This window comes from Curtobacterium sp. JUb34, assembly GCF_003755065.1.
GTDB lineage: Bacteria > Actinomycetota > Actinomycetes > Actinomycetales > Microbacteriaceae > Curtobacterium.
The window spans coordinates 229,300-690,672 of sequence record NZ_RJVH01000002.1; the positions used below are offsets into that span (position 1 = coordinate 229,300).

Annotated in this window: 424 protein-coding genes, 7 tRNA genes, 1 other RNA gene and 1 pseudogene (2 of these 433 cut by a window edge); 236 read left to right on the forward strand and 197 right to left on the reverse strand. The window is 71.5% G+C overall.

Going from position 1 to position 461,373, the window contains the following annotated elements; all coding sequences use genetic code 11:
• From EDF63_RS07565 to EDF63_RS07580, 4 genes are all read left to right on the forward strand, one after another.
• Nucleotides 1-918, forward strand: partial view of a DUF58 domain-containing protein gene (locus tag EDF63_RS07565; RefSeq protein ID WP_123312405.1) — the 3' portion only. The gene continues 495 nt to the left of window position 1, outside the view; only the last 918 of its 1,413 coding nucleotides appear in the window; its start codon lies off the left edge, out of view; it ends in the stop codon at nt 916-918.
• 119 nt (nt 919-1,037) lie between these two features.
• The gene (locus EDF63_RS07570; RefSeq protein WP_123312406.1) at nt 1,038-3,371 is read left to right on the forward strand and encodes a DUF3488 domain-containing protein; all 2,334 of its coding nucleotides are present in this window, start codon (nt 1,038-1,040) and stop codon (nt 3,369-3,371) included.
• Complete coding sequence (locus EDF63_RS07575; RefSeq protein ID WP_123312407.1) at nt 3,368-5,236, forward strand: zinc-ribbon domain-containing protein; 1,869 nt, start codon at nt 3,368-3,370, stop codon at nt 5,234-5,236. Before EDF63_RS07570 ends, EDF63_RS07575 begins: the two co-directional genes overlap by 4 nt.
• Nucleotides 5,237-5,306: 70 nt before the next feature.
• Complete coding sequence (locus EDF63_RS07580) at nt 5,307-6,020, forward strand: hypothetical protein (RefSeq protein ID WP_123312408.1); 714 nt, start codon at nt 5,307-5,309, stop codon at nt 6,018-6,020.
• A 5-nt stretch (nt 6,021-6,025) separates the two neighbouring features.
• Here the strand turns inward: EDF63_RS07580 and EDF63_RS07585 are convergent, their stop codons facing one another.
• Nucleotides 6,026-7,018: an asparaginase gene (locus EDF63_RS07585; protein ID WP_123312409.1), complete on the reverse strand. Its 993-nt coding sequence runs from the start codon at nt 7,016-7,018 to the stop codon at nt 6,026-6,028.
• A gap of 57 nt (nt 7,019-7,075) precedes the next feature.
• Between EDF63_RS07585 and EDF63_RS07590 the strand changes: the two genes are divergently transcribed.
• The 12 genes from EDF63_RS07590 (at nt 7,076) to rbfA (ending at nt 21,590) form a co-directional block, all read left to right on the forward strand.
• Entirely contained in the window at nt 7,076-7,585 is a 510-nt protein-coding gene (locus EDF63_RS07590) for an OsmC family protein (RefSeq protein ID WP_260233016.1), read from the forward strand.
• 6 nt (nt 7,586-7,591) lie between these two features.
• Nucleotides 7,592-8,563, forward strand: a complete 972-nt coding sequence (locus EDF63_RS07595; protein ID WP_123312411.1) for an FKBP-type peptidyl-prolyl cis-trans isomerase — start codon at nt 7,592-7,594, stop codon at nt 8,561-8,563.
• A gap of 2 nt (nt 8,564-8,565) precedes the next feature.
• On the forward strand, nt 8,566-9,648 hold the full coding sequence (gene dxr / locus EDF63_RS07600) for a 1-deoxy-D-xylulose-5-phosphate reductoisomerase (RefSeq protein WP_123312412.1): 1,083 nt from the start codon (nt 8,566-8,568) through the stop codon (nt 9,646-9,648).
• Between the two features lie 128 nt (nt 9,649-9,776).
• Nucleotides 9,777-11,111, forward strand: a complete 1,335-nt coding sequence (locus EDF63_RS07605; protein WP_185021336.1) for an RIP metalloprotease — start codon at nt 9,777-9,779, stop codon at nt 11,109-11,111.
• 24 nt (nt 11,112-11,135) lie between these two features.
• Nucleotides 11,136-12,608 (forward strand): cytosine permease, encoded by a 1,473-nt coding sequence (locus tag EDF63_RS07610; protein ID WP_123312414.1) that lies wholly within the window; start codon nt 11,136-11,138, stop codon nt 12,606-12,608.
• Nucleotides 12,605-13,189 carry a cysteine hydrolase family protein gene (locus tag EDF63_RS07615; protein ID WP_123312415.1) on the forward strand — a complete coding sequence of 195 codons (585 nt, stop codon included), beginning with the start codon at nt 12,605-12,607 and terminating at the stop codon, nt 13,187-13,189. Before EDF63_RS07610 ends, EDF63_RS07615 begins: the two co-directional genes overlap by 4 nt.
• 74 nt (nt 13,190-13,263) lie before the next feature.
• Nucleotides 13,264-14,397, forward strand: a complete 1,134-nt coding sequence (gene ispG / locus EDF63_RS07620; protein ID WP_111083888.1) for a flavodoxin-dependent (E)-4-hydroxy-3-methylbut-2-enyl-diphosphate synthase — start codon at nt 13,264-13,266, stop codon at nt 14,395-14,397.
• A 351-nt stretch (nt 14,398-14,748) separates the two neighbouring features.
• Nucleotides 14,749-16,500 carry a proline--tRNA ligase gene (locus EDF63_RS07625; protein ID WP_123312416.1) on the forward strand — a complete coding sequence of 584 codons (1,752 nt, stop codon included), beginning with the start codon at nt 14,749-14,751 and terminating at the stop codon, nt 16,498-16,500.
• A gap of 174 nt (nt 16,501-16,674) precedes the next feature.
• The gene (gene nusA, locus EDF63_RS07630; protein WP_111083890.1) at nt 16,675-17,670 is read left to right on the forward strand and encodes a transcription termination factor NusA; all 996 of its coding nucleotides are present in this window, start codon (nt 16,675-16,677) and stop codon (nt 17,668-17,670) included.
• A complete protein-coding gene (locus EDF63_RS07635) occupies nt 17,594-18,049 on the forward strand; it encodes a YlxR family protein (protein WP_123312417.1) in 456 nt (151 codons plus the stop codon). Before nusA ends, EDF63_RS07635 begins: the two co-directional genes overlap by 77 nt.
• Before the next feature lie 73 nt (nt 18,050-18,122).
• Nucleotides 18,123-20,975, forward strand: coding sequence for a translation initiation factor IF-2 (infB, locus tag EDF63_RS07640; protein ID WP_123312418.1), 2,853 nt, complete (start codon nt 18,123-18,125; stop codon nt 20,973-20,975).
• Between the two features lie 150 nt (nt 20,976-21,125).
• A complete protein-coding gene (rbfA, locus tag EDF63_RS07645; RefSeq protein ID WP_123312419.1) occupies nt 21,126-21,590 on the forward strand; it encodes a 30S ribosome-binding factor RbfA in 465 nt (154 codons plus the stop codon).
• 83 nt (nt 21,591-21,673) lie between these two features.
• On the opposite strand, the gene EDF63_RS07650 is transcribed toward rbfA, so the two are convergent.
• A complete protein-coding gene (locus EDF63_RS07650) occupies nt 21,674-22,594 on the reverse strand; it encodes an A/G-specific adenine glycosylase (RefSeq protein ID WP_395871611.1) in 921 nt (306 codons plus the stop codon).
• 22 nt (nt 22,595-22,616) lie between these two features.
• On the opposite strand from EDF63_RS07650, the gene EDF63_RS07655 reads away from it, so the two are divergent.
• The 5 genes from EDF63_RS07655 to EDF63_RS07675 are packed head-to-tail and all read left to right on the forward strand — an operon-like array spanning nt 22,617 to nt 25,897.
• Nucleotides 22,617-23,063, forward strand: coding sequence for a hypothetical protein (locus EDF63_RS07655; protein ID WP_148061750.1), 447 nt, complete (start codon nt 22,617-22,619; stop codon nt 23,061-23,063).
• A 22-nt stretch (nt 23,064-23,085) separates the two neighbouring features.
• Nucleotides 23,086-24,072 (forward strand): tRNA pseudouridine(55) synthase TruB, encoded by a 987-nt coding sequence (truB, locus tag EDF63_RS07660; protein ID WP_123312422.1) that lies wholly within the window; start codon nt 23,086-23,088, stop codon nt 24,070-24,072.
• Complete coding sequence (locus tag EDF63_RS07665) at nt 24,069-24,434, forward strand: hypothetical protein (protein WP_123312424.1); 366 nt, start codon at nt 24,069-24,071, stop codon at nt 24,432-24,434. The genes truB and EDF63_RS07665 overlap by 4 nt, the downstream gene beginning before the upstream one ends.
• A 45-nt stretch (nt 24,435-24,479) precedes the next feature.
• The gene (locus EDF63_RS07670) at nt 24,480-24,926 is read left to right on the forward strand and encodes a hypothetical protein (protein ID WP_123312425.1); all 447 of its coding nucleotides are present in this window, start codon (nt 24,480-24,482) and stop codon (nt 24,924-24,926) included.
• An 8-nt stretch (nt 24,927-24,934) separates the two neighbouring features.
• Nucleotides 24,935-25,897 carry a bifunctional riboflavin kinase/FAD synthetase gene (locus EDF63_RS07675; RefSeq protein ID WP_123312426.1) on the forward strand — a complete coding sequence of 321 codons (963 nt, stop codon included), beginning with the start codon at nt 24,935-24,937 and terminating at the stop codon, nt 25,895-25,897.
• A 126-nt stretch (nt 25,898-26,023) separates the two neighbouring features.
• On the opposite strand, the gene EDF63_RS07685 is transcribed toward EDF63_RS07675, so the two are convergent.
• Entirely contained in the window at nt 26,024-27,256 is a 1,233-nt protein-coding gene (locus tag EDF63_RS07685) for a DUF349 domain-containing protein (protein ID WP_185021337.1), read from the reverse strand.
• 113 nt (nt 27,257-27,369) lie between these two features.
• A complete protein-coding gene (locus EDF63_RS07690) occupies nt 27,370-28,182 on the reverse strand; it encodes a peptidylprolyl isomerase (protein WP_185021338.1) in 813 nt (270 codons plus the stop codon).
• Nucleotides 28,183-28,290: 108 nt separating this feature from the next.
• On the opposite strand from EDF63_RS07690, the gene EDF63_RS07695 reads away from it, so the two are divergent.
• The 24 genes from EDF63_RS07695 (at nt 28,291) to EDF63_RS07810 (ending at nt 55,926) form a co-directional block, all read left to right on the forward strand.
• Entirely contained in the window at nt 28,291-29,664 is a 1,374-nt protein-coding gene (locus EDF63_RS07695; protein WP_395871616.1) for a replication-associated recombination protein A, read from the forward strand.
• 223 nt (nt 29,665-29,887) lie between these two features.
• Nucleotides 29,888-30,517, forward strand: a complete 630-nt coding sequence (rpsD, locus tag EDF63_RS07700) for a 30S ribosomal protein S4 (RefSeq protein ID WP_111083900.1) — start codon at nt 29,888-29,890, stop codon at nt 30,515-30,517.
• 132 nt (nt 30,518-30,649) lie between these two features.
• Entirely contained in the window at nt 30,650-30,832 is a 183-nt protein-coding gene (locus EDF63_RS07705; RefSeq protein WP_111083901.1) for a hypothetical protein, read from the forward strand.
• Nucleotides 30,833-30,912: 80 nt separating this feature from the next.
• Complete coding sequence (gene alaS / locus EDF63_RS07710; RefSeq protein WP_123312432.1) at nt 30,913-33,570, forward strand: alanine--tRNA ligase; 2,658 nt, start codon at nt 30,913-30,915, stop codon at nt 33,568-33,570.
• Nucleotides 33,571-33,578: 8 nt separating this feature from the next.
• Nucleotides 33,579-34,022, forward strand: coding sequence for a Holliday junction resolvase RuvX (gene ruvX / locus EDF63_RS07715; RefSeq protein ID WP_185021395.1), 444 nt, complete (start codon nt 33,579-33,581; stop codon nt 34,020-34,022).
• An 89-nt stretch (nt 34,023-34,111) separates the two neighbouring features.
• Entirely contained in the window at nt 34,112-35,698 is a 1,587-nt protein-coding gene (gene mltG, locus EDF63_RS07720) for an endolytic transglycosylase MltG (RefSeq protein WP_260233018.1), read from the forward strand.
• 43 nt (nt 35,699-35,741) lie between these two features.
• Nucleotides 35,742-36,962: a chorismate synthase gene (gene aroC / locus EDF63_RS07725; protein WP_123312434.1), complete on the forward strand. Its 1,221-nt coding sequence runs from the start codon at nt 35,742-35,744 to the stop codon at nt 36,960-36,962.
• On the forward strand, nt 36,959-37,651 hold the full coding sequence (locus tag EDF63_RS07730; protein ID WP_311316882.1) for a shikimate kinase: 693 nt from the start codon (nt 36,959-36,961) through the stop codon (nt 37,649-37,651). Before aroC ends, EDF63_RS07730 begins: the two co-directional genes overlap by 4 nt.
• Nucleotides 37,648-38,745: a 3-dehydroquinate synthase gene (aroB, locus tag EDF63_RS07735; protein WP_185021339.1), complete on the forward strand. Its 1,098-nt coding sequence runs from the start codon at nt 37,648-37,650 to the stop codon at nt 38,743-38,745. Before EDF63_RS07730 ends, aroB begins: the two co-directional genes overlap by 4 nt.
• A gap of 117 nt (nt 38,746-38,862) precedes the next feature.
• On the forward strand, nt 38,863-39,477 hold the full coding sequence (locus tag EDF63_RS07740; RefSeq protein ID WP_123312436.1) for a deaminase: 615 nt from the start codon (nt 38,863-38,865) through the stop codon (nt 39,475-39,477).
• A 297-nt stretch (nt 39,478-39,774) separates the two neighbouring features.
• The gene (locus EDF63_RS07745) at nt 39,775-41,466 is read left to right on the forward strand and encodes an AarF/ABC1/UbiB kinase family protein (protein WP_123312438.1); all 1,692 of its coding nucleotides are present in this window, start codon (nt 39,775-39,777) and stop codon (nt 41,464-41,466) included.
• 91 nt (nt 41,467-41,557) lie between these two features.
• Entirely contained in the window at nt 41,558-42,121 is a 564-nt protein-coding gene (gene efp / locus EDF63_RS07750) for an elongation factor P (protein ID WP_111083909.1), read from the forward strand.
• Between the two features lie 11 nt (nt 42,122-42,132).
• Nucleotides 42,133-42,585, forward strand: a complete 453-nt coding sequence (gene nusB / locus EDF63_RS07755) for a transcription antitermination factor NusB (protein WP_123312439.1) — start codon at nt 42,133-42,135, stop codon at nt 42,583-42,585.
• A 24-nt stretch (nt 42,586-42,609) separates the two neighbouring features.
• On the forward strand, nt 42,610-43,209 hold the full coding sequence (gene pyrR / locus EDF63_RS07760; protein WP_123312441.1) for a bifunctional pyr operon transcriptional regulator/uracil phosphoribosyltransferase PyrR: 600 nt from the start codon (nt 42,610-42,612) through the stop codon (nt 43,207-43,209).
• A complete protein-coding gene (locus EDF63_RS07765) occupies nt 43,209-44,183 on the forward strand; it encodes an aspartate carbamoyltransferase catalytic subunit (protein WP_123312443.1) in 975 nt (324 codons plus the stop codon). Before pyrR ends, EDF63_RS07765 begins: the two co-directional genes overlap by 1 nt.
• A complete protein-coding gene (locus tag EDF63_RS07770; RefSeq protein ID WP_123312445.1) occupies nt 44,180-45,538 on the forward strand; it encodes a dihydroorotase in 1,359 nt (452 codons plus the stop codon). Before EDF63_RS07765 ends, EDF63_RS07770 begins: the two co-directional genes overlap by 4 nt.
• A complete protein-coding gene (locus tag EDF63_RS07775) occupies nt 45,535-46,098 on the forward strand; it encodes a hypothetical protein (RefSeq protein WP_123312447.1) in 564 nt (187 codons plus the stop codon). The genes EDF63_RS07770 and EDF63_RS07775 overlap by 4 nt, the downstream gene beginning before the upstream one ends.
• The gene (carA, locus tag EDF63_RS07780; RefSeq protein ID WP_123312449.1) at nt 46,095-47,294 is read left to right on the forward strand and encodes a glutamine-hydrolyzing carbamoyl-phosphate synthase small subunit; all 1,200 of its coding nucleotides are present in this window, start codon (nt 46,095-46,097) and stop codon (nt 47,292-47,294) included. The genes EDF63_RS07775 and carA overlap by 4 nt, the downstream gene beginning before the upstream one ends.
• Nucleotides 47,294-50,587 (forward strand): carbamoyl-phosphate synthase large subunit, encoded by a 3,294-nt coding sequence (gene carB, locus EDF63_RS07785; protein ID WP_123312450.1) that lies wholly within the window; start codon nt 47,294-47,296, stop codon nt 50,585-50,587. The genes carA and carB overlap by 1 nt, the downstream gene beginning before the upstream one ends.
• Nucleotides 50,584-51,468 carry an orotidine-5'-phosphate decarboxylase gene (gene pyrF / locus EDF63_RS07790; RefSeq protein WP_260233019.1) on the forward strand — a complete coding sequence of 295 codons (885 nt, stop codon included), beginning with the start codon at nt 50,584-50,586 and terminating at the stop codon, nt 51,466-51,468. Before carB ends, pyrF begins: the two co-directional genes overlap by 4 nt.
• Nucleotides 51,465-52,397, forward strand: a complete 933-nt coding sequence (gene gmk / locus EDF63_RS07795; RefSeq protein ID WP_123312453.1) for a guanylate kinase — start codon at nt 51,465-51,467, stop codon at nt 52,395-52,397. Before pyrF ends, gmk begins: the two co-directional genes overlap by 4 nt.
• Before the next feature lie 27 nt (nt 52,398-52,424).
• The gene (rpoZ, locus tag EDF63_RS07800; RefSeq protein WP_114849971.1) at nt 52,425-52,688 is read left to right on the forward strand and encodes a DNA-directed RNA polymerase subunit omega; all 264 of its coding nucleotides are present in this window, start codon (nt 52,425-52,427) and stop codon (nt 52,686-52,688) included.
• Between the two features lie 5 nt (nt 52,689-52,693).
• A complete protein-coding gene (gene metK / locus EDF63_RS07805) occupies nt 52,694-53,905 on the forward strand; it encodes a methionine adenosyltransferase (RefSeq protein WP_123312455.1) in 1,212 nt (403 codons plus the stop codon).
• 8 nt (nt 53,906-53,913) lie between these two features.
• The gene (locus EDF63_RS07810; RefSeq protein WP_123312457.1) at nt 53,914-55,926 is read left to right on the forward strand and encodes a primosomal protein N'; all 2,013 of its coding nucleotides are present in this window, start codon (nt 53,914-53,916) and stop codon (nt 55,924-55,926) included.
• Between the two features lie 83 nt (nt 55,927-56,009).
• On the opposite strand, the gene EDF63_RS07815 is transcribed toward EDF63_RS07810, so the two are convergent.
• The gene (locus EDF63_RS07815; RefSeq protein ID WP_123312459.1) at nt 56,010-56,465 is read right to left on the reverse strand and encodes a DUF4383 domain-containing protein; all 456 of its coding nucleotides are present in this window, start codon (nt 56,463-56,465) and stop codon (nt 56,010-56,012) included.
• 96 nt (nt 56,466-56,561) lie between these two features.
• Here EDF63_RS07815 and EDF63_RS07820 point away from each other — a divergent pair, with 96 nt between their 5' ends.
• The 18 genes from EDF63_RS07820 to EDF63_RS07905 all read left to right on the forward strand — a co-directional run bounded on the left by EDF63_RS07820 (nt 56,562) and on the right by EDF63_RS07905 (nt 77,883).
• On the forward strand, nt 56,562-57,497 hold the full coding sequence (locus tag EDF63_RS07820) for a methionyl-tRNA formyltransferase (RefSeq protein ID WP_123312461.1): 936 nt from the start codon (nt 56,562-56,564) through the stop codon (nt 57,495-57,497).
• A complete protein-coding gene (locus EDF63_RS07825) occupies nt 57,494-59,059 on the forward strand; it encodes an RsmB/NOP family class I SAM-dependent RNA methyltransferase (protein WP_123312463.1) in 1,566 nt (521 codons plus the stop codon). Before EDF63_RS07820 ends, EDF63_RS07825 begins: the two co-directional genes overlap by 4 nt.
• 47 nt (nt 59,060-59,106) lie before the next feature.
• Nucleotides 59,107-59,766: a ribulose-phosphate 3-epimerase gene (gene rpe, locus EDF63_RS07830; RefSeq protein ID WP_123312466.1), complete on the forward strand. Its 660-nt coding sequence runs from the start codon at nt 59,107-59,109 to the stop codon at nt 59,764-59,766.
• 59 nt (nt 59,767-59,825) lie between these two features.
• Nucleotides 59,826-60,089, forward strand: a complete 264-nt coding sequence (locus EDF63_RS07835) for a phosphoribosyl-ATP diphosphatase (protein WP_123313091.1) — start codon at nt 59,826-59,828, stop codon at nt 60,087-60,089.
• 69 nt (nt 60,090-60,158) lie between these two features.
• Complete coding sequence (gene hisG, locus EDF63_RS07840; RefSeq protein ID WP_123312468.1) at nt 60,159-60,998, forward strand: ATP phosphoribosyltransferase; 840 nt, start codon at nt 60,159-60,161, stop codon at nt 60,996-60,998.
• On the forward strand, nt 60,995-61,780 hold the full coding sequence (gene hisF, locus EDF63_RS07845; RefSeq protein WP_260233020.1) for an imidazole glycerol phosphate synthase subunit HisF: 786 nt from the start codon (nt 60,995-60,997) through the stop codon (nt 61,778-61,780). The genes hisG and hisF overlap by 4 nt, the downstream gene beginning before the upstream one ends.
• A 51-nt stretch (nt 61,781-61,831) precedes the next feature.
• Nucleotides 61,832-62,254 (forward strand): phosphoribosyl-AMP cyclohydrolase, encoded by a 423-nt coding sequence (gene hisI, locus EDF63_RS07850; protein WP_123312469.1) that lies wholly within the window; start codon nt 61,832-61,834, stop codon nt 62,252-62,254.
• Nucleotides 62,251-63,795 (forward strand): anthranilate synthase component I, encoded by a 1,545-nt coding sequence (locus tag EDF63_RS07855; protein WP_123312471.1) that lies wholly within the window; start codon nt 62,251-62,253, stop codon nt 63,793-63,795. Before hisI ends, EDF63_RS07855 begins: the two co-directional genes overlap by 4 nt.
• A complete protein-coding gene (locus tag EDF63_RS07860) occupies nt 63,792-64,457 on the forward strand; it encodes a Trp biosynthesis-associated membrane protein (RefSeq protein ID WP_123312472.1) in 666 nt (221 codons plus the stop codon). Before EDF63_RS07855 ends, EDF63_RS07860 begins: the two co-directional genes overlap by 4 nt.
• Nucleotides 64,454-64,693 (forward strand): HGxxPAAW family protein, encoded by a 240-nt coding sequence (locus EDF63_RS18645; protein ID WP_185021341.1) that lies wholly within the window; start codon nt 64,454-64,456, stop codon nt 64,691-64,693. The genes EDF63_RS07860 and EDF63_RS18645 overlap by 4 nt, the downstream gene beginning before the upstream one ends.
• A 16-nt stretch (nt 64,694-64,709) precedes the next feature.
• Nucleotides 64,710-65,495, forward strand: a complete 786-nt coding sequence (gene trpC, locus EDF63_RS07870; RefSeq protein ID WP_123313093.1) for an indole-3-glycerol phosphate synthase TrpC — start codon at nt 64,710-64,712, stop codon at nt 65,493-65,495.
• Between the two features lie 64 nt (nt 65,496-65,559).
• Complete coding sequence (trpB, locus tag EDF63_RS07875; protein WP_123312475.1) at nt 65,560-66,774, forward strand: tryptophan synthase subunit beta; 1,215 nt, start codon at nt 65,560-65,562, stop codon at nt 66,772-66,774.
• Complete coding sequence (gene trpA, locus EDF63_RS07880; protein WP_123312477.1) at nt 66,771-67,565, forward strand: tryptophan synthase subunit alpha; 795 nt, start codon at nt 66,771-66,773, stop codon at nt 67,563-67,565. The genes trpB and trpA overlap by 4 nt, the downstream gene beginning before the upstream one ends.
• Before the next feature lie 98 nt (nt 67,566-67,663).
• Nucleotides 67,664-68,662 (forward strand): prolipoprotein diacylglyceryl transferase, encoded by a 999-nt coding sequence (gene lgt, locus EDF63_RS07885; RefSeq protein WP_260233021.1) that lies wholly within the window; start codon nt 67,664-67,666, stop codon nt 68,660-68,662.
• Between the two features lie 202 nt (nt 68,663-68,864).
• Nucleotides 68,865-73,382, forward strand: coding sequence for a glutamate synthase large subunit (gene gltB, locus EDF63_RS07890; protein WP_123313094.1), 4,518 nt, complete (start codon nt 68,865-68,867; stop codon nt 73,380-73,382).
• Nucleotides 73,383-73,496: 114 nt separating this feature from the next.
• Nucleotides 73,497-74,957, forward strand: a complete 1,461-nt coding sequence (locus tag EDF63_RS07895; RefSeq protein ID WP_123312479.1) for a glutamate synthase subunit beta — start codon at nt 73,497-73,499, stop codon at nt 74,955-74,957.
• Nucleotides 74,958-75,062: 105 nt separating this feature from the next.
• The gene (pyk, locus tag EDF63_RS07900; RefSeq protein WP_111083936.1) at nt 75,063-76,508 is read left to right on the forward strand and encodes a pyruvate kinase; all 1,446 of its coding nucleotides are present in this window, start codon (nt 75,063-75,065) and stop codon (nt 76,506-76,508) included.
• Nucleotides 76,509-76,776: 268 nt separating this feature from the next.
• Nucleotides 76,777-77,883 (forward strand): VIT1/CCC1 transporter family protein, encoded by a 1,107-nt coding sequence (locus tag EDF63_RS07905; RefSeq protein ID WP_123312481.1) that lies wholly within the window; start codon nt 76,777-76,779, stop codon nt 77,881-77,883.
• On the opposite strand, the gene EDF63_RS07910 is transcribed toward EDF63_RS07905, so the two are convergent.
• Complete coding sequence (locus EDF63_RS07910; RefSeq protein ID WP_185021342.1) at nt 77,880-78,419, reverse strand: HdeD family acid-resistance protein; 540 nt, start codon at nt 78,417-78,419, stop codon at nt 77,880-77,882. The two genes, EDF63_RS07905 and EDF63_RS07910, sit on opposite strands and share 4 nt — an antisense overlap.
• Before the next feature lie 150 nt (nt 78,420-78,569).
• Here EDF63_RS07910 and EDF63_RS07915 point away from each other — a divergent pair, with 150 nt between their 5' ends.
• Both EDF63_RS07915 and EDF63_RS07920 read left to right on the forward strand, forming a co-directional pair.
• Nucleotides 78,570-80,111, forward strand: coding sequence for an aldehyde dehydrogenase family protein (locus EDF63_RS07915; protein WP_123312483.1), 1,542 nt, complete (start codon nt 78,570-78,572; stop codon nt 80,109-80,111).
• Nucleotides 80,111-80,503 carry a DUF779 domain-containing protein gene (locus EDF63_RS07920; RefSeq protein WP_123312485.1) on the forward strand — a complete coding sequence of 131 codons (393 nt, stop codon included), beginning with the start codon at nt 80,111-80,113 and terminating at the stop codon, nt 80,501-80,503. Before EDF63_RS07915 ends, EDF63_RS07920 begins: the two co-directional genes overlap by 1 nt.
• Here EDF63_RS07920 and EDF63_RS19105 read toward each other — a convergent pair.
• Nucleotides 80,484-80,939, reverse strand: coding sequence for a tyrosine-type recombinase/integrase (locus tag EDF63_RS19105; protein WP_123312488.1), 456 nt, complete (start codon nt 80,937-80,939; stop codon nt 80,484-80,486). The two genes, EDF63_RS07920 and EDF63_RS19105, sit on opposite strands and share 20 nt — an antisense overlap.
• Here EDF63_RS19105 and EDF63_RS18960 point away from each other — a divergent pair.
• Together EDF63_RS18960 and EDF63_RS07930 are read left to right on the forward strand one after the other, a co-directional pair.
• The gene (locus EDF63_RS18960; protein ID WP_260233022.1) at nt 80,924-81,052 is read left to right on the forward strand and encodes a hypothetical protein; all 129 of its coding nucleotides are present in this window, start codon (nt 80,924-80,926) and stop codon (nt 81,050-81,052) included. The genes EDF63_RS19105 and EDF63_RS18960 overlap by 16 nt on opposite strands.
• Nucleotides 81,053-81,121: 69 nt before the next feature.
• Nucleotides 81,122-81,304 (forward strand): hypothetical protein, encoded by a 183-nt coding sequence (locus tag EDF63_RS07930; protein WP_123312491.1) that lies wholly within the window; start codon nt 81,122-81,124, stop codon nt 81,302-81,304.
• Nucleotides 81,305-81,507: 203 nt separating this feature from the next.
• On the opposite strand, the gene EDF63_RS07940 is transcribed toward EDF63_RS07930, so the two are convergent.
• On the reverse strand, nt 81,508-82,176 hold the full coding sequence (locus EDF63_RS07940; RefSeq protein WP_123312495.1) for a hypothetical protein: 669 nt from the start codon (nt 82,174-82,176) through the stop codon (nt 81,508-81,510).
• A 139-nt stretch (nt 82,177-82,315) separates the two neighbouring features.
• Here EDF63_RS07940 and EDF63_RS07945 point away from each other — a divergent pair, with 139 nt between their 5' ends.
• Nucleotides 82,316-82,573: a hypothetical protein gene (locus EDF63_RS07945; RefSeq protein WP_148061751.1), complete on the forward strand. Its 258-nt coding sequence runs from the start codon at nt 82,316-82,318 to the stop codon at nt 82,571-82,573.
• Between the two features lie 269 nt (nt 82,574-82,842).
• Here EDF63_RS07945 and EDF63_RS19110 read toward each other — a convergent pair whose 3' ends face one another.
• On the reverse strand, nt 82,843-83,010 hold the full coding sequence (locus tag EDF63_RS19110) for a helix-turn-helix domain-containing protein (RefSeq protein ID WP_123312501.1): 168 nt from the start codon (nt 83,008-83,010) through the stop codon (nt 82,843-82,845).
• Between the two features lie 191 nt (nt 83,011-83,201).
• Here EDF63_RS19110 and EDF63_RS07960 point away from each other — a divergent pair.
• A pseudogene (locus tag EDF63_RS07960) lies at nt 83,202-83,366 on the forward strand (DUF779 domain-containing protein); the annotation flags it as partial.
• Between the two features lie 52 nt (nt 83,367-83,418).
• Nucleotides 83,419-84,597: a GAF domain-containing protein gene (locus EDF63_RS07965; RefSeq protein WP_148061752.1), complete on the forward strand. Its 1,179-nt coding sequence runs from the start codon at nt 83,419-83,421 to the stop codon at nt 84,595-84,597.
• A gap of 79 nt (nt 84,598-84,676) precedes the next feature.
• On the opposite strand, the gene EDF63_RS07970 is transcribed toward EDF63_RS07965, so the two are convergent.
• Nucleotides 84,677-85,072, reverse strand: a complete 396-nt coding sequence (locus EDF63_RS07970) for a hypothetical protein (protein ID WP_123312504.1) — start codon at nt 85,070-85,072, stop codon at nt 84,677-84,679.
• A 147-nt stretch (nt 85,073-85,219) separates the two neighbouring features.
• Between EDF63_RS07970 and EDF63_RS07975 the strand changes: the two genes are divergently transcribed.
• The 5 genes from EDF63_RS07975 to EDF63_RS07995 all read left to right on the forward strand — a co-directional run bounded on the left by EDF63_RS07975 (nt 85,220) and on the right by EDF63_RS07995 (nt 88,808).
• Nucleotides 85,220-85,903 (forward strand): response regulator, encoded by a 684-nt coding sequence (locus tag EDF63_RS07975; protein WP_260233023.1) that lies wholly within the window; start codon nt 85,220-85,222, stop codon nt 85,901-85,903.
• The gene (locus tag EDF63_RS07980) at nt 85,900-87,405 is read left to right on the forward strand and encodes a HAMP domain-containing sensor histidine kinase (protein WP_123312508.1); all 1,506 of its coding nucleotides are present in this window, start codon (nt 85,900-85,902) and stop codon (nt 87,403-87,405) included. The genes EDF63_RS07975 and EDF63_RS07980 overlap by 4 nt, the downstream gene beginning before the upstream one ends.
• Before the next feature lie 12 nt (nt 87,406-87,417).
• Nucleotides 87,418-87,499, forward strand: a tRNA-Leu gene (locus EDF63_RS07985).
• A gap of 124 nt (nt 87,500-87,623) precedes the next feature.
• Nucleotides 87,624-88,229: an ANTAR domain-containing response regulator gene (locus tag EDF63_RS07990; protein WP_022905562.1), complete on the forward strand. Its 606-nt coding sequence runs from the start codon at nt 87,624-87,626 to the stop codon at nt 88,227-88,229.
• A 108-nt stretch (nt 88,230-88,337) separates the two neighbouring features.
• Nucleotides 88,338-88,808: a GNAT family N-acetyltransferase gene (locus EDF63_RS07995; RefSeq protein WP_123312510.1), complete on the forward strand. Its 471-nt coding sequence runs from the start codon at nt 88,338-88,340 to the stop codon at nt 88,806-88,808.
• A gap of 7 nt (nt 88,809-88,815) precedes the next feature.
• Here EDF63_RS07995 and EDF63_RS08000 read toward each other — a convergent pair whose 3' ends face one another.
• Nucleotides 88,816-89,184 carry a PaaI family thioesterase gene (locus tag EDF63_RS08000; protein WP_123313096.1) on the reverse strand — a complete coding sequence of 123 codons (369 nt, stop codon included), beginning with the start codon at nt 89,182-89,184 and terminating at the stop codon, nt 88,816-88,818.
• Between the two features lie 100 nt (nt 89,185-89,284).
• On the opposite strand from EDF63_RS08000, the gene polA reads away from it, so the two are divergent.
• The 7 genes from polA to EDF63_RS08035 all read left to right on the forward strand — a co-directional run bounded on the left by polA (nt 89,285) and on the right by EDF63_RS08035 (nt 99,840).
• Nucleotides 89,285-91,954 carry a DNA polymerase I gene (gene polA / locus EDF63_RS08005; RefSeq protein WP_123312512.1) on the forward strand — a complete coding sequence of 890 codons (2,670 nt, stop codon included), beginning with the start codon at nt 89,285-89,287 and terminating at the stop codon, nt 91,952-91,954.
• A gap of 37 nt (nt 91,955-91,991) precedes the next feature.
• Nucleotides 91,992-93,671, forward strand: a complete 1,680-nt coding sequence (locus EDF63_RS08010; RefSeq protein ID WP_123312514.1) for a DUF885 domain-containing protein — start codon at nt 91,992-91,994, stop codon at nt 93,669-93,671.
• A 160-nt stretch (nt 93,672-93,831) separates the two neighbouring features.
• Entirely contained in the window at nt 93,832-95,310 is a 1,479-nt protein-coding gene (gene rpsA / locus EDF63_RS08015) for a 30S ribosomal protein S1 (protein ID WP_123312516.1), read from the forward strand.
• A 91-nt stretch (nt 95,311-95,401) separates the two neighbouring features.
• Nucleotides 95,402-96,004, forward strand: coding sequence for a dephospho-CoA kinase (gene coaE / locus EDF63_RS08020; RefSeq protein WP_123312517.1), 603 nt, complete (start codon nt 95,402-95,404; stop codon nt 96,002-96,004).
• A complete protein-coding gene (locus tag EDF63_RS08025; RefSeq protein WP_148061753.1) occupies nt 96,001-97,068 on the forward strand; it encodes a BPSS1187 family protein in 1,068 nt (355 codons plus the stop codon). Before coaE ends, EDF63_RS08025 begins: the two co-directional genes overlap by 4 nt.
• A 22-nt stretch (nt 97,069-97,090) precedes the next feature.
• Nucleotides 97,091-98,590, forward strand: a complete 1,500-nt coding sequence (locus tag EDF63_RS08030) for a class I adenylate-forming enzyme family protein (protein WP_185021343.1) — start codon at nt 97,091-97,093, stop codon at nt 98,588-98,590.
• Complete coding sequence (locus EDF63_RS08035; protein ID WP_123312522.1) at nt 98,587-99,840, forward strand: acyltransferase; 1,254 nt, start codon at nt 98,587-98,589, stop codon at nt 99,838-99,840. The genes EDF63_RS08030 and EDF63_RS08035 overlap by 4 nt, the downstream gene beginning before the upstream one ends.
• Nucleotides 99,841-100,051: 211 nt before the next feature.
• Here EDF63_RS08035 and EDF63_RS08040 read toward each other — a convergent pair whose 3' ends face one another.
• A complete protein-coding gene (locus tag EDF63_RS08040) occupies nt 100,052-101,380 on the reverse strand; it encodes an MFS transporter (protein WP_185021344.1) in 1,329 nt (442 codons plus the stop codon).
• A 193-nt stretch (nt 101,381-101,573) separates the two neighbouring features.
• Here EDF63_RS08040 and uvrB point away from each other — a divergent pair, with 193 nt between their 5' ends.
• The 11 genes from uvrB (at nt 101,574) to EDF63_RS08095 (ending at nt 115,722) form a co-directional block, all read left to right on the forward strand.
• A complete protein-coding gene (gene uvrB / locus EDF63_RS08045) occupies nt 101,574-103,646 on the forward strand; it encodes an excinuclease ABC subunit UvrB (protein WP_123313097.1) in 2,073 nt (690 codons plus the stop codon).
• Nucleotides 103,636-104,553 (forward strand): SDR family NAD(P)-dependent oxidoreductase, encoded by a 918-nt coding sequence (locus EDF63_RS08050; protein WP_123312526.1) that lies wholly within the window; start codon nt 103,636-103,638, stop codon nt 104,551-104,553. Before uvrB ends, EDF63_RS08050 begins: the two co-directional genes overlap by 11 nt.
• Before the next feature lie 49 nt (nt 104,554-104,602).
• Nucleotides 104,603-107,629 carry an excinuclease ABC subunit UvrA gene (uvrA, locus tag EDF63_RS08055; RefSeq protein ID WP_260233024.1) on the forward strand — a complete coding sequence of 1,009 codons (3,027 nt, stop codon included), beginning with the start codon at nt 104,603-104,605 and terminating at the stop codon, nt 107,627-107,629.
• A complete protein-coding gene (gene uvrC, locus EDF63_RS08060) occupies nt 107,630-109,654 on the forward strand; it encodes an excinuclease ABC subunit UvrC (RefSeq protein ID WP_123312528.1) in 2,025 nt (674 codons plus the stop codon).
• A gap of 103 nt (nt 109,655-109,757) precedes the next feature.
• Nucleotides 109,758-110,657: an RNase adapter RapZ gene (gene rapZ / locus EDF63_RS08065; protein ID WP_123312530.1), complete on the forward strand. Its 900-nt coding sequence runs from the start codon at nt 109,758-109,760 to the stop codon at nt 110,655-110,657.
• Nucleotides 110,658-110,732: 75 nt separating this feature from the next.
• Complete coding sequence (whiA, locus tag EDF63_RS08070) at nt 110,733-111,713, forward strand: DNA-binding protein WhiA (protein ID WP_111083957.1); 981 nt, start codon at nt 110,733-110,735, stop codon at nt 111,711-111,713.
• A gap of 269 nt (nt 111,714-111,982) precedes the next feature.
• Complete coding sequence (gene gap / locus EDF63_RS08075) at nt 111,983-112,987, forward strand: type I glyceraldehyde-3-phosphate dehydrogenase (RefSeq protein WP_123312532.1); 1,005 nt, start codon at nt 111,983-111,985, stop codon at nt 112,985-112,987.
• 3 nt (nt 112,988-112,990) lie between these two features.
• Nucleotides 112,991-114,208: a phosphoglycerate kinase gene (locus EDF63_RS08080; RefSeq protein WP_123312534.1), complete on the forward strand. Its 1,218-nt coding sequence runs from the start codon at nt 112,991-112,993 to the stop codon at nt 114,206-114,208.
• Nucleotides 114,205-114,984 (forward strand): triose-phosphate isomerase, encoded by a 780-nt coding sequence (gene tpiA, locus EDF63_RS08085; RefSeq protein WP_123313099.1) that lies wholly within the window; start codon nt 114,205-114,207, stop codon nt 114,982-114,984. The genes EDF63_RS08080 and tpiA overlap by 4 nt, the downstream gene beginning before the upstream one ends.
• A 114-nt stretch (nt 114,985-115,098) precedes the next feature.
• Nucleotides 115,099-115,350: a preprotein translocase subunit SecG gene (gene secG, locus EDF63_RS08090; RefSeq protein ID WP_017887256.1), complete on the forward strand. Its 252-nt coding sequence runs from the start codon at nt 115,099-115,101 to the stop codon at nt 115,348-115,350.
• A 3-nt stretch (nt 115,351-115,353) separates the two neighbouring features.
• Complete coding sequence (locus tag EDF63_RS08095; protein WP_027465686.1) at nt 115,354-115,722, forward strand: RNA polymerase-binding protein RbpA; 369 nt, start codon at nt 115,354-115,356, stop codon at nt 115,720-115,722.
• 286 nt (nt 115,723-116,008) lie between these two features.
• Here EDF63_RS08095 and pgl read toward each other — a convergent pair whose 3' ends face one another.
• The 6 genes from pgl to tkt form a co-directional block, all read right to left on the reverse strand.
• On the reverse strand, nt 116,009-116,779 hold the full coding sequence (gene pgl, locus EDF63_RS08100; protein ID WP_123312536.1) for a 6-phosphogluconolactonase: 771 nt from the start codon (nt 116,777-116,779) through the stop codon (nt 116,009-116,011).
• Nucleotides 116,780-116,877: 98 nt separating this feature from the next.
• Entirely contained in the window at nt 116,878-117,822 is a 945-nt protein-coding gene (locus EDF63_RS08105; protein WP_123312539.1) for a glucose-6-phosphate dehydrogenase assembly protein OpcA, read from the reverse strand.
• Nucleotides 117,819-119,357 (reverse strand): glucose-6-phosphate dehydrogenase, encoded by a 1,539-nt coding sequence (gene zwf, locus EDF63_RS08110; protein ID WP_123312542.1) that lies wholly within the window; start codon nt 119,355-119,357, stop codon nt 117,819-117,821. The genes EDF63_RS08105 and zwf overlap by 4 nt, the downstream gene beginning before the upstream one ends.
• Before the next feature lie 22 nt (nt 119,358-119,379).
• Entirely contained in the window at nt 119,380-120,978 is a 1,599-nt protein-coding gene (locus EDF63_RS08115; protein WP_123312544.1) for a glucose-6-phosphate isomerase, read from the reverse strand.
• Entirely contained in the window at nt 120,978-122,090 is a 1,113-nt protein-coding gene (tal, locus tag EDF63_RS08120) for a transaldolase (protein ID WP_123312546.1), read from the reverse strand. Before tal ends, EDF63_RS08115 begins: the two co-directional genes overlap by 1 nt.
• A 127-nt stretch (nt 122,091-122,217) precedes the next feature.
• Nucleotides 122,218-124,311: a transketolase gene (tkt, locus tag EDF63_RS08125; RefSeq protein ID WP_123312548.1), complete on the reverse strand. Its 2,094-nt coding sequence runs from the start codon at nt 124,309-124,311 to the stop codon at nt 122,218-122,220.
• A gap of 432 nt (nt 124,312-124,743) precedes the next feature.
• Here tkt and EDF63_RS08130 point away from each other — a divergent pair, with 432 nt between their 5' ends.
• Nucleotides 124,744-125,670: a heme o synthase gene (locus EDF63_RS08130; RefSeq protein WP_123312549.1), complete on the forward strand. Its 927-nt coding sequence runs from the start codon at nt 124,744-124,746 to the stop codon at nt 125,668-125,670.
• Nucleotides 125,671-125,974: 304 nt separating this feature from the next.
• On the opposite strand, the gene EDF63_RS08135 is transcribed toward EDF63_RS08130, so the two are convergent.
• Nucleotides 125,975-126,949: a heme A synthase gene (locus EDF63_RS08135; RefSeq protein ID WP_123312550.1), complete on the reverse strand. Its 975-nt coding sequence runs from the start codon at nt 126,947-126,949 to the stop codon at nt 125,975-125,977.
• A gap of 252 nt (nt 126,950-127,201) precedes the next feature.
• Between EDF63_RS08135 and sufB the strand changes: the two genes are divergently transcribed.
• From sufB to EDF63_RS08160, 5 genes are all read left to right on the forward strand, one after another.
• Nucleotides 127,202-128,620 carry a Fe-S cluster assembly protein SufB gene (sufB, locus tag EDF63_RS08140; protein WP_111083968.1) on the forward strand — a complete coding sequence of 473 codons (1,419 nt, stop codon included), beginning with the start codon at nt 127,202-127,204 and terminating at the stop codon, nt 128,618-128,620.
• The gene (gene sufD / locus EDF63_RS08145) at nt 128,621-129,886 is read left to right on the forward strand and encodes a Fe-S cluster assembly protein SufD (protein ID WP_123312552.1); all 1,266 of its coding nucleotides are present in this window, start codon (nt 128,621-128,623) and stop codon (nt 129,884-129,886) included.
• The gene (locus EDF63_RS08150) at nt 129,886-130,212 is read left to right on the forward strand and encodes a non-heme iron oxygenase ferredoxin subunit (RefSeq protein WP_123312554.1); all 327 of its coding nucleotides are present in this window, start codon (nt 129,886-129,888) and stop codon (nt 130,210-130,212) included. Before sufD ends, EDF63_RS08150 begins: the two co-directional genes overlap by 1 nt.
• A gap of 72 nt (nt 130,213-130,284) precedes the next feature.
• Entirely contained in the window at nt 130,285-131,067 is a 783-nt protein-coding gene (gene sufC, locus EDF63_RS08155; protein WP_123312555.1) for a Fe-S cluster assembly ATPase SufC, read from the forward strand.
• Nucleotides 131,067-131,396, forward strand: coding sequence for a metal-sulfur cluster assembly factor (locus tag EDF63_RS08160; RefSeq protein ID WP_123312556.1), 330 nt, complete (start codon nt 131,067-131,069; stop codon nt 131,394-131,396). Before sufC ends, EDF63_RS08160 begins: the two co-directional genes overlap by 1 nt.
• 204 nt (nt 131,397-131,600) lie before the next feature.
• Here the strand turns inward: EDF63_RS08160 and EDF63_RS08165 are convergent, their stop codons facing one another.
• Nucleotides 131,601-132,200 carry a biotin transporter BioY gene (locus tag EDF63_RS08165; protein WP_123312557.1) on the reverse strand — a complete coding sequence of 200 codons (600 nt, stop codon included), beginning with the start codon at nt 132,198-132,200 and terminating at the stop codon, nt 131,601-131,603.
• A 115-nt stretch (nt 132,201-132,315) separates the two neighbouring features.
• Between EDF63_RS08165 and EDF63_RS08170 the strand changes: the two genes are divergently transcribed.
• A complete protein-coding gene (locus tag EDF63_RS08170; RefSeq protein ID WP_123312558.1) occupies nt 132,316-133,914 on the forward strand; it encodes an ABC-F family ATP-binding cassette domain-containing protein in 1,599 nt (532 codons plus the stop codon).
• 324 nt (nt 133,915-134,238) lie between these two features.
• Here the strand turns inward: EDF63_RS08170 and EDF63_RS08175 are convergent, their stop codons facing one another.
• The 3 genes from EDF63_RS08175 to EDF63_RS08185 are packed head-to-tail and all read right to left on the reverse strand — an operon-like array spanning nt 134,239 to nt 135,946.
• Nucleotides 134,239-135,219, reverse strand: a complete 981-nt coding sequence (locus tag EDF63_RS08175; protein ID WP_123312560.1) for an SURF1 family protein — start codon at nt 135,217-135,219, stop codon at nt 134,239-134,241.
• Nucleotides 135,216-135,524: a hypothetical protein gene (locus tag EDF63_RS08180; RefSeq protein ID WP_395871646.1), complete on the reverse strand. Its 309-nt coding sequence runs from the start codon at nt 135,522-135,524 to the stop codon at nt 135,216-135,218. The genes EDF63_RS08175 and EDF63_RS08180 overlap by 4 nt, the downstream gene beginning before the upstream one ends.
• Nucleotides 135,524-135,946, reverse strand: coding sequence for a DUF3099 domain-containing protein (locus tag EDF63_RS08185; RefSeq protein ID WP_123312561.1), 423 nt, complete (start codon nt 135,944-135,946; stop codon nt 135,524-135,526). Before EDF63_RS08185 ends, EDF63_RS08180 begins: the two co-directional genes overlap by 1 nt.
• A 165-nt stretch (nt 135,947-136,111) precedes the next feature.
• Here EDF63_RS08185 and fabG point away from each other — a divergent pair, with 165 nt between their 5' ends.
• Complete coding sequence (gene fabG, locus EDF63_RS08190; protein ID WP_027465673.1) at nt 136,112-136,825, forward strand: 3-oxoacyl-ACP reductase FabG; 714 nt, start codon at nt 136,112-136,114, stop codon at nt 136,823-136,825.
• Nucleotides 136,826-136,838: 13 nt separating this feature from the next.
• Here the strand turns inward: fabG and serB are convergent, their stop codons facing one another.
• Both serB and glgC read right to left on the reverse strand, forming a co-directional pair.
• Nucleotides 136,839-137,477 carry a phosphoserine phosphatase SerB gene (gene serB, locus EDF63_RS08195; protein WP_123312563.1) on the reverse strand — a complete coding sequence of 213 codons (639 nt, stop codon included), beginning with the start codon at nt 137,475-137,477 and terminating at the stop codon, nt 136,839-136,841.
• 99 nt (nt 137,478-137,576) lie between these two features.
• On the reverse strand, nt 137,577-138,818 hold the full coding sequence (gene glgC / locus EDF63_RS08200) for a glucose-1-phosphate adenylyltransferase (RefSeq protein ID WP_123313100.1): 1,242 nt from the start codon (nt 138,816-138,818) through the stop codon (nt 137,577-137,579).
• A gap of 47 nt (nt 138,819-138,865) precedes the next feature.
• On the opposite strand from glgC, the gene glgA reads away from it, so the two are divergent.
• The 3 genes from glgA (at nt 138,866) to EDF63_RS08215 (ending at nt 141,214) form a co-directional block, all read left to right on the forward strand.
• The gene (gene glgA, locus EDF63_RS08205) at nt 138,866-140,065 is read left to right on the forward strand and encodes a glycogen synthase (protein ID WP_123312565.1); all 1,200 of its coding nucleotides are present in this window, start codon (nt 138,866-138,868) and stop codon (nt 140,063-140,065) included.
• A gap of 9 nt (nt 140,066-140,074) precedes the next feature.
• A complete protein-coding gene (locus tag EDF63_RS08210; protein ID WP_123312566.1) occupies nt 140,075-140,857 on the forward strand; it encodes an ABC transporter ATP-binding protein in 783 nt (260 codons plus the stop codon).
• Nucleotides 140,858-140,965: 108 nt separating this feature from the next.
• Nucleotides 140,966-141,214, forward strand: coding sequence for a type B 50S ribosomal protein L31 (locus tag EDF63_RS08215; RefSeq protein WP_123312568.1), 249 nt, complete (start codon nt 140,966-140,968; stop codon nt 141,212-141,214).
• Nucleotides 141,215-141,278: 64 nt separating this feature from the next.
• Here EDF63_RS08215 and EDF63_RS08220 read toward each other — a convergent pair whose 3' ends face one another.
• Both EDF63_RS08220 and treS read right to left on the reverse strand, forming a co-directional pair.
• Nucleotides 141,279-142,022, reverse strand: coding sequence for a 3'-5' exonuclease (locus EDF63_RS08220; protein ID WP_123312570.1), 744 nt, complete (start codon nt 142,020-142,022; stop codon nt 141,279-141,281).
• 37 nt (nt 142,023-142,059) lie between these two features.
• The gene (gene treS, locus EDF63_RS08225) at nt 142,060-143,769 is read right to left on the reverse strand and encodes a maltose alpha-D-glucosyltransferase (protein ID WP_123312572.1); all 1,710 of its coding nucleotides are present in this window, start codon (nt 143,767-143,769) and stop codon (nt 142,060-142,062) included.
• Nucleotides 143,770-143,884: 115 nt separating this feature from the next.
• Between treS and EDF63_RS08230 the strand changes: the two genes are divergently transcribed.
• Both EDF63_RS08230 and EDF63_RS08235 read left to right on the forward strand, forming a co-directional pair.
• The gene (locus EDF63_RS08230) at nt 143,885-144,886 is read left to right on the forward strand and encodes an alpha/beta fold hydrolase (protein ID WP_123312574.1); all 1,002 of its coding nucleotides are present in this window, start codon (nt 143,885-143,887) and stop codon (nt 144,884-144,886) included.
• 5 nt (nt 144,887-144,891) lie between these two features.
• Complete coding sequence (locus tag EDF63_RS08235; protein WP_123313101.1) at nt 144,892-145,965, forward strand: glycosyltransferase family 1 protein; 1,074 nt, start codon at nt 144,892-144,894, stop codon at nt 145,963-145,965.
• Between the two features lie 98 nt (nt 145,966-146,063).
• Here the strand turns inward: EDF63_RS08235 and EDF63_RS08240 are convergent, their stop codons facing one another.
• The 3 genes from EDF63_RS08240 to EDF63_RS08250 are packed head-to-tail and all read right to left on the reverse strand — an operon-like array spanning nt 146,064 to nt 148,435.
• A complete protein-coding gene (locus EDF63_RS08240; protein ID WP_123312576.1) occupies nt 146,064-146,804 on the reverse strand; it encodes a hypothetical protein in 741 nt (246 codons plus the stop codon).
• 57 nt (nt 146,805-146,861) lie between these two features.
• Nucleotides 146,862-147,500: a histidine phosphatase family protein gene (locus tag EDF63_RS08245; protein ID WP_123312577.1), complete on the reverse strand. Its 639-nt coding sequence runs from the start codon at nt 147,498-147,500 to the stop codon at nt 146,862-146,864.
• Nucleotides 147,497-148,435: a Sir2 family NAD-dependent protein deacetylase gene (locus EDF63_RS08250; RefSeq protein ID WP_123312578.1), complete on the reverse strand. Its 939-nt coding sequence runs from the start codon at nt 148,433-148,435 to the stop codon at nt 147,497-147,499. Before EDF63_RS08250 ends, EDF63_RS08245 begins: the two co-directional genes overlap by 4 nt.
• Nucleotides 148,436-148,589: 154 nt before the next feature.
• Between EDF63_RS08250 and EDF63_RS08255 the strand changes: the two genes are divergently transcribed.
• Entirely contained in the window at nt 148,590-149,408 is an 819-nt protein-coding gene (locus EDF63_RS08255) for an RNA methyltransferase (protein WP_123312579.1), read from the forward strand.
• Between the two features lie 35 nt (nt 149,409-149,443).
• Here the strand turns inward: EDF63_RS08255 and EDF63_RS08260 are convergent, their stop codons facing one another.
• From EDF63_RS08260 to EDF63_RS08270, 3 genes are read right to left on the reverse strand one after another with little or no spacing between them, the layout of a single operon-like run.
• On the reverse strand, nt 149,444-151,033 hold the full coding sequence (locus EDF63_RS08260) for an AtzH-like domain-containing protein (protein WP_123312580.1): 1,590 nt from the start codon (nt 151,031-151,033) through the stop codon (nt 149,444-149,446).
• A complete protein-coding gene (locus EDF63_RS08265) occupies nt 151,030-152,133 on the reverse strand; it encodes an acetamidase/formamidase family protein (RefSeq protein ID WP_185021346.1) in 1,104 nt (367 codons plus the stop codon). Before EDF63_RS08265 ends, EDF63_RS08260 begins: the two co-directional genes overlap by 4 nt.
• Entirely contained in the window at nt 152,130-152,822 is a 693-nt protein-coding gene (locus tag EDF63_RS08270) for a FadR/GntR family transcriptional regulator (RefSeq protein ID WP_123313103.1), read from the reverse strand. The genes EDF63_RS08265 and EDF63_RS08270 overlap by 4 nt, the downstream gene beginning before the upstream one ends.
• Before the next feature lie 145 nt (nt 152,823-152,967).
• On the opposite strand from EDF63_RS08270, the gene EDF63_RS08275 reads away from it, so the two are divergent.
• From EDF63_RS08275 to EDF63_RS08290, 4 genes are read left to right on the forward strand one after another with little or no spacing between them, the layout of a single operon-like run.
• Nucleotides 152,968-154,257, forward strand: a complete 1,290-nt coding sequence (locus EDF63_RS08275; RefSeq protein WP_123312581.1) for an amidohydrolase family protein — start codon at nt 152,968-152,970, stop codon at nt 154,255-154,257.
• Nucleotides 154,250-154,816, forward strand: a complete 567-nt coding sequence (locus EDF63_RS08280) for a DUF1097 domain-containing protein (protein WP_123312582.1) — start codon at nt 154,250-154,252, stop codon at nt 154,814-154,816. Before EDF63_RS08275 ends, EDF63_RS08280 begins: the two co-directional genes overlap by 8 nt.
• A gap of 25 nt (nt 154,817-154,841) precedes the next feature.
• On the forward strand, nt 154,842-156,071 hold the full coding sequence (locus EDF63_RS08285) for a D-alanyl-D-alanine carboxypeptidase family protein (RefSeq protein ID WP_123312583.1): 1,230 nt from the start codon (nt 154,842-154,844) through the stop codon (nt 156,069-156,071).
• Nucleotides 156,072-156,121: 50 nt separating this feature from the next.
• Entirely contained in the window at nt 156,122-157,501 is a 1,380-nt protein-coding gene (locus tag EDF63_RS08290) for a serine hydrolase (RefSeq protein ID WP_123312584.1), read from the forward strand.
• A gap of 132 nt (nt 157,502-157,633) precedes the next feature.
• Here the strand turns inward: EDF63_RS08290 and EDF63_RS08295 are convergent, their stop codons facing one another.
• Nucleotides 157,634-158,428 (reverse strand): SGNH/GDSL hydrolase family protein, encoded by a 795-nt coding sequence (locus tag EDF63_RS08295; protein ID WP_123312585.1) that lies wholly within the window; start codon nt 158,426-158,428, stop codon nt 157,634-157,636.
• 23 nt (nt 158,429-158,451) lie between these two features.
• Between EDF63_RS08295 and EDF63_RS08300 the strand changes: the two genes are divergently transcribed.
• The 5 genes from EDF63_RS08300 (at nt 158,452) to EDF63_RS08320 (ending at nt 164,676) form a co-directional block, all read left to right on the forward strand.
• Nucleotides 158,452-159,639, forward strand: coding sequence for an acyl-CoA dehydrogenase family protein (locus EDF63_RS08300; RefSeq protein ID WP_123312586.1), 1,188 nt, complete (start codon nt 158,452-158,454; stop codon nt 159,637-159,639).
• Nucleotides 159,640-159,853: 214 nt separating this feature from the next.
• On the forward strand, nt 159,854-161,098 hold the full coding sequence (gene dinB, locus EDF63_RS08305; protein ID WP_123312587.1) for a DNA polymerase IV: 1,245 nt from the start codon (nt 159,854-159,856) through the stop codon (nt 161,096-161,098).
• A gap of 188 nt (nt 161,099-161,286) precedes the next feature.
• Nucleotides 161,287-163,080 carry a DEAD/DEAH box helicase gene (locus EDF63_RS08310; RefSeq protein ID WP_123313104.1) on the forward strand — a complete coding sequence of 598 codons (1,794 nt, stop codon included), beginning with the start codon at nt 161,287-161,289 and terminating at the stop codon, nt 163,078-163,080.
• Between the two features lie 25 nt (nt 163,081-163,105).
• Nucleotides 163,106-163,315, forward strand: coding sequence for a hypothetical protein (locus tag EDF63_RS08315; protein WP_123312588.1), 210 nt, complete (start codon nt 163,106-163,108; stop codon nt 163,313-163,315).
• 32 nt (nt 163,316-163,347) lie between these two features.
• Nucleotides 163,348-164,676, forward strand: coding sequence for an NAD(P)/FAD-dependent oxidoreductase (locus EDF63_RS08320; RefSeq protein WP_123312589.1), 1,329 nt, complete (start codon nt 163,348-163,350; stop codon nt 164,674-164,676).
• Nucleotides 164,677-164,940: 264 nt separating this feature from the next.
• On the opposite strand, the gene EDF63_RS08325 is transcribed toward EDF63_RS08320, so the two are convergent.
• Nucleotides 164,941-165,026, reverse strand: a tRNA-Leu gene (locus tag EDF63_RS08325).
• A 181-nt stretch (nt 165,027-165,207) separates the two neighbouring features.
• Between EDF63_RS08325 and EDF63_RS08330 the strand changes: the two genes are divergently transcribed.
• Genes EDF63_RS08330 through mshC form a run of 3 tightly spaced genes read left to right on the forward strand, consistent with a single transcriptional unit; the run spans nt 165,208 to nt 168,656 of the window.
• A complete protein-coding gene (locus tag EDF63_RS08330; protein WP_123312590.1) occupies nt 165,208-166,524 on the forward strand; it encodes a M20/M25/M40 family metallo-hydrolase in 1,317 nt (438 codons plus the stop codon).
• A gap of 60 nt (nt 166,525-166,584) precedes the next feature.
• Nucleotides 166,585-167,415, forward strand: coding sequence for an undecaprenyl-diphosphate phosphatase (locus EDF63_RS08335; RefSeq protein ID WP_123312591.1), 831 nt, complete (start codon nt 166,585-166,587; stop codon nt 167,413-167,415).
• On the forward strand, nt 167,412-168,656 hold the full coding sequence (gene mshC, locus EDF63_RS08340) for a cysteine--1-D-myo-inosityl 2-amino-2-deoxy-alpha-D-glucopyranoside ligase (RefSeq protein ID WP_123312592.1): 1,245 nt from the start codon (nt 167,412-167,414) through the stop codon (nt 168,654-168,656). Before EDF63_RS08335 ends, mshC begins: the two co-directional genes overlap by 4 nt.
• A gap of 417 nt (nt 168,657-169,073) precedes the next feature.
• On the opposite strand, the gene EDF63_RS08345 is transcribed toward mshC, so the two are convergent.
• Nucleotides 169,074-170,009 carry a proteasome assembly chaperone family protein gene (locus EDF63_RS08345; protein WP_123312593.1) on the reverse strand — a complete coding sequence of 312 codons (936 nt, stop codon included), beginning with the start codon at nt 170,007-170,009 and terminating at the stop codon, nt 169,074-169,076.
• Nucleotides 170,010-170,159: 150 nt separating this feature from the next.
• On the opposite strand from EDF63_RS08345, the gene EDF63_RS08350 reads away from it, so the two are divergent.
• The 9 genes from EDF63_RS08350 (at nt 170,160) to EDF63_RS08390 (ending at nt 180,497) form a co-directional block, all read left to right on the forward strand.
• On the forward strand, nt 170,160-170,918 hold the full coding sequence (locus tag EDF63_RS08350) for an HAD family phosphatase (protein ID WP_260233026.1): 759 nt from the start codon (nt 170,160-170,162) through the stop codon (nt 170,916-170,918).
• A complete protein-coding gene (locus EDF63_RS08355; RefSeq protein WP_260233027.1) occupies nt 170,915-172,033 on the forward strand; it encodes a tRNA (adenine-N1)-methyltransferase in 1,119 nt (372 codons plus the stop codon). The genes EDF63_RS08350 and EDF63_RS08355 overlap by 4 nt, the downstream gene beginning before the upstream one ends.
• 43 nt (nt 172,034-172,076) lie before the next feature.
• Entirely contained in the window at nt 172,077-173,003 is a 927-nt protein-coding gene (locus EDF63_RS08360; protein ID WP_123312594.1) for a hypothetical protein, read from the forward strand.
• 71 nt (nt 173,004-173,074) lie between these two features.
• Nucleotides 173,075-174,106, forward strand: a complete 1,032-nt coding sequence (locus tag EDF63_RS08365) for a YafY family protein (protein ID WP_123312595.1) — start codon at nt 173,075-173,077, stop codon at nt 174,104-174,106.
• Nucleotides 174,099-175,070, forward strand: coding sequence for a YafY family protein (locus EDF63_RS08370; RefSeq protein WP_123312596.1), 972 nt, complete (start codon nt 174,099-174,101; stop codon nt 175,068-175,070). The genes EDF63_RS08365 and EDF63_RS08370 overlap by 8 nt, the downstream gene beginning before the upstream one ends.
• Nucleotides 175,071-175,206: 136 nt before the next feature.
• A complete protein-coding gene (tatC, locus tag EDF63_RS08375) occupies nt 175,207-175,959 on the forward strand; it encodes a twin-arginine translocase subunit TatC (protein ID WP_123312597.1) in 753 nt (250 codons plus the stop codon).
• Complete coding sequence (locus EDF63_RS08380) at nt 175,956-178,397, forward strand: RNA helicase (protein ID WP_123312598.1); 2,442 nt, start codon at nt 175,956-175,958, stop codon at nt 178,395-178,397. Before tatC ends, EDF63_RS08380 begins: the two co-directional genes overlap by 4 nt.
• A 41-nt stretch (nt 178,398-178,438) precedes the next feature.
• Entirely contained in the window at nt 178,439-180,001 is a 1,563-nt protein-coding gene (gene lnt / locus EDF63_RS08385) for an apolipoprotein N-acyltransferase (RefSeq protein ID WP_260233028.1), read from the forward strand.
• Between the two features lie 145 nt (nt 180,002-180,146).
• Complete coding sequence (locus tag EDF63_RS08390; RefSeq protein WP_111084006.1) at nt 180,147-180,497, forward strand: RNA polymerase-binding protein RbpA; 351 nt, start codon at nt 180,147-180,149, stop codon at nt 180,495-180,497.
• 73 nt (nt 180,498-180,570) lie between these two features.
• On the opposite strand, the gene EDF63_RS08395 is transcribed toward EDF63_RS08390, so the two are convergent.
• Together EDF63_RS08395 and EDF63_RS08400 are read right to left on the reverse strand one after the other, a co-directional pair.
• On the reverse strand, nt 180,571-181,797 hold the full coding sequence (locus EDF63_RS08395; protein WP_123312600.1) for an SPFH domain-containing protein: 1,227 nt from the start codon (nt 181,795-181,797) through the stop codon (nt 180,571-180,573).
• Nucleotides 181,794-182,267, reverse strand: coding sequence for an NfeD family protein (locus EDF63_RS08400; protein ID WP_235035827.1), 474 nt, complete (start codon nt 182,265-182,267; stop codon nt 181,794-181,796). Before EDF63_RS08400 ends, EDF63_RS08395 begins: the two co-directional genes overlap by 4 nt.
• A 156-nt stretch (nt 182,268-182,423) precedes the next feature.
• Between EDF63_RS08400 and EDF63_RS08405 the strand changes: the two genes are divergently transcribed.
• From EDF63_RS08405 to EDF63_RS18650, 5 genes are all read left to right on the forward strand, one after another.
• On the forward strand, nt 182,424-183,185 hold the full coding sequence (locus EDF63_RS08405) for an SDR family oxidoreductase (protein WP_123312601.1): 762 nt from the start codon (nt 182,424-182,426) through the stop codon (nt 183,183-183,185).
• A gap of 10 nt (nt 183,186-183,195) precedes the next feature.
• On the forward strand, nt 183,196-183,651 hold the full coding sequence (locus EDF63_RS08410) for an NUDIX hydrolase (RefSeq protein WP_123312602.1): 456 nt from the start codon (nt 183,196-183,198) through the stop codon (nt 183,649-183,651).
• 400 nt (nt 183,652-184,051) lie between these two features.
• Nucleotides 184,052-186,445 (forward strand): excinuclease ABC subunit UvrA, encoded by a 2,394-nt coding sequence (locus tag EDF63_RS08415; RefSeq protein ID WP_123313107.1) that lies wholly within the window; start codon nt 184,052-184,054, stop codon nt 186,443-186,445.
• Nucleotides 186,446-186,567: 122 nt separating this feature from the next.
• Nucleotides 186,568-186,834, forward strand: coding sequence for a hypothetical protein (locus EDF63_RS08420; protein ID WP_123312603.1), 267 nt, complete (start codon nt 186,568-186,570; stop codon nt 186,832-186,834).
• A gap of 138 nt (nt 186,835-186,972) precedes the next feature.
• The gene (locus EDF63_RS18650) at nt 186,973-187,128 is read left to right on the forward strand and encodes a hypothetical protein (RefSeq protein WP_185021347.1); all 156 of its coding nucleotides are present in this window, start codon (nt 186,973-186,975) and stop codon (nt 187,126-187,128) included.
• 174 nt (nt 187,129-187,302) lie between these two features.
• Here the strand turns inward: EDF63_RS18650 and EDF63_RS08425 are convergent, their stop codons facing one another.
• Entirely contained in the window at nt 187,303-188,334 is a 1,032-nt protein-coding gene (locus EDF63_RS08425; RefSeq protein ID WP_123312604.1) for an alcohol dehydrogenase catalytic domain-containing protein, read from the reverse strand.
• Nucleotides 188,335-188,425: 91 nt separating this feature from the next.
• Between EDF63_RS08425 and EDF63_RS08430 the strand changes: the two genes are divergently transcribed.
• Nucleotides 188,426-188,875: a GNAT family N-acetyltransferase gene (locus tag EDF63_RS08430; RefSeq protein ID WP_123312605.1), complete on the forward strand. Its 450-nt coding sequence runs from the start codon at nt 188,426-188,428 to the stop codon at nt 188,873-188,875.
• Between the two features lie 34 nt (nt 188,876-188,909).
• On the opposite strand, the gene EDF63_RS08435 is transcribed toward EDF63_RS08430, so the two are convergent.
• Nucleotides 188,910-189,590 carry an SDR family NAD(P)-dependent oxidoreductase gene (locus EDF63_RS08435; RefSeq protein WP_123312606.1) on the reverse strand — a complete coding sequence of 227 codons (681 nt, stop codon included), beginning with the start codon at nt 189,588-189,590 and terminating at the stop codon, nt 188,910-188,912.
• Between the two features lie 102 nt (nt 189,591-189,692).
• Between EDF63_RS08435 and EDF63_RS08440 the strand changes: the two genes are divergently transcribed.
• From EDF63_RS08440 to EDF63_RS08450, 3 genes are all read left to right on the forward strand, one after another.
• Nucleotides 189,693-190,529 (forward strand): helix-turn-helix domain-containing protein, encoded by an 837-nt coding sequence (locus tag EDF63_RS08440; protein ID WP_123313108.1) that lies wholly within the window; start codon nt 189,693-189,695, stop codon nt 190,527-190,529.
• 58 nt (nt 190,530-190,587) lie between these two features.
• Nucleotides 190,588-191,166, forward strand: coding sequence for an NADPH-dependent FMN reductase (locus tag EDF63_RS08445; RefSeq protein WP_123312607.1), 579 nt, complete (start codon nt 190,588-190,590; stop codon nt 191,164-191,166).
• A gap of 62 nt (nt 191,167-191,228) precedes the next feature.
• Complete coding sequence (locus EDF63_RS08450) at nt 191,229-192,053, forward strand: ornithine carbamoyltransferase (RefSeq protein ID WP_123312608.1); 825 nt, start codon at nt 191,229-191,231, stop codon at nt 192,051-192,053.
• 72 nt (nt 192,054-192,125) lie between these two features.
• On the opposite strand, the gene EDF63_RS08455 is transcribed toward EDF63_RS08450, so the two are convergent.
• Both EDF63_RS08455 and EDF63_RS08460 read right to left on the reverse strand, forming a co-directional pair.
• A complete protein-coding gene (locus tag EDF63_RS08455) occupies nt 192,126-194,027 on the reverse strand; it encodes an ABC transporter ATP-binding protein (protein ID WP_123312609.1) in 1,902 nt (633 codons plus the stop codon).
• 31 nt (nt 194,028-194,058) lie between these two features.
• Nucleotides 194,059-195,279, reverse strand: a complete 1,221-nt coding sequence (locus EDF63_RS08460; RefSeq protein ID WP_123312610.1) for a beta-ketoacyl synthase — start codon at nt 195,277-195,279, stop codon at nt 194,059-194,061.
• A 55-nt stretch (nt 195,280-195,334) separates the two neighbouring features.
• On the opposite strand from EDF63_RS08460, the gene EDF63_RS08465 reads away from it, so the two are divergent.
• Nucleotides 195,335-195,943: a TetR/AcrR family transcriptional regulator C-terminal domain-containing protein gene (locus EDF63_RS08465; RefSeq protein WP_123312611.1), complete on the forward strand. Its 609-nt coding sequence runs from the start codon at nt 195,335-195,337 to the stop codon at nt 195,941-195,943.
• 24 nt (nt 195,944-195,967) lie between these two features.
• On the opposite strand, the gene dhaM is transcribed toward EDF63_RS08465, so the two are convergent.
• The 3 genes from dhaM to dhaK all read right to left on the reverse strand — a co-directional run bounded on the left by dhaM (nt 195,968) and on the right by dhaK (nt 198,404).
• Nucleotides 195,968-196,690 (reverse strand): dihydroxyacetone kinase phosphoryl donor subunit DhaM, encoded by a 723-nt coding sequence (gene dhaM, locus EDF63_RS08470; protein WP_123312612.1) that lies wholly within the window; start codon nt 196,688-196,690, stop codon nt 195,968-195,970.
• Complete coding sequence (gene dhaL / locus EDF63_RS08475; protein WP_123312613.1) at nt 196,687-197,328, reverse strand: dihydroxyacetone kinase subunit DhaL; 642 nt, start codon at nt 197,326-197,328, stop codon at nt 196,687-196,689. The genes dhaM and dhaL overlap by 4 nt, the downstream gene beginning before the upstream one ends.
• Nucleotides 197,329-197,402: 74 nt before the next feature.
• On the reverse strand, nt 197,403-198,404 hold the full coding sequence (dhaK, locus tag EDF63_RS08480) for a dihydroxyacetone kinase subunit DhaK (protein WP_123312614.1): 1,002 nt from the start codon (nt 198,402-198,404) through the stop codon (nt 197,403-197,405).
• A gap of 318 nt (nt 198,405-198,722) precedes the next feature.
• On the opposite strand from dhaK, the gene EDF63_RS08485 reads away from it, so the two are divergent.
• Complete coding sequence (locus tag EDF63_RS08485) at nt 198,723-199,448, forward strand: MIP/aquaporin family protein (RefSeq protein WP_123312615.1); 726 nt, start codon at nt 198,723-198,725, stop codon at nt 199,446-199,448.
• Between the two features lie 74 nt (nt 199,449-199,522).
• Nucleotides 199,523-201,034 (forward strand): glycerol kinase GlpK, encoded by a 1,512-nt coding sequence (gene glpK, locus EDF63_RS08490; protein ID WP_111084025.1) that lies wholly within the window; start codon nt 199,523-199,525, stop codon nt 201,032-201,034.
• A gap of 506 nt (nt 201,035-201,540) precedes the next feature.
• Here glpK and trpD read toward each other — a convergent pair.
• Nucleotides 201,541-202,596: an anthranilate phosphoribosyltransferase gene (gene trpD / locus EDF63_RS08495; protein ID WP_123312616.1), complete on the reverse strand. Its 1,056-nt coding sequence runs from the start codon at nt 202,594-202,596 to the stop codon at nt 201,541-201,543.
• A gap of 70 nt (nt 202,597-202,666) precedes the next feature.
• On the opposite strand from trpD, the gene EDF63_RS08500 reads away from it, so the two are divergent.
• From EDF63_RS08500 to EDF63_RS08520, 5 genes are all read left to right on the forward strand, one after another.
• Nucleotides 202,667-203,305: a heme-copper oxidase subunit III gene (locus tag EDF63_RS08500; RefSeq protein ID WP_123312617.1), complete on the forward strand. Its 639-nt coding sequence runs from the start codon at nt 202,667-202,669 to the stop codon at nt 203,303-203,305.
• Between the two features lie 21 nt (nt 203,306-203,326).
• Nucleotides 203,327-204,136, forward strand: coding sequence for a cytochrome c (locus EDF63_RS08505; protein ID WP_123312618.1), 810 nt, complete (start codon nt 203,327-203,329; stop codon nt 204,134-204,136).
• A gap of 33 nt (nt 204,137-204,169) precedes the next feature.
• Nucleotides 204,170-205,234, forward strand: a complete 1,065-nt coding sequence (locus EDF63_RS08510) for a ubiquinol-cytochrome c reductase iron-sulfur subunit (protein WP_123312619.1) — start codon at nt 204,170-204,172, stop codon at nt 205,232-205,234.
• Entirely contained in the window at nt 205,234-206,925 is a 1,692-nt protein-coding gene (locus tag EDF63_RS08515) for a ubiquinol-cytochrome c reductase cytochrome b subunit (protein ID WP_123312620.1), read from the forward strand. Before EDF63_RS08510 ends, EDF63_RS08515 begins: the two co-directional genes overlap by 1 nt.
• Before the next feature lie 167 nt (nt 206,926-207,092).
• Nucleotides 207,093-208,052, forward strand: coding sequence for a phosphodiesterase (locus tag EDF63_RS08520; RefSeq protein WP_123312621.1), 960 nt, complete (start codon nt 207,093-207,095; stop codon nt 208,050-208,052).
• Nucleotides 208,053-208,305: 253 nt separating this feature from the next.
• Here the strand turns inward: EDF63_RS08520 and EDF63_RS08525 are convergent, their stop codons facing one another.
• The 4 genes from EDF63_RS08525 to EDF63_RS08540 all read right to left on the reverse strand — a co-directional run bounded on the left by EDF63_RS08525 (nt 208,306) and on the right by EDF63_RS08540 (nt 212,504).
• Nucleotides 208,306-209,859, reverse strand: coding sequence for a stealth conserved region 3 domain-containing protein (locus EDF63_RS08525; protein WP_123312622.1), 1,554 nt, complete (start codon nt 209,857-209,859; stop codon nt 208,306-208,308).
• 97 nt (nt 209,860-209,956) lie between these two features.
• Complete coding sequence (locus tag EDF63_RS08530) at nt 209,957-210,391, reverse strand: DUF6804 family protein (protein ID WP_123312623.1); 435 nt, start codon at nt 210,389-210,391, stop codon at nt 209,957-209,959.
• Entirely contained in the window at nt 210,391-210,975 is a 585-nt protein-coding gene (locus EDF63_RS08535) for a GDSL-type esterase/lipase family protein (protein WP_123312624.1), read from the reverse strand. The genes EDF63_RS08530 and EDF63_RS08535 overlap by 1 nt, the downstream gene beginning before the upstream one ends.
• Nucleotides 210,972-212,504 (reverse strand): SDR family oxidoreductase, encoded by a 1,533-nt coding sequence (locus EDF63_RS08540; protein ID WP_123312625.1) that lies wholly within the window; start codon nt 212,502-212,504, stop codon nt 210,972-210,974. Before EDF63_RS08540 ends, EDF63_RS08535 begins: the two co-directional genes overlap by 4 nt.
• Nucleotides 212,505-212,547: 43 nt before the next feature.
• On the opposite strand from EDF63_RS08540, the gene deoC reads away from it, so the two are divergent.
• The 3 genes from deoC (at nt 212,548) to EDF63_RS08555 (ending at nt 215,072) form a co-directional block, all read left to right on the forward strand.
• Nucleotides 212,548-213,279 carry a deoxyribose-phosphate aldolase gene (gene deoC / locus EDF63_RS08545; protein WP_123312626.1) on the forward strand — a complete coding sequence of 244 codons (732 nt, stop codon included), beginning with the start codon at nt 212,548-212,550 and terminating at the stop codon, nt 213,277-213,279.
• Between the two features lie 137 nt (nt 213,280-213,416).
• On the forward strand, nt 213,417-214,370 hold the full coding sequence (locus EDF63_RS08550; RefSeq protein ID WP_123312627.1) for an ROK family protein: 954 nt from the start codon (nt 213,417-213,419) through the stop codon (nt 214,368-214,370).
• A gap of 150 nt (nt 214,371-214,520) precedes the next feature.
• On the forward strand, nt 214,521-215,072 hold the full coding sequence (locus EDF63_RS08555; protein ID WP_123312628.1) for a type IV toxin-antitoxin system AbiEi family antitoxin: 552 nt from the start codon (nt 214,521-214,523) through the stop codon (nt 215,070-215,072).
• 48 nt (nt 215,073-215,120) lie between these two features.
• Here EDF63_RS08555 and EDF63_RS08560 read toward each other — a convergent pair whose 3' ends face one another.
• From EDF63_RS08560 to ybaK, 17 genes are all read right to left on the reverse strand, one after another.
• Nucleotides 215,121-217,445 (reverse strand): bifunctional (p)ppGpp synthetase/guanosine-3',5'-bis(diphosphate) 3'-pyrophosphohydrolase, encoded by a 2,325-nt coding sequence (locus tag EDF63_RS08560; RefSeq protein ID WP_260233029.1) that lies wholly within the window; start codon nt 217,443-217,445, stop codon nt 215,121-215,123.
• Between the two features lie 69 nt (nt 217,446-217,514).
• On the reverse strand, nt 217,515-217,862 hold the full coding sequence (locus EDF63_RS08565) for a rhodanese-like domain-containing protein (protein ID WP_123312629.1): 348 nt from the start codon (nt 217,860-217,862) through the stop codon (nt 217,515-217,517).
• Nucleotides 217,862-218,869, reverse strand: a complete 1,008-nt coding sequence (secF, locus tag EDF63_RS08570; protein ID WP_123312630.1) for a protein translocase subunit SecF — start codon at nt 218,867-218,869, stop codon at nt 217,862-217,864. The genes EDF63_RS08565 and secF overlap by 1 nt, the downstream gene beginning before the upstream one ends.
• The gene (gene secD, locus EDF63_RS08575) at nt 218,869-220,620 is read right to left on the reverse strand and encodes a protein translocase subunit SecD (RefSeq protein WP_123312631.1); all 1,752 of its coding nucleotides are present in this window, start codon (nt 220,618-220,620) and stop codon (nt 218,869-218,871) included. Before secD ends, secF begins: the two co-directional genes overlap by 1 nt.
• A gap of 92 nt (nt 220,621-220,712) precedes the next feature.
• Nucleotides 220,713-221,114 (reverse strand): preprotein translocase subunit YajC, encoded by a 402-nt coding sequence (yajC, locus tag EDF63_RS08580; protein WP_123312632.1) that lies wholly within the window; start codon nt 221,112-221,114, stop codon nt 220,713-220,715.
• A gap of 91 nt (nt 221,115-221,205) precedes the next feature.
• The gene (gene ruvB, locus EDF63_RS08585) at nt 221,206-222,249 is read right to left on the reverse strand and encodes a Holliday junction branch migration DNA helicase RuvB (RefSeq protein WP_123312633.1); all 1,044 of its coding nucleotides are present in this window, start codon (nt 222,247-222,249) and stop codon (nt 221,206-221,208) included.
• Nucleotides 222,246-222,866 carry a Holliday junction branch migration protein RuvA gene (gene ruvA / locus EDF63_RS08590; protein ID WP_123312634.1) on the reverse strand — a complete coding sequence of 207 codons (621 nt, stop codon included), beginning with the start codon at nt 222,864-222,866 and terminating at the stop codon, nt 222,246-222,248. Before ruvA ends, ruvB begins: the two co-directional genes overlap by 4 nt.
• Nucleotides 222,863-223,507 carry a crossover junction endodeoxyribonuclease RuvC gene (gene ruvC / locus EDF63_RS08595; protein WP_123312635.1) on the reverse strand — a complete coding sequence of 215 codons (645 nt, stop codon included), beginning with the start codon at nt 223,505-223,507 and terminating at the stop codon, nt 222,863-222,865. The genes ruvA and ruvC overlap by 4 nt, the downstream gene beginning before the upstream one ends.
• A 2-nt stretch (nt 223,508-223,509) precedes the next feature.
• Nucleotides 223,510-224,277 carry a YebC/PmpR family DNA-binding transcriptional regulator gene (locus tag EDF63_RS08600; protein ID WP_123312636.1) on the reverse strand — a complete coding sequence of 256 codons (768 nt, stop codon included), beginning with the start codon at nt 224,275-224,277 and terminating at the stop codon, nt 223,510-223,512.
• 118 nt (nt 224,278-224,395) lie between these two features.
• A complete protein-coding gene (gene pdxT, locus EDF63_RS08605; protein WP_123312637.1) occupies nt 224,396-225,007 on the reverse strand; it encodes a pyridoxal 5'-phosphate synthase glutaminase subunit PdxT in 612 nt (203 codons plus the stop codon).
• On the reverse strand, nt 224,997-225,917 hold the full coding sequence (gene pdxS, locus EDF63_RS08610; protein WP_111084046.1) for a pyridoxal 5'-phosphate synthase lyase subunit PdxS: 921 nt from the start codon (nt 225,915-225,917) through the stop codon (nt 224,997-224,999). Before pdxS ends, pdxT begins: the two co-directional genes overlap by 11 nt.
• A 13-nt stretch (nt 225,918-225,930) precedes the next feature.
• On the reverse strand, nt 225,931-226,500 hold the full coding sequence (locus EDF63_RS08615) for an HIT domain-containing protein (protein ID WP_123312638.1): 570 nt from the start codon (nt 226,498-226,500) through the stop codon (nt 225,931-225,933).
• A complete protein-coding gene (thrS, locus tag EDF63_RS08620) occupies nt 226,500-228,521 on the reverse strand; it encodes a threonine--tRNA ligase (protein ID WP_123312639.1) in 2,022 nt (673 codons plus the stop codon). Before thrS ends, EDF63_RS08615 begins: the two co-directional genes overlap by 1 nt.
• A gap of 55 nt (nt 228,522-228,576) precedes the next feature.
• The gene (locus EDF63_RS08625; protein ID WP_123312640.1) at nt 228,577-229,119 is read right to left on the reverse strand and encodes an adenine phosphoribosyltransferase; all 543 of its coding nucleotides are present in this window, start codon (nt 229,117-229,119) and stop codon (nt 228,577-228,579) included.
• Between the two features lie 240 nt (nt 229,120-229,359).
• Nucleotides 229,360-229,593 carry a hypothetical protein gene (locus tag EDF63_RS08630; RefSeq protein ID WP_148061754.1) on the reverse strand — a complete coding sequence of 78 codons (234 nt, stop codon included), beginning with the start codon at nt 229,591-229,593 and terminating at the stop codon, nt 229,360-229,362.
• A gap of 823 nt (nt 229,594-230,416) precedes the next feature.
• A complete protein-coding gene (locus EDF63_RS08635) occupies nt 230,417-233,020 on the reverse strand; it encodes an ATP-dependent Clp protease ATP-binding subunit (RefSeq protein WP_123312642.1) in 2,604 nt (867 codons plus the stop codon).
• A 95-nt stretch (nt 233,021-233,115) separates the two neighbouring features.
• A complete protein-coding gene (gene ybaK / locus EDF63_RS08640; RefSeq protein WP_123312643.1) occupies nt 233,116-233,601 on the reverse strand; it encodes a Cys-tRNA(Pro) deacylase in 486 nt (161 codons plus the stop codon).
• A gap of 66 nt (nt 233,602-233,667) precedes the next feature.
• Between ybaK and EDF63_RS08645 the strand changes: the two genes are divergently transcribed.
• Nucleotides 233,668-233,973 carry a DUF6412 domain-containing protein gene (locus EDF63_RS08645; RefSeq protein WP_123312644.1) on the forward strand — a complete coding sequence of 102 codons (306 nt, stop codon included), beginning with the start codon at nt 233,668-233,670 and terminating at the stop codon, nt 233,971-233,973.
• 63 nt (nt 233,974-234,036) lie between these two features.
• Complete coding sequence (locus tag EDF63_RS08650) at nt 234,037-234,780, forward strand: membrane protein insertase YidC (RefSeq protein ID WP_123312645.1); 744 nt, start codon at nt 234,037-234,039, stop codon at nt 234,778-234,780.
• A 16-nt stretch (nt 234,781-234,796) separates the two neighbouring features.
• Here EDF63_RS08650 and EDF63_RS08655 read toward each other — a convergent pair whose 3' ends face one another.
• Nucleotides 234,797-235,012, reverse strand: coding sequence for a hypothetical protein (locus EDF63_RS08655; RefSeq protein ID WP_111084054.1), 216 nt, complete (start codon nt 235,010-235,012; stop codon nt 234,797-234,799).
• 95 nt (nt 235,013-235,107) lie between these two features.
• Between EDF63_RS08655 and EDF63_RS08660 the strand changes: the two genes are divergently transcribed.
• Complete coding sequence (locus tag EDF63_RS08660; RefSeq protein WP_148061755.1) at nt 235,108-236,052, forward strand: hypothetical protein; 945 nt, start codon at nt 235,108-235,110, stop codon at nt 236,050-236,052.
• 229 nt (nt 236,053-236,281) lie between these two features.
• Nucleotides 236,282-237,643: an MFS transporter gene (locus EDF63_RS08665; protein ID WP_123312647.1), complete on the forward strand. Its 1,362-nt coding sequence runs from the start codon at nt 236,282-236,284 to the stop codon at nt 237,641-237,643.
• 379 nt (nt 237,644-238,022) lie between these two features.
• Here EDF63_RS08665 and EDF63_RS08670 read toward each other — a convergent pair whose 3' ends face one another.
• From EDF63_RS08670 to EDF63_RS08680, 3 genes are all read right to left on the reverse strand, one after another.
• The gene (locus EDF63_RS08670) at nt 238,023-238,832 is read right to left on the reverse strand and encodes a carboxypeptidase regulatory-like domain-containing protein (RefSeq protein WP_123312648.1); all 810 of its coding nucleotides are present in this window, start codon (nt 238,830-238,832) and stop codon (nt 238,023-238,025) included.
• The gene (locus EDF63_RS08675; protein WP_123312649.1) at nt 238,829-240,100 is read right to left on the reverse strand and encodes a carboxypeptidase regulatory-like domain-containing protein; all 1,272 of its coding nucleotides are present in this window, start codon (nt 240,098-240,100) and stop codon (nt 238,829-238,831) included. The genes EDF63_RS08670 and EDF63_RS08675 overlap by 4 nt, the downstream gene beginning before the upstream one ends.
• Before the next feature lie 115 nt (nt 240,101-240,215).
• Nucleotides 240,216-240,698: an NUDIX domain-containing protein gene (locus EDF63_RS08680; protein ID WP_260233030.1), complete on the reverse strand. Its 483-nt coding sequence runs from the start codon at nt 240,696-240,698 to the stop codon at nt 240,216-240,218.
• Nucleotides 240,699-240,862: 164 nt separating this feature from the next.
• On the opposite strand from EDF63_RS08680, the gene EDF63_RS08685 reads away from it, so the two are divergent.
• Complete coding sequence (locus EDF63_RS08685) at nt 240,863-241,759, forward strand: universal stress protein (RefSeq protein WP_123312650.1); 897 nt, start codon at nt 240,863-240,865, stop codon at nt 241,757-241,759.
• Here the strand turns inward: EDF63_RS08685 and EDF63_RS08690 are convergent.
• The 3 genes from EDF63_RS08690 to EDF63_RS08700 all read right to left on the reverse strand — a co-directional run bounded on the left by EDF63_RS08690 (nt 241,707) and on the right by EDF63_RS08700 (nt 244,185).
• Nucleotides 241,707-242,714, reverse strand: a complete 1,008-nt coding sequence (locus tag EDF63_RS08690) for an SGNH/GDSL hydrolase family protein (RefSeq protein ID WP_148061756.1) — start codon at nt 242,712-242,714, stop codon at nt 241,707-241,709. The genes EDF63_RS08685 and EDF63_RS08690 overlap by 53 nt on opposite strands.
• A 71-nt stretch (nt 242,715-242,785) precedes the next feature.
• Nucleotides 242,786-243,142: a PRC-barrel domain-containing protein gene (locus tag EDF63_RS08695; protein ID WP_123312652.1), complete on the reverse strand. Its 357-nt coding sequence runs from the start codon at nt 243,140-243,142 to the stop codon at nt 242,786-242,788.
• Nucleotides 243,143-243,192: 50 nt separating this feature from the next.
• Nucleotides 243,193-244,185 carry a glycosyltransferase family 9 protein gene (locus EDF63_RS08700; protein WP_123312653.1) on the reverse strand — a complete coding sequence of 331 codons (993 nt, stop codon included), beginning with the start codon at nt 244,183-244,185 and terminating at the stop codon, nt 243,193-243,195.
• A 101-nt stretch (nt 244,186-244,286) separates the two neighbouring features.
• Between EDF63_RS08700 and EDF63_RS08705 the strand changes: the two genes are divergently transcribed.
• Genes EDF63_RS08705 through EDF63_RS08735 form a run of 7 tightly spaced genes read left to right on the forward strand, consistent with a single transcriptional unit; the run spans nt 244,287 to nt 251,089 of the window.
• Entirely contained in the window at nt 244,287-244,853 is a 567-nt protein-coding gene (locus tag EDF63_RS08705; RefSeq protein WP_123312654.1) for an HAD-IIIA family hydrolase, read from the forward strand.
• On the forward strand, nt 244,850-245,926 hold the full coding sequence (locus EDF63_RS08710; protein WP_260233031.1) for a glycosyltransferase family 9 protein: 1,077 nt from the start codon (nt 244,850-244,852) through the stop codon (nt 245,924-245,926). The genes EDF63_RS08705 and EDF63_RS08710 overlap by 4 nt, the downstream gene beginning before the upstream one ends.
• 54 nt (nt 245,927-245,980) lie before the next feature.
• Entirely contained in the window at nt 245,981-246,982 is a 1,002-nt protein-coding gene (locus EDF63_RS08715) for a glycosyltransferase (RefSeq protein WP_123312655.1), read from the forward strand.
• Entirely contained in the window at nt 246,979-248,310 is a 1,332-nt protein-coding gene (locus tag EDF63_RS08720; RefSeq protein WP_123312656.1) for a glycosyltransferase, read from the forward strand. The genes EDF63_RS08715 and EDF63_RS08720 overlap by 4 nt, the downstream gene beginning before the upstream one ends.
• Nucleotides 248,307-248,927, forward strand: a complete 621-nt coding sequence (locus tag EDF63_RS08725) for an SIS domain-containing protein (protein ID WP_123312657.1) — start codon at nt 248,307-248,309, stop codon at nt 248,925-248,927. The genes EDF63_RS08720 and EDF63_RS08725 overlap by 4 nt, the downstream gene beginning before the upstream one ends.
• A gap of 53 nt (nt 248,928-248,980) precedes the next feature.
• Complete coding sequence (locus EDF63_RS08730; protein ID WP_123313112.1) at nt 248,981-250,348, forward strand: PfkB family carbohydrate kinase; 1,368 nt, start codon at nt 248,981-248,983, stop codon at nt 250,346-250,348.
• Between the two features lie 36 nt (nt 250,349-250,384).
• Nucleotides 250,385-251,089, forward strand: a complete 705-nt coding sequence (locus EDF63_RS08735) for an SDR family oxidoreductase (protein ID WP_123312658.1) — start codon at nt 250,385-250,387, stop codon at nt 251,087-251,089.
• Between the two features lie 254 nt (nt 251,090-251,343).
• Here the strand turns inward: EDF63_RS08735 and EDF63_RS08740 are convergent, their stop codons facing one another.
• Nucleotides 251,344-252,441 carry a glycosyltransferase family 9 protein gene (locus EDF63_RS08740; protein WP_123312659.1) on the reverse strand — a complete coding sequence of 366 codons (1,098 nt, stop codon included), beginning with the start codon at nt 252,439-252,441 and terminating at the stop codon, nt 251,344-251,346.
• Nucleotides 252,442-252,585: 144 nt separating this feature from the next.
• Between EDF63_RS08740 and EDF63_RS08745 the strand changes: the two genes are divergently transcribed.
• The 5 genes from EDF63_RS08745 to EDF63_RS08765 all read left to right on the forward strand — a co-directional run bounded on the left by EDF63_RS08745 (nt 252,586) and on the right by EDF63_RS08765 (nt 258,288).
• Complete coding sequence (locus tag EDF63_RS08745; RefSeq protein ID WP_123312660.1) at nt 252,586-254,001, forward strand: aldehyde dehydrogenase; 1,416 nt, start codon at nt 252,586-252,588, stop codon at nt 253,999-254,001.
• Nucleotides 253,998-255,557 (forward strand): D-glycero-beta-D-manno-heptose 1-phosphate adenylyltransferase, encoded by a 1,560-nt coding sequence (gene rfaE2, locus EDF63_RS08750; RefSeq protein WP_123312661.1) that lies wholly within the window; start codon nt 253,998-254,000, stop codon nt 255,555-255,557. Before EDF63_RS08745 ends, rfaE2 begins: the two co-directional genes overlap by 4 nt.
• Nucleotides 255,558-255,650: 93 nt before the next feature.
• Nucleotides 255,651-256,409, forward strand: a complete 759-nt coding sequence (locus EDF63_RS08755) for a DedA family protein (RefSeq protein WP_123312662.1) — start codon at nt 255,651-255,653, stop codon at nt 256,407-256,409.
• A complete protein-coding gene (locus EDF63_RS08760; RefSeq protein ID WP_123312663.1) occupies nt 256,406-257,629 on the forward strand; it encodes a sensor histidine kinase in 1,224 nt (407 codons plus the stop codon). Before EDF63_RS08755 ends, EDF63_RS08760 begins: the two co-directional genes overlap by 4 nt.
• Entirely contained in the window at nt 257,626-258,288 is a 663-nt protein-coding gene (locus EDF63_RS08765) for a response regulator transcription factor (RefSeq protein WP_123312664.1), read from the forward strand. Before EDF63_RS08760 ends, EDF63_RS08765 begins: the two co-directional genes overlap by 4 nt.
• 400 nt (nt 258,289-258,688) lie before the next feature.
• Here the strand turns inward: EDF63_RS08765 and EDF63_RS08770 are convergent, their stop codons facing one another.
• The 8 genes from EDF63_RS08770 to EDF63_RS08805 all read right to left on the reverse strand — a co-directional run bounded on the left by EDF63_RS08770 (nt 258,689) and on the right by EDF63_RS08805 (nt 267,811).
• Nucleotides 258,689-259,189 carry a Dps family protein gene (locus EDF63_RS08770; RefSeq protein WP_111084072.1) on the reverse strand — a complete coding sequence of 167 codons (501 nt, stop codon included), beginning with the start codon at nt 259,187-259,189 and terminating at the stop codon, nt 258,689-258,691.
• Between the two features lie 135 nt (nt 259,190-259,324).
• Nucleotides 259,325-259,738 (reverse strand): SIP domain-containing protein, encoded by a 414-nt coding sequence (locus tag EDF63_RS08775; RefSeq protein ID WP_123312665.1) that lies wholly within the window; start codon nt 259,736-259,738, stop codon nt 259,325-259,327.
• Between the two features lie 29 nt (nt 259,739-259,767).
• Nucleotides 259,768-260,469 (reverse strand): TetR/AcrR family transcriptional regulator, encoded by a 702-nt coding sequence (locus EDF63_RS08780; protein ID WP_260233032.1) that lies wholly within the window; start codon nt 260,467-260,469, stop codon nt 259,768-259,770.
• Nucleotides 260,466-262,523: a CocE/NonD family hydrolase gene (locus EDF63_RS08785; protein WP_123312666.1), complete on the reverse strand. Its 2,058-nt coding sequence runs from the start codon at nt 262,521-262,523 to the stop codon at nt 260,466-260,468. The genes EDF63_RS08780 and EDF63_RS08785 overlap by 4 nt, the downstream gene beginning before the upstream one ends.
• The gene (locus EDF63_RS08790) at nt 262,520-264,307 is read right to left on the reverse strand and encodes an ABC transporter ATP-binding protein (protein ID WP_123312667.1); all 1,788 of its coding nucleotides are present in this window, start codon (nt 264,305-264,307) and stop codon (nt 262,520-262,522) included. Before EDF63_RS08790 ends, EDF63_RS08785 begins: the two co-directional genes overlap by 4 nt.
• On the reverse strand, nt 264,304-265,188 hold the full coding sequence (locus EDF63_RS08795) for an ABC transporter permease (protein WP_123312668.1): 885 nt from the start codon (nt 265,186-265,188) through the stop codon (nt 264,304-264,306). Before EDF63_RS08795 ends, EDF63_RS08790 begins: the two co-directional genes overlap by 4 nt.
• Entirely contained in the window at nt 265,185-266,213 is a 1,029-nt protein-coding gene (locus EDF63_RS08800; protein WP_123312669.1) for an ABC transporter permease, read from the reverse strand. The genes EDF63_RS08795 and EDF63_RS08800 overlap by 4 nt, the downstream gene beginning before the upstream one ends.
• Nucleotides 266,210-267,811, reverse strand: coding sequence for an ABC transporter substrate-binding protein (locus EDF63_RS08805; protein ID WP_123312670.1), 1,602 nt, complete (start codon nt 267,809-267,811; stop codon nt 266,210-266,212). Before EDF63_RS08805 ends, EDF63_RS08800 begins: the two co-directional genes overlap by 4 nt.
• Nucleotides 267,812-267,966: 155 nt before the next feature.
• On the opposite strand from EDF63_RS08805, the gene EDF63_RS08810 reads away from it, so the two are divergent.
• Genes EDF63_RS08810 through EDF63_RS08820 form a run of 3 tightly spaced genes read left to right on the forward strand, consistent with a single transcriptional unit; the run spans nt 267,967 to nt 269,617 of the window.
• Nucleotides 267,967-268,560: a molybdopterin-dependent oxidoreductase gene (locus EDF63_RS08810; RefSeq protein ID WP_123312671.1), complete on the forward strand. Its 594-nt coding sequence runs from the start codon at nt 267,967-267,969 to the stop codon at nt 268,558-268,560.
• A complete protein-coding gene (locus EDF63_RS08815) occupies nt 268,557-269,348 on the forward strand; it encodes a ferredoxin reductase (RefSeq protein WP_123312672.1) in 792 nt (263 codons plus the stop codon). Before EDF63_RS08810 ends, EDF63_RS08815 begins: the two co-directional genes overlap by 4 nt.
• Entirely contained in the window at nt 269,348-269,617 is a 270-nt protein-coding gene (locus tag EDF63_RS08820) for a DUF6510 family protein (RefSeq protein ID WP_123312673.1), read from the forward strand. Before EDF63_RS08815 ends, EDF63_RS08820 begins: the two co-directional genes overlap by 1 nt.
• 274 nt (nt 269,618-269,891) lie before the next feature.
• Here EDF63_RS08820 and EDF63_RS08825 read toward each other — a convergent pair.
• A tRNA-Gly gene (locus tag EDF63_RS08825) sits at nt 269,892-269,963 on the reverse strand.
• A gap of 153 nt (nt 269,964-270,116) precedes the next feature.
• Here EDF63_RS08825 and EDF63_RS08830 point away from each other — a divergent pair.
• Complete coding sequence (locus EDF63_RS08830) at nt 270,117-270,323, forward strand: hypothetical protein (RefSeq protein ID WP_123312674.1); 207 nt, start codon at nt 270,117-270,119, stop codon at nt 270,321-270,323.
• Here the strand turns inward: EDF63_RS08830 and EDF63_RS08835 are convergent.
• Complete coding sequence (locus EDF63_RS08835) at nt 270,308-272,065, reverse strand: 2-isopropylmalate synthase (protein ID WP_221180543.1); 1,758 nt, start codon at nt 272,063-272,065, stop codon at nt 270,308-270,310. The genes EDF63_RS08830 and EDF63_RS08835 overlap by 16 nt on opposite strands.
• Nucleotides 272,066-272,152: 87 nt before the next feature.
• Between EDF63_RS08835 and EDF63_RS08840 the strand changes: the two genes are divergently transcribed.
• Nucleotides 272,153-272,821 (forward strand): FadR/GntR family transcriptional regulator, encoded by a 669-nt coding sequence (locus EDF63_RS08840; protein WP_123313115.1) that lies wholly within the window; start codon nt 272,153-272,155, stop codon nt 272,819-272,821.
• A gap of 39 nt (nt 272,822-272,860) precedes the next feature.
• Here the strand turns inward: EDF63_RS08840 and EDF63_RS08845 are convergent, their stop codons facing one another.
• Together EDF63_RS08845 and EDF63_RS08850 are read right to left on the reverse strand one after the other, a co-directional pair.
• Entirely contained in the window at nt 272,861-274,240 is a 1,380-nt protein-coding gene (locus EDF63_RS08845) for a hypothetical protein (RefSeq protein ID WP_148061757.1), read from the reverse strand.
• A 36-nt stretch (nt 274,241-274,276) separates the two neighbouring features.
• Nucleotides 274,277-276,346: a GMC oxidoreductase gene (locus EDF63_RS08850; RefSeq protein WP_123313116.1), complete on the reverse strand. Its 2,070-nt coding sequence runs from the start codon at nt 276,344-276,346 to the stop codon at nt 274,277-274,279.
• Nucleotides 276,347-276,526: 180 nt separating this feature from the next.
• Here EDF63_RS08850 and EDF63_RS08855 point away from each other — a divergent pair, with 180 nt between their 5' ends.
• Nucleotides 276,527-277,978, forward strand: a complete 1,452-nt coding sequence (locus EDF63_RS08855) for an MFS transporter (RefSeq protein WP_260233034.1) — start codon at nt 276,527-276,529, stop codon at nt 277,976-277,978.
• Here EDF63_RS08855 and EDF63_RS08860 read toward each other — a convergent pair.
• The 5 genes from EDF63_RS08860 to EDF63_RS08880 all read right to left on the reverse strand — a co-directional run bounded on the left by EDF63_RS08860 (nt 277,963) and on the right by EDF63_RS08880 (nt 279,836).
• On the reverse strand, nt 277,963-278,724 hold the full coding sequence (locus tag EDF63_RS08860) for an SDR family NAD(P)-dependent oxidoreductase (RefSeq protein WP_123312676.1): 762 nt from the start codon (nt 278,722-278,724) through the stop codon (nt 277,963-277,965). The two genes, EDF63_RS08855 and EDF63_RS08860, sit on opposite strands and share 16 nt — an antisense overlap.
• 147 nt (nt 278,725-278,871) lie before the next feature.
• The gene (locus tag EDF63_RS08865; RefSeq protein ID WP_123312677.1) at nt 278,872-279,399 is read right to left on the reverse strand and encodes a hypothetical protein; all 528 of its coding nucleotides are present in this window, start codon (nt 279,397-279,399) and stop codon (nt 278,872-278,874) included.
• 86 nt (nt 279,400-279,485) lie between these two features.
• Nucleotides 279,486-279,560, reverse strand: a tRNA-Val gene (locus EDF63_RS08870).
• 48 nt (nt 279,561-279,608) lie between these two features.
• Nucleotides 279,609-279,682 (reverse strand) — tRNA-Cys (locus EDF63_RS08875).
• Nucleotides 279,683-279,764: 82 nt separating this feature from the next.
• Nucleotides 279,765-279,836: transfer RNA gene (locus EDF63_RS08880), tRNA-Gly, on the reverse strand.
• A 374-nt stretch (nt 279,837-280,210) separates the two neighbouring features.
• Between EDF63_RS08880 and EDF63_RS08885 the strand changes: the two genes are divergently transcribed.
• The 5 genes from EDF63_RS08885 to EDF63_RS08905 all read left to right on the forward strand — a co-directional run bounded on the left by EDF63_RS08885 (nt 280,211) and on the right by EDF63_RS08905 (nt 286,751).
• Nucleotides 280,211-280,283 (forward strand) — tRNA-Val (locus EDF63_RS08885).
• 100 nt (nt 280,284-280,383) lie between these two features.
• On the forward strand, nt 280,384-281,919 hold the full coding sequence (locus EDF63_RS08890) for a DUF3375 family protein (protein ID WP_123312678.1): 1,536 nt from the start codon (nt 280,384-280,386) through the stop codon (nt 281,917-281,919).
• Nucleotides 281,916-282,695 carry a DUF4194 domain-containing protein gene (locus EDF63_RS08895; protein ID WP_123312679.1) on the forward strand — a complete coding sequence of 260 codons (780 nt, stop codon included), beginning with the start codon at nt 281,916-281,918 and terminating at the stop codon, nt 282,693-282,695. Before EDF63_RS08890 ends, EDF63_RS08895 begins: the two co-directional genes overlap by 4 nt.
• Entirely contained in the window at nt 282,692-286,057 is a 3,366-nt protein-coding gene (locus EDF63_RS08900; protein ID WP_123312680.1) for an ATP-binding protein, read from the forward strand. Before EDF63_RS08895 ends, EDF63_RS08900 begins: the two co-directional genes overlap by 4 nt.
• A gap of 394 nt (nt 286,058-286,451) precedes the next feature.
• The gene (locus tag EDF63_RS08905) at nt 286,452-286,751 is read left to right on the forward strand and encodes a hypothetical protein (protein WP_123312681.1); all 300 of its coding nucleotides are present in this window, start codon (nt 286,452-286,454) and stop codon (nt 286,749-286,751) included.
• A 180-nt stretch (nt 286,752-286,931) separates the two neighbouring features.
• On the opposite strand, the gene EDF63_RS08910 is transcribed toward EDF63_RS08905, so the two are convergent.
• Complete coding sequence (locus EDF63_RS08910) at nt 286,932-288,395, reverse strand: peptide MFS transporter (protein ID WP_123312682.1); 1,464 nt, start codon at nt 288,393-288,395, stop codon at nt 286,932-286,934.
• Between the two features lie 215 nt (nt 288,396-288,610).
• Here EDF63_RS08910 and EDF63_RS08915 point away from each other — a divergent pair, with 215 nt between their 5' ends.
• Entirely contained in the window at nt 288,611-290,740 is a 2,130-nt protein-coding gene (locus EDF63_RS08915) for an acyl-CoA dehydrogenase (protein WP_123312683.1), read from the forward strand.
• Between the two features lie 170 nt (nt 290,741-290,910).
• On the opposite strand, the gene csrA is transcribed toward EDF63_RS08915, so the two are convergent.
• From csrA to EDF63_RS08980, 13 genes are all read right to left on the reverse strand, one after another.
• Nucleotides 290,911-291,180 carry a carbon storage regulator CsrA gene (csrA, locus tag EDF63_RS08920; RefSeq protein ID WP_123312684.1) on the reverse strand — a complete coding sequence of 90 codons (270 nt, stop codon included), beginning with the start codon at nt 291,178-291,180 and terminating at the stop codon, nt 290,911-290,913.
• Between the two features lie 4 nt (nt 291,181-291,184).
• Entirely contained in the window at nt 291,185-292,138 is a 954-nt protein-coding gene (locus tag EDF63_RS08925; protein WP_123312685.1) for a hypothetical protein, read from the reverse strand.
• Nucleotides 292,113-294,167 (reverse strand): flagellar biosynthesis protein FlhA, encoded by a 2,055-nt coding sequence (locus EDF63_RS08930; protein ID WP_123312686.1) that lies wholly within the window; start codon nt 294,165-294,167, stop codon nt 292,113-292,115. The genes EDF63_RS08925 and EDF63_RS08930 overlap by 26 nt, the downstream gene beginning before the upstream one ends.
• On the reverse strand, nt 294,164-295,357 hold the full coding sequence (locus EDF63_RS08935; protein ID WP_123312687.1) for a flagellar biosynthesis protein FlhB: 1,194 nt from the start codon (nt 295,355-295,357) through the stop codon (nt 294,164-294,166). The genes EDF63_RS08930 and EDF63_RS08935 overlap by 4 nt, the downstream gene beginning before the upstream one ends.
• 6 nt (nt 295,358-295,363) lie before the next feature.
• On the reverse strand, nt 295,364-296,122 hold the full coding sequence (locus tag EDF63_RS08940) for a flagellar biosynthetic protein FliR (protein WP_123312688.1): 759 nt from the start codon (nt 296,120-296,122) through the stop codon (nt 295,364-295,366).
• Entirely contained in the window at nt 296,122-296,397 is a 276-nt protein-coding gene (gene fliQ / locus EDF63_RS08945) for a flagellar biosynthesis protein FliQ (protein ID WP_123312689.1), read from the reverse strand. The genes EDF63_RS08940 and fliQ overlap by 1 nt, the downstream gene beginning before the upstream one ends.
• A 9-nt stretch (nt 296,398-296,406) precedes the next feature.
• Nucleotides 296,407-297,243, reverse strand: coding sequence for a flagellar type III secretion system pore protein FliP (fliP, locus tag EDF63_RS08950; protein WP_123313118.1), 837 nt, complete (start codon nt 297,241-297,243; stop codon nt 296,407-296,409).
• The gene (locus EDF63_RS08955) at nt 297,240-297,755 is read right to left on the reverse strand and encodes a flagellar biosynthetic protein FliO (protein WP_123312690.1); all 516 of its coding nucleotides are present in this window, start codon (nt 297,753-297,755) and stop codon (nt 297,240-297,242) included. The genes fliP and EDF63_RS08955 overlap by 4 nt, the downstream gene beginning before the upstream one ends.
• An 8-nt stretch (nt 297,756-297,763) precedes the next feature.
• Entirely contained in the window at nt 297,764-298,468 is a 705-nt protein-coding gene (fliN, locus tag EDF63_RS08960) for a flagellar motor switch protein FliN (protein WP_123312691.1), read from the reverse strand.
• Nucleotides 298,465-299,373 (reverse strand): flagellar motor switch protein FliM, encoded by a 909-nt coding sequence (locus EDF63_RS08965; protein WP_123312692.1) that lies wholly within the window; start codon nt 299,371-299,373, stop codon nt 298,465-298,467. The genes fliN and EDF63_RS08965 overlap by 4 nt, the downstream gene beginning before the upstream one ends.
• A gap of 89 nt (nt 299,374-299,462) precedes the next feature.
• Nucleotides 299,463-300,392, reverse strand: a complete 930-nt coding sequence (locus EDF63_RS08970) for a flagellar motor protein MotB (protein ID WP_123312693.1) — start codon at nt 300,390-300,392, stop codon at nt 299,463-299,465.
• A 2-nt stretch (nt 300,393-300,394) separates the two neighbouring features.
• Nucleotides 300,395-301,213 (reverse strand): motility protein A, encoded by an 819-nt coding sequence (locus EDF63_RS08975; RefSeq protein WP_123312694.1) that lies wholly within the window; start codon nt 301,211-301,213, stop codon nt 300,395-300,397.
• Nucleotide 301,214: 1 nt separating this feature from the next.
• Complete coding sequence (locus EDF63_RS08980; protein WP_123312695.1) at nt 301,215-301,493, reverse strand: flagellar FlbD family protein; 279 nt, start codon at nt 301,491-301,493, stop codon at nt 301,215-301,217.
• Between the two features lie 239 nt (nt 301,494-301,732).
• Here EDF63_RS08980 and EDF63_RS08985 point away from each other — a divergent pair, with 239 nt between their 5' ends.
• From EDF63_RS08985 to EDF63_RS09015, 7 genes are all read left to right on the forward strand, one after another.
• Nucleotides 301,733-302,572 carry a DUF4397 domain-containing protein gene (locus tag EDF63_RS08985; protein WP_123312696.1) on the forward strand — a complete coding sequence of 280 codons (840 nt, stop codon included), beginning with the start codon at nt 301,733-301,735 and terminating at the stop codon, nt 302,570-302,572.
• Nucleotides 302,573-302,601: 29 nt separating this feature from the next.
• Nucleotides 302,602-303,222, forward strand: a complete 621-nt coding sequence (locus tag EDF63_RS08990) for a class F sortase (RefSeq protein ID WP_185021348.1) — start codon at nt 302,602-302,604, stop codon at nt 303,220-303,222.
• A 68-nt stretch (nt 303,223-303,290) separates the two neighbouring features.
• A complete protein-coding gene (locus EDF63_RS08995) occupies nt 303,291-303,836 on the forward strand; it encodes an RNA polymerase sigma factor (RefSeq protein ID WP_123312698.1) in 546 nt (181 codons plus the stop codon).
• Entirely contained in the window at nt 303,833-304,582 is a 750-nt protein-coding gene (locus EDF63_RS09000; protein WP_123312699.1) for an anti-sigma factor domain-containing protein, read from the forward strand. Before EDF63_RS08995 ends, EDF63_RS09000 begins: the two co-directional genes overlap by 4 nt.
• A gap of 109 nt (nt 304,583-304,691) precedes the next feature.
• Nucleotides 304,692-306,260 (forward strand): UDP-N-acetylglucosamine 1-carboxyvinyltransferase, encoded by a 1,569-nt coding sequence (locus EDF63_RS09005; RefSeq protein ID WP_185021349.1) that lies wholly within the window; start codon nt 304,692-304,694, stop codon nt 306,258-306,260.
• 147 nt (nt 306,261-306,407) lie between these two features.
• Entirely contained in the window at nt 306,408-307,529 is a 1,122-nt protein-coding gene (locus EDF63_RS09010; RefSeq protein WP_123312700.1) for a DUF475 domain-containing protein, read from the forward strand.
• 68 nt (nt 307,530-307,597) lie between these two features.
• Nucleotides 307,598-309,178, forward strand: coding sequence for a Na+/H+ antiporter (locus EDF63_RS09015; protein WP_123313120.1), 1,581 nt, complete (start codon nt 307,598-307,600; stop codon nt 309,176-309,178).
• Here EDF63_RS09015 and EDF63_RS09020 read toward each other — a convergent pair.
• Nucleotides 309,165-309,728, reverse strand: a complete 564-nt coding sequence (locus tag EDF63_RS09020) for a DoxX family protein (protein WP_123312701.1) — start codon at nt 309,726-309,728, stop codon at nt 309,165-309,167. The genes EDF63_RS09015 and EDF63_RS09020 overlap by 14 nt on opposite strands.
• Nucleotides 309,729-309,880: 152 nt before the next feature.
• On the opposite strand from EDF63_RS09020, the gene EDF63_RS09025 reads away from it, so the two are divergent.
• A complete protein-coding gene (locus tag EDF63_RS09025; protein WP_123312702.1) occupies nt 309,881-310,234 on the forward strand; it encodes a cupin domain-containing protein in 354 nt (117 codons plus the stop codon).
• A 59-nt stretch (nt 310,235-310,293) separates the two neighbouring features.
• Here EDF63_RS09025 and EDF63_RS09030 read toward each other — a convergent pair whose 3' ends face one another.
• Complete coding sequence (locus EDF63_RS09030) at nt 310,294-311,142, reverse strand: universal stress protein (protein ID WP_123312703.1); 849 nt, start codon at nt 311,140-311,142, stop codon at nt 310,294-310,296.
• Between the two features lie 138 nt (nt 311,143-311,280).
• On the opposite strand from EDF63_RS09030, the gene EDF63_RS09035 reads away from it, so the two are divergent.
• A complete protein-coding gene (locus EDF63_RS09035) occupies nt 311,281-313,677 on the forward strand; it encodes a phosphoketolase (RefSeq protein WP_260233071.1) in 2,397 nt (798 codons plus the stop codon).
• A 15-nt stretch (nt 313,678-313,692) separates the two neighbouring features.
• Here the strand turns inward: EDF63_RS09035 and EDF63_RS09040 are convergent, their stop codons facing one another.
• A complete protein-coding gene (locus tag EDF63_RS09040) occupies nt 313,693-314,469 on the reverse strand; it encodes a universal stress protein (protein WP_123312705.1) in 777 nt (258 codons plus the stop codon).
• Nucleotides 314,470-314,698: 229 nt separating this feature from the next.
• Between EDF63_RS09040 and EDF63_RS09045 the strand changes: the two genes are divergently transcribed.
• From EDF63_RS09045 to EDF63_RS09085, 9 genes are all read left to right on the forward strand, one after another.
• Nucleotides 314,699-315,574 (forward strand): universal stress protein, encoded by an 876-nt coding sequence (locus tag EDF63_RS09045; protein WP_185021351.1) that lies wholly within the window; start codon nt 314,699-314,701, stop codon nt 315,572-315,574.
• Nucleotides 315,574-316,434 (forward strand): universal stress protein, encoded by an 861-nt coding sequence (locus EDF63_RS09050; protein ID WP_123312707.1) that lies wholly within the window; start codon nt 315,574-315,576, stop codon nt 316,432-316,434. Before EDF63_RS09045 ends, EDF63_RS09050 begins: the two co-directional genes overlap by 1 nt.
• Before the next feature lie 181 nt (nt 316,435-316,615).
• Complete coding sequence (locus EDF63_RS09055) at nt 316,616-318,325, forward strand: GAF domain-containing protein (RefSeq protein WP_123312708.1); 1,710 nt, start codon at nt 316,616-316,618, stop codon at nt 318,323-318,325.
• Nucleotides 318,322-318,966, forward strand: coding sequence for a response regulator transcription factor (locus EDF63_RS09060; protein WP_123312709.1), 645 nt, complete (start codon nt 318,322-318,324; stop codon nt 318,964-318,966). The genes EDF63_RS09055 and EDF63_RS09060 overlap by 4 nt, the downstream gene beginning before the upstream one ends.
• A 139-nt stretch (nt 318,967-319,105) precedes the next feature.
• Nucleotides 319,106-319,765 (forward strand): hypothetical protein, encoded by a 660-nt coding sequence (locus EDF63_RS09065; RefSeq protein ID WP_123312710.1) that lies wholly within the window; start codon nt 319,106-319,108, stop codon nt 319,763-319,765.
• Between the two features lie 65 nt (nt 319,766-319,830).
• Nucleotides 319,831-320,895 (forward strand): alcohol dehydrogenase AdhP, encoded by a 1,065-nt coding sequence (gene adhP / locus EDF63_RS09070; protein WP_123312711.1) that lies wholly within the window; start codon nt 319,831-319,833, stop codon nt 320,893-320,895.
• On the forward strand, nt 320,892-321,158 hold the full coding sequence (locus tag EDF63_RS09075) for a hypothetical protein (protein ID WP_123312712.1): 267 nt from the start codon (nt 320,892-320,894) through the stop codon (nt 321,156-321,158). Before adhP ends, EDF63_RS09075 begins: the two co-directional genes overlap by 4 nt.
• The gene (locus tag EDF63_RS09080) at nt 321,155-321,637 is read left to right on the forward strand and encodes a pyridoxamine 5'-phosphate oxidase family protein (protein ID WP_123312713.1); all 483 of its coding nucleotides are present in this window, start codon (nt 321,155-321,157) and stop codon (nt 321,635-321,637) included. The genes EDF63_RS09075 and EDF63_RS09080 overlap by 4 nt, the downstream gene beginning before the upstream one ends.
• A gap of 149 nt (nt 321,638-321,786) precedes the next feature.
• The gene (locus EDF63_RS09085; protein WP_123312714.1) at nt 321,787-322,242 is read left to right on the forward strand and encodes a BON domain-containing protein; all 456 of its coding nucleotides are present in this window, start codon (nt 321,787-321,789) and stop codon (nt 322,240-322,242) included.
• A gap of 23 nt (nt 322,243-322,265) precedes the next feature.
• Here the strand turns inward: EDF63_RS09085 and EDF63_RS09090 are convergent, their stop codons facing one another.
• On the reverse strand, nt 322,266-323,108 hold the full coding sequence (locus EDF63_RS09090) for a universal stress protein (RefSeq protein WP_123312715.1): 843 nt from the start codon (nt 323,106-323,108) through the stop codon (nt 322,266-322,268).
• A gap of 158 nt (nt 323,109-323,266) precedes the next feature.
• On the opposite strand from EDF63_RS09090, the gene EDF63_RS09095 reads away from it, so the two are divergent.
• Nucleotides 323,267-323,602 carry a BON domain-containing protein gene (locus EDF63_RS09095; protein ID WP_123312716.1) on the forward strand — a complete coding sequence of 112 codons (336 nt, stop codon included), beginning with the start codon at nt 323,267-323,269 and terminating at the stop codon, nt 323,600-323,602.
• A complete protein-coding gene (locus EDF63_RS09100; protein ID WP_123312717.1) occupies nt 323,568-323,939 on the forward strand; it encodes a BON domain-containing protein in 372 nt (123 codons plus the stop codon). The genes EDF63_RS09095 and EDF63_RS09100 overlap by 35 nt, the downstream gene beginning before the upstream one ends.
• A 19-nt stretch (nt 323,940-323,958) precedes the next feature.
• Here EDF63_RS09100 and EDF63_RS09105 read toward each other — a convergent pair whose 3' ends face one another.
• From EDF63_RS09105 to EDF63_RS09130, 6 genes are all read right to left on the reverse strand, one after another.
• Nucleotides 323,959-324,705 carry an FAD:protein FMN transferase gene (locus EDF63_RS09105; protein WP_260233035.1) on the reverse strand — a complete coding sequence of 249 codons (747 nt, stop codon included), beginning with the start codon at nt 324,703-324,705 and terminating at the stop codon, nt 323,959-323,961.
• Entirely contained in the window at nt 324,702-325,172 is a 471-nt protein-coding gene (locus tag EDF63_RS09110) for an FMN-binding protein (RefSeq protein ID WP_123312718.1), read from the reverse strand. Before EDF63_RS09110 ends, EDF63_RS09105 begins: the two co-directional genes overlap by 4 nt.
• Nucleotides 325,169-326,635, reverse strand: a complete 1,467-nt coding sequence (locus EDF63_RS09115; RefSeq protein WP_123312719.1) for a ferric reductase-like transmembrane domain-containing protein — start codon at nt 326,633-326,635, stop codon at nt 325,169-325,171. The genes EDF63_RS09110 and EDF63_RS09115 overlap by 4 nt, the downstream gene beginning before the upstream one ends.
• Before the next feature lie 127 nt (nt 326,636-326,762).
• Nucleotides 326,763-328,127 (reverse strand): ATP-binding protein, encoded by a 1,365-nt coding sequence (locus tag EDF63_RS09120; protein WP_123312720.1) that lies wholly within the window; start codon nt 328,125-328,127, stop codon nt 326,763-326,765.
• Nucleotides 328,124-328,807: a response regulator transcription factor gene (locus EDF63_RS09125; RefSeq protein ID WP_123312721.1), complete on the reverse strand. Its 684-nt coding sequence runs from the start codon at nt 328,805-328,807 to the stop codon at nt 328,124-328,126. Before EDF63_RS09125 ends, EDF63_RS09120 begins: the two co-directional genes overlap by 4 nt.
• A 1-nt stretch (nt 328,808) precedes the next feature.
• Nucleotides 328,809-329,528 (reverse strand): VIT family protein, encoded by a 720-nt coding sequence (locus EDF63_RS09130; RefSeq protein ID WP_123312722.1) that lies wholly within the window; start codon nt 329,526-329,528, stop codon nt 328,809-328,811.
• 124 nt (nt 329,529-329,652) lie between these two features.
• Between EDF63_RS09130 and EDF63_RS09135 the strand changes: the two genes are divergently transcribed.
• On the forward strand, nt 329,653-330,117 hold the full coding sequence (locus EDF63_RS09135; RefSeq protein WP_123312723.1) for a DUF2231 domain-containing protein: 465 nt from the start codon (nt 329,653-329,655) through the stop codon (nt 330,115-330,117).
• A 17-nt stretch (nt 330,118-330,134) separates the two neighbouring features.
• Here EDF63_RS09135 and EDF63_RS09140 read toward each other — a convergent pair whose 3' ends face one another.
• Entirely contained in the window at nt 330,135-330,917 is a 783-nt protein-coding gene (locus EDF63_RS09140) for an SDR family NAD(P)-dependent oxidoreductase (RefSeq protein WP_123312724.1), read from the reverse strand.
• Nucleotides 330,918-331,171: 254 nt separating this feature from the next.
• On the opposite strand from EDF63_RS09140, the gene EDF63_RS09145 reads away from it, so the two are divergent.
• Complete coding sequence (locus EDF63_RS09145; protein WP_123312725.1) at nt 331,172-332,002, forward strand: universal stress protein; 831 nt, start codon at nt 331,172-331,174, stop codon at nt 332,000-332,002.
• On the opposite strand, the gene EDF63_RS09150 is transcribed toward EDF63_RS09145, so the two are convergent.
• Nucleotides 331,977-333,854 carry a heavy metal translocating P-type ATPase gene (locus tag EDF63_RS09150; protein ID WP_148061758.1) on the reverse strand — a complete coding sequence of 626 codons (1,878 nt, stop codon included), beginning with the start codon at nt 333,852-333,854 and terminating at the stop codon, nt 331,977-331,979. The two genes, EDF63_RS09145 and EDF63_RS09150, sit on opposite strands and share 26 nt — an antisense overlap.
• A 573-nt stretch (nt 333,855-334,427) precedes the next feature.
• Here EDF63_RS09150 and EDF63_RS09155 point away from each other — a divergent pair.
• Together EDF63_RS09155 and EDF63_RS09160 are read left to right on the forward strand one after the other, a co-directional pair.
• Complete coding sequence (locus EDF63_RS09155) at nt 334,428-334,844, forward strand: PLDc N-terminal domain-containing protein (RefSeq protein WP_123313122.1); 417 nt, start codon at nt 334,428-334,430, stop codon at nt 334,842-334,844.
• A 99-nt stretch (nt 334,845-334,943) separates the two neighbouring features.
• Nucleotides 334,944-336,137, forward strand: a complete 1,194-nt coding sequence (locus EDF63_RS09160) for a polymer-forming cytoskeletal protein (RefSeq protein WP_123312727.1) — start codon at nt 334,944-334,946, stop codon at nt 336,135-336,137.
• Between the two features lie 172 nt (nt 336,138-336,309).
• On the opposite strand, the gene EDF63_RS09165 is transcribed toward EDF63_RS09160, so the two are convergent.
• The 20 genes from EDF63_RS09165 to EDF63_RS09265 form a co-directional block, all read right to left on the reverse strand.
• Nucleotides 336,310-337,164, reverse strand: a complete 855-nt coding sequence (locus tag EDF63_RS09165) for a universal stress protein (protein WP_185021352.1) — start codon at nt 337,162-337,164, stop codon at nt 336,310-336,312.
• Between the two features lie 468 nt (nt 337,165-337,632).
• Nucleotides 337,633-338,001, reverse strand: coding sequence for a BON domain-containing protein (locus EDF63_RS09170; protein WP_123312729.1), 369 nt, complete (start codon nt 337,999-338,001; stop codon nt 337,633-337,635).
• A complete protein-coding gene (locus EDF63_RS09175) occupies nt 337,998-338,474 on the reverse strand; it encodes a hypothetical protein (RefSeq protein WP_260233037.1) in 477 nt (158 codons plus the stop codon). The genes EDF63_RS09170 and EDF63_RS09175 overlap by 4 nt, the downstream gene beginning before the upstream one ends.
• Nucleotides 338,475-338,570: 96 nt before the next feature.
• Complete coding sequence (locus EDF63_RS09180; RefSeq protein ID WP_123312730.1) at nt 338,571-339,746, reverse strand: flagellar hook protein FlgE; 1,176 nt, start codon at nt 339,744-339,746, stop codon at nt 338,571-338,573.
• A 53-nt stretch (nt 339,747-339,799) separates the two neighbouring features.
• Nucleotides 339,800-340,243: a flagellar hook assembly protein FlgD gene (locus tag EDF63_RS09185; protein WP_123312731.1), complete on the reverse strand. Its 444-nt coding sequence runs from the start codon at nt 340,241-340,243 to the stop codon at nt 339,800-339,802.
• Nucleotides 340,244-340,268: 25 nt separating this feature from the next.
• Nucleotides 340,269-341,723 (reverse strand): flagellar hook-length control protein FliK, encoded by a 1,455-nt coding sequence (locus EDF63_RS09190; RefSeq protein ID WP_148061759.1) that lies wholly within the window; start codon nt 341,721-341,723, stop codon nt 340,269-340,271.
• Nucleotides 341,720-342,454 carry a C40 family peptidase gene (locus EDF63_RS09200; protein WP_123312734.1) on the reverse strand — a complete coding sequence of 245 codons (735 nt, stop codon included), beginning with the start codon at nt 342,452-342,454 and terminating at the stop codon, nt 341,720-341,722. Before EDF63_RS09200 ends, EDF63_RS09190 begins: the two co-directional genes overlap by 4 nt.
• Complete coding sequence (locus EDF63_RS09205) at nt 342,451-342,882, reverse strand: flagellar FliJ family protein (RefSeq protein WP_123312735.1); 432 nt, start codon at nt 342,880-342,882, stop codon at nt 342,451-342,453. The genes EDF63_RS09200 and EDF63_RS09205 overlap by 4 nt, the downstream gene beginning before the upstream one ends.
• A complete protein-coding gene (locus tag EDF63_RS09210) occupies nt 342,882-344,225 on the reverse strand; it encodes a FliI/YscN family ATPase (protein WP_123312736.1) in 1,344 nt (447 codons plus the stop codon). Before EDF63_RS09210 ends, EDF63_RS09205 begins: the two co-directional genes overlap by 1 nt.
• Entirely contained in the window at nt 344,222-344,884 is a 663-nt protein-coding gene (locus tag EDF63_RS09215; RefSeq protein WP_123312737.1) for a hypothetical protein, read from the reverse strand. Before EDF63_RS09215 ends, EDF63_RS09210 begins: the two co-directional genes overlap by 4 nt.
• Nucleotides 344,877-345,944, reverse strand: coding sequence for a flagellar motor switch protein FliG (fliG, locus tag EDF63_RS09220; protein WP_260233038.1), 1,068 nt, complete (start codon nt 345,942-345,944; stop codon nt 344,877-344,879). Before fliG ends, EDF63_RS09215 begins: the two co-directional genes overlap by 8 nt.
• Nucleotides 345,941-347,611, reverse strand: coding sequence for a flagellar basal-body MS-ring/collar protein FliF (gene fliF, locus EDF63_RS09225; RefSeq protein ID WP_123312738.1), 1,671 nt, complete (start codon nt 347,609-347,611; stop codon nt 345,941-345,943). Before fliF ends, fliG begins: the two co-directional genes overlap by 4 nt.
• Entirely contained in the window at nt 347,611-347,946 is a 336-nt protein-coding gene (fliE, locus tag EDF63_RS09230; protein ID WP_123312739.1) for a flagellar hook-basal body complex protein FliE, read from the reverse strand. The genes fliF and fliE overlap by 1 nt, the downstream gene beginning before the upstream one ends.
• Nucleotides 347,946-348,341: a flagellar basal body rod protein FlgC gene (locus tag EDF63_RS09235; RefSeq protein WP_235035933.1), complete on the reverse strand. Its 396-nt coding sequence runs from the start codon at nt 348,339-348,341 to the stop codon at nt 347,946-347,948. Before EDF63_RS09235 ends, fliE begins: the two co-directional genes overlap by 1 nt.
• Nucleotides 348,338-348,682 carry a flagellar basal body protein gene (locus tag EDF63_RS09240; protein WP_123312740.1) on the reverse strand — a complete coding sequence of 115 codons (345 nt, stop codon included), beginning with the start codon at nt 348,680-348,682 and terminating at the stop codon, nt 348,338-348,340. Before EDF63_RS09240 ends, EDF63_RS09235 begins: the two co-directional genes overlap by 4 nt.
• Before the next feature lie 540 nt (nt 348,683-349,222).
• Nucleotides 349,223-349,543, reverse strand: coding sequence for a hypothetical protein (locus tag EDF63_RS09245; protein WP_123312741.1), 321 nt, complete (start codon nt 349,541-349,543; stop codon nt 349,223-349,225).
• Nucleotides 349,533-350,006, reverse strand: coding sequence for a flagellar export chaperone FliS (gene fliS, locus EDF63_RS09250; protein ID WP_123312742.1), 474 nt, complete (start codon nt 350,004-350,006; stop codon nt 349,533-349,535). The genes EDF63_RS09245 and fliS overlap by 11 nt, the downstream gene beginning before the upstream one ends.
• Nucleotides 350,007-350,016: 10 nt before the next feature.
• The gene (fliD, locus tag EDF63_RS09255; RefSeq protein ID WP_260233039.1) at nt 350,017-351,405 is read right to left on the reverse strand and encodes a flagellar filament capping protein FliD; all 1,389 of its coding nucleotides are present in this window, start codon (nt 351,403-351,405) and stop codon (nt 350,017-350,019) included.
• Between the two features lie 104 nt (nt 351,406-351,509).
• Nucleotides 351,510-352,367 carry a flagellin gene (locus EDF63_RS09260; protein WP_027465508.1) on the reverse strand — a complete coding sequence of 286 codons (858 nt, stop codon included), beginning with the start codon at nt 352,365-352,367 and terminating at the stop codon, nt 351,510-351,512.
• A 117-nt stretch (nt 352,368-352,484) separates the two neighbouring features.
• The gene (locus tag EDF63_RS09265; protein WP_123312743.1) at nt 352,485-353,303 is read right to left on the reverse strand and encodes a sigma-70 family RNA polymerase sigma factor; all 819 of its coding nucleotides are present in this window, start codon (nt 353,301-353,303) and stop codon (nt 352,485-352,487) included.
• A 452-nt stretch (nt 353,304-353,755) separates the two neighbouring features.
• On the opposite strand from EDF63_RS09265, the gene EDF63_RS09270 reads away from it, so the two are divergent.
• The 5 genes from EDF63_RS09270 (at nt 353,756) to EDF63_RS09290 (ending at nt 358,141) form a co-directional block, all read left to right on the forward strand.
• The gene (locus EDF63_RS09270) at nt 353,756-354,241 is read left to right on the forward strand and encodes a flagellar protein FlgN (RefSeq protein ID WP_123312744.1); all 486 of its coding nucleotides are present in this window, start codon (nt 353,756-353,758) and stop codon (nt 354,239-354,241) included.
• Between the two features lie 4 nt (nt 354,242-354,245).
• Nucleotides 354,246-355,667, forward strand: coding sequence for a flagellar hook-associated protein FlgK (gene flgK, locus EDF63_RS09275; RefSeq protein ID WP_123312745.1), 1,422 nt, complete (start codon nt 354,246-354,248; stop codon nt 355,665-355,667).
• 2 nt (nt 355,668-355,669) lie between these two features.
• Nucleotides 355,670-356,551, forward strand: coding sequence for a flagellar hook-associated protein FlgL (flgL, locus tag EDF63_RS09280; protein WP_123312746.1), 882 nt, complete (start codon nt 355,670-355,672; stop codon nt 356,549-356,551).
• Nucleotides 356,548-356,916 carry a flagellar assembly protein FliW gene (gene fliW, locus EDF63_RS09285; RefSeq protein ID WP_123312747.1) on the forward strand — a complete coding sequence of 123 codons (369 nt, stop codon included), beginning with the start codon at nt 356,548-356,550 and terminating at the stop codon, nt 356,914-356,916. The genes flgL and fliW overlap by 4 nt, the downstream gene beginning before the upstream one ends.
• Nucleotides 356,917-357,181: 265 nt before the next feature.
• The gene (locus EDF63_RS09290) at nt 357,182-358,141 is read left to right on the forward strand and encodes a hypothetical protein (protein ID WP_123312748.1); all 960 of its coding nucleotides are present in this window, start codon (nt 357,182-357,184) and stop codon (nt 358,139-358,141) included.
• 35 nt (nt 358,142-358,176) lie between these two features.
• On the opposite strand, the gene EDF63_RS09295 is transcribed toward EDF63_RS09290, so the two are convergent.
• On the reverse strand, nt 358,177-358,806 hold the full coding sequence (locus EDF63_RS09295) for a hypothetical protein (RefSeq protein WP_123312749.1): 630 nt from the start codon (nt 358,804-358,806) through the stop codon (nt 358,177-358,179).
• A gap of 38 nt (nt 358,807-358,844) precedes the next feature.
• Here EDF63_RS09295 and EDF63_RS09300 point away from each other — a divergent pair, with 38 nt between their 5' ends.
• Nucleotides 358,845-359,792: a hypothetical protein gene (locus tag EDF63_RS09300; protein WP_185021354.1), complete on the forward strand. Its 948-nt coding sequence runs from the start codon at nt 358,845-358,847 to the stop codon at nt 359,790-359,792.
• A 31-nt stretch (nt 359,793-359,823) separates the two neighbouring features.
• Here the strand turns inward: EDF63_RS09300 and EDF63_RS09305 are convergent, their stop codons facing one another.
• Complete coding sequence (locus EDF63_RS09305) at nt 359,824-360,792, reverse strand: beta-ketoacyl-ACP synthase III (RefSeq protein ID WP_123313127.1); 969 nt, start codon at nt 360,790-360,792, stop codon at nt 359,824-359,826.
• Between the two features lie 146 nt (nt 360,793-360,938).
• Here EDF63_RS09305 and EDF63_RS09310 point away from each other — a divergent pair, with 146 nt between their 5' ends.
• Nucleotides 360,939-361,910, forward strand: a complete 972-nt coding sequence (locus EDF63_RS09310; RefSeq protein ID WP_123312750.1) for an aldo/keto reductase — start codon at nt 360,939-360,941, stop codon at nt 361,908-361,910.
• A gap of 139 nt (nt 361,911-362,049) precedes the next feature.
• Here the strand turns inward: EDF63_RS09310 and EDF63_RS09315 are convergent, their stop codons facing one another.
• The 3 genes from EDF63_RS09315 to zapE all read right to left on the reverse strand — a co-directional run bounded on the left by EDF63_RS09315 (nt 362,050) and on the right by zapE (nt 365,261).
• Complete coding sequence (locus EDF63_RS09315) at nt 362,050-362,700, reverse strand: tyrosine-protein phosphatase (RefSeq protein WP_123312751.1); 651 nt, start codon at nt 362,698-362,700, stop codon at nt 362,050-362,052.
• Between the two features lie 127 nt (nt 362,701-362,827).
• The gene (locus tag EDF63_RS09320; RefSeq protein ID WP_111086361.1) at nt 362,828-364,102 is read right to left on the reverse strand and encodes an ammonium transporter; all 1,275 of its coding nucleotides are present in this window, start codon (nt 364,100-364,102) and stop codon (nt 362,828-362,830) included.
• 202 nt (nt 364,103-364,304) lie between these two features.
• A complete protein-coding gene (gene zapE / locus EDF63_RS09325) occupies nt 364,305-365,261 on the reverse strand; it encodes a cell division protein ZapE (RefSeq protein WP_260233072.1) in 957 nt (318 codons plus the stop codon).
• A gap of 185 nt (nt 365,262-365,446) precedes the next feature.
• Here zapE and EDF63_RS09330 point away from each other — a divergent pair, with 185 nt between their 5' ends.
• The 4 genes from EDF63_RS09330 to EDF63_RS09345 all read left to right on the forward strand — a co-directional run bounded on the left by EDF63_RS09330 (nt 365,447) and on the right by EDF63_RS09345 (nt 368,610).
• Nucleotides 365,447-366,352 carry a sulfurtransferase gene (locus EDF63_RS09330; RefSeq protein WP_123312752.1) on the forward strand — a complete coding sequence of 302 codons (906 nt, stop codon included), beginning with the start codon at nt 365,447-365,449 and terminating at the stop codon, nt 366,350-366,352.
• Nucleotides 366,349-366,798, forward strand: a complete 450-nt coding sequence (locus EDF63_RS09335) for a SufE family protein (RefSeq protein ID WP_123312753.1) — start codon at nt 366,349-366,351, stop codon at nt 366,796-366,798. Before EDF63_RS09330 ends, EDF63_RS09335 begins: the two co-directional genes overlap by 4 nt.
• A gap of 268 nt (nt 366,799-367,066) precedes the next feature.
• Nucleotides 367,067-367,888 carry a DUF6188 family protein gene (locus EDF63_RS09340; protein ID WP_148061760.1) on the forward strand — a complete coding sequence of 274 codons (822 nt, stop codon included), beginning with the start codon at nt 367,067-367,069 and terminating at the stop codon, nt 367,886-367,888.
• Between the two features lie 59 nt (nt 367,889-367,947).
• Nucleotides 367,948-368,610, forward strand: coding sequence for a hypothetical protein (locus tag EDF63_RS09345; protein WP_123312755.1), 663 nt, complete (start codon nt 367,948-367,950; stop codon nt 368,608-368,610).
• 245 nt (nt 368,611-368,855) lie between these two features.
• Here the strand turns inward: EDF63_RS09345 and EDF63_RS09350 are convergent, their stop codons facing one another.
• Nucleotides 368,856-370,079 (reverse strand): alpha/beta fold hydrolase, encoded by a 1,224-nt coding sequence (locus tag EDF63_RS09350; RefSeq protein WP_185021356.1) that lies wholly within the window; start codon nt 370,077-370,079, stop codon nt 368,856-368,858.
• 23 nt (nt 370,080-370,102) lie between these two features.
• On the opposite strand from EDF63_RS09350, the gene EDF63_RS09355 reads away from it, so the two are divergent.
• The 4 genes from EDF63_RS09355 to EDF63_RS09370 all read left to right on the forward strand — a co-directional run bounded on the left by EDF63_RS09355 (nt 370,103) and on the right by EDF63_RS09370 (nt 375,426).
• The gene (locus EDF63_RS09355; RefSeq protein WP_123312757.1) at nt 370,103-370,684 is read left to right on the forward strand and encodes a DUF3000 domain-containing protein; all 582 of its coding nucleotides are present in this window, start codon (nt 370,103-370,105) and stop codon (nt 370,682-370,684) included.
• Nucleotides 370,681-371,937, forward strand: a complete 1,257-nt coding sequence (locus EDF63_RS09360; protein WP_395871728.1) for an HRDC domain-containing protein — start codon at nt 370,681-370,683, stop codon at nt 371,935-371,937. The genes EDF63_RS09355 and EDF63_RS09360 overlap by 4 nt, the downstream gene beginning before the upstream one ends.
• A gap of 127 nt (nt 371,938-372,064) precedes the next feature.
• A complete protein-coding gene (locus EDF63_RS09365; protein WP_123312758.1) occupies nt 372,065-373,285 on the forward strand; it encodes a thiolase family protein in 1,221 nt (406 codons plus the stop codon).
• Nucleotides 373,286-373,287: 2 nt separating this feature from the next.
• Nucleotides 373,288-375,426 (forward strand): 3-hydroxyacyl-CoA dehydrogenase NAD-binding domain-containing protein, encoded by a 2,139-nt coding sequence (locus EDF63_RS09370; protein WP_123312759.1) that lies wholly within the window; start codon nt 373,288-373,290, stop codon nt 375,424-375,426.
• Between the two features lie 114 nt (nt 375,427-375,540).
• Here the strand turns inward: EDF63_RS09370 and EDF63_RS09375 are convergent, their stop codons facing one another.
• The 6 genes from EDF63_RS09375 to dut form a co-directional block, all read right to left on the reverse strand.
• Nucleotides 375,541-376,275: a hypothetical protein gene (locus tag EDF63_RS09375; RefSeq protein WP_148061761.1), complete on the reverse strand. Its 735-nt coding sequence runs from the start codon at nt 376,273-376,275 to the stop codon at nt 375,541-375,543.
• A gap of 135 nt (nt 376,276-376,410) precedes the next feature.
• Nucleotides 376,411-378,342 (reverse strand): 1-deoxy-D-xylulose-5-phosphate synthase, encoded by a 1,932-nt coding sequence (gene dxs, locus EDF63_RS09380; protein ID WP_123312761.1) that lies wholly within the window; start codon nt 378,340-378,342, stop codon nt 376,411-376,413.
• A gap of 132 nt (nt 378,343-378,474) precedes the next feature.
• Nucleotides 378,475-381,291: an aconitate hydratase AcnA gene (acnA, locus tag EDF63_RS09385; RefSeq protein ID WP_123312762.1), complete on the reverse strand. Its 2,817-nt coding sequence runs from the start codon at nt 381,289-381,291 to the stop codon at nt 378,475-378,477.
• 128 nt (nt 381,292-381,419) lie between these two features.
• Nucleotides 381,420-382,175, reverse strand: a complete 756-nt coding sequence (locus EDF63_RS09390) for a DUF3159 domain-containing protein (RefSeq protein ID WP_123312763.1) — start codon at nt 382,173-382,175, stop codon at nt 381,420-381,422.
• A 47-nt stretch (nt 382,176-382,222) separates the two neighbouring features.
• On the reverse strand, nt 382,223-382,960 hold the full coding sequence (locus EDF63_RS09395; protein WP_260233040.1) for a DUF3710 domain-containing protein: 738 nt from the start codon (nt 382,958-382,960) through the stop codon (nt 382,223-382,225).
• A complete protein-coding gene (gene dut / locus EDF63_RS09400; RefSeq protein WP_123312764.1) occupies nt 382,957-383,448 on the reverse strand; it encodes a dUTP diphosphatase in 492 nt (163 codons plus the stop codon). Before dut ends, EDF63_RS09395 begins: the two co-directional genes overlap by 4 nt.
• A 66-nt stretch (nt 383,449-383,514) precedes the next feature.
• Between dut and EDF63_RS09405 the strand changes: the two genes are divergently transcribed.
• Nucleotides 383,515-383,946 carry a DUF3093 domain-containing protein gene (locus EDF63_RS09405; RefSeq protein WP_123312765.1) on the forward strand — a complete coding sequence of 144 codons (432 nt, stop codon included), beginning with the start codon at nt 383,515-383,517 and terminating at the stop codon, nt 383,944-383,946.
• Nucleotides 383,947-384,050: 104 nt separating this feature from the next.
• Here EDF63_RS09405 and EDF63_RS09410 read toward each other — a convergent pair whose 3' ends face one another.
• Complete coding sequence (locus tag EDF63_RS09410) at nt 384,051-384,350, reverse strand: DUF4193 domain-containing protein (protein ID WP_031263038.1); 300 nt, start codon at nt 384,348-384,350, stop codon at nt 384,051-384,053.
• Between the two features lie 266 nt (nt 384,351-384,616).
• On the opposite strand from EDF63_RS09410, the gene sepH reads away from it, so the two are divergent.
• The gene (sepH, locus tag EDF63_RS09415; RefSeq protein WP_123312766.1) at nt 384,617-385,651 is read left to right on the forward strand and encodes a septation protein SepH; all 1,035 of its coding nucleotides are present in this window, start codon (nt 384,617-384,619) and stop codon (nt 385,649-385,651) included.
• 35 nt (nt 385,652-385,686) lie between these two features.
• Here the strand turns inward: sepH and EDF63_RS09420 are convergent, their stop codons facing one another.
• Complete coding sequence (locus EDF63_RS09420; RefSeq protein ID WP_123312767.1) at nt 385,687-386,853, reverse strand: alkaline phosphatase family protein; 1,167 nt, start codon at nt 386,851-386,853, stop codon at nt 385,687-385,689.
• 62 nt (nt 386,854-386,915) lie between these two features.
• Between EDF63_RS09420 and EDF63_RS09425 the strand changes: the two genes are divergently transcribed.
• Complete coding sequence (locus EDF63_RS09425) at nt 386,916-389,402, forward strand: DNA topoisomerase (ATP-hydrolyzing) subunit A (RefSeq protein WP_123312768.1); 2,487 nt, start codon at nt 386,916-386,918, stop codon at nt 389,400-389,402.
• 506 nt (nt 389,403-389,908) lie between these two features.
• On the opposite strand, the gene EDF63_RS09430 is transcribed toward EDF63_RS09425, so the two are convergent.
• Nucleotides 389,909-392,035 (reverse strand): type IIA DNA topoisomerase subunit B, encoded by a 2,127-nt coding sequence (locus tag EDF63_RS09430; RefSeq protein ID WP_123312769.1) that lies wholly within the window; start codon nt 392,033-392,035, stop codon nt 389,909-389,911.
• Between the two features lie 168 nt (nt 392,036-392,203).
• Between EDF63_RS09430 and EDF63_RS09435 the strand changes: the two genes are divergently transcribed.
• Complete coding sequence (locus EDF63_RS09435) at nt 392,204-392,428, forward strand: hypothetical protein (RefSeq protein WP_071255055.1); 225 nt, start codon at nt 392,204-392,206, stop codon at nt 392,426-392,428.
• 79 nt (nt 392,429-392,507) lie between these two features.
• On the opposite strand, the gene EDF63_RS09440 is transcribed toward EDF63_RS09435, so the two are convergent.
• From EDF63_RS09440 to EDF63_RS09465, 6 genes are all read right to left on the reverse strand, one after another.
• Nucleotides 392,508-392,957: a hypothetical protein gene (locus EDF63_RS09440; protein ID WP_123312770.1), complete on the reverse strand. Its 450-nt coding sequence runs from the start codon at nt 392,955-392,957 to the stop codon at nt 392,508-392,510.
• 124 nt (nt 392,958-393,081) lie between these two features.
• Complete coding sequence (locus tag EDF63_RS09445; RefSeq protein WP_123312771.1) at nt 393,082-393,855, reverse strand: type 1 glutamine amidotransferase; 774 nt, start codon at nt 393,853-393,855, stop codon at nt 393,082-393,084.
• Nucleotides 393,852-395,111: a MurT ligase domain-containing protein gene (locus EDF63_RS09450; RefSeq protein WP_123312772.1), complete on the reverse strand. Its 1,260-nt coding sequence runs from the start codon at nt 395,109-395,111 to the stop codon at nt 393,852-393,854. Before EDF63_RS09450 ends, EDF63_RS09445 begins: the two co-directional genes overlap by 4 nt.
• A gap of 4 nt (nt 395,112-395,115) precedes the next feature.
• Nucleotides 395,116-396,366, reverse strand: a complete 1,251-nt coding sequence (locus EDF63_RS09455) for an RNA polymerase sigma factor (protein ID WP_123312773.1) — start codon at nt 396,364-396,366, stop codon at nt 395,116-395,118.
• A gap of 193 nt (nt 396,367-396,559) precedes the next feature.
• Nucleotides 396,560-397,879, reverse strand: a complete 1,320-nt coding sequence (locus EDF63_RS09460) for a nitrate/nitrite transporter (RefSeq protein ID WP_123312774.1) — start codon at nt 397,877-397,879, stop codon at nt 396,560-396,562.
• Between the two features lie 156 nt (nt 397,880-398,035).
• Nucleotides 398,036-398,965 carry a proteasome assembly chaperone family protein gene (locus tag EDF63_RS09465; protein WP_123312775.1) on the reverse strand — a complete coding sequence of 310 codons (930 nt, stop codon included), beginning with the start codon at nt 398,963-398,965 and terminating at the stop codon, nt 398,036-398,038.
• Nucleotides 398,966-399,040: 75 nt separating this feature from the next.
• On the opposite strand from EDF63_RS09465, the gene EDF63_RS09470 reads away from it, so the two are divergent.
• The 3 genes from EDF63_RS09470 (at nt 399,041) to sucB (ending at nt 403,647) form a co-directional block, all read left to right on the forward strand.
• A complete protein-coding gene (locus EDF63_RS09470) occupies nt 399,041-400,549 on the forward strand; it encodes a leucyl aminopeptidase (RefSeq protein WP_123312776.1) in 1,509 nt (502 codons plus the stop codon).
• Nucleotides 400,550-400,703: 154 nt separating this feature from the next.
• Nucleotides 400,704-402,077 (forward strand): dihydrolipoyl dehydrogenase, encoded by a 1,374-nt coding sequence (gene lpdA / locus EDF63_RS09475; protein WP_111086393.1) that lies wholly within the window; start codon nt 400,704-400,706, stop codon nt 402,075-402,077.
• Between the two features lie 73 nt (nt 402,078-402,150).
• A complete protein-coding gene (gene sucB, locus EDF63_RS09480) occupies nt 402,151-403,647 on the forward strand; it encodes a 2-oxoglutarate dehydrogenase, E2 component, dihydrolipoamide succinyltransferase (RefSeq protein WP_123312777.1) in 1,497 nt (498 codons plus the stop codon).
• A gap of 105 nt (nt 403,648-403,752) precedes the next feature.
• On the opposite strand, the gene EDF63_RS09485 is transcribed toward sucB, so the two are convergent.
• Nucleotides 403,753-404,568 (reverse strand): hypothetical protein, encoded by an 816-nt coding sequence (locus EDF63_RS09485; protein WP_123312778.1) that lies wholly within the window; start codon nt 404,566-404,568, stop codon nt 403,753-403,755.
• A gap of 128 nt (nt 404,569-404,696) precedes the next feature.
• Between EDF63_RS09485 and EDF63_RS09490 the strand changes: the two genes are divergently transcribed.
• Nucleotides 404,697-405,410: a DUF4191 domain-containing protein gene (locus tag EDF63_RS09490; RefSeq protein WP_123312779.1), complete on the forward strand. Its 714-nt coding sequence runs from the start codon at nt 404,697-404,699 to the stop codon at nt 405,408-405,410.
• A gap of 268 nt (nt 405,411-405,678) precedes the next feature.
• Here the strand turns inward: EDF63_RS09490 and EDF63_RS09495 are convergent, their stop codons facing one another.
• Nucleotides 405,679-406,134, reverse strand: a complete 456-nt coding sequence (locus tag EDF63_RS09495; RefSeq protein WP_123312780.1) for an RDD family protein — start codon at nt 406,132-406,134, stop codon at nt 405,679-405,681.
• Between the two features lie 140 nt (nt 406,135-406,274).
• Between EDF63_RS09495 and glnA (EDF63_RS09500) the strand changes: the two genes are divergently transcribed.
• Entirely contained in the window at nt 406,275-407,699 is a 1,425-nt protein-coding gene (glnA, locus tag EDF63_RS09500; RefSeq protein WP_123312781.1) for a type I glutamate--ammonia ligase, read from the forward strand.
• A gap of 206 nt (nt 407,700-407,905) precedes the next feature.
• Here glnA (EDF63_RS09500) and EDF63_RS09505 read toward each other — a convergent pair whose 3' ends face one another.
• The 6 genes from EDF63_RS09505 to EDF63_RS09530 all read right to left on the reverse strand — a co-directional run bounded on the left by EDF63_RS09505 (nt 407,906) and on the right by EDF63_RS09530 (nt 417,699).
• Nucleotides 407,906-409,333 carry a UDP-glucose/GDP-mannose dehydrogenase family protein gene (locus tag EDF63_RS09505; protein WP_123312782.1) on the reverse strand — a complete coding sequence of 476 codons (1,428 nt, stop codon included), beginning with the start codon at nt 409,331-409,333 and terminating at the stop codon, nt 407,906-407,908.
• The gene (locus tag EDF63_RS09510; RefSeq protein ID WP_123312783.1) at nt 409,330-410,955 is read right to left on the reverse strand and encodes a glycoside hydrolase family 26 protein; all 1,626 of its coding nucleotides are present in this window, start codon (nt 410,953-410,955) and stop codon (nt 409,330-409,332) included. Before EDF63_RS09510 ends, EDF63_RS09505 begins: the two co-directional genes overlap by 4 nt.
• On the reverse strand, nt 410,948-412,573 hold the full coding sequence (locus EDF63_RS09515; protein WP_123312784.1) for a glycosyltransferase family 2 protein: 1,626 nt from the start codon (nt 412,571-412,573) through the stop codon (nt 410,948-410,950). The genes EDF63_RS09510 and EDF63_RS09515 overlap by 8 nt, the downstream gene beginning before the upstream one ends.
• Before the next feature lie 535 nt (nt 412,574-413,108).
• A complete protein-coding gene (locus tag EDF63_RS09520) occupies nt 413,109-416,060 on the reverse strand; it encodes a bifunctional [glutamine synthetase] adenylyltransferase/[glutamine synthetase]-adenylyl-L-tyrosine phosphorylase (RefSeq protein WP_123312785.1) in 2,952 nt (983 codons plus the stop codon).
• Between the two features lie 13 nt (nt 416,061-416,073).
• Nucleotides 416,074-417,411, reverse strand: a complete 1,338-nt coding sequence (glnA, locus tag EDF63_RS09525) for a type I glutamate--ammonia ligase (protein ID WP_123312786.1) — start codon at nt 417,409-417,411, stop codon at nt 416,074-416,076.
• A gap of 108 nt (nt 417,412-417,519) precedes the next feature.
• Complete coding sequence (locus EDF63_RS09530) at nt 417,520-417,699, reverse strand: SPOR domain-containing protein (protein ID WP_123312787.1); 180 nt, start codon at nt 417,697-417,699, stop codon at nt 417,520-417,522.
• Nucleotides 417,700-417,880: 181 nt separating this feature from the next.
• On the opposite strand from EDF63_RS09530, the gene map reads away from it, so the two are divergent.
• From map to rnpB, 3 genes are all read left to right on the forward strand, one after another.
• Nucleotides 417,881-418,744 (forward strand): type I methionyl aminopeptidase, encoded by an 864-nt coding sequence (gene map, locus EDF63_RS09535; RefSeq protein WP_123313131.1) that lies wholly within the window; start codon nt 417,881-417,883, stop codon nt 418,742-418,744.
• A 75-nt stretch (nt 418,745-418,819) separates the two neighbouring features.
• Nucleotides 418,820-419,569, forward strand: coding sequence for a polyphosphate--glucose phosphotransferase (ppgK, locus tag EDF63_RS09540; protein ID WP_123312788.1), 750 nt, complete (start codon nt 418,820-418,822; stop codon nt 419,567-419,569).
• Between the two features lie 219 nt (nt 419,570-419,788).
• Nucleotides 419,789-420,149, forward strand: an RNA gene (gene rnpB / locus EDF63_RS09545) — RNase P RNA component class A.
• A gap of 193 nt (nt 420,150-420,342) precedes the next feature.
• Here rnpB and EDF63_RS09550 read toward each other — a convergent pair.
• The 11 genes from EDF63_RS09550 to EDF63_RS09600 form a co-directional block, all read right to left on the reverse strand.
• Nucleotides 420,343-421,077 carry a zinc ribbon domain-containing protein gene (locus EDF63_RS09550; RefSeq protein ID WP_123312789.1) on the reverse strand — a complete coding sequence of 245 codons (735 nt, stop codon included), beginning with the start codon at nt 421,075-421,077 and terminating at the stop codon, nt 420,343-420,345.
• A 2-nt stretch (nt 421,078-421,079) separates the two neighbouring features.
• Entirely contained in the window at nt 421,080-421,937 is an 858-nt protein-coding gene (locus tag EDF63_RS09555; protein ID WP_123312790.1) for a Nif3-like dinuclear metal center hexameric protein, read from the reverse strand.
• A gap of 71 nt (nt 421,938-422,008) precedes the next feature.
• Nucleotides 422,009-423,043, reverse strand: coding sequence for a hypothetical protein (locus EDF63_RS09560; protein ID WP_123312791.1), 1,035 nt, complete (start codon nt 423,041-423,043; stop codon nt 422,009-422,011).
• Nucleotides 423,044-423,161: 118 nt separating this feature from the next.
• Nucleotides 423,162-423,746, reverse strand: a complete 585-nt coding sequence (locus EDF63_RS09565; RefSeq protein WP_123312792.1) for an alpha/beta hydrolase — start codon at nt 423,744-423,746, stop codon at nt 423,162-423,164.
• 28 nt (nt 423,747-423,774) lie between these two features.
• The gene (locus EDF63_RS09570) at nt 423,775-424,734 is read right to left on the reverse strand and encodes an AraC family transcriptional regulator (protein ID WP_123312793.1); all 960 of its coding nucleotides are present in this window, start codon (nt 424,732-424,734) and stop codon (nt 423,775-423,777) included.
• A 107-nt stretch (nt 424,735-424,841) separates the two neighbouring features.
• Nucleotides 424,842-425,255: an ATP-binding protein gene (locus EDF63_RS09575; protein WP_123312794.1), complete on the reverse strand. Its 414-nt coding sequence runs from the start codon at nt 425,253-425,255 to the stop codon at nt 424,842-424,844.
• Entirely contained in the window at nt 425,255-425,590 is a 336-nt protein-coding gene (locus tag EDF63_RS09580; RefSeq protein WP_123312795.1) for an STAS domain-containing protein, read from the reverse strand. The genes EDF63_RS09575 and EDF63_RS09580 overlap by 1 nt, the downstream gene beginning before the upstream one ends.
• A gap of 60 nt (nt 425,591-425,650) precedes the next feature.
• Nucleotides 425,651-426,859 (reverse strand): multidrug effflux MFS transporter, encoded by a 1,209-nt coding sequence (locus EDF63_RS09585; RefSeq protein ID WP_260233041.1) that lies wholly within the window; start codon nt 426,857-426,859, stop codon nt 425,651-425,653.
• A 54-nt stretch (nt 426,860-426,913) separates the two neighbouring features.
• Nucleotides 426,914-429,571: a phosphoenolpyruvate carboxylase gene (locus EDF63_RS09590; RefSeq protein WP_123312797.1), complete on the reverse strand. Its 2,658-nt coding sequence runs from the start codon at nt 429,569-429,571 to the stop codon at nt 426,914-426,916.
• A 230-nt stretch (nt 429,572-429,801) separates the two neighbouring features.
• Nucleotides 429,802-430,095: a DUF2470 domain-containing protein gene (locus tag EDF63_RS09595; RefSeq protein WP_221180544.1), complete on the reverse strand. Its 294-nt coding sequence runs from the start codon at nt 430,093-430,095 to the stop codon at nt 429,802-429,804.
• Nucleotides 430,092-430,775: a heme oxygenase (biliverdin-producing) gene (locus EDF63_RS09600; RefSeq protein ID WP_123312798.1), complete on the reverse strand. Its 684-nt coding sequence runs from the start codon at nt 430,773-430,775 to the stop codon at nt 430,092-430,094. The genes EDF63_RS09595 and EDF63_RS09600 overlap by 4 nt, the downstream gene beginning before the upstream one ends.
• Before the next feature lie 58 nt (nt 430,776-430,833).
• Between EDF63_RS09600 and EDF63_RS09605 the strand changes: the two genes are divergently transcribed.
• Nucleotides 430,834-431,679 carry a siderophore-interacting protein gene (locus EDF63_RS09605; protein ID WP_123312799.1) on the forward strand — a complete coding sequence of 282 codons (846 nt, stop codon included), beginning with the start codon at nt 430,834-430,836 and terminating at the stop codon, nt 431,677-431,679.
• Nucleotides 431,680-431,973: 294 nt separating this feature from the next.
• Nucleotides 431,974-432,540 (forward strand): GIY-YIG nuclease family protein, encoded by a 567-nt coding sequence (locus EDF63_RS09610; RefSeq protein ID WP_123312800.1) that lies wholly within the window; start codon nt 431,974-431,976, stop codon nt 432,538-432,540.
• Between the two features lie 69 nt (nt 432,541-432,609).
• Here the strand turns inward: EDF63_RS09610 and EDF63_RS09615 are convergent, their stop codons facing one another.
• The 4 genes from EDF63_RS09615 to EDF63_RS09630 all read right to left on the reverse strand — a co-directional run bounded on the left by EDF63_RS09615 (nt 432,610) and on the right by EDF63_RS09630 (nt 436,897).
• Entirely contained in the window at nt 432,610-434,160 is a 1,551-nt protein-coding gene (locus EDF63_RS09615; RefSeq protein WP_123312801.1) for a GMC family oxidoreductase, read from the reverse strand.
• Nucleotides 434,157-435,539, reverse strand: a complete 1,383-nt coding sequence (locus EDF63_RS09620; protein ID WP_123312802.1) for an alpha/beta fold hydrolase — start codon at nt 435,537-435,539, stop codon at nt 434,157-434,159. The genes EDF63_RS09615 and EDF63_RS09620 overlap by 4 nt, the downstream gene beginning before the upstream one ends.
• A gap of 76 nt (nt 435,540-435,615) precedes the next feature.
• On the reverse strand, nt 435,616-436,584 hold the full coding sequence (locus tag EDF63_RS09625; protein WP_123313133.1) for a hypothetical protein: 969 nt from the start codon (nt 436,582-436,584) through the stop codon (nt 435,616-435,618).
• Between the two features lie 61 nt (nt 436,585-436,645).
• Nucleotides 436,646-436,897 (reverse strand): DUF4287 domain-containing protein, encoded by a 252-nt coding sequence (locus tag EDF63_RS09630; RefSeq protein ID WP_123312803.1) that lies wholly within the window; start codon nt 436,895-436,897, stop codon nt 436,646-436,648.
• Between the two features lie 131 nt (nt 436,898-437,028).
• Here EDF63_RS09630 and EDF63_RS09635 point away from each other — a divergent pair, with 131 nt between their 5' ends.
• The 3 genes from EDF63_RS09635 to EDF63_RS09645 are packed head-to-tail and all read left to right on the forward strand — an operon-like array spanning nt 437,029 to nt 440,034.
• Nucleotides 437,029-438,177 carry an amino acid ABC transporter permease gene (locus EDF63_RS09635; protein ID WP_260233042.1) on the forward strand — a complete coding sequence of 383 codons (1,149 nt, stop codon included), beginning with the start codon at nt 437,029-437,031 and terminating at the stop codon, nt 438,175-438,177.
• Nucleotides 438,177-438,950, forward strand: coding sequence for an amino acid ABC transporter ATP-binding protein (locus EDF63_RS09640; protein WP_123312804.1), 774 nt, complete (start codon nt 438,177-438,179; stop codon nt 438,948-438,950). Before EDF63_RS09635 ends, EDF63_RS09640 begins: the two co-directional genes overlap by 1 nt.
• Nucleotides 438,951-439,002: 52 nt before the next feature.
• On the forward strand, nt 439,003-440,034 hold the full coding sequence (locus EDF63_RS09645; protein ID WP_123312805.1) for an ABC transporter substrate-binding protein: 1,032 nt from the start codon (nt 439,003-439,005) through the stop codon (nt 440,032-440,034).
• 399 nt (nt 440,035-440,433) lie between these two features.
• On the opposite strand, the gene EDF63_RS09650 is transcribed toward EDF63_RS09645, so the two are convergent.
• From EDF63_RS09650 to EDF63_RS09710, 13 genes are all read right to left on the reverse strand, one after another.
• Nucleotides 440,434-441,630 carry an LLM class flavin-dependent oxidoreductase gene (locus EDF63_RS09650; RefSeq protein WP_123312806.1) on the reverse strand — a complete coding sequence of 399 codons (1,197 nt, stop codon included), beginning with the start codon at nt 441,628-441,630 and terminating at the stop codon, nt 440,434-440,436.
• Nucleotides 441,627-443,291 (reverse strand): ABC transporter substrate-binding protein, encoded by a 1,665-nt coding sequence (locus EDF63_RS09655; protein WP_123312807.1) that lies wholly within the window; start codon nt 443,289-443,291, stop codon nt 441,627-441,629. The genes EDF63_RS09650 and EDF63_RS09655 overlap by 4 nt, the downstream gene beginning before the upstream one ends.
• A complete protein-coding gene (locus tag EDF63_RS09660; RefSeq protein ID WP_123312808.1) occupies nt 443,288-444,994 on the reverse strand; it encodes an ABC transporter ATP-binding protein in 1,707 nt (568 codons plus the stop codon). The genes EDF63_RS09655 and EDF63_RS09660 overlap by 4 nt, the downstream gene beginning before the upstream one ends.
• Entirely contained in the window at nt 444,991-445,884 is an 894-nt protein-coding gene (locus EDF63_RS09665) for an ABC transporter permease (protein ID WP_123312809.1), read from the reverse strand. The genes EDF63_RS09660 and EDF63_RS09665 overlap by 4 nt, the downstream gene beginning before the upstream one ends.
• Nucleotides 445,881-446,909, reverse strand: a complete 1,029-nt coding sequence (locus EDF63_RS09670) for an ABC transporter permease (RefSeq protein WP_123313134.1) — start codon at nt 446,907-446,909, stop codon at nt 445,881-445,883. Before EDF63_RS09670 ends, EDF63_RS09665 begins: the two co-directional genes overlap by 4 nt.
• Nucleotides 446,906-447,946 (reverse strand): LLM class flavin-dependent oxidoreductase, encoded by a 1,041-nt coding sequence (locus EDF63_RS09675; RefSeq protein ID WP_123312810.1) that lies wholly within the window; start codon nt 447,944-447,946, stop codon nt 446,906-446,908. The genes EDF63_RS09670 and EDF63_RS09675 overlap by 4 nt, the downstream gene beginning before the upstream one ends.
• Entirely contained in the window at nt 447,943-449,379 is a 1,437-nt protein-coding gene (locus tag EDF63_RS09680) for an NtaA/DmoA family FMN-dependent monooxygenase (RefSeq protein ID WP_123312811.1), read from the reverse strand. Before EDF63_RS09680 ends, EDF63_RS09675 begins: the two co-directional genes overlap by 4 nt.
• Nucleotides 449,376-450,590, reverse strand: coding sequence for an LLM class flavin-dependent oxidoreductase (locus EDF63_RS09685; RefSeq protein ID WP_123312812.1), 1,215 nt, complete (start codon nt 450,588-450,590; stop codon nt 449,376-449,378). Before EDF63_RS09685 ends, EDF63_RS09680 begins: the two co-directional genes overlap by 4 nt.
• A gap of 10 nt (nt 450,591-450,600) precedes the next feature.
• Nucleotides 450,601-451,077 carry a carboxymuconolactone decarboxylase family protein gene (locus tag EDF63_RS09690; RefSeq protein WP_123312813.1) on the reverse strand — a complete coding sequence of 159 codons (477 nt, stop codon included), beginning with the start codon at nt 451,075-451,077 and terminating at the stop codon, nt 450,601-450,603.
• A 303-nt stretch (nt 451,078-451,380) separates the two neighbouring features.
• Nucleotides 451,381-452,658, reverse strand: coding sequence for an LLM class flavin-dependent oxidoreductase (locus EDF63_RS09695; protein ID WP_221180545.1), 1,278 nt, complete (start codon nt 452,656-452,658; stop codon nt 451,381-451,383).
• Entirely contained in the window at nt 452,655-453,452 is a 798-nt protein-coding gene (locus tag EDF63_RS09700) for an LLM class flavin-dependent oxidoreductase (RefSeq protein WP_185021357.1), read from the reverse strand. Before EDF63_RS09700 ends, EDF63_RS09695 begins: the two co-directional genes overlap by 4 nt.
• A 162-nt stretch (nt 453,453-453,614) precedes the next feature.
• Nucleotides 453,615-454,835, reverse strand: a complete 1,221-nt coding sequence (locus EDF63_RS09705; RefSeq protein WP_123312815.1) for an acyl-CoA dehydrogenase family protein — start codon at nt 454,833-454,835, stop codon at nt 453,615-453,617.
• Nucleotides 454,836-454,930: 95 nt separating this feature from the next.
• Complete coding sequence (locus EDF63_RS09710; protein ID WP_123312816.1) at nt 454,931-456,415, reverse strand: reverse transcriptase family protein; 1,485 nt, start codon at nt 456,413-456,415, stop codon at nt 454,931-454,933.
• 62 nt (nt 456,416-456,477) lie between these two features.
• On the opposite strand from EDF63_RS09710, the gene EDF63_RS09715 reads away from it, so the two are divergent.
• On the forward strand, nt 456,478-457,038 hold the full coding sequence (locus EDF63_RS09715) for a histidine phosphatase family protein (protein WP_123312817.1): 561 nt from the start codon (nt 456,478-456,480) through the stop codon (nt 457,036-457,038).
• Between the two features lie 171 nt (nt 457,039-457,209).
• On the opposite strand, the gene EDF63_RS09720 is transcribed toward EDF63_RS09715, so the two are convergent.
• The gene (locus tag EDF63_RS09720) at nt 457,210-458,019 is read right to left on the reverse strand and encodes a DUF1684 domain-containing protein (protein ID WP_123312818.1); all 810 of its coding nucleotides are present in this window, start codon (nt 458,017-458,019) and stop codon (nt 457,210-457,212) included.
• Nucleotides 458,020-458,111: 92 nt separating this feature from the next.
• The gene (locus EDF63_RS09725; RefSeq protein ID WP_185021358.1) at nt 458,112-459,386 is read right to left on the reverse strand and encodes an ROK family transcriptional regulator; all 1,275 of its coding nucleotides are present in this window, start codon (nt 459,384-459,386) and stop codon (nt 458,112-458,114) included.
• A gap of 296 nt (nt 459,387-459,682) precedes the next feature.
• Between EDF63_RS09725 and EDF63_RS09730 the strand changes: the two genes are divergently transcribed.
• Nucleotides 459,683-460,519, forward strand: coding sequence for a carbohydrate ABC transporter permease (locus EDF63_RS09730; RefSeq protein WP_260233043.1), 837 nt, complete (start codon nt 459,683-459,685; stop codon nt 460,517-460,519).
• 3 nt (nt 460,520-460,522) lie between these two features.
• Nucleotides 460,523-461,373: the 5' portion of a carbohydrate ABC transporter permease gene (locus EDF63_RS09735; RefSeq protein ID WP_123312821.1), read on the forward strand. 94 nt of this gene lie beyond the right edge of the window; the window shows 851 of its 945 coding nt (coding positions 1-851); the start codon lies at nt 460,523-460,525; its stop codon lies off the right edge, out of view.

The window sequence follows — 461,373 nt, forward strand, 5'->3', positions numbered from 1 at the left end:
GAGGTGCCGGTCGGTCCGGGTCTGGTCGACGTCGCGATCCCGGCGATCGGCGCGCACGGCACGTTCGAGCAGCTGGTGCCGGTGCCGACCGTGCGCCGCGGCGTGCTCGACGTGGGTCCGGTCACCGGTGTCCGCGCCGACCCGGTCGGTCTCGTCCGTCGCGAGGTCGTGTGGACAGCGCGCGAGCAGGTCATCGTGCACCCGCGCACGATCGCGATCCCGTCGACGAGCACGGGGCTGGTGCGCGACCTCGAGGGGCAGGCGACCACCGACCTGTCACCGGCCGACATCGCCTTCCACGCCATCCGCGAGTACATGCCCGGTGACGACCCCCGGACCATCCACTGGAAGTCGACGGCGAAGTCGGGCGCCCTGATGGTGCGCCAGTTCGAGGACACGCGCCGCTCGCACCTGGTCGTGGCGCTCGGCATCGCCCGGTCGGAGTTCGGCGACGACGAGGAGTTCGAGCTCGCGGTGAGCGCGGCGGCGTCGCTCGGTGCCCGCGCGATCCGCGACGGCCGGGAGGTCTCGGTCGTCGTGTCCGAACGCACCCCGGAGTTCGCGAAGCGCGCGGTCTACGCGGTACGGACCCTGCCGACCGTCACCCCCACACGCCTCCTCGACGACTTCGCCTCGGTCGGACTCGCCGATGCCTGCCTGCCCATCGCCGAGGTATCGCGGATCGTCGGCAGCGACACCGAGGGCATCTCGGTGGCGTTCCTGGTCGTCGGTTCGACGATCGGGTTGCCGGCACTCCGGCTCGCGGCGACGCGCTTCCCGGTCGGGGTCGAGGTCGTCGCGGTGATCTGCGAGCCCGAAGCGCAGCCGCGGTTCCTGCGCGTCGCAGGGCTGACCGTGATGACCATCGGGTACCTGGACGACCTCCGGCACGCCCTCCACCGATCGGCCGCCGCGTGAGCGCCGCTCCGGCGACCACTCCGCCGCCGCCGCCAGAGCGTGCTCGCCGGTCGACCCGCCGTTCCCATCGCGATGCCCGACGGCTCGCGCCGTTCCGTCTCGCCGGCGGGACCCTCGTCGTGTGGCTCCTGCTCGCGGTCGCGAGCGTGTCCTGGTGGCCGGTCTACCGCGACGACTCGATGATCGTCGCGGCGGTGACCGCGATCGTCTTCGGCACGCTCGTCGCCCTCGTCGGCGCGGTCCTGCGTCTGCCGCTCGTCGTCGTGGCGATCGCGACGGTGGCGGCGTTCACGCTCGCCGGTGTGCCCGCGGCCGTGCCCGGCCAGGCCAACGGGGTCCTGCCCACGGGGCCGGGCCTGCTCGCGCTGTTCGCCGGTGTCGCGCTCGGGTGGAAGCAGCTGGTGACCATCAGCCTGCCGGTCGGGTCGTACGAGGCGCTCCTCGTGCCGTACTTCGTGACGCTCCTCGTCGCCACGGTGACGGCCGTGAGCGTGGCGACCCGAGCCTCCAGGCAGGAACTCGCGAGCATCCCGGCACTGGTGCTGTTCGCGGTCGGGGTCGTGGTCGGGCCGAGTCGGCTGGACACGTCGATCGTGACGGCCGTCGTGCTCGTCGCCATCGCGCTCGTCTGGGCGCTGACGGTGCGGCACGCGCGTCGCGCGGTCGCCGTCGCGACCACGATCGGGTCGGCGGTGCCGATCGCACGGTCCGTCGTGCGCCCTGCGCTCGTCGGCACGGGCACGATCGTGGCGGCGGCCGTCGTCGCCACCGGACTCGGGCTGGTCGCACCGCCCGGGAACGAGCGCACCGTCGCCCGGACCGACGTCGTCAAGCCCTTCGACCCGCGCGACTACGTCAGCCCGCTCAGCGGGTTCCGGGCGTACGAGGAGCGGAGCGCCGCGGACACGGCGCAGCTCCGGGTCACCGGACTGCCGGAGACCGGGTTCGTGCGCATCGCGACGCTCGACACCTACGACGGCGTCGTCTACCGCGTCGGCGGGTCGGACGGCTCCTCGGCGTCGGGCACGTTCGAGCGCGTGCCGACGTCGGTCGACGTCCGCGGCGTGACCGGCACGAGGGTGCGCGTCGGGGTGACCGTCGACGGCTACAGCGGGGTCTGGTTGCCGACGGTGGGCGACCTGGAGCGCGTCGAGTTCACCGGTGCCGACGCCGATGACGAGCGCGGGTCCTTCTTCTACAACGGCTCGACGCAGACCGGCGCCGTGGTCGGCGGGGTCCGTGACGGCACCGCGTACGACCTCACCGCCGTGGTGCCGGACCAGCCGACTGACGCGCAGCTCGAGGCGGCCCGCCCCGGGAGCGCAGCGGTCCCGACGGTGCGCGACGTGCCGGACGCCGTCCGCGAGACGGTCGAGGCCACGACCGACGCCGATGCGTCGTCGGGCGCGAAGCTGGTCGCGGTGATCCAGGCCCTCAAGCGCAACGGCTACGTCAGCCACGGCGTCGGCGACGACCGGATGAGTCGTTCCGGGCACGGTGCCGACCGCATCCAGGAGCTCTTGACGTCGCCGCTGATGATCGGCGACCAGGAGCAGTACGCGGCCGCCGCAGCGCTGATGGCCGACGAGCTCGGGTTCCCGGCCCGGGTCGTCATGGGCTTCACCGCCGGCGGCGACTCCGGGTCCGCCGGGGCGTCGGCGAGTGGGGGCACCACCACGTTCCGCGGCTCGGATGTCACGGCCCGTATCGAGGTCGACACCGCGCAGTGGGGATGGGTGATGCTCAACCCGAACCCGAGCGTCCGCGAGATCCCGAACGAGCAGCAGCAGACGCCGCAGCCGGTGACCCGCCCCGAGACCGTCGTGCCGCCGCCCCCGGTGGACCAGCAGGACCAGGACCAGCAGGCGCCGCCGCAGAGCGACCGGAACACGCCGCCCGTGCAGCCGCTGTGGCTGCAGATCCTGCTCGCGGCACTGCCCTGGGTGCTCGGTGCGCTCGGGCTGATCGCGCTCGTCCTCCTGCCGTTCGGCGTGATCGTCCTGCTGAAGCGGATCCGTCGTCGTCGGCGTCGTCGCGCACCGACGCCACGCGGCCGCATCGTCGGCGCGTGGGACGAGTACCGCGACGCGCTCCTCGACCGCGGGCACGACGTCGCCGGATCGGCCACCCGGCGCGAGACCGTCGCCGGCGCCCCGGGTGAGGGCGGGACCGGACTGGCCGCGCTCGCGGACCGGGCGGTGTTCGGACCGAGCGACGTCGACCAGGTCGCTGCCGACCGGATGTGGTCGGCGACGGACGACGCCGTCGGGACCCTGCGTGCCGGTCGGACGCGGCGTGAGCGGTTCCGCACCGCCGTGTCGCTCCGGTCCCTGCGCGGACCCGATCGACCGCGCGGGACGACCGGTCAGGGCTCGGCGAGACGCGGTGACTACGATGGCCGGAGGCCTGACGAGCGTCGTGGACGGCCGAGTGAGGACAGAGGCAGACCGTGATCAGATGCGAACACTGTGGATCGATGCTCCCGGACGGGGCGATCTTCTGCGGTGAGTGCGGACGCGCGGTGACCGCCGGGGCGAGCCGCCGGCCGGTCGCTCCGACCCCCGTCGAGCAGGCCCCGCCACCGCCCCTGCAGCAGCCCGACGCCCACGGACGTCGCTCCGATCCGGCCGCCGACGCGTGGCTGCCCGAGTCGACCCTCGACCCCGCCACCCGCGCCTGGCTGACCGGTGCCGACCGCCGCGACACCGAGCCCCCGGCAGCCGTGCCGGTCCAGCGCCCTGACGACCTCGCCCCGCGCGAGGCACCGTCGCACGTGCACGGTTCGGGTTCGGGCCTCGGCGACTGGTCGAACGCGGCCGCGCAGCCCGGCGCCGCACCTGTTCAGGACGAACCGCCGCTCGACCCGGACGCCTACCGGTCCGAGCCCGCGGACGCCCTGGCCGACGACCCCGAGCGCACGCGCTTGGCCCCCGTCGACGAGCGCCCCGCGACCCCGGCGCCCGACGAGGCCCCGGCCCCGGTGTGGGCGCCGCCCGTCGCTCCCGCCCCGACCGCCGCTCCGAGCGGCCCCTCGTGGTGGGTCGGCCGAGGCGCCGCAGTCGAGCCGGACGCCGCAGCGGAACCCGGAGTGCCGTCGGAACCCGACGTACCCGTCGTGCCGCCGATCCCGACCACGTCTGGTCGCGACGCCGACACCTCCTCGGCTGACGCCACGCAGGACGCGTCTGCCCCCGCGGGGTCCGACGCGGATGCGCCCGGACCGAACGGCGCCGGCGAACAGTCCGCCGCTGCGCCCGTCGTGTCCCCGCCACAGCCGGGGGACACCGCCGTGGTCGAGCCGCTGATCGACCGCCGACCGCCGCGGCCCGCACCCCTCGTGACGCCGGGAATGCACGCCACGACCATCTGCCACGTCTGCGGCAACCGCCTCGAGCCGGACGACATCTTCTGCGGCGAGTGCGGTGCCGTCCGGCCTGCCGTGACCGCCGCGTTCACCGGGCCGGTCGTGCCGCTGCCCATGGCGCGTCCGGACTGGGCGACCGAGCACTCCGGCGAGGAATCGGCCGGAGCGGGCGGATCGTCGTCGGCAGCCGTGCCGGACGACGAGATCCCGGTCGACGAGACCGCTGCCGACGAGACCGCTGCCGACGAGATCACGCTCGACGAGGCCGCGACCGACGACGGCGCTGCCGACGACGGTGCTGCCGACGACGGCGCTGCCGACGACGAGTCGGCCCTGCCGGACAGCGAGGCATCGCGGCCGGGTGGGCGTCCCCGCGGCGCACACGCGGCGCCGGTCACCGAGCCGTCCGAGCCCGGTGATGCGGCAGAGTCCGGCGAGTCGCAGGGGGCCGAACGGTCCTGGGCTCCGACGGCGCAGACCCCGCTCGCCGCGCCGCTGCCACCGGTCCCCGGGGCGACGACGCCCGAGGTCCCGCTCCCGCCGTCGGAGCGCCCCGAGGCCCGTGCTGACGACGACGAACTCGACGAGGACGTCGACGAGACCCGCATCGTCTCGAAGACCCCGACGCGTGCGCCGTTCCTGCTGCACTTCAGCACGGGCGAGCGCTTCGGCGTGCACGGCACCGGACTGCTCGGCCGACTGCCGCGTCCGCAGCCGGGGGAGCGCTACGACGACCTGCTGACCGTCCACGACCCGGGCAAGTCGGTCTCCAAGACCCACCTCGAACTCGGTCGTGACGGCGACGACCTGTGGGTGTCCGATCGGTTCTCCGGCAACGGCACCGTCGTCCGGCACATCGACGGTTCGATCCGCCGGTGCGAGCCGGGGCGCCGCTACCGCGTGGAGCGCGGTGCACGCGTGGACATCGGCGAGCAGTTCTTCCTCGTGCAGTAGCGGTCCCGACCTTCTCCACAGATCGGTCGGGGCCGCCCCGGCACCGTCGCGCTTCTGGTGCGATGGAGGCATGACCCCGTTCGCTGCTCGGTGCGTCCTGGTCGGGACCGCCGTCGTGCTCGTGCTCGCCGGGGTGTTCGCGCCCCTCGACGGCGCCTCCCGCCCGGTGGCGTTCGCAGCCGCCGGGTGCTGCGCGGTGCTCGACGTCCTGCTGTACCGGTCCAGTGCGGACGGACGCCACGAACCGGAGTCGCTGTCCGTCGACGACTCCGCAGCGACCGTCGAGCCCCTCCGTCCGAGCGCACCCGGACGGCTCCTGCTCGGCCACGGCCCGGACGGTGTCCCGTGGGAGACCGACACGACCGGTCACGTCGTGGTCGTCGGCACCGGGGCACTGGCCGCCGCGGTGTTCCAGGCGATCGCCGAACAGCTCCGTGCCACCGCCGACCCGTGCGACGACCTCCGCACGGCCGGCCGACTCGAGACCCCCGCCGGCGAGACCGCGGCGCTGCCCGCCGGCGCGGCGGTACCTGACGGCGCAGCCGTACCTGACGGCACGGCCGCGCCCGACGGCACGGCGGTGCTCGCGCGGCTCGACCGGTCCGGACGCCCGAGCGGCACGGTCGTGCTCGTGCCGGGCCTCGGCACGATGCCACGGCTCTGGGACGCCGCGGTCGAGGTCACCCGGTACGGCTGCACCGTCCGTCGCCCACCCGACCGACGCGGAGTCACGCTCACACCGGTGCTCCCGGTGCTCCCGCTACTGCCGGAGCTCGTCGGGTGAGGGCCTCAGCGCAGGCCGGAGCCGACCCGGACCGCGCCGACCGGCACACCACCGCCGAGCACCTGCTCACCGGTCGCCGCGAGCACCTCGGCCACGCCGTCGGCACCCACCAACCCGTTCCGCTGCAACAGGGCCAGTGCTGCGAGGGTGCCCGCGCGCTGCGATCCGTCCAGCACCTTCACCGCGACCGCGGCACCGCCGGGGAGCCCCATGACCATGACGCCCTCGGCACCGAGCTTCGCCAGGACCTGCAGTCGCTCGATCGTGACGGTGTTCGCCCGCCCGACGCCGTCGATCGCCCACGGGTGCGCCAGGACGGCGTCGGTCAGCGCCGCGGAGTCGTCGTCGGCACGGGCGACGACACCGGCGAAGCCGCGTGCGAGTCCGGTCAGCGTGAGCGGGAACACGGGGGCGCCGCAGCCGTCGGTGCCCACCAGGTCCACCGTCTCGTGCGTGTACTCCTCGACCACCGAGCGGACACGCTGCTGCACGGGGTGCTCGATGTCCAGGTATGTCGCCTCGTCCCAGCCGTTGACGCGGCAGGCGGCGAGCATTCCGGCGTGCTTGCCCGAGCAGTTCATCGCCAGGCGTCGGGGACCGTCCATCGTCCGGCCGGTCGCGCGGTCGAAGGGCATGTCCGGCGGGCACCCGAGGTCGGCCTCGACGTGGTCGAACGACTCGAGCATGTGCAGGGCGAGGGCCTGGTGCGCGGCGGTGCCGGCGTGGCTCGCGGTGGTGAGGACGAGTTCCTCGTCGGAGAACAGGGCACCGGCGCGGCGGACGGCGAGGGCTTGGAACGGCTTCATCGTCGAGCGCGGGTAGATGCTGGCGGTGGCGTCGCCGACCGAGTCGACCACGGCTCCCGCGGAGTCGACCACGACCCCGGCGCCGATGTGCCGGCTCTCGTCGAACCCGGACCGGTCGAGGACCGCGAGTTCGACCGACCCGTCGGCGGTGAGAGGATGGCGATCAGTGCGGACTTCGTGGCTCACCGTCATGCCGCCATGCTAGCCAGGGCGGACGACCGCCAGCGACGCCGACGAAGGGGCACCCGCGTGCAGGACCACACCTACGAGGTCTCCGTCAGCTGGACGGGGGACCGCGGCACCGGTACCTCCGGCTACCGCGACTACGGCCGCGACCACGTCGTGTCGGCGGTCGGCAAGCCCGACGTGCCCGGCTCCGCCGACCCCACGTTCCGCGGTGACCGCGACCGCTGGAACCCGGAGGAACTCGTCGTCGCGGCGTTGGCCCAGTGCCACATGCTCAGCTACCTGCACGTCGCGGTCACCCAGGGCTTCACCGTCGTCGACTACCGTGACACGGCCACGGCGTCGCTGAACCTGAACCGCGACGGCTCGGGCGAGCTCACCGGGGCGACCCTGCACCCGGTCGTGACGATCCTCGAGGCCGACCGCGTCGCCGATGCCGAGGCCGCGCACGCCACCGCCAACCAGCTCTGCTTCATCGCACGCTCCGTCGCCTTCCCGGTGCACCACGAGGCCGAGACGGTCGTCCGTGCCGCGACATTGGCAGGGGACTCTTCGGCACGTGGGGCAGACTAGGGTCCCGTGAAGCGTCTGCGCCTGCTCCCGATCGCCCTCGTCCCCGCCGTCGTGCTGGGACTCGCCGCATGCTCCGGCTCCGGTTCGGACGGGTCCACGGCGTCGCCGACCCCGACCGCCAGTGCCACCGCCTCGGCGATCACGTCCTGCCCGGACCCGGGCAAGTCGTCCGACGCGATCCGTGCGACCGGCTCGTTCGGCGGCGCGAAGGCCCCGACGGTCAAGTTCGAGGCCGGCCTGTCGGCGAAGACCCCGCAGGCCACCAAGCTCGTGACGGGCAAGGGCTCGTCGCTGGACGAGGGCGACTACGCCCAGGTCTCGTACACGGTCTACGAGGCGTCCGACGCCAAGAAGCTCGGCACCGTCGGCTTCGACGAGGGCAACCCGCAGGTCCTGTCCGTCGGCGGCTCGGGCTTCGGAGCCCTGCTCGCCTGCTCGAAGGTCGGCGACCGCGTCGCCGCGGTCGGCCAGTCGTCGGCGCTCGGGTTCAACACCGGCGGCGAGATCGTCGTGGTCGCGGACGTCGTCGCGCAGACCCCCACCAAGGCGAACGGGACCCCGCAGGACCAGGATCCCGACCTGCCGACGGTCAAGGACAAGGCGTCCGGCGAACCGGAGATCACGATCCCAGACGGTGTGAAGGCCCCGACGAAGACGACCGTCGAGGTCCTCAAGCAGGGCGACGGCGCGTCGATCGCCGACGGCGACACCGCCCTCGTGCAGTACAAGGGCGTCGTCTACAGCACCGGCAAGGAGTTCGACTCCTCGTGGTCGAAGGGCGCCCCGACGACCTTCACGGTCTCCGAGAGCGCGCTCATCAAGGGCTTCGTCACCGGGCTCGTCGGCCAGAAGGTCGGTTCCCAGGTGCTGATCGTCGCCACGCCGGAGGACGCCTACGGTGCGAACCCGCAGGAGGGCTCGGGCATCCCGAAGAACGCGACCCTCGTCTTCGTGGTCGACATCCTCGCGAAGGGCTGACCGTGGCGCGGCGCCGCATCGTCGTCCTCGGCAGCACCGGCTCGATCGGCACGCAGGCGCTCGACGTCGTCGCCCGCAACCCCGACCGGTTCGAGGTCGTCGGCCTGACCGCCGGCAGCAACCGCGACCTGGTCGCCGAGCAGGCCGCCCGGTTCGGTGTGCGCGACACGGCGTTCGGGGCGCAGGACTCCGAGCAGCTCGTCCGCAGCGTCGAGGCCGACGTCGTCCTGAACGGCATCACGGGCTCGGTCGGCCTCGGGCCGACGCTCGCGGCACTCGAGACCGGCGCGACGCTGGCGCTCGCCAACAAGGAGAGCCTCATCGTGGGCGGTTCCCTGGTGCAGCAGGCTGCAGCGCCGGGCCAGATCGTCCCCGTGGACAGCGAGCACTCGGCGATCGCGCAGGCGCTCCGCTCCGGTGCCGACGCCGAGGTGCAGCGCCTCGTCCTGACCGCGAGCGGCGGACCGTTCCGTGGTCGCACGCGTGCGGACCTCCGCGACGTCACGCCCGCGCAGGCGCTGGCGCACCCGACGTGGGACATGGGACTCGTCGTCACGACGAACTCCGCCACGCTCGTCAACAAGGGGCTCGAGGTCATCGAGGCGCACCTGCTCTTCGGCGTGCCCTACGACCGCATCGACGTCACGGTGCACGCGCAGTCGATCGTGCACTCGATGGTCGAGTTCGTCGACGGTTCCACCATCGCCCAGGCCTCGCCGCCGGACATGCGCCTGCCCATCGCGCTCGGTCTCGCCTGGCCGGACCGGGTGCCCGGCGTCGGCGTGCCGCTCGACTGGACCACGGCGAGCACCTGGACGTTCGAGCCGCTCGACACGGACGCGTTCGGCGCCGTCGCCCTCGCCAAGCGGGTGGGTGAGCTGGGTGGCACGTTCCCGGCCGTGTTCAACGCCGCGAACGAGCAGGCGGTCACCGCGTTCCACGCCGGTGCGATCGGTTTCCTGGACATCGTCGACACCGTCGAGCGCGTCGTCGAGGAGCACACAGCGGGGGAGTCGTCACTCGACGGCGTGCTGGCGGCGGAGCACTGGGCCCGCGCCGCGGCGGACCGCGCGCTGACCCGCTGACGCGAGTCGCGCCTCCCGTCCGACGCGGAGGCGGCAGACCGCGGACGTGACGCGCAGGCCCGGAGGCCCAGCTCGCCTCTCAGACGGCGCTCGGCTCCGTCATGGCAACCGTCCCGTACCCTTTCCCGGTGACCGTCGAATCCGTCCTGCTCTTCGTCCTCGGCGTGGTCGTCTTCATCATCGGCCTGCTGGTCTCGATCGGACTCCACGAGCTGGGGCACCTGTCCTTCGCGAAGCTGTTCAACGTCAAGGTGACGCAGTACTCGCTGGGGTTCGGCAAGGCCATGTGGTCGTTCAAGCGGGGCGAGACCGAGTACGGCATCCGCCCGATCCTGCTCGGCGGGTACATCTCGATGGTCGGCATGCTCAAGCCGCGTGCCTCCGGCCGTCCGAGTGCGATCACGAACACCGGCATGTACGGGGCGTTCGTGCAGGACGCCCGCCAGGCCAGCGCCGAGCAGATCGCGGACTCGGGCGGCGACGACTCCCGTGCCTTCTACCGACTCACCCCCTGGAAGCGCATCATCGTGATGGTCGCGGGCCCCGCGATGAACCTGGTGATCGGCATCGTGCTGTTCGGCGTGCTGCTGTGCGGCTTCGGATCACCGACCACGACCTTCACGTCGAGCGTCGACTGCGTCCTGCCGACCAGCCAGGCGACCGAGTGCACTTCGGGCGACCCGGAGTCGCCGGCGAAGCAGGCCGGCATCGCGTCCGGCGACGTCGTGCTCTCGGTGAACGGCGAGCAGGACCCGACCATCGCGCGCGTCTCCGAGGTCTTCCAGGAGTCCGCCGGCGAGCAGGTCACGGTCGTCGTCGAGCGCGACGGCGCCCGGAAGACGCTCGAGATCACCCCGACGACCGCCACCCGTGACGTCTACGATGCCGAGGGCAAGGTCGTCACGAACGACGACGGCACGACGAAGACCCAGCGGGTCGGTGTCGTCGGCGTCAGCATCGGGCAGTCGCTCGTGCGGCAGTCGCCGGCCGAGGTCCTGCCCGCGACGGGTGCGCAGATCTCCGCGTCGGCGCACCTCATCATCGACCTGCCGCAGCGCCTCGTGGCCGTCTGGAACGCTGCGTTCGGCGCGCAGGAGCGGTCGCAGGACAGCCCCGTGTCGGTCGTCGGTGTCGGCCGCGCGATCGGCGAGGTCTCGTCGATGAGCGGCGTGCCGGTGGTCGACAAGGCGTACACGATCCTCGGGCTGCTGGCCTCGTTGAACATCGGCCTGTTCGTGCTGAACATGGTGCCGCTGCTGCCGCTCGACGGCGGGCACATCGCCGGCGCCCTGTGGGAGGCAATCAAGCGACGATCCTTCAAGCTCGTCGGCAAGGCGGACCCGGGCCCCATCGACCTGGCGAAGACGATGCCGCTCACGATGGTCGTCGTGGTGCTGCTGGCGGGGATGAGCGCGCTGCTGATCTACGCCGACATCGTGCGGCCCGTGAACCTGTTCGGGTAGTCGCTCCGGCGCTACGCTCAGCGGATGAGCACAGCGCCCACGAACTCCGGGCCCACCACCGCCGCGCCCGAGGTCCGCACCGTCGAACGACAGGGCCTCGACGTCATCGCCGAGTCCGACCGCAAGGGCACCCCGCGGGGACTGTTCTGGCCGTGGTTCGCGGCGAACATCTCCGTCCTCGGCATCGCCTACGGGTCCTTCGTCGTCGGGTTCGGCATCTCGTTCTGGCAGGCCACCGTCGTCTCGGTCATCGGGGTGGTGTTCTCGTTCCTGCTGTGCGGCATCGTCGCGATCGCCGGCAAACGCGGGTCGGCGCCGACGATGGTGCTGAGCCGCGCGGCCTTCGGGGTCCGCGGCAACCGGCTGCCCTCGTTCCTCAGCTGGATCCTCACCGTCGGGTGGGAGACGGCCCTCGCCGCACTGGCGGTCCTCGCGACCTCGACGGTGTTCACCGAGCTCGGCTCGGACGGCGGGGTGCTGACGAAGGTCGTCGCCCTCGTCGTGGTCGCCGCGCTCGTGGTCGGGGCCGGCGTCGCGGGCTTCGACGTGATCATGCGCCTGCAGACCTGGATCACGGTCATCACGGGGGTGCTCACCGTCGTCTACGTCGTGCTCGCGGTGCCGTCCATCGACTTCGCCGCGATCGCCGCGATGCCGACGGGCAGTGCCCAGCAGTTCATCGGTGCGCTCGTGCTCGTGATGACCGGCTTCGGGCTGGGCTGGGTGAACGCCGCGGCCGACTACTCGCGGTACCTGCCGCGGTCGTCGTCCACCGGGGGAGTCGTCGGCTGGACGACCTTCGGTGGAGCGCTGGCACCAGCGATCCTCGTGGTCTTCGGTGTCTTGCTCGCCGGCTCGTCACCAGACCTGAACGCCGCGATCCAGGACGACCCGATCGGCGCGCTCACCACGATCCTGCCGGTGTGGTTCCTCATCCCGTTCGCCCTCGTCGCGATCCTCGGGCTCGTCGGCGGCGCGGTGCTCGACATCTACTCGTCGGGCCTCGCGCTGCTGAGCGTCGGCGTGAAGATCCCGCGGCCGGTCGCCGCCGGGGTCGACGGTGTGTTCATGGTGGCGGGTGCGATCTACATCGTCTTCTTCGCGACGGGCTTCGCCAAGCCGTTCCAGGCGTTCCTCATCACCCTCGGCGTGCCGATCGCGGTGTGGGCCGGCATCTTCGTCGCGGACGTCCTGCTGCGTCGCGCGGCGTACGCCGAGGGCGAGCTCGACGACCGTCACGGCCGGTACGGCGACGTCCGGTGGGGTGCGATCGCCCTGGTCGCGGTCGGCACGGCGCTCGGGTGGGGCCTGGTGACGCTGGCGTCGCCGGCGTGGCTGTCGTGGCAGGGCTACCTGCTCGAGCCGTTCGGGCTCGGCGGACGCGACGGTGCCTGGGCCTACGCGAACCTCGGAGTGCTGGTCGCCCTGGTCGTCGGGTTCCTCGGCACCCTGCTGTTCGCCCGGGGCTCCGTCCGGCGCCAGGAAGCACAGCGGTGAGCGGAGCGGTGAGCACGTCGGGGAGCACGATCGTCCCCGACGATGCCTGGCTCGTCGTCATCGACATGCAGCAGGTCTTCACGGGGGAGTCCCCGTGGGCGGCCCCGCGGTACGACCACGCCGGTGCCGGCATCGAACGTCTGCTGCCCCGGTTCACCGGCCGCACGGTGTTCACCCGGTTCGTCGCGCCCCAGCGCCCGCAGGGCGCCTGGGTGCCGTACTACCGCGAGTGGCCCTTCGCCCTCGTGCCGGACGCCGACCCGCTGTACGCGCTGACCGAACCATTCGCGAGTGCGGCAGGGGACCGGAACGACCCCGTCGTGACCGAGCCGACGTTCGGCAAGTGGGGGACGGGCCTCCAGTCAGTCGTCGGTGACCACCCGCACCTGGTGCTGACGGGCGTGTCGACCGACTGCTGCGTGCTGTCGACCGCCCTGGCGGCGGCGGACGCCGGAGCGGCCGTGACGGTCGTGGCGGACGCGTGCGCCGGGGCGAGCGACGCGGACCACGAGCGGGCGTTGGACGCGATGCGGTTGTACGCGCCGCTCATCACCGTGGTGGACGACGCCTCGCGGCTCTGAACGTCCGGTGTGACCGGGGCTGGCCGATCAGAGCGAGCGCGTAGAGTGCTCACGTGCCCGCTGTGAACCTCGGTATGCCCAAGTCGCCCGAAACCCTCGCCCCCCGACGCAAGTCGCGCCAGATCCGGGTCGGCAAGGTGCTCGTGGGCGGCGACGCTCCGGTGTCCGTCCAGTCGATGACCACGACCCCGACGACGAACATCAACGCGACGCTGCAGCAGATCGCCGAGCTCACCGCGTCCGGCTGCGACATCGTCCGGGTCGCGGTGCCGACGCAGGAGGACGCCGACGCGCTGCCGATCATCGCGAAGAAGTCGCAGATCCCGGTGATCGCAGACATCCACTTCCAGCCGAAGTACGTGTTCCAGGCGATCGACGCCGGTTGCGCCGCGGTCCGCGTGAACCCGGGCAACATCCGCAAGTTCGACGACCAGGTCGGCGCGATCGCCGCCGCAGCGAAGGCCGCCGGGGTGAGCCTGCGCATCGGTGTCAACGCCGGGTCGCTCGAGCCGAGCCTGCTGCAGAAGTACGGCAAGGCCACGCCCGAGGCACTCGTCGAGTCCGCCGTGTGGGAAGCCAGCCTGTTCGAGGAGCACGACTTCCACGACTTCAAGATCTCGGTCAAGCACAACGACCCGATCGTCATGGTCAAGGCCTACCGACAGCTCGCCGCCGCCGGTGACTGGCCGCTGCACCTCGGTGTGACCGAGGCCGGCCCGGAGTTCCAGGGCACGATCAAGAGCGCCACCGCGTTCGGCATTCTGCTGGCCGAGGGCATCGGCGACACCATCCGCGTGTCCCTGTCCGCGCCGCCCGCGCAAGAGGTCAAGGTCGGCCTGCAGATCCTGCAGTCCCTCAACCTGCGCGAGCGCAAGCTCGAGATCGTCTCGTGCCCGAGCTGCGGCCGGGCCCAGGTCGACGTCTACCAGCTGGCGAACGACGTCACCAAGGGGCTCGAGGGCATGTCCGTCCCCCTGCGCGTCGCCGTCATGGGCTGTGTCGTGAACGGCCCGGGCGAAGCCCGCGAGGCCGACCTCGGCGTGGCGTCGGGCAACGGCAAGGGCCAGATCTTCGTCAAGGGCAAGGTCGTCAAGACGGTGCCGGAGCACGAGATCGTGCAGACGCTCATCGCCGAGGCGAACCGCATCGCCGACGAGATGGGTCCCGAGGCCGCGCTCGGCAGCCCCGAGGTCATCACCACCCCGTAGGCCGCGCTCCGGCACCGTGCGGATTCCGTCACTCTGTGCCGGGTTGGCGGCTCGGTGCAGGGTCAGAAGGCGGCACGGCGCGGCTCTCGCCGCACCCGCCGGCGAACTTCGCACGGTGCACGTGAGCCCGCCCCGGGCGTCGCGGTCGTGCCGGACGGGAGGCCGGTGGCGGCCTGGCGCCGGGCGTCCCGTCCGCACCATGCGGACTTCGCGGGCCCGTGACGGCTCAGCAGTCCGGTGCGAGCTCGTGACGGCGCACGGTGCGGCTGGCGCCGCACCCGCCGGCGAACCTCGCACGGTGCGCGTCCGCCCGCGCCCCGCGCGGTGCGCGCACGCCGCTAGGCTGGCCCTGTGGTCACACGGCTTTCGCATCTGTTCCTCCGTACCCTCCGCGACGACCCCTCCGACGCCGAGGTGACGAGCCACAAGCTGCTCGTCCGCGCCGGGTACGTCCGTCGCCAGTCCCCGGGGATCTTCGCCTGGCTGCCACTCGGTCTCCGGGTGCGCGCCAAGATCGAGGGGATCATCCGCGACGAGATGGTCGCCGCCGGTGCGCAGGAGGTCCTGCTGCCGGCGCTGCTGCCGCGCGAGCCGTACGAGGCGACGAACCGCTGGACCGAGTACGGCGACGGCATGTTCCGCCTGCAGGACCGCAAGGGTTCCGACTACCTGCTCGCCCCGACGCACGAAGAGATGTTCGCGCTGCTGGTGAAGGACCTGTACTCGTCGTACAAGGACCTGCCCGTCACGCTGTTCCAGATCCAGGACAAGTACCGCGACGAGGCACGGCCCCGCGCCGGCCTGCTGCGCGGTCGCGAGTTCACCATGAAGGACGCGTACTCGTTCGACCTCACCGACGAGGGCCTCGAGCGTAGCTACCAGGTGATGCGCGACGCGTACGAGAAGATCTTCGCGCGCCTCGGCCTCGAGTACGTCATCGTCAAGGCGGACGCCGGCGCGATGGGCGGCTCCAAGTCGGAGGAGTTCCTGCACCCGATCGCCGTCGGCGAGGACACCTTCGTCCGCAGCGCGAACGGCTACGCGGCGAACGTCGAGGCCTACGTCACGCCCGTGCCCGCGTCGCTGCCGATCGAGGGCCAGCCCGAGGCGGTGCTCCTGCCCGCGTCCGACACCCCGACGATCGACACGCTCGTCGCCCACGCGAACGAGGTCGCGCCGCGCGACGGTGCGCCGTGGACCGCGGCGGACACGCTGAAGAACGTCGTCCTCGCGCTCACCCACCTGGACGGCACGCGCGAGGTCGTGGTCGTCGGGCTCCCCGGTGACCGCGACGTCGACCTGAAGCGTGCCGAGGTCGCGTTCGCCCCGGCCGAGGTCGAAGCCGCAGGCGACGACGACTTCAAGAAGCACAAGGGCCTGATCAAGGGCTACATCGGCCCGCAGGTCCTCGGCGCCGACAGCGCCACGGGCATCCGGTACTTCGTCGACCCGCGCGTGGTCGACGGCACCGCCTGGGTCACCGGCGCCAACGAGCGCGGCGTGCACGTCTCCGGCCTCGTCGCCGGCCGTGACTTCGTGGCCGACGGTGTCGCCGAGGTCTCCGACGTCCGCGCGGGGGACCCGTCGCCCGACGGCTCCGGCCCGCTCGAGACCGCCCGCGGCATGGAGATCGGGCACGTCTTCCAGCTCGGCCGCAAGTACGCCGAGGCCCTGGGCCTGAAGGTGCAGGACGAGAACGGCAAGCTCGCGACGGTCACGATGGGCTCGTACGGCATCGGCGTGACGCGCATCCTGGCGATCCTGGCCGAGGCCCACAACGACGAGAAGGGCCTGGCCTGGCCGAAGAACGTCGCGCCGTTCGACGTGCACATCGTCGCGACCGGCCGTGACCAGGTCGCCTACGACCTGGCGACGTCGATCGTCGCCGAGCTCGAGGGCGAGCGGTTCGACGTGCTCTACGACGACCGTCCGAAGGTCTCGCCGGGTGTGAAGCTGCGCGACGCGGAGCTGCTCGGCATGCCGATCGTGGTCGTCGCCGGCCGCGGCGCCGCCGACGGCGTCGTCGAGCTGTGGAACCGGGCCAGCGGCGAACGCCGCGACGTGCCGGTCGCCGAGCTGCTCGACGCGGTCCGCGCGATCTAGCGGGTCGCGTCCTGGACGCGACCACCTGACGGACGGGAGGCCCGTGGCGACGCCGCCACGGGCCTCCCGTGCATCCGTGCTCGGGTCCGCGAGCCGCAGTGCGGTACGCTTGTGGCCGACTTCTGCGACGGTTCCATCCGCAGGAGCGACTCATCTGAATACGGAGGCACCTCGGTGAAGATCGATCTCGCAGTCCTGCGACTCATGGAGCGCGAGCGGGAGATCCCGTTCGACGAACTGGTCCAGATCATCGAATCTGCCATCCTGACCGCCTACCAGAAGCACGCCGAGGAGAACGGCGAGCCGGCCCACGCGCAGTCGCGTGTCGAGCTCGACCGCAAGTCCGGCGAGGTCAGCGTCTACGTCCCCGAGCTCGACGACGAGGGCACCGTCATCGGTGAAGCCGTCGACCAGCCCAGCGACTTCGGCCGCATCGCGGCGTTCGCGGCGAAGCAGGTCATCAACCAGCGCCTGCGCGACATCGGCGACGACAAGATCCTCGGCGAGTTCCGCGGCAAGGAAGGCGACATCGTCGCCGGCGTGGTCCAGCAGGGACCGAACCCGCGCATGGTGATGGTCGACCTCGGCACGGTCGAGGCGATCCTGCCGCCGGAGGAACAGGTCCCCGGGGAGTCCTACGCCCACGGTTCCCGCATCCGCGTGTACGTGACGAGCGTCGCCCGTGGCAACAAGGGTCCGCAGATCACGGTGTCGCGCACGCACCCGGGCCTGGTCCGGAAGCTCTTCGCCCTCGAGGTGCCGGAGATCGCCTCGGGCGTCGTGGAGATCACGTCGCTCGCGCGTGAAGCCGGTCACCGCACGAAGATCGCGGTCAAGGCGAACGAGCCCGGCGTGAACGCGAAGGGTGCCTGCATCGGCGAGCTCGGCGCGCGCGTCCGTGCCGTCACGAACGAGCTCGGCGCCGAGAAGGTCGACATCGTGGACTGGTCCCCGGACCTGTCGGCGTTCGTCGCGAGTGCCCTGTCGCCGGCCAAGGTGACGAGCGCCTTCGTGCTCGACGCATCGACCAAGGCCGTCCGCGCGCTCGTGCCGGACTACCAGCTGTCGCTCGCGATCGGCAAGGAAGGGCAGAATGCCCGCCTCGCCGCCAAGCTCACCGGGGCCCGGATCGACATCCAGCCGGACTCCATCCTGGACGGCGACGACTAGGGCGATTTCGCCGCCGGCGTGTCCACAAGGGCGCGCCGGATCGCGCACGTCCGAGGCAAGGAGTAGAGTGGTTCCCGTCAGAACGTGCATCGGCAGTCGTCGTCGCGCTTCCCGATCCTCACTCCTCCGAGTCGTCGCCCTGAGCGATGGCCGCGTCGTGGCGGATCCGAAGGCAGTCATGCCGGGCCGGGGAGCATGGCTCACGCCGACCGTCGATGCCTACGATCTGGCCGTCAAGCGCAGGGCTTTCCGCCGTGCGCTCCGGTTGGATCGCGATCCCGACACGTCCGCGGTGCTCGACCACATCGTCGGTCTCCCACAGGAGTCGACCGAGCGCCCGGACATGACAGAACAGGCTGAACGGCTTATGGACAACTGATGAGCGGCTCGAAATGAGACCCGTCATCCATTGAGTCCTGCCCTTTACGGGGTGGGACCCGTGAAGGAGAACAGTGGCTAAACCACGCGTACACGAGATCGCAAGCGAACTCGGCGTCGACAGCAAGACCGCACTCGAGAAGCTCAAGGAGCTCGGAGAGTTCGTCCGGGGTGCCAGCTCGAGCATCGAGCCCCCCGTTGCCCGGAAGCTCCGTGCCGCCCTGCAGGCGGACGGCGTCCCGGCATCCAAGCCCGCAGCCTCGGCCCCCGCGCCGAGCACGCCGGCGAAGAGCAGCACGCCCAAGTCCGGCGCGCCGAAGCCCGGCGGCCCGCGCCCCGGCCCGGTCCGTCCGGCACCCGCTCCCGAGCCCGAGGTCCAGGCAGCACCTGCGGCCGAGGACGTCCCGACCCCGGCAGCACCGAAGTCCGTCGCCCAGCGACAGGCCGAGGCCGAGGCCGCACAGAAGGCCCGTGCCGAGAAGGCCGCCGCCGAGCAGCAGGCCGCCACGCAGCCGGCCGAGTCCGCCGGCGACGAGCCGAAGACCGACGCGGTGAAGCCCGGCTCGAGTGCCAAGCCCGCCGCTGCCGGTCCGAAGCCCGGTGGCCCCAAGCCCGGAGCACGTCCGGGCAACAACCCCTACGCGTCGAACCAGGGCATGGGCTCGCGCCCGCCGCGCCCCGGCAACAACCCGTTCGCGTCGAACCAGGGCATGGGCCAGCGCCCCGCCGCTGGTGCCGGCGGAGCGGGCATCCCGCGTCCGCAGCCCCCGCGTCCCGGCGTCCCGCGTCCGGGTGCACCGCGTCCGGGTGGACCCGGTCAGGCGAACCGTCCCAACGGCTTCGGGCAGCGCCCGGGCCAGGGTGGCGGTCGTGGCGGCCCCGGTGGCGCCCGTCCGGGTGCCGGCGGCGGTGCCGGTGGCGGCTTCCCGCGTCCGGCCTTCAGCGGCCCGCGTCCCGCCGGTGGCGGTGGCCGTGGTCGTGGCCCCGGTGGCGGTACCGCTGGTGCGTTCGGTCGCGGAGGCGGCAAGAGCCGTGCCCGCAAGTCGAAGCGGACGAAGCGCGCCGAGTACGAGATGCGTCAGGCCCCGTCGCTCGGCGGTGTGCAGGTCCCTCGTGGTGACGGCAACACGGTCGTCCGACTCCGTCGCGGTGCGAGCATCTCGGACTTCGCGGACAAGATCGACGCCATGCCCGGCAACCTGGTCACGGTGCTGTTCCACCTCGGTGAGATGGCGACCGCGACCGAGTCGCTGGACGAGGCCACGTTCGAGGTCCTCGGTGACGAGCTGGGCTACAAGATCCAGATCGTCTCGCCTGAGGACGAGGACAAGGAGCTCCTCGAGGGCTTCGACATCGACATCGATGCCGAGTACGCCGACGAGGACGACTCCGTCCTGCAGGTCCGTCCCCCCGTCGTGACCGTCATGGGTCACGTCGACCACGGTAAGACGCGACTGCTCGACGCGATCCGGAACTCGAAGGTCGTCGAGGGTGAAGCCGGTGGCATCACCCAGCACATCGGTGCGTACCAGATCGTCACCGAGCACGAGGGCATCGAGCGTCCGATCACGTTCATCGACACCCCGGGTCACGAGGCCTTCACGGCCATGCGTGCTCGTGGTGCGCAGGTCACCGACATCGCGATCCTCGTGGTCGCGGCGGACGACGGCATCATGCCCCAGACGATCGAGGCGCTGAACCACGCGCAGTCGGCCAACGTGCCGATCGTGGTCGCGGTGAACAAGATCGACAAGGAAGGCGCGAACCCGGCCAAGGTCCGCCAGCAGCTCACCGAGTACAACCTGGTGGCGGAGGAGTACGGCGGAGACGTCATGTTCGTCGACGTCTCGGCTCGGCAGAACATCGGTATCCAGGAGCTCCTGGACGCCGTGCTGCTCACCGCTGACGCCGGGCTCGACCTGCGTGCGAACCCCGACAAGGACGCCCGCGGCGTCGCGATCGAAGCACGGCTCGACAAGGGCCGCGGTGCGGTGGCGACCGTCCTCATCCAGTCCGGAACGCTGCACGTCGGCGACGCCATCGTGGCGGGCACGGCGTACGGCCGCGTCCGTGCGATGACCGACGAGAACGGTGTCGCGGTCAAGGCCGCCACGCCGAGCCGCCCGGTCCAGGTGCAGGGTCTGTCCTCGGTGCCCCGCGCCGGTGACACGTTCCTCGTCACCGAAGAGGACCGCACGGCACGTCAGATCGCCGAGAAGCGTGAGGCCGCCGAGCGCAACGCCCAGCTGGCCAAGGCCCGCAAGCGCATCTCGCTCGAGGACTTCACCCGTGCACTCGAAGAGGGCAAGGTCGACTCGCTCAACCTCATCATCAAGGGTGACGTCTCCGGTGCCGTCGAGGCACTCGAGCAGTCGCTCCTGGACATCGAGGTCGACGACAGCGTCCAGCTCCGCATCCTCCACCGCGGTGTCGGTGCGATCACGGAGTCGGACATCGACCTCGCCACGATCGACAACGCCATCGTGGTCGGCTTCAACGTCCGTCCGGACGTCAAGGCCCGTGAGCGTGCGGCGCGCGAAGGCATCGACGTGCGCTTCTACTCGGTCATCTACAACGCACTCGACGACATCGAGCAGTCCCTCAAGGGCATGCTCAAGCCCGAGTACGAAGAGGTCCAGTCCGGTGTCGCCGAGATCCGAGAGGTCTTCCGCTCCTCGAAGTTCGGCAACATCGCGGGTGTCATCGTCCGCTCCGGCACGATCACGCGCAACGCCAAGGCGCGCGTCATCCGTGACGGTGTGGTCCTGGCCGACGGACTGGCGATCGAGTCGCTCCGTCGCTTCAAGGACGACGTCACCGAAGTCCGCACGGACTTCGAGGCCGGTATCGGTCTGGGCAAGTTCAACGACATCCAGATCGGTGACGAGATCGAGACCACCGAGCTCGTCGAGAAGCCGCGCGACTGATCGTGTGACCACCCTGGGCCCCGGCCTCCCCGTACGGGAGGTGCGAGTCCAGATGGGCCCCGGCCTCCCGTTCCGGGAGGTCGGGGCCCGACCCCTTTCCACGCAGAACCACCGGCGGGAAACGTCCCGCCACTGCCTCAGGAGGCACCCATGGCCGATCCGCAGCGCGCACGCAAGATGGCGGACCGCATCAAGGAAGTCGTCGCACGCCGTCTCGACAAGGGTCTGCGCGACCCGCGTCTCGGGTTCGTGACGATCACCGACGTCCGCGTGACCGGAGACCTGCAGCACGCATCGGTCTTCTACACCGTGTACGGCACCGACGAGGAACGCGCCGATTCCGCTGCCGCGCTCAAGGCGGCGACCGGCATGCTCCGCTCCGAGGTCGGCAAGAACATCACGGCGCGGCTCACCCCGTCGCTGGAGTTCATCGCCGACGCGCTGCCGGAGACCTCCGCGCACATGGAGGACCTGCTCGTGCAGGCCCAGGTGCGTGACGAGCAGGTGCGTGCCGCCTCGGTCGGCGCGACGTACGCCGGCGACGCCGACCCGTACAAGCGCGACGAGGACGAGGACGACGAGTCCGACGACGAGCAGGACGCCGAGCGGGCCTAGTCAGCGCGTGTCCGAACGCCCCGCCGCACCGTGTGCAGCGGGGCGTTCGTGCGTCCGGCGGTCGCGCCCCGGGCGGTCGTGCATCAGGCGTCCGGCAGCTGGTACCCGGTCGTGTCGTCGCCGACCGCCAGCCCGTCGCGCAGCAGCGACGCGAGCGCCCGGTCCCGCTGCTCGGCGTCCGGCCAGACCAGTTCGATCTCGGACCGGGCGACCGGTACGTCGCTCGCCCGCAGCTCGGCCATCACCAGGCCGCGCACCTGCCGGTCGCTGCCGGCGAACTTCGCCTGCTTCGGCGCGCGCGGGCCGTCGTGGTCTGGGTAGCCGGCGGCTCGCCAGGCGCAGCGGTCGGCGATCGGGCAGGCGTCGCACGCGGGGGAGCGGGAGACGCACACGAGCGCACCGAGTTCCATCACCGCAGCGTTCGTCGCAGCGGCGTCGTCGCGGTCGGCGGGCAGCACGGACTCCATCAGCGGCAGGTCGTCCTTCGCCTTCGCCGGCCCGGGTTCGCCCTGGCCGAGGAGCGCGCGCTTGAGCACCCGCCGCACGTTGACGTCCACGACCGGGTGCCGGTCGCCGTACGCGAACACCGCCACGGCCCGTGCCGTGTAGTCGCCGATGCCGGGGAGTGCGAGCAGCGCATCGACGTCCCGCGGCACGACGTTGCCGTGCTCGTTCGCGATCACGGTCGCGGCTGCGTGCAGCGCGAGCGCGCGTCTCGGGTAGCCGAGCCGGTCCCAGGCGCGCACCGCATCCGCCGGGGGTGAGGCCGCGAGGTCCGCAGGCGTCGGCCACCGGGTGAGCCACGCCTCCAGTCGGGGGACGACGCGCGCCACCTGCGTCTGCTGCAGCATGATCTCGCTGACCAGCGTGCCCCAGGCGGGGAAGCCGGGGCGACGCCACGGCAGGTCGCGGGCCTCCTGTCGGAACCAGCTGATCAACGGGGGCGCGATGTCGGGGACGCTCGCGTTGTCCACATCCGGTCGGGAGGCCCTGCTCGCGTTCACCACGACAGCCTACGGTGGACGCATGGCACGCTGGGCACCCGAAGAGACCGACACGATGGCCGCGATCGCTGCGGAGGCGATCGCGCAGGTCGGCACGAACCGGACCGTGATCGGCATCGACGGTCAGGACGGCACCGATCTCGAACACGTCGCCGCGGCGCTGGTGGCCGGTTTCCAGCAGCACGGGGTGTCCGCGATGGCCGCCGCCGCGCCGTCCACCGCCCCCGACACGCTGCGCGCCGAGGTGGTGACCCCGTTCCGCACCACCGGTGCCGGGGACGGCGTGCTGGTCGTGCACGGGCACGGGCTGTTGGCTCCCGGTGTCCGCGGTCTCTGGCGCTGGTCGCTGTGGGTCGAGCAGGAAGCGGGTCGGCTGGAACGCCGCGCGGACGTCAAGATCGCCGCCTCCGCCGTCCTCGACGTCACCGATCCCGAGCACCCCCGTCGCGAGTGGAACGACGCCTGCTGACCGGCGCTGGTAATCTCCTCTGGTGCTCGAAACCGTGCCGGACGGCATCCTCCTCGTCGACAAACCGCAGGGGATCTCCAGCCACCGCGTCGTGTCGATCGCCCGCCGCCGCCTCGGTCTGAAGAAGGTCGGGCACGCGGGGACCCTCGACCCGATGGCGACCGGGCTGCTGCTCCTGGGCATCGGGCACTCCACCCGGCTGCTGACCCACCTGGTCGGCCTCGGCAAGACCTACACCGCCACCATCCGGCTCGGCGTGTCCACGGACTCCGACGATGCCGACGGCACCCCGACCGCCGCGACCGGCGTGGCTGCCGCGGACGTCACGGACGAAGCCGTCGAACGTGCCGTCGCCCAACAGCGCGGCCAGATCGACCAGGTCCCCTCCACCGTCAGCGCGATCAAGGTCGACGGGCGCCGTGCGTACGACCTCGCGCGCAAGGGCGAGACCGTCGAGCTGCAGTCCCGCACGGTCACCGTCTCGCGGTTCGACGTCACCGGCCGGAACGACCGCACAGTCACGGTCGACGGCGCCGAGGTGCCGGTCGTCGACCTCGACGTCGTCGTGACCTGCTCGTCCGGCACGTACGTCCGGGCCCTCGCGCGCGACGTCGGCGCGGCCCTCGGCACCGGTGCCCACCTCACCGCGCTCCGCCGCACCCAGGTCGGTCCGTTCGACGTGGCCGACGCGATCGACCTCGAGGACGACGCGGTCGACGTCCGCGCTGCGCTCGCGCGTCCGGCCGTCGTGGCGCGTCGCCTGTTCTCCTCGGTGTCGCTCGACGCGGCCGCGGCGAAGGACCTGACCGACGGCAAGCGCGTCGCGGCCGACCACCCGGACTCGGACGACCCGGTGGCCGCGGTGGCGGCCGCCGACGACCGCCTCGTCGGACTGGTCTCGGTCCGGCGCGGACTGCTCCGGGTCATCACGAACTTCCCGGCGCCGGCTGCCGCTCCCGCGCCGGCTGCCGCTCCTGCGCCGGCTCCGCAGAACGGGGCGCACGCGTGATCGAGTGGTTCATGTGGGTCCAGCTCGTCGTCGCCGTCCTGGCCGGGCTGTTCGCCGTCGTGGTCGGGTTCATCGGCTGGAAGCCCAACGACTACACCGTCGGGTCCCTCGCGCTCATCGAGGTCCTGCTCCTGGCGCAGGGCGTCATCTCGATCGTGCTCCCCGCGACGGGCAGCCCGCCGGACGGCAACGCCCTCGAGTTCGGGGTGTACGCGGTGTCGGTGCTCCTGGTGCCGCCGGCTGCCATCGTCTGGGCGCTCGTCGACCGCACGAAGTGGAGCACCGTCGTCCTCGGTGCCGGTGCGTTCACCGTCGCGGTCATGGTCTACCGGATGTACCAGATCTGGTTCGCCCTGAACTGACCCCGAGCGTCATGGTGGTCCCCGCACGTCGGTAGAATCGGTGCAATGGCGACCAGATCCTCACTCGCGACCGGCATCGGCCGCGTCCTCATCGCCGTGTACGGCATCCTCGCCCTGGCGGCGACGGGCCGGAGCGTCGTCCAGATCATCGAGAAGTTCTCGTTCGCACCGTTCGCGTACACGGTGAGCGCCATCGCCGCCGTCGTGTACATCGTGGCGATGATCGCCCTGATCGTGCCCGGACGCTCCTGGTACCGGGTGGCCTGCGTGACGATCGTGTTCGAGATGACCGGTGTGCTCGTCATCGGCACGTTGTCGCTCTTCGACCGGCAGCTCTTCCCCGACGACACGATCTGGTCGTACTACGGCATGGGCTACGCCTTCGCACCGCTGGTGCTGCCGATCGCCGGTCTCTGGTGGCTCCGCAAGCACCACCGCACCGCGTCGGCCGAGCCGGTGGCCGCATCGACCACCGCCCCCGTGGGCGAGTAGGAGCAGCCGTGCAGTTCTACGACGACATCGCCGACGTGGCGGAGGGCTTCGGCCCGAGCGCCGTCACGATCGGCAAGTTCGACGGTGTGCACGTCGGGCACCGCGCGGTGATCGCGCACCTCGAGCGCGCCGCCCACGAGCAGGGCCTGGTCGCCACCGTGGTGACGTTCGACCGGCACCCGCTCAACGTCATCGACCCGCAGCACGTCCCGCCGGCGCTCACGAGCACGGCGCAGCGGCGCGAGCTCCTCGACGACGCCGGCGTCGACGCCACCCTGCTCCTCCGCTTCGACGAGCAACTGCAGTCGAAGTCGCCCGAGGCGTTCGTGTCCGAGATCCTCGTCGACACCCTGCACGCCCGGCTCGTCTTCGTCGGCAGCGACTTCCGCTTCGGGGCCAAGGGCGCCGGCGACGTCACCCTGTTGCGCGCCCTGGGGGAGCAGCACGGCTTCACGGTCGAGCTCATCGACGACGTCGACCTGGTGGACGACGTCCGACCCGACGGCGAGCGACGCGTCTCGTCGACGTGGATCCGCGAGCTCCTCGGCGACGGGCGGGTGGCCGAGGCCGCCCGGCTGCTCGGTCGTGAGCACGCGGTCCGCAGCACCGTGGTGCACGGCAACCAGCGGGGGCGGGCGATGGGGTACCCGACGGCGAACCTCGACCCGGCCTTCGAGGGCTTCGCGCCGGCCGACGGCGTCTACGCCGCCCGGGTGCTGCACGACGGCACGGTGTACCCGGCAGCCGTCTCGGTCGGCAACAACCCGACGTTCGAAGGCGTGCCGGCCAAGCAGATCGAGGCGCACCTGCTCGACGTCGACCTCGACCTGTACGGGGACCGCATCTCCGTGCTGTTCGTGTCCTACGTGCGCGGCATGGTGAAGTTCGACTCGATGGACGAGCTCGCCACGCAGATGCGCCAGGACGACCTCGACATCCGGTTGCTGCTGGGCCTGCCCACGCCGGTCTGACCTGCGACGCCACGCGCCGCGACGCCACGCGCCGCGACGCCACGCGCCGCGACGCCACGCCACGCGCCGCCACGCGACGACGCCCCCGTGACCGATCGGTCACGGGGGCGTCGTCGTGTGCGGTGACTAGCTGCCGAGGGCGTCGAGCCAGATCTTGCGGGCGTCGAGCGCTTCCTGCGCGTCCTTGATCTTGCGCGCGTCACCGGAGGCCTGCGCGTCGGCGAGCTCGGACTCGAGCTTGCCGATGGCGTCCTCGAGCTGGCTCGCGAGTCCGGTCTGCCGGGCCTTGCGCTCCGGGTTGGACTCCTTCCAGTGCGCGTCCTCGAGCCCACGCACGTGGTCCTCGATCGCCCGCAGGCGGTCCTCGATGCGGCGGACGTCCCCGCGGGGGACCTTGCCGATCTCGTCCCAGCGCCGCTGGATGCCGGTCAGGGTCTTGCGGGCCGCGACACGGTCGGTCGCCTTGAGCAGCGGCTCGGCCTCGGTGAGCAGGGCCTGCTTCGCCTCGAGGTTGCCGGAGAACTCTTCGTCCTCGGCTGCGCTCTCGGCGTGGCGCTGCTCGAACAGGACGTCGCCGGCGGCCTTGAACCGCGCCCAGAGGGCGTCGTCGTGGCGCTTGCCGGCGCGCCCGGCGTTCTTCCAGTCGTCGAGGAGCTGACGGTAGTCCGGGATCGCGTCGGACCCGCGTGACGCGAGTGCCTCGGCCTGCGACACGAGCTCCTGCTTGCGGGTGCGGGCGTCGCGGTGCTGCGCGTCGAGCTCGGAGTAGAACGCGCGGCGGTGCTGGTCGACGGTGGACCGCGCTGCGCGGAACCGCTTCCAGAGTTCGTTCGCCTCGTTCTTGGGGATGCGCGGGCCGTCGTGCTGGTGCTGCTGCCACCGGGCGAACACGTCGTCGAGCTGTGCCGTGATCTGCTTCCACTGCGCGCGCGCCGGGTCCACCGCCGCGAGCGCCTCGGCCTCTTCGACCAGGGCGGCGCGGTGTGCCAGGGCGTCGTTCAGCGCCTGCTGCGCCTGCTCCGCCTGCTCCTTGGTGAGCGAGCCGAGCTGCTCGGTGAGCGCACCCACACGGGTCTCGAGCGACTTGATGTCGCCGATGACGCGGGCTTCGGCCACCAGGGTCGTCAGGTGCTCGACCGTTCGGGCGACGTCGTTCGCCGACGCACCACGCTGGACGCGCTGCTCGGCGATCTTCACCTGCCCCTCGAGGTCGGCGTACTTCCGCGCGAAGTAGGCGAGGGCTTCTTCGGGGGTGGCGTCCGGGTACTCACCGACAGCACGTTCGGTCTCTTCGTACCGGACGTACACGGTCCCGTTCTCGTCGACCCGCCCCCAGGTCGTTGCTTCGTCAGATCCCACAGGTCTCGCCTCGATCGTGGTCGTGCATCGCCGACGTCACCGTCGGCACGGTCAGGTCGTCAGCCTATTGCACGGACGGGCTCCGCGGCCCGCTGTGAGCGTCGGCTTGTGGACTACTTCTCCTGCGCGATGGTCGCGTCGGTGATCTTCGTCGCCACCTTCGGCTCGCCGGTGCCGTCGCGGCCGGGCGACGCGATGCCCTTGTCCGCGATCTTCGACTCGAGTTCGGACAGGCCGCTCGTGACCTTCCCGACGACCGTGTAGCCGCCGGTGGAGCCGTCGAGCGTGGTGTCGCCGTAGACGATGAAGAACTGCGTCGACTGCGAGTACGGCGAGCTCGACCGCGCGATCGCGATGGTTCCCTCGTCGTAGACGCCGTCCTCCGGCACGTTCTCGAGCGGGCCGTACTCGAACCCGGCGTCGCCCGTGCCGTCACCGTTCGCCGAACCGCACTGCAGGAACTTCAGCCCGTCACTGTCGGCGAGCCGGTGGCAGGAGGTGCCGTTGTAGAACTGCTCCTTGATCAACGAGATCTCGACGCTCGCGGCCTGCGGGGCCTTCGCGCCGTCGAGCTCGATGCCGAGGTCGATCGACTTGTTGAGCGTCAACGAGCCCGTCCAGGTCGCGCCCTTCGCGATCTCCTTGCTCGGCACGTCGCCCGTGTTCGCCGCCGTGGCACTCGCCGAGGGCGTCGGTGTGGCCGTGGCGCTCGCACTGGCGTCAGCCGACCCGTTCCCCTGCGAGCCCGCGAAGGCGAGCTGCGACCCGGTGGCCAGCGCGGCGACCAGCACGAGCGCACCGGCGCCGACCAGGTTGTCGCGCACCCGCCGGCGGCGCTGCCGGTCGTGGAGTCCTCGGCGGGCCTGGTAGAGGCGGAGGCGCTCGCGCGCCTCGCGGTTGTCGCGCGCTGGGTTCTTCGGTGCCACGGTGCTGTTCTGCCCTCTCGTCGCAGTGTGCGACGAGCGTATCCGAGTCGTCACCGTCAACGGCCCGGGAGGCGCGGGGCTGTCAGTGGGTCGGCCTACGATTGCTGCATGGCAGCGGACCGGTCGAGCATGCGTGCGCCCACGACGGGCGGTCGCGCCGGGCTCGCGCAGGGTTCCGTCCCGCTCGCGGTCCGGATGCGCCCCACCAGTCTCGACGAGGTCGCGGGCCAGCAGCACCTGCTCGGTCGCGGTTCACCGCTCGTGCAGCTCGCCACCGGAACCCGCGACAACCCGGGTGGCGTCTCGGTCATCCTCTGGGGTCCTCCCGGCACCGGCAAGACGACGTTGGCGCAGGCCATCGCCCGTCAGTCGGGGCGCGAGTTCGTCGAGCTCTCCGCGGTGACCGCCGGCGTCAAGGACGTGCGCGAGGTCATGGAGAAGGCCCTCACCCACCGCGACCTCTACGGCTCCACGACGGTGCTGTTCCTCGACGAGATCCACCGGTTCAGCAAGGCACAGCAGGACGCCCTGCTGCCCGGTGTCGAGAACGGGTGGGTGATCCTCATCGCGGCCACCACCGAGAACCCGTCGTTCTCGGTCATCTCCCCGCTCCTGTCCCGGTCCCTGCTCCTGACGCTCAAGCCGCTCACCGACGCCGACCTCGGCATGCTCATCGACCGTGCGGTGGAGGACCCACGCGGTCTCGGTGGTGCGGTCGTCCTCGGTGACGAAGCACGCGGGGCCATCGTCCGGTTGGCCTCCGGTGACGCCCGACGCGCCCTCACCGCGCTCGAGGCCGCTGCGGCGTCGGCCACCGCCGCCCAGGACGACGAGGACGACACCGTGCCGGTTGTCGACGCGGACACCGTCGCCGCAGCCGTCGACCGTGCGCTGCTGCGGTACGACCGACAGGGCGACGAGCACTACGACGTCATCAGCGCCTTCATCAAGTCGGTGCGGGGGAGCGACGTCGACGCCGCACTGCACTACCTCGCGCGGATGATCGAGGCGGGCGAGGACTCGCGGTTCATCGCGCGCCGGATCATCATCTCGGCGTCCGAGGACATCGGCATGGCCGACCCGCAGGCGCTCTCCATCGCCGTCGCGGCGGCGCAGGCCGTGCAGCTCATCGGGATGCCCGAGGGGCGCATCCCACTGGCCGAGGCAGTGGTGTACCTGGCGACCGCGCCGAAGTCGAACGCCGCTTACAACGGCGTGAACGCGGCGATGGCGGACGTCAAGGCCGGCCGGATGGGCACCGTGCCGATGCACCTGCGCGACGCGCACTACGCCGGGGCCAAGCGACTCGGCCACGGCAAGGGGTACGTCTACTCGCACGACGCCGAGCACGGGGTCGCCGAGCAGCAGTACCTACCCGATGCGCTCGAGGGCACCGAGTACTACACCCCGACCACGAACGGGTACGAGCGCGAGGTCGGTCCGCGGCTCGAACGACTCCGGAAGATCACCCGCGGGCAGTAGGACGGCACGTCGAGTTCCTGCTAGCATTGCCGGGCCTACGTCCTGGTCCTCGAGCACGGCTGCGTCGAGGACAGAGTGCCACTCCGGTGGTACGGGGGCAGAGGTTCGGACTGTAGCCGTCCGATCCCACAGGCTCATCCCTCTGGATCCCGTCGTCGGGGCCACGAGCACTCGCGTGCCCGGCCTCCGGTGAGTATTCAGTTCGAACAGAGAAAAGGACCCTGTGTCTACCAAGTCACGTACCCGCAGCAAGACCCGCCTCTCGCGCGCACTCGGCATCCCGCTGACGCCGAAGGCGGCCCGTTACCTCGAGAAGCGCCCCTACGGCCCCGGTGAGCACGGCCGTACGCGCCGTCGTGCGGACAGCGACTACGCCGTCCGCCTCCGAGAGAAGCAGCGTCTGCGCGCCCAGTACGGCATCCGCGAGAAGCAGCTCCGCATCGTCTTCGAAGAGGCCCGCAAGACGAAGGGCCTCACCGGTGAGAACCTGGTCGAGCTCCTCGAGCAGCGCCTCGACGCCCTCGTGGTCCGGGCCGGCTTCGCCCGCACCACCGCGCAGGCCCGTCAGCTGATCGTGCACCGTCACCTGCTGGTCGACGGCAAGCTCGTGGACCGCCCCTCCTTCCGCGTCAAGGAGGGCCAGCTGATCCACGTCAAGCCGAAGTCCGAGTCGATGGAGCCCTTCCAGGTCGCCGCTGCCGGTGGCCACCAGGAAGTCCTGCCGAAGGTCCCGGGTTACCTCGAGGTCGAGATCGACAAGCTCCAGGCCCGCCTCGTGCGTCGCCCGAAGCGCGCCGAGGTCCCCGTGACCTGTGAAGTGCAGCTCGTCGTCGAGTACTACGCAGCTCGCTGATCCACTGATCACACCCGAACGGCGGGTCGTCCTCTCGAGGACGGCCCGCCGTTCGGCGTTCCGGCCCCGAAGTGCCCGGCGACTAAGCTTGTCCGGGCATGCACCGCCAGGGTGCACAGAGGGAGAGGCACCGTGAAGCAGCTGTTCTTCGTCGCGGTCGGCGTCGTCATCGGGTTCGCCGTGGCGCACCAGGTCGCCAGGACCCCCGGAGGCGCACGGCTCTTCGCCGTCGTCGACGCGAGCACGAAGGCCTTCACGGGCGCGGTCGCCGACGGGTACCGGTCCCGCGGGGCCGAGCTCCGCACCGACGTCTGAGTCGTCGAGCTCCACCGCGGTCCGGCCGCACCGTCGTCCCGCCTCCACCTCCCACCCCCGAGCTGAACCCAGGAAGCACCATGCAGACCGCAGAGATCCGCCGCCGTTGGCTCCAGTACTTCGGTGACCGCGGCCACACCGTCGTCCCGTCCGCGTCCCTCGTCTCCGACGACCCGTCGCTCCTCTTCACGGTCGCCGGTATGGTGCCGTTCATCCCGTACCTGACCGGGCTCGTCCCCGCGCCGTACCCCCGTGCCACGAGCGTCCAGAAGTGCATCCGCACGAACGACATCGAAGAGGTCGGCAAGACCCCTCGCCACGGCACGTTCTTCCAGATGAACGGCAACTTCTCGTTCGGCGACTACTTCAAGGAGCAGGCGATCCAGTTCGCCTGGGAGTTCCTGACGAACCCCGAGTCCGACGGCGGACTCGGCTTCTCGCCCGACGACCTCTGGGTGACGGTCTACGAGGACGACGACGAGGCGATCGCCTTCTGGAAGCAGCACTCCTCCCTGCCCGAAGAGCGCATCCAGCGCCTCGGCAAGGACACGAACTACTGGTCCACCGGCCAGCCCGGACCCGCAGGACCCTGCTCGGAGATCTTCTTCGACCGCGGGCCCGAGTACGGCATCGACGGTGGCCCGGCCACCGACGACGACCGGTACGTCGAGATCTGGAACCTCGTGTTCATGCAGTACCAGATCGCGGACGTCCGCTCGAAGTACGACTTCGAGATCACCGGCGAGCTGCCGAACAAGAACATCGACACCGGCATGGGGCTCGAGCGCGTCGCCTTCATCAAGCAGGGCGTCGACAACATGTACGAGATCGACCAGGTCCGCCCGGTCCTCGACCGCGCGTCCGAGATCTCCGGCCGCCGCTACGGCGCCGTGCACGAGGACGACGTCCGCATGCGGGTCATCGCGGACCACGTGCGCTCCGCGCTCATGCTCATCGCCGACGGCGTGAGCCCGTCGAACGAGGGCCGCGGGTACATCCTGCGTCGTCTGCTGCGCCGCACGGTCCGTGCGATGCGCCTGCTCGGCGTCGAGACCGCGACCTTCCCGGAGCTGTTCCCGGCGTCCCGCGACGCGATGCGCGACGCCTACCCCGAGGTCGCCTCCGACTACGACCGCATCGCGCGGATCGCCTACGCGGAAGAGGAGACGTTCCTCCGCACGCTCGCGCAGGGCACGACGATCCTCGACGTCGCCGTCGAGCGCGCGAAGCAGGACGGTGCACCGTCCATCGGCGGGGACACCGCGTTCCTGCTGCACGACACCTTCGGGTTCCCGATCGACCTGACGATGGAGATGGCCGAGGAGGCCGGTGTCCACGTCGACCGGACCGCGTTCGAGACCCTGATGTCCGAGCAGCGTGCCCGGGCGAAGGCCGACGCGAAGAGCAAGAAGACCGCGATCGCCGACCTGAGCGTGTACAGCGCGTTCCGGGCGAAGGGCGAGACGGTCTTCCTCGGCTACGACGCGCTCGAGGCCGAGACGAACGTGCTCGGCATCATCGTCGGGGGCGTCAGCGTGGACCGTGCCGTGGCGGGCGACATCGCCGAGGTCATCCTCGGCGAGACGTCGCTGTACGCCGAGTCCGGCGGGCAGGACGCCGACCAGGGATCGATCGTCGGCAACGGCTTCGACCTCGAGGTCCTCGACGTCCAGCGTCCCGTCGCCGGCCTCTGGAGCCACACCGTCCAGGTCCGCTCCGGTGAGGTCGGCGTGGGCGACGCGGCGAGCACCGTCGTCGACGCCGAGTACCGCCGCGGCGCCACGCAGGCGCACTCCGCGACGCACCTGGTGAACGCCGCGCTCCGCGACATCCTCGGCCCCGAGGCACTGCAGGCGGGCTCGTACAACAAGTCCGGGTACATGCGCCTCGACTTCTCGTGGTCGCAGCCGATCTCGCTCGCGACCCGTTCGGAGATCGAGGAGGTCGTCAACACCGCGATCCGCACCGACCTTGAGGTCTCGACCCGCATCATGCCGATCGACGAGGCGAAGGCACTCGGCGCACAGGCGCTCTTCGGCGAGAAGTACGGCGCCGAGGTCCGCATGGTCGACATCGGCGGACCGTGGTCCCGCGAGCTCTGCGGTGGCACGCACGTCGCGTCGAGCGCCCAGATCGGCCTCGTCAACCTGGTGGGGGAGTCGAGCGTCGGTTCGACCAACCGCCGTGTCGAGGCGCTCGTCGGGCTCGAGGGCTTCCGCGACCTCGCGGTCGAGCGGACCATCGTCTCGCAGCTCTCCAGCGCCTTGAAGGCGCCCCGTGCCGACCTGCCCACGCGCGTGCAGTCGCTCATGGAGGACCTCCGGACCGCGCAGAAGAAGATCGCCGAGTACGAGTCGGCGAACCTGCAGCAGCGGGTCCCGTCGATCGCCCGCACCGCGACGACCGTCGGAACGACCACGGTCGTGGCCGAGACCGTCGACGGCCTGCAGTCCGGCGACGACCTGCGCTCCCTGGCGACCGGTGTGCGCGCGCAGCTCGGTGACGGTGCTGCCGTCGTCGTGCTCGGCGCCGTGGTGAGCGGGAAGCCGATCGTCATCGTGGCGACCAACGACGCGGCGCGCTCCGCCGGTGTCCAGGCGGGTCCGCTCGCCAAGGAGGCCGCCGGCGTGCTCGGTGGCGGCGGCGGCGGCAAGCCGGACCTGGCGCAGGGTGGCGGGACCGACCCGGCCGCGCTCCCGGCCGCGCTCCGTGCCGTGACCGCCCGGATCGCGGGCTGATCGTGGCGATCCGGTCCGGGCGGCGGCTCGGCGTGGACGTCGGCCGCGCCCGGATCGGGATCGCCGTGTGCGACCGCGACGGGTTGCTGGCGACGCCGGTCGAGACCGTGCGTCGTGACGACTCGTCCGACCTGCGTCGGATCCTCGAGATCGCCGACGAGTACGACGCCCTCGAGCTCGTCGTCGGACTGCCCTTGTCGATGTCCGGCGGCGACACACCGTCCACGGACGACGCTCGGGCGTTCGCGGCCCGGATCGCCGAGCACCGTCCGGTCCGGCTGGTCGACGAGCGGCTGTCCACCGTGACCGCCCAGCGTGGCCTGCACCAGGCCGGCAAGAACACGAAGAAGTCGCGCTCCGTGATCGACCAAGCGGCCGCTGTTATCATTCTGCAACACGCGCTCGACCACGAACGCAGTGCCGGTGCCCCTCCGGGCACCACGCTTCCCTGACAGGGCGACCCGCCGCGACCCGGCAGCCCTTCCGTCACCCGAGGACGACGGTGCCCAGGCGGAGTTCCCCACCGAGAGACCGAGAACCGTTGGCAGACGATCTGGACTGGAACGCGATCATCGCGCCCGGCAACGAAGCCGAGCGGCGGAAGACGACTTCCGACCGCGCAGCAGGTACCGATGACCGTGACGACTCCGTGCGGGTGGCCCCGCAGCCGGACCGTCCGATGTCCCGCCGCGAGGCCCGCGCACTCGAAGCGGAGCGCGCTCGTCGCGACGCCGCCGCCGCGGGGACCGAGCCCGACCCGACGCCCGACGGGCCCGTCAGTCCGGACGACCGCGTCGACACCGACTCGACCGCTCCGCGCGAGCAGTCGGCGCCGGAGCCCGCGTCACCGCAGCAGGCGGCCCCCGGCCTCCATCCCGAGGTCGCCGCGCTCCTGACCGGCGAGGTGCCGTCAGCTCCCACGGCCGGCGGAGCCGGGTCCGACGGGCCCGACCGTCCCGACGACGCCGGGCGCACCGGCGGCGGTGGAGCCGCGGGAGGCGGCGGCCGCGGCGGGCGTGGCGGACGCGGTGGAGCCTCCAGGCCGCCGCGCGAACCGCGCCCGAAGCGCCGACGCGGGCCGCTCATCGCCGGCATCGTGATCGTCGCGGTGGTCGTGGCCGGCGGGGTCAGCGCGTACGCGTTCGCCGCGCCGAAGATCCAGCAGATCGTCGCCGCGGTCAGCGGGTCGAGCGAGCCGGACGACTACACCGGGACCGGCAAGGCGAAGGTCACCATCACCATCAAGCAGGGCGACATCGGCGAGAACGTCGCCGCGACGCTGCAGCGCAGCGGCGTCGTGAAGGACTCGAAGGTCTTCTACAAGCTGCTGCTGGCCTCGCCCGACGTCCAGTTCCAGCCGGGCTCGTACTCGCTGAAGAAGCAGATGAGCTCGAAGTCGGCGCTGGCGGCGCTGCAGGACGAGGACAACCGCGTGCAGGCCTCGATCGTGATCCCCGAGGGCACCGCGCTGGCGGACATCGAAGCCGGCATGGTCTCGAAGGCCGGCCTGACGAAGACCGAGGTCGCGAAGGCCGCGAAGAACCTGTCCGCGTACGACCTGCCGTCCGGCGTGACGACGCTCGAGGGCTGGCTGTTCCCCGCGACGTACCCGATCAACCCGGGCTGGAGCGCGGAGCAGTACTTCGCGTCGATGGTCGACACCATGAAGGAGCACCTGGCGGCCGCGGGCGTCAAGGAGGCCGACCAGGAGCGCGTCATCGTGTTCGCGTCGCTCGTGCAGAAGGAAGCCGGCCTGGCAGCCGACTACCCGAAGGTCGCGCGGGTGTTCCAGAACCGGCTCGACCAGGGCATGCGCCTGCAGTCCGACGCCACGGTCGCCTACGGCACGGGCAACACGCACACCGTGACGACGACGGACGCCGAGCGCGCCGACGAGTCGAACCCGTACAACACCTACGTGCACGAGGGACTGCCGCCGGCACCGATCTCGAACCCCGGTGACATCGCGATCAAGGCCGTCACGAACGAGGCGCCGGGCAAGTGGCTCTACTTCGTGACGGTGAACCTGGAGACCGGCGAGACGGTGTTCTCGGACACCTACGACCAGCACCTCGTCGCCGTGGACCAGTTCCAGGCGTGGCTCCGGGCGCACCCCGACTACCAGTAGAGCGGCGACGTCGCACGTCGGTGCGCTGTGGGAGGATTGCAGCATGCTTCGTTGGTTGACTGCTGGTGAGTCCCACGGACCCGAACTGATCGCGATGCTCGAGGGCCTGCCCGCGGGTGTCCCGGTGTCGTTCGAGTCCATCCGTACCGATCTCGCGCGCCGCAAGCTCGGCTACGGTCGTGGCTCGCGCATGAAGTTCGAACAGGACGAGCTGCACGTGTCCGGCGGTGTCCGGCACGGGTACTCGCTCGGCAGCCCGATCGCGATCCGGATCGGCAACACCGAGTGGCCGAAGTGGGTCGAGGTCATGAACCCCGAACCCGTCGAGTCCACCGAGATGTCGCGCGGCCGCAGCGCCCCGCTGACGCGCCCCCGACCGGGCCACGCCGACCTGGTCGGCATGCAGAAGTACGGCTTCGACGAAGCCCGCCCGATCCTCGAGCGCGCGAGCGCCCGTGAGACCGCGGCCCGCGTCGCACTCGGGGCGGTCGCCAAGTCCTTCCTCGCCGAACTCGGCATGCGGTCGGTGGCGCACACCCTGCAGGTCGGTACGGTTCGCGTGCCGGACGGCACCGACCTGCCGCTGCCCGACGACGTCGACCGTCTCGACGACGACCAGTTGCGGTGCTTCGACGCGGACACCTCGGCCCGCATGGTGACCGAGGTCGAGGCCGCGAAGAAGGACGGGGACACCCTGGGTGGCGTCGTCGAGGTGCTGTTCTACGGCGTCCCGCCCGGGCTCGGCTCGCACGTGCAGTGGGACCGACGGCTCGACGCGCGCCTGGCCGCCGCCATCATGGGCATCCAGGCGATCAAGGGCGTCGAGGTCGGCGACGGCTTCGCGACCGCCGGTCGTCGCGGCTCCGCCGCCCACGACGAGCTCTACCGTGAAGACGGCGAGATCTACCGCACGAGCGACCGGGCCGGTGGCACCGAGGGCGGCATGTCCACGGGGACCGTCCTGCGCGTCCGTGCCGGCATGAAGCCGATCGCGACCGTGCCGCACGCGCTGCACACCGTCGACGTCGTCTCGGGCGAGGACGCCTCGGCGCACCACCAGCGTTCCGACGTCTGCGCGGTCCCGGCCGCCGGCGTCGTGGCCGAGGCGATGGTGGCCCTCGTGCTCGCCGACGCCGTGCTCGAGAAGTTCGGCGGCGACAACGTCGTCGAGACCAAGCGCAACCTCGACGCCTACCTCGCGTCGATCCCGGAGACGCTCCGCACCCGTCGGACGGAGCCGGCGGCACCGGCCGACGCGTCGTGACCGCGCGCGGCGGCGGTGCTGCGTCTGGCGGCGCAGCGCCCCGCGACGCTGCGTCCGGCGGCCCGGCGGCCCACGACGCTGCGTCCGGCGGCCCGGCGGCCCACGACGCTGCATCCGGCGGCGCGGCGCGGGGTCCAGCTGCGCCCGTCGTCGTGATCGGCCCGATGGGAGCCGGCAAGTCCAGCGTCGGCAAGCGCGTCGCCAAGGCGCTAGGGGTGCCGTTCACCGACACCGACCGGGTGATCGTCCGCGAGCACGGGCCCATCCCCGGCATCTTCGCGGACCGCGGTGAACCCGCCTTCCGCGCCCTCGAGGCCGACGCGGTCCGCACCGCACTCGGCACCGGGGGCGTCATCGCCGTCGGCGGCGGAGCGGTGACGCACGCCGACACCCGTGAGGCACTGACCGGTGCCCGCATCGTCCTGCTCACCGTCTCGCCCGAGGCCGTCGCCGAGCGGATCGCCGGCTCGGACCGGCCCCTGCTCGCGAACGGCGGCATCGACGCCTGGCAGACGATCATGGACGAGCGTGCGGCGACCTACGCCGAACTCGCGCACGTCGTGGTCGACACCTCGCGCCGTCCGATGTCCCGGGTGGTCGACGAGGTCGTCACCTGGCTGCGCAGCGACAGCAGCGACAGCAGCGACAGCAGCGACGACACCAGCACCACCACTGAAGGAGCACCGTGACCGACCCGATCCTGCCCGCAGGGACCACCGAGATCCGCGTCGGCGGTGACGACGGCTACGTGGTGGCGGTCGGCTCGGGCCTGCTCGGCTCGCTCCCCGCAATCCTCGGCCCTCGCGTCGCCAAGGTCCTGATCGTGCACGCCCCGACCCTCGGCGCGCGGGCGAACGACCTGCGCGACCTGCTCGTCGACGCCGGCCTCGAAGCCCTCATCGCCGAGGTCCCCGACGCCGAGGGCGCGAAGCGCATCGAGGTCGCGTCGTTCTGCTGGCAGATCATGGGCCAGTCCGACTTCACCCGCACCGACGCGGTCATCGGCCTCGGCGGCGGCGCCGTCACCGACCTGGCCGGCTTCGTCGCCGCGACCTGGCTGCGCGGCGTGCCGTACGTGGCGGTGCCGACGAGCGTGCTCGGCATGGTGGACGCCAGCGTGGGTGGGAAGACCGGCATCAACACGAACGAGGGCAAGAACCTGGTCGGCGCCTTCTCCGCCCCCCGCGCGGTCGTGGCCGACCTCGACCTCGTCCGGACCCTGCCGCGCAACGAGATCCTGACCGGTTTCGCCGAGATCGTGAAGGCCGGGTTCATCGCCGTACCGGAGATCCTCGACATCGTCGAGGCGGACGTCGACCGCGTCACGGACCCGACGACGCCGGAGTTCCGCCGGGTGGTCGAACTCGCCATCGCCCTGAAGGCCGAGGTCGTGTCGGACGACTTCACCGAGCAGGGTCGTCGCGAGATCCTGAACTACGGCCACACGCTCGGACACGCCATCGAGCACGCGGAGCGGTACCAGTGGCGCCACGGCGCGGCGGTGTCGGTCGGCATGGTGTTCGCCGCGGAGCTCGCACGTCTGACGGGGCACCTCGACGACGCGACCGTGGACCGGCACCGGGCGATCCTGGACTCCCTGGACCTGCCGACGTCGTACGGGATCGGCCGGTGGCAGGGCCTCCTCGCCGCGATGCGTCGCGACAAGAAGGCCCGTGCCGGCATGCTCCGGTTCATCATCCTCGACGGGGTCGGCAAGCCGGTGGTCCTCGAGGGCCCGGAGGACCACCTGCTCTTCACCGCGTACCAAGAGGTCGGCGTCTAGTACTTCCGCGGTCTCCTCCCGGCTCGGACCGGTGGTGCACGACGCTCACGGCGCGGTGTCTCGGCATCGTCTCGACCGGGAAACACCGTCGAAACGATGCGCCGCTAGCGTCACCGCATGTCCCGTGCAGCCCTCGCCCCGTTCCCGACCGAACTCCGTGTCGGCGTCCCCGGCTGGCTCCGCGACGCGCAGGCCGCTGCACCGGAGTACCTCGGCACCCGAGCGGAACGGTTCGCGCTCGTCAACGCCCTCGCCGAACGGAACGTCGAGGAGGGCACCGGCGGCCCGTTCGCCGCGGCCGTCGTCGACGAGGACACGGGTGCGGTCGTCGCGCTCGGGGTGAACCTCGTGCTGCACGCGAACGTGTCGTCGATGCACGCCGAGGTCGTCACCCTCGGACTCGCACAGGCTCGGACGGGCGCCTGGAACCTTGGCCGCGACGTCGGGCACCGGCGTGTGCTGGTCGTGAACGCCCAACCGTGCGTGATGTGCCTCGGCGCGCTGCTGTGGTCGGGCGTCTCGGCGCTGGAGTTCGCCGCGGACGGTGCCACGGTCGAGCGCATCACGGGCTTCGACGAGGGACCGGTGCCGGGGGACTGGCGCGAGCAGCTCGTGGCGCGGGGCATCGACGTGCACCAGGAGCACGACACGGGTGCCGAGGCCGCGCTCGAGCGCTACCGCGACCTGGTCGAGTCCGGCGTCACCGCGCGCTACAACGGCAGCGGCGCCTGACCCGGCGTCAGCGCAACACCCGCCGCGTCCGTCGCCACCACCACTTGACCTGCATCGACGATCGGTCGTCCGCCGGCCGTGGAACGCCCCGAACCAGCTGACGACCGCCGCCACGATCGCCGCGCCGGCGGCGATGCACGCCGCGATCAGTGCTGTCTCCACGGGGAGAGCCTGCGGCAGTGGGCGCGACCCGACGAGGCACGGGTGCCGATCTGTGGATGCCGGACCGCGCCTCCCGGCCCGTGCAGGAGGACGCGTCCACCTGGCGGACCCAGCAGCGGGGAGCAGACTGACGACGTGCCCAACCCACCCCGCCTGAGCGACCTGTCCGGCTCGCAGGAGGCCGACACCGGCACCCTCCGGTCCCGCGGCCGCCGGTTCACCGAACTCCTGTCGATCGCCCGGCGCCACCGCCTCGTGCCGTTCCGCCGCCTCGACTTCTCGCACGACCCCGCCACCTCCGACCTGCGCAGAAGCCAGGCCGAGCACCTGCGGCGTGCGCTCGAGGAGGCCGGCGGCGGGTTCGTGAAGATGGGGCAACTGCTGTCCACGCGCGACGACCTGCTCCCCGAGGAGTGGACCGAGGGGCTCGCGCACCTGCAGCGCAACGTCACCGCCGCTCCCGCCGACCAGGTGCTCGCCCTGCTCGAACGGGAGCTCGGCGCCCCGGTCGACCAGGTGTTCGCGTCCTTCGACCCGGTGCCCGTCGCGGCGGCCTCGATCGCCCAGGTCCACCGCGCCCGCCTGCCCGACGGCACCGCGGTCGCGGTCAAGGTGCAGCGGCCGGGGATCGACGCCGCGGTGCGCCGTGACGTCGACATCGCGCTCCGCGTCGTCCGCTTCCTGGCGCGGTGGTCGACCGAGGCCCGGCAGGTCGGCGTGCAGGACGTGGCCGCGCAGTACGCCGACGACCTGGTCCGCCAGGTCGACTTCGTCTCCGAGCTGCGGAACCTCACCGCCCTGCGTGCGGCGCAGGCACGCAGCGCCCGCCCCGACGAGGTCCGGTTCCCGGACCCGTACCCCGAGCTGTCCGGACGCCGCGTGCTCGTGATGGAGTTCCTGGAGGGCGACACGCTCAGCGCGATCCGCGCCGAGCGCGCGGACCGCGACCTGGACGGCCCGATGCGCGCGATCCTGCGCGCGTTCCTGCGCCAGGTCGTCTTCGACGGCCTGTACCACGCCGACCTGCACCCGGGGAACGTCCTGGTGCTGCCCGACGGGCGGCCCGCGTTGATCGACTTCGGATCGGTCGGGAGGCTCGACCCGACCCTCAGGGACACGGTCCAGGACCTGCTGGTCGCCTACCTGCAGGACGACACGTCGCGGATCGCCGATGCGGTCCTGCGGATGGCGCCGGTGCGCGACGCGCACGACGAGCCCGACTTCCGTCGGGACATCGCGCGCTTCGTCGCCGACGAGCTCGGACCGGGCGCCCGCATCGGGGTCGAGACCGTGGACGACGCGGTCGAGGTCTTCGGGCGCTACCGGCTCAAGCCGCCGCCGGACTTCGTCGCCGCCGCGCGGGCCCTGGCGATCTTCGAGGGCACCCTCCGGACGCTCGCACCGTCGTTCGACCTGCTCGAGGAGTCCCGCGGGCTCGCCCGTGAGCAGATCACCGACCAGTTGCGCCCCGGCAAGCTCCGCGACCTGGCGGCCAAGGAACTCATCGGTGTCGTCTCCGCGGCACGACGGCTGCCGCGCCGGGTCGACCGGATCGGCGAGGCGATCGAGACCGGCAAGTTCACCGTGAACATCCGGCTGTTCGCGGACCGCCGCGACCGGGAGCTCGTGTCCGGCATGGTCCGGCGCATCCTGCTCGTGCTGCTCGGAGCCGGTGCCGGCATCCTGGCGATCGTGTACCTGGCGCTGCCCGCCCGACCCGACGCGGCGATCTCGACCGTGGTCGCCGGAGCCCTGCTCGGGGGAGCGGCCGTGGTGCTGCTCGGCTGGGCGGCGATCGACGCCTGGCGCGCCCGACGGCGACGCTGATGGCGACGGGCGGGCGTCCGCTACACTCGTCCGGGGCCGAGCGCGGCCCGAAGACCTTTCACAACACGACCGAACGGGACACCGAAGACTCATGGCCAGTACCACTGACATCAAGAACGGCGCCGTTCTCATCATCGACGGCCAGCTGTGGTCGGTCGTGGAGTTCCAGCACGTCAAGCCCGGCAAGGGTGGCGCGTTCGTCCGCACCAAGCTGAAGAACGTCGTCTCCGGCAAGGTCGTCGACCGCACCTTCAACGCCGGCGCGAAGATCGACACCGCGGTGGTCGACCGCCGTGACTACCAGTTCCTCTACGAGGACGGCGACTCGTACGTGTTCATGGACACCGACACCTACGACCAGATCCCGGTCTCGGCGACGGTCGTCGGCGACGCGAAGAACTACCTGCTCGAGTCCGCGATGGTCACCATCGCGATGAACGAGGGCAACCCGCTCTACGTCGAGCTCCCGACGTCGATCGTGACCGAGGTCGAGACCGAGCCGGGCCTGCAGGGCGACCGTTCCTCCGGTGGCACCAAGGACGCGACCATCATCGCGACCGGTCACCGCATCCAGGTTCCGCTCTACCTCGAGAGCGGTACCACGGTGAAGATCGACACGCGCGACGGCAGCTTCCTCGGCCGCGTCAACTCCTAGGCGACGTCCGTATGAGTGCTCGTTCGAAGGCCCGCAAGCGCGCCCTCGACATGCTGTACGTGGCCGAGGTGCGTGAGCTCCCGATCGCGGACGTGCTGGCCACCGAGACGGTCCGCCACCTGGACCAGCCCGAGCGCGCCTCGAGCTGGGACTACGCGCGGCAGATCGTGACGGGTGTCGACGACGCCCGTCACGAGATCGACTCCGTCATCGTCGACCATGCCCAGGGGTGGTCGATCGCCCGGATGCCGGTCCTCGACCGCTGCATCCTGCGGATGGCCGTCTGGGAGCTCCGGTTCAACCCGGAGGTGCCCGACGCGGTCGCGATCGCCGAGGCCGTCGAGCTCGCCCAGTCGCTCTCGACCGAGGACTCCGCGGGCTTCGTGAACGGTGTCCTCGGAGCCGTCGCCGGCGGCCGTGCACCGTCCGGTCGGACGGTCGCAGGGGACCCGGAGTCCCGTTAGGCTTGTCCCCGTCAGCATCCTTTAATGCCGTCCAGTGAGGCGGGGAAGGGGGTCGACGTGGGTACCAGAACGGTCCTGCAGCAACCCGACATCACGCGCGCTCTGACGCGCATCGCACACGAGATCCTCGAGGCCAACCACGGCGGCTCGGACCTCGTGCTCCTGGGGATCCCGACCCGCGGCGCGGTCCTGGCGGAACGGCTCGGCCGGATCCTGGCCGACATCGAGCCGGAGTGGGCATCGGCCGCTGGCGGCATCGGGACCGAGCGTGTCGGCACGCTCGACGTCACGATGCACCGCGACGACCTCGGCCACGGCATCGGCCGCGCACCGCACCGCACCGTCATCCCCGCCGGCGGCATCGACGGCAAGGTCGTCGTGCTCGTCGACGACGTCCTGTACTCGGGCCGCACGGTCCGGGCAGCGCTCGACGCCCTGCAGGGGATCGGCCGCCCGCGTGCCGTCCGCCTCGCCGTGCTCGTCGACCGTGGCCACCGCGAGCTGCCGATCCGCGCCGACCACGTCGGCAAGAACCTGCCGACCGCGTCCGACGAGCGGGTCACCCTGCACCTGTCCGAGACCGACGGCGACGACACCGTGTTCATCGAGCAGGGGGTGGCGTGATGCGGCACCTGCTCTCCACCGCCGACCTGTCGCGCGACCAGGCCGTGCACATCCTCGACGTCGCCGAGGAGATGGCCGAGGTCAACACGCGCGAGGTCCGGAAGCTCCCGGCGCTGCGCGGCAAGACCGTCGTGAACCTGTTCTTCGAGGACTCGACGCGCACGCGCATCTCGTTCGAAGCGGCAGCCAAGCGCCTGTCGGCCGACGTCATCAACTTCGCGGCCAAGGGCTCGAGCGTCTCCAAGGGCGAGTCCCTGAAGGACACCGTGCAGACCCTCGGCGCCATGGGCATCGACGGGATCGTGATGCGGCACGGCTCGTCCGGTGCCCCGCGCGTGCTCGCCGACGCCGACTGGATCGACGTCCCCGTGGTGAACGCCGGCGACGGGACGCACGAGCACCCGACGCAGGCGCTGCTCGACGCCTTCACCATGCGCCGCCGCCTGCACGGTGCGGGGTCGCGCGGACAGGGCCTCGACGGCGTCCGGGTCCTGATCGTCGGCGACGTGCTGCACAGCCGCGTCGCCCGGTCGAACGCGTGGCTGCTCCGGACCCTCGGCGCGAGCGTGACCTTCGCCGCGCCGCCGACGCTGCTGCCCGCGACGACGACGCCGTTCGGGGCGGCCGTGCACCACGACCTCGACGCAGCACTGGCCGAGGACCCGGACGTCGTGATGACGCTCCGCATCCAGCAGGAGCGGATGAACGACGCGTTCTTCCCGAACCCGCGCGAGTACACGCGGCACTGGGGCCTGACGGCTGCGCGGTTCGCTCGGCTGTCGGAGCGCACGCTGATCATGCACCCCGGTCCGATGAACCGCGGGCTGGAGATCGCGGGCATCGCGGCCGACGACCCGCGCTCGACGGTGGTCGAGCAGGTCGAGAACGGCGTCTCGGTCCGCATGGCGGTCCTCTACCTGGCCCTGACCGGCAGTGACCCGACCACCACCGAAGCGAAGGAGTCAGCCGCATGACCGCTCACCTGATCCGCGGCGCGCAGCTGGTCGACGGCTCGCGCGCCGACATCCGTCTGCAGGACGGCCGCATCACGGCGGTCGGGTCCGGTGTGGACGCGGGCGGCGCGACGGTGGTCGACGCCGACGGGCTCATCGCCCTGCCCGGCCTCGTCGACCTGCACACCCACTTGCGCGAGCCCGGGCACGAGGAGTCCGAGACGGTCCTGACGGGTTCGCGCGCCGCAGCGGCCGGGGGCTTCACTGCCGTGAACGCGATGGCGAACTCGAGCCCGGTCGCCGACACCGCCGGTGTCGTCGAGCAGGTCCAGGCGCTCGGCGACGACGCCGGCTACGTCACCGTCCGCCCGATCGGCGCGGTGTCGCAGGGGCTGCAGGGCACGCACCTGTCCGAGATCGGTGCCATGGCGACCTCGCGGGCGAAGGTCCGGGTGTTCTCGGACGACGGTTCCTGCGTCGCCGACCCGCTGCTCATGCGCCGCGCGCTCGAGTACATCAAGGGCTTCGGCGGTGTGCTCGCGCAGCACGCGCAGGAACCCCGCCTGACCATCGGCGCGCAGATGAACGAGGGCCGGCTGTCGTCGGAGCTCGGGCTCGCGGGCTGGCCGGCCGTGGCGGAAGAGGCGATCATCGCCCGTGACGTCCTGCTCGCCGACCACGTGGGCGCACGACTGCACGTCTGCCACGTGTCGACCGCCGGCAGCGTCGAGGTGATCCGCTGGGCCAAGTCCCGCGGCATCGACGTCACCGCCGAGGTCACGCCGCACCACCTCGTGCTCACCGAGGACCTCATCGCCGGGCACGACGGCGCCCCCGGGTACGACGCCCGCTACAAGGTGAACCCGCCGCTCCGGGCACGCGAGGACGTCGACGCCCTGCGCGCGGCCCTGGCCGACGGCACCATCGACATCGTCGCGACCGACCACGCACCGCACACCGCCGAGGCGAAGTGCTGCGAGTGGCCGGCCGCGGCGAACGGCATGGTCGGCCTCGAGTCGGCGCTCAGCGTCGTGCAGTCCGCCGTCGTCGCGTCGGGCCAGCTCGACTGGGCCGACGTCGCACGGGTCCTGTCCGAGGCGCCAGCCCGCATCGGCCAGGTGGAGGGCCACGGCCAGCGACTCGCCGAGGGCGCACCCGCCGAGGTCACGCTCTACGACCCGTCGGCCAGCCGCGAGTTCGCGGTCGCCGACCTCGCCGGACAGTCGCAGAACTCGCCGTACCTCGGCATGACCCTGCCCGGCCGGGTCGTCGCGACGTTCCACCTGGGCGCGCCGACGGTGCTCGACGGCCGCCTGGTGGACGCCGACACCGTGGCCGCGCACGCCGCGGCGCTCCGGACGGGGGCGCGCGCATGAGCGGCGACGCCGCGCGCTGGCTGCTCGGCGGGGTGATCCTGCTCGCGGTCGCCGCGCTGTTCGTCGCCATGGCGCGCACCTGGCGGACGCGGACCAGGAAGCAGGCGGAAGCCGTGCCTCCCGTCCCCGTCCCGACCACGGTCGGACCGGCGGCCGGGTCCTGGGACGGCTTCTCCGTCGCGACGACCCGCGCCGACCAGCCGCTGGAACGCATCACCGCCGGCGGACTCGGGTTCCGGGGCCGCGGTGGCGTGACCGTCCACGAGACCGGTGTGGTCCTGCGACTCGCCGGGGCGGACGACCGGTGGATCGCACGTGCTGCGGTCCGCGGTGCCGACCGCTCGACGTGGGCGATCGACCGCGTGGTCGAGCCCGGGGGACTGGTCCGTCTGCGATGGACGGCGACCGGCGCCGCAGGTGCGACGGACCTCGACACGTACTTCCGGTTCCCGGAGGGTGACGCAGCCGCGCTGCTCGCCCTGCAGGGACTGACCGAGACCGGGCCGCAGGCGACTGCGGCCGATGCCCCGCGAACCGCGGGCGAAGGGAAGAAAGCATGACACGCGAACGGGCCGTCCTGGTCCTCGAAGACGGCACCCGGTACGACGGCTGGGCCTACGGCGCCCGTGGGCGCACGCTCGGCGAGGTGGTCTTCGCGACCGGCATGACCGGGTACCAGGAGACGCTGACCGACCCCTCCTACGCCGGCCAGATCGTGGTGCAGACCGCGCCGCACATCGGCAACACCGGTGTGAACGACGAGGACCCCGAGTCCCGTCGCATCTGGGTCGCCGGGTACGTGGTGCGCGACCCCAGCCGCGTGGTGTCGAACCACCGCGCGAGCGCGTCGCTCGACGACCACCTGGTGCGCGACGGCATCGTCGGCATCTCCGGGATCGACACCCGCGCCCTGACACGCCGGATCCGTGACGCCGGGGCCATGAAGGGCGGCGTCTTCAGCGGTGCCGACGCGGCGCTGCCGGAGTCGGAGCAGCTGGACGCCGTCCGGTCGCAGGCCACGATGGCGGGTGCGAGTTTCTCGGCGATCGTGTCCACCCCCGAGACGTACGTGGTGCCGGCCGAGGGCGAGCAGATCGGCCGACTGGCCGTGCTCGACCTGGGCGTGAAGGCATCGACCACCCGCTACCTCGCCCAGCGCGGGTTCGAGGTGCACGTGGTGCCGCAGGACATCAGCGCCGCCGACCTGGAAGCCCTGGCACCGGACGCGCTCTTCTACTCGAACGGCCCAGGGGACCCGGCCGCGTCGGACGCCCAGGTCGAACTGCTGCAGGAGAGCCTGCGGACCGGGCGCCCGTTCTTCGGCATCTGCTTCGGCAACCAGCTGCTCGGGCGCGCGCTCGGCTTCGGCACCTACAAGCTGCCCTTCGGTCACCGCGGCATCAACCAGCCGGTGCTCGACACCACCACGGGCAAGGTCGAGATCACGAGCCAGAACCACGGCTTCGCGGTCGACGCGCCCCTGGGCCAGGTGCTCGAGTCGCCGGCCGGGTTCGGCCGCGTCGAGGTCTCGCACTACTCGCTGAACGACGACGTGGTCGAGGGCCTGCGTGCGCTCGACGTCCCCGCGTTCAGCGTGCAGTACCACCCCGAGGCCGCCGCTGGTCCGCACGACAGCATGTACCTCTTCGACCGGTTCGCGGACCTGGTGCGCGCGCGACGTGACGGGGAGCCGCTCGACGCGGCCACCGCCGACGCGACCACTCCCGCAGCAGACATCACCAAGGAAGCGAACTGATGCCCAAGCGCGCAGACATCAACTCCGTCCTCGTCATCGGGTCCGGCCCGATCGTCATCGGTCAGGCCGCCGAGTTCGACTACTCCGGCACCCAGGCGTGCCGCGTCCTCCGTGCCGAGGGCGTCCGGGTCATCCTCGTGAACCCGAACCCGGCGACGATCATGACCGACCCCGACTTCGCCGACGCGACCTACATCGAGCCGATCACGAACGCGTGCCTCGAGGAGATCATCCGCATCGAGAAGCCGGACGCCGTCCTGCCGACGCTGGGCGGCCAGACCGCCCTGAACGCGGCGATCGCGCTCGACGAGGCCGGCATCCTCGCCAAGCACGGCGTCGAGCTCATCGGCGCCAAGGTCGAGGCCATCCAGCGCGGTGAGGACCGCCAGCTCTTCAAGGAGCTCGTGCTCGAGTCCGGTGCCGACGTGGCCCGCAGCCACATCGCCCACACGCTGGAAGAGGCGAAGGAGTTCGCGAAGGACCTCGGCTACCCGCTGGTCGTCCGCCCCTCGTTCACCATGGGCGGTCTCGGTTCGGGCTTCGCGTACGACGAGGCCGAACTCGTCCGCTTCGTCGGTGACGGGCTGCAGTCCAGCCCGACGACCGAGGTCCTGCTCGAGGAGTCGATCCTCGGCTGGAAGGAGTACGAGCTCGAGCTGATGCGCGACAACTACGACAACACCGTCGTCATCTGCTCGATCGAGAACGTCGACCCGGTGGGCGTCCACACCGGCGACTCGATCACCGTCGCCCCGGCGCTCACGCTCACCGACCGCGAGTACCAGAACATGCGCAACATCGGCATCGACATCATCCGTCGCGTCGGCGTCGACACCGGTGGCTGCAACATCCAGTTCGCCGTCGACCCGTCGAACGGCCGCCTGATCGTCATCGAGATGAACCCGCGTGTCTCCCGCTCGTCTGCCCTGGCGTCGAAGGCCACGGGCTTCCCGATCGCGAAGATCGCCGCGAAGCTCGCCATCGGGTACCGCCTTGACGAGATCCAGAACGACATCACGAAGGTCACGCCGGCCAGCTTCGAGCCGACGCTCGACTACGTCGTCGTGAAGACCCCGCGCTTCGCGTTCGAGAAGTTCCCCGCGGCGGACGCCACGCTCACCACGACGATGAAGAGCGTCGGCGAGGCGATGGCCATCGGCCGCAACTACGCGACGGCACTGCAGAAGTCGCTGCGCTCGCTCGAGAAGCGCGGGTCGAGCTTCCACTGGGACACCCCGGCGGCGGAACTCGACAAGGACGCCCTGCTCGCGAAGTCCTCCGTCCCCACCGACGGCCGGATCGTCACGGTGCAGCAGGCCCTGGTCGCCGGCGCCACCGCGGACGAGGTCTTCGAGGCCACGAAGATCGACCCGTGGTTCATCGACCAGATCGTGCTCATCAACGAGGTCGCTGCCGAGGTCGCGGCCGCCGAGGAGCTCGACGCGGACACCGTCCGCTGGGCCAAGGAGCACGGCTTCAGCGACACCCAGATCGCTGCCCTCCGCAGCACCCCCGAACACCCCGTCAGCGAGCAGCAGGTCCGCGACGAGCGGCACGCCCTCGGCATCCGCCCCGTCTTCAAGACCGTCGACACCTGTGCCGGCGAGTTCCCGGCCCTGACGCCGTACCACTACTCGTCGTACGACGCCGAGACCGAGGTGGCCGCGAGCAACCGCAAGAAGGTCGTCATCCTGGGGTCCGGCCCGAACCGCATCGGCCAGGGCGTCGAGTTCGACTACTCGTGCGTGCACGCGTCCTTCGCGCTGAGCGACGCCGGGTTCGAGACGATCATGATCAACTGCAACCCCGAGACGGTCTCCACCGACTACGACACCTCGGACCGCCTGTACTTCGAGCCGCTCACGGCCGAGGACGTCCTCGAGGTCATCGAGGCCGAGGCGGCATCGGGTGAGTTGTTCGGCGTCGTCGTGCAGCTCGGCGGCCAGACCGCCCTGGGCCTGGCGAAGCCGCTCGAGGCCGCGGGGATCCCGATCCTCGGGACCAGCCCGACGGCGATCGACTCGGCCGAGGAGCGCGGGCAGTTCTCCGCCATCCTCGACGCCGCGGGGCTGCTCGCACCGCGCAACGGCACCGCCCACGACCTGGCGAGCGCGACCGCGGTCGCCGAGGAGATCGGCTACCCGGTCCTCGTCCGCCCGTCCTTCGTGCTCGGCGGCCGCGGCATGGAGATCCTGTACGACTCCCCGTCGCTCGCCGACTACTTCGACCGCATGGCAGACCAGGCGATCATCGGCCCGGAGCTCCCGCTCCTCGTCGACCGGTTCCTGGACGACGCGGTGGAGATCGACGTCGACGCGCTCTTCGACGGCGAGCGGCTCTACATCGGCGGCATCATGGAGCACCTGGAAGAAGCGGGCATCCACTCCGGCGACTCCGCGTGCACCCTGCCCCCGGTCGGCCTCGGCCGTGCCGAGATCCAGGGCGTCGTCGACGCGACCGAGAAGATCGCCCGCGGCATCGGCGTGCAGGGTCTGCTCAACGTCCAGTTCGCCATCGGTGCCGGGGTGCTCTACGTCCTCGAGGCGAACCCGCGCGCCAGCCGCACGGTCCCGTTCGTCTCGAAGGCGCTCGGCATCCCGCTGGCGAAGGCCGCGTCCCGCATCATGACCGGCACCAGCGTCGACGAGCTCGTCGCCGAGGGCATGCTGCCGGCCCGCGACGGGGCGTTCGTCCCGATGGAGGCCCCTGTCGCCGTCAAGGAGGCCGTACTGCCCTTCCGCCGCTTCCGCACCCGCGAGGGGCAGGTCGTCGACTCGGTGCTCAGCCCCGAGATGCGCTCCACCGGCGAGGTCATGGGCATCGACCGTGACTTCCCGCGGGCGTTCCTCAAGTCGCAGGACGCCGCGTACGGCGGCCTGCCGACCAGCGGCACGGTCTTCGTGAGCGTCGCGGACACCGACAAGCGCGCCATCGTGCTGCCGGTGCACCGCCTGCAGCAGCTCGGCTTCACGATCATCGCGACCGAGGGCACGGCGGAGATCCTCCGTCGCAACGGCATCGAGGTCGGCATCGTCGGCAAGTACAGCCAGGGCGGCGAGAGCGTCGTCGACCTGCTGACGCGCAACGAGGTCGACATCGTCATCAACACGCCGTCGGGTGCCGCCGGTCGTGCGGACGGGTACGAGATCCGCGCGGCCACGGTCGCCGCGGACAAGCCGCTGTTCACGACGATCGCGCAGATCGGTGCGGCGGTCGCGGCGATCGAGACGATCGGCACGCCGCTCAACGTCCGCAGTCTGCAGGACTACGCGCGGGAGCGCGCGACCTGGTGAGCGACGGACGGTCGGGAGGCCCGGCCTCCTTCGGCGATCGGCTCGCGTCCGCGATGGGCGAGCGTTCACCGCTCTGCGTCGGCATCGACCCCCACGCCACCACCCTGGCGGCGTGGGGGCTCGGCCGCGACGAGCAGGGCCTGACCGCCTTCGGCGCGGCCCTGGTCGACGCGGCCGCCGGCCGCGCGGCGATCGTGAAGCCGCAGATCGCCTTCTTCGAGGCGGCCGGGGTGGCGGGCTACCGTGCGCTCGACGCGACGATCCGTCGGGCACGCGATGCGGGCCTCCTGGTCGTCGCCGACGTGAAGCGGGGCGACATCGGGACCACCGGTGACGACTACGCGCTGGCGTGGCTGGACCGTGACGGGCCGTTCGCGGCCGACGCCATGACGGTCTCGCCGTACCTGGGGTATGGCTCGCTCCGGGGCACGATCGACGTCGCGCGCCGGAACGGTGCCGGGGTCTTCGTGCTCGCCGCGACGAGCAACCCCGAGGCCCGGGTGCTGCAGACCGCGGTGCTGGCGGAGGGACCGCGTACCGGCCGGACGGTCGCGGCCGGTATCGTCTTGGACGTGGCAGACGACAACCGATCCGTGGGCGACCAGGCCCTGGGCGACGTCGGGCTCGTGCTCGGCGCGACCCTTCACCTCGACGACTTCGGCATCGACGCGGACGCGATCGGCACCGCACCGGTGCTCGCCCCGGGCTTCGGTGCCCAGGGGGCCCGGATCGAGGACCTCCGCGCGCTGTACGGCTCGCGTGCCGAGCAGGTGCTCGTGAGCGAGTCGCGGGGTCTGCTGACCGACGGTCCGGACGGGGTCGCAGCGCTCGTCGCCGACCGCGCGGACCGCATCGTCGCCGCACTCGGAGCAGCGGCATGACCGCTGACGGCACGGACCGCGGCGACCAGCCAGCCCACCGCACCCCACCGGAGGTCGACCGTGTCGCGGCCGCCCAGGCCGCGGTCGCCGCGCGACGCGCCCGAGCCGCGGTGAAGGCCGCGATCGCGTCGGAGGAGCGGTCGGCGCTCGAGGTCGCACGCTCGGCGTGGGACGACGCCCTGGTCGAGACGACCTCGGCGGAACGCTCGCTCCGGGTCCGCGACCTGCTCGTCAGCCTGCCCGGCATCGGCCCGGCACGTGCCGAGTCGATCATGGGCACGCTGCGCATCGCGCCCTCGAAGCGTCTCGGGGGACTCGGCAGCAGGCAGCGCACGGCCCTGGCCGACTGGCTCGCCGCCCGCGGTCGCAAGCGCGGTGCGTCGAAGCTCGTGGTGCTCGCCGGACCGACGGCCGTCGGCAAGGGCACGGTGAGCGCGTACATCCGCGAGCAGTACCCCGACGTCAACCTCAGCGTCTCCGCCACGACCCGCAAGCCCCGTCCGGGCGAGGTCGACGGCGTGCACTACTACTTCGTCGACGACGCCGAGTTCGACCGGATGATCCGCGAACGCGAGCTGCTCGAGTGGGCCACGGTGCACAACTCCTACCGGTACGGCACCCCGCGGCCGCCGATCGACCGCGCGCTCGACGCCGGCGAGCGGGTCATGCTCGAGATCGACCTGCAGGGTGCTCGTCAGGTCCGTGACGCCATGCCCGAGGCCGTCCTCGTGTTCCTGCTGCCCCCGACGTGGGAAGAACTGGTGCGCCGGCTGATCGGCCGCGGTACCGAGTCGCCCGAGGAACAGGCGCGTCGACTCGACACCGCGAAGGTCGAACTGGCCGCCCAGGACGAGTTCGACGTCCGCATCGTGAACTCCGATGTCGGCACCGCGGCACGACAGGTCGTAGACTTGTTCTCTGCGCCCTGACGGGTGCACCGACGACGAGGAGACTCCATGGCCAACCCCCAGGGCATCATCGACCCGCCCATCGACGACCTGCTCAGCAAGGTCGAGTCGAAGTACGCGCTCGTCATCTTCGCTTCCAAGCGCGCGCGCCAGATCAACGACTACTACGCCGACCTGCACGAGGGCTCGCTCTTCGACAACGTCGGCCCGCTCGTCGACTCGACGATCGACGACAAGCCGCTGTCCGTGGCTCTGCACGAGATCAACGAGGACAAGCTCACCGTCACCAAGCAGCAGCAGCCCTCCGACTGATCCCGGTGACTGCAGCTGCTCTGCGCCTCTTCACGTCCGAGTCGGTGACCGAGGGGCACCCCGACAAGATCTGCGATCAGATCTCGGACAGCATCCTCGACGCCCTGCTCACGGTGGACCCGAACGCTCGGGTCGCCGTCGAGACGATGGTGACGACCGGCCTCGTGCACGTCGCGGGCGAGGTCACGACCTCGGGCTACGTCGAGATCCCCAAGCTCGTCCGCGACGTCATCACGGGCATCGGCTACAACTCGTCGGACGTCTCCTTCGACGGCGCCACGTGCGGCGTCGAGGTGTCGATCGGCGCGCAGTCGCCGGACATCGCGCAGGGCGTCGACGAGTCGCTCGACTCCCGCACCGGCGCCGTCGACCCGCTCGACCGCCAGGGCGCCGGAGACCAGGGCATCATGTTCGGCTTCGCGACGAACGAGACCCCCGAGTACATGCCGGTCGCGATCTGGCTGGCGCACCGCCTGGCCGAGCGGCTGGCCGCCGTCCGCAAGTCCGGCGAGCTGTCGTTCCTGCGCCCGGACGGCAAGACGCAGGTCACCGTCGGGTACGACGGCGTCGTGCCGAAGACCGTCGAGACCGTCGTGCTCTCCACGCAGCACTCGCCGAGCGTCACGCTCGACGAGCTCACCGCGGCGATCACCGAGCACGTGATCCGTCCGGTGCTCGACCTCGTCGACCTCGACTCGTCGCACGTCGACGTCATCGTGAACCCGACCGGTCGCTTCGAGATCGGCGGCCCGCAGGGCGATGCCGGACTCACCGGCCGCAAGGTCATCGTCGACACCTACGGCGGGGCCTCCCGTCACGGCGGCGGCGCGTTCAGCGGCAAGGACCCGTCGAAGGTCGACCGTTCGGCGGCGTACGCGCTGCGCTGGGTCGCGAAGAACGCGGTCGCCGCGGGACTCGCCGACCGGCTCGAGGTGCAGGTCGCCTACGCGATCGGCCGCGCCAAGCCCGTCGGGCTCTACGTCGAGACGTTCGGCACCGGGCACGTCGACGACGCCACGATCGAAGCCGCGATCCGCCAGGTCTTCGACCTGCGTCCGGCCGCGATCATCCGCGACCTCGACCTGCTCCGTCCGATCTACGCGCAGACCGCGACGTACGGGCACTTCGGCCGCGAACTGCCCGGGTTCACCTGGGAGCAGCTCGACCGCGTCGAGGAGCTCCGCGCCGCCGCAGGGCTCCTGACCTCCGCCGTCTGAGGCACCGCGTGACCACCGTCGCGCGCGTCGTCCTCGACTCGCCGCTCCCGCAATTGGACCGTCTGTTCGACTACCGGGTGCCGGCCGAGCTCGAGGACGACTGCGTGCCGGGGGTCCGCGTGAAGGTCCCGCTCCGAACCGGGGCCCGGATGTCCGACGGGTACGTCGTCGAGATCGTCGACGAGGGCGACTACCCGGGTGAGCTCAGCGCGATCGAGACCCTGGTGTCACCCGTGCCGGTCCTCGCGCCGGAGATCTGGAAGCTCGCCCGCGCCGTGGCCGACCGCGCCGCCGGTGTGGCGTCCGACGTCCTCCGCCTGGCCGTGCCGACACGGCAGGTCCGGGCCGAGAAGGCCTGGCTCGCGCGCGACCCCTCGTGGTCGCCGCCGCCGGTGTCCGCTCCGCCGGTGACCGGCTACGCCGAGGGCATGCTCGAAGGGGTGATCGCGGAGCACGACCGCGCTGCGGTGGCCGCCGTGCCGCACCCCGTGGCGCTGCCCGGGCCCGCCGGCGACGAGGGCGACCGCGATGGCGCCGCGGATCCCGTGTGGGTCCCCGGGTGGGCCGCGACGCTCGCCCAGGCGGCCGCCCACACCCTCGCTGCCGAGCAGTCCGCCGTCATCGCCGTCCCGGACTTCCGCGACGTCATCGACCTCGAACGCGCCCTGCTCGCGGTGCTGCCACCGGAACGCGTCGTGCGTTTCGACGCCAAGCAGACGAACGGGCAACGGGCGAAGGCCCTGCTGCAGGCGCGCACGCACCCCGTCGTCGCCATCGGCAACCGTACGGCGGTGTACGCGCCGGCCACCGACCTCGGGCTCATCGCGATGTGGGACGACGGCGACGCCTCGTTCATCGAGCAGCGTGCGCCGTACGTGCACACGCGCGACGTCGCGCTGGTGCGCGCTGCGCAGTCCGGTGCCGCCCTGCTGTTCGTCTCGCACGCCCGCAGCACCGACGTGCAGCGGCTCGTCGAACTCCACTGGCTGCAGGACGTCACGCCGTTCCGGGTGAAGACCCCGAAGGTCATCCCGACCGTGCAGCAGACCTCGGCAGAGGGGTACGCCGCACAGGCACGCATCCCCAGCTCCGCCTGGCGTGCGGCGCGCGAGGCCAGCCAGCACGGCCCGGTGCTCGTGCAGGTCGCGAGCCCCGGGTTCGGCACCGGTCTCGTCTGCGCCGAGTGCGGCGAACGGGCGCACTGCCGGATCTGCGGCGGTCCGCTCGGCAGTCCGCACCGCGGTGCCACGCCGCAATGCCGCTTCTGCGGTGCACTCGCGGTCGGCTTCCGCTGCCCGACGTGCGGCAACGGCACCGTGAAGCCCGTGGGGCAGGGCGCCCAACGCACCGCGGACGAACTCGGGCGGGCGTTCCCCGGTACCCGGATCGTGGTGGCCGACGGCTCACGCCCGCTCGACGAGGTCCCCGCCAGACCGTCCGTCGTCGTCGCGACCCGTGGTGCCGAGCCGAGCGTGCCCGGTGGGTACGCGTGCGTGCTGTTGCTCGACGGCGAGAAGATGCTCGCGCGCGAAGGGCTCCGCGTGCAGGAGGACGTGCTCCGGTTCTGGACCAACGCCGCCGCGAAGGGCGCTCCCGGGGCCGAGGCCTACCTGGTCGGCATCGGCGGCAAGCTCGCGACCGCGATGGCCCTGTGGCGGCTCGACGGCCCCGCGCACGACGAACTGACCGACCGCCGCGAGCTGCACTTCCCGCCGGCGGTCCGCGTCGCGACGATGACCGGCACCGACGAGGCCGTGACCGCCGCGGTCGAGGCCCTCGAGGGGGCGACCGCCGGTCCCGTCCTCGGTCCGGTCCCGGTGGAGGACGACGCCCTGCCCGGCACGGTCCGGGCGATCGTGCGGTTCCCGTACGCCCACGGCGCCGAGGTCGCGGCGACCCTGAAGGCCGAGGTGATCCGGCGCTCGTCGACCCGCCGGGTGCTCAAGGGGGGCAACCGGCGTCGGGCGGCACCGACGCTGCGGGTCCGGCTCGACGACGCCGAACCGTTCAGCGAGGTCTGACCCGCCGGCTGCCGACGTCGGACGACATCCTCGACGTCGTACGACGACGAGGATGTCGTTCCGGGTCGATGACCGACCGCGGGTCAGGCGCCGACCGGACGAGGACGCTCGCGCGGGAACACCACGCCGAGCGCGACCATGCCGACCGCGAGCACGAGGTGCAGCCAGTTGTCCGCCCAGTTCAGTGGCACGAAGTTCGCGCCGGAGGAGTGCCCGGCCGTGAAGAGCCCGTAGACCCAGAGCACGAAGTAGACGACCCCGCCGAGCACCAGGTACATCCTCGAACCGGTGGCGTACCCGGCGGCGAGCACGCCGACGACCCCGAACAGCAGGTGCACGATGTTGTGCAGCACCGACACCTGGAAGAGCCCGAGCAGCATCGCCATCGAGCCGTGGCCGGCACCCCCGAGGTCGCCCGTGGTCAGCCCCGGCACGAAGCCGGCGATCCCGACGAGCAGGAACACGACGCCGACGAGCAGCGCGACCTTCTGGATGCTGGACCCTGCGAAGCGGTTGGTGGACGTGGTGACGTCGGACATGGGAACCCCTCTCGTTCTGTGCCGCAGACCGTACCCACCCGCCCGAGGCCCGGTTCGGGTCAGTCCGGCGAGCGCGCTCGTGGGAGGATCGAACCCATGCGTCTCGTCGTCGCCGGCAGCCCCGCTGCGGCCGTCCCCACCCTCCGTCGCCTGGCGGCGTCCGACCACGAGATCGCCGCGGTCCTCACGCGTCCGCCGACACCGCAGGGCCGGAAGCGCGTGCTGACGCCGACACCGGTCGCGCAGGTCGCCGCGGAGCTCGGACTGCCCGTCATCGAGGCGAGCCGCGTCGACGCCGACGTCACCGCGCGCATCGCCGACCTCGACGTCGACCTCGGCGTCATCGTCGCCTACGGGGCGTTGCTCCGACGCCCCGCGCTCGACGCCCCGCGACTCGGCTGGGTCAACCTGCACTTCTCCGACCTGCCGGCGTACCGCGGCGCCGCGCCGGTCCAGCGGGCCGTGATGGCAGGGGACACCCGCACCGCCGCGTCCGTCTTCCAGCTCGTCGAGGCGCTCGACGCCGGCCCGGTGTACGCCGCCGACCCGTTCGACATCGACCCGGAGGCGACCTCCGGCGAGGTCCTCGCCGCCATGGCCGAGTCCGGCGCCGAGACGGTCGCCCGGGTGGTCGACGACATCGCCGCCGGCGCGGCCGTCGCGACCGAGCAGACCGGTGCGCCGACGCTCGCGCCGAAGCTCACGATCGACGACGGGCGCATCGACTTCGGTGCTCCGGCGACCGTCGTGCACGCCCGCCTGCGCGGGGTCACCCCCGAGCCCGGCGCGTACGCCCACCTCGGCGAGACCCGGGTGAAGCTGCTCCGCAGCAACCGCCTGACGGGAGGCACGGGGGACCCCGCCCCGCAGCTCGCGCCCGGTGCGCTGGCACTCCACGGCGGCCGGCTGCTGGTCGGGACCGCCGACACCCCGCTGGCGCTGCTCGAGGTGCAGCCGGCCGGCAAGAAGGCGATGGACGCCGCAGCCTGGGCCCGCGGCCTGGGTGAACTGGACGGGAAGGTCCTCGCATGAGCCAGCCGACGAACACCCGCCGCGGCCCGCGCCCCGCGAACGCCCGACGTGTCGCGTTCGACGTGCTCCGTGCCGTCCAGGTCGACGACGCCTACGCGAACCTGCTGCTGCCGACCCGCATCCGCCGTGCCGGCCTCACCGCCCGCGACGCCGCGTTCGCGACCGAGCTCACCTACGGCTCGATCCGGATGCTCGGCCGCTACGACGTCATCATCGCGCTGGCCTCCGGTCGTCGGCCCGAGAACATCGAGGCCGACGTCCTCGACGTCATGCGGCTCGGCGCCCACCAGCTGCTCGCGATGCGCACCCCGACGCACGCCGCGGTCGACGCCACGGTCGAGCTCGCGCGCGAGGTCGGTGCCCGCCGCGCAACCGGCTTCGTGAACGCCGTGATGCGCAAGATCGCGGCGCGCACCGACGCGGAGTGGGACGCGCAGATCACCGCGGGCCGTGGCGGCGACGCGCTGCTCGCCACCCGGTGGTCGCACCCGGTCTGGGTCGTCTCGGCACTGCGCGACGCCCTGGCCGCCGAACGCTCCCGCGACGAGCTCGCCGCCCTGCTCGCCGCCGACAACGCTGCGCCCCGGGTGCAGCTCGCCGCGCTGCCCGGGCTCGCCACCGACGAGGACATCGCCACCGCGACCGCGCGCACGGTGCCCGACGCAGACGAGGACGCCGCTGCCGCGTTCGCCGACGCGACCGGTACGGACGACGTCCCCGCGGCCCTGGTGCCGGCCGACGACGAACCGGAGGCCGACGGCGCGACCGGCACCGTGCCTCCCGTCCGGACCGCCGACCCCGTGCCGGACGCCGACGCCCTGCCGGTCTCGCCCGTCGGGATCCGGGGCATCTCCGGTGACCCCGCGCGCGTGCCGGGCGTCGCCGCCGGTCGCCTGCGCGTGCAGGACGAGGGCTCGCAGCTCGCCGCCCTCGCGCTGAGCCGGTCGTCCGAGGTCCGCGCGGGGGAGCGCTGGCTCGACATGTGCGCCGGCCCCGGCGGCAAGGCCGCGCTGCTCGCCGCCGAGGCGCAGCAGGGCGGTGCGACCCTCGTCGCGAACGAGCTCGTGCCGGCGCGCGCCGGACTCGTGCGGAACGCGCTCGGCGTGTTCGGCGACCACGTCCGCGTCGTCGAGGGCGACGCGAGGCGCTACGGCCGTGACGGCACCGGCATGACGTTCGACCGCATCCTGCTCGACGCCCCGTGCACGGGCCTCGGCGCCCTGCGTCGTCGGCCGGAGGCGCGCTGGCGGAAGACCCCCGAGGACGTCCAGGAGCTCGCGGCACTGCAGACCGAGCTGCTCGACGCCGCGGTCCGGGTGCTCGCACCGGGCGGGACGCTCGCGTACGTGACGTGCTCGCCGCACCTGGCCGAGACGCGCGGGCAGGTCGACGCGCTGATGGGGCGGCACGGCGACGTGCTCGAGCAGCTCGAGACCGCGTCGATCGTCCGCGGGGTCGCCGCTCGCGACCCGGAGATCGCGGACGGGAACACGGCGCAGCTCTGGCCGCACCGGGTCGGGACGGACGCGATGTTCATCGCGTTGTTCCGCCGCGTGGGCTGAGCGTCGCGCCGGGCCGGGTGTCGGCCACGCGCCGGTAGGCTTGCCGGGTGACGATCCGCATCTCGCCGAGCATCCTGTCCGCCGACTTCGCGAACCTCGAGCGTGAACTCCACCGCATCGAGACCGCCGACCTGGTGCACGTCGACGTGATGGACAACCACTTCGTACCGAACCTCACGCTCGGCCTGCCGATCGTCGAGCGCCTGCAGCAGGTGTCCCCGGTGCCGCTCGACGTGCACCTCATGGTGACCGACGCCGACGTCAACGCGCCGAAGTACGCCGAGACCGGTGCGTCGAGCGTCACGTTCCACTTCGAGGCAGCCGACGACCCGGTGGCGACCGCCGCCGCGATCCGGTCGAACGGCGCCCGCGCGGCCGTCGCCGTGAAGCCGGGCACCCCGATCACGCAGGTGCTGCACCACCTCGACGCCTACGACATGATCCTGCTCATGACCGTCGAGCCCGGGTTCGGCGGCCAGTCCTTCATGCCGTCCGTGATGCCGAAGCTCGCCGACGCCCGTGCGGCGGTGGACGCCTCCGGGCTCGACGTGTGGCTCGAGGTCGACGGCGGCATCTCGGTGGACACCGTGCCCGAGGCCGTGCGCAGCGGCGCCGACACGCTCGTCGCGGGGTCGGCCGTCTACGGCGGTGAACCCGCCCAGCGCATCACCGACCTGCGCGAAGCGGCTGCCCGGGCGCGGGCATGAGCGCGCCCCGTCCGGACGGTACGTCGGAAGCGTCAGCGGAGACCGGTAGCCTGGACCGCGTGAAGACGTTCGACGACCTGTTCCAGGAGCTCACCGAGAAGGCGCGCACGCGCCCCGAGGGCTCCGGCACCGTCGCCGAACTGGACGCCGGCGTGCACCAGATCGGCAAGAAGATCGTGGAAGAAGCAGCCGAGGTCTGGATGGCGGCCGAGTACGAGGGCGACGAGCGCACCTCGGAGGAGATCTCGCAGCTCCTGTACCACCTGCAGGTGCTCATGGTCGCGAAGGGGCTGTCCCCGGCGGACATCTGGCGACATCTGTAGGACGAGCCGGGCATCGCCCGTGCACCGACCTCGATCCGTCATGCTCCCGACCAGAAAGCAGACCTCCTGATGCTCCGCATCGCCGTGCCCAACAAGGGTTCCCTGTCCGAGACCGCGTCCGACATGCTGCGCGAGGCCGGGTACGCCGGTCGGCGTGACCCGAAGGCGCTGCACCTGCTCGACGAGCGCAACGGTGTCGAGTTCTTCTTCCTCCGCCCGCGCGACATCGCGACGTACGTCGGTTCCGGTGCGCTCGACGTCGGCATCACCGGGCGCGACCTGCTGCTCGACTCCGGATCCGAGGCGCACGAGGTCGACGCGCTCGGCTTCGCGGACTCCACCTTCCGGTTCGCCGGCACGCCGGGCCGCTTCAGCACCCTGCAGGACCTCGACGGGGTCCGCGTCGCGACGAGCTACCCGGGCCTGGTGGGGGACTTCCTCACCCGCCACGGCGTGACCGCCACGCTCGTCAAGCTCGACGGCGCGGTCGAGAGCGCCGTGCGCCTCGGGGTCGCCGACGCCGTGGCCGACGTCGTGTCGACGGGCAGCACGCTGCGACAGGCCGGCCTCGAGATCTTCGGCCCGGTCATCCTCGAGTCGACGGCACTGCTGGTGTCGACCGACGAGACGATCCCCGGCATCGACGTGCTCCGTCGTCGGCTGCAGGGCGTGCTCGTCGCCCGCGGCTACGTCATGCTCGACTACGACATCCCGACCGCCCTGCTCGAGCAGGCGACGGCGGTCGCCTCCGGCATCGAGTCGCCGACGGTGTCGCCGCTGCACGGCCGCGACTGGTCCGCGGTGCGCGTGATGATCCCGCGCGACGACGCGAACCTGATCATGGACGCCCTGTACGACCTCGGCGCCCGTGCGATCCTCGTCAGCCCGATCCACGCGGCCCGACTGTGACCGCGGCAGCCACGGCGCTCGGCGGCGTGGCCGTCCGGGTCATCCCGTGCCTCGACGTCAAGGGCGGCCGGGTCGTCAAGGGCGTCAACTTCCTCGACCTGCAGGACGCCGGTGACCCCGTCGAGCTCGCCGCCCGCTACTACGAGCAGGGTGCCGACGAGCTGACCTTCCTCGACGTGGGCGCCACGGTCGAGAACCGCGCCACGATGTACGACACGGTCACCCGCACCGCCGAGCAGGTCTTCATCCCGCTCACGGTGGGCGGCGGCGTCCGCTCCGTCGACGACGTGTCCCGCCTGCAGCAGTGCGGCGCGGACAAGATCGGCGTGAACAGCGCCGCGATCGCCCGGCCCGACCTGGTCGGCGAGATCGCCGACCGTTTCGGCGCGCAGGCCGTCGTGCTGTCGCTCGACGTCAAGCGCTCCGACCGGACCGCGTCCGGCTTCGTGGTCACCACGCACGGCGGCCGCACCGAGACGGACATCGACGCGATCGCCTGGGCGCGTGACGCCGTCGAGCGCGGCGCGGGGGAGCTGCTCGTCAACTCCATCGACGCGGACGGCACGAAGAACGGGTTCGACCTCGAACTCGTGACCGCGGTGCGCTCGGTCGCGCGCGTCCCGGTCATCGCCTCGGGAGGCGCGGGTCGGGTCGAGCACTTCGCCCCCGCCGTCGACGCGGGTGCGGATGCCCTCCTCGCCGCGTCCGTCTTCCACCGTGGCGAGATGACGGTGGGCGACGTCAAGGCCGCGCTGCGCGCGACCGGCCACGCCGTCCGCTGAAGCGCCGAACCGCCGCCTTCCGCCGATCCGCCGCCGTAGGCTAGGAGTCTCATGACCGACAGCACCAGCACCGACACCGAGGCGGTCCTCGACCGCGCACGTTTCGGTGCGGACGGGCTGCTCCCCGCCATCGTGCAAGAGGAGTCGTCGAAGGACGTCCTCATGCTCGGGTACATGGACCGGGAAGCGCTCCGCCGCACCCTCACCGAGGGGCGCGTGACCTTCTGGTCGCGGTCGCGGAACGAGTACTGGCGGAAGGGCGACACCTCGGGGCACGCCCAGTACGTGCGCGGTGCCGCGCTGGACTGCGACGACGACACGCTCCTCGTCACGGTGCAGCAGGTCGGGGCCGCGTGCCACACCGGTGCGCACCGGTGCTTCGACGTCGACCCGCTCGCGCCCGTGACCGCATCTGCGCCGACGGACGCGACCGCGTCTGCCCCGGCCGAGACGGCAGTGGAGGCGACCCGATGACGACCGCGACGATCTCCGACGCGCCGCACACGACCTCCCGGCCGGAGTTCGACGCCGTGCTGGGCGACCACCGTGTCGTCCCGGTGGTGCGCGCGCTGTACGCCGACAGCGAGACGCCGGTCGGCGTCTACCGCAAGCTCGCCGACGGCCGTCCCGGGTCGTTCCTGCTCGAGTCCGCCGGCCAGGGCGGCCTCTGGTCGCGCTGGTCGTTCGTCGGCGTGCGGAGCTTCGGCGTCCTGACGCAGGACGGCGACCGCGCCGCCTGGATCGACACCGGCATCGACGCCGAGCGCGCCGTCGGATCGCTCGACGGCGAACCGCTCGAGGTCCTCGCGCGCCTGCACGAGCGCTGGGCCACTCCGCGGGTGCCCGGCTCGCCGCCGCTCGTCGGCGGGACCGTCGGGTTCATCGGCTGGGAGGCCGTCCGCCAGCTGGAGCACCTGCCGAACGTGCCGCCGGCCGACTTCGACGTGCCCGGACAGGCGCTGTCGTTCGTCTCCGAGCTCGTCGCGCTCGACCACCGCACGGGTCTCGTCCTGCTCGTCGCGAGCGTGCTCAACGACGGCACCGACGACGCCGACACCCTGTGGGCCGACGCGCAGCGCCGCCTCGACCGCCTGCAGGCCGACCTGGTGCAGCCGAGCGTCGCGACCGTCGCCGAGGCCTTCGAGATCGCCGAGCCGACGCCGACGCACCGCTCCACGCCGGACGAGTACATGGCCGCGGTCGAGCGCTCCAAGGAGTTCATCCGCGACGGCGACGTGTTCCAGGTCGTCGTCTCGCAGCGGTTCGACCACGAGGTGACGGCCGACCCGCTCGACGTGTACCGCGTGCTCCGGACCCTGAACCCGAGTCCCTACATGTACTTCCTCGCGCTGGCGGACACCGCCGACGAGCGCTACTGGATCGTCGGCGCCTCGCCCGAGGCGCTGGTGAAGGTGCAGTCCGGCCGCGCCATCACGCACCCGATCGCCGGGTCGCGCCCGCGCGGTGCGACCCCGGAGGAGGACGTCCGGTTCGGCGACGACCTGCTCGACGACCCGAAGGAGCGCGCCGAGCACCTGATGCTCGTCGACCTGGCCCGCAACGACCTGCAGAAGGTCTGCGAGCCCGGCAGCGTCGCGGTCACCGAGTTCATGACGGTCGAGCGGTTCAGCCACATCATGCACCTGGTGTCGAGCGTCGAGGGTGCGGTGCGGCCGGGGATGACCGCCATCGACGTGTTCCGGGCGACGTTCCCGGCGGGCACGCTGTCGGGCGCGCCGAAGCCCCGCGCGCTGGAGATCATCGACGAGCTCGAACCGGCGAAGCGCGGTGCCTACGCCGGGGTCGTCGGGTACTTCGACTTCGCCGGCGACGCGGACATCGCGATCGCGATCCGGACCGCCCTCATCAAGGACGGCGTGGCGCGCGTGCAGGCGGGCGCCGGCCTGGTGGCCGACTCCGACCCCGCGACCGAGCACGAGGAGACCATCAACAAGGCGGCCGCACCGCTGCGGGCCGTCGCCACGGCGAACCTGATGCGCGAGGTGCGCTCGTGAAGCGCTCGCGCCCGATCGTCGTCGTCGCCGGGCTGCTCGTCGCCGGCGTCATCATGCTCTCGTGGACGCAGACCTGGTTCACGGTGGACCTGCACGCTGGTGCTGCGGTCACCTCGACGGTCGACGCCGACGGAGCCGCGGTGGTGCCGCAGTACACCGCCCTGGCGATCGCGAGCCTGGCGCTGTTCCTCGCGATGACGATCGCGGGCCGGGTCCTGCGCGTCGTGCTCGCGTGCGTCGAGATCCTGCTCGGCGTCGGCGTCGTGGTCAGCGGCATCACCGCCCTCGGCGACCCGATCGCCGCCGCGAAGGGTGCGGTCGGCGAGGTGGCCGGGGTCAGCGACCTGGCCGCCGTGCGCCGTGTCGTGTCCGGAGTGGACGTGTCGCTCTGGCCGGCCGTCGGGATCGTGGGTGGCGTGCTCGCCGTGCTGCTCGGCATCGTCGTCATCGTGGTGCAGCGTGCCTGGCCCGGACCGAGCCGGAAGTACGGCGCGGCCACGGCCGGCGCTGCGGCCGACGCCCGCGCGAAGGCACCGGTCGAGCGGGACGCCGTCGTGGACTGGGACGACCTCAGTGCTGGGGTCGACCCGACCGCCGGCACGGTAGGATCGGATGGGCGTCGGTCGACCGACGACGCCGGAGCAGAACGAGGAGCACCGTGAGCAACACTGAGCCCGCAGAACTCGGCGAAGGCCACTCGCCGGCCGCCTGGACCGCCGTCGTGATCATGCTGATCGGATTCGCGGCAGGCACGCTGTTCTTCTGGTTCGACCAGGCGTGGGGCGTCTGGGCCTCTGCCGCGGTCGTCGTCATCGGGCTGGTCATCGGCGCGGTCATGGCGAAGGCGGGCTACGGCGTCAACGGTCCGAAGTACGTCGCCAAGCACCACGCCGAGTAGGACTCGCATGCCGAACGTGCTCGAGACCCTCGTCGCGGGCGCGCTCGAGGACGCCGCCGCCCGTCGTGTCGACCGTCCCTACTCGGACGTCGAACGTGACCTCGACCGGGTGGCGTCGCCGCTCGACGCCCTCGCGTTCCTCGCCCCCGGCGACCGGGTGAAGATCCTCGCCGAGGTCAAACGCGCCAGCCCGTCCCGCGGCTCGATGGCCCCGATCGAGGACCCGGCCGCACTCGCTGCCGACTACGAGCGCGGCGGCGCGTCGACGATCAGCGTCCTGACCGAGGGGCGCAAGTTCCTCGGCAGCCTCGCCGACCTCGAAGCCGTCAAGGCCCGTGTCGGCGTCCCCGTCCTGCGCAAGGACTTCATCGCCGACCCGTACCAGGTCGTCGAGGCACGGGCTGCCGGCGCCGACGTGGTGCTGCTCATCGTGGCAGCACTCGAGCAGCAGCAGCTGGTCGAGCTCCACACGCTGGCCGAAGAGCTCGGCATGCGCGTGCTGGTCGAGGCGCACTCCGCCGACGAGGTCTCCCGCGGCCTCGACGCCGGCGCGCGGATCCTCGGCGTCAACGCGCGCGACCTCACCGACTTCTCGCTCGACCGCGACCTGTTCGGGTCCCTCGCCGACCGCATCCCCGACGGGGTCGTGCGCGTCGCGGAGTCCGCCGTGGCGGGTCCCGACGACGTCGCCCACTACCGCGCCGCGGGTGCCGACGTCGTCCTCGTCGGGGAAGCGCTGGTCACCGGTGCCGACCCCGCCACCACCCTCGCGTCGTTCATCGAGGCCGCCGACCGCGGCTGAACGTTCCACCCGTCCGACCATCGGCCCAGCCCGGTGCGTCGGACTCGTCCCGGGAAGACCCATCGTGACCTCACTCCGCGACCTGCACGGCCCCTACTTCGGTGACTTCGGGGGACGCTTCGTCCCCGAGTCGCTCGTCCTCGCGCTCGACGAGCTCGAGGCAGCCTTCCGCACGGCCTGGGCCGACCCGGCGTTCCGTGCGGAACTCGACGAGCTCCAGCGCGACTACACCGGGCGTCCGTCGATCATCACCGAGGTGCCGCGGTTCGCGAAGCACGCCGGCGGTGCCCGGGTGATCCTCAAGCGCGAGGACCTCAACCACACCGGTTCGCACAAGATCAACAACGTGCTCGGCCAGGCGCTCGTGGCCCGACGGCTCGGCAAGACCCGCCTCATCGCGGAGACCGGTGCCGGACAGCACGGCGTGGCCACCGCGACCGCCGCGGCGCTGTTCGGCATGGACTGCGTCGTGTACATGGGTGCCGTGGACACCGAGCGCCAGGCGCTCAACGTCGCCAGGATGCGGTTGCTCGGTGCCGAGGTGATCCCGGTCGAGACCGGATCGCGCACCCTCAAGGACGCCATCAACGAGGCACTCCGCGACTGGGTGGCGAACGTCGATTCGACCCACTACCTGCTCGGCACGGTCGCCGGCCCGCACCCGTTCCCGGAGATGGTGCGCGAGTTCCACAAGGTGATCGGCGAAGAGGCCCGCCAGCAGGTCCTCGACCGCGTCGGCCGTCTGCCGGACGCCGTCGCCGCGTGCGTCGGTGGCGGCTCGAACGCGATGGGCATCTTCGAGGCGTTCCTCGACGACGAGTCCGTCGCGCTGCACGGCTTCGAGGCCGGCGGCGACGGCGTCGAGACCGGTCGGCACGCCGCGAGCATCACCCTCGGACGCGAAGGCGTCCTGCAGGGTGCGAAGTCGTACCTCATGCAGGACGAGGACGGCCAGACCATCGAGAGCCACAGCATCTCCGCCGGGCTCGACTACCCGAGCGTCGGGCCGGAGCACGCCTACCTGGCGTCGATCGGCCGTGCGAAGTACGCGCCGATCACCGACACCGAGGCAATGGAGGCGTTCCGTCTGCTCAGCCAGACCGAGGGCATCATCCCCGCGATCGAGTCGTCGCACGCCCTGGCGGGTGCGATCAAGCTCGGCAAGGAGCTCGGCCCCGAGGGCGTCGTGCTCGTGAACCTGTCCGGCCGTGGTGACAAGGACGTCGCGTCCGCCAGTCGCTACTTCGGCATCCTCGACGAGAACGCGGTGCAGCTGTGACCACGAACCAGACCGTCGCCACGACGATCGACACCGCCAACGCCGAGCGTGCCGGTGCCGTCGTCGGCTACCTGCCCGCCGGCTACCCCGACGTGCAGACCAGTGTCGACGCCGCCGTCGCCCTCGCCGAGAACGGCGTGGACGTCATCGAGCTCGGCCTGCCGTACTCCGACCCCGTCATGGACGGCCCCGTCATCCAGCGTGCGGCGGAGGAGAGCCTGGCGAACGGCTTCCGGGTCGCGCAGGTCTTCGACGCCGTGCACCAGATCACCGAGCGCGCGGACGTGCCGGTGCTCGTGATGACGTACTGGAACCCGGTGCTCCGCTACGGCGTGGACCGGTTCGCCGACGACCTCGTCGCCGCGGGTGCCGCGGGCCTCATCACGCCCGACCTGATCCCCGATGAAGCCACCGAGTGGATGTCGTCGTCGGAGCGGACCGGACTCGACCGTGTCTTCCTCGCGGCACCGTCCTCCTCCGACGCGCGGATGCAGCAGGCGGTGGCGGCCAGCCGCGGCTTCGTCTACGCCGTGTCGACGATGGGCGTCACCGGAGCGCGCGCCGGCGTCGACGTCGCTGCGCGCACCGTGGTCTCCCGACTCCGCGACGCCGGCGTCGCACGCACCTGCGTCGGGCTCGGCATCTCGACCGCCGAGCAGGTCGCCGAGGTGCTCGAGTACGCGGACGGTGCGATCGTCGGCTCGGCGTTCGTGCGGGCCCTGGCCGACCTCGGCGTGCAGGGGGTCGCCGACCGCGCCGCCGACCTCACCACCGGCGCCCGCCGCTCCTAGTCCAGTTCCTGGCGGGCCCACGACCCGCGCTACAGTGAGCGGGGCCGACGACACGTCGACACCGCGCCCCGTCAGTTCCGAAAGGCGACCGTTCCTCCATGCCCCTCCTGAGCATCCCGAGCCCGAGCACCGCCTGGCAGTACTTCGACCTGACCGCCTGGCTGCGCGACGCGTTCGGTTGGTCGCTGCCGCTCGACTTCCGCATCCACGCCTACGCGATCTGCATCCTGCTCGGGATCGTCGCCGCGGTGCTGCTCGCCAACCGTCGCCTCAACGCACGCGGGGTGGAGCGCTGGATCATCATCGACATCGCGATCTGGGCGGTGCCCGCCGGGATCATCGGTGGTCGGCTCTTCCACGTGTTCACGCACGTGTCCGACTACTTCGGCCCCGGCATCGACCCGCTGTCCTTCCTGTACATCTGGGAGGGCGGGCTCGCCATCTTCGGTGCCCTGATCCTCGGGTCCGTCGGCGCGTGGATCGGCTGCCGACAGGTCGGTCTGCAGTTCACGTCCTTCATCGACGCGGTCGTGCCCGGGGTGCTGCTGGCGCAGGCGTTCGGCCGGCTCGGCAACTACTTCAACCACGAGCTCTTCGGCATGCCGACCAGCCTGCCCTGGGGTCTGCAGATCGAGTCGACGAACGCCGCGTTCCCGAAGGGCCTGCCCGAGGGCACGCTGTTCCACCCGACGTTCCTGTACGAGATCATCTGGAACGTCCTGGGCGTCGTCGTCATCCTGCTGCTCGACCGCAAGTTCACGCTGCAGTGGGGCAAGGTCCTCGCCCTGTACCTGATCTGGTACGGGGTCGGCCGGTCGTTCCTCGAGTCGATCCGCGTCGACACCAGCGAAACGTTCGCGGGCATCCGCACGAACGTCTGGATGTCCTTCGCCGCCATCCTGCTCGGCATCGTCATCTTCATCGTGCAGACCCGTCGGCACACCGGCAAGGAGCCGAGCCCGTACCTGCCCGGTCGCGAGCCGCGTCCGAAGTCCGATGTAGACTCCGACGACACCTTCTCGGAGCACGAGGGCGACGACGACGACCTCGTGGTCCAGGGCTCCGGAGCGGTCACGACTCCCACTGATCGCGCCTAGGAGCACCCTCCCCGCCACAAGCGGGGCACGGGCACCAGTCCCGCCCCGTCCGGGCGGAACGCACCACCGGGCCACCGCTGTCCCTGTTCCACTTCCTCGTGAGGACGGTTCCCCCATGGCGCTCCAGCCACTCCAGCCCTCGGCACCGAAGAACCTCGTGCCGGCGCACCGTCGGTTCTCGGCGATCCCCGACGCCACCGGCATGTACGACCCGGCGAACGAGAAGGACGCCTGCGGTCTCGCGATGGTCGCGACACTGCGCGGGACGCCCGGCCACGACATCGTCGACGCCGCGCTCGGCGCCCTCCGCAACCTCGAGCACCGCGGTGCCGTCGGTTCGGACGCGGGCACCGGCGACGGCGCAGGCATCCTGTGCCAGGTGCCGGACGAGTTCCTGCGCGCCGTGGTGCCGTTCGACCTGCCGGCGGCGGGGGAGTACGCGGTCGGTACCGCCTACCTGCCGAAGGACGAGGGCGACCGGCACGCGGCGAAGGGCGCCGTCGAGCGGCTCGCACGCGAAGAGGGCCTGAAGGTCCTCGGCTGGCGTGAGGTCCCGGTGCGCCCCGACGTGCTCGGCACCCTGGCCCGTGCCGCCATGCCCGCGTTCGAGCAGCTGTTCGTCGCCTCGGTGCGGCACGACGTGCACGGCGCGTCGTGGAGCGGCATCGCACTGGACCGCCAGACCTTCCGTCTCCGCAAGCGCGCCGAGCACGCGAACGACCTGTACTTCATGTCGCTGTCGAGCCGCACCATGGTCTACAAGGGCATGGTCACGACGCTGCAGCTCGAGCCGTTCTACCCGGACCTCAGTGACGAGCGCTTCGCCTCGAAGCTCGCGATCGTGCACTCGCGATACTCCACCAACACCTTCCCGTCGTGGCCGCTCGCCCAGCCGTTCCGGACGATCGCGCACAACGGCGAGATCAACACGGTGCGCGGGAACCGCAACTGGATGCGCGCACGGCAGTCCCAGCTCGAGAGCGAACTGCTCGGCGACATGGCTCCGCTGCTGCCGATCGTGAGCCCCGGTGCGAGCGACTCGGCGTCGTTCGACGAGGTCCTCGAGCTCCTCACCCTGACCGGCCGGACGTTGCCGCACGCGGTGTCGATGATGGTGCCGGAGGCCTGGGAGAACCAGGTCGGGATGGACCCGGAGCTCCGCGCGTTCTACGAGTACCACTCGATGCTCATGGAGCCGTGGGACGGTCCGGCCGCCATCACGTTCACCGACGGTTCGCTCGTCGGCGCGACGCTCGACCGCAACGGGCTGCGCCCCGGACGCTTCCTCGTCACCGACGACGGCCTCATCGTGATGGGGTCCGAGACCGGTGTCATCGACGTGCCCGCCGCGAAGGTCGTCCGCAAGGGGCGTCTGCGCCCCGGCCGGATGTTCCTGGTGGACACCGAGGCCGGCCGCATCATCGAGGACGACGAGGTCAAGCAGGGTCTGGCGTCGTCCGGACCGTGGGGCGAGTGGCTCGACCAGGGCCGCATCAACCTGAACGACCTGCCCGACCGTGAGCACATCGTGCACACCCCGGCATCGGTCACCCGTCGGCAGCGTGCGTTCGGGTACACCGAAGAAGAGGTCCGCATCCTGCTCCGCCCGATGGCGCAGGTCGGCGCGGAACCGCTCGGCGCGATGGGCTCCGACACCCCGATCGCCGTGCTCTCCCAGCGGCCGCGGCTGCTGTTCGACTACTTCACGCAGCAGTTCGCGCAGGTGACGAACCCGCCGCTCGACTCGATCCGCGAGCAGGTCATCACCTCGATGGGCATGGGCCTCGGTCCGGAGCGCAACCTCCTGTCGGCCGGGCCCGAGCACGCGAAGCAGATCACGCTCGACTTCCCGGTGATCGACAACGACCAGCTCGCCAAGGTGCAGCACTTCGAAACCGAGTCGGGTCGGCACCTGACCGTCACGATCAAGGGCCTGTACCGCGTCGACGCCGGCAAGAAGGCGATGCAGAAGCGCATCGCCGCGGTGTGCGACGAGGTCGACGCCGCGATCGAGTCGGGCAAGCAGTTCATCGTGCTGTCCGACCGCGACGGCAACGCCGAGCAGGCGCCCGTGCCGAGCCTGTTGCTCCTCGCCGCCGTGCACCACCACCTGATCCGCACCGAGCAGCGCATGAAGGTCGGTCTGATCGTCGAGGCCGGCGACGTGCGCGAGGTCCACCACGTGGCCACGCTCATCGGGTACGGCGCCTCGGCCATCAACCCGTACCTCGCGATGGAGACCTGCGAGAACCTGGTCCGGGCCGGCATGATCACGGGGATCACCCCGGAGCAGGCCGTCAAGAACGTGATCAAGGCGCTCGGCAAGGGCGTCCTCAAGATCATGTCGAAGATGGGCATCTCGACCGTGTCGAGCTACGCCGGTGCGCAGGCGTTCGAAGCAGTCGGGCTCAGCCAGGAGTTCGTCGACAAGTACTTCACCGGCACGTCGTCGATCCTCGGCGGCGTCGACATCGACGTCATCGCGAAGGAGAACGCCGAGCGGCACGCCCAGGCGTACCCGCAGGACGGCGCGGTGCTCTCGCACGAGCGGCTGCAGACCGGCGGCGAGTACCAGTGGCGTCGCGAGGGACCCCCGCACTTGTTCAACCCGGACACCGTCTTCCGGCTGCAGCACGCCACCCGTGCGCGCCGCTACGACATCTTCCGCGAGTACTCGAGCGCCGTGGACGACCAGTCCGAGGAGCTCATGACGCTCCGTGGGCTGTTCCGGTTCAAGCACGGGCTCCGCAAGCCCGTCGCGCTCGACGAGGTCGAGTCGATCGAGTCCATCGTCAAGCGCTTCAACACCGGCGCGATGTCGTACGGCTCCATCTCGAAGGAAGCCCACGAGACCCTCGCCATCGCGATGAACCGTCTGGGTGGTCGCTCGAACACGGGCGAGGGCGGCGAGGACGTCGACCGGCTGCTCGACCCCGAGCGCCGCAGCGCGATCAAGCAGGTCGCCTCCGGACGGTTCGGCGTGACGAGCATGTACCTCACCCACGCCACCGACATCCAGCTGAAGATGGCGCAGGGTGCGAAGCCGGGCGAGGGCGGCCAGCTGCCGCCGCAGAAGGTGTACCCGTGGGTCGCCCGCACCCGGCACGCCACGGCCGGCGTCGGCCTCATCTCGCCGCCGCCGCACCACGACATCTACTCGATCGAGGACCTCAAGCAGCTGATCTTCGACGTGAAGCGCGCCAACCCGGCCGCCCGCGTCCACGTCAAGCTCGTGAGCCAGTCCGGCATCGGTGCGGTCGCGGCCGGCGTGACGAAGGCCCTGGCCGACGTCGTGCTCGTGTCCGGCCACGACGGTGGAACGGGCGCGTCCCCGCTCAACTCGCTCAAGCACGCCGGCACCCCGTGGGAGATCGGTCTCGCCGAGACGCAGCAGACGCTCATGCTCAACGGCATGCGCGACCGCGTCGTCGTGCAGGTCGACGGTCAGATGAAGACCGGGCGCGACGTCGTCGTGGCGGCGCTCCTCGGCGCCGAGGAGTACGGCTTCGCCACCGCCCCGCTCGTCGTCGAGGGCTGCATCCTGATGCGGGTCTGCCACCTCGACACCTGCCCGGTGGGCGTCGCGACGCAGAACCCCGAGCTCCGCAAGCGTTTCTCCGGCAAGCCCGAGTTCGTCGTGAACTTCTTCGAGTTCATCGCGCAGGAAGTGCGGGAGCTCCTCGCCGAGCTCGGGTTCCGCACGCTCGACGAGGCGATCGGCCAGTCCGACGCGCTCGACGTCGACCGTGCCCTCGAGCACTGGAAGGCGTCCGGGCTGGACCTCGCGCCGGTGCTCGCCGGCCCGCACTTCGAGGCCGCCGAGCCGCGTCGCCACCAGCGCGAGCAGGACCACGAGCTCGAGCACCACTTCGACGTGGGCCTGATCCAGCAGACCGCCGACGTGCTCGACCACGGCGGCTCGATCGCCCTCGACCTGCCCATCCGCAACACCGAACGCGCGGTCGGCACGATGCTCGGCCACGAGGTCACGAAGCGGTACGGCGAGCACGGGCTGCCCAGCGGCTCGATCGACGTCACGCTGCGTGGTTCGGCCGGACAGTCGCTCGGCGCGTTCATGCCGGCCGGCATCACGCTGCGACTCGTCGGCGACAGCAACGACTACGTCGGCAAGGGCCTGTCCGGCGGCGAGATCATCGTGCGCCCCGACGCCGGTTCCGGCTTCGACCCGGCGCAGAACGTCATCGCCGGCAACGTGATCGGCTACGGCGCGACCCAGGGGAGCATGTTCATCCGCGGCATCGTGGGCGAGCGGTTCCTGGTGCGCAACTCGGGTGCGACCGCGGTGGTCGAGGGCGTCGGCGACCACGCGCTCGAGTACATGACCGGCGGCCTCGCCCTCATCCTGGGCGAGACCGGCCGCAACCTCGGCGCCGGCATGTCCGGCGGCACCGCGTACGTCCGCGGTCTGCGCGAGGAACACGTCAACACCGACGCGCTCGCGACCGGCGAGCTGCGACTCGAGGCACTGGACAGCGCCGACGTCGAGATCGTCACCGACCTGCTCACCCGGCACGCCGAGGAGACCGGTTCGACGCTGGCATCCGACCTGCTCGAGTCCGGCGACCTGAGCGACTTCGTCAAGGTGCTGCCGCGCGACTACGCAGCGGTGCTCGAGACCCGCCAGCGCGCCGTCGACGAGGGGCTCGACCCCGACGGCGACGTCGTGTGGAACCGAATCATGGAGGTGACCGGTGGCTGAACGTCACGCACGTCTGGAACCGGCAGCGCCCAACACGACCTCGGAGGTGACCGGTGGCTGAACGTCACGCACGTCTGGAACCGGCAGCGCCCAACACGACCTCGGAGGTGACCGGTGGCTGACCCCAAGGGATTCCTCAAGGTCCAGGAACGCGAGCTCCCGGCACGGCGACCCGTGCCCGTCCGGCTCATGGACTGGAAAGAGGTCTACGAGCAGCAGGAGTCCGGCGCCCTCAAGCGCCAGGCCGGCCGCTGCATGGACTGCGGCGTGCCGTTCTGCCACCAGGGCTGCCCCCTCGGCAACCTGATCCCGGAGTGGAACGACCTCACCTGGCGCGGTGAGGGCCGGCAGGCCATCGAGCGGCTGCACGCGACGAACAACTTCCCGGAGTTCACGGGCCGGCTGTGCCCCGCCCCGTGCGAGTCCTCGTGCGTGCTCGGCATCAACCAGCCGCCGGTGACGATCAAGCAGGTCGAGGTCTCGATCATCGACGACGCGTTCCAGAACGGTTGGGTCACCCCCCACCCGCCGGAGCGTCTGACGGGCAAGACCGTCGCCGTCGTGGGGTCCGGCCCCGCCGGGCTCGCCGCCGCGCAGCAGCTCACGCGCGCCGGGCACACCGTCGCCGTCTACGAGCGCGACGACCGCATCGGCGGGCTGCTCCGCTACGGGATCCCCGACTTCAAGATGGAGAAGCGCCAGATCGACGCGCGCCTCTCCCAGATGCAGGCCGAGGGCACCCGCTTCCGTGCGGGCGTCGAGATCGGCCGCGACATCACCTGGGACGACCTGAAGTCGCGCTACGACGCGGTCGTGGTGGCCACCGGCGCCACGGTGCCGCGTGACCTGCCGATCCCGGGGCGCGACCTCGAGGGCGTGCACTTCGCGATGGACTACCTCGTCCAGCAGAACAAGGCGAACGCCGGCACCCGGGTCGACAACCAGCTGACCGCCGAGGGCAAGCACGTCGTCGTCATCGGCGGCGGCGACACCGGGGCGGACTGCATCGGCACCGCACACCGACAGGGCGCGCTGAGCGTGACGAACCTGGCGATCGGCAAGCAGCCGCCGCTGGAACGTCCGTCCGAGCAGCCGTGGCCGATGTTCCCGACCGTGTTCGAGGTCACGAGCGCCCACGAAGAGGGCGGCGAGCGGCACTTCCTCGCCTCGACCGTCGAGTTCCTGGCGAACGAGGCCGGCGAGGTCCGTGCCCTCCGTGTCGCCGAGACCGAGTACCTCGACGGCCGTCGCGTGCCGAAGGCCGGCTCCGAGCGCGAGATCCCCGCAGACCTCGTCCTCGTCGCGATGGGCTTCACCGGCCCTGAGGCAGACACGATCGAGCCGCAGCTCGGGCTGCCGACCACGGTGTCCGGTGCGCTCGACCGCCGCGCCGACTACACGACGAACGAGGCGGGCGTGTTCGTCGCCGGCGACGCCGGCCGCGGGCAGTCCCTGATCGTCTGGGCGATCGCCGAGGGGCGAGCCGCGGCGGCGAAGGTGGACGAGTACCTCGAGGGCTCGACGATCCTGCCCGCGCCGGTGAAGGCGACGGACCGCGCGATCTCGATCTCGTGACCGAGGGGCCACCCGCACTCGATAAGGTGCTGGTGGCCTCGCTTCGTTCCGCGCGGCCCCACAGCGCGGAAACCCAAGCACCATCCACCACCACGAAGGAATCCATTGAGACGCGCAAAGATCGTTTCGACGCTCGGACCGGCAACGTCGGACTACGAGACCGTCAAGGAGATCATCGAAGCGGGCGTCGACGTCGCCCGACTCAACCTCAGCCACGGTGACTACAGCGTCCACGAGGCCAACTACGTGAACGTCCGTCGCGCGGCCGAGGAACTCGGCAAGCCCGTCGCGATCCTCGTCGACCTGCAGGGTCCGAAGATCCGTCTGGCCAAGTTCGCCGACGGCCCGCACGACCTCGCGGTCGGCGACGTGTTCACCATCACGACCGAGGACGTCCCCGGCTCCAAGGAGATCTGCGGCACGACGTTCAAGGGCCTGCCCCAGGACGTCAAGCCCGGCGACCCGCTGCTCATCGACGACGGTCGCGTCCGCCTGCGCGTGCTCGACACCGACGGCGTCCGCGTCCGCACCGAGGTCGTCGTCGGCGGCACGGTGTCGAACAACAAGGGCATCAACCTGCCCGGCGTCGCCGTCAACGTCCCCGCGCTGAGCGAGAAGGACGAGGCCGACCTCCGGTGGGCGATCCGTCAGGGCGCCGACCTCATCGCGCTGTCGTTCGTGCGCAACGCCGCCGACGTCGACCGTGCCCACGAGATCATGGACGAGGAGGGCAAGCGCCTGCCCGTCATCGCCAAGGTCGAGAAGCCGCAGGCCGTCGACGCGCTCGAGGAGATCATCGACGCCTTCGACAGCATCATGGTCGCCCGCGGTGACCTCGGCGTCGAGCTGCCGCTCGAGGCCGTCCCGATCGTGCAGAAGCGCGCCGTGGAGCTGTCCCGCCGCATGGCGAAGCCGGTCATCGTCGCGACGCAGATGCTCGAGTCGATGATCTCGTCGCCGATCCCGACCCGCGCGGAGACCTCCGACGTCGCGAACGCCGTGCTCGACGGCGCGGACGCGGTCATGCTCTCGGGCGAGACGAGCGTCGGTGAGTACCCGGTGCAGACGGTCCGCACGATGGCCCGCATCGTCGAGTCCACCGAGGACCACGGCCTCGAGCGCATCGCGCCGCTCGGCACCAAGCCGCGCACCCTCGGCGGTGCGATCACGCTCGCCGCGGTCGAGATCGCGGAGTTCACCGAGGCCTCGTACCTCTGCGTGTTCACCGAGTCCGGCGACTCCGCGCGACGCATGTCGCGTCTGCGCCACGGCCTGCCGATCATCGCCTTCACCCCGAACGAGGCGACGCGTCGCCGCATGGCGCTCACCTGGGGTGTCCGGTCGTTCCTCGTCGAGCGCAAGACCCACACCGACGAGCTCTTCTCGCAGGTGGACGACGTCCTGCTCGAGAACGGCCTGGCCGCCCCCGGCGACCGCGTCATCGTGACGGCCGGTTCCCCTCCCGGCATCGAGGGCTCGACGAACGACCTGCGCGTGCACCGGGTGGGCGACGCCCACGCCGAGGCCGCTCCGGCCTACGTGCGGGACTGATCCGCAGGATCCCGACGCCGACAGGGCGCGGACGGGAGGCCCGGCGCACGAACACGCGTCGCCTCCGGTCCGCGCCCTGTCGCGTCCCGCCCGGACGCCGGACGCTGGACGCGCCGCGGCTGCGCCCCGCCGTGGTCGTCGCTCCCCCGCACACCGGGGCGCGACGGCGTCCGCGGGGCGCGGTCGTGGGCTTCCCGACGCGCGTCGACGCTCGGGGCGCGCTCGGTGGGGTGGAGCCGCGGCGCGACCGGACCGCCGTGCGGGCAGGATGGGCGGGGTGAGCCTCCAGGACGACACCGCCTCCGCATCCACGGCGCCGCGCGCCGACGTCCGCCGCTGGCGCCGCTACCTGGCCGACGAGCGTGCGGAGGCGGCGGTCTACCGCAACCTCGCCGCGCGGCGGTCCGGCGAGGAACGCGAGATCCTCGCGGCGCTGGCCGAGGCCGAGGGACGGCACGAGCAGCACTGGCTCGACCTGCTCGGCGACGACGTCGGGCGTCCGCAGCGCGGCAGCCTGCGCACCCGCGTCCTCGCGACGCTGGCGAAGCGGTTCGGGTCGGTCTTCGTCCTCGCGTTGATGCAGCGCGCCGAGGACCGCTCGCCGTACGCCGACGACGACGACGCGACCGCGAGCATGGCGGCCGACGAGCGCATCCACGGCGAGGTCGTCCGCGGGCTGGCGAACCGTGGCCGCATGCGGCTGTCGGGCACGTTCCGCGCGGCGGTCTTCGGCGCCAACGACGGACTCGTGTCGAACCTGGCGCTCATCATCGGCATCAGCGCCTCGGGTGCGGACCGGCACTTCGTCCTGCTGAGCGGCATCGCCGGTCTGCTCGCCGGCGCCCTCTCGATGGGCGCGGGGGAGTACGTCTCGGTCCGGTCGCAGCGCGAACTGCTCGAGGCGTCCGCACCGCACCCCGAGGCCGGACGTGCCGTGGCGGACCTCGACGTCGACGCGAACGAGCTGGCCCTGGTGTACCGGGCCCGTGGCATGACCGAGGCCGAAGCGACCGAGCACGCCGCCCATGTGCTGTCCGGCATCGGCGAGCGTCGTCCGGCGACCGGCCCGGTGCCCGTCGCCGACGACCACGAGGCGGTCGGGAACGGCCTGAGCGCCGCGGTGTCGAGCTTCCTGTTCTTCGCCTCGGGCGCGATCATCCCGGTGCTGCCGTTCCTGTTCGGCATGCAGGGGTGGGCGGCCATCGCGGTGGCCGGCACGCTCGTCGGGCTCGCGCTGCTCGGCACCGGAGCGGTCGTCGGGGTCCTCAGCGGGGCGTCGCCGGGCAAGCGGGCGTTCCGGCAGCTCGCGATCGGGTTCGGTGCCGCGGTGGTGACCTACGCGCTCGGACTGTTGTTCGGGACGGGTGCCGCCTAGCGGCGGAGGGCGGCGCGTGGGGGCAGCAGCAGCAGGGCCGCGGCGCCGACGACGATGAGTGCGATGCCCGCGAACACCATGAAGACCGTGAGCGCGAGGCCCGGCGCGACGAGCACGACCACACCGCCGAGGATCGAGAGCACCCCGCTCACCAGGGTCGGCACCCGGGACGACCCCGGGTGGCCGACGAAGCCGCCAACGATGGAGACGATGCCCTCGACGACGAATCCGACCCCGGCGAGCACGGCGTAGACGACCAGGGGGATCGCCGGATCGAGCAGCGCCACCAGGCCGGCGACCGCGACGAGCGCTCCCACCACGCCGGACGTCCACCGCCAGACCGTCGGCGTCCCGTGCCCCCGCACCGACGCCACGACCCGCAGGGCGCCGGCGACGACGAGGTAGACGCCGAACAGCAGTGCGACGACGACGAGCGACGGCCGCGGCCACGCGATGGCGACGATCCCCAGGGCGATCGCGACGACCGCGGTGACGACGACGAACACCCGGAACGTGCGGACGGCACGAGAATCCACGGACACTCCTCCTGATCGGACCGCTGGAGTCCCGAACGCTACCCGGCCGACGGCGAGCCGGTGCAACCGGATGCAACCCCCGCCGACGTACCGTGCGAGCAGGCACGCGATCCGAACGTGCCCCGACAGCGTCGTCGAAAGGCCACCACCATGACCATCGCACCATCGCCCACCACCTACGCGGCACCCGGTGAACCGGGCTCCCTCGTCCAGTACCGGTCGCGGTACGACCACTTCATCGGCGGCGAGTACGTCCCCTCGGCGAGTGGGCAGTACTTCGAGAACCCGACCCCCGTCACCGGCAAGGTCTTCACCGAGGTCGCCCGCGGGGACTCCACCGACGTGGACCGTGCGGTGGCAGCGGGCTGGAAGGCGTTCCCGAGCTGGGGGAGGACGAGCGCCGCCGAGCGCGCGGTCATCCTCAACAAGATCGCCGACCGGATGGAGGAGCACCTCGAGATGCTCGCCGTCGCCGAGACGTGGGAGAACGGCAAGCCGATCCGCGAGACCCTCGGTGCCGACATCCCGCTCGCGATCGACCACTTCCGCTACTTCGCCGGGGCGATCCGCGCGCAGGAGGGCTCGGCCGGCGAGATCGACCACGACACCGTGGCGTACCACTTCCACGAACCCCTCGGCGTGGTCGGGCAGATCATCCCCTGGAACTTCCCGATCCTGATGGCCGTGTGGAAGCTCGCACCCGCCCTGGCAGCGGGCAACTGCGTCGTGCTGAAGCCTGCTGAGCAGACCCCGGCGTCGATCCACGTCCTCGTCGAGCTCATCCGCGACCTGCTGCCCGCCGGCGTCCTCAACGTCGTCAACGGGTTCGGCATCGAGGTCGGTGCGCCGCTCGCCCAGCACCCGGACATCCGGAAGATCGCGTTCACCGGCGAGACCACCACCGGCCGGTTGATCATGCAGTACGCCTCGCAGAGTCTCATCCCGGTGACGCTCGAGCTCGGCGGCAAGAGCCCGAACGTGTTCTTCCCGGACGTCGCCGCCGAGAAGGACTCGTTCTACGACAAGGCGCTCGAGGGCTTCACCTTCTTCAACCTCAACCAGGGCGAGGTCTGCACCTGCCCGTCCCGGGCGCTGGTGGCGAAGGAGATCTACGACGGGTTCGTCGCCGACGGCCTCGACCGGGTGCGCGCCGTCAAGCAGGGGCACCCGCTCGACCTCTCCACGATGATCGGCGCGCAGGCGTCGAACGACCAGCTCGAGAAGATCCTGAGCTACATCGACATCGGCAAGCAGGAGGGCGCGAAGCTGCTCACCGGCGGGGAACGCGCGGACCTCGGCGGTGAGCTGTCCGGCGGGTACTACGTCACGCCGACGGTGTTCGAGGGCGTCAACTCGATGCGGATCTTCCAGGAGGAGATCTTCGGTCCGGTCCTCGCGCTGACCTCCTTCAGCGGGTACGACGACGCGATCGCCACGGCCAACGACACCCTGTACGGACTCGGCGCCGGGGTGTGGAGTCGCGAGGCCACGACCCTGTACCGCGCCGGTCGGGACATCCAGGCCGGACGGGTGTGGTCGAACACGTACCACCAGTACCCCGCGGGTGCGGCGTTCGGCGGGTACAAGCAGTCCGGCATCGGGCGGGAGAACCACAAGATGATGCTCGACCACTACCAGCAGACGAAGAACCTGCTCGTGTCCTACGCGGACGGTCCGATGGGCTTCTTCTGATGCCCGACACCGCACGCGTGGCGGTCACGCCGGCGGCGGGGGAGCTGCTGCGCACCCTCGCCGCCCGGCACGGCCCCCTGATGTTCCACCAGTCGGGCGGCTGCTGCGACGGATCGAGCCCGATGTGCTACCCGGTCGGCATGTTCCGGACCGGTTCCGGCGACGTGTTGTTGGGGGCGCTCCAGGTGGACGGCATCGACCCCGTCGAGGTCTACATGTCGGTGTCGCAGTTCGAGTACTGGAAGTACACGCACCTCACCATCGACGTCGTCGACGGGCGCGGCGGCGGGTTCTCGGTCGAAACCCCTGATGGGAAGCGCTTCTTGACGCGCTCCCGCATGCTCACAAAGGTGGAACTGGAAGACCTCGGGCTCACCGCTCATCGGCGCTAGTCCGCACTTCGTCCGCAGAAGACTCAGTTGAATCCAGCAGGTCCGATGCGGCGGATCGCGTTCGGTCCGCCGCACCGGGAAACAGGTGCGCGTAGACGCTCAGGGTGATTGTCGCCGATGCATGGCCCATTGCTCGCGCGACCGACACGGCGTCGAGGCCGGCACGGACCAGTCCGGACGCGTAGAAGTGCCGGTAATCGTGCGGCGTCAACTCGCCTACTCCGGCCGCGTCGCACGCTTTGTTGAACCATGCGCGCAGCGCGGCGGGGGAGGGAGGGCTACCAGGCAGGAACCATCGTCTCGGCTCTGCGTCTCCCTCAACGCGAACGACAAACTCCGCGTCGTCGGCTACCAGCGGAACTACGGCGGCGACTCGCAGAGCCTCGACACGGGCGCCACGGCGCTGTCCTTCGAAGTGCTGTGGGTGGACGAGCAGTGATCGTCGCCGCCGACACCTGGGCCGACTTCGCCGGGGCTGTGTGGGCCGAGCCCACCACCCGGTGGATCGTCTACGTTTTCCTCTTCGCTGTGTTCGGCATCGGTGTCTAGCGGGTCACCCGCCGCATCCGTGCGGCCATCGGCGAGCTTCGTGAGGATCTCGGCATCGTCAAGCGCGAGGTGAAGAACGACCACACCACCAACCTCCGCGAAGAGGCCGACGACCGGCACGACCAGAACTACCGAGCACTCGGCCGCATTGAGCAGAAGGTCGACCAGCTTGCCGTCGCGGTCGGCGTGCATCAGTACCGGCTCGACGACATCGACAACGACCTCGGCCGCACTAGAGGCAAGGGGGCGTGATGAGCGACCATGTCGGCAGAGGGACCGGCTGGTTCGGCCGGAACCAGAAGTTCGCCAAGACCATCGTGACCGGGATCGGCGCGCTCACGACCGCCGGGCTACTTACGTCACTGCCTGTAGAGCGGGCGCCGTGTGTTGGTCTCGCCACAGCGCTGCTGACTACGTACGCGACTTACAAGGTGCCGAACGTGACGTCCTAGGTGCTACGACACCAGCTTGCCGATGGTGTCTACCGCCCACTCCGACAGCTCTTTACCCGCGCCGGTCGCGGTGGCAAGGGCAATCGGGGCCAGCACCCCGCGCAGCTGCGCGAGACCACGCTGAACGATTGACGTGTCCGGCTCCGGCTTCACGAGCTCACCCAGCACCACGTTTGCCGAATCGACGACGAGGGGGCGTGTGTGCTCGTCTATGTCTTCGAGGCGGCTCAGTACGTCACGAACGGTGTCTGCGAGGTCGGTGTAACCGCTGGTGACGACGTGGGACTGCTGGGTTACCGACTCGTTGCCGAATGCGACTTGCGCATGGTCCCCATAGACGTTGATCACCGGGGCGTGCAGGGCGGACTGGGCGCTCTCGCGCCGCGTCGCATTGGCTGGAGCCTTGCCCCAGATCGCGGACAGGTGGTCAAGCTGCGACCCGTGGTCGAAGATCTCGACGGACGAGACGTAGAGTTCCCGCGATCCCCCTCTGGGATCGGGCACGACGACCCAGTCGCCTTCGAACACCTGTGCGTCGACGTCGAAGGACCCCTTCTTTGCCTGGATGAGCCCACGCATCTCGATGGCCGATTCGTCCGCCTCGCCGCGGTGGTGAATCACCGTCACCGTCTTCGGGTTGAAGCTTCGGCCGTGTCCGTCAATGAAGCCCATGAGATTTCCTCTCGCTCTCGCTACCCCAGAGTATCCGGAACGTCCGACATCACAGGGGTGGATGGTTACCCGCGATCACCATGCCCGGCGCCCGTGGATCAGGGCGTAGGCCGTCGGTGCCCTCCGATAGCTTCGGCGCATGACTACTTGGCATCCTCAGCCCACCTGGACCATGTACCTCGGCGACAAGATCCTCGGGGAAAACCTCAACGAGACCGACAAGACGGAGTTTCAGCGCCAGATCGTCGAAACGATCGATGCCGGCCTAGCCGGCTTCATGACGGTCGAAACACCGGATCGAACGATCTCCTTCCTGCTAACGGCAGCGACGACTATCCGTTTCGAGACGACCGACCCCGTCAATCTCGACCCGACACCCCTCGGCAAGCCGAGCTGAGTCCTACCCCCTAGCGAAGGCGTCGTCATCCTCGGAGACGACGCCTTCGCACTTTCGGTCGATGCCGTCGCGGTACTGGTCCGCGATCGACTCCGTCCAGTCCTCGTGTACCGGACGCTGGTCCAGCCAATACGCCGTGCAGTTAGCCTGCCGTGTCTCGATCGACACCGGAGTTGGCGTGGGCGTCGGGCTCGGCTTCGCTGCCGACGCGCTCGCGCAGCCGCTCAACATCAGGCCTGCCGCGATAATCGCGGCCCCTCCCGCCAGCTTCATCGTTCCCGCTCGATCCATGCGTCGACCCACTCGACGCGAGTGCGCCACGTGCCGGCCTTCACTCGCTGCACTCCGCGGCACTCGCCAGCGCGTAGCGCGTCGCGCAGTGTCTCGACGTGACAGTCGGTGTACGCCGCCGCCTCGCGCACTCGCATCCACGCCATGAGCCGACAGTAGCGGCATCCAAGCCTCCAGAATATAGCTGGCTAAATGGTGGCGTGAGTGAGCTGTCGAGTCCGCAGAAAGTCCGCAGCAATAGCGAGAAGCGGCTACAGCGTGCGACGCGCCACTCGACCGCGACCCGCGTAAGCAAGCCGATGTCTACCGGTGTCAACCCTCGGCTACCAAGCGCCCCGAGTACTGGAAGTACACGCACCTCACCATCGACGTCGTCGACGGGCGCGGCGGCGGGTTCTCGGTCGAGAGCCCCGAGGGCAAGCGGTTCCTGACCCGGTCGCGGATGTTCGACGACGCCGAGCTGGCGGATCTCGGCCTGGTCCCGGTCACACACCGGACGTAGGCTGGCCGTACTCGTCGCGACGGTGCGGCGGGTGGGGTCGATCGGAGGACGCATGCGCGCACCCGACCGGCTCCGCCCACTCGTCGCCGCGTCCTGGCGGCGGTCCGCGGCGGTCGACCCGGACGCGGTCCCCGCACTCGCCCTCGGCGACGACGAGCTCGACGCCGCCCGCCGTGACGGCCCGCTGGCCACCCTGCTGCCCGTCGTCCGGCACCTCCTGCTCGACGACACCCGCTCCGCCGGCTGCGTCCTGGCGGTCGGGGACGCCTCCGGCCGGCTCGTGTGGGTCGACGGAGCGCGGACGGCCCGACGAGCGGCAGAGGACATGGGCTTCGTCCCCGGGGCCGACTGGGCCGAGGACCGCGTCGGCACGAGCGCACCCGGCACCGCCCTGCGTCTCGACCGGCCGGTGCAGATCCGCTCCGACGAGCACTACGCCAACGCCGTGAAGCCGTGGTCGTGCACCGCCGTCCCCGTGCACGACGCCCACGGGTCCACCGTCGGTGTGCTCGACCTGACGGGCGACGACCGAGCGGTCGAACGGCACACCCTCTCGCTCCTCGCCGCCACGGTCGCCGCCGCCGAGGCGCGGCTCGCCCTCGCCGCGAGCCGGGTCCCCGGACCCGCCGTGCCGACGCCGGCCGCGCCCGGCGCGGAACTGACGGTCCTCGGCACCGACACCGCCGTCCTGCGCATCCGCGACCGCCGGGTGCAGCTGTCCGCGCGGCACTCCGAGCTCCTGGTCGTCCTCGCCGCCCACCCCGACGGGTTGGCGGCAGCCGACCTCGCGCAGGCGGTGTACGGCGACGCCGGTGCCGTCGTGACGCTGCGCGCCGAGGTGGTGCGGCTCCGTCGGGTCCTCGCGGAGCACGCGTCGGGCGTGACCGTGACGTCGCGTCCGTACCGGGTGACCGGGATGGCGACCGACGTCGACACCGTGCTGTCCGCGCTCGACCGCGGGGCGCGCCTCCAGGCCGTCGACCGGTACACCGGGCCGGTCCTGCCGGGGTCGGCTGCGCCGGGGGTGGACGCCGTGCGCGACCTGGTGCGCGGTCGGTTCCGCGAGTCGGTCGTCGCGGACGGCAGTGTCGAGGCGCTGCTCGCGTGGGCGCGGACGCCCGACGGCGCAGCGGACGGCCGCGTGCTCCGCGCGCTGCTCGCGGTCCTGCCGCGGCGGTCGCCGCGGCGGGCTGGTCTCGTGGCGGCGATCGAGGCGCTCGAGGGTCCCTGAGTCGGTCGGGACGACCCGGCCTGGAGGCGCGCCCCGCGCGGTCGAGATCGCCGACGGCGCGCGCCTCCCGACCTGGTGATCAGGAACCGGTGGTCGGCGCCGGGGTCGTGGTCGCGTCGGGAGCCGGCGGGGTCGGGGCCTTCCCCTCGTGGCCCTTCGGCGGCGCGGGCACGGTCGCGGGATCGCCGGCCGTCGGCGGTGCCGGGCAGCCGGGCGCCGTCGCGGGGCCGCCCTCGGGCGGTGCGGGCGGCGTCGCGGTGTCGCCGTCCGACGGAACCGGAGCCGGTGTGGTCGCGCTGGTCGGCGCACCAGTCGGGGCGCTCGGCGCCGGGGTGGTCGTCGCGGCGTTCGCCGTGGCGATGCCGAACCCGCCGAGCACCAGCACCGCGGCCGCGGCCGTGCCGATCCCGACCCGTCGCAGGAGTGCGCCGCGTCGCGGGGTGGTGGTGGTCGAGTCGTCTCGTTCGTCGAACATGGTGGTTCCGTTCCGTGACCGGGCAGATCCGGGTGATCCGCCGCTGAAGACGACGCTCGAGTCCGAATCTGAAGCATGCCTGAAGCACAGGGGTTCTCCAGCGTCCTCCATGCTCGGTGGCTGCCGGAGCGCCCTACGGTGTCCGCCGTGCCTGTTCCCGCTCGAATCCTGGTCGTCGACGACGACGACTCCATCCGGACCGCCGTCGCGACGACCCTGCGTGCCGAGGGCTTCACCGTCGCCGAGGCGTCCGACGGCCGCGACCTCGTCGAGGACCTCCGCCGCGCCGCACCCGACCTCGTCCTGCTGGACTGGATGCTGCCCGGGCCGAGCGGCATCGTGCTCGCCGGGCGGGTGCGCTCCACCTCGGACGCCGCCGTCGTGATGATGACCGCGCGGGACGAGCTCGACGAGCGGTTGCGCGGCTTCGCCGAGGGTGCCGACGACTACGTGGTGAAGCCGTTCGCGATGGCCGAGCTGGTGGCGCGGGTGACGGCGGTGCTCCGGCGGCGCGGGCGGATCCCGTCGGTCGTCGAGGTCGGCGACCTCGTCCTCGACCCGGACGCCGCCACCGCCCGGCGTGCCGGGGTCCTGCTCGACCTCACCGCGACGGAGTTCCGCCTGCTGCGGTTCCTCGCCGAGAGCCGGGGTCGCACCGTGTCGAAGGGGCAGATCACGACGCAGGTGTGGGGCTACGACGACGTCGCGGCGAACGTCGTCGAGGTCCACCTCAGCGCCCTCCGACGGAAGATGGAGGCGCACGGGCCGCGGCTCGTGCACACCGTCCGCGGCATCGGGTACCGGCTGAGCGACGAGCGGACGGCGGCGTGACGGGCGACAGCGGCCCGCTCCGGACGACCTCGTTGCGGCTGCGCACGGTCGTCGCGATCGTGGTCCTGCTCGCGGTCCTGCTCGCCGGACTGGCGGTCGCCGTCGAGGTGCTGCTCGGCATCCGGCTGCGCGCCCAGGCCGAGGACCGGCTCCGCGACCGGGCATCGGCCGCCGCCGCACTCGTCGGGACCGTCGACGCCGAGGACCTCGCCGACCGGCTCTCCGCGCAGGGGTTGTCGGTGCGCATCGTCGGGCCGGACGGCGGGGCGGTCGAGGCCGGTCCGACGCCGGACCAGCTGCGGACGGGCCCGCCGGATCCAGGCGGCCTGCCGGCGACCGTACCGCGCGGCAGCGGACTCGTCGGTGGGACCGCACCCACGGCCGCGGCGACGCCGACGACCACCGCGGACGGCGCCACGATCTCGTCGTCGTCCGTGCGCGAGGGCGACGGGGTGCTCACCCTCGTGAGCCGGCTCGACGACGGCACCCGCATCACGCTGACCGTCGGTACTCGCGACGTGCAGGACACCCTGGTGCAGCTCGGCTGGGTGATGGGCGGTGCCTCCGCGGCGTTCCTCGGGGTCGCCGTCCTCGGTGTGGTGCTCGTCGTCCGTCGGTCCCTGCGGCCGCTCGACGAGATGGCGACGACCGCGCGGTCGATCGCGGCCGGCGACCGCGGCCGGCGCCTCCGACCCTCGCGCCAGGACACCGAGATCGGTCGCGTCGCCGTCGCCATGGACGAGATGCTCGACGCCGTCGAGGGCGCGGAGCGCGAGGCCGTCGCCGCGGAGGCACGGGTCCGCTCGTTCCTCTCCGACGCCGCGCACGAGCTGCGCACGCCGGTCGCCGGGGTCCGTGCGGCGGCCGACACGCTCGTGCGCAACGGCGGCGACGTCGCCACGCGCGAGGTGCTCGCCGTGCACGTCGTCCGCCAGGCAGACCGCGCCGCGCGGCTCATCGAGGACATGCTCACGATGGCCCGGCTCGACCGGGGGATCGAACTCGACCGACGACCGGTGGACCTCGGTGCCGTCCTCGTGGCGGAGGGCGACCGGCTGCGGTTGCGGCTGCCGTCCGTCGCGCTCGAGGTCGTGGTGCCCGAGCGGGCCGTGTGCGCCGACGTCGACGCCGAGCGGCTCGCCCAGGTCGTCGCCAACCTCGTCGACAACGCCGCCCGCGCTGCCGGACCCGCGGGCAGGATCGTCGTCACGCTCGACGACCGGGGAACGGGCCCCGTGGTCCGGGTGGAGGACGACGGTCCGGGCATCCCGGTGCAGGACCGCGTGCGGGTCTTCGACCGACTCGTCCGGCTCGAGGCCGCTCGCGACGCCCGTTCCGGCGGGGCCGGACTGGGACTGCCGATCGCTCGGGGCATCGCCGAGGCGCACGGCGGGTCCTTGCAGCACGCCGAGGTCGGCGAGGGCCAGGAGGTCGGCGTGCTCGGCGGTGCGGTGTTCGAGCTGCGGCTGCCGGCGGCGGTCGAGGGGCGGGGGTCCTGCTAGCCTGGAGGCCTCGCGAGTGTGGTGGAATCGGCAGACACGGGGCACTCAAAATGCTCTGCCTCACGGCGTGCGGGTTCAAGTCCCGCCACTCGTACAACGCATGCTCACGGCGTGCGGGGCTGGACCGGCGCCGCGTCCCGCCACTCGTACAACGCTTATTGGCAACCTGAGCCGTGTGCTGACATGAAGCACTTCTGGCGTCTAGTAGGCTTGCGGCTGTGAGTGACACAGAAGCAACTGCAACAGCACCCCGTCGCGTCGTCGTCGCCGAGGACGAGTCGCTCATCCGCCTCGACATCGTCGAGATCCTCCGCGACAACGGGTTCGACGTGGTCGGTGAGGCCGGCGACGGCGAGACCGCCGTGCAGCTCGCCACCGACCTCCGCCCCGACCTCGTCGTGATGGACGTCAAGATGCCCCAGCTCGACGGCATCTCCGCAGCCGAGAAGCTGTCCAAGAACCACATCGCTCCGGTGGTCCTCCTCACGGCGTTCAGCCAGAAGGACCTCGTCGAGCGTGCCACCGAGGCCGGCGCGCTGGCCTACGTGGTCAAGCCGTTCACGCCGAACGACCTGCTCCCCGCGATCGAGATCGCCCTCTCGCGGCACCAGCAGATCATCACGCTCGAGGCCGAGGTCGCCGACCTGGTCGAGCGCTTCGAGACGCGCAAGCTCGTCGACCGCGCCAAGGGCCTGCTCAACGAGAAGATGGGCCTCACGGAGCCCGAGGCGTTCCGCTGGATCCAGAAGGCCTCGATGGACCGCCGCCTGACCATGCACGACGTCGCCAAGGCGATCATCGAGCAGCTCAGCGCCAAGAAGTAGCACCACCGTCGCTCACACCAACCAGCGCCGTCGGACCCCGATCCGGCGGCGCTGCCGCGTTCCCGGGTGCGTGGGGCGGTGGAGGCGACCACCTGGCAGGCTGGAGCCGTGGACGACGTGGTGATCCGGGCCTCCCGGCCTGACGACATGCCCGCGGTGGCCGACCTGCGGTGGCGGTGGAGCGTCGGCGAGGGCGGCGCCGAGCCGGCCGCGACGCCGGACGGCTACCGCGCGGCGATGGCGGCCTTCGCCCTGGAGCACCCGGACACGCACCGGTGCGTGGTCGCGGAGCGCGACGGCGCGGTGCTCGGCATGGCGTGGCTCGGACTCGTCGCCCGGCCGCCGACCCCGGACCGGCCGGGGCGGCGCCTGACCGCCGACGTGCAGACCGTGTACGTGCACCCCGACCTGCGCGGGCTCGGTGTCGCCGGACGGCTCGTCACGGCACTGCTCGACATCGCCGACGACCTCGGCGTCGAGCGGACCTCGGTGCACTCGAGCGTCGACGGCGAGCGGCTCTACCGGCGTCTCGGCTTCGGCGATGCGCGCCTGTTGCTGCAGCGTCCGCCCGAGGACTGACGACGGTTCAGCGTGCCTCGCGGATGAGGTTGGTGATGCGGACGGTGGAGCAGCGCCGCCCCTGGTCGTCCGTGATCACGATCTCGTGCGTGGTGAGCGTGCTGCCGAGGTGGATCGCGGTGCAGACGCCGGTGACGGTGCCGGACGTGGCGCTGCGGGTGTGCGAGGCGTTCAGCTCGATGCCGACGGCGTAGCGACCCGCGCCGGCGTGCACGTTCGCGGCCATCGACCCGAGGCTCTCGGCGAGGACGACGTAGGCGCCCCCGTGCAGCAGGCCGACCGGCTGGCGGTTGCCCTCGACCGGGATGCTGCCGACGGCACGGTCGGCCGTCATCTCGGTGATGACCATGCCCATCTTGTCGGCGAGCTCACCCATCCCACGGGCCGCGAGGCGCTCGTCGACGTTCCCGGTGATGGTGGCTTCGTCGGTCACGCGCTCGAACTCCCGTGTCGGATGGCGTCGGTAGGCTGTCCGGGTGTCGGACTCCGCAAAGCCTACCCTCATGGTCATCGACGGCCACTCGCTCGCCTTCCGGGCCTTCTACGCACTGCCGGTCGACAGTTTCGTGAACCGCGACGGGCAGCACACGAACGCCATCCACGGCTTCATCTCGATGCTGCTCATGCTCCTGCAGCGCGAGAAGCCGACCCACCTGGCGGTGGCGTTCGACATCTCCCGGTTCTCGTTCCGCACCCGTGAGTACGAGGCGTACAAGGGCACCCGCTCCGAGACCCCGGCCGAGTTCAAGGGCCAGATCCCGCTGCTGCAGCAGGCGCTCGAGGCGATGGGCATCACCACGGTGACGAAGGAGGACTACGAGGCCGACGACATCCTCGCGACCCTGTCGTCCCAGGGGGCTGCGCAGGGGTACCAGGTCTACGTGGTCTCCGGCGACCGCGACGCGATCCAGCTCGTCAACGACGACGTCACGCTGCTCTACCCGTCGGTCCGTGGCGTGTCCGAACTGACCCGGTACGACCGCGACAAGGTGTACGAGCGCTACGGGATCGAGCCGCACCAGTACCCCGACATCGCCGCCCTCGTGGGCGAGACCAGCGACAACCTGATCGGCATCGACAAGGTCGGCGAGAAGACCGCGGTCAAGTGGGTCACCCAGTACGGCTCGCTCGAGGGCGTCCTCGAGCACGCCGACGAGATCAAGGGCGTCGTCGGCAACAACCTGCGCGAGCAGCAGGACCGGGCGATCCGGAACCGCCGGCTGAACCGCCTGGTCACGGACGTCGAACTGCCGGTGGGCCCGGCCGACGTCGCGCTCCGGCCCCTCGACGAGACCGCCGTGCGTGAGCTCTTCGCCAAGCTGCAGTTCCGCACGCTGCTCGACCGCGTCTTCAAGGTCGCCGGCTCGGGCGAGCCGTCCGAGCAGCCGGCCGAGGGCGGGGTGACGGACGGGGCCGCGACCCCGCCGTCGGTCAAGACCCTGATCGACGAGGAACTCGGCTACTGGCTCGAGCGGCGCAACGCGTCCGAGGCGGCGAACGGCTACGGCGTCGCCGTCGAGGTCATCGACGGCCGGCTCAGCACCATCGGCATCGCGACCCACGACGACGCCGTCCAGGTCCCGGGCGGCAGCGGCGCGAAGGACTACGAGCAGCTGTCGGCGTGGTTCGCCTCCGACGCCCCGAAGCACTTCCACGACGCCAAGGCGGCGATCAAGGCGCTCGGGACCGCCGGCTTCGTGGTGAACGGCGTCGCCGGTGACGCCCGCATCACGGGGTGGCTCGCCCAGCCCGGCAAGCAGGGGCAACCGCTGGCCGACCTCGTCTACCAGGAGCTCGGCGAAGAGCTCCCCACCGCCGACCCGAACCAGCTCGTGCCGGAGACCGACCCGGTGAACGTCGGCGTGCACGCGTGGTTCGTCCTGCGGGTCACCACGGCGCTCCGTGCCCGACTCGACGAGTCGTCGCTCACGGTCCTCGACGACATCGAGCTCCCGCTGGTGTCGGTGCTCGCGAGCATGGAGACGATCGGCGTCGGGATCGACCGTCCGGTGCTCACGGGGCTGTCGAAGGAACTGGGGGAGCGCGCCGCCGAACTGGCGCAGCAGGCGTTCGCCGAGATCGGGCACGAGGTGAACCTCGGTTCCCCGAAGCAGCTGCAGGAAGTCCTGTTCACCGAGCTCGCGATGCCGAAGACCCGCAAGACGAAGACCGGGTTCTCGACCGACGCCGCCAGCCTGGCGGACCTGCAGGAGCAGCACCCGCACCCGTTCCTCGGGTTGCTGCTGCAGCACCGCGACGCCACCAAGCTCCGCCAGATCGTCGACACGCTCGACGCGGCGATCGTCGACGGGCGCATCCACACCCGGTACGAGCAGACGGGCAGCAGCACCGGCCGCATCTCGTCGACCGACCCGAACCTGCAGAACATCCCGGTGAAGACCGCCGTGGGGCGCCGGGTCCGGTCGGCGTTCGCCGTCGCCGAGCCCTACACGACGCTCATCACGGCCGACTACTCGCAGATCGAGATGCGGATCATGGCGCACCTGTCGGGCGACCCCGGGCTCATCCAGGCGTTCAACGAGGGTGAGGACCTGCACCGGTTCGTCGGCGCCCGGGTGTTCGGCGTCGAGCCGGCCGAGGTGTCCGCCGAGATGCGCACCAAGGTCAAGGCGATGTCGTACGGCCTGGCCTACGGGCTGAGCGCGTTCGGGTTGTCGAAGCAGCTGCGGATCGAGCAGTCCGAGGCCCGGACGCTCATGACCGAGTACTTCGCCCGGTTCGGCGCGGTGCGCGACTACCTGCGCAACGTCGTCGAGCAGGCGCGCGAGGACGGCTACACCGAGACGATCTTCGGCCGTCGCCGCCCGTTCCCGGACCTGAAGAGCCCGAACCGCGTCCTGCGCGAGAACGCCGAGCGCGCGGCGCTGAACGCGCCGATCCAGGGCTCGGCTGCCGACATCATGAAGATCGCGATGCTCGGTGTCGACGAGGACCTGCGCGACGGCGGCCTCGAGTCGCACCTGCTGCTCCAGGTGCACGACGAGCTCATCCTCGAGGTCGCGCCCGGCGAGCAGGAGCGCGTCGAGGAGATCCTGCGCACCCGGATGGGCAACGCCGCCGAGCTCACCGTGCCGCTCGACGTCTCGGTCGGTGTCGGCGCGAACTGGGAGAGCGCAGCGCACTGACCGCGTGCCGGACGGCGCTGGTGGATAGGGTCGGAGCATGAGCGAAGCGCGTCCCGTCCGTCAGCAGACCGCCGTCGACCACGTGGCCGAGGGATGGGTCACCACCCTCGTCGACCTCGACCCGACGACGGCGACGTACATCGGTGTGCCGGGTCGGACGGGGGAGTACGGCGACACCTCGCCCGCCGGAGCAGCCGCCCTGGCCGATGCGGCGCGGGCGACGAAGCGCGCCCTCGACGCCGCTACGGCGGTCGACCCGGTCGACGAGGTCACGAAGGCCGACCTCGGCGCCGAACTCGACCTCGTGCAGGAGTCGTACGAGCGGAAGCTCCACCTGCGCGACCTCAACGTGATCGCGAGCCCGGCGCAGTCCGTCCGCGAGATCATCGACCTGATGCCGACGGCGACGGAGGCGGACTGGCAGGACGTCGCCAGCCGGCTGCACGCGCTGCCGGACGCGCTCGAGGGCATCCGCGAGACCCTGCTCGAGGGCACGCGCGAGGACGTCACCCCGGCGAAGCGGCAGGTCGCCCTGGTCGCGGAGCAGGCCGCCCGCAACGGCGCGGAGGACGGGTTCTTCCGCCGCCTGGCCGAGGGCGCGGCGTTCGACGACGGCTCCGCCGTGCCGGACTCGCTCCGCGCCGAGCTGACCCGCGGCGCCGAGGTCGCATCGGCTGCGTACCGGAGCCTCGGGCAGTTCCTCGAGCACGAACTGCTGCCGCTCGCCACCCCGGTCGACGCCGTCGGACGCGAGGCGTACGAGCTGCACTCCCGCCGGTTCCTCGGCGCCGTCGTCGACCTCGACGACACGTACGAGTGGGGCCTCGAGGAACTCGCCCGCATGCGCGACGAGCAGGAACGCATCGCCGACCGGATCGAGTCGGGCGCGAGCGTGGCCCGGGCGATCGAGGTGCTGGACACCGACCCCTCCCGGATCCTGCACGGGACGGACGCCCTGCAGCGGTGGATGCAGGAGACGAGCGACGCTTCGATCGCGGCGATGGCCGGCACCTACTTCGACATCCCGGAACCGATCCGCCGCCTCGAGTGCCGGATCGCCCCCACGCAGGAGGGCGGGATATACTACAGCGGTCCGTCGGACGACTTCTCGCGCGCCGGCCGGATGTGGTGGTCGGTGCCCGAGGGCGTCACCGAGTTCGGCACCTGGCGTGAGAAGACCACGGTCTACCACGAGGGCGTCCCCGGTCACCACCTGCAGATCAGCCAGGGCGTCTACAACCGCGGCGAGCTCAACACGTGGCGCCGCCAGCTGTCCGGCTCGTCGGGCCACGTCGAGGGCTGGGCGCTCTACGCCGAGCGCCTGATGGAGCAGCTCGGGTTCCTCGACGACGACGGCGACCGGCTCGGCATGCTCGACGGGCAGCGCATGCGTGCCGCCCGCGTGGTGCTCGACATCGGTGTGCACCTGCAGAAGACCAACCCGGACGGCGGCGGCTGGACGTGGGAGTACGCCCTCGACTTCATGCGCGAGAACGTGAACATGGACGACGCGTTCGTGCAGTTCGAGGTCGCGCGCTACTTCGGGTGGCCCGGCCAGGCGCCGTCCTACAAGGTGGGCCAGCGCGTGTGGGAGTCGATCCGCGACGAGGTCGCCGCCCGCGAAGGCGCCGACTTCGACCTGAAGGCGTTCCACCGTCGTGCGCTCGCGCTCGGCAGCATCGGTCTCGACACCCTGCGCAGCGCCCTGCTCCGCTGACGCGCCGCCGACACGCCCGGTTGTGGGGGCTCGGCCGGTGCGGTTAGACTTGTGCGGCGCAATCCGCGCCACTCAATCAATCGCCACGGCGGAGCACCACGGGGGTCTCGACTCCCCGCACGCCACGGCCCGACTCATGTCCGTTCGGAGCAATCTCTACATGACAACCACTACGACCAAGGCTCCTAAGCAGGTCGCCATCAACGACATCGGTTCGGCTGATGACTTCCTGGCCGAGGTCGAGAAGACCCTGAAGTTCTTCAACGACGGTGATCTCATCTCCGGCACCGTCGTGAAGATCGACCGCGACGAGGTCCTCCTCGACGTCGGTTACAAGACCGAGGGCGTCATCCCCTCGCGCGAGCTCTCGATCAAGCACGACGTCGACCCCAACGAGGTCGTCAAGGTCGGCGACGAGGTCGAGGCCCTGGTTCTCCAGAAGGAGGACAAGGAAGGCCGCCTCATCCTGTCGAAGAAGCGTGCGCAGTACGAGCGCGCATGGGGCGACGTCGAGAAGATCAAGGAGTCCGACGGCGTCGTGACCGGCACGGTCATCGAGGTCGTCAAGGGCGGCCTGATCGTCGACATCGGTCTCCGCGGCTTCCTCCCCGCGTCGCTCATCGAGCTCCGTCGCGTCCGCGACCTCACGCCGTACCTCGGCCAGGAGATCGAGGCGAAGATCCTCGAGCTCGACAAGAACCGCAACAACGTGGTCCTGTCGCGCCGTGCGCTCCTCGAGCAGACGCAGTCCGAGTCCCGGACCACGTTCCTCAACAACCTGCACAAGGGCCAGGTCCGCAAGGGCATCGTCTCCTCGATCGTCAACTTCGGTGCGTTCGTGGACCTCGGTGGCGTCGACGGTCTCGTCCACGTCTCCGAGCTCAGCTGGAAGCACATCGAGCACGCCAGCGAGGTCGTCGAGGTCGGTCAGGAAGTCACCGTCGAGATCCTCGAGGTCGACCTGGACCGCGAGCGCGTGTCGCTCTCGCTCAAGGCGACGCAGGAGGACCCGTGGCAGGTCTTCGCCCGCACCCACGCGATCGGCCAGATCGCACCGGGCAAGGTCACGAAGCTCGTCCCGTTCGGTGCCTTCGTCCGCGTTGCCGACGGCATCGAGGGCCTGGTGCACATCTCGGAGCTCTCGAACAAGCACGTCGAGCTCGCCGAGCAGGTCGTCTCGGTCAACGACGAGGTCTTCGTCAAGATCATCGACATCGACCTCGACCGTCGCCGCATCTCGCTCAGCCTCAAGCAGGCGAACGAGGGCGTGGACCCCGAGGGCACCGAGTTCGACCCGGCGCTCTACGGCATGCCGACCGAGTACGACGACAAGGGTGACTACAAGTACCCGGACGGCTTCGACCCGGAGACGAACGAGTGGCTCGAGGGCTACGACACCCAGCGCACCGAGTGGGAGGGCCAGTACGCGGCCGCCCAGGGTCGTTGGGAAGCCCACAAGGCGCAGGTCGCGAAGACCATCGCCGACGAGGAAAAGGGTGGCTTCGACCTCCCGGCCGGCGCATCGTCGTCGTCCGCTTCCTCTTCGTCGTCGTTCTCGAGCGAGACCGGTGGCGCGAGCCCCCTCGCCGACGACGCTTCGCTGGCGGCGCTCCGCGAGAAGCTCAGCTCGACCAACTGATCGAGCGAGTCGCACTGACCGGAAGCCCGGCATCCCCCAGGGGGTGCCGGGCTTCCGGCGTTTCCACGCCGCGGGTCGTTAGCCTGTCCGCGTGCGCATCATCGGTCTCACGGGCGGCATCGCCGCGGGCAAGTCGACGGTCTCCAGGCGTTGGGCGGAACACGGCGGGATCGTCGTCGACGCCGACCGGCTCGCGCGGGACGCCGTCGCGCCGGGCAGCCCCGGTCTCGCGCAGGTCGCCGAGCGGTTCGGCCCGACGGTGATCGCGGCCGACGGTTCGCTCGACCGTCCGGCGCTCGGGGCGATCGTGTTCTCGGACCCGGCGGCCCGGAAGGACCTCGAGGCGATCACCCACCCCGAGGTCTGGCGGCTCGCCCAGCGTGCCTTCGACGCGGCCGAGGCCGCCGATCCTGATGCCGTCGTCGTGTACGACGTGCCGCTCCTCGCCGAGGCCCGCGGATCCCGCCCGCTCCGGTTCGACGCCGTCGTGGTGGTCGACGCCCCGGCCGCACAGCGCATCGAGCGGCTCGTGGCCCACCGGAACATGCCCCGGGACGAAGCCGAGCGCCGCGTGGCCGCACAGGCGAGCGACGCCGACCGGCTGGCCCTCGCCGACCACGTCGTCGACGCGACGGGTTCGCTCGACCAGACCGTTCGATCGGCCGACGAGGTGTGGTCGCGGATCACCCCGTGAAGCACCGTCTGCTGCTGGTCCTCGCCGCGATCGTGCTCGTCGCGATCGGCGGTGGAGCACTGGTCGCCGCGAACCTGCTCGGCGCCCGGCGCATCGAGGACGAGGGGCGGGCACCGACGATCGACCGTTCGCACGCCGACGAGGCCCCGTCGGGCGACCAACGCGGCCCCGAGGGGGAGTTCCACCGGTTCCGACTCGGCACCGTGAACGGCGAGCGGCTCACCCCCAACCGCGACGACTTCGCCGCCCGCACCTCGGTCGACGGCCCCCTGCTGCTGTTCCTGCCCGCGACGCGGTCACGCCCGGCGGAGTACCAGCGGTTCCTCGGGCAGGCCCTCGCCGACGGCTACCACGTGCTGGGGCTCGACTACTGGAACCTCGGTCGCACGCTGTCCGGTACCTGCGAGGCCGACGCCCGCTGCTACGGCATGGTGCAGCGCAACCGGTTCGACGGCACCCGTCCGTCCGAGTTCAGCTCCGTGACGCCCGCCGGGTCGATCGTGTCGCGCTTCCGCGACGCCGTCGCGTACCTCGACGACCACGACCCCGACGGCGGATGGGGCCGCTTCGTGCAGGGCGACGACGACATCGCCTGGCAGGACATCGTCGTGGCGGGCCACTCCCAGGGCGGCGGCGAAGCGGCGTACATCGCACACATCCGGTCCGTCCGCGGGGCGCTGATGTTCTCGTCACCCGTCGAGTCGCGGGGTCCGTCGCACGCGGCGTGGATGGACCGCCCCGGCAAGACCCCCGTCGCCCGGATGTACGCCGTCGACGACGTCCGCGACGCCTTCGGGCCGCGGATCACCGGGTCGTGGAAGGTGCTCGGGCTCGACGGCGTCGACGGACCCTTCCGGACGGACACCGCCCCACCACTCGCCGGCGCGGACCCGCACGCGATCCTGACCGACGTCCGGGGCCGGGGGAAGGCGCACTCGCTCATCATCAAGGACTCCACGCCGCTCGGACCGGACGGCGAGCCCCGGATGTCGGCGCTCTGGCAGTGGATGCTGCACCGCTTCCCGACGACGGCCGGGGGAGCTGCTCCCTCCGACGGTTCATAGGCTCCCGCAATAGCCTCTGCTGGTGCAGCCCGTCGACGGAGAACCCGACCTGCGCTCGCTCATCCGCGATCGTGCGGCGGAGAGCCCCGAGCGCCCGTACCTGGAGGACGCCCGCTCCGCGCGCGTCCTGAGCTACCGCGCCCTCGAGGACGCGGTGACCGCCTGGTCCGCGACGTTCGACGCGATCGGCGTCCCGGCTTCCGGAGCCGTCCTCGTCGACGTGGGCGACCCCCTCTGCTTCGCCGTGGTGCACCTGACCGCCGTGGCGACCGGGCGGCGGGCGGTCCCGGTGGACACCGGACAGCCGGCGACCGAGCCGGCCCGGCTCGCCGACCTGATCGGCGGGGCGTCGATCGTGGTGTCGGACCGTGCCGTGGACCGGGCCGTCCCCGGGGCGCCCGCGAGCGGGATCGACGCGGCCACGTTCCTCCCGGCCGCCGTCCGCGACGGTGACGTGCCCACGCAGAGCCCGGACGCACCGGGCGAGGGATCCGTGGTGCTGTTCACGTCCGGGTCGACCGGCGCGCCGAAGGGCGTCGAACTGCCGGAGTCGCAGCTGCTGTTCGTCGCGCGTGCCGTCGCACGGCACAACGGGTTGACCGACCGCGACCGCGGCTTCAACTCGCTGCCGCTGTTCCACGTCAACGCCGAGGTCGTCGGCCTACTGGCGACGCTCGTCGCCGGGGCGACGCTCGTGCTCGACCCGCGCTTCCGACGGACCGGGTTCTGGGAACTGCTCGCCGAACGGCGCATCACCTGGCTGAACGCCGTGCCGGCGATCCTGGCCGTGCTCGCGAAGACCGGCCCACCGGACTTCCCGGAGGGCCTCCGGTTCGTCCGGAGCGCCTCGGCGCCGCTGCCCGACCCGGTACGCGCAGCGCTCGGGGACGTCCCACTCGTGGTGAGTTGGGGGATGACCGAGGGGGCGTCCCAGATCACCGCGACGCCGTTGGACGCGCCTGCCCGCCCCGGGACCGTCGGCGTGCCGGTCGGGTCCGAGGTGCAGGTGCGCGACGAGGACGGCACCCCGCTGCCCGCCGACGAGGTCGGTGCGCTGTGGGTGCGCGGGCCGGGGATCGTCGGGCGCTACCTGTTCGGGCGTGCGGCGGACCGCTTCGACGCCGACGGATGGCTCAGCACCGGCGACGTGGGGTCCGTCGCAGCGGACGGGTGGGTCTCGCTCGCCGGACGCTCCGACGACGTCATCAACCGGGGCGGCGAGAAGGTCTACCCCGCCGAGGTCGAGGACGTCCTGCTCGGTGACCCCCGGGTGCTCGAGGCCGTGGTCGTCGGGCGGCCGGACGACGTGCTCGGGGCCGTCCCGGTGGCGTACGTGATCCTGCAGCCGGACGGTGACCGCGACCCTGACGCCCGCGTGGTCGTCGACCTCACCGCGCGCGCCGAGGCCCACCTGACCCGCTTCCGCCGACCCGTCGAGATCATCGTCGTCCCCGACCTGCCGCGGGCTCCCACCGGCAAGGTGCAGCGGGCGAAGGTCCGGACGATGGCGCAGCCGTCGTGACGGACCCACAGGCACCCGCACCCTCGCAGGCACCCGCGCAGGCACCCGCCCCCGCGCAGACGCAGGCGCTGGCACCCGCGCAGCCGCAGCCGCAGCCGCCGGGCCAGACCCCGACCCGCACGGCTGCTGGCAAGCCGCGCCACCTGTACGAGGTCGACGTCCTCCGCATCCTGACCTTCGCCTGCGTCATCGGCGTGCACACCACGAGCCACACGGCCGCGTCCGACGACGTCGGCCTGAACGCGGTCCTCGCCCTGCTGCACTTCACCCGGCTCGTCTTCTTCTCGTTGACCGCCTTCGTGCTCGTCTACAGCTACACGGTGCGTCCGCGGCCGATGGCGCAGTTCTGGCCCAAGCGGTTCCTGCTCGTCGGGGTGCCGTACCTGGCGTGGTCGTTCGTGTACGTCGGGTCCAGCTGGCTCCTCAGCAGCACCCGTCGGGGTGACGTGCCCGACCTGGTGCGCACCCTCGCGGAGGGCATCGTCACCGGCACGTCGTGGTACCACCTGTACTTCCTGCTCGTGACCATGCAGGTGTACCTGCTGCTGCCCGTCATCGTGTGGCTCGTCCGGAAGACCCGTGGGCACCACGTGACGACGCTCGTCGTGGCGCTGGTGGTGCAGCTCGTGGTGTTCGCCGGCTACAAGTACTTCCCATCGAGCGACGCCTGGTTGCACGGCTACCAGAAGCAGTTCTTCTTCTCGTACGTGTTCTTCATCGTCTCCGGGGCGATCGCCGCCGACCACGCCGACGCGTTCCTCCGGTTCATCCGCGTGCACCGCCGCGCCGTGCTCTGGGCCTTCGCCGGTGTCGGCGGGCTCACGCTCGGCGTCTGGGCGCTGCAGGTCGCCCTCGGCCAGTCGCTCTACGCCGCGGGGACGCCGCTGCAGCCGATCGAGGCCGTGTGGAGCACCGCGGTGTTCGTCGGCTTCCTGGCGATCGGTGCGCGCTGGGCCGACCGACGGCGACCCGGCGGCCCGGTCGCACGGTTCGTCGACTACGCCTCGGACCGGTCGTTCGGGATCTTCCTGAGCCACCCGCTCCTGATCTGGATCCTGCTGTACGGCGACAGCTGGCTCGAGGCCGTGGTGCCGCGGCCGTGGCTGACGCTCGTCACGTACCTGCTCGTGGTGGTGCTGTCCGTGGCGGTGACCGAGGCCTTCCGGTGGACCCCGCTGAGCGTGCCGCTCACGGGCCGGCCGTCGCTGGCGTCGCGCGCGAGTCGTCAGGCGCGCAGCTCGCAGCGCTGACCCGTGCGTTCCGGGCGTCCCTGGTCGCTTCTTCCGACCAGGTATGCCCGTTCCTGCTTGCTGTGCGCAGCGGTGGACGCGTGGCGCGGCGGACGGGAGGCGCGGGGCGGGCTGGACCCGGGCCTCCCGTCCGGTGGGTGGGGACCACCAGGGCCCCGCGCGCGTCCGGGGGTCCGGACCACGCGCGTCCGGTGGGTCCGGACCGCGTGCGTCAGGCGGCGCGCTGCTCCGCGGCGGGGGTGCCGACCTCGAGGACGCCGTTCGTGGAGGTCAGCCGCTGCGGCTTCATGCACCACGCGACGACCGCCGCGGCGCCGAGCAGCACACACGACAGGGCGAAGGGCAGCTGCCACCCCGACGCGTCGATGAGCAGGCCGAAGACGATCGGGGAGACCACGCCGGCGATGCCGAAGCCGGTGTTCATGAAGCCGGACGCGGTGCCGGACCACTGTGGGGCGACGTCCATCGGGATCGCCCAGAGGTTCGCGTTGCAGAGCTCCAGGAAGAAGAACGACAGCGCCAGCGAGATCGTCGCGACGAGCAGGCCCTGCCCGATCACGAGGGGGATGAGGCAGACCAGCGAGCCGCCGAGTCCGATCACCAGGACGGTCCGGCGGGCGTTCCGGGTGTTGCCGCCGCGGTGGATGATCCGGTCGCTCAGCATGCCGCCGACCGTGTCCCCGACGACGCCGGCGAGCAGGATGAGGGTGGTGAACAGTGCGAAGTCGCCGATCTCGAGCCCGTACGTCGAGCTGAGGAAGGTCGGCAGCCAGGTGAGGAACACCCAGAGGGTCCAGCCGTAGCCGAAGTCGACGAACGTCACCGGCAGGATCTGCCGTGCCATCTGGCGCCACGGCACCGGCGGGCGGGTGGCACGGGTCTCGACGGGCGGGAGCTCGTCGATCTCGACCTGCGTGATGCCCTTCGTCGACTCGGGCCGGTCGCGGAACCAGACGAACCAGACGCTGCCCCAGGCGAAGGACAGGACCGCCGTGGCGAAGAACGCCCACCGCCAGCTGCCCGTCGAGCCGATGACCCAGGCGACGAGCAACGGAGCCAGTGCGTTGCCGAGCCGGGCCGCGGAGTGCACGACGCCCTGCGCGAAGCCGTTGCGGTCGCGGGGGATCCAGCGGGTCATGGCCTGGGTCGCGGTCGGGAACGCCGCGGCCTCGCTGAGCCCGAGGAGCGCACGGGCGGCGAACAGCGTCCAGAAGCCGACGGCGAAGCCGGTCCACAGCGTCGCGACGCCCCAGACCACGGTGATGACGAAGAGGGCCTTGCGCGGCCCGAACTTCTCGCTGATCGTGCCGCCGAAGACCTGCAACAGGGCGTAGGGCAGCGAGAACGCGGACACGATCAGGCCGGCGGTGGCCTCGTTGAAGCCGAACTCCTCGGTGATGTGCGGCAGCGCGGTCGAGATGTTCGTGCGGTCGATGTACGAGATCGCGTACATGCAGCAGAGGAGGATGAGCACTCGTCCGCGGATGCGACCGCGGAACGGGGTGCCCTTCGTCGGTGCGGCGGGGGTCGCCGTCGTCATGGGGCCTCTTCGGGTGTGGCTCGTGCTGGCTCGTCGGGGACGTGCGGAGCGATCGGGTTGCTGAACGGACCGGACGCTATGCCCGCTGGTTATCAGCGGACTTGGAGGCTGCTTGGCGAGGACGATACGCCGAGGGCGAGCAGGGGCGCCGGTGTCAGGGGTGCCGACTACCGTTGACGGCATGGGTGTTGCGATCGAACCGACCCGAGCGGTACGTCCGTTCGAGGTCATCAGCGAGTACACGCCGAGTGGCGACCAGCCCGCGGCCATCGCGGAACTCGCCGGGCGGATCAACGCCGGTGAGACCGACGTCGTGCTGCTCGGTGCGACCGGTACGGGCAAGTCGGCGACGACCGCGTGGCTCATCGAGCAGGTGCAGCGGCCGACGCTCGTGCTCGCGCACAACAAGACCCTCGCCGCGCAGTTGGCGAACGAGTTCCGCAGTCTGATGCCGAACAACGCGGTCGAGTACTTCGTGTCGTACTACGACTACTACCAGCCCGAGGCGTACGTCCCGCAGACGGACACCTTCATCGAGAAGGACTCCTCGGTCAACGCCGAGGTGGAGCGGCTCCGACACTCGACGACGAACTCGCTGCTCAGCCGGCGCGACGTCGTCGTGGTGTCGACCGTGTCCTGCATCTACGGCCTCGGCACGCCCGAGCAGTACATGAACGCCTCGGTGGCGCTGCACGTGGGGCAGACGATCTCGCGCGACCAGCTCGTGCGCAAGTTCGTCTCGATGCAGTACCAGCGCAACGACGTGGACTTCGCCCGCGGCACCTTCCGCGTGCGCGGCGACACCATCGAGATCATCCCGATGTACGAAGAGCACGCCATCCGGATCGAGATGTTCGGCGACGAGATCGAGGCGCTCTCCTCGCTGCACCCCCTGACCGGCAACGTGATCGACGACCTGCCGGCCGTGTCGATCTTCCCGGCGTCGCACTACGTCGCGGACACCGACGTCATGCACCGCGCGATCGCTGACATCAAGGTCGAACTCGCCGAGCGCCTGGCCGAGCTCGAGGGACAGGGCAAGCTGCTCGAGGCCCAGCGGCTCCGCATGCGCACCACGTTCGACATCGAGATGATGGAGCAGATCGGCTTCTGCTCGGGCATCGAGAACTACTCGCGCCACATGGACGGCCGCGTCGCGGGCGAGGCGCCGCACTGCCTCATCGACTACTTCCCCGACGACTTCCTGATCGTCATCGACGAGTCGCACGTCACCGTGCCGCAGATCGGCGCGATGTACGAAGGCGACGCCTCGCGCAAGCGCACCCTGGTCGACCACGGGTTCCGCCTGCCGAGCGCGCTCGACAACCGTCCGCTGCGGTGGGAGGAGTTCCTCGACCGCGTCGGGCAGAAGGTCTTCCTGTCGGCGACGCCCGGTCGGTACGAGCTCGGCATCACGGACAGCGTCGTCGAGCAGATCATCCGCCCGACCGGCCTGGTCGACCCCGAGATCGTGGTGAAGCCGAGCGACGGCCAGATCGACGACCTGCTCGAGGAGATCAAGCAGCGCGTCGACAAGGACGAGCGCGTGCTCGTCACCACCCTGACGAAGCGCATGGCGGAAGAGCTGACCGACTTCCTCGGCAACGCCGGCGTACGGGTGCGCTACCTGCACTCCGACGTCGACACCCTGAAGCGCGTCGAGCTGCTGACCGAACTGCGACAGGGCGTCTACGACGTGCTCGTCGGCATCAACCTGCTGCGAGAGGGCCTCGACCTGCCCGAGGTGTCCCTGGTGGCCATCCTCGACGCCGACAAGGAGGGCTTCCTGCGGTCCTCGACGTCGCTCATCCAGACGATCGGTCGCGCGGCCCGCAACGTGTCGGGACAGGTCCTCATGTACGCCGACAAGATGACCGACTCGATGAAGACCGCGATCGAGGAGACCGATCGTCGTCGCGAGAAGCAGGTCGCGTACAACCTGGAGCGCGGTATCGACCCGCAGCCGCTCCGCAAGAAGATCGCCGACATCACCGAGGTGCTGCAGCGCGAGAACGACGACACCAAGGCGCTGCTGCAGGGCCGTCCCGGTGCCGACGGTCGCCGTTCGCCCACGCCGAACCTGAAGCGCGGCGGCATCGCGGGCGAGGGCGCGACCCAGCTCGAGGCGACGATCGGCGACCTCAACGACCAGATGCTGCAGGCCGCGGCCGAGCTGAAGTTCGAGCTCGCCGCGCGCCTCCGTGACGAGGTGCAGGACCTCAAGAAGGCGCTGCGGCAGATGGAGTCGGCCGGGCATGTCAGCTGACGGTCGCCGCACGGTCGTCGTCACGGGGGCGAGCGCGGGCCTCGGATACCACGCGGCCGAGCAGCTCGCCGCGTCCGGGCACCGGGTCGTGCTCGCCACCCGCGACCGTGCTCGGGCGGCAGCGGCGGAGCAGAGCATCCGCCGCCACGTGGACGGTGCGTCGTTGGCGCACGTGCACCTCGACCTCGCCGACCTCGACTCCGTCCGTTCCGCCGCCGCCGAGCTCGCGGCTCTCGAACCGGACGGCGTCGACGCAGTCGTGAACAACGCCGGAGTCGTGGGTGCCTCGACCGCGAGCACGACCGCACAGGGCACCGAGCTGCAGATCGGCACGAACCACCTCGGGCACTTCGCCTGGACGGCGCTGACGATGCCGCTGCTCGAAGGGCGTGCCGGCCGCGTCGTGCACCTCGGGTCCATCGCGCACCGGTGGGCCCGGCTCGACCCGGCCGATCCGTTCCGCGTCGGCCGGTACTCCAGCTACCGGCAGTACGGCCGCAGCAAGCTCGCCGTGATGCTGTTCGGCTTCGAACTCGCCCAGCGGCTGGCGGACGCCGGCTCGTCCGTCGCCAGCGTCGTGGCACACCCCGGGCTGTCGCTCGACGCGCTCTCACCGGAGCGACCGGACGTCGCGCCGTCCCGTCCGGAACCCGCGTGGACCCGGCCGGCACAGCGGCTGTACGCGCAGGGGAAGGACGCCGGCGCCGAGCCCCTCGTGCACGCCGCGGTCGCCGCGGGTGTGCGCTCGGGGGAGTACTGGGGCCCGGCCGGGTGGATGCAGCTGCGCGGATCCGCAGCCGTGGTCCGTGCCGAGCCGCGCGCGCACGACCGGACCGCTGCAGCGCGGCTCTGGACGGCCAGCGAGCGTCGTTCCGGGGTCGCGTTCGCTCTCGACGCACTCGTCTGACCACCGACTCGCGGGCGGATGTCGGACCCCTTTCGTAGAATCGACGGCGATGACAATCACCTCTGACCGCGGCACCGCGACCTCGGGCCGGAACGCCTTCGGCGAGCCGACCGACCCCCACCTCCCCGGCGTGACCGTCCCGACCGGCTCCTCGACGCTCAGCGTCCGCGGGGCCAGGGTGCACAACCTCCGGAACGTCGACCTCGAGATCCCCCGTGACTCCCTCGTGGTGTTCACCGGCCTGTCCGGATCCGGCAAGTCGTCGCTGGCCTTCGACACGATCTTCGCTGAGGGGCAACGACGCTACGTCGAGTCCCTGTCCGCGTACGCGCGACAGTTCCTCGGCCAGGTCGACCGCCCCGACGTCGACTTCATCGAGGGGCTGTCGCCCGCGGTGTCGATCGACCAGAAGTCGACCAACCGCAACCCGCGGTCGACGGTGGGCACGATCACCGAGGTCTACGACTACATGCGTCTGCTCTGGGCGCGCATCGGGGTGCCGCACTGCCCGACGTGCGGCGAGGTCATCAGCAAGCAGACCGTGCAGCAGATCGCCGACCAGCTCATGGAGTTCGAGTCCGGCACGCGGTTCCAGGTGCTCGCCCCCGTCATCTCCAAGAAGAAGGGCGAGTTCGTCGACCTCTTCCAGGAACTCGCGGCGTCCGGCTACGCCCGCGCGATCGTCGACGGGGAGCGGATCCAGCTCAGCGACCCGCCGAAGCTCAAGAAGCAGGTCAAGCACGACATCTCGGTGATCGTCGACCGTCTGGTGTCGAACGACGACATCCTCGGCCGGCTCACCGACTCGCTCGAGACGGCACTGCGCCTGACCGGTGGCACCGTCGGCATCGACCTGGTCGACCACGACGGCCCCGGCGCCGTCCGCACCTACTCCGAGAACCTGTCGTGCCCGAACAACCACCCGCTCGCACTGACCGAGATCGAGCCCCGCACGTTCTCGTTCAACGCGCCGTTCGGTGCCTGCCCGGAGTGCTCCGGCCTCGGTACGCGCATGTCGGTCGACCCCGACCTCGTGCTCGGCGACCCCGACGCCTCGCTGCGTGACGGCGTCCTGCTGCCCTGGACCGGAGCGAGCGGGCTGTACTCGTACTTCGAGAAGCTCCTCGCCGGCCTCGGCAAGGACCTCGGGTTCACGCTCGACACCCCGTGGAGCCAGCTCGACGCCTCGGTGCAGGCCGCGATCCTGACGGGCAAGGACTTCCAGGTGTCGGTGTCCTGGCGCAACCGGTTCGGCCGCGAGATGCGCTACACCAGCGGGTTCGAGGGCGTCATGCCGTACATCGAGCGGAAGTTCGCCGAGGCCGAGTCGGACTCGCAGCGCCAGCGGTTCCAGGGCTACCTGCGCGAGGTCCCGTGCCCGGTGTGCGAGGGCACGCGCCTCAAGCCCGAGGTCCTGGCGGTCACGGTCGACGGCCGCAGCATCGCCGACGTGACCGACATGTCGCTCGACAACGCGTACTCGTTCATGGACACCCTGACGCTCACCGACCGCGAAGCGCACATCGCCGCAGCGGTCCTGCGTGAGATCCGGGCGCGCCTCGAGTTCCTGCTCGAGGTCGGCCTGAACTACCTGACGCTCGCGCGCGGTGCCGGTGGGCTCTCCGGCGGCGAGGCACAGCGCATCCGTCTGGCCACCCAGATCGGCTCCGGTCTGACCGGCGTGCTGTACGTGCTGGACGAGCCGAGCATCGGTCTGCACCAGCGGGACAACCGCCGCCTCATCGACACCCTGGTCAAGCTCAAGGACCTCGGCAACACGCTGATCGTCGTGGAGCACGACGAGGACACCATCCGCACCGCCGACTGGGTCGTCGACATCGGCCCCGGAGCCGGCGTGAACGGCGGCAACGTCGTGCACTCGGGTTCGTACGAGGGCATCATCGCGAACCGCGAGTCGGTGACGGGGGACTACCTCGCCGGCCGTCGTGCGATCGAGGTCCCCGCCGAGCGACGCAAGGTGAACCTGAAGCGCGCCATCAGCGTGCAGGGCGCTCGGGCGAACAACCTCAAGACGATCGACGCGGACTTCCCGCTCGGGGTGTTCACCGCGGTCACGGGCGTGAGCGGGTCGGGCAAGTCGACCCTGGTCAACGACATCCTGTACAAGGTGCTCGCCAACCAGCTCAACGGTGCCCGACACATCGCCGGCAAGCACACCCGCGTCAAGGGCCTCGACCAGCTGGACAAGGTCGTGCACGTCGACCAGGCGCCGATCGGCCGCACGCCGCGGTCCAACCCGGCGACCTACACGGGCGTGTTCGACCGGATCCGTCAGCTGTTCGCCGAGACGCCCGAGGCGAAGACCCGCGGCTACCAGCCCGGTCGGTTCAGCTTCAACGTCAAGGGCGGTCGGTGCGAGAACTGCTCCGGCGACGGCACGATCAAGATCGAGATGAACTTCCTGCCCGACGTCTACGTCGCGTGCGAGGTCTGCGGCGGTGCGCGCTACAACCGCGAGACCCTGCAGGTCCACTACAAGGGCAAGAGCATCTCCGAGGTCCTGGACATGCCGATCAGCGAGGCGGCCGAGTTCTTCGAGCCGATCTCCGCGATCCACCGCTACATGGCGACGCTCGTCGACGTGGGCCTCGGCTACGTCCGTCTCGGCCAGAGCGCGACCACGCTCTCCGGCGGCGAAGCGCAGCGCGTCAAGCTCGCGACCGAGCTGCAGCGACGCTCGAACGGCCGGACCGTGTACGTGCTCGACGAGCCGACGACGGGTCTGCACTTCGAGGACGTCCGCAAGCTGCTCCTGGTGCTGCAGAGCCTGGTCGACAAGGGCAACACCGTCATCACGATCGAGCACAACCTCGACGTGATCAAGTCGGCCGACTGGGTCATCGACATGGGGCCGGAGGGCGGCGCCGGGGGCGGGACGGTCCTCGCCACCGGCACCCCGGAGCACGTCGCCGACGTCCCGGAGAGCCACACCGGTGTCTTCCTGCGCGAGATCTTCGACGCCCAGGACGCCCGCGTCGGCAAGCAGCAGGCTGTGGAGGCCCGCACGGCGAGCCGACCGGGGAAGTCGACCAAGCAGAAGGCGGGTGCACGGTAGGTGGCGGACACCGTTCCGTGGCGTCCGAAGGCGGGGGAGATCCCGACCGACCCGGGCGTCTACCGATGGCGTGACGAATCCGGGCGGGTGCTCTACGTCGGCAAGGCGAAGAACCTCCGCGCGCGGCTGAGCAACTACTTCGCGCCGCTGCCGACGCTGCACGAACGCACCCGTCGGATGGTGCTGACGGCCCGCAGCGTCGAGTGGACGACGGTCGGCTCCGAGATCGAGGCACTGCAGCTCGAGTACACCTGGATCAAGGAGTTCGACCCGCCGTTCAACGTCAAGTTCCGCGACGACAAGTCGTACCCGTACATGGCGATCACCATGGCGGACGAAGCGCCTCGGGTGATGGTCACGCGGAACCGGAAGATCAAGGGCGCGAAGTACTTCGGGCCGTACCCGAAGATCTGGGCGGTGCACGACACCATCGACCTGATGATCAAGGTGTTCCCGATCCGCACCTGCTCGGACTCGTCGTACAAACGCGCGATGCAGACGGGCAAGCCCTGCTTCCCCGGGCAGATCGGGAAGTGCGGTGGGCCGTGCTCGCAGCGCGTCACCATCGAGGAGCACCGGGCGCTCGTCGAGGAGTTCGTGCGGTTCATGAACAGCTACGACCGCCGGGTGATCACCGAGCTGCGCCAGCGCATGGGGGCCTCGGCCGACGCCATGCAGTACGAACAGGCCGCGAAGTTCCGCGACCAGGTCGAGGCGCTCGAGGCCGTGCTCGAGAAGTCCGCCGTGGTGCTCCGCGACTCGGTGGACCTCGACCTGTTCGGGATCGCCGAGGACGAGCTCGCCGCCGCCGTGCAGCTGTTCTCGGTGCGTGGCGGACGCATCCGCGGTGTCCGCGGGTGGGTGGTCGACAAGGAGCTCGACATCTCGACGGGTGACCTGGTCGAGCAGATCGTGCAGGGCGTCTACGCCGACAACGAGCTCACCCCGGCCGCCGTCGCCGAGGAGCCCCCGCGCGAGGTGGTCGTGCCGACCCTGCCCGAGGACGCCGAGGCGCTGCAGCAGTGGCTCAGCGAACGGCGGGGTGGCCGCGGCACGAAGCTCAGCACCGCGCAGCGCGGCGACCGGGCCGGTCTGGCCCGGACGGCGGCGCAGAACGCGGCCCAGGCGCTGATGCTCTACAAGACGAAGCGCTCCGCCGACTACACGACGCGCTCGGCGGCCCTGGCCGACATCCAGGACGCCCTCGGCATGACCGAGGCCCCGCTCCGCATGGAGTGCTACGACATCTCGCACCTGCAGGGCACGAACGTCGTGGCGTCGATGGTGGTGTTCGAGGACGGTCTGCCCCGCAAGGACCAGTACCGCCGCTACACGATCGCCGAGACCACGGACGACACCGACAGCATGTACCAGGTCCTCACCCGGCGTCTGGCGCGCCTCGACGAGGACGCCGACCTGCCGGACGTCCCCGACGTCACGAGCGACGAGGTGGTCGAGGGCTCGAAACCCTCGAAGCGGTTCGCGTACCGCCCGCAGCTGCTCATCGTCGACGGTGGACAGCCGCAGGTGCAGGCGGCGAAGCGCGCGTTGGACGAAGCCGGCGTGCGGGACATCGCGTTGGTCGGCATCGCGAAGCGGCTCGAGGAGCTCTGGCTGCCCGACGACGACTTCCCGGTGATCATGCCGCGCAACTCCGAGGCACTCTTCCTGATCCAGCGGATCCGCGACGAGGCACACCGCTTCGCGATCACGCACCAGCGCACGCGTCGCAAGCGCGACGTGCGGTCCCGGCTGTCCGAGATCCCCGGGCTCGGGCCGAGCCGTGTGAACGCGCTGCTGAAGCACTTCGGTTCCGTCGCCCGTCTGCGTGAGGCCACCGCCGAGGAGATCAGCGAGGTCAACGGCGTCGGGCCGGCGACCGCTGCGGCGGTCGTCACGAAGCTCCAGCAGACCCCGACCAGCGCGCCGGACGCCGAGCCGGACGCTGCGGACGCCGAGCCGGTCCCAGCAGGCACGGTGCGGGTCCCGGAAGTGACCCACGACGGTCCGCAGCTGCCGTCGTGACGCATCCCGTGCCTCCCGACACGTGTCGGGCGATACCCTGGACCCGCAGCCGAGACCTCCCCGGGCGACGCGCCCGGGCCGCCACGACGGAGCCCACTCCCAGATGACCGACAGCGCCACGGCGACCCCGCACGGGTCGCAGCACGACATCCTCATCGTCACCGGCATGTCCGGGGCCGGGCGCTCGACGGTCGGCAAGGCCCTCGAGGACCTCGGCTGGTACGTCGTCGACAACCTGCCGACGCAGATGCTGGCCCCGCTCACCGAGTTGGCCGACCGCGCCGGCGAGAAGATCCCGAAGATCGCCACGGTCGTCGACGTCCGCGGCGGACGGTTCTTCACCGACCCGGAGCACGCGGTCGAACAGGTGCGGTCGACCACGTCCGCGCGGGTCCGGGTGCTGTTCCTCGAGGCCACCGACGCCGTCCTGGTCCGGCGCTTCGAGCAAGTCCGGCGACCCCACCCGCTGCAGGGCGAGGACACCCTGCTCGACGGCATCGCGCGCGAGCGGACCCGGCTGGCCGGACTGCGCGAGGCCTCCGACATGGTGATCGACACCTCGGACCTCAACATCCACCAGCTCGCCAACACCGTCACCGAACAGTTCGCCGACGATCACTTCGTGGGTGTTCAGGTGACGCTGATGAGCTTCGGGTTCAAGTACGGACTGCCCGCCGACGCCGACATGGTCGCCGACGTCCGGTTCCTCCCGAACCCCTACTGGGTCCCGGAACTCCGGGCCCACACGGGCCTCGACCAGCCCGTCTCGGACTACGTCCTGGCCCAGGCCGGAGCCCGCCCGTTCGTCGACCGGTACGTCTCCGTGCTTGAGCCGGTGCTCGAGGGGTACCAGCGCGAGAACAAAAGACACGCTACGATCGCCATCGGCTGTACCGGCGGGAAGCACCGCTCGGTCGCCATCGTCGCCGAGTTGGCGAACCTCCTCCGCGGGATGCCTGGCGTCGCCGTGCGTGTGAAGAACCGAGATCTCGGCCGGGAGTGACCGTCCCTCCGGCCGCTCCCCACGCACGTGCCGCCGGAATCGCGGGACCACCAGATGAACGTTAGGAATGATGCTGTGCCGTTGACTGCCGAGGTCAAGGACGAACTGGCCAGGGTCGCCGTGAACCGCAACACGGTCCGCGCCGCCGAACTGGCCACGATCCTCCGGTTCGCTGGTGGCCTGCACGTCATCTCGGGCCGCATCGCGGTCGAGGTGGAGCTCGACACCCGGATCATCGTGCACCGGGTCCGCAAGGACCTCGCCGAGCTGTACGGCGTCCGCAGCGAGGCGTCGGTGGGGTCGTCCGCGTCGTCCCGTCGCGGCACCCGCTACCTGGTCCGCGTGCTCGAGGCGGGGGAGACCCTCGCGCGCCAGACCGGTCTGATGGACGCCCGTCGTCGCCCCGTCCGCGGCCTGCCGAACCGGCTCACCACGGGCAACCGCGAGGACCTCGCCGCGATCTGGCGCGGTGCGTTCCTCGCCTCCGGCACCTTGACCGACCCGGGCCGGGCCGCCGCGCTCGAGGTCACCTGCCCCGGCAACGAGGCCGCCATGGCGCTCGTCGGGGCCGCGTCCCGCCTCGGCGTCGCCGCGAAGGGCCGCGAGGTCCGTGGCGTGCACCGCGTCGTCATCCGCGACGGCGAGGCCATCGGCCAGATGCTCACGGTGATGGGTGCCGCCCGCACCACCGCCGACTGGGAGGAGATGCGGCAGCGTCGCGAGGTCCGTGCGACCGCGAACCGCCTCGTCAACTTCGACGACGCCAACCTCCGCCGTTCGGCGCAGGCCGCCGTCGCCGCCTGCGCTCGGGTCGAGCGCGCGCTCGAGATCCTCGGCGACGAGGTCCCCGACCACCTGCAGTACGCCGGCGCGCTGCGCCTGCAGCACCGCGACGCGTCCCTCGACGAGCTCGGCCAGCACGCGGACCCGCCCATGACGAAGGACGCCATTGCCGGTCGCATCCGCCGGCTGCTCGCGATGGCCGACAAGCGGGCGTCGGACCTCGGGATCCCCGGGACGGAAGCGAGTGTCCCCGAGGAGCTCGAGGGCGTCTGAGACGGGTCGTCCGACCTGCATGACGGGAGGCGCGGTGCCAGCTGGCACCGCGCCTCCCGTCCGTTTCCGGACCCGTTCTCGGACCCGTCCCCGGCCTGGTCGGTGACCGTCCGGACGGACCGTCATCCCGCGCGGTCTGGCAGTGTCCGACTGCTAGGGTCGTTACGGCGACGTTACGGGGCGTATCGTCCACCACACGCGGGCCCGCCAGGGTGCGCGACTCCCGAAAGCAGCGCCCCCTGGGCGCTCCACACTCACCAGGAGATCCATTGACCGTCAAGATCGGTATCAACGGCTTCGGCCGTATCGGCCGCAACTTCTTCCGGGCCGCCCTCGCGAAGGGCTCGGACCTCGAGATCGTGGCGGTGAACGACCTCACCGACAACGCCGCACTGGCGAACCTGCTGAAGTTCGACTCCATCACGGGTCGTCTCGGCGTCTCCGTCGAGCTCGACGGTGACAACATCGTCGTCGACGGCAAGGCGATCAAGGTCCTGGCGGAGCGCGACCCCGCCAACCTCCCCTGGGGCGAGCTGGGCGTCGACATCGTCATCGAGTCGACCGGGTTCTTCACCAAGGCCGCCGACGCGCAGAAGCACATCGACGCGGGCGCCAAGAAGGTCATCATCTCCGCCCCGGCCACCGGTGACGACGTCACCATCGTGCTCGGCGTGAACGAGGACCAGTACGACCCGGCGAACCACAACATCATCTCGAACGCGTCGTGCACCACGAACAGCCTCGCGCCGCTCGCCAAGGTCTTCCACGACAAGTTCGGCATCGAGCGTGGCCTCATGACCACGGTCCACGCCTACACCGCCGACCAGAACCTGCAGGACGGCCCGCACAAGGACCCCCGTCGTGCCCGCGCGGCCGCGCTGAACATCGTCCCGACCTCGACCGGTGCAGCCAAGGCCATCGGCCAGGTCATGCCGGAGCTCGCCGGCAAGCTCGACGGCTTCGCGCTCCGCGTCCCGGTGCCGACCGGCTCGATCACCGACCTCACCCTCGAGACCAAGTCCGAGGTCACCGTCGACGAGATCAACGCCGCCTACAAGGAGGCCGCAGAGGGCCCGCTCAAGGGCATCCTGCTCTACAGCGAGGACCCGCTGGTGTCGACCGACATCACGACGGACCCGCACTCCTCGATCTACGACTCCGGCCTGACCAAGGTCATCGGCGGCCTCGTGAAGATCACCTCGTGGTACGACAACGAGTGGGGCTACTCGAACCGTCTGGTCGACCTGACCGAGTACGTCGGCGAGCGTCTGTAGCACATGGCTCTCCGCACCCTCGAGGACCTCGGCGACCTCGCCGGCAAGCGCGTCATCGTCCGTTGTGACCTGAACGTCCCGCTCAAGGACGGCACGATCACGGACGACGGCCGCGTGCGGGCGTCGCTGACGACCCTGAACACCCTCATCACCGCCGGCGCGCGCGTCATCGTGATCTCCCACCTGGGCCGCCCCGACGGCGAACCCAAGCCGGAGTTCTCGCTCGCGCCGGTCGGCCAGCGGCTCTCCGAGCTGCTCGGCAAGGAGGTCACGTTCGTCGGCGAGACCGTCGGCGACGAGGCGACCGCAGCCGCTGAGGCCCTCGAGGACGGCGACGTCCTGCTGCTCGAGAACCTCCGGTTCAACCCGGAGGAGACCTCGAAGGACGCCGCCTCGCGCAGCGCGTTCGCGGACCGCATCGCGGCACTCGGCGACGCCTTCGTCTCCGACGGCTTCGGTGTCGTGCACCGCAAGCAGGCCTCGGTCTACGAACTCGCGTCCGCGCTGCCCAGTGCAGCCGGTTCGCTGATCGAGACCGAGCTGCGTGTGCTCGAGCGTCTGACCACCTCGCCGGAACGGCCGTACACGGTCGTACTCGGCGGGTCCAAGGTCAGCGACAAGCTCGGTGTCATCGACCACATCCTGCCGAAGGTCGACACCCTCTGCATCGGTGGCGGCATGCTCTTCACGTTCCTCGCGGCCCAGGGCCACGGGGTCGCGAAGTCCCTGCTCGAAGCCGACCAGCTCGACGTCGTCCGCGAGTACCTCTCGCGGGCGAAGGAGCTCGGCGTGACGATCGACCTGCCGACCGACGTCGTGGTGGCCTCCGGGTTCTCCGCCGACGCTGCGCACGAGACGGTCGCGGCCGACGCGATCGAGTCGTCGTCGTTCGGCGCGGACGGCATCGGCCTCGACATCGGCCCGGAGACGGCTGCGCGGTTCGCGTCGGCGGTGTCCGGCTCGAAGACGGTGTTCTGGAACGGGCCGATGGGCGTGTTCGAGTTCCCGGCGTTCGCTGCCGGCACGAAGACCGTCGCGAAGGCCCTGACCGAGGTCGACGGCCTCGGTGTGGTCGGCGGTGGCGACTCCGCTGCTGCGGTCCGGTCGCTCGGGTTCTCGGACGACCAGTTCGGGCACATCTCGACCGGCGGTGGTGCGAGCCTCGAGTTCCTCGAGGGCAAGTCGCTCCCCGGTCTCGAAGCACTGGGGTGGTCCGCATGACCCGCACGCCGTTGATCGCCGGTAACTGGAAGATGAACCTGGACCACCTCCAGGCCATCGCCACCGTGCAGAAGCTCGCGTGGACCCTGAAGGATGCCCGCCACGACTTCGACGACGTCGAGGTCGCGGTGTTCCCGCCCTTCACCGACCTGCGGAGCGTGCAGACGCTCATCTCGGCCGACAAGCTGCCGATCCACTTCGGCGCGCAGGACCTGTCGCAGTACGACTCCGGTGCCTACACCGGCGACGTCTCCGGCGCGTTCCTGTCCGCGCTCGACGCGCAGTACGTCATCGTCGGCCACTCCGAGCGGCGCACGCTGCACGGTGAGACCGACGAGGTCGTCGCCGCGAAGACCGCAGCGGCCGTCAAGCACGGTCTCGTTCCCGTGGTCTGCGTCGGCGAGACCGGTGCGCAGCGCGAGGAGCGCGGTGCCGGCGTCGTGCCGGTCGAGCAGCTCCGCGTCGTGCTCGACGCGGTCAAGCCCGCCGACATCGTCGTGGCGTACGAGCCCGTCTGGGCCATCGGCTCCGGCCAGGCAGCCACGGCCGAGCAGGCACAGGACGAGTGCGCGGCCATCCGACGTGGCATCGCCGCATCCTGGGGCGACCAGGCCGCTGCCGACACCCGCGTCCTGTACGGCGGCTCGGTCAAGTCCGGCAACATCGCCGGGTTCCTCCGCGAGCCCGACATCGACGGCGCCCTTGTCGGCGGCGCATCCCTCGACGTGCAGGAGTTCGCGGCGATCGCCCGGTTCCGCCAGCACGTCGGGCTGTAGTCGTCACAGACTGCCGTCGACGCGGGCTCTCGTCCGCACCACTCCCGTCCAGGTACCGGCCGTGCTCCGCGCGGCCGGTACACTGGTACGGCTGACTGACACGAAAGGTACGTCGTGGCGATACTCTCCGTCGTGCTGCAGGTCCTGCTCGCAATCACGAGTCTCCTGCTCACGCTCCTCATCCTCCTGCACAAGGGCCGCGGTGGCGGCCTCTCCGACATGTTCGGTGGCGGCGTGACGAGCAACCTCGGGGCGTCCGGCGTCGCCGAGCGCAACCTCAACCGCATCACGGTGATCCTCGGTCTGGTCTGGATCGTCTCCATCATCGTGCTCGGTCTCATCAACAAGTTCACGGCGGGGGTCTGATCCATGGCTAGCGGAGGCAGTGCAATCCGAGGGTCTCGCGTCGGCGCGGGACCGATGGGCGAACAGGACCGCGGGGTCCAGGCCGAGCGTGTGGCGATCTCCTACTGGGACGCCCTCGGCAACGAGGTCGTGCGGTACTTCGCCGCGAACCTCCCGGACGAAGAGATCCCCGAGACGGTCGATTCGCCGTCGAGCGGTCTCCCCGCCGGGCGCGACAAGGAGAACCCGCCCGTGGTCTCCAAGACGGAGCCCTACAAGACGCACCTCGCGTACGTGAAGGAACGTCGCACCGAGGAAGAGGCAGCGCAGCTCCTCGAGGACGCGCTCCAGCAGCTTCGCGAGCGTCGCGGAACCGCCGCCAAGAAGGCGTGACGCACGCACACTGACGAAGGCCCCCGCACCGAGATGGTGTGGGGGCCTTCGTGTGTCGCGGAGGGCGTGCGTCCCGCCGAGGTTCTGCGACACGCCACGTGCGGTTCGCCGAGGTTCCACGACATGCCGCGTGCGGTTCGCCGAGGTTCCACGGACGGCCGACGCGCGCGCCGACATGCCGAGATTTCGGAACCTGGAGCGGGGCGGGGCGGGGCGGTGGGCGAGGGGGCAGACAGACGGGAGGCCCGGTACCAACCGGCACCGGGCCTCCCGTCAGGACGCGCGTCTAGTACGTCGACGCGATGAGGTTCTCGGGGACGTCGCGCGCGGCGTCCTGGTCCACGAAGAACACGGTGCGCTTGCGGCCCTGTACGCCACCGACCGGGACGTCCTCGACGGAGGCGCCGGCCAGGGCGAGCCCGAGGACCGACGCCTTCTCCGCACCGGACAGGATGACCCACACACGCTGCGAGGCGTTGATCACCGGGTACGTGACCGTCAGACGCTGCGGCGGCGGCTTGGGGGAGTCGTCGACCGACACGACGGCGCGGTCGGTGACCGTGAGCTGCGGGAACTCCGGGAAGAGCGAGGCGGTGTGTCCGTCGGGGCCGACACCGAGCAGCGTGATGTCGAAGCGGGGAGCGACGGCGCCTTCGTACGCGGCGTCCTGCAGCTCGCGCTCGTACTGCAGCGCGGCTTCCTCGAGGTCGATGCCGGCGTCGGACGCGGGCATCGGGTGGATGTTCGACTCCGGGATGTCGACGTGGTCGAAGAAGTCGGTCTGTGTCCCCGTGGTGTTGCGGTCGGCGTCACCGGCCGGCACCCAACGCTCGTCGACCCACCAGACGTGGACCTTCGACCAGTCGACGCTCTCGCGCGCCGGGGACTGGCCGATCGCGGCGAGGACGAGGGACGACACCGAGCCACCGCTGATCGCGATGTCGGCACGCTCCTGCTCGTCGAGCACGTCGATGATCTTCGTGATGAAGCGTGCGGCGACCGAAGCGCCGAGGGCCTGCTTGTCCGGGTGCACGAGCACCCGCCGTTCGTTGGTCACGTGACTCCCGTGTTCGTGGCGGCCGACCGGTCGTACGACCGCCTTCGGTCCGGTCGGGCCGCCTGCACCAGACAGGCGGCCCGACCGTTGTGGGGTGCTCAGCGGGCGATGGTCTCGCGCAGCTGGGGTACCCCGTGCTTGACGACGTCTCCGAAGAGGACGTCCGGGTCGAGTCTACGGAGTTCCTCGGCCAGGCAGTCACGCAGGTTGCGGCGTGGCAGCGACAGGTCGTGCGTGGGCTGACCGGGCATCGAGAGGGTCGCGACGTCCACCAGGGAACGCTCGAGGTCGATGGTGCCCGACTCGCGCACGAGCTTGACGCCGTGGATACCGCTCGACCCGGTCGCACGCGGCGACGTGGTGACCGTGACCGGCACCTCGAGCTGGAGCTGCAGCCAGGCGGCGAGCAGGATCGTCGACGGGCTGTCCGACGCGCCCGTCACCTCGACGCTGGTGATGGGCTCGTACGGCGGCTGGTCGAGTGCCGCGGCGAGCTGGTTCCGCCACAGGGTCAGGCGCGTCCACGCGAAGTCGGTGTCGCCCGGAACGTACGAGGCGCCGAGGGCCTCGATCGCGCCGTTCGGGTCCTTCTGCGCGGCGGCGTCGGTGATCCGGCGCTGGGCGATGCGGCCCAGTGCCGAGGCCGACGGCTGCGACGGCGCGGTCTGCGGCCACCAGGCCACGACGGGCGCGTCCGGCAGGAGCAGGCCCGTGACCAGGCTCTCCTCGTCGGTCGCGGTCTCGCCGTAGGCGCGGAGGACGATGACCTCGCTCGCGCCCGCGTCGCTGCCCACTCGGATCTGCGCGTCGAGACGACCCGGCGACTTCGTGTCACCGTCGTTCTTCGACACGATGATGACGCGCATCGGGTGCTCGCGGGACGCTTCGTTCGCCGCCTCGATCGCTTCTTCCTCGTGGCCGAGGGCCGTCGAGATGATCAGCGTCAGGACGCGTCCGAGGGCGACGGCGCCGCCCTCTTCTCGGATGTGGACGAGCTTCTTCTGGATCTTCGAGACCGTGGTGTTCGGCATGTCGATCTTCATGGACGCCTCCAGGTCCGGCCGTCGCGGGCGAGCAGGGCATCGGCGGACGCCGGGCCCCACGTGCCGGGACGGTACTGCTCGGGCTGGCCCTGCGTGGCCCAGAACTCCTCGATCGGGTCGAGGATCTTCCAGGACAGCTCGACCTCCTGGTGCCGCGGGAACAGCGGCGGGTCACCGAGGAGCACGTCGAGGATGAGTCGCTCGTACGCCTCGGGGGACGCCTCGGTGAAGGCGTGGCCGTAGCCGAAGTCCATCGTCACGTCGCGCACCTGGGTGCCGACGCCGGGGACCTTCGAGCCGAACCGGAGCGTGACGCCCTCGTCCGGCTGCACACGGATGACGAGCGCGTTCTGGCCGAGGGGCGACTGCGAGTTGCCGTAGACGTCCTCGGGGACACGCTTGAAGACGATCGCGATCTCGGTGACGCGACGGCCGAGCCGCTTGCCGGCACGCAGGTAGAACGGGACGCCCTGCCAGCGACGGGTCGCGATGTCGAGCTTGATCGCCGCGTACGTCTCGGTGCCGGACTCGGGGTTCATCCCGGCCTCGTCGAGGAACCCGAGCACCTTCTCGCCGCCCTGCCAGCCGCCGGCGTACTGTCCGCGCGCGGTGGCGGTCGACAGGTCCTCGGGCAGGCGCACGGCGGAGAGCACCTTCTCCTTCTCGGCACGCAGGTCTGCGGCCTTGAACGAGACGGGTTCCTCCATCGCGGTGAGCGCGAGGAGCTGCAGCAGGTGGTTCTGGATGACGTCGCGCGCCGCGCCGATGCCGTCGTAGTACGCGGCACGTCCGGCGACGCCGATGTCCTCGGCCATCGTGATCTGCACGTGGTCGACGTAGTTCGAGTTCCAGATGGGTTCGTACATCTGGTTCGCGAACCGGAGCGTCAGCAGATTCTGGACGGTCTCCTTGCCGAGGTAGTGGTCGATGCGGAACACGTCGTCGGGCGCGAAGACGCTCTCGACGATCGCGTTCAGCTCGCGTGCCGTGCGGAGGTCGGAACCGAACGGCTTCTCGACGACCACGCGGCTCCACGAGCCCTCACGCTTCTCGGTGAGCCCGGACAGCTTCAGCTGCTCGGTCACCACCGGGAACATCTTCGGCGGGATGGACAGGTAGAACGCGTGGTTGCCGAGCGTCCCGCGCTCGGCGTCCAGCTCGTCGACGGTCTGCTTGAGCTGCAGGAACGCCTCGGGGTCGTCGAACGAGCCCTGGACGAAGCGGATGCCCTGTTCGAGCTGACGCCAGACGTCCTCGTCGAACGGGGTGCGGGAGTGTTCCTTGACCGCGTCGTGCACGAGCTGGGAGAAGTCTTGGTCCTCCCAGTCGCGCCGGGCGAAGCCGACGAGCGCGAACCCCGGGGGCAGCAGCCCCCGGTTGGCCAGGTCGTAGACCGCCGGCATCAGCTTCTTGCGTGACAGGTCGCCCGTCACGCCGAAGATGATGAGCGTGCTCGGTCCCGCGATCCGGTTCAGTCGACGATCCGTCGGCAGCCGGAGCGGGTTGTGCTCCGGGGTGATTGCCACCGGTGACATGAGTCGGTGAACTCCTTACGAGTCAGTGGGAGACGGCGGAGGCGATGGCCGCGGTGGCGGCGCGCACGTCCGACGTCGTGAGGGTGAGGACCGGGCGGCCGTGCTGCGCGAGGACACTCGCGTCACCGGCTGCCTGGGCCCGGAGGAGCTGCCCGAACGAGAACGGCCGGCCCGGGATCGCCAGGTCGTCCGGTTCGTCGGCCACGATCTGGAGGAACACTCCGGTGGCGGGGCCGCCCTTGTGGTACTGCCCGGTCGAGTGCAGGAACCGCGGGCCGTACCCGAAGGTGACCGGACGGCGCGTGCGCGCCGCCAGGGCGTCGCGGAGCGTCTCGAGGTCACGGTTCGTGGTGCGGTCGACGTACGCCTGCACCGCCACGTAGCCGGTGGCGCCCAGTTCGGACAGGAGGCCCGTCACGGCTTCTGCGAGCGTCGTCCCGACCGGCAGTCCCGGCGTCGCGGAGACGGCGATGCCGTCCTCGGTGAACGCGGGCGCGGCAGCCGTGGGACGGTCGTCGAGCAGCGCACGGGTCGCGACCTTGGCGGCCTCGACGTCGGGCTGGTCGAACGGGTCGATGCCGAGCAGGCGCCCGGCGACCGCGACGGCGTACTCCCAGACGAGGATCTGGCCACCGAGCGTCCCGGTGATCTCGACCTCGCCCTCGGCGACGTGGCGCTCGTCCTCGCGCGAACCGACCAGGCGGATGACCTGGACGTCGGGCAGCGCTGCGGAGACCTCGGGGGAGTCGGCGTGCAGCACGACGGGCAGCAGGCCACGTCCGCTCTTGCCGGTCGACTCCGCGATCAGCTGCTCCACCCAGTCGCCGAACCCGACGATGTGGGTGCCGTCCGGGACGATCGCGATCTTGTCGCGCAGCGGGTCGGTCCCCGCGAGCACCGCGCCGAGCACGAGCCCGGGGTTCTCGTCGAGGTCGACCGACAGCAGCGCGGAGATGGCGTCGGCCTCGTCCAGCAGTTCGGCGATGTCCGCCCCGGCGAGACCGGAGGGGACGAGCCCGAACGCGGTGAGGGCCGAGTAGCGGCCGCCGACGGTCGGGTCGGCGGTGAAGACACGGTAGCCGGCGTCGGTCGCGGCGGCCTCGAGCGCGGAGCCCGGGTCGGTGACGACGACGATGCGGCGGGCGGGGTCGATGCCGGCGTCGCGGAACGCCTGCTCGTAGACCCGACGCTGCGAGTCGGTCTCGAGCGTGGAACCGGACTTCGACGAGACGACGAGCACGGTGCGCTCGAGGTCGGTCGAGACGGCGGCGCGGACCTGCGCGGGGTCGGTCGAGTCGAGGACCGTCAGCGGCACACCGGCGGTGCGCGTGATCACCTCGGGAGCGAGCGACGAGCCGCCCATGCCGGCGAGGACGACGTGGTCGACCCCTTCGGCACGGAGCGACTCGCGCAGCGCGGTGATCTGGGCGACGAGCGGGCGGGAGACCGAGACGGCCTCCACCCAGCCGAGGCGCTTCGACGCCTCGGCCTCGGCGTCCGGTCCCCACAGCTCGGGGTCCTGGGCGGTGATGCCCGAGGCCACCAGGTCAGCGACGAGCCGCGGGACCACCGAGTCGATGGCCCGCGCGGCATCGCCGCTGGCTGCGATGGAAACCGTCACTACTTGGCGCCCTCGAGCGCGGTCTTCACGGTGTCGACGAGCTCGCCCCACGAGACGTTGAACTTGTCCACGCCCTCCTTCTCGAGCAGCGCCACGACGTCGTCGTAGTCGATGCCCTGCGCTGCGAGCTGGTCGAGGACCTGCTGCGCGGCGTCGAAGGTGCCGGCGATGGCGTCGCCGTGGATCTCACCGTGGTCGAACGTGGCGTCGAGCGTCTTGCCCGGCATCGTGTTGACGGTGTTCGGGGCGGCGAGCTCGGTCACGTAGAGCGTGTCCGGCAGCGACGGGTCCTTGACGCCGGTCGAGGCCCAGAGCGGACGCTGCGTGTTCGCGCCGGCCTCGAGCAGGCCGAGGGCGCGCTCGGAGGCGAACGCCTCGGTCCAGACCTGGTAGGCGAGCTGCGCGTTGGCGATGCCGGCCTTCGACTTCAGGGCCTTGGCCTCGTCGGTGCCGACGGCGTCCAGGCGCTTGTCGATCTCGGAGTCGACGCGCGACACGAAGAACGAGGCGACCGAGTGGATCTTCGACAGGTCGTGCCCGGCGGCCTTGGCCTTCTCGAGCCCACCGAGGTAGGCGTCGATGACGGCGCGGTAGCGCTCGAGCGAGAAGATCAGGGTGACGTTCACCGAGATGCCGGCGCCGATGACCTCGGTGATGGCCTCGAGGCCCTCGACCGTCGCCGGGATCTTGATGAGGACGTTCTCGCGACCGACCTTCTCGAACAGGAACTTGGCCTGCTCGATGGTCTTCGCGGTCTCGTGTGCCAGGCCCGGCTCGACCTCGATCGACACGCGGCCGTCGAAGCCCTTCGTCGAGTCGTAGATCGGCTTGAACAGGTCGGACGCGTTGGCGACGTCCTGCGTGGTGATCTCGAAGATCGCGTCGGTGAGCTCGGTGCCGGCGGCGGCCAGCTCCTTGACCTGGGCGTCGTAGCGCTCGCCCTTGGCGAGGGCCGAGGCGAAGATGGTCGGGTTCGTGGTCACGCCGACGACGTTCTTCTGCTCGATGAGCTCGGTGAGCTTGCCGGTCTCGAGGAGCTCGCGGGACAGGTCGTCGAGCCAGATGCTCACGCCGACCGCGGAGAGGGCGGCAGTGGGGGTGTTCTCAGCCATGTGTTTCTCTTCTTTCCTTCATCGGCCTGGTGGCCGGGGTCTGGGGGACCGGGGGCGCGTGGCGGGGCCGAACCGCGCCCCCCGGCAGAAGGGCCGGATCCGGCGAACCGGACCCGGCCCCTGCGGGTCAGGAAGCCGCGATCGATTCCTTCGCGGCGGCCACGACGTGCTCCGTCGTGAAGCCGAACTCCTTGAAGAGCGTCTGGTAGTCGGCCGAGGCACCGAAGTGCTCGATCGAGACGCTGCGGCCCTTGTCGCCGATGATGTCGCGCCAGCTCATCGCGATGCCGGCCTCGACCGACACGCGAGCGGTGACGTCCTTCGGGAGCACCTGGTCCTGGTAGTTCTCCGACTGGGCGCGGAACCACTCGATGGACGGGGCACTCACGACGCGGGCGTTGATGCCCTCGCCCTTGAGCTGCTCGCGGGCCTCGACGGCGATCTGGACCTCGGAACCGGTCGCGATGAGGATCACGTCCGGGGTGCCGTTCGGCGCCTCGGCCAGGATGTACGCGCCCTTGGCGACGTTCTTCGCCGAGGCGAAGACCTCACCCGAGGCGTCGCCCTCGCCACGCTCGAAGACCGGCAGGTTCTGACGGCTCAGTGCGATGCCGGCCGGACGGTCGGTGTGCTTGAGCATCTCGAGCCAGGCGTACGCGACCTCGTTGGCGTCGGCGGGGCGGACCACGTCGAGACCCGGGATCGCACGGAGCGACGAGACCTGCTCGATCGGCTGGTGCGTCGGGCCGTCCTCGCCGAGGGCGATGGAGTCGTGGGTCCAGACGTAGATCGCCGGTGCGCCCATGAGCGCGGCGAGACGGACCGCCGGACGCATGTAGTCGCTGAAGATCAGGAACGTGCCACCGAAGGGGCGGGTGTTCCCGTGCAGGACGATGCCGTTGAGGATCGAGCCCATCGCGTGCTCGCGGATGCCGAAGTGCAGCACGCGGCCGTACGGGTCGGTGCTCCACGTCGACGTCGAGGCCTCGGCCGGACCGAAGGACTTGGCGCCCTCGATCGTGGTGAGGTTCGACTCGGCGAGGTCGGCCGAGCCACCCCAGAACTCGGGCATCAGCGGCGCGATGGCGTTGATGACCTTGCCGGAGGCGGCACGGGTCGAGACGGCCTTGTCGGTCGGGAAGACCGGCAGTGCTGCCTCGAGGCCCTCGGGGAGCTCCTTGGCGTTGACGCGGTCGAACAGCGCCTTCTTGTCGGCGTTGGCGGCAGCCCACGCGTCGAAGGTCTTCTGCCACTCGGCGTGCTGCGCCTGGCCCTTGGCGACGGCGCCGCGGGTGTACTCGAGGACCTCGGGGGCGACCTCGAAGGTCTTCGCGGTGTCGAAGCCGAGGACCTCCTTGAGGCCCTTGATCTCGTCGGCGCCGAGCGCCGAACCGTGGATCTTGCCGGAGTTCTGCTTGGTCGGCGACGGCCAGCCGATGATCGTCTTGAGGACGATGAGCGACGGCTTGTCGGTGACCTGCTGGGCGGCCTCGATCGCGGCGTGGAGCTCCACGGCGTCCTCGGAGTACTCGCCGGTCTTCTTCCAGTCGACGATCTGGACGTGCCAGCCGAGTGCCTCGTAGCGCTCGGGGACGCTCTCCGAGAAGGCGATGTCGGTGTTGTCCTCGATCGAGATCTGGTTCGAGTCGTAGAACGCGATCAGGTTGCCGAGCTGCTGACGGCCGGCGAGCGAGCCCGCCTCGTTCGTCACGCCCTCCTGCATGTCGCCGTCACCGGCGATCACGTAGGTGAAGTGGTCGAAGGGCGACTGGCCGGCCGGGGTCTCCGGGTCGAACAGGCCGCGCTCGAAGCGCTGGGCGTAGGCGAAGCCGACCGAGGACGCGAGGCCCTGGCCGAGCGGGCCGGTGGTGATCTCGACACCGTCGGTGTGGCCGTACTCCGGGTGACCCGGGGTCTTCGAGCCCCACTTGCGCAGGTGCTGGAGGTCTTCGAGCTCGAGGCCGTAGCCGTGCAGGTAGAACTGCACGTACTGCAGGATCGAGGCGTGACCGGCGGACAGGATGAAGCGGTCGCGGCCGATCCAGGTGGAGTCGCTCGGGTCGCGACGCATCACCTTCTGGAAGAGCAGGTGTGCGAGCGGCGCGAGGCTCATCGCGGTGCCGGGGTGACCGTTGCCAGCGGCCTCGACCGAGTCGGCGGCGAGAACGCGGGCCGTGTCGACGGCCTTCCGGTCGATGGCGTCCCAGGTGAATTCAGCCACTTGGATGTTGACCCTTCTTGATGCGACATGTGCGAGGGCTCGTGCCATCGCACGGACATGTGGCCATCCCGGGGCCGAGTCGTGTCGCCGTCTAGCGGCGGCCGACCGGCTCATCGCGGCCGACGTCATCGGGGCGCGCACTGCGGGAGGGCAGGTCCAGCATAGTGACCAGCCACTCAGAAGGGGTTCAGGTGACGCCCGATGTTCATGACTCGAGTCGGTCGAGGCCCCGTCTGCCGGGCGTGTCGTGCTCCGTGGCCCGTCGTTCCGCGCGGGATGGGCGAGCGGGGCATCGTCGCGGCGCTTCCATCCCGTAAACTGATCGAGACCCGTGGACATTCCGGGTCAGCGCATGCCCGGACGCCGCCGCAGTCGTCCACCGAGTGTGCGAGCTGATGCGAACAGACTGAGGTTCCCTTGCCGACTGCCACCGTGACCAGGCCCGACACCGATCGACCCCGATCGCCGCTGTCCCGCAAGGTCCGTGCGTACGTCTCGTTGACCAAGCCGCGGGTCATGGAGCTGCTGCTCGTGACCACGGCGCCGACCATGTTCCTGGCCGAGCGCGGCGTTCCGGACCTGTGGCTGGTCTTCTGGACGATGCTGGGCGGCGCGATGTCCGCCGGTTCGGCGTCGGCGTTCAACTGCTACATCGACCGCGACATCGACCGCCTGATGAAGCGGACGAGCACGCGCCCGCTGGTGACCGGCGAGCTCTCCGACCGCGAAGCCCTGGTGTTCTCGTGGATCCTGGGTGTCCTGTCGACCGCGGTCCTCGGGTTCCTGGTGAACTGGCTCGCGGCCGCCCTGAGCGTCATCGCCATCCTCATCTACGTGTTCGTCTACACGCTCTGGCTCAAGCGCCGCACCCCGCAGAACATCGTGTGGGGCGGCTCGGCCGGCTGCATGCCCGTGCTCATCGGCTGGGCGGGCGTCACCGGGTCGCTCACCTGGGCCCCGGTCATCCTGTTCATGGTCATCTTCCTCTGGACGCCGCCGCACTACTGGCCGCTGTCGATGAAGTACCGCGACGACTACGACGCCGCCGACGTCCCGATGCTCGCCGTGGTCCGCGGTCGCACCGTCGTCGGCCTGCAGGTCGTGCTGTACGCGTGGGCCACCCTCGTCTGCTCGCTCCTGCTCATCCCCGTTGCGCACATGGGACCGCTCTACACGGTGGTCGCACTGGCCGGCGGCATCTGGTTCGTCGTCGAGTCGCACCGGCTGTACTCGCGGGCGATCCAGCACGTCGAGCACGTGCAACCGATGCGCGTCTTCCACAGCTCGATCACGTACCTGACGCTGCTCTTCATCGCCGTGGGCATCGACCCGCTGCTGCCGCAGGTCTTCACCTTCTAGGCACTGCGCGCCGCCACTGGGCGACGTCGTACGACGAACTCGATGTCGTGCGACGTCGCCTTCGTCGTTCTGGGTCGCCGTCGGGTGCGCGACCGGGTGGGGCTCTCGACGTGCGCACGGGACGGCCGGGAGGCGCGGGGCGGGGCTGCCACGGGCCTCCCGTCCGCCGTGTGCGTGCGCTGGGCGCAGGGCGCACGCGTGGTGCGATGCGTCTGCAACGAACGACACCCCACGAGTCGATCGACTCGTGGGGTGTCGCAGAACGGGTGTCGGCCGGGCGGCGGGGGCGCGACGCGCCCGGGCGTCAGGCGTCGAGCGGTTCGCGCACGGCCGCGCGACCGGCGCTGGCCCGGGTCGCGAGCACGACCGCCGTGGTGGCGCCGACGAGCAGCCCGGCGAGCACCATGTGCGTGCCGACCAGCCCGACCGGCAGCCCCGTGCGCGCCTGCGTCAGGCCGACGGCGATCTGCAGGAACTCGACGACGAGCAGCAGGAGCGCCCACTTGCTCGAGATCCGGAGGCGGACGGCACCGACCACGAGGACGAGCGTCAGCGCGAACAGCGTGTAGGCGGGCCAGGCGTGCAGGTGTTCCATGACCGCGGGGTCGAAGCCCGTTCGGTGCAGCATGCCGCCGTCCACGGCCTCGTCGGCGCCGGCGTGCGGACCGCTGCCGGTGGTGAGGATGCCGACCAGGACGGTGACCACGACCGCGGCGACCGTGCCGCGGACGACACCGGTGTACCAGCCGGGCACCACGCGACGGCTCGTGCGGGGGCCGTGCATCGTCCGGTAGACCAGGGCCGCGGTGACCGAGGTCAGGGCGGCGGACACGACGAAGTGCAGCCCGACGACGAAGGGGTTGAGGTTCGTGAGCACGCTGAGCCCGCCGATGACGGCCTGCACCGGGATCGCGACGCCCTGAGCGAACGCGAGCCAGAACAGTTCGGGGCGCGTGCGGAGCATCCGGACGACCGCCAGGAACATCGCGATCGCCACGATCACGAGCACGAAGGTGAGCAGTCGGTTGCCGAACTCGATGATCCCGTGGACGCCCATCTCGGGCGTCGACACGAGCGAATCCGCCGTGCACTTGGGCCAGGTGGGGCATCCGAGGCCCGACGCGGTCAGCCGGACGAGGCCGCCGGTGCCGATCAACACGACCTCGACCACGAACGAGGCCCACGCCAGCGCGATGACCCGGCGGTCGACGACCCGGGGGAGCGACCACCACCGTGCGGTCCGGAGATCCTGGTCGACGGGGGGTCCGACGCGAGTCACGAGGGTGGTGCCTTCCTGTTGTTCCGTGCAGCGAACCTGTAGGATTCGAGGGTTCAGCAGCAGTCAAGTCTAGGCAGGCGCCGGCTCCGAATGGGCCGAGATCGCCGATCACTCCACGGACTGCGTGGAACCATTGTCGTTGCGAGGGAGCAGCACCGTGACCGCTTGTCAGCGGTCTGCGGTGGAATGGCGTCCAGACGCCACGGGTTCACACCTGAAGACGCTGTCCCGCGAGAAGGAAACGAGGAGACCATGTCCGACGTGCTCATCGACCGTCCCGAGCTCGAAGGGCTCGGGCAATACGAGTTCGGCTGGTCCGACTCCGACTCCGCCGGGGCCTCGGCCCGCCGTGGGGTCTCGGACGAGGTCGTCACCGACATCTCGAACCTCAAGCACGAGCCCGAGTGGATGCTCAAGAACCGGCTCAAGGGCCTGCAGCTCTTCGGCCGCAAGCCGATGCCGACGTGGGGTGCCGACCTGACGGGCATCGACTTCGACAACATCAAGTACTTCGTGCGCTCCACCGAGAAGCAGGCGCAGTCGTGGGAGGACCTCCCCGAGGACATCCGCGCGACCTACGAGAAGCTCGGCATCCCCGAGGCAGAGCGCCAGCGCCTCGTCGCCGGCGTCGCCGCGCAGTACGAGTCCGAGGTCGTGTACCACCAGATCCGCGAGGACCTGGAGCAGCAGGGTGTCATCTTCATGGACACCGACACGGCGCTCCGCGAGCACCCCGAGCTCTTCCAGGAGTACTTCGGCACCGTGATCCCGGCCGGCGACAACAAGTTCGCCGCGCTGAACACGGCCGTCTGGTCCGGCGGCTCGTTCGTCTACGTCCCCAAGGGCGTCCACGTCGAGATCCCGCTGCAGGCCTACTTCCGGATCAACACCGAGAACATGGGCCAGTTCGAGCGGACGCTGATCATCGCGGACGAGGACTCCTACGTCCACTACATCGAGGGCTGCACCGCCCCGATCTACAAGTCGGACTCGCTGCACTCGGCCGTCGTCGAGATCATCGTGAAGAAGAACGCCCGCGTGCGCTACACGACGATCCAGAACTGGTCGAACAACGTCTACAACCTCGTGACCAAGCGTGCGATCGCGCACGAGGGTGCCACGATGGAGTGGATCGACGGCAACATCGGCTCCAAGGTGACGATGAAGTACCCGTCGATCTACCTCGCCGGTGAGCACGCCAAGGGCGAGACCCTGTCCGTCGCCTTCGCCGGCCCCGGCCAGCACCAGGACGCCGGCGCGAAGATGATCCACATGGCGCCGTACACGACGTCGTCGATCGTCTCGAAGTCGATCGCCCGCGGTGGTGGTCGAGCGGGCTACCGCGGCGAGGTCCGGGTCGACCCGGCCGCGCACCACGCGGCGAACACCGTCCGCTGCGACGCGTTGCTCGTCGACACGATCAGCCGGAGCGACACGTACCCGGCGATCGACATCCGAGTCGACGACGTCCAGCTCGGGCACGAGGCCACGGTCTCGCGCGTGAGCGAGGAGCAGCTCTTCTACCTGATGTCCCGCGGCATGGCCGAGGACGAAGCGATGGCGATGATCGTCCGTGGCTTCATCGAGCCGATCGCCCGCGAGCTCCCGATGGAGTACGCGCTCGAACTCAACAAGCTCATCGAGATGAGCATGGAAGGATCCGTCGGCTAGATGTCCAGCACCACCCCTCCCCACATCGACCAGCCGATCGAGCCCGCGGCAGCCGCCCAGGGAGCCGACCAGCACGGCGCCGGAGCCCACTCCGACGGCGGCTGGGACGCCCCCGACAAGAAGATCCCGGTCCAGACCCGCTCCGAGCGGTTCCAGTCCGGCGACCTCGGGGCGTTCCCGACCGTCACCGGGCGCGAGGTGAACTGGAAGTTCGCGCCCCTGGCGAAGCTCCAGCCGCTGCTCGACGGCGGTCTCGACGGATCCGCCTACCGGTTCCTCGCCCGGCAGTCCGACGGTGCCGACGTCGAGTGGGGTCGCAGCGACGACCCCCGCGTCGGCACCGCCGGTCTGCCGGAGGACCGCGCGGCAGCCGCGGCCTGGACCGCGCGTGACGCGGTCCTCGCCGTCACCGTGAAGGCGACCGAGGCGCACGAGTTCATCACCATCACGCGGTCCGACTTCGGGACGCAGCCCCGCGCGGCGCACACGGTCATCACCGCTGAGCCGCACGCCCAGGGCATCGTCGTGCTCGACAACCGCGGCAGCGCACTGCTCAGCGAGAACATCGAGATCGTCGTGCAGGACGGCGCACGCCTGACGGTCGTCAGCCTGCAGGACTGGGACGACGACGCGGTGCACGTCTCGACGCACTTCGCCGAGGTCGGCCGCGACGCCTTCCTGAAGCACGTCGTGGTCTCGCTCGGCGGCGACGTCATCCGGGTCAACCCCTCGACGCACCTCGGTGCGCAGGGCGCCGACACCGAGATGTACGGCGTGTACTTCGCCGACGCCGGCCAGTACATCGAGCAGCAGGTCTACGTGAACCACGACGCGCCGAACACGCGCGGTCGGGTCAACTACAAGGGCGCGCTGCAGGGCAAGGGCGCGCACACCGTGTGGATCGGTGACGTGCTCATCGGCCGCGCGGGTGACGGGACCGACTCGTACGAGCAGAACCGCAACCTCGTGCTGACCGACGGCACCCGTGCCGACAGCATCCCGAACCTCGAGATCGAGACGGGCAACATCGAAGGCGCCGGCCACGCGAGCGCGACCGGTCGCTTCGACGACGAGCAGCTGTTCTACCTGCAGGCCCGCGGCATCCCCGAAGAGGAAGCGCGTCGTCTCGTCGTGCTCGGCTTCCTGGTCGAGGTCATCCAGAAGATCGGTGCGCCCGAGCTCGAGGAACGACTCATCGCCGCAGTCGAGCAGGAGCTCGCCGAGGGGCGCTCGGTGACCGTCGCCCCGGCGGAGGCCGACGCCTGATGCCCACGAAGGTCTGCGCGGAGTCCGAGATCGCGGTGGACAGCCCGATGCGTGCCGTCGTCGACGGAACCGCGGTGGCCATCGTGAAGGACTCGTCCGGCACCGTGTACGCCATCGGCGACACCTGCACCCACGGGGACATCTCGCTGGCCGAGGGGTTCATCGAGGGCGACACGCTCGAGTGCTGGGCGCACGGCTCCCGCTTCTCGCTCGCCACGGGGAAGCCGCAGAACTTCCCGGCGTACGAGCCCGTCCCGGTGTTCCGGGTCGAGGTGCGCGAGGGCGACGTCTACGTCGACGTGCACGATCCCGTCCCCGTCGACTGACACCGCCTCCCGGCCCCCCACACTTTCCGCGGCCCGTCCGCGACACGACAGAAAACCGAAGGAACCCACGCAATGTCCACTCTGGAAATCCGCGACCTCCAGGTCTCGATCGACACCGATCAGGGCACCAAGGAGATCCTCAAGGGTGTCGACCTCACGATCAACGAGGGCGAGATCCACGCGATCATGGGGCCGAACGGCTCCGGCAAGTCCACGCTGGCGTACACGATCGCCGGGCACCCCCGGTACAACGTCGTCGGCGGCTCGATCACCCTCGACGGCGAGGACGTCCTCGCGATGAGCGTCGACGAGCGCGCCCGTGCCGGCATGTTCCTGGCGATGCAGTACCCGGTCGAGATCCCCGGCGTGACGGTGTCGAACTTCCTCCGCACCGCCAAGACGGCGATCGACGGCGAGGCCCCGGCCCTGCGCGGCTGGATCAAGGAGCTCCGCCAGTCGATGGCCGACCTCAAGATGGACTCGTCGTTCGCCGAGCGCAACGTCAACGAGGGCTTCTCCGGTGGCGAGAAGAAGCGCCACGAGATCATGCAGCTCGAGCTCCTCAAGCCCCGCTTCGCCGTGCTCGACGAGACCGACTCCGGCCTGGACGTCGACGCGCTGAAGATCGTGTCCGAGGGCGTGAACCGCGCCAAGGCCGCGACCGGTCTCGGTGTGCTGCTCATCACGCACTACACGCGCATCCTGCGGTACATCAAGCCGGACTTCGTGCACGTGTTCGTCGCGGGCAAGGTCGCCGAGCAGGGTGGCCCCGAGCTCGCCGACCGCCTCGAGAACGAGGGCTACGACCGCTACGTGCAGGCCGCCGCGGCGTCCACCGCAGAGGCGCAGGCCTGATGATCGCGGCACTCGCCCCGGACAAGTTCGACGAGGTCGTCGAGGGGCTGAAGGAGGTCCAGGACCCGGAGCTCGGCGTCAACATCGTCGACCTCGGTCTGATCTACGACCTCGCATGGGACGACGAGGCCTCGGCGCTCGTGATCAGCATGACGCTGACCAGCGCTGGCTGCCCGCTGACCGACGTCATCGAGGGCGACACCGCGAACGCCCTCGACGGCATCGTGGACGCCTTCCGAATCAACTGGGTCTGGATGCCGCCGTGGGGTCCGGAGCGGATCACCGACGACGGACGCGAGATGATGCGCGCGCTCGGGTTCGCGATCTAGTCGCGACCCCCTGACGGACGGGAGGCCCGGTGCCAGCTGGCACCGGGCCTCCCGTCCGTCTGTGCGCAGGACGCGCGCGGGGCGCGACACGCCGCTCATGTTCGGCGAGGTTCCACGAACGGACGCAGAAGCGGCCGGGGTTCCGAGATCTCGGAACCCCGGCCGCAGGAGCCGGGCGTGTCGACCGCAGCCGACGGGTGCGCGTCAGCGGCGGCCGACGGCCTTCCACGCGAGCGGCAGGATGCCCGCGGCGATGAGCGCCTTCGCGATCCCGCCGACGACGAACGGGTACAGGCCGGCGGCGAGCACCGACTGCAGGTCGTTCGGGGCACCGAGCTGACCGAGCACGATCGCCAGGTACGGGAGGCCGGTCACGAACGGAATGGCGCTCGCGAGCAGCATCGCCACCGCGGCGCGTCCGACGTGACGGTCCCAGTTGCGGCGCGCGAGCCAGCCGACGACACCCGCGGCGGGGATGAACCCGATGACGTAGCCGAAGCTCGGCACGGCGAGGGCCTGCAGGCCACCGGTCATGTCGGCGAAGAACGGTGCGCCCGCCAGGCCGGCGACGGCGTAGACGAGCAGCGCGAGCATGCCGCGGCGGGCACCCAGGGTCGCGCCGACGAGCACGACGGCGAGCGTCTGACCCGTGATCGGGACCGGCCACATCGGGACCTCGAGCTGTGCCATCGCAGCGGTGAACAGGGCTCCGCCGGCGACGAGGGCGGCGTTCGTGGCCAGCCCGTGCGTTCGCAGACGGTCGGCGAGGACTGCGCGGGGAGCGAACCCGGTGGCGTTCGTCATGGATTCTCCTAGAATGGACTGCTGGTCCCGTTCGGAACCATCGGTCCCGTCAGCGTAGCGGTGCACCTCACGCACACGTCGTTGTGCAAACCCACCAACTGATTGGACGTCCACTGTGCTTGCCGTGCACGAACTCGAGATCCGCGTCGGAGCTCGTCTCCTCATGGAGGACGTGTCCTTCCGTGTCGAGAAGGGTGACAAGATCGGACTCGTCGGCCGCAACGGCGCGGGGAAGACGACGATGACCAAGGCCCTCGCGGGCGAGACGCAGCCCACGGGCGGCAAGATCGACCGCGGTGGGGAGATCGGCTACCTGCCGCAGGACCCACGCTCGGGCGACCCGGAGGAGACGGCGCGGAAGCGCATCCTCGACGCCCGCGGGCTCGGCGAACTGGTGGAGGGCATCCGCCTCGCCACGCTCGACATGGCGAGTGACGACCAGGCCGTCGCCGAGAAGGCGATGCGCCGGTACAGCCGGCTCGACGACCAGTTCAACGCGCTCGGCGGCTACGCGGCCGAGGCCGAGGCGGCCTCGATCGCGTCGAACCTCAAGCTGCCGGACCGCATCCTCGACCAGCAGCTGAAGACCCTGTCCGGTGGGCAGCGGCGTCGCATCGAGCTCGCCCGGATCCTGTTCTCGGACGCCGAGACGATGATCCTCGACGAGCCCACGAACCACCTCGACGCCGACTCGGTCGTGTGGCTGCGCGAGCACCTGAAGACCTACCCCGGTGGCGTCATCATCATCTCCCACGACGTGGAGCTCGTCGACGAGGTCGTCAACCGCGTGTTCTACCTCGACGCGAACCGCCAGACCATCGACATCTACAACATGGGCTGGAAGCTGTACCAGCGCCAGCGCGTCGCCGACGAGGAGCGTCGCCGCAAGGAGCGCGCGGGCGCCGAGAAGAAGGCCGCGACGCTCAAGGACCAGGCCGCTCGCTTCGGTGCGAAGGCCTCGAAGGCCGCGGCTGCGCATCAGATGGTCGCGCGGGCGGACAAGCTGCTCGCCGGACTCGAAGACGAGCGCGTTGCCGACCGGGTCGCCAAGATCCGCTTCCCCACGCCGGCCCCGTGCGGCCGCACCCCGCTCATGGCGGAGGGGCTGTCGAAGTCCTACGGCTCGCTCGAGATCTTCGCGGGCGTCGACCTCGCGATCGACCGCGGTTCGCGCGTCGTGATCCTCGGGTTCAACGGTGCCGGCAAGACGACGCTGCTCCGGATCCTCGCGGGTGCCGACCTGCCCGACACGGGCGAGATCCAGCCCGGCCACGGTCTGCGCATCGGCTACTACGCGCAGGAGCACGAGAACATCGACATCAACCGCACGGTGATCGAGAACATGGTGTCGGCGTCGACCGACCTCAACGAGACCGAGGCCCGTCGGGTGCTCGGGTCGTTCCTGTTCACCGGCGACGACGGCTACAAGAAGGCCGGGGTCCTGTCCGGCGGTGAGAAGACGCGTCTGTCGCTCGCGATGATCGTCGTCTCGGGCGCGAACGTCCTGCTGCTCGACGAACCGACGAACAACCTGGACCCGGCGTCGCGCGAGGAGATCCTGAACGCGTTGGCCGGCTTCGAGGGTGCCGTCGTCCTGGTGTCCCACGACGCCGGCGCGGTCGAGGCGCTCAACCCGGAGCGCGTCCTGCTGCTGCCGGACGGCACCGAGGACCACTGGAACAAGGACTACGCGGAGCTCATCGAGCTCGCCTGACGCCGGCCAGCCGGGCGGGCGGAGCCCGTCCGCACGGTGCCGGGTTCGCGGGCCGGTGCGGCGAAACGTGCTGGGTGCCCGCTTGTAGCCGGGCACGGTGCGCGGAAGCCCGCACGGGGTTGCGAGGTGCGCACGGTGCGGCCTGGAGGCGCGGTGCCGGTCGTGCACCGCGCCTCCCGTCCGCACGGTGCCGGGTTCGCGGGCCGGTGCGGCGAAACGTGCTGGGTGCGCGCTTGTAGCGGGGCACGGTGCGCGGAAGTTCGCACGGGGTTGCGAGGTGCGCACGGTGCGGCCGCGCACGCACGCGCACACGCCCGCCGGTCGTCAGCGACGGGACGCGATCAGGTCGTCCTCGATCTCGGCGTCGGTCTTCGGCTTGGCGTCCTTGCGGCGCTGCCGCTCCTGGGCGCGCTCGCGTTCCTCCGGGTCGTCCTGGTTGAGGTTCCGGTACTCCTGCACCATCACGTACGCCAGGAACCCGAAGCCGCCGGCCGCGAACAGGAACCACTGGATGAAGTAGCTCAGGTGCAGGCCGGTGTCGGCGGTGGGGCGTTCCCAGCCGAGCGGGCGGGCCTCGGTCGGGGCGGGGGACTCGGACGCGAGTTCGCCGTACGCGCCCGTCCAGATCGGGGTGTCGACCTTCTTCGCGACGTCCGCCAGGGTGACCGACTGCACCTGGTCGGTGTGCGCGGGGTCGGTGCGGCCGGGGATCCGGGGCTCGCTCTGCTGCAGGCGGACGATCGCCGTCACCTCACCCGACGGGGGAGCGGGCACGTGGTCGGGGGCGTCCTGCGCGTTGCCGGTGGGGACCCAGCCGCGGTCCACGATGAACGCCCGGCCGTCGTCGGTGACCAGCGGGGTGAGGACCTCGAAGCCGGGTTGGCCGTTGTGCACGCGGTTGCGGACGAGCAGCTGCGCGTCGACGTCGTACCGGCCGGTCACGGCGACCCGGAGCCACTCCTGCTCGTCCTGCCAGCTCGAGGCCGTCGGCAGCGCCTGGTCGAGGGGCACGGGGGTGTGGTCGTAGTTCTGGGCGACCTGCTCGTTCTGGCGGACGGCCTCGTTCCGGCGGTCCCACTGCCACATGCCGAACAGCGCGCAGACGATCGCGAACGCCACGGCGATCGCGAAGTACCCGAGCCAGCGGCGACTGCGGACGAAGTGCCAGCCGACGAAGGGCTCGTCCGGGTCCTGGGCGGGACGGTCGTCGGCCGGCACGGACCGACGGGCGTGGTCGGCGGCGCGCTGCAGCTTGGCTGCGTGCTTCCGGCCGTACCGGGAGTGCGGGTCGAAGTCGTCGGTCATCGACCGGTGCCGGTGGAGCGCACCCCGACGTCGTTCTTCGGCGACGATGCCGGGTCGCGTTCGTCGTCGAGCCGGTCGACGTCCTCGTGCATGCCGGTGACGCGCACCGGGAAGGTACGGGACCGCAGGTAGTCGGCGAGGAAGTCGCGGTGCTCCTCGCACGCCGCCCAGATCTTGACGCGGTCGGCGGAGTGGATCCGGGGGTTGCGCCAGTTGACCCGCCACGTAGCGGTGTTCGAGCAGCCGGCGCGCGAGCACACGGGGGTCGAGCCCGGCTCGGTGTGCAGGTCGAAGGTGGCCCCCATCAGCGGTGCCCCCACATCTTCGAGCGGTCGCCGTTGCGCTGCCACTCGTCCTGCGCGTGCTGCGCCTGCTGCCGGAGGCGGTCCTGCTCGTCGCGGTAGGCCTGGGCGCGGTCCTCTTCCTGCTGCTCCCGGAGGCCGGGGTCGACCGCGTCGTAGAGCTGCATCGCACCGGCGGGGGAGATCATGTCGCTCTCCGTCCGGCTGCCGGCGTTCGCGACGATGACGGCGACCCAGGGGATCACGGCGGCGAGGACGATCGGCACGACGGCGATCCAGGAGTGCCAGATGGAGTAGACGAGCACGGCCACGACGAACAGGACGACGCGGATCGCCATCTGCCACACGTAGCGGGACAGGCGGTGCGCCCGGTCCAGCTCCGGCGAGTCCGGGAGCGTGGTGATGCTGGTGTGCGTGCTCTTCATACAGATGGTCTCCGTCTACCCGTGGTCAAGCCTAAGCCTCCGGGACCGATCGTGGGTGCGCCGCGCGCGAACGGGCTGTCACGGTGGCTCCGGTACGCTCGTCCGGGCGTGTCCGCCGACCCGTCGGCACGACACGACCGCACACCACCACCGAACGGAGCGACCATGAGCACCCCCCGTACCGTCCTGATCACCGGCGGCAACCGCGGCATCGGCCACGCCCTCGCCGAGCGCTTCGTCGCCGCAGGGCACCGCGTCGCGGTCACGTCGCGGAGCGGACAGGGCGGACCCGAGGGTGCCCTCACCGTGCAGGCCGACATCACCGACACGGCGTCGGTGGACGCCGCCTTCACGCAGGTCGAGGCCGAACTCGGCCCGATCGAGGTGCTCGTCGCGAACGCCGGCATCACGAACGACCAGCTGCTGCTCCGCATGTCGGAGGACGACTTCACGAGCGTCGTCGACACCAACCTGACCGGCACGTTCCGCGTCGTCAAGCGCGCCACCAAGGGCATGATGAAGGCGAAGTTCGGCCGCATCGTGCTCATGTCGAGCGTCGTCGGCGCCTACGGTCAGATCGGCCAGGTCAACTACGCGTCGTCGAAGGCCGCCCTGGTCGGCATGGCCCGCTCGATCACCCGCGAGCTCGGCTCGCGCGGCATCACCGCCAACGTCGTCGCGCCCGGGTTCATCCAGACCGACATGACGGCCGCGCTGTCCGACGAGCTGCAGGCCGAGTTCAAGAAGGCGATCCCGGCCGCCCGCTACGGCACGGTCGACGACGTCGCCGACGCCACGCTGTTCCTGGCGAGCGACGGGGCCGGGTACGTCTCCGGCGCGATCATCCCGGTCGACGGCGGCCTCGGGATGGGCCACTAGCCGCCCGTCCGGGTCAGCCGCGCAGGCCGAGCGTCGCGAGCACGGCGGACAGGTCGCGGTCCACGACCGCGACGTCCGCCTGCTCCCGCACGCGCGGCTTCGCGTCGAACGCCACCGACAGGGCGGCGACGCGCATCATCTCGAGGTCGTTCGCGCCGTCGCCGACCGCGACGGTGCGGACTGCGTCCACGCCGTCCGCGGCGGCCCACTCGCGCAGGGCGACGGCCTTCGCGTGCGCGTCCACGACGTCGCCGAGGACGCGTCCGGTCAGCACGCCGTCGGTCACCTCGAGCCGGTTCGCCCGGCAGTGGTCGAGACCGAGTTGCTCGGCGAACGGGTCCAGGACCTCGTGGAACCCGCCCGACACGACACCGACGGTCCCGCCCGCGGCGTGCACGCCGCGGACGAGCTGGTCGGCCCCCCGCGTCACGCGGACCGCCTGCTGTGCGCGTCGGAAGACGTCGACCGGGAGGCCCGCCAGGGTCGCGACACGCTCCCGGAGGCTCTCGGCGAAGTCGATCTCCCCGCGCATGGCGCGCTCCGTGATCGCCGCGACCTGTGGCCGGGTCCCGGCGGTGTCCGCCAGGAGTTCGATCACCTCGTCCTCGAGGAGGGTGGAATCGGCATCGAGGACGACGAGGAAGCGGGGCACGCACCAACGGTACCGACAGCAGGAGGCACGGCCCGCGTCCGTGACGCGAGCCGTGCCTCCTGACCGTCCGTTCGTCGCTGTCGACGTGACCGGCCGACGCTACGCGTCGACCCGGACGCCCTTGCCGACCACCGTGATGCCCGACTCGGTCACGGTGAAGCCGCGGGCCTCGTCGGCCTCACGGTCGACGCCGACCTGCGCGCCCGGTGCGATGACGACGTCCTTGTCCAGGATCGCCCGGTTCACGACGGACCCCGCACCGATCGTCGCCCGCTCGAACACGATCGAGTCGAGGACCTTCGCACCGGAGTCGATCCCGCACCACGGGCCGATCATGCTGCGCTCGACCTGCGCGCCCGACACGAGGCAGCCGAGCGACACGAGCGAGTCGACCGTGGAGCCGGTGTTGCCGTTCGCGTCCCGCACGAACTTCGCCGGCGGCAGGTTCGTCTGCTGGTTGAAGATCGGCCAGTCCTGGTTGTACAGGTTGAACACCGGCACCGGCGCGATGAGGTCCATGTGGGCGTCGAAGAACGAGTCGATCGTCCCCACGTCGCGCCAGTAGTACTTGTCACGGTCGGTGGAACCGGGGACCTCGTTCCGCTGCAGGTCGTAGACGCCGGCGTCGCCGCGGTTCACGAAGTCGGGGACGATGTCGCCGCCCATGTCGTGGGCGGAGGACTCGACCTGGCCGTCGCGGAGCACCGCGTCGACGAGGGCATCCGCGTTGAACACGTAGTTGCCCATCGACGCGAGGACCTCGCCGGGGGAGTCGGCGAGTCCGACGGGGTCCTTCGGCTTCTCGAGGAAGGCGTCGATCTTCGTCGGGTCGTCGGGGTCCACCTGGATGACGCCGAACTGGTCGGCCAGTTCGATGGGCTGCCGGATCGCCGCGACGGTGGCGCTGCGGCCCGAGGCGATGTGCGCCTCGACCATCTGGTGGAAGTCCATCCGGTACACGTGGTCGGCGCCGACCACGACGACGATGTCGGGGCGCTCGTCGCGGAGCAGGTTGAGCGACTGCAGGATCGCGTCGGCCGACCCGGCGAACCAGCGCTTGCCGAGCCGCTGCTGCGCGGGGACCGACGCCACGTAGGACCCGAGCAGGCCCTCCATGCGCCAGGTCTCGGCGACGTGCCGGTCGAGACTGTGCGACTTGTACTGGGTGAGGACGACGATCTTCTGCAGACCGGAGTTCACCAGGTTCGAGAGCGCGAAGTCGATGAGACGGAAGTTCCCGCCGAACGGGACTGCGGGCTTCGCCCGGTCGGCCGTGAGCGGCATGAGCCGTTTTCCCTCGCCGCCAGCGAGCACGATGCCGAAGACCTTCTTTGGAGCCATGCCGCTCACAGTAGGCGTCAGCACTGGGAACCGGTTACGTTGATCCAGTGCGAGTCGATCTGCTGACCAGGGAGTATCCGCCGGAGGTCTACGGCGGTGCGGGTGTCCACGTGTCCGAACTCACCGCTGCGCTGCGGTCGGGGACGGACACCGACGTCCGTGTCCGGGCGTTCGGGGCCTTCCGCGACGAAGCCGACGTCTGGGGGTACCGGACGCCGGCCGGGCTCGAGCAGGCGAACGGCGCGCTGCAGGCGCTCGGCACCGACGTGGCCATCGCTGCCGACGTCGAGGGTGCCGACCTCGTGCACTCGCACACCTGGTACGCGAACTCGGCGGGCCGGATCGCGCAGTTGACGTACGGCATCCCCCACGTCGTCACCGCGCACAGCCTCGAGCCGCTCCGTCCGTGGAAGGCCGAGCAGCTCGGTGGCGGCTACCGCCTGTCGAGCTGGATGGAACGCGAGGCGTTCGAGAACGCCGACGGTGTCATCGCGGTGTCGAAGGCCATGCGCGCCGACATCCTGCGCTCGTACCCGTCGATCGACCCGTCGAAGGTGCACGTCGTCTACAACGGCATCGACATCGACGCCTGGAAGCCGCAGGTCGACGAGGACGCCGTCCGTGCCCTCGGGATCGACCCGTCGCGTCCCAGCGTGGTGTTCGTCGGCCGGATCACCCGTCAGAAGGGGCTGCCCTACCTGCTCCGCGCCGTGGCCTCGCTCCCCGAGGACGTCCAGATCGTGCTCTGCGCCGGCGCGCCGGACACCCCCGAGATCCTCGCCGAGGTCACCGGGCTGGTCGAGGGCCTCCGCGAGCAGCGCGAGGGCGTCGTCTGGATCGACCGGATGCTCGCGCACCAGGAGATCGTCAACGTGCTGTCCTCGGGCACCGTGTTCGTGTGCCCGTCGATCTACGAGCCGCTCGGCATCGTGAACCTCGAGGCCATGGCGTGCGGGATCCCCGTCGTGGGCACCGGCACCGGGGGCATCCCAGAGGTCGTCGCGGACGGGTTCACCGGCCGCATCGTCCCGATCGACCAGGCGCAGGACGGCACGGGCACCCCGACCGACCCCGACAAGTACGTGGCGGACCTGGCGGCGACCCTCAACGAGGTGCTGGCCGACGAGGGGCTCGCGAAGCTCATGGGCCGCGCCGGACGCCTGCGCGTCGAGTCGGAGTTCACCTGGGACGCGATCGCCACCAGGACACGGCAGGTCTACGACGAGGTGCTCGGCCGGAACCCGTAGGCTGGTCGCATGCCCTCGGTCGTGCGCTTGTCAGACGTCTCCGTGGTCCGCAACGGGGCCACCATCCTCGACTCGATCTCGTGGGAGGTGCAGGACGACGAACGCTGGGTCGTGCTCGGCGCGAACGGTGCCGGCAAGACCACGCTGCTGCAGGTCGCCGGCGCGCAGACGTTCCCGACCTCCGGTGACGTCGAGGTGCTGGGCACCGAGCTGGGCGGCGCCGACCTGTTCGAGCTCCGCCCGCGCATCGGCTTCGCGTCGACCGCCCTCGCCCGTCGCATCCCGGTGACCGAGAAGGTCATCGACGTCGTGCTGACGGCCGCGTACTCGGTCACGGGTCGCTGGAACGAGGAGTACGAGGAACTCGACGTCCGCCGTGCCCAGCGTGTGCTCGAGGAGTGGGGCCTGGGGTCCTTCACCGACCGCACCTTCGGCGAGCTGAGCGACGGCGAGCAGAAGCGCGTCCAGATCGCCCGCGCCGTCATGACCGACCCCGAGATCCTGTTCCTGGACGAGCCGGCCGCCTCGCTCGACCTCGGCGCCCGCGAGAGCCTCGTCCGCACCCTCGGCGGCTACGCCCAGAGCGCCGATTCGCCGGCCATCGTGATCGTCACCCACCACGTCGAGGAGATCCCCGCCGGGTTCACCCACGCCCTGGTGCTCGCCGACGGCCACGTGCAGGCCGCCGGACCGATCGACGAGGTCCTGACCGACGAGACCCTGACCGAGGCGTTCGGCATCGCGCTGTCCGTCACGAAGGACGCCGGCCGCTACACGGCGCGCGCGTCGTAGCGCTGCGATCGTGCCGTCCGTCTGGTAACGTTGACGGCTGGCGCAAGCCGATGACTTCCCGCGCATCTCGCGCAATCCCACCACCGCTACCGCTATCGAGGAAACTCCATGAAGACCGACACCCACCCCGAGTACCGCGCCATCGTCTTCCGTGACCTGGCCTCCGGTGAGACCTTCCTGACGCGTTCGACCGCGAACAGCGACAAGACGATCGTGCTCGACGGTGCCACCTACCCGGTGATCGACGTCGAGATCTCCTCCGCTTCGCACCCGTTCTACACGGGCAAGCAGCGCATCCTCGACTCGGCCGGTCGCGTCGAGAAGTTCAACCAGCGCTTCAAGGGCTTCTCCAAGTAAGCAGCCCCACAGCACGTCGGAACGGGCGGTCCTCCTTCAGGAGGACCGCCCGTTCCGCGTTGCGTCAGCCGTTGCGGTGCGGCCACCGGCCGTCCGCGGTGAACGACGGATCGCGCTTCTTGCGCATGTACTCCTGGAACGAGGTGGCCTGCTCGGCGCACCACCCCACCTGCTTGCGGTGGAGCTCTTCGGCCGAGATGCCGAGTTCGTCCTGGTACTTGCCGGCGATGGCCTGGGCAACCCGACCGGCCGCGATCGCGTCCGCACCCGCGTCGTGCGCGTCGTCGAGGGTGACGCCGTACAGCTCGGACGCCGCCTCGAGCGTGCGCTTGCCCTTGCGGAACGTGTCGAGGGCCTTGTCGATGACGAGCGGGTCGACGACGTTGCCGATGACGGGGGAGGCGAAGCCGTGCCGTTTGGCCTCGCGGTCGAGGACCGTCAGGTCGTACGGCGCGTTGTAGATCACCAGCGGGATCCCGCGGGCGAACACGGCCTCGATCGCAGCGATGATCTCGGCCACGACCTCGGCGGCGGGACGCCCCTCGGCCTGGGCCCGCTCCGTGGTGTAGCCGTGCACGGCCGCGGCGCCCTCGGGGATCGCGATGCCCGGGTCGGCGATCCACGCGCCCTCGGCGATGGAGGCTCCGGTCATGTCGATGAGGCCGACGTGCGCCGTGACGATCCGCGCCGTCTCGACGTCGACACCGGTGGTCTCGAGGTCGAAGACGCCGAGGGCGTGCCACCAGGGGCGTCCGGAGAGGTCCTGCGCCGGGGCGGGCGTTTCGAGCTGTGCTGTGGGGAACGTCACGCGGTCAGGCTAACGGGACGCACCGACACCACCCGCGCTACCCGACCGGCGCGCCGACGTGCAGCCAGTAGAACGACTGCGTCCCGAGGGTCAGGGTGACGGTGCCGTCCTCGTCGAACGCGGGGAACGAGCCGCCGCCGAACAGGTCGTAGAGCGGGCGACCGGCGAACTCCGGGGCCGACACCGTGACGGACGTCGGGTTCGTGGCGAACGAGAACACGCACAGGACGTCCTCCGCCGACGGTCCGAACTGCTGCCCGGAGCCCTCCCACGAGCGCACGAACGCGAGCACCGACTCGTTCGAGGTCTCCTGCACGTGCAGCGTGCCCAGTCCGAACACCGGGTGGGCCTTCCGCACGTGGATGACGTTGCGGACCCAGTGCAGCAGGGAGCGCGACTGCGCGAGCTGCGCCTCGACGTTGACCTGCGCGTAGTTGTAGACGAGGGACTGCACGACGGGCAGGTAGAGCTTGCCCGGGTCCGCGGTCGAGAACCCGGCGTTGCGGTCGGGGGTCCACTGCATCGGCGTGCGGGACGAGTCGCGGTCGGGCAGCCAGATGTTGTCGCCCATGCCGATCTCGTCGCCGTAGTACAGGAAGGGCGACCCCGGCAGCGAGAACAGCAGCGCGTGGATGAGCTCGAGCTCGGCGCGCGAGTTGTCGAGCAGGGGAGCGAGGCGGCGCCGGATGCCGATGTTGGAGCGCATCCGGGGGTCGTAGCCGTACCAGCCGTACATCGCCTGCCGGTACTCCTCGCTGACCATCTCGAGCGTGAGCTCGTCGTGGTTGCGCAGGAACACGCCCCACGCGGCCGCGGAGGGCACGTCGAGGGTCTCGGACAGGATCGCGGCGAGCTCCTTCGCGTGCTGCGCCCGGAGCGAGTAGAAGATGCGTGGCATGACCGGGAAGTCGAACGCCATGTGGCACTCGGGCTCCTCGTCGGTGCCGAAGAAGGCGGCGGTCTCGCGCGGCCACTGGTTCGCCTCGGCGAGCAGGACGCGGCCGGGGTACTCGTCGTCGACCATCGCGCGCATCTTCTTGATGAACTCGTGGGTCTCCGGCTCGCCCTCGCCGTTGCCGTCCTCGGACTCGAACAGGTACGGGATCGCGTCGAGCCGCAGCCCGTCGACGCCCAGGTCGAGCCAGTGCCGGACGACGTCGTACACGGCCTCGACGACCGCGGGGTTCTCGAAGTTCAGGTCGGGCTGGTGCGAGAAGAACCGGTGGAAGAAGAACTGGCGGCGGACCGGGTCGAACGTCCAGTTCGACTCCTCGGTGTCGACGAAGATGATCCGGATGTTCGGGTACTCCTCGTCGGTGTCCCGCCAGACGTAGAAGTCGCCGAAGGGGCCGTCGGGGTCTTCGCGCGACTGCTGGAACCACTCGTGCTGGTCGCTCGTGTGGTTGATCACCATGTCGATCACGATGCGCATGTTGCGCTCGTGCGACTTCGTGACGAGCTCGCGGAAGTCGTCGAGGGTGCCGAACTCCGGCAGGATCGCCTTGTAGTCGGCGATGTCGTAGCCGCCGTCGCGCATCGGGGACTGGAAGAACGGCGGCAGCCAGAGCGCGTCGACGCCGAGCCACTGCAGGTAGTCGAGCTTGCCGATCACGCCCTGCAGGTCACCGATGCCGTCGCCGTTCGAATCGACGAACGAGCGGATCATGCACTCGTAGAAGACCGAGCGCTTGTACCACTGCGGGTCGAGCGTCAGGCCGGGCAGCTGGATCGGGGCTGTGAAGGTCACCGTGCTCCTCGTCGAAGGTCCACGGGCCGCATCGAGAGCCCGCCCCGGACACGATAGGCGCGCGATGCTGCGGGTGTCCGGGGTTTCGTGCGGATGTCTTCGTAGACTGGCGCCGATGCAACCGCCCGTGCTCTCCCCGTACCAGTCGCTCATGGCCGCCACGCCGGTGGTCCACCGGTCCGTGCAGGTCGACGGCCGCACCACGCACTACTGGGAGTACGGGCCGTCCGACGCGACGCAGACCGTCCTGGCGGTGCACGGCTTCCGTGGCGACCACCACGGCCTCGAGACCATCGCCGCGCACCTGGCGGGCGTGCGCGTGATCGTGCCCGACCTGCCCGGCTTCGGCGTGTCCGACCCGCTGCCGGTGTCCGACATCGAGTCGTACGTCGCCTGGCTGACCGCGTTCCACGCCACGCTCGGACTCGGGCGCGACGCCGTCGTGCTCGGTCACTCGTTCGGTTCGATCGTGGTGTCGGCCAGCGTCGCCGCGGGGCTCGACACGCGGCTGCTCGTCCTCGTGAACCCGATCGCCGCTCCCGCGCTGCAGGGACCCCGGGCGGTCGGCACCGGGATCGCGATCGGCTACTACCGGGCCGGCGCGGTGCTGCCGAAGCCGATCGGGCTCGGCATCCTGCGGAACGCCGCCATCGTGCGGGTGATGAGCATCGCGATGCTCAAGTCCCACGACCGCGGGATGCGCCGCTGGGTGCACGACCAGCACGACCGGTACTTCTCCGCCTTCGCGAACCGCACGAGCGTGCTCGAGGCGTTCCGCACCTCGGTCACCCACGACGTGTCCGAGTACGCGGACCGCATCGACGTGCCGGTCCTGATGATCGCCGCCGAGCACGACGACATCACGGCGGTGCCGGAGCAGCGCGCCCTGGCCGCACGCCTGCACGATGCCGAGCTCGTGGTCATCCCCGGGGTCGGGCACCTGGTGCACTACGAGACACCGGCACCGGCCGCCGCCGCCGTGCTGCGCCGGATGGCGGACACACCCGCGCGCCCTGGACGCGGCCGCGCCGCCAAGGCGGGCCGACCGGCGGGCGCGGGACGGGCCTCCAGGGCGACCGCGACGACGGCCAGCGCGACCGAGGAGACCGACGCGTGACGCGCCTGCGCATCGGCATCGACTGCCGCTACGTCCGCATCGGCCGCCACGACGGTATCAGCCGGTTCACCGCCGGGGTCGTCTGGAACCTGCCCGACCGGCACGACTTCGTGCTGCTCGTCCACGACGAGCGCCAGCTCGAGTCCCTGCCGCGCGACCTGCCGTGGGAGCTGCTGCCGGCGCCGACCGACGCGGGGGAGCCGCTCGTCGCGCGACGGGTGAACCGGCTCGGCCTCGATGCGGTGTTCTCGCCGATGCAGACGATGGGCTCGCGCGGGCGCGACTACGCGCTCGTGCTGACGTTGCACGACCTGATCTACTACCGGAACCGCACGCCGCCGCGGGAGTTCTCGTGGCCGCTCCGGCTCGGGTGGCGCGCGTTCCACCTGTCGTGGGCACCGCAGCGGTTCCTGCTGAACGGTGCCGACGGGGTCGTCACCGTGTCGGAGACGACCGCCGGGCTCATCGCCGAGCACCGGCTGACGAAGCGTCCCGTGACGGTGGCGTACAACGCCGCCGACCCGGCGACACCGCGAGTGGCCGGCGCGCCGCGCGACCGCTCGCTCGTCTACATGGGTTCGTTCATGCCCTACAAGAACGTCGAGACACTGGCGGCCGCGCTGCCGCTGCTCGGTGCGGACTGGACCCTGCACTGCATGTCACGGGTGTCGGACGCCGACCGCGCACGGCTCGAGGCGCTCGCGCCGGCCGGCGCGATCGTGTTCCACGACGGTGCGACCGACGAGGAGTACCTGTCCGTGCTCCGGTCGGCGACCGCCCTGGCGACGGCGTCGTTCGACGAGGGCTTCGGCATCCCGCTCGTCGAGGCGATGGGCGTCGGCACCCCGGTCGTGGTGAGCGACATCCCGATCTTCCGCGAGATCGGCGGCGGTGCGGCCGAGTACTTCGACCCGGCGTCGCCGTCGGCGGTCGCTGCTGCGGTGCGGCGGGTCGAGGAACGGTGGGACGAGGCCTCGGCGCAGTCGGTCGAGCGGGCGGCGCGGTTCCGGTGGCAGGACTCGGCGGAGCAGGTGGTGCGGGCGGTCGAGCGGGCCGTGGCCGACCGGCGCGCGCGGTAGGCGGGGCGGGGCTGGGCGGGGACGCGCGACGCGATGCGACATGGTCGACGTCGTACGACATCGGTTCCGTCGTTCCGAGTCGGCCGACCGCCCGGCACCTACTTCGCCGCGACCACCTCGACGCTCGCCCCGGGGAACACCTTGTGCGTCTCCTCGGTCACCCGCGCCACGATCGGTGGGACGGCAGCCCCTCGTCCCGGGGTCTCGACGGTGATCGACTGATCGGCGGCGCGGTCCGACGGGGTGCCACCGCGTTCCCACGAGCAGCGGACGGCCGTGACCCCGCCGATGTGGTCGAGCGTGTCCGCCAGCACCAGGCGCTTCGCGGTGACCGCACGGGAGTCGGAGACGCCCACCTCGAGCGTGCCGAGGTCGGCGATCGCGACGACCCGGACGCCGTTGCCGCCAGCCGAGTCGGTCGCACGGCTCAGGGCGTCGACGAGGTCGGTCCGGGCGGCGGCGTCCAGCGACGGGTCGGCCGTGATCGTCGCGGTGGCGTCGTAGCTCGCGAAGCCGGTCTTCTCGGCCCGGTGGTGACGGACCTCGGTGACGCCCGGCACGTCGGCGAGCCGGTCGTCGAGCCGGTCGAGGGCCATGTCCGGTCGGGGGAACACGCCGCCGATGCCGTTCTGCACGCTGCCGATGATGGTGCCGAGCACGAGGGCGATCACCCCGGCGACGAGGACGGTGCTGCCGCCGATGACGAGCCAGGTGCGGGCCCGCTGTCCCATCGTGCGGGTCTGCACGCTGGCGGTCTCGGGGCCGAAGGCACGGTCGAGGTCGTCGTCCTGCCGGTCGGCGGCTTGCCAGCCACCCGTGTCGGTTCCGTCGGTCACCATGTCGCCCCCTGGTTCGGGTGCGTCGGAGCCTAGTCGCAGGACGGCCGTGCCGTCCGCTCAGCCCCGGCGTTCCAGCGGGTTCTGGTAGTCGAACGCGTACCGCCCGGGCCCGTCCGAGACGTCGTCGATGGGGTCGTCGAACCGGACGAGCTCCGCGTGGAAGCGCTCGGGGTCCCAGCGGAACGAGTGGATCGAGCCGTTGCGGATCGGGGTGGAGTGTCGATCGGCGGTGCCGGGCGCCGCCTCGTTCACCACGCTCCGGATCACCGCGCCGTGGGTGGCGACGACCACGACCCCGCCGTCGAAGCGCACCGCGATCTCGCCGAGCGTCTCGGTGATGCGGGCGAGCAGCGCCGATCGGGACTCGCGCCCGGGGATGTCGTCGTGCGGGTACCGGGCCGTGACCTCGGTGTCGGTGAGTCCCTCGGCCTCGCCGTAGGAGCGTTCCGCCAACCCGGGGTACGTGGTGGGCGCTGCCAGTCCGAGGCGGTCGGCGATGATCGCCCCGGTCTCGGCGGCGCGGGACAGCGGTGAGGCGACGACGGCGTCGAACCGCCGGCGGGCGAGGAGCTCGGCGGCGTCGGCGGCCTGTCGCCGTCCGGTGTCGTTCAGTGGGATGTCGGTGGAACCCTGGATGCGGCGCTGCGCGTTCCAGTCGGTCTCACCGTGCCGGACCAGGTACAGGAGCGTCGTCACCCGTCGATCATCCCAGACGGCTGAGCGGACCCCGCGGGCGCGGACCCGGCCGCCCCCAGCCGCTCGGCCAGGTGCACCAGCGTCTCGGTCGTCCCGCCGTCGAGCTTCACGGCTGCGCGGCGGTCGCTGCGGGTGGCACCGCGGTTCACGATGACCACCGGGTTCTTGCGGCGGGCAGCGTGGTCGACGAGCCGCACGCCGGAGTTCACCGTCAGCGACGACCCCACCACGAGCAGCGCTTCGGCGTCGGCGACGATCGACACGGCCTCGTGGAACTTCTCGGTCGGCACGAACTCGCCGAAGAACACGACGTCCGGCTTGAGCATCCCGCCGCACACCGAGCAGTCGGGCACCACGAAGCGTTCGACGTCGGTGATCTCGACGTCGCCGTCGGGCTGCAGCTGCACCGAGCCGGGCTCGTCGATCCACGGGTTGGCGCGGTCGATCGTCGTGGCGAGGTCGGCGCGCGAGAACACCTGCCCGCACGTCAGGCAGAGGGCGCGGTCCATCGACCCGTGGATCTCGACGACGCGGCGGGACCCGGCCCGCAGGTGCAGACCGTCGACGTTCTGGGTGATGACCCCGGTGACGACACCCGCCTGCTCGAGCGCGGCGAGTGCCCGGTGTCCCTCGTTCGGCCGGGCAGCGGCGAAGCTCCGCCAGCCGAGGTGCGACCCGGCCCAGTACCGCTGCCGCTTGGCGGCGTCCGATCGGAACTCCTGGAACGTCATCGGCTTGCGCACGACGCGTCCGGCGCCGCGGTAGTCGGGGATGCCGGAGTCGGTGCTCAGGCCGGCGCCGGAGAGCACGGCGAAGCGTTTGCCCGCGAGCACCTCGACCACGCGGTCGAGGTCCGCTGCGGTCGGCGGACCGGTCGGCGGACCGGTCGGCGCCCCGGTGGGCGGTCCGGTCGTCGACGCAGCATCATCCAGCACCCTGTTCACGGTACCCTCAACAGCCGACCGTCCCGGTCGCTTCCCGACCGGCACGCCAGCCGCGACACCAGCCGCGACACCGACCGGTCCGCCATCCGCGACGCCAGCGCGTCACCGGCCGGCCCACCACCTGCGCCACACCGAAACGAGCCCCGTGCACCCCGTCCGCATCGACTCCCTCGACGACCCCCGCCTCGACGACTTCGCCCGTCTGACCGACGTGGCGCTCCGCCGGGTGAGCGAACCGGAGGGCGGCCTGTACATCGCCGAGTCGAACACGGTCATCGAGCGCGCGGTCCGTGCCGGCCACATCCCTCGGAGCATCCTGGTGCAGGAGAAGTGGCTCGACAGCGTCCTGCCGCTGGTCGCCGACCACGACGGTCCGGTCTTCGTCGGTCCCGATGCCCTGCTCGAGGAACTCACCGGCTTCCGCATGCACCGTGGCGCGATCGCCGCGGTGCAGCGCCCCGAGCTGCCGACGGTCGCCGAGGTGGTGCGGGACGCGAAGCTCGTCGTCGTGCTCGAGGACATCGTCGACCACACGAACGTCGGAGCCGTGTTCCGCAGCGTCGCCGGTCTGGGCGCCGACGCGGTCCTGGTCAGTCCGCGCTGCGCCGACCCGCTGTACCGACGGAGCGTCCGGGTGAGCATGGGCACGGTCCTGCAGATCCCGTGGACCCGGATCGGCGAGTGGCCGGCGGCGGGCGAGGAACTGCGCGCGCAGGGCTTCCACCTCGCCGCGATGGCGCTCACCGACGAGTCCGTCGACCTCGCCGAGTTCGCCCGTGACGTCCCCGGCAAGGTCGCGCTCGTCATGGGTACCGAGGGGCAGGGGCTGACGCCCGCCGCGATCGCGTCGGCCGACACCACGGTGCGGATCCCGATGGCGCACGGCGTCGACTCGCTCAACATCGCCGCGGCGAGCGCCGTCGGACTGTGGGCGGTCACCCAGGCCCAGCGGCTCGCCTCCTAGCGCCGCGACGAGCGGACCGGGAGGCGCGGCTCGCGTCAGGGCTGCAGCATCCGTCCGGCACGGATCACCAGGGCACGGTCGGTGCCCGGTCCGCCGACCAGGCAGACGCCGACGGGTGCGCCGTCCACGGTGAGGGCGGGAGCGCTGACCGCCGGCAGGCCGCCGACGCTCGCGAGGCTCGTCATCGCCGTCGTCGCGGTCCGGGTGCGTTCGAGCGCCGTGGTGTCGGCGGCGATGAGCGGTGCGGGCCCCGGGACGGTCGGGAAGAGCAGGGTCCGGTCGGCGAGTGCCGTGCGGATCGTGGCCCGGACGTCGTCGAGTCGCGCGACGGCGTCGGCGGTGGCGGTGGGGTCGTTCGCCCGGGCGGCGGCGAACCGGTCGCCGACGACGGCGCTCAGGGCGCCGGGGTGGGCGTCGATCCAGGCACCGTGGGCGGCGACGGCCTCGGCGGCCTGCACGAGGCGCAGGAGTTCGCGCAGGTCCTCGAGCGGCGGGACCCCGAGGTCGGCGAGCCGCACAGGACCGATCGGTGCGTCCTGTCCGGCGACGAACGCGGCGAAGGCCTGAGCGACGGCGGGCTCGACGAGGTCCACCAGCTCAGCGGGCACGAGCAGCTCGGTCGGCTCGTCCGACGCCGCTGCAGAGGCCGACGCGGTCGCCGACACCGACGGCATGCTGGCGTCGAGCGCCGCGAGCAGGACGTCGGCGCTCCGGGTGAGCCACCCCACCGTGTCGAAGGACGGCGCCAGCGGGAGCAGGCCCTGTCGGGAGACCGCGCCGTGGGTCGTCCGGAGGCCCCACAGCCCCTGGTACGAGGCGGGGACCCGCACCGATCCCGCGGTGTCCGTGCCGATCCCGATCTCGGCCATCCCGATACGGACGGCCGATGCGGATCCGCTGGACGAGCCTCCCGGCAGTCGGGTCGGGACCGCCCCGTTGGGCGGGGTGCCGTGGTGTTCGTTGCGACCCGTCAGGTTGTACGCGAACTCGTCGGTGCGCGCGATGCCGCGGATCGACGCGCCGGCGTCGAGGAGCGCGGCGACGGCGGCGGCCGGCGAGGTCGCGACGGGGGACTCGCGCAGGTACGTGGGGTTGCCGGCGCCGACGGGCTGGCCGGGGACGGCGTAGAGGTCCTTCACCGCGACGGTGCGTCCGTCGAGCGGTCCGGACGCGGTGGGGGCGACCAGTGGGTCCCCGACGGCCCGCCAGACCGTGGTGTCGAACGCCTTGGGACGGCCGGTGACGTGGGCGGCCTCGATGCGCCAGCGCGGTGGGGTGCCGGTGCCGGACCCCGTGTGGGTGCCCGTGTCGCCGTCGCGCCGCCACAGCTGGGTCTGGAGGCCCTGCCCACCCGCCGCGAACTCGGACACCGACACGACCAGGGCGAGTCCGTCGGCCAGGGGTCGGACCTCGACGCGCGTCAGCGAGCGGGTCTGGACCCCACCCCGTGCCCCGCGGAACGCGCTGATCGCGTCGTGCCCGACGAGCAGGCCGCGGTCGTCCCCGCGCATCGTGCCGGGCGCGTCGACGAACGCGGCGTCGAGGGCCTCGAGGTCGTTTGCGGCGAGGGCGGCCTCGTACGCGTCGAGGGCGTCGAGCAAGCCCTCCGGCGCTCCTGTGGTCATCGGGCGGGCTCCTCGAAGTCGGCCTTGCGGATGCGGGCGTGTGCGCCGGTGACCAGGTCGACCACCTGCGAGATGTTGAAGTCCGTCGCGGCGGACAGGTAGGCGTACGCCAGGTGCGGCTCCATGCCCCAGCGGGCACCGAGGATCGCGACCGCGTGCCGGACGCAGGCGCGGACGGCCTCGTCGAGGTCCGGGTCCATGCCGGTCGGCACGAGGAACTCGTGGGTCTCGACGAGCGGCCAGACCAGGTCACCGAACTGCTGCGCGGCCTCGGCGGCGGGCGTGACGTCGAACCGGACGGTCGCGCGGAGCGATGCCTCCATCGCGGTCAGGGCGACCTCGCCGTCACCCTGCGCGAAGTGCGGGTCGCCGACGTAGGCGAGCGCCCCGGGCACCAGGACCGGCAGGTGCAGCTGCGCGCCGACCTGCAGCAGGTTCACGTCGACGTTGCCGCCGTGCCGGCCCGGTGGCACCGAGTGCAACCGCTCGCCGGGCGTCGCGACGCCCATGATGCCGAGGAAGGGGGCGAGCGGGAAGTGCGCGAAGCGGTCGCGGGCACCGGTCAGGGGGATGCGGCCCCGCCGGCCCTCGGCCGTGTCGACCACGTCGGCGAAGACGCTGACCGTGGTGCCGTCGACCGGGTACTCGCCGTGCAGGGCACCACGGCCGTGCCGGTTCGAGACGACGCCGTAGTGCACGCGCGGCAGCGTCTCGAGCACCGTCATGGTCAGGACGTCGCCCGGTTCGGCACCCTCGACGGCGATCGGGCCGGAGACCACGTGCGGACCGTCGGTGGACGGGTCACGACGAGCGGCGCGGGCGATCGCGACGGCGTCGTCCAGCACGTGCTCCGGGGCGACCCCGTGCGACCCGAAGTACGCGCGCGGGTCGCTGCCCTGGTCGGGCAGGATCCCCTCGTGGCTGACGGTGTCGACCGTCACGTCCTCGCCGGACGCGATCGTGATCGTCGGGCGGTCGTCGCCGTTCGGCAGTCGACCCCAGAGGACCGTGTCGGGGTCGACGGGCAGGTAGCGCGCTGAGCGGACGGGGCCGGCACCGGGCTGCAGTGTCGGGATCGCGGGAGTCGTCATCGTGGTCATCGGTCGGCCTTCCGTTCGACGAGGTGGGCGACGTCGGCGAGGTGGTCGGTCATCGAGTCACGGGCGCCGTCCTCGTCGTGACGTCGGATGCAGTCGAGGATCCGTTCGTGCCAGACGAACGACGAGCGGCGACCCTCGCTGGTGCTGTGCGACCGCGCACGGACGTCCTGCACCCACCCGCTGCTGAGCTCGCACAGGGACACCAGCAGCGGGTTGCCGGAGGCGCGCGCGACCTGCACGTGGAACGCGACGTCCTGGGCCAGGGACTCCTCGGGGCTGAGCCCCGCGTGCGTGGCGGCGAGGACGCGTTCGAGGGCGAGCAGGTCCGCTTCGCCGGCACGGACCGCGGCGAGGCCGGCGACCCTCGGCTCGACCACCGTGCGGAACTCGGCGACGTGCTCGGCTCGTCGCGCCAGGTCGTCGCCGTGGGCCGCGCCCGTCTGCTGCTCGAGCAGGGCGGTCGCCTCCTCGGAGCGCGGCAGCACGACGGTGCCACGGCCGGGTGTCCGGGAGACGAGCCGACGGCGCTCGAGCTCCTGCATGGCCTCACGCACCGTGGTGCGTGACACGGCGAGGTCCTCGGCCAGGGTCCGCTCCGGCGGGAGCTTGTCGCCGGGTGCCAGGTCCTCGAGCACCAGGCGGGCCAGGTGCGCGGCGGTCGCGGCGCTCAGTGTGCGGCCTCTCTGCATGAGCACGAGCCTACGGTCCGTTGGTCCGATTGGTTCATTGGTACGACCAACGTTTACACGCTCGTCACACGACGAAACGGAGCCGGAAACACGGCGGGCGAAGGGTGGGTCACGTCCGATCCATCCCGAGCGAGGAAGAACCACCATGGACCTGATCCTGCGCACGGCCCGCCTCACCGACGGCCGCCTGGTCGACGTCCACGTCGCCGACGGCACCATCGTCCGGGTCGCCGAGGCGGGCACGGAGGACGAGCCGACCGGCGCGGCGCACGTCGTGGACTGTGCCGGTCGCGTCGTGATCCCCGGGCTCATCGAGACCCACCTGCACGTCGACAAGGCACTGCTCGACCGCGAACGACCGAACCCCGACGGCACCCTCGCCGGCGCGATCGCGGTGACGGGGGAGCTCAAGCGCGGCTTCACCCACGACACCGTCCGTGACCGCGCCCGGACCCTGCTCGACCAGGCGATCACCAACGGCACGACACTCGTCCGGGCACACCCCGACGTCGACCCCGTCGTCGGACTGACCGGCGTCGAGGTGCTCCTCGCACTGCGCGACGAGTACCGCGACGCCCTGGACCTGCAGATCGTCGCGTTCCCGCAGGAGGGCATCGCGAAGGCGCCGGGCACGCTCGCCCTGCTCCGCCGGGCGCTCGCCGCCGGGGCCGACGTCATCGGCGGCTGCACCTACAACGAGGCGACCCTGGCCGCGTGCCACGAGCACGTCGAGACCGTCCTCGACCTGGCCGAGGAGTTCGACGTGCCGGCCGACCTCCACGCCGACTTCGCCGACGACACGTCCGACCCGCGGTTCGCCCTCGCCGGGCACATCGCCGACCGCGTCGCCGCTCGCGGGCTGCAGGACCGGGTCGCCCTCGGACACGTGACCTCGCTCGCCAGCCTGCCGCCGGTCCCGCGCAGCGCGGTGCTCGCGAAGCTCGCCGCGGCCGGTGTCGCGGTGGTGCCGTTGCCCGCCACGGACCTGCACCTCGGCGGCCGCTCGGACGACCGGGACGTCCGCCGCGGGGTCGTCCCGGTGCGCGAGCTCTGGGACGCCGGCGTCACGACCGCCTACTCGTCGAACAACGTCCGCAACGCGTTCACGCCGTTCGGCAACGCGGACCTGCTCGACATCGGGTTGCTGCTCGCGCAGGTGGGGCACCTGTCCGGCCCCGACGACCTCGGGCGCGTGCTCGAGATGGCCACGTCGTCCGCGGCCCGCGTCGTCGGCGTCGCCGAGACCCACGGCATCCGGCCGGGAGCCGCCGCCGACCTCGTCGTCCTGTCGACGACCGACCCGGCGGGGGTCCTGCTCGACCGTCCCGACCGGAACCTCGTGTTCAAGCGCGGCCGCGTCGTCGCGGAGACCACCAGGACCACCCGACTCACCACCGGGTCCACCACTCGATCGAAGGAGCTCACCCATGCGTGAACGGATCCCGCACGAGATCGTCGCCTCGGTCCTCGCCGGCACCACGGCGTTCATCGGCGGCAATGCGCTGCACCTGCCCACCTGGGCGATCTTCATCAGCTGGGCGGGGATGTTCCTGCTCGGGGGGAAGCCCACGCTCCGGAACGCCACCCGGCTCTGGGCGGCGATGCCGATCGGGTCCGCCTTCGGCCTCGTGATCGTGCTGCTCGACCAGCGCTTCGGCACGGTGCTCGGCGAGGGTCAGGCCGCGCGGAACACGGTGCTCGCGCTGCTCATCCTGGTCGTCAACTGTGCCCTGATGTACACGGGTCGGACGCGACTGTTCGGGCTCGTCCCCGGCATGTTCCTCGGGTTCGCCTCGTTCTTCGCGACGTGCTTCGGCGGCTTCGGCTTCGATCCGGGCAACGCCTGGGCGGCATGGGCCTCGGTCGTCGTGATGAACGCGCTCGGCCCGGTGTTCGCGTACCTGTCCCGGCGGCTGACGTTCGCGCGGCCGACCCCGACCGGAGCGACGACGGACACGCCCGCCGCCGAGCAGCCGGTCGCAGCCCGGGTCTAGGGACCGACCGGTACGCTCGGTTCCCGTGTCACGAGTCGTCCGTCGCCCCCGCTCCGCCGTCCGGAGGCCCGTGACGATCTCCGTCGTCGCGGTCCTCGTGCTCGTCGCCGGGTACCTCGTGGCCGCGGCCGTCGTGCCGTTCGGCCCGGCGAGCGCCTCGACCACCACGTACTCGGCCCCGACGTCGAGCGTGCCGGCGCTGAGCTTCCCCGGCTACGGCGCCACCGCGGTCGAGGCCACCGACTTCCCGGAGAGCCTGCGCACCAGCGGCGACACGAAGCCCCGCTCGATCGCGAGCATCACCAAGATCGTCACCGCGCTCGTGGTGCTCGACGAGAAGCCGATGGCTGCGGGGGAGTCCGGTCCCGCGATCACCTTCACACCGAAGATGGAGTCGCTGTACGCCAAGTACGCGGCGATGAACGGCGAGGTCGCGCCGATGCCGGCGGGGTTGAAGCTCACCGAGCACCAGGCGTTCCAGGTGATGCTCATGAAGTCGGCGAACAACTACGCCGGCGCCCTCGCCATCTGGGCGTTCGGGTCGATCGCCGAGTACGAGCAGGCGGCGACGAAGTGGCTCGAGGAGCACGACCTCGACGACACCACGATCCACGAGCCGACCGGTCTCGACCCGCAGAACACGTCGACGGCCACCGACCTGGTCGACCTCGGTCAGCTCGCGCTCGCGGATCCGGTCGTCAAGGAGATCGTCGGCACGAAGGACGTCACGATCCCGACGGTCGGCGAGATCGAGAACTCGAACAAGCTGCTCGGCCTGGACGGCATCGAGGGCATCAAGACCGGCACCCTCGACGAAGCGGGCGCCTGCCTGCTGTTCGCGGCGACCTACGAGCGCGGCGGCCGCGACGTCACCGTCATCGGCGTGATGCTCGGCGGGGTCGACCACGACTCGCTCGACGTCGACGTGCAACGGCTGCTCCGGTCGGTCGCCGACAACTTCCAGGTCGTGCCCCTCACGCACGCCGGGCAGACCTTCGGCACGTTCTCCACCCCCTGGCAGGACGAGGCCGACGCCGTCACCGCGAAGGCAGCCGAGGTCCTGGTCTGGGGGAAGACGAAGGTCCGCGCCACGGCACACCTCGACGAGGTCACCCTCGGGACGAAGGGCGAGCGGGTCGGGACGGTCCGCTTCACGGTCACGGACCACGACCCGGTGACGGTGCCGCTCGTGCTCGAGCGGACGATCGACGACCCCGGCGTCTGGTGGCGCTGGACGAACCCGTTCCAGGGCTGACGGTGCTCGCGCGCTGACGCGCACCACCCGGAGTCCGTACTGTCGGACGGGTGACGACGACGACGTTCTCCCGGACCACCCCCTCCGCCCGCGACATCGACGCCCGCGGGGTGCTCGCGTTCGTCGACGCCCTCGAGTCGACCCCCGGTGTCGAGCCGCACAGCCTGATGCTGCTCCGCCACGGCCAGGTCGTCGCCCAGGGGTGGTGGCAGCCGTACGCGGCCGACCGGGTGCACCTGCTCTACTCGCTGAGCAAGAGCTTCACCGCGGCTGCGGTCGGCATCGCCGTGCGCGAGAACCTCATCGACCTCGACGCCACCGCCCTGTCGTACTTCCCCGAGCTCGACGCCGAGATCACGGACGAACGCAGCCGCCGCATCCGGGTCCGGCACCTGCTCGCGATGGCGAGCGGCCACCGCGAGGAGACCCTCGACCGCGCTCGCGCCGCCGACCCGACGAACACCGTCCGGGGCTTCCTGCTCACCCCGCCGGACGAGGAGCCCGGCTCCGTCTTCGCCTACAACCAGCCGTGCACGTACACGCTCGCGAGCATCGTCCGACAGGTCAGCGGCGGGTCCCTCGTCGAGTACCTGCGGCCGCGGCTGCTCGACCCGCTCGGCATCGACGACCTCGCCTGGCGACGCGACGAGACGGGCGCCGAACTCGGGTACAGCGGGTGCTACGCCCCGACCTCGGCGATCGCAGCGCTCGGCCAGCTCTACCTGCAGCGCGGGGTGTGGGACGGCGAGCGGATCCTCGACGAGGACTGGGTCGCCGCCGCCACGAGGACCCAGGTCGAGAACCCGGGCGAGGAGAACCCGGACTGGTCCCAGGGCTACGGCTTCCAGTTCTGGATGGCCCGCCACGGCTTCCGCGGCGACGGCGCCTACGGCCAGTTCTGCGTCGTCCTGCCCGAGCAGGACGTCGTCCTCGCGATCACGGGACAGAGCCTCGACATGCAGGCGGTCCTCGATGCGGCCTGGCAGCACCTGCTGCCCGCCGTCGACCGTCCGTCCGACGCCGACGCGGACACCGCCCTGGAGGCCCGACTCGCTTCCCTGGGGCTGCCCGCGGTGCGCGGCGGCTCGCTCCCCGAGCACGTGGCCGGTCGTGCACTCCGGCTGCTGCCCGGTGCGGCGCTCGACGCCTTGGGCTTCGACCGTGGGGCCCATGGGATCCGACTGACCGTGTCAGCCGATGGAGCTTCGGCGTCGGTGCCGGTCGGAGAGGGGAAGTGGGCCGTCGAGGGTGCCCTCGCAGCGAGCGCCGCGACCCGGTCGGACGGCGCCGTGCTCGTCGCGCTCCGTTTCGTGGAGACGCCGCACCTGCTGTGGCTCCGCGTCGACCTCGCTGCCGGCACGGTCGGCACGACGTGGGAGACCGAACCGCTGCACGACGGCGCGCTGACGCTGCACCGGCCCGCCGACTGACCTGCGCCCACCACAGGGTGCACGACCCGGTTCGCGCCCCCCCACGGTCATCGCGCCCTGGGGAGTCGGGGCGCGATGACCGTGGTGGGGCGCGGCTGGAGAGGCGTGCGGACTCGGATGCCCCTCGTTCCGCTACGGGGTGTCGGACCGGTGCTCGACGACGTCCTGCAGCTCGGGGCGCTTGGCCGAGACGCCGTCGCCCGACGACGTGTGCTTGATGCGCCGGACGACCCACGGCACCAGGTACTCCTTCGCCCAGCCGAGGTCCTCGGCACGGGCTTCGCGCCAGGGCCGTGCCTCGAGCGGATCGGGGTTGAACGGCTCAAGCCCGTGCGGCACCCCGAGGGCGTCGAGCACCGCCGCGGCGATCGTCGAGTGGCCCATCGGGGAGTGGTGCAGCCGGTCCGGCGCCCACATGCGCGGGTCGCGGAGCACCCGCAGCGCCCACATGTTCGCCACCAGGGCGCCGTGCTTCAGGGCGATGGCGTGCAGGTTCTCGTTGTAGATCGCCGTCTTGCCGCGCACCATGCCGAGCACCGGCGTCATGCCGACGTCGGGGCCGGTGAAGAGCACCACGGTGGCGCCGTCGCTCCGCAGTCGCGACACCATGGCGTCCACCCGTTCGGCGAGTTCGTCCGGATCGGAGCCCGGCCGGATGATGTCGTTGCCACCGGCGGACACCGTGACCAGGTCCGGGCGGAGCGCGAGGGCCGGTTCGACCTGCTCGTCGATGATCTGCTGCAGGAGCCGCCCGCGGATCGCCAGGTTGGCGTACGCGAAGTCGTCGGACCCGTGCGCGAGCACCTCGGCGACTCGGTCCGCCCACCCCCGGTTGCCCCCGGGGACCGTGGGGTCGGGGTCGCCGATCCCCTCGGTGAACGAGTCACCGATCGCGACGTACCTGGACCAAGGATGACGATCTGACACGCTCCGGACCCTAGTCTCGTGCCATGACGAAGGCCAACACGGACGCAGGCACGGACGTCGGCACGGACGCGGCACCCTGGACCGTGCAGGACGACCTGCTCGCCCGCATCGCCGACCGTGCCCCCGGGTACGACGCCGCGAACGCCTTCTGCGCCGAGGACCTCGACGAGCTCCGCGCCGCCGGCTACCTGCGCATCGGGGTCCCGGTGGCCCAGGGCGGTTCCGGACTCGGACTCCACGCCACGGCCGCCGTCCAGCGGACGCTCGCCCAGGCCGCGCCGGCGACGGCACTCGGCCTCGGCATGCACCAGGTGTGGGTGCAGGCGGCGCGCGCGGTGCGTGCGCGAGGCGAGTCGTTCCTCCAGGCCGTCACCGACCGCGCTGCGGACGACCAGCTGCTCGCGTTCGGGGTGAGCGAACCCGGCAACGACGCCGTCCTGTTCGACTCGTCGACGACGGCGGAGCCGGACGGCGACGGTGGGTACCGCTTCACCGGCACCAAGGTGTTCACGTCCCTCGCGCCGGCGTGGGACGTGCTGAGCGTGTTCGGCAAGGACGAGACGGGGCCGGAACCGCGGCTCGTGCACGGCTTCGTGCTCCGGTCCGACGGCGACGTCGAGCACCTGGACGACTGGGACACCCTCGGCATGCGGGCGACGCAGAGCCGCACGACGAAACTGCACGGCGTGCACGTGCCCGCCGACCGCATCGTCCGGTCGCTGCCCGTCGGACCGAACCAGGACCCGCTCGTGTTCGGGGTCTTCGCGGCGTTCGAGCTGCTCATCGCGTCGGTGTACGTCGGCGTCGCCGAGCGGGCCATAGCGCTGGCGGTCGACGCCGTCGGGCGACGCGTGGCGGCCGACGGCTCGCCCCGGTCGGACGACCCCGACGTCCGCCGTGCGCTCGCGGACCTGCGCGGTGCCGTCGACGCGATCACCCTGCAGGTCGACGCCCTCGCCCGCTCGGTGGACGAACGCGACGAGCTCGGCGCCCGGTGGTTCCCGCTGCTCGTCGGCACGAAGGCGCGGGCGGTCGACACGGCACAGCACGTGGTGGACGAGGCGATGCGGGTCGTCGGGGGCTCGGCGTTCCGGTCGTCGAGCGAGCTCGCCCGCCTGGCGCGCGACGTGCGGGCCGGGCAGTACCACCCGTCGTCGCGCGACTCGGCGGCGCGCACCCTCGCGACGTCGGTGCTCGGCCCGCCAGCCTGACGCGGCACCCGCGCGCGCCGAGCGCCGGGCGCGCGAGCACGGTGCGGGACTTGTGGGCTGGTGCGAGGTTGCCCGCTCCGTGCGGCCTTGTAGCGCCGCACCGAGCGATCAACCCGGCACGGATCGACGAAGGTCGCACGGTGCTCTCGGCGCATAGCGACCTCCGCACGCCGAGCCGGGCGGCGATGTCGGTGGTGCCTGGCATCATCTCGGTGTGAGCAAGCAGGACGGTAGCAACCGGCTCGTCTCCGACGCCCCGGTGGACGACGTCTCGGCGACGGTGCTGCACGTCGACATGGACGCCTTCTTCGCGTCCGTCGAACTGCTCGACCGGCCCGACCTGGTGGGGCTGCCGGTCATCGTCGGCCACGACTCCGACCGGTCCGTGGTCACCGCGGCGACGTACGAGGCCCGCAAGTACGGGGTGAACTCCGCGATGCCGATGGCCATCGCGAAGCGCCGCTGCCCGAACGCGATCATCGTCGAGCCGCACTTCGAGAAGTACCGCGACAAGTCCGCCGCGGTGATGGCGATCTTCGACCGGTTCACCCCGCGGGTCGAGCGGCTCGGCATCGACGAGGCGTTCCTCGACGTCGCCGGCGCGCTCCGGCTGTACGGCACGCCGTGGGAGATCGGTCGGGCCATCCGACGCACGGTCCACGCCGAAACGGGCCTGCACTGTTCGGTCGGCGCCGCATCGACCAAGTTCGTGGCGAAGCTCGCGTCGAGCCGGTCCAAGCCGGACGGGCTGCTCGTCGTCCCCGGAGCCGACACCATCGCGTTCCTGCACCCGCAGCCGGTCTCGGCGCTCTGGGGCGTCGGCGGCAAGACGCAGGAGACCCTCGAGCGCCGTGGCATCCGGACCGTCGGCGACCTGGCGAACACGCCCCTCGGGTCGCTCGTGTCCGCCCTCGGGCCCGCCGGTGGCCAGCGCCTGCACGACCTGTCGTGGGGGCGCGATCCCCGCGTCGTCGACACCGGCGTCGGCGAGAAGTCCATCGGGCACGAGGTCACGTTCGGCCATGACCTGACCGAGCGGGACGACGTCGCGCGTGAACTCCTGCGTCTCGCCGACAAGGTCGCCGTCCGCCTGCGTCACGCCGACGTGCAGGCCCGCACCGTCGCGCTCAAGGTCCGCTACACCGACTTCACCACCCTGACCCGCTCGCGGACCCTCGCCGAGCCCACCGACGTCGCCAAGCGGCTGCACCGTGAAGCCGTCGAGCTGTACGACGTGCTGCACCGGCCGGGCAACCGGATCCGGCTCATCGGGGTCCGCGGCGAGAACCTCGTGCCGGCCGCGGCGAGCAACGCGCTCTGGGACGACGACGCGCCGTGGCGCGAGACCGAGACCACGGTGGACGCGGTCGCCGCGCGGTTCGGCGCAGGCGTGCTGCGACCGGCATCTCTGGTCCGCCGGACCCCCGACGGCCACGTCCCGCACGCCAGGCAGGACTGACGGTGGCGGTAGAATCAGGTCCAGTGAGCGCAGCGGAGTACGAACAGCAGCAGCCCGCCACGCTGTGGGCCGAGTCGGGGGACGACGGGGCCGGAGACGGCGCCGCGGGGTCGACCGACACGTCGTCGGGCGCATCTTCGTCCGCGCACGCCGACGCGGTGGCGCGCGACGAAGCCGACGCGGCCGCCCTGGCCGAGGCAGCCGGCAACTCGGCCGTCCAACACCTGTCGCCGGCGTTCCCGGACCGCGCTGCGTGGGGGACCGCGTCGAAGCTCCGCGCCTGGCAGGTCGAAGCGCTCACGAAGTACTTCGAATCCGAGCCGCGCGACTTCCTCACGGCAGCGACGCCCGGCGCCGGCAAGACGACGTTCGCGCTGCGTCTGGCCACCGAGCTGCTCGCGCGCGGCACCGTCGACCGCATCGTGGTCGTCGCCCCCACCGAGCACCTCAAGCGGCAGTGGGCTGACTCCGCCGACCGCGTGGGCATCCGGATCGACCCGATGTTCAAGAACGGCGACGGCATGTTCGGCCGGCACTACCAGGGCGTCGCGATCACCTACGCCCAGGTCGGCATGAACCCCGAGGTGCACAAGAAGATCACCGAGGGCGGGCGCACCCTGGTCGTCCTCGACGAGGTCCACCACGGTGGCGACGCACTCACCTGGGGCGACGGCATCAGAGAAGCGTTCTCCGGCGCCACCCGACGACTCTCGCTGTCCGGCACGCCGTTCCGCTCCGACACCGCGCCGATCCCGTTCGTCCAGTACGCACCCGACGAGCAGGGCATCCGCACCTCGATCTCCGACTACAACTACGGCTACGGCCGCGCGCTGAAGGACGGCGTCGTCCGACCCGTGCTGTTCATGGCCTACGCCGGCCAGATGCGCTGGAAGACCCGGATGGGCGACGAGATGTCGGCCTCCCTCGGCGAACAGGTCACGAAGGACATCACCGCACAGGCGTGGCGCACCGCGCTGTCTCCCGAGGGCGAGTGGATGCCGGCCGTGCTGTCCGCAGCTGACAAGCGCCTCACCGAGGTGCGCCGTGGTGTGCCCGACGCCGGCGGTCTGGTGATCGCGACGGACACCACCACGGCCCGCGCGTACGCCCGGATCCTGCAGCAGATCACCGGGGAGCGGCCGACCGTCGTCCTGTCCGACGAAGCCGCCGGGTCCAGCCGGATCAGTGCGTTCGCAGACGACACCTCGCGGTGGATGGTCGCCGTCCGCATGGTGTCCGAGGGGGTCGACGTCCCGCGGCTCTGCGTCGGGGTCTACGCCACGAGCGCCAGCACCCCGCTGTTCTTCGCCCAGGTGATCGGCCGCTTCGTGCGTGCTCGCCGCCGTGGGGAGACCGCGTCGGTGTTCCTGCCCAGCGTGCCCGGCCTGATGGCGCTGGCCGCGACCCTCGAGCTCGAACGCGACCACGCCCTCGACCGTCCCAAGGACGCCGACGACGGCATGTACAACCCCGAAGACGCGATGGTCGCCGAGGCCAACAAGGAGGACCGGGCGTCCGAGAGCCTGCTCGAGGTCCAGCCGTTCGAGGCGCTCGACTCGCAGGCGTCGTTCGACCGCGTCCTGTACGACGGCGGCGAGTTCGGCACCGGCGGCGAGGTCGGGTCGCTCGAGGAACTCGACTTCATCGGCATCCCCGGGCTGCTCGAACCCGACCAGGTGCGCGACCTGCTCCGGGCGCGCCAGGCGACCCAGGCGAAGCGCTCCAAGGGCCGCACCGTCAAGGACGGCCTGCCGAAGGCCGCCGAGCCCGAGAACCGCCCGATGTACATGACGATCAAGGAGCAGCGCACCGAGCTCGCCCGGCTCGTGTCCATCTGGTCGCGGCACTCGAACGAGCCGCACGGCGCCATCCACGCCGAACTCCGGCGGATCAGCGGTGGCCCGGCGGTGGCGCAGGCGAGCATCGAGCAGATCCAGAAGCGCATCGACGTCCTGCGCTCCCGCATCGGCGGGCGCAGGTGACGGGTGCGGTCCGGGCGGTCCGCCCGTGATCGAGTCCGTCGACGACCGCACCTGGTACGTCAAACGCGACGCGGAGTCCTCTCCCGAGGCGATCATCGACCGGTTCGGGGGCGGCTACCGGCTGCGACGGTTCTCGCTCACCGAGTCCCGACGGACCCCGCACGGCGTCTACATGGGTGTCGACCTGGCGGAGACGGCCTGGTGGCGGCTGCGCGACAGGCCGCGCAGCTCATGACGCGCCAAGCCAAAGTCCGGTAGACCGGAGGAATGGCAGACTCGATCCCTCACGTCCTCGTCCTCGGCGGCGGCTCCGCTGGCTACAGCACCGTCAAGCAGCTGCAGAAGCACGCAGCGACCGTGCCCATGCGCATCACGCTCGTGGACCAGAACACCTACTACACGTACCTGCCGTTCCTGCCCGAGGTCGCCGGCGGCCACATCGCCCCGAAGGACGTCACCGTCGAACTGCGCCGTGCGCTGCGCAAGACCCGCGTCATCCAGGGCAAGGTCACCGGGATCTCGTCGGCGGACAAGACCGTCTCGATCGCGACCGCCGGTGGCGACGACCGCACGCTCGGCTACGACCAGCTCGTCGTCGCGCTCGGCTCGGTCACCCGCACCTTCCCGACCCCCGGGCTCGAGGAGTACGGCGTCGGCTTCAAGAGCGTGGAAGAGGCCGCCTACGTGCGCGCCAAGCTCCTCGACAACATCGCGAAGGCCGCTGCCACGCGTGACGAGGACGAACGTCGTCGTCTGCTCACCAGCGTCTTCGTCGGCGGTGGCTACACCGGTGTCGAGGCGATCGGCGAGCTCTTCGACGTCTCGCAGGCCGCCATCAAGACGTACCCGTCGCTCGCGGGGGAGCAGCCTCGCTGGATCCTCATCGACGCACTCGACCGTGTCGCGCCCGAGGTCGGCCCCGAGCTGTCCAAGTGGACGCTCGAGTCGCTCCGCGCCCGTGGCATCGACGTGCGTCTGAAGACCACCATGCCGAGCGCCGAGGACGGCATCGTCAAGCTCTCCGACGGCGACGAGATCCCGACCGGGCTGCTCGTGTGGACCGCCGGCGTCAAGCCGAACCCGCTGCTCGACGCCTCCGACCTGCCCCGCGGACCGAAGGGGCACCTCGCCGCCAACGCGAAGCTCCAGGTCGAGGCAGAGGACACGCACGAGGTCGTCCCCGGTGTCTGGGGCCTCGGTGACGTCGCGCAGGTGCCCGACCTGACCGCCGACAAGCAGCCGGCGTTCTACCCGCCGAACGCGCAGAACGCCGTGCGCCAGGCCGTCGTGGCGGCGGACAACGTCGTCGCGACGATCACCGGCAAGCCCCTCGAGGAGTACCGCCACCCCTCGATCGGCACGGTCGCGTCGTACGGTGTCGCCAAGGGTGCCGCGAACATCAAGGGCATCAAGATGACGAACCTGTTGGCCTGGCTCGCCCACCGCGCGTACCACGTGTACGCGATGCCGACGCTGAACCGCAAGGCGCGCATCATCATCGGCTGGGTCACCGGCGCCGTCTCGGGCCGCGACGCGACCTCGCTCATCAAGGAGACGGACCCGCGTCGCAACTTCGTCGAGGCGTCGAAGAGCTAGGAGACGGAACGCGGCATCAGGCCGCAATTTCGTCGAGGCGTCGAAGAGCTCGACGCAACCACCCGACGGACGGGAGGCGCGGTGCCAGCTGGCACCGCGCCTCCCGTCCGTCTGCTCGCCCCGGCCCGACCCGTAACGACACCATCGATGTCGTACGACGTCGATCTTGTCGCCCGGCCACGAGCGCAGCGATGGCGGCACTCGCCGGGAGGCACAACAGAAAATGCCCCCGGACCGAAAGGTCAGGGGGCATTGCATGTTCTGTGTCCGAAGGGGGACTTGAACCCCCACGCCCTAATACGGGCACTAGCACCTCAAGCTAGCGCGTCTACCAATTCCGCCATCCGGACTGGATGTGTGGCGATTTCACCGGGTTTCCCCGGCGTCCCTGCCGAGAGAAAACACTAGCACGGGTCTGAACGCCCGATGAACACGGCCGCGCATCCCGGGCGCGTCCAGCCGCGGCGCCCCGCGGTGTCGCGCGGCGTCGCCGGGCCGAGCAGCGTCGGTGCGCACCGATACCGTGGTGGCATGACGAACCCGGAGCCGACCGCGACCGAGCTCGAGGCCACCGCGGCGATCGCGCGTGACCTCATCCGCATCGACACGACGAACTGGGGCGAGGGGAAGTCGCGCGGTGAGACCGAGGCGGCGCACTACGTCGAGGACAAGCTGCGCGGGCTGGGCCTCGAGCCGCAGCTGTTCGAGTCCGAGCCGGACCGCGTGAGCGTCGTGGCACGCGTCCCTGGTCGAAACCGGGACAAGTCGGCGCTGGTGGTGCACGGACACCTCGACGTCGTGCCGGCCGACCCGGCGAACTGGTCGGTCGACCCGTTCGGCGGCGTGGTCAAGGACGGGTCGCTGTGGGGGCGGGGTGCCGTCGACATGAAGAACATGGACGCGATGATGCTCACGTCGCTGGCTGACGTCATCGAGCAGCACGGGGCTCCCGACCGCGATCTCGTGATCGCGTACTTCGCCGACGAGGAAGCCGGGGGAGTCCTCGGTTCGCACCACGTCGTCGAGCACCACCCCGAGGTCTTCGCCGGGGCCAGCGCCGCCATCAGCGAGGTGGGCGGGTACTCGATCACCCTCGGTGACCGCCGCGCCTACCTGCTGCAGACGGGTGAGAAGGCGCTGATGTGGATCAAGCTCGTCGCGCGCGGCACGGCGGCACACGGTTCCCACGTCATCCGCGACAACGCGGTGACGAAGCTCGCCGCGGCCGTCGCCCGGATCGGCAGCGAGGAGTGGCCGGTGCGCCTGTCGGCCACGACGGACGCGATGGTCGCCGAGGTCGCTCGGTTCCTCGGCGTCGACCCGACGGTGACCGGCCCGGACGAGGTCGCGCTGGCGACGGGGTCGGCCTCGCGGTTCATCCACGCCGCCCTGCACACCACGACGAACCCGACGGTCCTGACCGCGGGCTACAAGCACAACGTGATCCCGGACACGGCCGAGGCGCTCGTCGACATCCGCTGCCTGCCCGGCGACGAGGAGTCGGTCCTCGCTCGCGTGCGGGAGCTCGCCGGCGACGAGGTCGAGGTCGTGATGTCCTTCCGCGACATCGGTCTCGAGCAGGACTTCGGCGGACCGCTCGTCGACGCCGTCCGCGACGTCCTCGGCCGCCACGACCCGGGCGCCCCGGTCCTGCCCTACCTGCTGTCCGGCGGCACCGACAACAAGGCACTGTCGACGCTCGGGATCGCGGGGTACGGCTTCGTGCCGCTCCAGCTGCCCGCAGGGGTGGACTTCCCGGCGATGTTCCACGGCGTCGACGAGCGGGTGCCGCTCGACTCGCTGGCCTTCGGTCGGCGCGTCCTCGGGGACCTCCTGGCCACGTACTGATATTGTTCATGGTCGCCTCCGTGGCGGTGTCCTGACCGACCTCCCCCGAAAGGCCCGTGCGTGCACATCCTCGAGGCGATCTTCCTCGGCTTCGTCCAGGGACTCACCGAGTTCCTGCCGGTGTCCTCCAGCGCGCACCTGCGCATCGTCGGGCTGTTCCTGCCCGACGCGAAGGACCCGGGCGCGGCCTTCACCGCGGTGACGCAGCTCGGCACCGAGACCGCGGTGCTCATCTACTTCTGGAAGGACATCACCCGGATCATCGGGCGGTGGTTCCGTTCGGTGTTCCGTCGTGACGTCCCGAAGGGCGACCCCGACGTGCGGCTCGGGTGGCTCGTGATCCTCGGGACGATCCCGATCGGCATCGCGGGGCTCCTGTTGAAGGACTCCATCGAGACCACGTTCCGTTCGCTGTGGATCGTCGCGATCGTGCTCATCGTCTTCGGCATCGTGCTCGGCGTGCTCGACGTCGTCGGCCGCAAGGAGCGCCGGATCGAGCACATGACCTTCGGCGGCGGCATCCTGATCGGGCTCGCCCAGGTGCTGGCGCTCGTCCCCGGGGTGTCCCGCTCCGGCGCGACCGTGTCGATGGGGCTCGCGCTCGGGTACACGCGACCAGCTGCCGCGCGGTTCGCGTTCCTGCTGGCGGTGCCGGCCGTGTTCCTCTCCGGTCTGTACGAGGCCGCGACGAGCCTCGGGGACCACGGGGCGCCGTTCGGACTCGCCGACACGCTCATCGCGACGGTCGTGGCGTTCATCGTCGGGTTCGTGGTGATCGCGGCGTTCATGAACTACATCAGCAAGCGCAGTTTCTTGCCGTTCGTCGTCTACCGCATCGCACTCGGTATCGTTCTCATCGTGTTGTTGTCGCTCGGAGTGATCCAGCCGTGAGGGCCTGGCAGGCCCCGTCCGTCCCCGACGTCCCCGGCGCAGCGCCGCGGCCCGTCGTGCACGACACCGCCACCGGGAAGCCGGTCGACCCGACGCACGGCGACGAGCGCGCCGCGCTGTACGTGTGCGGGATCACCCCGTACGACGCCACGCACCTCGGCCACGCGGCGACGTACCTGGCGTTCGACACGCTGGGCCGCGCCTGGCGCGACGCCGGCCTCGACGTCGAGTACGCCCAGAACGTCACCGACGTCGACGACCCCCTGCTCGAGCGCGCCACCCGCGACGGCGTCGACTGGCGCGAGCTCGCCACCTCGCAGATCGACCTGTTCCGCCGCGACATGGAGTCGCTCCGGATCCTGCCGCCCGACGACTTCGTGGCCGTCACGGACGAGGTCGACCGCGTTGCCGAGGCCGTCGCGTTCCTGCAGGAGACCGGCTCCGCCTACGAGGTCCCCACCCCGGACGCCGAGGGCGACGACCTCTACTTCGACGTGAACCACCCCACCGACGCGTGGTCGCTCGGCGACGAGAGCGGCCTGGACCGCGAGACCATGCTCACGCTCGCCGCCGAGCGTGGCGGCGACCCGGAGCGCCCCGGCAAGCGCGACCCCCTCGACCCGCTGCTCTGGCGTGCGGCCCGCGACGGTGAGCCGAGCTGGGACTCCGAGATCGGCCCCGGCCGGCCCGGCTGGCACATCGAGTGCAGCGTCATCGCCGGCGACCGCCTCGGCCTGCCGATCAGCGTGCAGGGCGGCGGCAGCGACCTCGTCTTCCCGCACCACGAGATGAGCGCGGGACACGCAGCCGCGCTGGCGCACCAGCCCCTCGCGCACGCGTTCGTGCACACCGGGATGATCGCCTACCAGGGCACGAAGATCTCGAAGTCGCTCGGCAACCTCGTCACGGTGCGTGGGCTGCTCGACGACGGCGCGGACCCCCGGGCGATCCGGCTCGCACTGCTGTCGCACAAGTACTCCGACGACTGGGAGTGGTTCGACGCCGAACTCACGAGTGCCACGACGCGGCTCGCGACCTGGGACGCATGGGCGTCGGGTGCTCCCGCCGGGCACGCCGACGACGCGGCCGGCGTCGCGTCGCGGATCCGGGCGCGGGTGTCCGACGACCTCGACACGCCGGGCGCGGTCGCCGCGGTCGACACGGCGATCGCTGGCGGCACGGCGTGCACGCCGGAGCTCGCCGACCTGATCGACGCCCTGCTCGGCATCCGCCTGGGCTGACGCGGGCCGCGGGGCGGGGGCTGTCCCCACGCTCGGCCGCGTGCGCCTCGTCGAGGTTCCACGACATGCCGCGCGCGTGCCGCCGAGGTTCCACGAACGGCCGTGTGCGGCCGCGAGATGCCGAGATCTCGGAACCTCGGCGATCGCGGCCGGGCGCGTTGGGCGCGTTGGACGCGACCGTCGGGGGACGGGAGGCCCGTGGCGGGCTGGCACCGTGCCTCCCGTCCGCCGATCGGTCGTGACGGGCCTTGTGCTTGCGGCCGGCAGATGGCGACCGCTCGACGGGCGCGAGCCGCGCGACACGCCGTGCGCGTCGCGCGCAGGTTCCACGGACGGCAGCGTGCGGCGGCGACATGCCGAGATTTCGGAACCTCGGCGAACGGGTCCGGGCGCGCCCGCCCCGGCCCCGCCCGCGCCCTACTGCTGGGGCGGCTGCGGGGGACGCCAGGGCCCCTCGCCACCGGCGGTGCCGCCGTCCTTGCCGTCCTTGTGCTCGCGGCGCCGCAGGTACTGCTCGAACTCCTGCGCGATCGCGTCGCCCGAGGCCTCGGGGGAGTCGACGGTGTCACGGGCCTGCTCGAGCTGCCCGATGTAGGACGCCATGTCCTCGTCGTCGGCGGCGAGGGCGTCGATGCCGTCCTCCCACTCGGTCGCGTCGTCGAGCAGCGTGCCGCGGGGCACGGTGACGTCGGTGAGCTCCTCGATCTTGTCGAGCAGCGAGAGCGTGGCCTTGGGCGACGGCGAGTTGTGCACGTAGTGCGGGACCGAAGCCCAGAGCGACAGCGTGGTCAGCCCGGCCTTGTCCATCGCGTCGGCCAGGACGCCGAGGATGCCGGTCGGACCCTCGTACGACGACTTGTCGACGTCGAACGCGGTGCGGACGCCGGCGTTCTCGCTCGACACGAAGACCGAGATCGGTCGGGTGTGCGGGACGTCGGCGAGCATGGCGCCCACGAAGACGACGGCGTCGATCGAGTACACGTCGGCGAGGTCGATGATCTCCGCGCAGAAGCCGCGCCAGGTGCGCGAGGGCTCCGGCCCGACGAGCACGAACACGTCGCGGTCGGTCGGGGAGCCGGTGGCGCCGATGACGGGCCGGCCCTCGGCGCCGGGGCCGTGCAGCACGATGCGGGGCCACTGCACCCCGCGGGCGCCGGTCTCGTCGGACCCCATGGTCGGACGGTTGAACTGGTAGTCGACGTACCGCTCCCCGTCGAGCTCACGCAGCTCGTCGAGCCCGAGCGACTCGACGATGCGTCGGGCGAGTCCGCTCGCGGCTTCGCCGGCGTCGTTCCAGCCCTCGAAGGCGACGACGAGCAACCGGCCGTCGCTGAAGGGGGAGTGCTGTGGCACGGAGCGGACCTCCTGGTGGTGGAGCGGAGCGGGGCGGGTGCGACGAGGCACCCGGCCGGACACGATTCAGGCATCCACTGTAGGCCCCGGCAGCGCTCCCGCACGTGCGCGTCCGCGCCCAGCGGAACGGCCCCGGTAGACTCGTCGCCCGTGACCGCGCATCCTCCTGCCCTCGTCCCGCCCGCAGCCGTGCTGTGGGACATGGACGGCACGATCATCGACACCGAGCCGATCTGGCAGCGCTCCCAGGTCGACCTGACGAACCGCTACGGCGCCGAGTGGACCCACGAGGACGGCCTGTCCCTGGTCGGGTCCGGCCTCGAGCGCTCCGGTGAGCTCCTGCGCGCCAAGGGCGTCGACATGGAGGTCGAGGAGATCATCCAGTGGATGACCGACTACGTGATGGAGCACCTGCGCGCCGGCGAGCTGCCGTGGCGTCCGGGCGCCCGCGAACTCGTCGAGGAGCTCCACGCCCGCGGGATCCCCACCGCCCTGGTCACCATGTCCCGCCGGAAGATGGCGCTCGTCGCCGCCGAGGCACTGGGCGAGCGCGGGTTCCGCGTCGTCGTGGCCGGTGACGACGTCGACCGTCCGAAGCCGTTCCCGGACGCCTACCTGTCCGCCGCGGCCCAGCTCGGCGTCGAGCCCACCGCGTGCGTCGCGATCGAGGACTCCGCCACCGGCGTCGCGTCGGCCGTCGCCTCGGGCGCCGTCACGATCGCCGTCGAGCACATCGTCCCGCTGTCCGAGATCGCCGGCGGTGACGTGCACCTGACCACCCTGTCGGGTGTCGACGTCGACCGCCTGGTCGAGTTGACGACGCCGGCACTGGCTGCGCGCGCGCTCGACACGGGAGGCGCGGTGCCGGACCCGGCACACGCGGCGGACACCGAGGGGGTCACCCGATGAACCACACCGACGACCCGACCGCAGCGCTCCCGCACACCGCCGGTGGCGCACCGCACACGCCGCCGCGCGGCCCGTTCCGGGCCGGCGACCGCGTGCAGCTGACGGGTCCGAAGGGCAAGCTCACGACGCTGTCCCTCGAGACCGCCGGGGAGTACCACACGCACCGCGGGGTGCTCCGGCACGACGACGTCATCGGTCAGCCGGACGGCTCGGTGATCCGTGCCAGCACGGGTGACGAGTACCTCGCGCTCCGTCCGCTGCTCAACGACTACGTGATGTCGATGCCGCGCGGCGCCGCGATCGTCTACCCGAAGGACGCCGCCCAGATCGTGGCGTTCGCGGACGTCTTCCCGGGCGCCCGGGTGGTCGAGGCCGGTGTCGGTTCCGGCGCCCTCTCGCTGTTCCTGCTGCGGGCGATCGGCCCGACCGGGCAGCTGCAGTCCTTCGAACGTCGCGAGGAGTTCGCCGCGATCGCGCAGGGCAACGTCGGCACGTTCCTCGGCGCCGTCCCGGACAACTGGTCCGTGACCGTCGGCGACCTGGTCGAGGAGCTGCCCGGCGCCGTCCAGGAGCAGAGCGTCGATCGCGTCGTCCTCGACATGCTCGCGCCCTGGGAGTGCGTCGACGCCGCAGCGGACGCCCTCGTGCCCGGCGGGCTCATCGTCTGCTACGTCGCCACCGTCACACAGCTGTCCCGCACGGCCGAGGCCCTGCGCGACACCGGCCGCTTCACCGACCCGATGCCGAGCGAGACGCTGGTGCGCACCTGGCACGTCGAGGGCCTCGCCGTCCGCCCGGACCACCGCATGGTCGGGCACACCGGGTTCCTCATCACGGCCCGTCGACTGGCCGACGGCACGGTCCTGCCGAACCTGAAGCGCCGAGCGGGCAAGGTCGAGTTCTCCGACGAGGACATCGAGGCCTGGACCCCGGGCGCCGTCGGCGAGCGGGCGACGAGCGACAAGAAGCTCCGCAAGGTCGCACGGCAGTCGGCGGCGCAGGCCCGCAAGGTCGCCGCAGCCGAGGCCGGGTCCGCAGCCGCCGTCGCCGAGGGGTCCGGGGCACCGTCCGAGCCCGTCGGCGACGCGTCCGAGCCGGCCGACGGCGACCGGTAGGCTGACGGTCGTGCCCGTCCTGCATCGAACGGAAAGAGGGTCCGTGCGCACCATCCCCGCACTCCTGGTCACCATCGGTCTCGTGGCGTCGCTCACGGCGTGCGCCTCGAACGGCGCCGGCACCACCCCCTCGAGCTGTGCCGCACCCGGCAAGGCGTCCGAGGCGGTGACCGCGACCGGCGCGTTCGGCAAGGAGCCGAAGGTGTCGATCCCGAGCGGGCTCACCACGAAGGGCACGCAGGTCTCCGTCCTGAAGCAGGGCGACGGCCGCACCATCGAGGACGGCACCCCCGTCCTGATCGAGTACACGCTCGTCGACGGCGCCACCGGCGAGGTCGCGCAGACGAGCGGCTACTCCGGGCAGACTGCCCCGATCACCGCCGGCGCGAGCAACTACGGTGCCCTCGGCGAATCGCTCGAGTGCGCGCAGGTCGGCGACCGCCTGGCCGTCGCGCTGCCGAAGAGCGCGCTCAGCAGCTCGGACGCGAGCGCCACCACCGACAGCGGCTCGTCGACGAAGACCGAGGACGCCGTCATCGCCGTCGTCGACGTCAAGCGCGCCTTCGACGCCCGTGCGACCGGTACGCCGCAGCTCGCCGGCGACAAGATGCCCGCCGTCGTGCTCGCACCGTCCGGCGCCCCCGGCATCACGATCCCGTCGTGGAACGCGCCGAAGTCGAACCAGACGCACCTGCTCCGCAAGGGGTCCGGTCGCGTGCTCACCGCGAAGGACACCGCGGTCATCAAGTACACCGCTGTGACGTGGGGCGCGGACCCGTCCGTGGCCGGTTCCAGCTGGACCGACGGCTCGGGTGCGCAGACCGTGCCGCTCGCCAAGGGCCAGGTCGACGAGGGCGTTCGCACCGCCATCGTCGGGCACCGTGTCGGCGACCAGGTCCTGGCCGTCGTGAACCAGCAGGGCACCGCCTACGCGTACGTCATCGACGTGCTCGGAGCGATGTCGAGCTGACGCTCACACACCGTCCACCGACCGCGGCGCGGGTGCACTCCGGTGCACCCGCGCTGCCGTAGGATCGGCTCGTGCCAGCGACCCGTGTGCCCCGTGTGCCCGCAGAGGAGCGGTTGTTCAGCCTCGTGCTCGCGCTGCTCTCGACGGAGTCCGGGCTGACCAAGGCGGAGATCCTGACCAACGTGCAGGGCTACCGCCAGCGGTTCACGCCGGGCGGGGACAACGCCTCGCTCGAGCGGCAGTTCGAACGTGACAAGGACGACGTCCGCGAGCTCGGCATCCCGCTCGAGACCATCGAGACACCGGGCGCCGCCGGCAACAACCAGACGCTGCGCTACCGGATCCCGAAGGGCGAGTACGACCTACCCGTCGACGTCCGCTTCACCCCGGACGAATCGGCTCTGCTGTCGCTGGCCGCCATGGCCTGGCGCGAAGGAGCCCTGTCGGCCGACTCGCGCCGCGGCCTGCTCAAGGTCCGGTCCGCGGGCTCGGAAGACGACGACGGCGCACTCCAGCTCGGCGTCGACGCGTACGCCCCGCGGCTCCGGGCACGTGACGCGGCGTTCGAACCGCTCCGCTCCGCCCTCGACCGCGGTGCCGCCGTCCGGTTCGACTACATCACCCCCGGGCAGCACGAGGCCCGCCGTCGCGAGGTCGCCCCGCTCGCCCTCGTCCAGCACGGCGGCCGCTGGATGCTCGCGGCCCACGAGTTCGCCACGGACTCGGACAAGAACTACCTGCTGTCCCGCATCGTCGGGACGGTCACGCAGTACGAGGTCGGGCAGCACACCGCACCGGTGGGCGCGGGGGAGCGCACGCTCGCCGAGCTCGAGCGGATCTGGTCCGCCCGCACGGCGCGCATCGCGGTGACCCCGGGTTCCGACGCCGAGCGACGGCTCACCCGGCGCCGAGACACCGAGACCGACGCCGACGGCGCACTCGTCCTGCACCACGTCGACCCGCAGATCCTGGCCGAGGAACTCGCCGCGTTCGGACCCGAGGTCCGGGTGCTCGAGCCGGAGGACCTGCGGCTGCGGGTCGTCGAGCGGCTCCGGGCGCTCGTGCGGGACCACAGCGACGAAGAGGAGCCCGCCCGTGGCTGACGCCCAGCCCCTGCAGGCGCAGGACAAGCTCGCGTTCCTGCTCGCCCTGGTGCCGTACCTGATCGACCGCGAGCGCGTCTCGGTGGCCGAGGCCGCACGCCACTTCGGCGTCCCCGAGGCCCGAATCCGTCGCGCCGTGGAACTCATCGCGGTGTCGGGTGTCCCCGGCGAGACGATGCAGTACCAGCACGGCGACCTGTTCGACATCGCCTGGGACGACTTCGACCAGAACGAGATGATCGTCCTGACGAACCTCGTCGCCATCGACGACTCGCCCCGGCTGTCCGCGCGCGAGGCCTCGGCGCTCATCGCGGGGTTGCAGTACCTCTCCGCGCTGCCCGAGGCCGCCGACCGCGACGCCATCCGCGCGCTCATGGCGAAGCTGTCGCGCGGTGCCGGCGGTGCCGCCTCGACGGTCGCCGTCGGGCAGGACCTGCACGACGTCGCCCTCGCCACGATCCGTCGCGCGATGGCCGACGGCCGCGGACTCTCATTCGAGTACGCCGGCCCGCGCACCCAGGGTGGCACCCGCCGGGTCGACCCGCTGCGCGTCGAGTCGATCGACACGGACTGGTACCTCCGCGCCTGGGACCTCGACCGGCAGGCGCTCCGGACCTTCCGCCTCGACCGGATGTCCGGCGCACGCGTCGACGACCGTGCGGTGGAGAAGTCGGTCGACCAGGTGGTGATCCCGGACACGCTGTTCCAGCAGTCCGCAGAGGACGTCATCGTCACCGTGGAGCTCGACTCGTCGTCGCTGCCGCTCGTGGCCGACTTCCTCGCCGACACCGCCGACGCCCCCGACGCCGAGGCGCGCGTGCGCATCCGGCTCGCGGCGTCGAACGGTTTCGACGGCGTGGTCCGGCTCGTCGCGGGGCTGCCCGGCCGTGCCGTGGTGCTCGACCCGCCGGCGGCGCGGGACGCGGTGCGCGACTTCGCAGCCGCCGCCCTCGCTGCGGGCTGACGAGTCCTGCATGTGCGTTCGCACGGAGCGCGCCGAACTGTCGGTTCCCACCCCGTAGGATCGACCCATGGCTTCGACGACCGCGCGCGGGCGAGCGAGGCGGCAAGGGCGCCAGGACAACGACGCCGAAGGCCGCATGTCGCTCGGGCAGCACCTCATCGAGCTGCGCAACCGCCTGTTCCGCGCAGTGCTCGCCGTGGTCATCGCCGCGGTCGGTGGATGGTTCCTCACCCCGTTCGTGCTCGATTCGCTCCGGCAACCGGTGGCCGAGCTCGCCAAGGTCGGCGGGCACACGGCCGAGCTGAACTTCCCGATGATCACGGGGGCGTTCGACCTCAAGCTGCAGATCGCGATCACCATCGGCATCGTCATCTCGAGCCCGGTCTGGCTCTACCAGATCTGGGCGTTCATCGTGCCCGCCCTGGTGCGGCGCGAGAAGCAGTACGTGTGGGGCTTCCTCGGCACCGCGATCCCGCTGTTCTTCGCCGGCTGCTACTTCGGGTGGTACATCCTGCCCCACGTGGTCGGCATCCTCGGCAGCTTCGTGTCGAGCCAGGACACCTCGATCGTCGACGCGAAGGCCTACTACGACTTCGTCATCAAGCTCATCGTCGCGGTCGGCATCGCCTTCGTGCTGCCGGTGTTCATCGTCCTGCTGAACTTCGTGGGGGTCCTGTCGGCGTCGGCGATCATCAAGTCGTGGCGCATCGCGATCCTGTGCATCCTGGTCTTCTGCGCGATCGTCACCCCGAGCGCCGACGTCATCTCGATGTTCCTGCTGGCGGTGCCGATGGTCGTGCTCTACATCGCAGCGTGCTTCGTCGCGTGGCTGCACGACCGCAGGGTGGCGAAGAAGCAGGCCAAGCTCGACGAAGAGTACGGCCTGTGACCGCGGACCTCAGCGCGGCCGAGCGCTTCGCCGCCGCCAAGGTCCGGAACCGCTCCCGCAACCTGGAGCTGTTCCGCTCCGACCTGCGCTTCGACCTCGACCCGTTCCAGTTCGCCGCCTGCGACGCGCTCGACCAGGGCCGCAGCGTCCTCGTCGCCGCGCCGACCGGTGCCGGCAAGACGATCGTCGCCGAGTTCGCGATCTGGCTGGCGATGCGGCAGCCGACGGCGAAGGTGTTCTACACGACGCCGATGAAGGCGTTGAGTAACCAGAAGTACGCCGAGCTGGTCGAGGTCTACGGCGAGTCCGAGGTGGGCCTGCTCACCGGTGACACGAACGTGAACCCGCGGGCGCGGGTCGTCGTGATGACGACCGAGGTCCTGCGGAACATGATCTACGCGGACTCCGACCTGCTCGACGACCTGGCCTGGGTGGTCCTCGACGAGGTCCACTACCTGGCCGACCGCTTCCGCGGGGCCGTGTGGGAAGAAGTGATCCTGCACCTCCCGACCGAGGTCCGGCTCGTCTCGCTGAGCGCCACGGTCTCCAACGCCGAGGAGTTCGGCGACTGGCTGCAGACCGTCCGCGGCGACACGGACGTCATCGTGTCCGAGGACCGCCCGGTCCCGCTCGAGCAGCACGTGCTGGTCGGGTCGAAGATGGTCGACCTGTTCGACTCCAGCGGTGCGGCGGCGACGAACCGCGTCAACCCGGAGCTGCTCCGCATGGTCGGCGGTGCGTCGCGTAGCGAACGGCACGGCGGCGGACACCGCGGTGGACGTGGACGCGGCGGGTACCACGACCGCCGTGGGCCGCGCACCGAGAAGCTGCACCGCGAGCGCATCGCGCACATGCTCGACGAGCGGATGCTGCTGCCCGCGATCTTCTTCGTGTTCAGCCGTGCCGGGTGCGACCAGGGCGTCCGGAACGTCCTGCGGTCCGGGCTGTCGCTCACGACGGTGCCGGAGCGCAACGAGATCCGTGAGACCGCGGAGTACCACTGCCGCACCCTGCCGGACGAGGACCTCGCCGTCCTCGGCTACTGGGAGTTCCTCGAGGGGCTCGAGCGGGGGGTCGCCGCGCACCACGCGGGCATGCTGCCCGCGTTCAAGGAAGTGGTGGAGAACCTCTTCCAGCGCAAGCTGCTCAAGGTCGTGTTCGCCACCGAGACCCTGGCGCTCGGCGTGAACATGCCGGCCCGCACGGTGGTGCTCGAGAAGCTCGAGAAGTTCAACGGCGAGGCCCGTGTCCCGATCACCCCGGGGGAGTACACCCAGCTCACCGGTCGAGCCGGGCGCCGTGGCATCGACGTCGAGGGACACTCGGTCATCCAGTGGACCGACGGGCTCGACCCGCAGGCCGTCGCCTCACTCGCCAGCCGTCGCACGTACCCGCTGAACTCGTCGTTCAAGCCGACGTACAACATGGCCGTCAACCTGATCGACCAGTTCGGCCGGCAGCGCACGCGCGAGGTCCTCGAGACGTCGTTCGCGCAGTTCCAGGCCGACCGGTCCGTGGTCGACCTGGCCCGCAAGGTCCGCTCGCAGCAGGAATCGCTCGAGGGGTACCGCGAGGCGATGCAGTGCCACCTCGGCGACTTCACCGAGTACGCGGCGCTCCGCCGGGAGCTCTCCGACCTGGAGCGCACGAACGTGCCCGGTGGACGCGAGGCCTCGCACGGCGCACGGCAGGAACGGCAGGCCGCCATCACGGCGGTCCGTCGCCAGATGCAGCGTCACCCCTGCCACGCGTGCCCCGACCGCGAGGCGCACGCCCGCTGGGCGGAGCGCTGGTGGAAGCTCAAGCGCGTCAACGACAAGCTGATCCAGCAGATCCGGTCCCGCACCGGTGCCGTGGCGACCACGTTCGACCGGGTCACCGAGGTGCTCCTGCAGCTCGGGTACCTGGTCGATGCCGGCAACGGCGAGGCCACCGTGGCCGCCGGGGGCCGTCGCCTGCAGCGCATCTACGGCGACCGCGACCTGCTCGTCGCCGAGTGTCTCGAGGCGGGGGTCTGGAAGGACCTCACCCCGGCGCAGCTCGCCGCGATGGCCGCCACGATCATCTACCAGCCCCGTCGCGACGACGCCCCCGGCACCGAGCACGCACTGCCCCGCGGTGCGTTCCGCCCGGCCCTCGACGAGACCCTGACGATCTGGTCGCGCCTCGACGACATCGAGCGCGACGCCCGCCTGGCCGGTTCGCTGCCGCCCACCCCGGCGATCGCGGTCGGCATGTTCCGGTGGGCGTCCGGCTCGGCGCTGGACGACGTCCTGCGCACCCTCGACCTGCCCGCCGGTGACTTCGTCCGCTGGTCGAAGCAGGTCATCGACCTGCTCGACCAGATCCGGAACGCCGGCGACGACGACCTCGCCCAGACCGCTCGACGTGCGACGGACGCGGTCCGCCGCGGCATCGTCGCCTACGCAGCGGTCTGACGGGAGGCACGGTGCGGGTTCCGGAGACCGGTGTGCGTGGGGTGCCCGCGCGCGTGGGCCGCGGTGCGGTCGCGGACGGCCCGTTCGCGGCGCTCCCGCTGGGCACCGCGCTGCCCCTTGCCGTCATCGGCGGGGTGCTGTTCGCGCTCGCGTTCCCGTCGCCCGGGTGGTGGTTCCTGGCCTTCCCGGCGCTGGCGTGCATGCTCCTCGCGGTGATGGGGCAGCGCGCCCGCAGGGCCGCGTGGGTGGGCTACGTGGCCGGTGCCGCGTTCTGGATCCCCGCCATCTCGTGGGCCGGGCGCTACCTGGGCCCCGTCCCGTGGTTCGCACTGGCGTTGTTGGAGGCGGCGTTCTTCGCCCTCGGCAGCGTCGCGATCGCCCTCGCGTACCGGTGGGTGGCGCGCGTGGTGCCCTCGACTGCCGGACGCGTGTGGGGGCTCCCGGCCGTCGTCGCCGCACTGTGGACCGGACGCGAGTGGTTCTCGGGGAGCTGGCCGTACGGCGGCTTCGCCTGGGGGCGCGTCGGCCTGTCGCAGTCGCAGGGGCCGTTCACGCACCTCGCCGCGTACGTGGGCGTGCTCGGCGTGACGTTCGTGGTCGTCTACTGCGTGGCGGTGGTCGTGTCGCTCGCCCTCGTGTCCCCGCGGGCACAGGGCGCGACCCTGCGGCTGCCGGTCCGGGTCGCGACCGCCGGTCTGCTCGTCGCCGCGGTGCTCGCGGTGCCGGCCTGGCCGACCGCGACCTCCGGAACCATCCGCGTCGAGTCCGTGCAGGGCAACGGGCCGGCCGGGTACTTCGACCGTGCTGCGCCGGGCGAGGTCCTGGCGGCACAGGTCGCGGCGACCGACGTCGAGGCGAAGGACGTCGACCTCGTCGTCTGGCCCGAGGCCTCGGCGGAGTTCGACCCGCGCCAGCAGCCCGTGATCGCTTCGTCCCTCGACGCCGTCGTCGACTCGGTCGGTGCGCCGCTGGTCGCCGGAGCCATCACGCAGACCCCGTCCGGTGTGCTGCACAACACCTCGTTCGTGTGGACGGCCGATGGCTGGCAGTCGTCCTACGACAAGAAGCGACCGGTGCCCTTCGGCGAGTACGTGCCGGACCGCTGGTTCTTCTCGAAGCTCGCGCCGTCGCTGATCGGCTTGCTGCAGCGCGACTACACGCCGGGGACGAAGCCGAACGTCCTGCCGGTGGCGGGGATCCGGGCGGGCATCGCGATCTGCTTCGACATCGTCGACGACGGGCTGACCCGCGACATGGTGCGTGGGGGAGCGCAGGTGATCCTCGCGCAGACGAACAACGCGGACTTCTCCGGCACCGACGAGAACCTGCAGCAGCTCGAGATCGCACGGATGCGGGCGATCGAGACCGGCCGGTCCCTCGTCAACATCTCGACCGTCGGCGCTTCCCAGGTCATCGACCCGTCCGGCCGCACGATCGACCGGGTCCCGGAGTACACCGCGACCTCGATGGTCACCGACGTGCCGCTCGGCACCTCGACCACGCCGGCGTCGCTGGCGTCGGGATCGATCGTCCTCGTGCTCACGCTCGGTGGGCTGCTCGTGCTGCTGGCCTGCGCGCCGTGGGGACGCCGGAACCGCTCCTGAACCGCCGCCGCGTCCCGGTGCTCCCGACGCCGTGATCCGGTGCAGCAGGGGCACGCACTGGGAACGGACTGTGAATGCGCCCAGTCGGGAACGACGGCGCGTGGGACAGTGTTGTGGAGGGCAGACGAGCGAGAGGAGCACACACATGGCTGATCGGAGTCTCCGCGGCATGCGGCTCGGGAGTCAGAGCCTCCAGAGCGAAGAGGGCGTCGAGCTCTCGGACCGCAAGCGCGCGGTCTACCAGACCGATTCGGGGGAGACCTTCGACATCGTCTTCTCCGCTGACGCAGACGTGCCCCAGACCTGGTCGGAGCCACGCTCCGGCCGCGAAGGACGTCTGCTCGGTGACGACGGCATCCCCGTCGAGGTCGCAGCAGAGGACGTCAAGGCGCCCCGAACCCACTGGGACATGCTGCTCGAGCGTCGCTCGCGCGAGGAACTCGAGGAGCTCCTCGAGGAGCGCCTGCAGGTCCTCCGTGCACGACGCGGTGCCTGACACCACCACCTGACGAACGACGATGCCCGCCCCGGTTCCCCGGGGCGGGCATCGTCGTTCGTGGTGGTGCCGGTCAGCGCCGTCCGGAGCCGTCGCTCGTGCGGTGCCCCGACGCTTCGTCGTTCGGGTGCTGCGCGGCGTCGGACTGCGGAGCCGGTGTGTCGTCGACCTTCTTGGCGGTCGCGTCGTCGGCGGCCGCGAGGTGCGCGTCGACGCTCCGGTTCGACTCGGCCAGCCGGGCGTCGAGGTCGGACTCGGGGACGATGTCCGCCGCGGTGGCGTCCGCGCGCGGCATCGAGGCGCCGGCCGAGTCGGCGGCCGCGGTGTTCGCCAGGCTCTCGTTCGCGAGCTTGGAGATGCGGGAGAGGAAGTCCCCACCCGTGCCGGCGCCGGCGACCGGGCCGCTGCCGTTCCGTCCGCCCGAGAAGCCCTTCGCGATGCCGGACAGTGCCTCGGTGAACTCGCTCGGGATCATCCAGAGCTTGTTCGCGGTGCCCTCGGCGATCTTGGGCAGCATCTGCAGGTACTGGTACGACAGCAGCTTGTCGTCCGGGTCGCCGGTGTGGATGGCCTCGAACACCGTGGCGATCGCGGACGCCTCACCCTCGGCGCGGAGCACCTGGGCCTTCGCGTCACCCTCTGCGGCGAGGATGGCGGCCTGCCGCTGCCCCTCGGCCTCGAGGATCTGGGACTGCTTGGTGCCCTCGGCCTGGAGGATCGCGGCACGACGGCTCCGCTCGGCACGCAGCTGCTGCTCCATGGCGTCCTGGATGGACACGGGCGGCTCGATCGCCTTGAGCTCGACACGGCCGACGCGGATGCCCCACTTGCCGGTCGCCTCGTCGAGGACGACACGGAGCTGACCGTTGATGTTGTCGCGGCTGGTCAGGGCCTCTTCGAGGTTGAGGCCACCGACGACGTTGCGGAGCGTGGTGGTGGTGAGCTGTTCGACCGCGCCCAGGTAGTTGGCGATCTCGTAGGTCGCCGCACGGGCGTCGGTGACCTGGAAGTAGACCACGGTGTCGATGGAGACCACGAGGTTGTCCTCGGTGATCACCGGCTGCGGCGGGAAGGACACGACCTGCTCGCGCATGTCGAGCAGCGGACGCAGACGGTCGATGAACGGCACGAGCAGGTTCAGGCCCGGCGAGAGCGTCTTGTGGTACTTGCCGAGGCGTTCGACGATGCCGGCGGTGGCCTGCGGGACGATGCGGATCGCCTTCGCCAGGACGACGATCACGAAGATGACGACGACGAGGATCAGGACGAGCAGTGCGATCGTCCCGGGTGTGATGGTCACGAGGTGGCCCTTTCTGCGAGGCGCACGACCGCGGTCGACCCCTCGATCGACTCGACGACCACGGGGGTGCCGAGTGGCGGTGTGCGATCGATGGCGCCCACGGCGAACCGTGCGCTCCAGGTCTCGCCGTTGGCCAGGCGGACCTGGCCGGGAGCAGAGGATGTGAACGCGACGGCGACGGTGCCGGGGAGCCCGATGAGCCCCTCGATGTTCGTGCGGTGCGGGTCGGCGCCGCGGCCGAGCATCAGCAGCAGACGCGGTCGGACGAGCGAGAGCAGCACGAGCGCGAGCACGGCCGAGATGATGGCCGACAGCCACCACGGTGCGCCGAGCAGTGCGGCGATCAACCCGCCGGCGGCTCCGGCCGCGAGCATGATGAAGATGAAGTCGAGGGTGAAGATCTCGACCACTCCCAGCAGCAACACCAGTCCGATCCAGACGATGGTCTGGATCCAATCGATTCCGTTCACGCGATCTCCCTCCCTCGGTCGCGCGCCGTGGCTCGCAGCGTCGCGACGGCCGGTACAACTCCGTTCAACATATCAGGAGGGTCCGACGGTCGTGCAGGCGATTGGTAGGCTCGGTGCGGCCGACCGGCCGGAACCCGACCTGGAGAACACACGACTGTGAGCAACCCCCTCGCCCCCGGATCCCTCACCGACACGCGCGCCGTCGTCACCGGCTCGTCGCGCGGCATCGGCGCCGACACCGTCGGGTACCTGGCCGAGGCCGGCGCCAAGGTCGTCGTGAACTACCGCAACAAGGCCAAGCGCGCCGAGCAGATCGCCGAGAAGGTCGTCGCGGCCGGCGGCTCCGCCCTGGCCGTCGGCGCGGACCTGACCGACCACGAGTCCGTGCAGGCACTCGTCGACACCGTCGTGCAGGAGTGGGGCGGCATCGACCTGCTGGTCCTGAACGCCTCGGGCGGCATGGAGTCCGGCCTCGGCGAGGACTACGCGCTCCGCCTGAACCGCGACGCCCAGGTCGACATGCTCCAGACCGCCGTGCCGCACATGCCCGCCGGCTCCCGCGTCGTGTTCGTCACGAGCCACCAGGCCCACTTCGTCGAGACCGCCGAGACGATGGACGAGTACGTCCCCGTCGCGAAGAGCAAGCGCGCCGGCGAACTCGCCCTCCGCGAGCTCATCCCGCAGCTCGAGGCCGCCGGCATCGAGTTCGTCGTCGTCTCGGGCGACATGATCGAGGGCACGATCACCGCGACCCTGCTGAACCGCCTGAACCCGGGCGCGATCGAGGGCCGCCGGCAGGAGGTCGGCAAGCTCTACAGCGTGTCGGAGTTCGCCGCCGAGATCGCCCTCGCCGCGATCGAGCCGATCCCCGCAGACCACACCAAGCTCGTCGGCGACGTCAGCGGCTTCGTCGGCTAGCGTCGGGCGGGTGACCGCCAAGCCCGGCCTGCGCCGAACCTCCCGCATCATCCTGCTCGACCCCGAGGGTCGCGTGTTCCTGATGGACACGAACTCGCCGTCCTCCGACGGCGCGCACCGGTGGATCACGCCGGGTGGCGGGGTCGACCCCGGCGAGGACCACCGCGACGCCGCGATCCGCGAGCTGCGCGAGGAGACCGGCATCGTCATCGACGACCCGGGTGAGCCGGTGTGGTCGTGGGACTTCACCGTCGAGTGGGACCTCGCCGACCACGACCGTGGCCACAGCGAGTTCTACGTCGTGCGCACGCCGGGTTTCGAGCTGTCGGACGCCGAGTGGACGGACGACGAACGGGTCGACATCCTGGCGTCACGGTGGTGGACGGCCGACGAGCTCGACGCCACCGACGAGGTCTTCGAACCGGCCGAGCTGCCGGACCTGGTCCGCCGCTTCACCTCCGCCTGAGCCGTTCCCCACCGGCGCCGTGTCCGGTCGCGTGCGCTGCACGGTGCCGTGTCCGTCGGTTGGTGCAGGGTTGGTGGCGTGGTGCGCGCTTGTGGCGCTGGACGGTGCGCGTGACCGCGCACGGGGTGAGAAAGTGCGCACGGTGCTGACGGGAGGCGCGGTGCGGGCCCGACCCGTGCCTCCCGTGCGGTGGTGGGTTGTTTCCAATGCACGGTGCCGTGTCCCGTTGGTCGGTGCAGGGTTGGTGGCGTGGTGCGCGCTTGTGGCGCTGCACGGTGCGCGGAACCGCGCACGGGGTGAGACAGTGCGCACGGGGTGAGAAAGTGCGCACGGTGCTGGGTCTGCTGGTGGGGGCCGGGGCGCCTTGTCGGTGTCGGTACCCGTCGGTACGCTGATCGACATGCACATCAGTTCCGGTGACGTCACCGCCCCGAGCCTGATCGTGCACGCCGCCGACGGCCACGACCGCATCCGCGTGCGCGGCGCCCGCGCGAACAACCTGCGGGGCATCGACGTCGACCTGCCCAAGCGTCGGCTGACGGTCTTCACCGGGGTGTCCGGCTCCGGCAAGAGCTCGCTCGTGTTCGGCACCGTCGCCGCCGAGTCGCAGCGGATGATCAACGAGACGTACAGCGCCTTCGTGCAGGGCTTCATGCCGTCGCTCGCACGCCCGGACGTCGACCTGCTCGACGGCCTGACCACCGCGATCGTCGTCGACCAGGAGCGCATCGGCGCCGATCCGCGGTCGACCGTCGGCACCGCCACCGACGCGAACGCGATGCTGCGGGTCCTGTTCAGCCGTCTGGGCGACCCGCACGTCGGCGGTCCGAACGCGTTCTCGTTCAACCTGGCGACGGTCACCGCCGGGGGAGCGATCACGGTGCAGAAGGGCAAGGACGCCAAGGCCGAGAAGGTCTCGTTCACCAGACTCGGCGGCATGTGCGCCGACTGCGAGGGCCGCGGGCTCGTGAACGACATCGACCTGACGCAGCTGTTCGACGACGCGAAGGCGCTCGGCGACGGGGCGATCACGATCCCCGGCTACGGCACCGACGGGTGGAACGTCCGCATGTACGCCGAGTCCGGGTACTTCGACAAGGACACCCCGATCCGCGACTTCACCGAGCAGGAGCGCGCCGACTTCCTGTACCGCGAGCCCACCAAGCAGAAGATCGCCGGCATCAACATGACGTACGAGGGGCTCGTGCCCCGGGTGCGGCGCTCGTTCCTGCAGAAGGACCGCGAGGCGATGCAGCCGCACATCCGCGCCTTCGTGGACCGCGCGGTGACCTTCACGACGTGCCCGGCGTGCGGCGGCACCCGGCTGAACGACGTCGCTCGCTCCTCGAAGATCGGTGGCAAGAGCATCGCCGACGTCTGCTCGATGCAGATCACCGACGTCGTCCCGTGGCTGCGGGCGATCGACGATCCGGGTGTCGCGCCGCTGCTCGACGGCCTCCGCGACCTGCTCGAGTCGTTCGTCGAGATCGGTCTCGGCTACCTCTCGCTCGACCGACCCACCGGCACGCTGTCCGGGGGAGAGGGGCAGCGGGTCAAGATGGTGAAGCACCTCGGCTCGTCGCTCAGCGACGTGACCTACGTCTTCGACGAACCGAGCACCGGCCTGCACCCGCACGACATCGAGCGGATGAACGGCCTGCTGCTGCGGCTGCGCGACAAGGGCAACACCGTGCTGGTCGTCGAGCACAAGCCCGAGGTGATCGCGATCGCCGACCACGTCGTCGACCTCGGCCCGGGCGCTGGCTCCGGCGGGGGGACACTCTGCTACCAGGGACCCGTCGACGGGTTGCGGGGGAGCGGGACCATCACCGGTCAGCACCTCGACGACCGCGTCTCGGTGAAGGCCGACGTCCGCCGGTCCGACGGGGCGATCGCGATCCGCGGTGCCTCGGCCCACAACCTGCAGGACGTCGACGTGGACGTCCCCACCGGGGTGCTCACCGTCGTGACGGGCGTCGCCGGGTCCGGCAAGAGCACGCTCATCCACGGGTCGCTCGCGCAGCGCGACGGTGTCGTCGCCATCGACCAGAGCGGCATCCGCGGATCCCGGCGCAGCAACCCGGCCACGTACACCGGGCTGCTCGAGCCCATCCGCAAGGCGTTCGCGAAGGCCAACGGCGTCAAGCCCGCGCTGTTCAGTGCGAACTCCGAGGGCGCGTGCTCCGCGTGCAACGGTGCCGGCGTCGTCTACAGCGACCTGGGGATGATGGCGGGCATCGCCACCCCGTGCGTGGAGTGCGACGGGAAGCGGTTCGACCAGTCGGTGCTCGGCTACCACCTCGGCGGCAAGGACATCAGCCAGGTGCTGGGCATGTCCGTCATCGATGCCGTGGCGTTCTTCTCCGACGGCCCCGCGAAGCTCCCAGCGGCGCACACGATCCTGTCGCGTCTGGCCGACGTCGGTCTCGGGTACCTGACGATCGGGCAGCCGCTCACGACGCTGTCCGGCGGGGAGCGTCAGCGGCTGAAGCTCGCGACGCACCTCGGTGAGCCGGGTGGCATCGTGGTCCTCGACGAACCGACGACCGGACTGCACCTGGCGGACGTCGCCCAGCTGCTCGGCCTGCTGGACCGCCTGGTCGACTCGGGCAAGACCGTCGTGGTGATCGAGCACCACCAGGCGGTGATGGCCCACGCGGACTGGATCATCGACCTCGGGCCCGGCGCGGGGCACGACGGCGGTCGGATCGTGTTCGAGGGGACACCCGCCGAGCTCGTCGCAGCCCGCTCGACCCTGACCGGACAGCACCTCGCCACCTACGTCGGCGCCTGAGGCAGGGGACAGGTTCGCCGACGGAACCTGAACGTTGCCGGTGCAGTTCGGATAGCGTCTGATCGACGCTCACGATCGGCTGCCCGGCCTGGATCGGCGTCCTGATCAGAAGGAGCCCCACCATGTCCAACCCCGGGAACGCACCCGCGCAGTCGAACACCTTCGCCATCGTCTCCCTGGTGCTCGGCATCATCGGGACCGTCGGCGGCATCTTCATCGCCATCATCGGCGTGGTCGCAGGCATCGTCGGGCTGGTGCTCGGCATCCTCGCGCGCAAGCGCGGTGGCAGCCGGGGGATGATCCTCGCCGGCATCATCCTCTCCGTGGTCGCGATCGTCGTCGGGATCATCGGGTACATCGCCACCGCGGTCTTCCTGACGCAGTCGTGAGGCCCGGCCTGCCAGGCGGGCCCAGATCGTGAGCAGCAATGGTCGAGTCCATCCGATGGACTCGACCATTGCTGCTCACCAGACGTCTCCGGCGAACCGCTGGCGCGTGTTCAGGATCTCGGGCGTAGCGTCCGGCGCATGAGCTACAGCCAGCCCGACCCAGCCGAAGAGACCACCCAGAGCGAGACGCCGGAGCAGCCGGACACCGACCAGGCCGACCTGCACGAGCAGGGCGACGAGTCGGCCGCGCTCGAGATCGACAAGGACGACGTCCCGCACGAGTCGGCGGACTGAGGTCGTCTCCGGACGAAGTCGTTCCGTGAGCAGAAGAGGTCGGATCCCGAACGGGGACCCGACCTCTTCTGCTCATCTTGCGGGCTTGGCCACGCGCCGATAATGCATATTATGTCAACTCAGGTGTCACGAGGTGACCCCCGGACGCTCCCCGCACGCCGGGTGCGACGCCGATCAGAAGACCGCCACCGTCATCCCGGCCGACGTGGCTGGACGGTCCATCGCCACGATGGCGTCCGGCAGATCGTCGAAGCCGATGGTCCGGCCAATCGATTCGTCGGGACGCAGCGTGCCCGTGACGACGTCGGCGAGCATGGCGGCGTACTCCCCGACCGAGATCCCGTGGCTGCCGAGTAGTTCGAGCTCGTCGGCGATCACACGCCCCATCGGGATGGCCGGTTCGGCTTCGTCGTCGAGCAGCAGGCCGACCTGCACGTGACGGCCCCGCGGGCGCAGGGACGCCACCGCTGCGACGGACGTCGCGCGGCTGCCGAACGCGTCCACCGAGACGTGTGCTCCGCCGTCGGTCCGGGCGCGGATCGCTGCGACGGCCTCCGTGTCCATCGGCACCGAGACGGCGCCGAGTGTCGCAGCACGTTCGAGCGCCGCCGGTGAGACGTCCACCGCGATCACCCGGGCACCCGCAGCGACCGCGACGATGATCGTCGACAGGCCGACGCCCCCGCAGCCGAACACGACCACCCACTCCCCTGCTGTGACCCGACCTCGGGCGTGCAGTGCGTGGTACGCCGTGCCGAACCGGCAACCGAGTGCCGCGGCCTCGGCGAACCCCACGGCGTCGGGCAGTTCGACCACGTTGACGTCGGCGTGCGGGATGACGACCGACTCGGCGTAGGACCCGGGCAGGGTGAACCCCGGTTGCTGCTGACGCGTGCACACCTGGGTGGCGTTGTCGACGCACTCGGGGCACGTCCCGCAGGCGAACACGAAGGGCGCGGTCACGCGGTCACCGAGCGATACCCGGGTCACCGACGACCCGACGGCCGTGACGACACCGGCGAACTCGTGCCCGGGGACGTGCGGCAGCGAGACGGAGTCGTCGTGCCCCTTCCAGGCGTGCCAGTCGCTGCGGCACACCCCGGTGGCGGCGACCCGGACGAGGACCCCGTGGTCCGGCGCCACGGGATCGGGCAGGTCGACGATCGACGGGGCGGATCCGAAGTGGTCGTACTGGACTGCGCGCATCCCGCCATCGTCCCAGACGGTGCCGTCGTGTTGTCCACAGACGACGGATTGGCCGTTGCCCGCGGCGGGCGACCGCCGGTTCACTGGTGCGATGGACGAATCGACCGCGCTGCACTTCTCCGCCGACCCCGCCGACCTCGACGTCGACCGCGTGCACCGCTGGCTCAGCGAGCAGTCCTACTGGGCGCGGGGTCGCAGTCGAGCCACCCAGGACGCGATCATCGCCGGGTCCCGCAACTTCGGCGTGTACGACACCGCGACGGGTGCGCAGCTCGGGTACGCCCGGGTGATCACCGATGGGGCGACGTTCGGATGGCTGGCCGACGTGTTCGTCGATCCCGACGCTCGTGGCCGCGGCGTCGGCGTCGCCCTCGTGCAGGGCGTGACCGAGGCGATCGAGCCGCTCGGCCTCAAGCGGTTCGCGCTCTTCACGGCCGACGCCCACGGCCTGTACGAACGGTTCGGGTTCCGTCCGGTCCCCGACCCGGAGGGCTGGATGATGCGCCCCGGGCCGGGGTTCGGTGGCGATGTGCCCGACTGAAGCGGATGCCGCGACCGTCCGCGCCCAGCGCGCGTCAGTACTCGATACGGCCGTCCCGGTTGTGGAACTCCCCCGTGGGCCCGTCCGGCCCGACCATGGCGAGCGCGACGGTCGCGTCGGTGCCCTCGGTGATCGTCTGGTGCCCGCCGAAGCCGTTGAACTCGGTGGCGGTGTAGCCGGGGTCGCTGACGTTGATCCGGAACCCCGGCAGGTTCTTCGCGTACTGCACGGTCAACGCGATCACCGCGGCCTTCGACGCGGCGTAGGGCACAGCGGGCACCGGGTACTCGTCGTGGCCGGGGGTCGTCAGCCAGCGGGCGAAGCCGACGCCCGAGGCGACGTTCACGATCACCGGGTTGTCGGACCGCCGCAGGAGCGGGAGCGCCGCCTGCGTGACCCGGACGATGCCGGTGACGTTGGTGTCGAGCACCGCCGACATGGCCGCGGCGTCGAGGTCGTCGACGCCGAACGACGTCCCGAGGATGCCGGCGTTGTTCACGAGCACGTCGAGGGCTGGGATGGTGGCGATCGCGGCGTCGATGCTGTCCTGGTCGGTCACGTCGAGCTGGACGACGTGGGCGCCGAGCGCCCGTGCTTCGTCGCCCGAGGCGGGGTCGCGCATGCCGGCGTACACGGTGTGGCCGGCGTCCACCAGGCGGCGGACGGTCTCGAGTCCGAGGCTGCGGTTGGCTCCGGTGATGAGTGTCGTTGTCATGCCCCCACTCTCCGCCCCTGCGGCTGACTCCCCCAGGCACCGTGCGACGGTGGGACCACCAGTACCAGGAAGGACAGGAGGCGCGGGGCGAGGATGGTGGACATGAGCGAGTTCGCGAGTGTGTTGCGTTCCTGGCGCGACCGGGTCCGTCCCGAAGAGGTCGGCCTGCCGGCCGGGCCCGGCCGGCGGACCCCGGGTCTCCGACGCGAGGAGCTCGCGGCGCTCGCGGGGGTGAGCGTCGACTACGTCGTCCGGCTCGAGCAGGGCCGCGCGCTGAACCCCTCACCCCAGTTGCTCGGCGCCCTCGCCACAGCGCTCCGGCTCACGGCGGCGGAGCGGGACCACCTGTGCCGGGTCGCCGGAGTCGCTCCCCCGTCGCTCCAGGTCGTTCCCCGGCACATCACACCCGGGGTGCAGCGCCTCGTCGACCGACTCGGCGACATCCCGATCGCGGTCTTCACGGCGACGCACGACATCGTCCTGTGGAACGACCTGTGGGCGGCGTTGAACGGCGACCCCTCGCGGGCGGTCGGGATCGAGCGGAACCTGGTGTGGCGGCACTTCATGCACGCACACGACGGTGTCGAGTGGGACGACGAACACCAGGAGGAGTTCTCGAGCGACCTCGCAGCGGACCTCCGGCAGGCATCCGGCCGCTACCCCGCCGACCGCGACCTGGCCGAGCTCGTCGCGCGGCTCCGCCGGGAGTCACCCGAGTTCGAACGTCGCTGGGACACCGGTCGCATCGCCGAGCACCGGGCGAGCCGCAAGCAGGTGCACACACCCGTCGGACCCATCGAGATCGACTGCGACGTGCTGACCGTGCCGGGCGGCGACCTGCGGATCGTCGTCTACACCGCGGTCCCCGGCACCGAGGACGCCGCCAAGCTCGACCTGCTGCGCGTCACCGGCCTCCAGCAGTTCACACCGGCACCGTGAGCACGGAACGGACCCCGGTGCCCTCGTCGCCCCAGGTGCTGATCGGTACGGTGCTCGGATGGTCCCGCTGAACCTCCCGGTCATCTCGTGCAGCCTCGATCCGACCAGTGCGAGCCGCCGCCTCGCCGAGCAGACAGCGCAGCTCCTCACCGACGGCGGGCACGCATCGACGGTCATCGACCTCGCCCGCGTGGCACTGCCGCCCTTCGACAACGACCAGGTGTTCAGCAGCGGAGCGTTCGAGGTGCTGCACCGCGAGATCCAGGAGTCGGACGGCGTGGTGCTGGCGTTCCCGGTCTACAACTGGGCTCCGTCGTCCGCCGTCAAGTCGCTCATCGAAGCCACCGGTGCGACCGGTGAGGGCCGCCGCGCAGCGTGGTTCGACAAGGTCGTCACCTTGGTGTGCGCTGCGGGCCTCCCCCACAGCTACATGGCGACGGGCGCCCTGGCGCAGTCGCTCATGCTCGACTTCAAGTGCGTCGTCAACCCGTACACGGCCTACGTCTCCGAGCGGGACTGGGAGGGCACGGCGCTCAACGCCGATCGCGCCGCCCGACTGGGCAAGACCATCGACGTCCACGCGGAGCTGGCCGGCCTGCTCCGGGGCCGGACCTTCACATCAGACTGGGAGGTGTGAGGTCCGACCTGCTGCGCCGTCCGGTGACGGACCCTGGTCCGGACAGTCCCTACGGTGGTGGGATGCGTTCGCTCGTGAAACTCGATGACTGGTCCCCGTCCGACGTCCGTGCGGTCTTCGACCTGGCTGACGCGTTCGTCGCGGGTCGAGGGCCCACCACGGAGGGTGCCGCGGCGATGTTCTTCCCGCCGACGAGTCTGCGCACCAGGGTGACCTTCGAGCGGGGCGCTTCGTCGATGGGGCTCGAACCGATCGTGTTCCCGGACACGACGCTCGACAAGCCGGAAGCGCTGGCAGACGTCGCCCGGTACCTCGACAACTGGGTCGACATCGTCGTGGTGCGCCATCAGGACCTCGCCGTGGTCGCGGCGCTGGCGGCGGCTCGTGCGGTACCCGTCGTGAACGCGATGACGGACGACAACCACCCGTGCGAGGTGCTGTCCGACCTCTACGCCCTGCAGCAGCAGCGGGGGGACATCGCGTCGCTCCGCTTCCTCTTCGTGGGTGCTGACGGCAACATCGCCAGGGCATGGCAGGAAGCCGCTCGCGTCCTGCAGCTCGATCTGGTCCAGTGCTGCCCGCCCGAGCTCGCGACCCCGGGAGCCGGGTGGACCGACGACCTCGAGGCTGCTGTGCGGTCGGCGGACGTGATCCTCACGGACGGACCCGGTCCGCACGCCCGGGCCCTCGAGCCGTACCGGATCACGGCCGCGCTGCTCGACCTCGCCCCCGCGGGAGTTCGCTTCGCCCCGTGTCCGCCGTTCGTGCGCGGCCGTGAGGTGAGCGTCGACGCGGTGGAACACCCCGCGTTCGTCGGACACGACTTCAAGGCCGCGCTCCTCCCGGTGCAGCAGGCCGTCATGTCGTTCTGCCTCGGCCTCGGATGACAGGGCGTGCCGATCGGCCAGGGGCCCAGTGAGCGACCCCGTGCTGTGGGTGGCGGCACCGCAGACGGCGGACTAGCTCCCGCTCAGCGCTTCCTCGTCCGCGGCGACGTCCTTCTGCACGGCGAACTGGGTCCGGTGCAGCTCCTCGTACCGCCCGCCCACGGCCAACAGCTCCTCGTGCGTCCCGCGCTCCACGATCGAGCCGTCCTCGACCACGAGGATGAGGTCTGCGCTCCGGATGGTGGAGAGCCGGTGCGCGATCACCATCGCCGTCCGCCCCTCGAGCGCCTCGCTGAGCGCTGCCTGCACGGCGGCCTCGGACGTCGAGTCCAGCGCCGCGGTGGCCTCGTCGAGGATGACGACGCGCGGCTGTGCGAGCAGCAGTCTCGCGATGGTCATCCGCTGGCGCTCACCGCCGGACAGTCGGTAGCCACGCTCCCCGACCATGGTGTCCAGCTGGTCCGGCAGGGACCGGATCAGCGGTTCGAGCCGCGCGCGGCGGACGGCGTCCCACACCTCGTCCTCGGTCGCCTCGGGCCGCGCGAGCCGCAGGTTGGACCGGATGGTCTCGTGGAACAGGTGGCCGTCCTGGGTGACCATGCCCATGGTGTGCCGCATCGAGGCGAACGTGACGTCGCGGACGTCCGCCCCGGCCAGGCGGACGGCTCCGCTGTCGACGTCGTACAGGCGGGAGAGGAGCTGCGCGATCGTGGACTTGCCGGCACCGGAGGTCCCGACGAGCGCGACGGTCTGCCCCGGCTCGATCCGGAAGGAGACACCGTGCAGCACCTCGTCACCGCCGCGGGTGTCCAGCGTGGAGACCTCCTCGAGCGAGGCCAGCGACACCTTGTCGGCGGACGGGTAGGCGAAGCGGACGTCGTCGAACTCGACCGCCACCGGGCCGTCGGGGACGGTGGCGGCGTCGGGCTTCTCCCGGATGAGCGGCTCGAGGTCGAGGACCTCGAAGACGCGCTCGAAGCTGACCACGGCGCTCATGATCTCCACCCGGGCGTTCGCGAGGCTGGTCAGCGGCGCGTACAGGCGGGTGAGCAGGAGGGCCAGCGTCACCACGTCGCCGGTGTTCAGCTGGCCACCGAGTGCGAGGGCACCGCCGACCCCGTAGACGAGCGCGAGGGCGAGGGCGGAGACCAGGGTGAGGGCGGTGACGAAGACGAACTGCAGCAGGGCACTCCGCACCCCGATGTCGCGGACGCGGGCAGCGCGCACCCGGAACTCCTCGGCCTCCTCCTCGGGGCGGCCGAACAGCTTGACGAGGGTGGCGCCGGGCGCGGAGAAGCGCTCGGTCATCTGCGTGCTCATGGCGGCGTTGTGGTCGGCGGCTTCGCGACGCAGCGCGGCGAGGCGGCTGCCCATGCGGCGCGCGGGGACGAGGAAGATCGGGAGCATCACGATCGCCAGGAGCGTCACGAGCCAGGACGTGCTGAGCATGACGGTCAGGGTGAGGATCAGCGCCACGAGGTTCGTGACCACGCCGGACAGCGTGCCGCTGAAGGCCTGCTGCGCGCCGATCACGTCGTTGTTGAGGCGGCTGACGAGCGCGCCGGTCCGTGTGCGCGTGAAGAAGGCGATCGGCATCTTCTGCACGTGGTTGAAGACGGCGGTGCGGAGGTCGAGGATTACGCCCTCGCCGATCCGTGCCGAGAACCAGCGCGTCGCGAGTGACACGGCCGCGTCGCCCAACGCGACCAGGGCGATGACGACCGCGAGCCAGACGATCGTGCTGAGTGCGCCCCGAGCGACGATCACGTCGACCACCCGGCCGGCGAGGACCGGTGTCGCGACCGCGAGGACCGCGCCCACGACGGAGAGCGCGATGAAGACCACCAGCTTGGCCCGGTAGGGCACGGCGAACGTCATGATCCGCCGCACGGACTCGCGTGAGATGCCGTGCTTGCCGTCCTTGGCGGTGGAGATCTTGTACAGCGAGCTCCAGGCCACGCCTTCCATGCTCATGGCAGTCAGGATACGTCGGTCCCCGTGCCCCTCAGACCGCGGTGAACACCAACGACGCGTTCTGTCCACCGAACCCGAACGAGTTGTTCAGCGCGGCACGCACGGTCGCCGTCCGGGCTGCCCCCGCCACCACGTCCAGGTCGATCGCCGGGTCCTGGTGTTCCAGGTTCAGTGTCGGCGGCACGATCCCGGTCTCGAGCGTCCGGACCGTCAGGATCGCCTCGACCGCTCCCGCCGCGCCGAACATGTGCCCGATCGCGCTCTTCGGCGCCGTCACGATCGCGCCGCTGCCCACTGCACGAGCGATGGCGGCAGCCTCACCGACGTCGCCGACCGGGGTCCCGGTGGCGTGCGCGTTGACGTGGTCGATGTCCGTCCCGGTGAGCCCGGCCATCCGGATCCCGGCCGTCATCGCGCGCTCCTGCTCGCTGCCGTCCCCGAGCGGGGCGGTGATGTGGAAGGCGTCCGACGTGATCCCCCACCCGGCGAGCGTGCCGTGCGACCGCTGTGCGCGGGCGGCGGCGTGCGAGGCCCGCTCGAGGACGACGAACCCGGCGCCCTCGCCGAGCACGAACCCGCGGCGGTCGGCGTCGAACGGTCGCGACAGCGTGGCGGGGTCGCCGCCGTCGGGCTTCGCGAGGGCCTGGGACTGCGCGAACGAGGCCATGGTCACCGGGGTGACCGCAGCCTCGGTGCCGCCGGCGATGACGACGTCGGCCTCTCCCGTGACGACGAGGCGCGCTGCGATCGCGATCGCCTCGGCGCCGGACGCGCACGCCGAGACGGTCGTGTAGGCGCCGGCACGGGCACCGTACTCGATGCTGATCTGTGCCGCGGCCCCGTTGGCCATGAGCATCGGGACGGTCCGGGGCGACACCCGGCGGGCGCCCGAGGCCCCGAGCACGTCGTGTGCATCGAGCAACGTCTCCACTCCCCCGATACCGGTCCCGACGACGACGGCCAGACGGTCGCCCGCGACGGCGGGAGCGCCGGCGTCGGCCCAGGCCTCGGCGGCGGCGACGAGGGCGAGCTGCTGACTGCGGTCGAGCCGGTTCGCCCGCACGCGACCGAGTACGGACTCGGCGTCGAGTGCCGCGTCCGCGCCGATCGTGATCGGGACCTGTTCCCAGAGCGGCGCGTCCCGGTGCAGCTCCTGCACACCGGAGCGCCCGGCGACCAGGGCGTCCCACAGCGGCGCGACGCCGTGGCCGAACGGCGAGACGGCGCCGTAGCCGGTGATGGAGATGTCCACGAGTACTCCTTCTTGTACGTTGAACAAGTGGATTTGTACCACGTACAATTCAGAGATGGCAACCACCGACGGCGCCGGGACGACCCGCGGCGCAGCGACCCGGGCGAGGATCCTCGCGGCGACCGCCGGACTCCTCAGCGCAGGGGCAGCCGGTGACGCGGGCGGAGCGAGCACCGCGCGCCACGCCGTCACCGTCAGCGAGATCGCCCGTGCGGCCGGGGTCTACCCGAACCAGATCACGCACCACTACCGCTCGAAGGACCGCCTCGTCCTCGACGCCGCCTTCGCGCTCTTCCTCCGTGACACCACGCGCCTGCAGGCCGCCGGTCGGCGCGCCGGGTCCGCCGACGCGTTCCGTCAGGTGCTCGCGCGCACGGCGCTCGCGATGCCGTCGACGCCGCTCGTCGTGCGCGCGCTGGCCGCCGCCGGTGACGACGACGCCCAGCGCGAGCGCGTGCGACTCCTGCTCGCGGTCCTGTTCCGGCAGTCGGAGCGCTACCTCGAGCGCATCGTTGCCGAGCACAGCTGGACCAGTCCGAGCGGTGTCGGCCGTGATGCCCGGACGTTCTGGAGCGCGGTCTTCGGCGCCACGCTCCTCGCCGACGCGGGCGTCACCGGCGGGCCGTCGGACCTCGACCTCGCAGGAACGGTGTCCATCCGCTGAACACGGGACGGCGAGTGGCGACGCCTACTCGCCGAAGCCGCTCCGCACCAGTTCCGCGAGCGCGTCCACCGCGGCCTGCGCGTCCGCACCGGTCGCCTCGATCGACACGGTCGCCCCCTTCGGCAGCGCGAGCGCCATGATCGCCAGCAGGCTCTTCGCGTCCACGCCGTTCACGCGCACCGCTGCGTCGTACCTGGCCGCCGTCTTGACGAACTCCGCCGCGGGGCGGGCGTGCAGGCCGGTCTCGTTCACCAGTTCGACGCTCTCGGACGCGGCCACGTCGTCGACGCTGGCGGCCCCTTCACCCGGCCCCGTGCCTCCCGGCTGGTCACCGGACGGACGGGAGGCGCTGCTCGCGTCGTCCGCGGACCCTGCGGCGGACGCCGCAGCAGCGAGCACTGCCCCGGCGTCACCACCCGTCTGGGCCGCGACGGCCGCGGCGACCGCGCCCTCGACGAGGGGAGCCTGCGAGACGTGCACGCGTGCGCGGACGTCGTCGTCGAGGAAGTCGAGCGCCGTGTCGGTGGTCAGGTAAGCCGATCCGAGGTCGCACAGGACCACGACGGCGTCGGCGTCCGAGAGCTCCTCGATGCCGGCGGTGATCGCCTCGAACGACGTGCCGATGCCGCCGTCGTCGGTCCCGCCGGCAGCGACGAGCGGTACGTCCGCCGCCATCTGGCGGGCGAGCTCGACCGTGCCGGTGGCGATCGCGGCGCTGTGCGACACGATCAGGATGCCGACGGTCACGCGGCGGCGCCCGTCGTCGCCTCCACCGCGGCACGCAGGATGTACGCGGTCGACTGCGCACCCGGGTCGCGGTGCCCGACCGCGCGTTCGCCGAGGTAGCTCGCACGACCCTTGTGGGCGACGAGCGGTTCGGTGGCCTCGGCGCCCGAGGCGGCGGCGTCGGCCGCGGCGGCGAGCACGGCTGCCGCGTCGGCACCGGCTGCCGCTGCGGCGGTGGCGGCGTCGACCGCCGGGCCCCACGCGTCCACCATCGTCTTGTCGCCGACCGCGGCCTTGCCGCGCGAGACCACGCCGTCGCGGGCTGCGGCGAGCACGGCGACCAGCGTGTCAGCGTCGAGCTCGGACGCGTCGCCGGCGGCCTGGGCTGCCTTCAGGTACGCGGTGCCGAACAGCGGACCGGCGGCACCGCCGACGGTCGAGATGAGCTTGGTCGCGACCGTCTTCAGCACGGCGCCGGGCGTGTCGAACGAGCCGCCGTCGACGGCCTCGAGCACGGCGCGGAAGCCGCGGTCGAGGTTCTCGCCGTGGTCGCCGTCACCGATCTCCCGGTCGAGTGTGACGAGCTCGGCCCGGTGTTCGTCGATCGTCGCGGCGGTGCGACGGACCCAGTCGATGGCCCATGCGGTGTCGAGCGCCAATGCGGTTCCCTTCGTGTGTCCGGCCCGGTGGGCTCGGTGTCGTGGTCGGTGGTCGAGCGGACGGATCCGGCCGCTCAGCGTCCCCAGCGCAGTGCGGGGGTCTCCACCGGTGCGTCCCAGAGTGCCGTGAGTTCGTCGTCGAGCACCGTGACGGTGAGCGAGAACCCCTGCATCTCGAGGGATGTGACGTAGTCGCCCACCAAACTACGCGTGACGTCGTACCCGCGGTCCGTCAGTACCTCGGCGGCGCGTCGGTAGGCGATGTACAGCTCGGAGAGCGGGGTGCCGCCCATGCCGTTCACGAGCAGGAGCAGCTTCGAGCCGGCCGGTGCGTCGAGGTCGGTGAGGATCGGTTCGAGCACGCGGTCGACGAGCTGGTCGGCCGGCGCCATCGGGATGCGCTCGCGACCGGGCTCGCCGTGGATGCCGATGCCGAGCTCGACCTCGTCGTCGGCGAGCGTGAAGGACGGCTCCCCCGCGTGCGGCACGGTGCCGGACGCCAGGGCCAGGCCCATCGACCGCGTGACGTCGTTGACGTGGCGGGCGACCGCGGCGACTGCGTCCAGGTCGTCACCGCGCTCGGCCGCGGCACCGGCGCACTTCTCCACGACGACGGTGCCGGCGACGCCGCGGCGGCCGGCGGTGTAGAGCGAGTCCTGCACGGCGACGTCGTCGTCGACCACGACGGCCTCGACGCGGATGTCGTCCATCTCGGCGAGCTCGGCGGCGGTCTCGAAGTTCAGGACGTCGCCGGTGTAGTTCTTCACGATGTGCAGGACGCCCGCGCCGCCGTCGACGGCCTTGGTGGCCGCGACGATCGGGTCCGGGGTCGGACTCGTGAACACGGGGCCCGGGACGGCGGCGTCGAGCATGCCGTACCCGACGAAGCCCGCGTGCAGCGGCTCGTGTCCGCTGCCGCCGCCGCTGACGATGCCGACCTTGCCGGCGACGGGAGCGTCGGCGCGGTGCAGGTGGATCGGGTCCTCGACCAGGACCACGTGACCGGCGTGTGCCCGGGCGAAGCCCCGGACGGTCTCGTCGACCACGGCCTGCGGGTCGTTGATGAGCTTCTTCATGCGCGTGCCTCCACGGGTACGGGGCCGAACCGAGGCGAACTGCACACCGCCGTCGTCGACCGGAGTGCGCCCAATCTACATCCGACGCCCGGGCGCTCGTTCGTCCGGTTTGCACGTTCGTGCAGCACCACGGGGACGTGTCACCGGCTCGTGATCCCCCGCAGCGCACGGCGCTTGCACGTTCGTGCACGATCGCGGACTTCCCTCAGGAATTCATCGCCCCGTCGTTCTCCGCGTCACTATGCTCGGCCTCAATCACTCAACGGGGAGTGCGGCGCAGCACCACCGGACCCCCACCTCACGCACTGGAGGTCACCGATGGACGACATCGGCGTCAAGTTCCTGTCCGAGCTCGTCGGCACGGCGATGCTCATCATCCTGGGTGGCGGTGTCGTCGCCGCCGTCTCCCTCACGAAGTCGAAGGGCTTCGGCGCAGGCTTCCTCATGGTCACGATCGGTTGGGGCTTCGCGGTCTTCGCCGGCGTCACCGTGTCCTACAAGTCGGGCGGCCAGCTCAACCCGGCCGTCAGCCTCGCCCAGGCCATCCTCGGCAACATCACCGTCGGCGCGATGCTGCTGTTCTGGCTCGCCCAGCTCATCGGCGCGGTCATCGGTGCCGTGATCGTCTGGCTCGCCTACAAGCAGCACTTCGACGAGGAGCCCGACGCGGCCGCCAAGCTCGGCGTCTTCTCCACCGGCCCCGCGATCCGTTCGTACGGCTGGAACCTCGTGACCGAGATCATCGGCACCTTCGTGCTGGTGTTCGTCGTCATCGCCTTCACCAACGGCCAGACCCCGTCGGAGCTCGGCGCGATCCCCGTCGCCTTCCTCGTGATCGCGATCGGTGTCAGCCTCGGTGGCCCGACCGGCTACGCCATCAACCCCGCCCGTGACCTCGGCCCGCGCATCGCGCACGCTTTCCTTCCCATCAAGGGCAAGGGCTCGAGCGACTGGGCCTACGCCTGGGTGCCCGTCGTCGGACCGCTGCTCGGTGGCGCCATCGCCGCCGGCCTGTCCTACGCGCTGCTGCCCGTCGTCAGCTGAACCAACCCAACCCCGGGGTGAGCGGCCCGTCCGCACGGGCCGCTCACCGCACCGAACACCCGTAAGGAGCACCAATGGCCGACTACATCGTCGCCATCGACCAGGGCACGACCTCCACCCGAGCGATCGTCTTCGATCACTCCGGCTCGATCATCTCGACCGGGCAGAAGGAGCACGAGCAGATCTTCCCGCGCGCCGGGTGGGTCGAACACGACCCCGCCGAGATCTGGGACAACACCCGCGAGGTGATCGGTCAGGCACTGTCGCGTGCCGACATCACGCGTCACGACGTCGCCGCCGTGGGCATCACCAACCAGCGCGAGACCGCCGTCGTCTGGGACAAGACCACCGGCAAGCCGATCTACAACGCGATCGTCTGGCAGGACACCCGCACGCAGTCGATCGTCGACAAGCTCGCCGACGGTGACACCGACCGCTACAAGGCCATCGTCGGCCTCCCGCTCGCGACGTACTTCGCCGGCACCAAGATCATGTGGATCCTCGAGAACGTCGAGGGTGCGCGTGAGAAGGCCGAGGCCGGGGACCTGCTCTTCGGCACCACCGACACCTGGGTCCTCTGGAACCTGACCGGTGGCGTCGACGGCGGCGTCCACAAGACCGACGTCACGAACGCGTCCCGCACGCTGTTCATGGACCTCGAGACGCTCCAGTGGCGCGACGACATCCTCGCCGACTTCGGTGTGCCGAAGTCGATGCTCCCCGAGATCGTCAGCTCCTCCGAGGTCTACGGCCACGTCGAGTCGTCCAACCTGCTCCGCGAGGTCCCGATCGCGGGCATCCTCGGCGACCAGCAGGCCGCGACCTTCGGCCAGGCGGCGTTCGACCAGGGCGAGTCGAAGAACACCTACGGCACCGGCAACTTCCTCATCTTCAACACCGGTACCGAGATCGTCCGCTCCGAGAACGGCCTGCTCACCACCGTCGGCTACAAGCTCGGCGACCAGGAGACGCACTACGCACTCGAGGGCTCGATCGCCGTCACGGGTTCGCTCATCCAGTGGCTCCGTGACAACCTCGGTCTCATCGGCAGTGCCCCGGAGGTCGAGGCCCTGGCCAAGACCGTCGAGGACAACGGCGGCGTGTACTTCGTGCCGGCGTTCTCCGGGCTGTTCGCGCCGTACTGGCGTCCGGATGCCCGCGGTGCCATCGTCGGCCTGACCCGCTACGTCAACAAGGGGCACATCGCACGTGCGGCCCTCGAGGCGACGGCGCTGCAGACCCGCGAGGTCCTCGACGCCGTCAACGCCGACTCGGGCGTGGACCTGACGGAGCTCAAGGTGGACGGCGGCATGACCGCCAACAACGAGCTCATGCAGTTCCAGGCAGACATCCTCAACGTGCCGGTGGTGCGTCCGGTCGTCGCCGAGACGACGGCGCTCGGCGCGGCCTACGCGGCCGGTCTCGCGGTCGGCTTCTGGGCCAACCTCGACGAGCTCCGTGCCAACTGGCAGGAGGACAAGCGCTGGGAGCCGCAGCTCGACGCCGCGGAGCGCGAGCGCACGCTCCGCCTCTGGAAGAAGGCCGTCACGAAGACCTTCGACTGGGTCGACGAGGACGTCCAGTAACGACGCGGGTGCACGCTGACCGCGTGCACTGAACGCACCGACGGGAGGCCCGGTGCCGGTTCCTGGAACCGGCACCGGGCCTCCCGTCGCGTTGCGTCTCCCCCGCGTCGGTCGCGGGGTCCGGTCGGCGGGTGGCGGGGTGCTGGGTGGTGGGGTTGTTGCGGGCACGGCACGGTGCGGGTTTGTTCGCCGAGTGCAGCGGTGACCGCCTGGTGCGCGCTCGTGGCGGCGCACCGAGCCGCCAGGCTCGCACCGGGTGACGCACCCCGCACGGTGCGGCTCGCGCGGAAGCGGCACGGGATCGCGGACCGCGCACGATGCGGACTGGAGGCGCGGGGCGGGCCCGCCGCGGGCCTCCCGTCCGGCGCGGGGTTGCCAGCACGGCACGGTGCGGATCCGTTCGCCGGGTGCAGCGGTGACCGCCGGGTGCGCGCTCGTGGCGGCGCACCGAGCCGCCAGGCTCGCACCGGGTGACGCACCCCGCACGGTGCGCGGGGCGGCGTGGACTACGCGGCGGGAGCTTCGCCGACCCAATCAGCCAGCTTGCGGGCGCCGGCGCCGGAGTCGATCGCCTCGGCGGCCACCGCGAGCTGCTCCCGGAACCGCTGCAGGATCGGGCGATCGGACTGTGCCGGGTCCTGCGCGAGCCGGAAGGACACCAGGCCGGCAGCGGCGTTCAGGAGCACGATGTCGCGGACCGGGCCGGTCTCCCCCGCCAGGACGCGGTGCACGACACCGGCGTTGTGCTCCGGGTCGCCACCGAGCAGGTCTTCCGTGCGGGCACGGGCGATGCCGAGGTCACGCGGGTCGAGGTCGTGCTCGGTGATGCGCCCGCCGGTGACCTCCCAGATGTGGCTGTGCCCGGTGGTCGTGAGCTCGTCGAGACCGTCGTCACCGCGGAACACCAGGGCGGTCGCGCCGCGGGTCTGGAACACGCCCGTGATGATCGGCACGAGCTCGAGCTGGGCCACTCCGACGGCGTTGGCCTCGCACCGTGCGGGGTTGACGAGCGGCCCGAGGAAGTTGAAGACCGTCGGCACGCCGATCTCGCGCCGGACCGGCCCGGCGTGGGCGAAGCCGGGGTGGAACGCGTTGGCGAACGCGAAGGTCAGTCCGACACGCCGGAAGGTGTCCGCGACACGCGCGGCGTCCATCGTGAGATCGAGGCCGAGTGCAGCGAGCACGTCGCTCGACCCGGACTTCGAGGAGCTCGCCTTGTTGCCGTGCTTGACGACCGGCACCCCGGCCGCGGCGATGACGATCGCGGCCATCGTCGAGACGTTCACAGTGCCGACGACGTCACCGCCGGTGCCGACGATGTCGAGGGCCATCGGGTCGACGTCCAGCGGAACCGCGGCGTCGAGGATCGCGTCGCGGAACCCGACCACCTCGTCGACGGTCTCGCCCTTCGCCCGGAGGGTCACGGCGAACGCGGCGATCTGCGCTTGAGTGGCGCGCCCGTGCACGATCTCCTCCATGGCCCATGTGGATTGCCTGATCGTCAGGTCCTCGCGCGCCATGAGCGCGCTGATCACTGCAGGCCAAGAGAGTGCGTCAGGCATGGCTCGATCGTAGTGAATTCGAGAGACCCGCCAGTCTCCTGCGAAAACACTGTCGGGGGTTTCGGCCATAATGGAGGACGTGACTAGCACCTCTCTCTCCCGATCCGCCAGCGGTCCGGCCCTGAACAGGCCGAACGCCGTTGCCGTGGGGACGATCGTGTGGCTGGGCAGCGAGGTCATGTTCTTCGCCGGCCTGTTCGCGATCTACTTCACGCTGCGCAGCACGTCCCCCGAGCTCTGGGCGGCCGAAACCTCCAAGCTCGAGGTGCCGTTCGCCTCGGTGAACACGATCATCCTGGTGCTGTCCAGCTTCGCGTGCCAGTTCGCGGTGTTCGCAGCGGAGCGCTTCCAGGTGCACCGCACGAGCTGGAACCCGCGCCACTGGGGCATGACGGAGTGGTTCTTCGTCACCTACGCGATGGGCGCGATCTTCGTCTGCGGCCAGATCTTCGAGTACGCCAACCTCTGGCACGAGGGCGTCACCCTCTCCTCGAGCGCCTACGGCTCGGCCTTCTACATGACGACCGGGTTCCACGGCCTCCACGTCACGGGTGGCCTCATCGCCTTCCTGCTGACGCTCGGCCGCGGCTTCGCCGCGAAGAACTTCGGTCACAAGGAAGCGACCACCGCCATCGTCGTGTCGTACTACTGGCACTTCGTCGACGTCGTGTGGATCTTCCTCTTCGCCGTCATCTACCTTCTCAAGTAGGAACTGGACACCCCCCAGCACATGTTCAACAGAACCAAGTCCAAGAAGGGCCGCCGCTCTCCGATGGCGACCGTCTCGCTCATCGTCGTGGGTCTCATGACCACCGGCGGTGCGTACGCGCTGTTCAGCTCCACGGCGAACGCGGACGACAGCACGACCACCGTCGCAGCGACCAGCCAGTCGAAGGTGAACGAGGGCCAGAAGCTCTTCGCCTCGAACTGCGCGACCTGCCACGGCCTCTCCGCCCAGGGCACGAGCGAGGGTCCGTCCCTCATCGGTGTCGGCGCCGCCTCGGTCGACTTCCAGGTCGGCACCGGCCGCATGCCGATGGCCGCCCAGGGCCCGCAGGCCGAAGAGAAGCCCGCGCAGTTCACGGACGAGCAGGTCGACGCCCTCGCCGAGTACGTCGCCTCGCTGGGCCCCGGCCCGGCCGTCCCCTCGACCGAGCTCACCAACGGTGAGGACGGCGACGCGGCCGAAGGTGCAGAGCTCTTCCGCATCAACTGCGCCATGTGCCACAACGTGGCCGGCGCCGGCGGCGCTCTGACCGAGGGCAAGTACGCCCCGAACCTGTCGACGGTCTCCGGCAAGCACATCTACGAGGCCATGCAGACCGGCCCGCAGAACATGCCGGTCTTCAACGACCTGAACCTCACGCCGGAGCAGAAGGCCGACATCATCACGTACCTCAAGTACGTGCAGGACAACAAGTCGCCCGGCGGGTTCGCACTCGGCTCCCTGGGCCCGGTGGCCGAGGGTCTGTTCATCTGGATCTTCGGACTCGGCGCGGTCGTTGCGATGACCGTCTGGCTGACCGCGAAGTCCAACTGATCGTCCGTGTCGAACGACACTGAAGGGAACACCATGGCAGAGCACGACGACGAGACGCTGAACTCGTCCTCGGCTGTCGAGAAGCACGGCACGACCACCTCCCCCGGGATCGCGGTGCTGCCCACCGACCCGTTCGAGAACCCGGGTGAGCCGCCGCACCGCGCGCGCCGCACCGACGTCGACCCGAAGAAGCAGCGTCTGGCCGAGCGCCAGGTCGCGACCTTCTTCTACCTCTCGATCGTCGGCAGCGTCCTCTCGATCGCGGCCTACGTCGCCTTCCCGATCGACTCGAACGACTTCGGGACGGTCCGCACCGCGAACCTCTTCCTCGGCCTGTCGATCGCCCTCGCACTCATCGCGCTGGGCCTCGGTGCGGTCTACTGGTCGAAGTCGCTCGTCGTCGACCGCGAGATCACCGAGCTCCGCCACGGCACCCGCGGCACCGACGCGACCCGCGCCAAGGCCGTCGAGGCCTTCCAGCTGGCCGACAAGGAGTCCGGCTTCAGCCGACGCAAGCTGATCCGCAACTCGATGATCGGCGCGCTGGCCGCGTTCCCGCTGCCGGGCATCGTCCTGGTCCGCGACCTCGCTCCGGCCGAGGACCCGAACGAGCTCCTGCGCCACACCTTCTGGAAGCAGGGTCTGCGCCTGACGAAGGACCCGACGGGTCTGCCGATCAAGGCCTCCGACGTGACCATCGGTTCGGTGTTCCACGTCATCCCGGACGGCATGCTCGACTCCGAGCACATGCTGGAAGAGAAGGCCAAGGCCTCCGTCCTCCTCATGCGTCTCGACCCGAAGGACCTCAACCCCGCCAAGGGCCACGAGAACTGGGGCTACGACGGCATCGTCGCGTACTCCAAGATCTGCACCCACGTCGGATGCCCGGTCGCGCTCTACGAGCAGCAGACGCACCACCTGCTGTGCCCGTGCCACCAGTCCACCTTCGATGTCTCGAACAACTGCGAGGTCATCTTCGGTCCGGCCGCACGCCCCCTCCCCCAACTTCCGATCGCGATCGACGACGACGGCTACCTGGTTGCCCAGAGCGACTTCCACGAGCCGGTCGGACCGTCCTTCTGGGAGCGTGAACGCTGATGACCAGCACCCCCACCACCACGGCACCGAGCAGCACGGCGAACAAGCCGGCTCCGGAGCGCGGATCCCGCATCATCGGCGGGGTCGCCAACTACATCGACGAGCGCACCAGCATCTCGGGGCTCGTCAAGGAAGTCGGCCGGAAGATCTTCCCGGACCACTGGAGCTTCATGCTCGGCGAGGTGGCGCTGTACAGCTTCGTCGTCGTCCTGCTCTCCGGCACGTTCCTGACGTTCTTCTTCCAGGCCTCCATGGCCGAGGTCGTCTACAACGGCTCGTACGTCCCGCTCAAGGGCGTCGAGATGTCGACGGCCCTGCAGTCCACGCTGGACATCTCGTTCGACATCCGCGGCGGGCTGTTCGTCCGCCAGGTCCACCACTGGGCAGCCCTGCTGTTCGTGGCGTCGATCATGCTGCACATGGCCCGCGTGTTCTTCACCGGTGCGTTCCGCAAGCCGCGTGAGCTCAACTGGGTCTTCGGCTTCCTGCTGTGGGTCCTCGCCATGGGTGAGGGCTTCACCGGCTACTCGCTCCCCGACGACCTGCTCTCCGGCAACGGGCTGCGGATCATCGTCGGCATGATCGAGGGTGTCCCGGTGATCGGCGTCTGGATCGCCTACCTGCTCTTCGGTGGCGAGTTCCCGGGGACCGACATCGTCGGCCGCCTCTACACGCTGCACATCCTGCTGCTGCCGGCGATCCTCGTCGCCGTGCTCGGTGTCCACCTCGTGCTCGTCGTCATCAACAAGCACACCCAGTTCGCCGGACCGGGCAAGACCAACGACAACGTCGTCGGTGTCCCGATCCTCCCGGCGTTCGCCGCCAAGGCCGGTGGGTTCTTCTTCATCGTCGCGGGCATCATCGCCCTCATCGCCTCGATGTTCACGATCAACCCGATCTGGAACTACGGCCCGTACGACCCCTCGCCGGTCTCCGCCGGTACCCAGCCCGACTGGTACATCGGCTTCGCCGACGGCGCACTGCGTCTGGTGCCGCCGCACTGGGAGGTCGTGTGGTTCGGCTACACGGTTTCGTTCAACATCCTGGCGCCGATCGCGGTCCTGGTACTGCTCATCCTCGCGATCCTGCTGTACCCGTTCCTCGAGTCGTGGATCACCGGCGACAAGCGCGAGCACCACATCCTGGACCGCCCGCGCAACGCCCCGACCCGCACGGCGATCGGTGCCGCCGGCATCACGCTCTACGCCAGCCTCTGGGCTGCGGCGTCGTCGGACATCATCGCGACCCACTTCCTGGTGTCGATCGAACACGTGATCCACGTGATCCAGGCCACGACGGTCCTCGGCCCGTTCGTCGCCTTCTGGATCACGAAGCGCGTGTGCCTCGCACTCCAGAAGAAGGACCGCGAGATCGTCCTGCACGGCTACGAGTCCGGTCGCATCGTCCGACTCCCCCACGGTGAGTACATCGAGGTGCACGAGCAGCTCGACGAGTACGAGCGGTGGAAGCTCCTGCAGTTCAACGAGTACAAGCCGCTCATGATCCGCCCAAACGCCAAGGGGCAGATCACCGTGGTCCAGAAGGCCCGTGCGAGTATCTCCCGCTTCTTCTTCGAGGACCGCATCGAACCGGTGTCGAAGGCCGAGCTCGAGGCAGCGCACGCCGCCCACCACGGCCCGGACCTCGCGGGAGGCCACCAGGCTCCGCAGGTCGGCCCCGGGGATCACTGATCCGAGGCACACGAGGAAACCCCCGTCACGATGTGGCGGGGGTTTCGTCATGCGTGGGGCAACACGCCGCCCCCAGTTCACGGCTGGTTCACCGACACGTGCTGGACTCGTCCAGGACGGTGTGGCAACGTGTTGCACCACGCATCCGCCAACGGAATGAGACCCCGATGGACAGCCGGACGGCCGAACACCCCAGGCCGAACCACTTCCTCCTCCACCTCAGCGACACCCACCTCGTCTCCGGCGACGGTGAGCTGTACGGCGGAGTCGACTCCGCCGCACGGCTCACCGAGATCGTCGCGGACATCGAAGCATCCGGAACCCGGCCCGAGGCGATCGTCGTCACGGGCGACGTGGCCGACAAGGGCGAACCGGGCGCCTACGCCCGCGTCCGCGAGATCGTCGAGCCGGCCGCCCGCCGGATCGGCGCGCAGGTCATCTGGGCGATGGGCAACCACGACGAGCGCGGCGCCTTCCGCCAGGAACTCTTCGGCCTCCAGCCCACCGACCGCCCGGTCGACTTCGTCTACGACGTCAACGGTCTGCGGGTCATCACCCTCGACACGAGCGTCCCAGGCCGCCACCACGGTGAGGTCTCCCCCGAGCAGCTCGACTGGCTCGCCGAGGTCCTCTCTGAGGCGGCACCGCACGGCACCATCCTGGCGATGCACCACCCGCCCGTCCCGAGCGTGCAGGACCTGACCGTCCTCGTCGAGCTCCGCGACCAGCAGGCCCTGGCCGAGGTCGTCGAGGGCAGTGACGTCCTGGCCATCATCGCCGGGCACCTGCACTACTCGACGAGCGCGGTCTTCGCGGGCATCCCCGTGTCGGTCGCCAGCGCCACCTGCTACACGCAGGACCTCACCGAGTTCCAGGGCGGCACCCGCGGGCGCGACGGCGCACAGTCGTTCAACCTGGTGCACGTCTACGGTCGCAACGTCGTGCACTCGGTCGTCCCGATCGGGCACTACTCCACGGTCGGTGAACCGGTGTCGGCGGTCGAGACCGAGGCCCGCCTCGCAGCGCACGGCGTCACGATCCCGCCCGCGGTCGAACCGGCTCCGGTCACCTCGAGCATCCCCGTCTTCACGCTCGACTCGGTGCCGGTCTCCCCCATCCACCGGTAGGCCGCCGCACTTCGTGAACAGGAATGGTCGGGTCCCGTCTGGGGACCCGACCATTCCTGTTCACCATGTGCGAGGGGCGTGCGCCCGAGGCGGACGGGAGGCGCGTGGCGGGGCCGATCCGGGCCTCCCGTCCGGCTGTGGTCGCGACCACGGCGCGTGGCCGGGCTCGCAGGCTCGCCCGGAGCGCGTGGCCGGGTCTCGGCGCCGGGCTCGCGGGCTCGCCCGGAGCGCGACAGCAGAACGCTGGCGCGTTCTAGACGCTGTCGCGCTCCCACGGCGCGGGGAAGGGGAAGTAGCGCTCGAGGAAGTCCGTGACGCGCTGCGTGCGCTCCTCGTCGCTGACCTCGGGGAAGCTGCCGTCGTTCAGGCAGAAGAAGTCCGCGTTCCGCTTCTTCAGCAGCTCGTCGAGGGACCGCAGCCCGGACTGCATCGTGGTGTCGATGTAGCGGACGTCCGCGTTCTCCTGCACGATCGCCCGGCCGGTGAGCAACGAGTAGTAGTGGTACAGCGAGTTCGTCACCGAGATGTTCTCGGCGGCGCGGAAGCGCGACGCCGCCGTGGCGCGGAACTCGTCGGCGAACTCGTGCTCCATCTCCGTCATGATCGACGCTCGGAGCGGCGTGGGCGCGTGCTCGAGGTGCCGCGTGGTGACCGCACCGAACCGCTGCTGCAACAGCCGGCGGTTCACGCGCGCCGAGTTCTCGAACCCGCTGCGCGCGGCGTTGTTCACGCCGAGCCCGATGCGGGTGGTGGCGAGGATGAACTTCGTCACCGACCCCGGGCTGAAGAACACCGACGGGTCGACGGTGCGGCCGAAGAACATGTCGTCGTTCGAGTAGATGAAGTGCTCGCTGATGCCCGGGATGTGGTGCAGCTGCGACTCGACGGCCTGGGAGTTGTGCGTCGGCAGCACGGACGGGTCGGCGAAGAACTCCTCGCTGCGCACGATGCGGACCTTGGGGTGGTCGGCGAGCCAGTGCGGCGCGGGCGAGTCGGTGGCGATGTAGATCTGACGGATCCACGGTGCGAACGTGTGCACGGAACGCAGCGCGTACTTCAGCTCGTCGATCTGCCGGAACCGGGCGGGAGCGTCATCGCCCTCGCCCAGGACGGCCGTGGCCTGCGCTGCCTGGCGGGCGCGCTGGTACTCGATGGCGTTGCCGTCGACCCACGAGAAGACGATGTCGATCGGGAAACGGATGTCGGAGACGTGGTCGTCGAACATGTGCTCGACGGTGCGCCAGGTGCGGCCGTAGCGCTCGATGTCGACGAGCACGAACTCCTCGACCGGCAGGCTGCGGCGCATCAGGGCATTCTCGACGGGTGCGAGCACCTCGGTGTCGGTGAGTCGCCAGAACTCGAGCTGGACGCTCGTCTCGGCGCCGTAGCGCAGACGGCCGAGCGGCTCGAGGCGCGGACGGAACACACGCAGCACCGGTTCGTCGACGAGCCCGAGCCCGTCGTCCTGCACGAGCACGGCAGGCTGACCCGGCGGCTTCGCGTAGAAGGGCTCGTTGACGGCGGCGGCCATCACGGCACTCTCCGCACGTTGCCGGTCGCGCTCGTCGATCGCGATGACCGGACGCTCGTCGTTGCCGCGGATGAGCAGGTGGTCGACGTCGGCCTCGGTGAGCGCATCGTCGAGGAACAACAGGTCCTCGATCATCGACTGCTGCGGCGTCAGGTGGCCGTTGAGCAGCGTCAGGCGCCCCTTGCGGACGACGACGTCGGGCCGGTCGAGACCGCCGGAGGACGGTCGAGGGTTCAGCAGAGGACTCTCGGTCACCGGCTCGGTCTCGTCGTTCATCCATGCCCTTCGGGTCGCGCTGCCGGGTCCTGTACCCGACCCTGCGATCCTACCGTCCGCCCGCCCGCTCGGTTCCGCAGGCGGCCGCCCGAGCCGTTCAGGAGGCCCGGGGAGCGTCCGCCTCGCGCGGCACCTTGACGGCGATGCCCATCACGATGAACAGCGCGGCGACCAGGATCTGCAGGGCCGCCCACACCTGACCGGGGATCGGCACCGTGACCAGGGGGTTCCAGCAGACGGCCACGGCGGCCATGAGCAGCGCAGCCCACCACGTCTTCCCGCGGACGGCGAAGACCAGCACGATGAGGGCCAGGACCGTGACGCCCCACCGGGCGAAGACGAATCCGGACGAGTCGATGATCGCCACGCAGGCGAGCAGGACGATCGCGGCGATGAGCGACGGCGCGAGCGCCGGCCGGGTGAACCCGGGGGTCGCACGGGTGCTCGTCGCGCCCGCAGCCGGTCGGACCGGGGCGGCGGGCACGCCGTGCTGCGACGACCCCACCGGGGGTCGCCCCTTGCGGGCAGCCATCAGGCGGGGGCCTCGTCGAGGTCGATGGCGGTGAAGGACCGGGACATGGGTGGGAGACCCCGCACACGCTCGAGCGCGGGGACCAGCTCGCCGAGGTACGCCCGGTAGCCCTCGTCGGTGAGGTGCAGTCCGTCGTCGGTGAAGCGGTCGTCGAGGTGGTCGCCGTCGGCCAGCGCGGGCCAGGCGTCGAGGTACTGCGCGTGGCAGGTCGCGACGAACTGACGCAGGTGCCGGTTCGCCTCCTCGATCTTCGTCGTGTACTCGGCCTGGCGCGGCAGGACGGAGACGAGCAGCAGGCGTACGCCCGGCAGCTCGCGCCGGAGCGTGACGAGGATGGTCTCGACGTTGCGGACGACGTGTTCGGCGCTCGCCCGGTGGTTGCCGAAGTCGTTCGTGCCGATGAGCAGCACGATCACCTCGGGCTGTTCGGCGACGACGGCCTCGAGGCGCGCGAGCACGCCGTCGGTCGTGTCGCCGCTGACGCCCTGGTTCAGCGTGTGCTCGTCGGGGAGCCAGGTGTCCCACGACCCCTGGGCCGTGATGCTGTCGCCCAGGAACAGGACGGGACTGCGTTCCTCGGTCATGCTGCCTCCTCGTTCGCCGGTTCCGGACTCCCATTGTGCTGGGTCCGGTTGCGCTGCGTCGACTCGGTGTTGTCCGACTCGCGCTCGGCGGCCGCGGTGATGCGTTCGACCATGCCGGGGAAGATGATTCCGTGGAAGGGCAGGATCCCGTACCAGTACAGGCGTCCGGGGAGGCCCTGCGGGAAGTAGATCGCCCGCTGGTGGTAGTCGCTGCCGCCCTCGGGGTTCGGGGTGACGGTCATCTCGAGCCAGGCGCGTCCCGGGGACTTGAACTCTGCCCGGAGCCGCAGGTACCGGCCGCGCTCGAGTCGTTCGACGCGCCACCAGTCGAGCGCATCGCCCTGCTCGAGCCGGTCCTGGTCACGGCGCCCACGGCTGAGCCCGACACCGCCGGCGACCTTGTCCATCCAGCCACGCGCGACCCAGGCCAGCGGGAACGAGTACCAGCCGTTCTCGCCGCCGATCGACTCGACGACGCGCCAGACGTCCTCGGCCGAGGCGCTCGAGTGCCGCTTCCGGTCGTCGACGTAGACGGTGTGGCCGGCCCAGTCCGGGTCGTTCGGCATCGGGTCGGCCGAGGCACTCGACAGCGTGGCGCTCCGCCAGCTCGTCTCGACCTGGCCCGAGCGCATCTTGTTCAGGGCGAGGCGGACGGCTCGGCGGTACGAGGTGAGCCCACCCTCGGGCTGCGGCACGACGTCGTCGATGTCGTGCTCGCGCTGGACGCACTCGAACTGCAGCGACTCGATGATCGGGGTCGCGAGCTTGCGCGGGATCGGGGTGACGGCGTTGAACCAGTGCGCCGCGAGTCGCGGGGTGAGCACCGGCAGGACCGTGATGGGGCGCTGCCGGAGCTTCGCCTCGACCGCGTAGCCGTTGAGCATCTGGCCGTAGCGGAGCACGTCCGGACCGCCGATGTCGAAGGTGCGGTTGACGTCTGCTGGGACGTCGAGCGCCGCGACCAGGTAGTAGAGGACGTCGCGCACGGCGATCGGCTGGATGCGGTTGCGCACCCACCGCGGTGCCGGCATCCAGGGCAGGACGTCGGTCAGGTGCCGGATCATCTCGAACGAGGTGCTGCCGGATCCGATGACGACACCCGCCTGGTAGGCGACGGTCGGCACGCCCGATCCGAGCAGGATCTCCCCCACCTCCTTGCGGCTGCGCAGGTGCTTCGACAGGTCGCCGTCGGGGTGCAGCCCGCCCAGGTAGACGAACCGGCTGACACCGGCGCGCTTCGCCTCGTGCGCCATCGTCTCGGCCGCCTGGCGTTCGGCGGACTCGAAGTCGCCGTCGGCGCCCATCGCGTGGGCGAGGTAGTACACGGCCTCGACGCCGTCGACCGCGGCACGGACCGCGTCGGCGTCCTGCAGGTCCCCTTCGGCGATGTCGACGTCGCTGCTCCACGGGACGTCCTGGAGCTTGCGGGGGTTGCGCACGAACACGCGCACGGAGTGTCCGGCTTCGAGGAGACGGGGGACGAGACGACCGCCGATGTACCCGGTGGCGCCGGTGACGAGGACCTGCATGCCCCGAACGCTACGCGGCACGCCTGACGGGTAGGCTTGCCGGGTGGACAACGCAGCCTTCCCCGTCACCGCCGATGCCGTCCGCGGCCTCATCGACCACGCGATCCTGAAGCCCGAGCTCACCCGCTCGGACGTCGACGCCCAGCTCGACGAAGCCGCCGCGTACCGGGTCTTCAGCGTGTGCGTCCGGCCGAGCGACGTGGCGTACGCCGTCGAGCGCCTGCAGGGCACCGGCGTCGGCGTCGGCACGGTCATCGGCTTCCCGCACGGCACCACGTCCACCGCGGCCAAGGTCGCCGAGTCGCTGCAGGCGCTGGCCGACGGTGCCTTCGAGCTCGACATGGTGCAGAACATCGGTGCCGCGAAGTCCGGCGACTGGGAGCGGGTCGAGCAGGACGTCCGCGCGGTGGTCGACGCCGCCGGGTCCACCGTCGTCAAGGTGATCCTCGAGACCGCGTTCCTGACCGACGACGAGATCGTCGCGGCGTCGCGTGCCGCGCAGTCGGCGGGTGCCGCGTTCGTGAAGACCTCCACCGGGTTCGCCGGCGGCGGAGCGACGGCCGAGCACATCGCCCTGATGCGCCGCACCGTCGGTGCCGACACCGGGGTGAAGGCCTCGGGCGGCGTCCGCGGGCTCGACACCCTGCTCGAGATGGTGGACGCGGGAGCGAACCGCATCGGCACGAGCGCCTCCGCACGCATCCTCGACGAAGTCGCGCACCGCGTCGAGACCGGGGTCGCGTCGTCGCATGGCGACGACACCAGCTCCTACTGATCCACCGCGACACGACCTGATCCACCGCACGACGACCTGACCCGACCGACCCACCACCTGCCAGGCCGGGGCCCACCGAACGCGACGACGCGTCCGGGAGCCGCGCCGGGCCTCCAGACCGCCGCATCGGAGCGCGCATGTCCAGCACCGCACCCCAGTCCCCCGCCCTCGCTCTCGCCGTCGACCTCGGCGGCACCAAGGTCGAAGCCGCTCTCGTCACCGACCAGGGCGTCGTCCTGCCGGGCACGCGTTTCCGCAGCCCCACGGGGCCGCAGCGCACGTCCGACGAGCTGCAGGCGGCCGTCGACGAGGTCGTGACGAGCGCGCTCGGCACGGTCCCCGCGGACGCGACCCTGGTCGGCGTCGGCGTCGGCTCGGCCGGCCCCGTCGACGAGGAGCACGGCCTGGTCTCCCCCCTCAACATGCCGGTGTGGCGCGGCCACCCGCTGCGGGACCGCATCGCGGCACTCGTGCCCGAGGGTGTGCCGGTCACGTTGCGCATGGACGGCCTGGCGATCACGCTGGCCGAGCACTGGGTCGGGGCGGCCCAGGGGTACGACCACGTCATGGGCATGATCGTCTCGACGGGCGTCGGCGGCGGCCTCATCCTGCACGGCCGCACCGTCAGCGGCCCGACCGGCAACGCCGGGCACATCGGCCACGTGGAGTGCGGCGGCTACGACGACCCGTGCGCCTGCGGGGGAACCGGCTGCCTCGAAGCGATCGCCAGCGGCCCGAAGACCGTCGCCTGGGCGCAGCGGCAGGGGTTCGCCGGGTCCACGGGCGAAGAGCTGTCGGCGGCGTACGCGGCCGGCGACGAGATCGCGGTCGCGGCGGTCAAGCGCAGCGGCCGGGCCCTCGGCCAGGCGATCGCCGCGGCGACGAGCCTCGTGGACCTCGAGGTCGTGGCGATCGGCGGCGGGTTCTCGCACGTCACGCCGGACCTGTTCGAGTACGCACGCGAAGCGGTGGCGGAGCGCGTCGAGTTCGGGTTCGTGACGAAGGTGCGCATCGTGCCGACGGCGCTGTCGCAGGACGGCCCGCTCATCGGGGCCGCCGCGCTGGTGCACCGAGCCGACGTCCTGCGCTGACGCTGGCGCCGGGGTGTCCGGGGTGTCCGGGGTGTCCGGGGCGTCCGGGGTGTCCGGGGTGTCCGTGCGCTGGGCGTGCGGGTTGTCCGGGTTGTCCGGGCTGTCCACAGGGGGTGTCGGCGGGGCGCCGGTGTCCGGCAGGATGACGAGGTGCCCGGTTCCCGTCCCCTGACCACGGACGACTGGCCCGAGGCGGAACTGCGCGCAGCGGTGCTGGCCGGCGAGCTGGTCCCCGTCGGGCCGTGCTGGGCCTCACCCGCGGCCCCGCAGGACCCGGCGCTCCGAGCGACCGCAGCCGCCTGGGTCCTCGGTGATGCCCGGCTGGTCGCCGCCGGCCGCACCGCGGCGTGGATCTGGGGCGCGACGTCCCGTCCGCCGGACCCGTTCGAGGCGAGCGTCCCGCCGCAGCTGCGCATCGCCGCCGGGCCGGCTCTGCACCTGCGCGAGGTGGCGCTCGAGCCCGTCGACGTGGTCCGGCTGGGATCGGCGCAGACCACGGTGACGACACCGGCGCGCACCGCGGTCGACCTGCTGCGCACGCCCGGACCGACGAACCCGTCACGCATCGACGCGGTCGCCGGGTTGCTCGCGATCGGTGCGGTGACCGGCGACGAGTTGCGGGATCGCCTGAGCGCCCTCGGGACCATCCCGATGGCGCGCCAGGCCGAACGTCGTCTGCGCGCGCTGCTCAGCGAGCGGTGACCGGTTGGACTGTCGGCTCAGCCGTCGGTGACGGGTCTGCCCGTCCGCTCAGCCGGCGCTGACGCGGTAGACGTCGTAGACCGCGTCGATCCGCCGGACGGCGTTCAGCACCCGGTCGAGGTGGATGGTGTCGCCCATCTCGAACACGAAGCGACTGAGCGCGAGCCGGTCGGACGAGGTCGAGACCGTCGCCGACAGGATGTTGACGTGGTGGTCGGTGAGCACCCGGGTGACGTCGCTCAGCAGCCCCGACCGATCGAGGGCCTCGATCTGGATCTGCACGAGGAACACCGACTTCGACGACGGCGCCCACTCGACCTCGATCATCCGGTCCGGCTCGTTCATCAGGGACTTGACGTTCGTGCACGACGACTGGTGCACCGAGACGCCCTGGCCGCGGGTGATGAACCCGACGATCTGGTCGCCCGGCACCGGGGTGCAGCACTTCGCGAGCTTCACCAGGATGTCCGGCGCACCGCGCACCAGCACGCCGCTGTCACTCGTGCGGAGCTGGCGGCTCGTGACCTGGCGGGGGAACGTGAGCTCCGGCTCGTCGGTCTCGGTGTCGCTCTGGACGCTGCCCAGGACCTTCTCGATGACGGACTGGGTCGACACGTGCCCTTCGCCGACCGCGGCGTACAGGGCCGAGACGTCGTCGTACCGCATCGACGAGGCGACCTCGGCGATGGTGTCCTGGCTCATGATGCGCTGGAGCGGCAGGTTCTGCTTGCGCACGGCGCGGGCGATGGCGTCGCGCCCCTGCTCGACCGCCTCTTCGCGACGCTCCTTGGTGAACCACTGCTTGATCTTGTTGCGGGCCCGCGGGCTCTTGACGAACTTGAGCCAGTCCTGCGAAGGGCCGGAGTCGGGGTTCTTCGAGGTGAAGATCTCGACGACGTCACCGCTCGACAGCGAACTCTCGAGCGGCACCAGTCGACCGTTGACCTTGGCGCCCATGGTGCGGTGCCCGACCTCGGTGTGGACCGCGTACGCGAAGTCGACCGGGGTGGCGCCGGCGGGGAGTCCGATGACCTTGCCCTGCGGCGTGAAGACGTAGGTCTCCTTCGCGCCGATCTCGTAGCGGAGGGAGTCGAGGAACTCCCCCGGGTCGCTCGTCTCCGCCTGCCAGTCGGTGATGTGGGCGAGCCACGCCATGTCCTGGTCGTCGGTGGTCGACGAGGTGCCGACGTCGCGGCCGGCAGCGCGCTGCTTGTACTTCCAGTGCGCGGCGACACCGAACTCGGCACGCTGGTGCATCTCGTGCGTGCGGATCTGGATCTCGACGGGGCGCCCCTGCGGCCCGAGCACGCTGGTGTGCAGCGACTGGTACAGGTTGAACTTCGGCGTCGCGATGTAGTCCTTGAACCGGCCGGGCAGCGGCGTCCACCGGGCGTGCACCGAGCCGAGCATCGCGTAGCAGTCGCGCACCGTCGGCACGAGCACCCGGATGCCGACGAGGTCGTAGATCTCGTCGAACTCGCGACCCCGCACGATCATCTTCTGGTAGATCGAGTAGTACTGCTTCGGCCGCCCCATGACCTCGCCGCGGACCTTCGCGGCCTTCAGGTCCTTCTTGAGGGTGCCGATGACGTTCTGGACGAACTGCTCGCGCTTCGGCTGCCGTTCCTTGACCAGGCTGTCGATCTCGACGTAGAGCTTCGGGTGCAGGACCGCGAACGACAGGTCCTCGAGCTCGAGCTTGATCATCTGGATGCCGAGCCGGTGCGCGAGGGGCGCGTAGATCTCGAGCGTCTCCTTCGCCTTGCGGGTGGCGGAGGTGGACTCGACGAAGCCCCAGGTGCGGGCGTTGTGCAGTCGGTCGGCGAGCTTGATGACGAGCACGCGGATGTCCTTCGACATCGCTATGACCATCTTGCGGACGGTCTCGGCCTGGGCGCTGTCGCCGTACTTGACCTTGTCGAGCTTCGTGACGCCGTCGACGAGCATGGCGATCTCGTCGCCGAAGTCGACCTGCAGCTGGTCGAGCTGGTAGTCGGTGTCCTCGACGGTGTCGTGCAGCAGCGCCGCAGCGATCGTGATCGGCCCGATGCCGAGGTCGGCGAGGATCTGGGCGACGGCCACCGGGTGCGTGATGTACGGCTCGCCGGACTTGCGCTTCTGACCGTCGTGCGCGCGCTCGGCGACCGAGTAGGCGCGCTCGATGAGGGTGACGTCGGCCTTCGGGTGGTGCGACCGCACCGTGCGGATCAGGGTGTCCACGGCACCTGCCGGCTGGGCGCGCGAGAACAGGCGCGGGAGCAGCGAGCGGAGGGAACCGAGGTTGCCCGTCGTGTTCGGGCCGAGGGGGCTGGTCGGGCGCTGTGCGGAGCCGGGGCGACTCGGCGCAGACGGCTCTTCGCGGGTGTCCGTCATGATGCGCCTCCCAGGACTCGGTCCGAGAGCTCGATCCGAGCTCGATCCGACAACACTACGCGTGTCCGGTCAGTGCTCGTGACCCGGTTCGCCCTGGGCGTCGCGGACCACCGGGGCGCCGGACTGCTCCCAGGCGACCATGCCGCCGGTCAGGTTGACCGCGGAGACGCCGGACTGCTCGAGGGCTGCGACCACGCGTGACGAACGGGCGCCCGAGTGGCAGACGATGATCGCCGGCTCGTCGCCGCCGTCGATCTCCTGCCACCGGTTCACCAGCTCGGACATCGGCACGAGCGTGGCCTCCGGCGCGTGGACCTCGTCCCACTCCCCCTGCTCGCGGACGTCGAACAGTCGTGCGCCGGACTCCAGTCGACGTCGCGCCTCGGCGACGTCGACCTCGGTGATCTCGATCGGCATCAGACGTCCGCCGTGGCCGCGGCGTCGACCTCGCGCTGGCGCTTGGCCGCCGCTTCGGTCTTCTTCGCGTCGGCCTGCTTGATCTTCGGCTCGTTCTCGCGCAGGTGGGCGTACATCGGCGACGCGATGAAGATCGTCGAGTAGGTCCCGACGATGATGCCGATGAACAGTGCGAGCGAGATGTCGCGGAGGGTCCCCGCGCCGAGCACGTACGACCCGATGAACAGGATCGCCGCGACGGGCAGCAGTGCCACGACCGAGGTGTTGATCGAGCGGACGAGCGTCTGGTTCACCGCGAGGTTCACCGACTGCTTGAAGGTCCGGATCGACTCCTGCGCGGTGTTCTCGCGCACCTTGTCGAAGACCACCACGGTGTCGTAGAGCGAGTAGCCGAGGATCGTCAGGAATCCGATCACGGCCGCGGGCGTGACCTCGAGCCCGACGATGCCGTAGACGCCCGCCGTGATCAGCAGGTCGTGCAGCAGGGCCGCCATCGCCGACAGCGACATCTTCCAGGTGCGGAAGTACAGCGTCATGAACACGGCGGCCAGGGCGAGGAAGATCACCAGACCGCGGATGGCCTGGGCCAGCACGTCGGCACCCCACGTGGCACCGATGAAGGTCGCGGCGACCTGGCTCTCCGGCACGTCGTACGCCTCGGCCAGGGCGTCCTGCACCTCGGTCGTCTGGCGGTCGGTGAGCTGGCCGGTCTGCACGCGGATGCCGTGCGTCCCGAGCTGGGAGACGCGCGGGATCTCGTCCGAGACGACCCGCTCGACGGTGTCGGTCGCGATGCTCTGGTCGGTGTTCTCCACGTCCGAGAGGGTGAACTCGGAGCCGCCGGTGAACTCGATGCCGAGCTGGTACCCGCCGCGCAGCCACGGGGTGGCGAGCGAGATCACGATCATGATGAGCGCGATGAGGTACCAGGTCTTGCGTCGCCCGATGATGTCGTACGACCGCTTGCCCGTGTAGAGGTCGCTGCCGAACTGGCTGAAGCTGGCCATCAGTCGTCCTTCCCGTCCGGCGTCGAGCCGTTGTCGCCGGAGGCCTGCTGGGCCTTCCGCTCCGCGATCGTCTGTCGGCGCTGCGCCTCACCGGCGCTGCGCTGGCGCTTGCCGTCCACCACGGGAGCGCGGAACTGCGCGCGCCCCTTGTAGACCGCTCCGAGCGCCGCCGGGTCGAGCCCGCTGAACCTGTGCCCCTCGCCGAAGAACCGGCTGCGGGAGATGAGCTGCATCATCGGGTGGGTGAAGAGCGCGACCACGACGATGTCGATCAGCGTCGTGAGGAGCAGCGTGAACGCGAAGCCCTTCACGTCGGCGACGGCGAGCACGTACAGGGTGACGGCTGCGAGGAAGTTCACCGCGTCGGACGCCAGGATCGTGCGGAGTGCGCGCTTCCAGCCGGACTCGACCGCGCTCTCGAGGGCACGGCCGTCGCGGAGTTCGTCACGGATGCGTTCGAAGTACACGATGAACGAGTCGGCCGTGATGCCGATCGCGACGATCAGACCCGCCACACCCGCCAAGGACAGGCGGTAGTCGACGCGCCACGACATGATCGCGATGACCAGGTAGGTCAGCACCGCGGCGACCCCGAGTGACAGCACCGTGACGAACGCGAGCGCCCGGTACTGGATGACGGAGTAGATGATCACCAGGCCGAGGCCGATCAGGCCCGCGACGAGACCACCGATGAGCTGCGCCGTTCCGAGCGTCGCCGAGATGTTCTCGTTCGACTGCACCTGGAAGTTGATCGGCAGCGCACCGTACTTGAGCTGGTCGGCGAGCGTCTTCGACGACTCGGCCGTGAACGAACCGGTGATCTGCGCCTTGCCGTTGGTGATGGCGGAGTTCGTGGACGGGGCCGTGATGACCGAGCCGTCGAGCACGATCGCGAACTGGTTCTGCGGCGCCTGCAGCGAGACGAGACGGTTCGTGACGGTGCGGAAGTCCTTCGTGCCCTGTCCGTCGAAGGTCAGGTTGACGGCCCACTGGCCCGTCGAGGTGCCCTGCGAGTCGGTGGCCAGACCCGAGGTGGCGTTGCTGATGTTCGCACCGGAGACCTCGACCGGGCCGAGGATGTACTTCGCGGCACCGTCGGCGTCACAGGTGACGAGGGGCTCGTCGTCCGGAGCGGAGGTGACGTCGTCCGGGGCGGCGCAGTTGTAGTTCGTGTAGAGGTCCTGGAGCGCCGGGGTCACCCAGTTGACGTCGCTGCCGTTCGTCGGCTTCGCGCTCGGCGTCGCCGCGAGCGAGGCGGGCGGCGAGTACGGCGTCGGCGAGGCGGTGGACTTCCCGTCGTCACCGACGGCGGAGTTCGTCGCGGCCTCGGTGAAGAGCACCGGGCGGAACGTCAGCTTCGCGGCCGCCTCGATGCGGTCGATCGTGGCCTTGTCGGGCCGACCGGGGATCGACACGACGATGTTGTTCGCACCCTGCGTGTTGATCTCGGTCTCGGAGACGCCGGTGGCGTTGATGCGCTGGCGGATGATCTCCACCGCCTGCTGCAGCTGCTGCGAGGTGACCGAGTCGCCCTCGGTGTTCTGCGCCGCCAGGGTCAGCTGCGTGCCGCCCTGCAGGTCCAGTGCGAGCTCGGGGACCCAGCTCGCGCCCTGGTACCACTTGTCCGTGTCGTCCTTCGAGCTGCCGGCGAGGATCGACGCGGCGGTGTTCAAGCCGGCGAGGATCGCCATCAGGATCACCAACCAGGTGAGCGAGCGCAGCGCCTTCTTGACGGGTGTCGATCGTGCCACCGGTCGTCTCGTCTTTCTGTTCAGGACCATCGGCACTCAGGCACGACGGCAGAGGGAAGCCGCCGGGTCAGACGACCCGGCGGCCGAGGGCGTCAGTCGTCGGACTTGCGCTTCGTGGCGTCGGTCTCGTCGAGGCGGTCGTTGTCGACCCGCTCGCCGTAGACCGGCTCCCCGTTGAGTTCGGCGACGGGCTTGGCCTCGTCCTCCGGCGTCGCGGTGGTCTCGATGTCCGAGGCGCTGTCGTCGACGACGCGCGACAGGGTCTGACGGTGCACCGTGACGACCGTGCCCGGTGCGATCTCGACGTCGGCGGTGACCTTCTCGTCGTCGACCGAGAGGAGCGTGCCGTACAGGCCGAAGGACAGCATCACGCGAGCACCCGGCACCATCTTGGTGGCGAGCTCGCCCTGCTGCTTCTTGCGCTTGCGGCTGTTGTAGAACATGAAGGCCGCGAACGCCACGACGATGACGATGAGGATGACTTCTTGACCCATGATGCAGTTGCCTTCTCTGGTTGCTCGGTTTCGGGCCGTAGCAGTCTAGGGCACGCCACTGTGCGTGGCATGTCACCCGACCGATCGGCCGCTAGTCGGTGGTGTCTGCGTCGTCGAACAGGCCCGGGAGCGGTCCGACGCCCTGCCCCGGCGTGAGGCCGAGGTGCCGCCACGCGACCGGTGTCGCGATGCGGCCGCGCGGGGTGCGCGTGACCAGACCGACCCGGACGAGGAAGGGCTCGACGACCGACTCGATGGTCTCGGACTCCTCGCCGACCGACACCGCGAGGGTGTTCAGGCCCACCGGTCCGCCGTCGAAGCGGGTCAGCATGATCTCGACCACGGCGCGGTCGAGGCGGTCGAGGCCGAGCTCGTCGACGTCGTAGAGGTCGAGCGCGCCCTGGACGGCAGCCATGCCGTCGGTGGTGCGGTGCACGAGGGCGTAGTCACGGACCCGGCGGAGCAGCCGGTTCGCGATGCGCGGGGTGCCGCGGGAGCGCCCGGCGATCTCGCGCAGCGCGGACCGGTCGATGTCGAGTTCGAGCAGGTGGGCGGCGCGGATCAGGACCTGCTCGAGCTCGTCCTTCTCGTAGAACTCGAGGTGCGCCGTGAAGCCGAAGCGGTCACGGAGCGGGTTCGGCAGCAGGCCGGCGCGGGTGGTGGCGCCGACCAGGGTGAACGGTGCGAGGTCGAGCGGGATGCTCGTCGCGCCGGCGCCCTTGCCGACCATGACGTCGATCCGGAAGTCCTCCATCGCCAGGTAGAGCATCTCCTCTGCCGAGCGCGCCATCCGGTGGATCTCGTCGATGAACAGGACCTCGCCCGGCACGAGCGAGGACAGCACGGCCGCGAGGTCGCCGGCGTGCTGGATCGCGGGCCCGCTCGACATCCGCAGGGGACGACCGGTCTCGTGCGCGACGATCATCGCGAGTGTGGTCTTACCGAGGCCGGGAGGACCCGCCATCAGGATGTGGTCCGGGGTGCGGTCCTGCATGCCGGCGGCCTTGAGCAACAGGTCGAGCTGCCCGCGCACCTTGCGCTGCCCGACGAACTCGTCGAGCGACCGCGGACGGAGGGCTCCCTCGAAGGCGAGTTCCTCCTGCGACTCGGCTCCGGCTGACGTGATGCCGCTCATCGACCGGCACCGGCGGGCCGGAGCGCACCGAGCGCGGCGCGGAGCAGCGCCTGCGTGCCCATGGCCGCGGCCCCGGGCTCGTTCGCGACGGTCTCGTCGACGGCGGTCTGTGCGGCGTCCTCGCGCCAGCCGAGGCCGATCAGTGCGGAGACGACGTCGGTGGCTGCCGGGTGCGCGGCGGTGCCCCGACCGGCGGTGACGACGGCGGCCTGCTCGAACGCGACGAGCTTGCCGGTGAGCGCGAGGATGATGAGCTTCGCGGTCTTCGGGCCGATGCCGGAGACCTTGCGGAAGGCGCCGTCGTCGTCCTTCGCGACGGCGTTGGCGACCTGCGACGGGTCCATGTGGGCGAGGACGCCCATCGCGGACTTCGGCCCGACGCCCGTGACGCTGCGCAGCAGGTCGAAGACCTGGAGGGCGTCGGTCGACTCGAAGCCGAAGAGCAGGTGCTCGTCCTCGCGCACGATCATCGCCGTGCGGACGAACACCTCGGCCCCGTGGCGCATCGTCAGCGCGTGGGCCGGGGTCACGGTGACGGCGTAGCCGACTCCCCCGGCCTCGATCACCACGGCGGAACCGGCGATGTCGATGCAGGTACCCCGGAGACTCGCGATCATGCCCCGAGCCTACGGCTGCCCACCGACGCGGCCGACGAGCCACGCGGTCGTGCCGCGGCAGCGGCCGCACGGGCGAGCGGGGAGTCGACGGTGCCGCCCTGTGCATCGCGCCAGGCGCGCTGTGCCGGGGTGAGGTTCGTGGCACGCTCGCCGGCGACGTCAGGTGATCCGAGCCTCCAGGCATGGCACACGGCCAGCGCGAGCGCATCGGCGGCGTCGGCCGGCTTCGGGGCCTCGTCCAGACCGAGCACGCGCGCGATCATGGTCTGCACCTGGCGCTTGTCGGCGTTGCCGTAGCCGGTGACGGCCGCCTTGACCTCGGACGGGGTGTGCAGGCCGACCGGCAGCCCCCGCGCCGCGGCGGCGTGCAGGGCGAGACCGGCCGCCTGGGCGGTCCCCATCACGGTGCGGACGTTCGCCTGGGCGAACACGCGCTCCACGGCGACCGCGTCCGGGTGGTGCTCGTCGATCTCGGCGGCGATGCCGTCGGCGATGCGGAGCAGCCGCTGTTCGAGCGGCATGTCCGCCGGGGTGCGCACGACCGTCACGTGGACGAGCCGTGCGCGCCGGTTCGGTGCGACCTCGACGACGCCGACGCCGCACCGGGTGAGCCCGGGGTCCACCCCGAGCACACGGAGCACGGTTACTCGCCCTCGTCCTCGTCGAGCTCGGCCTGGACGTCCGCCGGCACCTCGAAGTTCGCGTAGACGTTCTGCACGTCGTCGCTGTCCTCGAGCGCGTCGATCAGGCGGAAGACCTTGCGGGCGGTCTCGGCGTCGACCGGCACCTTGAGGCCGGGCACGAACTCGGCGTCGGCTGAGTCGTAGTCGATGCCGGCGTCCTGCAGCGCGGTGCGGGCCGCGACGAGGTCGCTCGCCTCGGTGATGATCTCGAAGCCGCCGCCCTGGTCGATGACGTCCTCGACACCGGCGTCGAGCACGGCGGTCATGACGGTGTCCTCGTCGAGGCCGTCGACCTTCGTGACCGAGATGACGCCCTTGCGCGAGAAGTTGTAGGCGACGCTGCCCGGGTCGGCCATGGTGCCACCGTTGCGGGACATCGCCGTCCGGACCTCGGCCGCTGCGCGGTTCTTGTTGTCGGTGAGGCACTCGATCAGCATCGCGACGCCGTTCGGGGCGTAGCCCTCGTACATGATCGTCGTGTACTCGATCGACTCACCGGTCAGGCCGGCACCGCGCTTGACGGCACGGTCGATGTTGTCGTTCGGGACCGAGGTCTTCTTGGCCTTCTGGATCGCGTCGACCAGCGTCGGGTTGCCCGACAGGTCGGCGCCACCCATCTTCGCGGCGACCTCGATGTTCTTGATGAGCTTGGCGAACGACTTGGCACGGCGGCCGTCGATGACGGCCTTCTTGTGCTTGGTCGTCGCCCACTTGGAATGCCCGGACACGGTTCTCCTTGCGTCTTGCGGAAAGTCGGGGTCAGTTTACCCAGCCGGGAGGCCCGGCGCCGCCCCGCCCCGCCGGTGCGGGCGCGCAGGCGGCCGGGCCCAGGGCGCGCGGCTCGCGTCAGGCGCTGCGCACCATGGCGAGGAAGCGGCGGTGGAAGCGGTCCTCGCCGGCGACCTCGGGGTGGAACGCACTCGCGAGCACGTTGCCCTGCTGCACCGCGACGACCTGACCGTCCGCCAACGCGCCGAGGACCTGGACACCGGGTCCGTGCTGCTCGACGACGGGGGCACGGATGAAGACCGCGTGCACCGGGGCGTCGCCGAGTTCGGGCATCGGGACGTCGACCTCGAACGAGTCGTTCTGGCTGCCGAACGCGTTCCGTCGCACCGTGGTGTCGAGCACGTCGAGGGTCTGCTGCCCGCTGATGCCGTCGGTGATCCGTGACGACAGCATGATCATGCCGGCACAGGTCCCGTACGTCGGCAGGCCCCCACGGATCGCCTCGGCGAGGGGCTCGGCGACGCCGAACGCCCGGGACAGCTTGTCCATGACGCTCGATTCACCACCGGGGATCACGACGCCGTCGAGGGCCGCGATCTCCTCGGGTCGACGGAGCGGCACGACGTCGGCGCCGAGTTCCGTCAACGAGGCGATGTGTTCGCGGAAGTCACCCTGCAGTGCCAGGACCCCGATGCGGGGCCGAGCGCCGCCCGTCGTGCTACCAGCCACGCTCGGCGAGGCGGTGCGGTGCGGGGACGTCGGCGACGTTGATGCCGACCATCGCCTCGCCCAGGCCACGCGAGACCTCGGCGATGACCTTGGGGTCGTCGTGGAACGTCACGGCCTTGACGATCGCCGCGGCACGCTTCGCCGGGTCGCCGGACTTGAAGATGCCGGAGCCGACGAACACGCCGTCTGCGCCGAGCTGCATCATCATCGCGGCGTCGGCCGGGGTGGCGACGCCGCCGGCGGTGAAGAGCACGACGGGGAGCTTGCCGGTGCGGGCGACCTCGCGCACGATCTCGAACGGCGCCTGCAGTTCCTTGGCGGCGACGTAGAGCTCGTCTTCCTTGAGGTGGCGCAGTGCCGCGATCTCCTTGTTGATCGTGCGGATGTGCTTCGTGGCCTCGGACACGTCACCCGTGCCGGCCTCGCCCTTGGAACGGATCATCGCGGCGCCCTCGGTGATGCGACGGAGCGCCTCGCCCAGCTCGGTGGCACCGCAGACGAACGGCGTGGTGAAGTTCCACTTGTCGATGTGGTTGACGTAGTCGGCGGGAGAGAGCACCTCGGACTCGTCGATGTAGTCGACGCCGAGCTCCTGCAGCACCTGCGCCTCGACGAAGTGGCCGATGCGGGCCTTCGCCATGACGGGGATCGACACAGCGGCGATGATCTCCTCGATCATCGACGGGTCGGACATGCGGGCGACGCCGCCCTGTGCGCGGATGTCGGCGGGGACGCGCTCGAGGGCCATGACCGCGGTCGCGCCGGCTTCTTCCGCGATGCGGGCCTGCTCGGCGTCGACGACGTCCATGATGACGCCGCCCTTGAGCATCTCGGCGAGGCCGCGCTTGACGCGGTCGGAGCCGGTGATCGAGGTGCCAGGGGTGCCGGAGGTGCTGGTGCTGTCGCTCATGATGCCGATCAGTCTAGTCCGCTGCCGGCCAGCCCTCGGCGACCAGTCGGCGGGTGTCCCCGAGCATCTGGGACATCGACTTCGTCCGCGCGATGATCGGGAAGAAGTTCGCGTCGGACTGCCACCGCGGCACGATGTGCTGGTGCAGGTGCGCGGCGATGCCGGCCCCCGCGACCTCGCCCTGGTTCATGCCGATGTTGAAGCCGTCGCAGTGCGACACGGCACGCAGGACCCGCATCGCGGTCTGGGTGAGTTCGCCCATCTCGCGGAGCTCGTCCGGTGTGGCCCCGTCGTAGAGCGGCACGTGGCGGTACGGGCAGACGAGCAGGTGTCCGTTGTTGTAGGGGAACAGGTTGAGCAGCACGTAGGCGTGCTCGCCCCGCGCGACGATGAGGGCGTCCTCGTCGGACTTCCGCGGTGCCTCGCAGAACGGGCAGTCGTCGGCGTGCCCGCGACCCGTGCCCTCGCGCCCGGCGTCGATGTACGCCATCCGGTGCGGGTTCCACAGGCGCTGGAACGCATCCGGGACGGCCGCTCCGGTGGCGGCGTCCCGGATGACCAGCGGGTCCTGCTCGTCCGTCATCAGACCTGCGCGCGCTCGCGGATCGCCGTCAGGATGCGGTCGACCGCCTCGTCCACGGGCACGGCGTTGTCCTGCCGTCCGTCGCGGAAGCGGAACGACACCGCCCCGGCGTCGCGGTCGTCGCCGCCCGCGATGAGCTGGAACGGCACCTTCGCCTTGGTGTGCGTGCGGATCTTCTTCTGCATGCGGTCGTCCGAGTGGTCGACCTCGGCACGGACGCCGTGCGACCGGAGCTTCGCGACGACCTCGTCGAGGTAGTCGCCGTACTCGGCCGCGACGGGGATGCCGACGACCTGCACCGGGGACAGCCAGGCCGGGAACGCGCCCGCGTAGTGCTCGGTCAGCACGCCGAAGAACCGCTCGATCGAGCCGAACAGTGCGCGGTGGATCATCACCGGGCGCTGACGGGAGCCGTCTGCCGCGGTGTAGTCGATGCCGAAGCGCTCGGGCAGGTTGAAGTCCAGCTGCACGGTCGACATCTGCCACGTGCGGCCGATGGCGTCACGAGCCTGCACCGAGATCTTCGGGCCGTAGAATGCGGCGCCGGCGGGATCGGGCACGAGTTCCAGGCCGGATTCCTCGGCGACCTCGCGCAGGGTGTTCGTGGCGACGTCCCAGACCTCGTCGTCGCCGACGTACTTCTCCGGGTCCTTCGTGGAGAGCTCGAGGTAGAAGTCGTCGAGACCGTAGTCGCGCAGCAGCGAGAGCACGAACTCGAGGGTCGTGGTCAGCTCCTCCTTCATCTTCTCCTGCGTGGTGAAGATGTGGGCGTCGTCCTGGGTCATGCCGCGCACGCGGGTGAGGCCGTGGATGACGCCGGACTTCTCGTTGCGGTACACCGTGCCGAACTCGAACATGCGCAGCGGCAGGTCGCGGTAGGAGCGCGGCTGCGACCGGTACGCCAGGATGTGCATCGGGCAGTTCATCGGCTTGAGGTAGTAGTCGGCACCCTGCCGCGTGACGTTGCCGTTCTCGTCCTTGGCCTCGTCCATGTGCATGGCCGGGAACATGCCGTCCTTGTACCAGCCGAGGTGCCCGGAGGTCTCGAACAGGTCGCCCTTGGTGATGTGCGGCGTGTAGACGAACGAGTAGCCGTTCTCCTCGTGCCGGCGACGCGAGTAGTCCTCCATCTCGCGGCGGATGATGCCGCCCTTGGGGTGGAAGATCGCCAGGCCGGAACCGATCTCGTCGGGGAACGAGAAGAGGTCGAGCTCGGCACCGAGCTTGCGGTGGTCGCGCTTCGCGGCTTCCTCGAGGCGGACGAGGTGCGCCTTGAGCTGGTCCTTGTCGGGCCACGCGGTGCCGTAGATGCGCTGCAGCTGCGGGTTCTTCTCCGAGCCGCGCCAGTACGCGGCTGCGACGCGCATGAGCTTCGCGGCGTTGCCGATCCACCGGGTGTGCGGCACGTGCGGACCGCGGCAGAGGTCCTGCCAGACGACCTCGCCCGACTTCGGGTCGACGTTCTCGTACACGGTGAGCTCGCCGGCGCCGACCTCGACGCTCTCGCCGGAGTCGCCGTCCGTCGCCGCGCCCTTGAGCCCGATGAGTTCCTGCTTGTACGGCTCCCCCGCCATCAGTTCGCGCGCCTGCTCGTCGGTGACGACCACGCGGCGGAAGCGCTGGGCCTGCTTGACGATGCGGTCCATGCCCTTTTCGATGGCCTTGAGGTCCTCGGGGGTGAAGGGCTCGGCGACGTCGAAGTCGTAGTAGAAGCCGTCGGTGACGGGCGGACCGATGCCGAGCTTGGCGTCGGGGTTGATCTGCTGGACGGCCTGCGCCAGCACGTGCGCGGCCGAGTGACGGAGGATGTCGAGTCCGTCCTGCTCCTGCAGGGTGACGGCCTCGGCGGTCTCGCCGGCCTGGACGTCGGCAGCGAGGTCCTTCAGGACACCGTCGACACGGATCGCGACGACGCCGCGCTCACCGTCGAAGAGCTCGGTGCCCGTCGTGGTGGTCGTCGCGGTCCGGGGCTCGGGTGCCTGGGGAAGCTCTGCGGGCGCGGGTGCGACTGACTCGGTCACGATGATGGGACTCCTCGATCGAAATGGTGCGTCAAGACTAGTGCGCGCGCGGCGGTCAGGCGGGCACTGCGCCGAGCGTGGTGACGGGCAGTCGCGGCTCGAGCCGCTCGCGTCCGTTCAGCCCGTCGAGCTCGAGCAGGGCGGCGAAACCGATGGCCTCGTACCCGGCACGCTCGAGCAGCGTGATGGTGGCTGCTCCGGTGCCGCCGGTGGCCAGGACGTCGTCGACGACGAGGACCCGGGTGCCCGCGGGCAGCTGGCCCGGGCGCAGCTCGAGCTCGGCCTCGCCGTACTCGAGCGCGTACTGCTCGCTGAGGACCTCGCCCGGCAGCTTGCCGGCCTTGCGCACGGTGAGCACGCCCACCTGGTGCTGTGCGGCGATGCCACCGGCCAGGGCGAAGCCACGGGCCTCGATGCCGGCGACGGCGTCGAACCCGGCGCCGGCCGCGAACCGCGCGGCGAGTGCCTCGCACACGCGGCCGAACGCCACGGCGTCCGAGAACACCGGCGTCACGTCACGGAACAGCACCCCCGGCTTCGGGAAGTCCGGGACGACGGCGGTCAGGCGTTCGACGAGTGCAGCTGCGGTTTCGGTCACCCATCAACGGTACGGGAGGCCCGGGGTGCGTCCGACACGTCGGCGCACGGTGCGAGGGTGGTCGCCTCGTGCGGGGCCGACCGTCCGCTGCACGGTGCGGGTTCCGTCGGACGGTTCACCGAGGGCGGCTCGGTGCGAGGTTGTTTCCTCGCACCGAGCCGTTCCGGCCGCACGGGCTCCGGAATGACGCACCGTGCGTGCTTGACGCTGACGGCAGTGACGGCGACGCGGCGCCGCGGGTCAGCGCCACATCCGCATGGCGGCGCCCTGGGTGATCCAGTCGGCCTCGCGCTGCTGGCGTTCGCGCTCCGTGCGGGCCAGCGTGGCGAGGTCGACCTCGGGCCGCTCCTTGCGGGTGCGTCGGCTCCAGATGATGAGCGACATCCCGACCCGGAGTGCGATGCGGTCGGCGAGTGAGACCCGGCGGCGCACCGCGCGGGTATCGGGTGGACGGGTGGTGGTCTTCGTGGACACGGTGATCCCCTTCAGGGCATGGCAGAGCTGCCCGGGTGTCGGGCATGACGAAACCGCCCGGATCGCGGGCAGCGAGAATTGAATGCGTGGGAATGCACTCCGGGATGGTCCGGAAATGTTCGGACAACGATCGCGGAATGCGCGTCGACCCCGAGAGCGTCGCACTGCCCACCGACATTCTTCCGGCGTCGTCCGTACAGATCGGACTGGACGCACCAACGTGCCGTCGAGCCGTTCGTCGGACGAACGAACCGGTGCTGCACAAGCCTGATCGGCTCAGCGCACGGCGCCCGGAGGCACAGATGTCAGGAGAGTGGGACGCTCCGGGTCAGCGGACGCGGAACGGGGAACCGACGCGTCCACGGATTCCACGGAACGGAGTGGTCGTTGTGATCATCATGGTCGGCCCCCTTTCGGTCTCGAGCTGGCGGAGTCGTCCGGGTCGAATGTTCGACCGTTCGCGACGAGTGAACACTATCGGCACCGCAATTCAGAGCGCAACCCCGTTTCCGGAAAAGATCCGGAATTGCATTCCCGAACAGGATGATCACGGTGCGAGGTTGGTGTACTCGTGTCGACGAGCAGGCTGCGTGCCGAGTTCCCGTCGTGCACCGGAGCAGGGCCTCCCGGCTGCACCGTGCGTCGTCCGCGGGACGGTGGCAGCCTGCGCGCTCGGTGCGGGGCAGCAAGCGCGCCCGGTGCGGTCAACCTCGCACCGGGTGGTGGAGCACGCACCGTGCGTAGGGCGCCGCACCGCACCGCGGCCGGACACGACGAAGGCCCGGTACCTGATCGGTACCGGGCCCTCGTGGTCGGACGGCTGCTACAGCGTCGCGGGTTCCACCACGGCCGCCGTCAGCACGTCGTCCACGACGTCGATCCGCACGGTGTCCCCTGTGGTCGCGCCGCCGTCGACCACGAGCGTCGCGATGCGGTCGTCGACCTCGCGCTGGATGAGCCGGCGGAGCGGACGGGCGCCGTACTCGGGTTCGTACCCGTGCTCGGCGAGCCAGTCGACCGCGGCGTCCGACACGGAGAGCACCATGTCCTGCGCGACGAGCCGCAGCGCCGTGTCCTGCAGCAGCAGCGACACGATCGACGCGATCTGCGACCGGTCGAGCTTGCGGAAGAGCACGATCTCGTCGATGCGGTTGATGAACTCCGGCCGCATGGCCTCGCGCAGCTTGCCCATCACACGGGCACGGAGGTCGTCCTCGGCGTAGCCGTCGGTCGTGCCGACCGGCGCGAACCCGAGGGCGCCCGACCGCGAGGCCAGGAACTCCGAGCCGATGTTCGACGTCATGATGACGACGGTGTTCCGGAAGTCCACCGTGCGCCCCTGGCCGTCGGTCAGCCGACCGTCGTCCAGCACCTGCAGCAGCAGGTTGAACACGTCGGGGTGGGCCTTCTCGACCTCGTCGAGCAGGATCACCGAGTACGGGTTGCGGCGCACACGCTCGGTGAGCTGTCCGGCCTCGTCGTACCCGACGTACCCGGGAGGCGCACCGACCAGGCGCGAGACGGTGTGGCGTTCGCCGAACTCGCTCATGTCGAAGCGGAGCATGGCGGACTCGTCACCGAATAGCGACGACGCGAGTGCCTTCGCCAGCTCGGTCTTGCCGACGCCGGTCGGGCCGAGGAACAGGAAGCTGCCGACCGGTCGGCGCTGGTCGCCCATGCCGGTGCGGCTGCGCCGGACGGCCTTCGCGATCGCCGCGACGGCGTCGTCCTGGCCGACGACGCGCTCGTGCAGCTCCTGCTCGAGCACGGCGAGCCGTGAACGGTCGCCCTGGGTCAGGCGCGTCGCCGGGATGCCGGTGGCACGCGACACCACGCCCGCGATGTCGCGTTCCGTGATCGAGGTGCCCACTGATTCCGGACGGGAGGCGCGCCCAGCGTCCGCCGACGTGGCGGCGGCGATCCGGGCCTCCAGTCCGACCGTCTCGTCGCGCAGGCGCGACGCCTCTTCGTACCGTTCCTCGGCGACCGCGCGGTCCTTCTCGGCGAGCAGCTCGGCGACCTGGTCGCGCAGGGCCTCGACGTCGACGTCGCCCGAGCGGGCGAGCCGGCGACGTGCGCCGGCCTGGTCGATGAGGTCGATGGCCTTGTCTGGCAGGTGTCGGTCCGTGACGTAGCGGTGTGAGAGCTCGACGGCGGCGCGGAGCGACTCCGGCGAGTAGACGACTCCGTGGTGCTCCTCGTACCGGGGCGCGAGTCCGGTCAGGATCGCGACGGCGTCCTCGACACTCGGCTCCCCGACCGTGACCGGCTGGAAGCGACGCTCGAGTGCGGCGTCCTTCTCGATCCGGCGGTACTCGTTCAGGGTGGTCGCGCCGACCAGGTGCAGGTCGCCGCGGGCGAGTCGGGGCTTGAGGATGTTGCCGGCGTCCATCGAGCCTCCCTCACCGCCACCACCGGCGCCGACGACGGTGTGCAGCTCGTCGACGAAGACGATGAGCTCGTCGGCGTGCGCCGCGATCTCGTCCATGGTCTTCGTCAGGCGCTCCTCGAAGTCGCCGCGGTACCGGGTGCCGGCGAGCATGCCGGGCAGGTCGAGTGCGACGACCCGCTTGCCCTGCAGCAGGGACGGGACGTCGCCGTCGACGATGCGCTGCGCGAGTCCCTCGACGATGGCGGTCTTGCCGACGCCGGGCTCGCCGATCAGGACGGGGTTGTTCTTGGTGCGGCGGAGCAGGATCTCGACCGCCTGTTCGATCTCGTCGGCACGACCGATCACCGGGTCGATGCGGCCGTCACGGGCCCGCGCGGTGAGGTCGGTGCCGAACTGGTCGAGGGTCGGGGTGTCGCTGTCGGTCTCGGTCGTGCCGGGTGCTGTGTCGGTTCCGGGCATGGGGCGCCCCTCTCGTGCTGCTGCCGCGGCCTGCTGGGCGTAGTCCTGCATGGCCTGCGGGGTGACACCGGCGCTGGCGAGCAGCTGCCCGGTGACGGTCTCCTGGTCGGTCACGAGCGCGAAGAAGACGTGCTCGGGGTCGGTGTAGGTGCTGCCGAAGCCCCGCGCGGCCTGGGTGGCCTCGACGAGGATGCGCTGCGCCGTGCCGGTGAGGGCCGGGCGGCCGGTCTGCTCGGCCTGCGGTTCGCGCGTCATCGGCAGGCGCTGCTCGATCTCGGCGGCGAGGCGCTCGGGGTCGACCCCGGCGGAACGGACGACGGCGTCGAACGGTTCGGTGCGGACGAGCACGTGCAGCAGGTGCAGTGCGTCGACCTCGCGCTGGCCCTGCGACACCGCGTACTCGGCGGTGTGCTGGAGCAGCTCGTGGGTACGGCGGCTGAGGAGCCGCGTGATGTCCACCGGTCGGCCGAACGCACGGACGCGCTGCGGGTCGCCGGTGTTCTGCGCCGCGAGGAGTCGGGCGAGGAACTCGTCGAACGAGTCACTGCCGCTGGTCGGGCCGAACGTCTCTGGCAAAGGGACCTCCTGGGAACTTGAGTGCCTTCGACTCAATGCAACGCAGGAGGACCAGGGTCATTCCCGGTCAGGAGAGGAACTTGCGGCGACCCGACTCAGGTCCGCGCGATCGCAGCGGAGACCGCGTCGGTGACCCGCGCGAGGTCGGCCGGCGCGACCTCGATGTCGAACCCGCGGCGACCACCGGAGACGAAGATGCTGTCGTACGCCAGCGCCGACTCGTCGAGGACGGTCCGGATCCGGGACTTCTGGCCGACCGGGCTGATCCCGCCGACGACGTACCCGGTGCGCTTCTCGGCGAGGGCAGGATCGGCCAGCGTCGCCTTCTTCCCGCCGACGGCCGCGGCGATGGCCTTGAGGTCGAGCCGGTTCGCCACCGGCACGATCGCCACCGCCAGTGCGCCGTCGACCGACACCACCAGGGTCTTGAAGACCTGCTCCTCGCGGAGTCCCAGGGCGGCGGCGGCCTCCTCGCCGAAGTTCGTGGCGCTCTCGTGGTGGTCGTACACGTGCGGCGTGTACGACACCCCGGCTCGGTCGAGCGCGACGGTCGCTGGGGTGCTCGGCGAACCTGCGGTCATGCGCCGATCCTCTCCCGTGCTCCCGTCCTGTCCGTGGCGGCACGCGGGCGTTACGCTGAACCGACCATGACCGTCGCCCTGCTGGTCCTCCGCGCCGCCGCCGCGCTCGTGCTCGGTGCGCCAGCAGTCGGCGACCCCGCGGGCGGTGTCCTGCCGCTCCTGGCGGTCGCCGCGCTCGGTCTGACGGCCGTCGCCGTGGCGGTGCTCGTCGCACAGGTGCTCGCCACGGTGCTCGCCGCGGTGCTCGGACTCGGCACGACGGTCGTCGAGCGCAACGCGGTCCCCGACCTGGTGACGCGCATCGCGTGGAGCCACCCCGATGCCGACGGGCACGTCCGATCGCGTGCTCCGGGAGTCGTCGCCCCGGCCTGACCACCCATCGGTGGCCGGGCCCGTCGCGACCCCTGTTCTGCACCACCACCGATCGGAACCGTCATGGACCTGTCCACCCTGCCCCTCGTCGGCCCGCTGCTGCACGGCGGCGCGGACCTCGTCGCCGCCCTGACCGCGGCGCTCTCCCCCGTCGCCGGCTCGTTCGCCGCGGCGATCGCCGTCGTCCTGCTCACCCTCGCCGTCCGAGCCGTGCTCGTCCCGTTGTCCGTCCTGCAGGTGCGAGCGGAGCGCGACCGGCGTCGGCTCGCGCCGCAGCTCGCCGCGCTGCGGAAGCGCCACGGGAAGAACGCCGAGCAGCTGCAGCGCGCTGTCCAGCAGCTCTACACGAACGAGAAGGTCTCACCCCTCGCCGGCTGCCTGCCCGTCCTCGCGCAGGCTCCGGTGCTGTCCCTCGTCTACGCCCTGTTCACGCACGCGTCGATCGGCGGCACGGCGAACGCCCTGCTCGAGGCCACCCTGGTCGGCGTCCCGCTCGGACACTCGCTGATCGTCACGCTGACGTCGCCGCTCTGGGTGCACGCCTGGGTCGTGGTGCTGTTGCTCGCCGTGCTCGCCGTCGTGGTGGAGCTCAGCCGTCGGGCGAACCTGCGCTGGAACCCGCTGCCCGCGCCGGAGCCGGGCGCGCAGGTGCCCGGTGCCGCCGCCACCGCGGCGATCGGGCGGTTCGCACCGTTCATCACGGTCGTGTTCGCCGCGATCGCGCCGCTCGCCGCCGCGCTGTACGTCGTGACCAGCGCCGCGTGGACGGCAGGCGAGCGCGCGGTGTTGCGCCGGGTCATCCGGTAGCGCGGTCCGGATCCGGTCAGCCGCCCTGGCCCTCCTGCTGCGGTCCCTGGTCGACCGGGTCGTACTCGGTGCCGCGGCCCTGCTCCTCGTCGGCGGTCGGCACGTGGCGCTCCGTGCCGGTCCCGCCGGGGCTCGTCGCGACGTAGTCCGCCTCGCCCGACTGGGTGTCGTGGCTCAGCGGCTCGAGGGTCTCCGGGTCGGCGTCGTGCCGCGGTTCGGGTTCGGTGCTCATGCGTCACGCCTACTCCCCTCGTTCTGGGTGCGCGCCGCCGTCCGCGCAGTGCCACGATGAAGGGAGTCCACGCGACCGGCAGATCGGGAGTGCGCATGGCCCACGACGACGTGGCAGCGGAACGGGCACGGCTCGAGGCCGTCGCCTGGGGAGCGGGATCGAGCCCCGCCGACGCGGCGCGCGCCCGGATCGCGCTGCAGGACCTGGCGAGCGGGCGGCGGTCCGGTGGTCGGCGGGCGGTCGCGGGTGTCGCGTCCGCCTCGGGGTCGGGCGAGCGGTCGGGAGGCACGGCCCCCGCCAGCGCGCAGGTCGCGTCCCCCGAACGGTCGGCTCCACCGCCCGTGCCCTCGCCGGAGCGCTCGCCGGAGCGGTCGGCTCCGGAGCGCCCGACGGCTGCTGCCGAGCCGGAGTCGTCCCTGCGGACGCCGGCCGGACCGTGGGCGGCGACCGAAGCCCGGGAACCCGAGCGTGTCGAGGACGCGAGTGGTGACGGCGGGGGCGAGCCGGGCCTCCCGGTCGAACCGGCGCAACGGTCCGGGTGGCGCACGCTGCTCTGGACGGAACGGCCGCGCGTCTGGGTCGCGCTCGGCGCGGCGGCGGCGGTCGGGGTCGCGTTCGCTGCCGGCACCGTCGTCGGGCCCGTGCGTGGCGACGTGGCGGCGGCACCGAGCGTCACGCCCACGGCGGGCACGGTGACGCTCGAGCAGCTGCTCGACGTCCCGCAGACCTACGCCGACCAGCTGCCGGGACCGGTGGAGGCGCCGGTGAGCCTGCACTCCACGCGGCTCGTGTTCACGAACCGGGCGCTCGACGGTAGCTCGTTCGACACGCCGTGGGCCGTGTGGGCCGGGATCGGCACGGACCGGTCGACGATCTGCCTCGTCGCGACGGCGAACCGGATCGAGTCGTCGACGGCGTGCTTCCCGCGCGAGGCGGCGCTGCACGGCTCGGTGTCGATGTCGGCGCAGTCGATGAGCGGGACGCTGACGATCGCGCTGCGCGGCGGCGGGGTGCAGGGGCGGGTGACGAACGAGAACTGAGCGGGTGCCGCTCCTCGTCGGTCCGAGTGTTGGAGCGCTCCGAGAATCTCGTCCGACCCCCTCGCGGGCTGCGGATCATCGTGCAACACTGGATGAGCGCACTCGCCGTGGAGTCGTACCCACATCACCCACATCCACAGCGAGCGCGCCCCGCAGACCCTCCGGTCACCGTCGTTCCCCCGAACGGCACCGTCGCGCGCTCGCCCGTGCCCCGGAGGAGGTCAGCAGCGTGTCCACCAACACCACCACCTCGGCCGTGTCGACGAACACGCGGCCGATCACCGTCACCACCCAGTCCATCGTCGGCATCGCCGTGCTCGGGCTGGCCACGTTCTTCGCCATCACCACCGAGCTCATGCCCGTCGGGTTGCTCGGCACGATGAGCGCCGACCTCGGCGTCTCCGAGGCCACCATGGGCATCGTCGTCACCGTGTACGCCGGGGCCGTGGCGCTCCTGGCGCTGCCGCTCACCGCCTTCACCGCGAAGCTCCCCCGCAAGGCCGTCCTCGTGTCGACGCTCGTCGGCTACACGGTCTCGAACCTCATGATCGCGTTCGCACCGTCGTTCGCCGTCGTCTGCGCCGGCCGAGTGGTCGGCGGCGTCGCGCACGCGTTGTTCTTCTCGGTCGCCTCGGCGTACGCCACCCGGATCGTGCCGCCGCGCCTGGCCGGCCGGGCGATCGCGTTCGTGTACTCGGGCAGCTCGCTCGGCTTCGTGCTCGGCGTGCCCGTCGCCACCTGGGTCGCGCAGCACATCGGCTGGCGTCCCGCCGTGTTCTCGATCGGTGTCGCCGCCGCCGTGCTCGCCGCCGTGGCACTGCTGTTCCTGCCAGCCGTCAGCGGTGCGTCGTCGCCGCACATCGGGTCCCCGAAGGCCTGGGCGCGCACCGGCCTGCTGTCCGTCGTGATCGCGGACCTGCTCCTGTTCGCCGGGCACTACGTCGTCTACACCTACGTCGGGCCCTACGCGATCGACGCCGGACTCGACGCCTCGATGGTGAGTGGTGCGCTGCTCGTGCTCGGCGGCACCGGGGTGATCGGCCTCTGGCTCGCGGGGATGTTCGTCGACCGGGCTCCCCGGCAGACCCTCATCGCCGCCGTCGCCGTGATGGCCGCCGCGTTCGCCGCGATGCCGTTCGTGCACGGCTCCCTCGTCGGCACGATGGTCGTCGCCGGCGTGTGGATGGCCGCGAACGGCACGACCGGCACGCTCTTCATGGCGGCGGCGATCCGCTCCGGGGGCGTCTCCCCCGACATCGCCGGCGCGCTCATCAACGGTGCGTCGAACATCGGCATCGCCGGTGGCGCGGCCATCGGCGGGCAGGCGCTCGGGATCGTCGGGCTGCAGTACCTGCCGTTCGCCGGGGGCGCCGTGCTGCTCGGCTCGCTCGGGGTCGTCGTCCTGGCGCGCCGGGGCTTCCCGGTGCACTCGGTCGGGCAGGAGCACCTGTCGACGTCGTCGATCGAGGCGATCACGTCCTCGCTCGCGGTGGTCACCACGTCGGTGCCCGTCGTCGGTCGGGCGATCCAGACCCTGACGGGTTCGGTGGCGACGGTCACGGGGTCGCACCGCACGCACCGCACGCAGTAGCCCGGGCGCGGGCGCGGCGTCGTCGGGCGCGTACCCGTGCCCGTGCGGCGCCGAGGTTCCAAGATCTCGGCATCTCGACGGTCCTGGCGGCCATCCGTGGAACCTCGGCGGTGGGGCGGCGGCATGTCGTGGAACCTCGGCGGCGAGACCCGGGCGTGTCGTCGTCGCGGCGGAGGGCGGCGGCGTGTGGCGAGGGGCCGCGGCGACATGCCGTCCGCGCGGCGATGAGGTTCCACGAACTGCCGTTCGCGTTGCGTTGAGGTTCCACGAAATGCCGTTCGGGACGCCGAGATGGGCAGATTTCGGAACCTCGGGGCGCGCACCGACGATGAAGGGCGGGCCCGGCATCGCGCCGGACCCGCCCTTCATCCTTCGCAGATCAGTCCTGCAGGTGGCTCCGGCGACGGTTGCGCACCGCGCGGTAGGTCAGGAGCGCCGCACCGAGCAGCACGAGCACCCCGGCCGCGATGAGCCCCGGCTTGAGGTCGGCACCCGTGTAGGCGAGGGGCCCACCGTCACCGACGTCGCCCGAACCAGCGGCCGGCGCGTTGCCCGAGCCACCGGCAGCGGGCACGGTCGGGACCGCCGTCGGCGAGGTGCTCGGCGTCGGAGCACTGGGCGACGGTGACGGCACCGGGGTGACCGCGGCGTCGACCACGAAGGCCAGCGGCGTCGCAGCACCGTCCTCGGGCGTGACGACGGTCGCCGGGGTGGCGCCGTCGACGTCGACGGTGATCACGTACTCGGTCGTCGGCTGGAGGCCGGTCAGGTCGAAGGCGCCGTCCTCGTCGGTCGAGACGGTGACGGCGTCGCCGGCGTCGTCCTCGGTCGGGGTGGCGACGACCTCGACGTCGGCGATCGGGTCACCGTTCGTGTCGACCACGGTGCCGGGCTGGTCGGTCGTGACGACCTCGGGCTCGGCGGCCGACGTGAACGGCAGGTCCGACCGCACGCTGGTGCCGGCCAGCGCCTCGATGCCGGTGTTCGCGGTGTCGCCGGTCGCACCCGCAGCGGGGACCACCGTGCGGACCGTGTAGGTGCCGGTCACCGTGGCGAAGACGTAGCGGCCGTCGGCGTCGGTGGTGTCCGAGCCGACCACGGCACCGTTCTCGTCGAGGAGTTCCACGACGACGCCGGCCGGGACGGGTGTCCCGTCGAGCGACACGACACCGGTCACGGTGGCGATCACGGCGGGCGGGCGACGATCGGCTCGGGCTCGGCCGGTGCGGCACCGGCGTCACCGGTGGTGATCGACACGGGTGGTTCGCCGGCCACCGAGACCTCCACAACGGTGTCCGCGGGCAGGTCGGATGCGGTGTACACCCCGTCGCTGTTCGTCGTGGTCTCGATCGGGTCGCCCCCGGGGACGTCGATGACGACGGGCACGTTCGCCGCGGGGTGGTCGTCCTCGTCGGTCACCGTCCCGATGACCGCGACGGTCTCCGGCGGCGACGTGAACGCGAAGTCGGCGGTCCGGTCGGTCCCGACTCGGTCGCCGCTGATCGCCAGGTTGACCCCGGTCACGGAGGATGAGCCGACAGCTCCGGACGGCGCGGTGACCTCGACGCGGTAGTTCGCGATCACCGGCAACTGCGGGAACACGTAGTTGCCGTCGGCGTCGGTGGTCGTCGTGTACACGGTGCCGCGCGGCGCGGTCACGGTGACGGTGGCGCCGGGGATCGCCGCGCCGTCGAGCGTCGCGGTGCCGCTGATCGCCGCCGTGCGGTTGGCGAACCAGGTCTGGTAGACGGGGAACCCGCTGCGCTGCTGGTACGTGATCGTCAGACTGGTCAGCGAGACGGTCGGGGTGAACCAGGCGGAGGCACCCGCGGTGTCCGACGCGGCGGCGTTGCCGGTCAGGGTGCGGGTCGCTTCGTCCCAGGTCGGCTCGTCCTGGCCGGTCGTGCCGTCCGGGTCGGGCGTGCACGACCAGCCGCCCGGCGCCGGTGCGGCCGAGCACGAGTTGTAGGACCCCTCGTAACCGAGCTGCTCCGCGGACGCCGCACCACCACCGGCCACCGTGGCCGAGATCGTGGCCTGGTCGGCGTCGATGTCGCCCAGGACGAACGACCAGCTCTCTGCGCCGGGCGTCGCGCCGTCGAACGTGTAGGTGGTGGTCGACGCGCCGGCCGTGGTGGGCGAGTCGGCGAACGGCCGCTGGTTCATGTACGTCTGCGCCCGACTCGTGCCGTAGACCGCGCCCGACGGCGTCCCTGCCGACTGCCAGGTCGATGCGCCGCTGATGACGGTCGACTGCCGCGAGTTCGAGGTGAACGTCGTGGCGGGGAACCCTGGCAACGTCATCGTGCCGGTGTACGCCTTCGACGCGCCGCTCAGCGTGAACGTGCCCCAGTTGCCCGCCGGTTCCGCCGAGGCGCTCGTCGCGCCGCCGATCGCGAGTCCTGCTCCGAGTGCGAGGGCGGTGAGCCCCGCCGTGACCGCGCGCCAGCGCCGCATGTGTACTCCCCTGGTGGTCGCGTCGGCCCTCCCGACGCCGGGCCAGGTTATCCACGGCCCCGTGCGCGTGTCCGGCCCGTCACAACATCGTGATCACCCGGAACGGGCGATCCCCTCAGCCGGCAGCAGCGGGCCCGGCGAGCAGCACGAGCAGCGCGTCCAGCGCAGCGACCTGACCGGCGACGAGCAGTTCCCGTGCCTCGTCGACCGGCACCCACCGCCCGTCGTCCACCTCCGGCACGTCGACGAACCGCCCCGAGCCGCGCGGCAGCTCGAGCCGGACGGTGTTGCTCCGCACCGCGGCGACGTCGAACCCCGGCGCCGAGGCCGAGAACACCCGCACGCGCTTGCCGGACGCCTGCCGGAACTCGCCCAGGTCCGCGACCGCGTCGGCAGTCACTGGTGCGGGGACGCCGATCTCCTCGCCGAACTCGCGCAGCGCCGTCGCGAGTGGGTCCTCCCCTGGTTCGACGAGCCCCTTCGGGATCGACCAGGCACGCGGTCGGTTCCGCCAGAACGGCCCGCCCATGTGCGCGACGAACACCTCCGGCCCGGTCGGACCGGTCCGGTGCAGCAACAGTCCGGCGCTCACCACCACGCCTGCGACACTACGCGGCGTCGGACGGGAGGCCCGGCCAGCGTCCGTCACGCCGGTCACCAGCGCGCACGGCCGGTTCCACGGCCCCCGACCGGAGTACCGTGTAGCGCACGGAGCGCCAGGTGACGCCCCCGGAGGACCTGCGACGAAGGAGGCCGATCGGGATGGACGAGCGATGGACGACGGTGACGTTGGCTGCCGACGCGGCGATGCCCCACGACGAGGCGCTCCGGTGGATCGCCGCGCGGGTCGGCACGGGCATCGAACGGCTCAGGATCATCGGCGCCGACCACGCGCTGGAGGGCCGGACCCCGGTCGCCGACCAGCTCGCCGAGGCCGCGCGGACCGCGCTGCCCGGTGTGGCGGTCGAGGTGCACCGGCATGCCGGCCCGTTCGCGGCCGCGCTCGTCGAGGAGTCGGACGGCGGCGACCTGCTCGTGATCGGGAGCTTCCGCCACCGGCGCGGGTCGACGGCCGGCGGGGACCCGGCACGGGTCGCCGAGCGTGCGGCCGTCCCGACGGTTGTCGTACCGGAGGGTCCGCACCCGATCGACGGCGACGTCGTGCTGGCGGTCGAGGACCCGATCGACGAGCGGGCGGTGTCCATCGCCGTCGACGAGGCCGTCCGGCGGAACCGCCGGCTGACGCTGCTGCGTGCGTGGGAGATGCCCGTGCTCACCCGGACGGGGCTCACCGACTTCGCCGAGGACCCGCTCCGGTGGCGGACGCGCAACGCCGAGCTGTTGCAGCAGGTGACGTCCGTCCTGACGGCGCGGTACCCGTCACTCCGCCTCCGCCCGTTGCTGGTCGAGGGGCACCCGGGCCACGCGATCGCCTCGCACACCCGCCGGGCGTCGCTGGTGGTGCTGGGCCGCGGCCACGTGCGTGCGCTGTCGGGCTCGTTGCTCCACGACGTGGTGCGCGAGACGGCCGCCCCCGTCTGCGTCGTGCCACCGGCGGCGCACCCCGACGCGCGGGCCGCGTCGGTGGACGCGGCCGATGGAGCGCTCAGCCGGCGAGGGCGCGGATCGCGGCGGCCATCCGAGCGGTCAGGTAGGTGACGCCGCGCTCGTTCGGGTGCAGGGCGCCCGCCTTCAGGTCGATCTTCCGCAGGTCACCGGAGCCGGTCAGGGTGACCCCGGCGACGTAGCGCTTCGACGCCGCGCACGGTGAGTGGTCCTGGGTGCTCGCGAAGACGTCGACGAACCGCACCCCGGCGGCGTCGGCAGCCGACCGGGAGACCTCGTTGAGCTCGTCCTGGACCCCGTGCAGGTACTCGACGTCGGTGTCCGTGAACGGGTAGGTGTCCGAGGGGAACGAGCCCGCCAGGGTGCCGAGGTCGAGCGCGGATCGGAAGCAGCCCTTCGCGGGGGTGTCCTCGGCGTCGGGGAAGATCGCCGGGTACCCGAGGAACACGACGACGGCGTTCGGGGCGGCCCGCTGCACCGCGCCCAGGGTGTCCGCGATGCCGAGTGCCACGCGCGACTGGATCTTCACGGCGAGCTGGTCGACGCCGTCCCGCACCAGGGTGCTCTCGCACGAGGGGGCGTCGCGGCCCGAGAACACCGGGCCGTCCGCGGAGATCGCCAGGCAGGACGCGGCCGTGCCGAACAGATCGGCGTCGTTGCCGCCGATCGTCAGGGTCACCAGCCGGGTGCGGTCGGACAACGCCTCGATCTGGGGTGGGACCCCGTTGAACTGGTGGCCCGTGGTGACGTCGTCGCTCGTGGCGCCGGCGCAGGTGACGTCGGTCAGGGCGAGCCCGAACTGCGCCGCGAGCCGGTGCGGGTAGTCGCGCGCCGACTGCACGCAGGCGGTGGTGGGCAGTCCGGTGCGGTCCCGCAGGCCGTACCCGGCCGAGTAGGAGTCGCCGAGCGCGACGTACTCGCTCCCAGGCGGGATCGCGTCGAGCGACTCGGCGGGGTCGCCGGTGACGGGGTACGGCGCCGGCACCGGCCACATCGGCGCCGCGGACGCCGACGGCACGCCGACGGACCCGCCGAGGCCCGTTGCCACGAGACAGACGGCGCCGACCACCGCCAGGGCGGCGCGCAGTGGTCGGCGGACGATGCGGAGCAGGTGCGGCCTCAGCGGCGTCCGAGGCGGCGCTCGCCGCCGCTGCCCGTGCGGTACTCGATGCCGTAGTGCTGGTACAGCTCAGGCTCGGTCGCGGCGTCGAGCTCGCCGTCGGTCGCGATGGACGGCGCGTCCTTCACGAGCTTCTTCGGGAAGGCGACACGCAGGTGCTTCGGCGCGACGGTCGCCCCGACGAGCGGGACGAACACGAGCTTGTGGAAGCCGACGAGCCCGGTCGTGAGCGCACCGAACGTCGGTTCGGACGTGGCGGTGTCGTAGTAGATGCTCTCGAGCGTCCCGACCTTGTCCTCGGCCTCGTCGACGACCGGCAGGCCGATCCAGTCACGGATGTTGGCGGCTTCGAACACGAAGGACTCCTTCCGAGTGCCCGGTGGGTCCGGGTGGCTCTCGGTCGACGCTACCGGTCGGTCGCCTGTGCGGTCACCGCGAGGACGCCGAGTCGGTCCACCGCGGCGAGCACGTCGTCCGCCCCGACCGCGAGGATGGCGGGGTCGGGGTCCTCGGCGAAGACGTCGCCGCGCCGGACCGAGGCGTCCGTCAGGACGATGTGCGGGCCGGATGCCGGGGGTCCCCATGCCTCCGGCGGCGCCGGACCGAAGAGCACCACGGACGGCACGCCGTAGGCGGTCGCGAGGTGCGCGGCGCCGGTGTCGACGGTCACGACGACGCGTGCCGCGGCGACCACCCACGCGAAGTCCTGCAGCTCCAGGGAGCCGGCCAGCACCGCCCCCGGCGCCAGGCCGGCCGCGTCCGCGACGGCACGGGCCCGGACGACGTCGTCCGCGCCTCCCGTCAGGACCACGTCGGCACCGCGGTCCCGCAGCCCACGCACCACGTCGGCGAAGCGGTCCGTCGGCCAGTGCCGCGCCCCGTGGAAGGCACCCACGTGCACGACGGCGGCGTCGGCGACGACGGGCGGCGCCACCGGACGGGCGAGGGACACGTCGTCGGCGTCGGCGGGCACGCCGTGCCAGGTGAGCAGGTCCGCCCAGCGGTCGCGCTCGTGCACGTCGGACCGCCACTCCGGGCCCTCGTAGCCGTGGGTGGGGTCCGCGTGCCCGATGACCCGGCGGGGCTGGAGGGCGGCGATCAGGTCGGACGACTCCGGACCGGCGCCGTGCAGGTTCACCGCGATGTCGACCGTGCCCGCGGGGACGGCGATCGGGTGGTCGAGGCCGTGCTGCGCCAGGTGGACGTCCACCGCCGGGACGAGTTCGACGACCGGAGCCAACCACGCGGTCGTCGCGAGGGTGATCCGGTGGTCGGGGAAGGCCCGTCGCAGGGCACGGAGCGCGGGGACGGCGACCAGGAGGTCGCCGAGCTTGATGGCGCGGAGGACGACGAGTTCGGGGCGTCCGTCGGCGTCGGGGAGTGTCTCGAGGGCGGTCACGACCGCGACGGTAGGCGCTGTGCGCTGGTCGCGTCGGCAGCCAACGCGTTCCCCGGCTGTTCCTGGGGCGGCGCCCGGCGGCTCCCCGGTACTCCGGGAGCATGTCCCTCGCACCGGACCGCGTGATCCGCGGCCTGCTCTTCGACCGCGACGACACCCTCGTCGTGGACGTCCCCTACAACGCCGACCCGCACCTGGTGGTCCCCGTCCCCGGCGCTCGTCGTGCCGTGGAGCGGGCCCGTGCGGCGGGACTGCTGCTCGGCGTGGTCACGAACCAGTCCGCGATCGCGAAGGGCCTCGCGACGCGTGCGCAGGTGGACGCGACGAACGACCGGGTCGACGAGCTCGTCGGACCGTTCGACGTCTGGTGCGTCTGCCCGCACGACGCCGCCGACGACTGCGCCTGCCGGAAGCCGCGCCCGGGCATGGTGCTCGACGCGGCCGAGCGACTCGGCGTGCCCCCGGAGGCGCTCGTGGTGATCGGCGACATCGGCGCCGACGTGCTGGCGGCGCGGGCCGCCGGGGCGCAGGGCGTGCTCGTGCCGACGCCGCGCACGCGCGCCGAGGAGGTCGACGCCGCCGACACGGTCGCGCGGACCCTCGCCGAGGCCGTCGACCTCGTGATCGCGGCGGCCGAGCCGTCGCTCGTCGAGACGGACCGGGCGTGAGCCGCCCCCGCGTCCTGGTGGCGCGCCTCGACTCCTTCGGCGACGTCCTGGTCGCCGGCCCCGCCGTCCGTGCCGTCGCCGCCGGGGCGTCGCACGTCGCGATGCTGTGCGGGCCGCAGGGCGCGCCGGCGGCCGACCTGCTGCCCGGCGTCGACCGGGTCCGGGTGTGGGCCGCGCCGTGGGTCACCGAGACCGCGCGGCCGATCGACGACACCGTGCTCGACGAGTTCCGTGCGCTCGTCGCCGAGGAACGCCCCGACGAAGCGGTCGTCCTCACCTCGTTCCACCAGTCGCCGTTGCCGCTGGCGCTGCTCCTGCGTCTCGCCGGCGTCCCCCGCGTGTCCGGGGCGTCGGTCGACCACCCCGGCGCACTGCTCGACGTGCGGCTCCGGCCCGGCGAGGACCTGCCCGAGGACCTCCCCGAGCCGGAGCGTGCGCTGCGGATCGCCGCGGCGGCCGGGTTCCGGCTGCCGCCGGAGGACGACGGGAGGCTCGTGGTCCGCCACGACGCCGTCGCACCACCGTCCGTGGCCGGGCTGGAGCGGTACGTGGTCGTCCACCCCGGTGCGAGTGTGCCGGCCCGGTCGTGGCCGGAATCGCACCACCGGGAGCTCGTCGCCGCCTACGCCGAGCGCCGCGTGCCCGTCGTCGTGACCGGCTCCCCCGGCGAACGCGACCTCACCGCCGCCGTCGCCGGCGAGACCGCCGTCGACCTCGGCGGCCGGACCACGCCGGCCGAGCTCGCCGCCGTCCTGGCCGGCGCCGAGGTCGTCGTCGTCGGCAACACCGGCCCGGCGCACCTCGCCGCTGCGGTCGGCGCACCGATCGTCAGCCTGTTCTCGCCGGTCGTCCCCGCGGTCAAGTGGGCGCCGTACGCGCCGCTGGTCGAACTCCTCGGGGACCAGGCCGCACCGTGCCGTCTCAGCCGGGCGCGGGAGTGCCCCGTCGCGGGGCACCCGTGCCTGTCCACGGTGCGCATCGAGGACGTCCTCGCAGCCCACGGACGGCTGCTCGACCGCGCTTCGCGGATGGAACCGAGAAGTCTGCGGAGCGCCCCAGAAGGCGCTGCGTAGCGTCCGCCACTGCTTCTCCTTCTCCTCCTGCTCGACCCACCCGAAAGGCTCCGCATGCGCATCCTCGTGTGGCACGTGCACGGTGGCTGGATGGACGCGTTCGTCCGCGGCCCGCACGAGTACCTGATCCCGACCACGCCGGCGCGCGACGCCTGGGGTCTCGGCCGCGGTGGCCGTGCCTGGCCGGCGTCCGCGATCGAGATCGACCCCGCCGACGTCGCCGACGCCGACGTGGACGTCGTCGTCCTGCAGCGCACCGAGGAACTCGAGGCGGCCAAGCGCCTGCTCGGCGGTCGCGACGTGCCGATCGTCTTCGTCGAGCACAACGCCCCCCGGGTCGACGTGCCGAACAGCCTGCACCCGTTCCGCGACCGTGACGACCTGACCATCGCGCACGTCACGCACTGGAACGCGCTGATGTGGGACTGCGGGACCACGCGCACCACCGTCGTCGAGCACGGGGTCGTCGACCCCGGGCCGCTGTACACCGGCTCACTCGAACGCCTCGGCGTCGTCATCAACGAGCCCGTCCGCCGGAACCGCGTCGTCGGCACCGACCTGCTCCCGCGGTTCGCGGCCGTGGCGCCCGTCGACGTCTGGGGCATGGGCACCGAACGACTGCCGGAACTCGGCTTCGGCGACCGCGTGGTCGCGCAGGGCGACGTCCAGGCCGACCCGATGCACGCCGCACTCGCCGAACGACGGGCCTACGTCCACCCGAACCGGTGGACCTCGCTCGGGCTCTCGCTCCTCGAGGCGATGCACCTGGCCATGCCCGTCCTGGTGCTGGCCTCGACCGACGCGCCCCGCACGGTGCCGGGCGAGGCCGGTGCGATCGCGACGGACGTCGAGGAGCTGGTGCGCGCCTCCCGGATCCTCATCGAAGACCCCGACGAGGCACGCCGACGGGGCGCCGTGGCCCGCGAGGCCGTGCTCGCACGACACGCGCTCGGCCGCTTCACCGCCGACTGGGACGAGCTGCTCGACGACGCCGTGACCCGTGGCACCGGACGCAACCGGGCGGCCGCGGCCGCCCTCGAGGGGAGCCCCCGATGAAGATCGCGATGGTGTCCGAGCACGCGAGTCCGCTCGCCGTGCTCGGCGGTGTCGACGCCGGTGGACAGAACGTCCACGTGGCCGAACTGTCCGGAGCGCTCGCCGACCGCGGGCACCAGGTGACCGTCTACACGCGGCGGGACGACGCGGCGCAGCCCGTCCGGGTCCCGCTGCGCCCCGGTGTCGAGGTCGTGCACGTCGACGCCGGACCCGCGCGGCACGTGTCGAAGGACGAGCTGTTCCCGTTCATGGGGACGTTCGCGTCGGTGCTCGCCGCGGAGTGGTTCGTGGACCGGCCCGACGTCGTGCACGCCCACTTCTGGATGTCCGGGCACGCGGCGCTCGACGCCGTCGCGCAGGTGCAGGCGCGGACCGGTGGCACCCGCATCCCCGTCGCGCAGACGTTCCACGCGCTCGGCGTCGTGAAGCGTCGACACCAGGGGGCGGCCGACACGAGTCCCGCGGAGCGCGAGTGGCTCGAACCGGCCGTCGGGCGGAGTGCCGACCAGGTGGTCGCCACGTGCTCCGACGAGGCCTTCGAACTCAAGGCGCTCGGAGTCCCCCTGCAGCGCATCTCCGTCGTGCCGTGCGGCGTCGACGTGTCACTGTTCCGCCCGGACGGACCCGTCGAGGAGCGCGGCCGTGCACAGCGGGTCCTCACCGCGTCGCGCCTGGTGCGGCGCAAGGGCGTCGGCACGACGATCGCGGCGCTCGCCGCCCTGGTCGCCCAGGGTCGCGACGTCGAACTCGTCGTCGTCGGCGGTGCCGGCGTCGCCGGGGCCGACCTGGTGGACGACCCCGAGTACCAGCGGCTCGACGCCCTCGCCCGGACGCTCGGGGTCCGTGACCACGTGACCTTCCGCGGACAGCTGGGGCAGCACGAGATGCCCGCCGTCTACCGGAGTGCCGACGTCGTGGTCTGCGCACCCTGGTACGAGCCCTTCGGCATCGTGCCCCTCGAGGCGATGGCCTGCGGACGACCCGTCGTCGCGTCGAGCGTCGGCGGCCTCATCGACACCGTCGTCGAGGACGGCACGGGGCTGCACGTCCCGCCGCGCGACGAGGCCGAGGTCGCTGCCGCCGTCGGCGCCCTGCTCGACGACCCCGACCGCCGCGAGGCACTCGGCCGGGCCGGCCGCGCACGCGCCGAGTCCCGGTACACGTGGCAGAAGGTCGCCGCGGACAGCGAGCGCGTCTACCAGCGGCTCCTGGCCGGTGCGGTCGCCGTGGCCGCACCGACCGCACCCGCGGGCGCACCGCAGCGCACCGCCACCCACGCCGGACGGGTCACCCGTGCCGCACAGCCGACCGAGAGGACCGCCCGATGACCATCGACCAGCAGCCCGGGATCGACGAGCACACGACCGCGAGTGCACGCATTGTGCTCGACCACGTCGCGGCCTCGGTCCCCGTGATCGCGTCACTCGTCGACCACCACGACCACATCGCCGCCTGGGCCGACGACATCGCCGGCCGGCTCGTCGCGGGCCGACGGCTGCTCGCCGCCGGCAACGGCGGATCCGCCGCCGAGGCGCAGCACCTGACCTCGGAGCTCACCGGTCGGTTCGACGGCGACCGCCCGGCCTACTCGGCGATCTCGCTGCACGCGGAGACCTCGGCGGTCACGGCCATCGGCAACGACTACGGGTTCGACCAGGTGTTCGCCCGCCAGGTGTCGGCGCACGCCCGGGTCGGCGACGTCGTCGTGCTGCTGTCGACCAGCGGCAAGAGCCCGAACCTGCTCCGCGCCGCCGAGGCCGCCCGCGCCGTCGGTGCACGCGCGATCGCACTGACCGGACCGCGACCGAACCCGCTGGCCGACGCGGTGGACGACGCGATCTGCATCGAGGGCCCGTCCGCCAACGTGCAGGAGGCGCAGCTCGTCCTCGTGCACGCCCTGTGCCGGGCGATGGAGCCCGCACTGCACCGTGGAGGACGACGATGACGACACAGCCGCAGCCGCAGTCGTCGGCACCCCACCGCACCGCCGGTCGTCGCCTGCGGATCGCCGTCGTGGGCGACACGCTGCTCGACGTCGACGTGGCCGGTACGAGCGAACGGCTCAGCCCGGACGCGCCCGTACCCGTCGTCGACGTCACCACCGACGACCGCCGAGCGGGTGGTGCCGGACTCGTCGCCACGATGCTCGCGCGCGACGGGCACGACGTCACCCTGGTCTCCGTCCTGAGCGAGGACGCCCGCGCGCAGGAGATCCGCGACCTGCTCCCCGACGTCACCGTCGTCGCCGGCCCGTCCGGCGCACCGACACCGGTGAAGACCCGGGTGCGCGTCGTCGACCACGCCCTGGTCCGGATCGACGAGGGCTGCGCGACCCCGCCCGTCCCCGAGGCGACCGACGCCATGACCGCCGCCCTCGACGACGTCGACGCGGTCGTCGTCGCCGACTACGGCCGCGGGGTCGCCGCCGTCCCGGCCCTCCGGGACGCCCTGGCACGGGTCGCCGAGCGCACGCCCGTGGTGTGGGACCCGCACCCGAAGGGCGCCGCACCGGTCGCCGGGATCACCGTGGCCACCCCGAACGCCGCCGAAGCACGACGCTTCACCGACGTCGAGGGGCACGGCGTGCCCTTCGCCACGGTCGCTGCAGCCCGGCTCGTCGAGCAGTGGGAGGTCGGCGCGGTCGCCGTGACGATGGGCGACCGCGGGGCACTCCTCGCCGATGCCGAGGGCGACAGCCGCTTCGTCCCGGCGCCCTCCGTCAGCGCCGGCGACCCCTGTGGTGCCGGCGACCGGCTCGCCGCCGGGGTCGCCGTCGCGCTGGCCGGTGGAGCGGACGTCCCCGAAGCCGTCTCCGCCGGTGTGGTCGCCGCGTCCGAGTACCTCGCGGCCGGCGGCGTCGCGGCGCTCTTCGCCGACGTCGGCGCGGCTCCGCTCCCGGTGCCCGGCGCCGACCGCGACGCCCTGCGCACCGTGCACGACGTCCGCAGTGCCGGCGGCACCGTCGTCGCGACGGGCGGCTGCTTCGACCTGCTGCACGCCGGCCACGCCCGCACGTTGTCCGCGGCTCGGGCGCTCGGCGACTGCCTGGTCGTGTGCCTCAACTCGGACAGTTCCGTCCGGGCGCTCAAGGGACCCGACCGGCCGATCATGACGCAGGACGACCGGGTCGAACTGCTGCTCGCCCTGGACTGCGTCGACGCCGTCGTCGTGTTCGACGAGCACACCCCCGACGAAGCCCTGCGGCGCTTCCGGCCGGACGTCTGGGCGAAGGGCGGCGACTACACCGCGAGCGAACTGCCCGAGGCCGAGACGCTCGCCGAGTGGGGCGGACGCGTCGTCACCGTCCCGTTCCACCCCGGCCGCTCGACGACCCGGCTCGCCGCGGCCCTCGAACACGTCGGCTGAGGCCGACACGATCCACGCCCCTACGGAAGGAAGTCCATGCCCGTCCCCACCACCCCCATCGGCCGCGTCCTCGTCACCGGCGGTGCCTCCGGTCTCGGCGCCGCGGTCGTCGCCGCGGTCACCGAGGCCGGCGGCACCCCGATCGTCCTCGACCTGCGCGTCGACGCGGTGCCCGAGGGCATCGACGCCGTGGCCGTCGACGTGTCGGACACCGACGCGGTCGAGCAGGCGGTCCGTCAGGCCGCCGAGCGCCACGACGGACTCGACGCCGTCGTCACCGCCGCGGGGATCGACACGCCGGCACCGATCGACGCGATCTCGTCGGGCAACTGGGAGAAGATCGTCGCCGTCAACCTGATCGGCACCGCTTCGGTGGTCCGGGCAGCGCTCCCCGCGCTCGAGGCGACCCACGGTCGGGTCGTGACGATCTCGTCGTCGCTGGCCCTGCGCGGCGTCGGCGACGGCACCGCGTACTCGGCGTCGAAGTTCGGCGTCCGCGGGTTCTCGCAGGCCCTGGCGGCCGAGACCGCCGGCCGCATCGGCGTCACGAACGTGATCCCGGCCGGCATGCGGACGAACTTCTTCGCCGACCGCACCGAGCAGTACAAGCCGGGGCCGGACGCGCAGCTGATCGAGCCGGAGTACGTCGCGAACTCGATCATCTTCGCGTTGTCGCAGCCGGCTGGCTGCGAGATCCGCGAGCTGTCGATCATGCCCGCGACGGAGCCCAGCTGGCCGTAGGGCCGGCGGCCCCGTCCACCTCGCGAAAGCGACAGATCCCTGCGGAACGTTCGCAGGGATCTGTCGCTTTCGCGGACGCCGGACGGGAGGCGCGGTGCCGGTGGTGCGCCGGGCCTCCCGTCCGTCCGTTTCGTGACGTTGCCTGCACGGTGCGGCTTGCGTCGTCTGGTGCCGGGTTGACGGCGTGGTGCGCACTTGCAGCGCCGCACGGTGCGGCCAACCGTGCACGGGATGGCGGCGTGCGCACGGTGCGGTCAGACGGTGCGGAGCAGGTCGGCCACGTCGTCGAGGACCGGCTGCGGGTCGACCTCGTCGACGTAGGACGGATCGTGCGCGCAGCGCTCGGCCGTCCACCCCACCTGCGTGACGTCGACCCCGCAGACCGGGCAGCGGGTCACGTACGACAGGTGCACGCGGTGGCGCCCGCGGTCGAACGGTCCGGCGTTGACGACGTTCCCGAACCAGAACACGCCGACGGTGGGCGTCCCGACGGCGACCGCCAGGTGCCGCGGCCCAGAGTCGTCGCCGACCATGACGTCGGCGGCGGCGAGCACGGCCGGCAGCCCGCCGAGCGGCACGGTACCGGTCAGGTCGTGCACCCGGTCGGTGAGGTGGGCGGGCAGCGCGTCGACGATGGCCGTCGCCGCCGGCACGTCGGAGGCGTCGCCGACGAGCACGACGTCGTCGCCGGCCTCGAGACGGGCGCAGGCGACGGCGGCGAACCGGTCCGGGCTCCAGCGCCGACGCGGATCGGTCGCGCCGGGGTGGATCGCGACGAGTCGCGCGCCGTCCCCGGTGACGCCCAACCGCTCACGGACCGCTGCCCGCTCGTGGTCGGCGACGCGCACCCGGGGGTCGAGCGTCACGGGCACCGCCCCGGCGAGGGACACGACCTCGAGGGCACGGAGCACCTCGTGCTGGTAGTAGACGTAGCGGACCCAGCGCTCGAGGACCTCGGCGTCCTCGGTCGCGGTGCCGACGGTGTGCCGGGCGCCGAGCCGGAGCAGGAACGGGTTCGAGTTGCGGCCGCCACCGTGCAGCTGCACCGCGAGGTCGAACCGGCCGTGCAGGCGCGCGACGAAGTCCTCGGCGTCGGGCGCTCCGTCGCCGGAGTCGCGGACGCCCGGCGCGATCGGGAGTTCCTCGAAGGCGTGGACGGCGTCGGTCCGCCCACGGAGGACCGTTTCAGCGGCGGGTGTGCCGAGCAGGGTGATGCGCGCGTCCGGGTAGGCCGCCGCGAGTGCCTCGAGCGCGGGCACGGCGAACATCAGGTCGCCGAGACCCCCACCGCGGAGCACCGCGATCTCCGTCACGCCGTCGAACCGTTCTCCGCCCACACCGATCTGCTGCACGACTCCCGTCTACCGGTCGGACGCCGGTGGCACGTCCAGCACCGGGCTGCGGAGGGCCGTCGATGGACACGAAGCGCGATGCCGAGACCGCACACAGAGGAGTCCGAGCAGCGTCTGACTCCCGCCCGTCTCCGGAAGGACACCATGACGATCGCACCCGCTGCTGCCGACGCCACCACGGACCTGGTGGTGACCGACCCCGTCGACGGGACGGTCGCGTCGACCGTGCCCTGTGCCTCCGAGCCGGAGGTCCGCGACGCCGTCGCCCGTGCCAGGGCCGCGGCCGGCCCGTGGGCGCGCACCGCCCCGGCCGAGCGCGGCGCGCTCCTGCGCGCGGCGGCCGAGCACGTGCGTGCGCACGCGCAGGAGCTCGCCGACCTGAACACCCGCGAGACCGGCAAGGTGCCGGGTGATGCACTCGGCGGGGTCGAGGCGGGCGTCGGCACCCTGGTGCAGTACGCCGAACTCGGCCCGGTGCACCGCGGCGAGGCCCTGCGCGGCCAGTTCGGTGCCGCCGACTGGGCGGTCCCGCACCCCCGTGGCGTGGTGCTCGCCCTGACGCCGTGGAACGACCCCGTCGCCGTGGCGTGCGGCATCCTCGGCGCAGCGATCGTGACGGGCAACACCGTGGTGCACAAGGGCAGCGAGCGCTCCCCCGCGACCATCGCCCGCCTGAACGCCCTGCTCGCCGAGGTCCTGCCCGACGGCGTGCTCGTCGGCGTCGACGGGGACGGCTCCACGGGCGAGCTGCTGCTCGCCCAGGACGGCATCGACGTGTACGCGCACGTCGGGTCCACCGCGACCGGAGACCGACTGTCCGAGGTCGCCGTCGCGACCCGTGCCCATGTGGTCCGCGAGAACGGCGGGAACGACGCGGTCGTCGTCGACGCCGACGTCGACCCGGAGTGGGCCGCCGCCCAGGTGGCGCTCGGCGCGTTCGCGAACACCGGTCAGATCTGCACCAGCGTCGAGCGCGTGTACGTGCACCGCGACGTCGCCGAGCCCTTCGTCGCCGCGCTGGTGGCCGAGGCGGAGCGTCGCACGGCCGCACCCGCGGACACCTACGGTCCGCTCGTCGACGAGCGGCTCCGCAGCACCGTGCAGTCCCACGTCGACGACGCCGTGCAGCGCGGCGCGACGGCTCGGACCGGTGGGGGCACCCCGGACGGTGTCGGGACGTTCTACCCGGCGACCGTGCTCACCGGCTGCACCGACGAGATGCTCGTGATGACCGAGGAGACCTTCGGCCCGATCGCGCCGGTTCGCGTCGTCGACGACTTTGACGAGGGACTCCGGCTCGCCGCCACCGACCGCTACGGCCTCGCCGCGACCGTCCTGACGAACGACACCGGCCACGCCCTGCGCGCCGCAGCCGAGCTGCCGGTCGGCACCGTGAAGGTCAACGCGGTGTTCGGCGGCGCACCGGGCGGCAGCGCCCAGCCGCGCGGCGCGTCCGGAGCGGGCTTCGGGTACGGCCCGCACCTGCTCGACGAGCTGACCACCACCACGGTCGTGCACCTCGAACCCGCACCCGCACGCACCAGCGGCGGCACGAAGTGAGCGTCGACGTCCGGCTCGTCCGCGACCTCGTCGCCACGATCGACGACCGCGAACCGCTCGTCGTCGTGATCGGCGACTGCATCCTCGACCGGTGGACCGTGGGCGAGGCCGAGCGGGTCTCGCGCGAGGCACCGGCACCCGTCGTCCGGGTCACCGAGACCATCGCGGTGCCCGGTGGCGCCGCGAACACCGCGGTGAACGCCCGCGCCCTCGGTGCCCGTGTCCGGATGGTGGGACTCATCGGCGACGACGAGGCCGGCGACGTCCTGCGCGAACGGCTCGAGACCGCCGGTGTCGACACCTCGTTCCTGGTCGAGATCACCGGGGCGCGCACCACCACGAAGTCCCGCGTGGTCGGTGGCGACCGGGTCGTGGTCCGGGTCGACGACCTGGCCGCCACCCCGACCGCCGAGCACAACGAACGGTTGGCACGCGCCGTCGCCCGTGCGATCCGGTGCGCCGACGCCGCGGTCGTCTGCGACTACGGGCTCGGCGTCCGGGCCGCGGACGTCGTGCCGGTGCTGGACCGCGACCGCCCCGGCGCGATCGTCGTGGACGCGCACGACCTGCCCCGCTGGGCGTCGTTGCGACCCGACCTCGTCACGCCCAACGCCGGCGAGGCCGCAGCGCTGCTCGGCCGCGACCTCGGGACCGGTGCCGACCGGGTGGCCGCCGTCGTGGACGCCCGCGCCGACGTCCTCGCCCGCACCGGTGCCCGCGCAGCCGTCGTCACGCTCGACCGCGACGGCACGGTGCTGCTCGAGCGCGATTCGGACGAGGGCTACCGCACCCGTGCGGTCCCGGCGTCCGAACAGCAGGCCTCCGGCGCCGGCGACACGTTCTGCGCCGCCGCGTCGGTGGCACTCGCCGTCGACGCGTCCGTCCGCGACGCGGTGTCGGTGGCGCAGGCCGCCGCCGACGTCGTCGTCCGTGAAGCCGGCACGTCCGTGTGCAGCGCCGCCGCCCTGCTCGCCTCGGTGACGGCCCCGGCAGCCACCGTCGTCGACCACGACGAGCTCGCGGTCGCGGTCGAACGAGCGCGCCAGGACGGGCGTCGGGTGGTGTTCACGAACGGCTGCTTCGACGTCGTGCACCGTGGACACACGACGTACCTGCGCCAGGCCCGTGACCTCGGCGACCTGCTCGTGGTCGCGCTGAACGACGACGACTCGGTGCGACGGCTGAAGGGCCCGGAACGTCCGATCAATCCGGCCGAGGACCGTGCCGGGGTGCTCGCCGCCCTCGCCTGCGTCGACCTGGTCACGGTGTTCGCGACGGACACCCCGATCCCGCTCATCGAACGGCTGCGACCCGAGGTCTACGTCAAGGGCGGGGACTACTCGCCGGAGATGCTCCGCGAGACCGCGGTCGTCCGCGGGTACGGCGGCGAGGTCGTCATGGTCGACTACGTCCCCGAGCACTCCACGACGGCCGTGGTCCGGCGCATCCGCGAAGCCGCGGCGGCGTCGGCCGGGTCCGCGGTGCCGGCCGCCGCGACCACCGCGACCGCGACCGACCCCGAGGGGACCACCGACGGAAAGGTCATACCGCGGTAGGGGGTCGTCGAGACCCCGGCGGGATGGCAGCGCTCGCGGCGCTCCGTAGCGTCGAACCCGTCGACGAGGTCCGTCGGTGGAGGGAGCGTCGCCGTGTTCGACCAGATCACCCCGTTCGTCGTCGAGTTGGCCGCGAGTCCGCTCGTCTACGTCGTGCTCGTCGCACTGTGCTTCGTCGACGGCTTCTTCCCGCCGGTCCCGAGCGAGTCGGCCCTGGTCGCCGTCGCCGCCATCGCCGCCACGTCCGGCCAGCCCGTCCTGGCCGGGGTGCTGGTGGCCGCCGCGGTGGGGGCGATCGCGGGTGACTCGGTGGCGTACTGGATCGGCCGCCGGATCGGACTCGCCCGCCTGGCGCAGTCCCGACGGCCGAGGATCGCTGCGGCGTTCGCGTTCGCCGAACGGCAGATGCAGCGTCGGTCCGCGAGCCTGATCCTGGTCGGCCGCTACATCCCCGTCGGCCGGGTCGCGGTGAACACGACCGCCGGGGCGACCCGGCTGCCCTACCGTCGCTTCCTCGCCATCAGTGCGATCGCCGGGACGGCGTGGTCTGCGACCTCGGTCGGGATCGCCCTGGCCGCGTCGCAGGTGCTGCACGAGCCGCTCGTCGCCGCCCTCGTGTCGATGGTGGTCGCGGGCGGCCTCGGCATCGCGGTCGACCGGGTCATCGGTAGCATCAGCCGCAGGCGCGACGCCCAAGCCGCCCGAGCGGCCGCCGCGACCGTCCCCACGACCGGCGTGCCCACGGCCGGGGCGCCCGCGACCGACGTCCCCACCGCGAGCACCACACCCGTCGCGCACGCCCCGTCCGCCACACCCCGCATCGTCCCCACCGGAGAGATCGTCCGACCGTGACCACCGACCTGCTCCGCCCGCGACCGACCTGGCTGCCGCTGGCGACCCGGATCGCACTCGTGGTCTCGGTGGTGTCCCTGTTCAGCGTCGCCGCCCCGGTGACCTCGGTCCACTACGCCGTCGCCGTCCCACTCTCCCTGCTCGTGTCGGCGGTGCTCGCGGTCAGCATCGGCATCGCCCCGTTCGTCCCCCGCACCGCCGCCGCGGTCCACCTGGTCGGACTCGTCGCGCTCGGCCTGCTCACTGCCCCGGTCGAGACGAGCCCGTGGCCGATCCCGGTCACCGGCATCATCGGCCTGAGCGTCCTGCTCGTCGTGCTCGGGGTCCGCTCGACCTGGCGGCTGACCGCGATCGTGTGGGCCGTCGCCGCCGTGCTCCCCCTGCTGCTCGTCGCCGTGACGCCGGGCCGCTGGGATCAGCCCGCCGTATGGGCGACGAGCTTCGTCGTGTCGGCCGGCGACACGCTCCTGGTCGCCGCAGCCGCCGTCGTCATCGGGCAGCGCCGCAGCATCCGCCAGGAGCTCGTCGCCGCCCGCCGCGACGCCGAGCTCGAGCAGGCCCGGCGCCGCACCGTCGAGGAGCGCTCCCGGATTGCCCGCGAGCTGCACGACGTCGTCGCGCACAGCATGTCCGTCGTGCACATGCAGGCGGAGTCGGCCCCGTACCGGGTGGCCGACCTGCCGCAGGAGGCCCGCGCCGAGTTCGCCGCGATCGCCGAGACCTCGCGCACGGCGCTGCGCGAGATGCGCCAGCTGCTCGGCACCCTGCGCGGGGACACCGCCGCCGAGCGCGCGCCGCAGCCGGACCTCACCGACCTGCCCGCGCTCGTGCAGGCCACGCGCGCCGCCGGCATCCCGGTGGAGCTCGACATCGACATCGACGTCGCCGACGACGTCGACCGGCTCGCACAGCTCACGGTCTACCGGGTCGTGCAGGAGGCGCTCGGCAACGTCGCCCGGCACGCGCCCGGCGCGTCGACCGTCGTGACGGTCAGGAGGCTCGACACGCGTCTCCGGGTCGAGGTCGCCAACACCGCTCCACCAGCGGGCACCGTGCCGGCCGCACCACCCGACGACGGTGGCTTCGGCCTCGCCGGGATGCGCGAGCGGGTGTCCGCGCTCGACGGCACGATCGACCACGGCCCCGTGGCGGACGGCGGCTTCACGGTCGTGGTGACCCTGCCCGTCCTCGTGCCGGCAGCCGACGGGGGAAGCCGATGACGCGGGTGATGGTGGTGGACGACCAGCAGATGTTCCGCATGGGACTGCGGGCGATCCTCCAGGCCCAGGACGACGTCGAGGTCGTGGGCGAGGCCGCGAACGGTGCCGAAGCGGTGGTCGCGGCGATCCGGCTGCAGCCGGACGTGATCCTGATGGACGTCCGGATGCCGGAACTCGACGGGATCGAGGCGACCCGACGGATCACGGCGGCGCCGACGGACCGACCGGTCCGCGTGGTCATGCTGACGACGTTCGACATCGACGACTACGTGTTCGACGCCCTGCGGGCCGGGGCGAGCGGCTTCCTGCTCAAGGACGCGAGCGCCGACGAGCTCGTCGCGGCGGTGCGCACGGTGGCCGCGGGCGAGGCGCTGCTCGCTCCGCGCGTGACCCGGCACCTGGTCGAGGCGTTCGTCGCCGGACCGGTCACCGCCGCTCCGCGCACCGAGGTGCTCGACGTCCTGACCGACCGGGAGCGCGACGTGTTCCTGCTCATGGCGCGCGGGCGGTCGAACGGCGAGATCGCGGGCGACCTGTTCATCGCGGAGCAGACCGTCAAGACCCACGTGGGTCGGGTGCTGGCGAAGTTGCAGTTGCGCGACCGGGTGCACGCCGTGGTGCTGGCGTACGAGGCCGGCCTGGTCCGCCCGCTGGGCTGACGCGTCGCGCACGTCCGTCCAGACACGCCGCTCACGTCCCCCGAGGTTCCGAAATCTGCACATCTCGCGCGCCGAAACGTCGGTCCGTGGAACCTCGGCGTCGCGCCGGCGGCGTGTCGCGCGAGCTCGTCGGTGTCGCAGGGCCGGGCACGGGTGCCGGTCACGCGCGGGTCCTTGCGCGCGCAACCAGCGACATCGCCGATGTCGTACGACGTCGAGAACGTCGCAACTGCGCGCCCGCAACAGTTGCACACGCGGAGCGGCGACGAGGTCGTCGTCGAACGACATCGAGAGTGTCGCACCAGGTCGACGCGGGGCGCGGTGGGCAAACGGTGCAGCAGACGGACGGGAGGCCCGGTGCCAGCTGGCACCGGGCCTCCCGTCCGTGGGTGGTCGCGACTCAGGCGGCGAGGTGCGCCTGCAGGAACCAACGGTCCTTCGTCAGACCGCGCTCGATCTCGATGACGACGTCCTGGCTGTTGAGGTCGACCTCGTCGAGGCCCTCGACGGCGCGACGGACCTGGAGCAGGGCCGCGTCGATCTGGGCGATGACCTCGGTGATGGTGACGTCGGAGTTCTGGAAGCCCTGCGACAGCGGCGGCAGCGTCGTGTTCGCGGCGACGGTCGCGATGCGCGAGTCGACCGGAAGGCCGAGGGCGACGATGCGCTCCGCGGCGGTGTCGGCGTAGGCCTGGGCGTGCTCGACGATGTCGTCGAGGAGCTCGTGCACGCCGACGAAGTTGCGGCCGCGGACGTGCCAGTGCGCCTGCTTGCCGTTGACGACGAGTGCCTCGAGGTCGATCACGACGGGGGCGAGGAACTGTGCCACTCCGGCGGCGAGCTCCGGCGTCGTCGAGAACGGGGACGTGGTGGTCGTGGTGCTGGTGGTGGTCGTGGTCATGTCTGAACCTCCTGCGTCGTGGTCACACCGGATCGCTGGGCCTGTCCTGACCAGTTCGGTGCTGCCGATGGTCACAACCATGCCCCCTTCCCTTGTATGCCGCAAGGAAGTAGAGGCTGCCCTTACCGGCGGCGGTCAGCCGACGAGGGTGTCGAAACCGGCGTCGCTGAGCTCGATCTGCACGACGGACCGCGCGCGCTCGACCCAGGGGCTGTCGGTGCACCCGATCCAGACGCTCGTGCGCGGTTCGCAGTCGGCGACGCACCACTCGGCGGCCCACCCGGTCAGGGCGTGCGCGAGTGCCTCACCGTGGTCGGCGAAGACGAGCGGTGACACGGCGGAGGCGCGGGCACTGCGGACCAGCCATGTGACGGTCACGCGGGGCGGAGCGGGAAGGATGCGGACCTGCTCGTCGAGGGCGACCTCGACGAAGACCTGACCGTACGCGTTCTCCGGCAGGTCCTCGAGCTGGCGGCGGATCTCCGACAGGTCCTCGACGCCGCCGGCGATGAGGATGCGTTCGGTGGGCTGTCGCCGGGTCCGTGCCATGCTGCAACGGTAAGGCAAGCCTTACCTCATCACAAGGGCTGCTGGCCGGTTCCGGCGATGTCCACAGCCGGCACGCCGAGTTCGTGCGCCAGGAACGTCCACATCCACGACAGCGCGACGGTGTTCGTGAGCCCCGGGACGCCCTGGGCGATCTGGGTCGCGACGCCGTCGCTGTACGCCGCGAGCTTCAGGGCGACGGTGTCCGGGTCGACGGGCTCGGCGCCACCCCGGAACACCCCGGCATCGGCGCCGCGGCGGATCACCCGGACCAGGCAGGCCTCCCAGACGCGGATCCGTTCGGCGTACTCGGCGGCCACCTCGGGCCGGCGGACGACCGCGGTCCAGTAGTCGGACCAGATCCGCCAGTGCTGCCGGACCTGCTCGGTGTCGCCGAACAACGGGGCGACGAGCATCCGCAGCGCCTGGACGGGGTCGGGTTCGGCGTCGACGGCGATGACGATCGCACCGTAGAAACGCTCGGTCTCGAGCACGACGACCTCGTTCAGGATCTCCGCCACGCTGCCGAAGTGGTAGGTCACGGTACCGACGGACACCCCGGCCTCGGCGGCGATGTCCCGCAGGCCCGTCGCCCCGACGCCGTTGCGGACGATGACGGCGCGGGCGGCCTCGACGATCATCGCGCGCCGGACGGCGGGACGCTGCCGGACCCGCGGTGGCGCGCCGGCCGTCTCCGCTGCCGCGCCCGCCGCCTCCGCTGCCGCGCCGGTCATGCCGAGGTCCGCGGGACGTCGTCGACGAACGTCTGCTCGGTGACCAGGACCTCGTCCACGTCGGGGCCGCCGTCACGAGCCCAGGCACGGACGGTGTTCACGACGTGGAAGGCGTCGGCGTCGGCGGTGACCTCGGACGACGTCTCGAGCCGTGCCGTCCACTCCGGCTTCGCCAGGCCGATCGACCAACGCGACGCAGCCACGGCCGAGTTCGGGTCGTCCGACCGGATGCGGTAGGTCTCGCGGGCGTCCTCGCTGAACACGAGTCCGTCCGGGTACACCCGTCCGCCGCCGTAGCCGGGGTCGACGTCGAGGGTCCACTCCCCCGACTCGACGTCGTGCGTGACCGTGCGTTGCGGCAGCCGCTCGGTCGGTGCAACGCGTTCGATCGCCAGCGGCGCCGACCGCTCCGGCTCGTCGAACCGCACGTCGTCGTCGGTGTCGCGCGTCCAGACCGGCAGGCACACCTCGGACGTCGTCGGGTCGACCGTGAGGGTGGCCTCGGTGCCGTGCGGCCAGACCCAGGGCCAGTACGACGACGAGACCGCGATCCGCAGGCGGTGCCCGGCGGCGAACCGGTGACCGGTCGCGACCAGCTGCACCGGCAGCGACGCGGTCGCTCCCGGGACGAGCGGGTCGCTGCGGTCCATCCCGTCCCGCTTCGCCGCGTTGAGCACCCCGCGGGTGACGAGCGTCGAGGAGCCGTCCGGCGCGACGTCGCACAACCGCACCGTCAGGGTGGCGCGGGGCTCGTCGCTCGTGACCGACAGCGTGACGACGACGTTGCCGAGCAGGTCGAACGCCTTGCCGACGGGCAGGTCGAAGCAGACGGATCGGCCGTCCTCGGCACGCTGGTCGGGTGGCAGGTCGGTCGCGTTGCCGAACGGGAAGAACCGGCCGGCGTCGGCACCGGTGTGCTGTGGCGAGCGGACGACGACCGGGCCGTCCCCACCGCCGCGCAGGGTCGCGAGGGGCAGCACGCGCCGGTGGGTCGCTGCGGAGGGCCACGCCTCGGCGCCGACCCACCGACCCCGTCGGGACGCGTAGTACGTCGCCGGTGCTTCGCCGTCGTTGATCCAGGCCCGCAGTGCGGGGTCCTGCTCGACCCCGGTGTCCTCGTCCCGCAGCCAGCGGTCCCACCAGCGCAGCGTCTCCTGCAGGAACCCGATCGACGGGCCGGGTGCGAGACCGCGATCCGGGTACTGGTGCGACCACGGCCCCACGATGCCCTTGACCGGGGACTGCACGTTCGACACCAGTCGGAGCACGGCGTCGCGGTACGGGTCCGCCCAGCCGCCGACGGCCAGGACGGCTGCGCCGATGTTCCCGTACTCCTCGGCGGCACTCCCGTGCCGCCAGTAGTCGTCGCGCTCCTGGTGGGACAACCACACCGGCGTCATCGGCCGGTTCGCCTCGAGGCGCTCGCGCCACCGGTCGACCCAGCCGCTGCCGACGACCTCGGGCCGCGGTGGTCGCGAGTTGAACGCGAACATCGTCGCGCCCCACGCGGCCATGTCGATGCCGAGCACCGCGCCGCCGACGTAGTGCACGTCGTTGTCGTACCGGTCGTCGGTCGAGCACACCGTGACGATCGCCTTGAGGGCCGCTGGTGCCCGCGCTGCCAACTGCAGGGCGTTGAACCCGCCCCACGAGATGCCGAACATGCCGACGGCGCCCGTCGACCACTCCTGCGCGGCGAGCCAGGCGATCACGGCCTCGCCGTCACGGAGCTCCTGCTCGCTGTACTCGTCGTCGAAGAACCCGTCCGACGAACCGCTGCCCCGGATGTCGGCCCGGACCGACGCGTACCCGTGCTGGGCGTACCAGGGGTGCCGCTCGGAGTCGCGGGGCGCGGTCCAGTCGTCGAGCCGGTACGGCAGGTACTCGAGCAGGACGGGCACCGGACCGTCGGGCGACGCCGGCGACCAGATCCGGGTGTGCAGCCGGACGCCGTCGGGCATCGGGATCCACTCGTCGCGGACGGTCACGCCCTCGGGCAGTGAACCCGCGTCGCCGATGGCGGTGAAGGTGGCGGGAGTGGCCCCGTCGGTCATGCGTCCTCCCAGTTGCGGGTGCGGTGTCCGTCGCCGTGGTCGGTCCAGCCCTCGGTGTGCTTCCAGCGCGGCGCTCCGTCGCCGACGTCGGGCAGCACGGTGCTGCCCGGTTCGAGCGTCGCGGCGAGCAGCGTCGACGTGTACGGGTGGTTCGGGCCGGTGAAGACCCGCTCGGTCGGTCCGATCTCGACGATCCGGCCGCCGGTCATCACCGCGACCCGGTCGGCGACGCCCCGGACGACGGCCAGGTCGTGGCTGATGAACAGGCAACTGAGCCCGCGCTCGCGCTGCAGGTCGGCGAGGAGCGCGAGGATCCCGGCCTGCACCTGCACGTCGAGCGCGGTGGTGATCTCGTCGGCGATCACGAGCGAGGGCCCGGCGGCGAGGGCGCGCGCGATCCCGACGCGCTGCCGCTGCCCACCGGACAGCTGGGCCGGCAGCCGGTCGGCGAACTCCGGTCCGAGGCCGACCTGGGTGAGCAGCTCGCCGACGCGCTGTCGTGAGGAGGCGCCCGTGAACAGCTTGAGCGGACGCCCGATGGCCGCCCCCACGGTGCGCCGCGCGTTGAGCGAGGTGTCGGCGTTCTGGAACACGAGCTGCACCGCGCGCCGCATTGCCGCCGTCCGTCCGGCGATCGGCTCGCGCAGGTCGCCGCTCGTGGTGCCGTCGTCGTAGGCGAAGGTGCCGGACTCGGCGGGCACCAGCCCGGCCAGCGCCGTCGCGAGCGTCGACTTGCCGCTGCCGGACTCGCCGACGACGGCGAGCGTCTCGCGCTCGGCGATCGTGAACGAGACGCCGTCGACGGCGGCCGGCAGGCCGCGGCCGTAGCGGATCACCAGGTCGTCCGCGTTCACCACGGGGCGGGCGGAGCGGTCGGGAGGCACGGTGCCGGTGGCCGTGACGGCGACCGTCGACGAGACGGTCGCCGTCTCGGGCACGTGCCCCGTCCCTCCCGGTCGCCGCCCGTCCGGCACCGCGGCCAGCAGGGCGCGCGTGTACTCGTGCTGCGGGGCGGCGAAGAGCGCCGCCGTGGCGGCGTGCTCGACGATCTCGCCGTCGCGCATGACGGCGATCTCGTCGGCCATCGCGGACACGACGCCGAGGTCGTGGCTGACGAGCAGGACCGCCATGCCGAGCTGCCGGCCGAGGTCCGCGATCAGGTCGAGGACGGCTGCCTGGGTGACGACGTCGAGCGCCGTCGTGGGTTCGTCGAGGACGAGCACCCGGGGGCGGGCGGCGACGGCCATCGCGATGGCGATGCGCTGCTGCTGCCCGCCGGAGAGCTGGTGCGGGTAGCGGCGGACGATCGTCTCCGGGTCGGGCAGCCGGACCAACCGGACGAGTTCGAGGACCCGTTCCGGGCCGTCGGGCTCGCGGTGGGCGCGGAGGGCCTCGCGGATCTGCTCGCCGACGCGCATCGACGGGGTGAGGGCCTGGCCCGCGTTCTGCGCCACCACGGACGCGACGCCACCCCGGAGCTCGCGCCGACCGGACGGCGACAGCGCGAAGACGTCGTCACCGCCGACGCGGACCGAGCCGCCGACGATCGTCGAGCCGGCACGGAGGTGTGCCAGCAGCGTCCGGGCGACCGTGGACTTGCCGCTGCCGGACTCCCCGACCAGGCCGAGGGTGCGGCCGGCGGTGATCGCGAAGGACACGCCCCGGACCACGGGGACCAGGCGTTTGCCGGCCGCGTAGGAGATCGCGAGGTCGTCGACGCGGACGATCGGGCCCGGTGCGGTCGCCGTCGTGGCCGACGCGGCGCTGGTGGCGGTGGCGGTCATGCGCTCACTCCCTGCTTGGCGCGGTCGACGCCGAGCGACTTGCTCAAGCCGTCGGCGGCGAGGTTGAGCCCGATCACCAGGGTCGCCAGGGCGACGATCGGCGCGAGCGTCCCGAGCGGGACGACGGTCAGGGCGGTGCGGTTCTCCTGCACCATCAGGCCCCAGTCCGGGGTCGGCGGGTTCGCGCCGAACCCGAGGAAGGACAGCGACGCGACGAGCAGGACGATCCACGAGGCCCGCATGGCGTACTCGACGAGCACCACGTCGAGGACGTTCGGCAGGATCTCGCGGAACACGATCGACAGCGCGCGTTCACCACGGGCCCGGGCGGCCGTCACGTAGTCCTGCGTGATGACGGTGCGGGCGGCACCGCGCACGACGCGGGTCACGGCGGGCGCGTAGACGACGGTGACGGCGAGGACGATGACCCAGAGCCCGGCGTCGAAGACCGTGACGACGACGAGCAGGGCGAGGATCGACGGCACGCTGAGCAGGGCGTCGACGACGCGCATGACGGCCTCGTCGAACCAGTTGTCCGCGTACGCCGTGATGCAGCCGAGCACGGTGCCGACGGCGACCGCGATGGTCGTGGCCAGGAACGTGACGAGCAGGGCGTACCGGCCGCCGTTGAGCGTCCGCGACAGCACGTCACGGCCGTACTGGTCGGTGCCGAGCCAGTGCGTCCAGGTCGGCCCGGCGAGCACGTCGCCGGCGTTCGTGGCCACCGGGTCGTGCCCGGCGATGACCGGGGCGAGGACCGCGAGCACGACGTGCAGGGCGATGAGGCCGAGACCGATGCTCAGCGCTGTCGAGCCGCGCAGGGGCGCGAGTGCGCCGGCGAGGACGGCGCGTCCGGGGCGGCGAGGGGCGATGGCGGTCATGCGGCGGCCTTCCTGGTGCTGCGCGTCGGACGGGTGCGCGTGCGGGGTCGCCGCTGGCGGGTCCGCAGCTTCGGGTCGAGCGCGAGCGCGACGAGGTCGGCGGCGAGGTTGCAGACGACGTAGATGACGGCGCTGAGGAGCGCGATCGCCTCGATCGTCGGCAGGTCGCGGTTGAAGACCGACTCGAGCATGAGCTTGCCCATGCCCGGGTAGTTGAAGACGTTCTCGACGACGACGACCCCGCCGAGCAACCAGGCGACGTTGAGCGCGACGACGTTCAGCGTCGGCAGCAGCGCGCTCGGCACCGCGTGCTTCCAGACCACGCGGCGCATCGTCAGGCCCTTGAGCTCCGCGGTGGTGACGAACTCGGATGCCATCACGTCGATGGTCGAGGACCGCGCGGTGCGGACGATGTAGGCGGCCATCGCCAGGGTGAGCACGATGATCGGCAACCAGATCGTCGGTAGCAGCTCGCCGACGGTGGCGTCGCTCCCCCGCAGCACGACGGCGGGGAAGACCGGCAGGCCGATCGCGAAGAGGAGCACGAGCACGGTCGCGACCATGAACTCGGGAACGCTCATCACGACGAGGCTGACGATCGAGATGACCCTGTCGGACGGGCGACCCCGACGGACCCCGGCGAGGACGCCGAGCGTGAGGGACACGGTGACGCCGACGAGCATGGCGGGCACGGCGATGAGCATGCTGTTGCGGAAGGCCGTGAACAGCGTCGGCGCGACGGCCTCGCCACTGACGAGCGAGGTGCCGAAGTCACCGTGCACCGCACCACCGAGCCACTGCAGGTAGCGGAGCCACACGTTCTGGTCGAGGCCGAGGGTCTCGCGCAGCTGCTTGACGGCGTCCGGGGTGGCGTTCTGCCCGAGCAGCTGCTGCGCGACGTCGCCGGGCAGGGCCTGCACGGCCAGGAACACGAAGAGCGAGGCGAGCACCACCGTCAGCACGGCGATGCCGACCCGGCGGAGGACGGGGACGAGGACGTCCGACGGCGTGTTCGTGGTCGTCATCGGCGCAGTCCGATCCGGAGGTAGTCGAACTCGAAGCCGTACTCCGAGTAGTTCACGACGTCGCGGGAGAGCCCCACGAGCCGGTCGCCGAACATCGGCGTCATGTCGGCCCCGTCCTCGACGACGAGCCGTTGGGCGTCCTGGTAGAGGCTGAGGCGCTTGGCGTCGTCCATCTCGGCGCGGGCGTCGTCGAGCAGCCCGTCGAAGGTCTCGTTCGACCACGCGCTCTCGTTGTACGACGACCCGGTGCGGAAGATCTGGTTGAGCAGCTGGTCGATCGGCCGGCCGGTGAACCAGTAGCTCACCATGAGCGGCTTCTGCATCCAGATCTGCGTGTAGTACGAGTCCGAGCTCGCGTTGCGGACCGTCAGGCGGATGCCCGCGTCGGCGACGGCGTCGCGGTAGGCGACCGCCATCGGCGTGAACACCGACTCGTAGCTGGACGTGTAGATCGACGTCCGGAACCCCTCGTGGCCGGCCTGCTTGAGCAGCGCCTTCGCCTTGTCCGGGTCGTACTCGCGGTGGTCGTCGACGAACGCGGCGAGCTGCGGCGGCACCGGGTTGTCCCACCCGGGCGACCCGGTGCCCTGCAGGGCGGTGTCGACGATCTGCTGCGGGTCGTAGGCGAGCTTCATCGCCTGACGCACCCGCGGGTCGCTGAACTCGTCGCTCGTGGCGAGCATCGGGATCGTGTACCACTGGGCGTTCTTCGACCGGGCGACGGTGGCGCGGTCGGAGGCCGAGACCACCCGCGCGGTCGCGAAGTCCAGGTTCGTCTGCGAGATCAGGTCGATCTGCCCGGCGAGCAGCGCGTTCACCCGGGCCGTGGTGTCCTGGATCGAGTAGAAGTCGATGCCGTCCAGCGCGGGGCGGCCGGCGAAGTGGTCGTCGAACGCCTCGACGCTGCCGGCACCGGCGGGCGTGAACGACGAGAGCCTGAAGGGCCCGGTGCCGATCCCGGTCCGGCCGATGTCGGTGATCGCGGCCGCCGGCACGATGTAGCACTGGTAGGCGGTCAGCAGCGACGGGAACTCGGCGTTCGGCTTGGTCAGCGAGAACCGCAACGTGTACGGGTCGGTCGCGCGCATCGAGTCGGCGTCCATCACCTCGCCGAGGACACCGGCCTGCGGGCTGCCGGTCTTCTCGTCGAGGATGTGCCGGATGCTCGCGATCGCGTCGTCCGCGGTGAAGCGCGAGCCGTCGTGGAAGGTCACGCCGCGACGGAGCGAGAACGTCCACTCGGTACCGTCGGCGTTCGCGGACCACTCCTCGGCGAGGTCGGGCACCGTGGTGCCCTGTTCGTCGAGCTTGACCAGCCGGTTGTACAGCGCGCCGAGGTACTCGTAGGCCGACAGCGAACTGGCGGAGTCGAGCGTCTCGGCGGCCGAGGCGGCCGGGCGCGCGATGCGCAGACGACCGCCGCGTCGGGCCACACCGGTGGCCGCCGCTTCGGGGATCGTGGGGGTGCCGGCGTTCGCTCCGGAGCTGCACCCGGTGAGCGTGAGCAGGCCGAGGCCGGCGAGACCGGCGGCACCGGTGAGGAGCGCTCGACGGCTCGGGCCGCGGGCGTTCCGGGGTTCGGGGACGATGGGCTGCATTCGGGGTGACCCCTCCTGTAATCGTTCCGGTGAACGATAGAGGGAGACCGGCGATCCCCCAAGTCCTGGCCCTCGTCGGACCGAGTGTTTACGAAGTCGTTACACGGACGCCCCCGGTGCGGTGCATGATCGGAGCATCCCGTCCGAGGAGGATCATGGCGACGTTCACCAGGGGGTTCGGTGGCCGCCGGGCCGACCGCGACGACACCCGCATCCCGCCCGGCCAGACCCTGGTGCGCGACTGGCCGGTGCTGTCGGCCGGAGCCACACCCGAGATCGAGCCCGAGTCGTGGACCTTCTCGATCCGCACCGAGAACGGGCTGCACACCTGGACGTGGGACGAGGTGCACGCGCTCGGTGTCGAGGACGTCACCGTCGACATCCACTGCGTCACCCACTGGACCAAGCTCGACATGCCCTGGCGCGGCGTCCCCCTCGACCGCCTGTTCGAGGACGTCGAGACCTCGCTGGACTTCTGCATGGTGCACAGCACCGGCGGGTACACGACCAACGTTCCGCTCGACGAGCTGCTGGACGGCAAGGCGTGGATCGCGTTCGAGGCCGACGGCGAACCGCTCGAACCCGAACACGGCGGACCGGCCCGCCTGCTGGTGCCGCACCTGTACTTCTGGAAGAGCGCGAAGTGGGTGAGCGGGATCGTCATGCAGGCGGACGACGAGCCGGGCTTCTGGGAGAACGCGGGGTACAACCTGCACGGCGACCCGTGGAAGGAAGAGCGGTACTGGTGACGGTTCCCGACACCGACCTGGAGGCCCGGCCCGGCCCCGCCGTGCGCCCTGCGGTGCGCAGGCGGCCGGCCTGGCACCCCGCGACGGTCGCGTCGGTGGAGCGCGAGACCCCGAACGCACGTCGGGTCGTCCTCGACGTCCCGACGTGGCCGGGGAACGACCCCGGCCAGCACCTGGACCTCAGACTCACGGCCGAGGACGGGTACCAGGCCTCCCGGTCCTACTCGATCGCCTCGGCCGGCGACGGCACCGACGTCGTCCTCGCCGTCGACCGCGTCGAAGGCGGCGAGGTGTCCCCCTTCCTGGTCGACGCGGTCGAGGTGGGCGACGCGCTCGAGGTGCACGGCCCGCTCGGCGGGTGGTTCGTGTGGCGTCCCGGCGGGTCCACCAGACCGGTGCAGCTGATCGCCGGCGGATCGGGCATCGTGCCGCTCGTCGCCATGGTCACCGCGCACGCCGAGGCCGAGGACCCCGCACCGTTCCGCTTGCTCGTCGCCGTCCGGACTCCCGACGACGTCTTCTTCCGTGCGGAACTCGACCGGGCCGTCGGCTCCCAGGCCCCACTCGAGGTCACCACCGTGTACAGCCGGACCGCTCCCCCCGGGTCCGACGTGCCCGCGGGGCGGCTGACCCGCGACGCCCTCGCCGCCGCGGTCTTCCCACCGGACGTCGGAGCCCTCGTCTACGTGTGCGGGTCGACGCCCTTCGTCGAGCAGGTGCTCCGCTGGCTCGCCGAGCTCGGGCACGACACCACCGACGTCCGTGCCGAACGCTTCGGGGGCAGCTGATGACGGTCGTCGACGGCAACGCGCTCGCGGGCGTCCTGTCCGAGGTGCTCGGTCCGGAGCCGACCGTGACGGTGCTCTGCTGTGCGGGCTGCGGCTCGGTCGGCTCGGTCGCGCGCACCGCGGTCCACCGCACGGCGATGGGCTCCGTCGCCCGCTGTCGCGACTGCGACACCGTGCTCGTGACGGTCGTGGATGCCGGGGTGACCCGGTGGGTCGGGCTGCCGGGCACCCGGGCCGCGGCGGCTTCTTTACCCGAGGGGCTCGGCTAGAGCAACCCACAGTGGCGTGTCCTGCGGAGTTCTTGCGGCTTTCCGCACGACCCGAACTGGGGCCCAATCCGTGGACGGCGATGCTCCGGATCACTCTTCGGGACATCGCTGGGCCACCCACCCGGCGTCTCCACTCGGGGCAGCGTGGCCTCTGCGTCCGGTGGGCGCGGGTACCCGAAGCCTGCGCCCCCGGAAGCACCGCGTGCGGTGCCCGGAGACGACGAAACCCCCGGTGCTGCTCCGTCGAGCAACCCCGGGGGTCGTGTCCTGTCCGAGCGGATGACGAGATTCGAACTCGCGACCCTCACCTTGGCAAGGTGATGCGCTACCACTGCGCCACATCCGCATTCGCACGCCGTGTCGGCCGTGCGGAGTCGACTGTACCCGATCCCGGGCACCGGGACGTGTTCTTCGCCAGATCCGGGCGTGTCCGGTCGTCACGAGGCGCCGCGCTGGGCGGCGATGGCGGTCATCAGGCGGGGAGGAGTTCGATCGGTGCATGAGCTACGTGCACGACAACCCGGGCGGGACCGAGGCCCACGGCGTCGACCTGATCGACGGCGACGCCCCCGCCATCCGCATCCTGGTGCACGGCGACCTGCCGACCACGATCGAGCACGAGGGGCGGACCTGGCTCGCCACCGGGGGCGCGCACGACGACGGGGACGACCAGGCTCCGCCGATCGCGATCTACCGGCCGGTCTGAGCCGAACGGATCGCTCGCGCGGCCTGGAGCACCGCTTCCACGCTCGCGGTGAGCACCGACCGGTCTCGACCCGCTGCCCAGTGCACCCCGGTCCCGTCGCGGTACTCGAGCAGGGTCAGTGCCGCACTGGCGCTGCCCGTCGTCCGTGAGGTCTGGTGCAGCGAGACGATGTCGACCACGATGCCGCACGCAGCGAGCAGGTCGACGACCGCCTCGACCGGGCCGACATCGACGGCGGTCCCGTGGTGTTCGGTTCCGTCGACCCGCAGGGTGAGCTCGGTGTGGGTGTCGGCGCCGTGCGCCGTCTCGATCGCCACCAGGTCGATGTCCGCCGAACCGTCGGGCGTCCGCTCGTAGCTCCGCTCGAACAGCTCGAGGAGCTCCGGGCCGTCGACCTCGGCCCCCGATCCGTCGACGTGGCGCTGGACACGTCGTGCGAAGTCGATCTGCAGCCGGCGCGGGAGCTCGATGCCCGATGCCGTCTCGAGCAGGTGTGCGATCCCGCCCTTGCCGGACTGCGAGTTCACCCGGATGACCGCGTCGTAGTCCCTGCCGAGGTCCGCCGGGTCGATCGGCAGGTACGGCACGCGCCACGCCGTCTCCGACTCGGGGCGGCCCTCGACGGCAGCGCGGGCCCGGTGTTCGGCGAACCCCTTCCGGATGGCGTCCTGGTGCGTGCCGCTGAACGCGGTGTGCACCAGATCGCCGACGTAGGGGTGTCGCGGGTGCAGCTCGATGCGGGTGGCGTGTTCGACCGTCCGTCGGACGTCGTCGATGTCGGAGAAGTCGATCATCGGGTCGATGCCCTGCGCGTGCAGGTTGAGCGCGAGGGTGGCGATGTCCACGTTGCCGGTCCGTTCGCCGTTGCCGAAGATGCAGCCCTCGACGCGTTGCGCCCCCGCGAGCACCGCGAGCTCGGCGCACGCGATGCCGGTCCCCCGGTCGTTGTGCGGGTGCACCGACAGGATCACCCCGTCGCGCCGGGCCAGGTTGCGGTGCATCCACTCGATCTGGTCGGCGTACACGTTCGGCGTCGCGATCTCGACCGTCGCCGGCAGGTTGATGACCACCGGACGCTCTGGTCTGGCGTCCCAGAGCTCGGTCATCGCGTCGCAGACCTCCAGGACGAAGTCCGGCTCGGTCAGGTTGAAGACCTCCGGTGAGAACTCGAACCGGACGTTCGGCAGGTGCCCCGCGAACTCGAGCACATCGCGGCCGCCGGCGAGGATCATCTCGCGCACCTCGTCCCGGTCCTTGCCGAGCACGACGTCCCGCCACATCGGGGCCGTCGCGGTGTACATGTGGACGACGACGTCGTTGGTGATGCCGCGGATCGACTCCACCGTCCGCTCGATCAGGTCACGCCTGGCCGGGGTGAACACGACGATCGTGACGTCCTCCGGCGCGAGGTCGGTCTCGGCGAGCAGCCGGACGAACGCGTGGTCGGTCTCGGACGCCGACGGGTAGCCGACCTCGATCTCCTTGTAGCCCATCCGCACCATGAGTTCGAAGAAGCGCCGTTTGCGCTCGGGGTCCATCGGCTCCGCGAGTGCCTGGTTGCCGTCGCGCAGGTCGACGGGCACCCAGAGCGGCGCGGTGGTGAGCGACCGCGTCGGCCAGGTGCGGTCGGTGAGCGGGACGGCGACCCGCTCGGAGACGTCACGGTACCGGTGCGACGGCATCGGGGACGAACGCTGTCGGTTCCACGGCTGGGTCGCGACGGTGGGAGTGGTGGTGGTCATGGGGCTCCTCGTGCTGCTGTCGTGACGACCGTAGCACCACTACTCAGACAAGTGGAGGTGTTCCGCACGATGCGGCAGGATGGGCACATGACACCGGTCCGCCGCGAACCACTCGCCGAACAGGCGGCCGACGCCCTGCTCGCCCGCATCCGTGACGGCGAGTGGGTCCTCGGAGCGAAGCTCCCCGGCGAGACGACGCTGGCACCGCAGCTCGGCGTCGGTCGCTCGACGGTGCGCGAAGCCATCCGGCACCTCGCCGGCCGGGGCGTGCTGGCCTCGCGGCAGGGTGCCGGGGTGTTCGTCACCGCACTCGACGTCCAGGACGGTCTCGACGACGTGCTCCGCCACGCGGACATCACCGCCGTGGTCGAGGCTCGCATCGCGATCGAGGTCGAGGCGTCGTCCCTGGCCGCGGAACGGCGGACCCCGGCCGAACTCCGCGCGATGCGGCGCGCGGTCGACCACCGCCAGGAACGACGCGCCTCGATCGAGCAGCACGTCGACGCGGACACGGCGCTGCACCGCGCGATCGTGGTCGCCGCGCACAGCCCGCTGCTCACCGAGCTCTTCGACGGCTTCACGCCGCGCAGCCGTCAAGCGATGATCGAGCTGCTCCGCATCGACGGTGCGTACGGCAGCGAGGCCGACCGCGACGTGCACGACGACATCGTCGACGCCATCGCCGACCGGGATCCCGCCGCTGCGGCAGCTCGGACGCGGGCGCACCTGCGCAGCCTGACGGCCCGGCTCGGGTGACCGTCTGCCGGGCCGTCCAGCCCGGCACACCCGATCGGTTCAGTGTCCGCGCACGTCACCCGTCAGGATCGCGTGCTCGGCACCGGCCGACAGTTCGTCGTGCAGCGCGTCCGCGAAGAACTCCCCCGCCCCGAGGCTGATCAGGTGGGTGAGCGCGCCACCCACGTCCGCCAGGCCGGGGTTCCACTCGTCGTGCAGGGACGCACGGACGTGTCCGGACTCGTGCACGATGACGGCGCCGATGTGGTCGTGGCTGTCGCCGACCTCGAGCACGGCGTCGTACACGACGGGCTCGGTGTCCTCGCCGAGGGGCTCCAGGTGCACCTCGCCGATGCCGGGCCACTCGGTGCGGAACACGGGCAGGTCCGGTGCGTGCAGGTGCGGGGCGCGTTCGTCGGTGACGGACTCGATCTCGCCGGACGTCAGGTACTCGTCGACGACCTCGTGGATGCGGTCGTGCAGTCCGGGCTCGTACTGCCACCACCGCTGGTGCACGGCGCGGAGCCAGTCCTGCGTCGCGGCGTCGGCCGAGGCCGAGGTACCGACCAGCTGCGGCGCCGTGCCCGGCGACCCGACGACCTCGAGCTGCTCGTCGTGCGTCTCGACGGTGATGGAGCCCGTGGTCTCGTCGGGGTGCACGCCGTGCACGTCCTCGGGGGCGGCTGCCCAGATGCTCGCCGGCAGCTTCGGCGGCAGGTCGAACGCCACCGCGATCGCCGGGCGCGCCAACGCCTCGTCCAGCGCGTCGCCGAGGTGCACCTCGTCCGATCGGGAACCCATGACGACGCCGCCGGCCGGGGGCACGGCGGCCAACCGCTCCAGGTCCTCGTGGTCCGCGTTCATCGATGCGAGCACGGTCGTGTCCGCCCACTGGACGAACTCGCCGGCCGCACGGTCCTGGTCACCGAACGGCACGTTCCAGACCGAGGGGTCCGCCAGCACCCACGATGCCGAGCGACCGGCGGGACCACGCCGCACGGCGTCGACCAGGGCGGGGACGAGCCCGGGCAGCCCGCGGTAGGCCGGACGCACGGTGACCCGGTCCAGCGCGAGCAGGTCCGGCTTGCCGAGCATCTCGGCTGCGTGCGTCTGCAGCGACAGGAAGGTCTCGCCGGTGGCGTCGGGGACGACGATCGCGGCGGCGAAGTCCCCGTCGACGTCGGACACCTGGTAGCCGAGCACCAGCGCCTCGACCGACTCCGGCGACCGGCTCGTGTAGGCGGTGACCTCGGCGACCGACACCGCCTCTGCCTCGTCGTCGGTGATCGGCACCCGGACGTCGATCACCCACCGGTCGACGTCCTGCCCGGGGTAGGCGTCGCCGTCCTCGTCGGAGATCGTGATGTGCACGAGCCGCAGGGAACCGTCCCAGGCATCGTGGACGTGCTGGGCGATGGCGGCTTCAGGGTCGTCGGTCACGGACGCCACCGTATCGGTGGGGGCGCGGTCGTGTGGTCACGGACGGTCCGCGACCATCGCGTCGACCGTCCGCATCGCGGTCGCCAGGATGGTCAGGACCGGGTTGACGCCGCCGTTCGTGACGTGCACCGAGCCGTCGGCGACGCGCAGGTTGTCGTGCCCCCACACCCGGCCGGACGGATCGACCACCGACGTCGCCGGGTCCGCCCCCGTCCGGAGCGTGCCGGCCTGGTGCTGTCCGCCGCTCGTGCCGTGGACCGGGCCGTGCAGCTCGGCGACGCGGGTGGCGCCGGCGGCTCGCAGCCAGTCGCCGCTGCGAGCGCTGGTGTGGTCGCGTGCGCGGACGTCCTCGGGGTGGACACCACCGCTGAACGACGCCACCGGGATGCCGTTCCGGTCCGTCACGGCCGGGTCCACCCGGACGCGGGCGTCGGCCGTGGTGACCTCCTGGATCGGCCCCATGATCCGCATGCTGCGCCGCGCCAGGTCCCGCATCGCGTGCTTGCCGTCGAGCCCGGAGCGTGGGACGAGCCCCGTGCCGACGAGGTACTGGTAGGTGTTCGACGGCGTCGCGATGAACTCGTTCGCCAGGATCCCGCCACCGATCTGCCCGGGCACGCCGTGCCGGTAGTCGGTGGTGGCGATCGACGGTCCCGGTCCGAGGCCGTCGTCCACCACGTCGTCGAAGACCCCCATCGCGCCGCCGTAGACGTGACCCTGCAGGTGCCGACCGACCTGGTCCGTGCCGTTGCCGATGCCGTCGGGTTCCTGGTCGCTCCGGCTGTTCAGCAGGAGTCGTGCCGACTCCACCGCCCCGGCCGCGACCACGACCTCGCCCGCGTCCACGTCGGTCCGCCAGTCGTGGCCGTCGACCGTGCCGACGATCGTGACGCCGACCACACGACCCGCGCCGTCCGTCCGCAGCCGGGCGACGCGGGCCTCGAGCACGATCGACGCGTTCCCGGTGGTGAACGCGCGGCTCAGCATGGTGTTCTGGCTGCCGTTCTTGGCGTCGACGGGGCACGCGAACCCCACGCACATGCCGCACTGCTCACAGGCCCGGCGGCCCAGGTACGGTGTCGAGTTGACGAGGAGCGGGACGTGCACCGTCGAGATGCCGAGCGCGTTCGCGGCGCCGGCGAGCCGGTCCCGAGCGGCGCCGGACGGCAGCGGTGGCATCGGTCGCGCACGCGAGCGCTCCCCGGACCACGGACCGTCGACGTCGCCCCCGCTGACCCCGACCTCCCACTCGGCGCGCTCGTACCAGGGCTCGAGTTCGTCGTAGCCGAACGGCCAGTCGGCCAGGCTGCTGCCGTCCGGCACCCCGTACGTCGACGCCATCGTGAAGTCCCGCGGTCCGAACCGCCATGCCTGTGCGCCGTAGACCCGGGTGCCGCCACCAGCCGTGGCCGCGTTGTTGTGCCATCCCGGCGACGACGGCCGGAGCACCAGCAGCTCCCGCCCGTCCGCCACCGTGCGCGGGTTCCCGACGTCCGACGGCCCGGACAGCGGTGCGACGCCCCAGCTGGACCGCGGGTTCCGGATGTGGTCTCGGCTGAGGTCCGTGGTGCCGGGCCACCCACCGGCCTCGATGACGAGCACGCGCCGCCCGGACTCGGCGAGCCCGCACGCGGCGACACCCCCGCCGGCGCCCGACCCGACGACGACCGCGTCGTACCGGTCGGCCAGCTGCGACGGGTGCACGACCGAGGGGACGGCGGTCGGTACCGGTACCGGCACGCTCCAGCCGTCCGGCGGACCGGGCTGCCACCCCACCATCTCCCAGGACCGCTCCCCCGCGTTGCCGCCGTTGCCTGCGTCGGCGTAGTAGCCCGCGGCGACGAGCTCGGCGAACCAGGTCCAGACCGGATCCTGCTCGTCGACGTCGTCGACGCCGTCGTGGTCGTCCGCGTGCTCGAGGACGGCCCGGAGGCGGTCCAGCCAGTCCGGCCGGTCGACCAGGATCCCGGCCAGGAAGTCGAGCGCGCCGGCCTCGGACGCCGACGGGTACTCGTCCGCCGGCACCACCCGGTCGACCAGGGCGCGGAGCCGTTCGTCGTGCGTGCGGAGGAACTCCTGGGCCGCCGTGGCCGCGTGGTCCGTCATCGGTCCTGCCTCCCGGGCGGCGCCGGTGCCGCTCACGAGCACCGTAGCGGACGCGGACTTGCACCGGTCGTGCCGGCGACCTACTCTGGCGGCAGAGGGCAAAATGCCTCGTCGCCCCGGCGGCCAGGCACCCACACGCGGTCTCGGACGAGTCGCCACTTCTTCGTCGAAGGAGTGCACGTGTCCACCCGTTCCCCCGCCCGGCTCCGCGACGCCGGGATCGCCCTCACCGGCCTGTCCGCCGTCTTCCTGTTCGAGATGCTCGACAACTCGGTGCTGAACGTCGCCCTCCCCACCGTCGGCCGCGAACTCCACGCGTCGACGACCGGCCTGCAGTGGGTCACCGGTGCCTACTCGGTCGTCTTCGGCGCCCTCATGCTCCTGTTCGGCGCGGTCGCCGACCGGTTCGGCCGACGTCGGGTCATGCTCGTCGGTCTGGTGCTGCTCGCGCTCTCCGCCCTGGCGACCGCCCTCGTCACCACGACCGGCGAACTCGTCGCGGTCCGCGCGCTCATGGGGCTCGCCGCGGCCATGACGACGCCCGGGTCGATGGCCCTGGCCTTCCGGCTCTTCGACACCGAGGCCCTGCGCGTCCGCGCCTTGACGGTCATCTCCACCGCCGGCCTCGTCGGGCTCGCGGTCGGACCGACGGCGGGCGGCTTCGCCCTCGCGGTGGCGCCGTGGCAGGCCCTGCTCCTCGTGAACGTCCCGATCGCGGCGCTCGCGTTCATCGGCATCCGGACCGGCGTCCCCGCTGACCGACCGGAGGACCTGCACCCCGACCGGATCGACGTGACCGGCGCGCTGTTCGGCACCACGGCCCTGGTCGGTGCACTCGGGACGCCCACCCTCTTCGCGGAGGCGGGCAGCGCCTCCTGGCCGGGGTGGACCGGGGTCGTCGTGACGGTCGCAGCGGTGGCGGCCTTCGTGCAGCGGGAGCGCACCGCGGCACAGCCGCTGCTCGACCTGCGCCTGCTCGCCCGTCCGCTCGTCGCGAGCGGTCTGGCGTACAAGGCGGCCTCCGGACTCGCGGTCTCCGGGCTGTCGTACCTGGTGACGCTGCAGCTGCAGTTCGCCTGGGGCTGGTCGCCGGCGCTGGCCGCGGCGGCGACGCTGCCGCAGGTTGTGGTGCTCCTGGCCTCCGGACGGTTCGTCGGCCCCTTCGTGCAGCGGGTGGGCCTCGGTCGCGCGGCCTGGCTGAGCGCCGGTGCCGTCGTGGCCGGACTCGCGCTCTTCACCGTCGGCGGGCGTGCCGGGTACGGCTGGGTCGCCGCGGCACTCGTCCTGGTCGCCGCGGGCATGCGGGTCGTCGGGGTCGTCGCGGGCAACAACGTGCTCCAGGGCCTGCCGTCGAACCGGACGTCGGTCGGGGCGGCGCTCGTCGACACCTCGAGCGAGCTCGCGACCGCGGTGGGGATCACGGCGACCGGGACGGTCCTGGCGCTGCTCGTGCCCGGCAGCATCGCCTCGACGTCGTGGACGGCGGCCCGGCTGGCCGCCTTCGAGGGCGGCATCACCGTCGCGGGCGCCGTCCTGACGGTCGTCGCCGCCCTGCTGGTCGGCTTCGGCATGGCACGCGCGACGACCCGCGCGGGCACGCCGGTGGCCGAACCGGCTCAGACCGCGCTGTAGCCGCCGTCCGCGACGAGGACCGACCCGGTGATGAACGACGCCGCGTCGCTCGCCAGGAACACGACGCTCGGGGCGATCTCCTCGGGCAGGGCGAACCGTTGCTGCGGCGCGTCCTCGATCCAGTACCGCCGGAACTCCGGGGAGTCCACCGGAGCCATCTCGGTCTTCACGTACCCCGGGGCGACGGCGTTCACGCGGATCCCGTACTGCGCCCACTCGACCGCGAGCGACTTCGTCAGGTGGTGCACGGCGGCCTTCGACGCGTTGTACGCCGGCTGCCACTGCGGCCGGTTCACGATGAGGCCCGACATGCTGCCGATGTTCACGATCGAGCCCGACCCGGCGTCGCGCATGTGCGCGCCGACGGCGGTCGACGTCTTCCAGAGCGCACGGACGTTCAGGTCGAACACGTCGTCCCACTCGCTGTCGGGGACGTCGAACGCGTCCCGGTGGTGGCACGTGCCGGCGTTGTTCACGAGCACGTCGATCCGACCGAGGGCGGTCATCGCCTCCTCGGTCATGCGCGTCACCTGCGCGCCGTCGGTGATGTCCGCCGTGATGGTGACGAAGTCGTGGCCGGCATCCGCGGCCTCGGCGGCGACCCGGGCGTTCCGCTCCGCGGACCGCCCGACGATCGCGACGCGGGCACCGGCCTCGGCGAGGCCGAACGCGAACGCCCGTCCGAGCCCCTGGTTGCCGCCGGTGACGAGGGCGGTCCTGCCGGTCAGGTCGAAGGGTGAGGTCATGGTGTGGGCGCCTTCCTGAGGGGGCCGACGCCGTGCACCGCGTCGACGAGGTACCGCCCTGCGTACACGCCCCCGGCCGGGAGGCGCGGCGTGCGTCCGCCCCGCACCGCGCCCACGGCTGTGCTCACGACCACCGCGTCCGGTCGCTCAGTGCAGGTCGGTCGCGGTCCGCCGGTCGAGCTCGGCGAGCATCGCGGCGGTGTTCCGCAGCACCTTCGGTGTCTGCACGAGGGTGACGACCAGGATCACGAGGAACATCGCCGCCGCGAACCAGAAGACCGGCCGCCCGGTGACGGCGAGGGACACCCCGAGCGCCATCGCCGACACGAACACGACGGGTCCAAACCACCGTTGCCGGCGGTACTGCTCGTGGTAGTGCTCGAGCGCCTGACGCCACTGCGCCGGGTCGGCATCAGCGGGCAGCTCGCCGCGTCGCACCGCTCGACCGAGAGCACGATCACGCGCGGCCGGGCCGACACTGCGACGTTGCCGACCGATCCAGAGCCCGAAGAGCACGCCGAACACCGCGCCCGTGACCACACTCGCGGCGACTCGGATCCCGACGGGGACGTCGGCGGGCATGGTGACGAACGTCGACAGGTACCAGAACCCGCCGAACGCGACTGCGAGGACGATCATCACGGCCCACAGCGGCCACCCACGCATCGAATCCATCTCGCCATCGTGCCAGCCGAGCGCCGCGGTCGTCCGAAACGACGAAAGCCCCGGCGGGACCTGATGGTCCTACCGGGGCTTTCTCGTGGTGGGCGATACTGGGATCGAACCAGTGACCTCTTCCGTGTCAGGGAAGCGCGCTACCGCTGCGCCAATCGCCCAGATTCCCTGTCTGAACCGGGGTTCGTACAGGATCTGGAGGGTGTTGCTGGAGGTGGGGACGGGATTCGAACCCGCGTGGACGGCTTTGCAGGCCGCTGCCTAGCCTCTCGGCCACCCCACCATCGAGGTTCACGTCTCCGTGAGTACCCGAACGGTGGGATACCCTCTGGTGAGTCGCAGGGCTTCGAGAAGCCCCACACTCGAGCGGATGACGAGATTCGAACTCGCGACCCTCACCTTGGCAAGGTGATGCGCTACCACTGCGCCACATCCGCACTTGTCTTTCCGCTGTCGCGGCGACGACGTAAACTCTATACGAACCCGGGCGCTTCCACCAAAATCCTTCCCGTTCACCGGGCGTGTCCCCCGAGTTCATGCGGATCCGGCCGGTTCGAGCCTCCTCGCACGGCGCAGTCTTTGCCATGTGGTGCGCGGTTGTGTGCTCCGTGCCTGCTGTCAGCCCCGCACTATGCGGTCAAGCTCGCACCGAGGTGCCAATGCCGCACCGTGCGAACGCGCCCCAACGCCGCACGGTGCGCCGCTGCACGGTGCGCCGCTGCACACGCACAGCGCGCCACACCCGGGGAACGCGTCGTGTTCGGAGCACCGCCGGACATCCGCTACTATCGACTCGCACGAACAGTGCAGGGGGCGATTGGCGCAGTTGGTAGCGCGCTTCGTTCACACCGAAGAGGTCATCAGTTCGAGTCTGGTATCGCCCACCCTTGAGACAGAGCCCGACGCAGCAGCGTCGGGCTCTTGTCATCTCACCGGCCCGCAGCACGCGGGACGCACCATCAGCACGATCGGACGAAGGGGCGCATGACCGACGTCGACCTCGAGTTCGCCCGGGTCCGAGCGGTCCTCGACCGTCCGACCCTGCGGCTCATGTCCCGCCCGACGAGCGCGACAGTCCTCGCCGTGTTCCGCACGGTCTTCGACCGCGACGTCCAGTACGTCCCCGCCGACCGCATGCACCTGCAGGTCGAGGAGCACGTCGCCCGCCTGCAGGCCTCGGGCGCGCGCGTGCCCGCGAGCGACCAGCACGAGCAGGCCGAGCAGGACCCCCGACCGAACGGCCGTGCCCTCTGTCGTGAGTGGGTGGCGGCCCAGTGGCTCGTGCGCTCCAACTCCCCGGACGGCGACGAGCAGTACTCCCTGACGAGCCACGCGCTCGAGGCCCTGAGCCTCGTCGACGCACTGTCCGCCGACCGTGCCCTGATCAGCGAGAGCCGCCTGGCCATGATCGTGGACGCCGTGCACCGCTGGGCCGCACGCGCCGAGCCCGACCCCGACGTGCAGATCCGCCGCATCGACGCCCAGATCGCCGAGCTGCAGGCCGAACGCGAACGCCTCGAGCACGGTGACGACGTCGTCACCGTCGAGGACGACCGGATGCGCGACGGCTACACGAACATCTCCGACCTCATCCGGCAGCTCCCGAGCGACTTCAAGCGCGTGGAAGAGGCCGTCGCGACGATGCACCGCTCGATCGTCGAGGACTTCCGGCAAGAGGTCCGTCCGATCGGCGAGATCCTCGACGACTACCTCGCACGCACCGACAACCTGATGCAGGCCACACCGGAGGGCCGCGCGTTCGAGGGCGCCTTCGAGCTCCTGCGCGACGACGCGCTGCTGCTCCGCCTGCGGGACGACATCGCGACGATCCTGTCCCACCCCTTCGCCGAGGGCCTCGGCGCCGGTGAGCGTCGCGCGTTCCGCAACACGGTGACGATCCTCCGCCAGGGCATCGAGGACGTCCTCGCCCAGCGCCGCCAGCTCACCGCCACGCTCCGCGACCAGATCGTCGCCCACGACGTGGTCCGCGACCGCGAGCTCGACGCCGTCATCCGTTCGATCAACCGCGGCCTGGCGACGCTGATGGACCAGGGCGGGGCGCGCGACCGCATCCCGCTCCCGCTGCTGCCGGCATCGGCCGAGGTCGGCACCCTGCGCGAACGCTTCTACGACCCGGACGCCGAGTCGGTGCCGCCGCCCATCGAGGAACCCGACGACGACGTCTTCGAGGACCTCGACGTCGAGATGCTCCGCAAGCACGGCGGTCCGCTCCTGACCGAGCTGCGCGCCGCACTCCGGTTCGCCGAGGCCGACTCGAGCGTCGACGCCTTCCACGGGCTGCCGCCCGAGCAGCGCCGACCGGTCGAGTTGTTCGGCCTCGCCCACCTGCTGACGGGGCGCGACGACTTCGAGTCCGCCGCGCACCTCGCCGAACACCGCACGGTGCGCCCGGACGGCAGCCCGGTGACCTTCCACATGCCCACCGCGGCGCTCGCTGCGGAGCGCACGCCGGCCGGCGAACCCCACGACGACACACAGAACGCACAGGAGGCACGGTGAGCGACACGACGCCGACACCGGTCGACGAGACGGTCCCCTACGACGACCCCGCAACGGTCCTGCAGGACGACGAACGCGACGAGTCCAGCTTCGCCCTCTTCGAGGGCGACGAGGGTCGGCTCGACGAGCACCAGCGCCGCGCCCTGGTGGCGCTGCTCCGCCACTCGTACGTCAGCTCCCGCACGCACCCCGACGAGTGGCGTGCGGTGCTCGACGGCGAGTACCAACTGCGGTCGCGCCTGAACGACCTGTTCCTCGAGCTGCACGTCGACCGTGACCGCGAGGTCGCCTGGAAGCGCCAGGCCCGCTCGGAGAGCCAGCGCCGGACGTTCCCCACGCTGCTGCGCGACCTGCCGTACACCCGCGAGGAGACGATCGTCCTCGTCTACCTGCGGATGCGGCTGCGAGCCGATGCCCGACCGGGGCCGGACCAGGTCGTCGTCGACCGCTCTGAGATCCTCGGGCACGTCGCCGGGTTCCGACCGGCCACCGCGACCGACCGCACCCGTGACGAGGGCCGTGTGGCGAAGGCCGTCGAGCGCCTCGTCACGGCGCGCATCCTGATCCGCACGTCCGACCCGGACCGCTTCCGGGTGGCGAGCGTCGTCGAGGTGCTGCTGCCCCTGGAGCGCCTGCTGGAACTGGACACGTGGTTGCGGACCACCACCGCGCAGGAAGTGGCGACCGCCCCGGGCGGCGAGCCGACCGACGGAGCCGACCCGGGCCTCCCGACTGACGACACCGACACCGACGACGAAGGCGAGACGGAAGCGTGACCGACACGTTCGAGATCCCGGCGCTCTTCGACACGGTCGCGCAGTGGCGCGCCGAGTCGATGCAGGTCGTCAACTGGGGCGGGTTCCACGGTCACCGCCAGGTCGAGCTGTCCGGCACCGCGACGCTCATCTCCGGCGCGTCCGGCACCGGCAAGTCCACGCTCATGGACGCGTACCTGGCCGTGATGATGCCGTCCGACGTGCCGTTCAACGGCGCCTCGAACGACGCCACGACCGGGCGTGCCCGCAGCGCCGACCAGCGCAACCTGCTCACGTACCTGCGCGGCAAGGTCGACACCCGCCGCGACCCCGAGTCCGGCGCCCTGCGCGACGTGAACCTGCGCGGCGACGACCAGACCACCTGGGGTGCGGCCGCGGTCACGTTCCGGAACGACGACGAGCGCCGCTTCACGGTGTTGCGGGCGTACATCGTGCCGAAGCGCGCGCGGGGCGTCGGCGACATCCAGATGACCATGGCCACGGTCGACGACACCTTCGACCTGCGTCGCCTCGAGGAGTTCGTGCCGACGCGGTTCCACCACCTCGAACTGACCGGTCGTGTTCCCGGCCTCGTCATCCGCGACACCTACCAGGAGCTCGCGTACACGCTGCAGACGCGCCTCGGCATCGGCGACTCCGGTGGCGGCAACCGGGCGATGCGCCTGCTCGCGCGCATCCAGGCCGGGCAGCACCTGCCGACGGTCGACGCGCTGTACAAGTCGCTCGTGCTCGAGACCCCCGGCACCTACGAGGCGGCCGACCGTGCCCTCGCGCACTTCTCCGCGCTCGACGAGGCATACGAGGCGATGGACACCGAGGAACGCAAGGTCCGCATCCTCTCCCCCATCACCGACCTGCACGACGAGATCGAACGCTCGAAGGCCGCGGCCGAGGCGCTGGACGGCATCGCCACCGGTGCCGAGGTCTCCCCGTTCGCGCACTGGACGGCCTCGCGGAAGCGCGATCTGCTCGACGCCGAGGTCTCGCGGAACGCACGGGAGCGCACGGCATCGCGCGCCGAGGTCGCCGCTGCCGAGGCCCGGCACGCCGCCGTGGAGATCGAGCTGCGCGACGCCGAGGCGCGGCTGCGCGACCAGGGCGGCAACGCGCTCGCCCAGCTCGAGGACCGCATCGACCGCCGCACGCGCGAACGCGACGCCGTCGTCCGCACCCGGGCGACGTTCGACGAGCGGACCGCGGTGCTCGGCACGTCCGTCGCGACCGAGGCCGACTTCACTTCCGCGCAGCGCAGCTCGCACGAGTTCCTCGGTTCCTACGCTGCTTCGCGCTCGTCGTTGGACGACCGCCGTGACGCCCTGACGCGCGAGGAGTACCCGCTCCTCGACCGGGAGCGCTCGCTCCGGCAGGAGCGGCAGTCGCTCGAGCACCGCCAGGGCGCGATGCCGCTGCCGATGCACGAGGCCCGGCTCGCGATGGCCCGGGCGGCCGGCATCGACCCCGCAGACCTGCCCTTCGTCGCGGAACTGCTCGACGTGCAGCCCGGCGAGGAACGCTGGCGCACGGCGATCGAGTCCGTGCTGGCTCCCGTCGCCCGCACCCTGCTGGTCGACCAGGACCGGCTGGGCGCGTTCAGCGAGGCGATCGACGCGCTCCGCCTGCCGGTCCGCGTGCAGTTCGAGGGTGTGCCGACCGGTCCGCACCTGGACCTCGACGGCGACCCCGCGATGGTCTCCGGCAAGCTCGCGATCAAGCACTCGCCGTTCAGCACCTGGGTGCGCGAGCGGATCGAGTCCGAGCGCACCGACGCCCGATGCGTGACCGACGCCTCCGAGCTCGGCGGCGGTGGCCGGCGCGTCACCGAGTCCGGCCAGCTCCGCGACGGCCGTCGTGGTGCGCACGGCGACCGGCGCCAGGCCAACGTCATCGGCTTCACGAACGAGGCCCGCGTCGCCGCCGTCGAGCAGGAGCTCGCGTCGATCGCGCAGGACCTCGCCACGCTCGAGGCCCGTCGCACCGACGTCGCACAGGACCTCACCGCGCTCGACGTCCTGCGCGCCGCCCACCAGCACGTCGTCGACGTGACATGGGACGCCATCGACGTCGAGGGGGTCGAGACCTCGTTGGCCCGACTCGACGAGGAACGCCAGGCGCTGCTCGCCGCCGACGACGGTCTGCGGACCCTGCGCGCCTCGGTCGCCCGCCTGCGGAAGTCGCTCGACGAGACCGCCGACCGACGCTCCGCCGCACGGCTCTCCGTGCAGCGGCTCGAGGAGCGGCACGCCGTGCTCGTCGACGGCCAGGACGCCGCCGCCGAGATCCTGTCGCGCTTCGACGACACCCCCGAGTCGTTGCCCGACGACGAGCAGTCGCGACTGCTCGCCGAGACGTTCGCCGAGGTCGGCGCCCCGGACGGCGTGGACGGCTTCGACGACGCCACCCGACGGCTCCGGCGCCGCCTGGAGGAACGGCTGTCGCAGGCGCTCGACGGTGCCGCAGCGGCCTCGACGTCGCTGACGCTCACGTTCCAGCGGTACCAGGACGCCTGGCCGGACCCGAACCTCGGCACCGGCGTCGCGTCCTACCCGGACTACCACGCCATCCTCGACCAGATCGTCGCGACCGGACTGCACGCCCGCCGCACCGAGTGGCGTCGGCGGCTGTCGCAGTGGAGCGGCGAGGACCTCGTCCCGCTCGCCGGCGCGTTCGACCGTGCCGTCGTCGAGATCGAGGAGCGTCTCGAGCCGGTCAACGAGATCCTGCGGGACCTGCCGTTCGGCGCGAACCGCGACCGCCTGAAGATCCAGATCCGCCGGGTGACGCGCGAGGACGTCACCGCGTTCCGCCGCGAGCTCCGCGCCCTGTCCGCCTCGGTCGACTCCGAGCTGACCGACGACGTGCTCGAGACCCGGTTCCGCCGGCTCCGGCGCTTCATGGCCGTCATCCGCCCCGACCCCGACGCCGCCCGTGGTCGCACCACGCAGCGCGACGCCGTGCTCGACGTCCGACGGCACATGGAGATCACGGCCGTGCGCTACGACACGTCGGGCGTCGACCTCGGCGTGTACTCGTCGCTCGGCGACAAGTCCGGTGGTGAGACGCAGGAGCTCGTGGCGTTCATCGTCGGTGCGGCGCTCCGGTACCAGCTCGGCGACGAGACCCGTCCCCGTCCCCGGTTCGCCCCGGTGTTCCTCGACGAGGCGTTCATCAAGGCGGACTCGGAGTTCGCCGGCCGTGCGGTCACCGCGTGGCTCCGGCTCGGGTTCCAGCTGGTGGTGAGTGCGCCGCTCGACAAGGTCACGGCGCTCGAGCCGTCGATGGAACGGCTGCTCTCGATGCGCAAGCACCCCGAGACCGGCCACTCGTCCATCACCGAGATCGCCCGCGTCCCCGCCGACGCCTGACCTGGGGCGCGGTCGCCGGGTGCCGGGTGCCGGGTGCCCGGTGCCGTCCCCGAGGTTCCAAAATCTCGGAACTTCGGGCGCCCCAACGGGCATCCGTGGAACCCGGACGGCACGCACGCGGCATGTCGTGGAACCTCGGCGATGCCCCGGCGGCGTGTCGCAGAACCTCCGCGTCCGACTCGTCAGGTTCCAAAATCTCGGAACCTCGGGCGCCCCAGCGGGCATCCGTGGAACCCGGACGGAACGCGCGCGGCATGTCGTGGAACCTCGGCGATGCCCCGGCCGCGTGTCGTCGAACCTCGGCGGCGCCCTCGGCGGTACCCCGTCCGCAGGTCGTCGAGCCTCGGCCCGCAGAACGGAGGTGGCAGATCGGCGAGCACGCTACGGTGATGGCGTGTTCGGACGACGTTCCCCCAAGCCCCGCCCCGACGACGCCCCCGGCCTCGGCATCGGCGCGCTCGTGCAGGTCATCGACTCCGCGCAGGGCGGCGAGCGGTGGGCCGACGAGCCGATCGGCGTCATCGTGGCTCCCGGCGGCAACCAGATCGTCGGGTACCCCGGTGTCGGCGAACCGTTGTCGTGGACGGTCGCGTTCGAGGAGCCCGTGTACACGAAGGACGGCCGCGGCCCCTTCGAGCGCGCGACCGTCCTGAGTCGTCAGTTGGTGCCGATCACGACCGGCAGCGGCGAGTAGCCCAGCGGGCTCAGTACTCCTCGGAGCCGCTCTTCATCATGGCGGCGACCGCCATGCAGCAGCCCACACCACCGAGGACGCCGATGCCGATGATGATGCCGGCGATGAGTTCGAGCATGGGGTGACTCCTTGGTTGCTTCGGCCGTGTGGCTTCCCTCAGGTTAGCGGATGCGCGACGGATCAGCGGATACCGCGCATGAGCTTCAGGACCGGCTTCGCCAGGACGAGCAAGACCACGCCGACCGCCACGGCGACGAGACCGAGGATCGTGAAGTACGGGGCCTCGTCCGCCGGGTCGTAGTAGCGCGACAGCACCCCGGTGACGGCGGTCCCGAGCGACACCGACAGGAAGAAGAGCGCGACCATCTGCGTCTGGAACTTCGGCGGCGCGAGCTTCGTGGCGACCGACTGCCCGACGGGTGACAGCAGCAGCTCGGCGAGCGTGAAGACCAGCAGGATCCCGACCAGGGCGAGCAGGGGCGTGCCGTTCTGGCCCGAGTTGACGAACGGCAGGAACAGCAGGAACGCGACACCCATGATCCCGGTGCCGAGGGCGAACTTCGTCGGCGTGGACGGCTGGCGGTCGCCGAGCTTGGTCCAGAGCGCCGCGAAGACCCCGGACAGCACGATGATGAAGACCGGGTTGATCGACTGCACCCACGACACCGGCATCTCCCACCCGAACAGCGAGCGGTCCAGTCGCTCGTCGGAGTAGACGGTGACGACGGTGAACTGCTGCTGGTAGAGCGACCAGAACACCGCGCTGCCGATGAAGAGGGGGATGAACGCGAACACTCGCGAGCGCTCCTGCGCGGTGATGCCGCTCGTCAGGATGACGACGAAGTAGCCGATCGTGGCGAGGATCACGATCGCGACGACCACGGTGGGCAGGTTGCCGACGTTCAGCAGCCCGGTGAGCACGGCGACCACGACCACACCGAGGGCGACGACGACGCCGACACCGATCAGCGGCAGGCGACGGCGGTCGACCGGGTTCGTGACGTGGCGGACGGTGTCGGGCAGGTTCTTGCGCCGGATCGCGTACTGCACCAGCCCCGCGGCCATGCCGACGGCGGCGAGCCCGAAGCCGTAGTGGAAGCCGAGCGAGCTCTGCAGCAGGCCGGTCAGGAGCGGTCCGAAGAACGCTCCGAGGTTCACGCCCAGGTAGTACAGCGAGAAGCCGGCGTCACGACGGGGGTCGTCGCGGCTGTAGAGCCCACCGACGATCGTCGTGGCGGTCGCCTTGAGCCCGCCGGACCCGAGCGCGATGAGCACGAGGCCGACGCCGACGCCTGCGACCCCGGGGATGAGCGCCAGGGCGATGTGCCCGAGCATGACGACGACCGCGCTGCCGAAGAGCGTGCGGTCGGCACCGAGCAGCCGGTCCGCGATCCACGCACCGATGATGGTGAACAGGTAGACGGCGCCGCCGTAGGCGCCCATGATCCCGCTCGCGACACCCTTGTCGATCCCGAGGCCGCCCTGCGTGACGGTGTAGTACATGTAGATGAGGACGATGCCCTGCATCCCGTAGAACGAGAACCGCTCCCAGAGCTCCACCGCGAACGGTGTCGACAGCTCGAACGGCTGTCCGAAGAAGGTGCGTTTGGGCTTGGGATCGTGTCCCGTGGTGGAGCCTGACATGTCGGCCAGTCTGCCCCGCGGGCTGGTGGCACGCCCAATCGTCGATGGGTGCTCAACAAATCCGGCCGCCGGGGCGCTTGGAGGGTTCCCACCAACGCGGCCGGTCCGCGTGGACCAGGGTTGTACGCCCCGCACCGCGTTCCGCCGGCTGTCGGGCGCGGTGTCTAGCGTGGGTCGTGCAACACCGGACACCGCAGTTCAGGAGGACTCCGACCATGGTCGACACCGCATCCGCGCAGCACACCGGCACCCCGAAGACGAAGCGCGACGCCGGCGAGGACACGAGCAACACCGCGAGCACGAACAACAGCGCGAGCACGAACACCAGCGCGAGAACGAGCACGAACACCGACATCCGCATCGACGTCGACATGGTCGAGACCCTCCTGCTCGGCCGCTGGGCCGAGGACCGCCGCATCTCGCGCCGCCTCGTGCTCGACCCCGCACTGCACAAGACCGAGGGCCTCGGCACCATCGAGCACCGCGCCCGCGCGTTCGAGCAGCTGCAGATCCTGGTGGACGCCGGCGCGATCCAGCGCCCGTACCCGCGCGAGCTCGGCGGCCAGGACAACCACGGCGGCAACCTGGCGGCGTTCGAGGAGATCACCACCGCCGACCCGTCGCTGCAGATCAAGGCCGGCGTGCAGTGGGGCCTGTTCGGCTCCGCGGTGCACCACCTCGGCACCGCGCGGAACCACGAGGAGTTCCTGCCCGGCATCATCGGGTTCGACGTGCCCGGCTGCTTCGCGATGACCGAGACCGGCCACGGTTCGGACGTGCAGAACATCGCCACGTCGGCCACCTACGACCCGGCGACGCAGGAGTTCGTGGTCCACACCCCGTTCCGTGGGGCGTGGAAGGACTACATCGGCAACGCGGCCCTGCACGGCAAGGCGGCCGTCGTCTTCGCGAAGCTCGTCACCCAGGGCGTCGACCACGGCGTCCACGCCTTCTACGTGCCGCTCCGCGACGACGACGGCGCGTTCCTGCCCGGCGTCGGCGGCGAGGACGACGGCGTCAAGGGCGGTCTGAACGGGATCGACAACGGTCGGCTGCACTTCGACCACGTCCGAATCCCCCGCACGAACCTGTTGAACCGTTACGGCGACGTCGCCGAGGACGGCACCTACAGCTCGCCGATCGACTCCCCCGGTCGCCGCTTCTTCACGATGCTCGGCACCCTGGTGCAGGGCCGCGTGTCGCTCGACGGCGCCGCGGTCGTCGCGCAGAAGATCGGGCTGCAGATCGCGCTCACCTACGCCATGCAGCGTCGGCAGTTCCCGACCGCAGGCGGTGTCGAGGGCGTCCTGCTCGACTACGGGCGGCACCAGCGCCGGCTCATCCCCCGCCTGGCGACGGTGTTCGCGCAGTCCTTCGCGCACGAGCAGCTGCTCCGCACCTTCGACGACGTGTTCAGCGGGCGTGCCGACACCCCGGAGCGCCGCGAGGACCTGGAGACCCAGGCCGCCGCGTTCAAGTCGCTGTCGACGTGGTCCGCCCTCGACACCCTGCAGGAGTGCCGCGAGGCCTGCGGCGGCGCGGGCTTCCTCGCCGAGAACCGCCTGACGAGCCTGCGTGCCGACCTCGACGTCTACGTCACGTTCGAGGGCGACAACACCGTCCTGCTGCAGCTCGTCGGCAAGCGGCTGCTCACCGACTTCCGGAAGCGGGCGCCGCGCGATGCCGCATCGACCGCGAAGTTCGTCGCCGCCCAGGTCGGCGTGAAGCTCGCGGACGCCTCCGGGATCCGCCGCCTCGGGCAGACGGTCGCCGACCGCGGGTCACTCGCGGCGAGCGTCACCGACCTGCACGACCCCGCCACCCAGCGGGCGCTGCTCGCCGGCCGAGTGGACACCATGGTCACCGAGATCGGGCTCCGGCTGAACACCGCCGGCAAGGACCGCGTCCGTCAGGCCGTGCTCCTGAACCGGTCGCAGCACGAGCTCATCGAGGCCGCGCGAGCCCACGCCGAGCTCATGCAGTGGGATGCCTTCACCGAGGCGCTCGACGCGGTCCCCGAGGGCGACACCCGCCGGGTGCTCGTGTGGCTGCGCGACCTGTTCGCGCTCGGACTGCTCGAGCAGCACCTCGACTGGCACCTGGTGCACGGCCGCCTGAGCGCACAGCGAGCCCGTGCGGTCTCGGCGTCGATCGACCGGCTCGTCGCGCGGCTCCGTCCGGTCGTCCCGCAGCTCATCGAGACCTTCGGCTACGAGCCCGGCCACGTGCGGGCGCCGATCGCGCTCGGCGAGGAGCAGGCGCGCCAGGACGAGGCCCGTGCGTGGTTCGCCGCCGAGGCGGCAGCCGGACGGCTCCCCGAACAGGAGAAGAAGCCCCGCGCGTAGCCGCCCGTCGTTCCGTCCGGTCCGCGCCCCGCCAGCGTCGTCGCGCCCCGAAGAGTCGGGGCGCGACGCCCACCACGGGGCGCGACGCCCACCACGGGGCGCGACGCCCGCCACGGGGCGCGCGGCCCGCCACGGGGCGCGACGCGCACCACGGCGCGCGACGGCCCGGACTACGCCCGGTCGGCCCCGCCGCGGTCGCCGAGCGCCGCGCGCAGCCGCGCCTCGGCGTCGTCTCCGGAGGCACCGGACGTACCGGCAGCCGCAGCGGCCTCGGCGTTCGCCTCGGCGACCGCGCGCACGACCTCTTCGCGCTGGATCTTCACCCCGCGTGGCGCGTCGATGCCGATCCGCACGCCGTCCCCCCGGGCGTCGAGGACCGTGATGACGATGTCGTCACCGACGAGGATCCGCTCGCCGACCTTCCGCGTGAGTACCAGCACCCGCTCAGCCTAGCGACAGGACGGGGACCCCCAGCAGGTCGACGGACTCCGGCGTGGCGGTCTCTCCGGCGCCGATCGCGACGACGCCGGCCACCGGCAACCACGCGGCCACCGCGGAGACCATGGCCGCCGAGTCCTCCGGCTTCCGGCCGACGTCGACGACGACCCAGACCTGGTCCGCCTCGATCCGGTCGCCCGTGGCGCGGTCGTCCCAGGCCGCCACGGCGAGCACGGCGTGGCCGTCGCGCACGCCGTCGGCGCGGGCGAGGATCGCGGACCGTCGGTCGGCGGCGTCGGTCGGGCGCAGTGCGTGCCGGACGGCGAACAGGCCGGCGGCGGCGTCGACGTCGTTCGGTCGACCGACCAGCAGCACCAGGTCACCATCAGCAGACCGCACTGCCGGAACAGCAGACCGCGCGGCAGGAACAGCAGATCGCGCGGCAGGGGCCGTGGGCCGGGCCACGCGCACGGCGGGTGTGGCGTCGGGGACGGTGGCCGGGCCTCCTGGCAGGGTGTCGGCAACGGCCTGGAGGCGCGGGTCGACGTCCGCAGACCCGTCCGGCTCCGGCAGGACGCGCGTCGGGCGCGGGGCGCTCCCCGTGATCCCGTCCGCCACGAAGCCGTCGAGCACCGACGCGAACGCGTCGGCGCGCGTGGTCGCGGTGCCGTCACCACCCGCGATGCGGGCCTCGGCCTCCTCGGCGTCCGCGAGCAGCGCCGCGATCCCGATCCGCTGGACGGGCGAGTCGGCGATGACCACGCGTGCGGTCGGGGTCTCCCCCGGCTCCGGCACCTCGACGGTGGCCTCGACGTGCGCCCTGCGGAACAGCCCGCCGATGCCCGGCGTGGTGACCCGCTCGGCGGAGACGATCCGTGCGCCCGCGCCGAACTCGGTCCGGACGGCGTCGCGGACCTCGTCGAGCGTGGCGCCGCTACGCTGCAATCGGGTCGGCGGCACGGACCACTCCCACGGTCTCGATGGTGGAACCCGCGGCGGTGGCCTCCTGGTACGACAGCACCGGGAGCCCGTTCGACTGCGCGGCGACCATGCGGTGCACGGCCGGTCGGAGCTGCGGGGCGCAGACCAGGGCGGCGGACAGGCCCTGGTCCTCGACGCTGCGCACGGCGTCGCGGACGGACCCGAGGACCTGCTCGATGCGGTGGGCGTCGAGGACGATCTGGCTGCCCTGCTCGGACGGGCGCAGGCCCTCGAGCATCGACTGCTCGAGCAGCGGGTCGATCATGATGACGCGGAGCGTGCCCTGGTCGGTGTAGCGGGCGGCGAGGGCGGGACCGAGCGCGGCGCGTGCGGCCTCGACGAGCCCCTCGGGTTCGGTGGACGCCTTGGCCCGCAGGGTGAGGGCCTCGCAGATCCGGCCGAGGTCGTTGATCGGGACCCGCTCGGCGAGCAGGCCCTGCAGCACGCGCTGGAGTTCGGCCATCGAGAGCATGCCCGGCACGAGCTCCTCGACCGCGGCGGGGTTGACCTGCTTGACGCCCTCGGTCAGGACCTTGACGTCCTCGCGGGTGAGCAGGCGGGCGGCGTTGTCGCCGATGACGGCCTGCAGGTGCGTCACCAGGACGGACACGCGGTCGATCACGGTGGCGCCGGTCATCTCGGCGGCGTGCCGGAGTTCGGCGGGCACCCACTTGCCGGTCAGACCGAACACCGGCTCGACCGTCGAGGCGCCCGGCAGTCCGTCCAGGTGGTCGCCGAGCGCGAGCACGCTGCGGGCCGGAGCGGTGCCGCGGCCGGCCTCGACGCCGGCGATCCGGATGGCGTAGGTGGACGGTGGCAGGTCGATGCTGTCGCGGGTGCGGACCGGTGGCACGACGATGCCCATGTCGACGGCGATCTTCCGGCGGAGCGCACGGACGCGGCCGAGCAGGTCGTCGGAGGCGCCGGACACCATGTCGACCAGGTCGGGCGCGAGGAGGATCTCGAGGGCGTGCACCCGCATCTGCTCGATGAGGTCCTCGGGGGTGTCGCCGGTGGGCGCTGCGGCCTCGAGGGCCTGCTGCTCGGCGGCGGCCGACTCGGCGTTCGCGGCGTTCCGGCCGATGCGCCAGGCCGTGAACAGCAGCGTCGCACCGACGAGCAGGAACGGCAGGATCGGCATGCCGGGGATGAACCCCATCGCGATGGCGGCGACGCCGGCGATCATCAGCGCGTTGCGTGACTGCGACAGCTGCGTCGCGGCCGAGGCGCCCATCTCGGACTCCGCGCCGGAGCGGGTGACGATCATGCCGGTGGACACCGCCATGAGCAGCGCCGGGATCTGCGTGACGAGGCCGTCGCCGATGGTCAGGATGCCGTACTTCGACAGGGCGTCGGTGGCGGAGAGCCCGTTCTGCAGCATGCCGATCGCGATGCCGCCGACCAGGTTGATGATGATGATCAGGATGCCGGCGATCGCGTCGCCCTTGACGAACTTCGAGGCGCCGTCCATCGCGCCGTAGAAGTCGGCCTCGGCGGAGACCGCGGCCCGGCGGTCCTTCGCCTGCTGGTCGGTGATGAGCCCGGCGTTCAGGTCGGCGTCGATCGCCATCTGCTTGCCGGGCATGGCGTCGAGGGTGAACCGTGCCCCGACCTCGGCGACGCGCTCGGCGCCCTTCGTGACGACGACGAACTGGATGACGATGAGGATCAGGAAGATCACCGCGCCGATGATGATCGACCCGGACACGGCGACGTGGCCGAACGCCTGGATGACGTCGCCGGCGAAGCCCTCGCCGAGCACGAGGCGGGTGGACGCGACGTTCAGGCCGAGGCGGAACAGCGTCGCGACGAGCAGCAGCGACGGGAACACCGAGAAGTCGAGCGGCTTCTTCACGAACAGCGTCGTGAGCAGGATCACCAGCGCCAGCAGGATGTTGCAGATGATCAGGAAGTCGAGCAGGAACGACGGCACCGGCAGGATCAGCAGCAGGATGATGCCGACGATGAACACCGGGACGACGAGCTTCGGCAGGTCCTTGCGGTTCATGCGGGGAGTCCTTCGGTCTGGTTCGCTGCGGTGCGCGGTGTGCGGAGCCTGCGGGGGCGGAGGTCGCCGGTGAGCGTCGCCGGGTCGATGACGCTCGCGACCTCGTCGGGCGTGGTCGGCCGCGGTGGTGCGTGGGTGCCGGCCGCTGCACCGCGGGCCTTGAGCGCCATCACGAACGACAGCACCCGGGCCACCGGCGTGTACAGGTCGACGGGGATCTCGTGCCCGAGCTCGCACGCGGCGTGCAGGGCACGGGTGAGCGGGACGTCGCGGACGATCGGCACGCGTTCCTCCTCGGCACGGGCGCGGATGACGTCGGCGACCGGGCCGGCGCCCTTCGCGACCACCCGCGGTGCGGCCTTGCCCGGCTCGTACTTGAGCGCGACGGCGTAGTGGGTCGGGTTCGTCATGACGACGTCCGCGGTGCCCACGGACGCGATCATCCGGTTGCGGCTCATCGCGAGCTGACGGGAGCGGCGCTGGCCCTTGACGAGCGGGTCACCGTCGCTCTTCTTGTGCTCGTCCTTGACCTCGCGCTTGGTCATCATGGTGCGCTTGCGGTTGCGGCGGATGACGACGAGCACGTCGATCGCCGCGAGGACGAGCCCGGCGGCGATCGCGGCGCGGAGCAGGGTGCCGGCGCCGTCCGCTGCCGCCTCGAGCACGGCGGACAACGGCAGCGAGCCGCTCGTCATGAGCACGGGCATCAGGCCCTGCACGGCGAACCAGAGCACGAGCCCGACGACGGCGGTCTTCAGCAGGGCCTTCGCCCCGTTCCAGAGCGCCTGGACGCCGAACACGCGCTTCAGGCCCGCGATGGGGTCGAAGTGCGACGCCTCCGGTGCGAGCTTCCGGATGTGCACCCCGCCCTGCGCGACGGCGGCCGCGGTGACCGCGACGAGGACCACCGCGAGCATCGGTCCGAGGGTCGCGCCGACGCTCGCCATCGCCTCGCCGAACACGTGGTTCATGGTGCCGATGGTCGGGTTCGCGATGACGGACTGCACGGCGACGAGCTGCGCGGTGCCTGCGGCTGCCGCGTTGCCGATCATCGACGGCACCATGAGCGCGACGACGGCGATGCCGATCCACGCACCGAGGTCCTGGGACCGGCCGAGCTGGCCCTTCCGGTGGACCTCCTGCATGCGCTTCTGGGTGGCCTTCTCGGACTTCTCACCACTGTCGGACACGGCGCCTCACCCCCGTCCCGTGATCGCCTGCACGGCGTCGCCGGTCAACGACGACACCACCGAGGGCAGCGCCATGAAGAGCGCACCGGCGAACAGGACGGTCAGCCCGATCTTGATCGGGAACCCCATCTGGAACGCGTTGAGGGCCGGCGCGACGCGGGTGAGCAGACCGAGGCCGACGTCCGCCAGGAACAGCACGACCACCAGGGGCCCGGCGATCTGCAACGTCGCGAGGAACATCTGCGACATCGCCGCCACGAGGGCGTGCGCCAGACCGTCGACGGCGAACGCCCCGGTCAGCGGCACGGCGTCGAAGGACCGCACGAGCCCACCGACGATGAGCTGGTACCCGCCCGAGGTGAACAGGAGCGCGAGCGCCGCCATCTGGAACAGCCGGGTGAACTGGGCGCCGTTGACCTGCGACTGCGGGTCGAACGCCTGTGCCAGCGTGAACCCGCCGAACAGGTCGATGAGCGCACCGGCGGACTGCACCGCGGCGAACACCAGGAACACGAGGAAGCCGAGCGACAACCCGACGACGAGCTGGGTGAGCAGTGCGAGCAGGAACGGCCCGGTGGCGAGCGACTCGTACCCGACGGCGACGCGCGGGGCGACGCCGATCGCCAGGCCGAGCCCGAGGATCACCTTCACGGTGCCGGGGAACGCCCGGTACGAGAACGGCGGCGCGATGACGAAGAACGCGACGAGCCGGACGCCCGCGAGCATGGTCGCCTCCAGACGGTCGGCGTCGACGCTGAGCTCCATCAACCGCTCCCGAGCAGCTTCGGGATCATGTCGAAGGCGACGTGGGTGAAAGCCACCATCTCCGAGATCATCCAGTTGCCGCAGATCACCAGGGCGATCGCGACCGCGACGGCCTTCGGCACGAACGAGAGCGTGACCTCCTGGATCTGGGTCACGGACTGGAACAGCGAGATCGCGAAGCCGACGACGAGCGACGTGATGAGCACCGGCGCCGCGAGCTTCGCCGACACGAGGAGTGCCTGGAGGACCAGGTCGATGACGGCCTGCTGGTTCATGCGCGCCCCCTAGACAACGTGGTAGCTCTCGATGAGCGACGTGATGATGAGGCCCCAGCCGTCGACCAGGACGAAGAGCAGGATCTTGAAGGGCAGCGAGATCATGACCGGCGGGAGCATCATCATGCCCATCGACATGAGCGCCGCCGAGACGACGAGGTCGATCACCAGGAACGGGATGAAGATGACGAACCCGATGATGAAGGCGCTGCGGAGCTCCGAGATGATGAACGCCGGGATGACCGTCGTCATCGGCACGTCCGCCATCGACTTCGGGTTGTCGAGGCCGGCGGCGCGGGTGATCAGGGCGACGTCCTCGTCGCGGGTCTGGTGCAGCATGAACGTCCGCAGGGGCTTCGTGCCGATCTCGACGGCCTGGTCGAAGTCCAGGTGGCCGGCGAGGTAGGGCTGCAGCGCGTCGTCGTTGATGTGCCCGAGCACCGGCGCCATCACGAACAGCGACAGGAACAGCGCCAGGCCCGCGATCACCTGGTTCGGCGGGATCGACTGCAGTCCGAGCGCGTTCCGGGTCATCGCCAGGACGACGAAGATCTTCGTGAACGACGTCATCATCAGCATGAGCGCCGGGGCGACGCTGAGCAGCGTGATGCCGATGAGCGTCACGACCGCCGACGACGGGGTGCCGTCCGGACCGTTCACGCTGACGCTGAAGTCGCCGTCCGCGGGAGCGGTCGGGGTGGCGGGAGCGGTCGGCTCCACGACCCCGGCGGCGTGGGCACCGGTCGCGGTGAGCATGAGGAAGCCGGCGACGACGGCCAGCCCGAGCAGGACGAGGGCGACGACGCGTCCGGACAGCGCCAGCCGGTGCGACCCTGCGGCGGTCACCCGACCCGCCGGTTCCGGAGCGCCGCGGCCGCCTGCCGCCACGTGTCGACCGACAGGATCGACCCCTGCAGCTGCTGCGCGGTCGGCAGCGTGGTGCGCTGCGGACGACGGTTGCGCGGGCGCATCGGCAGGGCCTCCGGGAGGCCCGTGGGGGCGTCCGCCTGCAGCGCCAGTTCCTGACCGAACGCGTCGGCCGACGGGGCGGGACGCACGGGCAGCTGCACGGGTCCGGTCACGATGGTGAGTTCGGGAGCGGGCGCCTGCCCGCTCGTCAACAGGCTGACGCCCTGCTCGGAGACCCCGAGCACGAGGCGCTCCCCCTCGACGTCGACCACGACGACGCTCGCCTTGCCGCCCAGGCCCTGGCGACCGACGACCTCGACGGTCGCCGCACGGCGCCCGGAGGTCCTGCCCGCGAAGCGCTTCTTGCTGGCGCGGTGCAGCACCCACATGAGGGCGAGCACGACGCCGAGCGACAGCGCGACGCGGAGGGTGACGAGGAGGGTGTCCACGGGCAGGCTCAGAGGGATTCGGCGACGTCGAGGATGCGGGTGATCCGGACCGCGTAGTCCTGGTCGACCACGACGACCTCGCCGTGCGCGATCAGGCGCCCGTTCAGCAGGACGTCGGCGGGGGCACCGGCGCTGCGGTCGAGTTCCACGACCGCTCCGGGTTCCATGCCGAGCACGTCGCGGACCGACATGCGGGTGCGCCCGATCTCGACGGTCAGGGTCATCTCGACGTTGTTGATGCGGCCGAGGTTGCCGGCGGGCACACCGACCGGCGCGGCGGCCGAGACCGTGCCGTGCTCGCGCACGCGGATGCCGAACCAGCCGCTCGGCACACCACCGGCGGCCAGCTCGAACACCACCGTGTCGGGGTCGGCCAGCAGCGCGGCGGCCGACTCGCGGCTCGCCTCACCGAGGACCCCGACGCCGAGCACGGACGCGGCGGCCTCGAGCGACGGTCGCAGCACGTCGGTGACGGCGACGATCCCGTGGTCGGTGCCGCCGGCCGCGATCACGGCCTCGAGGTCGGTGAGCACGAGGGCCAGATCGGCCGACAGGCCGCCGACGAACGAGGCGACCACGGCGTCGGTCGCCGCTTCGAGCACGACGGGGGTCGCGCCTCCCGGCAGCAGCTGTGCACCCAGCGGGACGGCCGTCGGGAGCTGCGCCGCGAGCGACTCGGCCGCGGTGGTCTGGAGGGTGGTCGTGGCGTTCATGCGAGCTCCGTGCTGGTTGCGGACGACGTGCCGGCGGAAGCCGAGGTGGTGGTGACGACGATGCCGGCGAGGCGCGAGCCGTTCGCGCCGACCGCGGCGGTGCCGACGGGTTCCCCGTCGACCGCGATGGTGAGGGGACGGTGCTGCGGGTGCGGCAACGGCAGGACGTCACCGACGGCGAGCCGGAGCACCTGCGTCGGCAGGACCGTCGCCGGGGCGAAGCGCAGGCTGACCCCGACGGGCACGCCCGCGAGCTGCGCGTCGAGCAGGGCCTGGGCGTCGGCGGGCGACACGTTGGCGGCGGCCTCGCCGAGCTGCGGCAGCACGGCCTCGGCCGGCAGGGCGAGGGTGCCGGGGGCGACGCGGTCGCCGACGCGGATCGAGAACGCCGCGACGATCATCAGGTCGCCCTTCTGGGCGGCCTGGGCGAACTGCGAGTTGAACTGGAAGCCGCCGGCCGTGACGTCGTGCGCGAGCAGCCCGCCGAACGAGTACCGGAGGTCGTCGAGGGCGTCCTCGACGATCTTGCGCACGAGGGCCTGCTCGATGGGCGTGAAGGTGCGCTCCGGGGTCGGCAGGGGCTTCGAGGCGCCGAGGGCGTGCGAGACCCAGGTCAGGGCGGCGTCGAGCGGGACCTGCAGGACGCCCTTCGGGACGACGTCGGCGATCGGCAGCAGCACCATGCCGGTGAGCGCGGGCAGCGAGGCGGCGTACTCGTCGTACGTCACCATCTGCACCTGCTCGCAGGTGACCTGGCTGACGGCGCGGACCTTCGCGGTGAGCTGCGTGCCCCACTGGCGCGCGAACGTCTCGAACGCGAGCTCGAGGACCCTGGCGTGCTCGCGGGCGAGCGTCGACGGGCGCGCGAAGTCGTACACCTCGGGCGCGGGCAGGGTCTCGGTCACGGGTGCGTCTATCGGTCGCCTGTGTGGCACCCGTCAGTGCTGTACCCCGTACTGGGGAGGCGGGGTCCGGTCGGGCCGCCGATCGCGTGTCAGCCCTGGCGCGCTCCGTCCTGCGCCTTCGCGAGCGCCGGCATCAGCGCGCTGACGTCCTGGTCGGCGTTCGACAGCACCACGATGTCGACCCGTCGGTTGAGCGCGAGGTCCTGGTCCGTGCCGCCCTTCGCGAGCGGCCGGCTCGACCCGAAGCCGACGCTCTGCACGTGGTCGCCCGGCATCCCGCCGCGCTCGACCAGGTCGCGGAGGACCCCCGTCGCCCGGGCCGCACTGAGTTCCCAGTTCGTGGCGTACGGCGCCGTCGAGTTCCGCTGGTCGGCGTGCCCCTCGACGCTGACGTCGTGGTGGCTGCCCTGCAGCACCGGGGCGATCGCGTCCATGATCGACTTCGCCTGGTCGGACAGGTCCGCGCTGTTCGTGCCGAAGTACGTCTCGCTGCCGATGAGCCGGACGATCAGGCCACGGGCATCGACGGTGAACTGCACGTTGGCGGTCTGCCCGGCCTTCGCGAGGTTCCGCTTGATCGCCGTCTCGATCGCGGTGAGGTCGTCCAGCTCCTGCTTCGCGGCGGCGACGTCCTGCTTCGTCGCGGTCACCGGCACGACGGTCGACGCGGGGTCGACGTTGGTGTCCTCCGCGCCGGACGACGCCGTCGAGTGGTCGGCCTGCGACTTGTCGCTGGAGTACCCGGATCCGTCCTCGACCTGGTCCTTCGTCACCACCGTGCCGCTGGCGGTGTCGACCTTCTGCGACTTCACCTCGCCGAAGCCGGTCGCCAGGGAGTTCTTCAGGGCGATGTACTTCTCCTGGTCGACCGTCGACATCGCGAAGAGCACCAGGAACATGCACATCAGCACCGTGATCATGTCCATGTAGGACGCCATCCAGCGCTCGTCGGGGTGCTCGGCCTCGTCGTGGCCCTTCTTCGCACGACCGCGGCCGCGGCCCCGGGGGTTGGCGCTCATCGTCAGGCCGCCAGCTGCTGGTCGTCGACGTCCTGGTCGGTCTTGCCGGCCTTGCGCTTCGTGGTGTCGGCGCGTGCGGCCGGCGGCACCATCGCCTTCAGGCGTTCACCGAGCAACCGGGGCTGGCTGCCGGCCTGGACGGCGAGCAGGCCCTCCATCAGGAGCGTCTGCCGGTCCGACTCGAGCTGCGCGAGCTTGCGGAGCTTGCCGCCGATCGGCAGCCACATGAAGTTCGCCGTCAGCAGGCCCCACAGGGTCGCGACGAACGCACTCGCGATGAGCGGGCCGAGCTCGTCGGGCTTGCCGAGGTTCGCGAGCACGTGGGTCAGGGACACGACGGTGCCGATGATGCCGACCGTCGGGGCGAACCCGCCGAGGCCCATGAAGAACGCACTCGCGCTCCGGGTCGGCGCCGCGTTCGACTCGATCTCGTCCTCGAGCAGGATCCGCAGCTCGTCGCCGTCGGTGCCGTCCGCGATGTTCTGCAGCGCCTTCTTCATGAACGGGTCGTCGTGCTTGTCGGCCTCCTGCTCGAGCGCGAGCAGACCGTTCGACCGCGCCGTCTCGGCCAGGCCCACCACGTCGTCGATGACCGACTGCGGCGGGGTGACCTTGCCCGTGAACGCCTTCGGCACGGCCTTGAAGCTCGCGATGGCGTCCTTCAGCGTCGTGCTCGCGATGCCGCACCCGATGGTCGCACCGAACACGAGCAGCATCGGCGCGGGCAGGAACAGTCCGGCGAGCTCCACGTGCTCCATCTCCACCATGCCGAACAGGGCGCCGAAGGCGAGGAGGATCCCGATGATCGTCGCGATGTCCACGTCAGCGACCCCCGTCCTGCGTGCGGAGGGGTGCGACCGCGGTGAGCGTCGGCTGCGGGCCGGTGACGTTCCTGGTCGGCAGGTCGGTGCCGTACGCCATCCCGACGATGCGGGCGCGGTACGCGGCGATCAGGTCGATGACGTCGGCCATGGACTCGCGGACGATGTACTTCGCCCCGTCGACCATGATGAGCGTCGTGTCCGGCGTCTCGTGGATGCGCTCCACGAGGTCGGGGTTGACAGCGAATGCGCTGCCGTTGAGTCGTGTGACGACGATCATGGCCCGTCCTGGTTCTCGATCGTCCCGCCGCCGTCCGTGGGGCGGGATGCTGCCCGTCCGTGGGCCTGCACGGAGGTCTATCGGCGGGTGGGGCCGGGGCGTTAGCAGGGGTCTGACGGCGTCTCGGCTGATCCGCAGGGAACCGGTGCATCCGATCGGGGCCCACGGCAGGTAGTGGGGGTACGACGTCGACGACGACGTCGTCCGCTCCGGCCCGGACCGGCCCGAAGGAGAACGCCATGCGCAAGACACTCGTCACCGGCCTGAGCGCCGGTGTGCTGTTCGCCGCCGCCGCGGTCGTACTACCGGCGACCGCCGCCACCGCCGCCACTGGTGAGGCGACGCTCTCGGTCCTGCACGCCGTCCCGGACGTCACCGTGGACGTCTACCTCGACGGGGAGCGCGCCATCGACGACTTCACCCCCGGGACGCTCGCCGGCCCGATGATGGTGCCCGCCGGTGCCCACCAGCTCGCGATCACCGCATCGGACGCCACCGACGCGTCGAAGCCGATCATCGGCCCGGCCGACGTGTCGTTCGACGCGGGCGGTGACTACACCGCCGTCGCACACGACGCGGCGGACGGTTCGCCGACCGCCACGGTGTTCACCAACGACACCTCCGCCGTCCCCGCCGGCCAGGGGCGTCTCGTCGTCCGGCACGTCGCGGCCGCACCCGCGGTCGACGTCCTCGCCGGCGGGGAGGCCGTCGTCACGAACCTGTCGAACCCGGACGAGCAGGCGCTGGAACTCCCGGCCGGCACCGTCTCGGCCAGCGTCGCCGCGACCGGCACGACCGATCCGGTGATCGGCCCGGCGGACGTCGAGGTCACGGCCGGCGCCGACACCATCGTGTACGCCTGGGGCAGCCTGGACGACTCGAACCTCGCCCTCGCCACGCAGACGATCTCGGACCTCGGTGGGACGCCGAACGGTGTCCCCGCCGGCAACGCCGGTCTGGTGGCCACGAACGGTCAGGACGCCCTGCCGCTCGTCGGTGGTGCAGCAGCAGCCCTGGCCGCCGCTGCCGTGGTCGGAGCGGTCGTGCTCCGTCGCCGTCACGCAGCGGTCCGCCGCTGAACGTGCGGTTCCCCGTGCGGTCCGCCGCGGTGACGGCCATCGCCGTCGCCGTGGCGGTCGCATCCCTGACCGGGTGCTCGTCGGCCGGATCCGCCCCCGACGGGCAGCCGCCCGCCCTGCCGACGAGCACCCCCACCCCGGTCCCGACGGCGTTCTCGACCGAGGTGCCGCAGCAGGCAGCCACCATCCCCCCGGTCCGGCGTGCACCGGCTCCGACGCGCATCGTCGTCGACCACGACGGCATCAGCGCCCCCGTCCGGCCCGAGGGCGTCGACCGCACCGGGGCCATGGGGCTGCCGCCCGATCCCGCGACGGCCGGCTGGTACCGGTTCGGCGCAGCTCCCTCGTCGTCGGAGGGCAGCGTGGTGCTCGCCGCCCACGTCGACGCCGTCGGGTACGGCATCGGACCCTTCGCCCGGCTCCGGGACGTCCCCCGCGGGACGACGGTCACCCTCACCGACGCTGCCGGTACCGACACCCGGTGGCGGATCGACTCCGTCAGCATGCTCGAGAAGCAGGGACTCCCCTGGGGCGACGTGTTCCGCGGCGACGGACCGCGCCGACTGGTCCTGGTCACGTGCGGCGGCCGGTTCGACACGGGCACCGGACACTACGAGAGCAACCTCGTCGTCACCGCGGCACCGATCTGACCGTGGCGACCGACGTCCGCCTACGATCAGGTCGTGGTCGACGACGACCGCACCAGCGACAGGAAGACGTGACGACCATCCTCCCGGACGACGGCGAACTCTCGGACGCGTTCCGCGCCGGGGGCGAGCACGCCCTGCGCGCCGTCTACGAACGCTGGTCGTCGCTGGTGTACTCGTTGGCCCTGCGCGCCCTGGCGGACCCGGCCGCCGCGGAGGACGTCACGCAGCAGGTCTTCGTGAAGGCCTGGCAGCGGAGCACCAGCTACGACCCCACCAGGGGCCCGCTCGGCGCCTGGCTGGTCGGCATCACCCGCAACTGCATCGCCGACGCCCTGAACGATCGCCGGCGGCACGCCAGCGCCGCCGACCCGGACGTGGTCGAGGAGACCACCCCGGCTCCGGAGCCGGCGTTCGACCTGGCCGAGCGCGCACTGGTCGCGGGTGAGCTCGACCGACTCGACGAGACACCGAGACGGGTGATGCGGCTGGCGTTCTACGACGACCTCAGCCATCGTGAGATCGCCGAACGGCTCGACCTGCCGCTGGGCACCGTGAAGAGCCACATCCACCGAAGTCTGGCTCGGCTCCGAACACGTCTGGAGGTGATCGAATGAAGCACGTCGACGACGAGACGCTGGCGATGCTCGCGGTCTCCGACCAGGTGGCTGCGGACGACGTCGCCGAACACCTGGCGTCCTGCGCCCGGTGCCGCGACGAGGTCGCCGTGCTGCAGCGGGTCGCCGCCGTCACGCGGGCGTCCGACGACCTCGAGCTGATCGCGCCCCCGGACCACGTCTGGGACCGGATCGCTGCCGAGATCGCGCAGACGCCGCAGCAGGTGACCGCGCCCGTCGACCCGCAGCCCCACGTCGTGTCCCGTCGACCCCGGTCGGGCGCGCGTCGTCGTCGCCTCGTGACGGTCGTCGTCGCGGGTGCCGGCGTCCTCGCGGTCGTCCTGGGCATCGGTGTGGCGACCGGCGTCGTCCCCGGGCTGCCCCGCGGCAGCACCGAGACCGTGCTCGCGGACACCGAGCTCGCGCCCCTGCCCGGGTGGTCCGGCACGTCCGGCACCGCTGAACTCGAACGCGACCGGGACGGCCGGGTGACGCTCGTGGTCGACCTGCACGGTGAACGCGGTCGCTCCGGCACCGGACCGCTCCGCGAGGTCTGGATGATGCGATCGGACCTCGCCGGCCTGGTGAGCGTCGGGTACCTGGACGGCGACCGCGGCACCTTCACCGTGCCCGCCGACCTGGACACCGCGCGGTTCCCGGTGGTGGACGTCTCGGCCGAGGCGGACGACGGCGACCCGGCACACTCCGGCGACTCGATCGTGCGGGGAACGCTGACCAATCCCTGAGCGTGTTCGTCCCCCGAATTCTCAGCTGTGACGTATTCGAGACCACCAGGTGCGCGACAGGTGTCGATGTGCACCCGTTTTATCTCATGAGCGTGTTAGCGTGGCGCGCATGACCGACACCACCACCGTCGTCTCGCCGGCATCTCCGGCGACCGCAGCACCACTCCGCGAGGTCGGCGCCCTCATCCGGGGCGCCCGCAAGGGCCGCAGCATGACCCAGGCGCAGCTCGCCGAACGCGTCGGCACCAGCCAGAGCGCGATCAACCGCATCGAACAGGGTGGGCAGAACCTGTCCCTCGAGATGCTCACGCGCATCAGCGACGCCCTCGACCAGCAGATCGTCTCGATCGGCGGCGCCCCGCAGCGTGCACACCTGCGCGTGCAGGGCGGCCGGAAGCTCAGCGGCTCCATCGCCGTGAACTCGAGCAAGAACGCGGCCGTCGCACTGCTCTGCGCGTCGCTGCTCAACCGCGGCGTGACCCGGCTGCACAAGGTCGCCCGGATCGTCGAGGTCGACCGCATCATCGACGTGCTCCGCAGCCTCGGCGCGAGCGTCACCTGGTCCGAAGACGGCGAGACCCTCGAGATCGTCGCCCCGTCCGACCTGCGCCTCGACGCGATCGACGCCGACGCCGCCCGCCGCACCCGCAGCGTCCTGATGTTCCTCGGCCCGCTCAGTGGCCGGTACGAGTCCTTCCGGCTGCCGTACGCCGGCGGCTGCGACCTCGGCACCCGCACGGTCGAGCCGCACCTCATCGCCCTGCGTCCGTTCGGCGTCGACGTCGAGGCGACCTCCGGCTGGTACGAGGTCGGCGTCGCGAACCAGGACGTCCCCACCAAGTCGGTCGTCCTCACCGAGCGCGGCGACACGGTGACCGAGAACGCGATCCTCGCCGCGGCAGCCCGCGACGGCGAGACCGTCATCCGCAACGCCAGCCCCAACTACATGGTGCAGGACCTCTGCTTCTTCCTCGAGCTGCTCGGGGTGCAGATCGAGGGCATCGGCACGACGACGCTCCGCATCACCGGCAAGAGCCGCATCGACGAGGTCGTGGACTACTGGCCGAGCGAGGACCCGGTCGAGGCGATGAGCCTGCTGACCGCGGGCATCGTCACCGACTCGACGCTGACCGTCACGCGTGCGCCGATCGAGTTCCTCGAGATCGAACTCGCGACCCTGGCCGAGATGGGCCTGCGCTTCGACGTCACCGAGGAGTACGCCGCCGCCAACGGCCGCACCCGCCTCGTCGACATCACGGTGTACCCGTCCGAGCTGCACGCACCGATCGACAAGATCCACGCGATGCCGTTCCCCGGTCTGAACATCGACAACCTGCCGTTCTTCGTCGTCATCGCGGCCATGGCCGAGGGCACCACGCTCGTGCACGACTGGGTGTACGAGGGCCGGGCGATCCACCTGCTCGACCTGACCCGCCTCGGCGCGAGCGTCACCCTCCGCGACCCGCACCGCCTCGACGTCACCGGTCCGACGCACTTCTCCGGCGCCGAGATCAGCTGCCCGCCGGCCCTCCGCCCCGCGGTGGTCATCCTGCTGGCGATGCTCGCGGCGAAGGGCGAGAGCGTCCTGCGCAACGTGGGCATCATCGCCCGCGGCTACGAGCAGCTGCAGGAGCGCCTGAACTCGCTCGGCGCGTCCATCGAGACGTTCCACGACTGAGGCGACCGCCCACCCGCGTGACCTGACGGCCCGTCCCCGCAAGTGGGGACGGGCCGTCACCCGTTCTGCGCGGATCGACCCGTGCCTCCAGGCTGATGCGCAGGAGCGCTCCACCACCCACCCAGGCGACCGGTGCTGGATGGGGTGATGGCCACGAGATCGCTCTTGACCGTCCCCCTGCTCACCACGGTCGCGGCCGCCGCCGCGGCCTGGTTCGTCCTCGGCCCCGCCGCCGCCCTCGCGTTCGTCGCGCTCGCGCTCCTCGAGATCGCGATGGCCGCCGACTCGTCGGTGCCGATGGCCGGCATCGCCGGACGACTGCACTCCCCCGCCCGCCGACTGTTCCTGTCGCTCGGCATCGTCGCGGGCGTCCTCGCGATGCGCCTGCTCCTCCCGCCGGCGGCGGTCGCCGTCGGGGACGCGACCGACCCGGCGAGCTCCGTGCAGGAGGCCGTCTTCGCCCCCGGGTCGTTCTCGGCGCACCTCGCCGAGGTCCGCCCCGGCCTCGCCGCCTTCGGCGCCGCCTTCATTTGGCTCGTGTTCGCCGAGTACCTGTTCAACACGGACCGTGCGTCGCGCAGGTCCTGGCTCGGCCGCCTGGAGGCCCGGCTCGCCGCCGTCGCGCGGCCTCGCGTCTGGTCGCTGGTCACCGCTGCGACGGGGGTCGCCGTGACGGCTGCGCTCGTCGGCGTCGACCGCGCGTGGTCGCCGGGGGCCGTGCTGCCGGTCGTGCTCGGTGGTGCGGCGGGCGTCGCCGCGTACCTCGGGTCGAAGCGCGTCGCCGCCTGGGCGCTCGACGGGGTCGGGTCGGACACCGCGTCGATCGGGGTCGGGCGGGGCGTCTGGCGGATCCACGCCTACGCGTCGACGGTCGTGTTCGAGCGGGGGCTCGTCGTGTTCATGCTGTTCGAGATCCTGGACGGGGTGTACAGCCTGTCGGGCTCGGGCACGCTCGGCGCCGACGGGCTCGGAGCGCTCGAACAGGCCGCGGTCGCGGTGGCGGCGATCGGCGTCGGCGCGGTGTTCCTGGCGCGCCTGACCTCACGGTTGGACGAGGCCGCCGGGCTGAAGCGGTTGCGCTACCTGAAGGCCGGGGCGGCGTACGTGCTGGGCGTGCTCGCGGTGCTGCTCTGGGCGAGCCTGCTCGTGCCGATCCCGGGTGTCGTCGTCGGGTGGTTCGGCAGCGTGGTGATCGGCTCGGCGCTCGCGAGCTCCCTGCCGTGGCGGGCGTGGTGGCGCCGGCTGTCCCGGCGCCCGCACCCCGTCTGATCACGCGCCTGGAAGGATCCACCGGGGATCGGCGTTGACTTGCGAGTCGGACGACGATCGGAGTGCACGTGCTGGGTCCTGAACTGGTGGTCGTCCTCGGCCTGGCCATCGCGCTGACGGCGGGGATCGCGGACCGGATCCGGGTGGCCCCGCCGGTGTTGCTGCTCGTGTTCGGCGCCGCGTTGGCGTTCGTGCCGCAGTTCGCCGACGTCGAGCTGCCAGCCGACGCCGTCCTGCTGCTGTTCCTGCCGGCACTCCTGTACTGGGAGAGCCTGACCACGTCGCTGCGCGAGATCCGGAAGAACCTGCGCGGCATCGTCCTGATGGGCACGCTGCTCGTGGTGGTCACCGCCGGAGCGGTCGCGGTGCTCCTCCACCTGCTCGGCCTGCCCTGGGGACCAGCATGGGTGCTCGGCGCGGCGGTCGCCCCGACCGACGCGACCGCGGTCGGCGTGCTCACGAAGATGCTGCCCCGCCGCAACGTCACCGTCCTGCGGGCCGAGAGCCTGGTGAACGACGGTACGACCCTCGTCGTCTACGGCATCGCGGTCGCCGTCACGGTGGGGACGCAGGAGCTCACCTTCTGGGGCGTGTCGGGGATGCTCGTCCTGTCCTACGTTGGCGGGGTCGCCGCTGGCCTCGCCGCCGCGTGGGTCGGGACGCTTGTGCTGCGCCGGGTCGACACCGTGGTGCTCGAGAACCTCGTCACGTTGCTCGTGCCCTTCGGCGCGTTCCTCGCGGCCGAGGCCATCGGCGCGTCCGGCGTACTCGCCGTCGTGGCGGCCGGCATCGTCGTCAGCCAGGTCGGCCCGAAACTCGACCGGGCCGAGACCCGGCAGCAGGTCCGGGCGTTCTGGTCGTTCCTGACGTTCCTGCTCAACGGCGCGTTGTTCGTCCTGGTCGGCATCGAGGCGATGGTCGCGGCCCGGGCCCTCACTCCACCCGAGCTGCTCCGCGCCGCCGGGATCGTGCTCGCCGTCGCGGTGGTGCTCGTCGTCGTGCGGTTCGCCTTCCTCAACGCCGCAGGCGGCACCGTCTGGCTCGTCACGCGACGCACCGGCGGCGCACCGCGCGAAGGGCACCGCGACCGGCTCGTCAGCGGCTTCGCGGGCTTCCGCGGTGCGGTGTCGCTCGCGATGGCCGTCGCCGTGCCGCGCATGCTCGAGTCCGGCGCGGACTTCCCGGACCGCGACCTCATCGTCTTCGTGACGGCGGGCGTCGTCGTCGTCACGATCGTCGGGCAGGCCCTCGTGCTGCCGGCGGTCCTGCGGCGGGCAGCGCTGCCCGAGGACGAGTCGGTCGGCGAGGAGCGCCGCTTCGCGGAGCGGACCGCGATCGAGGAGGCGCTCGACGCACTCCCCCGGCTCGCACGGTCCACGGGCGCCGACCGGGCGACCGTCGAACGCGTCCGCAAGGACTACGAGGCGCACCTCGACGTCATCCAGGCACGCGAAGAGGACGACGACGAGCACCCGGCACTGCAGCGGCACGACTCCGCCGTCGCGCTCGAACTCGCCCTGGTGCAGCACAAGGCCGCGACCCTGCTGCGGCTCCGCGACTCGGACGAGATCGACGACCTGGTGCTCCGGCAGGTCCGCGCCGGCTACGACGCGGAAGAGGCACGGTTGGGCGGCATCACGCCGGCGTGACGCCACCGTCCGCGTCGTCGGCGGCCGCAGCGTCGGACGCGAGCGCCTTCCGACGCTGCGCGACCTGGACCGCGATCGCGACCGGGATCGCGGCGAGGGCGACCGCCCGCAACCACGGGCGGTCGAACACGTGCCGCGTGGCGTGGTCCAGCGACACCGGACCGGGGCCGCCGAGCGCGAACATCGCCGCCGAGAAGCCGAGGAACGCCGGGAACTCGAACCCGCCGTCGGCGTTGAAGAAGCCGTTCGGGGTGTGCACGCTCGACGCGACGCCCATCGTCGTCGCAGCTCCCGCGCCGGCGATCGGGGTGGCGAGTCCGAGTGCCAGTGCGGCGCCGGAGCCGGCCTCCCCGATCCCGGCCAGGACGGCGTTCCGTTTGGCGGGGCGGAACCCCATCGCGTGCATGCCCTGCGCGGTGCCCTCGATGCCCCCGCCGCCGAAGGCGCCGAAGAGCTTCTGGGAGCCGTGCGAGACGAGGACGGCTCCGAGGGCGATGCGGAGCAGCGTCTTGGCGGTGACCGAAGCGGTGCTGGTGGTGTGCGAGCTCATGCGGCAGACCGTACGCCTCGTACGCAGGGTTGATCAGCCGGGAGCCGGGAGCCGGAGCGACGTGGAGCAGGCGTGCCGTCCTGGCGAGAACAGCGCACCATGGTCGGAAGCCGCCCACGGGCGGACACACACGGACGGAAGCGAGCGCGACCATGGACACGGACGATCCCCTGGAGACGGACCCTCAGCACTACCGGCTGCTGTGGGAGAACCAGCACGTGCGTGTGCTCGACTACACCGACGCGCCGGGCGACGAGACGCAGGTGCACCACCACCCGGACAGCGTGATGGTGACGTTGACGGCCTTCGACCGCCGTCTCACCATCGACGACCGCAGTCGTGACGTGACGCTCCCCGCCGGCACGGCCGTGTGGCTCGGAGCCCAACGCCACTCCGGGCGGAACAGCGGGACGACACCGACGCACACGATCCTGGTCGAACTCAAGGACCTGCCCGAGAGCGGCTCGGGATCCGACACGCTCGGTCCCGCGGCCCAGACCGTCTGAAGCAGCGGCGGAAGCGGACCTCGACCCTGCCGCCATCGGGGCCCGTACCGCCGCCGGGTTCACGCTCGCGGCGTGTCACCGTCCGGCGGTACCACGCAGACCGGGACCGACGCCCGGTGCAGCAGTGCCTCGCCGACGGACCCGGCGAGGAAGGCTCCCAGTGCTGAACGGTGCCGTCGACCGACCACGACGAGCGAGGCCGTGGTGGCAGCGCGCAGCAGCACGTCGGATGCCGTGCCCTGCCGCAGTTCGCCACGCATCCGCAGATCCGGGCGCGAACGGCTCACCGCACGGATCGCGGCATCGAGCTCGAGCTGTCCCTCGTGCTCCCACAGCGGCCGGTCACGCGCGAGGTAGACGCGACCGAACGGCGAGACACTCGTCGGCGGCTCCCACGCGCGGACGAGGACGAGTCCGTCTCGACGCCCCTCGGCCCTGCCGGCGGCGAACGCCAGCGCGCCCGCGGCGGTCCGGCTGTCGACGCCCACGACGACGGCGTCACGGTCCGCCGAGGACGACGGCCGTTCCGGGACGACCACGACGGGTGTGGTCGCGTGCGCGACCACACGTTCCGCCATCCGACCCGTGATCGCCGCCCACAGCCGGTCGGTCCGTCGCCCGCCGAGCACCAGGACGTCGGACACCGTCGCGTCGACCAGCAGCCGGGCGAGGGTCGGCCCGCTCACGACGTGGCGCTCGACGCGCAGGCCCGGGTGCCGGCTCCGGAGGCGGCGCTCGGCGATCGCCAGCCGGCCGGTCGATCGCTCCGGTGACTCGCCGAACAGTTCGTGCACCGTGAGGAGCCGGACGGCATCGCCGTCGCCGACGTTCCCGTCGACCCAGTCGAGCATGTTCCACGCGGCCTCGGACTCATCGACGGCAACGGTCCAGCGAATCGGGTCGGGCACGGTCGGTCCTCTCGTCGCACGATGTGACGACCGTGCGCGCGATCGCACTCGGGACCGCAGGGCTTTGGTCCCCCGGTGACCAGCAGGACGGAAGGCCCTGTCCGGTCGGCGCTCGCCGTGCCACGGTCGCGTCGACCGGTGCGGGCACGCCGCCCGGCGAGGACGAGGAGCGCCTGCATGGACGACACGACGATCGAACAGGTCCACCGGTGGTGGCGTGCCGCGAACTACCTCGCCGTCGGGCAGATCTACCTGCTCGACGACCCGCTGCTCCGGCGCCCGCTGACCCCCGACGACGTGAAGCCGCGGCTGCTCGGGCACTGGGGCACGACACCTGGCCTGAACTTCGTCCACGCGCACCTGAACCGGGTCATCCGGGAACGGGCCGTCCGCACGCTGTTCGTCTGCGGCCCGGGACACGGCGGACCGGCGGTGGTCGCGAACGCCTGGCTCGACGGCACGTACAGCGAGCTCTACCCAGCGGTGTCCGCCGACGAGGACGGCATGCGGCGGCTCTTCCGGCAGTTCTCGTTCCCCGGCGGCATCCCGAGCCACGCGGCACCACAGACCCCGGGATCGATGCACGAGGGCGGCGAACTCGGGTACTCCCTGTCGCACGCCTACGGCGCGGCGTTCGACGACCCGACCCTCCTGGTGGCGGCGGTCGTCGGTGACGGCGAGGCCGAGACCGGCCCGCTCGCGACGAGCTGGCACTCGAACAAGTTCGTCGACCCGCTGTGCGACGGGGTGGTGCTGCCGATCCTCCACCTGAACGGCTACAAGATCGCGAACCCGACGGTCCTCGCCCGGATCCCCGAGGACGAACTCGTCTCCCTGATGCGCGGGTACGGACACCAGCCGTTCACCGTCTCCGGCGGGTTCGACGGTGAGGACCCGCACGCGGTGCACCGCCGGATGGCCGAGACCCTGGACGTCGTGCTCGACGAGATCGCGCGGATCCGTGAGGCCGCGCGAACCGGGACCCTGCAGGGGCGCCCGCGCTGGCCGATGATCATCCTGCGCACACCGAAGGGCTGGACCTGTCCCCCGGTCGTCGACGGCGAGCCGGCCGAGGACAGTTGGCGGTCACACCAGGTCCCGCTGTCGGATCCCCGGCACTCGCCCGAGCACCTCGCCGTCCTCGAGGAGTGGATGCGCTCGTACCGTCCCGAGGAGCTGTTCGAGGCCGACGGCTCCCCCGCGCGTGACATCCGGGCGCTCGCACCCGACGGCGATCTCCGGATGAGCGCGAACCCCGTCGCGAACGGTGGTCTCGTCCGCACGGACCTGCGGATGCAGGACTTCCGTGACCATGCGATCCCGGTGGAGACCCCCGGTGCCACCTCGACCGAGCCCACCCGCGTGCTCGGGCGCTGGTTCGCCGACGTCGTCCGCACGAACCCGTCGACGTTCCGGGTGTTCGGGCCCGACGAAACCGCGTCGAACCGGCTGGACGCCCTGTACGATGTGACCGACAAGCAGTGGGACGCCGAGGTGCGTCCGACGGACGAGCACCTCGCCCCGCACGGCCGGGTCATGGAGATGCTCAGCGAGCACCAGTGCCAGGGCTGGCTGGAGGGCTACCTGCTGACCGGGCGCCACGGGGTGTTCGCCACGTACGAGGCGTTCGCGCACGTCGTCGACTCCATGCTCAACCAGCACGCGAAGTGGCTCGCCGAGAGCCGACGGATCCCGTGGCGACGCCCCGTCGCGTCGCTCAACTACCTGCTGTCGTCGCACGTCTGGCGCCAGGACCACAACGGGCTCTCGCACCAGGATCCGGGGTTCATCGACCACGTCATGAACAAGCGTCCGGAGGTCGTCCGGGTCTACCTGCCGTTCGACACCAACACGCTGCTCTCGACGTTCGACCACTGCCTGCGATCCGTCGACCAGGTCAACGTCGTCGTGGCGGGGAAGCAACCGACACCCGACCTGCTGACTCCGGACGAAGCGGTCGCGCACTGCACCCGGGGCCTGGGGATCCTGCCGTGGGCCGGCACCGAGGTCGCGGGCGAGGAGCCGGACGTGGTCCTGGCGTGTGCCGGCGACGTCCCCACGCTCGAGGTCCTCGCCGCGGCGTCCATCCTGCGGCGCGAGGTGTCGGCGCTGCGGGTACGGGTGGTGAACGTCGTCGACCTCATGCGACTCACCTCGCCCGAGCAGCACCCGCACGGCATGCCGGACCAAGCGTTCGACGCCCTGTTCACCCGGGACCGTCCGGTCGTGTTCGCGTTCCACGGCTACCCGTGGCTCATCCACCGGCTCACCTACCGCCGCGCGGCGAACGCCGACATGCACGTCCGCGGCTACACCGAGCAGGGCACGACGACGACCCCCTTCGACATGCTCATGCTCAACGACCTGGATCGCTTCCACCTCGTCCTCGACGTCCTGGACCGCGTCCCGGGGCTCGCGGTCCGCCACGCCGGACTCCGCCAGCGGATGCAGGACGCCCGGCTCGAGGCGCGCGCCTGGACGAGGAGCCACGGTGAGGACCTCCCCGCCGTCGCCGGGTGGCGCTGGGACGGGTGACGCGCACCGGCCCGGTCAGCGGACGACCGCGACGGCGGTCCGGGAGGCGCGGATCACCTGGTCGACGACGGGCCCGGTCCGCCCGCGGTGCGCGCCGGCCCCCAGGACCAGCAGGCCGGCACCGTCCGCCGCCTCGACGAGTCGACGGGCCACCGGCCCCTCGACGAGCTCGCGGTGCACGTCGAGGTCCACCAGGCCGAGCAGCGCGTCCTCGACGTGCTCCTCGAGTTCCTGGAGTCGGCGGTGGCGTGCTCGATCGACGTCGGCCGGATGCCCTGGAGGTGACCACACGGTGACCGTGCGCAGCGTCGACCCGGTGCGTCGTGCCTCCTGGCCGGCGAAGCGCAGTGCCGCCTGTGCGTCGGACCCGGGTGCCACGCCGACGACGACCCCGTGTCCGGCCGGGGCGTCCGCCGGGACGGCGACGACGGTGCAGGGCGCGGCATCCACCAGCTGCGCGGCGACGGACGGACGCGCGCCGGCGGCAGCCGGGACCACGTCGTGCCCGACGACCAGGAGACAGCCCGCGTCGACGGCACCGAGCAGCACGGCGACCGGACCTCCGCGGTGCACCTCGACGGCGACGTCGACGCCGGGAGCGTGTGCGCTGTTCGTGACACCGGTACGGACGCTGCCGTCGGCATCGCTGAGTGCCGGCGCTGAGCGGTCGTCCGGGACCGCGTGCACGACGACGAGCCGCTCGACGGTCCCGCCCACCCGGGTCGCCGCCCAACGCAACGCGGCGCGCGAGCCAGCCGAGCCGTCCCAACCCAGCACGATCCTCGTGGTCATGGTCGACCGCCTCTCCGGAAGCCGCAGTGTGCCGCCGCAGGCACCTTGCGACGAAGCGCACGACCGGCACAGTGGCCTTGGTCCTGCGTGCGTCGGCGCTCTCCGGATCCGGCCGGGTGCGGGACCTAGGGCCCTGCCGGCGAGGCGGCGGAGCGCCGTAGCGTCCGGTCATCCGATGCGGCGCGAGCCGCAGGCGACGCACGGTGCGCCGCCGCGAGAGGGAGCGATCATGACCGCCTACACCGTCGCCATCGACAACACGGTCGCCGGTTGGAAGACCGTCGACTGGACCGGGGACACCGTCGACCCGGCGACCGACAGCGTGCGACTGCTCACCGTCAGCGAGTTCTACGGCGAGGCCCTGACGCGGTCGGAGAACCGTCTGGCGGCAGCCGCGGAGCGACTGCGCACCACGCATCCCGGACTGGCGGTCACCCACGACGTCACCGGCGGTCCGACGGCCGATCGCCTGGTCGCGGACGCGGTCCTCGGGGACGTGCTGGTGATCGGTGCACGACAGGCGCACACGATCGCGGCCGCGATCACGGGTCGTGTCGCGGAGCGGGTGGTCGCGCACGCGACGACCCCCGTGATCGTGGTCCCCGAGCAGTGGGAGCGTGCCGACGGCCCCGTCGTCGTCGGTGTGGACGGGCGATCGGCGGCATCGGCGCTCGCCTGGGCCGCGGACGCCGCGCAGCGTCGCGGGCGGGAACTCGACCTCGTCCGGGCCTGGGCGGTGCCGATCGCGATGGCCCCCTACGCGAACATCTACCTCGAGGAGGACCGTGCGCTCTGGTCGAACGAGGCCGACATCGAGCTCCGCGCTGCGATCCGAGCCGTCGGGAACGCCCATCCCGGCTTGCGGGTGGACGGGTCCTCGGTCGAGGGGCAGCCGCGCGAGGTCATGCTGCAATCGTCGCGGGGAGCGTCCCTCGTCGTCGTCGGCCGTCGGCACCGGACCGCCATGGGTGGATTCCTGGCCGGCTCCGTCGGCGAGCACCTCATGCACCACGGGCACGCCCCGGTGTGCGTCGTCCCGCAACCGCGGCGCCGCGCGGAGGACTCGGACCGGGTGGCTGAACCCGCACACGCCGAGGTCGGCTGATGCACGACGGGAACGTGGTCACGACCGAGCGCATCGTCGTCGGCGTCGACGACCACGACGCCAGCGACCGCGCGGTCGACTGGGTCGCGGTGCGCCGGGTGATCCCGGGCAGCACCGTCGAGATCGTCACGGTCTCGAACGGGTACGGCGGCGACGTGACGGGGCTCGACGACCGGCTCCGCCGAGCCGCGGATCGGGTCACCGCGGCGCACCCCCGGATCGACGTCACGACGGCGACGCTGTTCGGTGCACCCGACCGCATGCTCGTCGAGACCGCTGCGACAGCCGACCTGCTCGTCGTCGGCTCCCGGCGCCAGCACCGTGTGCGCACCGCGCTCGACGGCTGGATGCCGGAACGGGTGCCCACCATCGCCACCGGACCGACCGTGGTCGTGCCCGAGGACTGGCGGCCGACGAACGGCGACGTCCTCCTCGGGGTCGATGACGAGAACGGCGACAGCGCGCTCCGGTTCGCCGGGGCCCAAGCGGTCCGCGACCATCGTCGGATCAGCCTGGTCCGGGCGTGGAAGGCCCCGGTTCCGGCCCGGGTCGGTGGCCTGAGCGTCCTCGAGGACCCGAGACTGCTCGAGGAACACGCACGGTCCGTCCTCGTCGACGCGGAGCGCCTGCTCCACATCCGGTTCCCGGGCCTGCAGCACCGCCCGGTGCTCGAGGAAGGCGACCCCGCCGAGGTGCTCGAACGCCACGCCGCCGACGCGTCCCTCATCGTCCTCGGCCGGCACCACCGCTCCACGCTCGGCGGACTGTTCTTCGGTTCCACCGCGCACGACCTCATCACCCGGTCGCGCACCCCGGTGTGCGTCGCGCCGCTGCGGACGCCCACACTCGACGGTCGATGACAGCGCCCACGCGACCGGGACCGATGGGACCTTGGTCCCTACGTGCCCGCACACGGCGCCCGCTACCGTCGGTGCCGTTCGGAGCGGAGCCGCTCCCGCCCAGGACCCGAACCGGTCGGGAGCGGCACGTCACGAACAGAGTAGGTTCGGCAGCGACTCCGCAGGGAAGGGGTGCACGCCGATGGCCGATGACCTCGTCTTTCCCGACGGCCCCCGATCCGCCCTCGAGAGCACGATCGAGGAACTCGTCGACCGCGCGCAGGCGGTGCTCCGGACCCAGGGCCGCCTGCGCGACCTGCTCGCCGCGAACCGCCGCATCGTCGAGCACCTCGACCTCGAGGACACCCTGCGTGCCGTCGTCCGAGCCGGAGTCGAACTCGTCGGCGCACAGTACGGTGCACTCGGGGTGATCGCCCCCGACGGCACCGCACTCGAACGGTTCATCCACGTCGGCATGGACGCCGAGCACGTCGCCCGCATCGGCCACCCACCGCACGGCGACGGACTCCTCGGGGTGGTCGTCCGCGAGCACACGGCGATCCGGATCGACTCGATCGCGGCGGACCCCCGGTCCACCGGCTTCCCGCACGGGCACCCGCCGATGCGGGGCTTCCTCGGGGTGCCGGTCCGTGTCCGCGACACCGTCTACGGCAACCTCTACCTCGCGAACCCCGCCCGCGGTCGGTTCACCGCCGAGGACGAAGAGCTCGTCGAGGCGCTGGCGGCCACGGCCGGGGTGGCGATCGACAACGCTCGGTTGTTCGACGAGGCGCGGCAACGCGAGCGATGGACCACCGCCGCGGCCGAGGTCTCGGCAGCCCTCGTGGGTGACGAGACGCTCGAGGACGTCCTGACCCTGATCGCCGACCGGGTCATCGCCTTCGTCGACGCGGTCCTCGTCAGCGTCGTCGAACCCCGCAGCGACCCGACCACGATCCACGTCGCGGTCGCCGTCGGCACCGGGGCGGCCGACGTGCAGGGTCGCGAGTACGCCGCGGCCGGCTCGTTGGGCGGCCGTGCCATGGCCTCCGGGACCGTCATCGCGGACCCGACCGGCGCCGAACTGCCCCGGTACGACTGGGCACCGCCGCTCGGCCCCACGCTCGCCGTGCCCCTGCGCGACGGAGGCGCCGCCCTCGGAGCGCTCATCATCTCCCGCGGCCCGGGAGCGCGGCCGTTCTCGGTGAACGAGGTCGCGATGGCGGACGAGTTCGGGCGGCAGACGAGCGTCGCCCTCGCCGTGGCACGCGGCCGGAAGGTCCGTCGCCTCCTCGAACGTGCCGAGGACCGCGGCCGCATCGCGCGTGACCTGCACGACCACGTCATCCAACGGCTGTTCGCCGCGGGGCTCTCGCTGCAGGCGACCGCTCAGCGCGCCCCGGACGAGCTGCGTGAGCACATCGACGACCAGATCACGATCATCGACGAGGCGATCGGTGAGATCCGCACCGCGGTGTTCGCCCTCGAGACGCCTGAGCGCCACCAGCCGCGCTCGACGCGCGACCGCTTGCTCGACGTCGTCGCGGAACTCGGTCCCGCACTGACGACCGCACCGCGGATCAGCTTCTCCGGCCCCGTCGACACCGTCCTCGTCGGCGAGCTGGCGCACGACGTGGTCGCGGTCGTCCGCGAGTCGCTCGCGAACGTCGCACGCCACGCCGCGGAGGCGAGTTGTCGCATCAGCGTCGGCGTCTCGGACGGTACGGTCCGGGTCGAGGTCGACGACGACGGTCTCGGGCCGGGCACCCGCGAACGGCGCAGCGGGACGGCCAACCTGGCCGCCCGAGCACGCCTCCGCGGCGGTGCGTACGACCTGGAAGGGCCCCCTTCCGGCGGCACACACGTCGCATGGACGGTGCCGATCGATCCCCAGGGAACGGACCGACCATGACGACACGCGTGTTCCTCGTCGACGACCACGAGATCGTGCGTCGTGGCGTCGCGGACCTCATCGACGCTGAACCGGACCTCGAGGTCGTGGGCGAGGCCGGCACCGTCCGCGACACCGTCGGTCGGGTCGCTGCGACGCTACCCGACGTGGTCGTGCTCGACGTCCGCCTCCCGGACGGCAGCGGCATCGACGCCTGCCGGTCGGTCCGCTCGGCGTTCCCCGACATCGCCTGTCTGATGCTGACGGCGTACGACGACGACCGCGCGATGCAGGCCGCGATCCTCGCGGGTGCGGCGGGGTACGTCGTGAAGGACATCCGCGGACAGACGTTGCTCGAGGACATCCGACGGGTCGCGGCAGGACGGCGGCTGCTGCCGGCCGCGAGCGTGCCGGCGACGGTCGAGCGACTGACGAAGGACGTCCGCGACGACGTGCCCGACCTCACCCTGCGCGAACGGCAGGTCCTCGAACTCATCGCCGGTGGCCTGACGAACCGCCAGATCGGCGACCGCCTCGGACTCGCCGAGAAGACCGTCAAGAACTACGTGTCCGGACTGCTGGCGAAGCTCGGACTCGAACGACGGACGCAGGCCGCCGTCTACGGCGCCGACCACGGCGTCCGGAATCACCGGCGCCCCTGAGGGTGGGCCGCGCGCCCGTCTCGCGCGGTTCCTGCGCGGCCGGCCCTACGGGCCCGGTCGCAGGACCATCGGCCCTGACGGAGCACCTTCGCATCGGTCATCGTTGCCCTTCCGCTGATCGTCCGAGGGGACCCGACCCATGACCACGACGCTCCAAGCGACCGTTCCGGGCGCGCACCCGGCTCGGTCCCGACGGCAACGCACCGCAGCGCGCGCAGCCTGGGCGTCGTGCACCGACCACGAGCGGGCTGACCTCCTCGCCCGGTGCAGCGGCATCGCGGTCGCCAGGACGATCACCCCGATGCGTGACGGGTTCGTTCCGCCTGGCGACGCGAACGACACGGCGGACGTCCCAGGACGGTGCGACCAGATGCTGCAGGACATCGCCGTCCACCTCGGGCGGCGTGCCGAGGAGCACACGCACGTCGGTGGGCTCCGGACCGAGCTGGTCGTCGACGACGGCTTCCCGCTCGACCTGGCCACCGTGCACCTCGGCGCGGCCCTCATCGGCGGCGAGGCCGTCGTCCTGGGACTCACCCGACACGTCGACGTCGGCGCGCTCCGGTACTTCCGTGGCCTCGCGACGCTGCTGCCCGGTGGGATGCTCCACGTCACCCTCGGGGAGCGCTTGGTCCAGGGCGGGACCGACCGCAGCGTGTGGCTCTCACCGACCTGCATCACGGACCGCTCGCCCGTTGCCCTGGGACTCGCGAGCGCGATCGTGTCCATGGCGGTGTCCCGTGGAGCCGATGACGGGACCTCCGACCCTGCGCCGCCGGCGGTGCCTCGGTCATCGTGACCGTGCGAGCGCCGACACGGCGAGGGGCACGGCGTCCCGTCCCGCGTCCACCGGAAAGGCCGACCATGCAGGCAGCAGTCGTCCACGCTCTCGGGCAGCCACTCGTCGTCGAGGAACGCCCGATCCCCGATCCAGGACCCGGGCAGGTACTCGTCCGCATCGAGGCATCGGGACTGTGCCACACCGACATCCACGCGGCGCGCGGCGACTGGCCGGTCCGTCCGACGCCCCCCTTCGTCCCGGGACACGAGGGGGTCGGCGTCGTCGAGGAGCTGGGCGCAGGCGTCACCGAGCTGCGGATCGGCGACCGCGTGGCGCTCCCCTGGCTCGGACACGCATGTGGCGCCTGTCGGTACTGCATCGACGGCCGCGAGACCCTCTGCGAGCACCAGCAGAACACCGGCTACTCGGTCGACGGAGCCTTCGCCCAGTTCGCGGTCGCAGACGCCCGCTACGCCGTCCCCGTGCCCGCCGGCGTCGACCCCTGGGACGCCGCGCCACTCACCTGCGCGGGCGTCACCACCTACAAGGCCCTCAAGGTCGCACACGTCGCGCCGGCCGAGACCGTCGCCGTGTTCGGTGTCGGTGGTCTGGGACACCTGGCCGTGCAGTACGCACGGGTGTTCGGTGCCCAGGTGATCGGCGTCGACGTCGAGCCGGAGAAACTGCAGCTCGCTCGCGACCTCGGCGCCGACCACACCGTCGACGCGTCGTCCGGCGACGCCGCGGCACAGGTCCAGGAGCTCGGCGGTGCCGACGTCGCGGTCGTGCTCGCCGCGTCCGCGTCGGTGTTCGAGCAGGCCTTCGCATCCCTGAAGCGCGGGGGGCGGCTGGTGTGCGTCGCACTGCCGGCGGACGGCACGATGTCGATCCCGATCTTCGACACGGTGCTCAAGGGCATCTCGATCATCGGGTCCATCGTCGGCACGCGGCAGGACCTCGCCGAGGTGTTCGCCCTGCACGCTGCCGGGCGGACCCGTGTCGTGTCGGTCCGCCGTCCGTTGGGCGACGTGAACGAGTCGATGGCGGACGTCCTCGCCGGGCGGGTTCCCGCACGGATCGTCTTCGAGCTGCCGACGATCGACCGGGAACCGCTCGTCGCCGGGCCGGCGGAACAGGCCCGACCATGACGGCGCAGCCGGTCGGCACGGCGGATCGTTCGCTCGATCCGGCCGAGTGCTGGGCGCTCCTGGCGAGAACGTCGTCCGCTCGTCTGGTGCACCACACCCCGTCGACCGTGTCGGTGATCGCCGTGGACCGGCGGGGCAAGCGGATCACGGTCGAACTCGGCACCACCGTGTGCCGACGCACGGACACGCTCCTCGAGGTCGGTGGCCTCGTCTTCACGTCGGACGCGCGACGCAGCGCCGAGCGAGGGGTGGTGGCGGCATGACCCCCTCGGACGCGGCGGGTACGCCGGACGGGGTACCGACCCGTGACGAACTGCCCCTGCCCGCGATGGCGACGCCGGACGTCCCCACGGTCGACGAGCTCGTCGTCGCCCTCGATCCCGACCAGTGCTGGGAACGGCTGCACCGGTCGCGCACCGCACGCGTGGCGTTCCGGACCGAGGACTCGCTCGAGGTCATCCCGGTGAACTACGTCGCCGAGGTACGCCGACTGGTGTTCGCCACCTCCAGCGCGAGCATCCTCGGAGCGGTGCACGACGGTCGCGAGCTGGTGATGGAGGTCGACGAACACGACGGCTGGACTGCCTGGAGCGTCGTCGCGAAGGGGACGGGGCACCAGCCGGACACCCGTCACGTCACCGCGCAGCGCCTCCGGTCCATGCTCCCGACCCCGAAGCGGGCCACGGTCGTCCTCGAACCCACGTCGATCACCGGACGGCTGTTCGACCAGGCGGCGCCGTGAGTCGCGTCGTGGACGTGACCAGCGTGACGGACGGGAGGCGCGGTGCGGGCCCGCACCGCGCCTCCCGTCCGTCACGACCGAGTCGGGCGCTCGTGGTGGCGGGACCTTGGACACTCGGCGCCGGCACCGGCGCCCCCGACGATGGCTGCATGGACACCCGGGCTCCGCACCACGAAGCACCGTCGACCGTCCGAGGTCGGCTCCTGCAGGCCTGGTCCGCGGAGCGTTCCCTCGACGCGAGCACCCTCGACGCCACGGTCCGCGACGGTCGCGTCGTGCTGACCGGTGACGTCGGCTGCCACAGCGACCGGGTCACCGCGGTCGGGCTGGCCGAACAGGCCGCGCCCGGACTCGCGGTGGAGAACCGGATCGTCGTGCGCGGGTACGACTGCGACCCGGACGAGACGGACGCAGCCGTCACCGCACGGGTGACGAACGGGATCACCCTCGCTGTGCCGACGGCCGCCGTCGCACCGCGGGTGCTCGACCACGTCGTCACACTCTCCGGTGCGGTCGGGTCGGACGCGGATCGCCGCTCGGTGCACGCCGCCGCCGCGAGGTGTCCCGGCGTGCACTTCGTCGTGGACCTGCTCGTCGTCACCTGACGGTGCCAGCGGGTGCTGCCCGGTCAGACGGGCGGGACCGGGACGACGCACAGCGCGGTGCTCGACTCGGCCATCAGGTCCTGCGCCACGGAGCCGAGCACCGCACCGCCGAAGACGGAGCGGTGCCGACGCCCGACGACGACCAGCCCGTGGTGCTCCGCGGCGGACGCGACGGTGGACCCGGCGGTGCCGTGGAGGACCTCCGAGCGGACGGCCAGCTCCGGTGCGACCGCGGTGATGCGCCTGACCACGTCGTCCAGGACGTGTTCGGCGCTCGTGCGTTCGGCGATCGGGGACTCCGAGGCCGAGGCGAGCACCGGTTGCCCGACCGGGGCAGGCTCCAGCCACGTGTGCACCACTCGCAGGACCGCGCCGTGGCGCCGGGCCTCGCCGATCGCGAAGTCGACGACCTGCGGAGCGGTGTCGGCGTCCACCGCGAGCACGACGTCAGCGTCGAGCAGTCCGGCCGGCCAGTCGTCCGGGACGATGACGGTCGGCACGGGCGACGCGCCGGCGATCCGGTCGGGCAGGAGCCCGGTCAGCGCTGACTGCAGCCGCCGACGTCGATGGCTGCCGACCACGAGCAGGTCCTCCGCGCGGGCGTGGGCGACGAGTGCGTCCAGGATCGGTTCCGGTGGTGCCGCGAGCTCCACCTCGGTGCCCGGCGCGGACACCACGATCAGGGACCGCCCGGCGACGAGACGGTGGTGGGTCCAGGTCTCCTCGGGCTCGAGCGGGTCGACGGCACGCACGATCCGGACCCGACACGGGTGCCGCGCCGCACGTTCTGCCACCCAGCGGAGAGCGGACCAGCTGGCCTCCGTGTCGTCGATGCCGATCGTGATCCGTTCGACCTGCTCGTGCATCGCCCACTCCGTCCGGTTGCTCGGGCGCTGGCCCGTGCCGGTGACCGTACGACGCCGGCCACCGGATCGCCGAGAGACGAAGGTCCCACCGTGAGCGATCCCCGACTGCGGGACGTTGGACCGTGGTGGTCACGTGTCGTTCTCGCGAACCTGGCGCCATGACTGACGACACCGTGCACCACCGTCCGGACGCCGACGTGAAGAGCGATGTGGAAGAAGAGCTCGACTGGACACCGGGACTCGAGGCAGCAGGGATCGGCGTCGCTGTCGAGCACGGCGTGGGGACCCTCACCGGCCAGGTCGGGAGCCACGCCGAGCGCGTGCAGGCCGGCAGGGCCGCGCTCCGTGTGACCGGAGTGCGCGGCCTCGCGGAGGAGCTCGGCGTCCGGGGACCGAACGTCCGCACCGACGCCGACGCCGACCTCCGCCGTCCGTGCTGCGCTCGACTCCGACGCCACGGTGCCGTCGGAGACCGTCGACGTGCAGGCCCGTGACCAGATCGTCACGCTCACCGGTTCGACCCACTGGTACTTCCAGCGACTCGCGGCCGTGCGCGACGCGGAGCGCGTCGATGGAGTGCAGTTCGTCCTCGACCGGCTGGAGCTCACGCCGCGCCCGAGCGCTCCGGACACCGCGCAGCGGATCCGGCAGGCGCTCGTCCGGAACGCTGAGCTGGACGCGGACCGGATCCAGGTCGGCGTGGTCGGCACGACAGTGACCCTCTCCGGGTCGGCACGGACCTGGGCCGAACGTCGTCAAGCGGAGATCGCAGCCTGGCGTTCACCGCACGTGACCGAGGTCGAGGACCGCGTCGTGGTGGAGAACGCCTGATCGACCGGTCGACGCCGGATCAGCTCGCCGGGGGCGCACCCATGGGCCGGATCCAGGCCGACGCTTCGGGGGTCGCCCACACCGTGCCGTCCGCCGCGAACGCGAGCACGTCGACGCCGGCGTCGCTCGTGAGCCTGCGGAGATCGTCGGCATCGCCCGCGACGACCGCCGTTGCGAGGACGTCCGCGGTGACGATGTCGTCGGCGACGACGGTTGCCTGCACGAAGGTCGGGGCCGCTCGCCGCCAGATGTGTTCGCCGCGTTCGGTGGTCCCCGAGGTCGCGACGGCACGGCCCGGCGCATCGAGGTGGACGACACCGACGACCGTGTCCCGACGGGTCGGGTCCACCACGCCGACGCTCCACGGCTCGTCGTCGCCGTGGTGTCCCCGGACGAGCACGTCTCCTCCGGCGCTGATCATCCAGTCGTCGGCGACACCGTCGAGGACCGTTCCGGCGTCACGGATGGCCAGGGCCTTCACGACACCGGACAGGTCGACGACGCCGTCCGGGCGGTGCGGAGTGAACGCACCGCCGGTCCGTTCCCGCCAGTGGAGCGCGAGCGCGTACACGTCGCGGACCGATGCCGGGGTGTCGGACAGCCGGAGCGATCCCTCGGCGACGCGGCTCAGCACCGACGCCGGGTCGTACAGGCTGTACCGGTGGTCGTAGCCGGCGAAGACGGCGCGGACCTCGGCGGCAGCCTCCGGGGTCGCTCCCCGGAGGCTGACGACGGTTCCCATCGTGTCGAAGGTCTGGACGCTCACAGCCCGGCCGCGTCGATCGCGGACTGGAGCGACGTCGTGTAGCCCTGACTTGTGAAGGTCGCGCCACTCACCGACTGGATCTGCGCGGACTGCGCCTGCAGGGCCTCCTGGCGCAGGATCGGTGCCGCCTGCTGACTGATCTGCACCGACCGGCCGTCGCTGTTCGTGAGCTGGAGGGCGGTGACGTCGGTGAGCTTCCCGCTCGCCACGGTGATCTGCACCTGGACCGGTCCGTAGCGGGTCTGCACGGTTTCGCCGGCGAAGGTGCCGGAGGCAGCCGACCCGGTCGGTCCACTGCTCGCGCCCGTGCTCCCGCTGCTGCTCGTACCGCCGGAGTCGGTGCCACTGCCCGAGGTCGTGGCGTGCTCTGCCGGAGCCGTGACTGCGGGCTGGCCCCCGAGCTGCCACCCGATCACGAGTACTGCGAGCGACGACACGACGCCGCCGGTGATCACGCGTGTCCTCATGACTCGAACCGTTCCTGGTGGATCCGGTGTTCCGGTACTCCTGCCAGCCGTGCTTCGCTGACGACGAGGTCGGACCACGCACGGGGGCCGCAGACGTACAGGTCCGATTCGAGCAACCGTGGGAACACGGACCGGAGGGTGACACCGCGCCGGACGTCCTCCTCGGTCATCCAGCTCTCCCGGGACCGCGCTCGGTGGCCGACCATCGTGTACAGCCGGCTGCCGGTCGCCTCGGCGAGCTCGGCCGTCTCGTGCCACAGGTACTGCTGGTCGACGCCGGTTCCGCGCAGGAGCACGGTCGCCTCGCCCGGCCGCAGGTCGGTGTCCTCGAGCAGCGCACGAACGGGAGTGATCCCGACCCCGGAGGCGACGAGTGAGAGGTACGGGGCTGTCCGGGCCCGGCTGGTGAACAGGCCGTACGGGCCCTCGAGGGACACGAACGCTCCGGGCGTGATGCGTCCGAGTCGAGCGGACCCTGCACCGAGGTCACGGACGGTGATCCGTGCACGACCGCGACCGGGTACCGCGGAGAACGACACCGGGTGGGCGTGCCACCAGGTCTTCGGGGTCCAGAACCGCCAGACACCGTACTGCCCGCCGCGAGCACCGAGGCCGTCGAGGTCCCGTCCGGCGAGGTGGATCGACACGACCCCCGGGGCGATGGTCTCGACGCCGACCACACGGATGCGATGCCGGAAGGTCACCACGAGCGGCATCGCGAAGCGGTGGACCGCGATCAGCCCGAGCGACACGACGTACAGGGCGATCCAGTAACCGCGCTGCCAGGTCCCCTGCGCGAGGACACCGCCGGCGCTGAGCATGTGGGGCAGCGCGACGAGCACCGCGGCGTAGCTGAGCAGGTGGATGAGGTGCCACGCCTCGTACGGCATCCGGCGCCGCACCGCGACCAGGGACGAGACCACCACGGCGACGAACAGCCCGAGGCCGAGGTAGGCGAGCGGCATGTCCGGTGTCGAGAACAGTGCGATGGTCTCGGCGATCGGACCGGTCCCTGCGGAAGCGCCGTAGCCCAGCGTGAGCAGAGCGCCGTGCGCGAGCAGCAGGTACAGAACCGGCTTCCCGAGCGAACGGTGGACCGCGATGGCGTTGTCCTGGCCGAACGTCCGGTCGATCAGGGGGACGCGGGCGGCGAGCACCACCATGACGAGGACGAGGTCCGTGGCGACGAGGCCTGCCACGATCCCGGCGTCGGTCAGCCAGCCGCCGATCCCCACGATCGTGTGCGAGCCGGGCGTGGCGAGCCAGAGCGTCACGGCGACGGCAGCGGAGACCCAGGCGAGGATCCCGAGCAGATCGGTCACGGCACCACGACGGCGGCCGGCTCGTCGGCGGCGTCGTGCGGCCACGTCGAGGGACTCGGCCGGCGGCACGGCACCTCGGAGACCCCCGTGTCCGGTCGTGCTCGGGGTGGCCCTCGGTGCGCGGTGAGCGGTGTCGATCATCGTCTCGGTCCTCTCCAGGATGCGATCGGGAGACTCACAGCATCAGGACCGGTCCTGTGGACGGACCCCGAACGGAGCGTGCCCTTCGTTCGAGACCTCGAGTGATCGGTCCCGGCGGCGGTCCCGGTCAGTGCGCGGGGAGGCTGACCGTCGCGACGGCACCTCCGGACGCCGCGTTGCGGAGGTCCGCCGTCCCGCCCGCGCGTTCGGCGATGCCGCGGACGAGGGCGAGCCCGAGGCCGCTCCCACCGAGGACCGCGCGTCGAGCGCTGTCCGCCCGGGTGAAGCGGTCGAAGGCCTGCGGGAGGAAGTCGTCCGGGACACCGGGCCCGTCGTCGACGACACGCAGATCGAGTCGGCCGTCGGCGGATTGCTCGAGGGTGACCCGGATCTCGCCGCGGTCCTCTCCCGCCGCGATCGCGTTCGCGACGAGGTTGTCGACGACCCGCGCGAACGCCGCGGGCTCGAGTCCGTACCGCTCGTCCGGGACCGTCAAGGCAACGGTGAAGTCGATGTCGCGTCCACCGGCGTGCGACATGGCGCGAGCACGGTCGATGGACCCCATGAGTTCGGTGACGAGCTCAGCGCCCGACGTCGAAGGGACGACTCCCGCCTCGTCGAGTCGGCTGAGTTCGAGGAGGGTGTTCGCCAGCGCGACGAGCCGTGCGGCATCGCCTTCAGCGGCGCGCAGCTCGCGCTCGAGTGCGACGGCATCGCCCGACGACCGGTGCGCGAGTTCGAGCCGGGCGGTCAGGGCGGCGAGCGGCGTGCGGAGCTCGTGGCTCGCGTCGGAGACCATCCGCCGCTCGCGCTCGGTGTTCTCGCGTTGGCGGTCGATGAACGCGTTGAGCGTCCGCGCGAGCGCCGCGAGTTCGTCGTCGGACGCCCCGACGGGGAGGTGACCGCCACCGTTCCCCGCACTGAGGTGCTCGGCGATGCGGCGCATCCGCCCCACCGGACGGAGGGCGAGGGTGGACAGCAGCCAGGCCGTCGCCGAGAAGGCGAACAGCGCCAGGACCGTGCCGACGACGAGGGACCGGTCGACCCGCTCCACCGTCTCCTGCCCCGCGCGGCCGTCGTGCGCCGCCCACACGATGAACGACCCGACGTCGTTCCGCACCGGGACCCCGACGACCGTCACGACGCGGTGACCGGTGTGCAGCCGCAACGCGACGTCGTCGTCAGGCACCGACGGGGGCAGCACGGCACGGACGTCGCGGGGCAGGGAATCGACCACCCAGTCGCCGGAGGCCGACCGGATCCCGACGAGGACGTCCTCTGCTGGACGGTCCGGCGCCTCGTCCGGGTTGTTCCGCAGGTCGGACACGAAGGGTGCGGCGTCCCCGGAGGCGAGGGACCGGTCGGTCGCGACCGTCGCGCGTTCGATCTGCACGTGCAGTGCGACCGCGACCCCGGAGAGCACGACGGCGCCGACGACCAGGCTCCCGAGGGTGATCCGGGCACGGATCGACAGGTGGCGCAGGGACTTCATGCGGGCGGCACGACCTCGAGGGCGTACCCCACGCCGCGCACCGTCCGGATGACGACGTCGGCGTCCGAGGCCTGCAGCTTCTTGCGCACGTAGCTGACGTACTGGTCGACGATGGTCGGGTCGAAGTGCTCGGCACTCCCCCAGACCTCCTCGAGCACTTCGGTCCGGGTACGCGTGTCGGGTGCTCCCTGCATGAGGAACCGCAGGAGCGAGAACTCCTTGACGCTCAGTGGCAGGTCCCGCCCGTGCACCGACGCACGCACGGCCACGAGGTCGAGCCGCACCGCGCCGGCCTCCACGACGGTCGAGGTACCGGCGGCACGACGTCGCAGGTGCGCCCGGATCCGGGCGTTGAGCTCGGCGATCGCGAACGGCTTGGTCAGGTAGTCGTCCGCCCCGGAGTCCAGCCCGAACACGCGGTCGTCGACCGCGTCACGTGCGGTCACCAGGATGACGGGGAAGTCGAATCCCATCTCGCGGAGTCGACGACAGACCTCGAACCCCGTCATCTCCGGCAGCATGACGTCGATGGCCGCGGCGTCGAACGCCTGCGACCGGGCCTGCACGAGGGCGGCGATGCCGTCCGTCACGACCGTGACCGCGTGCCCTTCGCCTGCCAGACCGCGGTCGACGAGGGCACCCATCTCCGGATCGTCCTCCACCACCAGGATGTTCGCCACGTCACACCGCCCCGCTCGTGCCGAGCAGTGAGCCGATGAGGAAGGTGGCCGCAAGGGCCAGTGCTCCGCCGACCACCACACGCACGGTGGCACGGACCATCGACCCCCCTCCGATCCGCGCCCCCGTGGCGCCGGTCAGTGCGAGCGCGACGAGCACGACCACGAACGTGACCGGCACGCGCACTCCCTCCGGCGGCAGCAGGATCGCCAGCAGCGGAAGGATCGCCCCGATCGAGAACGCAGCCGCCGACGCGAACGCAGCGTGCCACGGGCTGACGACCTCGTCCTCGTCGATGCCGAGCTCGGTGGTCAGGTGTGCGGCGAGGGCGTCGCGCTCGGTCAGTTCGGACGCCACTCGCTCGGCCGTGGACCGGCGGAGACCACGGCCCTGCCACAGCTGGGTGAGCTCCTCGAGCTCGGCGACGGGGTCGTCCGCCAACTCTCGGCGCTCCTTCTCGATGAGGGACTGCTGGCTGTCCTTCTGACTGCTCACCGAGACGTACTCGCCCAGCGCCATCGACACCGCACCGCCGACGAGGGCCGCGATGCCGGCCGTCGCGATCGCCGGGACGGACGACGAGGCGCCTGCGACACCCACGACGATCGACGCCGTCGACACGATCCCGTCGTTCGCCCCGAGGACTCCGGCGCGGAGCCAGTTCAGGCGCGCCGCGAGGTCGCCCGTGTGTGCTTCGCCTGCGTGCGGCTCCGAGGTGGTCATGGTCTCAGCGAACCATGTCCGGGTCGTCCCGTTCGTGTGAGGTTTCGAACGATGCGAACGCGCGGATCGTGTTGTGTGGTCGCACAGCGCCGTGACTGATCGGCGCACGACGTGAAAGGCCGTCATGGACTGGCAGTTCGGCGGGATCCCGCTCCACCCCCTCTTCGTCCACCTGACCTCCGTCGCGGTTCCGGTCGCGGCACTGACCGCGATCGTGGTGGCGGTGTGGCCCGCAGCGCGACGGTGGCTCGCGGTCGGAGCGCCGATCATCGGCCTGGTCGCCCTCGTCTCGGTCCCCCTGGCGACGTCGTCGGGCGAGTGGCTCGAACACCGTGAGCAGGAGACGGCGCTCCTCGAGCGACACACCGAGCTCGCCGACGGGCTGCTGCCGTGGTCGATCGCGGTCTTCGTGCTCCTGGTGCTGTGGTGGGGATGGCACCGGTTCGGAACAGCTCGGGTGACGAGCGGCGGCACCCTTCGCGCAGTCGCGATCGTCGTCCCGGTCGCCCTGATCGCCGTCGGCGTCGTCTCGATGATCGAGGTCGTGGTCATCGGTCACGCGGGTGCCGAGTCCGTCTGGAAGGGCTAGTCGCACCGCACGGCGCATCAGATCGCCGACCACCCGCCGTCGGACGGCACCACCGCGCCCGTCACGTTCGCCGAGTCGTCGCTCAGCAGCCACGTGATCGCGGCCGCGAGCTGCTGCGCAGTGGCGATCGGCGGCACGTTCGTCTGCAGGTACGGCCCGAGCCGCTCTCCGGCGTACTGCGACCGGAACGGCGCCTCGATGCTCGTGGCCACCGCGCCGGGCGCGACCGCGTTGCACCGGACCCCCGCCGGGGCGTAGAAGAACGCCGTGCTCAGCGTGAAGCCGTGCACCGCGTGCTTCGACGTGGTGTAGGCAGTGCCCGCTGCGGAGCCCCGCAAGCCGGCTTCGGAGGACACCGTGACGATGCTCCCCCTCCCTGCCCGGATCATCGTCGGCAGGACCGCCCGGGTGAGTCGCATGACCGCGGTCAGGTTGACGGCGAGGACACGGTCCCATACGTCGTCGTCGAGCTCGGCAGTCGGGACGAACCCGTCCATGATGCCGGCGACGTTGGCGAGCCCGTCGACCTGCCCACCCGCGGCTGCGACGACCCGGTCGACCACCGGGCGGTCGGCGAGGTCGCCTGAGACGGTGACCAGACGATCCGAACGGAGCGCGGCGACGAGGTCGTCCAGCCGATCGGCGAGCAGGTCGACCCCGACCACCCGGGCCCCCTCGGCGATCAGCCGCTCGGTCGTCGCCCTGCCGATGCCTGCCCCGGCACCCGTGACGATCACGGTCCGCCCGGTGAAGCGCCCCGCCGTCGGCGTCGCCGTCGTCCCTGTCGTCGTCTCGTCCATGGTCGTTCCCGTCGCTCGTGGGTGGTGCGGGTCCGTCGCCTCGGCCGGTGTGCCCGGCGCAGCCCGACGGCCCGCTCGGCCGGTGCGCCCGGCTCGTGTCCACCTCAGCGCCGGCTGCCCGTCCGCGCCAGGGTCCTTCGCCCCGGCGGCGCTCCGTTCCGCGGGACGTTCGGCCCGCCTCGGTGACGAGCCGACCGGTTATCGTCGCCGCGCGTGCTGCACGCGCGCGGTCAACCGAAGAGCAGGAGCGCACCATGTCCGTTGAGCGGATCCTCGTCGGCCTCGACGCGTCCCAGGCCAGCTGGACGGCCCTGCGGTGGGTGGCGAACCGTGCTGCCGACGGTGCGGCACGCGTTCGGATCGTGCACGCGCTCGAGGTGGCCGACACCGGCGTGTTCGTCGTGCGCGAGCGCCTCGCGGAGGCCGCGGCGTTCGTCCGCGGGACCGCCCCGGGGACCGTCGTCGAGACGTCCGTCGAACGCGGCTTCGCCGCTGATGCGCTCGTGGACGACACGGCCGAGGCCGATCTCGTGGTCATCGGGGCGCACCGGAACCGCAGGGTCCGCTCAGCGCTGACGGGCTCGTTCCCCGACCGCATCGCGACACGGGCACCGGTGCCCACCGTCGTCGTCCCCGACGACTGGACCTTCGGGAGCGGACCGATCGTCGTCGGGATCGACGCCGGCACCGCTGAGGCCGCGCTCGCCTTCGGGCTGCACGAAGCGCGACGCACCGGGCGCTCGGTCCGGCTCGTGCACGCATGGCGGGTGACGGCACCCGTCGCAGCGCGACCGATCGCACTGCTCGAGGACGCGTCGAGCGCCGACGAGCAATCCGCGCGCCTCGTGCTCGGCACGGCGGAACGCGAAGCCGCGCACCGGGAACCGGCCGTCTCCGTCCGGGCCACGCTCTGGGAGGGCGACGCAGGAGAAGCACTCGCGAAGGCCGGTGTCGAGGCCTCGCTCATCGTCGTCGGTCGACGCCACCGCACCACGATCGGCGGCGAGCTGTTCGGCTCCGTTGCCCGCGAGACGATGCACCGGTCGAAGACGCCGGTCGTCATCGTGCCGGTGCCGGTCGACTGACCGGGTCGCCACGGCCCGTGGCAGCGGCCGGACCGGCGGTCGCCCGGAGCGATGCGACGATCGTCACGACGTCGACCGCCTCCTGCAGCAACGCTCCGGCGACGGCGGGCACGACACCCGTCGATGCCACAAGCATGAGTCCGATCGAGGCGCCCATCCCGATCCAGATGCCCTGGCGCGCGATCCGGACCGTCTCACGGCCGATCCGGACGGCGACCGCGACCCGTTCGACCGACTCGACCAGGACGACGGCATCGGCGGTGTCACTCGCGGCCGACGCACCGCGCGCTCCCATCGCCACCCCGACGTCGGCGACGGCGAGCACCGGGGCGTCGTTGACCCCGTCGCCGATCATCAGGACGGGCCGAGCGGTGAGCGCCCGCACCGAGGAGACCTTGTCGCCCGGGCGGCACTCGGCTCGGAGCACGGCAACGCCGACGTCCGCGGCCACCGCGTCGGCCGTCGCGAGCGCGTCGCCCGTGAGCATCACGACGTCGGCGATCCCCAGCTGCCGGAGCTCCGCGATCGTCGCCCGGGCCTCGGACCGGATCGGGTCACGGAGGACGAGCGCGCCGGCGGGGCGTCCGTCCACGAGGACGTAGGACACGACCCGACCTCCGGGGACGTCGAGCGGGTCTGCCTCCGGAGCACGTCGCCGAGCGAAGGCGAGTGTCCCGACGGCGACCTCGTGCGCGTCGACCTCGGCCACGACGCCGTCCGACTCGGATTCGACGGCGTTCCTGGCCCCGCACAGCCCGATGCCCTCGGCCCGCGCCGCCGCGACGACGGAGGCCGCGAGCGTGTGGGAGGAGTACTGCTCCGCGCTGGCCGCGAGCTGCAGGAGCCGGACGCGGTCCGGTCCGTCAGCGGTGGTCACGACGTGCTCGAGTGTCGGGCGACCGAGCGTGAGGGTGCCGGTCTTGTCGAACACGACGGTGCGGACCGCCGCGAGCCGTTCCAGCACCGACGCGTCCTTGACCACGACGTCCGCCCGGGCAGCGCGCCCGATTCCGCCGAGGAACGCCACCGGCGCTGCGATCAGCATCGGGCACGGAGTGGCGAGGACCAGGACCTCGGCGAATCGTCGCGGATCCCCGGAGAGCCACCAGGCCACGGCGCCGAGGACGACGGCGAAGGCGGTGAACCACGGCGCGTACCGGTCCGCGAGACGGACCATCGGCGACCGCGAGGACATCGCTCCGGAGACGAGGGCGACGATCTGCTGGTACTCGCTGGCCGCCGCTGGTCGGCTCGCCCGCAGCAGCACCGCGGCCGTGCCGTTGACCGCGCCGCTCGGGACCGCGTCCCCCTCCGCCGCGCCGACCGGCACGCTCTCCCCGGTCAGCCTCGACTCGTCGAACGTCGCTGTGCCCGACACCAGCACGCCGTCGACGGGCACCACCTCGTACGGTCGGACGACGAGCACGTCCCCGACCGCCACGTCGGCGACGGGGACGTCCACGACGACCCCGTCCCTCGTCTGGTGCGCGGTCTTCGGAGCATCGGAGAGCAGCCGTGACAGCTGACTCGTGGCCCTGCGCTGCGCATGCGCCTCGAGCGCCTCTCCCCCGACGAGCATGAGCACGATGACGTACGCCGCCAACCATTCGCCGACCGCGACGGTCGCGACGATCGCCGTCACCGCCAAGAGGTCGACCCCGAAGCGTCCGTGCACCATCTCCCGGACCATCGAGACCGCGGCGACGACCGCGGCCGCCAGGGCCGTCAGGGTGAGCAACGGCGGCACGACCTCGCCGGCGCCGGACCAGGCCGCGACGAGTGCCGCGGTCCCCACCGCGGACACCACGACGAGTCGTGTGCGGACGAGCGTTCCCTGCGACGACCGTGCCACGGAGCCTCCGACGTCGAGCAACGACGCCGGTGGGCGTCGTGACGAGTGTCGGCGGTCACCGGCGCTGCATCGAGGGTCGAAGGTCCTCCGTCAGCCGGCCGGGGGAACCGCGGGCGTGACCGTGAAGACGTCGATGTTCCGCATCGCGTGGCGGAGGTGTTCCTCGGCGTGCGCCGTGAGGTGGGTGGCGCCGTGCAGGTCAGCGGTCGCGACCTCGATCGTCGCGGACCCCGTCAGCCTGTGTCCGGTCCAGCGGAGGCGGACGTCACGGACCGCTGGAGCAAGCCCCGCGACCCGCCGTGCGGGTGCGGGTGGTCGCGGTCGTGCGCGCCCGTCACCGCTCCTGCTCGCTGCGAAGGTGCGGGGCCGCGCCGACGACGTGTTCAGCCTGCTTGACCGCGTCGATGACCAGCTCCACGACGTCCGCCAGGCCTCGGTCCCTCGCGTCCAGCAGGAGGCGGCACGGCGGGACGTTCGCCCCTGTGCGCGTCGGACTCGAGACCCGAAGGTCGTCAGCGCGGGCCGGCCCGGTCGTCCGTGCGCGCAGGATCGACCGAACGGAGCGAACTCATGATGTTCAGCTGGAACAGTCCGTGGGACGGACCCTGGGGCGGTGTCGCAGCCGTCATCTGGTCCTTCTTCTGGATCGTCGCGTTCGTCGCCTACCTCGTGGCCCTGTTCGCGGTCATCGCTGACCTGTTCCGTGACCACACCCTGAACGGTTGGTGGAAGGCGGTGTGGGTCGCGTTCTTGATCTTCGTGCCGTTCCTCACCGTCCTGGTCTACCTCGTCGCTCGCGGCAAGGGGATGCAGGACCGTGCGGCGCGCGACGCGGGTCGGTCCACCTCGTCGGACGAACCGGCTCGAGGACGAGCGGCGCGCGGTCGCAGCCCGGCCGATGAGATCGCCACGGCGAGATCGCTGCTGGACGAGGGAACGATCACGCCGGAGGAGTTCGACGTCCTCAAGGGCCGCGCACTCCACGAGTGAACGTCCGGCCGGTCACGTCGGAGGGACCTCAGGCCCTGTCCGTCGCCCGGGAGACGCTGGACAGTCAGGTATGACTCCTTCGATCACCATCCCAGCGCCGTGACCACGCGGTCGACCACGGCACGGGTACTCGTCACGCTCACGGCCGCCGGCCTCCTCGTGGCAGGTTCCGGCGGTGTGGCACTCGCGATGACGGGAAGCGACGGCGCATCCTTCGCGGGGTCCGATCCCGGTCCTCGCTTCTACAGCGGATCCGACATCGACATCACAACGGACGTCGACGGCGACGTGTACGCCACGGGCAGGGTCGTCACGATCCGTGGGGACGTCCGAGGCGATGTGATCGTCGCGGCCCAGACCATCGTGGTGAGCGGTTCCGTGGACGGCGACGTCCGGCTGGCCGGACAGGACGTCTCCGTGAGCGGCGACGTGAGTCGCAGCGGGACGATCGCCGCGGCGGAGTTGACCGTTCCCGCAGCCGGGTCGTTCGGCGACGACGTGGTCGCCTCTGCCGGCGCCGTGCGCATCGCCGGGGACGTCGGGCGCCACCTGCGGTTGAACGTCGGTGGCCTGTCCATCAGCGGGAACGTCGGCGGTGACGTCTCGTACGTCAGCGACCAGGAGGCTTCGATCCGCACGGGAGCCGTCGCAGGGACGGTCGAGCGGAGCGAGCCGTCGAGCTCGGACGACACTCCGGCACGGCCGGCAGCGACGTTCCTCGCCTGGCTGGTGGGTCTGCTCGCCGCACTTGTCGCGCTCAGCCTCATCACGTCGGCGACGGCACTCCTCGTGCCCCGCGTCCTCCGAGAGGTCACGGATCAGCTGTACCCGACCCCGTGGAGAGCGCTGCTGGTCGGCTTCGTCGCGTCCCTGGCCGTACCTGCCGGGATCCTCGTCCTCCTCGTGACGCTCGTCGGTGCGCCGTTGGCGCTCGCTGTGCTGGTCGTCTGGTCGGTCCTGTGCATTGCCTCGTTCCCGTACGGCGCCCACTACGTCGGTCGCGTCGTGTTCCGCGACCGGCGTGGTGCGGTCGTGACCTCGCTCGTCGGCGGCGCGATCCTCGTCGTGGCCCTGCACGTCCCGTTCCTGAACATCGCGGTCTGGGTGCTCGTGGTCCTGCTCGGGACCGGCGCACAGCTGCTCGCGTTCGCGCGGAGGCGACCGTGGCGTGCGCCGGCGACCGGCGGACCACCGGAGTCGTCCACAGGGGACGGCGCGCCGCTCACCGGTGCGACCAGGATCCCTGTGGCGACGACACGTGCTGGCGAGTCCGGGACCGATGCGACCACATGACGCGGCTGTGGCTTCGCCACCCGACGAAGGCCGCCGAAGCTCCCGTCCGACACTGAGGTGAAGGAGACCGCGGCGCCGACGAACGCGCAGAGGAACACGAAACCCCAGGGTCCGTCGCGGACGACGGTGGGGCGAGATCGATCGGTCATGGTGGTCGTTCCTTCCTCGGTGATCAGTGCGTCGGACGATCCAGGGCAGCTGGCAGGACTGCGTTCGGGGGGACGATCAGCGCGGGCACGTGCGTTTCGTGCATCAGTGTCTCCCCGACGCTGCCGGCGATCAGGCCGGTCAGCGAGCTCCGGTGACGTCGGCCGACGACGACGGCCGACGCAGATGCCGCTTCGCGCAGCAGCACGCGCCCCGGGGAGCCACGGCGTGCTCGACCGAGCACCGGCACATCCGGATGGGCGGCATCGACCGCGTGCAACGCGGCTTCGACCTGAAGGTCAGCGGCGTGCTCCCACGACGACAGGTCGCCCTCGAAGTAGACGTTGCCGAACGGTGTCGTCGTCGACGGCGACTGCCACGCCCGCACGAGCACGAGTTCTCGACGCCACCGAGCAGCGAACGCGGCCGCGTAGGCCAGCGCTGCCACACCGGACTGCCCGTCGACTCCGACCACGACGGGGCCGACCTCGTCGACGCGCTCCTCCGGCACCACCATCACCGGAGTCCTCGCCTCGGCGACGACCCGTTCGGCGACCCGGCCGCGCAGCGCCCCGATGAACCGATGGCGTTGGCGCCCCCCGAGCACCAGTACGTCACCCGCCGTGCCCTCGAGCACGATGCCGTGGACGGTCCCGCCGCCGACGAGGTCTGTCGTGACCTCCAGCGTCGGATGGCGCCGGAGCAGCAGGGACCGCGCCTCGAGCAGCCGCGCCTCGGCTGTCGACGGGAGGTCTCCGAGCAACTCGGCCACGGTGACCAGCCAGACCGTGTCCGTCGAGGGATCCGTCACGTCGGCGATCCACCTGACCGCGGACTGCGCCGCGCCCGAACCATCGACAGCGACGATGTACCGGCTCATGGCGGCCTCCGAGTCCGACGAGCACACCGGTGCGGCGAACTCCGTTGCTCGACGGTACGAGGAGCACCGGCGGCTCACCAGGCCGAACGTCCCGTGCGCGGACCACGTCCCACTGCGGAGCCGGTTCGGCTCGGCGCTCAGCCGAATCGCTCCGCTGACCACGCCGCGGACGGGTCGGCCACGATGCGCCACGTCTCGGTGGCAACTGGTTCCCGACCGAGGTAGGCAACGGCGTCGCGGGTGCTCAGGATGCCCGGGACCGTCACCGCGAGCACCCGTGCGGCCACCTCCGTCACGATGCATCGGAGTCGACGAACAGCTTCACGCTCCCGAGCGTCGTCCGAGGCGTGACGTCCCGGGAGGAACCGCCACCACCGGTCGTGTGCGCGCTGCTGGAACTCCAGCACGGTGGCCATCCGCTGCGCGGTCTCGCTCAGCGGACACCATCCGTAGGGTTCGCGGCCCGCGTCAGACATCGCAGCCTCCGGCCCCGAGATCGTGGCCGTCGCCACCGTGGTGGAGGTGCCCGTGCACCGCTGCGTCGTCGAAGAGGACCAGGTCGTTGCAGACCACCCGGACGCCGGGGGTGTCGCGAGCGACGGCTCCGATGTGGTCCCGCTCCGACCAGGACCGCACGTGTCCCCGCACGACGATCTCGTCTCCGCTGACGATCACGAGCAGGTCCCGAGCTCGTCGCGACGCTTCGTCGGACATTGCCTGTGCGATCCGGTGCGAGACGTCCGCGGACCGCGCGGCATCAGCTGACTGCTGGCTGCTCGTACCCGCCCCGGCGCGCGACGGCGACGCCGGTGCCGGAGCACGACCATCCGCACTCATCGGCGGCCTCCGTCCGACAGGAGCCCGAGCCCCGTGAGCACGACTCCGACCTCGAGGAGTCCGACGGCGAAGTAGACCGCCTGGAGCAGGCTCCACGGGATCATCGCGGTCTCGACGAAGATCCACACGAGCAGGACGAAGGCTGCGGCCGCCACGGCGAGCACGGTCCACCGGGACCGGCGGACCGCCAGGATCGCTGCCAGCAGGTGCGTGCCGCCGACGATGACCGCCAGGAGCAGCCCGGGCACGACGAACGAACGGAAGACCGTGTCGGCCAGGACGCTCGTGGCGGGGGCGAACAGCTCGGCGTCGACCCCGACCACGAGCGCGATGCCCCCGGCCACGGCCGTCAGGCCGACGAACGCGGTGGTGATGATCGCGGACCACCGGAACGCTGCGGAGCGTGGCAAGACCAACGCTCGCGGGTCGTCGTCGGGCCGGGCGCGCTGAGCGCGGGTGGTGTGTGTGGTCATGATCGATCCTCCCCGTGGTGTCGGAGCATCAATCGTCCGTACCCGCCGGGTCGGACCCCCAGAGCCGAACGTCCCGCGCCCGGGGGACTTCGCCCGCTAGCGCTTCAGGTTCGTCAGCTCCTGCAGCACCTCGTCCGAGGTCGTGATGATGCGCGCGTTCGCCTGGAACCCGCGCTGCGCCACGATCAGGTTCGTGAACTCCTGCGACAGGTCGACGTTCGACATCTCCAGGGTGCCCGCCGCGAGCGACCCGACGCCGGCCGAGCCGGGGCCGCCGACGGTCGCGGTGCCCGAGTTGCCGGTCGCACGGTAGCCCGAGGCGCCGGTCTTCTCGAGGCCGGCCGGGTTGGCGAACGTCGCGAGGGCGATGCGGCCGAGGGCGAGCGACGCACCGTTCGAGAACGTACCCGTGACGGTGCCGTCCTTCGAGATGGCGTAGCCCTGCAGCGCGCCGGCCTCGCGGCCGTTCTGCGACCCGATCGACGCGGTGTTGAGCGACGCGAAGCCGGTCAGCTCCCCCATGTCGACGGCGATGCCGCCGACCGTCAGCGTGCCGCCGGACGTCAGCTTGCCGTCGGTGCCGAACGTGAGGGACCCGTTCGCGGTGGTGCCCTGCCCGTTCCGGGCGGTGACGTCCCAGCCGTTCGCGGTGCGCGTGTAGGCGAGGGACATCGTGTGCTTGGCACCGGAGGCGTCGTAGACGGTGGCCTCGCGGGTGATGGTCGCGCCCGCCGCGGTCTCGGACGGCAGGTTGCCGGCGACCGAGGCCGAGGTGGTGCGGACGGCCGGTGCCGCGGCGTCGAGCGGCAGCGTGATGTCGGCGAGGCCCCCGTTGTCGTTGACGACGCCGTTCGTGGCCGGGTAGCCCTGCACGATCTTGCCGTCGGCGGTGACGAGACGACCGTCGGCGTCGAAGTCGAACGCGCCGGCGCGGGTGTACACGGTGTCGTTGCCGAGGCGGGTGACGAAGAAGCCGTCGCCCGAGATCATCAGGTCGGTGGCCTTGCCGGTGGCCTGGGCCGAGCCCTGCGCGAAGTTGGTGGAGACGCCGGCGACCTGGACGCCGAGGCCGATCTGCGCCGGGTTGGTGCCGCCGACACCGGTCTGCGGTCCGCCGGCACCCTGGGTCATCTGCGACAGGGTGTCCTGGAAGACCGTCGACGAGGCCTTGAAGCCGACGGTGTTGACGTTGGCGATGTTGTTGCCGGTGACGTCGAGCATCTGCTGGTGCGAGCGGAGGCCGGAGATCCCGGAGTAGAGCGAGCGGAGCATGGTGCGTCCTTTCGGAGAGGCAGGAAGAGCAGGGAGGAAGAGGGGAAGAACGGTCAGGAAGCCGGTGCGGTGGTGGTGATGCCGGAGATCACGTCGAGAGCGACCTCCTTCCCGTTCACGGTGACCGTGGGAACGCTGTTCGCGTACGACACGGCCGAGGCGGTCCCGGCGACGGCGGTGCCGGTCGCAGCGTCGGTGTAGCTGACCTGCTTGCCGACGAGGTTGGCTGCGGCGATGCGCATCTGGAGCGAGAAGTTCTCGTTCCCCGTCGTGGTCTGGTTGGTGATCTGCTCCATCATCGCGAGCTGCGTCTGCTGGCTGATCATCTGGTTGGTGTCCATCGGCGACGACGGGTCCTGGTTCTGCAGCTGCGTGACGAGCAGCTTCATGAACACCTCGGAGTCCATCGTCTGGGACTTCTTCGCGGTCGAGTTCGCGGCGAGGGCCGCGGCCTGGGCAGCCTGGTCCACGCTGCCGGTGATGCCGTCGATGGGCATGGTCTGGTTCCTGTTCGTGAGCCGGTCAGGCGAGGACGTCGAGTCCCGCGGTGCGGACGGTGGAGGTGGTGGCGGCGGACGCTGACTGCGTGGCGGACGTGCGCCGTGCCTCCAGGCCGGTGTCGGCACGCAGGCGGCCGTCGGCCGGTCGCTGGTCGCGACCCGGCGCCGTGTCCGGGTGGTTCTGGGAGGACAGGTCGAGCGTCGTGCTCAGCCCGGTGCCGGCGGCGTCGCGCCGCAGGTCGGGCAGCACCTGGCGGACCGCGTCGCGGCCCGCCTCGGACGCTGCGAACAGCTCGACGTGCATGCCGTGCGCCGTGACGTGTGCGCGGACCGTGACCGGTCCGAGGCTGTCCGGCACGACCTGCACGGTGACGACGTGCTCACCGGGGCCGGCCTGCGCGAGCGAGAACACCGGGCGCGCGAGCTGCTGCCCGAGCGGTGCCGGCGTCGCCGACGCAGACGGAGCCGCGGTGGCCGGGGTGGACGCGGCGGTCGGCGTCGTGGGCAGGACGAAGGGCGTCTCGCCACCGCGGGCGGTGGTGACTGCCGGGAGGCCCGGATCACCCGCCGTCGACCCCTGCTGCTCCGTCCCGTGGCCGGTCTGGGCACCGCGTGCAGCGGTCGACGCGACGGCGGTGACGACGACGGGGGTCGCGGTCGCGGTGCCGTCCGCGGGGGTCGGGTTCGTGGGCGCGGCCTGCGCGGGGACCGCCGACGTGAGCGGTGCGGCGGATGCGGTCGCTGCGGCGGCCGTAGATGCAAAGGCCGTAGGTGCGGCGGCCGTGCGGACGGCGGCTCCGGCCGAGCCGGCGTCGGTCGGGGTGGGCGGAACGCTCCCCTGCTGGGCGGTGGCCGCCGGGAGCTGCGCTGACGCGGTCGGCGCAGCGGTCGAGCGTGCCGGCGCCGGGGTGGACTCGCCCGCCGCTTCCCCTGCGTCCGCACCGGCGACTGCGTCGGAGCGTGCCGACTGCGCGGGGACCACGGGAGTCGCGGACAGCTCGGCCGGGGCCGGAACCGCGACCGCACCGGCCACCGGGGTCTCGGTCACGGCCGACCGCGGGACCGCCGGAGCCGTCGTCGCGGCATCCGCGGCGGACCCCGCTTCGAGCGTGGCGGCCTCCGGAGCAGCGGTGGCGGCGGTCGCCGGAACCGGGGCGGCGGTGGGTGTGGGCACCAGTCCGGGGAGCAGCAGCGCCTGCGCGTCGGCAGCCGCAACCGTGTCGGCCGTGGCCGTGTCCGGCGTGGGCGGCGTCGTGTCCGGCGTGGGCGGCGTCGCGGGGGTGGTGCCGTCGTCGGTCGCGGTGTCGGCACCGTCGTCGCGCGCCGCTGCCCGGTCGGCGGCACGACGACCGGTCGCGGCGGCAGCGGTCAGGGCAGCGTCGAACGATCCGGGCCCTGCAGGGTCGGAGCTCGGGCGGGATGGCGCAGCGGTGCTCGCCGGAGCGGGCGCGGGCTGGGTGGCGATGGTCAGGCTCATGCGGCGCTCCCGGTCTGCATCATGGACAGCAGCGCGGCGGTCTGCAGGTCGGTGGCACTGCTCGCGGCCGTGGTCGCGGTCGGCGCCGGGGTGGCGGACGCCTGGGCCGGCACGATGCGGCGGATGGTGGCGATGTCGGCGTCGGAGTACCAGTTGTCGACGATGCGGACGTCCTTCCCGGGGCGCGGCGCGTGCAGCACCTTGCCGTCGCCGACGTAGATGACGACGTGGCCCTCGCCCTTCGGGACGATCAGGTCGCCGGGCTGTGCGTCCTTCAGGGAGCCGACCTCGACGCCCATCTTCGCCTGGTCCGGCACGACCCGGGGCATGGTCACACCGAGGTCCTTGAACACGGTCTGCACCAGGCCCGAGCAGTCCATACCGGCGGTCGTGGTGCCGCCGAACACGTAGGGCACGCCGAGGTACTTCTTCGCGTCCGCGACGACGTCCGAGCCGGTGGCGCCGCTGCCCGTGGCGAGCGTCCCGGCGCCCGCGTCGACCGAGGTGGCGGGCGCGCTGCCGGTCGTGGCGGCGGCTGCGGCAGTGGTGGTCGTGGTGCCGGTGCCGGTGGAGCCCGTGGCGGTCGCCAGTGCATCGGCGAACGCGCTCGACGACGCACTGGTCGCGGCAGCGGACGACGACGAGCTGGCCGCCGCGGCCGAGCCCCCGCGCAGGGTGTCGATCTGGGACCGGATCTCGGAGATCCGGGAGAGCACCGCTTCGACGCTCATCGGGCACCACCTTCCGTGCGGCGTCGTGCCGCGATCTCGTCGAGGGCGTTCTGTTCGGTGCGGAGTTCCTCGGCGGCCTGCTCGGCGGCGTGCTTGCCCTCGAGCTTCTCCAGGCCGACCGCGGCACGTCGAGCGGCGGTGTACTCGTCCTGCGCACGGTCGGCGTCCGCGCGGCGGGTCCGCACGACGGCGTCGAGCTCCTCGAGCATCCCGCGGGTCGCAGCGCGCGCGGCGGCGACGGCGCTCAGGGTGGCGGCGTCCTCGATCGGCTGCGCGCCCTCGGTGTCGGCGAGGCTCCGGCGCGCGGCGATCCGGGCGTCGGCAGCGTCACGGACCCGCTCGTTCGCGGTGGCGAGCGAGGCGGCGGCGCGGTCCTGTTCGGTGTGGCGCAGGCGCAGGAGTCCGGCGAGCGGGAACCGGCGGGCCATCACGACACCCCCAGCTGCTGCACGAGGCCGCCGAGGCGCTGCCAGGAGGCGTCGGCGGTCGCCCGCTCGTCCATCCCCTGGCGCAGGAACGCGTCGATGGCGCCCTGGTGATCCACGGCGGCGTCGACGAGCGGGTTCGAGCCGCGCTGGTACGCGCCGACGTCGAGCAGGTCCTGGGCGCCGGCGCGCGCGGCCATCACCTTCCGCAGCACGGTGGCGGCGGCACGCTGCTCGGGTCGGGTGACCTTCGAGGCCACACGCGACACCGAGCCGAGGGCGTCCACCGACGGGAAGTGCCCGGTGATCGCGAGCTTCCGGTCGAGCACGACGTGCCCGTCCAGGATGCTGCGGGCGGCGTCGGCGATCGGTTCGTTGTGGTCGTCGCCGTCGACCAGCACGGTGTACATGCCGGTGATGCTGCCGACCCGGTCGGTGCCGGCGCGCTCGAGCAGCCCGGCGAGCACCGAGAACGTCGACGGCGGGTAGCCCCGGGTCGCCGGCGGCTCCCCCACGGACAGCCCGATCTCGCGCTGCGCCATCGCGACGCGGGTGAGCGAGTCCATCATGAGCACGACGTCCTGGCCGGCGTCGCGGAACGACTCGGCGATGCGGGTGGCGACGAACGCGGCACGCAACCGCATGAGCGCGGGCTCGTCGGAGGTCGACACGACGACGATCGAGCGGGCGAGACCCTCGGGCCCCAGGTCGTCCTCGAGGAACTCGCGCACCTCGCGGCCACGCTCCCCGACCAGCGCGATGACGTTGACGGCGGCGTCGCTCCCCCGCGCGATCATCGACAGCAGCGACGACTTGCCGACGCCGGAGCCCGCGAAGAGCCCCATGCGCTGGCCACGGCCGACGGTGGTGAGGGTGTCGAGCACCCGCACGCCGAGCTGCATCGGGGTGTCGATGCGGGTGCGCGCCATCGCGTTCGGCGTCGCGTGGTCGAGCGGCACCAGGTCGACCGGCTCGCCACCGGCGCCGACGAGCGGGCCGCGGTCGTCGATCGGCCGGCCGAGCCCGTCGAGCACACGGCCGAACAGCCCGGCCCCCGTCGGCACGAGCACCGGACGGCCGGTGGGGCGTGCGGGGGTGCCGGCGGTGACACCGGTCAGGCGGCCGAGCGGCATGCAGCGAACGCCGGAGGCATCGGTGGCGACGACCTCGACGGCGGTCTGCACGCCGTCCTCTGCCCCGACCGTGACGACCTCGCCGACGTGGGCATCGAGCCCGGCGATCGTCAGACCGAGGCCGACGGCGCTCGTGACGACGCCGACCCGCTGGGGTGCGGCCCGCCGCAGGGCGTCGTCGAGCCCCCGGGGCCGGAGCAGCGTGGCGCTCATGCCGACGCCCCCTGCAGCTCGACACCGAGCGCCGTACGGGCGCGGTCGAGCGCGGTCGCGATCCGGGCGTCGAGGATGCCGTCGGGCAGGTCGACGACGGCGTCGCCGTCCCGCAGCGCGGGGTCCGCGACCACCGGGACCGGCAGGTCGACGTCCGCGACGCGGGCCGCGTCCGCCGGGCTGAGCCGGACGGCCACCGGGACGCTGCGGTCGATGGACGCGAGCGCCCGCCGGACGGCGGTCTCGGCGCCGGACGTGATCCGGGCCTCCCGTCCGTCATCGGGACCGACCGTCGGACGGGAGGCCCGGATCTCGTACCCGACGATCGCCTCGGCCAGGTCGGTGGCCGCGCTGGCGACCGACGCCTCCGCGTCGCTGAGGACGGGTGCGACCGTGGACAGCATCGCGTTCGTCGCCGCGTCGAGGACCGCGATGCGGCGGACTGTGTCCGCGCGCAGCGACGCGGTCAGCGCGGCGTGCTCGGCCTGCAGGCGGGCGCGCAGGGCGTCCGTCTCGGCCTGCGCGGCGCGGAGCCCGGCGGTGTAGCCGGCGGCGTGGCCGCGGACGTCCGCACCGGACGCACGCTCGCGCCCGGCGGCGTCGCCGATGACGGGGAACGCGATGCGCTGCACGGTGCCGGCGGTCGTGGTGTCAGTCAACGAGCTCGTCCTCCTCGGCGCGGTGCACGGTGATGACGCCCTGCGCCTCGAGCTCGCGCACGGAACGGACGACCTCGGCGCGCGCCTCCTCGACCTGCGAGACCCGGACCGGACCCATGGCCTGCAGTTCGTCGTCGAGCAGCGAACGGTTGCGCTCGGACACGTTCGCGCGGATCGTCTCGACGACGGGTCCGGCCGCACCCTTCATGGCGGTCGCCAGCAGCTTCGAGTCGATGCCGCGCAGCACCTGCTGGATGTCGCGGGACTCGAGCTTGACGATGTCCTCGAAGGTGAGCATGCGCGAGCGGATGTCCTCGGCGAGCTCCGGGTCGCGGGCCTCCAGCCCGTCGAGGACGGCCTTCTCGGTGGCGACGTCGGAGCGGTTGATGATGTCGACCAGGGGCGCGATGCCCCCGACGACCTCGACGCTCTCGCGCGGCGACACGACGGCGCCGGCGCGCTGCCGCAGGACACCCGCGACGATGCCGACGGCTTCCGGGGTCGCGCTGCCCATCGTCGCGAACGCCTGCGCGACGTCGGTGCGGACGCGCTCGTCGACACCCGCGAGGACGGCGCTCGCCTGCCCCGGCTTGAGGTGTGCGAGGACGAGGGCGATGGTCTGCGGCAGCTCGCCCTCGAGCAGGGTGATCACCTGACCGGGCTCGGCGTCGTCGAGGAAGTCGAAGGACTGGCCCGCCAGGTTCGAGGCCAGGCGGTCCATCACGCCGGCGGCCCGCTCGGCGCCGAAGGACGCCTCGAGCAGCCCGAGCGCGGTCTCCTTGCCGCCGCGCTTCTGCAGCCGACCGCTCATCGTGATCCGGTGGAACTCCGACATGGTCTGGTCGACGACGGTGTCCTCGACGCGGCGCATCCGGACGATCTCGGCCGAGATCTCCTCGGCCTCCATCTCGGTGAACTGCTTCATCACCTCGGCGGCGCGGTCGGTCTCCATCTGCATGAGGATGAGCGCGACCTTCTGCGCGCCGGTCAGCGTGCGGTCGCTCGAGTTCTTGCCGGTGCCGTTGCCCGGGCCGCCGGCGCTCGGCATCAGGGCGCTCACACCGGCGCCCGGTCGTCGAGGAGCCCGCGCAGCAGCTCGGCCGTGCGCTTCGGGTCGCGCTCGGCCAGCGCGGAGATGTCCTGGCGGCGACGCTCGGCCGTGATCTCGTCGGTCGTCAGCACCTCGGTCGGCGGGTCACCGGCGGGCATCGTCGACAGCACGGCGGTCGGGGCGTCACCGGCACCGAGGGTCGCGCGGTCGGCGGCGCCGTCCATCGCGAGGGGCAGCTGGAACGTCTCGCCGGCGAAGGCGTCGAGCTCGCCGAGGTCGACCGCCTCGCGCTCCTGCTTCCGGCTGCGGCGGGCGATGACGAACATGACGGCGATGAGCGCGAGCAGGATGCCGATGACGATGCCGGCGGTGCGGATCGACGACCACAGGGCCTCCTGCTGGTCGGCCTTCTGCTGCGCTTCGAGGGCCTTCGCGGCCTGGTCGGCGCCGCTGGTGTCGAAGTCCATCATCGCGACCTTGACCTGGTCGCCGCGGTCCTGGTCGACGCCGGCTGCGGCGGAGACCAGGTCGTTGATGCTCTGCAGGTTCGCGTTCTGCACCGCGTCGGCCTTCGAGTTCAGCGCGACCGAGATGGTCTGCCGGTCGAGGGACCCCGAGGGGATCTGCGTGGTCTCGGTGGTGTGGTCGACGGCGTTGTTCTTCGTCGCCGACTCGTTGGTGTACCCGTCGTCGCCCGTGCCGCTCGTCGCCGTCCCGTTGGGCACGGCGATGTTGTCCGGGCCGAGGACCCCGGTCGCACCCTTCGACGCACCGGATCCGGCGCCGTACTGCTCGGTGGTGCTCGACTCGTTGAGCGCGACCGGTCCGGAGGTCGGGGTCGTGTAGCTCTCCGACGTGCGGGTGCCGGACTCCTGGTTCATCGTGCCGGAGACCACGACGGTCGCGTTGCCGACGCCGAGGGTGGTGTCGAGCAGGTCCTGGATCTTCTTGCTCGTCGCGGCGTCGTAGTCGGCTGCCTGGTCGGCGCCGCTGCCGGTGGCGCCGGTGCCGACGGCGGACAGGGTCTGTCCCTTGGCGTCGACGACCGAGACGTCGGTGGTCTGCATGCCCTCGACCGACGCGCTGGTCAGGTGCACGATCGCCTGCACCTGGTCGGTGCTCAGCTGCGTGCCGTTGTCGGTGGCGATGAACACCGACGCCGTCGGGTCCTTCTCCTCGGACACGAACACGGACTTCTCCGGGATCGCGAGCTGCACGGTCGCGGTCTGCACGCCGTCCATCGCGCCGATGGTCTTGGCGAGTTCGCCCTCCATCGCCCGCTTGTAGGTGACGTCCTGCTGGAACTCCGAGCTCGTCACGCCCATCTGGTCGAGCAGCGAGTACCCGCCCTCGTTCGACGACGGCAGCCCGTTCGACGCGGCCTTGAGGCGCTCCGAGTAGACCTGCGCCTGCGGCACGAGGATCGTCGCGCCGCCGTCGGTGAGCTGGTACGGCACACCGTCGGTCTGCAGCTGGTCGGTGATGGAGCTCGCGTCGGCGGCGGCCAGCCCGGTGAAGAGCGGCGCGTAGGAGGCCTTGCCGAGCCACGACGCCAGGGCGATCCCACCGAGCACGAGCGCGGCGATCACCAGGATCGCGATGGTGCGCTGCGCGGCGGAGAAGCCCTTGACGTACGCGGACAGGCGCGCGAAGACGTTCTTGACGGCGACGGGCATCAGGCCTGCATCCTCATGATCTCGTTGAAGGCGTCGACGCCCTTGTTGCGGACGGCGGAGACGAGCTCGAGCGTGACCTGCGCGCGGGTGGCGGCGATGGTCGCGTCGTGGATGTCGTCGAGGTTGCCGGTGACGGCCTTGAGCGCGAGGGTCTTCGAGTCGCTCTGCAGCGCCTGCAACCCGTCGACGGCGTTCCCGAGGCTGGCGGCGAACCCGCTGCCGTCGGTGCTGGTCGCGCCGGCGGTCCCGGCGACGTCGCTGGACGTGCCGGACACGCTCGTCAGCGCGTTCGTCATCGCGTTGGTGGTCACACCGTTGACGGCGTCGATGGGCATCAGTTCTTCCCGATCTGCAGTGCCGCCTCGTAGGCGGTCTTGGCGCGGTCGACCACGGCGGCGTTCGCCTGGTAGCCGCGCTGGGCCATGATGAGGTCCGCCATCTGCGTGCCGAGGTCGATGTCCGGCATGCGGACGTAGCCCTCGTCGTTCGCGAGCGGGTTGTCCGGGTCGTAGGTCACGCGGCCGGCGGCGCTGCCGAACGCGGCGCCCTTGACGTAGGCGCCGGACACGCCGTTGCCCTCCTGCACCTCGACGTAGCGGGCCTGGAACGCGGTGTCGTCCATCGACTTCACGGTGTTCGCGTTCGCCATGTTGTCCGCGACGGCGTCGAGCCACTTCCGGTGCACGGTCATGCCGGTGCTCGCGATGCCGATCGCGTCGAAGGTCGTCACGAGTTCGTCCGCATCGCCGCACGGACGCTGGTGAGCTCGGAGTTCATCGCCTGGGTGGCGAACTGGTACCGGAGCACGGTGTCGACGTTGGAGAGCGTCTCCTCGTCGAGGTTGACGTTGTTGCCGTTCGTGTTCGTCGGCTCGAGGCTGCGGGCGACCGTCGGCGCGGTGTCGCCGCTGCCGTCGGTGATCGACTTCGCCAGGGCGTCCTCGAACTGGACCTTCTCGGCGTGGTAGTTCGGCGTGTTGATGTTCGCGATGTTGTTCGCGATCACCTTCTGGCGCATCGACAGGCCGTCGAGAGCGCTCTGCAGCGCGACGCTCGTCACGGAATCGAACACGGTGGTCCCCTCGTCAGGCGTCGTCGGTGGACGTCGCCGTGCGGTGGTGGCCGATCCGTGGCCGAACTGGTGAGCGATCCGTGCTCGTGTGGCGCTATCGGTGCCCGTCGCGCGCCGCGTTAGCCCTCGCCCCGAACGGGGGTGGCCGGTGCGCGTCCGTCCGATGCAGAACGACATCCCCGTTGTCGTACGACATCGATCACGTCGCACCGTGCACACGCGTCACGTTGCACGCGCGGGTCGACGACACTCTCGTTGTCGTACGACGTCGACGATGACGCACCTTGCACGCGCAGACAGTTGCGTCGGGGGTCGGACGACATCGTCGAGGTCGTACGACGACCACCTCGTCGCACGGTGCCAGCGCTGTCCGTTCACGCTGGGAACGGTTGCGCTCGCTGGACGTCGACACCGTCGATGTCGAACGACGTCGAGCTCGTCGCAGCCTGCGCTCGCCCGGTGTTGCAGACGCGGGCGAGCGACACGCTCGATGTCGTACGACGTCGAGCATGTCGTACCGGGTCGAGCGGGGCGGACGGGTCAGGCGGAGGCGTCGAGGTACACCGCGCCGCGCGGCTCGCGCGTCGCGTCGACGGCCCGCAGGGCACCGAGGTGCTCGAGCGTCGCCCTTCGGTCCGACTCCAGCTCCGCGATGCGGTCCCGCTGCGCGGCGAGCAGCCGGGAGGCACGCCCCACCAGGTCGCGCGGCACCGGACCCAGCCCGGCCGGCTCCGACCACCCCACCACGGCCGTGGGGTCGGCCGCATGCCGGGCAGCGTCGTGCTCCAGGGAGTCGAGCAGGGCCTCCCAGGCGGGGCGGTGGTCGACCGGCTCAGGCGACGGTGTCGGCTCAGGCGACACCGAGGGCTCCGCCCGTCGCCTGCTGGCGTGCCGGCGTCGCCGGGAGCGACGCCGCGGCGTCGTGCCACGACTGCCGCAGCGGTTCGAGGATCCGGATGCAGTCCCGCGTGGCCTGCACGTCACGGTGCACGTTCGCGGTGATGAGGGACGTCGACGCGTAGTTGTAGACGGCGAGCAGACCCTCACCACCGTCCCAGACGTCGATCCGGAGCGTCGACGACAGCTCGCCGACGATCGCCTGGGCGTGCAGGAGCTGTTCGCGCGCGGTGTCCCAGTCGGCGCCGGTCTGCGCGGCCTCGGCACGGTGCAGGTCGAGCAGCAGCCGGTCGTAGAGCATCGTGACGAGCTGCGCCGGGGTGGCCGACAGGACGGCTTCGTTCGTGTACTGGGCGCGACGCTGGTCGGTCACGGTGCGGGGCTGCGCAGCCTGCCGGAAGGCGGCGGCCTGGAAGTCGAAGGTCATGGTGATCCCGTCAGCTCGTCGTCGACGCGAGCTGGCTGGCGAGCCAGCTCGACTGGGACTGGAGCTTGCTGAGGCTGGTCTCGAGCGACGAGTACAGCGTCTGGAGCGATGCGCGGCGCATCGTGAGTCGGTCAGTCCAGCTGTCGATCTGGGTGTTGAGGTCCTTGGCGACCGCCTGCTGGCCGGTGATCGCCGTGGTGAGGGACCCGTCGTACTTGTCGGACGCCGCCGTCGCGGCGGCACCGACGTTCGTGGCGACGCCGGACAGCATCGCCTGCGTGCCCTCCGGGTCGGTGGCGAGGGCCTTCTGGAAGACGTCGGCGTCGAAGGTGAAGCTGCCGTCCTTGGTGATCGTGATGCCGATCGACGACGGCGACTTGCCGCCGACGGGCGCCGACATGGTGCTGCCCAGGCGCTGCACGGCGTCGCGTGAGGTCCCGTCGCCCATCAGGACGCCGGCGGTGGTGGTCGTGGCGCCGCTGGTCGCGCTCGTGGTGCTCGTGACCGCCGTGTTCGTCTTGTAGTAGGACGTGATCGCGTTCATCGCGTCGACGAGTCCGGAGGCCACGGCCTGGGCCTTCGTGGTGTCCTGCGCGACGCCGACCGTGACCGGGTCCGTCGACGCCTTCGACACGGTGACGCTGAGCCCAGGCACCAGGTCGGTGAAGGTGTTCGTCGCGCTCGTGATCGTCTGCTCGGCGGCGGTGCCGGCCCACAGCGTGACGCTGGCGTCCTTCGCCTGGGCGACGACCGCGGCGCCGACCTCGGTCAGCACGTTCGTCGCGGTGCCGGCGGCGAGCTGGTCGGCGGTCCCCCGGTACACCTCGAAGCCGCCAGCGGCGCCGGTCTTGGCGGACGTGAGCTGCAGCCGGTAGAGCTTGGTGCCGTCGGCAGCGGCGCCCGCGGCGACCTTCGTGGCGGTGACGCCCGCCCCGGACTTGTTGATCGCCGAGACGGTGTCGTCGAGGGAGCCCGACGACGGCGTGACGGTGGTCTTCGTGCCGTCCGCGCCCACCAGGGTGATCGGCTCGGCGGCGGCCGACCACGTCGACATCGCGGCGGTGACCCCGACCTGCGCGGAAGCGGTCGCACCGACGGTGAACGTCAGCGACCCGGCGCTCGCGTTCGTGCCGGTCACGGCGGTGACGCCCGACGACGAACTCGTGGCGGTGAACAGGTCGAGCGAGGTCGCCTTCGCGGCGTCCTTCGCCTTCGTCGCGAGGGCCTGCACCAACCCGTTGATCGTCTGCAGTGACGAGATGAACGAGTTGGTGCTCGTGAGCTTGTTCTTGAGCAGGGTCTGCGGCACGCCCTCGACGCTCATCAACGAGTTGATGAGGTCGGTCGTCTTGAGCCCGCTGACGAGCCCGTCGATCGCGAGGCTGGTGCTCGAGGACACGGACGATGACATCGTCGACACTCCCTGGCGTCGTGGGGATGGTCAGGAGGGCGACGCCGCCTCCCGGGAAGCCTGAACGATCCCGGAAGGCGGCGTCGTGGGTGCTAGCGCAGGAGCGAGAGCACGCCCTGCGTGCTCTGGTTCGCCTGCGCGAGCATCGACGTGCCGGCCTGGCTCAGGATGTTGTCGCGCGTGTACTTGACCATCTCCTGCGCCATGTCGACGTCGGTGATGCGCGAACCGGCAGCGGTGAGGTTCTCCTTGGCCACGTTCGTCACGTTGATGGCGTGGTCGAAGCGGTTCTGGACTGCACCGAGGTTGGAACGAGCCTCCGAGACCGACTTGATCTGCGCGTCGAGCTCGGTCACCGCGAGGCGAGCGTTGTCGCCCGTGGTGAAGTCGAGCGCCTTGACCGCCGTGGCGACCTTCGAGACATCCGCACCCGTGAGGTCGACGTCGATCTTGCTGGCGTCGGAGCCGTCCGCGCCGACCTGGAAGGTCAGCTTGCCGGTACCCGGACCGGCAGCCGTGGTGGAGGCCTTGCCGTCGAGCAGCTTGATCCCGTTGAAGTTGGTCGAGTCCGAGATGCGCTGCAGCTCCTCCTGGAGCTGACCGACCTCGGTCGTGATCGCCTTCCGCGAGTCCTCGTTGTTCGAGTCGTTGCCGGCCTGGACGGCCAGGTCGCGCATGCGCTGGAGGATCGAGTGGGTCTCGGTGAGGCCACCTTCAGCGGTCTGCACGACGGAGATGCCGTCCTGCGCGTTGCGGGCGGCGACCGTGAGGCCACCGACCTGGGACTTCAGCCCCTCGGAGATCGACAGACCGGCAGCGTCGTCGGCAGCACGGTTGATGCGGAGGCCGGTCGAGAGCTTCTCGAGGGACTTCGACAGGTCGTTCTGCGTCGCGTTGAGGTTCCGGTACGTGTTGAGTGCCGAGAGGTTGGTGTTGATGGACATACCCATGGTGGTTTCCTCCGTGAATTCTGGGTCGTACTACAGCCCATCCGTGGGCTGACGTGGATCACTCTCGACCGGTTGCCGGGAGTCGTTAGGGAATCGACGGAAATGACCGTCGACGGTTCAGCTCGCCGCCACGACGACCGGCGCGGTCGCGTCGTGGACGGCACGCGCGACGCCGGCGGTGGCGTTCGACGCGACACGTGCGAGGTAGGCGCTCCGGCGGGCCGCCGTGGTGCGCGAGGCGGGCTCGGCGACCGCGCCGCCGTCCCCGTAGTGCGCGGCCAGGCCGTCGCGGAGCAGGCGCATCGCCTCCGAGCGCTGCTGCGACACGGCGGAGTGCGTGATGCCGAGCTCCGCGGCGACGTCGGTCACGGAGCGGTCCCCGAAGTAGACGGCCTCGACGACGAAGCGCATCCGCTCGGGCAGTGCCTCGACCGCTGCACGCAGGTAGCGGCGCTTCTCGGTCTCGAGCAGGTCGTCACCCGGCAACGGCAGGTCGGCGGCGACGAGGTCGTGCACGGTCTCGTCGAGGGGCGCGACGATGCGGGCCGCGTCGCTCATGGCGTCCGAGGCGGTCTGCCGGTCCACGCCCATCGCGTCCGCGATCTCCTGCACGCCGACGCTCCGGCCGAGTCGGGCGGACAGGGCCTCCTGCGTGGCGAGGGTCTCGCGGATGCGCTTCCGGGTGCCGCGCGACGCCCAGTCGGCGGAGCGCATGTCGTCGGCGAGGGCACCGGCGATCCGGGTCCGGGCGTAGGCGCCGAAGGGGACGCCGAGGGTGGCGTCGAACGCGTCGGCAGCGGCGACGAGTGCGAGCGAGCCGACGGCGGCGAGGTCGTCGCGGTCCAGGTGCGTGGCACGGGAGCGGACGTCGGCGACGATGTAGCCCACGAGCGGGAGGTGCTCCACGATCATCGCGTTGCGTGCGGTGCGGTCCATGCTGATCCCCTGATCGACCTGAGGTGACTGTCCTGACTCACCCGTCCGTGGGCACGGCGAACGCCGGCCTCGGATGGCCGGTGCGTACGCCGAAGACCCGCCCGGTTCCCTCCGAGCGGCGCACCCCGCGCCTCGTTCGCGCGGTTCGAGGTCGCCCTCGTGGTGCGTTCCGAATGTATCGGCTGGCAATGCGCTGTACGGGGGTTCATCCGTCCCCAGTGCGGGGGCATTCGCGGTGTTTCCCGGTCCACATTTGGGGGGACCCACCCGGTAGAACGCCCGTTCCTGTCCCCCGGACGGGGTGGATCCAGGAGGCCCGGGGGACGTCCGCCTCGCAGGTCACGTCCCCGGCCGCTTACGACCACCGCCACAGCGTCGATAGGTCTCGGTGTCCGCCGGAAGGTGGACCGGAAGACCCGAACACCCGACGACGACCCACACGGGAGGAGCTGATGAGCGTGAACGACCTGTCCGCCGTGCTCTGGCGCGAACGCGAACTGCTCGAGCTGCTCACCTTCAAGCTCGAGGAGGAGCAGCTGCTGCTCACCGCGGGCCGCTCCCGATGGGTGTCGCACGCCAGCCGCGAGGTCGAGCAGGTCCTCGAACGACTCCGCAGCACCGGACTCGAACGCGCCGCGTCGAGTGCCGAGGTCGCCGAGGAGTGGGGCGTCCCCGCCGACGCACCCCTGCGCGAGGTCGTCGCCGCCGCACCGAACGGACCGTGGGGTGAGATCCTCGCCGCGCACCTGACCGCGATGGTCGAACTGACAACCCAGATCGGCGCCCTGCGCGACGAGAACGACCGCTTCCTGCGCACCGCCGCCCAGGCCACCGAGGAGACCCTCGCCGGCACCGTGACGAACGCCGCGACCTACGACGCCTCGGGCACTTCCGGCGCCGGCTCCGACGGCGCCCGCCTGTTCGAGGGGACCCTGTAACCCCGTGGTCAGCACCTTCGGCTCCCTCGCCACCGCGTACTCCGGACTCGCCGCGGCCCGCGCCGGCATCGACGTCACCGGCCAGAACATCGCGAACGCCGGCACCGCCGGGTACACGCGGCAGCGCGTCACGCAGAACTCGGTCCCGGCGACCCAGACCGGCTTCATGCGGGGCACCGCCGCCCTCGCCGGACAGGGCGTCTCGGTCGACGGCATCGCCCGGCTGGCCTCGCTGACGCTCGACGTCGGCGTCCGGGTCGCCGCAGGTTCCTCCGCCTACGCCGACGCCCGCGCGACGGCGCTGTCCGCCCTCGAGACCGGCCTGCACGAGCCCGGCAAGGACGGCCTGAGCGCCAAGCTCGACGCCTTCTGGTCGTCGTGGAGCGAACTCGCCAGCCACCCGGACGACCCGGGTGCCGCCAGTGCCGTCCTCGGAGCCGCCGGCACCGTCGCCGCGGCCCTGGACTCCGGCTCGAAGGCGGTCGACGCGCAGTGGTCCTCGGTCCGGGGCACCGTGGCCGGCCAGGTGACGCAGCTGAACGACGCCGCGAAGCAGGTGGCCGACCTCAACGGGCGGATCCGCACCGCGCTGGCCTCCGGCGGCACCGCCAACGAACTCCTCGACCAGCGCGACCAGCTCACCGAGCAGATCGCGACGCTCGCCGGCGGGACGACCCGCACCAACGCGGACGGCACGGTCGACGTGCTGCTCGGCGGGAACCCGCTCGTGCAGGGCACCGACGCCCGCGCCGTCGCCCTCGGCGGGGGCGAACGGCTCGCCGACGGCGCGGCGGTCACCCTCACCTGGACCTCCGGCAGCGCCGGCGCGGTGTCCCTCAGCGGTGGGTCGATCGGCGGCGCCCTCGCCGTCCTCGCCCCGGCGAACGGGAACGGCACGGGCGGTGCGCTCGCCCAGGCGGCCGCGTCGTACGACGCCGTCGCGACCCAGCTCGCGACCACGGTCAACGCCGTGCACGCCACCGGCACCACCCCGGCCGGCACCACCGGTACCGCCTTCTTCGCCCTCGCGGCGGGCGTCCCCGCGGCACAGGGCCTGTCGGTCATCCCGACGGACGGCAGCGGTCTCGCGACGCGGAACGCGGCGGGGCAGCTCGACGACTCGTTCGCCGACGCGCTCTCGCGACTCGGCACGGGCCCTGGTGCTGCCGACACGACCTGGGCGACGTTCGTGGCGGGGGTGGGCACCGCCTCCCGGTCGGCCGCGACGGAGTCGACGCTCACCGGACTCGCCCTGACCAACGCGCGCACCCAGCAGCAGTCGAGCGCGGGCGTCGACCTCGACGAGGAGAACGTGAACCTGCTGAGCTACCAGCACGCGTACCAGGGCGCGGCACGCGTCCTGACCGCCGTCGACGAGATGCTCGACACCATCATCAACCGAGTCGGACTCGTCGGGAGGGGCTGATCGTGATCACCCGGGTGACCACCCAGATGTCGATGGCCGCGGCCTCGGCCCGCCTGCAGACCGGTGCGGCGCGCGTGGCGCAGCTCACCGAGCAGGCCACCACGCTGCAGGCGATCCAGAAGCCGTCCGACGACCCGGTCGGCACCGCGTCGTCGATGCAGGTGCGCAAGGAGCAGGCCGCCGCGGCGCAGTACACGCGCAACGCGAACGACGCCGTGGCCTGGCTGGCGACCACCGACAGCGCCCTGTCGAGCGTCTACTCCGTGCTCAACAGCGTGCGCGACCTGACCGTGCAGGCGGCGAACTCCGGCACCATGAGCGACACCGACCGCGACGCCTTCATCACCCAGTTCCGGTCGCTGAAGTCCGACCTCGAGGCACGGGCCAACACGACCTACGGCACCCGCTCGGTCTTCGCCGGCGCCTCGACCGCTGCGGCCGCGTACGACCCGGCGACCGGGTGGGCAGCGTCCGGCACGGACGTCACCCGCCGGATCGGCGACGGTACGACCGTGCGCGTCGACACCGCAGGGACCGACGTGTTCGGCACCGGGGCGTCGTCGGTGTTCGGCGTGCTCGACTCCATCGTCAGCGACCTGCAGAACGGGGTGAACGTGAACGCGCGGATCAACGACGTGGACGGTGCCCTCGGGGCCGTCCGCGGCGCCCAGGCCGACGTCGGTGTCCGGCACGCCACCGCCCTCGCCGCCCAGGACTCGCTGAAGACCGCGTCCGTCGCGCTCGAGAACCGCCGCGCCGGCATCGAGGACGTCGACCTCGCCAAGGCCGTCCTCGACCTGCAGGTGCAGCAGACCAACTACCAGGCAGCCCTCGCCGTCACCGCGAAGGTCCTGCAGCCGACCCTGATGGACTACCTCCGATGAGCATCTCCCTGACCTTCGCCGTCCCGCCGTTCGGCCTGTCCCCCGCGCCCGTGTTCACGCTGGCCCCGGTGGACGGCGCCGAGGGCCTGTTCACCCTCGTCGGGGGTTCCTCGCGCCTGTTCGTGCTCGACGCCGCGGTGCACCTGCCGTCGTACTCCCCCGAGCTCACCGACGAGCAGGCCGCCGGGCTCGAGCTCACCGATGCCGCCGACGCCATGCTGCTCGTGGTGGCGAACCCCGGGGCGTCCGGCACGACCGTCAACCTGCTCGCGCCCATCGTCGTGAACGCCCGGACCGCGGTGGGCGCGCAGCTCATCCTGGAGGACCAGGACCTGCCGCTGCGGGCGGAGCTCGCGCGGGCGTAGGGGCTGCGGGGGGTCAGGGCGGGGCGGGCGGGGCGCCGGTCGACGCGGAACGACATCCTCGACGTCGCACGACATCGAGTTCGTCGCACCAACGCGCGCGCAACAGTTGCACGCGCGGCCCGGCGACAACATCGACGTCGTACGACATCAACGGTGTCGCACCGTGCGTCCGCCTCACCCCTCCACAGACTGGAGGCCCGGCTCGTTTCCCACAGATCGTCGCTCCGAATCGACGTGGTCGGCTCGCACCGCCGATCGTTGGGACATGCACGACCGAGTCCTCGCAATCCCCCTCGTCCGCACCGGTGACCATCCGAGCGCTGAACGGCGCGCCCTGCAGCGTCGCGTGCACCGCGGTTCGCTCGCTCCGGTGCGGCCCGGCGTCCTCGTCGATCCGTCGCACCTCCAGGGTCTGCGGAGCGAGGACCGTCTGCTCCTGCTCGTCCGAGCGACGACTCCTTCCGTCGAGCTGCCCCGAGCGTTCTCGCACTCGTCCGCAGCAGCCGTGCACGGACTGCCCTTCGTCGCGCCGGCCCCCACAAGGGTCGACGTCCTCGACCCCCGTCTGACCCGGCCGGAGACCACGGCGCTCGGCCGGGTCAGGCCAGGGCCCGAGATCGACGACACGCACGGCCGGTGGGCAGGGACGCCTCCGACCCTGCCGACCGAGATCGACGGGGCGCCGGTGACGTCGTTGGTGCGGACGCTCGTCGATCTCTCGGCCACCGCACCGTTGGACGACGTCGTCCCGATGATCGATCAGGCGCTCCACGATCGGCGGGTGCTCCCGGAGATGCTCCTCGACGAACTCGCTGCTCACGAGCGCAAGGGGTACGACAAGGCAGGGACGGCGATCGGGATGGGATCGGCACTCTCGGGGTCGCCGGCAGAGTCTGTGTGCCGGGTGCGCTTCCGGCAGGTCGGGACGCCGGAACCGGTGCAGCAGCACGAGTTCCGACGCGCCGGTGGCGGGACGGCCGTCGTCGACTTCTGGTTCCCGGATCAGGGCGTCGTGGTCGAGGTCGACGGCCGCGCGAAGTACGAGGACCCGACGATGCTCGACGGGCGCACCACTGCCGACGCGCACTGGCAGGAGAAACGGCGCGAGGACTTCGTCCGGTCGTTCCCCGAGGTGCGGTTCGTGGTCCGGCTGTCGTGGGCCGACCTGATGCAGCCCGACCGCGTGCGCGCCGCGCTCCGCCGGGCAGGGGTCCCGTGCCGGTGACGAGGCGACGACCGACACCCGGTCCTCCGCCGGCGTCAGCGGCTCGGCGCCTCCGGGTGGTGTGCACGCTGCCGTTCGACGACGAGCGGCGCACTCGGCACGCCGCCGCCGACGACCACCTCGCCGACGCCGACCCGCGCTCCGTGCACCCGTCCGATCCCCTTGACCACCCCGGCACGCCGGTCCGGGTCGGCCTCGCGGTGGTCGCCGCCGGCTGCGAGCACGGCGTCCCGAACGGCGACCGCGCCCAGCACCTGCGCCCCGGCACCGAGGACGGCGGGCCCTTCGACGAGGCACCCGCCGGACAGTCGAGCGCTGTCGCCGACGCGCACGTCCGACCCCGTCGCCGTGATCGTGACGGGACCGGGCCCCAGTTCGGCACCGGACCCGATGGTCACCCGGGCCGTGGTCGCGACGACCGTGACGCACCCCGGACCGAGCCGCACGCCGGACCCCACGGTGATCGAGCCGCCGGCGCGGGTCTCGAGCACGGTTCCCGGGTAGAGCACCGTCCCGGCTGCCAGGGCCACGTCCGTACCGATGAGCACCGAGCCGGGATCGAGCACACGGACCTCGGGCAGCAGACCGAGCACCTCGGCGACCGTCAAGAACCCGGCGTCCCGCCGAGCGTCGTCCGCCGGATCCGGCGCGCCGTCGATGTCCATCCAGCGAGCCTCCCACATGCCCGGCGTACGGTGAGCGCATGGCCCGCTCCCCGAAGGACCAGGCGATCGTGCCGCTGCCGAACGCCCAGGTCTCCCCCATGCCCGACGACTCCCGGACCCCACAGGTGCAACAACCCGCCGGGTGGGTCAAGTTGCTTGACCGTGCCATCAGCGTCCAGCGCCCGGTGGTCGTGGCGCACGTCAACGCGATCCGCCGACGCAAGCCGGACGCCACCCCCGCCGAGGTCATCCAGATCCTCGAGCGGCAGTACCTCACCGCGGTCACCACCGGTGGCGCAGCGGTCGGTGCGAGTGCGGTGATCCCCGGCGTCGGGATGGTGGCCGCCCTCGGCCTGAGCGGCGCAGAGACGATCGGGTTCCTCGAGACGACGGCACTGTTCGCCCAGTCGGTCACCGAGGTCCACGGCATCGCGCTGGACGACCCTGAGCGGGCACGGACCCTCGTGATGGCGATGATCCTCGGCGCGCCGGGCACGCAGCTGATCAAGCAGCTCGGCGGGCAGATCGCCGGCGGCCAGGCTCGCACCGCGTTCTGGGGCGAGATGGTGACCTCGTCGTTGCCGAAGCAGGTCGTGAACGGCCTCGGCGGACAGGTCCGCGACCAGTTCATCAAGCGGTTCGCGGTCCGTCAGGGGACGTCGGTGCTCGGCCGTGCCCTCCCGTTCGGGATCGGCGCTGCGGTGGGTGGGCTCGGCAACCACGCGCTCGGGCGGAAGGTCATCCAGGCCTCGCGGACCGGCTTCGGGCCGCCGGCGACGCACTTCCCGATCGTGCTCGAGCCGAAATCGGGCAAGCAGCCGAAGTCGGGCAAGCAGCCGAAGTCGGACAAGGAGTCCAGGGCCGACAAGCAGCCCAAGGCCGACAAGCACCTGAAGACGGAGAACCAGCCCAAGCCGAAGGGCCTGGGCTGGCGCCGAGGATCCGCGAAGGACGAGGACCTCTGGTCGGAGACCCCCGAACGCTGAACCGCTCGGCTCGGGAACCGGCACGGCCCGGTCAGAACGACCGAACCGGCGTCCGGACCACCTGCCCGGCGTGCGCGAACCCGCCGCCGAACCCGAACAGCAGTGCGGGGACGCCCTCGGGCAGGTCGCCGCGCGCCCAGGCCTTCGACAACCCGAGCGGCACACTGGCGGCTGAGGTGTTCCCGGACTCGACGACGTCGCGGATGACGAACTTCGACTCCCCGCCGAGCGCGGTGACGAGCGGCTCGATGATCCGCAGGTTCGCCTGGTGGAACGCGAAGACCTCGATGTCGTCCATCGTGAGTCCGGCGGCCTCGACGACCTTGCGGGCGTGTCCCTCGGCCTCGGTGATCGCCCAGCGGTAGATGGAGCGGCCCTCCTGGTTGAAGCGGCCGGGCGACCCCTCGACCCGCACCGCGTCGAGCAGGTGCGGCACGCTGCCCCACGACACGGGTCCGATCTCGGGGGTGTCGGTGGCGCCGAGCACGGCGGCCCCGGCTCCGTCGCCGACGAGCACGCACGTCGAGCGGTCGGTCCAGTCGGCGATGGCGGACAGGGTCTCGGACCCGACGACGAGCGCGACGTCGGCGGAACCGACGCGGATCGACTGGTCGGCGAGGGCGAGTGCGTACTCGAACCCGCTGCAGGCGGTGTTGATGTCGATGGGCGCGGGACCGTTCGTCATCCCGAGCGCCGCGGCGACCCGGCCGGCGGTGTACGGCGCACGGTCCTGGTGCGTGGTGGACGCGACGATGACGAGTCCGACGGCCGAGGGCGAGACCCCGGCGTCGGCGAGGGCGTTGCGGCCCGCTTCGATCGCCATCGACGTGACGCTGTCGTCCGGTCCGGCGATGTGCCGGGTCTGGATGCCGGTCCGGGTGCGGATCCACTCGTCGTTGGTGTCGACCATGGTCGAGAGCTCGTCGTTGGTCAGGATGCGTTCGGGCTGGTGGTGACCGAACCCGAGGATCCGGCTGCCACGGAGTGCTGGGGTGTTCACCGACGTCACGGTACTCCTCCCCGGAGCACCGACATGCCCCCGACGGCATGCAGGACCACACGACGCACGACCACGACGCCGCACCGTGCAGAACCGGTACTCCCAGGGCCTGGCACGGTGCCCCTCGGAGCGCGTAGACCGGAGTCATGGACTACACACACCTCGGACGGACAGGGCTGTCGGTTTCACGAGCAGTGCTCGGCACGATGAACTTCGGCCCGGAGACCACAGAGGACGACTCGCACGCCATCATGGACCGGGCCCACGAGCTCGGCGTCAACTTCTTCGACACCGCCAACGGCTACGGCGGCTCGGTGGGCAAGGGCGCCACCGAGGAGATCATCGGCCGCTGGTTCGCGAAGGGCGGCGGCCGCCGCGAGAAGACGGTCCTGGCGACCAAGGTCTACGGCGAGATGATCGACTGGCCGAACGGCGGCAAGCTCAGCGCGTTCAACATCCGCCAGTCGCTCGACGCCAGCCTGCAGCGGCTGCAGACGGACCACATCGACCTGTACCAGTTCCACCACGTCGACCGCGCGACGCCGTGGGACGAGATCTGGCAGGCGATCGACGTCGCCGTGCAGCAGGGCAAGGTCCTGTACGTCGGGTCGTCGAACTTCGCGGGCTGGCACATCGCCCAGGCGCAGGAGGCCGCGAAGCGCCGCCACACCTTCGGCCTGGTGAGCGAGCAGTCGATCTACAACCTCGTCGTCCGTGACATCGAGCGCGAGGTCCTGCCCGCCGCCCGCGAGTACGGCCTCGGCGTCATCCCGTGGTCGCCCCTGCAGGGCGGCCTGCTCGGTGGTGTCATCGAGAAGACCGAGAACGGTTCCCGCCGCCTGTCGGGTCGCAGCGCCGAGTACGTCGAGGGGCACCGTGACCAGCTCACGGCCTACGAGTCGTTCGCGAAGGAGCTCGGCCACACCCCGGGTGAGCTCGCCCTCGCGTGGCTCCTCCACCAGCCTGGCGTGACCGCGCCGATCACCGGCCCCCGCACGATGGAGCAGTGGGAGTCCGCGGTCCGCGCCGTCGACATCCGCCTGGACCAGCGTGCGCTGGACCGGCTCGACGAGATCTTCCCGGGGCACGAGACCTCGCCGGAGGACTACGCCTGGTGAGCTGACGGAACGGGCCGGGACCACGGCCCGCGATCAGGACCAAGGACGGGAGGCACGGTGCGCGTCGGACGCGCACCGTGCCTCCCGTCCGCCGTTGCGGCCACTGCACGTGGCGAGCCGCAGGGGCCACGCACGCGCGTCAGAGGGACGCGATCTCCGCGTCCGTCAGTCCGGTCCAGCGCAGGTACGCGCCGACGCTCCCCCAGCGCGACTCGACGTGCCGGACGACGGTGGTCATCGTCTCCGGCACGCACCGCTGGGCGACCGCGGTGGCCTCGGGGTCGGTGCTGACCGCACGTTCCGCGGCGAACCGATCGGCGAGCCCGACAGCACTGGCGGCGTAGTCGACGCCGACGGTCTCGAGCGACGCGCCCCAGAGTCGGGCGAGCAACCCGCTGACGACGCCGGTGCGGTCCTTGCCGGCCGAGCAGCAGACGAGTACGTCGCCGTCGGCCCGGGCGATGGCGCGGAACGCCGCGGCGATCCCGGTGCGGTGCCGTTCGAGCCAGTCGACGTACTGCTCCTCGAGCTGCACGGCCCGGGCGCCGGACTCGACGGTCGACGGGTCGAACAGCGGGACGAGCCGGTAGCCGTCGGTGGTGGCGAGCGGGTGCGGGACGCGGGCGACCTCGTCGTCGCGGCGGAGGTCGACCACGGCGCTGAGGCCCGTCGGGTACGCGTCGGCACCGACGCGCTCGGTGTTCGCGCGGTACACGGTGTGGGCTCGGGCGTCCTGCAGGCCCGGTCCCCCGACCTCGCGCAGGTTGGTGAGGGTCGACGTCGTCGTCATGCGCCCAGCCTGTCAGACGACGGACGCCGGATGCCGGACGACGGACGACGGACCGCACGACGAAGGGCCCCGCGCTTGCTGTGTGCGCGGGGCCCGTCGTCGTGCGGGTGGTGCTGGTGTCTGCTGGCTAGCGGACCGAGACCGGCGAGTCGTCGGTCTGCTCGTAGAGGACGTAGCCCTCTTCGCCGTGGACCGCGGTGTCGATACCGGCGACCTCGTCCTCGGTCTTGACGCGGAAGCCGATCGTCTTCTCGATGAGGAAGCCGATGACGAACGCCAGGACGAAGGAGTAGATGCCGACGGCCAGGGCCGCGGTGGCCTGCTTGCCGAGCTGCTCGAACGAACCGGAGTAGATCAGGCCGGTGTCGTTGGCGAAGAAGCCCAGGTACAGCGTGCCGACGATGCCGCCGACCAGGTGGACACCGACGACGTCGAGCGAGTCGTCGAAGCCGAGACGGTACTTCCAGTCGATCGCGAAGCAACAGATGATGCCGGCGACGAAGCCGAGGAGGATGCCCCAGCCCGGGGTCAGGTTGGCACATGCCGGGGTGATCGCGACGAGACCGGTGACGGCACCCGAGGCGGCGCCGACCGAGGTGGCCTTGCCGTCCTTGAGCTTCTCGACGAGCAGCCAGCCGAGGATGGCGGCGGCCGGAGCGGCGAGGGTGTTGACCCAGGCGATCGCAGCGATGCCGTCAGCAGCGCCCTCGGAGCCGGCGTTGAAGCCGAACCAGCCGAACCACAGGATGGCGGCACCGAGCAGGACGAAGGGCGGGTTGTGCGGCTTGTGCGCACCCTTGGCGAAGCCGACGCGCTTGCCGAGGACGAGCGCCAGGGCGAGACCCGCTGCACCGGCGTTGATGTGCACCGCGGTGCCACCGGCGAAGTCGATGACGCCCCACGTGGCGGCCCAGCCCGAGGTCAGGTTGAAGACCCACGAGGCGACCGGGAAGTAGACGACGGTGACCCAGATGCCGGCGAAGACCATCCACGCGCCGAACTTGGCGCGGTCGGCGATCGCACCGGAGATGAGGGCGACCGTGATGATCGCGAACGTGGCCTGGAAGCCGACGAACGCCATCGACGGGTACGCCGCCTGGATGTTCGAGGACTGCGCCTCCTCGAAGGCCTGGCCGAGACCGATCTGGTTCCAGTCGATGCTGAAGAACCCGACCACACCGGAGACCGCCGTGCCGTCACCGTGGTTGGCGAAGGCGATCGCGTAGCCGTAGAGCACCCACAGGACGCTCACGAGTGCGATCGCACCGAACGACATCATCATCATGCTGATGACGGACTTGGCCTTCACCAAGCCGCCGTAGAAGAAGGCCAGGCCGGGTGTCATGAACAACACCAGCGCCGCCATGACCAACACGAACGTCGTGTTGCCCTGATCAAGCATCTGTTCACCTCTCGATTGCACGAACGGCTCTTGGACCGCCTCGGGTGTCACCGAGTCTGGCGATGCGAGGTTTCGCGAGGGAGCATGATGTGTTTCGCGGATGTAACGCGACGGCGCGGTTTGTAAACGTCGTGTTTCGCACGGCCCGAAGCCCCCTGGAAAGGGGGTGCACCGACCGGTCAGCGGACGGCGAGGGCGAGCGTCAGTCGTGGGCGCGCGTCAGCGCCACGACACGGCTGGCAGCACGCAGGTACTTCTTCCGGTACCCGCCGTCGAGCATCGCGTCGGGGTACACCTGGTCGAGCGGGGTACCAGAGGCGACGATCCGGACCTGGGCGTCGTACAGCCGGTCGACCAGGGCGACCCAGCGCAGCGCGTCGGTCTGGTCTGAGAACGCGCGGACGTCGGTGAGCCCGACGGCGTCGAGACCCTCGACCAGCGCGACGTACTTCGAGGGGTGGACCGACCCGAGGTGCGCGACCACGGCCGAGAAGTCGTCGAGGGTGGCATCCCCGGACGGCAGGGCCGCGGCCACGTCGGACACCACACCCGCCGACTCGTCCACCGCGCGGCGGCGGTAGTCGAGCCCGTCGATCCGCATGGTGTCGAACCGGTCGGACATCGCCTGGATCTCGCGCAGGAAGTCCTGCGCCGCGAACCGCCCCTCGCCGAGCGCGCCCGGAGGCGTGTTCGAGGTGGCGGCGAACCGGGTGCCGGTCTCGGTGAGCTCCTTGATCAGGCGCGTCATGACCATCGTGTCGCCCGGGTCGTCGAGCTCGAACTCGTCGATGCAGACCAACGCGGTCCCCCGCAGCAGGTCCACCGTGCCCCGGAACCCGAGCGCGCCGACCAGGGCGGTGTACTCGATGAACGTGCCGAACGTCTTCCGCCCCGAGGCCGCGTGGTACGCCGCGGCGAGCAGGTGGGTCTTGCCGACACCGAACCCGCCGTCCAGGTAGACGCCGGACTTCGCGGCGGGCTCGACCGACTGCTTCCGGCGGCCGAACAGCCCGCGACGGGGTGCCTCGGTCGGACCCGCCGCGACGAACGCGGCGACGGCGTCGCGCACGTCGGCCTGCGAGGCGTAGTCCGGGTCCGGCCGGTACGAGTCGAACGAGGCGGCCGCGAACTGGGGCGGTGGCACGAGGGCCGCGGCCATCTGCTGCGGGGTCACCTGGGGGTCACGGTCGACGAGGTGCGCTGGCAATCGAGTGGGCCTTCCGGGAAGCAAGTCGTGCGGTGTCACGTTGCGGCTGGGGCACGGTACGTCCGCGTACCGTTGCCCACAGGCACCGACGACCGATCCTAGTCCGGTGCCGGATGACCACCTGGAGGTAGCCCACCATGACCGCACCGGTCGACCCGTCCGAGAAGTTCACCGCCTACGCCCACCCGGAGCGTCTCGTCTCCACCGAGTGGCTGCAGGAGCAACTGGACGCCCGCACCCCCGACCTGGTCGTCGTCGAGTCCGACGAGGACGTCCTGCTCTACGAGACGGGCCACATCCCCGGTGCCGTCAAGATCGACTGGCACACCGACCTCAACGACCCGGTCCAGCGCGACTACATCGACGGCGAGGCGTTCGCCGAACTGCTCGGCAGCAAGGGCATCGGCCGCGAGACCACCGTCGTGGTCTACGGCGACAAGAACAACTGGTGGGCCGCCTACGCCCTCTGGGTGTTCTCGCTGTTCGGCCACGAGGACGTCCGCCTGCTCGACGGCGGCCGTGCGAAGTGGATCGCCGAGGACCGCGCCCTCACCACCGACGAGACCGTCGTGACGCCGGCCGAGTACCCGGTCGTCGACCGGATCGACACCGAGATCCGTGCCTACAAGGACGACGTGCTCGCCCACCTCGGCAAGCCCCTCATCGACGTGCGCAGCCCAGGCGAGTACGACGGTTCCCGCACCACCGCCCCCGACTACCCGGAAGAAGGAGCGCTGCGCGGCGGCCACGTCCCCACCGCGGTGAACATCCCGTGGGCCACGGCCGCCGCACCGGACGGCACCTTCAAGCCGCGCGCGGAACTCGACGCGATCTACCGCGAGGGCGCCGGCATCGGCGACGCGGACGAGGTCATCGCCTACTGCCGCATCGGTGAGCGGTCGAGCCACACCTGGTTCGTCCTGCAGCACCTGCTCGGCTACGACAGCGTCCGCAACTACGACGGTTCGTGGACCGAGTGGGGCAGCGCCGTCCGCGTCCCGATCGTGCAGGGCGCGGAGCCGGGTACAGTTCCGAACCGATGAACGACGCCACACTCCCCGCCACCCTCGCCGAGATCCGCGACGACTTCCTCGCCCTGGGCCAGAAGGACCGCCTGCAGCTCCTCCTCGAGTTCTCGAACGAGCTGCCCGCGCTGCCCGAACGGCTGCAGGGGCACGAGGACGAACTCGAACGGGTCGAGGAGTGCCAGTCCCCCGTGTTCATCACGGTGACCGTGGGCGAGGACGGCGACGCACCCGACGTCGTCCGCATGCACGCGACCGCTCCGCGCGAGGCGCCGACCACGCGCGGCTTCGCATCGATACTCGCGCAGGGCCTGAGCGGCCTGACGGCAGCGCAGGTGCTCGCCGTGCCCGCGGACTACCCGTTGACGATCGGGCTGTCCGAGGCGGTCAGCCCGCTGCGGATCCGCGGCATGGTGGGCATGCTCGGTCGCGTGCAGCGGCAGGTGCAGGCTGCGGTGTCGTAGACGCAACCGGAAGGCGGACGGGAGGCCCGTGGCGGATCCGCCACGGGCCTCCCGTCCATCTCGCCTCGGCACGCATGCCGTCCTCTGGAATACCAGTCCGGACCCGTGCCAGGATGGTGCGGTCGGCACCAGGGGGGGATGACGGTGGCGAGTGGGTCGACTCCCCGCCCCACTCCGACGTCATGGGAACTCTTCGGAGAACCACGATCTGCTCGAGCAGACTCAGCGAAGGCAGCTCCTGAACAGCAATCCGCACGAGGGGACGGTCATGGCCACTGACACATCGGAGCCAGGTCGGGCGGCGGTGCCCGTCCCCGTCGCGGGCACGCTCCACTTCATCGGCGTCGACTTCCGGCTCGACCTGCGCTTCACCGAGGGGTCCAGCGTGCAGCTCGAAGCTGCGTTCACCGCCACGGACCGATCCGGCCGCAGCGTGGTCGTCGATCCGGAGCGCAAGGACTCGCTGCTCCCGATCCTGCGGCTGTTCGGCACAGAACTCGTTGGACGATCGGTGGAGGGCGACACGCTCACGCTGGTCTTCGCTGACGGAGCGACCCTCGTCGCCGGTCCGGACGCTGGGTTCGAGTCCTGGCACGTCTCTGGGCCGAAGGGTCGCCCGGTTCGTGTCGATCCGCTTGAGGGCAGTACGAGCCCCGGTGCGGAAGAAGCCCTGAGGGTGCGGGTTCCGGGTCGACCCTTCGCGCTGGACATCGCCGGCGACGCCGTCGACTGCATCGGCATCGAATCCGACGTGACGATCCGGTTCTCGAGCGGTGCGTCGCTCCGGTTCGAGACCGACTTCGCGCTGACCGGCTCTGACGGGGAGCACGCGTTCCTCGATCCCGGTGACAAACCGTCCCTGCTCGGCCTCCTCGCGCTGCACACCGAGGTCGTGTCGGACGGTGCAATCGAGGGCGGGCGGATCGCCATCCGGTTCGCCTCGGGTGCGTTGCTGGAGGGCTGGTCGAATCGCCGAGGTCCGTCCTGGCACTACAGCGAACCGGGGCGCGCACGGGTCGACATCGTTGCCCTGCCCGACGACGAGGTCCGGTACCGGCACAGCCCGTCGTCCGCGGAGATCCGACGGTGACGGGCGCGCCCCCGGACGTCTCGATCCACCATCTCCGAGCGATCACCAATGAATCGACCGTGGAGCTCCCGGACCGTGTCGTCGAGATCCTCGCCGCTGTCGGGCCGGACACGGATGTGCTCGTCTCCGACGTGTCCGCGAGGTCGTTCGCAGCGGCCACCCGGCGGAGCTACTCGAAGCAGGAGCCGAACCTCGTACCGTTCATCAACTCGCTCCAAGCCCTCGGGGACGAGCTTGTCCTGATCTGCCAGGTCGAGCACGGCGATGAACTGGTGACCGCGGTGGTGCGCGCGACGGACCGCTCGCTCGTGGCGGCCACGGCGATCGACCGATCCGTCGGAATCGTCCACATCACCGTCCAGGAGCTGTGCGCGCGCCTCCGTGCGTCGAACGCCCCGGGGGTGGAACTGGCGCTCGAGGTGGCATCGCAGTGTCTGGCCGATGACCGGGTCCGCATCTTCGAACAGGGCGCGCTGTCGACGGCACGGACCGTCCTGACGAAGTACACGATGGCCGCCGAGAAGGGCTTCGACGTCCGCGGACTCGACGGGTTCGCAGGTGCGCTCGTGCCGCTCGGCGACGAGCAGCCGGGGTTCTGCATCGTGCAGGCTGACACCTCGGTCGGAATCACGGCGTTCACGCCCGGGAACGCCGACGTCGTCGCTGCCATGGGCATCGGCGGCCTCTCCCTGCACAGCGAGACGACAGAGGAGACCGGATGACCTCCGACCGGACGCACGGCCCAGCGCGGCCGGGCCGACCGGCGACTCGTCTCGAAGACTTCGGGCCGCGACAGCAGACGACGAACGGAACGATTGCCGCACCACCCGCTTCGTGAGCAGAAAGGGTCGAGTGCGCGACGGTGACCCGACCATTTCTGCTCACGATGCGATCGAACGCACGCAACGTCGGACGGGAGGCCCGTGGCGGGGTCGCCACGGGCCTCCCGTCCGCCCTTCGGTCGCGTCTACCGCGCGCTGGCCGCCCCGCGCCGCTGGACCACCTCGGTGAGCCACGCGAGGATGCGGGCGTCGAACCAGTCGGCGTCGTGGTTCCAGAGCTTGGTGTGCCGGGCCGTGGTCTGCACCTCGAGCCGCACCAGGTCGGGCCGTGCGCGTGCCAGGTCGTGCGAGGCCGAGGACGGCACGAACCCGTCGTCGTCGCTGTGCAGCAGGAGGATCGGCACCGTCAGCTCGGCGGACCGGGTGACCATGTCGAGTTCCCGCAGGTCCACCGGCTGCTGCAGGCCAGCGAGCCGGTGCAGCACCGGGGTGCGGAGCAGACGCTGGGCGACCTTGCGGACCGGCCGCGGCAACCCCATCAACTGGCTCTGCGACTTGAGCACCGCGTGCCAGTCGACCACGGGTGACTCGAGCACCACGCCGTCGACGAGCCCGGCGAAGCGCGAGCGCAGCAGGGTCTGCAGCACGACGGCACCGCCCATCGACCAGCCCATGAGCACGACGCTCCGCGCGTTCTGGGCACTGAGCCACCGGAGGACGGAGTCGATGTCCTCCCACTCGGTGCTGCCGAGGCCGTAGCGGCCGTCGACGCTCGGCGGTGCGACTCCGTCATTGCGCCACGACGCGAGCACGACCGAGTAGCCGGCGGCGCGGAAGACCGGGACGGCGCGGATGGTCTCGGCGCGGGTGACGCCGCGCCCGTGCACCAGGACGGCCCACGGGGCGTCCGGGTCGTCGGCGCGGACGACCCAGGCGGGTGCGGGGCCGTTCGGTGTGGGGATGTCGATGTCCTCGACCGGCACGTCGAGCTCGCCGGGGGTCAGGTAGAACCAGCCACCCCAGCGACCGCGGCGTGCAGCGGTCGGGTCGCCGGCGTCGATCGCGATGATGCGACGCGTGACCGTGGTGTCGGTGGTGCCGAGGACCTCGCCGACGCGCATGTGGCCGGTGCCGGCACCGAACCAGAGCGAGTACCGGCCCTGCAGCTCGGTGTCGGCGGTCCGCTCGATGGTCACGGTCATCCGGACCGGGTCGACGGCGTGGATCGGGACGCGTTCGGTGCGTTTGCGGTCCGGGGTGACGACGGCGCGGGCGACGGCGGCGACGAAGCCACCGATGACGGCCGTTCCCACGGCGGCGGCGGCCAGACCGGCGCCGAGTGCGATGAACCCGGCCGATCGTGCGGTCTCCTGGACGGCGTCCTCGGCGGGTCGCGCGGATCGGGACATGGCCCGGAGCCTAGTCTGCATGTGTGTCCGAAACCCGAGAGCCCGACGCCTTCGCGCGGCTCCGCGCGTTCGTGTCCTCCGGCAGCAGCCGTTCCGAGACCACCGTCACCGAGATCCCCTCGCCCACGCGGATCGCACCGTTCTCGATCGCCCTGGCGGCGGACGTGTCCGGCACCGCGCACGGCGTCGAGTCGGACCTCGGCACCGGGCGCTTCATCGCCCTGTACGACCCCGAAGAACCCGAGGGCTGGGGCGGTGCCTTCCGGGTCGTCTCGTTCGCGCAAGCACCACTCGAACCGGAGATCGGCGTCGACGAGTTCGTCGCCGATGTCACGTGGAGCTGGCTCGTCGACGCGCTCGAGACGCACGGCGCCGAGTACGACCACGCCTCGGGCACGGCCACCAAGATCATCTCGCGCGGGTACGGCGACCTCGCCGCACAGGGTGACGGCGCCCAGCTGGAACTCCGCGCATCGTGGACGCCGCGCGGTGACGACCTCACCGCGCACGTCCGGGCATGGCAGGACATCGTCGCCATGCTCGCCGGTCTGCCTCCTGCCTCGGACGGCGTGACCCTGTTGGCCCCGAGGAGGCTCGCCAAGTGACCGACCCCGTCAGTTCGACCCCCGGTGCACCGGACCCCGCGTTCGAGGACTCGCACGAGGCCGTCAAGGTCATCGAGTCGCGCGACGACTACCTGGCCGCCGTCGCCGCGATCGCTGCGGGTCACGGCCCCGTCGCCGTCGACGCCGAGCGCGCCAGCGGCTACCGCTACTCGCAGCGCGCCTACCTGATCCAGGTGTTCCGCCGCGGTGCCGGCGCGTTCCTGTTCGACCCGATCCCGATCGGCGACTTCTCCGAGCTGCAGGCGGCCATCGTCGACGAGGAGTGGCTCTTCCACGCCGCGTCGCAGGACCTGCCGTGCCTGCAGGAGGTCGGCCTCGTCCCGACCCGCATCTTCGACACCGAACTCGGCGCACGCATCGCCGGGTTCCCCCGGGTCGGGCTCGGTGCCGTCGTCGAGCAGCTGCTCGGGATCACGCTCGCCAAGGCGCACTCGGCGGCCGACTGGTCGACCCGACCGCTGCCGCAGTCGTGGCTCGTGTACGCATCGCTCGACGTCGAACTCCTGCCGGACCTGCGCGACGCCCTCGCCGCGAACCTCGACGAGGCCGGCAAGTCCCGCATCGCGGAGGAGGAGTTCGACGCGGTGCTGCACCGCGCCCCGAAGCCCGTCCGCGCCGAGCCGTGGCGCCGGCTGTCCGGCATGCACGCCCTCCGTGGTGCCCGCGCGCTCGCGATCGCCCGGTCGCTCTGGCTCGCCCGCGACGAGTACGCCCGCGCGGCCGACATCGCTCCCGGGCGCACCATCCCCGACGCCGCCATCGTCGCAGCGGCGGCGGCCGCACCCGCGTCGCGCGCCGAGCTCGGCGGGCTGAAGGCCTTCACCGGCCGGGCCAGCCGGTCCGAGCTCGACCGCTGGTGGGCCGCGGTGGACGAGGGCCGGACGACCGAGGACCTGCCGAAGCTCCGCGGATCCGGCGAGGCCACGCTCCCGCCGCCCCGCGCCTGGGCCGACCGCAATCCCGCGGCCGACCGCCGGTACAAGGCCGCCCGTGCTGCGGTGACGAAGCGGTCCGAGGAGCTCGACATCCCGCTCGAGAACCTGCTCACCCCGGAGACCCTCCGGGTGGTGTCGTGGGCACCGCCGTCGCCACCGTCGACCGAGCTGGTCGGGGCTGCCCTCGCCTCGCACGAGGCCCGTCCGTGGCAGGTGGAGGAACTGGCCTCGGTCATCGCCTCGGCCTTTGTCGCTGCTGCACAGCAGCCCGCGGCGACGGATGACGTCGAGTCGTAGGAACCGCCCAACCGGCATGCGGCCGCCCAGCCTGGGGGCATAGCGTCGGGAGCGTCGCCGGGCGAGGCCCGGCCGGCCGGAGCGATGAGCGTTCCGGCCCGATCGAAGAGGATCTGGGAGGCCCGGATTGCCAAAGGCATCAGACGTCGTGTTCGTGGACGGAGTACGGACGCCGTTCGGACGAGCCGGCGAGAAGGGGGTGTTCTGGAAGACCCGGTCCGACGACCTCGCGGTGCACGCGATGCGCGGACTGCTCGACCGGAACGCCTCGCTCGACACCGCAGCGGTGGACGACGTCGCCGTCGCGGCGACCACGCAACAGGGTGACCAGGGGCTGACCCTCGGCCGCACCGTCGGCATGCTGGCCGGCCTGCCGAAGTCGGTTCCGGGGTACGCGATCGACCGCATGTGCGCCGGTGCCATGACGAGTGTCACGACGCTCGCGGGAGCCATCGCCTTCGGTGCCGCGGACCTCGCGATCGCCGGCGGCGTCGAGCACATGGGACGCCACCCGATGGGCTTCAACTCCGACCCGAACCCGCGGTTCATCGCCGAGCGCATGGTGTCCAGCGATGCACTGGTGATGGGCTCCACCGCCGAGCGCCTGCACGATCGCTTCCCGGCGATCACGAAGGACCGCACGGACGCCTACGCCGTCCAGTCGCAGCAGCGCTACGCCGCCGCCTGGGCAGCTGGCAAGCTGCAGCCGGACATCATCCCGGTCGAGGTGAACAAGGGCGACGGCTGGGACGTCGTCAGCACCGACGAGCCGCCGCGTCCGGGCACCACGCTCGAGGCCCTGGCCGCGCTGAAGACCCCGTTCCGTCCGCACGGGCGCGTCACCGCCGGCAACGCCGCCGGCCTCAACGACGGCGCGACGATGAGCCTGCTCGCCTCGGCCGAGGGCGCCAAGGAGCACGGCCTGCCCACGAAGATGCGGATGGTCTCGTTCGCCTTCGCCGGCGTCGAGCCCGAGGTCATGGGCGTCGGCCCGGTCCCCGCCACCGACAAGGCGCTGTCGAAGGCCGGCCTGTCCATCGACGACATCGGCCTGTTCGAGATCAACGAGGCGTTCGCCGTGCAGGTGCTCGCGTTCCTCGACAACTACGGCATCGCCCAGGACTCCGCGAACGTCAACGCGTGGGGCGGCGCGATCGCCGTCGGCCACCCGCTGGCATCGAGCGGTGTCCGCCTGATGACGCAGCTCGCGGCGCAGTTCGCCGAGCGTCCGGACGTCCAGTACGGCATCACCACGATGTGCATCGGGCTCGGGCAGGGCGGCACCGTCATCTGGGAGAACCCCGGTTTCAGCAAGTCCGCAGCACGTTCGGCTCGGAAGGGGGCTTGAGCATGACCACCGTCGACACCGACCGCCTGTCCGAACTCAGCGAGGACGAGGTCGTCACGCACTCGTTCGTCAAGCACGTCACGATGCCCTCCGGCGGCACACTGGCGCTCATCACGCTCGACAACGGCAAGGACTACAAGCGTCCGAACACCCTCGGGCCGCGTACCCTCCACGAACTCTCCGGGGTGCTAGACACCCTGAAGACCGAGGCGGCCGCCGGGACGATCCAGGGCGTCGCGATCACCGGCAAGGAGTACTGCTTCGCCGCCGGGGCCGACCTGTCCCAGGCCGCGGCGGTGCCCTCGCGCGAGGCCGCCCACGACCTGGCCGCCCTCGGGCACGCCACGCTCCGCAAGTTCTCCGACCTCGGGGTGCCGTCGTTCGCCTTCGTGAACACCCTGGCCCTCGGCGGTGGGCTCGAGATCGCCCTGCACTGCACGTACCGGGCGTTCTCGTCCGCCGCGCAGGGCATCGGCCTGCCCGAGGTCTTCCTCGGCATCATCCCCGGCTGGGGTGGCGCGACGCTCCTCCCCCGCCTGATCGGCCCCGAACGAGCACTCCGCGTCATCGTCGAGAACCCGCTCAAGAACAACCGCCTGATGGACGGCCCGGCTGCGGTCGAGATCGGCATCGGCGACGTGCTCATCCCGTCGGTGACGTTCCTGCCCGCAGCGGTGGCCTGGGCCGACGGCGTCATCACCGGCGCGACCAAGGTGGTGCGCAAGAACGAGCCGGGCATGCTCGAGAAGGCTGCCTGGGGCACCGTCGTCAAGGTCGCGAGGGGGCAGGTGGCGTCGAAGATCGGCACCGTGCCGAAGTCGCCGTTCCGAGCGCTCGACCTCGTCGCCGCGGCTCGCGGCGGCTCGTTGGACGAGCGGTTCGCCGACGAGGACGACGCCCTCGCGGACCTGCTCTCCGGCGACCAGTTCGCCGCGTCGATGTACGCGTTCGACCTGGTGCAGAAGCGTGCGAAGAAGCCCGTCGGCGCTCCGGAGGGCGTCGAGCCGAAGAAGATCACGAAGGTCGGTGTCCTCGGCGCCGGGCTGATGGCGTCGCAGTTCGCGCTGCTCTTCGCCCGACGCCTCGGCGTCCCCGTGGTGATCACCGACGTCGACCAGTCCCGCGTCGACGCCGGCGTGGAGCGCATCCGTGGCGAGGTCGCGAAGCTGCTCGACAAGGGGCGGATCTCCCCGGACGACGCCAACCGCATCACGGCCCTCGTCAGCGGCTCGGTGTCCTACGACGCCTTCGCCGACGCCGACTGGGTGATCGAGGCCGTCTTCGAGGAGATGACCGTCAAGCAGGAGGTCTTCCGGAAGATCGAGCAGGTCATCGCCCCGGACGCCATCCTCGCCACGAACACCTCGTCGTTGTCGGTCTCCGAGATGGGTTCGGTGCTGTCCGACCCGTCGCGCCTGGTCGGGTTCCACTTCTTCAACCCCGTCGCCGTGATGCCCCTGCTCGAGGTCGTCCGCACCGCCGAGACCTCCGACGAGACACTCGTCACGGCCCTCGCCGTCGCGAAGACCCTCAAGAAGACGGCGATCATCACGGCCGACCAGCCGGGCTTCGTCGTGAACCGCGTGCTCGCACGGGTCCTCGGTGAGGCGATGCGTGGCGTCGAGCAGGGCACCTCGTTCGACGTCGTGGCGGCCGGTGCCGCGCCGCTGGGACTGCCGATGTCGCCGTTCGAGCTGCTCGAGCTCGTCGGACTGCCGGTCGGGGCGCACGTGCTCGACTCGCACCACGCCGCGTGGCCGGAGCGTTTCTACCCCGGTGACGGGCTGAAGAAGATCGCCGAGCACGGGAAGATCCTCACCCGCGACAAGAAGGGCAACGCGACCGGGTACGACCCTGCCGCCGTCAAGCTCGTCGCGCCGTCCAAGAAGGACGCGGAGCCCGTCGACGCCGCAGCGATGCAGCAGCGCTTCGAGGACGCCCTGGCCGACGAGCTGCACCGCATGCTCGAGGACGAGGTCGTCCAGCACGTCGAGGAGATCGACCTCGGCCTGATCCTCGGTGCGGGCTACCCGTTCCAGGCCGGTGGGATCAGCCCGTACCTCGACCGCAGTGGGGCGTCCGAGCGCGTCTTCGGTGGGAGCTTCCACGACCCGCTGATCGTCGGCCCGGCTTCGCGCTAGCCGGCGCGAGTCCGTCCCGCACAACCGAAGTCACCCCGAACCGCGGATCGCCGTGGTTCGGGGTGACTTTTGTTGTGCGTGGCCGGCCCGCTGCGGTGTCGTCCACCGCCGCCGTCAACCGCCGACGCAGTCGTTGCTGCCGCTGAAGCACGGCGGGACCGACGGCCGTGGTGCCGACGGCTCGGGCGGCTCGTTGTCGTACGACGTGAAGTACGCGGCGCTGTGCGTCACGACGAGCACGTAGTCCGCCCCGCTCGCCCGGACGGCCTCATCGCGTCGGTCGACGCCGAGACCCGGTGCGGACTGCACGACGGACGATCCCTCCGACTGCCACAGTCCGAGTGACCCGTCCCAACCGCGGACCCGCACGACCGCGAACCGGTCCTGCCCGAGGTCGCTGCCGAGTGCGATCGACTGCCGCCCACCGATGTCGACCAGGGACGGTGTCGATCCGTCCGGCTGGATCGCCTGTGCCACGAGGTCTTCGTCGGTCAGGCCGCCCGCCCGCAGTGCCGGACCGACGATGCGCACCGCGTCGACCGGTGTGTCCGCACCGTCGATCGTGTACACCGCTCCGGCGTCGATCCGACACGTCGTGCCCGAAGCGGGCTGGAAGAACCCGGAGTTGCTCGCGTGGCCGCACGTGTCCGTCCAGGTGGCATCGACCCGGTGGACTGCGGCGGTGCCCTTCCAGTCGACCACACGGTGCATCGTCTGTCTGGCGCTGATTCGGGCATCTGCACCGAGCTCCGGCGCGACCGAACCGTCGTTCATCGCTGCGCACCCTGAGGACAGCGCCACCACGGCGAGACCGATCGCCACCGCCGTCGTCCTGAACCCCCGTCGCATGCAGCGATCCTGCCAGACGTCCCCGAGGGACATGCCCCTGACGGCATGGGTGACCTTCCGGCGGAACCAGGTTCCGGACACAGCACCGCGGAAGTACGTGGTGCCATGTCCGGAACCTGGTTCCGCACGCCCCGTCTAGCGGTCGGCGGACTCCCTCGACCGTGCGGGCTTCGCCTGCGGCACCTTCGTCCCGACGACCTGGTCGATGACGTCGCGGGCGATCGCCTGCGCCGTCAACCCGACGTCGGCGAGGATCTGCGACCGGGTCGCGTGGTCGATGAACGCGTCCGGCAGGCCCAACTCGTTGACACCCGTATCGACCCCGGCAGCCCGCAGGTCCTGCCGCAGTCGTGTGCCGACGCCGCCCACGCGCACGCCGTCCTCGATCGTGATGACGAGCCGATGCGTGCGCGACAGCTCGATGAGCGACGACGGGATCGGCACCACCCAGCGCGGGTCGACCACGGTGACGCCGATGCCCTGCGCCTCGAGCAGCCCGGCAGCCTCGAGTGCGGTCGGCACCATCGAGCCGACGGCCACGAAGAGCACGTCCTCGACGCCGTCCGCGGCGGCGTGCAGCACGTCGACCCCGTCGTCCATCCGGCGCAGCGCGGGGATGTCCGGCCCGACCTGCCCCTTCGACCAGCGCAGCACGGTGGGGGCGTCGTCGACCGCGATCGCCTCGCGGAACTCCTCACGCAGGGTCGCGGCGTCGCGTGGAGCCGCGATCCGGATCCCCGGCACGACCTGCAGCAGGGCAAGGTCCCACATGCCGTGGTGCGAGGGGCCGTCCGGCCCGGTGATCCCGGCGCGGTCGAGCACGAAGGTCACGCCGGCCTTGTGCAGGGCGACGTCCATCAGCACCTGGTCGAACGCACGGTTCAGGAACGTCGCGTAGAGCGCCACGACCGGGTGCAGGCCGCCGTAGGCCAGACCAGCTGCCGTGGTGACGGCGTGCTGCTCGGCGATGCCGACGTCGTACACGCGGTCGGGGTGCTGCTCCTGGAACAGGTGCAGCCCGGTCGGCCGGAGCATCGCCGCCGTGATCGCGACGATCCGGGGGTCCGAGTCACCGGCCGACGCCAGCGCCGACGCGAACACCGAGGTCCACGACGGCCCCGACGCGGCGTCGAGCGACTCCCCCGTCTCCGGGTCGATGTGTCCGACGGCGTGGAACTGGTCGGCCTGGTCGCGCAGGGCGGGTTCGAACCCGTGCCCCTTCTCGGTGATCGCGTGCACGATCGTCGGGGCACCGTAGGCCTTCGCCTGGCGGAGCGCCGCTTCCATCGCCCGCTGGTCGTGGCCGTTGACCGGGCCGATGTACTTGATGTCGAGGTTCGAGTACAGCGCCTCGTTGTTCGTGAACCGCGACAGGAACCCGTGCAGGCCCCCACGCATCCCCCGGTAGACTGCACGTCCGGGGGCACCGAACCGGTCCGCCACCGCCCGCGAGGTCTCGTACAGCGCCCGGTACTCGCGCCGCGTCCGCATCGAGCTGAGGAACCGCGCCATGCCACCGATCGTCGGGGCGTAGGACCGGCCGTTGTCGTTGACCACGATGACCAGCCGGCGGTCGTTGTCGTCCGAGATGTTGTTGAGCGCCTCCCACGTCATCCCACCGGTGAGGGCACCGTCACCGACGACCGCGACGACGGTACGGTCGGTCTGGCCGGTCTGCCCGAAGGCACGGGAGATCCCGTCGGCCCAGGACAGCGACGACGACGCGTGCGAGGACTCGACGATGTCGTGCTCCGACTCGCTCCGCTGCGGGTAGCCGGCGATGCCGCCCCGCTCGCGCAGCTTCGAGAAGTCCTGCCGCCCGGTGACGAGCTTGTGCACGTACGACTGGTGTCCGGTGTCGAACACGAACGGGTCGTTCGGCGAGTCGAAGACCCGGTGCATCGCGAGCGTCAGCTCGACGACGCCGAGGTTCGGTCCGAGGTGCCCGCCGGTCTTCGCGACCTCGGCCACCAGGAACCGGCGGATCTCGGCGGCGAGGTCGGTCATCTGCGCGTCGGAGAGACGCTTCAGGTCGCGCGGCGACGTGATGCTGCTGAGCAGGCTCACGGGCGCTCCTTTCGTGGGGCTGTCGGCCCACTCTATGCGCGCAACCGGCAGACGGACTGGAGGCCCGTGGCGGGTTCGCCACGGGCCTCCAGTCCGTCGTGTGGTCGCGTCAGCGACCCGTGCTCACGTCGTTCAGACGAGCGAGCGGAGCACGTACTGCAGGATGCCGCCGTTGCGGTAGTAGTCGGCCTCACCCGGGGTGTCGATGCGGACGACCGCGTCGAACTCGACCGGCTGCTTGCCGGCGGGCGAGTGCTCGCTCGGCGTCGCGGTGACGTGCACGGTCTTCGGGGTGCGGCCCTCGTTCAGCTCGGTCAGGCCGGAGATCGAGACGACCTCGGTGCCGTCGAGTCCGAGGGACTCGACGGTCTCGCCCGCCGGGAACTGCAGCGGGACGACACCCATGCCGATCAGGTTCGAGCGGTGGATCCGCTCGAAGCTCTCGGTGATGACGGCGCGGACGCCGAGCAGGTTCGTGCCCTTGGCCGCCCAGTCGCGCGACGAGCCCGAGCCGTACTCCTTGCCACCGAAGATGACGAGCGGGATGCCCTGCTCCTGGTAGTGCTGCGAGGCGTCGTAGATGAACGACTGCTCGCCGTCGGCGGTGGTGAAGTCGCGGGTGTAACCGCCCTCGACACCGTCCAGCAGCTGGTTGCGCAGGCGGATGTTCGCGAACGTGCCGCGGATCATCACCTCGTGGTTGCCACGACGGGAACCGTAGGAGTTGAAGTCCTTGCGGTCCACGCCGTGCTCCGCCAGGTACTTGCCGGCCGGGCTGTCCGCCTTGATCGAACCTGCGGGCGAGATGTGGTCGGTCGTGACCGAGTCACCGAGCTTCGCCAGCACGCGGGCGCCGGAGATGTCCGACACCGCGTCGGGCTGCATGGTCATGCCCTCGAAGTACGGGGGCTTCCGCACGTAGGTCGACTCCTGGTCCCACTCGAAGGTGTCGCCCGTGGGGGTCGGCAGGTTCTTCCAGCGGTCGTCGCCCTCGAACACGGAGCCGTACTCGTGGGTGAACATCTCGGTGTCGATCGACTCGTCGATGACCTGCTGCACCTCGGCCGCGTCGGGCCAGATGTCCTGCAGGTAGACGTCGTTGCCGTCCTGGTCCTGCCCGAGGGCGTCCTTGTCGAAGTCGAAGTGCATCGACCCGGCGAGGGCGTAGGCGATGACCAGCGGCGGGGACGCCAGGTAGTTCATCTTGACGTCGGGGTTGATCCGACCCTCGAAGTTGCGGTTGCCGGAGAGCACCGCGGTGACGGCGAGGTCGTTGTCCTGCACGGCCTGCGAGATCTCGTCCGGCAGCGGGCCCGAGTTGCCGATGCACGTGGTGCAGCCGTAGCCCACCGTGTAGAAGCCGAGCTGCTCGAGGTAGGTCGTGAGACCGGCCTTCTCGTAGTAGTCGGTGACGACCTTGGAACCGGGCGCGAGCGTCGTCTTGACCCAGGGCTTCGAGGTGAGGCCCTTGGCGGCGGCGTTCCGCGCGAGGATGCCGGCCGCCATCATGACGGACGGGTTCGACGTGTTCGTGCACGACGTGATCGCGGCGATCGCGACGGCGCCGTGGTCGATCGTGAACGGGTCGGCCCCGTCCATCGCGACCTTCGTCGGGGCCGAGGCCGTCGACGGGGCGCTCGACACGTAGACGTGCTCGTGCAGGTCGGTGTCCTCGTTGGTGGAGCCCGCGGCGATCGGGTCGGAGGCCGGGAAGGTCTCCTCCACCGCGTCGTCGAGGTCGGTCTGCTCGCTCGGGGTCGTGTAGTTGTTCAGGTCGACCTCGAACTGGCTCTTCGCGTTCGTCAGCTCGATGCGGTCCTGGGGGCGCTTCGGACCGGAGATCGACGGCACGACCGTGGAGAGGTCGAGCTCCATGTACTCGGAGTAGTTCGGCTCCACCGAGGCGTCGTGCCAGAGGCCCTGGGCCTTGGAGTACGCCTCGACCAGGGCGATCTGCGCCTCGTCGCGACCGGTCAGGCGCAGGTAGTCGAGCGTGACGTCGTCGACCGGGAAGATCGCCGCCGTCGAACCGAACTCGGGCGACATGTTGCCGATGGTGGCGCGGTTCGCGAGCGGGACGGCACTGACGCCCTCGCCGTAGAACTCGACGAACTTGCCGACGACGCCGTGCTTGCGGAGCTCCTGCGTGATGGTGAGCACCACGTCGGTCGCGGTCACGCCGGCCGGGATCTCGCCGGAGAGCTTGAAGCCGACGACCTTCGGGATGAGCATCGACACGGGCTGGCCGAGCATCGCGGCCTCGGCCTCGATGCCGCCGACGCCCCAGCCGAGCACACCGAGCCCGTTCACCATCGTGGTGTGCGAGTCGGTGCCGACGAGGGTGTCCGGGTAGGCGTACGTCTCCCCGTCGAAGTCGCGGGTGTAGGTGACCTTCGCCAGGTACTCGATGTTCACCTGGTGCACGATGCCGGTGCCCGGCGGGACGACCTTGAAGTCCTCGAACGCGGTCTGGCCCCAGCGGAGGAACTGGTAGCGCTCACCGTTCCGCTCGTACTCGAGGTCGGTGTTGCGCTGGAGTGCGTCCGTGCTGCCGAAGAGGTCGGCGATGACCGAGTGGTCGATGACCATCTCGGCCGGGGACAGCGGGTTGATCTTGTTCGGGTCGCCGCCGATGTCCGCCATGGCCTCGCGCATGGTGGCGAGGTCGACGATGCACGGCACACCCGTGAAGTCCTGCATCACGACGCGCGCCGGCGAGAACTGGATCTCGGTGTCCGGGTCGGCGTCGGGGCGCCAGGAGCCGAGCGCGCGGATCTGCGCCTCGGTGACGTTCTTGCCGTCCTCGGTGCGGAGGAGGTTCTCGAGCAGCACCTTGAGGCTGTACGGGAGCTTCTCGTGCCCGGGCACCGTGTCGATCCGGTGGATCGCGTAGTCGACACCCCCAACCGACAGTGTGTCCTTCGAGCCGAAGCTATTGACTGCAGCCACCGTGCCGCCTCCCTACTGATCGGTTTGCCCTCATCCTCGCGGGCCGTGGACCGTCCCACCAGCAAGGCAAACCTAATCCCGAGAACGCGTGCGCGCCCTGCGAGAACTATCTCGATGTCGAGACAACGCTACACCGTGGTGGCGGCGTCCCCTCGCACGAACACGGTCCGGACCAGCAACCACGTGACCCAGAGCACGGCAGCGTAGAGCGGCACGCCGAGGATGAGCTTGAGGCCCGCCAGCAGCTCGACCTGGGCGGTGAGGTACAGCGGCACCTCGACGGCCAGGCGGAGCGCGAACAGCCCGACCCAGATCCAGGTGGCGACCGTCAGCACGCGGCGCTTGACCGGGTCGGCGCGCCAGTCGACGTGCGAGCCGTCCTCGTTCGCCGGCAGCAGGAACCCGACGACCAGACCGATCAGCGGCCACCGCACGGCCAGCGAGACCAGGAGCCCGACCAGCCACACCGAGTTGATGACGATCCCCGGGATGAAGTTGCTCTCGGCACGCCCCGTGATGAGCGCGAGCCCGGCCGACACCGCGACGCCGAGGATGCCGGCGAAGGACATCGTCAGCGACTGCCGCTGCGCCAGGCGCAGTGCGACGAACACCAGACCGACCACCACGGGGATCACGACGCTCGGCACGAGCTCCTTCGTGATCGCGTAGACGACGAGGAACGCGAACCCGGGCAGCACCGACTCGGCCAGCCCACGGATCCCGCCGACCGCACCGAGCAGCGCACGGCCGGACGGCGCCTCGCCGGGAGCGACCCGGGCGATGCCGGCGTTCTGGACCGCGTCGCGGAACTGGGAGGAGAACGACGGCGCGACGGGCTCGGACCCGGCCGTCTCGGGTCGTGGGGTGTCGTCGTGTTCCGGCACCGTGCCTCCAGGCGGGTTCGTCGTCAGGTCGTCGGCCGGCCGCAGCGTCAGATCGCGGTCTGCGTCGACTTCGGCATGTGCAGCGGGATGAGGTCGCGCGGCGGCATCGGCGTCGTGCCGCGCACGACGACGACGCTGCGGAACAGCTCCTCGATCTCGCTCGCGTCGTCGGGCTGCTCGGCGGCCTTGCCGGCGATCACGCCGCGCAGGAACCAGCGGGGACCGTCGACGCCGACGAAGCGGGCCGGCCGGACGCCGGCCGCGCCGCCGTCGCCGTCGACCGCGACGGGCACGGATGCACGGAGCTCGGGGCCGAACGGGCCGTCGACCTCGGTCACGACACCGCCCTGGCGCTCGATCTGCTCGGCGATCTGCGCGCGGATCTCGTGCCACAGGCCCGTCGAGCGGGGTGCGGCGAACGGCTGGACCTGGAGCGTCGAGTCGTCGTAGTCGAGCCCGACCGCGACGACGCGCTGCGAGCCCTCCTCCACCTCGAGGCGCAGGTGCAGCCCCTCGCGCGGCAGGACCTTCACGCCACCCAGGTCGACGTACGGACGGACCAGGTTCGCCTCGGTCTCGTCGTGCGGACCGTTCTCGGCGCGGTCCTCGGGCGCGGACTTGTCCGTGGGGGCCACCGCGTCGACCTCGTCGAGGTCCGCGTCGGCGTCCGTCGCGATGTCGACCTCGGGGGTCGTGTCCGCGATCTCGACCTCGTCGGCGACGGCCTCGGCCACCTCGACCTCGGCCACCTCGCCCTCGTCACGCTTGCGTCGACCGAACTTCATGCGCGCGTTCCTTCCTGAACATCGTCGGCGGTACCGGTCACGGCGCCGCTCCGGTCACCGTAGCCCGACGAGCCGAAGCCACCCTGGCCCCGGACACTGTCGGGCAGCTCCTCGACGTGCGTGTACGTCACCCGCGGGACGGGCATCACGATCAGCTGCGCGATGCGGTCACCGACGTGCACCTCGTACGGCTCGGACCGGTCGGTGTTGAGCAGTGCGACCTTGATCTCGCCGCGGTACCCGGAGTCGACCGTGCCCGGGCTGTTGACGATGCTGATGCCGTGCTTCGCGGCGAGGCCGCTGCGCGGGACCACGAACGCGGCGTACCCCTCGGGGAGCGCGATCCGCAGCCCCGTCGCTGCGAGGTGTCGCTCACCCGGCCGCAGCACGAAGGACTCGGCCGAGACGAGGTCGGCACCCGCGTCGCCGGGGTGGGCGTGTCCGGGGCGGTTCTCCCCGGTCCAGAGGACGTCGACTGGTTCGGTCACGTGTCGAGGGTAGTGCAGAGACGTGACCCGACCGTGACCTGGCCCGAGTCGTGGTCGAATGGACTCGTGACCCTGTACCGCGAACGACTCTGGGCCCCGCCCGCCCTGTACTTGGCGACGGCGCTCGTCATCCCCGCCACCCTGCTCGTGTTCCTGCCCATCAGCGTGCTCGCCGGTGTGCTCGTGGCGATCGGCATGGAACTCGGCGTGCTCGTGCTCCTGTGGGCACTCGCACCCACCATCGAGGTCACGGACAGCGAGTTCCGCGCCGGCAAGGCGCACCTGCCGCGCACGCTCGTCGGCACGGTCGAGGCGTTCGAGGGCGCCGAGGCGACCACGCAGCGCGGTCCGAAGCTCGACGCCCGGGCGTGGACGCTGTTCCGCGGCTACGTGCGCGGGGTCGTCAAGGTCGAGGTGCGCGACGACGCCGACCCGACGCCCTACTGGCTGGTCAGCGTCCGGCAGCCCGGCAAGGTGGTCGAGGCGCTGCGGTCCTGACCGTCCGCAGCGGGCGACTGGGAGGCCCGGCGCGCGTCCGCCCCGCACCGCACGAAGAAGGCCCCGCATCCGGGAGGATGCGGGGCCTTCGGTGATCGTTGCGCCTAGAGCGCTGCGCATTCCGCGCAGACCGGCCCGAGCTTCGACTCGTGGTCGAGCTGGGAGCGGTGCTTCACGAGGAAGCACTCGACGCAGGTGAACTCATCGACCTGCGGGGGCAGCACCACGACGTCGAGGTCGACGTCGCTCAGGTCCTGCCCGGCGAGTTCGAAGCTGCCGGGGTTGTCCGAATCATCGTCGACGACCCCCGACATCTTGTCGGGAACGCGCTCCTTGAGGGCCTCGATCGACTCCGAATCGGAGTTGTCATCGGTCTTCCGGGGGGCGTCGTAATCGGTGGCCATGCCCATCCATTTCTCGTATCGAGAGGTCGTCGCCGGGTGATCGGCGGCGACAGTTTGCACGACGTCCCGCCAGAGTGCAAACCGAGATCTGCGGCGCGTCGTCACGGCCCTGCAACCCGTACCCCGTTCCGGACATTCCCGACACCCGTCGACGCTCGCCGCAGACTCCGCGGCACGCCCGTGCGCCTCCGTGGAAACCGCCGACGACCACTGCATACTCACGAGGTACGACGCACGACCGTACGCGACGCTGGGAAGGCTGGACCATGCAAGACGTGAGAGTCATCGGAGTCGAGGCAGGCGCACTCCTCCTGGCGACCGACGGCGGTACCGAGTTCCGGTTGCCCGTCACGTCCTCGCTGCCGGGGCAGGTCCGTCAGGCCAACCCCGACGCCGGGCCGCAGAAGCGGGTCTCCCCGAAGGACGTCCAGGCACGCATCCGCGGTGGTGCCGACGCCGCCGACGTCGCCGCCGCGCTCGACGTCGACGTCGAGTACGTCCGACGCTTCGAGGGTCCGGTGCTGGCCGAGCGCGCGTTCGTGCTCGACGCCTCGCACCGCGTCCCGGTGACCCCGGTGGACGACGAGGCCCCCGACACCTTCGGCGCGGCGATCACCGCGAAGCTCGAGGCCGGCGAGGCCACCGCGATCAGCTGGGGCTCCTGGAAGCACCCGGAGAGCGGCTGGCAGGTCCGGGTCCGCTACACCGCGGCCGAGGTCGAGCACGACGCCCAGTGGCGCTTCGACCCGAAGACCTCGACGCTCGTGCCGGACAACGGCGACGCGCACCGGCTCTCGCACACCGACGACGAGGGCATCGCGCCCCGCCTGCGCGCCGTGGAGTACGAGCAGCAGGACGACGACGGCACCCGCTTCGACTCCGGCGCCTTCCGCGTCGAGGAAGAGGACGAGGCCGTCACGAACCCCGACGTCCCCGACCGCGCGCCGCTCCGTGCGCCGCTGCCCCGCATCGGACAGGCGGCCGTCGAGGAGCGCGCACCCGGCAACGAGACCGCCGACCTGCTCGAGGCCCTCCGCCGACGCCGGGGCGAGCGCGAAGCCGCCTCGTTCGGTGAGCAGCGCGACGAGCCCGCCCGCGGCACCTCGATCAGCGTCGTCGACATCCCGCTGCAGGGGTTCGAGGACCAGCCCGAGAGCGACACCGCCCCGTCGTCGACCGACGGCCGCCCGACATCGGCGCCCGAGGCCGAGGGACGTGCCGAGCGCAAGAAGCGCAACCGCCGGTCGATGCCGAGCTGGGACGAGATCGTCTTCGGCACCCGCCCGGAGGACCCGGCCTGATCCGCTCGGACTGATCCGCGGCAGCCCGCGACCGGCTACTGCGCGAACGCCCCGGCGAGCCGGAGCGGCACGAGGGTCTCCTCGTCGGTCATCGCACCGTGCTGTCCGATCATGCGCTTGGGGACCTCGCCGTCGCGCAGCGCCCGGTCGTCGTTGAACGCCCACGAGCCGCGTGCCACGACGATCACGTCACCGATGCGCGGGACCACCTCTGGCGAGACCGCACCGAACCAGCCGGCGATGATCGCCTCGTCACGGCTCGCGACGTACGCCTTCTTGCCGTAGCGCGCACGGAAGGCCCCGACGAGCCCGCGCACGTCGGTGCCCGGCGCCACCGTGAACTGGCGGCACCGGGGGTCGCCCGCCACCCCGACGACGTCCGTCAGCAGCAGCGGGTCGACAGCGATGTTCGCGTGGTCCGGCACGTCGAGCACACCGTGGTCCGCGGTGACCAGGATGCCGACGTCGCGTGCACCACGGGCGTCGAGGCGGGCGAGTTCGCCGTCGAGCAGCTCGAGCGTCGCCGTCCACCGGTCGGACTGCCACCCGGACTTGTGACCGATCGAGTCGAGCTCCGGCACGTACAGGTAGACGAGCGACCGGCCGGTGGCGGTCTCGGCCAGGGCGGCGTCGATGCGCTCCGGGATCGTGTCCGCGCCCACGTACCGCGCGCCACCGAGGACGTTCGCGGTCATGCCGGACGCCCGGTAGCGCTCCGGACCGACCACGACGGGGTCGACGCCGAGCTCCGCGGCCCGGGTGAACAGCGTCTCGACGAGGAACCAGTCCGCCGGCACCTCGGTGTCCCACCCGCCGAGCAGGTTCATCACCGCGCCGGTGTCCGGGTTCCAGCCGCTGTAGCCGACGACACCGTGCGTGCCGGGCGACCGTCCGGTCGTCAGCGTGCTCAGTGCCGCGGCCGTCGTGGTCGGGAACCCGCTGCGGAGCTTCTTCGCGGTGCCGGTGCCCTTCGCCGCGGTCAGCCAGCGGGCGTGGCCGGCGCGAGCCGACAGCGCGACCGAACCGAGGCCGTCGACCAGGACGACGATCGCGGAACGGGCGGGACGGAGGGCGATCCGGGCCTCCAGGCCGTTGGCACGCGACCACGCGTCGTCCGCAGCCCCGAGCGCCACGAGGCAACTCGGGAAGACGTCGGCGAGGTTCGCGGCGGCGTCGGGGGCCGTCGGTACGCTTGTTCCCATTCCACAGAGTCTTCCAGACGACCCCGGTCTTCCAGACGACTCCGGTCTCCCAGAAAGGTGCCATGGCACGCACGGACGCAGTCGGTCTGCCCGACGGTGAGCGCATCGAGGACGTCGACGTCTCCGAGGAGATGCAGGGCTCCTTCCTCGAGTACGCGTACTCCGTCATCTACTCGCGGGCGCTGCCCGATGCGCGTGACGGCCTGAAGCCCGTCCAGCGGCGCATCCTGTACCAGATGGCCGAGATGGGTCTGCGGCCCGACCGCGGGCACGTCAAGAGCGCGCGCGTCACCGGCGAGGTGATGGGCAAGCTGCACCCGCACGGCGACGGCGCGATCTACGACGCCCTGGTGCGGATGGCGCAGCCGTTCACCATGCGGGTGCCGCTGATCGACGGCCACGGCAACTTCGGCTCGCTCGACGACGGTCCCGCTGCCGCCCGGTACACCGAGGCACGCCTGGCCGAACCGTCGATGGCCATGACCGAGGGCCTCGGCGAGGACGTCGTCGACTTCGTCCCGAACTACGACAACCAGATCATGCAGCCCGGCGTGCTGCCGGCGGCGTTCCCGAACCTGCTCGTCAACGGCGCCTCGGGCATCGCGGTCGGCATGGCGACGAACATGGCGCCGCACAACCTGGGCGAGGTGGTCGAGGCCGCGAAGCACCTGCTCATGAACCCCCAGGCCACCCTCGAAGAGCTGATGGAGTTCGTGCCCGGCCCGGACCTGCCCTCGGGCGGCACGATCGTCGGACTCTCCGGGGTCCGCGACGCCTACGCCACCGGGCGCGGCACGTTCCGCACACGCTCGAAGGTGAGCGTCGAGAACCTCACGCCGCGCAAGGTCGGACTCGTCGTCACCGAGCTGCCCTACCTGGTGGGCCCCGAGCGCGTCATCGAGAAGATCAAGGACGGCGTCCAGTCCAAGAAGCTCGTCGGCATCTCGGACGTCAACGACCTGACCGACCGCAACCACGGGCTCCGGCTCGTCATCGGCATCAAGAGCGGCTTCAACCCCACCGCGGTGCTCGAGCAGCTGTACAAGCACACTCCGCTCGAGGACGGCTTCGGCATCAACAACGTCGCGCTCGTCGGCGGGTCGCCCCGCACGCTCGGGCTGCGCGAGCTGCTCGACGTCTACGTGCAGCACCGGCTGTCGGTCGTCACCCGGCGGTCCGAGTACCGGCTCGCGCGTCGTCGCGAGCGGTTGCACCTGGTCGAGGGACTGCTCATCGCGATCCTCGACATCGACGAGGTCATCCAGGTCATCCGCACCTCGGACGACTCCGAGGCGGCACGCAGCCGACTCCGCGACGTCTTCGACCTGTCCGAGGTACAGGCGGAGTACATCCTCGAGCTGCGGCTCCGGCGCCTGACGAAGTTCTCGCGCATGGAGCTCGAGGCCGAGCGCGACCAGCTGCTCGCCGACATCGCCGCGCTCGAGGAACTGCTGGCGTCCGACGAACGACTGCGGGCCCAGGTCGCGCTCGAGCTCACCGAGGTGTCCGACAGGTTCGCCACCCCGCGCCGCACACTGCTCACCGAGGCCGACGCACCCGTCAAGGGCGGGCGCAAGGCAGCTGTCGACCCGGAGTCGCTCCAGGTCGCCGACTCGCCGTGCCGTGTGCTGCTCTCGACCACCGGACGGCTCATCCGCGTCGACATCCCGACGTCGGAGCTCAGCATCGTCCGCGTGCCGAAGCGCTCCAAGCACGACGCCGTCCGGTCCGCCGTGGTGAGCACCGTCCGGGGCCAGGTCGGCGCGCTGACCTCCACCGGTCGGGTGCTGCGGCTCTCCCCCGTCGACGTCCCGGCGGTGCCGCCCGCAGCCGTCCGGCTCGACGCCGGCGTGCGGGTCACCGACTTCCTGGCGCTCACCAAGGGCGAGACGGTCGTCGCACTCGTCGACCTGTCCGGCGCGTCGTCGGACGCACTCGCCATCGGTACGGCACAGGGTGTGGTCAAGCGCGTCGTGCCCGGCAACTGGCCGGACAAGCCGGAGTTCGTCGCCATCGGCCTGAAGCCCGGCGACACGGTGATCGGCGCCGCTCAGGCACCCGAGTCCGACGACCTGGTGTTCATCAGCTCGAACGCCCAGCTCCTGCGGTTCCCCGCGGCAGGCGTCCGCGCCCAGGGGCTCCCCGCCGGCGGTGTCGCGGGCATGGCGCTGGCCTCCGGCGCCTCGGTGATCTGGTTCGGGTCCGTCGCCCGCTCCGACGACGCCGTGGTCGCCACCGTGTCCACGACGTCGACGGCGCTGCCCGGCACGGACTCCGGGCGCGCCAAGGTCTCCGCGCTGTCCGAGTTCCCCGCCAAGGGCCGTGCGACCCAGGGCGTCCGGGCGCACGCGTTCCTGAAGGGCGAGGACGGGCTCACCGTGGGCTGGGCGGGCATCGCTCCCCCGCACGCGGTCGGCACGGACGGCGCGGCGCGCACCCTGCCGGACTGGCTGTCGAAGCGTGACGGGTCCGGTGCGCCGCTCGAGGCCGTCATCGGCTCGATCGGTGGCAGTGCCGCTGCGCTCGACGGCACCGCCGGCGACGCGTAGGCGGGCGGGGCGCTGCGCTGCGCCCACCCTCCGCTGCGCTGCGCTGCGCCCACCCTCCGCGAAAGCGACAGTGTCCCGCGAACAGTTCGCGGGACACTGTCGCGTTGGCGGCACGGACGGCGCAGGGTGGCGTCACGGTGTCGCTTTGGCGGCACCGAGACTCGGCCTGAGCGACATCGTTCGCGGTCCGGCACCCGAGTTCGGTCGCCCACCGCGAGACTCGCTGGCCGGGAGGCGCGGGCCGGTCCCGTCTGGACGTCCCGCCCCACCGGCGCGAAAGCGACAGAAGCCCGCCGACAGTTCGCGGGACACTGTCGCGTTGGCGGCACGGTCGGCGCAGGGTGGCGTCACGGTGTCGCTTCGGCGGCACCGAGACTCGGCCTGAGCGACCGGACTCGGAGCCCGCAGACCGAGACGAGTCGCCCACCGCGAGACTCGAGCCGGCTTCGCCGCGACTCGAGCCGGCTTCGCCGAGACTCGGGCCAGCAGCGCGGCAGTCCGGCGCGCTACGCGTCGATGCGGTCGCGGTCGAGGCCCTCGCCGGCCAGGATGAACTCCTTGCGCGGGGCGACGTCGTTGCCCATGAGCAGCTCGAACACCTTCGCCGCGCTCTCGGCGTGCGTGATGTTCACCCGCCGCAGGGTGCGGTGCGCTCGGTCCATCGTGGTCTCGGCGAGCTGGTCGGCGTCCATCTCCCCCAGGCCCTTGTACCGCTGGATCGGCTCCTGGTACTTCTTGCCGGTCTTCTCGAGCTTCTTCAGCACGGTCTGCAGTTCCTGCTCGGAGTACGTGTAGAGCGTGTCGTTGGGCTTGCCGCGGTTCACCACGACGACCCGGTGCAGCGGCGGAACGGCAGCGAAGACCCGGCCTTCCTCGATCATCGGTCGCATGTACCGGAAGAACAGCGTCAGCAGCAGCGTCCGGATGTGGGCGCCGTCGACGTCGGCGTCCGACATGATGATGACCTTGCCGTACCGCGCCTGGTCGATCTCGAACGTGCGACCGGAGCCGGCGCCGATGACCTGGATGATGGACGCGCACTCGACGTTCGACAGCATGTCCGAGACGGACGCCTTCTGCACGTTGAGGATCTTGCCGCGGATCGGCAGCAGCGCCTGGTACTCGCTGTTGCGTGCGAGCTTCGCGGTCCCGAGGGCCGAGTCACCCTCGACGATGAAGAGCTCGGTGCCCTCGGTCTCCTGCGACCGGCAGTCCGCGAGCTTCGTCGGCAACGACGAGTTCTCGAGCGCGTTCTTCCGGCGCTGCGTCTCCTTGTGGGCGCGGGCGGAGATGCGGGTCTTCATCTCGGCGACGACCTTCTCGAGCAGGGTCGCTGCCTGGGCCTTCTCGGTGCGCTGCGTCGACGTCAGGATCTCGGTGATGCGCTTCGACACGACCTGGTCGACGATCTTCCGGACCGCCGGTGTGCCGAGGATCTCCTTCGTCTGCCCCTCGAACTGCGGCTCGGGCAGTCGGACGGTCAGGACGGCGGTCATGCCGGCGAGCACGTCGTCCTTGTCGAGCTTGTCCTGCCCGACCTTGAGCTTGCGGGCGTTCGCCTCGACCTGCGCGCGGACGGCCTTGACCAACCCGGACTCGAAGCCGGCCTGGTGCGTGCCGCCCTTCGGCGTGGCGATGATGTTGACGAAGCTGCGGAACACGGCCTCGTAGCCGTCGCCCCACCGGAGGGCGAGGTCCACTTCGCAGGAGCGCTCGACCGCGGTGGAGACCATGTGGCCCTTGTCGTCGAGCATCGGGACGGTCTCGGTGAAGGTCCCGGTGCCCTGCACGCGCCAGACGTCGGTGACGGCGGTGTCGGTGGCGAGGTGCTCGACGAACTCGCCGATGCCGCCCTCGTAGCGGAAGCGCTCGACGACCGGACCGGCCTCGACGGCGGTGCCCGTCGCCTCGGCACGCGCGGCGGCGGCCTCGATCGAGGACACGCGCTCGTCGGTGATCGTGATGCCGAGTCCGGGGACGAGGAACGCCGTCTGCCGTGCGCGGGTGACCAGGTCGTCGGTGCTGAACCGCGCGTCGGCCGTGAAGATCTGCCGGTCCGCCCAGTAGCGGATGCGGGAACCGGTGACGCCCTTCTTCACCTTGCCGACGACCCGCAGCTCGCTGCCCGAGGTGAAGGGGCTGAACGGGGCGTCCGGACCGATGCCCTTGGCGTCGTCGAACGTGCCGGGCTCGCCGCGGTGGAAGGACATGGCGTAGGTCTTGCCGCCGCGGTCGACCTCGACGTCGAGGCGCTCGGACAGGGCGTTGACCACCGAGGCACCGACGCCGTGCAGCCCACCCGAGGCCGCGTACGACCCGGAGCCGAACTTGCCACCGGCGTGCAGCTTGGTGAAGACGACCTCGACCCCGGTCAGGCCGGTCTTCGGTTCGACGTCCACCGGGATGCCACGAGCGGTGTCGCGGACCTCGACCGAGCCGTCGGCGTGCAGCACGACGCCGATCTCGTCGCCGTGCCCCGCGAGGGCTTCGTCGACGGAGTTGTCGATGATCTCCCACAGGCAGTGCATGAGCCCCCGGGAGTCGGTCGAGCCGATGTACATCCCCGGACGCTTCCGGACCGCCTCGAGCCCTTCGAGGACGGAGAGATGGCGTGCGGAGTAGTCGGAGCTCACCGTCCGATGCTACCGAGCGGCACCGACACCCTCGTCGTGGACACTCGCACTGGGGACAACCGATCCGCGCTCAGCGAAACAGCGCTGCACAATGCATCGTTCTCAGGCATCACGTGTTGAAATGGTGCAACCACCCGGCACCACCTGCGATCCGTGAGGAGCACAGCAATGACCCAGACCGTGCAGGACCCCTCCATCGACGAAGTCAGCAACCACCAGCTGACCGCCGCCGACCGTTGCGACAGCTGCGGGGCGCAGGCCTACATCCGAGCCACCATGTCGAGCGGCGAACTGTTCTTCTGCGCCCACCACGGCGCCGAGTTCAAGGACAAGCTCGCGGCGACCGCCATCGAGTGGCACGACGAGAGCAGCCGACTCTACGAGTCGAAGTAGCGCGCGAAGGCGCGAGCACAGCAAGACGGGAGGCCCGGTGCCAGCTGGCACCGGGCCTCCCGTCTGTCTGTTGCCCGTCTCAGAACGCGCGGTTCAGCGCCCAGGCGGCGCCGCGGTAGCTGTTCGGCCCCCAGACACCGTCGATGGGGCCGCTGTAGCGGCCGTGGGCGGCCGCCCATCGCTGCAGCGCTGCGATGGTCAGGGGGTGCTCAGTTCCGTAGAAATTCCCCGACTGGTAGTACCCACCGACCGCAAGTCGCTTCGCGACGAAGAACCAGGCGGGCGAAGTCATGCGACCGTCGATATCACCTGAGTACCCGGCCATGCTGCCGAGGCACTGGAGCCGCTTGTAGAAGATCGTTCCCGGAACCCCGTCGAACTCGGTCGTGGTCGTCGGCACCGAACTGCAGGTCGAACTGATGCGGGGCGTCGCGGCATCAGCAGGAGCTGTCTGGACGACGGCCCCGGCAGTGGTCAGTGTCACGACGAGGGCGCCGACCACGGCGAGGACGGATTTGTTGTTGAGCATGAAGCCTCCTTTGTCGGCTCCCAACATTTCACATCCTGCACACGAGCGGACGGGGTTGGCAATTGTTGCCACTTTTCAGAGACGATGAAGGCCGGGTCCCGTCGGGACCCGGCCTTCGTGAGCGTCACGCGATGCGCTTGAACGCCTTGTCGACGTAGCGGTCGACGGTGGCGCGCGCTTCGCGTGCGTAGCGGTCGATGGTCGCCGTCTGCTCCGGGTCCGGCGTGTACTCGCGGCCCAGCCGTGCCACGGCTGCGGCGAGGACACCGTCGGTCAGCTGCGGGTTGAGCGGCAGGATCGGGCCCTGGGTGTGCGTGCCGAAGGACGTGCCGACGATCGCACCCTCGACCGGGGCGCCCGCCTGGTTGCCGCCGCCGGACACGACGTCGGCGAAGGGAGCGACCGCGGCCGCGAGCTCGATGCTGGTGGCGTGGTCCTCGAAGCCGGCGAGACGCTTCGGCGCTCCCGGGAGCAGTGGGTACCGGGTCTCGAGCACGAAGTAGTTCACGCGCCGCTCGGCACCGCGGACGGCGCGGGCGTCGAACACGCCGAACCCGGCGACCGGTGCGCCCTCGGTGGGGACGACCTCGTTCGTCGACAGGTCGAACCCGCCGCCGACCGCGATCACCGGCACCCCGTCGCTGACGAACGCACGGAGCGGGGCACCGATGCGCGTGACGTCGGCGCCGAGTGACCGCATCGCGCTGAGCGGTCCGTTGCCGATCACGACGACGTCGGCCGCGGTGGGGAGCTCGTCGCCGGGCGCGTACTCGAGCACCTCGGTGTCGAGGCCGGCTGCAGCGGCACGGCGCACGAGGGCCGCGACGTTGCCACGGTCGCCCGAGACGCCCATCTGCCGGGGGTAGACGTGCAGGATGGTCAGCCGGTCGGCCGTCATGCGGTCTTCTCCATGTCCGGGTGGCCGAGGGCCTTGCGGGCGATCATCATGATCTCGTAGTTGACGATGAAGTTCTTCGTCCCGCTGGTCGTCGAACCGAGCTGCTCCATGTGCTTGATCGCGGCCTCGACGTCGGGTTCGACCCGACCGATGCGGACACCGGCGTGCTCGAGGGCGATCGCGATCTGCCAGGCCTTGTCACCGGAGACGACGTCGACGTGGTCGAGCTTCGAGAAGTCGATGTCGTAGATCCAGGAGATGTCCGGCGTGCCCTCGTCGATCGCCATGAGGACCTGCTCGGGGCGGTCCGGCAGCGCGTCGAGGTTGAGCTGGAGGCTCGCGGCGTTCTTGAACATCGTGAACTCGGCGGACTCGCCTGCGATCGGGAGACGTTCCCCACGGCCGTAGGCGGGCTTCATCGTGCCGAAGGCCTTCGTGACGGCGTCGGCGCGGAACTGCGTGCCGAGTGCCGCGCTGGCAGTGGCCGTGGCTGCGGCGGCGTCGACCGCGTAGTGCAGGCCGCGGGCCGGCAACCGGACCGGGATCTCGGTGCCGTCGAAGCGGATCGTCGCACCGTCACCGGTGTTCACGACGACCTCTGATTCGGCGGCGTTCGGCTGGGCGTCCTGCCGGTCGAAGTCGTCGGCGTTCTGCAGGCCGTTCGGCGCCGCGGCGACGACCTCGGCGCTCGCACCGAAACGCAGGACGCGCTGACCGGTCCGCGCCACGTAGGCGTCGAGGAACTGGTCGTCGCGGTTCGTGATGACGCTCGCCGTCGACAGTGCCGCGGTGTCGAGCATCATGTCGGCGACGCGTTCGGTCTCGAAGAACCGGTACAGCTGGTCGACCTGCACGTTGAGCATCGTCACCGTGGACGGCGACAGGATCCCGGCGAGTTCGACCGCGAAGGCCTCGTCGACCTCGAGGATGCCGATGTCCGCCTTCAGGCGACCGGTCAGCGAGACCTCGGACAGCAGCGCCGACGCGATGCCCTGCGGCAGGTTCGCGCCCGAGGGGTTGGTGAAGACACGGAGCCCGTGCGCCCGGACGATGTCCGAGATCATGTGCGTCGTCGTCGACTTGCCGTTCGACCCGAGCACGAAGACGACACCGTTGGGGAACTGCTTCGTCACGTGCTGCAGGAAGTCGGGCACGAGCTTGAGCACGATGAAGCCGGGGTACGCGGATCCCCCGCCCCGCGCTCGCGCGAGGGCACGGAGAATCCGCCCGATCAGGATCGGGATGAAGAACCGCATCGGCCTACTCGAGGTAGTCGCGCAGCGACTGCGACCGCGACGGGTGGCGGAGCTTCGCCATCGTCTTGGACTCGATCTGGCGGATGCGCTCACGCGTCACACCGAACGTGTCACCGATCTGGTCGAGGGTCTTCGGCTGGCCGTCACCGAGGCCGAAGCGCATGCGGATGACGCCCGCCTCGCGCTCGGACAGGGAGTCGAGCAGGCTCTCGAGCTGCTTCTGCAGCATCGTGAAGCCCACGGCGTCGGCCGGCACGACCGCCTCGGTGTCCTCGATGAGGTCACCGAACTCGGAGTCGCCGTCCTCGCCCAGGGGCGTGTGCAGGGAGATCGGCTCGCGGCCGTACTTCTGTACCTCGACGACCTTCTCCGGGGTCATGTCGAGCTCGCGGGCCAGCTCTTCCGGAGTGGGTTCGCGACCGAGGTCCTGCAGCATCTGGCGCTGGACGCGGGCGAGCTTGTTGATGACCTCGACCATGTGCACCGGGATGCGGATGGTCCGGGCCTGGTCGGCCATGGCGCGGGTGATCGCCTGGCGGATCCACCACGTCGCGTAGGTCGAGAACTTGAAGCCCTTGGTGTAGTCGAACTTCTCGACCGCACGGATGAGGCCCAGGTTGCCCTCCTGGATGAGGTCCAGGAACTGCATGCCACGGCCGGTGTAGCGCTTGGCGAGCGAGACCACGAGGCGGAGGTTCGCGCCCAGCAGGTGCGACTTCGCACGCTGACCGTCGCGGGCGACCCAGCGCAGCTCGCGCTCGGCCGGCTTGGTGAGGCCGGTCGAGTGCTGCAGCTTGTCCTCGGCGAACAGGCCGGCCTCGATGCGCATCGCGAGCTCGACCTCCTGCTCGGCGTTGAGCAGGGCGACCTTGCCGATCTGCTTGAGGTAGTCCTTCACCGGGTCGGCGGTCGCGCCCGTGATGGTCGTGGAGTAGACCGGCGCCTCGTCGTCGTCGGTCTGCGAGATGACGAGCGCGCCGGCAGCGACCGCAGCGGCGGCGTCGGGCTTGATCGCCTTGTCGTCGGTTTCCTCGACGTCCTCGGTCGGCTCGTCGGTGGCTTCGTTCGCCTCGTCGACGGGGTCGACCTTCTTCGCCTTCGGGGCGGCCTTCTTGGCCGGGGCCTTCTTGGCGGGGGCCTTGGTGGCGCGCTTCTTCGGCGCGTCGGTTCCCTCGGTGTCCGTGGCGTCCTCTGCCACAGCACCTTCGGGCTGAGTGTCCTTCGTGGGATCGATCGTCGTGCTCCGGGCAGCCATGCGATCACCTCTCTCGTCGTGCCACGTTCGTGGGGTCGTGGCCTCCCTCGCCGCCCAGGGCCCGAGCCGCAGTCCCCCGCGTCGTCGAGTCCTACCGTTCCGGGCAGCACTAAGACCCATGTCAAGTCCCCCGTGTCGATCGGCGCTCCGAAGTGCTCCGACAGGAAGGGGGTCCTGAGTGGGTCCGTGATCATTATTGCACGTGCCGCTTCCGCAGGCGCGCAACGAGTGCAACCCAGAGCGGTCCGACGCGTATTCCCTCCTCCGCGTGGAGCACTCGCCGTGTCCGGCGCCGAGCGTGCAGGAGCATCGCGACGCCGAACCCGACCACCAGGTACTGCACCGTGAGGGCCACCCGGAAGTTGTCCCAGGCGAAGACGGTCTCGCCGGTGACGCGGGACATCACGTCGAGCAGCAGCCCGATCAGGTACATCATCACGAACGCCGCCAGGAAGCCGCCGACGTTGACGACACCGTTCGCGGACCCCAGGGAACCGACCGGGTTGAACGTCCGGGCGAAGTCGAACCCGATCAGCGAACCGGGGCCGCCGATCCCCATCGCGACGACGAGCAGCACGAGCAGCCAGGTGGGCGGGTGGCCGGGCCAGAGCAGGATGGCGGTCCACACCACGGCGAGCAGCACGACGACCCCGAGCACGAGGTTCGAGCGGCGCATCGGGAACCGCGCGCACAACAGGCCCAGCACCGGTCCGGCGACGAAGCCCACGGCGACGATGATCGTCAGGAAGCCGGCGGCCTCGGCCGGGCTGTATCCGAGCCCACGGAGCATCGGGACCCCCCACAGCAGCGAGAACACCGTGCCGGAGGACTGCGTCACGTAGTGCGACCAGAAGCCGAGCTGCGTGCCAGGACGCCGCAGCGCGTGCCCGAAGGTCCGGAAGGCGGCGCCCCACGAGTGCGGCAGCGGGATCGTGCCGGTCCGGACGACGACCGGGCCGTTCCGGACGAAGACGAAGGCCAGGACGAGCCCGACGGCGCTCACCGCGGCGGCGACCCCGAACGCGGGAGTCCACCCTGCGGCGTGCAGGAGCACCGCGAACGGGAACGCCGACAGGATCTGGCCGATCTGCCCGAGGTTGCCCGTCCACTGCGAGATCTGCGGCAGGATCCGGCCGCTGAACCACATCGGCACCAGACGGATCACCGAGATGAAGGTCATCGCGTCGCCGGCACCCACGAGCACGCGTCCCGCGATCGCCGGGCCGATCGTCGGCGAGAAGGCCACCACGGCCTGCCCGACCACGAGCAACGCGGCGCCGAGCAGGACGAGCTTGCGCGGCCCCACCCGGTCGAGCGCGACACCCACCGGGATCTGGAGTCCGGCGTACACGGCGATCTGCACGACCGCGAGTGTGGAGAGCACCGCCGCCGACACGGCGAACCGGTCCTGCGCGTCGACGCCGGACACCCCGAGCGAGGACCGCTGGACGACCGCGAGGACGTAGGCGAGCACCGCGATGCCCCAGACCAGGAAGGCGCGACGGGAGTTCACCCCGACAGGGTACCGATCCGGCGGAGCCGGATACGCGACGGCTGTCGTCGAGGCTCGCGACGCTCTGGTCACGACCGGACGACGGACGGGAGGCGCGGTGCGGGCCCGCCACGGGCCTCCCGGCCGCCGTTCCGGACCGTCCAGTGCCCGACCCGGCTACTCGCCGCCGTCACCCTGGGTGCGACGATCCGCCAGGAAGCGCTCGAGCTCGGCCGCGATCGCGTCCGCGGTCGGCACCTCGCCGTCGACGTCCGTGAGCGGCGACGCGACCGGGTTGCCCTCCATGTACGTGTCGTGCCGCTCCTCGAGCACACCGACGAGTCGCTGCAGCTCGGCGTTGCCGGCGACCTGCTCCTCGACCCGGGTGAGGAACTCGCGACCCGCTTCGCGCAGGGCGTCCGTCGGGAAGATGAGACCGGTGGCCGCGGCGATGCCGGACAGTGCGGCGACGGCCGCGTCCGGGAACTCGGTGTCCGACAGGTAGTGCGGCACGAGGAGCACCAGGCCGGTGACCTGCGAGCCGGTGGACGCGAGCCGGTGCTCGACCAGGTGCAGGACGTTCGCCGGCGCCTGGGTCTCGGGCTTCCAGACGCTCATCTGCTCGACGAGGTCGGCACGGGTGCCGGAGACGGTCAGGCTGATCGGCCGGGTGTGCGGAACGGGCATCGGGATCGACTGCACCCAGGTGGTGTCCGCGACCTGGAGCCGGGCGGCGAGGCCGGTGACGGCGTCCACGAACCGGTTCCACTGGAAGTCCGGCTCGTACCCGGACAGGAAGAGGAACGGCTGGCCGATCTCGTCGCGCACCAGGTGCAGCGCCAGGCGGGGCGGCTCGACGGCGGCGATGTGGTCGTGCTCGAAGGTGATGACCGGCCGTCGGGCGCGCCAGTCGAGCAGGACGTCGGGGTCGAACTCGGCGACGAGCTGGGTGTCGAGGTCCTCGAGCACGGACGTCGTCACCTGGGCCACGGCCGAGCCGGCATCGGCGAAACCGGTGAGCCCGGCGACCAGGTGCAGTCCGGCCGGGACGGTCGGGGCGGCCTCGTCGAACGTGTAGAGCTCCTCGGGGTGGTTCACCGTCCCCATGCTAGGCGGGGCCACCGACGCACCCGCGCGGGACGGCCACGCCGACAGCGAACAGCGCGCGGATAGGGTTGGCGCATGGTCCGACCGACGCTCTCCACCACCAGTTCCGCCCCCGAGACCACCACCGTCGACGTGCTCGTCGTCGGGGTCCGCCCCGGGTCGTCCACCGACGCCGCGCCGTCCGGCGACACCGCTGCCGGCGCGTCCCTCGCGCCGAGCGCCGCCGGTGTCGTCGAGGCACTCGCCGGGCTCGACCTCGCGGCGATCGGCGTCACGGGCGCCAAGGACCAGCTCGTCCGCCTGCCCGGCACCGGCGTGGCCGCGTCCTCGATCGCACTCATCGGTCTCGGGTCGGCCACCGGCGTCGCGGCGATCCGTGCCGCCGCCGGCAGCGCCGTCCGCCAGCTCCCGCAGGTCGCCTCGATCACCCTGGCCCTGCCGACCGACTCGGCCGAGCTCGTCGACGCCGCACTCGAGGGTGCCGCGCTGGGCGCCTACGCCTTCACCCGCCACAAGGGCGCCGGCACGACCACGCCGACGCGGGGTGACCAGCGCATCGAGGTCGTCGCGCCCGCCGACGTCGCCGCCGACGCGGCAGTCCGGCCCGCGATCGTCGCCGACGCCGCGTCGCTCGTCCGCGACCTGGTCAACACCGCCGCCGGCGACCTCGGGCCGCAGGACGTCGCCGACGTGGCGACCGGCCTCGCCGCGGACCTGCCGCTCACGGTCGAGGTCCTCGACGAGCAGGCGCTCGAGGAGCAGGGCTTCGGCGGCATCCTCGGTGTCGGCCGCGGTTCGGCCCGTCCCCCGCGCCTGGTCGTCGTCCGCTACGCGCCGGAGTCCGCCACGAAGCACCTCGCCCTCGTCGGCAAGGGCATCACGTTCGACTCGGGCGGGCTCTCGCTCAAGCCGGCGGCGTCGATGCTCGGCATGAAGACCGACATGACCGGCGCCGCCACCGTGCTCGCCGCGACCGTCGCCGCCGCGCGCCTCGGCCTCGACGTGCGCGTCACCGCCTGGCTCGCACTCGCCGAGAACATGCCCTCGGGCACGGCGACCCGCCCGGGAGACGTCCTCACGCTGAAGAACGGCAAGACGGTCGAGGTCACGAACACGGACGCCGAGGGCCGCCTGGTGCTCGGTGACGGCATGGCCGCCGCCTCGCTCGAGACGCCCGACGCGATCGTCGACGTGGCCACCCTGACCGGCGCGCAGGTCGTCGCACTCGGCGACCGCACGACGGGCCTGATGGGCAGCGACGACCTCGTCGCGAAGGTCCGCGCCGTGGCCGAGGGCGTGTCGGAGCCGATCTGGCCGATGCCCCTGCCCGAGGAACTCGACGCGCGGCTCGCCAGCGACGTCGCCGACATGGTCAACGCCACGGTCGGCAACCCGGCCGGCGGCATGCTGCTCGCCGGCAAGTTCCTGGAGCGCTTCGTCGGCGAGGGCACCCCGTGGGCGCACCTCGACATCGCCGGCCCGTCCGAGCACAAGGGCGGCGGCTACGGGTGGCTCGGGAAGGGCGCGACGGGTGTGATGGTCCGCACGCTCATCGCACTCGCAGAAGACCTCCAGTCCGAGTAGTAGGTTTGGTACCGGTGGGACGGGGCATCGACGCGCCTCCCACCGGTACTGCACGGGACGGGACCGGAACCACGCGGTCCGACCGTCGGACGCCGCCCCCGCGGTGTCCACGTAGGGCCCGATCGGCCCGACACGCACGAGGGAGTTGCACCAGGTGACGGAACAGACTTACGACGTCGTGGTCCTCGGTGGCGGGAGCGGTGGCTACGCCGCTGCGCTCCGGGCCGCCGAACTCGGCATGAGCGTCGCGCTCATCGAGGGCGACAAGCTCGGAGGGACGTGCCTGCACCGTGGCTGCATCCCCACCAAGGCGCTGCTGCACGCGGCCGAGGTCGCCGACGCGACCCGCGACGCCGAGAAGTACGGCGTGATCGCGGAGTTCGCCGGTGTCGAGGTCCCGAAGGTCATCGAGTACCAGCAGGGCGTCATCACCTCGAAGTACAAGGGCCTGCAGGGCCTCATCAAGGCCCGCGGCATCACCGTCGTCGAGGGCTGGGGTCGACTCACCTCGCAGAACACCGTGCAGGTCGGCGACCAGAACATCGTCGGCAAGAACGTCGTGCTCGCGACCGGCTCCTACTCGAAGTCCCTGCCCGGACTCGAGATCGGCGGGCGTGTCATCACGTCCGAGACCGCGCTGCGCATGGACTACGTGCCGAACAAGGTCGTCATCCTGGGTGGTGGCGTCATCGGCGTCGAGTTCGCCAGTGTCTGGAAGTCCTTCGGTGCCGAGGTCACGATCGTCGAGGCGCTCCCCCACCTCGTCCCCGCCGAGGACGAGTCCATGTCGAAGCAGCTCGAGCGCGCCTTCCGCAAGCGCGGCATCGAGTTCTCGCTGGGTGTCCGGTTCCAGGGCGTCGAGCAGCACGAGAACGGCGTCGTCGTCACGCTCGAGGACGGCAAGACCTTCGACGGCGACGTCCTGCTGGTCGCCGTCGGTCGCGGCCCGGTCACGCAGAACGTCGGCTTCGACGAGGTCGGCGTCGCCATGGACCGCGGCTTCGTCACCACGAACGAGCGCCTCGCCACCAACCTGCCGAACGTCTACGCGGTCGGCGACATCGTCCCCGGGCTGCAGCTCGCGCACCGCGGCTTCCAGCAGGGCATCTTCGTCGCCGAGGAGATCGCCGGGCTCAACCCGGTGGTCATCGAGGACAAGAACATCCCGAAGATCACGTACTCCGACCCCGAGGTCGCCTCCGTCGGCCTGTCGCAGGCGAAGGCCGAGGCCGAGTACGGCGCCGACAAGGTGGACTCGTACGAGTACAACCTGGCCGGCAACGGCAAGAGCCACATCATCGGCACGTCCGGTTCGGTCAAGGTCGTCCGCGTCGTCGACGGCCCCGTCGTCGGCGTCAGCATGATCGGCGCCCGCGTCGGCGAGCTCATCGGTGAAGCGCAGCTCGCCGTGAACTGGGAGGCGTACCCGGAGGACATCGCTCCGCTCGTGCACGCCCACCCGACGCAGAACGAGGCCCTGGGCGAGGCGTTCATGCACCTCGCGGGCAAGCCGCTGCACGCGCTGTGACCCGCACGAGTCCGCGCCCTGTGACAATGACATCAACAACAACTGCAACCCCCCGCGAAGAGGAGTCCACCCGATGAGCGAATCCGTCAGCCTCCCGGCGCTCGGCGAGAGCGTCACCGAGGGCACGGTGACCCGATGGCTGAAGAACGTCGGTGACCGGGTCGAGGTCGACGAGCCGCTGCTCGAGGTCTCGACCGACAAGGTCGACACCGAGATCCCGTCGCCCGTCGCCGGCGTCATCGAGGAGATCCTCGTCCAGGAGGACGAGACCGTCGAGGTCGGCACCGCCCTCGTGAAGATCGGTGATGGCTCGTCCGACTCCGGTTCCTCCGACGCCGGTTCGTCCGACGAGTCCTCGAACGAGGCCGCTGCCGAGGCAGAGGCCCCCGAGGCCGAGCCGAGCACCGAGCAGGAGTCCGAGACCCCCGCCCCGGAGCCCACCGAGCCCGAGCCGGCTCCGGCCGGACAGACGCAGCCCGCAGCCCCGCAGGCACCGTCCGCGCCACCGGCCGCCGCCCCGGTTCCGCAGGCAGCCCCGGTCCCGCCGCCCGCCGCCGCCCCGGCTCCCCCGGCCGCGGTCCCCGCCCCCGCAGCACCGGCCGCAGCGCCCAGCGCGACGACCGCCGCCGCGGTGCCGAACCCGTCGCAGGACGGCGCAGCCTCCGGCTACGTCACGCCGCTCGTCCGCAAGCTCGCCAACGAGCAGGGCGTCGACCTGTCCACCGTCACCGGCTCCGGTGTCGGCGGGCGCATCCGCAAGGAGGACGTGCTCGCGGCCGTCGCGAAGGCCCCGGCCGCCGGTGGTGCAGCTGCACCCGCCGCCGCGTCCGGCCCGTTCGTCGCCGAGGTCTCGCCGCTGCGCGGCACCCGCGAGAAGATGACCCGTCTGCGCAAGGTCGTGGCCGAGCGTGCCGTGCAGTCGATGACCTCGACCGCACAGCTCACGAGCGTCGTCGAGGTGGACGTCACGAAGGTGGCGCAGTTCCGCGACGCCCACAAGGCGGAGTTCCTCGAGAAGACCGGTTCGAAGCTCTCCTTCATGCCGTTCTTCGCCCTGGCTGCCTCCGAGGCGCTCAAGGCCCACCCGAAGATCAACTCGACGGTCGAGGGTGACGAGATCGTCTACCCGGAGTCCGAGAACGTCTCCATCGCGGTGGACACCGAGCGTGGCCTGCTGACCCCGGTCATCAAGGACGCGGCGTCGCTCGACCTGGCGCAGTTCTCCAAGTCCATCGCGGACCTGGCGGAGCGCACCCGGAACAACCAGCTCAAGCCCGACGAGCTCGCCGGCGGCACGTTCACGCTGACGAACACCGGTTCGCGTGGCGCGCTGTTCGACACCCCCGTCGTGTTCCTGCCGCAGTCGGCGATCCTCGGTACCGGCATCGTCACGAAGCGTCCGGCGGTCGTGAAGGTCGACGGGCAGGAAGCGATCGCGATCCGTTCGTTCGTCTACCTCGCGCTGTCGTACGACCACCGGATCATCGACGGTGCGGATGCATCGCGGTACCTGGTCGCGGTGAAGAACCGCCTGGAAGAGGGCAACTTCGCCCCCAACCTCGGGTACTGACACCCCGCAGCACGGCCGACGGCCCCGGTTCCCCTTCGTGGGGAGCCGGGGCCGTTCCCGTTCGTGGGGAGCCGGAGCGGTCCTCGTTCGTCGGTGGCCGAGGCGTCAGCCACCACCGCCCGGCGCACCGGCACCGAGCGCGGAGACGGCCGCGACGACCGTGCCGATCGCGACGACGACGCCGACCAGGGCGCGCCGGAGCGGCACGCGTCGCTCCACGCCGACGGGGATGCCGAGTTCGACGACCGCACGCAGCCGAGCCGCCACACCACCGGGATCGAGCGGCGGGTCGGCCTCCGCGAACACCAGGTCGGCCGGGGGTGGCGTCCACCGGAACGGCCGTGGCGGCGCAGCGCCCCGCACCGTGTCGAGGGCCGTGCTCGCCGCGGTGCGGTCACCGTCCAGTGCCGCGACGAGTGCGGCGTCCACCTGGTCGCGCGACGGATCGCGCGGGTCCACCCGGTCCCAGACCACCCGCGCGGCGAGCACGAGGACGCGTGCGGCGTCGGTGCTGCCCGGGTCCGTGCCGTCGCGGACTGCCCCAGCCGGGTGGTCGCACAGCACGACGGCGCCGGCGTCGTCCACCAGGACGTCGTCGATCCCGGCGACGCCGAGCCGCAGCGCACCGTCCACCGCCGCGACGAGCAGCTCGAGCAACGGGACGCAGAGGGTCACCGCGACCCCGGTCGTCGGGGCGCCGAGCCGTTCGAGCGCAGCCGGGAGCGGCGTCCCGCACGGGCGGTCGAGCAGCACCACGAGTCCGCCGTCAACGGTCCGACCGACCGCCGAGACGGGGACCAGGTGGCGGTGCCCGGTGGCGCACCGGTCCGCCACCCACGAGGCAGCTGCAGCGTCGTCGGCCTGCGCGACCCAGCGGTCGGTCCGGGCGCCGTGGGTGCCCTGGTCGGTGCTCGGGTCCATGGTGACGAGCGTGTCGGACGCGGGTCGGGCCTCCTGGCCGTCCGGCCCGACCTGTGGACAACGCGTGTTCGCGCACAGCCGGACCGGCTGCGGTCTCCCCCGGACCGCGGAGGCCGTATCCTGTCAGCATGGCACGCAGCACTTCCACAGACACGAAGGCGAAGGAGCCGGGGCGTCTCAAGCAGATGTTCCAGGTCTTCCAGATGACCCGGCGGGCCGACCCGTCGTCGGTCTGGTGGTTCGCCCTCGCATTCGTCGGCCCGGTCGTCCTCGGCATCGTGCTGGCGCTGGTGCTCCCCGGCCAGAACTGGCTCGCGATGATCCTGTGGATCGTCGCCGGTGTCCTGATGGGCGTGCTCCTCTTCCTGATCGTCCTCGGCCGGTTGGCCGAACGCGCCGCGTACTCCCAGATCGAGGGGCAGCCCGGCGCCGTCGGTGCGGTGCTCTCCAACTCGCTGCGTCGGCAGTGGCGCTCGAGCGAGATGCCCGTCGCCGTGCACGGCCGGTCGCAGTCCGCGGTCTACCGCGCGGTGGGTCGCCCCGGCGTCGTCCTCATCACCGAGGGCCAGCGCGGCAACCTGAAGCGGCAGCTCGACGAAGAGCGCCGCAAGGTGCAGCGCATCGTCCCGAACGTCGCGGTCCACGTGGTCAGCGTCGGTGACGGCGACGACACCATCACCCTGCACAAGCTCCCCCGTGCGATGAACAAGTTCAAGAAGTCGCTCAACCGCAACGAGGTCCTGGCGGTCGCGAACCGCCTCGACTCCCTGACGCAGAGCCCCGCGGCCGCGATCCCGAAGGGCATGGACCCGATGCGGGCCCGCGCCGGCCGTCCGCGCTGATCCGCTCCCGAAGCTGCACTGCAGAACGCCCCCGACCGTGCCAGGTCGGGGGCGTTCTGCGTGCGTGCGGCGGGTGGGGCCAGCCGGGCGCACCGTGCGGCTTCGGTTACCCGGTGCGGGGTTGGCCGCTCGGTGCGAGCCTGTCGCGCTGCACCGAGCGGGCAAACTCCCACGTGCCGACGAACCTCGCACCGTGCGCCGCAGGACCCGGCCGCACGCCGGCGACGAACCTCGCACGGTGCGCCGCGCGAGCCGCACGGGACGCCGGTCAGCGCCGGACCAGCACCGTCCCGGCGATGCGGTCGTGCGCGCCGCGGCTGTCCCGGTCGATGATGAGCGCCGGCACCACCAGGCAGAGCAGGACGGTCCGGACGACCGGACGCCACACCCCCACGTAGCCCCCGCGCATCGGAACGACGCGAAGGCCGACGCAGATGTGCCCGAACGAGCCGGACAGCAGGCAGATGAAGAGCACCTGGAGCGCGGCGAAGATCGCCAGCTGCACCCACGAGTGCGCGATGTCCCCGGAACCGTTCACCGGCGACCAGACCCCGGTCACGTAGGCGATGAGGTCGGCGAGTGCTCCGTCGATCAGCAGGGCGACGATCCGCCGTCCGATCCGCCCGACGCTGCGGGGACCGTCCTCGGGCAGCCCCAGGTCCTTGCCCGGCCAGCCGTCCGGGTGCTCGGAGGGCGCGGACGGACGGGAGGAGCTGCTGGCCATGCGACAAGCGTAGGCGACCGGCCGCCCGTAACACGCCCGAAACAATCCAGTCACGTCCGGGAAACCCCGTGTCAATAGCCTCGTCGGAGGTGCCTTGATCGGTGCCTCCGACATCACCCAACCCATTGGAGATCGGCCCCATGTTCAGCGATTCCTCCGAGGTCCTGGCCTTCATCAAGGACACCGACGTCAAGTTCCTCGACATCCGATTCACGGACCTGCCGGGTGTGCAGCAGCACTTCAACATCCCCGCCTCGACCGTCGACGAGGACTTCTTCTCGGTCGGCCAGCTCTTCGACGGCTCCTCGATCCGTGGGTTCGCGTCGATCCACGAGTCCGACATGCAGCTGATCCCCGATGTGACCACCGCGTACGTGGACCAGTTCCGCGCCGAGCGCACGCTCATCATGATCTTCGACATCTACAACCCGCGGAACGGCGAGATCTACGGCCGCGACCCGCGCCAGGTGGCGAAGAAGGCCGAGAAGTACCTCGCGTCGACGGGCATCGCGGACACCGCGTTCTTCGCCCCCGAGGCCGAGTTCTACATCTTCGACGACGTCCGCTACTCCGTCACCCAGAACGAGTCGTTCTACGCGGTCGACTCCGAAGAGGGCGCCTGGAACACCGGTCGTGACGAAGAAGGCGGGAACCTCGCCAACAAGACCCCGTACAAGGGTGGCTACTTCCCCGTGTCGCCGGTCGACAAGACCGCCGACCTGCGCGACGACATCACCCTCAAGCTGATCGACGCCGGCTTCGAGCTCGAGCGCTCGCACCACGAGGTGGGCACGGGCGGCCAGCAGGAGATCAACTACAAGTTCGACACGATGGTCCACGCCGCGGACGACATCCTGAAGTTCAAGTACATCGTGAAGAACACCGCTGACCAGTGGGGCAAGGTCGCGACGTTCATGCCGAAGCCGCTCTTCGGCGACAACGGCTCGGGCATGCACACCCACCAGTCGCTCTGGTCGGAGGGCAAGCCGCTGTTCTACGACGAGAACGGCTACGGCGGCCTGTCGGACCTCGCTCGTTGGTACATCGGCGGTCTGCTGAAGCACGCTCCGGCGCTGCTCGCCTTCACGAACCCGTCGATCAACTCGTACCACCGCCTGGTCAAGGGCTTCGAGGCGCCGGTCAACCTGGTCTACTCGGCCGGCAACCGTTCGGCTGCGATCCGCATCCCGATCACGGGCACCAACCCGAAGGCCAAGCGCATCGAGTTCCGCGCACCGGACGCCTCGGGCAACCCGTACCTCGCCTTCGCCGCGCAGCTGATGGCCGGCCTCGACGGTATCCAGAACCGCATCGAGCCGCACGAGCCGGTCGACAAGGACCTCTACGAGCTCCCGCCCGAGGAAGCCAAGGGCATCCCCCAGGTTCCCGGCTCCCTCGACGAGGCGCTCGACTTCCTCGAGGCGGACCACGAGTTCCTCACGAAGGGCAACGTCTTCACCGAGGACCTCATCCAGACCTGGATCGACTACAAGCGCGAGAACGAGATCCTCCCGCTGGCCCAGCGCCCGCACCCGTTCGAGTACGAGCTGTACTTCGGCGTCTGATCCCCACGCACGAAGGGCCCCGCACCGTCAGGTGCGGGGCCCTTCGTCTGTGCCGCGACAGCGACAGTGTGCTGCGAACCATTCACGGGATTCTGTCGCTTTCGCGAGACGATTCGGCCGGCTGGAGCGCGCGTCGCACCGCACGCCAGCACGCACGGGAACGGGGCCCGTGCCGCCCGGCGCGGACCCCGCTTCGCGAACGGTGACTACCGAGCCGTGGCCAACGAGTCGTTCGTCCCCGCTGCGACGCTCACGGGTGCACCCGTGACCGGCGTGGGCCGTCCCAGGGAACGGACGGTCCACCCCGCTTTGACCCAGTCGTGGACCGGGAGGCAGTTGCGCGCGTCGATCACGACGCGGCGACCGACGAGGTCACCGAGGGCGACCGGGTCGGCGGTGATGATCTCGTCCCACTCGGTGAGCACCAGGACGACGTCGGCGCCCTCGATCGCGTCCGTCATCGACGCGGCGTAGCTCAGCGTCGGGAACGAGCGCTTCGCGGGTTCCATCGCCTCGGGGTCCCAGAGGGTGACCTGGGCGCCGCGCAGGTGCAGCGCAGCGGCGACGTTGAGCGCCGGGGAGTCCCGCACGTCGTCGGTGAGGGGCTTGAACGCGGCGCCGATCACGGCCACGCGACGGTTCAGCACCGATCCCCCGGCCGAGTCGATCGCCATGTCGATGACCCGCTGACGCTGGCCCATGTTGATCTCGTCGACCTGCTGCATGAGCCCGACGACCTGGCCCGCGCCGATCTCGTTCGCGCGGTGCATGAGGGCCCGGATGTCCTTCGGCAGGCAGCCGCCGCCGAAGCCGAGGCCGGCGTTCAGGAACTTCCGGCCGATGCGGGCGTCGTGCCCGAGGGCGTCGGCGAGCGTCGACACGTCGGCGCCGGTGATCGCGCACATCTCCGAGATCGCGTTGATGAACGAGATCTTCGTGGCGAGGAACGCGTTGGCGCTCACCTTGACGAGCTCGGCCGTCGCCAGGTCGGTGGTGATGACCGGGGTGCCCTCGCTGATGGGTGCGGCGTAGACCTCGCGGATGACGGCGTCGGCGGCCTCGGACGCGCCGCCCCAGACCAGGCGGTCCGGGTGCAGGGTATCCTCGACGGCCTTGCCCTCGCGGAGGAACTCCGGGTTCCAGATGAGCTCGGCGTCGATCCCCGAGGGCGTGAACTCGCGGACGATGCCGCGCAGCCGCGCTGCGGTGCCGACCGGGACCGTCGACTTGCCGACGATGAGGCCCGGGTGGGTCAGGTTCTCGGCGACACCGCGGGTGGCGCTCTCGACGTACGCCAGGTTGGCGGCGTGCGAGCCGGCCTTCTGCGGGGTGCCGACGCAGACGAAGTGGACGTCCGCGGCGGCGACGGCCGACGCGATGTCGGCGGTGAACCGGAGCTTGCCGCTCGCGACGTGCTTCGTGATGAGCTCGGGCAGCCCGGGTTCGAAGAACGGGACCTCGCCGGCGGACAGTGCGGCGAGCTTCGCCGGGTCGACGTCCACGCCGATGGTCTCGAAGCCCATCTCGGCCATGGCGGCCGCGTGGGTGGCACCGAGGTAGCCGGTGCCGATGACGCTGATGACGGGTGCGGGACGGGTGTCGGCCTGGTCGGGCGACTTCTTGGACGCGGTCATGGCGTGACCTCCTGCAGGTCGTAGTCGATGTCGTTGCGCTTGATGCCCTCGGCGAAGGCCGCCAGGGAGTCGGCTCGTGAGTTGAGCCGCCAGTCGTTCGTGGTGCGTGTGCCGTCGACGATCGTGGTCGCGGTCTCGCTGAAGTACGCGAAGCCGATGATGTCCGAGTTGGCGGGGTCGGCCAGGGCGTCGAAGAGCGAGTCGATCCACTGGGTCTTCTGCGGGTTCGAGACGCTGCCCCCGGTCTCGGTGGCCCCGATCTCGTTGAGCACGATGCCCTTGCCCGGCGCGACCTGCCGGATCTGGGCGAGAGTCGCGCCGAACGTGTTCTCGAAGGTCGGCTGCTCGGTGGCGTCACGGTAGTAGCCGCTCATGCCGACCCAGTCGACGTACTCGGCGCCCGGGTAGTAGTTCTGCATGTACTCGAGCGTCTGGTACTTCGCGTTGCCGAGCTTGTCGATGCGTGACGGCGACCAGTCCCAGATGGCGTACTGGTTCGCCCCGTTGGCCTGGAAGACGTTCCAGACGTGCTGCCACATCGCGGTGTACGAGCCGGCGGCGTTCTGCTGCTTCGCCGATTCGGACCAGTTGTACCACTGACCGTTCATCTCGTGGTCGAACCGGATGACGAGCGGCTGGCCGTTGGCCGCCAGCGCCTTGGCGTACTGCGTCAGGTAGGCGTCGAACTTGCCGGAGATGACGTCCTCGTTGGTGTACCCCTCGACGTACGGCTGGTCGTTGCCCGTCTTGGCGGGTACCGACTCCCACGTCATCATCGGCAGACGCCCGTTCGCCCACGAGCGCTGGACGGCGTTCTGGTTGAAGTCCTGGTCGAAGCCCTGGAAGAAGCCGACCATGTTCGTCGCCTTCCCGACCTCTTGCGAGACCTGGTCGTACTCGGACCAGTTGAACGGGGACTGCGCCGTGTACAGGCCGTACCAGCGGGACTGCTGCGCGAGGATGTCCGCCTTGGTCGGGACCGCCACGGGCGTGGTGCCCGGGTCGGTCGACGGGCCGGGGTTCGGGTTGGTGACCCCACCGGAGCCGCCGCCGGAACCGTCGGACCCGCCGGAGCCGCCGCCCGAGCCGCTCCCGCTCCCCGAGCCGGACCCGTTGTCGGACACACCGGACCCGCCGGACCCGCCGGACCCACCGGACCCACCGGACCCGCCGGTCCCGGAACCCGAGCCGGAGCCCGAGGTGCCGGCCCCGTTCGCACCGGAACCCGAGGCGTTGACGGAGGACGAGCCTCCCGAGCCCTTCGCGGAACCGAGCTGGGACTGGAGCGACGCGATCTGCGCCTTGAGCTGCGTGATCTGGTCGCCGCGCGACCCGGCCTGGGCCGTGCGGGAGTCGAGCTTGCCCTCGAGCGCCCAGATGCGGTCCTGGGCGGCGTCGAGCTGCGTCTGCAGCTCGGCGGCGGACACCTTCTTGGCCTTCGGGGCGGTGACCCCGAGCGCCTGGTGGACGGCGGTGGAGACGGGGCCGGCCGGGGAGACCCAGACCGACCAGGTGATGAGGGCGAGGGCGAGGACGATGGCGGTCGTGCCGACGGCCGTCCAGCGGGCGTGCTTGCTCGACTGCGCCCACCAGGTACTCGAGGAGCGGATGATGTCAGACAATGAGGAACGCCTCCAGGGCGAAGATCGCGAAGCCGATGCAGTACGGGATCGCGGCGTACGGGTTGTACCGGCGGGCCTTCACGGGGGCGGTCCGTGGGGCCGCGGGCTGCTGGTCGGCGAACGCCGCTGCTGCCTCGCGCCGGGTCGCGAGCACGGTCGCGGTGGAGTTGGTCGTGGCGTCGGCGCCGAAGAGCTCGTCGAACGCGCGGTCCACGGCCACCTGCTCGTGCGCGGCGCCGGACGGTGTGCCCTGCAGCTGGACGAATCCGTCGAGCGCCTGGGCGCGGTCCGCCGCGTCGATCGGGCTGAACGGGATCTGCGTGCCAGGGGTGGTCGGCTGGACGCTCTCTGCGGGGTCCTCCTGCATCGGACCGCCGGCGTAGGCGCCGGCCCGGGTCCCCCAGCCGGACGCGTGCGCCAGGCGGAAGAAGCCGATGAGCCGGATCGGCATCAGGAAGAACGTCGACACGATGATGAACATCGGCAGGCGGAAGAAGTCGCTCGGCTTCTCGGCCAGGTGGCGCATCTGCCGGATGGCCATGCTGAGCACCGACGACACGACCATCAGCGCGGCGACGTAGACGAAGCCGGTCGAGAAGCCGTACTGCGACAGGATGCCCTGGTACAGGTTCTCGCCCTGCCCGGTGAAGGCCCGGTAGACCCAGCCGGCGATGACGCCGAAGAGCATGAACGGCAGGATGATGTCGGTGATGAAGAACGCCGCCAGCACCGGGGCGTGGCCGAGCATCCACGGCAGCATGCGGAGCGTGTTGTACTGCGAGCCGCGGGCCCAGCGGAGCTGCTGCTTGAACAGCTTCTTCACCTGCAGCGGGGCGTCCGTGTAGACCAGCGAGGTGTACTGGTAGACGGTCCGGTACCCCTCCTTGAGCGTGAGGTTCGTCAGCGTGCGGTCGTCGGAGACCTCGAGGAAGACGCCCATGAACTTCTCGTGCATGAACTTGTCCATGACCCGGACGAGGATGTTCCGTCGGAACGCGATCGTGCGCCCGGGCAGGCAGCCGATCTGCCCGAGGACGCTCTGCGCGGGCATCGAGTACAGCGCTCGGGAGTTCTCGAGCCAGTCGGCCCAGCGCGTGATCCAGCTGCGCTCGGGCTCGAGGATGCGCTGCCGGGTCGTGACGCCGCCGACGGACTCGTCGGCGAAGGGCTTGAGGAGTTCCTCGAGCGCGCCGGGGGTCCAGACGGTGTCCGAGTCGACGAGCACCGTGATGTCGCCGTTGGACATCTCGGTGCCGACCTTGACGGCGTTGCGCTTGCCCGGGATGGGCGTGTGGGTCCAGCGGACGAGCGGGGCGAACTCGTCGCAGACGGCTTCGAGCGCCTCGTTGCGGGCGCCGTTGATGACGACGATGATCTCGCCGGGTCGCTGCTCGACCATGCGACCGATGACGTCGCGGAACAGGTCGAGCGGTTCGTCCACGACGGGGACGACGACGCTGGTGGTACCGACGAAGGTGCCGGTGAACGGGCGGTAGCGGGCGGAGATGACGACCTTGACCAACCAGAGCAACCAGATCACCGCGGAGTACACGGCGAACAGGTAGAACTCGGGGTGGCCTTCGACCATCTGCCTGATCTGCAGAATGAAGGTGAACACTGATCCCTGCTTCAACGTTCGAGGTGGAGATTCCGCGACGTTGGGGAATCAGGGTCGGTTCGGGTGATGCCATTGACGCAGAAACCTGAACCCCCGCGCAACGCGACCCCCGTCCGGGGGCGTTTCGAACGCGTTACGGGGTACACACTTGTCCCCATCTCCGCCGGGACCGGTGGTCCCCCCTCGTGCTGACAGCACTCCTGCGGACCGGGTCCACCCGATCGGTCACCCTGGTACGCGACGCGTGATGCCGGGAGGCGCGGATCACCACCCCGAGAAACCCCTGTTCAGGGCGTGGTCACCGGGCGAGTCGGCGCGCACCTCCGGCAGGTCGGCCGGCAGCCCGGTGCGGGGTGGTCACGACGCGGTAACGACCGGCCCCCCGACGCCGCTCGGGGTACAGTCCGAAACGAACGGGGGACGGTGCGCGACACGGGGAATTAACCTCCGACGTCCCGTCACCTTCGGCTCCGGGGAGCATGCCCGGGCGTGTCGCGGTTGCGTCGGTGGCGCGTGGGGCCGGGTCGGTGGCGCGTCAGGCGCCGTAGAACTCGCGCTCGAAGACCTGCCGTGCACGCCGGGTGACGCCGAGGTAGTCCTCTTCCAGCTGGCTCGCCGAGCCGGGCGGGTACTCCATCAGCCGCGCGACGCCCTCGAGCTGCACGCGGTCGACGGGCAGCACGTCCGTCGTCTTCCCCGACCAGAGCACCAGGGCGCTGCGCGTCCGCGAGGCGAAGCGCCAGGCCGCACCCAGCCGCTCGCCGTCGTCGGCGCTGACGAACCCCGCGGACACCGCACCGTCGAGCGCCTCGAGCGTCGACGTGGTGCGGAGCGCCGGGACCTCGAGTGCGTGCTGGAGCTGCAGGAGCTGGACGAACCACTCGACGTCGCTCAGTGAGCCCCGACCGAGCTTGAGGTGGCGGGCCGGGTCGGCACCGCGCGGCAGCCGCTCGGACTCGACGCGCGCCTTGATCCGCCGGACCTCGCGCACCTCGTGCTCGTCGATCCGCTCCGGGTAGCGCGTGCGGTCCGCCAGGTGCTCGAAGTCGCGGAGCAGCTGCGCATCCCCCACGGCGCCGCGGGCACGGAGCAGCGCCTGCGCCTCCCACGTCAGCGACCACCGGGCGTAGTAGGCACCGTAGGACTCGAGGGTGCGGGCCACGGGGCCGTTCTTCCCCTCGGGGCGCAGGTCGATGTCGAGGTCGAGCGGGTGCACGGTGTCCTCGGTGAGCCGGTTCAGCTCGCGCACGATGGTCTGCGCCGTCCGGGAGGCCACCTCCGACGGCAGGTCCGGGGCACGGTAGACGTAGAGCACGTCGGCGTCGGAGCCGAAGCCGAGCTCACGGCCGCCGTACCGGCCCATCGCGATGATCCCGAACTCGAAGTCCGCCGGGGCGTCCCGTCGAGCGAGCGCGAGGGCCCCGGCGAGCGTCGCCTCGGTCACGTCGCTGAGTGCCGCGCCGAGGGCGTCCACGTCGAGGTGCCCGAGCACCGCGGCCATGCCGAGGCGCAGGGTCTCGCGGCGACGGGCCGAGCGCAGCAGGCCGGCCGCCCCGTCGACGTCGTTGCCGTGCCGCGCGGTCGTCGCGGTCATCTCGGCGAGCAGCGACTCCATCGGGCGGGCACGGAGGAGCGTTTCGGGTTCGTCGAGCCAGGCGACGGCCTCGGGGAAGCGTTCGAGGAGTCCGGACAGGAACGCCGACTCGGACAGGACCGTGGTGAGCGAGTGCGCGGCCCCGGACGAGTCGCGGAGCATCCGGAGGAACCAGCTCGACTCCCCCAGCGTGTCGCTGAGCCGTCGGAACGCCAGCAGGGCCCGGTCGGGTGCCGGCCCCTCGGCCATCCACCGCAGGAGCACCGGCAGCAGGTTCCGCTGGATCGCCGCCCGTCGGCTCGTCCCCTGCGTGAGTGCCCGGATGTGCCGCAACGCACCGGGCGGGTCGACGAACCCGATCGCGCCGAGACGGTCGACGACCTGGTCGTCGGTCAGGACGATCTCGTCCTCGGTCGCGGCGACGGCGGACAGCAGGGGCCGGTAGAACAGCCGCTCGTGCAGGCCACGGACCTCGAGCTTGACGGCACGCCAGCGGGTCTCGAGCGCGGAGGCCGAGGTGGCCACGCCGCTCGACCGGGCGAGGACGCGCAGCTCTTCCTCGTCCGTCGGCATCAGGTGCGTCCGCTGCAACCGGCGGAGCTGGATGCGGTGCTCGAGGACGCGGAGCAGGGCGTAGTCCGGGCCGAACCGTGCGGCCTCGGCCCGCCCGACGTAGCCGGCAGCCGTCAGGGCGTCCATCGCCTCGAGGGTGGACCGGACCCGGACCGACTCGTCGTCGCGGCCGTGCACGAGCTGCAGGAGCTGCACGGTGAACTCGACGTCCCGCAGCCCACCGGGACCGAGCTTCAGCTGCCGGTCGACCTCGCCGTCGGGGATGTGCTCGGTGACGCGTTCGCGCATGCGCTGGACCGACTCGACGAACCCGGGGCGCGCCGACGAGCTCCAGACGAACGGGGCGACGGCGTCGGCGTAGCGGGCACCGAGGTCGGCCGACCCGGCGATCGGCCGCGCCTTCAGCAGCGCCTGGAACTCCCACGACTTCGCCCACCGCTCGTAGTAGGCGACGTGCGAGTCGAGCGTGCGGACGAGGGCACCGTCCTTGCCCTCCGGTCGCAGGTTCGCGTCGACCTCCCACAGACCGGGCTCGGCGGCCAGGTCGGTGATCGCGTGGGTCGCGGCGATCGCGATCCGCGTCGAGATGAGGACGGCGCGGTCGGTGCTGATCTCGTCGGTGGACTCGGTGACGAAGATGACGTCGACGTCGCTGACGTAGTTCAGCTCACGGGCGCCGGCCTTGCCCATCGCGATCACGGCGAGCGGGGTAGCGGCGACGTCGGCCGCCGGGAACGGGACCTCGCGCCGGGCCACGTCGACCGCGGCGTCGAGCGCTGCCCCGGCCAGGTCGGCCAGTCCGGCGGCGACCGCCGGGAAGGCCTCGGTCGGCGACGTGTGCAGCACGTCGTAGAGGGCGATCTGGGCGAGGTGCCGGCGGTACCGCACCCGCAGGCACATCCGCGCCTCCTCGCCGGTGGCGCCGTCGATCGCGTCGATCAGGGACGCCGTGTACCGCTCCTGCGACCAGGGTGCGACGACGGGCTCGAGCAACAGCGCGAGCTCGGCCGGTCGGCGGTGCAGGAACTCCCCGAGGCCGACCGAGGCGCCGAGCAGTCGGATGAGCCGCTCGGTCGCTGCCTCGTCCGCCAGGACGGGGCGCAGCTCGTCAGGAGCACGTTCCAGCAGCCGTTCCAGCAACCGCAGCGCACCGTCGGGATCCGCGGTGATGCCCCAGAGCGCAGGGGTGCCGCTGACCGGCAGCGGGACGACGGAGCCGAACCGCGCCTCCAGGTCGGCGATCCGCTCGAGGCTCTCCGACAGCTCGGCGAACCCCAGGCGGGCCAACTCGGAGCGCGACGACGTCGTCCGACCGGTCATGTGGTGCGCTCGCTCAGAGGGCGCCGAGGTTGGTGTCGAGCTCGAACGGCGTGACCTGGTCGCGGTACCGCTTCCACTCCTGCCGCTTGTTGAGGAGCACGAAGTTGAACACGTGCTCGCCGAGCGTCTCCGCGACCAGCTCGGAGTCCTCCATCAGGCTGAGGGCGTGGTCGAGGCTCGACGGCAGCTGGCTGTACCCGAGGGCACGGCGCTCGGCGTCCGTCAGGCTCCAGACGTCGTGCTCGGCCTCGGCCGGCAGTTCGTACTCTTCCTCGATGCCCTTGAGGCCGGCCGCGAGCAGCAGCGAGTACGCCAGGTACGGGTTCGCCGCCGAGTCGATGCCGCGGTACTCGATGCGCGAGGACTGGCCCTTGTTCGGCTTGTACAGCGGCACGCGCACGAGCGCGGAACGGTTGTTGTGCCCCCAGGTCACGAAGGACGGGGCCTCGTCACCACCCCAGAGGCGCTTGTACGAGTTGACGAACTGGTTCGTGACCGCGGTGATCTCCGGTGCGTGCTTGAGCACACCGGCGATGAAGTGCTTGGCGGTCCGGGACAGCTGGTACTCGCCGCCGGCCTCGTAGAACGCGTTCTGATCGCCCTCGAACAGCGATACGTGCGTGTGCATGCCCGAACCCGGCTGACCGGAGATCGGCTTCGGCATGAACGTCGCGTAGACGCCCTGCTCGATGGCGACCTCCTTCACCACCGTGCGGAAGGTCATGATGTTGTCCGCCATCGTCAGCGCGTCGGCGTACCGGAGGTCGATCTCGTTCTGACCCGGACCGGCCTCGTGGTGGCTGAACTCCACCGAGATGCCGAGGTCCTCGAGCATCCGGACGGAGCGGCGCCGGAAGTCGTGCGCGCTGCCGCCGGGGACGTTGTCGAAGTAGCCGGCCTGGTCGACGGGCTGCGGGCCGCCGTCCTTCCACTCGCGGCTCTTGAGCAGGTAGAACTCGATCTCGGGGTGCGTGTAGAACGTGAAGCCGCGCTCGCTCGCCCGGGCCAGCGTGCGCTTCAGCACGTTGCGCGGGTCGGCGACGGCGGGCTGCCCGTCCGGCGTCGTGATGTCGCAGAACATCCGCGCGGTCGGGTCGATCTCACCGCGCCACGGCAGGATCTGGAACGTCGAGGGGTCCGGGTGCGCGAGCACGTCGGCCTCGTACGAACGGGACAGGCCCTCGATCGCGGAGCCGTCGAACCCGATGCCCTCGGCGAACGCGCCCTCGACCTCGGCCGGGGCGATCGCCACCGACTTGAGGGTCCCGATGACGTCCGTGAACCAGAGTCGGATGAACTTGATGCCGCGCTCCTCGATGGTGCGGAGCACGAAGTCCGTCTGCTTGTCCATGCACGACCTTTCCGTGTATCGGGTGGCCGCGGGCGGGCCTCGTCCCAGGCTAGTGGTCCGGCGGTGTGCGCGGGGCCGTGCGACGCGCCGCCGCCGCACGTGAACGGCTCACTGGTCCTCGGCGTCCCACTTCTCGTTGTTCGCGGCGATCCGGTCGAGGGCGTGCTGTGCTTCCTCACGCGTGTCGAACGGGCCGATGCGGTCGCGCTGCGGGGACTGCGGCCCCTGCTCGACCTGACCGGTCTTGTCGTTGAACCACCACTGGGACTCGATGCGCTCGTCGCTCATGTCGCCCACCGTACCCAGGTGACGGCCTGGAGGCCCGGTGCTGGTCCGCCGGACCGGCACCGGGCCTCCAGGCAGTCACGCCCACCCGGTCGGGCCGCACCGTGGGGCGGTGCCCACCCCGTCGGGCCGCACCGTGGCGCGGTTGCGCTCGGCGCGTCGCGCCGCGGCTAGAGTGGTCGGCATGCCCCGGGACGAACACGGACACCTGACCGCTGGCCGCATCTCCCCGCACCGGGCAGTCCCGAAGGACATCGAGCGTCCGGAGTACGTCGGCAAGGTCGAACCGCACGAGCACGGCCTGGGCGACACGTACTCGCCGGACGAGGTCGAGCGCATCCGCACCGCCGGCCGCATCGCCTCGCAGGCCATCGACGCCGTCGGCGCCGCGATCCGTCCGGGCGTGACCACGGACGAACTCGACCGCATCGGCCACGAGTTCGTCGTGGCGCACGGCGCCTACCCCTCGACGCTCGGGTACCGCGGGTACCCGAAGTCGCTGTGCTCGAGCCTCAACGAGGTCATCTGCCACGGCATCCCGGACGACACCGTCCTGCAGGAGGGCGACCTCGTCAACATCGACATCACCGCCTACAAGGACGGGATGCACGGGGACACGAACCGCACCTTCGTCGTCGGGCAGGCGTCGCAGGAGGTCGAGGACCTCGTGACCCGCACGCGACTCGCCCTCGAGCGCGGCATCAAGGCCGTCGCCCCCGGCCGGCAGGTGAACGTCATCGGCCGCGCCATCGAGGCCTACGCGAAGCGCTTCGGCTACGGCGTCGTCCGGGACTACACCGGCCACGGCGTCGGTCGGGCCTTCCACTCCGGGCTGATCATCCCGCACTACGACGCGCCGCAGTACGACACGGTGATCGAACCGGGCATGGTGTTCACCATCGAGCCCATGCTCACGCTCGGCGGGATCGAGGCCGACATCTGGTCCGATGACTGGACGGTCTCGACGCGCGACAAGTCGTGGACCGCGCAGTTCGAGCACACCCTCGTCGTCACCGAACGCGGCGCGGAGCTGCTCACCGTCTCCTGACCGGATCCGTCACCCTGACGGGACCCTCTTCCTGACCGGGCACTCCGGCAGGCAACCGAAAGGCACGACAACCTCATGACCTCCCTCGCAGTCGGCGTCGACATCGGTGGTACGGGCATCAAGGGCGCGATCGTCGACGTCGCGTCCGGTGAACTCACCACGGACCGCATCAAGAAGGCCACCCCCGAAGGCGGGAAGCCCCACGACATCACCGCCGTCGTCGCCTCGATCCTCGAGGAGCTCGCCCCCGCGGCCGACGTCCCCGTGGGCGTGTGCTTCCCCGCGATCGTGCGGGACGGCAAGACCATGTCCGCCGCGAACGTCTCGAAGAAGTGGATCGGCTTCGAGGCCGAGGCGCTGTTCGAGAAGGAGCTCGGCCGCGCCATCCACTTCGTGAACGACGCCGACGCCGCCGGGTTCGCCGAGCAGCAGTTCGGTGCGGCGAAGGGCAAGGACGGCCTGGTCATCGTGACCACCCTCGGCACCGGGATCGGCAGCGCGCTCATCAACGACGGCGTGCTCATCGTCAACTCGGAGCTCGGGCACCTGGAGATCGACGGGCACGACGCCGAGTCGCGGGCCTCGTTCGCCGCCAAGGAGCGCGACGACCTGTCGTGGAAGCACTGGGCGAAGCGCCTGCAGACGTACTACTCGACGCTCGAGGCGCTGCTCTCCCCCGAGCTGTTCGTCGTCGGCGGCGGCGTGTCGAAGCAGTACGAGGAGTTCCTGCCGCTGCTCGACCTGCAGGCGGAGATCATCCCCGCGACCCTGCGCAACAACGCCGGCATCATCGGCGCTGCGACCCTGGCCGCGCGCAGCGCCTGACCCGGCGATCCGCCCAGACCGCACACCGGCCCGCACCGTGCGGTGTGGGAGTTGTTCGGCGCGGTTCGACGCGCCCGGCTGGTCGCACCGAGGTTCCACGACTCGCCGTCTGCGGTGCGCCGAGGTTCCACGGAGGCCCCTCGTGCGCGCCGACATGCCGAGATTACGGAACCTCGGGGCCGGGGCTCGGGCGCGGGGCCGGTAGACTCGGACTGCGAATGGGTCGGTGAGACGGTCGCGTCACTCCCCCGGGAGTGCCGAGGAACGTCCGGGCTCCACAGAGCAGGGCGGTGGGTAACACCCACCCGGAGCAATCCGCGAGACAGTGCCACAGAAAGCAGACCGCCGGCGGCAACGTCGGTAAGGGTGAAACGGTGGTGTAAGAGACCACCAGGGGTCCGGGTGACCGGATCCGCTCGGTAAACCTCGCCCGGAGCAAGGTCAGACAGAGGACGCTGAGGCTGCTCGCCGAGTCCTCGGGTAGACCGCTGGAGGCCGACGGCAACGTCGGTCCGAGAGAGATGGCCGTCACCGCCGTGCAAGCGGCGGGACAGAACCCGGCGTACGGCCGGCCCATTCGCCCCACTGCTCGTCGTCCGCTCCCTCGCACCGTGCGAGGAGCGGACGATTCCGTGCGGGGTTCCGTACTCCGTGCGGCGCCGGGCGCCTCTCACCGAGTACGGAACCTCGCACCACACGCCAGACCCCGCACCACAGACGGGAGGCGCGGTGCCAGCCCGGCACCGCGCCTCCCGTCGACAGTGTGCGAGCGCCTACAGCCCCGACTCGGCCGTGCGCACCAGGATCGCGTCACTGTCCGGGCAGAGCACCACGTCGTCCGGAGCGGCCCGACGGATGTCCTGCAGGTCCGAGTTGTTCAGCGCGACGCCCGACGCCGTCGACACCCCGCCCTGCAGCAACGACGCACCGAATCCGTAGCGGGCGCGCTGCCGGTCGTAGAGCGCGAGCAGCTCGGCCGGCACCTTCGCGGCGACGTCGGCGCGGGCCTGCTCGGCGGATGCGCGGTCGGAGGACAGCCGTGCGATCTCGGCATCGCGCTCGGCAACCAGGCCGGAGCGCGCTGCCTCGACGTCGGCGAGCTGGGCCTCGACGTCGCCGACCCGGGCGCGGAGCCCGTCGAGGTTCTCCATGACCTCGAGCTCGGCGGTCTCGAGGCCACCGATGCGGCGCTGGAGCGACTCGAGCTCGTTCTGGAGCCCGGCCGCGTCCTTCGAGCTCGACACGTTCTGCAGCATCGTGGTGTCGCGTTCGACGCGGGCCTGCGCGGTGGCGGTGTCGGACTCGAGACGGGCGAGTTCGCGTTCGGCGTCCTCGACCAGGCCGGTCGCGGCGACGAGTTCGCTGCGCAGCCCGGCCGCCTTGGTGCCGAGTTCGGTGAGCTGGTCGCCCTTCTGCAGCGACGTGATCCGGTGCGCGATGCGGGTGACGTCGTTGTCGAGTCGTTGGACGTCGAGGAGGATGACCTGGTCCTCGGGTGCTGCCTTCATGGTCAGACTCCTTCAGTGGGGGTGGTGGGTTCGGCCGCCGGCAGGACCGCGAAGTCCCACGGGTCGGTGCGGAGGTCGCTCACGGTGACCCGGACGCCGGCGGCGTCGCGCAGTTGCGCGGCCGCGACGTCGAGCCAGAGCCACTCGGTGGCCCAGTGCGAGGTGTCGATGAGGGCGGGGCCGCCGCCGAGCAGGGCCTGTTCGCGGAACTCGGACGCCGGGTGGTGGCGGAGGTCGCTCGTGATGTACACGTCGGCCGCGAGGACGGCGGGGTGCCCGAGCAGCGAGTCCCCCGCGCCGGCGCAGAGCGCCACGCTGCGCACGGGCTGGTCGAAGTCGCCGGAGACCCGCACGCCGGTCGCGGTGGGCGGCAGCAGGTCGACGAGCTTCCGCGCCAGGGCGCCGAGCGTGGTGCCCTCGGCGAGGACGCCCACACGGCCGATGCCCGTCGCGGGGTCGGAGCCGGGGCCGGACCCGGGGTCGAGGGGGCGCTGGTCGGTCAGCCCGATGCGGTCGGCGAGCACCGCCGAGGTGCCGGTGGTGACGACGTCCGCGTTGGTGTGGGCGGCGACCAGGGCGCTGCCACCGCGCATGAGGGTCGCGAGGACGCTGCCCTTGTACGTCGACTCGGCGATCGTCGTGACGCCGCGCAGCAGCAGCGGGTGGTGCGTGAGGAGGAGTCCGGCGCCGAGCTCGACCGTTTCGCGTGCGGTGGCGGGGACGGCGTCGACGGCCAGGTGCACGTGCTCGACGGTGGCGTCAGGGTCTCCGGCGACCAGTCCGACGGCGTCCCACGACTCGGCTCCTGCGGCGGGCCACAGGTCTTCGATCACGGCCTGGAGTTCGCGGAGCGTCGGCATCCGGTCAGTCTACCGAGGCGACCGCGTCGGAACCGGCAGCCGGTCCGCGCGGGGTGATCCGGGCCTCCCGGTCAGCGGCGACCGAGCGCACGCAGCAGGCCGGCGACGAGCCGCGACCACCAGCCGGGCCGGGCCGGCTCGTCGGTGTCGGTGTCGACGTGCGTGGGAGCCGCCGTCTCGACGGGCACGGCGACCGCGTCCGGCAGGACGACGGGCGTGCTCGCGGTCGTCCCCTGGTGGGCGGTGAGGGCCGCCGCGAACGCGGCACGGTCGATGACCGTGGGTCCGGTGGCGGGCTGGACGAGCGGGGTCGGTCGAGTGTTCGCGGACACCGGCGACACGGCCGGGAGGCCCAGCACCGGTCGCACGGGCGCGTCGCGTTCCGGGGTGACCAGCGCCACGGCCGGGGTCGCCGTGACGACGTCGGCTGCGGGCGCGGCGACTGCCGCAGGTGCGGGGCGGACGACCGCCGCCGGAGCGGGGGCGGGCCCGGTCACGACGGCGACCGGGGCGGTCGCGGCACGGCGGGCGGCCGCGCGGTCCTGACGGTCCGACTCGGCGGCGGCGTCCTCGAGGAGGTCGGCGAAGACCGTCCGGGCGAAGGCGCGAGCGGCGGTGAGCTCCGGGTCGTCGGCGTCGGAGACCGTGGCCTCCCAGGCGGCGAGGCGCGCGAGGTCCTCGTCACGACGCCGGACCTCGGTCTCGAGCAGGACGATGCGCTCGATGGTGCTGCGGCCGGTGGACGAGGAGACCTCGATCGCGAGGTCCTCGATGCGCAGGGCCAGGCGCTCCGGGGGTTCGGGGAACGACGGTGCGCAGACGGCGGCGTGCCGAGCGCGGTCGCGGCGGAACGCGGGGGCTGCCGGCGACTGGTCGACGACGGGCGTCGCGGTGCCGGGTGCGGCCGTCTCGCTGCCGGCTTCCGGCAGCTCGACGGCGGTGGCCTCGCCCGCGACGCCGGGGCGCTGCACGGGGCCGGTGACGGGCGGGACCACGAGGTCCGCCACGTACGGCGTGCGCGTCGCCGGGGCGTCACGGAGCCACTCCTCGACCTCGCGACCGAACGGGTCGACGAGGGGGGTGCGTGCACCGGACTGGGTTTCCATGTCCGAAGGATAAATATCGCGTGCGTCGGAACTGCGGACATCCGCGGTGTGTCGCAGCAATCCCTGCCATATCGCCCGGAACGTGAACGGCGTGTCGTCCGTCACGCCGGGGCGCGCGTCAGAGGGTCTGCTCGAAGGCGCGGAGGAGCTCCCGACCAGCGGGCCACCCGCCGACGCCGCTGGCGACGTTGACGTGGCCGAGGGTGCCGACACGGAGGACCGCGGCGCCCATCGTGTCCGCGAAGGCGACCGCACGGTCGACGGTGCAGTACGGGTCGTCGTCGCTCACGACCATGCGGATCGGAACGCGGCCCGCCGCGGTGCCGAGCGGGACGGGGCGGGGCGCCGTGAACCCGGAGGCATCCGCAGGGAAGCCCGGTGCCGAGGGGTCCGGTGGTGCCACGAGGAAGGCACCGGCGACGGCGGTCTCGCCCGGGCCAGCGCGGTCCGCTCGGTCGGCGGCGAGCCAGTCGGCGACCGCGAGCACGCCCAGACTGTGCGCCACGAGCACCGGCGGCTCCGCGCACGACGCGACGGCGCGGGAGATCGCGTCCCGCCAGTCCCCCGGGTCCGGCTCCCCCCAGGACGCCGGCGCGATGCGGACCGCGTCGTCGCCGCGCTCGCGTTGCCAGACGGACTGCCAGTGCTCCGCGTCGGAGTTCCAGATCCCGGGGACGATCACCCACGGTCGAGGTCTGCTCACCCGGGAAGCGTAGCGAACCCGGCCGGCGCTAGCGCTGCAGTGTGTCGCGCGGGTACTCGGAGAACCGCGCTGCGTACGCCGCCGAGAACCGGCCGAGGTGCGCGAAGCCCCACCGCATGGCCACGCTGGCCACGGTGAGGTCGCCCACCGACGCGCGGCGGAGTTCTTCGCGCACGCGGTCGAGGCGGATCCCGCGCAGCATCGCGTTCGGAGCGGTACCGACCTGGCGTTGGAACGCCTGCTGCAGACCGCGGACGCTCAACCCCACGTGCTCGGCGACGTCGGTGGTCGAGATCGGCGTGTGCGCGAAGGCGTGCATGTACTCGACCGCCTCGCGCACCCGGCCCGTGGCACCCTGCGGCAGGGGCACGTCAGGAGCCAACAGCTTGTGCGGGAACGTGCGGAGCAGTGACCGGGCGGTGTCCTGGGCGACCTCGGCCAGGGCGAGCGGACTGACCGACGCCCGACCGAGCACGATCGCCGCGGCACGCTGGACCTGCGCGTTCCAGCCCCGCAGTTCCGCCGTCCGGGGTGCCGCCGTGTGGTCGAAGACGAGCGGGCCCGGCTGGGCACCGTGGACCTCGGCGGCGACGCGCTCCAGAGCGGTCCGGTCGAACTGCACCAGGCTCTGCCGGACGTCCTGCAGGTCGAAGGCGAACGGCCGCCCGGTCGGGAACATCATCGGGGTGGCGGGCGTGAACGCGACCTCCTGCCGGCCGACGTCGACGCGTCCGCCCCCGTCGGTGGTCCACATGACCACGTACTCGTCGCGGACGTCCAGCTCGCCCTGCATCCGGGCGTCGAACCGGGTCGAGCGGAAGGACATCACGTCGTCACCCACGACGCGGAAACGGTACGCGAACGGCCGCTCCGTGCGGGTCGCGGTGAAGCCCACACTGGCGTAGGCGTCCTCGTACATGTGCACGGCAGCGTCGAGATCGACCCCCGACGTCTCGAAGCTGATCCTGGGATCCGGTTCGGCTGTCATCGCGCGAATCGTGACACGGCGGCCAGGTCGCCCGGGAATCCGCCGGGACACCTTGCGGATTGTGGCCCGTGGAGTGCGCGAGACGGACGAACGGCGGTGGGGCGGGGTCAGTGCCGGGAGCGCAGGACGGTCCAGCGGTTCTCGTCGGCGATCCGCTCGTACCGCAGGTCGTCGACGACCATCCGGACCAGGGCGAGTCCGCGGCCGCTCTCGGCGAGTCCGTCCGGCAGCTGGGCCGCCTCGGTGTCCACGGTCGCGGCGACGCCGTCGTCGGACAGCAGTGCGGAGAACCGGTCCGCTCCGATCTCCAGGCGCAGGCGGCAGGTCACGCCGTCCGGGCGCGTCCCGTGCTCGATCACGTTCGACGTCAGTTCGACGATCGCGAGTTCGAGGGCCATCCGGTCCTCGACGGACACCGACGGCTCGTCCTGCCACACACCGGCCAGGAACTCGTGCACGGCGGACACGTCGTCCGGCGGGCAGGACAGGGCGAGCGTGTGCTCGGCGGCGGAGGCGGTCATCACCAGTCGGTGACCGCAGCGTCCCCGTCGGGGTACGTGCGGAGGATCTTGTCGATGTTGGAGAGCTGCAGGACCATCTGCACCTGCTCGGACGGCGCGGCGATGCGGAGGTCGCCACCCGCCTGCCGCGCGGTCTTCAGGCTGCCGACCAGTGCGCCGAGTCCGGACGAGTCCATGAACTCGACACCCGAGAGCTCGACCACGACGCGGGCACGTCCGTTGCCGACGACCTGCGCGACCGTCTCGCGGAACGCCGGGGCGGACACCATGTTGAGGCGTCCACTGCACTCCAGTACCGCGGTGTCGGGCTGCGCTTCGTGTACGACGATGTCCATGCCGGGTGGCCTCCTCAGGTCGGTGCGCCTTGCAACCAGCAACCTACCGGCTCCGTCGTGTCAGGTCCCGGTGCGGTCCCGCCGCGTCGCGGTGATCTGCACCACGACGGCCGCCGCCATGAGCGCCGCCATGACGCCGCCCATCGCCAGCGCGGTCCCGCCGAGGGCGCCGGCGAGCGGTGTGCCGAGGCCGCCGATCCCGAAGGTGAGACCACCCTGCAGGGCCGCTGCGGTGCCCGGGTGCGCCGCGCCGACGTGCTGCGTGCGGGTCATCGCCGCGGGCAGCACGAAGCCCCACGCGCCCGTGACGACCGCGAGCGCGCACCAGACCGGCACCGGGCCGAGGTCGAGCAGCGCGGCGACGAGGACGGCGGCCGCGCCCGTGGTGCCGACGAGCAGTCCGGCGGTGAGCAGGGAGTCCTCGGAGAACCGCCCGACGACGCGACCGAACACCAGCGTCGTGACGATCATCATCGAGGCGTTCGTGGCGAAGACCAGCGTGTACATGCCCTCGGAGAACCCGAACTGGGTCTGGAACACGAACGAGCTCGTCGCGATGTAGGCGAAGAAGCCCACCGTCGAGAGCACCCCGCTCAGCACGTAGGCGCGGAACCGCGGGATGGCGAGCAGTTCGCGGATGCGTCGCCCGTTCGCCGCGAAGCCCACACCGCCGCGTCGCTCGGGTGGCAGGGTCTCGCGGAACCAGAGCAGCACCATCGCGAAGAACAGCGCGCCGAGCACCGCGAGCACGACGAACATGACCCGCCACGTGCCGACCGTCAGCACGGCTCCCCCGGCGAGCGGTGCCACGACGGGGCCGATCGCGTTGATCGCCGCGAGCGTGCCGAAGACCTTCGCCATCCGGGTCCCGCTCGCCACGTCCGACACCATCGCCCGGCCGGCGACCGCACCGGCGGCGCCGCCGAGCCCCTGCGCGATGCGGGCGACGACGAGCGTGCCGACGTCCGGCGCGAGGGCGCACCCCACCGAGGCGAGCGCGAACACCGCCGTGCCGACGACGAGCATCGGCCGCCGGCCGACCCCGTCGCTGACCGGCCCGACGAGCAGCTGCCCGACGGCGAAGGCGACCAGGAACGCCGTGAGCGACAGCTGGACGACACCGGGTGTCGTCCCGAGGTCGCGCGCGATCTGCGGCAACGCCGGGATGTACATGTCCGTGGCGAACGGTGACACCCCGACGATCAGGGCCAGTGGCACGACCGGCGGCAGGGTGGTCGTCGTCGGCTTCCGCATGCGCTCCGTCGTCACGGTCGACACGCTACGCGCAGCCGAATCGATTCGACGCACCCCGCCGGCCGCGGATCAGCCGGTGTTCTGCAGGCCGGCGGCGATCCCGTTCACGGTGAGCAGCAGCAGGCGGTGGTCGGCGTCGGTCGGGTCGGTGCTGCCCGTCGTCCGGATGGACCGGAGCGCGCGGAGCTGCAGGTGCGACAGGGCGTCGACGTACGGGCTGCGCAGGCGGACGGCCCGGGCGAGGACCGGACGGTCCTCGAGCACGTCGCTGCCACCCGAGATCCGGAGCACCCAGTCGCGGGTGCGTGCCATCTCGTCGAGCACCTTCGCGGCGAGGTCGTCGCGGTCGGCGAGCTCGAGGTACCGACGGGCGATGTGCTCGTCGGTCTTGGCGAGCGACATCTCGACGTTCTTGATCATCGCGCCGAACAGCGGCCACTCGGCGGACGCGGCGCGCAGGACGTCGACGTCACCGACGGCCTCGAGCGCGGAGCCGAGCCCGTACCAGCCGGCCAGGTTGATCCGCGCCTGGGTCCAGGAGAACACCCACGGGATCGCGCGGAGGTCCTCGAGCGACTCGACCGACAGCCCGCGGCGGGCCGGGCGAGAGCCGAGCGGGAGCAGACCGATCTCCTCCATCGGGGTGACCCGCGCGAACCACGGGGCGAAGCCGTCCGCCTTGACCAGCTCGTAGAACGCCGCGCGGGACACGTCGTCCAGCTGCTGCGCGAGGTCGGCGAACCGGGTCGCCGCCGTGGCCGTGCGTGCCTCGTTCGACGGCGACGACGCGAACAGGGTGGCCGAGGCCATCTGCTCGAGGTGGCGGGCCGCGATGTCCTGGTCCCCGTACTGGGCGAAGATGACCTCGCCCTGTTCGGTGAGCTTCAGGCGACCGTCGATCGATCCCGGCGGCTGCGCGAGGACGGCTTCGTTGGCCGGTCCGCCGCCGCGGCCGAGCGAACCACCGCGGCCGTGGAACAGGGTCAGCTCGACCTCGTTGTCCCGCGCCCAGTCGGCGATGCGGGCCTGGGCGTCGTAGAGCGCCAGGTTCGCGGAGACGGGGCCGACGTCCTTCGACGAGTCCGAGTAGCCGAGCATGACCTCGAGTCGACGGCCGGTCGCAGCCAGGCGACGCTGGAACGTCTCGGTGCGGACGGCCTCGTCGAGGATGTCGACGCTGGCGTGCAGGTCGGCGAAGGTCTCGAACAGCGGGATCACGTCGAGCACCGGCGCGGCCTCGGGCGACCCGAGTGCGGCGACGGCGAGCTCGTGCACGTTGGCGAGGTCCGCCGCCGACTGGGTGAAGGACACGATGTACCGGCTGGCGGCACGGACGCCGTACCGCTCCTGCAGGTCGGCGATGGTCCGGAAGACGGCGAGGACCTCTTCGGTGGTCTCGCTCAGGGCGCCGCCGGCACGGATCTCGGCGAGGGCCGTGCGGTGCACCTGGGAGTGCTGGCGGACCTCGAGCTCCGCCAGGTGGAACCCGAAGGTCTCGACCTGCCAGATGAGGTTCTGCAGCTCGCCGTTCGCCGGTCGGATCGCGCCGGCGGCGACGAGCGACGCCTGGATCGTCCGGAGGTCGGTGAGCAGCTCGTCGGGCCCGCTGTACCCGAGCGGCGTGGCGCCCTGGCGGGTGGCGTCGATGCGCGCCGCGACGAACAGCAGGGCACGACGGTGGGTCTCGTTCGGGGCACGGACGCCGATGCGCTCCGCGATGGTCGGGTCGAGGGACTCCTGCGCCGCGACGAGCGCGGTGAGCCCGGCGTCGGCCGGGGTGTCGCTCGCGTCGAGCGTCAGGGCGCTGCCGATGCGGGTCGTGGCACGGGTGAGGCCGATCAGGATGTGCTCGGCCGCGATCTCGGCGGCCTGGCGCGTGATATCGGCGGTCACGTGCGGGTTGCCGTCGCGGTCGCCGCCGATCCAGGTGCCGAACCGCACGAACGCGGGGGCGGTCACCGGTGCGCGACCGGCGTCGTCGCCCTGCAGCCGGTCGTCGAGCAGGCGGTAGACCTGCGGGACGATCTCGAACAGGGTCTGGTCGAACACGCTCATCGCGGTTCGGACCTCGTCGAGCGGGGTCGGGCGGGTGGTGCGGAGCGGCGAGGTGCGGAGGAGGGTCGTGATCTCCTCGAGCAGCCGTCGCTCGTTCTCGGCACGTGCCGTGGCGTTCTTCGCGCGGTCGCGCTCGTCGATGAGGTCCGTGATGCGCCGCACGCCCGTGGTGACCGCACGACGGCGGGCCTCGGTCGGGTGCGCGGTCAGCACCGGGTGGAACCGCAGCGTCCGGAGTCGCTCGGCCGCCTCGGCCTCGCCGACCTCGGCCACGAGTTCCGCGTAGGTCGCCGGGAACGAGTCGCCGGCCAGCCCGCCGTCGTCACCGCGCTGTCGGAGCACCCGCACGCGGTGGTGCTCCTCCGCCAGGTTCGTGAGGTGGAAATACGTCGTGAAGGCCTGTGCGACCGCTTCGGCGCGCTCGGCCGACATCGCGGACACGAGGGTCTGCGCGCGGGCGGCGCCCTCGGCGTGGTCGCCCTCGTAGGCGTCGATCACGGCTGCGCGCAGCGACTCCACGTCACGCAGCAGCTCGTCGCCGCCGTTCTCGCGCAGCACCCGGCCGAGCAGGTTGCCGAGGTAGCGCACGTCGGCGCGCAGGTCACTGTCGACCGCGCCGCTGACGTCGTCCCGAGCGCGCTCATGGCGCGCCGATCCGTCGATCGCCGTCATGGGGTCCTTTCGGGGTCGTCCGGGAACACCGTCCCGGCTCCGAGCAGCGTATCGGCCAACGGCCGCCCGTGACGTCGACCGTCCGGACGGACCAGCCGGCCGTTCGTGCCGCGCGCGGGCACGCACGGAGGACGCCGGGATCGCGACGCGAGGCGGGAGCACCCCTGCAGTTGCGACGCGGTCCGCGATCCCGGCGGGTCTGTGGTCGGCGCGGCTCGGCTCGGCTCGGCTCAGCTCGGTTCGGCGAGCTGGGCCTGCGCGGCAGAGTGGACCTCGACGATCTGCACCCGAGCCGAACGGCGGTCGGTCAGCGGCGACGTCCACGGCACGATGACCTGTTCCTCGCCGCCGTCGTCGAGGCGGGCGAGCCAGACCCCGGCGACGGCGTCGATCTCGGTCATCGTCGCCGCCACGGCGGTCGCGGCACCGTTCGCGCGGACGATCGCCAGGTTGTCGCCGGCGTGGTCGGCGTTCATGTGTCGGAGGATCGCGCGGCGCGCCTCGTCGTCGAACGGCTCGGTCACGCGGTCACCGCCGCGTCGCCGGCACCGTCCGTCACCGGCCGCCGACGGGCGTCGAGGCCCTCGAGCAGACCGCTGTTGAGCGAGTACGCCAGTTCGACCTCGGCGATGACCCGTTCCTGCTCGTCCGCCGACCACGGTGCCGCGTCGAGCTGCGCACGGTAGGTGTCCTTGAACGCACTGGGGTCCGCGACCTGGTCGAAGATGTAGAACAGGACCCCGTTCGTGTCGAAGCCGAACTGGTCGGACAGCATCCGCCCGATCATCTGCCCACCGGACAGGTCACCGAGGTAGCGCGTGTAGTGGTGGGCGACGAAGCCGCCGGGCCATTCCGCCGCGACCTCGTTGAGCCGCCGCACGTACGCCGTCGTGGCGGGGAGCGGGCACACCAGCTCGGACCAGTCCGGTCCGATCAGGTACTCGAGGTCGGCGCGGATCGCCGGCATCCGCGTGAGCTGCGAGGTGACGAACGGCGCCGCCACGGGGTGGTCCGCCATCCGGTCGGCGGCACGCTCGAGGGCGTCGTAGACGAACGAGTACTGTCCGAGCAACGCCGCGTAGTCGGCGACGTCGCACCTCCCGCCGAGCAGGTCGTGCATGAAGCCGTTCCCGGCCGAGGATCCGTGCGAGCGCCGGGTGCGCTTGCGCAGCAGCTCGGAGAACGGGATGACGGTCGTGTCCATGAGGTAAGGCTAACCTTAGTTCGACAAACGTCAAGCAGGAGAGAGGACGCTCGTACCGATGAGCTCCAAGCCCAAACGCCCCCAGCACGTCTTCGTGGTCGACCGCACCGAGCGGCTGACGCCGCACATGGTGCGCGTCCACCTCGGCGGACCGGCCTTCGACGACTTCGTGGGCACGGCCGATCCGGACAAGCTGGCCGCCACCGACAAGTACGTCAAGCTCCTGCTCGCCAAGCCGTCGCTCGGCCTCGAGCCGCCGTACGACCTCGAGGCGCTCCGCGACACCCTGCCGAAGCAGGACCGGCCGGCCCGCCGTACCTACACGGTGCGGGCCGTCGACCACACCGCGAGGACGATCGCGGTCGACTTCGTCGTGCACGGCGACGAAGGACTCGCCGGGCCCTGGGCCGCAGCGGCGCAGCCCGGCGACAAGCTCGCCCTGTCCGGTCCCGGCGGTGGCTACGCGCCCGTGGACGACCCGGACGTGACGCACGTCCTGCTCGGCGACGACAGCGCCCTTCCGGCCGTCGGCGCCGCGCTGGAGTCCATGGCCGACACGGCCACGGGCGTCGCCCTGGTCGAGGTCGCCGGCCCGGCCGACGAGCAGCAGATCGCGCACCCGGCCGGGGTCGACCTGCGGTGGCTGCACCGCGACGCCACCGGCGCCCAGCCGGGCACGCTCCTGCTGGACGCGGCCCGGGCGCTGCCCCGCGCCTCCCGGCCGGTCCAGGTCTTCGCGCACGGCGAGCGGACCGCGATGAAGGCGATCCGTCGGCTGCTGCAGGACGACTGGGGGCTCGAGAAGCGCGAGATGTCGCTGTCCGCATACTGGGCGCTCGGGCGCGGCGAGGACCAGTTCCAGGAGGAGAAGCGCGAGCCGGTCGGCGTGATCTTCACCGACTGACGGCCAGGCGCGTGCGCGCGGTCTTTCCCAGAGCGGATGCGATGGGAAGCGGAAACGGGCGTACCTGGTCGTTCCAACCGACCAGGTACGCCCGTTTCCGGCAGGTACGCACCGGTTCCCGCAGGTACGCCTGGTTTCGGCAGGTACGCCTGGTTCTTCCCAGAGCGGATGCGATGGGAAGCGGAAACGGGCGTACCTGGTCGTTCCAACGGACCAGGTACGCCCGGTTCCGGCAGGTACGCACGGTTCCGGGAGGCGCGGGGGACGTCGGTGGGTCCGGCTAGCGTTCCGGACATGGTCACCTCGTCGTGCTGCGTGCCGGGTTGCGCAGGCACCGCTGCGGACGCGCTCGCGGGCGTGCCCCTGTGCGCCACGCACGTCACGCTGGTGACCGAGTTCGCGGCCGAGCACGTCGGCGTCGAGGACGCGCTCCCGGGGCCCTGCGCGGTCTGCGGGTCGCGCATCGGCGTGCGGTTCCCGTCCGGCTTCGTCTGCACGCGGTGCGAGTGGCGGTGGGGCGACGTGCCCGACGGCGACCTCGCTCCCCCGCGGGTCGACGTCGTGTACTACCTGCGGATGCGCGACGACTTCGGCGACCGGGTGAAGATCGGCACGACGACGAACCCGCGCCAGCGGCTGGCAGCGATCCCGCACCAGGACCTGCTGGCGTTCGAGCGGGGCGACCGGTCGCTCGAACGCCGCCGGCACACGCAGTTCGCCGCCACGCGGTACCCCGGCACCGAGTGGTTCCGGGCGACACCGGAGCTGCTCGCGCACGTCGATGCCGTCGCCGCCGGCGTGGAGGACCCGTGGGACCTGCACGCCCGGTGGACGAGCGAGGCACTCGCGCTGCGCGGCTGACCGGAGCGGGCCGTGGCACGATCGCGCCGTCGGCCCGCTCGCGCAGGTCAGGCGGCCCGCTCGCGCAGGTCAGGCGGCCCGGAGCATCCGGTCGGCGGTGCGGAGCGACAGCGCCATGATCGTCAGCGCCGGGTTCGCGATGACGGCGCTCGGGAACACCGAGTTGTCCGCGATCCACAGGTTCGGGACGTCCCACGAGCGGCCGTCGGGGTCGACGACCGAGGTCTCGCGGTCCGCGCCCATGCGGGCCGTGCCGATGGTGTGCGCGGTGCGCTCGAGGACCCGGACGTCCTTGCCGCCGGCGGCCTCGACGATGGTGGTCATGGTGCGGACGGCGTGACGGCGGATCGCGTCCTCGTTGGACCCGGGCGTGAACGACACCCGTGCGCGCGGGACACCGTGCTCGTCGACCTCGTCCGCGAGCACCAGGCGATTGTCGTCGTACGGCAGGCACTCGGCGTTGATGCCGACGCCCGCCGAGTACGGGTAGTCCTGCAGCGCGCGCACCAGTTCGGCGCCGCGCAGGCCGCCGCCCCGGACGAGCGTGTTGGCGAAGGTCTGCGGCTGCACCCCGAGGCTCTGGATCAGGTACCCGCCGGCGAAGTCCGCGTCGGCGGGCCGGACGAAGTCCTCGGTGATGATCGACGAGGGGTAGCCGCGGTAGGAGCGCATCGACTGGTCGAAGCGGGCCCAGACCTGGGTGGCGCCGTGCGCGGTGAAGTTCCGGCCGACCTGGTCGCTGCCGTTCGCGATCCCGGTGTGGAGCAGCAGGCGCGGGGTCTCGACGCCGCCGGCGGCGAGCACGAGCGACCGGCAGCGCTGCCGGTGCTCGCGGCCGTCGTGGGTGTACAGCACGGCGCTGACCTCGCCCGCGGCGTCGAGCTCGATGCCGTGCACGAACGAGTCCGGCCGGATCTCGGCGCCGAAGGCCACGGCGGCTGGCAGGTACGTCGTGTCCATCGAGACCTTGGCGCCGTTGCGGCAGCCCTGGTGGCACGAGCCGCAGGACACGCAGGCGTGGCGCAGACCGTGGTGCTCCTGGTGGCGGTCCTCGGTGGTCAGGCCGACGGGGGCGTCGGTCGCGGTGATGCCGGCGGCCGCTGCCCCGCGCATCATCATGTCCGACGAGGCGTTGCGCGCCGGCGGACGCATCCGGTAGCGACGCGACGGGTCCCACGGGTAGTGCTCGGGACCGGCCACCCCGACGTCGTGCTCGACCTGCTCGATCCAGCCGGTGAGCTCGGCGTGGCTGATCGGCCAGTCCTGGCCCTGGCCGCTCTCGGAGCGCAGGCGCAGGTCGTGCTCGCTCGGGCGCGGTGTGAACGCACCCCAGTGCAGCGTCGAGCCGCCCACGCCGGTCCCGCTGTTGTTCGGGCCGAAGGCGGTCGGTGCTCCGCCGCCGCTCAGCCGCTCGTCCATCCAGTTGATGTCGCCGGGTGCGGCGACCTCGTCGGGCACGTGGTCGCCCGGCTCGGTGTTGCGACCGGCCTCGAGGGCGACGACCCGCAGGCCGCGACGGGCCAGGGAGGCCAGCAGGGGGGCTCCGCCGGCGCCGGTCCCGACGACCACCACGTCGACGACGTCATCCGTGCCGTAGGTGCGCTGTCCGTCGAGTCTCATCGTGCTGCTTCCGTCGTCGTGGTGTCGTCGTGGGTGTCGTCGCGGCGGTGGGGTGCCGGTGGCTCCCAGGCCTCGCGCTGGTCGGCGGCGAGCAGCTGGAACCCCTGCTTGCGCACGCCGTCGCCGCCGTTCGCGAAGCCGTCGAAGTCGATCGCCGCCATCGTCGCGGGGTGGGCCAGCCAGTGCTTCACGAGGTCGACGCTGGCGTCCTCGAACCAGGCGCGCAGCTGCTCGGCGTCGAGCACGCCGTCGGCACGGTACCGACCGGCGGAGACGTCCTGCAGCGTGCGGTCGAGCACGCCGTCCTGCGCGGGCCCGGCGAGCACGTCGAGCGCCGCCCGGTACGCCTCGACGTCGGCCGGCATGCCGTCGACGCGCCACCCGTCACCGAGCCCCGCGGCGAGCTGGTCGTCGACGCGCAGGGCGAGGTCGACCTGACCGTCGCCGGGCTGTGGGACGACGATCCGGGCGATGGCGCGGAGGGTCTGCAGCTGGAGCGCCGTGAGCGCGCGCGGCGCGGCGGTCGGGTCGTCGGGCAGCGCGCGTGCCGCCAACAGGGAGCGCATGCGGGCGCTGACCCGCGGCGAGGCGATGACCCGTGCCTGCTCGACGGGCACGACGGGAGCCCCGGTGAAGCGGCGGGTCCAGAAGTCGCGGATGCGGTCGGCCACGGCCTCGGGCTGTTCCCACGGCAGCAGGTGTGCAGCGCCCTCGACGACGTGGAGCTCCGAGTCCGGCCAGTGCGGGAGCGTGAGGCGACGCTGCGCCTCGGCGTCGAGGTCGCCGTCCTCGGCACCGGCGAGCACGAGCGCCGGCACGGGGTTCGGCGCCGCGTCCGACCAGTCCTCGCGGCTGCCGCGCGTGAGCCACGCCGTCCACGCGCCGGGATCGGTGCGCTGGACGTCCTGCACGGCGGTCGTGTGCCGCTCGGGCGCCAGGGTGGACGCGGTGTTCGCGTCGACGAACTCGGCGGCGTGGGTCGCGCCGATCGGGCCGTCGGCCGCCCAGGACAGCATCGCGGCGCGGCGCTCGTCGTCCATCGGTTCCGGCGCCAGCGGGGAGGCCGCCAGCAGCACGACGGCGCGCAGGCCGAACAGGCCGTTCGCGCCCGACATGGTGCGGTCGGCGACGACCGTGGCCACCTTGCCGCCCATGGAGTGCCCGATGAGCACCCACTCGCTCGCGCCGCTCGCACCGATCGCGCGCTCCACGAGCACGGCCATCTCCTCGACGGTGGTGCCGGACGACGCAGGGCTGCGGCCGAAGCCGGGCAGGTCGATGCCGATGAGTTCGAGGTCGTCACGGATCAGGGCGCGGCGGAGCAGGGCGAACTCCTCGGAGCTCGCCCCCAACGCGTGGAGGCAGAACGCAGGGGTCACCCCTCTTGCCTACCGGTCGCTCCGCGGCGGACCCAGGCGGCGTGTACCCCGTCGGCCGATCCTGTCCCCCGATCGGTCATCGTGAATACGCGTCGACGAAGAGGTCGCCACGGATCTGCCGCAGGGTGTCGGCGAGCCGATCGACCGTCCGGCCGGAGATGCCGGACACCTGCAGGTCGTACGGGCCGAGCGCGGGCAGTCGCCCGGTGCGGATGCGCACGACCTCCCAGCCCACGGCGCGGACCGCGCGGTCCTTCTTGCGGTCGGTCTCCTGTCGCGGCCCGACGTGTTCGAGGCCGTGCCGACCGGTCGAGTCGTACTCGATCGCCACGCGGAGCTCCGGCAGGATGATGTCCGGCCAGACCTCGACGTGGTCGAAGAACGGCCGGTCGAGGCGGATCGCCGAGTGGTCGTAGGTGAACGCGAACCGGTCGGACAGCGCGGCACGCAGCTCGGCTTCGACCGCGGACGCCGTCGCCGGTGCGCAGACGCTCGCGAACGACTCACCCGACGGCAGCCGCGGGGTCTTCGGGCAGATCGTGCGGGGCACCGGCTGGTTCGCGCGTCGCGGTACCCCCGGCACCGGTCGACGCGCACGGGTGCGGCTCGAGGCCACGGCGCCCGCCGGGGTGCCGCGGGAGGGCGCCGCCGGCAGGGTCTGGCGTCCGGTGGCACGGACCACCCGCTGCGGGACCGGCACCTGCGACGGCCAGTCGGACGGCAGGACCGGCCAGCGCTGCGGCTGCGCCTGCACCGCGCACTCCGGGCACCACACCGAGCGCCGGCGTTCACGACCGGGTCGGGACCGCTGCTCGGCGGGGGTGGCGACGAAGACGTGGCCGACGTCGCACTCCCAGGTCAGCAGGACCTCGGCCGCCGGCGGGACCTGGGTCAGGACGACACCGTGGTTCCAGTCGGGGTGGTACTGGCGGATGAGCACCGGGTACGGCGCCCAGTCGGCGCGGAACTGCCCGACGGCGTACGGCACCGCCTCGCCGCGCGACCACTGTCGGCGGCGCCACCACGCGTCGACGGGTTCGGCCACGTCCACACGCTAGGCACCGCCACCGACACTGCCGTCGACACCGCGGGACGGCGACGGGTGCTCAGCGTACGAGGGCCTGCTTCGCGTACGCCACGAGCGCGTTCGCGTGGCCGTGCCCGAGCCCGTGCTCGGTCTTCAGCCAGGTGACGACCTGCATGTGCGGGTGGTCGTCGAGCTGCTCGGCGACCAGGTCGAGCCACTCCTGGACGGGGCGGCCGTACGTCGTCTCGATGCTCGGGAAGTACGACGCCGGGCCCTTCGGCTTGCTGCCGTCCGCCGGGGGCACGGGAGCGGTCACGCGGTGCGCTGTCATGGCAGAACCGTACTGCGCACACGGCGTCACGGAACGTCATGCGCGACGCGACTGTGACGCCGCGTTCCGCCCCGTAGCGGTGTGTTGCACCGTGCGTTGTCCAGGCACCGCGACCCTTCTACGGTCGCGACATGACCGACACCAGAACGGGACCGCCCCGGGACGCGACCAGCGCCGTCGCCGGGACCGATGCGGTCGACGCGACCAGCGTCGACGACGCGGCCGGATCGCGGGGCGCACCACGGGCCTCCCGGACGACGGACGCGACCGTCGACGCGGCCGGACGCGCCGCGCTCGACCGACCCGTCGTCCCGTTGCGGCACCCGCTGCGCTGGATCGCCGCAGCCGTCGTGCTGGTGGTGCTCCTGAACTTCGTCGAGACCCTGTTCACGAACGAGTCGTGGGGCTGGCCAGCCGTCGGGAAGTGGCTGTTCAGCCCGGCGATCCTGACCGGCCTGCAGCTCACGCTCGTGGCGACGGCCCTCAGCGCGGTCATCAGCTTCACCGGCGGCATCGTCGTCGCGATCGCCCGGCTCTCACGCAACCCGGTGCTGTCCGGGCTGGCGTGGGGGTACGTCTGGCTGTTCCGCTCCGTGCCGCTCATCCTGGTGCTCGTCTTCCTGTACAACCTCGGGTCGCTGTACCCGACCATCGGCATCGGGATCCCCTTCGGGCCGCAGGTCGAGGTCACCACGGCCAACGTCCTCGGCGACCTGGCGATCGGCGTGATCGGGCTGAGCCTCAGCGAGATCGCCTACGCGTCCGAGATCGTCCGTGCCGGGGTGCTCGCCGTCGACCACGGCCAGCACGAAGCCGCGCAGGCGCTGGGGCTCCCCCGCCGTCGCCAGTTCGTGCGGGTGATCCTGCCGCAAGCACTGCGGTCGATCGTGCCGGCGTTCGTGAACCAGGTCGTCGGGCTGCTCAAGGCGTCGTCGCTGCTGTTCTACGTGTCGCTGCTCGACCTGTTCGGCGTCGTCCAGAACCTGTCCAGCACATACCCGACCGACATCATCCCGCTGCTCGTCGTCGCGACGCTCTGGTACCTCGCGCTCACCAGCGCGGTGTCGGTCGTGCAGTACTACGTCGAGCGGTGGACCGCTCGCGGGTCGGTGCGGGCGTTGCCGCCCACGCCGTTCCAGCGGGTGCGGGCCGCGGTGCGTCGCGGTTCCGGACGCGGGCCGGGTCGACCTGGAGGCCCGGATCGCGCCCGGCAGGCCGCCTCCGCCGCGGCCGTGGTCGCGTCCGGCCCCGGTTCCACCATCGACGACAGGACCATCTGATGAGCGCGGCGATCAGCATCCACGGAGCCGTCAAGGCGTTCGGCGACACGGTCGTCGTCGACGGCGTCGACCTGTCGTTGCCGTCCGGGAGCGTCACCGTGGTCCTGGGTCCCTCGGGCTCCGGCAAGTCCACGCTGCTGCGCGCGATCAACCACCTCGAACCACTCGACCGCGGGGTCGTCACGGTCGGCGGCGAGACCATCGGCGTCCGGCTCCGGACCGGGCGCGACGGCATCCCCCGGTACAAGGAGCTGCCCGAGCGCCTGATCCTGCGGCAGCGGTCGCGGATCGGGTTCGTGTTCCAGCACTTCAACCTGTTCCCGCACCTGACCGCGCTCGAGAACGTGGCCGAGGGGCCCATCGCCGCCGGGGTCCCCCGTGCCGTGGCGCGCGACCGCGCAGCGGCTCTGCTCGAGCGCGTCGGACTCGGCGACCGTGGCGACACCCGGCCGCGACAGCTCTCCGGCGGGCAGCAGCAGCGCGTGGCCATCGCGCGGGCGCTGGCGCTCGAGCCGTCGGTCGTCCTGCTCGACGAACCGACCTCGGCGCTCGACCCGGAGCTCGTCGGCGAGGTGCTCGGGGTCATCCGGGGGTTGGCGGACACGGGCACCACGCTCGTCATCGTCACCCACGAGATCGCCTTCGCCCGCGAGGTCGCCGACCACGTCGTGTTCCTCGACCACGGCCGCGTCGTCGAGCAGGGCTCCCCCGCCCAGGTGCTCGACGATCCGCAGCACGCTCGCACGCGGGACTTCCTGTCCCGCGTCCGCTGACGCGGTCCCCTCGACGTTCCTTCTTCCCCTTCCACCCGATCCCAGGAGAACCATGTCCATCACCACCCCTTCCCGCTGGCGGACCCGCGCCGGCGCCCTCGTCCTCGCCACCGGAGTCGTCGTCGCCCTCGCCGGGTGCGCCACGTCGGCGACGGCCGGCTCCGGCTCTGGCTCTGGCTCCGGCGCGTCCGACGGCACGGTCACGATCGGCGCCGCGTCGAACGGTGCCGCCACCGAGACGAAGGTCACCGTCGACGCGGACGAGAAGCTCCACGACGAACTCCCCGCGTCGATCAAGAAGTCCGGCAAGCTCGTCGTCGGCATCGGTGCGCTGCCGGCCGGGTTCCCGCCGCTCGCGTTCACCGGCGACGACCAGAAGACGCTGACCGGCTCCGAGCCCGACCTCGGCCGGCTCGTCGCCGCGAAGCTCGGCCTCGAGGTCCAGGTCGAGAACGCCACGTGGGACAACCTGTTCGTCGGGATCGACGGCGGCAAGTACGACGCCGGGTTCTCGAACATCACGGTGACCGAGCAGCGCAAGGAGAAGTACGACTTCGCCTCGTACCGCCAGGACAACCTCGCGCTGCAGGTGCCGGAGGACTCCTCGTTGACGTTCGACGGCGACCCGTCCGTGCTCGCCGGCAAGACCGTCGCGGTGAGCTCGGGCACCAACCAGGAGCTCATCCTGCTCGGCTGGAAGGCCGACCTCGCGAAGCAGGGCAAGACGATCACGATCAAGTACTACCCGGACGGCAACGCCGTGAAGCTGGCACTCGACTCCGGCAAGATCGACGCGTACTTCGGGCCGAACCCGACGGTCGCGTACCAGAACACGTTGAGCGCGGACGGCGCGAACCCGACGAAGACCGCGGGCACGTTCTCCGGAGCGGGCGGCGACCTGCAGGGGCTCATCGCGGCGACGACGAAGAAGGACAGCGGGCTCGCCGAGCCCATCGCGGACGCCATCGACGAGCTGATCGACGACGGCACGTACGCGAAGTGGCTGGGGTCGTACAACCTGTCGAACGAGGCCGTGGAGCACTCCGAGGTCAACCCCGAGGGGCTGCCGCTCGACGCGAGCTGAGGGCCGGGCTCGGGCTCGCGCTCGGGTCCGTCCGACTCGGAACGACTCCCTCGATGTCGCACGACGTCGAGGGAGTCGTTCTGTGCGTGCGCGGGCGGTCGGCGCCGACGCGGAACGACATCGTCGACGTCGGACGACGACCACGGTGTCGCTCGTTGCGCGTGCATCGTCCGACACTGCACGAGGTGATCGACGCCTCGACCGTCGGAACATGCGCGCGCATCGGCCGCACGGGCCGCACGCCGAACGACATCGTCGACGTCGCACGACGACCACGGTGTCGCTCGTTGCACGCGCCGACACTTGCACGCGCGCACGAACGACGAGCCCGATGTCGTGCGACATCGAGCTCGTCGTTCCGGGTCGACACGGACCAGGCCGGTCAGCGCACCAGTGCGGTCAGCGCACCCCGGCACCCACGCCAGCCCCCGCACGCGCAGCACCAGTACCAGCGCCAGCACCGGCACCACCACCAGCACCCCGCGCGGCCCACTCCGCCGCGAGCAGCTCGTACGAGCGCACCCGGGCGTCGTGGTCGTGCGTGATCGTCGTCACGAGGAACTCGTCCGCGCCGGTCGCCCGCTGCAGCACCTCGAGGCGGTCGGCGACGGCCGTGGCATCGCCGACGAACCGGGTGGCGAGCCGATCGGCGACCGACGCCGCCTCCGCCGCAGCGAGCGGCGCAGCCCGTGCCGCGGACGGCGTCGGGTACTCGATCGCCCCGACGCCGGAGCGGATCGAGTGCACCCACTCCGCGTACCCGAGCGACAGCTCCGCGGCCTCGGCCTCCGTGCGCCCGACGACGACGTCCGCCGACACGATGACGCGCGGTGCCTCGAGCACCCCCGGGCGGAACGCGTCGCGGTAGGCCTGCACCGACGCCAGGACCGTGCCGGGTGACGTGTGGTAGTTCGCGCCGTACGGCAGTCCGAGTGCTCCGGCGACCCGGGCGCTCTCGCCACCGGTCGACCCGTGGATCCAGAGCTCGACGGCGGCTCCGGTGGCGGGCGGCGCCTCGACGACGGCGCCGTCCCGCGACCAGGTGCCGGCGAACAGCGCACGGACGAGGTCCAGCTCGCCCTCGAACCGGTCGACGTCGCCGGGCACCCGCCCGAGCAGCTCCGCCTGCAGGGCGAACCGGCTGCCCGGTGCGATGCGGAAGTCGAAGGGTGCGGGGACGAGCAGTCCGTCGACGACCTCGTCCGACCGGGGCGCGAGCGACGGCGGCTTCGGGGTACCGGGAGCCGGCGCCCCGGAGCGGCCGAGCCCGAGGTCGATCCGCGGCCCGTACAGCGCAGCGAGGGTGCCGAAGGTCTCGGCGATCTGCAGCCCGCGGACGTTGCCGACGAGCGTCGCCGCACTGCCGACTCGGATCGTGGACGTGGCGGCGGCGACCGCACCGATCACGATGGTCGGCGCGCTGCCGGCCACCCCGGGGTTGAGGTGGTGCTCGGCGAGCCAGTAGCGGGCGTACCCGGCGCGTTCCGCGGCGACGGCCAGGTCGACCGTGCGGTGCAGCGCCGTGGCGGCGGACGACCCGGCGGTGACCGGCACCAGGTCGAGCACCGAGAGCGGCGCCCGTCCAGCGGCGCTCACGACGCGTCCTTCCACGCGCCGGTCAGCTGGTCGAGCCGGGTGTCGGCCCCGAACACGATGCCGTGCACGTCCGTCGCGGGCGCGATGATGCTGGTGAGTTCGTGCACCGGGACGAAATCGACCTGGGACGCGATGCGCTGCTGGATCTCCCCGAAGGTGGCCGACCGGTCGGACGCCGACGACTGGGACAGTTCCTTCGTGAACAGCGCGTCGAGCGTCGTGTCCGACGCACCGATCGACTGGGCGCCCGAACTGGAGAACTTCGACCGCAGGACGTCGCCGTCGGCGCGCGAGCTGTTGTCCCACGACAGGTCCCAGTCGCCGCTCGTCAGGTTGGCGAGGTACTGCGGCACGGTCCCGCTCTCGAGGGTGACGCCGACGCCGACCTTCCCGAGCTCCTGCTGGATCAGCTCGAGGGACGTCTGGTTCGGTCCGAAGTTCGTGATCCAGACGAGCTTGAGCTGCAGCTTCGTCCCGTCCTTCGAGCGGATGCCGTCGGAGCCCTTCTTCCACCCGGCGTCGTCCAGGGCGGCCGCCGCGGCCTTCGGGTCGTACGCGGCCGAACCCGACGACGTGTCCGAACCCGACGACGTGGCCGAACCCGACGACGTGTCCGCGTACCCGGGTGTCGTCGACCCGAGGACCGAGTCCGCGACCTTGAACAGGTCGTTCAGTGCGGTGTCGCGGACCGCCTTCGGGTCGACGGCCTGGGCGATCGCCTTCCGGACGACCAGGTCGGACACGATCGGCCGCTTCTGGTTGAACGTCAGGCCGAACACCTGGCCCGGGTTGGCGCGGGTGACGAGGTCGTACTGCGCCTGCAGGGTGTCGACGTCGCTCGGCTGCACGCTGCTGATCGCGTCGAGCTGGCCGGACTGCAGGCTGCCGGTGCGGACGCTGGCTTCGGGGACGACCTGGAACGTCACCTCGGACAGGTGCGCCGCCCCGGCGTTCGACCGCGCGGCGGGGCCCCAGTCGTAGTCCTTGCGCTTCGTGAGGACGGTGGAGGTGTTCTTCGTGTACGACTGCAGCGTGAACGGCCCGGTGCCGATCACGGCCTTCCCGTCGGCACGGTCGTCGAACGGGGTCTCGGTGGTCTTCGGGGCGACGATGCCGAGGGCGACCGACGCCGTGGCGTTCGGGAACGCGGCGTTCGGCGTCGAGAAGTCGACCTCGACCGTGTCGTCGTCGACGACCTTCGTCCCCGTGTAGCCGGAGAAGTACGCGGCGGCCGTGCTCGATGCGCCGGCCGAGGCGATGTCGTCGAAGGTGTCCTTGACGGCCGTCGCGTCGAACGCGGTGCCGTCCGAGAACGTGACACCGGAGCGCAGGTCGAACGTGAACGCGGTGGCGTCGTCGTTCGCCGAGTACTTCGTCGCCAACCACGGCTTGAGCGAGCCGTCGGACGGGTCCTGCCAGAGCAGCGAGTCGACGAGCTGCCGCGTGATCGCGAGCGTGTCGTTGCCCGCGCCGGTGCCCGTCGGGTTGAGCGTGATCGGGTCGTTCGCGATGGCGTAGGTGAGCGAGCCGCCGTCGACGGGCTTCGACGACGAGGACGTCGACGCGGTACCGCCCGACGAGCAGCCCGCCATGACCAGTGCCGCCGCGGTGCCGGCCGCGATCGCGGCCACCAGACGGAACGGGGTGCGGTGGGTGGTCATGAGACTCCTTCGGTGGTGGGGACGCGCCGGGAGCGTCCCGGGATCGCGTCGAGCAGTGCGCGCGTGTACTCGTGCTGCGGGTCGTGCAGCACCTGCGCCACATCGCCGTGCTCCACGACACGGCCGCCCCGCAGGACGGACACCTCGTGCGCGATGCGACGGACGACGGCGAGGTCGTGCGAGATGAACAGGTAGGAGACGCCGAGCGTCGACTGCAGCTCCGCGAGCAGGTCGAGGATCTGCGCCTGGACGGACACGTCGAGTGCGGAGACCGGTTCGTCGAGGACGATGAACGACGGATCGAGTGCGAGCGCGCGGGCGATCGCCACACGCTGCCGCTGTCCGCCGGACAGCTCCGCCGGTCGACGACCGAGCACGGACGACGGCAGCGCGACGAGGTCGAGCAGCTCCGCCGCCCGTGCCGCGCGGGACCGCCGGGTGCCGATGCCGAAGGCCGCGAGCGGGTCCGCGATCACCGCCCCCACCGACAGCCGCGGGTGCAGCGCCGCGTACGGGTTCTGCTGCACGATCTGCGCCTGCCGCCGGTACGCCCGCAGCGCCGCACCGCGGGCTCCGCCCACGTCGGCGCCGTCGAACCGCACACGGCCGGCGTCCGGGCGTTCGAGTCCGAGCACGAGGCGCGCGGTGGTCGACTTGCCCGAACCGGACTCCCCCACCAGCGCCAGGGTGCGGCCCCGCGGGACGGTCACGTCCACCCCGTCGACGGCGGTCACGCGGTCGAAGGACTTCCGCAGTCCGGTCGCGACGACGAGTGGGTCGGGGCGTCCGGACGGGAGGCCCGTGGTGTGTCCCACGGACACGGTCACGTCGTCGAGACTGGGCGCCGCTGCGATCAGTGCGCGCGTGTACGCCTCACGGGGTGCGCCGAGCACCTCGGCCGGGGTGCCCTGCTCGACGACCCGCCCCTCGGACATCACGACGATGCGGTCGGCCCGGTCGGCGGCGACCCCGAGGTCGTGCGTGATGAACAGCACGCTCGTGCCCCGTTCGGCGACGAGCCGGTCCAGGTGGTCGAGGATCGTCCGCTGGACCGTGACGTCGAGCGCGCTCGTCGGTTCGTCCGCGACGAGCAGCTCCGGGTCGCCGATCAGCGCGATCGCGATGAGCACCCGCTGCCGCATGCCGCCGGACAGCTCGTGCGGGTACTGCCGCGCGCGGAGTTCGGGTCGGTCGATGCCGGCACGGCGGAGCTCCTCGACGGCGCGTTCCCGAGCCTCGGCACCGGTGGCGAGCCCGTGGATCCGGAGCACCTCGGCGACCTGGGTGCCGATCCGCGTCACGGGGTTGAGCGACACCGTCGGGTCCTGCGGCACGAAGCCGATCCGGATGCCGCGCACGGACCGCACCTGGCGGTCGGTCGCGGTGACCAGGTCGAGGTCCCCGGATCCGTCGGCCGCCCCGGAGAGCCGCACCGTCCCCACTGGCTCGGCCGTGCCGTCGCTCCGCAAGCTCCGCGACGCCCCGGAACCGGCCAGCGTGGCCCCACCTCCCGTCAGGTCCGCCGCTGCGGGCAGGAGCCGGAGGACCGCGTGCGCCGTCGTCGACTTGCCCGAACCGGACTCGCCGACGATGGCGACGCGCTCGCCGCGGCCGACCTCGAGCGAGACGCCGTGGAGCGCGGTGCGCGCACTGCTGCCGCGACCGTAGGTGACGGTCAGGTCCTGGATGCTGAGCAGGCTCATCGGACGGCCCTCCGCTCGGTGTCGAGTGCGCGGGCGACGCGGTTGCCGGCGAGCACCGTGACGGCGATCACGAGGCCGGGGATGGTCGTGAGCCACCACGAGGACGCGATGAAGTCGCGCCCGGTGGCGACGAGGGAACCCCACTCGGGCTGCGGTGGCTGCGCGCCGTACCCGAGGAAGCTCAGGCTGGAGACGGCGAGGATCGCGGTGCCGAACTCGAGGGCGGCGAGCACCAGGACGGGCCCGGCCGCGTTCGGCAGCACGTGCACGAGCAGCACGCGCCACCAGCGGTTGCCGTTCGCGCTCGCCGCCTCGACGTACGGCGCGGTGCGGACCCGGACGACCTCGGAGCGCATGATGCGGGCGATCGTGGCGATGCTCGCGACGCCGACCGCCACCGCGACGTTCACGGTGCCGAAGCCGAGCACGGTGACGATCGTCAGCGAGAGCAGCAGGCTCGGGATCGCGAGCAGGACGTCGGCGACGCGCATGAGCACGGCGTCGACGACCCCGCCGACGAAACCGGCGACGAGCCCGACGGGCGAGCCGCCGACCAGGCCGATGACGATCGCGAGGACCGCGGCCTGCAGTGTGAGCGCGGTGCCGTGCACGACGCGGGCGTACAGGTCACGGCCGAGCTGGTCGGTGCCGAACCAGTGCGCGGCGTCGGGAGCGGTGAGCTTGGCGGCCGGGTCGGCGGCGAGCGGGTCGTGGTGGGTGAGTGCTCCGGGCAGGAGCGCGGCGAGCACGACGAGGGCGAGCCAGACGAGCGCGACGGTGAGCGTCGGGCGGGCGACGAGCGCACGGAGCGCTGTCGTGGTGCCGCCGGGGAGGCGGTCAGTGGCGAGCGACGCGGGGCGCCCGATGGCGAGCTGCGTGGTCTCGGTCATGCGGGGACCGCCTTCGGTTCGGTGGCGCTGGACGGGGTGGCGTCGGGCGTCGCGCCCGGTGTCGCGCCGTCCTGGTCGCGGAGCTTCCGACGGCTGCCGGCGACCACGACGCGCGGGTCGAGCAGCGGGTACACGAGGTCGACGACCAGGTTCACGACGACGAAGATCGCGGCGGCGAGCAGCACGATGCCCTGCACGACGGGGATGTCCTGCTGCTGCACGGCGGTCGCGGTGACCCGACCGAGGCCTGGGCGGGAGAACACCGTCTCGGTGACGACGGTGCCGGAGAACAACTGCCCGACGATGAGTCCCGTCACGGTGAGTGCGGGCAGCGCGGCGTTCTTGAGCGCGTGCCGGAGCTGGACCCGCCAGCGTCCGGCGCCCTTGGCGTACGCGGTGTCCACGTAGGGCTCACGGAGGGTCTGGACGAGGGACTTCGACAGCAGCTGGGCGATCGTGGCACCGGTCGGCAGCGCCAGGGTGATCGCCGGCAGGACGACCGACGCCGGGCCCTCGGCACCGAACGCCGGGAACACGTGCAGCCCGAACGAGAACCACTGCACCAGCAGCAGCGCGAACCAGAACCCGGGGACGGCGACGCCGATCGGGGGCAGCTGGAGCAGGAACTGGCCGAGGGCCCGGTTCCGGGTCCACGTCGCCAGGACCGCGATCCCGCCGCCGAACACGATCGCGAGCACGAGGCCGGCGACCGCGATCTGGGCGGTCGGCGCGATCGCTTCGCCGATGACGTCGGCGACCGGTCGACCGACGCCGATCGAGCGGCCGAGGTCGCCGGTGAGCAGGGCGCCGAGGTGTTGGACGTACTGCACGAGCACCGGCTGGTCGAGGCCGTACTGGTGCCGGAGCGCGTCGAGCTGCGCCGCCGTGACGTCGGTGGCGTCCGGACCGACCATGATCCGGGCCGGGTCGCTCGGCAGCACGTAGAGGACGAAGAACGAGATCGTCCACGCCGCCCAGAGCACGAGCACGGCCTGGCCGATGCGGGAGAGCAGGTAGCGGGTCATGCGGCGACCACCCCCTGCGGCGTCGACCGAGCCGTCCGCGCCGCCCACCCGAGCGCCGGTGCGACCTTCGCCACGACGTCCGAGACGATCTGCTCGTACTCGTCACCGGCGAACTCGTAGGGCAGCTCGATCCGGAACTCGTCGACCTCGGCGAGCGTGGCGTCGTGCACGAGCTGCTCGACGATCTGCTCGGCGGGCCCCACCAGGTCGGCGGAGAACAGGGTCCGGCGCGGTCCCTGGGGCGCGGTCTGCCGTGCGAGACGGGACTCGGACCAGGTGCGGTACCGCTCGCGCGAGACCCGATCGGCCGAGTCGGTCGGGACGACGCACCGGCCCCAGGCCACGCGGGGCGTGCGACCGGTCGGCAGCGCGGCACGGTACGCCACGAGCTGGTTCCGCTGGGCGGTGCCGTAGTCGTCGGTGCCCTCGCCCGAGGTGAGGTTGCCGAGCAGCAGGTTGAGCCCGGAACTGCCGGCGAAGGAGGCCGACCGGAGCGACCCGCCGCCGTACCAGACCCGGTCGACCAGACCCGGCGCGTACGGCTGCAACCGGGGGCGCTGGACGTTCCCGGGGCTCTGGATGACGATGTCGTCCGCGCCGAGGAACGCGCCGCGCAGGTTCTCCACGAACCGGGACACCCGCCCGTACCCGCGGTCGAAGGCGCGCCAGTCACCGTCGAACACCAGGTCGCCGAGGATCTCGGCGTGCGGCGAGCCGGTGGACAGCCCGACCTGCAGCCGCCCGTGCGCCAGGACGTCGGCGAGCGAGAAGTCCTCGGCCAGGCGGAAGGGACTCTCCCACCCGATCGGCACGACGGCCACGCCGAGCTCGATGGACGTGGTGCGCTGCGACGCCGCCGCCAGGAAGACCGCGGCCGAGCCGATGCCGTGCTCGAGGTGCCGGTGCCGGACCCAGGCGCCGTCGACGCCGAGCCGCTCGGCCGTGGCGAAGAGGTCGAGGGTGGCCTCGAGACCGTCGACGGGGGCGTCGTCCTCGAAGTTGCCGGGGACGAGGATCGCGAGGCTGGAGATCGTCACGCGAGCACCCCGGCGGACGCTGCCGCACGCGCCGGACCCGCCGCAGCGGCCGTGCGTGCGGCGGCCGATCGGTCGCGGATCGTGCCGGGCAGGTCGAGCGTCTGCCGGAGGGTCGCACCCTCGTCGTAGGACTGCCGGTAGACGCCGCGCTCCTGCAGCAGCGGGACGACCGTGTCGACGAACTCGTCGAGGCCGTACGGGTTGGTGTGCGGCACGACGACGAACCCGTCGGTGGCGCGCTCCTGCACGTACCGGTCGATCTCGGCGGCGATGTGCGACGCCGTCCCGACGAACCCGCCGCGGGTCGAGGCGCGGATGACGAGGTCGCGGATCGACAGGTGCTCGGCCTCGGCCAGGTCCCGCCAGGACCGCACCAGGGCGGGGACGTCGCGGGTGTGCCGTGCGCGCCCGCGGGTGATCGCGGTGCCCTCGTAGTCGGGCTCGATCGTCGGCAGCGGGCCGTCGACGTCGTACGACGACAGGTCGCGGTTCCAGACCTGCTCGAGGAACGCGATCGCCGTGGCCGGGCTGACCTGGGCGCGACGGATGGCGTTCGACCGCTCCTCGGCGTCCTCCGCCGACGAGCCGATCACGAACGTCGCACCGGGCAGGATCTGCAGCTCGTCCTTCGACCGTCCGACCCGCTCGAGCCGCTCGGTGACGTCGCGGTAGAACGCCTGCGCGTCGTCGAACTCGGTGTGCAGCGAGAAGATCACCTCGGCGTTCGCGGCGGCGAGGTCGCGCCCCTCGTCGGAGTCACCGGCCTGCACGATCACCGGGTGCCGCTGCGGACTGCGGGGCACCGGGAACGTGCCGGTGACGTCGAACTGCGGGCCGTGGTGGTCGACGTCGTGGATGCGGGACCGGTCGGCGAACACGCCGTCCGCCAGCGCGCCGCCCGCGGCGGTGCCGGCAACGACGGCGTCGGCCTGCCACGAGTCCCAGAGCTCGCGGGACACCGCGATGAACTCGGCGGCGCGCGTGTACCGGTCGGCGTGGTCGAGGAACCCGCCGCGGCGGAAGTTCGCGCCGTGGAACGCGTCCGAGCTCGTCACGACGTTCCACCCGGCACGACCGTCGGTCAGGTGGTCGAGCGTGGCGAGCTGCTTCGCGAGTTCCACGGGCTCGTTGAAGGTCGTCTGCAGGGTGCCGACCAGACCGATGTGGTCGGTGACCCCGGCCAGGGCGGCCAGGACCGCGAGGGTGTTCGGACGCCCGACGACGTCGAGGTCGTGGACGCGGCCCTTCTGCTCGCGGAGCCGCAGGCCCTCGGCGAGGAAGAGGAAGTCGAAGAACCCGCGCTCGGCGTTGCGGGCGAAGTGCTCGAACGACGAGAACGCGATCTGGCTCTCGGCACGGTCGTCGCTCCAGATCGTGGTGTTGTTGACGCCCGGGAAGTGGGCGGCGAGGTGGACCTGACGCTTGGTGCTCATGCTGAGACCTCCACGGAGACGGAACCGACACCAGTACCGGTGACGGAAGGACGCGCGTACCGGCTGACCGCCGGGGCGATGCCGAGCCGCGTGCGCAGGTCGGCGGTGGGACGGGACGCCACGTCGGCGCGGAGCCCGGCGGTGACGAGCGCGGGGACGAGCTGCCGCGCGATGGCGGTGCTGTCGAGCGGGATACGCAGGGGGCGCAGCCGGACGCCGGCGAAGCCGAGGCTCCGCAGGTCCCCGATCAGCGACACCAGTTCGGGCACCGTCGTCGCGAGCACGGACGTGTCCGACGCCCCCGCGTACGCGCTCCCGGCAGCGCCGTCGAGCGCGGCGAGCTCGTCGGCCGCGGCAGCGGACGACGACCCGATCAGCACCGCGAGGTCGGCGAGGACCGGACGACGGACGTCAGACCCGGCCACCTGCTCGAGGTGACGGACCTCGTCCAACAGGTCCCGCGCCTCCCGGCCCTGGTAACCGGGCGTGACCAGCACGACGTCCGCAGCGTCCACGGCGAATGCCGCAGCGTCGGCGCGGTGGGCCAGCGCGAAGACCGGCGGCCGGCCCTGCGGCGACCGCGGCACGATCGACGCGCCGTGGACGGACAGGTGGCGGCCCGCGTACTCGGCGTTGTGGATGCGGTCGCGGTCGATGAACCGGCCGGTCGTGACGTCGCGGATGATCGCGTCGTCGTCCCAGCTGTCCCACAGGCGGGAGACGACCTCCGCCGCCTCGCGGGCCTCGTCGAACAGGGTGGCCGCGTCGTCGCCGCCGGGTCGACGGCCGAACAGGGCCGCCTCGCGGGTCGTCGGACTCACCTGGATCCGCCAGCCGGCTCGCCCGAGCGAGACGTGGTCGAGGGTCTGGAGGCCCGTGGCGACGTGGAACGGCTCGGTGTGCGTCACCGAGACGGTCGGCACCAGACCGACGGCGCGGGTCGCGGGGGCGACCGCGTTCGCGACGAGGAGGGCGTCGAGCCGTCCGACGACGGTCGTGGTGTCGAGGTCGTGGTCGGCAGCCGTCGGGCCCGCGGTGAACGAGTCCTCGATGGTGACGGCGTCGATGCCGAGACGGTCCTGTTCCACGACGACGTCGCGCCAGTGCCGGAGGCTCGACAGGCGCTGCGCGACCGGGCCGGCGACGCGCCAGGCGGCGGGGTGCCAGCCGGCGCCCTGCAGCGCGGTGACGAGGGTGATGCGGTCGGGCATGGCGGTCCTCCTAGTGGGTGTGCGCGGCGTGGTCGGCGGCGGCCGGTGCCGAGTCGGCGGGGGTCGCGTGGGCGGGGGCCGCGTGGGCCGGGGTCGCATGGGCCGGTGCCGCGTCGGCCGGTGCCGCGTCGGCGGGGGTCGCGTCGGCGGGGGTCGCGTCGGCGCCGAACTTGAAGCCGAGTCGGCCGTGCGCGAACCCGCCGCCGGCGCGGATCGCGGTGGCGACCCAGGCGGCCTCGGCGAGCTCGGCCTCGGTCGCGCCGGCCGTCACGGCGCGCTGGCTGTGGCCGTCGATGCAGTAGACGCACTGCGTGGTGATGCCGACGGCGAGGGCGATGAGCTCCCGGTACTTCAGCGGGATCGCGCGGCCCTCGGCCTGGAACACCGACTCGTCGAACTGGACGAAGGCCTTGAGGATGTCCGGGGTCTGCTGCTTGTAGACCTTCGTGAAGGTCTTGTCCTGCTCGCGGTCGAGGTAGTCGGTCATGTCGGCGACGCTAGGGCGGTCGTGGCCCCGAGGCGACGGGTGTTGCGGACCGTGACCGGCGGTGTCGCCGTGTGACGCGGGCCGCAGCGCCGGCCGTCACACGGCGTCACGCGGGGTGCGGGACGCGCGGTGCGGTCGGTGCGGGACGCGCGGTCCGCACGGTGCGGCTTCCGTCGGTCGGTGCGAGGTTGCTCGCACCGTGAGCGGCTGCGAGCCCGCACGGTGCGACCAACCTCGCACCGTGTGAACGCACGCGCACGGTGCAGCAGCGCGGCCGTACCGCGGACCGCGCACCGTGCGACGTCAGAGCCCGCGGGCACGCGCGGCGAACCGCCCGCGCAGCGTCACGTCCTCGTACGACCGGTGGAACACCCCGCGGCGCTGCAGGATCGGCACGAGCTCGTCCACGACGGTCTCGAGGCCCCGCGGGAACTCGTCGATCATCAGGTTGAAGCCGTCGGCGGCACCGGTGCGGTACCAGTCCTCGATGGTGTCGGCGGCCTGTTCCGGGGTCCCGACCACGATCCGGGCGCCGTACCCACCGAAGCCCCGCAGCACGTCCCGCAACGAGGTGTTGTTGGCGCGCACCCACCGCACGACGGTCTCGTGGTACCCGAGCGAGGGCCCGTAGGTGACCGGGTCGACCTCGCGGTCGAGGATCGCCGACGGGATCGGCGCGTCCGGGTCGAGCCCCGAGAGGTCGGCGTCGAGGTGCGTCCCGAGCGCCCGGAGCGAGTAGCCGTCCGGCGCGAGGGCCTCGAGCTCGTCGAACCGGCGCTGCGCCTCGGCCTCGGTGCTGCCGAGCACGAGCGACAACCCCGGCACGATCGCGACGTCCGCTGCGCTCCGCCCGTGCGTCTCCGCAGCGGCCTTGACGGCGCGGCGGTGCTCCCGCGCCGGTTCCGGCGTCAACTCGACGGCGAAGACCCCCTCGGCGACGCGTGCCGCCAGGTCGCGGCCGTGGGGCGATCCCCCGGCCTGGAACACGACCGGGTGGCCCTGCGCCGACGGCGGGACCCGGAGCACGCCCTCGAGGTCCAGGAACCCGCCGTGGTGCACGACGGGGACCCCGGTGGCGGCGGACCGCCAGAGCGCCGTCACCAGGTCCACGAACTCCCCCGCACGGGCGTAGCGCTCGGGCCGGTCGGGGTTCGTCGCGACGCCGAAGTTCGCGGACACCGAGCGGTCGTAGGTGGTGACGGCGTTCCACGCGACGCGTCCGCCGGACACCGTGTCCAGCGACAGCAGCCGCTCGGCGACGTCGAACGGGTCGTTGTACGTCGTCGACGCGGTGCCGACCAACCCGAGGTGGCTCGTCGCGTCGGCGATCGCCCCGAGCGCCACGAACGGCTCGAGCAACCCGTAGGCGCGGACGTTCGGGTCGCCGAACGCCGGGTGGTCGGCGAAGAACACCATGTCGAGCAGGCCGCGTTCGGCGGTGCGCCCGAGGTCGGCCCAGAACTCCGCCGTGAGCAGGTCGGTGGGCTCGACGTCCTGGGTCCGCCAGGCCGCGGGGCGCTGCCCGAAGCCCTGCAGGTTCACGCCGAGGATCAGCCCGGCGTCGTCGGCCGGGCCCGTCACGCGGTCACCGCCGTCGGGTCCGGGAGTCCCAGCAGGGTGCGGAGCGTCGGTCGCGCTGCTCGCGGTGGCCGTGGTGGTCGCGTCGCGGTCGACCGGGAGGCCCGGTGCGGCTCCGCCTCGGACCTCGCCGCCGGCAGCGGTGCGAGCGGGTGCGCGGTCCCGCCCAGGACGAGGTCCGCTCCGGGCAGGTCGACGTCGTGCCAGACCGCGAGGACGGGTTCACCCTGCCGGCTCGACGGCGTCGTGAGCGGTCCCCGGACGCGGTAGCCGTCCGGTCCGCCGTCGTGGTCGAGCGGTCGGATCCGGTCGATGTGCGCGAAGAGCCCCGACGTGCGGTCCCCGACGATGCTGTCGAGCGGCCAGGTGCGCCACAGCCCGCGGAGCACCCGGGCGAACTCGGCAGGGTCGTGCGGTGCGCCGGTGCTCGGGACTCCGGTGTTCGGTGCGCCGTGGTCGCGGGCACCGACGACGGCGCCTACCCGACCGTCCAGGACGTGGTCGAGCGAGAGGACCCGGCGGGCGGCGTTGTACGGGTGCTCGCGGGTCGGGGCCACGGCGACGAGGAACCCGTGGTCCGGCAGCGCACGGCCGAGGGCGAGTGTCGCGGTGGTGGGGTCCAGTCGATGGGCGGTGCTCGTCGCCGGATCGAAGCGGTCGGTGCCGACGGCGACGACGGCGGCACCGGAACCGGCGAGGCGGTCCGCGAGTCGGTCGATGCCGCCGGGTGTGGCTGCCGCTGCTGCGAGGTCCGCGTCCGGCACGGCGACGACGGGTGGTGCGGGGGCGGTGGTCACGGTGGTCCTCCCGTTCGGGTGCGCAGAACGGCCCGCCACGGTCGCCTCCCCAGCGTCCGTGGCGAGCCGGTGCACCGACCGTAGGGGCTCGCCTTGGCGCGGCGCACGCAGGTGTCGGCGGGTTGCGCTCCGTGACGGTCCGTTACGGTCATCGGTCATCGGTCAGCGATCCAGCGGACTCGCACCGTTGACGAGCAGGTCGGCGACGATGCGGCGCTTGTGCACCCGCGGGTTGTGCGACGACAGGGTGCGGGCGTTCCGCCAGTGCCGGTCGAGGCCGAGCGAGCGGAACGTCCCCGAGGACCCGAGGGCGTCGAACACCAGCGTCGTCGCGTCGAGCACCGCGTCGGTGACGACCGTCTGGGCGCGCGCCACGGCGACCCAGCTGCGTTCGAGCGCCGCCCGGAGCACCGGGTCGGTCGACGGTTCCGCACCGGCCGCACGCAGGGCGGTGTGCCGGTCGACGGCCGCGTCCACCGGGCCGAGACTCGCGGCGAACGCGGCGTCGGCGGCGTGCACCCGGGCGTCGACGGTACCGATCACGCTCAACAGCTCCGGATCGCGGCCCGGGTCGGCAGCGGTGCCGTTGTGGTGTCCGCGCGCCCGGGATCGGAGTGCGTCGACGCCCTCCCGCAGGGCAGCGCGGCCGATGCCGACGAGGATCGCGTGCATCACGGTCTGGTAGTACTGCTCCTGGTACGGGTACCGGGTCGCGTACGGCAGCACCCGCTCGTCGGGCACCGGCACGTCGGTGTACGTCACGCTCCCGCTGCCGGTGATGCGCTGGCCGAAGCCGTCCCAGTCGTCACCCACCACGACCCCGGGGTCCTGCGCGTCGACGAGCGCGACGAACCGTGCACCGGTGTCGTCGAGCGCCAGGACCGTGATCCACCGGGCGTAGACGCTGCCCGTCGAGTAGAACTTCCGGCCGGTCAGCCGCCAGGACCCGTCCGGGTCGCGGACGATCCGCGTGGTCAGGTCGCCCCCGGCCGGGTTCGGCGACTCGCTCCACCCGCCCCCGACGAACTCGCCGTCACCGAGCCGCGTGACGATCGCACGGTCGAACGCGGTGCCCTCGGCGTGCACGCGGTCCTCGACGAACGAGAAGTGGTTCCGCCACACGTGCGCCAGGTTCGGGTCGACCTCGGCGATCTCGGCGATCGCCCGGAACACGTCGGACAGACGGGCACCGACCCCGCCCCACGCGACCGGCGTCCGCCACCGTGCGAAGCCCGCGTCGACGAGCCAGCCGAGCTGTTCCGTGGCGAGACGCTCCTCGCGTTCCCGCTGGCGGGCGTCGATGCCGATCCGCTCGATGACGGGCCGGAGCGGTGCGATCAGCTCGTCGTAGCGGTCGTCGGCCGGGATCTCACTCGGACACATGGCGGCACGCTACCCAGGTGCGATCGCGGTGCGGCCGGCCGCCGCAACGCGGGGCAACGGAGCGCAACCGGACGTCACAGGGTCCGCCGAGGGCATCACCACACGATGCGGGCGAACTCCTCGCGGAGCCGTCGGGCGCGGCCCGGGTTGACCTGCTCGACCCACCCGATGCGCCCGAGCAGGTGCGCCCGGAACTCCGGGTGACCCGAACGGTTCTGCGAGGCAGGCCCGTGCACCGCGGCGTTGTGCAGGACGGCGTGCAGCCGGTCGACCTCGCGGCGCCCGGGCGACGGCCGCTCGTTGACCACGACACCCGTGACCGACTGCCGGACGCCACGACGCCGCACCCGGGTCTTCGACGGGTTGAGGCGGTGCCCCTGCTCGGTCACGATGCGGTCGACGCCCCGCAGGAACGCGTCCGGTCGCGCGGCGAGCCGGTCGCCGCCGCTGAACGTCAGGTCGTCGGCGTAGCGGGTGTACACCGCGTCGACGGCGCCGGCCCACCCGGCCAGCCGGGCGTCGAGGTGCCGGAGCGAGGTGTTCGCCAGCGCGGGCGACGTCGGTGCACCCTGGGGAAGGTGCGCCGTCGCCAGGGCCTGACGCAGCGCGTGGCGCTCCTCCGGCGAGCCGCCGGCCGGCATCGCGCTGAGCACGTGGACCGGTACCCGGTGGGTGCAGAGCCCGGTCAGCACGTGCGCGAGCGGCTCCGCGAACCCGGCAGCCCGGAAGACACCGTACACGGTCGGCGCGGAGACGCTCGCGAAGAACGTCGTGAGGTCCGCGGTGACCACGACCTGCTGACCGGTGTGCACCGCTGCTCCCGTGACGACGCTCCGGCCGGGCACGAAGCCGTGCGCGGCGTCGTGCACCGGCAGCATCGTCAGGAGCTCGTCGAGGATCGTCCGTTGGGTGCGCCGGAGCATGTCCATCGGCTTCTCGAGCAGGCGAGGCGCGCGACCGGGCCGGGTGATCCACTCGTGCCGGTGGTGGTGGAGCGGACTCGAGGGTCCCTGGCGGCGGTTCCACGCGCGGGTGTCGGCGAGCCAGAGCAGCCGGCCGACGGTGAGGTCGAGTGCCCGCGCGAGCTCGGGCAGGGTGTCGACGAGCAGCGGGCTCGCCGTCTCCGGACGGGCACGGACCGCGGTGGCCCGGCGCACGAGCACCCGGATCGGCCGACGGTCCTCGCGCGACCGGTGCAGCGCCACGAGCCGGGGCGCGACGGCGAGCACGGCGGCGAGCTCGCGCGGAGCGTCCACCGGTGGCCGCGGGTACGCCTCGAGCGCGGCGGCGACCGCGAGCCCGACGTACGCGCGGTCGACGCCGACGACCACGTACCCGACGGCCGTCAGCTCGTCCGCCTCCCACCGCTCGGCGGTCAGGAACGCATCGGCCAGCGCCGCGGTGACGACTGCGAGGGGCGTGGGGTTCCCGGAGGACCTGTCGGTGCCTCCGTGCAGCGTCGCGCGCGGAGCGCGCTCGCCTGCTCGGGGCGTGTCGTCCTGCTGGTCCTGCGTGCCCCGGGGTGACCCCGGAGAGGTCGACGCGTCACGCGCGCCGGCCGCCTCCCCCGGGAACTCCACGCGCTCACCCTACGACGAGCCCCCGACGCACACACCACCCCGGTCCGTGCCAGGATCGCCGGATGGTCTCGTACTTCCTGAGCCACGCCGAGGTCGTCGTGGAACCCGCCGAACCGATCGAGTCGTGGGGGTTGTCCGACGTGGGGCGCACTCGTGCCGGGCGGGCGGACGCGCTGGCGTGGGACTCGGGTGTCGATCGCATCGTGTCGAGCACGGAGCGCAAGGCCGTCGAGACCGCCGAGCTGCTCGGGGCCGCGGTCGGGCTCGTGCCGACGCAGGACGAGCTGCTCGGCGAGATCGACCGCAGCGCGACGGGCTACCTGCCACCGGCCGAGTTCGAGGGGGTCGTCGACCAGTTCTTCGCGGAGCCGGCCCGGTCGGTGCGCGGGTGGGAGCGGGCCGTCGATGCCCAGGCCCGCATCGTCGGAGCGGTCCGGCGGCTCACTGCGGCGGGCGACGCGACCATCGTGTCGCACGGTGCGGTCGGGGCGCTGCTCCTCGCCGACCTGACCGGAGCGCCGGTGTCACGCGCGCTCGACCAGCCCGGCATGGGCAGCGTGTTCGCGTTCGATGCGCGGGCGTGGCGGGCGACGAGCACCTGGCAACGCGTCACCCTCGCCTGACGCGCACGCTGACCGCCGACGCCGAACGACACCGTGGCCGTCGTGCGACATCGACCTCGTCGCTCTCGCGCGGCTGCAACGACCCGCGCGCGCAACGAACGACGTCCTCGTCGTCGCACGACATCGAGGACGTCGTTCCGCGTCGGGCGTGCGCGCCCCCAGCGACACCGCTCAGACGGGCAGCCGCTCCCCCGCCTCGACGGCCACGTCGAGCCGGTTCTCGGCCGGGGGCAGCGGGCACGTCGCGTGCGCGGTGTACGCGCACGGCAGGTTCGTCGCGCGGGTGAAGTCGATCCGGGTGGTCCCGGCGGCGTCCGGCGCCGGGACGTCGAGGCTCCGGTTGGCGGCGTACGTCGTGACACCGCTGGTGCGGTCGGTGAACAGGACGTGCAGGCCGTCCCCGTGCCCGTTGAACGCGAGCAGCGACCGCGGCCCGTCGAGGTCGAAGGTCAGCACGCCCGGCGCCGAGTAGACGTGCTGCAGGCCGTCGACGACGGAGCCGACGGTGACCTCGCGCGGTTCGTCGAACGGTTCGAAGTGCGCCTCGACCACGAAGCGTTCCGACGGCTCGTACGTCGGGGTGCCGGGGTACTCGGTCCGGGTCGGGTTGCCGGGGTGCCGTGGGCGGATGACGTCGCTGCCGCCGCGTCGGGCGACCTCGATCACGACGGACTCGTCGCCGTCCTGCCACACCACGGCGGTGCTCGACCGTTCGGGCAACGGCCCGAAGCGGTGGGTGCCGGTGACCGGCTGCCCGTCGACCTCGACCGTCTCGCCGTCCGCGAGTTCGACGACGGGGCCGCCATCGCCGGTCGACCACGTGCCGGGTACGTCGTCGAAGCGCTCGGGTGTCGCGGTGAGCCACCGGATGCTGGTGATGGCCAGGAAGCCGTGCTCGCTCGCCCGAGCCCGCTCGTGCTCGTCGTGCCAGGCGGCCCACTCGGTGGCGAAGTCGGATGCGGTCGGCGTCGTCGTGCTCATGCTCCGACGCTACGGCGTCGCGACGGCGGCCGCGCCGACGTCGTCGCACGGCGTCACGCGCGCTGCCGGCCCCGTGCCCTGGACGCGCCCGCTCACCAGGGGTGGGCGATGCTGCGGAGGTGCACCGGGCCTCCCGGTCGACGCACCGGACCGGCACCGCGGACGGCGGGGGCGGGCACGGCGAGGTCGGCCTGCAGCACCGCGCAGGCCACACCGCGGGCGACCGAGGCCTCGCCGAAGGCGGTCGCCGCGACCGTCGGGAACGGCCCCTGCGGCAGGCGGACGGCGAGCCGCTCCCGGACGGCCGCGATGAAGACGTCGCCGCCGGCGAGGGCCGCGCTGCCACCGATCGTGACCCGCGGCACGTCGAGCAGCTCGACGACGTGGGCGAGCGCGGATCCGAGTGCGGCCCCGGCCTCGGCGACCAGCGGTGCCGCGGCCGGCGTCGCGCAGAGCCGCTCGAACGCGCGTCGGACGTCGGTGGCCCGGTCGAGCGGGATCCCCGCGGGGAGCAGCCCGGCGGTGACCGCGCGCCGGACCTGCTGCAGGGGCTGGCAGGCCTCCCAGACCTCGGTCCAGCGGCCGTGCGCCTCGACCGGCATGCCCCCGAACTCGCCGGCGTTGCCGGTGGCGCCGCGGACCACCTCACCGGCCGCGACCGTCGCCGCGCTGATCCCGTGGCCGAGGAAGACGGACACCATGTCGTCGGCAGCGGGCTCGGCCCAGACCTCGCCGAGGGCGCTCGCGACGCCGTCCTTCTCGAGGAGCACGGGCAGACCGGTCCGGGCGGCGAGCTCGTCCGTGACGGGCAGCGACCACCAGGCGGGCAACTGCGCGGGGGTGCCCATCCGGACGCCGTCGGGGTCGATCGATCCGGGGACGGCCAGGCCGATGCCGGCAGGGGCGGACGCGTCGGTGCGCGAGCGGGCCCGACTGCCGTCGCCGCGGACGCGCCGCACGGCCGCGGCCATCGTGTCGAGCGTCCGCGCCGGGTCGTCGGTCGCGTCCAGGTCGACGTGCTCGACGGCCAGCACGGCACCGGTCAGATCGGTGCGCACCACGACCAGGTGCGCCGGGTCGAGGTGCACCCCGATCGCCGACCGCGACCCCGCGACGACCTCGAGCCGTCGCCCACCGCCCGGCACCTCGCGCACCAGCCCCGCCCCCACGAGTCCGGCGGCGATGTTCGACACCGTCTGCGCGCTGAGCCCGGTCGCACGCACCAGATCGGCTCGGGCGAACGGCCCCCGGCGGCGGACGAGGTCGAGCACGAGCGCACGGTTCTGGACTCCGACGCGCACCAGGTTCGTGCCGCCCGTTCTGCCCTGCACCACGGTGTCAGGAAGGGGTTGACGGGGCTCGGACATGATCCCTAGCATCTCTGGTCATACGAATTTGTCAATCAATTGGATTGAAACCGCGACGGTGCGATCGGTTCGCCCGTCCGACGACGGATTCGCCTGTGCCACACCGGCGTGGCACGGGGTCGGAAGGGACGCTCGTGACGACGACGACACGATCCGGGACCACTGCACCACCACGGACGCGCACGGGCGGTGACGCTCCGGCCCGTCGACGACCACGCGAGAAGCATCCGTGGACCCCGGCCGAGAAACGCCGGCTACGCGTCGGCATCGCGTTCATCTCGCCGTGGATCCTCGGCGTGCTCGTGTTCATCGCCTACCCCCTGATCTACTCGTTCGCGATCAGCCTGACCCGGTACTCGGGCATGGCCGACATCACCTGGGTCGGGTTCGCCAACTACGTCGCCGCGTTCATCGACCCGCTCGTGCACACCGCGGTCGGCAACACCCTGTTCTACGCCGTGATCGCGGTGCCCGTCGGCATCGTGATCGCCATCGTCATCGCCATCGCGATGAACCAGGACGTCCGCGAGATCGGCTGGTACCGGACCGCGCTGTACATCCCGTCGCTCATCCCCACCTTCGCGCTGGCGTTCATCTTCGTGGTGCTCGTCAACCCGCAGACCGGCCTGGTCAACCAGGTCATGAAGCTCGTCGGGATCCCGGCGACGAACCTGCTCGGCGACCCGACCACGGCGAAGCTCGTCATCGTCGCGCTCGCCCAGATGGGCGCCGGCAACGCGGCGCTGATCTTCCTCGCCGGACTGCGCGGGATCCCGAAGACCCTGTACGAAGCCGCTCGCGTGGACGGCGCCGGACCGGTCCGGCAGTTCTTCGCGCTGACGCTGCCGCTGCTCTCGCCGGTGATCCTGTTCAACCTGATCACCGGCATCAGCAACGGCCTGCAGGTCTTCACCGAGGCGTACGTGATCTCGTCCGGCACCGGCGGCCTCGGCAGCCCGGACAACGGGACGTTGTTCTACATGCTCTACCTCTACAAGAACGCGTTCAGCTACGCGCAGCTGGGGTTCGCCAGCGCCATGGCCGTGCTGCTGTTCCTGGCCGGCATGATCCTGTCCGGGCTCGTGTACTGGCTGTCCAAGCGCTTCGTCAACTACGACGTGACCGGGGAGTGACCGATGACACTGCGCACTGAACGACACCCGGACCGCGACACCGTCACCTCGTCGATCGAGGCCGTCCGGCCCCGCGGCCGCAAGGGTGCCGACGACCGCTCCCGCAACGCCGACGGCTCGATCCGCTCGCCGTGGTCGTCCGTCCTCGCCCGCGTGCTCCTCATCGCGATGAGCCTGCTGTTCCTCATCCCCATCTACTGGATGGTCATCTCGGCGCTGAAGGGCAACTCCGAACTCGGTGCCTTCCCGCCCACCTGGTTCCCGCAGTGGCTCGACTGGTCGAACTTCGGCAAGGCGATCGACGCGATGCCGTTCTTCACGTTCTTCCGGAACACGCTCATCATCACGGTCTGCGTGACGCTCTTCTCGATGGTCTCGAACCTCGTGATCGCCTACGGGTTCGCGTGCCTCGAGTGGCGCGGCCGCGACAAGGTGTTCTACGTCGTGCTCGCCACGCTGTTCATCCCGTTCCCCGTCACGCTCATCCCGATGTTCGACCTGTACGCCCGACTCGGCTGGATCAACACCTTCCTGCCGCTCATCGTGCCGAGCCTGTTCGGGTCCGCGTTCTACGTGTTCCTGCTCCGGCAGTTCCTGCTGCAGATCCCGAAGGACCTGCTCAACGCAGCGCGGATGGACGGCGCCTCCGAGTGGGGCATCCTCTGGCGGATCGTCTTCCCGCAGGCCCGGGCGGCGCTCGTCACCGTGGGGATCTTCGCGGCGGTGGGCGCCTGGAACGACTTCCTCGGGCCGCTCATCTACCTGCAGGACGAGAACGTGCAGACGCTGTCCATCGGGCTGCAGATCTTCCGCCTCAACAACTCGCAGGACTTCCAGTTCAACCAGCTGATGGC

Coding starts and splice junctions, on each gene's coding strand:
- EDF63_RS07580 (WP_123312408.1), top strand. CDS start 5,307: ATGACCCCGTTCGCTGCTCGGTGCGTCCTGGTCGGGACCGCCGTCGTG.
- EDF63_RS07585 (WP_123312409.1), bottom strand. CDS start 7,018: ATGACGGTGAGCCACGAAGTCCGCACTGATCGCCATCCTCTCACCGCC.
- EDF63_RS07610 (WP_123312414.1), top strand. CDS start 11,136: ATGAGCACAGCGCCCACGAACTCCGGGCCCACCACCGCCGCGCCCGAG.
- ispG (WP_111083888.1), top strand. CDS start 13,264: ATGCCCAAGTCGCCCGAAACCCTCGCCCCCCGACGCAAGTCGCGCCAG.
- EDF63_RS07635 (WP_123312417.1), top strand. CDS start 17,594: ATGCCCGCCTCGCCGCCAAGCTCACCGGGGCCCGGATCGACATCCAGC.
- rbfA (WP_123312419.1), top strand. CDS start 21,126: ATGGCCGATCCGCAGCGCGCACGCAAGATGGCGGACCGCATCAAGGAA.
- EDF63_RS07655 (WP_148061750.1), top strand. CDS start 22,617: ATGGCACGCTGGGCACCCGAAGAGACCGACACGATGGCCGCGATCGCT.
- EDF63_RS07670 (WP_123312425.1), top strand. CDS start 24,480: ATGGCGACCAGATCCTCACTCGCGACCGGCATCGGCCGCGTCCTCATC.
- EDF63_RS07695 (WP_395871616.1), top strand. CDS start 28,291: ATGGCAGCGGACCGGTCGAGCATGCGTGCGCCCACGACGGGCGGTCGC.
- alaS (WP_123312432.1), top strand. CDS start 30,913: ATGCAGACCGCAGAGATCCGCCGCCGTTGGCTCCAGTACTTCGGTGAC.
- aroC (WP_123312434.1), top strand. CDS start 35,742: ATGCTTCGTTGGTTGACTGCTGGTGAGTCCCACGGACCCGAACTGATC.
- EDF63_RS07740 (WP_123312436.1), top strand. CDS start 38,863: ATGTCCCGTGCAGCCCTCGCCCCGTTCCCGACCGAACTCCGTGTCGGC.
- efp (WP_111083909.1), top strand. CDS start 41,558: ATGGCCAGTACCACTGACATCAAGAACGGCGCCGTTCTCATCATCGAC.
- nusB (WP_123312439.1), top strand. CDS start 42,133: ATGAGTGCTCGTTCGAAGGCCCGCAAGCGCGCCCTCGACATGCTGTAC.
- pyrR (WP_123312441.1), top strand. CDS start 42,610: ATGCCGTCCAGTGAGGCGGGGAAGGGGGTCGACGTGGGTACCAGAACG.
- EDF63_RS07765 (WP_123312443.1), top strand. CDS start 43,209: ATGCGGCACCTGCTCTCCACCGCCGACCTGTCGCGCGACCAGGCCGTG.
- EDF63_RS07770 (WP_123312445.1), top strand. CDS start 44,180: ATGACCGCTCACCTGATCCGCGGCGCGCAGCTGGTCGACGGCTCGCGC.
- EDF63_RS07775 (WP_123312447.1), top strand. CDS start 45,535: ATGAGCGGCGACGCCGCGCGCTGGCTGCTCGGCGGGGTGATCCTGCTC.
- carA (WP_123312449.1), top strand. CDS start 46,095: ATGACACGCGAACGGGCCGTCCTGGTCCTCGAAGACGGCACCCGGTAC.
- carB (WP_123312450.1), top strand. CDS start 47,294: ATGCCCAAGCGCGCAGACATCAACTCCGTCCTCGTCATCGGGTCCGGC.
- gmk (WP_123312453.1), top strand. CDS start 51,465: ATGACCGCTGACGGCACGGACCGCGGCGACCAGCCAGCCCACCGCACC.
- rpoZ (WP_114849971.1), top strand. CDS start 52,425: ATGGCCAACCCCCAGGGCATCATCGACCCGCCCATCGACGACCTGCTC.
- EDF63_RS07815 (WP_123312459.1), bottom strand. CDS start 56,465: ATGTCCGACGTCACCACGTCCACCAACCGCTTCGCAGGGTCCAGCATC.
- EDF63_RS07820 (WP_123312461.1), top strand. CDS start 56,562: ATGCGTCTCGTCGTCGCCGGCAGCCCCGCTGCGGCCGTCCCCACCCTC.
- EDF63_RS07825 (WP_123312463.1), top strand. CDS start 57,494: ATGAGCCAGCCGACGAACACCCGCCGCGGCCCGCGCCCCGCGAACGCC.
- hisG (WP_123312468.1), top strand. CDS start 60,159: ATGCTCCGCATCGCCGTGCCCAACAAGGGTTCCCTGTCCGAGACCGCG.
- hisI (WP_123312469.1), top strand. CDS start 61,832: ATGACCGACAGCACCAGCACCGACACCGAGGCGGTCCTCGACCGCGCA.
- EDF63_RS07855 (WP_123312471.1), top strand. CDS start 62,251: ATGACGACCGCGACGATCTCCGACGCGCCGCACACGACCTCCCGGCCG.
- lgt (WP_260233021.1), top strand. CDS start 67,664: ATGCCCCTCCTGAGCATCCCGAGCCCGAGCACCGCCTGGCAGTACTTC.
- gltB (WP_123313094.1), top strand. CDS start 68,865: ATGTACGACCCGGCGAACGAGAAGGACGCCTGCGGTCTCGCGATGGTC.
- EDF63_RS07905 (WP_123312481.1), top strand. CDS start 76,777: ATGGGCGGGGTGAGCCTCCAGGACGACACCGCCTCCGCATCCACGGCG.
- EDF63_RS07915 (WP_123312483.1), top strand. CDS start 78,570: ATGACCATCGCACCATCGCCCACCACCTACGCGGCACCCGGTGAACCG.
- EDF63_RS07920 (WP_123312485.1), top strand. CDS start 80,111: ATGCCCGACACCGCACGCGTGGCGGTCACGCCGGCGGCGGGGGAGCTG.
- EDF63_RS07940 (WP_123312495.1), bottom strand. CDS start 82,176: ATGGGCTTCATTGACGGACACGGCCGAAGCTTCAACCCGAAGACGGTG.
- EDF63_RS07945 (WP_148061751.1), top strand. CDS start 82,316: ATGACTACTTGGCATCCTCAGCCCACCTGGACCATGTACCTCGGCGAC.
- EDF63_RS19110 (WP_123312501.1), bottom strand. CDS start 83,010: ATGGCGTGGATGCGAGTGCGCGAGGCGGCGGCGTACACCGACTGTCAC.
- EDF63_RS07965 (WP_148061752.1), top strand. CDS start 83,419: ATGCGCGCACCCGACCGGCTCCGCCCACTCGTCGCCGCGTCCTGGCGG.
- EDF63_RS07970 (WP_123312504.1), bottom strand. CDS start 85,072: ATGTTCGACGAACGAGACGACTCGACCACCACCACCCCGCGACGCGGC.
- EDF63_RS08000 (WP_123313096.1), bottom strand. CDS start 89,184: ATGGGTGAGCTCGCCGACAAGATGGGCATGGTCATCACCGAGATGACG.
- EDF63_RS08010 (WP_123312514.1), top strand. CDS start 91,992: ATGAGCGAAGCGCGTCCCGTCCGTCAGCAGACCGCCGTCGACCACGTG.
- rpsA (WP_123312516.1), top strand. CDS start 93,832: ATGACAACCACTACGACCAAGGCTCCTAAGCAGGTCGCCATCAACGAC.
- EDF63_RS08040 (WP_185021344.1), bottom strand. CDS start 101,380: ATGACGACGGCGACCCCCGCCGCACCGACGAAGGGCACCCCGTTCCGC.
- EDF63_RS08050 (WP_123312526.1), top strand. CDS start 103,636: ATGTCAGCTGACGGTCGCCGCACGGTCGTCGTCACGGGGGCGAGCGCG.
- uvrA (WP_260233024.1), top strand. CDS start 104,603: ATGACAATCACCTCTGACCGCGGCACCGCGACCTCGGGCCGGAACGCC.
- rapZ (WP_123312530.1), top strand. CDS start 109,758: ATGACCGACAGCGCCACGGCGACCCCGCACGGGTCGCAGCACGACATC.
- EDF63_RS08080 (WP_123312534.1), top strand. CDS start 112,991: ATGGCTCTCCGCACCCTCGAGGACCTCGGCGACCTCGCCGGCAAGCGC.
- tpiA (WP_123313099.1), top strand. CDS start 114,205: ATGACCCGCACGCCGTTGATCGCCGGTAACTGGAAGATGAACCTGGAC.
- EDF63_RS08095 (WP_027465686.1), top strand. CDS start 115,354: ATGGCTAGCGGAGGCAGTGCAATCCGAGGGTCTCGCGTCGGCGCGGGA.
- EDF63_RS08105 (WP_123312539.1), bottom strand. CDS start 117,822: ATGAAGATCGACATGCCGAACACCACGGTCTCGAAGATCCAGAAGAAG.
- zwf (WP_123312542.1), bottom strand. CDS start 119,357: ATGTCACCGGTGGCAATCACCCCGGAGCACAACCCGCTCCGGCTGCCG.
- tal (WP_123312546.1), bottom strand. CDS start 122,090: ATGGCTGAGAACACCCCCACTGCCGCCCTCTCCGCGGTCGGCGTGAGC.
- sufB (WP_111083968.1), top strand. CDS start 127,202: ATGTCCGACGTGCTCATCGACCGTCCCGAGCTCGAAGGGCTCGGGCAA.
- sufD (WP_123312552.1), top strand. CDS start 128,621: ATGTCCAGCACCACCCCTCCCCACATCGACCAGCCGATCGAGCCCGCG.
- EDF63_RS08150 (WP_123312554.1), top strand. CDS start 129,886: ATGCCCACGAAGGTCTGCGCGGAGTCCGAGATCGCGGTGGACAGCCCG.
- sufC (WP_123312555.1), top strand. CDS start 130,285: ATGTCCACTCTGGAAATCCGCGACCTCCAGGTCTCGATCGACACCGAT.
- EDF63_RS08160 (WP_123312556.1), top strand. CDS start 131,067: ATGATCGCGGCACTCGCCCCGGACAAGTTCGACGAGGTCGTCGAGGGG.
- EDF63_RS08165 (WP_123312557.1), bottom strand. CDS start 132,200: ATGACGAACGCCACCGGGTTCGCTCCCCGCGCAGTCCTCGCCGACCGT.
- EDF63_RS08175 (WP_123312560.1), bottom strand. CDS start 135,219: ATGACCGACGACTTCGACCCGCACTCCCGGTACGGCCGGAAGCACGCA.
- EDF63_RS08180 (WP_395871646.1), bottom strand. CDS start 135,524: ATGGGGGCCACCTTCGACCTGCACACCGAGCCGGGCTCGACCCCCGTG.
- EDF63_RS08185 (WP_123312561.1), bottom strand. CDS start 135,946: ATGAAGAGCACGCACACCAGCATCACCACGCTCCCGGACTCGCCGGAG.
- fabG (WP_027465673.1), top strand. CDS start 136,112: ATGAGCACCCCCCGTACCGTCCTGATCACCGGCGGCAACCGCGGCATC.
- glgC (WP_123313100.1), bottom strand. CDS start 138,818: ATGGCTCCAAAGAAGGTCTTCGGCATCGTGCTCGCTGGCGGCGAGGGA.
- EDF63_RS08210 (WP_123312566.1), top strand. CDS start 140,075: ATGCCCTCGGTCGTGCGCTTGTCAGACGTCTCCGTGGTCCGCAACGGG.
- EDF63_RS08215 (WP_123312568.1), top strand. CDS start 140,966: ATGAAGACCGACACCCACCCCGAGTACCGCGCCATCGTCTTCCGTGAC.
- EDF63_RS08230 (WP_123312574.1), top strand. CDS start 143,885: ATGCAACCGCCCGTGCTCTCCCCGTACCAGTCGCTCATGGCCGCCACG.
- EDF63_RS08240 (WP_123312576.1), bottom strand. CDS start 146,804: ATGGTGACCGACGGAACCGACACGGGTGGCTGGCAAGCCGCCGACCGG.
- EDF63_RS08260 (WP_123312580.1), bottom strand. CDS start 151,033: ATGACCACAGGAGCGCCGGAGGGCTTGCTCGACGCCCTCGACGCGTAC.
- EDF63_RS08265 (WP_185021346.1), bottom strand. CDS start 152,133: ATGACCACGATGACGACTCCCGCGATCCCGACACTGCAGCCCGGTGCC.
- EDF63_RS08270 (WP_123313103.1), bottom strand. CDS start 152,822: ATGCAGAGAGGCCGCACACTGAGCGCCGCGACCGCCGCGCACCTGGCC.
- EDF63_RS08275 (WP_123312581.1), top strand. CDS start 152,968: ATGGACCTGATCCTGCGCACGGCCCGCCTCACCGACGGCCGCCTGGTC.
- EDF63_RS08280 (WP_123312582.1), top strand. CDS start 154,250: ATGCGTGAACGGATCCCGCACGAGATCGTCGCCTCGGTCCTCGCCGGC.
- EDF63_RS08300 (WP_123312586.1), top strand. CDS start 158,452: ATGACGAAGGCCAACACGGACGCAGGCACGGACGTCGGCACGGACGCG.
- EDF63_RS08320 (WP_123312589.1), top strand. CDS start 163,348: ATGGCAGACTCGATCCCTCACGTCCTCGTCCTCGGCGGCGGCTCCGCT.
- EDF63_RS08330 (WP_123312590.1), top strand. CDS start 165,208: ATGACGAACCCGGAGCCGACCGCGACCGAGCTCGAGGCCACCGCGGCG.
- EDF63_RS08355 (WP_260233027.1), top strand. CDS start 170,915: ATGAACCACACCGACGACCCGACCGCAGCGCTCCCGCACACCGCCGGT.
- tatC (WP_123312597.1), top strand. CDS start 175,207: ATGTCGCTCGGGCAGCACCTCATCGAGCTGCGCAACCGCCTGTTCCGC.
- EDF63_RS08390 (WP_111084006.1), top strand. CDS start 180,147: ATGGCTGATCGGAGTCTCCGCGGCATGCGGCTCGGGAGTCAGAGCCTC.
- EDF63_RS08415 (WP_123313107.1), top strand. CDS start 184,052: ATGCACATCAGTTCCGGTGACGTCACCGCCCCGAGCCTGATCGTGCAC.
- EDF63_RS08420 (WP_123312603.1), top strand. CDS start 186,568: ATGTCCAACCCCGGGAACGCACCCGCGCAGTCGAACACCTTCGCCATC.
- EDF63_RS18650 (WP_185021347.1), top strand. CDS start 186,973: ATGAGCTACAGCCAGCCCGACCCAGCCGAAGAGACCACCCAGAGCGAG.
- EDF63_RS08425 (WP_123312604.1), bottom strand. CDS start 188,334: ATGCGCGCAGTCCAGTACGACCACTTCGGATCCGCCCCGTCGATCGTC.
- EDF63_RS08430 (WP_123312605.1), top strand. CDS start 188,426: ATGGACGAATCGACCGCGCTGCACTTCTCCGCCGACCCCGCCGACCTC.
- EDF63_RS08435 (WP_123312606.1), bottom strand. CDS start 189,590: ATGACAACGACACTCATCACCGGAGCCAACCGCAGCCTCGGACTCGAG.
- EDF63_RS08440 (WP_123313108.1), top strand. CDS start 189,693: ATGAGCGAGTTCGCGAGTGTGTTGCGTTCCTGGCGCGACCGGGTCCGT.
- EDF63_RS08445 (WP_123312607.1), top strand. CDS start 190,588: ATGGTCCCGCTGAACCTCCCGGTCATCTCGTGCAGCCTCGATCCGACC.
- EDF63_RS08450 (WP_123312608.1), top strand. CDS start 191,229: ATGCGTTCGCTCGTGAAACTCGATGACTGGTCCCCGTCCGACGTCCGT.
- EDF63_RS08455 (WP_123312609.1), bottom strand. CDS start 194,027: ATGAGCATGGAAGGCGTGGCCTGGAGCTCGCTGTACAAGATCTCCACC.
- EDF63_RS08465 (WP_123312611.1), top strand. CDS start 195,335: ATGGCAACCACCGACGGCGCCGGGACGACCCGCGGCGCAGCGACCCGG.
- dhaK (WP_123312614.1), bottom strand. CDS start 198,404: ATGAAGAAGCTCATCAACGACCCGCAGGCCGTGGTCGACGAGACCGTC.
- EDF63_RS08485 (WP_123312615.1), top strand. CDS start 198,723: ATGGACGACATCGGCGTCAAGTTCCTGTCCGAGCTCGTCGGCACGGCG.
- glpK (WP_111084025.1), top strand. CDS start 199,523: ATGGCCGACTACATCGTCGCCATCGACCAGGGCACGACCTCCACCCGA.
- trpD (WP_123312616.1), bottom strand. CDS start 202,596: ATGCCTGACGCACTCTCTTGGCCTGCAGTGATCAGCGCGCTCATGGCG.
- EDF63_RS08500 (WP_123312617.1), top strand. CDS start 202,667: ATGGAGGACGTGACTAGCACCTCTCTCTCCCGATCCGCCAGCGGTCCG.
- EDF63_RS08505 (WP_123312618.1), top strand. CDS start 203,327: ATGTTCAACAGAACCAAGTCCAAGAAGGGCCGCCGCTCTCCGATGGCG.
- EDF63_RS08510 (WP_123312619.1), top strand. CDS start 204,170: ATGGCAGAGCACGACGACGAGACGCTGAACTCGTCCTCGGCTGTCGAG.
- EDF63_RS08515 (WP_123312620.1), top strand. CDS start 205,234: ATGACCAGCACCCCCACCACCACGGCACCGAGCAGCACGGCGAACAAG.
- EDF63_RS08520 (WP_123312621.1), top strand. CDS start 207,093: ATGGACAGCCGGACGGCCGAACACCCCAGGCCGAACCACTTCCTCCTC.
- EDF63_RS08525 (WP_123312622.1), bottom strand. CDS start 209,859: ATGAACGACGAGACCGAGCCGGTGACCGAGAGTCCTCTGCTGAACCCT.
- EDF63_RS08530 (WP_123312623.1), bottom strand. CDS start 210,391: ATGGCTGCCCGCAAGGGGCGACCCCCGGTGGGGTCGTCGCAGCACGGC.
- EDF63_RS08535 (WP_123312624.1), bottom strand. CDS start 210,975: ATGACCGAGGAACGCAGTCCCGTCCTGTTCCTGGGCGACAGCATCACG.
- EDF63_RS08540 (WP_123312625.1), bottom strand. CDS start 212,504: ATGCAGGTCCTCGTCACCGGCGCCACCGGGTACATCGGCGGTCGTCTC.
- EDF63_RS08550 (WP_123312627.1), top strand. CDS start 213,417: ATGTCCAGCACCGCACCCCAGTCCCCCGCCCTCGCTCTCGCCGTCGAC.
- EDF63_RS08560 (WP_260233029.1), bottom strand. CDS start 217,445: ATGACGGACACCCGCGAAGAGCCGTCTGCGCCGAGTCGCCCCGGCTCC.
- EDF63_RS08565 (WP_123312629.1), bottom strand. CDS start 217,862: ATGCCGATCGAGATCACCGAGGTCGACGTCGCCGAGGCGCGACGTCGA.
- secF (WP_123312630.1), bottom strand. CDS start 218,869: ATGGCCAGCTTCAGCCAGTTCGGCAGCGACCTCTACACGGGCAAGCGG.
- yajC (WP_123312632.1), bottom strand. CDS start 221,114: ATGGGTCAAGAAGTCATCCTCATCGTCATCGTCGTGGCGTTCGCGGCC.
- ruvB (WP_123312633.1), bottom strand. CDS start 222,249: ATGAGCGGCATCACGTCAGCCGGAGCCGAGTCGCAGGAGGAACTCGCC.
- ruvA (WP_123312634.1), bottom strand. CDS start 222,866: ATGATCGCGAGTCTCCGGGGTACCTGCATCGACATCGCCGGTTCCGCC.
- pdxS (WP_111084046.1), bottom strand. CDS start 225,917: ATGAGCGACAGCACCAGCACCTCCGGCACCCCTGGCACCTCGATCACC.
- EDF63_RS08615 (WP_123312638.1), bottom strand. CDS start 226,500: ATGACGGACGAGCAGGACCCGCTGGTCATCCGGGACGCCGCCACCGGA.
- ybaK (WP_123312643.1), bottom strand. CDS start 233,601: ATGACCGCAGGTTCGCCGAGCACCCCAGCGACCGTCGCGCTCGACCGA.
- EDF63_RS08645 (WP_123312644.1), top strand. CDS start 233,668: ATGACCGTCGCCCTGCTGGTCCTCCGCGCCGCCGCCGCGCTCGTGCTC.
- EDF63_RS08650 (WP_123312645.1), top strand. CDS start 234,037: ATGGACCTGTCCACCCTGCCCCTCGTCGGCCCGCTGCTGCACGGCGGC.
- EDF63_RS08655 (WP_111084054.1), bottom strand. CDS start 235,012: ATGAGCACCGAACCCGAACCGCGGCACGACGCCGACCCGGAGACCCTC.
- EDF63_RS08660 (WP_148061755.1), top strand. CDS start 235,108: ATGGCCCACGACGACGTGGCAGCGGAACGGGCACGGCTCGAGGCCGTC.
- EDF63_RS08675 (WP_123312649.1), bottom strand. CDS start 240,100: ATGCGGCGCTGGCGCGCGGTCACGGCGGGGCTCACCGCCCTCGCACTC.
- EDF63_RS08685 (WP_123312650.1), top strand. CDS start 240,863: ATGGACGAGCGATGGACGACGGTGACGTTGGCTGCCGACGCGGCGATG.
- EDF63_RS08705 (WP_123312654.1), top strand. CDS start 244,287: ATGTCCCTCGCACCGGACCGCGTGATCCGCGGCCTGCTCTTCGACCGC.
- EDF63_RS08715 (WP_123312655.1), top strand. CDS start 245,981: ATGCGCATCCTCGTGTGGCACGTGCACGGTGGCTGGATGGACGCGTTC.
- EDF63_RS08720 (WP_123312656.1), top strand. CDS start 246,979: ATGAAGATCGCGATGGTGTCCGAGCACGCGAGTCCGCTCGCCGTGCTC.
- EDF63_RS08725 (WP_123312657.1), top strand. CDS start 248,307: ATGACCATCGACCAGCAGCCCGGGATCGACGAGCACACGACCGCGAGT.
- EDF63_RS08735 (WP_123312658.1), top strand. CDS start 250,385: ATGCCCGTCCCCACCACCCCCATCGGCCGCGTCCTCGTCACCGGCGGT.
- EDF63_RS08745 (WP_123312660.1), top strand. CDS start 252,586: ATGACGATCGCACCCGCTGCTGCCGACGCCACCACGGACCTGGTGGTG.
- EDF63_RS08765 (WP_123312664.1), top strand. CDS start 257,626: ATGACGCGGGTGATGGTGGTGGACGACCAGCAGATGTTCCGCATGGGA.
- EDF63_RS08770 (WP_111084072.1), bottom strand. CDS start 259,189: ATGACCACGACCACCACCAGCACCACGACCACCACGTCCCCGTTCTCG.
- EDF63_RS08775 (WP_123312665.1), bottom strand. CDS start 259,738: ATGGCACGGACCCGGCGACAGCCCACCGAACGCATCCTCATCGCCGGC.
- EDF63_RS08780 (WP_260233032.1), bottom strand. CDS start 260,469: ATGACCGGCGCGGCAGCGGAGGCGGCGGGCGCGGCAGCGGAGACGGCC.
- EDF63_RS08785 (WP_123312666.1), bottom strand. CDS start 262,523: ATGACCGACGGGGCCACTCCCGCCACCTTCACCGCCATCGGCGACGCG.
- EDF63_RS08790 (WP_123312667.1), bottom strand. CDS start 264,307: ATGACCGCCACCGCCACCAGCGCCGCGTCGGCCACGACGGCGACCGCA.
- EDF63_RS08795 (WP_123312668.1), bottom strand. CDS start 265,188: ATGACCGCCATCGCCCCTCGCCGCCCCGGACGCGCCGTCCTCGCCGGC.
- EDF63_RS08800 (WP_123312669.1), bottom strand. CDS start 266,213: ATGACGACCACGAACACGCCGTCGGACGTCCTCGTCCCCGTCCTCCGC.
- EDF63_RS08805 (WP_123312670.1), bottom strand. CDS start 267,811: ATGCAGCCCATCGTCCCCGAACCCCGGAACGCCCGCGGCCCGAGCCGT.
- EDF63_RS08810 (WP_123312671.1), top strand. CDS start 267,967: ATGGCGACGTTCACCAGGGGGTTCGGTGGCCGCCGGGCCGACCGCGAC.
- EDF63_RS08820 (WP_123312673.1), top strand. CDS start 269,348: ATGACGGTCGTCGACGGCAACGCGCTCGCGGGCGTCCTGTCCGAGGTG.
- EDF63_RS08830 (WP_123312674.1), top strand. CDS start 270,117: ATGAGCTACGTGCACGACAACCCGGGCGGGACCGAGGCCCACGGCGTC.
- EDF63_RS08835 (WP_221180543.1), bottom strand. CDS start 272,065: ATGACCACCACCACTCCCACCGTCGCGACCCAGCCGTGGAACCGACAG.
- EDF63_RS08840 (WP_123313115.1), top strand. CDS start 272,153: ATGACACCGGTCCGCCGCGAACCACTCGCCGAACAGGCGGCCGACGCC.
- EDF63_RS08850 (WP_123313116.1), bottom strand. CDS start 276,346: ATGACGGACCACGCGGCCACGGCGGCCCAGGAGTTCCTCCGCACGCAC.
- EDF63_RS08860 (WP_123312676.1), bottom strand. CDS start 278,724: ATGACCTCACCCTTCGACCTGACCGGCAGGACCGCCCTCGTCACCGGC.
- EDF63_RS08865 (WP_123312677.1), bottom strand. CDS start 279,399: ATGGATTCGATGCGTGGGTGGCCGCTGTGGGCCGTGATGATCGTCCTC.
- EDF63_RS08890 (WP_123312678.1), top strand. CDS start 280,384: ATGACCGACGTCGACCTCGAGTTCGCCCGGGTCCGAGCGGTCCTCGAC.
- EDF63_RS08910 (WP_123312682.1), bottom strand. CDS start 288,395: ATGTCAGGCTCCACCACGGGACACGATCCCAAGCCCAAACGCACCTTC.
- EDF63_RS08915 (WP_123312683.1), top strand. CDS start 288,611: ATGGTCGACACCGCATCCGCGCAGCACACCGGCACCCCGAAGACGAAG.
- EDF63_RS08930 (WP_123312686.1), bottom strand. CDS start 294,167: ATGAACCGCAAGGACCTGCCGAAGCTCGTCGTCCCGGTGTTCATCGTC.
- EDF63_RS08940 (WP_123312688.1), bottom strand. CDS start 296,122: ATGGAGCTCAGCGTCGACGCCGACCGTCTGGAGGCGACCATGCTCGCG.
- fliQ (WP_123312689.1), bottom strand. CDS start 296,397: ATGAACCAGCAGGCCGTCATCGACCTGGTCCTCCAGGCACTCCTCGTG.
- fliN (WP_123312691.1), bottom strand. CDS start 298,468: ATGAACGCCACGACCACCCTCCAGACCACCGCGGCCGAGTCGCTCGCG.
- EDF63_RS08970 (WP_123312693.1), bottom strand. CDS start 300,392: ATGAGCGCCAACCCCCGGGGCCGCGGCCGCGGTCGTGCGAAGAAGGGC.
- EDF63_RS08980 (WP_123312695.1), bottom strand. CDS start 301,493: ATGATCGTCGTCACACGACTCAACGGCAGCGCATTCGCTGTCAACCCC.
- EDF63_RS08985 (WP_123312696.1), top strand. CDS start 301,733: ATGCGCAAGACACTCGTCACCGGCCTGAGCGCCGGTGTGCTGTTCGCC.
- EDF63_RS09000 (WP_123312699.1), top strand. CDS start 303,833: ATGAAGCACGTCGACGACGAGACGCTGGCGATGCTCGCGGTCTCCGAC.
- EDF63_RS09005 (WP_185021349.1), top strand. CDS start 304,692: ATGACCGACACCACCACCGTCGTCTCGCCGGCATCTCCGGCGACCGCA.
- EDF63_RS09010 (WP_123312700.1), top strand. CDS start 306,408: ATGGCCACGAGATCGCTCTTGACCGTCCCCCTGCTCACCACGGTCGCG.
- EDF63_RS09020 (WP_123312701.1), bottom strand. CDS start 309,728: ATGAGCTCGCACACCACCAGCACCGCTTCGGTCACCGCCAAGACGCTG.
- EDF63_RS09025 (WP_123312702.1), top strand. CDS start 309,881: ATGGACACGGACGATCCCCTGGAGACGGACCCTCAGCACTACCGGCTG.
- EDF63_RS09040 (WP_123312705.1), bottom strand. CDS start 314,469: ATGACCACGAGGATCGTGCTGGGTTGGGACGGCTCGGCTGGCTCGCGC.
- EDF63_RS09045 (WP_185021351.1), top strand. CDS start 314,699: ATGACCGCCTACACCGTCGCCATCGACAACACGGTCGCCGGTTGGAAG.
- EDF63_RS09050 (WP_123312707.1), top strand. CDS start 315,574: ATGCACGACGGGAACGTGGTCACGACCGAGCGCATCGTCGTCGGCGTC.
- EDF63_RS09055 (WP_123312708.1), top strand. CDS start 316,616: ATGGCCGATGACCTCGTCTTTCCCGACGGCCCCCGATCCGCCCTCGAG.
- EDF63_RS09060 (WP_123312709.1), top strand. CDS start 318,322: ATGACGACACGCGTGTTCCTCGTCGACGACCACGAGATCGTGCGTCGT.
- EDF63_RS09065 (WP_123312710.1), top strand. CDS start 319,106: ATGACCACGACGCTCCAAGCGACCGTTCCGGGCGCGCACCCGGCTCGG.
- adhP (WP_123312711.1), top strand. CDS start 319,831: ATGCAGGCAGCAGTCGTCCACGCTCTCGGGCAGCCACTCGTCGTCGAG.
- EDF63_RS09075 (WP_123312712.1), top strand. CDS start 320,892: ATGACGGCGCAGCCGGTCGGCACGGCGGATCGTTCGCTCGATCCGGCC.
- EDF63_RS09080 (WP_123312713.1), top strand. CDS start 321,155: ATGACCCCCTCGGACGCGGCGGGTACGCCGGACGGGGTACCGACCCGT.
- EDF63_RS09085 (WP_123312714.1), top strand. CDS start 321,787: ATGGACACCCGGGCTCCGCACCACGAAGCACCGTCGACCGTCCGAGGT.
- EDF63_RS09090 (WP_123312715.1), bottom strand. CDS start 323,108: ATGCACGAGCAGGTCGAACGGATCACGATCGGCATCGACGACACGGAG.
- EDF63_RS09095 (WP_123312716.1), top strand. CDS start 323,267: ATGACTGACGACACCGTGCACCACCGTCCGGACGCCGACGTGAAGAGC.
- EDF63_RS09110 (WP_123312718.1), bottom strand. CDS start 325,172: ATGAGGACACGCGTGATCACCGGCGGCGTCGTGTCGTCGCTCGCAGTA.
- EDF63_RS09115 (WP_123312719.1), bottom strand. CDS start 326,635: ATGATCGACACCGCTCACCGCGCACCGAGGGCCACCCCGAGCACGACC.
- EDF63_RS09120 (WP_123312720.1), bottom strand. CDS start 328,127: ATGAAGTCCCTGCGCCACCTGTCGATCCGTGCCCGGATCACCCTCGGG.
- EDF63_RS09130 (WP_123312722.1), bottom strand. CDS start 329,528: ATGACCACCTCGGAGCCGCACGCAGGCGAAGCACACACGGGCGACCTC.
- EDF63_RS09135 (WP_123312723.1), top strand. CDS start 329,653: ATGGACTGGCAGTTCGGCGGGATCCCGCTCCACCCCCTCTTCGTCCAC.
- EDF63_RS09140 (WP_123312724.1), bottom strand. CDS start 330,917: ATGGACGAGACGACGACAGGGACGACGGCGACGCCGACGGCGGGGCGC.
- EDF63_RS09145 (WP_123312725.1), top strand. CDS start 331,172: ATGTCCGTTGAGCGGATCCTCGTCGGCCTCGACGCGTCCCAGGCCAGC.
- EDF63_RS09155 (WP_123313122.1), top strand. CDS start 334,428: ATGTTCAGCTGGAACAGTCCGTGGGACGGACCCTGGGGCGGTGTCGCA.
- EDF63_RS09165 (WP_185021352.1), bottom strand. CDS start 337,164: ATGAGCCGGTACATCGTCGCTGTCGATGGTTCGGGCGCGGCGCAGTCC.
- EDF63_RS09170 (WP_123312729.1), bottom strand. CDS start 338,001: ATGAGTGCGGATGGTCGTGCTCCGGCACCGGCGTCGCCGTCGCGCGCC.
- EDF63_RS09175 (WP_260233037.1), bottom strand. CDS start 338,474: ATGACCACACACACCACCCGCGCTCAGCGCGCCCGGCCCGACGACGAC.
- EDF63_RS09180 (WP_123312730.1), bottom strand. CDS start 339,746: ATGCTCCGCTCGCTCTACTCCGGGATCTCCGGCCTCCGCTCGCACCAG.
- EDF63_RS09185 (WP_123312731.1), bottom strand. CDS start 340,243: ATGCCCATCGACGGCATCACCGGCAGCGTGGACCAGGCTGCCCAGGCC.
- EDF63_RS09190 (WP_148061759.1), bottom strand. CDS start 341,723: ATGAGCCTGACCATCGCCACCCAGCCCGCGCCCGCTCCGGCGAGCACC.
- EDF63_RS09200 (WP_123312734.1), bottom strand. CDS start 342,454: ATGAGCGTCGAAGCGGTGCTCTCCCGGATCTCCGAGATCCGGTCCCAG.
- EDF63_RS09205 (WP_123312735.1), bottom strand. CDS start 342,882: ATGGCCCGCCGGTTCCCGCTCGCCGGACTCCTGCGCCTGCGCCACACC.
- EDF63_RS09210 (WP_123312736.1), bottom strand. CDS start 344,225: ATGAGCGCCACGCTGCTCCGGCCCCGGGGGCTCGACGACGCCCTGCGG.
- fliF (WP_123312738.1), bottom strand. CDS start 347,611: ATGCCCGTCGCCGTCAAGAACGTCTTCGCGCGCCTGTCCGCGTACGTC.
- fliE (WP_123312739.1), bottom strand. CDS start 347,946: ATGCCCATCGACGCCGTCAACGGTGTGACCACCAACGCGATGACGAAC.
- fliS (WP_123312742.1), bottom strand. CDS start 350,006: ATGACCTTCGACTTCCAGGCCGCCGCCTTCCGGCAGGCTGCGCAGCCC.
- EDF63_RS09260 (WP_027465508.1), bottom strand. CDS start 352,367: ATGGGTATGTCCATCAACACCAACCTCTCGGCACTCAACACGTACCGG.
- EDF63_RS09265 (WP_123312743.1), bottom strand. CDS start 353,303: ATGGACCGCACCGCACGCAACGCGATGATCGTGGAGCACCTCCCGCTC.
- EDF63_RS09270 (WP_123312744.1), top strand. CDS start 353,756: ATGAGCGTGAACGACCTGTCCGCCGTGCTCTGGCGCGAACGCGAACTG.
- fliW (WP_123312747.1), top strand. CDS start 356,548: ATGAGCATCTCCCTGACCTTCGCCGTCCCGCCGTTCGGCCTGTCCCCC.
- EDF63_RS09290 (WP_123312748.1), top strand. CDS start 357,182: ATGCACGACCGAGTCCTCGCAATCCCCCTCGTCCGCACCGGTGACCAT.
- EDF63_RS09295 (WP_123312749.1), bottom strand. CDS start 358,806: ATGGACATCGACGGCGCGCCGGATCCGGCGGACGACGCTCGGCGGGAC.
- EDF63_RS09300 (WP_185021354.1), top strand. CDS start 358,845: ATGGCCCGCTCCCCGAAGGACCAGGCGATCGTGCCGCTGCCGAACGCC.
- EDF63_RS09310 (WP_123312750.1), top strand. CDS start 360,939: ATGGACTACACACACCTCGGACGGACAGGGCTGTCGGTTTCACGAGCA.
- EDF63_RS09315 (WP_123312751.1), bottom strand. CDS start 362,700: ATGACGACGACGTCGACCCTCACCAACCTGCGCGAGGTCGGGGGACCG.
- EDF63_RS09320 (WP_111086361.1), bottom strand. CDS start 364,102: ATGCTTGATCAGGGCAACACGACGTTCGTGTTGGTCATGGCGGCGCTG.
- zapE (WP_260233072.1), bottom strand. CDS start 365,261: ATGGCCGCGGCCCTCGTGCCACCGCCCCAGTTCGCGGCCGCCTCGTTC.
- EDF63_RS09330 (WP_123312752.1), top strand. CDS start 365,447: ATGACCGCACCGGTCGACCCGTCCGAGAAGTTCACCGCCTACGCCCAC.
- EDF63_RS09335 (WP_123312753.1), top strand. CDS start 366,349: ATGAACGACGCCACACTCCCCGCCACCCTCGCCGAGATCCGCGACGAC.
- EDF63_RS09340 (WP_148061760.1), top strand. CDS start 367,067: ATGGCCACTGACACATCGGAGCCAGGTCGGGCGGCGGTGCCCGTCCCC.
- EDF63_RS09350 (WP_185021356.1), bottom strand. CDS start 370,079: ATGTCCCGATCCGCGCGACCCGCCGAGGACGCCGTCCAGGAGACCGCA.
- EDF63_RS09370 (WP_123312759.1), top strand. CDS start 373,288: ATGACCACCGTCGACACCGACCGCCTGTCCGAACTCAGCGAGGACGAG.
- EDF63_RS09375 (WP_148061761.1), bottom strand. CDS start 376,275: ATGCGACGGGGGTTCAGGACGACGGCGGTGGCGATCGGTCTCGCCGTG.
- EDF63_RS09395 (WP_260233040.1), bottom strand. CDS start 382,960: ATGAAGTTCGGTCGACGCAAGCGTGACGAGGGCGAGGTGGCCGAGGTC.
- EDF63_RS09410 (WP_031263038.1), bottom strand. CDS start 384,350: ATGGCCACCGATTACGACGCCCCCCGGAAGACCGATGACAACTCCGAT.
- sepH (WP_123312766.1), top strand. CDS start 384,617: ATGCAAGACGTGAGAGTCATCGGAGTCGAGGCAGGCGCACTCCTCCTG.
- EDF63_RS09420 (WP_123312767.1), bottom strand. CDS start 386,853: ATGGGAACAAGCGTACCGACGGCCCCCGACGCCGCCGCGAACCTCGCC.
- EDF63_RS09425 (WP_123312768.1), top strand. CDS start 386,916: ATGGCACGCACGGACGCAGTCGGTCTGCCCGACGGTGAGCGCATCGAG.
- EDF63_RS09435 (WP_071255055.1), top strand. CDS start 392,204: ATGACCCAGACCGTGCAGGACCCCTCCATCGACGAAGTCAGCAACCAC.
- EDF63_RS09440 (WP_123312770.1), bottom strand. CDS start 392,957: ATGCTCAACAACAAATCCGTCCTCGCCGTGGTCGGCGCCCTCGTCGTG.
- EDF63_RS09445 (WP_123312771.1), bottom strand. CDS start 393,855: ATGACGGCCGACCGGCTGACCATCCTGCACGTCTACCCCCGGCAGATG.
- EDF63_RS09450 (WP_123312772.1), bottom strand. CDS start 395,111: ATGCGGTTCTTCATCCCGATCCTGATCGGGCGGATTCTCCGTGCCCTC.
- EDF63_RS09455 (WP_123312773.1), bottom strand. CDS start 396,366: ATGGCTGCCCGGAGCACGACGATCGATCCCACGAAGGACACTCAGCCC.
- EDF63_RS09465 (WP_123312775.1), bottom strand. CDS start 398,965: ATGGGGACGGTGAACCACCCCGAGGAGCTCTACACGTTCGACGAGGCC.
- EDF63_RS09470 (WP_123312776.1), top strand. CDS start 399,041: ATGGTCCGACCGACGCTCTCCACCACCAGTTCCGCCCCCGAGACCACC.
- sucB (WP_123312777.1), top strand. CDS start 402,151: ATGAGCGAATCCGTCAGCCTCCCGGCGCTCGGCGAGAGCGTCACCGAG.
- EDF63_RS09485 (WP_123312778.1), bottom strand. CDS start 404,568: ATGGACCCGAGCACCGACCAGGGCACCCACGGCGCCCGGACCGACCGC.
- EDF63_RS09490 (WP_123312779.1), top strand. CDS start 404,697: ATGGCACGCAGCACTTCCACAGACACGAAGGCGAAGGAGCCGGGGCGT.
- EDF63_RS09495 (WP_123312780.1), bottom strand. CDS start 406,134: ATGGCCAGCAGCTCCTCCCGTCCGTCCGCGCCCTCCGAGCACCCGGAC.
- glnA (WP_123312781.1), top strand. CDS start 406,275: ATGTTCAGCGATTCCTCCGAGGTCCTGGCCTTCATCAAGGACACCGAC.
- EDF63_RS09505 (WP_123312782.1), bottom strand. CDS start 409,333: ATGACCGCGTCCAAGAAGTCGCCCGACCAGGCCGACACCCGTCCCGCA.
- EDF63_RS09520 (WP_123312785.1), bottom strand. CDS start 416,060: ATGACCGGTCGGACGACGTCGTCGCGCTCCGAGTTGGCCCGCCTGGGG.
- glnA (WP_123312786.1), bottom strand. CDS start 417,411: ATGGACAAGCAGACGGACTTCGTGCTCCGCACCATCGAGGAGCGCGGC.
- EDF63_RS09530 (WP_123312787.1), bottom strand. CDS start 417,699: ATGAGCGACGAGCGCATCGAGTCCCAGTGGTGGTTCAACGACAAGACC.
- map (WP_123313131.1), top strand. CDS start 417,881: ATGCCCCGGGACGAACACGGACACCTGACCGCTGGCCGCATCTCCCCG.
- ppgK (WP_123312788.1), top strand. CDS start 418,820: ATGACCTCCCTCGCAGTCGGCGTCGACATCGGTGGTACGGGCATCAAG.
- EDF63_RS09550 (WP_123312789.1), bottom strand. CDS start 421,077: ATGAAGGCAGCACCCGAGGACCAGGTCATCCTCCTCGACGTCCAACGA.
- EDF63_RS09555 (WP_123312790.1), bottom strand. CDS start 421,937: ATGCCGACGCTCCGCGAACTCCAGGCCGTGATCGAAGACCTGTGGCCC.
- EDF63_RS09560 (WP_123312791.1), bottom strand. CDS start 423,043: ATGGAAACCCAGTCCGGTGCACGCACCCCCCTCGTCGACCCGTTCGGT.
- EDF63_RS09570 (WP_123312793.1), bottom strand. CDS start 424,734: ATGACAGCCGAACCGGATCCCAGGATCAGCTTCGAGACGTCGGGGGTC.
- EDF63_RS09575 (WP_123312794.1), bottom strand. CDS start 425,255: ATGACCGCCTCCGCCGCCGAGCACACGCTCGCCCTGTCCTGCCCGCCG.
- EDF63_RS09580 (WP_123312795.1), bottom strand. CDS start 425,590: ATGGACATCGTCGTACACGAAGCGCAGCCCGACACCGCGGTACTGGAG.
- EDF63_RS09590 (WP_123312797.1), bottom strand. CDS start 429,571: ATGACGGCGATCGACGGATCGGCGCGCCATGAGCGCGCTCGGGACGAC.
- EDF63_RS09600 (WP_123312798.1), bottom strand. CDS start 430,775: ATGGACACGACCGTCATCCCGTTCTCCGAGCTGCTGCGCAAGCGCACC.
- EDF63_RS09605 (WP_123312799.1), top strand. CDS start 430,834: ATGAGCTCCAAGCCCAAACGCCCCCAGCACGTCTTCGTGGTCGACCGC.
- EDF63_RS09610 (WP_123312800.1), top strand. CDS start 431,974: ATGGTCACCTCGTCGTGCTGCGTGCCGGGTTGCGCAGGCACCGCTGCG.
- EDF63_RS09615 (WP_123312801.1), bottom strand. CDS start 434,160: ATGAGACTCGACGGACAGCGCACCTACGGCACGGATGACGTCGTCGAC.
- EDF63_RS09630 (WP_123312803.1), bottom strand. CDS start 436,897: ATGACAGCGCACCGCGTGACCGCTCCCGTGCCCCCGGCGGACGGCAGC.
- EDF63_RS09635 (WP_260233042.1), top strand. CDS start 437,029: ATGACCGACACCAGAACGGGACCGCCCCGGGACGCGACCAGCGCCGTC.
- EDF63_RS09640 (WP_123312804.1), top strand. CDS start 438,177: ATGAGCGCGGCGATCAGCATCCACGGAGCCGTCAAGGCGTTCGGCGAC.
- EDF63_RS09645 (WP_123312805.1), top strand. CDS start 439,003: ATGTCCATCACCACCCCTTCCCGCTGGCGGACCCGCGCCGGCGCCCTC.
- EDF63_RS09655 (WP_123312807.1), bottom strand. CDS start 443,291: ATGACCACCCACCGCACCCCGTTCCGTCTGGTGGCCGCGATCGCGGCC.
- EDF63_RS09660 (WP_123312808.1), bottom strand. CDS start 444,994: ATGAGCCTGCTCAGCATCCAGGACCTGACCGTCACCTACGGTCGCGGC.
- EDF63_RS09665 (WP_123312809.1), bottom strand. CDS start 445,884: ATGACCGAGACCACGCAGCTCGCCATCGGGCGCCCCGCGTCGCTCGCC.
- EDF63_RS09670 (WP_123313134.1), bottom strand. CDS start 446,909: ATGACCCGCTACCTGCTCTCCCGCATCGGCCAGGCCGTGCTCGTGCTC.
- EDF63_RS09680 (WP_123312811.1), bottom strand. CDS start 449,379: ATGAGCACCAAGCGTCAGGTCCACCTCGCCGCCCACTTCCCGGGCGTC.
- EDF63_RS09685 (WP_123312812.1), bottom strand. CDS start 450,590: ATGCCCGACCGCATCACCCTCGTCACCGCGCTGCAGGGCGCCGGCTGG.
- EDF63_RS09690 (WP_123312813.1), bottom strand. CDS start 451,077: ATGACCGACTACCTCGACCGCGAGCAGGACAAGACCTTCACGAAGGTC.
- EDF63_RS09705 (WP_123312815.1), bottom strand. CDS start 454,835: ATGTGTCCGAGTGAGATCCCGGCCGACGACCGCTACGACGAGCTGATC.
- EDF63_RS09715 (WP_123312817.1), top strand. CDS start 456,478: ATGGTCTCGTACTTCCTGAGCCACGCCGAGGTCGTCGTGGAACCCGCC.
- EDF63_RS09720 (WP_123312818.1), bottom strand. CDS start 458,019: ATGAGCACGACGACGCCGACCGCATCCGACTTCGCCACCGAGTGGGCC.
- EDF63_RS09725 (WP_185021358.1), bottom strand. CDS start 459,386: ATGTCCGAGCCCCGTCAACCCCTTCCTGACACCGTGGTGCAGGGCAGA.